The following is a 461373-nucleotide window of genomic DNA, read 5'->3' on the forward strand; positions in this document are numbered from 1 at the left end:
TTGAACGTGAGGTGGTACCAGTTCGGGGCCGGGGCGCGGCGGATCGTGACACCGTTGGCCCGCCGGGCGCGCTCCAGATCGTCGAGCGTCGCCAGTCCCACCGAGTCCAGCGCGTTGTTCTCCAGCGCCGGGATTACCGCGGCGTCGTCGAGCACGGTGTAGGTCATCGAATCCAGCAGCGGTGGGGTGCCCCACCATTTCGGGTTGCGGGTCAACACGATTCGTTGGGCACCACGGTCGACCGCAGTGATCTCGAACGGTCCTGCCGACGGGCCGGGGCCGTTCAGGAACCCCTTGTTGAACGCATCGGGGTCCTGCGTCATCTCCTTCGGGAAGAGCATGCCGTTGCCGGCGAACATGCCCCGCCAGTCGGCGTAGTGACTGGCGAACGTGAGCACGGCCTGGCGGTCGTCGACACCTTTGGTGACCGACGCGACGCGCTCGCTGCCGTTGGGCGCGGCGAACAGGAACCGCTCGTCCTTGCCGCTGGTCGCGTTGATCTGCGCGGCCAGGTCCTCCCACGTGACGGGCCTGCCGTTGTTCCAGACGGCCTTCGGGTTGATCGTGTACGTGACGACCTGGGGTTCGGTGCTGGTCAGCTCGACACTGGTGAAGTAGTCGGTGTTGACGGTCATCTCGCCGTCGGGCTTGATGAAGAACGCGCGCGGAAGCGTCGGCCGGTACATGCGGCCCACCTCGCCGAGATTGCCGTCGATGTGCAGGTTGTTGAAGTTGGTCGGGAAACCGGTCAACGCCAGCCGCAGCGTCCCGCCTTGCTGCAGCGTGGCGGGATCCTGCGGGTTGATGTCGGCCGTCGCGCCGAGTTCGGCGCTACCGCCGGCCGACGGCGGCACCTGCTCCGCGCTGGAGCACCCCGAGAGCACCAGCGCGGCCACCGTTCCTCCCGCGAGCAGACGCGAAATCGCACTCCTGAGGCCCGAACGGTGCGACTTTGTGTCTGCTCGCGAGGAAAAGGTGTCCGTCATGCGCACCGACTCTAACGGCGATCCGGCTGCGGGCGGGGCACCGCGGCCAGCAGTCGGCGGGTGTATTCGTGCTGCGGGTGCTCGAACACCGAGTCGCTGTCGCCCTGTTCGACGATCGCCCCCTTGTGCATCACCGCGACCCGGTGGGCGAGGTGCCGCACCACCGACAGGTCGTGCGAGACGAACAGGTAAGCCAGTCCGAACCGCTGCTGGAGATCGAGCAGCAGGTTGATGATGCCGGCCTGGATCGACACGTCCAGCGCCGACACCGGCTCGTCGAGCGCCAGGATCCTCGGTCTCAGCGCCAGCGCCCTGGCGATGCCGATGCGCTGTTTCTGGCCGCCGGAGAACTCCGCCGGATAGCGGCCGGCGTCCTCGCGGCGCAGCCCGACCACGGTCAGCAGTTCGCCGATCCGGTCTCGGATCGCGGCCTTGTCGAACCCGTTGGCCTGCAACGGTTCGGCCAGCACATCCGACACCGGCAACCGCGGGTCGAGCGAGGCCACCGGGTCCTGGAACACCACCTGCAGATCGCCGCGCAGCGTGCGGCGGCCGGCCCGGTCCAATGACGCCACGTCGCGTCCCAGCACCTCGATCGTGCCCGCCTCGGGTGCGGTCAGCTCCAGGATCTGGTGCAGCGTGGTGGATTTGCCGGACCCCGACTCGCCGACGATGCCGAGCGTGCGGCCGGCGTTCAGCTCGAAGCCGATGCCGTCGACGGCGCGGACCTCGCCGATGCGGCGGCGGAACACCACGCCCTTGGTCAGCGTGTACGTCTTGGACAGCCCGGTGACCCGCAGCACGACCTCGGGATCGTCGGCCGGCGGGTGCGTGGGCGGGGCGGTCGACACGCCGTAGATCTGCGCCGCGGACCGGCCGGAGACGTCGTCGTGGCGGATGCAGGCGACCTGGTGGTCGGCGGCGACGGTGACCAATTCCGGCTCGGCGGCGCTGCATTCGGCGACGGCCAGCGGACAGCGCGGCGTGAACGGACATCCGGGCGGCAGTGCGCTCACCGACGGCGGAGCACCCGGGATCGGCACCAGCCGGGTGCCCTGAGGGGCGTCCAGGCGCGGCACCGAGCCGAGCAGACCGACCGTGTACGGCATCCGGCGGCCGCGGTAGAGGTCGGCGACGGGTGCGGTCTCGACCGCGCGGCCGGCGTACATGACCAGCGCGCGGTCGGCGAACTCGGCGACCACCCCGAGGTCGTGGGTGATGATCAGCACGCCGGCGCCGGTCGCGTCGCGCGCGGTGCGCAGCACGTCGAGGATCTGCGCCTGCACCGTGACGTCGAGCGCGGTGGTGGGCTCATCGCAGATCAGCAGGTCAGGATCATTGGCGATCGCGATCGCGATGACCACCCGCTGGCGTTCCCCGCCGGAGAGCTCGTGGGGAAAGGCGCGGGCGCGCTGCGCGGGCTGTCCGATGCCGACGAGCTCGAGCAGTTCGACCGCGCGGGCGCGGGCCGTCTTGGCGTCGACGCCGCGCTGATGGATGCGGATGGCCTCGGCGATCTGGTCGCCGACGGTGTACACCGGCGTCAGCGCCGACATCGGGTCCTGGAACACCGTGCCGATCCGGGCGCCCCGGATGCGTGACATCTGCCGGTCGTCCAGGCCGAGCAGTTCGTCACCGCCCAGCCGCACCGACCCGGACACCTCGGCGTATTCGGGCAGCAATCCGACCACGGCCATCGCGCCCGCGGACTTGCCCGCGCCGGACTCGCCGACCAGCGCGACGACCTCACCGGCGTCCACGTGATAGGTCAGGCCGCGCACCGCCGGGACCGTCTCGGTGTCCGTCGGGAACGTCACCGCCAGATCCCGCACCTCGAGCAGGCTCATGCGGCGGCCCGCCTGCGCCGGCGCGCCGGCCGCACCCCGGGATCGAGCGCGTCGCGCAGTCCGTCGCCGGCCAGGTTGGCGCAGAACACGATCAGCACCAGCACCCCGGCCGGGAACAGGAACACCCACGGGAACGTCGTCACCGATCGGGTGCCGTCGGCGATCAGGGTGCCCAGCGATACGTCCGGCGGCTGTACCCCGAACCCGAGGAAGCTCAGGCTGGTCTCGGCCAGCACCGCGAGCCCGACGTTGAGCGTGGTGTCGATGATCAGGATCGACGCGACGTTGGGCATCACGTGCCGGACGATGATCCGCCAATTGCTCACGCCCATATAGCGTGCCGCGGTGACGAATTCGCGCTCCCGCAGGCTCAGCGTGAGGCCTCGCACGATACGGGCGCTGATCATCCAGCTGAACGCCGACAACAGCAGGATCAGCCACAGGATGGTGCCGGAATCGCGGGTGCGGGGGGTCACGATCGCGATCAGCAGGAAGCTGGGCACCACCAGAAGCAGGTCGACGATCCACATCAGCACCGAACTGCGCCACGCACCGAAGTAGCCGGCGATCGCGCCCGCCGTCGCGGCGATCACCGTCGACAGGACCGCCACGCACACCCCGATCAGCATCGACTTCTGCATGCCCCGCAGCGTCTGCGCCAGGATGTCCTGGCCCAGCGCGTTGGTGCCGAACCAGTGCGTCGTGGTCGGCGGTTGCTGCAGCGCGTAGTAGTCGAGGTCGGTGTGCGAGAACGGCAACAGCGGCGGCAGCGCGTAGCAGCCGACGAACAGCGCCATCAGGATCACCAGCGACACCACCGCGGGCCGGTTGCGCAGGAAGCGCCGCCACACCAGCGCGCGCCGCGAGGCGAATTCGGGCTCGGTCATGACACCCGCACTCGCGGGTCGAGTGCGGCGTACAGCACGTCCGACAGCAGCCCGGCCAGCAGGACCGTCGCACCGGTGAACACCGTGATCGCGACGACGATGTTGGTGTCCTGAGTGGAGATGCCCTGCACGAACCACTCGCCGATGCCATGCCAGCCGAAGATCTTCTCGACGAACACCGCTCCGGTGAACAGCCCGCCCACCCCGTAGGCGAACAGCGTGGCCATCGGGATCAGCGCGGTGCGCAGGCCGTGCTTGAACAGCGCCTGCCGCCGGGTCAGGCCCTTGGCGCGCGCTGTGCGGATGAAGTCCTGGCTCAGCACGTCGAGCATCGCGTTGCGCTGGTAGCGGCTGTAGCCGGCGATGGAGACCAGGGCGAGCGTGAAGGTCGGCAGCACCAGGTGCTGTAGCCGGTCGACCAACTGGTTCCATGTGCCGCCGACCGCGTCCGTCGACGTTTCCCCGGTGTATTCGAAGACCTGCGCTCCCAGGATCGAGTTGCCCTTCAACGCCCCGAGGATCAGCAGGTTGGCGATCACGAATGTCGGGGTGCTCAGGATCAGCAGCGCCAGCGTCGTGATGACGCGGTCCGAGAGCCGGTACTGCCGCACCGCCCCCCACGCGCCGGCCACCACCCCGAGGAAGGTGCCGACGACCGACCCGATGAGCACCAGCCGCAGGCTCACCCCGATGCGGCGGCCAAGCTCGTCGCTGACCGGCTGCCCGCCGACCGTCGTCCCGAAATCCCCGCGGAACGCCCCGGCCACCCAGTCTGCGTAGCGCAGCGGGATCGGCGCGTTGAGGTTCAGCTCGTCGGCCTTGGCGTCGATGACGGCCTGCGGCGGGCGGGGGTTGCGCTCCAGCAGTGAGTCGAGCGGCTCGAACATCACCGAGGTCAGCGCGAACGTCAGGAACGAGGCCAGTCCCAGCAGGACGACGTAGTTGACCAGCCTGCGGACGAGGAACCGTGTCATGCGGTGGGTCCGACTGCCGGCTGCATGCGCCTCAGGTTAGGAGATCGGCGCGGCTACAGCTCGGCGGCGCGCGATCAGCGGGATCGCGACCTTCACAGCCGGCGCATAGGAACGGCACAGGGGGCGCCTAGCGGCCGGGCCGATAATGGGGCGGTGGCCAGTCCGCGCAGCGCTCCCGAGGACCCGGCGAGGGTGGTGATGCGCCGCGCCGACGGCAGCCCGATCCACGTGCTGGTCGTCGACGACGAACCGGTGCTCGCCGAGCTGGTGTCCATGGCGTTGCGCTACGAGGGCTGGGACATCTCCACCGCCGGGGACGGCGCCACCGCGATCGCCCTGGCCCGGGAGAACCCGCCCGACGTCGTCGTGCTCGACGTGATGCTGCCGGACATGAGCGGACTGGACGTGCTGCGCCGACTGCGCGAGCAGATCCCGGGTCTGCCGCTGCTGCTGCTCACCGCGAAGGACTCGGTGGAGGATCGCATCGCGGGTCTGACCGCGGGCGGCGACGACTACGTGACCAAACCGTTCAGCATCGAGGAGGTCGTCCTGCGGTTGCGCGCGCTGCTGCGCCGCACCGGAGTGGCCACCGACGCCGGCGGCGCCAAGCTCGTCGTCGGTGACCTGGTGCTCGACGAGGACAGCCACGAGGTGACCCGCGGCGGCGACGTGATCACCCTGACCGCGACGGAGTTCGAGCTGTTGCGGTTCATGATGCGCAACGCCAAACGCGTCCTGAGCAAGGCGCAGATCCTCGACCGGGTGTGGAGCTACGACTTCGGTGGCCGGTCGAACATCGTCGAACTGTATGTCTCCTATCTGCGGAAGAAGATCGACAGCGGCCGCGAGCCGATGATCCACACGCTGCGCGGTGCGGGGTATGTCCTCAAACCGCCGCGCTGAGCGCACGGCGCCGACCGCTTTGCGTTCGCCACGCGGTTGGTCGCTGCGCACCCGCCTGATCGTCACCCAGGTGCTGCTGCTCGCCGTGGTGTGCGCGGGCATCGGGATCGCGACGGAGTTTGCGCTGCAGCGATTCCTGATGAACCAACTCGACGAACAGGTGATCGAGTCCGGACGGCGGGCATCGGTGATCTTCGAGATGGGTCCGCCGCCGGGACCGGGGATGGGCTTTCCGGTGCCGCCGGGGATGCGTCCCCCGGCCGGGCCACCGGGACCGCCGCCTCCGGGGCCCGGCCGACGCATGATGATGGCCGACGAGGGGCCGGGTCCGGCGTTCCTCAACGCGCCGGGGCAGGCCATCCGCACCGTCGGCGCGGTCGTGGCCGACGGCGGCCCCGAGGACGCGGGCGTGATCGCCGCGGACGGCTCGCGCGCCGAGATCTCCGATGCCGCAGCCCGTCAACTCGCCGAGGTCACCGTCGACGGGCGCCCGCACACCGTCGAGCTCGACGGGCTCGGCCGCTACCGCGTGGTCGCGTTCCCGACCCGGCTACCCGGTGAGGCCGTGGTCGCCGGGCTGCCGACCTCCGACGTCGACGACACCTTGGTCCGGGTGGCGGTGATCTTCGGTGTCGTCGCCGCGGTCGCGCTGGCGGCGGCCGGGACGGCGGGCATCGTCATCGTCCGGCGCCAACTCGCCCCGCTGGCAAGGGTTTCCGATGCCGCCCAGCAGGTGGCCGACCTCGAGCTGGACCGCGGCGAGGTGCGGTTGCCGACCCCGATCGTCAAGGTCGACCCCGAGGCCGCGCAGACCGAGGTCGGCCAGCTCGGGTCGGCGCTGAACCGGATGCTGGACCGGATCGCCGGCGCGCTGACCGCGCGGCACGCCAGCGAGACCCGGGTGCGGCAGTTCGTCGCCGACGCCAGCCATGAACTGCGCACCCCGCTGGCCGCGATCCGCGGCTACACCGAACTGGCACAACGTAAACAGGCCGAGTTGCCCGACGACGTCGCGCATGCGATGAACCGGGTCCAGTCCGAGACCGAGCGGATGACCCAGCTCGTCGAGGACATGCTCCTGCTGGCCCGCCTGGACACCGGTCGGCCGCTGGAGCGCGAAACCGTGGACCTCACCCGCCTGGTCGTCGACGCGGTCAGCGACGCGCACGTCGCAGGCCCGGACCACGTGTGGGAACTCGACCTACCCGAGGAGCCGGTGACCGTGCCCGGCGACGAGGCCCGGCTGCGCCAGGTGCTGGCGAACCTGCTCGCCAACGCGCGTATCCACACCCCGCCGGGAACGACGGTCACCACCGCGCTGTCGTCCGCCGACGGGGATGCGGTGCTGACGGTCCGCGACGACGGACCGGGGATCCCCGTCGCGCTGCAGCCCGAGGTGTTCGAACGGTTCGCCCGCGGTGACACGTCGCGCTCGCGCCGCGGCGGTAGTACCGGTCTCGGTCTGGCGATCGTCGCGGCGGTGGTGCGCGCCCACGACGGCAGCATCGAGTTGCGCAGCGCCGAGGGCAGAACCGAGTTCACGGTCAGGTTGCCCGGCGATTCACAGTCCGCGCACAGTCAGCGCGCGCCGATCGCCTAGGCAGATCTCCCGCGAGCAGTCGCAAACTCGCACGATTTCCGATCCCGGCGTGCGATTTCACGTCTGCTCGCCGGCGGCACCGCGTGTAGGACCTGACCAAGCCCGCGAGTTCACAGGTGGCGCAAAGCTTCCGCCCACGATGAGCACACGCGGGCGGCCGAGCCTGGAGGACATGACCTACACCGTCCTGGATGGCGAACCCCGTTGCGTGTCTCGGCCGAACGCCGCCACCGCAGCCCGGGGCACGGGTGCGCCCGTCCTCGACATCGTCATCCCCGTCTACAACGAGCGGGCCGCACTCGCGAATTCGGTACGGCGGCTGCACCGCTACCTGAGCGAGTCCATGCCGTTCTCAGCGCAGATCACCATCGCCGACAACGCCAGCGTCGACGACACCCCGCGCATCGCGACCCAACTGGCCGACGAGCTTCCCGGCGTGCGTGTGGTTCGGTTGGAGGAGAAGGGACGTGGCCGCGCGTTGCATCAGGTGTGGACGCAGTCCGATGCCACCGTTCTCGTCTACATGGATGTCGACCTGTCCACCGACCTCGCCGCGCTGGCGCCCCTGGTCGCGCCGCTGATCTCGGGTCACTCCGACCTCGCGATCGGCACCCGGCTGGCTCGCGGCGCCCGCGTCGTACGTGGCCCGAAGCGGGAGATCATCTCGCGCTGCTACAACCTGATCCTGAAATCGACTCTGTCAGCGAAGTTTTCCGACGCACAGTGCGGATTCAAGGCGATTCGCGCCGATGTCGCCGCGCAGCTGCTGCCGTACGTCGAAGACACCGGATGGTTCTTCGACACCGAGCTGCTGGTGCTCGCCGAACGCAGCGGGTTGCGCATCCACGAGGTGCCCGTGGACTGGGTGGACGACCCGGACAGCCGGGTCGACATCGTGGCCACCGCCGCCGCGGACCTCAGAGGCATCGGCCGGCTGCTGCGTGGTTTCGCCGGCGGCGCCATCCCGGTCAACACGATCGCCGCGCAGCTCGGTAACACCCGCGCCGAGCCGCGCAGCTCGTTGCTGCGGCAGGTAGTCAGATTCGCCGCGGTCGGCGTCACCTCGACCGCGGCCTACATCCTGCTGTTCATGGTGATGCAGGGCTGGGCCGGCGCACAGCTGGCGAACCTGATCGCACTGCTGATGACCGCGATCGGCAACACCGCCGCGAACCGCAGGTTCACCTTCGGCATCGGCGGACGCCGACGGCTGGCCCGGCACCACGTCGAGGGCCTGGTCGTCTTCGCCGTCGCGCTGGCCATCACCAGCGGCGCCCTCGGCCTGTTGCACGTCAGCGCCGAATCTCCGCACCACCTCGTCGAACTCGCCGTCCTCGTCGCGGCGAATCTGCTCGCCACCGTGGTGCGTTTCGTCCTGCTGCGTGGCTGGGTGTTCCATCCCCGCCGCACCACCACCGAAGGGCGAATCTGATGTGCGTCATCGCACTGGCGTCCGCGAGTGCGGCCGCGCAGCCCGACCCCGGTGCTGCGCGCAGCCCCCGCTGGGTGCGGCCCGCGCTGCTGGGTCTGCTGGCCGCGACCGCACTGCTCTACCTGTGGGGGCTGGGTTCGTCGGGCTGGGCCAACCAGTACTACGCCGCGGCCGCGCAGGCGGGCACGCAGAATGCGACGGCGTGGCTGTTCGGCTCGTTCGACGCCGGCAACGCCATCACCGTGGACAAGCCGCCCGCTTCGCTGTGGGTGATGGCCCTGTCGGGCCGGCTGTTCGGCTTCAGCCCGTTCACGATGCTGCTGCCGCAGGCGTTGATGGGCGTCGCCTCGGTGGCGGTGCTGTTCGCCGCGGTTCGGCGGGTCAGCGGCCCGGGGGCGGGTTTGATCGCGGGTGCGGCGCTGGCCGTGACACCGGTGGCAGCGTTGATGTTCCGGTACAACAATCCCGACGCGCTGCTGGTCCTGCTGCTCGTGGTCGCCGCCTATCTGATGGTGCGCGCGATTCAGACCGGCGGCACCCGCTGGGTGGTGCTGGTCGGCGTGGTGCTCGGGGTCGCGTTCCTGACCAAGATGCTGCAGGCGTTCCTGGTCGTGCCCGGTCTCGCGCTGGCGTTCCTGGTCGCGGCGCCGGTCGGATTCTGGGCGCGGGTGGGCAAGTTGGCGGCCGGGGGTGTTGCGATGGTGGCGACGGCCGGCTCGTTCCTGGCGTTGGTGAGCCTGTGGCCCGCGGATGAGCGGCCATACATCGGCGGCTCCACCGACAACAGCCTGCTGCAGCTGGCGTTGGGCTACAACGGAATTCAGCGCGTCATGGGCGGCGACGGCATGCACGGAGGCGGGGGGCCGGGCGGACCCGGCGGCCCCAGTGGCGGTCCGGGCAGGGGTGCGAACCTGTTCTTCGGTGGCGAGCCCGGAATCGGGAGGCTCTTCGGCGACTCGATGGGGGCCGAGGCGTCGTGGCTCCTGCCGGCGGCGTTGATCGGTCTGGCGGCAGGTTTGTGGATCACCCGTCGTGCCGCTCGCACCGACGCGGTGCGCGCCTCACTGCTGCTGTGGGGTGGTTGGGTGCTCGTCACCGGCGTGGTGTTCAGCTTCATGGACGGCACCGTCCACCCGTACTACACCGTCGCGCTGGCTCCAGGGATCGCCGCGTCGGTCGGTATCGGGGCGGTCGAGTTGTGGCGTGGCAGGGATCTTTTCACGCGACGCCTGCTCGTGGCGGCGATGTCCGCGGTGACGGGTGTGTGGGCGTTCGTGCTGCTCGACCGCACGCCCGGCTGGCAGCCGTGGTTGCGCTGGGTGGTGCTGGCCGGCTCGATCGCGGTGGCAGCCGTGGTCGGCGTCGGGGCGCAGCGGCTCGGCCGCGCCACCTCCGTCGTCGCCGCCGGGGCACTCCTGTTCGGCGCCGCCGCGCCGCTGGCGTACACGATGGAGACCGCGGCGCATTCCCACAGCGGCGGCCTGGTGATGTCAGGGCCGGCACGGACCGACGGCTTCGCCGGACCTCCCGGCGCCGGCGGGGGTGGCGATCCATTCGGATCCCGGTCGGCGGCGGACAACACCGAGCTGCTGGCGATGCTGAGGGAGGCCGACAATCGCTGGGCCGCAGCTGGTGTCGGCTCGATGCAGACCGCCGATCTCGAACTGCAGACGGGTGCCTCGGTGATGGCCATCGGCGGCTTCACCGGTGGGGACGATTCGCCCACCCTGGAGCAGTTTCAGCAGTACGTCGCCGACGGGCAGGTCCGGTATTTCATCGCAGGCGGGCGCCGCGGTCCGGGCGGAGGTTCGGGCTCGTCCGCGCAGATCACGTCTTGGGTGGAGCAGACCTTCACCCCGCGCGACGTGGGCGGGGTCAACGTCTATGACCTGCAGTCATGACGCGCGAAAGCACCTTCGGTTTCGCCGGTGTAGATCTCGCTGATTTTGATGCGTGACGCCGGCCCGTCGTGCTGCTAGCTTGCGCGACATGACTGTGACGGACGAGTACCTGCAGAACAACAAGAAGTACGCCGAGACGTTCTCGGGGCCGTTGCCGCTGCCTCCGAGCAAGCACGTCGCGGTCGTGGCCTGCATGGACGCCCGGTTGGACGTCTACCGGATCCTCGGCCTCAACGACGGCGAGGCACACGTCATCCGCAACGCCGGCGGCGTGATCACCGACGACGAGATCCGCTCGCTGGCCATCAGCCAGCGCCTACTCGGCACCAAAGAGATCATCCTGATCCACCACACCGACTGCGGAATGCTGACCTTCACCGACGACGCGTTCAAGCGCGACATTCAGGACGAGACGGGTCTGAAGCCCGAATGGGCCGCCGAGTCGTTCCCGGATCTGGAGGAGGACGTCCGCCAGTCACTGCGCCGTATCGAGGCCAGCCCGTTCGTCACCAAGCACGAGTCGTTGCGCGGCTTCATCTTCGACGTCGCGACCGGCCTGCTCAACGAGGTCACCCTCTAGCGCCCCGCGCCTTGCTCCGCGAGCGCGCGTGTTTGCACACGACGCGCCGCGGCTTTTCGGCACCTGACGCGCGTTCGTCACCGGCGAGCGCGCGTGAGCCGGTCTCGGAGGTCGCGATCGCCGTCGCGGCGACGGGGGGCCGGGGGAGGAGCCGGGAGTGGCTCTCGCCGGGATGGTTGCCGGAGCAATGACCGAACGCGCGCAGTCGTGATGGCCTGAGCGTGCCTAACCTGCCGAAATCGCACGGCGCGTCGCGGACAGACACGCGCGCTCGCGAAACAACCGCACCCGACCACGCTGCGGGGCGTTGACACGGGGCGCCGTCCGGGTATCTAATACCGGGTTAAGGCCATAAATATGGTCAATTCTACCAACTTTACGAGGTATCCATGACGGCGACCGACGAGCTCGCGCAGAATGCGGGCCGGTACGAGCTGAGCCACCTCCGCGCGCTGGAGGCCGAGGCGATCCACATCATCAGGGAGGTGGCCGCGGAGTTCGAGCGGCCGGTGCTGCTGTTCTCGGGCGGCAAGGACTCCATCGTGATGCTGCACCTGGCGATCAAGGCGTTCCGGCCGGGCCGGTTGCCGTTCCCGGTGATGCACGTCGACACCGGCCACAACTTCGACGAGGTGCTGCAGGCCCGCGACGAGCTGGTCGCCGAGTCCGGGGTGCGCCTGGTGGTGGCGAGGGTGCAGGACGACATCGACGCCGGCAGGGTGGTCGAGACGATCCCGTCACGTAACCCGATGCAGACGTTCACGCTGCTGCGTGCGATCCGGGAGAACAAGTTCGACGCGGCCTTCGGCGGCGCCCGCCGCGACGAGGAGAAGGCCCGCGCCAAGGAGCGCGTCTTCAGCTTCCGCGACGAGTTCGGTCAGTGGGACCCGAAGAATCAGCGCCCCGAACTGTGGAACCTGTACAACGGCAGGCATCGCAAGGGTGAGCACATCCGCGCCTTCCCGCTGTCGAACTGGACCGAATTCGACATCTGGTCCTACATCGGCGCCGAGAAGATCAAGCTGCCCTCGATCTACTACGCACACCAGCGCAAGGTGTTCGAGCGCGACGGGATGCTGCTCGCCGTACACCGATACCTGCAGCCCCGCAAGGACGAGCCGATCATCGAGAAGACGGTGCGGTTCCGCACCGTCGGTGACGTGACGTGCACGGGATGCGTGGAGTCCACCGCCGCAACGGTTTCCGAGGTCATCGCCGAGACGGCGATCTCCCGGCTGACCGAGCGCGGCGCGACCCGCGCCGACGACCGGATCTCTGAAGCAGGCATGGAAGATCGCAAGCGCGAGGGGTATTTCTGATGGCCGCTCGCGCGAAGAAGGGGTACTTCTTATGAGTTCGTCCACCACGCTGCTGCGTATCGCGACCGCGGGTTCGGTCGACGACGGCAAGTCCACCCTGATCGGCCGGCTGCTCTACGACAGCAAGGCCGTGATGGAGGATCAGCTGGAGGCCGTCGAGCGCACCTCGAAGGAACGCGGCAACGACTACACCGACCTCGCTCTGGTCACCGACGGGCTGCGCGCCGAACGCGAACAGGGCATCACGATCGACGTCGCGTACCGCTATTTCGCGACGGCCAAGCGCAAGTTCATCATCGCCGACACACCCGGGCACATCCAGTACACCCGCAACATGGTCACCGGCACCTCGACCGCGCAGTTGGCGATCGTGTTGGTCGACGCGCGGCACGGTCTGCTGGAGCAGTCCCGCCGCCACGCGTTCCTCGCCTCGCTGCTCGGCATCCGGCACATCGTGCTGGCGGTCAACAAGATGGACCTGATCGACTGGGACCGTGAGCGTTTCGAGAAGATCCGCGACGACTTCCACGATTTCGCGGCGCGGCTGGACGTGCACGACGTAACCACCATCCCGCTGTCGGCGCTCAACGGCGACAACGTCGTCACCAAGTCCGACGTGACCCCGTGGTACGAAGGGCCGTCGCTGCTGGCGCACCTCGAAGAGGTCTACATCGCCGGCGACCGCAACCTCGTCGACGTCCGGTTCCCGGTGCAGTACGTGATCCGGCCCCAGACCCGCGAGCACGCCGACCACCGCAGCTACGCCGGCACCGTTGCCAGTGGGGTGATGCGTCCCGGCGACGAGATCGTCGTGCTCCCCAGCGGCAAGTCGTCACGCATCACCGAGATCGAGGGCCCGAGCGGGCCTGTGCAGGAAGCATTCCCGCCGATGGCGGTATCGGTCAGCCTGGCCGACGACATCGACATCTCGCGCGGCGACATGCTCGCCCGGCCGAACAATCAGCCGCGGGTCGCCCAGGAGTTCGACGCGACGGTGTGCTGGATGGCCGACGACGAGGCGCTCGAACCGGGACGCGACTACCTGATCAAGCACACCACCCGCACCACGCGGGTGCGGGTGACCGATCTGGACTACCGTCTCGACGTCAACACCCTGCACCGCGACAAGTCGGCGACCGCGCTCAAACTCAATGAGCTGGGCCGCATCTCGCTGCGGAGCCAGGTGCCGCTGCTGCTCGACGAGTACAGCCGCAATGCGGCCACCGGGTCGTTCATCCTGATCGACCCGAACACCAACGGCACGGTCGCGGCGGGCATGATCCTGCCGCATGTTGCCGGACGTACGTCCACGCCGAACACCGTCAAACACGAGTCGCTGTGCACGGCCGAGGACCGGCTGTCGCGTGGCCGCACCGTGTGGTTCACCGGGCTGTCCGGCTCGGGCAAGTCGTCGGTCGCGGTGCTGGTCGAGCGCAAACTGCTCGAGAAGGGCGTCCCTGCCTACGTTCTCGACGGGGACAACCTGCGGCACGGACTGAACGCCGATCTCGGCTTCTCGATGGCCGATCGGGCGGAGAACCAGCGTCGGCTTGCGCACGTCGCCGCGATCCTGGCCGACGCCGGCCAGGTGGTGCTGGTGCCTGCGATCAGCCCGCTGGAGGAACACCGCTCGCTGGCCCGCAAGGTGGCCACCGAGCAGGGCCTGGAGTTCTTCGAGGTGTTCTGTGACACCCCGCTGGAGGACTGCGAACGCCGGGATCCGAAGGGGCTCTACGCGAAAGCTCGCGCCGGCGAGATCACCCACTTCACCGGGATCGACAGCCCGTATCAGCGGCCCAAGAACCCGGACCTGCGGCTGACGCCGGACCGCACGCCCGCCGAACACGCCGACGCGGTGATCGAGCTGCTGGAAAGCCGCGAGTCGTGACGGACGACCACGAGCTTGCGGGTCGGCTGGCCACCGAGGCCGGCGCCCTGCTGCTCGGCGTCCGGTCCGAGCTCGCCGACGCGACCGCCGAGGAGCGAAAGGCCGCAGGCGACAAGCGGTCCCACGACTTCCTGATGGCGGCGTTGGCGGCCGAGCGGCCCGACGACGCCGTGCTGTCCGAAGAGGGGGTGGACGACCCGGTCCGGCTGTCCGCGCGCCGGGTGTGGATCGTCGATCCGCTCGACGGAACGCGCGAATTCTCCGAGCTCGGTCGCACCGACTGGGCGGTGCACGTGGCGCTGTGGGAATCCGGTGAGCTGATCGCCGGAGCCGTCGCGCTTCCCGCGCAGGGGATCACGCTGGCCACCCCGACCGTGGTCGCCCCGCCGCCGGCGCCGCAGGCGCCGCGGGTGGTGGTGTCGCGCACCCGCCCGCCGGCGGTCGCGTTGGAGGTCAAGGACGCGTTGAACGGCACCCTGGTCGAAATGGGTTCGGCGGGAGCGAAAGTCGCGTCTGTCGTGCAGGGACTTTCGGATGTGTACGTGCACGCCGGCGGCCAGTACGAGTGGGATTCGGCGGCGCCGGTGGCCGTAGCGCGGGCAGCGGGCCTGCACACCTCGCGTATCGACGGCTCACCGCTGGTGTACAACCAGCGCGATTCCAAGCTGCCAGATCTCATCGTGTGCCGCCCCGAACTGGCCAAAGCGGTTTTGGCGGTCACGGCCCGCTGAGCCCCCGCCGGGTTTATGGTGACCCCAAATAGCCACAACCCGGGGGTATCAGATGGCCCGTCTCGTCCACGCAGTCACCGCCGCCACCGTCGTCGCGCTCGCGCTTGCGGGATGCGGCGGCTCGGACAGCTCAGAATCCGGTGAGAGCACGTCCTCCTCGCCGGCGTCGGAATCCGCACCGCCGTCCACATCGGCGGCCGCGGCTGCCGACGACGAGCAGCAGATCCGCGATCTGGTGCAGGCCCAGGCAGATGCGTTCTCTGAAGGAGACTGGGATTCGCTCGCCGAGCTGACATGCTCCAAGTTCAGCGAGCAGGCCAACAACCCCGGCGAGTATCTGGTGCCGCCGATCACCCAGTTCGGCACCAAAGAGCAAGCCGCGTCGATCGATCCCGCGCAGCTGTCCGACTCGCTGGGCAAGGAGTTCGGTGGCGCGTCGAAGGAGACGGTGGACCGCGTCGCGCAGGCGATCGTGGCGTACGACGTCCCCGCGTACCAGGCGGCGATGCTCGACCTGATGACCGAATCCGTGACCATCACGGTCGACTCGGTCGAGAACATCCAGATCACCGGTGACACGGCCACCGCCGACGTGACCACCACGCAGGTGGCGGGTACCGACGCGCCGAAGACCCAGACCGATCCGACGCCGTTCGTCCGCGAGGACGGTGTCTGGCTGGACTGCAGCGACATGGCCGCCACGTCCTGACGCCTGCGGCGCCGCGTCAGTAGGCTGCGAGGATGTCCGACCGCCAAACGCTGCGGGCCCTCGCCGGTCTGCCCCTCGCTCCCGCCAGCCTCGCTGAATCCGCGCTGGTGCTGATCGACTGTCAGAACACCTACACCCGTGGGGTGATGGAACTCGAGGGCGTAGAGGCCGCACTCGACGAAGCCGCGACCCTGCTCGATCGGGCCAGGACCGCGGGGATCCCGGTCATCCACATCCAGCACGACGACGGGCCCGGATCGTTGTATGACATCGCGGGGGAGAGCGGCGCGATCGTCGACCGGGTCGCGCCGCGCGACGGCGAGCCGGTCGTGGTGAAGAACTACCCGAACTCGTTCGTCAACACCGAACTCGACGGGATCCTGAAGTCCGTCGACGCATCGAACCTGGTGCTGGCCGGGTTCATGACGCACATGTGTGTGAACTCGACGGCGCGCGGTGCGTTCAACCTCGGCTACGCGCCGACGGTGGTCGCCGCCGCGACGGCGACGCGCACGCTGCCCGGTGTCGACGGCGAGGTGCCCGCCGCCGCGCTGCACAGCGCGAGTCTGGCGGCGGTCGCCGATCTCTTCGCCGTGGTGGTGCCCGGCGAGAAGGACATCCCCGGCTAGACCTGATGGCCGGACTCTCCCCCGCAAGCGGGAGGTGCCCCCACAACGCGGCTCCTTCGTCGCCGCTTGATCGTCGTCCGGCTAGACCTGATGGCCGGACTCCTCAACGCGGCTCCTTCGTCGCCGCTTGATCGTCGTCCGGCTAGACCTGATGGCCGGACTCCTCAACGCGGCTCCTTCGTCGCCGCTTGATCGTCGTCCGGCTAGCCTGGTACCCATGCGGATGTCGGCCAAGGCGGAGTACGCCGTCCGGGCCATGGTCGAGCTGGCGACTGTCGAGACCGGTGTCCTGGTGAAAACCGACGACCTGGCCAAGGCGCAGGGCATCCCGCCGCAGTTCCTCGTCGATATCCTGTCCGACCTGCGCACCGACCGTCTCGTCCGCAGTCACCGCGGCCGCGACGGTGGCTACGAACTGGCCAGACCCGCCGACGACATCAGCATCGCCGACGTACTGCGCTGTATCGACGGACCGCTGGCCAGCGTGCGCGACATCGGCCTCGGTGACCTTCCGTACGCCGGGCCCACCGCAGCGCTGACCGACGTGTGGCGGGCGCTGCGCGCCAGCATGCGCTCGGTCCTCGAACAGACCAGCCTCGCGGACGTGGCCTCCGGTGGTTTACCCGAGCACGTGCGCACGATGGCCGACGACTACCGGGACCAGGAAGAGGCGCGCGGCCACTCGATGAACTAGCCGCCCGATCCGTACGGGGACCATGACGGTCGTTCCGGCGAGAACCCCGCGCGAACGTGGTACGAAATCCACGTGGCGTTCGATCTGCGCGACCTCGAAGTACCGGTGCTCGTCGCCCCGATGGCCGGCGGACCCTCGACACCGGAATTGGCGGCGGCGGGATCCGAGGCGGGCGGACTCGGTTTCGTCGCGGCGGGATACCTGAGCGCCGACGCGTTCGCCGAACGGCTGCAGGCGGCGCAATCGCTGACCACCGGACCCATCGGCGCGAATCTCTTTGTGCCCCAGCCCAGTGCTGCCGTCACTGCCGAGATCCGGTCCTATGCGCAGACTCTGGCGCCGGAAGCGCAGCGCTACGGGGTCAGCCTCGGGGATCCGCGATTCGACGACGACGACTGGGCCGCCAAGCTCGACGTGCTGGCCGACCTGTGGCCCGCCGTCGCATCGTTCACCTTCGGACTACCGACCGTCGAGGAACGGCGTCGCCTGACCGCGGCGGGCATCACCACCGTCGGCACGGTCACCACCGTCGCCGAGGCCCGGGCGGCCGCCGAGGTCGGCGTCGATGTGGTTGCCGCACAGGGGCCCTCGGCCGGCGGGCACCGCGGCACCTTCGACCCGGTCGCGCGCCCGGCGACGCAGCCGCTGGAGGAACTTCTCGCCGCGATCCGCGCGGCCGTCGACCTCCCCGTCGTCGCCGCCGGTGGATTGATGACGGCCGACGATCTGCGCCGGGTTCGGGAAGCCGGTGCCACGGCCGCCCAGTTGGGCACCGCGTTCCTGCTCGCCGACGAGGCGGGAAGCAGCCCCGTGCACCGAGCAGCGCTACAAGACCCACGGTTCACCGAGACCGTGGTGACACGCGCGTTCTCCGGTCGCTACGCACGCGGGCTGCGGAACCGGTTCATCGATGACTACGACGCCCTGGCGCCGTTGGGCTATCCCGAGGTGCACTATCTGACCAGCCCGGTGCGTAAGGCGTCGGTGGGCGCCGGGGATCCCGGTGCGACCAATGTCTGGGCGGGCACCGGTTTCCGGCAGGCCCGAACCGGGACGGTGGCCGCGATCATGGGCGCGCTCGTCGGCGACGGCTGATGGGAATGAGCCGGCGGCAGTTCGCGCTGGGACTCGGGGCGATGGCGACCGCGCCGCTGCTCGCGGCCTGTGGTGACGATGCGCCCGGCGCGCACGGTGAACATGTGGTGGTGGTCGGCGCCGGGATGGCCGGGCTGAGCGCCGCGCGGCGTCTCGCCGACCACGGTGCGACCGTCACGGTGCTGGAGGCGCGTGCGCGTATCGGCGGCAGGACGTGGACTGACACCTCGCTCGGCGTACCGATCGACCTCGGCGCGGCGTGGATCCACGGCGCGGACGGAAACCCGCTGACCGAACTGGCCGAAACGGTGGGGGCGCGCACCGTCGAGACGGACTTCGACGACACCGTGGTGATCGACGACGGTGCCGCCGTCGACGCGGCCGCGGTGACCGCCGTGTTGCGCGAATGGGACGGGGTTCTCGCCGACGTCGACGAGATGACCGAGCGCGCGGGGCCGGACGACTCTCTGGCCGGCGCGCTGGCCCGCACCGGTGCGGACCTGACGGATCCGCTGATGCAGTGGTGTGTGGCCGGCGCGATCGGCGCCGAGTACGCCGCCGACCCCGACGAGTTGTCGCTGCGGTGGTTCGGCCACGAAGGAGAATTCGACGGGCCCGACCTGTTGCTGCCGGGTGGCTACCGGCAACTGGTCGAGCACCTGGCACGAGATCTGACGATCCGGCTCGGTGCCGAGGTCACCCGCATCGTCCATCACGACGCCGGCGTCACCGTCGAGACCGCGCACGAGACCCTCACCGCGGACCGGGTGATCGTCACCGTCCCGCTCGGTGTCCTCAAGGCCGGCACCATCACCTTCGACCCGCCGCTGCCCGCCGCCAAACGCGACGCGATCGAGCGACTCGGATTCGGGCTCCTGGACAAGGTGGTGTTGCGGTTCGGCGAACCGTTCTGGACCGGGCGCTTCGACGCGCACTCGGACATGATCGGGCTCGCGGGGCGGGACCGGCCTGTCTCCGATCTGGTCAACGGGCTGCGCTTCACCGATGTGCCGGTGTTGATCGGGTTGCGCGGCGGCGCCAACGCGCTGGCCCGCGAACAGGATTCAGATGCCAAGACAGCCGACGAGGTCGTCGCGGCGCTGGGGGCGCCCGCCCCGACCGGTGTGGTGGTGACCCGCTGGGCGCAGGATCCCTACGCCCGCGGCTCTTACAGCTTCCTGGCCGTCAGGTCCGGTCCCGACGACCAGGAAGCGTTGGCGGCCCCGGTCGGCGACCGGCTGGCTTTCGCCGGCGAGGCGACCCACGCGGAGTTCTTCGCCACCGTGCACGGCGCCTACCTCAGCGGCGTGCGGGAAGCCGACAGGATCCTGCAGCGCGGCTAACCCGCTTGGGTGACGACGACGTCGCCGGTCTCGCTGCGTCCGTTGATCATCGAGGCGGCCGCACCCCGGTCCTGGGTCCGCGGCACCTCCACGACCGTCGCACCGTGGGCACGCCCGGTCGTCGCATCGACGAAATAGGGCCCCGGCGGCGGCAGGGTGATCACCACGTCGCCGTGGTCGGATTCCGCGTCGACGGTGGCCGGCGGCTCGGAGAACTCGACACTGATGTCTCCGGTGGTGGTTGCGGCGCGGAATGATTCGGTGATCGCGATCGAACCGCGGGTGGTCACGTCGCCGTGTTCGTTCTCGACGTCGACGCGCTTGGCCGCGCCGCCGAGCACGATCGATCCGTCGGTCGTGCGCGCCGTGAGCTCGTCGATGTCGGCCTGTGCGAACAGCACTCCGGTCTGCTGGCGGGTGGTCACCGACACCCGGCGGGCCAGTTCGGGAGGCAGCACGACGGTGATCTCGCCGGCGCGGCCCCACCGCAGGAACTCCGAGGGTTCGGCGTCGATGGTGATCCGTGCGCTGGTGCCGTCGGCGGTGACCGCCAGCGGCTCCGAGCCTGCCCGTACGGAATTCACCATCCGCATGTCGACGCGGGGCTCGCGCGCCTCCCGGTCGGCGGTGATCCGCACGACGGCGGGCACCGAACCGGTGTCGACGGTCACCGAGGTCAGCGAATTCGGCAGCGTCATCGAATCCTTGACCACGCGGAAGTTGCTGACACCCCACGCCATCGCGGACAACGACACGACGACACCGATGACGAGCACCGACGCGGCGACGGTGAGCAGGACGCGGATCGCGGATCGGCCTCCCGGTGACAGCGGCGGGGGCGGTGCGCTGGGGATCGAGATGGTGGTGGTCACGACAAATCCTTTCGGGGGCTTCAGGATTCGAGATAGCGGAGGACGGCGAGGACGCGGCGGTTCTCGCTCTCGTCGGGGGCCAGGTTCAACTTCGTGAAGATCGAGGCGATGTGCTTCTCGGCCGAACCGACCGACATGTGCAGCGCGGTGGCGATCGCCGAGTTCGTCTTTCCCTCGGCCATCAGCTGCAGCACCTCGTTCTCCCTGGGGGTCAGCGCGTCGAGGACGTTGCGCCGGTGCGAGCGGACCAGGATCTGGGAGACCACCTCGGGGTCGAGCACGGTTCCGCCGGACCCGACCACCTCGACAGCGTCGAGGAACGCGGGTACGTCGGCCACGCGGTCCTTGAGCAGGTATCCGAATCCCCTTGTGTCCGAGGCGATCAGATCGGCGGCGTAGCGCTCCTCGACGTAGTGCGAGAGCACCAGCACCGGGGACTCGGGGTTCTGGCTGCGCAGCAGTGCCGCGGCCCGGATGCCCTCGTCGGTGAACGTCGGCGGCATCCGCACGTCCAGGATCGCGAGATCGGGGCGGGTGTCGTTGACCAGCCGCAGCAGGTTCGTCGCATCGGACACCCCGGCGACGACCTCGTGCCCGGCGTCGGTCAGGATCCGTTCGATGCCTGCGCGCAGCAGCGCCGAGTCCTCGGCGATCACGATGCGCATGGCAGCACCGCCGTGACGATGGTGGGTCCGGTCACCGGGCTGGACACGGTGAACGTCCCCCGCGCGGCCCGCACCCGTTCGTCGAGCCCGCGCAGGCCGGTGGCGTCCAGGCCGCTGTCCCCGTCGACCACCTGCGCGCCGCCGCGCCCGTCGTCGAACACCGAGACGTGCAGTTCCTGTGTCGCCTCGTCGAGGCGCACCGTGACGGCCGCGTGCGACGCCCCGGAGTGGCGGCTGACGTTGGTCAGCGCCTCGGCGACGACGAAGTACGCGCACGCCTCGACCTCGTCGGGCAGCCGGTAGGGCAAGTGCACGCTCAGCGTCGTCGGGATCCCGGCGTGTGTGGTGCGCTGCACCACCGACGACAGCGCCGCGTCGAGTCCGCGGTCGGCCAGGATCGTCGGCGCGATCCCGCGGACCACGTTGCGCAGCTCGACCAGAGCGTTCTTGGCTTCGTCGTGGGCCTCGGCGATCAGGGCCTTCGCCGCGGGCAGGTCGGTGTCGAGTTTGGTCTGGGCCAGCCCGATGGTCATCGCCAGCGACACCAGCCGCGGCTGCACGCTGTCGTGCAGGTCGCGTTCGATGCGGTGCCGTTCGGTCTGGGCGGAGGTGACGGCGCCCTGGCGGGCGTCGGCGAGCGCGCTGACCTCCTGCTGCAGCGCCGCGGTCGGCGACGGGGACAGCAGCCAGCGGTCGATCGTCGCGTCCAGCACGGGCGCGAACACCACGAGGGCGACCGCGGCCGGCAGCGCGACCAGGGCGAGGATCCAGGCCAGCGGGGTCGGCAGGAACGACAGGCCCGCGTCGGGGTCGCTGTTGCCGATCGCGATCGCCGCGGCGGGTGCCAGGAACGCGAACACCACGAGGCCGACGGCCAGCGCGGTGATCAGCGCGTCGTAGATCATCCGCAGGTAATGGTGCGCCACACCCTTCCAGAACCGGGCACTGCTGATGTCGAGCCACTGCTGGTGGGCCCAGCGCTGAAATCCGGTGTAGTGCGACAGCCGGCGCGGGGGGATGCCGATGCCCATGCCGAACACCGCTTCGCTGCGCACCCGCTCCACGTAGTCGACGCCGCGCATCAGGTAGATGAAGACGACCGCGGCGAGCAGGAATCCGATGACGCTCGGGATCGACGAGATGCCGACGATCATGATGGCCAACGGAATCCAGAACCACACCGTCGCGAACGCCCCGCCGACGAGCAGCGACGCGCTGGCAGCGACGCCGATCGCGGCTCGGCGGGACATGGGTGGGGTGGGCGGTCCGGGGTGCGGCTGCACGCCGACCGGCGCGGTCACGGCGGCTGTCTCGGTAACTGCGGACATGTCTTCAAACCTAGGAAGATGTGTGCCTCCGCGACACGGCGTTTTCCTGAGATTCCCCCGGGGGAAAACCACCCCTCGCACCGCGAGCGCGCATGTCTGCACGGCGACACGCCGCCGACCGCGGCATTTCGGGCGCGCTCGCCATCGCCATACTGAGCGGCGTGACCGCCGACCCCGCCGACCGTCCCAGCATTCTCGGCTACCTCGGACCCAACTGGTTCGCCTCGGTGATGGGCACCGGCATCGTCGCCAATGCCGGTGCGTCTCTTCCGGTGCACGTGCCGGGATTGCGGGGGTTCGCGCTCGTGGTGTGGGTCGCCTCGGCGGTGTGGCTGGTGGTCCTGATCCTGGCGATGATCGCGCACTGGCTGCGCAACCCGACCGTCGCACGCAGCCACGCCCGCAACCCGACGATGGCGCACTTCTACGGGGCGGCACCGATGGCGCTGCTGACCGTCGCGTCGGGAGCGCTCATCGTCGGCGAGGACCTCGTCGGCACCCGGATCGCGGTCGACATGGCGTGGATGCTGTGGATCGCGGGCACCCTCGGCGGCCTGTTCACCGCGATGAGCATTCCGTACCTGATGTTCACGCAGTACCGGGTCGAACCCGACGCCGCGTTCGGCGGCTGGCTGATGCCGGTGGTGCCGCCCATGGTGGCGGCCGCGACGGGCAGTCTGCTCATCCCGCACATGGCACCGGGAACGGGCCGGGCCACCATGCTCTACGGCTGCTACGCGATGTTCGGGCTGTCGCTGGTCGCGTCCCTGATCATCATCACGATGGTCTGGAGCAGGTTGTCGCATTTCGGCACTTCGGGGACCGCCCGGGTGCCGACACTGTGGATCGTCTTGGGTCCGCTGGGCCAATCCATCACTGTCGCCGGACTTCTCGGCACCGACGCCGCGCTGGCCGTCGACGACGAGTTGGCCGCCGGGATGCGGGTGTTCGCGGTGCTCTACGGCGTGCCGGTATGGGGTTTCGCGGTGCTGTGGATCGGGCTGGCGACCGCGCTGACCGTGCGCACGCTGCGCCGCGGCATGCCGTTCGCACTGACCTGGTGGAGCCTGACGTTCCCGGTCGGCACGTTCGTCACCGGTACCACCCAACTCGCGGTGCACACCGCGCTGCCCGCGTTCCGTTACGCCGCGGCGGTCGCCTATGTCGGCCTGTTGTGCACGTGGATCCTGGTGGCCGTGCGGACATTTCGCGTCGGTATCACCCGCGGGCTGTTCACCCCGCCGGGCAGTGACCCGATCCGTGCGTACAAGGACCCCGCCACGTAGCCGGGGCGGCATGCCAGAATCGCCGACGTGCGTATCGGGATGACGATGCCGGTGATGGAGCCCGATCTCGACCGGGCGACGCTGAAGGCGTGGGCGCGACTGGTCGACGACGGGCCGTTCTCGTCGCTGTGCTGGGGTGAGCGGATCGCGTTCGACAATCCCGAGAGCCTCACGCTGCTCGGTGCGCTGGGGGCATGGACCGAGCGGGTGCGGCTGGTCACGACGGTGGTGATCCCGCAGCTGCACGACCCGGTGATGCTCGCCAAACAGCTGGCCACCGGCGACCTGTTGTGCGACGGACGGCTGACCGTCGGGATCGGCGTGGGTGGGCGGCACGAGGATTACCGCGCGGTCGGCGCGGATCCCGCGACGCAGACAATGCGCGAGATGGCCGAGCGGGTGGACCTGATGAAGCGCGTGTGGGCGGGGGAGAAGCTGACCGACTCGACGCTGCCGGTCGGGCCGCCCCCGGTGCAGGCCGGCGGGCCGCCGCTGCAGGTCGGAACGCTCGGACCCAAGACCGTGCGCAGCGCCGCCGGGTGGGCCGAGGGGGTCGCGGGCACGACGCTGGATCTGGACACCGGTAAGCAGAACGAGCTGTTCGACATCGCCCGCGATGCATGGCGGGAGGCCGGCAAGGGTGCGCCGCACCTGGCGACGTCGTTCTGGTTCGCGATCGGGGACGGCGACGCGCCCCGGCAGCAGGTGCACCGTCACCTGCTGCGGTACATGAACTGGATCCCGTCGGAGTTCGTCGACGCGCTGGCGCCGACGACCGGGTTCGCGGGCACCGCCGACGAGCTCTGTGCGGTCCTGGACGGATTCGCCGCCATCGGCACCGACGAGGTGCACCTGATCCCGACGAGCTCGGACATCGAGCAGGTGCGCCGGGCCGCCGAGGTGGTTGCCGAGCTCGGGTGAGGCGGGGCAAGCTCACCGTATGGAGCCCACCCTGCCGCCGATCGTGTCCCGCGCCGAATGGGACAGGGCCCGCGCCGAACTGCTGGTGCGCGAGAAGGAGCTGATCCGGCTCAAGGACACGGTCAGCGCGGCCCGACGCAGGCTGCCGATGGTCGAGGTCGGCACGCCCTACGTGTTCGACACCGAGTCCGGCCCGCTGAGCCTGCTGGATCTGTTCGACGGGCGTCGCCAGCTCATCGTGCAGCACTTCATGTTCGGGTCAGACTGGGACGAAGGGTGCCCGGGCTGCTCGATGATGGCCGACCACATCGGCCCGCTGTCGCACCTGTACGCCAAGGACACCTCGCTGGTGCTGGTGTCACGCGCACCGGTGGGCAAGCTCGTCGCGTTCAAGGACCGGATGGGATGGGACCTGCCGTGGGTGTCCTCGGGGCGCAGCACCTTCAACGAGGACTTCCACACCACCGTCGACGGCGAGGAGCATCACTCGATCAGCGCATTCCTGCGCGACGGTGACCGCGTGTTTCACACCTGGCAGACGTTCGACCGCGGTGAGGAGCCGTTCATGCTGGTCTTCGACCTGCTCGATCTGACCGTCTACGGGCGGCAGGAGACCTGGGAGGACTCACCCCCGGGGTGGCCGCAGCAGCCGCCGTATGAGTGGATCCGGTTGCACGACTCGTACTGACCGCCGCGCCGACCGACTACCTGAGCCACTTCCAAGGCTTGTCCCAGTGTCCGGGCGGCACCCCGACCCACGGACCGAGGTGCCCGGGCGGCACGTGCACCACGTGCCCGATGTGTCCGGGTGGGGGAGGCGGTCCCGGATGCCACCAGTGCGGGTCGGCGGCTGCGGTGCCTGCGCCGACGGACAGGCCGGCGCCCAACCCGGCGGCGATCGCCGCGGCCGCGAACAACTTCTTCACCTGCATCGTGCGCTCCTTACCTGGGGGATGCTCGTTGCGGATCTACCTCCTGTCCAACGCACGACGACGGTCGTCCATACCAACGATGCGCGGGAACTTCGCGACCGTCAGGCTCCCTGCACCCCGCTCTCGGAGTCCGCAGCTACCGCAGCGGCGCAGCGCCGTTCGCGTTCACCACGCGCGCTGTCCAATTGGCGAAAATGCAAGCAAACTGACGAAGACGTCAAGAAAAGTGCGGTAACTTGCGCGAATTCGGGCGTGGTCGGCGCCCGGGCGAACGGGGGATGACGTGATTGATGGTGCTCGCCGAACGAACGGACATGCCAGGTACGTAGGCCGGGTGGGGGCCCTGGCGGTGGCCTTGGGGATAGGTCTGGCCGTCGCATCCACGGGGGGAATCGGCGAGGCGCTGGCCGATACCGGCGGAGCGGATTCGGCGTCGTCGGCATCGGACTCTGCCTCGGCCTCCGCCCGCAAGCCCCACGTGGCGCGGGCCCAGGACGCCCCGTCCGGCGCAACCAAGAGTGCCGCGGGCGGCGAGGACGAACCCGCCGCGGGCGGCGGGAATCAGCGCGCCGCGGGCAGCGAGGTCGATCCCGTCGGGTCCAAGGTGTCGTCCCAGCGCGACGCGGACCTTGATATCGATATCGACCCGGATGCCGACGCCGATGCCGATGTCGATGTCGCCGATGGCGATGCCGACGCCGATGTCGTTGATTCCGAACCGGACTCGCGCGTCGACGAGGCCTTCGGCGCCCGGCCCGACGATACCGACAGCCGCACCACGCGAATCCGTGCCGACAACCCTCCGCCCGCCACGGCACCCGTGGCACTGGACGCGTCGAGTAGGAAAACGTCGGCAGCACAGCAGAAGTCGGCGGCGACCGAGACGGCGCAGGTGATGTTGGCCGGTCAGCTCACGTCGGCCGGTCCGCTGCCGCCGGTCGGTCCACCGGCGCCGCCGAACCTGTTGGTGTTGCTGACCGGATGGTTCGGCAATCTCCAGCGCACCTTCTTCAACCGGGCGCCTGACGCCCGCGACCAGACGGTGACGCTGGTCCTGGACAAGCCGGAGAACGTCAGTGATCCGCTTGCCTTGTCGGCCAGTGACCAGGACGGGGATGCGCTGTCCTTCAGCCTGTTGGTCAACCGGGGGCCCAGGCGCGGCGTTGTCACCTTCGACCAGGCCACGGGAACGTTCACCTACGATCCCGACGATGCGTTCGCACGCAGCGGTGGCACGGATACGTTCACCTACAAGGTCAGCGACGCGTCAGCCGATTGGCATCTGCCGGGTCTGGTCAGCTTGCTGACCAAAACCGACTTCGGACACGCCGACCTCGCCACCGTGACGATCAGGGTGGCGCCGACGCTCAGGTCGGGAATCGACCTGACCAACGTCGACGACAGTGTTCGCATCCAGGACGATCCGTTCGGCTGGCTGAACGGCACATGGTGGAAGAACTACCAGATCCCGGCCCGCCGAAACGGCGCCGGTGTTATCCACGAGGTTTTCGACACAGTGGCGCAACGCATTCGCGAGCTGGTCACCGGTATCGACCGCGAGGCAGCACAGCCCGATTCCGATGCCCAACGCATCGCCGACATGTTCGCGAGCTTCATGGACACCGCCGCCGTCGCCGACGCCGGCGTGCAGCCGCTACTCGCGGAGCTGGCCAGAATCGACAACGCGGCCGACCACTCAGCGCTGGCCGCCGTGCTCGGCTCCCTGGCCGGGGTGAACTTCGGGTTCGAGACATGGGTGGACACGGACGCCAAGGATTCGTCCCGCCTCGTCCTGCAACTCAACCAGGTCGCACTCGGGCTCCCGGACAGGGCCTACTACATCGAGCCGCGGCACGCGACCATCCTGGCCGAGTACCCGGAGCACATCGCCAGGATGTTCGCGTTGGTGTACGGCGGGGTGGCCGGCGATTACACCCAGGCCGCACAACGCATCGTGGCCTTCGAGTCGGCGCTGGCAGCCGCGCAGTGGGACCCGGTCGAGCTTCGCGATCCCGTAGCGATCTACAACCCGCGCAGTCTCGCCGAACTGGCGGCGGAGGCGCCGGGGTTCGACTGGGGTTCGTGGGCGCACGGGTACGGAGCATCATCCGAACACACCGAGACGGTGATCGTCCGTCAACCCGACTATCTGACGGCATACGCCCAAGCCTGGTCGGCGGAATCGCTCCAGGACCTCAAGGTCTGGGCGAGCTGGCTGACCATCCACAGCCGCGCGATCCTGCTCACCGACGACATCCTCGCGGAGAACTTCGCGTTCAACCATCAGCGGCTGTTCGGCCAGGAGCGGACCAGCGACAGGTGGCAGCGGGGACTGTCGGCCGTCAACGATGTGCTCGGCTTCGCAGTGGGAAAGCTCTACGTCGACAAGCACTTTCCGGTTGAAGCCAAGCGTCAGATCGAAGACATGGTCGACAACCTGCTCGCGGCGTACCGGGACAGCATTGCCGAACTCGAGTGGATGTCCCCGGAAACCCGGGCCAAGGCCCTGGAAAAACTGGACAAAATGACCGTCAAGGTCGGTTATCCCGAGACCTGGGTCGACTATTCCGGCCTGGTCATCGCGCCCGACGACCTCTACGGGAACTACGTGCGTGGTCTTGGCGCCGCACGGGCGCGCGACCTGGACCGAGTCGGCCCGCTGGTCGACCGCAGCACATGGATCGACGTCCCGCAGGACGTCAACGCGTACTACTCAGCCGGTACCAATGAGATCATCTTCCCTGCAGGGTTTTTGCTGGCCCCGCTGTTCGACCCCGAGGCCGACATCGCGGCCAGTTACGGAGCGATCGGCTCGGTCATCGGCCACGAGATCGGTCACGCCTTCGACGACGAGGGTTCTCAGTACGACGGCGACGGCAACCTCGTCGACTGGTGGACGGCGGCCGACCGCGCCGCGTTCGAGGCGAAGACACAGCGACTGATCGAACAGTACGACGGCTATGTGCCGCGGCAACTTCCCAACGGGCCCCACGTCAACGGGGCACTGACGGTGGGTGAGAACATCGCCGATCTCGGTGGGCTGGCCATCGCCCTCAAGGCATACGTCAAATCCCTGGGCGGCCAGACCGCTCCCGTCGTCGACGGATACACCGGAGTGCAGCGTGTCCTGCTCGGGTATGTGCAGTTTTACCGAGGCAAGTACAACGACGGCACACTCCTGTCGCTGATGGCCACCGATCCGCATGCGCCGGCCGAGTTCCGGGCCAACGGGGTTCTGCGCAACCTCGACACGTTCTACGAGGCGTTCGGTGTCACCAAGACGGACGCGATGTACCTTCCTCCGGAACAGCGCGTACGTATCTGGTACTGACCCCGAAACACGCGCGAGCAGACGCGAACTCGCACAGATTCCGCCTGAATCATGCGATTTCGCGTCTGCTCGCGACAGGTACTAGAGCGCGACGACCTCGTAGTCGTCGAGCTGGTCGATCAGCACGTGCAGATGGTCCTGCGCGGAACCCAGGGTGCGGTCGATCGCGGTGAGCCGCGCCGCGTAGTGCGAGATCGGGTACTCGGCCGTCACGCCGATACCGCCGTGCAGCTGGATGGACTCCTGGGCGATGTGGCGTCCCGACCGGCCGATCTGCAGCTTGGCCCGCGCGGCGATGGTCGTGTCCAGGTTGTCGTCGGCGACCGACATCGCCGCGTAGAACGTCATGCTGCGGGCGAGTTCCAGCGAGACGTACATGTCGGCGGCCCGCTGGGTCAGCGTCTGGAACTTGCTCAGCGTGACCCCGAACTGCTTGCGCTGCGTGAGGTACTCGCTCGTCAGCCGCAGCGCTTCCTCCATCGCGCCGAGGGCTTCGGCGCACAGCCCCGACGAGATCCGCACCAGCGCCCGCGAGATTGCCTCTGACGCGTCGGCGGCGTCGCCGAGCGGTTCGGCGGCGACCGAGTCGAAGTCGATCTGCGCACCGCGCTGGCCGTCGAACGTGCGGAACGGCGTGCGCGCGGTCGCGGCGGCGTCGACGAGGAACAGTCCGGTCCCGCCGTCGGGCAGCTGTGCGCTGACGACGAGCGTATCGGCGCAGTCACCGGCCAGCACCGGGTTCTTGCTGCCGCTGACGGTCCACGAATCCCCGTCACGCACAGCCTTGGTCGCGACCGCGGCGGTGGGCAGGCGCATCCCGGGTTCGAGGTGGGCGAACGCCAGCAGCCGCTCGCCGGCGGCGACCTCGTCGAGCAGGGCGCACTGTTGTTCGGTTCCGGCCTCGGCGATCAGCGCACCGGGCCCGAGCGCGGCGTGCAACACCGGTTCGGGCGCCAGCCGCCTGCCGATCTCGGTGAGTACGACGAGAACCTCGATCTGCCCGCCGGCGTCCTCGTCGAATCCGAGACCGAGAACACCCACCTCGGCGAGCTGCTTCCAGACGTCGCGGCTCCATCCGAGTTCGGAATCGAGGGTCTTGAGCCGACTTTCGGGGTCGTACTTACGCGACAGCATGTCCCGGGTGGTGTCGCGGAGCAGGACCTGCTCTTCACTGAACTGAAAATCCATGTCTTAGCTCACAATCCGAGAATGGTCGACGCGATGATGGTGCGCTGGACCTCGTTGCTGCCGCCGTAGATCGAGGTCTTGCGGTAGTTCAGGTAGCGCGGCGCGGCTTCCTGCGCCCAGTCGGCCGAGGCGATTCCGTCGGTGCCGAACGGCAGCGCGTCGGCGCCCGCGACCTCCATCAGAAGTTCGGTGGCGGCCTGCTGCAGCTCGCTGGCACGCAGCTTCAGCACCGACGAGGCGGGGTTGGGCTTGCCTTCCTTGGATCCGGTCGCCACCCGCATCTGCGTCAGTTCCAGTGCCAGCACGTCGTTCTCGGTCTCGGCCAGCCGTGCCGCGAACAGCGGGTCGTCGATCAGGCCGCTGGCCTTCGCGCGCTCCTTGGCCTCGGCCAGCTTGAGCTTGGTGCGACCGATCTGGGTGATGCCGGTGCGTTCGTTGCCGAGCAGGAACTTGGCGTACGACCAGCCCTGGTTCTCCTCGCCGACCAGCTGGTCAGCGGGCACCCGGACGTCTTCGAAGAACACCTCGTTGACCTCGTAGCTGCCGTCGATCAACTTGATCGGGCGCAACGTGATGCCGGGGGTGTTCATGTCGATGAGCAGGAACGAGATACCGGCCTGCTTCTTGGGCGCGTTCGGATCGGTGCGGACCAGGCAGAAGATCCAGTCGGCGTACTGGCCGAGCGTGGTCCACGTCTTCTGGCCGTTGACGACGTAGCTGTCGCCGTCGCGCAGCGCGGTGGTCCGCAGCGACGCGAGGTCCGAGCCGGCTTCGGGCTCGGAGAAGCCCTGGCACCACCAGATGTCGACGGCCGCGGTCGGCGGCAGGAACCGCTCCTTGAGCTCCTGGCTACCGAACTCGGCGATCACCGGGCCGACCATCTTGGCGTTGAACGTCAGCGGCTCGGGAACGCTGGCCAGCTGCATCTCGTCGAGCCAGATCTGGTGCTGGATCGGCGTCCAGTCCTTGCCGCCCCATTCGACCGGCCAGTTGGGCACCATCAGCCCGTGGTCGTTGAGGATCTTGTTCGCCGTGACGATGTCGTCGCGGTTGGCCTCGGAGCCGGTGCGGGTCCGCTCGCGGATCTCGGCCGGGATCTTCGTCCGGTAGAAGTTGCGAAGCTCGTCGCGGAATTCGGCTTCCTCGGGCGTGAGCGCCAGCTGCATTGACAGCCTCCTGGTTCATCGGCGTACCACCGCCAGACTAACCGTTTGGTTGGGAGACAAACAGGCGGGTCCGGGGCCTGGTTACGACGCTGTCAGAACTTGAGGTGATGGCTGGTGTCACCCACCTGGTCGACGAACATGACCCGGGTGTCGAACCACCAGTTGCCGTCGACGCGGTGGAAGGTGTCGCGATAACGTCCGGTCACCACGATCTGCAACGGCAGCTCCGGCGTGGACTGGGTGACGCAGTAATAGGCGCTGCCGCGTGCGGTCCCGGCGGCGTCGTCCACGTCGATGATCACGTTGGTGGTGAAGTGCCTGGTCTTCGGGGTGCCGTCGTCGTGCAGACGCACCGCCATCTCGTACATCTGGCGCACCCGGTCGGAGCCCTCGAACACCGTCTCGGGCGGGCCGTCCTCCATACCGCAGATCCGGCCGTGGGCGAACAGCGCCGCGACACCGTCGAAGTCGCCCGCGTCGATGCGCTCGGCGTAGGTGTACACCAAGTTCTCGATCTCACGGGCCGAGTCGCTCATCGCGGTAGACAACCAGCCGGGATCTGTCATGTCAACGAGGCCGGAACCGCTAACCTCGGGGCGTGGCAACCACGTGGTCCCCGGCGCGGCTCGGCGACATGACAGGTCAGCGGATCATCGTCACCGGCGCGACCAACGGGGTGGGGTTGGCGACCGCGACAGCGCTGGCCCGGGCCGGCGCGCAGGTGATCCTCGCTGTGCGCAACCTCGAGCTCGGCGCCCGCCGCGCCGCCGAGATGGGCGGCGACACGGAGGTGGTCAAACTCGACCTGGCCGACCAGTCCTCGGTGCGGGCGTTCCCCGGGCTGTTCGACGGAGACGTCGACGTGCTGATCAACAACGCCGGCCTCGTCGCCCAACATCGCAGCGACACCGTGGACGGCTTCGAGATGACGCTCGGCACGAACTTCCTCGGCCCGTTCGCCCTGACCAACCTGCTGTTCGGCCGGGTGCGGTCGAAGATCGTCAACGTCGGCTCCGACGCGCACAAGTCGGCCTCGCTGGCCTTTGACGACCTACACGCGCGAACCGGCAAATGGTCGTCGTTTCCGGTCTACGCGCGCTCGAAGCTCGCGGTGATGCTGTGGGGACTCGAACTGGATCGCCGGCTGCGGTCGGCGGGCGCGCCGGTCACGACGTACCTGACGCATCCGGGCTGGGTCTCGTCGAATCTTTCGAACGTGGCCGACACCGGCGCCATGGCCGCGGCCCACTCGGTGGTGCAGCGGGTGGCCAATGTGATCGGCAACGACATCGACGCAGGCGCTGCCCCGACGCTGTACTGCCTCACCGAACCCATCCCGCCGGGCAGCTACGTCGGCATCGCGGGACGGTTCGGCTTCAAGGGTCCGCCCACGCTCAGCGGCCGCGCCCCCGTGGCCTGCGATTACGCTGCCGCGCAACGACTCTGGGAGTTCGCCGAACAGGAGACGGGCACCACGCTTCCGCTGTGACGTCTCAGATCAGCGGTCGCAACACCACGACGCCCGGGACGGTCTGCAGGTAGTCGGCCAGCGCGGTGTCGACCACCATGTCCTCACCACTGCGCGACGACGCGTGCCGGAACACCGGGCCGTCGGGGGAGTCGACGAAGATTCCGACGTGCGTTACGTCGAGACCGCCGTCGGAGGCGTATGCGCCGAGGTAGTCGCCGGTGCGCAACCGGCTCACGACGTCGGCGTCGACCGAGGAGCTCGGGATGTAGGACACGGTGCGCGCGACGACCGGGATGCCCGGGAGGTAGACCCCGCCGGAATCCTTGGCGTTGAGGGTCTTCGGCACCCGCACCGCGTCGTCGCTGACGGTCGCGGTGACGTCGGTGGCCACCGCCGGAGCCGTCGCGGCCCAGTCGGTGAAGAAGTGCTTGCGGTTCTCGAACGACACGTCACCGTCGCGGTACCGGACGTCGACCAGGCTGTCGAGGAATTCGTCGCGGTCGTCGGCCCGTTTGAGGGCCTCGACGTAGTCGGCGTAGGTGAAGCAGTCGACAGCCTGCAGATTGACGGTGAGTTGTTCGGGCTCGGTGGCCGAACCGATGAGAGTGTTTGCGCCATAGGGGGTTCCGAGGAACCGACCCGAGATCGACGCGGCATCCGACGTTCCCGCCGTGGTGTCCAGCATCGTCTGCAGGATCTGCTCGCTGGTTCCGGTGAAGTGGGCCGCGGGAGCGGCATGCGCAGAGCCGGCGCCGAGAACGACGGCGGGCAGCATGGCGAGGGTCGCGAGCATGTTCGTCAACCGCGGCATTTGGCCACTGTACGTCGGGCCCGCACACTGGAGGACGCACCTGCAGAACCAGCCCGCAACCGCGAGGAGAAGGCATTGGGCTCCAACCGCGTTGGCATCGCGTTCGTGATCGCGTTCGCCCTGGCCGGATGCTCACCGCAGGTCGCACCTCCGCCCGGTGACACCTCTGCCGCCGCGCCCCCGCCGATACGTCCGCAGGCGGCCCCCGCACCGCCTGCGACCGAACAGCCCGTGCTGGCCGCCGATCCGGTCGAGGTCGTCGCCGACCTGGTCGCCGACGAGCGGACGTTGCGTGCAGCGGGAGCCTCCGAGTCCGCGCTGACCGCCGCTGCCCGGCGCCAGCAGAAGGCCTACCGGGTGCTGGCCCGGCACCCGGAGTGGGACGCGCTGGTGCGGACGCGCGTGCCCGAGCCGCTGCTGGACGTCTACGACCGCAACATCGACGCCCGCAGGCAGCTCGGCGCGATGGGCAGGGGCAAGGCGACGCTTCCCGCATGGCGGATCGGTCCGCCGCCACCCGCCGAAGAACTGCTGCGGTACTACCGCGACGCCGAGGCGGTCACCGGGGTCGGCTGGAACTATCTGGCCGCCATCAACTTCGTGGAGACCGCGTTCGGCCGGATCTCGGGGGTCAGCACCGCGGGTGCCCAGGGGCCGATGCAGTTCCTGCCGTCGACGTTCGCGACCTACGGTGCCGGTACCGACATCTGGTCACCGCACGACAGCATCATGGCCGCGGGCCGTTTCCTGGCCGCCCACGGTTTCGCGCGCGACCGCGATCAGGCGATCTACCGGTACAACAACTCCCGTCGGTACGTGCGTGCGATCAACCAGTACGCACGCCTGATCGGAGCCGATCCCGCCGTATTCGGCGGCTACCACCGGTGGGACGTGTACTACAACTCGACCGCGGGCGACGTCGTGTTGCCCGCGGGTTACCACGCGGCGGCGCCGATCCCGGTGGAGGAGTACCTGGCGACGCATCCGCAGTGACCGCCGAGGCGGCGACTACGCTGACCGGTATGGCTGAGTCGATGTCCGCAAGGCGAAACGCCGACGCTGTCGCGAATTTCCTTGCCGCTCAGCGCTACACGCGAGACGAGGTGTTCGCCGATCCGGATCCGGTGCCTGCCAGGGCCGGTGCCCACGGCTGGTGGTTCCGCGAGATCCCCGGTGACATCGACACCTCGGGCTGCGCGCAACGCGACGGCTGGACGCTGCTGTACGTCGGGGTCAGCCCGGGCCCGCCGCGCGCCGACGGGAAACCGCAGGTGCCTCAGGATCTCCGCAAACGCATCCGGTTCCATTTCGGTGCGGGCAACGCCAGCGCGGATGGCTCCACGCTGCGCAAATCGCTCGGGGTGCTGCTCGGCGACCGGCTGGGCATCGAGTTGCGGCGCGTCGGTTCCGGGAAGCGGCAGACGTTCGCCGGCGGGGAAGCGGTGCTGACCCAGTGGATGGCTGACAACGCCGCGGTGTCGTGGGTGCTGCACCCGGAACCCTGGCATCTCGAAGGCAAACTGCTCAACGCGCTCGATCTGCCGCTGAACATCCACGGCAACGACCGCAACCCATTCGTGCCCGAACTCAAGAAGCTCCGCCGGAACGCGGCGGTGCGGGCGGGCAAGATGCGCATCCTCGCGGAGTGGACCTGACGGCTCGCCCGCGCTGCCCGGAGCCGCCGGTCAGATTGTCGTATTCGTTGCGCTGAGCCACTTTTCGCGATCGGTGTACGCCTGACCGGCGCGCCGGCGCAGGCAATTGTCGGTCCACCGCACATCCGGTTCGGCCGACAGCGAAAGCGACCCTGAAAGTGCCCTAACCTGCGGCGGCGCCGCCCGCGCAGTCCTACGATGGAGGTACGCAACGGGTCGGGATTTGGTCGAGGAGGCCCTGAGATGCGGCGTTCTACATATCGGTGTGCTGTTGCCGGCATGGCGGCGCTGGCGCCACTGGCCGTGTCGGTAATGATTTCCGCGCCGGCGAATGCCGCGGAGTGCGGAGCGGGAACCGTATACGACGCCCCGACGAACACCTGTGTCGTGGCGCCGCTGCCGGCGGCGCCCGCACCACCGCCACCGCCACCCCCGGCACCGCCGCCGTGGAACGGCGACCCGACACCGGGATTCTCCATCGGGATCTGCGCGCCGATCCCGTTCGTGGCCCTGTGCACCGGGATCTGACGGGGGTCGTCAGCGCCGCGGGTTGTCACATCACAATATGTTTTCGGCGTATCACAAATTGGTGTTGGTGAGGCCGCACCGGCCGGATCCGATAGTAGGTTTCTGCCCGTGAAGCTGAGGTGGCTCGGTGCACTCAGCATCGTCTGGGTTCTCCTACCGACGTCCGCTTGTCCGGCGGCTGCCTCGCCCGCCCCCGAGCCCGATCCCACCGTCGGCGAGGCGGCACCTGTCGCCCACGCGGCGGGGGTCATCGCGCCCGGCGCGGACGCCCTCATCCAGTCCGCCCCACCGTCGACGACGACGGCACCCAACGGGTGGACGTTGACCGTCGGCGCCAGAGACGAGGCGATACGGAACGTGAACCCGCTGACCACCGCGCTGTCGTCGCGGAACTACGAGGTCAGCGGTGTGTTCAACGGCATGCTTCGCGGGCCCGAGGGGTCCGAGCCGCCGCGCGGCGTGCTGGAGGTGGGTTACCAGATCGGCTGCGGCATCGACATGGGTGCCAATGGCGTCACGATCACCGGCAGCGCAGGCGTCACGCCGTCGCTGGGCCTGGTGGGACTCGACGGCGAGGGCGAGTTCATCGACGGCATCGCGCCGGTGCTGTCGACGCCCTTTGTCGGCGGCGTCGCGATCGGTCTGCGACCCGGCCTCATCAACACCGTCCCGGTGGGGCGAAAGGAGTTCACCGGGAACGACCCGTGGGTGTCGATCAGTGGCTTCAACGTGAAGATCGACGGCTGTGTGGGGGAGTCCTTCATCAGGTCCTACGCCGTGCTCACGCATGCGACCGACCAGTCCGACTCGATCCTGGGGTATTACGGGACGACCAAGAAAGTGTGATCGGCATCCTGCGATCGGGTGATCGTGACACGCGATCACGCGTAGGTGGTCCACTGGTTAAGGAAGTGCCCCCGGCAGGATTCGAACCTGCGGCCTTCTGCTCCGGAGGCAGACGCTCTATCCCCTGAGCTACGGGGGCGCTGCTGAAAAGCTGCGCCGTACGGGCGTGGATAGCGTAGCGCATGCCGCGGGCGGAAACGGATTCGGTAGGTAACAGCGCAGACCATAGGATGGATCCTCGTGACCCCTGCCGATCTGGCCCAGCTGCTCAAGGCCACCGCCACCGCGGTGCTGGCCGAGCATGGCCTCGACACCACCGCGCTGCCCGACACCGTCACCGTCGAGCGTCCGCGCAATCCCGAGCACGGTGACTACGCCACCAACCTGGCGTTGCAACTCGGCAAGAAGGTGGGCGTCAACCCGCGCGAGCTGGCCGGCTGGTTGGCCGCGGCGCTCGTCGCCGACGACGGGATCGCCGCCGCCGATGTCGCGGGACCGGGCTTCGTCAACCTGCGTATCGAGGCCGCCGCGCAGAACGTGATGGTCGGCAACGTCATCGCCGCCGGCGCCGGCTACGGCGGATCCGCCGCGCTGGCCGGCAAGAAGATCAACCTCGAGTTCGTCTCCGCGAACCCGACCGGACCCATCCACATCGGCGGCACCCGGTGGGCGGCCGTCGGCGACGCGCTGGGCCGGCTCCTGAGCACCCAGGGTGCCGAGGTGGTCCGCGAGTACTACTTCAACGACCACGGCGCGCAGATCGACCGGTTCACCAACTCGCTCATCGCGTCCGCGAAGGGGGAGCCGACGCCCGAGGACGGCTACGCGGGCACCTATATCGCCGAGATCGCCGATGCGGTCGTCGCCAAGGAACCCGGTGTCCTGGACCAGCCCGACGCCCAGATGCGGGAGACGTTCCGGGCCATCGGCGTGAACCTGATGTTCGACCAGATCAAGGCCTCGCTGCACGAGTTCGGCACCGACTTCGACGTCTTCACCCACGAGGACTCGATGCACACCTCCGGCCGGGTGGAACAGGCCATCAGCAAGCTGCGCGAGACCGGCTTCGCCTACGAGAAGGACGGCGCGGTCTGGTTGCGCACCACCGACTTCGGCGACGACAAGGACCGGGTCGTCATCAAGAGCGACGGCAACCCCGCCTACATCGCCGGTGACCTCGCCTACTTCCTGGACAAGCGCAAGCGTGGATTCGACCTGTGCATCTACATGCTCGGCGCCGACCACCACGGCTACATCGCCCGGCTGAAAGCCTCCGCCGCGGCCCTCGGTGACGATCCCGACACCGTCGAGGTGCTGATCGGGCAGATGGTCAACCTGGTGCGCGACGGGCAACCGGTCCGGATGAGCAAGCGCGCGGGCACGGTCATCACCCTCGACGACCTCGTCGAGGCGATCGGCGTGGACGCCGCCCGGTACTCGCTGATCCGCAGCTCGGTCGACACCCCGATCGACATCGACCTGGCGCTGTGGTCCTCGGCGTCCAACGAGAACCCGGTCTACTACGTGCAGTACGCGCACGCGCGGCTCTCGGCGCTGGCTCGCAACGCCGCCGAGCTCGGAATCACCCCCGACACCGCGCACCTGGACCTGCTGACCCACGACAAAGAGGGTGTGCTGATCCGCACCATCGGCGAGTTCCCGCGGGTTCTCCGGCAGGCCGCCGAACTGCGTGAGCCGCACCGGGTTTCGCGCTACCTGGAGGACCTCGCCGGCGACTACCACCGGTTCTACGACGCGTGCCGCGTGCTGCCGCAGGGCGACGAGGAACCCGGCGACCTGCATGCGGCCCGGCTCGCACTGTGCGCGGCAACCCGTCAGGTGATCGCCAACGGGCTGAACATCCTCGGCGTCAGCGCCCCGGAGCGGATGTGATCGCCCACCCCGCCGGACCGCGGCATGCCGAAGAGGTGCCCTCGGCCGCCGCGCCCGAGCGACCCCTGACAACGGCCGAGGTGCTGGAGCTCGCGCCGAACGTGTGGCCGCAGAACACTGTTCGCGGTGATGACGGCGTCGTGTCGATCGCCGGGGTGTCGGTGGCCGATATCGCCGCCGAGTTCGGCACCCCGGTCTTCGTCATCGACGAGGCCGACTTCCGGGCACGCTGCCGCGACATCTCGGGCGCGTTCGGCGGCGGCGAGTACGTCCACTATGCCGCGAAAGCCTTCCTGTGCACCGAGATCGCCCGCTGGGTGGACGAGGAGGGGCTGTGCCTCGACGTCGCCACCGGGGGAGAGCTCGCCGTCGCGCTGCACGCCGGCTTCCCCCCCGAGCGGATCACGGTGCACGGCAACAACAAATCGATCGCCGAGCTGACCGCGGCGGTCAAGCACCGTGTCGGTCACGTCGTGGTCGACTCGATGATCGAGATCGAGCGCCTCGACCGCATCGCTGCCGAGCTCGGTGTGGTCCAGGACGTGCTGGTGCGCGTCACCGTCGGTGTGGAGGCGCACACCCACGAGTTCATCTCGACCGCCCACGAGGACCAGAAGTTCGGGCTGTCGCTGGCCTCCGGTGCGGCCATGGATGCGGTGCGCAAGGTGTTCGCGGCCGACAATCTGCGCCTGGTCGGCCTGCACAGCCACATCGGATCGCAGATCTTCGACGTGGCGGGCTTCGAGATCGCGGCGCACCGCGTGATCGGGCTGCTGCGCGATGTGGTGTCCGAGTTCGGTGTCGAGAAGACCGCGCAGATGGACATCGTCGATCTCGGTGGCGGTCTGGGCATCTCCTATCTGCCCGGCGACAACCCGCCACCGATGAGCGAGCTGGCAGGCAAACTGCAGGCCATCGTCCGCAGCGAGTCGGCGGCCGTCGGGCTGCCCGCGCCGAAGCTCGTCGTCGAGCCGGGACGCGCGATCGCCGGCCCCGGCACCATCACGCTCTACGAGGTCGGCACCGTCAAGGACGTCGCGGTCAGTCCCACCGCACACCGGCGCTACGTCAGCGTCGACGGCGGGATGAGCGACAACATCAGGACCTCGCTGTACGGCGCCGAGTACGACGTGCGGCTGCTGTCCCGGGCCAGCGAGGCGGCCCCCACGCTGTCCCGCGTGGTCGGCAAACACTGTGAGAGCGGGGACATCGTGGTGCGTGATGCATGGCTGCCCGCCGACGTAACCCCGGGGGACCTGCTCGGCGTCGCCGCCACCGGCGCATACTGCTATTCGATGTCGAGCCGTTACAACCTGATCGGCCGACCGGCCGTGGTGGCCGTGCGCGACGGGCGAGCACGCCTGATCCTGCGCCGGGAGACGGTCGACGATCTTTTGAGTCTGGAAGTGAGGTGACGCGGTGAGCGACGCGAAGAACGAGATCGGAGTAGCCGTACTCGGGTTGGGCAACGTGGGCAGCCAGGTGGTGCGCATCATCGAGGAGAGCGCATCCGACCTCGCCGCCCGCATCGGCGCCCCGCTGAAGGTGCGCGGCATCGGCGTGCGCCGGGTGGACACGGACCGCGGAGTTCCCGCGGACCTGCTCACCGACAACATCGAGGAGCTCGTCTCCCGTGACGACGTCGACATCGTCGTCGAGGTGATGGGCCCGGTCGAACCTGCCCGCAAGGCCATCCTGGCCGCGCTCGAGCAGGGCAAGTCCGTCGTGACCGCCAACAAGGCGCTGATGGCGGTCTCGGCCGGCGAGCTCGCCGCGGCCGCCGAGAGCGCGCACGTCGACCTGTACTTCGAGGCCGCGGTCGCCGGCGCGATCCCGGTGATCCGCCCGCTGACCCAGTCGCTGGCCGGCGACACCGTGGTACGGGTGGCCGGAATCGTCAACGGCACCACCAACTACATCCTCTCCGAGATGGACAGCACCGGCGCCGACTACGCCTCCGCGCTGGCCGACGCCGGCGCACTGGGTTACGCCGAGGCCGACCCGACCGCCGACGTCGAAGGCTTCGACGCCGCCGCCAAGGCCGCGATCCTGGCCTCGATCGCGTTCCACACCCGTGTCACCTCCGACGACGTGTACCGCGAGGGCATGACCAAGGTGTCGGCCGCCGACTTCGCGTCCGCGCGCGCCCTCGGCTGCACCATCAAGCTGCTCGCCATCTGTGAGCGCATCACGGACAACGAAGGGCAGGAACGGGTTTCGGCGCGCGTCTACCCCGCACTGGTGCCGCTGGAGCATCCGCTGGCGTCGGTCAACGGGGCCTTCAACGCGGTCGTCGTCGAAGCCGAGGCCGCCGGCCGGCTGATGTTCTACGGCCAGGGCGCCGGCGGCGCGCCCACCGCGTCGGCGGTGCTCGGCGATCTGGTGATGGCCGCGCGCAACCGCGTGCAGGGCGGTCGCGGACCGCGTGAGTCGAAGTACGCGAAGCTGCCCATCGCGCCGATCGGGCTGATCCCGACCCGCTACTACGTGAACATGAACGTCGCCGACCGGCCCGGTGTGCTGTCGGCGGTGGCGGCGGAGTTCTCCAAGCGTGAGGTCAGCATCGCCGAGGTGCGCCAGGAAGGCATGGTCGACGAGGGCGGTCAGCGCTGCGGCGCCCGCATCGTGGTGGTCACCCACCAGGCGACCGACGCGGCATTGTCGGAAACCGTTGCCGCGCTTGCCGATCTCGACGTCGTACAGGACATCAACAGCGTCCTGCGTTTGGAAGGGACGACAGAGTGAGTACCACCCGTGCCGTGCACCAGCCGTGGCCCGGCCTCATCGAGGCCTACCGTGACCGGTTGCCGATCGAGGACAACTGGACCACCATCACGCTGCGCGAAGGCGGTACGCCGCTGCTGCCCGCGCCGCGGCTGTCGGAGTACACCGGGTGCACGGTCCACCTGAAGGTCGAGGGCCTCAACCCGACCGGGTCCTTCAAGGACCGCGGTATGACGATGGCGGTGACCGAGGCCGTGTCCCGCGGCCAGCAGGCCGTGCTGTGCGCGTCCACCGGCAACACGTCGGCATCGGCTGCCGCGTACGCGGCGCGTGCGGGGATCACATGTGCGGTGCTGGTGCCGCAGGGCAAGATCGCGATGGGCAAGCTCGCCCAGGCGGTCATGCACGGCGCGAAGATCATCCAGATCGACGGCAACTTCGACGACTGCCTCGAACTCGCCCGTAAGCTCACCGCCGACTTCCCGACGGTGTCACTGGTCAACTCGGTCAACCCGTTCCGCATCGAGGGGCAGAAGACCGCGGCGTTCGAGATCGTCGACGCCCTCGGTGACGCTCCTGACATCCACGCGCTTCCCGTCGGCAACGCGGGCAACATCACCGCGTACTGGAAGGGTTACACCGAGTACCACCGCGACGGCCTGTCCTCCAAGCTGCCCCGCATGCTCGGTACGCAGGCCGCGGGCGCCGCGCCGTTGGTGCTCGGCGAACCGGTCAGCGACCCCGAGACCATCGCGACCGCGATCCGCATCGGCTCACCGGCGTCGTGGACCTCGGCGGTGGAAGCCCAGCAGCAGTCCGACGGTCGCTTCCTGGCCGCCACCGACGAAGAGATTCTCGCCGCCTACCACCTGGTGGCCCGCGCGGAAGGCGTGTTCGTCGAGCCGGCATCCGCCGCGAGCATCGCCGGCCTGTTGAAGTCGATCGAGGACGGCTGGGTCGCCAAGGGTTCCACGGTCGTGTGCACCGTCACCGGCAACGGCCTCAAGGACCCTGACACCGCGCTCAAGGGAATGCCCGCGGTCATCCCGGTCCCGGTCGACCCGGTCGCGGTCGTCGCGAAGCTCGGCCTGGTCTAGAGCCGACGATCGTGACGCGCACTCTGCCATCGGGGCTGTCTGCGACCGCGGAGGTCGCGGCCTCGAGCGCCAACCTCGGTCCCGGCTTCGACAGCCTGGGACTGGCGCTGAGCCTGTACGACGAGATCACCGTGGAGACCGCGGATTCCGGTCTGGTCATCGAGGTCGACGGCGAAGGTGCCGGGCAGGTGCCGCTGGACGCGTCGCACCTCGTGGTCCGCGCGATCGAGCGCGGCCTGCGGGAAAGCGGAGTCGGCGCATCGGGCCTTATCGTCCGCTGCCGTAACAACATTCCGCACTCGCGAGGGCTCGGCTCGTCGGCCGCCGCAGTGGTCGGCGGCCTCGCGGCCGCCAATGGTCTTGCCGCCCAAGGTGACTCGACGCCGATGTCGGCAGACCGGCTCGTCCAGGTGTCTTCGGAGTTCGAAGGGCATCCCGACAACGCCGCCGCCGCCGTGCTCGGCGGTGCGGTGGTGGCCTGGACCGCGAAGCAGGACGGCGTCCCGCGGTACGCCGCGGCGCCGATCCGGCTGCATCCGGGCATCAGCGTGTTCGCCGCGATCCCGCAGGTGCGCTCGTCGACCGCGGAGACCCGGGTGCTGCTGCCCGAGCACGTCAGCCACGCCGACGCCGGCTTCAACCTGAGCCGCGCCGCGCTGCTCGTGGTGGCGCTGACCGAGCGGCCGGACCTGCTGCTGGACGCCACCGAGGACGTACTGCACCAGCCGCAACGGGCTTCGGCGATGCCCGCATCGGCGGAATACCTCGCGGTGCTGCGGCGTTGTGGGGTGGCGGGAGTGCTGTCGGGCGCCGGGCCTTCGGTGCTGGCTTTGAGTACTGAAGCGGAGTTGCCCGCCGACGCACTGGAGTACGGGGCCCGAGCCGGGTTCTCCGTGGTCAAGATGTCGGTGGGACACGGGGTCAGCTGGACCTCCGGGGTCGCTGCGAGCGCTCGGCGCGAGCAGTAACACCGGCAACATGCGGATCACGGGGTTTCTTGCTTCCAACTCGGATGCGCGTTATCCTCGCTCTCGTCCAGCAATCGCAGCTTCTTCACCTGCGCCGACACTAGGACGACTCTTCTTTCAAGTGTTCAAATTTGTGGACTGGCGGTTCGCCGTATCGGCGAACCCGGCGATCACCGTTGCAGTGGCAATGGCGTGACCTAGGCGTTCAGCGGATTGGTTGAACGCACAGAACCCCCGCGTGACGAGATCAGTGGGGGAAGAAAGGAAATCCGTGACTGATACGGACCTCTTCACGGCTGGTGGCAGCGCCGACAGCGGCGAACTGCAGAACCCCGTGACTTCAGACATCTCGGCATCGGCGCCCGCCGAAAACGCGCCGGCCTCCGCTCCCGCCCGTCGTGGCGGAGCGCTGACCAGCATGGTGCTGCCCGAACTGCGGGCGCTGGCCAAGGAGATCGGCGTCGAGGGCGCCTCCGGCATGCGTAAGGGCGAGCTGATCGCCGCGATCCGAGAGCGCCGTGGCGAATCCAACGGCGCCGGCGCCAAGAAGGACGCCCCGGCGGCCGCCGAGCAGAGCGCTCCGGCCGCCGCCGCCCCTGAGCAGGCCGCCCCTGAGCAGGCTGCACCGGAGCAGCCCGCAGGTGAGCAGTCCGCCGAGGCGCAGCCGCAGCAGCGCCGCCGTGAGCGCCGTGGCGCGTCGCGTGAGCAGGGTGGTCCCGCCGGTGGCGAGCAGCCCAAGAACCAGGACCCCAAGAACCAGGACAGCGCCGAGACGGCGCAGTCCGGAGGCGAGCAGGAAACCCGTCGCCGCCAGGACAACCAGGGCGGCCGTCAGGACAATCAGGACAACCGCGACGGCAACCGGGATGCCGGTCGGGATGCCAAGGGCAACCGCGACAATCAGGACGGCGGCCAGAACGCGAAGTCCGGCGGTGACTCCGACAGCCGCGGCGACAGCGGTGACCAGCAGGGCGGCGGGCAGAACCGTCGCGACAACAATTCCGGCGGCGGTCGTTCGGACAACGACGACGACGGCGAGGGCCGTCAGGGCCGCCGCGGCCGCCGGTTCCGGGATCGCAAGCGCCGCGAGCGCGGCGGCGACGGTGGTGGCGGCGGTGAGCGCGACACCGAGCTTCGTGAAGACGACGTCGTGCAGCCCGTCGCGGGCATTCTCGACGTGCTCGACAACTACGCGTTCGTGCGGACCTCCGGCTACCTCGCCGGCCCCAACGACGTGTACGTGTCGATGAACATGGTGCGTAAGAACGGATTGCGCCGCGGCGACGCCGTGACCGGCGCGGTCCGCGTGCCACGGGACAGCGAGGGCGGGGATAAGAACCCTCGGCAGAAGTTCAACCCGCTGGTCCGTCTGGACACGGTCAACGGCAAGCCGGTCGAAGAGGCCAAGAAGCGGCCGGAGTTCACCAAGCTCACCCCGCTGTACCCGAATCAGCGGCTGCGCCTGGAGACGACCAGCGACAAGCTGACCACCCGCGTTATCGACCTGATCATGCCGATCGGCAAGGGTCAGCGCGCGCTGATCGTGTCCCCGCCGAAGGCCGGTAAGACCACGATCATGCAGGACATCGCCAACGCGATCACCCGCAACAACCCGGAATGCCATCTGATGGTCGTGCTCGTCGACGAGCGTCCTGAAGAGGTCACCGATATGCAGCGCTCGGTCAAGGGCGAGGTCATCGCCTCGACCTTCGACCGGCCGCCGTCAGACCACACCCAGGCCGCCGAGCTCGCGATCGAGCGGGCCAAGCGGCTCGTCGAGCAGGGCAAGGACGTCGTGGTGCTGCTCGACTCGATCACCCGGCTGGGCCGCGCCTACAACAACGCGTCGCCGGCCTCGGGCCGCATCCTGTCCGGTGGTGTCGATTCGACCGCGCTGTACCCGCCCAAGCGGTTCCTCGGCGCGGCGCGCAACATCGAAGAGGGCGGCTCGCTGACCATCATCGCGACCGCGATGGTCGAGACCGGCTCCACCGGCGACACCGTGATCTTCGAGGAGTTCAAGGGGACCGGCAACGCGGAGCTCAAGCTGGACCGCAAGATCGCCGAGCGCCGGGTGTTCCCGGCCGTCGACGTCAACCCGTCGGGCACCCGCAAGGACGAGCTGCTGCTCTCGCCTGACGAGTTCGCGGTCGTGCACAAGCTGCGGCGCGTGCTGTCCGGGCTGGATCCGCACCAGGCCATCGATCTGCTGATGAGCCAGCTGCGCAAGACCAAGAACAACTACGAGTTCCTGGTCCAGGTCTCCAAGAACACCCCTGGCGGCAACGGCGACGACTGAGTCGTGCCCGGCCGGCTGATTCAGCCGGCCGGATCCGTGCGCAGCGCGGCTTCGGCCGGATCCGCGCGCAACGCTGCTTCGGTTGGATCCGCGCGCAGCGCGGCGACGATGTACCGGCGCGCGTGCCGCAGCACCGACTCGTGGTCGTCGATGTTGCACTGCTCGCCGGGCACGGTGGCGAGGCTCATCATGATGCGCGCGATCCACTCGGCCGCTTCGGCGCGATCCGTGCCGGGATGGATCTCGCCGCGGTCGACCGCGGCCTGGATGTAGGGCTCCCAGAACGCCGCGATCTCGGGGATCAGCCCGCGCACGCCAAGACCGACGCATGCCGTGAACGCCTCGGGTTCTTCCTGTCGCAATTTGAGCACGAGTGCTCCGGGAGTCTCGGATTCCTCCCGGGCCAGTGCCACCCCGACGGCGATCTGCTGGTCGAGACCCGTGACCGCGTCGAGGCGCGTTCGGGACTCGGCCCAGAACGCGTCGTTGAGCCGCACGATCGCCGCGCCCAGCAGTTCGGACTTGTCGGGAAAGTGCCGGTAGAGCCAGCCGCGGCTGACGCCTGCCACCTCGGCGACCTCGGAGACCGTGGTGGCGCGGATCCCTTTGGCCGTCAGACACTGTTCGGCGGCGTCGATGAGGCGGTCCCGGACAGATCGCGCGGGAGGATTGGCCGCGGCGCCCTCGACGGAATTCGGCAGTGGATTCGCTGCCAGTGAATTCTGTACGGCGCTCGGGCTCATCGGCATATCTTCGCAAATGAATCGCGTGTTGTGGCCGAGGTAGAGGTAGGCTGCGCGCTTGATCCAGTAGACAACTCACGGGATCTGTTCACACTCGGAAAGGGTGGGCGGCTTGGCCGAGACAGTTCAGGAGCTGCTCCGGGAGCGCGCAGCCGACGACGGCATCGCGATGACCTACAACGGCCGAACCTGGACCTGGCGTGAGCACCTCACCGACGCGGCTGCGCAGGCCGCCGCGTTGATCGGCATCGCCGACCGGTCACGACCGCTGCACGTCGGGGTGCTGCTGGGCAACAACCCCGACATGCTGACGGCCATGGCCGCCGCCGGCCTCGGCGGTTACGTGCTCGTCGGCGTCAACAACACCCGCCGCGGCCAGGCGCTCGGTCGCGACATCCGCCGCGGGGACTGCCAGATCCTCGTCACCGACACCGAACACCGGGCCCTGCTCGACGGCGTCGATCTGCCCGGGGTGCGCGTGCTGGTGATCGGAAGCCCGGAATGGGCGGAACTGCTCGCCCAGGCGGGCGAGTTGATCCCGCACCGCGAAGTCGCGGCGACCGACACGTACATGCTGATCTTCACCTCGGGCACCAGCGGTGACCCGAAGGCGGTCAAGATGATGCACGCGATGGTGCTGCTCGCAGGCGCCGCGCTGGTCGGGAGGTTCTCGCTGACCTCGAAGGATGTCTGCTACCTGGCGATGCCCCTGTTCCACAGCAACGCGGTGCTGGCCGGCTGGTCGGTCGCGCTGAACTCCGGTGCCGCGATGGCGCCCGCGCGCTTCTCCGCCTCCGGATTCCTCGACGACATCCGCCGCTACGGCGTCACCTACATGAACTACGTGGGCAAGCCGCTGGCCTACATCCTGGCGACCGCGGAAAAGCCCGACGACCGCGACAACCCGCTGCGGGTCGCGTTCGGCAACGAAGCCACCGACCGCGACATCGCCGAGTTCGCGCGGCGCTTCGGTTGCGACGTATGGGACGGATTCGGATCGACGGAGAACGCGGTCACCGTCACCCGCGAGGAGGGCTGCCCGCCCGGCTCGATCGGCAAGGGCTTCCCCGGAGTGGCGATCTACGACCCCGACACCGTCACCGAATGCGCGGCCGCCGAGTTCGACGAGCACGGTGCGCTCGTCAACGGCGACGACGCGATCGGCGAACTGGTCAACACCCAGGGTGCGGGCATGTTCGCCGGCTACTACAACGACCAGGACGCCACCGAGGACCGGATGCGGCACGGCATGTTCTGGTCCGGGGACCTGGCCTACCGCGACGCCGACGGCTGGATCTACCTCGCAGGGCGGACCGCCGACTGGATGCGCGTCGACGGGGAGAACATGACCTCCGCACCGATCGAGCGCATCCTGATCCGCGAACCGGCCATCAGCATGGTCGCGGTGTACCCGGTGCCCGATGAGTTCGTCGGCGACCAGGTGATGGCCGCGATCGTGCTGCAGGACGACGCGACGCTGACCCCCGAACAGTTCGGCGCGTTCCTCGCCGAGCAGCCCGATCTGTCCCCGAAAGCCTGGCCCCGACACGTCTGGGTCGCCGACGACCTGCCGAGCACCGCGACCAACAAGGTGCTCAAGCGTGAACTGGTCGCGATGGGCACCGAGGCCCACGGCCGGACGTTGTGGAAGCGTGACGGCCGGAAGTACCTCCTTCAGGCCGAGCCGGTGACCGAGCAGGAATAGCGCCCGTGCAAAGCGCGTTTAGGCTGCTGGCGGTTGACCTGGCATAATCAGGTCCAGCCTTCCGGCCTCCGGCCGGGTGCCGTCACCTCGGTTCCGGTTCACGCCGCAAGCCTCCCGGTACGGGAAGGGCGACCCGGGCCCACGATTGAAGAGGAAACCATGAAATCAGGCATCCATCCTGACTATGTCGAGACCACCGTGCTGTGTGGCTGTGGTGCGAGCTTCACCACCCGCAGCACCAAAAAGAGCGGCAACATCACCGTCGAGGTCTGCTCGCAGTGCCACCCGTTCTACACCGGCAAGCAGAAGATCCTCGACAGCGGCGGTCGTGTGGCCCGCTTCGAGAAGCGCTACGGCAAGCGCAGCAAGTAGCTGTCGCAACGGCGCCCGCTCTGCCGCACTTCATGCGCAGACCGGGCGCCGTTTCGCGCTTTCTGGGTTGAATTCCGGCACGTTGAGGAGGAGTCGAGATGGCCGACGCTGCACCGGCGATCGAGGCGATTCTCGCCGAGTACGGCGAGCTGGAACAGCGGCTGTCCGATCCCGAACTGCACTCTGACGCCTCCGCCGCCCGCAAGGTGGGCCGGCGCTTCGCGCAGATCTCGCCGATCGTGGCCACCTACCGCAAGCTCGAAGCGGCCCGAGGTGACCTCGAGGCGGCCAAGGAACTCGCCGCCGATGACGCGTCGTTCGCCGACGAGGTGACCGAGCTGACCGCCAAGATCGCCGAACTCGATACCCAGCTGACGGATCTGCTCGCCCCCCGCGACCCCCACGACGCCGACGACATCGTGCTCGAGGTGAAGTCCGGCGAGGGCGGCGAAGAGTCGGCGCTGTTCGCCGCCGACCTGGCTCGCATGTACATCCGGTACGCCGAACGGCACGGCTGGACCGTCACGATGCTGGGGGAGACCACCTCCGACCTCGGCGGCTACAAGGATGCGACGTTGTCCATCGCCAGCAAGGGCGACTCCGCCGACGGTGTGTGGTCGCGACTGAAGTTCGAGGGCGGCGTGCACCGGGTTCAGCGGGTTCCCGTCACCGAATCCCAGGGCCGGGTGCACACCTCGGCGGCCGGCGTGCTGGTTTATCCCGAACCCGAAGAGATCGAGCAGGTCCAGATCGACGAGTCCGACCTCCGCATCGACGTCTACCGGTCGTCGGGCAAGGGCGGCCAGGGCGTGAACACCACCGACTCGGCGGTGCGCATCACGCACCTGCCCACCGGCATCGTCGTGACGTGCCAGAACGAGCGCTCCCAGCTGCAGAACAAGGCGCGCGCGATGCAGGTGCTCGCGGCCCGGCTGCAGGCGCTGGCCGAAGAGCAGGCGCAGGCCGACGCATCGGCCGACCGGGCCAGCCAGATCCGCACCGTCGACCGCAGCGAGCGCATCCGCACGTATAACTTCCCCGAGAACCGCATCGCCGACCACCGGATCAACTACAAGGCGCACAACCTCGACCAGGTGCTCGACGGCGATCTCGATCCGCTGTTCGACGCGCTCGCCGCCGCCGACAGACAATCCCGCCTGCAGAACACGTGAACGTCGCCGACCGGCCAGTCACCATGCGTCAGCTGATCGACGACGCCGCTGACGTCTTGGCCGCAGCCGGGGTCGGGTCCCCGCGCGTCGACGCCGAACTGCTTGCCGCTCACCTGCTGGGCGTCGACCGCGGCAGGGCGGTGTTCGCCGACGCCGACGACGCGTTCGTGACCCGCTACCGGCAGCTGGTCGCCAGGCGCGCCGAGCGGGTCCCGCTGCAGCATCTGACCGGCACCGCGGCCTTCGGACCGCTCGACCTGCGGGTCGGGCCGGGCGTCTTCATCCCGCGGCCGGAGACCGAATCCCTGCTCGAATGGGTACTGGCGCAACGGCTTCCGTCCAATCCGGTGATCGTCGATCTGTGCACCGGGTCCGGTGCGCTGGCGGTCGCGCTCGCGCACGGTGTCCCGGGTGCACGGGTGATCGCCGTCGACGACTCCGCCGACGCACTGGGCTACGCGCGGCGCAACGCCGCCGGTGCCGCGGTGGAGCTGCTGCACGCCGACGTGACCGCGGACGGGGTGTTGGGCGAATGGGACGGTGCCGTGGACGTCGTGGTGTCCAACCCGCCCTACATCCCGGACGGGGCGGCACTCGATCCCGAGGTGGCAGACCACGACCCGGCGCACGCGTTGTTCGGCGGGCCCGACGGGATGGCCGTCATCGACCCGATCGTCGCGGTCGCGGCGCGGCTCTTGCGGCCCGGCGGGGTATGCGCGGTGGAACATGACGACACCACCTCGCAGCGCACCGTGGACAGCTTCGTCCGCACCGGGGCCTTCACCGACGTGACCCCACGACACGACCTGGCCGGGCGACCACGCTTCGTGACCGCGGTGCGGGCCGGGTGAGAGGCTGAATATCGTGACCGAGATGTTCGACTGCTCCGATCCGCAGCAGCGGGCGACCGGCATCGCGTCGGCGATCAGCGCGCTCAAGGGTGGCAGGCTCGTGGTGATGCCGACAGACACCGTCTACGGGCTCGGCGCCGACGCCTTCGACGGCGAGGCGGTCGCGTCACTGCTGGAGGCCAAGGGCCGCGGCCGCAATATGCCCGTCCCGGTGCTGGTCGGGTCGTGGCACACCATCCAGGGCCTCGTGTACTCGGTGCCCGACAGTGCCAAAGAGCTCATCCGCGCGTTCTGGCCGGGAGCGCTGAGCCTGGTCGTGCAGCAGGCGCCGTCGCTGCACTGGGATCTCGGCGACGCCAACGGCACCGTGATGCTGCGCATGCCGCTGCATCCGGTCGCGATCGAGCTGCTGCGCGAAGTCGGCCCGATGGCCGTATCCAGTGCGAACATCTCCGGAAATCCGCCGGCGGTCACCGCCGAACAGGCCCGGGCGCAGCTCGGCGACCGGGTGGAGGTCTACCTCGACGGCGGCCCGGCCGAACAACAGGCCGCGTCCACGATCGTCGACCTGACCGGTGCGCACCCGAGGGTGCTGCGGGAGGGGCCGGTGACGCTGGACGCCATCGCCGAAGTGCTCGGTGTCGAGGCGCAGACGCTGACCGCAGACGACGAGTGAATCCGGGCTCTGTGGATCTGGCTGCGGTGACGATGACCGCCACGCGGGCGGGGGAGAGCGTGTTGGCGCTGTCGGACCGCGGCGCGGGCGTCCCGCTGCGGGAACTCGCGCTCGTCGGGCTGACCGCGGCCATCATCACCTACCTGGCCACCGGCTTTGTCCGGGTGCTCGCGACGCGCTGGGGCGCGGTGGCGTATCCGCGTGAGCGGGATGTGCACCTGCAACCGATCCCGCGCATGGGTGGCCTGGCGATGTACGTCGGGGTGGTGGCCGCCGTCCTGCTCGCCTCCCAGCTGCCCGCGCTGACCCGCGGGTTCGTGTACTCGACGGGTCTGCCCGCGGTCGTGGTGGCGGGCGGCCTGATCATGGTCGTCGGTCTGATCGACGACCGGTGGGGACTGGACGCGCTGACCAAGTTCGCCGGCCAGATCACCGCGGCGAGCGTGCTCGTCACGATGGGCGTCGCATGGAGCGTGCTCTACATCCCGATCGGTGGCGTCGGCACCATCGTGCTGGACCAGGTCGCCTCCATCCTGCTGACGCTGGCGTTCACCGTTGCGCTGGTGAACTCGATGAACTTCGTCGACGGACTCGACGGCCTGGCCGCGGGACTGGGCCTGATCACCGCATCGGCGATCTGCATCTTCTCGGTCGGACTGCTGCGCGACCACGGCGGCGACGTGTTGTTCTATCCGCCGGCGGTCATCTCCGTGGTGCTGGCCGGTGCGTGCCTGGGCTTTCTGCCGCACAACTTCCACAAAGCCCGCATCTTCATGGGCGACTCGGGGTCGATGCTGATCGGTCTGATGCTCGCCGCCGCGGCGACCACCGCGGCAGGGCCGATCTCGCAGACCGCGTACGGGGCCCGCGACGTGTTCGCTCTGCTGTCGCCGTTCCTGCTGGTCGTCGCCGTGGTCTTCGTCCCGGCGCTCGACATGCTGCTGGCAATCATCCGGCGTACCCGCAAGGGGCTCAGCCCGTTCAGCCCGGACAAGATGCATCTGCACCACCGACTGCTCGAGATCGGCCATTCCCACCGCCGGGTGGTGCTGCTCATCTATTTGTGGGTCGGCATCGTGGCGCTCGGTGCGGCCAGCACCATCTTCTTCGACCCGCGCTACACCGCCGCGGTGATGGCGGGCGCTCTCGTGGTCGCGATCGTCGTCACGTTGATACCGCTGCTCAGGCGTGGGAACAACGAGTCCGACGAGGTATACGACAAAAAGTAGTAGTAGCTCTTTTGTGGCTCTTACCATGTGTTAAGGTTTTCTCAGAACCCGAAAAGACCTCGCGGGTTGCCGGCCTCCGGGCGGTTCGATGGCATCGATCAGAGCATCGCCCCGGCTGGCATGACGACCGATATTCAGACCACATTTCGACCACAACAGGGAGCAACCCCTTGGGTGATTCCAGCGCGCCCGACGCCCTCCGATACGCTACGGGCGCCACGCACAGGAACCACGGGAAGACCCCATCGATGCTTGACGACCGCCGGATTGAGGTGAAGCAGTGACGACGCCCGCGCAAGACGCGCCGTTGGTGTTCCCGTCCGTTGCTTTCCGGCCTGTCCGTCTGCTCATCGTGTGCCTCGCGCTGACCGCAGTGGCGCTGCTGGCTTCGGGCTTCACCGGCAACATCCTTTTCGGCGCGTTCTTCGGTGTCGGCCTCGGTCTGGGCCTGGTCAACGCACTGCTGGTGCGCCGGGCCGTCGAGTCGATCACCGCCGAGGAACACCCACTGAAGAAGAAGATGGCGGTGAACTCGGCCACCCGGCTGCTGGTCATCACCGCCATCGCGCTGACCATCGCGTTCGTCTTCCGGCAGCACGGCGGCCTCGCCGTACTCTTCGGGCTGGCGATCTTCCAGGCGCTGCTCGTGATGAGCACGAGCATCCCTGTGATGAAGAAGATCCGCCGCGACGGACTCAACGTGCTCGACACGGATTCGAAGGATTGATCTGAGCTACATGAACCGGCTGGACTCAATGGAGAGAAGACAGGGACGATGACCGAATCCATCCTCGCCGCAGAGGAAGGTGGCTCCGCCATCCACGTCGGCCATCACACGATGGTGTTCGAGCTGTTCGGCATGACGTTCAACGGCGACACGATTCTGGCCACCGCGATCACGGCCGTGATCGTCATCGCGCTGGCCTTCTACCTGAAGTCCAAGGTCACTTCGACCGGCGTCCCCGGCGGCGTGCAGCTGTTCTGGGAAGCGCTGACCATCCAGATGCGTCAGCAGATCGAAGGCTCGATCGGCATGAAGGTGGCACCGTTTGTGCTGCCGCTGTCGGTCGCGATCTTCGTGTTCATCCTGATCTCCAACTGGCTGGCGGTGCTGCCGTGGCAGTACGGCGGTTCGGACGGCGCCGCGGGCGAGCTGTACAAGCCGCCGGCCTCCGACATCAACTTCGTGCTCGCGCTGGCCCTCTTCGTGTTCATCTGCTACCACGCCGCAGGCATCTGGCGGCGCGGTGTGATCGGGCACCCGATCAAGGTCGTCAAGGGACACGTCGCGTTCCTCGCGCCGATCAACATCGTCGAGGAACTCGCCAAGCCCATCTCGCTGGCACTGCGACTTTTCGGCAACATCTTCGCCGGCGGCATCCTGGTCGCGCTCATCGCGATGTTCCCCTGGTACATCCAGTGGTTCCCGAACGCGGTGTGGAAGACCTTCGACCTGTTTGTCGGCTTGATCCAGGCCTTCATCTTCTCCCTGCTGACGATCCTGTACTTCAGCCAGTCGATGGAGCTGGATCACGAAGACCACTGAGCGCGACGACACATAGAGCGACGACCCATAGAGCACTGACGCAGTAACCGCTAAGTCCCTACGACCAACGATCACGAACTCTGGCGGCACCGCCCCAGTTATCAAGGAGGATAAGAGAATGGAAATCGACCCCAACGCCATCATCACTGCTGGTGCGTTGATCGGCGGCGGTCTGATCATGGGCGGCGGCGCGATCGGTGCGGGTATCGGTGACGGTATCGCCGGTAACGCCCTGATCTCCGGCATCGCCCGTCAGCCTGAGGCCCAGGGCCGGCTGTTCACGCCGTTCTTCATCACGGTTGGTCTGGTCGAGGCGGCCTACTTCATCAACCTGGCCTTCATGGCGCTGTTCGTCTTCGCCACTCCGGGCCTGCAGTAATCCACCGGCATGGGTGAACTCACCACATCTATCGTCGCCGCCGAAGAAGGCGGAGGGACCAGTAACTTCCTGATCCCCAACGGCACCTTCTTCGCCGTGCTGCTCATCTTCCTGATCGTGCTCGGCGTGATCTGGAAATGGGTTGTGCCACCGATCAGCAAGGTGCTGGCCGAGCGGGAGGCGATGCTGGCCAAGACCGCCGCCGACAACCGTAAGTCGGCCGAACAGGTCGCCGCGGCGAAGGCGGACTACGACAAGACCTTGGCCGAGGCCCGTGGCGAGGCATCCGCCATCCGCGACGAAGCACGCGTCGCCGGCCGTCAGGTCGTCGAGGAGAAGCGCGCGGCGGCCAGCGGTGAGGTCGCCGAGACGCTGAGCGCGGCCGACCAGCAGTTGTCGCAACAAGGTTCGGCCGCTCGGTCGGATCTGGAGTCCTCCGTCGACGGCCTGTCCGCGGCGCTGGCCAGCCGGATCCTGGGCGTCGACGTGAATTCAGGTGGGAGTCGTTAGATGTCGATCTTCATCGGACAGCTGATCGGCTTCGCCGTCATCGTGTTCGTCATCGTCAAGTGGGTCGTGCCGCCTGTGAAGGGGCTGATGCAGCGCCAGCAGGAGGCGATCCGGGTCGCGCTCGCCGAGAGTGCCGAGGCGAGCAAGAAGCTCGCCGACGCCGACGCGATGCACACCAAGGCCGTCGAGGACGCGAAGAACGAAGGTCAGAAGGTCACCGACGAGGCGCGCCAGGATTCCGAGCGGATCGCGGCGCAACTCGCCGAGCAGGCCGATGCTGAGGCCGAGCGGATCAAGGCCCAGGGCGCTCAGCAGGTTCAGCTGATGCGTCAGCAGTTGATCCGTCAGCTGCGATCCGGTCTCGGCAGCGAGTCGGTGCAGAAGGCCGAAGAGATCGTGCGCAACTACGTGTCCGATCCGGCCGCGCAGTCCTCGACCGTCGACCGGTTCCTCGATGAACTCGACGCGATGGCACCGTCTTCTGTGGTGCTTGAGGCCGGGGCGACGCTGAACCTGCGCGCGGCCAGCCGTGAGGCCCTGGCCGAGCTGGTCAAGAAGTTCGAGTCGGTCGCCGACGGCGCCGACTCCGGCACCCTGACCACGCTCGCCGACAACCTGGCGGCCGTGGCCAAGCTCCTGCTGGCAGAACCGACGCTCACCAAGCACCTCGCCCAGGCCACCGACGATTCGGCGCCCAAGGTCCGCTTGGCCGAGCGGCTGTTCGACGGCAAAGTCGACGGCAACGCGCTGGAGATCGTCAAGACCGCCGCCGCACAGCGGTGGTCGGTCGAGAGCAACCTGATCGACGGACTCGAGCACGTCGCCCGACTGGCCCTGCTGACGCGTGCGGAGCGCGACGGACAGAGCGAAGAGGTCGAGGACCAGCTGTTCCGAGTGGGACGGGTCCTCGACGAACAGTCTCGGCTGAGCCGGCTGCTCGCCGACACCACGGTGCCCGCCGACAAACGGGTCGAACTGCTCAACAAGGTGCTCGAAGGCGCCGGCGGCGTCAACCCCACGGTTTCGGCACTGTTGACGCAGACCGTCGAACTGCTGCGCGGTGAGCCCGCCGACTCAGTGGTCAGCGACCTCGCCGAGCTCGCCGTCACCCGGCGCGGCGAGGCGGTCGCCGAGGTCAAGGCCGCGGCCGACCTCTCGGAGCAGCAGCGCACCCGCCTGAAGGAGATCCTGAGCCGGATCTACGGCACCCCGGTGTCGGTCCAGCTCGACATCGATCCCGAGGTCCTCGGCGGACTCCTGATCACCGTCGGCGACGAGGTCATCGACGGCTCCATCTCATCGCGGTTGGATGCGGCCCGCACCGGGCTGCCGGACTGACCGCCCCAGAACTCGAGCAGTAACAACCACTAAGGCAGGAAGACGAAAAGCCATGGCAGAGTTGACAATCTCCGCTTCTGACATCGAAGGGGCGATCGAGGACTACGTCTCCTCCTTCACCGCCGACTCGGACCGGGAAGAAATCGGCACCGTGATCGACGCCGGTGACGGTATCGCCCACGTCGAGGGCCTGCCCTCGGTGATGACCCAGGAGCTCCTCGAGTTCCCGGGCGGTGTTCTCGGTGTCGCGCTGAACCTCGACGAGCACAGCGTCGGCGCGGTCATCCTCGGTGAATTCGAGAAGATCGAAGAAGGCCAGCAGGTCAAGCGGACCGGCGAGGTGCTCTCGGTGCCGGTCGGCGACGCCTTCCTCGGCCGCGTGATCAACCCGCTGGGCCAGCCGATCGACGGCCAGGGTGAGATCAAGGCCGACGGCCGCCGCGCACTCGAGCTGCAGGCGCCGTCGGTGGTTCAGCGCCAGGGCGTCGGCGAGCCGCTGCAGACCGGCATCAAGGCCATCGACAGCCAGACCCCGATCGGCCGTGGCCAGCGTCAGCTGATCATCGGCGACCGCAAGACCGGCAAGACGGCCGTCGCGGTCGACACCATCCTCAACCAGCGTGAGGCCTGGGAGACCGGCGACCCGAAGCAGCAGGTGCGCTGCGTGTACGTCGCGATCGGCCAGAAGGGCACCACGATCGCGTCGGTCAAGCGCGCTCTCGAAGAGGGCGGCGCGATGGAGTACACCACCATCGTCGCGGCCCCGGCCTCCGACGCCGCCGGCTTCAAGTGGCTGGCGCCCTACACCGGGTCGGCCATCGGCCAGCACTGGATGTATGACGGCAAGCACGTGCTGATCGTGTTCGACGATCTGTCCAAGCAGGCCGATGCCTACCGCGCCATCTCGCTGCTGCTGCGCCGCCCGCCGGGCCGCGAGGCGTTCCCCGGCGATGTGTTCTATCTGCACTCCCGCCTGCTGGAGCGTTGCGCGAAGCTGTCCGACGAGCTCGGCGGCGGTTCGATGACGGGTCTGCCGATCATCGAGACCAAGGCCAACGACATCTCGGCGTTCATCCCGACCAACGTCATCTCGATCACCGACGGCCAGTGCTTCCTGGAGTCCGACCTGTTCAACCAGGGTGTGCGTCCGGCCATCAACGTCGGTGTGTCGGTGTCCCGCGTCGGTGGCGCCGCGCAGATCAAGGCGATGAAGGAGGTGGCCGGCTCGCTGCGTCTGGAGCTCTCGCAGTACCGCGAGCTGGAGTCGTTCGCCGCCTTCGCCTCGGATCTGGACGCGGCCTCCAAGGCGCAGCTGGACCGCGGTGCCCGCCTCGTCGAGCTGCTCAAGCAGCCGCAGTACACGCCGTACCCGGTCGAGGATCAGGTCGTCGCGATCTTCCTCGGTACCAAGGGCCACCTGGACTCGGTGCCGGTCGAGGACGTCGCGCGGTTCGAGCAGGAAGTTCTCGAGCACGTGAAGGCTTCGCACGACGATGTCCTCAAGGAGATCCGCGAGACCAAGAAGCTCTCCGAAGAGGCCGAGGAGAAGCTGACGAACATCATCAACGAGTTCAAGAAGGGCTTCTCCGCCTCTGACGGCAGCTCCGTCGTGGTCAACGAGGCCGAGGCCGAGGCCATGGACGAAGCGGACGTCGAGAAGGAATCCGTCAAGGTCCGCAAGCCGGCCCCGAAGAAGTAGGACCGAGAGGGGTCTGGAGAGCTAGATGGCTGCAACACTGCGCGAGCTACGTGGGCGCATCCGTTCCGCCGGGTCGATCAAGAAGATCACCAAGGCGCAGGAACTGATCGCCACGTCGCGAATCGCCAAGGCGCAGGCCCGAGTCGAGGCGGCTCGGCCCTACAGCACCGAGATCACCAACATGCTCACCGAGCTTGCCAGCGCCAGCGCGCTTGATCACCCGCTGCTCGTCGCGCGGGAGAACCCGCGGCGGGCCGCGGTGCTGGTGGTGTCCTCGGACCGGGGGTTGTGCGGTGCGTACAACGCCAACGTGCTCCGCCAGTCCGAAGAGCTGTTCGCGTTGCTGCGGGAAGAGGGCAAGGAACCCGTCGTCTACACGGTCGGGCGAAAGGCGCAGGGCTACTTCAGCTTCCGCCAGCGCGAGATCACCGAGGCGTGGTCGGGCTTCTCCGAGCGGCCCACCTACGAGAACGCGAAGGAGATCGCCGACACCCTGGTGGCGGCCTTTATGTCCGGCGCCGACGACGAGGGCGACGACGCCGGTGCCGACGGCATCCTCGGTGTCGACGAACTGCACATCGTCTTCACCGAGTTCCGGTCGATGCTGTCGCAGTCCTCGGTGGCGCGGCGGATCGCGCCGATGGTCGTCGAGTACGTCGGTGACGAGCAGCCCGAAGATGGTCCGCAGACGCTGTTCTCGTTCGAGCCGGACGCCGAGACGCTGTTCGACGCACTACTGCCGCGCTACGTCGCCACCCGCGTGTACGCCGCACTTCTTGAGGCCGCGGCCTCGGAGTCGGCCTCGCGTCGGCGCGCCATGAAGTCGGCGACCGACAACGCCGACGATCTGATCAAGGCGCTGACCCTGGCGGCGAACCGGGAACGTCAGGCGCAGATCACCCAGGAAATCAGCGAGATCGTCGGTGGCGCCAACGCGCTCGCCGACTCGCGCTAGCCGACCAACTACACAAGCCCCTCCCAGGAAGCGAAGAGAAAATGACTGCTACCGCAGAGAAGACGACGGGTCGCGTTGTTCGCATCACCGGCCCCGTGGTCGACGTGGAGTTCCCGCGTGGCTCCGTCCCTGAACTGTTCAACGCGCTGCATGCCGACATCACCTACAAGGAGCTGTCGAAGACGCTGACGCTGGAGGTCGCGCAGCACCTCGGTGACAACCTGGTGCGCACCATCTCGATGCAGCCCACCGACGGCCTGGTCCGTGGCGTCGAGGTCACCGACACCGGCAACTCGATCTCGGTTCCCGTCGGCGACGGCGTCAAGGGCCACGTGTTCAACGCCCTGGGCGACTGCCTCGACGAGCCCGGCTACGGCAAGGACTTCGAGCACTGGTCGATCCACCGCAAGCCGCCGGCCTTCTCCGAGCTGGAGCCCCGCACGGAGATGCTGGAGACCGGTCTCAAGGTCGTCGACCTGCTGACCCCGTACGTCCGCGGCGGCAAGATCGCCCTGTTCGGCGGCGCCGGCGTGGGCAAGACGGTGCTCATCCAGGAGATGATCAACCGTATCGCCCGTAACTTCGGCGGTACCTCGGTGTTCGCCGGCGTCGGCGAGCGCACCCGTGAGGGCAACGACCTCTGGGTCGAGCTCGCGGACGCCAACGTGCTCAAGGACACCGCCCTGGTGTTCGGCCAGATGGACGAGCCGCCGGGCACGCGTATGCGTGTCGCCCTGTCGGCGCTGACGATGGCGGAGTTCTTCCGTGACGAGCAGCAGCAGGACGTGCTGCTGTTCATCGACAACATCTTCCGCTTCACCCAGGCCGGTTCCGAGGTGTCCACCCTGCTCGGCCGTATGCCGTCCGCGGTGGGTTACCAGCCGACCCTGGCCGACGAGATGGGTGAGCTCCAGGAGCGCATCACCTCGACCCGTGGCCGGTCCATCACGTCGATGCAGGCCGTGTACGTGCCCGCCGACGACTACACCGACCCGGCCCCGGCAACCACGTTCGCCCACCTCGACGCAACCACCGAGCTTTCTCGTACGGTGTTCTCGAAGGGCATCTTCCCGGCGGTGGATCCGCTGGCATCGTCCTCGACGATCCTCGACCCGGCCGTGGTCGGCGACGAGCACTACCGTGTCGCGCAGGAAGTCATCCGTATCCTGCAGCGCTACAAGGATCTTCAGGACATCATCGCGATCCTCGGTATCGACGAGCTCGCCGAAGAGGACAAGCAGCTGGTGCAGCGTGCGCGTCGTCTGGAGCGCTTCCTGAGCCAGAACATGATGGCGGCAGAGCAGTTCACCGGTCAGCCCGGTTCCACGGTGCCGCTGAAGGAGACCATCGAGGCCTTCGACAAGCTCACCAAGGGCGAGTTCGACCACCTGCCCGAGCAGGCGTTCTTCCTCATCGGTGGTCTCGACGACCTGGCGAAGAAGGCCGAGAGCCTCGGCGCCAAGCTGTGATGAGCGCTTGCGCGAAGAACCGTCGGGCACTGATGAGCGCTTGCGCGAAGAACCGTCGGGCACTGATGAGCGCTTGCGCGAAGAACCGTCGGGCACTGATGAGCGCTTGCGCGACGCGAAAGGTGGTGCATGATGGCTGATCTGCACGTCGAGATCGTCGCCGTGGAGCGCGAGCTGTGGTCGGGTGACGCGACTTTCGTCTTCACCCGCACCACCGCAGGCGAGATCGGCATCCTGCCGCGGCACATCCCGCTGGTCGCCCAGCTGGTCGACGATGCCATGGTGCGCGTCGAGCGCGAGGGTGAAGACGACCTGCGCATCGCGGTCGATGGCGGGTTCCTGTCGGTGACCGAGGAAGCCGTCCGCATCCTCGTCGAGAACGCACAGTTCGAGTCCGAGATCGACGCCGATTCCGCCAAGCAGGACTCGGAATCGGACGACGAGCGGACCGCGGCATGGGGTCGGGCGCGTCTGCGCGCTCTGGGCCAACTGGACTGACCGCCGATGAGCGCGTCCATGCTGTTCATGGTCGCGCTCGTCGGTGTGCTCCTTCTGGTCGTCATCGCGCTGTTCTACCGGCTGTGGAAACTACGCCAGGTCGGTGGAACGGCGGCGATCCTGCGTGATGTCCCCGCGGTGGGCGGCCACGGATGGCGCCACGGAGTGATGCGCTACCGCGGGGGAGAGGCCGGTTTCTACCGGCTGTCGAGTTTCCGATGGTGGCCCGACAGGACGCTGACCAGGCGAGGTCTGGAGATCGTCTCGCGGCGTGCGCCCCGGGGCGACGAGTTCGACATCATGACCGATCAGATCGTGATCCTCGAACTTCGGGATACCGGTCCGGAACGCGGCCGCGGCTATGAGATCGCACTGGATCGCGGCGCGCTGACGGCGTTCACCTCGTGGTTGGAGTCCCGGCCGTCACCGCGGGCGCGCCGGCGCGGCTACTGACGCTGACCGCCGGGCTGCCAGAGCACGTCACCGTCCGGGTTGGCGGCCCTGGACAGGATGAACAGCAGGTCCGACAACCGGTTCAGGTATTTGGCGGGCAGCACACTGACGGAATCGCCGTGGGTCTCGACGGCGTGCCAGGCCGACCGCTCCGCCCGGCGGGCGACCGTGCGCGCGACGTGCAGCAATGCCGACAGTGGCGTCCCCCCGGGGAGAATGAAGGAGTTCAGCGCCGGCAGCGGTTCGTTGAACTCGTCGCACCACGTCTCCAGCCGGTCGATGTACTCCTGCTTGATGCGCAGGGGCGGGTATTCGGGGTTCTCCACGACCGGCGTGGACAGGTCGGCGCCGGCGTCGAACAGGTCGTTCTGGATCTGGCGCAGGACTTTCCGGATTCGTTCCTCGGGGGAGCCCAGAGCCACCGCGACACCGATCGCCGCGTTGGCTTCGTCACAGTCGGCATACGCCGCCAGGCGGGCGTCGTTCTTCGAAACCCGGCTGAAATCGCTGAGCCCGGTGGTGCCGTCGTCGCCGGTCCGGGTATAGATCCGCGTCAGGTGAACTGCCATGGTCAAACGGTACCGGGACACCCCCGAGGGCTACGGCTCGGCAGCCTGACATGGCCCAACTGGCTGTCTACACTAACCGCGTGAGCGAGCGATTCGTGGTGACCGGTGGTTGCCGGTTATCAGGCGAAGTAGCCGTCGGGGGCGCCAAGAACAGCGTGCTCAAGTTGATGGCCGCGGCACTGCTCGCCGAGGGAACCAGCACCATCACCAATTGCCCGGACATTCTGGACGTGCCGTTGATGGCCGAGGTGTTGCGCGGGTTGGGCGCCACCGTCGAACTCGAGGGTGACGTCGTGCGCATCACCTCACCCGACGAACCCAAGTACGACGCCGACTTCGCCGCGGTTCGGCAGTTCCGCGCGTCGGTGTGTGTGCTCGGACCGTTGGTGGGCCGCTGCAAGAAGGCCAGGGTGGCGTTGCCCGGCGGCGACGCGATCGGTTCGCGACCGTTGGACATGCACCAGGCCGGGCTTCGGCAACTCGGGGCCCGATGCAACATCGAGCACGGATGTGTGGTCGCCGAGGCCGATCACCTGCGCGGAGCCGAGATCCAGTTGGAGTTCCCGTCCGTCGGCGCGACCGAGAACATCTTGATGGCCGCGGTGTTGGCCGAAGGTGTCACGACGATCCACAACGCCGCGCGCGAACCGGACGTCATCGACCTGTGCACGATGCTCAACCAGATGGGGGCGCAGATCTCCGGCGCCGGCTCGTCGACGATGACGATCACCGGGGTGGACAAGCTTCACCCGACCGAGCACAAGGTGATCGGCGACCGGATCGTCGCCGCGACGTGGGGGATAGCCGCGGCGATGACCCGAGGCGACATCTCGGTGACCGGAGTGGACCCGTCACATCTGCAGTTGGTGTTGCACAAGCTGCACGATGCCGGCGCCACGGTGACGCAATCCGATGACGGCTTCCGCGTGGTGCAGTACGAACGTCCGAAAGCGGTGAATGTCGCCACGCTTCCGTTCCCCGGGTTCCCGACCGACCTGCAACCAATGGCGATCGGCCTGGCGGCCGTCGCCGACGGGACGTCGATGATCACCGAGAACGTTTTCGAGGCGCGCTTCCGATTCGTCGAGGAGATGATCAGGCTCGGCGCCGACGCCCGAACCGACGGTCATCACGCGGTCGTCCGCGGGATCCCGCAGTTGTCGAGTGCTCCTGTGTGGTCCTCGGATATCCGCGCCGGCGCCGGGCTGGTGCTCGCGGGTCTGGTCGCCGACGGCGACACCGAAGTGCACGACGTGTTCCACATCGATCGCGGCTACCCGAAGTTCGTGGAGAATCTCGTCGCTTTGGGTGCGGAGGTCGAGCGGGTCAGCTAGACTTGGCGGGCCGAAAAGGCCTTCTACGCTGGCGATTTGGAACCTGACGCGAACTCTGCGTAGTATTTCCATCATCAGCAGCGAGCCCCCGGGGGTCCGGAAGGAAATCCGGGGCAGCGGCTTGACCGCCCGCCAGGGCTTATGTAGACTGGTGAGGTTGCCTTAAAACAGGCTCTGTTGTTTGAGAACTCAATAGTGTGTTTGGTGGTTTTTGTTTGTTGTTTTTTGACTCACCTCTTTTTCCCGTTTAGGGGTGGGTTGTTTTTTGATGCCAGTTTGTTTGGTGTCTTTTGTTTGTGATCGGATTTTTCTGATTCGAATTCTGCCTGGCCTTTTTGGTTGGGAAGTTTTTGTTTGGAGAGTTTGATCCTGGCTCAGGACGAACGCTGGCGGCGTGCTTAACACATGCAAGTCGAACGGAAAGGCCCTTCGGGGTACTCGAGTGGCGAACGGGTGAGTAACACGTGGGTGATCTGCCCTGCACTTTGGGATAAGCCTGGGAAACTGGGTCTAATACCGAATAGGATCACTGGCTTCATGGTCGGTGGTGGAAAGCTTTTGCGGTGTGGGATGGGCCCGCGGCCTATCAGCTTGTTGGTGGGGTAATGGCCTACCAAGGCGACGACGGGTAGCCGGCCTGAGAGGGTGACCGGCCACACTGGGACTGAGATACGGCCCAGACTCCTACGGGAGGCAGCAGTGGGGAATATTGCACAATGGGCGCAAGCCTGATGCAGCGACGCCGCGTGAGGGATGACGGCCTTCGGGTTGTAAACCTCTTTCGCCAGGGACGAAGCGCAAGTGACGGTACCTGGAGAAGAAGGACCGGCCAACTACGTGCCAGCAGCCGCGGTAATACGTAGGGTCCGAGCGTTGTCCGGAATTACTGGGCGTAAAGAGCTCGTAGGTGGTTTGTCGCGTTGTTCGTGAAAACTCACAGCTTAACTGTGGGCGTGCGGGCGATACGGGCAGACTAGAGTACTGCAGGGGAGACTGGAATTCCTGGTGTAGCGGTGGAATGCGCAGATATCAGGAGGAACACCGGTGGCGAAGGCGGGTCTCTGGGCAGTAACTGACGCTGAGGAGCGAAAGCGTGGGGAGCGAACAGGATTAGATACCCTGGTAGTCCACGCCGTAAACGGTGGGTACTAGGTGTGGGTTTCCTTCCTTGGGATCCGTGCCGTAGCTAACGCATTAAGTACCCCGCCTGGGGAGTACGGCCGCAAGGCTAAAACTCAAAGGAATTGACGGGGGCCCGCACAAGCGGCGGAGCATGTGGATTAATTCGATGCAACGCGAAGAACCTTACCTGGGTTTGACATGCACAGGACGCCGGCAGAGATGTCGGTTCCCTTGTGGCCTGTGTGCAGGTGGTGCATGGCTGTCGTCAGCTCGTGTCGTGAGATGTTGGGTTAAGTCCCGCAACGAGCGCAACCCTTGTCTCATGTTGCCAGCACGTAATGGTGGGGACTCGTGAGAGACTGCCGGGGTCAACTCGGAGGAAGGTGGGGATGACGTCAAGTCATCATGCCCCTATGTCCAGGGCTTCACACATGCTACAATGGCCGGTACAAAGGGCTGCGATGCCGTGAGGTGGAGCGAATCCTTTCAAAGCCGGTCTCAGTTCGGATCGGGTCTGCAACTCGACCCCGTGAAGTCGGAGTCGCTAGTAATCGCAGATCAGCAACGCTGCGGTGAATACGTTCCCGGGCCTTGTACACACCGCCCGTCACGTCATGAAAGTCGGTAACACCCGAAGCCGGTGGCCTAACCCTTGTGGAGGGAGCCGTCGAAGGTGGGATCGGCGATTGGGACGAAGTCGTAACAAGGTAGCCGTACCGGAAGGTGCGGCTGGATCACCTTTCTAAGGAGCACCACGAGAATCAGGCCCGCCCACATCGTGTGGGGTTCGGTGATCTGATCGATTCGTTGGATGGCCTCGCACCTGTAGTGGGTGGGGTCTGGTGCAACAACAAACGTTGAGCCGGCGGGGAAAACCGTCGGTGAAGGAAATTGCCGGACACACTATTGGGCTTTGAGACAACAGGCCCTGCGACCCGTTGGGGTCGGCCATCGCCCGTTGGGGTGGTGGAGCGTGTTGTTGCCCTGCTTTGGTGGTGGGGTGTGGTGTTTGATTCGTGGATAGTGGTTGCGAGCATCGAAGGATGCGCCGGCTTTCGGGTTGGTGTGTCTTTCATGTAATGCAAATTTCTGATTGATCCCAGCCTTTCGGGGTTGGGTGACTCATTTTTTGGTTTTGTGTTGTAAGTGTTTAAGGGCGCATGGTGGATGCCTTGGCACTAGGAGCCGATGAAGGACGTGGGAGGCTGCGATATGCCTCGGGGAGCTGCCAACCGAGCGTTGATCCGAGGATGTCCGAATGGGGAAACCCGGCACGAGTGATGTCGTGTCACCCAGCGCTGAATATATAGGCGTTGGGGGGGAACGCGGGGAAGTGAAACATCTCAGTACCCGTAGGAAGAGAAAACAACAGTGATTCCGTGAGTAGTGGCGAGCGAAAGCGGAGGATGGCTAAACCGTGTGCATGTGATACCCGGCGGGGGTTGTGTGTGCGGTGTTGTGGGGCGTTCCTTCTTCTCTCCGCCGAGAGGAGCGAGAGTGATAAACCGTTGGGTTAGTTGAAGTGGCCTGGGATGGCCTGCCGTAGTGGGTGAGAGCCCCGTAGATGAAAACTCAATGGCTTTCGTGGAATGTTTCCCCGAGTAGCAGCGGGCCCGTGGAATCTGCTGTGAATCTGCCGGGACCACCCGGTAAGCCTGAATACTTCCTAGTGACCGATAGCGGATTAGTACCGTGAGGGAATGGTGAAAAGTACCCCGGGAGGGGAGTGAAATAGTACCTGAAACCGTGCGCTTACAATCCGTCAGAGCCCTCCTTCGTGGTGGGGTGATGGCGTGCCTTTTGAAGAATGAGCCTGCGAGTCAGGGACATGTCGCGAGGTTAACCCGGGTGGGGTAGCCGTAGCGAAAGCGAGTCTGAATAGGGCGTATCCACACAGGAGTGTGTGGTGTAGTGGTGTGTTCTGGACCCGAAGCGGAGTGATCTACCCATGGCCAGGGTGAAGCGCGGGTAAGACCGCGTGGAGGCCCGAACCCACTTAGGTTGAAGACTGAGGGGATGAGTTGTGGGTAGGGGTGAAAGGCCAATCAAACTCCGTGATAGCTGGTTCTCCCCGAAATGCATTTAGGTGCAGCGTCGCAGTGTTCGTGTTGGAGGTAGAGCTACTGGATGGCCGATGGGCCCCACAGGGTTACTGACGTCAGCCAAACTCCGAATGCCGACACGGTGTAATGCGGCAGTGAGACGGCGGGGGATAAGCTCCGTGCGTCGAGAGGGAAACAGCCCAGATCGCCGGCTAAGGCCCCTAAGCGTGTGCTAAGTGGAAAAGGATGTGCAGTCGCGAAGACAACCAGGAGGTTGGCTTAGAAGCAGCCACCCTTGAAAGAGTGCGTAATAGCTCACTGGTCAAGTGATTGTGCGCCGATAATGTAGCGGGGCTCAAGCACACCGCCGAAGCCGCGGCAGCTGACTTTTGTTGGCTGGGTAGGGGAGCGTCCTGCATCCGGTGAAGCAGCCGAGTAATCGAGTTGTGGAGGGTGTGGGAGTGAGAATGCAGGCATGAGTAGCGATAAGGCAAGTGAGAACCTTGCCCGCCGGAAGACCAAGGGTTCCTGGGCCAGGCCAGTCCGCCCAGGGTGAGTCGGGACCTAAGGCGAGGCCGACAGGCGTAGTCGATGGACAACGGGTTGATATTCCCGTACCCGTGTGTGAGCGTCCCTGATGAATCCATCTTGCTAACCGCCCAAAACCAGGGCCACTGATCCCTTCGGGGTGACGGGTTCTGGGGCTGCGCGGGACCCAGGTGGGTAGTAGTCAAGCGATGGGGTGACGCAGGAAGGTAGCCGTACCGGTCAGTGGTAATACCGGGGTAAACCTGTAGGGAGAAACCTAGGCAAATCCGGGTTTCATAGATCCTGAGAGGTGATGCATAGCCGATTGAGGCGAATTCGGTGATCCTATGCTGTCGAGAAAAGCCTCTAGCGAGCGCACACGGCCCGTACCCCAAACCAACACAGGTGGTCAGGTAGAGAATACCGAGGCGTACGAGTGAACTATGGTTAAGGAACTCGGCAAAATGCCCCCGTAACTTCGGGAGAAGGGGGACCCACATACCGTCAACACCTTCGCGGTGGGCAGCGGGAGTGGGTGGCACAAACCAGTGAGAAGCGACTGTTTACTAAAAACACAGGTCCGTGCGAAGTCGCAAGACGATGTATACGGACTGACGCCTGCCCGGTGCTGGAAGGTTAAGAGGACCCGTTAACCCTTGGGTGAAGCGGAGAATTTAAGCCCCAGTAAACGGCGGTGGTAACTATAACCATCCTAAGGTAGCGAAATTCCTTGTCGGGTAAGTTCCGACCTGCACGAATGGCGTAACGACTTCTCAACTGTCTCAACCATAGACTCGGCGAAATTGCATTACGAGTAAAGATGCTCGTTACGCGCGGCAGGACGAAAAGACCCCGGGACCTTCACTACAACTTGGTATTGGTGCTCGATACGGTTTGTGTAGGATAGGTGGGAGACTGTGAAGCTGAAACGCCAGTTTTGGTGGAGTCGTTGTTGAAATACCACTCTGATCGTATTGGGCCTCTAACCTCGGACCGTCTATCCGGTCCAGGGACAGTGCCTGGTGGGTAGTTTAACTGGGGCGGTTGCCTCCTAAAATGTAACGGAGGCGCCCAAAGGTTCCCTCAACCTGGACGGCAATCAGGTGTTGAGTGTAAGTGCACAAGGGAGCTTGACTGCGAGACGGACATGTCAAGCAGGGACGAAAGTCGGGACTAGTGATCCGGCACCTCTGAGTGGAAGGGGTGTCGCTCAACGGATAAAAGGTACCCCGGGGATAACAGGCTGATCTTCCCCAAGAGTCCATATCGACGGGATGGTTTGGCACCTCGATGTCGGCTCGTCGCATCCTGGGGCTGGAGCAGGTCCCAAGGGTTGGGCTGTTCGCCCATTAAAGCGGCACGCGAGCTGGGTTTAGAACGTCGTGAGACAGTTCGGTCTCTATCCGCCGCGCGCGTCAGAAGCTTGAGGAAATCTGTCCCTAGTACGAGAGGACCGGGACGGACGAACCTCTGGTCCACCAGTTGTTCCACCAGGAGCATTGCTGGATAGCCACGTTCGGACAGGATAACCGCTGAAAGCATCTAAGCGGGAAACCCCCTCCAAGACCAGGCTTCTCACCCATTTAAGTGGGATAAGGCCCCCCGCAGACCACGGGATCGATAGACCAGACCTAGAAGACCAGCAATGGTCGCAGGGAACTGGCACTAACCGGCCGAAAACTTACAACAAACACAACAAAACCTCGCAACCACATCCACAGTCACACAGACTGCACCCCACCACCAAAAACAGGGGCTACAAAACTTCCCCCAACGGGGGATCACTGAAAAGTGAATAAAGTTACGGCGGCCATAGCGGCAGGGAAACGCCCGGTCCCATCCCGAACCCGGAAGCTAAGCCTACCAGCGCCGATGATACTGCCCACACGGGTGGAAAAGTAGGACACCGCCGAACACATTTTAAGCCCTGTGCCCCCCAATTCTGTTGGGGGGCACAGGCATTTGTGGGGAACGTACCTTCAATCGAATAGCGTCGGATATGCCGGCGAATTACTCTTCTCCATTCCCAGCAGCATTCTCTTGCGGTCCAATCCGCCGCCGTATCCCGTCAAACTCCCATTTGCGCCGATGACGCGGTGACACGGCACGATGATCCCGATGGGATTGTGGCCGTTGGCCAAGCCGACCGCCCTGAACGCGCCTGGTGTACCGATCAGCGTGGCGATCGCACCGTAGGAGCGCGTCTGTCCGTACGGAATGCTGCGTAATGCGTCCCAGACCTTCCGCTGGAACGGCGTACCGACCAGATCCAGATCGAGGTCGAACTCACGGCGTCGGCCACTGAAATATTCGTCGAGCTGGCATACCGCGTCGTCGAAGGCGGCATCGTCGCGCTGCCAGTGAGCCCGGTCGGGCTCATAGGTCTGGTCGACCATGCGCAGATGTTGCAGTCGGCCCGCCCTGCCGGCCAGGGTGAGCAGCCCTACGGGACTGTCCATCGTCCGGTATCGCACGGTCTCCATCACTTCTCCTTCGGTGGCCACTGATTCACACTGTGGTCGAGCACTGTCCAAAGATGTTGTGTCGCATAGGATCGCCACGGTCGCCACGCGCTGCTATGGGCGGTCAGTGGTCGCGGATCCGACGGTAGACCGACGTGCTTCGCGGCGGCGGCCACGCCGAGATCGGTGCCCGGGAACGCATCAGGGTCGCCCAGCCCGCGCATCGCGATCATTTCGGCCGTCCACGGCCCGATGCCGGGGATCCCCAGAAGGGTCTCGCGTGCGGCGTCCCAGTCACATCCCGGATCCAGCACGAGAGTGCCGTCCGACAGTGCCGTGACGAGCGCCCGCAGCGTGCGTTGCCGCGACTTCGGGAATGCCAAGTACTGCGGATCAATCTCGGAGAGTGCCTCCACCGACGGGAACACGTGGGTGAGCCGCCCCTCGGGATCGTCGACAGGTGTCCCGTACGCACCGGCCAGGCGCCCCACATGGGTACGCGCCGCGGCCAGGGAAACCTGCTGTCCGAGGACTACGCGCACGGCGAGTTCGTGCTCGTCGACGGTGCGGGGAATCCGTTGTCCCGGCGCCTTGGTCACGACAGGTGCGAGATGGGGATCGGCGCTGAGGGTGTCGACCACCGCTTCCGGATCGGCGTCTAGGTCAAGTAGCCGCCTGCACCGCGCGATGGCCGCCGACAGGTCGCGGAAGTCGTCGACGATGAGCCGGCAACCCACATGGTCGGGGTGGGGCGTCAGGCTGACGATGCCGGTTCCGTGCGGCAACCTCAGGGTCCGGCGGAAGGCGCCGTCGCGGACCTCCTCGACGCCGGGAACGGCGCTGGCCGCCAGATGCCCGAACAGTCCCTCGAAGGCGAACGGTGTGCGCACCGGCAGACGTAACGACATCACCCCTGTGCCGGGGGTGTCGTCGCTGCCGAACCGCGTTCGCGCCCGGCTGCGGAGCATCGTCGGGGTCAGATCGCAGACCGTGCGCACGGTGTCGTTGAACTGCCGAATGCTGGAGAACCCCGCTGCGAAAGCCACATCGCTGAACGGCATCTCGGTGGTCTCGATCAGGACCCGCGCCATCTGGGCGCGTTGAGCGCGTGCGAGTGCGAGGGGCGCGGCACCGACTTCTGCGTGCATCAACCGTTCCAGCTGCCGCACCGTGTAACCGACGCGGGACGCGAGCCCGCTGACTCCGTCGCGGTCCACGGTGCCGTCGGCGATCAGGCGCATCGCACGCGCGACGACGTCGCCGCGCACATTCCATTCCGGCGAGCCCGGCGACGCGTCAGGACGGCAGCGTTTGCACGCGCGGAAGCCGGCCCGCTGGGCCGCGGCCGCGGTCGGGTAGAAGCGCATGTTGCGCGCAAACGGTGGCCGTACCGGGCAGCTCGGACGGCAGTAGATCTTCGTGGTGAGCACCGCGGTGACGAACCAGCCGTCGAACCGGGCGTCCTTGGACTGGACGGCGCGGTAGCAGCGGTCGAAATCGGTGTGCACCCTTCGACCCTGGCATGTCGGTTACGGCAGGACTAGCGGAAAAGCGACATCGTCATCGCGGCGGCCGGCTCGGCTACGACGGTGTCTGCACACTGGAGATCACCAGCTGCAGATAAGGGCGGTAGAGGTCTTCGCCGTCGATGTGACTGTCCAGCGTGACACCGTCGTTGGCGGCCAGCACGATGCGTGCCAGCATCTCCGGCTCCATGCTGAGCGTTCCCCCGATGCGGGCCACGTTCTTGCTGATGAATTCCCCGAGGGCGCGTACGGTTTCGCGTCGCTGGGCGGCAACGCTTTCTCGCGCCTCCGGATTGCGCAACAGATACAGCGTGAGTTCGTACCCCAGCGCGGCCCGGTCGGCTCCGCTGCTCAGCTGGCGCCACCGTTGCGCGAGCTCGTCGACATCGACGTCGCTGAGGCGGTGGAAGGACATCATGACCTCGGCGAACCCGTCGAGAAAACGCTGCCGCTGACGGTCCACGACGGCGAGGAACAACTTCTCCTTGGCGCCGAACTGGGAGTAGATGGCCCCCCGCGTGAATCCCGCGGCGTCGGCGATCTCCTCGAGAGCGGCACCGGTCAACCCCTTACGGGCAAAGACCTCCTCGGCGGCGTCCAACAGGACCTGCCGGGTGTGCTCGGAGCGGCGTTCCTTGGTCCAGCGTTCAGCCACGGACATATTCTCCCACCCGGGTCGGTAATCGTGACGCCCCGCCGTCCGCGGCGGTCGACAGCGGCGTGCCGTCGGCCGTCCAGAATTGCTCGTCGAGCGCGGACTGCGGGAGGCCGGCGCGGATCAGCGCCCGCGCCTTGAATGCCCGAGCGGCGGCACTGAGCCGGTACCTGACCGGTTCTATCGCCGCGTCGGAGTCCTCCGGGTGGTCATCAGCCCAGTGGAGCCGGGTGTCCTCGGTCTGCGGGCTGGTCGTGGGGGCGTGGTCGAATCGCGACACCACCGCGCGGAAATCGCCGCGCCTGGGCGCTGCGGACTCCGACGACCCCGGCGACTGGGCGCGCACGCCGAGGATCGCCAACGCTTCGGTGTGAGCGACGTCGTCGGTGGTGACGACGACTTGCCAGCCAGCGCGACAGCAATCGAACATCAGGCCGCCCGCGTACCGGATCGCCTCCCCGACATCGTCGGTGATCACGTCGAGGTGATAGCCCATGTTCCCCTCCTCTGCGAGATGACCGCCAATGTGACGCCCACCACTTTATACATTGTTGTATCTGCGATACATCAGTGCATATAGTGAGTCCTGTCACATCCGCGGCACCTGGTACGCGACATCACTGCGACGTGGGTCGTCGCCGGTGGTCGACGTTGACAGAGGAGGACTTCCCTTGATGCCTTTAACTCGCCCAGGAGATTGGCTGGACCCCGATTCGGGCCTCGGCCTCAGCCTTGACGACGTCCCGCCGGGGACGTTCAACATGACGATTCCGACGGACCGGTACACCTGTCCGGAGTACGCGGCGCGGGAGCGCGAGGCGATCTGGTCGCGTACCTGGCAGATCGTCGGGAGAGTCGAGGACCTGCCGAAGCCCGGCGACTGGAAGAAGTACGACATCCTGGATCAGTCCTTCCTCGTCGTGCGCGGCAAGGACGAAGTGCTGCGTGGCTTCGTCAATGCGTGCCGGCATCGCGGAAATGCGCTGTGCATCACCGAAACCGGGAATGCCAAGCGTGGCTTCCTGTGTCAGTACCATCTGTGGTCCTACGACCTGGAGGGCAAGCTCAAGGGGCTGCTGCGCGAGAATCTTGCCGGCCCGATCGACAAGGCCGACAACTCGTTGCTGCCGGTATCGGTCGACACGTTCGCCGGTTTCATCTTCCTCAATCCCGATCCGGATGCAGTGCCGTTGCGCGACTACCTCGGCGAGGAGGTCGTCAGTCTGCTCGAGCCGTACAACGTCGAGCAGTTCACCACCGTCATGGACGTCACCGAGGCCATCGAGTGCAACTGGAAGGTCGTGATGGATGCCTTCGAAGAGGGCTATCACATCAACGGCATCCACCCGCAGCTGCTGCAGGTGCTGCACATCAACCCGAAGACCGCGCGGTACCGGTTCTTCGAAAGTCACAGTGTGGCAATGGCTCCGTTCGAGGTCGTGGGCGCCGACGTGCAGGATGAAGTGGCCGGTATTCTCGCGCTGCCAGAGACCTTCCCCGGTACCGTCGCGGTGATCCCGCGCTTCCAGGAGTTGATCGCGCGGTACCAGGATGCGGATGGCAAAGTAGACTTCCCAGAGGGGATGACGGCCCGCTTCCTGCTTCAGCAGGCGACGCGGGAAGTGCTGACAGGCATGGGACTCGACGTCAGCGGTCTGACCGACAGCCAGATGGTCGACAACCAGGGCTGGGTGTTGTTCCCCAACTACTTCATGACCGTGCGTGCCGGTGAATGTCACGTCATCATGTCGCGGCCGCATCCGAGTGGAGACCCCAACCGCTGCATCTGGCACGTGGCCAGCTACATGTACGTGCCCGAAGAGTTCCGCGATGCCGTGCGCGCCGAGGCGATCGTGGTCGATACTCCGGGCAGTCACAAATACTTCGAAGCGCTGCAACAGGACTACGAACAGATGCCGCGCCAGCAGAAGGGTCTGCGTAACGATCGCCTCGACCACATGTCGCTGGTCAAGGAGGAAGTCGTGATTGCGCACTACCACTCGGTGGTCGACCGGTACATGGCCGCGACGGGGGTCAAGGCATGACCGCGATCGACGACGTCATCGGTGAGAAGACGGGCCGCGCCCGAGCGGTTCTGGAATACAGCCAGACGATGCACCGGTTGGTCAAAGAGGCCAAGCAGCCCGGCTTCTCGGCCGAGAGTTGGGCCCCGCTGGCCGAGCTGATCGCCGTGGAGGACTTCGTCCGCGTCGGCCCGTTCAAGGAGGTGATGAACTGGGCCGAGTACGTCGAGTTCCTGACCAACTGGGCGAAATCCTCGGACTGGGACTGCTCGTTCAAACGGATCAGTGAGGCAGGCGACACCGTCTTCCTCGAACTCGAAGAGCGAAGCCAGATCGGTGATTTCAGCAGTGTGGTCAACAGCGCGTCGGTCTACGACTTCGACGCGTCCGGCAAGATCACCTACGTCGCGGTGTACCTGCAGATGCAGCTACCGGACTCGGCGCCGATCCCCAGCTTCGACGGCGCGGGGCAGGCGGAGTGACCGAGCAGTTGACGCCGGCTGACCTCGACACCGTTGATTTCTTCACCGACGACGAGTTGCTGCACGACCCGTATGACTACCTCGCGGCGCTGCGCAACGAGTGCCCCGTACGCCGGGAGACACACCACGACGTCGTGATGATCACCGGCTACGAGGAAGCTGTCGCGGTCTACAACGACAACGAGCGGTTCTCGTCGTGCACCGCGGTCACCGGACCGTTTCCGGGCTTCCCCGTTCCCCTTGAGGGCGACGATGTTTCGGAGATCATTGCGCAGCACCGGGACAAGCTCCCGTTCAACGACCAGCTGCCGACCCTGGACCCGCCGCTGCACACCGATCACCGCGCACTGTTGTCGCGAATGATCACGCCCAAGCGCCTCAAGGAGAACGAGGAGTTCATGTGGCGGTTGGCCGACCGCCAGTTCGACGAGGCACTTGCCGAGGGGCGGTGCGAGTTCGTCGGCGACTTCGGTAACCCGTTCGCCATGCTCGTCATCGCCGACCTGCTGGGGGTTCCCGAATCCGACCACGCCGACTTCAAAGACCGGCTCCTGAACTCCACGGGCACCATCGGCAGCAGTGGCGGCGACACCATGCACCACTCGCCACTGGAGTATCTGTACGGGAAGTTCACCGACTACATCACCGATCGTCGGGAGCACCCTCGCGACGACGTGCTGACCGGTCTGGCGACGGCGCTGTTTCCCGACGGCCGGACCCCACCGGTGCTCGATGTCGTCTGCGTGGCCGCCAACCTGTTCGCGGCAGGTCAGGAGACCACCGTCCGGCTGCTCAGCACCGCGGTGATGATGATCGCGGAAGATCCTGCGCTGCAGGCGAAGCTACGCGCCGACCGCAGCCTCATCCCCGGGTTCGTCGAGGAGGCCCTGCGGTTCGAAAGTCCGATCCGCGGCGACTTCCGGTTGTCCAAGGTTCCTGTCAGCGTCGGCGGCGTAGAGCTGCCGGCAGGGACAACGGTGATGCTGAACAATGCGGCGGCCAACCGGGATCCGCGCCGGTTCACCGATCCCGACACCTTCGACCTGCACCGGTCGAATGCCCGCCAGCACATCGCCTTCGGCCGCGGACCGCACAGCTGTCCCGGTGCTCCACTTGCCCGGGCGGAGGCGAAGGTCAGCATCAACCGGCTCCTGGACCGGACCTCCGATATCCGCATCGACGAGGACAAGCACGGGCCCGCCGATGACCGCCGCTACAAGTACCTGCCGACGTTCATCCTGCGCGGGCTGACCCGCCTGCACATCGAATTCTCTTAGGCGTCCGACACGATGCCGTTCGAAGACACCACCGCCATCGTCACCGGAGGCGCCGCCGGGCTGGGCCTGGCCATCACCGAGGCACTCGCCGCACGCGGCGCCAAAGTCGCGATCTTCGACATCGCCGTAGACGAGATCACCGCGCAGGTCGATCGGTTGCGCGCCGACGGCGCAAAGGTCGCGGGCTATGTCGTCGACGTCTCAAGCCGGGAGGCGGTCGAGCAGGCCGTCGCCGACGTCCGTGCCGATCTCGGTCCGGTGCTGATGCTGATCAACAACGCCGGTATCGAGCAGTTCGGCAAGTTCTCCGAGATCACCGACGAGCTGTGGGCCCGCGTGATGGCGGTCAATCTGCGGGGACCGTTCATCTGTACCCAGGCGGTGTTGCCCGACATGCGCGAGGCGCAGTGGGGCCGCATCGTGAACATCTCGTCGTCGAGCGCCCAGGGCGGGCAGTCCAGGATGGCCGCCTACGTCAGCTCCAAGGCCGGCGTGATCGGCCTGACGAAGAGCCTCGCGCTGGAACTCGGCCCCAAAGGCATCACGGTCAACACGATTCCACCCGGCATGGTGGTCACTCCGATGCTCGAAAAGGCCATCGAGGAAGGCCGATTCACCGCAGCGCTGGAGCATTTCGCCAAGATCACACCGGTCCGCCGAGCCGGCCGACCGGAGGACATCGCCAACGCGGCGATCTTCCTGTGTCAGGACGAATCCTCATACATCACCGGGCAGGTCATCCCCGTCAACGGAGGGCGTCGGACATGAGCACACCCGAGAGCACCGAGCCACTGCTCGCGCCGCTGACTGCCGATGAGTGGGGCGATGACGAGTACGCCGCGTTCGGTGCACTGATGGGCCTGCCGGGGGAGAAGGTCCCGCGGGCCGGTTCGGGGCACGCCGCAGACCCGCTCAAGTTCGACATCATCGGTCTGCTGGCCCGCCATCCGAAGATGGCCCGCAAATTCCTGGCGTTCAACGGCTGGCTACTGCAGCGTGGCGAATTGCCATTGCGGCTGAGGGAATTGGCGATCCTGCGGGTCGCTCACACCCGGCGATCCGCGTTCTTCTGGGGCGAGCACACCAAGGTCGCCGCCGAAGGCGGTGTGCCCGAGGCTGACATCGCGCTCATCGCCGGGGGTAACGAGGGTTTCCCCGGTGCTGATCGATTGGTGCTGGAGGCGACCGACGAACTGCTCGCGGACGGGCACGCCGGAGCAACGACGTGGGAGCGGCTGAGCGAGGAGCTCGGCACCCACCAGGCGATGGAGCTCATCTTCGTCGTCGGCACCTACGCGATGTTGGCGATGGCGTTCGACACGTGGCGGCTTGCCCCGCCCGCGGGCAGCGCCGTTCTTCCCGAACGGGTCACGGAAGAAAGCGATATCGAGGTATGACGACGACGGAGACCGAGACCGGGGTGTTGGCTGGTGATGAGCGGATGCTCATCGACGGGGAGTTGCAGTTGACCGGCAGTGGTGCGGCTTTCGAGGGTGCATCCGGCCGGTGACAGGTGGGCGGGGTGGCCACTGATGGCCCGGTGGAGGACATGGCGCCCGCGCGGTGGGGGCGGCACGGCGTGCGTTCGACGAGACGGACTGGTCGCGGGATCCGGATTCCGGTATCACTGCGTGACCCAGCTGCACGAGGCGTCGGAGCGTAACAAGGATCCGCTTCACCGAGGTCGACGCGGCGCTATCGCCGCCCGGCAGTGGCTCGCGCAGCGCTGCGGGGAGCGCTGAGTCATGCGCCCCGACGCACCGGCCCGAGCCGTTCGGCGATCCGCTCCACCATGTCCTCGACCTCCCCGAGTCGGGTCTGCACCCGCTCGGGGGCCCACGCCAGCGCGATCTCGGCCGGCGCCCAGGTGGTCTCGTCGATCGGGATCAGCTTGAACTCAGGCGGGGAGAAGATCTTGCCGATGAACGAGTCCGGCGCATAGCTGACGACGGCGACCAGGTGGCGGTTGAACACCTGGGTCGCCATCTCGACCTCGCCGCCGCGCTGGTTGGTGGTGCGGACGATGCGATGGATGCCGCGGCGGTTGAGCATACGGGTCAGCCCGGCCAGCACCACCGGGTTCGGCCGAGCGAAGTCGATGGCCACGTCGCGGTCGCGCAGCTCCTCGATGCTCACCAGATCGCGGGAGGCCAGTGGGTCGTCGAAGCGCACCGCGATCCCGCCCTGATAGCTGGCGACCACCCGGTGGCGCAGTCGCTTGTCCCCGGACGGCAGATGGATCAAGCCGATCTCGGCCTGTCCGGCGATGAGTTTCGCGGTGACCTCGGCTGCCGAACCCGGCACCGAGAACTCCGTCGGCACCGGCAGGCCGGAGATCGCGGTCTCCAGTTCGGCCAGCAGATCCGACGGCGCGTAGGCGGTCGCGCTGACCCGGATCGGGACCAGCCCACTCACCCCGCGCGCCGCGGCGGCCTTGAAGTCCTCGACCTGACGCAGGATCTCCCGTGCCGGGCCGACCAACTGCTGACCCAGCGGGCTGAGCCGAACCTCGTGGTAGCCGCGTTCGAACAGCGGCCCGCCGAGCTCCTTCTCCAGCAGTTTGATCTGCTTGCTCAGCGGCGGCGGCGTGATCATCAACTTGTCGGCGGCGCGTTTGAAGTGCAGCTCGTCTGCGACAGCGACGAAGTACTTGAGCCTGGTGAAGTCGATGTCCATTCCTGCCGCATCCGCATCGGGTGGCCTCTGCCACCCCGATGCTACGAGATCGGGTCCTGTGCCCCGATCACGTCGGCGCGGGCGCCTGCAGGGACGGGTTCTCCAGCACCCCGCGCTCAAGCAGCTGGGCGACCTCCGCGTCACCGAGCCCGAGCAGCTCGGCGGCGATCTCGGCGGTCTGTTCACCGAGCAGCGGCGCCTGTCCCAGCGGTGGGTCGGGCACGTGATCGCAGTGGATCTGCACGTTCTCCATCATGAACGGCTCGGTGCCGTGCGGATGCAGCTCCTCCCGGAACGCGCGGCGCTGCTCGTAGTAGCCCCACCGCGGGATCTCGTGGGCGTGCAGCACCGCACCGGCGGGCACGCCGGCGGCCTGCAGTTCGGCCATCGCATCCAGATGCGAGCGCTGGGCGGTCCAGGCGTGCACCGCGTCGTCGAGCGAGCCCACTTCGTCGGCGGAGTGACCCACCACCTCGGCGAGGGCGCGCCGATCGGCATCGTCACGTGCGGTGATCGCGACCCAGCAGTCCTCGCCGGCGGCCCGGTAGAGACCCCACGGTGTGTCCGCGACCGCCGCGCCGGCGCCGGCATTGCCGGCGCGCTGCAGTGCGTCGGCGGCGATGTCGGCGGCCAGATGGCTGAGCATGACCTCGGCCTGGGAGATGCTCGCCGCGCCGCCCTCGCCGGTGCGTTCGCGGCGCAACAGCAGCGCCAGCGCCGACAGCGTCCCGATCCGTGCGGCCACATGGTCGGGGTAGACGGTGACGGTGTCGCAGAACGTGTCTGGTTCACCCGGATAGGTCCACAGGTTCGTGAAGCCCACCGCGGCGCGCACCAGAGGGCCGTAGCCGAGCCGCTTCGCCCATGGACCGGTCGGGCCGAACGCGGAGCTGTCGATCACCACGATGTTCGGGTTGATGCGGCGCAGCGTCGCGTAGTCCATCCCGAGCGATTCGGCGACGCCCGGTTTGTAGTTGGTCAGCACCACATCCGACTGCGCCACCAGGCGGTGCGCGAGTTCGCGTCCCTCCTCCAGGCGCAGATCGATGCCGATGGAGCGCTTGTTGCGGTGGCCCGCGGCGAACGGCTGCGTCATCGCGGTCGGACGCCCGATCCGCAGACCGTCCATGTGCGCGGAATGCTCGATCTTGACCACGTCGGCGCCGAGATCACCGAAAAGCCTTGCGGTGTCGGCGCCGACGACGATCACGCCGAGGTCCAGGACGCGGATGCCCTCCAGCGGCAGCCCCTGTCCCTGCCGCGGCCTGCCCGCGAGCAGCGGTGCCCCCGACGGACGGGCCGACACGGTCTGCGGCGTGTTCAGTGAACTGGCGCGGTGGCCGTCGATCTCGCTGACGCCCACCGGGATCGGGGCCACCACACCCGGGGCCAACTCCGCATCGTGGAAGAACCCGCGGGCGGTGAAGTGTTCGGCGTTGAGCGCCTCCGAGAGCGTGAGCACCGCCGCGGCGGGAACGCCGTGGGCCTGGCACCGGGCCTCCAGTTCCGCCCGCGTCTTGTCGGCGCAGAACGCCTCGATCGCTTCGAGCAGATGGGGGGACCGGAACCGCTTCCCGAGCTTGTCGTAGGACGGATCCGCGAACTCCTCCGGGCAGCCCATCAACGTGAACATGCCCTGCCACTGCCGCTTCGACAGGATGCAGATGCGGACGTAGCCGTCCTTGCAGGCGATGATCGGATAGCGCTGCTTCTCGGCATCCCAGTTCCGCGGCTGAGCGCTGACCGCGACACCGGCAGATGCGCTGCCCGCCGAACCGAATGGCGGATCGAGAGCCTGCATCGCACCGTCGAGAACGGCGAAATCGATCAGATCACCCTCGCCGGTACGCAACCGGTCCAGGAAGACGCTCAACGTCATCACCGCGGCCTGGGCGGCCGCCACCTGGTACGGCAGGTCCGCGGGCGGGATCAGCGGCTCGCGCCCGGGGATGCCCGACCGTGACAGTTCGCTCGAAAGGGCATGCAGCACAGGGCTGGTGGCCTGCCAGGTGCGGTACTCGGTATCCCGCCCGAAGTCGCTGAGCGACAGGATCACCAGTTCCGGGCGCTCGGCATGGATGGTGCGAACCGCAAGCGCTGCCTCGGCTTCCGAGCCGGGGCGGCTGCTCTCGATCAGGATGTCCGCACCGTCGAGCAGCCCGGAGAACGCCTCCCTGCCCTCCGGCGTGGACGGATCCACCTCCACGGCGGGCATGCCGTTGCGGTTGATCGCGGTCCCGATCGCGACGCCGCCGACGTACGGGCCGACCGTCGCGTCGTCGGTCACGCCGCGCAAGCGCGCGACCGTGACGTCGGCGCCCAGATCGGCGAACAGGCGGCTGACCGCCGTCATCGGACCGGTGCTCAGATCCAGGATGCGGACACCGGAAAGCGGTGGGTCGTAACTCATCTGGTCAGTTCTTCCTGATCTCGCGGAACGGGATGTCACGGTCTACCTCGGGTTCCTTGGGCAGGCCGAGGACGCGCTCGCCGATGATGTTGCGCTGGATCTGATCGGTGCCACCGCCGATCGAGGTGAAGAACGCGTTGAGCGTCAGGAAGTTCACCTCGTCGGCCTCGGCGTGGTCCGGCCCGGCCAGCAGCGCGTCGGCGCCGATGATGTCGGTCTTCAGCCGGGCCTCGGCGTGCAGGATGCCCGATGTCGCGAGCTTGCCCAGTGACATGACCGGGCTGGCGGTGCCCTGCTTGGCCTCGGCCTTGGCGCGGGCGTTGTTGAGGCTGTTGAGTTCCCGCAGCGCGAGCACCTCGGCCAATGATCTGCGGATCGCGGAATCGTTCAGCTTTCCGTGTGCACGGGCCATCTCGATGAGGCTGTTCCCGCGGGACTGCTTGCGGTGCAGGCTGGTTCCGGTACCCATGATCGAGCGCTCGTAGGCCAGGGCGGTCTGCAGCACCCGCCAGCCGTTGCCGACGCCGCCGACCACGTACGCGTCGGGCACCTTGGCATCGGTGATGAACACCTCGTTGAAGTGTGAGTCGCCGGTGATCTGCACCAGCGGGCGGACTTCGATGCCCGGCTGCTTCATCGGCACGATGAAGAAGGTGATGCCCTTGTGCTTGGGCACATCCCAGTCGGTGCGGGCGATCAGCAGCGCGTACTGCGAGGTGAGTGCGCCGGAGGTCCATACCTTCTGGCCGTTGATGATCCACTGGTCGCCGTCGCGGACCGCGGTGGTGCGCACACCGGCCAGATCCGATCCCGCGCCCGGCTCGCTGTAGAGCAGGCAGGTCCGGGACTTCTCGGTCAGGAACTCGTGCAGCAGATCGGCCTTGAGCTGTTCGGTGCCGAACGCGAGGGCGGTGTTGGCGGGGATGCTGAACCTGTCCTGGCACGCACCCGGTGCGCCGGCCGCGCGGAACTCCTCGGCGATCACCTTGGCCAGCTTGTTCGGGTAGGCCCGGCCGTACCACTGCCTCGGGAAGGTCGGCGCGCCGTAACCGGCCTCGACCACCTTGTCCAGCCACGCGATCCGCTCGGGGGAGCTGACCCAGGGGTCGTCGGACTTGGGCAGGGTGACACCGGACCAGTTCTGGGCCAGCCAGCCACGGACCTCGGCGCGCAGCTCCTCGGCGCTGGGCAAGGGCAGGTCGCTCGTCCTGTTCTCAGTCATGCTCATGCGCCTTTCGAGGTCAGGTAGCGCTCGCGGTGCAGCCCGGAGTCACCGAACAGTTGCAGGCCGGAGCGCGCCCGGCGGACGTACAGGTGGCAGGGGTGTTCCCAGGTGAATCCGATGCCGCCGTGCATCTGCACGGCAGCCAGGGTGGTCTTGACGTAGGCCTCGGCGCAGGCGAAGCCGGCCAGCGCCACGGCACCGTCGCGGACCTCGGCGTCGGTGTCCGCGTCGGCGAAGCGCGCCGCGGCGTTCTGCGCCGCGGAAGTGGCCGATTCGACTTCCAGCAGCAGGTCGGCGGCCATGTGCTTGAGCGCCTGGAAGCTGCCGATCGCCCGGCCGAACTGGAAGCGCGTCTTGAGGTAGTCGACCGTGATGTCGAAGATGCGCCGGGTGCCGCCGGCCTGCTCACCTGCCAGCGCGATCAGCGCGTAGTCCAAGGCCCGCGCAACGGCGTCCCAGCCCGCGGTGCCGAGGCGGCGTGCCGGTGTGTTCGTGAACGTGTACGTCGACAGCCGCACCGTCGGGTCGAAGACGGTGACCGCCGCGCGTTCGAAACCCGCTCCGTCCGTGGCCACTTCGAATACCCCGATGCCGTCACCGGTGCGGGCGACGACGAGCACGACGTCAGCCACCTGACCCCAGGTGACATAGTGCGCGGAGCCGGTGAGCGTGCCGTCCTCAGCGGCCCCCACGTCGACACCGTCGGCCGTCCAGGTGCCGGACTTGCCGGTCAGCGCCACCGTGCCGATCGCGGTGCCGTCGGCCAGCGAAGGCAGCAGCCGCTGCTTGTCCTCTGCCGTGCCCGCGGCGTTGATCAGTGCGACGGTCAGCACGGCGCTGGAGATGAACGGTGCGGGCAGCAGCGCGGCGCCGGTCTCCTCCGCGACCGCCTCGAGTTCCTGGGCGTCGAAGCCCAGTCCGCCGTGTTCGTCGTCGACGAGCATGCCCAGCACGCCCTGCTCGGCCAGCTGCCGCCACAGCTGCCGGTCGAAACCCTCGTCGGACTCCATCACCCGCCGCACGTCGGCTTCGGTGCACTTGTCGGCGAGCAACTCGCCGACCGCGGTGCGCAGTTCCGCCCGCTCGGCCACACTGATCGTCATTGTCGACATGCCTCCTCTGGCTTAACGCACCCATCGTTGGCTGGGGACGGCCGGCTGTAAATCACGAATCGGCACACCCACGGGTTTCCGGTTGCGACATCCCGCCCGTCAGTCCAGCGCGGTCGGCGTTGCCAGGCGGGTCGGCTCGGTGTGCCCGCGCAGCGTCACCATCTCACCGAGCGTCCACCGCTGTCGTTCGTCGTCGGTGGCGCGGTTCACGGTGTCGGAAGAGGCGACCAGGTGCCCGTCGATCTTCTTGGCCAGTTCGCACAGCCGCGCCGCCTCGTTGACCGGTTCGCCGATCACCGTGTACTCGAAGCGTTCCTTGGCCCCGACGTTGCCTGCGACCACCTGTCCGGCGGCGACCCCGATTCCCGCATCGCATTCGGGCACCTCGGCGCGCAGCCGGCGCGCCATCGCGCGGGCGGCGGCCAGCGCCTCGGCTTCGGGGTTGTCGAGCGCCACCGGGGCGCCGAACACGGCGAGTACCGCGTCGCCCTCGAACTTGTTCACCAGCCCGTGGTGGTTGTCGACCTCGTCGACCACGACGTCGAAGAACCGGTTGAGCAGCTCGACGACCTCCACCGCGGGCCTGCTGGTCACCAGCTTCGTGGAGCCGATGATGTCGATGAAGATGACCGCGGCGTGGCGTTCCTCCCCGCCGAGCTCGACCTGCTGCTGCTCGGCGAGCAGCGCGACATCACGCCCGACGTGGCGGCCGAACAGGTCGCGGACCCGCTCACGTTCGCGCAGCCCGTGCACCATCGAGTTGAACCCGCGCTGCAGCTCGCCGAGTTCGGTGCCGTCGAACACCACCAGGTTGCAGTCGAGTTGTCCTTCCTCGACCTGTTTGAGCGCCGACCGGACCACGCGAACCGGGGTCGCGATGAGCCAGGACAGCAGCCACATCAGGGTCAGGCCGAACAGCAGCGCGAACGACGCGATGATCATCACGGCCACCGCGAACTGGGTGGCGCTGAGGTTCTTCAACGACAGCGAGAACACCGCCAGCAGGAGGATCCCGAGAACGGGCACCCCGGAGCTGAGCAGCCAGACGGTCATCGTCCGGCCCATGACGCCGTGCGCCAGCCGGCGGGGCGGTCTGCCGGCCTCGAGTGCCTGGGCGGCGATGGGACGCAGCGCGAACTCGGTGATCATGTAGCACGCGGTGGCGACGACGATGCCGGGGAAACCGACCGCGAAGAGGAACCGGGGGATGAACGCGGAGTCGTGCAGGCCGTAGAGCACGGTCAAGAGCACCGCGCCGACGCCCCACAGCAGCAACAACTTCTGCGCGACGCGGGCCGGAGCGAGGAACACGTTGCGCTGGTCGGTGCTCGTCGGCTGACGTTCTTCGATGGCCCATCGCAGAGAGCGCACGGTCCGCGACGTGATCCAGGCCGTACCGAAGAACAGCGCGACCAGCATGTAGGCGGGCGTGACACCGAAGGTCAGCCAGGCCGGGGCGTCGGAGAACACGCTGGGGACCGGGATCGCGACCGTGTTCAGCAGCAGGGAGACCGCGATGCCGAGCATGTTGGTGAACAGGATGAAGAACGTCAGGATGATCTGGATCCGGATGCGCCGCCGGGCCTGGCTCTCCTCCGGCCTGCCCAGCAGCCAGGAGCCGTAGCCCGGCGTCTCCAACCGCCCGCTCTGGCGAGTCACTCTCTCAAGCACCCGGCCCAGCCGGTGCGGCACGCTCTTGGTGGCGGTCATCGTCACGCCAGCCTAGTGACACGTGCCCGGCCATCTATGGTGGTTCGGTGCGCCTTGTCATCGCCCAGTGCACTGTCGACTACGTCGGAAGACTCACCGCTCACCTGCCCTCGGCTCGACGGCTGTTGCTGTTCAAGGCCGACGGCTCGGTCAGCGTGCACGCCGACGACCGTGCCTACAAACCCCTGAACTGGATGTCCCCGCCGTGCTGGGTGGTCGAGCAGCCCGACGGCGACCACCCGATCTGGGTGGTGGAGAACAAGGCGGGGGAGCAGCTGCGCATCACCGTGGAGTCGATCGAACACGATTCGTCCCACGAGCTGGGGGTGGATCCCGGGCTGGTGAAGGACGGCGTGGAGGCCCATTTGCAGGCGCTGCTGGCCGAACACGTCGAACTGCTCGGCGCCGGCTACACGTTGGTGCGCCGCGAGTACATGACGCCGATCGGTCCGGTGGACCTGCTGTGCCGCGACGAGCAGGGGCGTTCGGTCGCCGTCGAGATCAAGCGGCGCGGCGAGATCGACGGTGTGGAGCAGCTGACCCGCTACCTGGAACTGCTCAACCGTGACTCGCTGCTGGCCCCGGTTGCGGGCGTATTCGCCGCCCAGCAGATCAAGCCGCAGGCCCGCACTCTCGCAACCGATCGCGGAATCCGGTGCGTCACACTCGATTACGACAAGATGCGCGGTATGGACAACGACGAGTTCCGCCTGTTCTGATGAAGAAGCGGCGTGCGGGGAGCAAGCGGACGCCGATCGCGGCTCCGCTGCCTGCGCCGCGGCGTATCGAGATCGGGTCTGACGGCTACGACTACGAGGTGCGGCCCGTCGCGGCGGCCAGGGCTACCAAGACCTACCGGTGTCCGGGATGCGACCACGAGATCAGACCGGCGACCGCGCATGTGGTGGTGTGGCCGGCCGACGGCGTCGGCGACGTCGAGGACCGCAGGCACTGGCACACGCCGTGCTGGACGCACCGGGACACCCGGGGTCCGACGCGTCGCTGGTCGTGAGTTAGTGGTCCGAATCCTGGGCAGGCTCGACGAGCTCGATCAGCACGCCGCCGCCGTCCTTGGGATGGATGAAGTTGATCCGCGAGTTGGCGGTGCCGCGCTTGGGGGCTTCGTAGAGCAGCCGCACACCCTGCTCGCGCAGGCGCTCGCTGAGGGTGTCGAGGTCGCTGGTGCGGTACGCGAGCTGCTGAAGACCGGGGCCACGCTTGTCGATGAACTTCGCGATCGTGGAGGTCTCGTCCAGCGGGGACATCAGCTGGATCTGTGCGCTGCCGACCGGGGCGCCGCGCACCGACAGCATGGCCTCGCGGACACCCTGCTCTTCGTTGATCTCTTCGTGCAGCACGATCATGCCGAGGTGGTCGTGATACCACTTGATCGCCGCGTCCAGATCCGGGACGGCGATGCCGACATGGTCGATGCCGGTCACAAGCGCGGTGGCCAGTACCGGACGGGCGTCAGTCTGCTCGGCGGTCATGAAGAAAACGTAACCTAACGACATCGGTTTCGAATAGCTCGGGGTCCACGTATAGCCTCTGTTCAGCCGTTCGAAACAAGTCTGGAGGTCGCCATGACGACATCAGTGATCGTTGCTGGAGCCCGTACGCCCGTTGGCAAGTTGTCGGGTTCGCTGAAGGGTTTCAAGGGCAGTGACCTCGGTGCCGTGGCGATCAAGGGCGCGCTGGAGAAGGCGAACGTTCCCGCCTCCGCCGTCGAGTACGTGATCATGGGCCAGGTGCTCTCGGCCGGGGCCGGGCAGATGCCCGCACGCCAGGCCGCGGTCGCCGCCGGGATCCCGTGGGACGTGGCGTCGCTGACCATCAACAAGATGTGCCTGTCCGGCATCGACGCGATCGCGCTGGCCGATCAGCTGATCCGGGCCGGGGAATTCGACGTGATCGTCGCCGGCGGCCAGGAGTCGATGACCCAGGCGCCGCACCTGCTGATGAACAGCCGCGCGGGCTACAAGTACGGCGACGTCACCGCGCTCGACCATCTGGCCTACGACGGCCTGCACGACGTGTTCACCGACCAGCCGATGGGCGCGCTCACCGAGCAGCGCAACGACGTCGACCAGTTCACCCGCGAGGAGCAGGACGCGTTGGCCGCCGAGTCGCACCAGAAGGCCGCGCGCGCCTGGAAGGACGGGGTGTTCGCCGACGAGGTCGTGCCGGTGAAGATCCCGCAGCGCAAGGGTGATCCGATCGAGTTCACCGAGGACGAGGGCATCCGCGCCGACACCACCGTCGAGTCGCTGGCCGGCCTGCGGCCCGCGTTCCGCAAGGACGGCACCATCACCGCCGGGTCCGCGTCGCAGATCTCCGACGGCGCGTGCGCCGTCGTCGTGATGAACAAGGCCAAGGCCGAGGAGCTGGGCCTGACCTGGCTGTGTGAGATCGGCGCCCACGGCGTGGTGGCCGGTCCGGACTCGACACTGCAGAGCCAGCCCGCCAACGCGATCAAGAAGGCCATCGCCAAGGAAGGCATCAGCGTCGACCAGCTCGACGTCATCGAGATCAACGAGGCGTTTGCGGCGGTGTCGCTGGCGTCGACGAAGGAGCTGGGCGTGGATCCGGCGAAGGTCAACGTCAACGGCGGGGCCATCGCCATCGGGCACCCGATCGGGATGTCCGGAGCCCGCATCACCCTGCACGCCGCGCTGGAGCTGGCGCGCAAGGGTTCGGGCTACGCGGTCGCCGCGCTGTGCGGCGCCGGCGGCCAGGGCGACGCGCTGGTGCTCCGCAGGCCCTGAGCGCCCGGTTCGTCAACGACGCAATGTAGTAGCTGAGGTCCGCTTCGGGCACAATGGCGGCCATGACTAGCGCTTATGACCTCCGCACCGCGGCGGGATGGTTCCGGTTGATCGCGTTCGCCGAGGCGGTGAGCTGGGTCGGTCTGCTGCTGGGCATGTACTTCAAGTACCTGGGTTCCCCGCAGACCGAGATCGGTGTGAAGATCTTCGGCCCGCTGCACGGCGCCGTCTTCGTCGCGTTCGTCGCCGCCGCACTCGCCGTCGGCTACACCGTCCGATGGGGCGCGCTGACATGGTTGCTGGCGTTGCTGGCGAGCATCGTGCCACTCGGTAGTGTGATGTTCCTCATATGGGCTGATCGGACCGGTCGGATGGGCTCGCGGCCGGCGCCGGAGCGCATCGGCGGGACGGGCACTCCGGTACCGGAAACGACGTGACAGACTTGTCCTTGTGACACGTCCAGGACCACGAATCTCACCCGCTCTGGCCGGTGCGGTCGACCTGTCGGCCCTCAAACAGCGGCCCGCCCCGTCCGGCGAAGGCGCATCCGGCGCGACGCCCGGCGGAGTGGAGGTCACCGAAGCCAACCTCGAAGCCGAGGTGCTGGTCCGGTCCACCGAGGTGCCCGTCGTCGTGCTGCTCTGGTCGCCGCGCAGCGACGCCAGCATCCAGCTCGGTGAAGCACTGGGAGCGCTGGCCGCCGCCGACGGATCCACATGGGCCTTCGCGACGATCAACGTCGACACCACCCCGCGGGTTGCGCAGATGTTCGGTGTGCAGGCCGTGCCGACCGTGGTGGCGCTCGCCGCGGGCCGGCCGATCTCCAGCTTCGAGGGCATGCAGCCGCCGGACCAGCTTCGCCGCTGGATCGACTCGCTGTTGAACGCCGTCGCCGGCAAACTCGGCGGCCCGGGCGGCGACGCGCCGGAGGACGAGGTCGACCCGCGTGTCGAACAGGCCAGGTCGCTGCTCGACTCGGGCGACTTCGACGGCGCCCTCGCGGCCTACCAGGCGATCCTCGACGCCGAGCCGAACCACGACGAAGCCAAGGGGGCGGTGCGCCAGATCGCGTTCCTGCAGCGTGCGACGACCCATCCGCAGAACGCGGTCGCGCTCGCCGACGCCGCACCCGACGACATCGACGCCGCATTCGCCGCCGCCGACGTCGAGGTTTTGCAGCAGCAGATCGCACCCGCGTTCGCACGGCTCACGGCGTTGGTGAAGCGCACCGCCGGAGACGACCGCACCAGGGTGCGTACCCGGCTGATCGAGCTCTTCGAGTTGTTCGATCCTGCCGACCCCGAGGTGATCGCGGGGCGGCGCAACCTCGCCAACGCGCTGTACTGACGTCGGCGCGACCGGTCAGCGCGCCTGGGGCGGCTCGGGGATCTCGGGCTCGAACCACAGCGCCGACAGCGGCGGCAAGACCATCACCGCCGAGGCGGGCCTGCCGTGCCACGGCTCGTCGGTCGCCTCGACCGCGCCGTAGTTGCCGATACCCGACCCGTGATAGGTGTCGGAGTCGGTGTTGAGAACCTCGCGCCAGGTCCCGGCGTGCGGCAATCCCAGCCGGTAGCTGCTGTGTTCGGATCCCGAGAAGTTGAGCACGCACGCCAGCATCGAGCCGTCGTCGCCGAACCGGAGGAAGCTCAGCACGTTGTTGGCCGAGTCGTTGGCGTCGATCCACGAGTAACCCTCGGGTTGGGTGTCCCGCGACCACAGCGCCCGGCGGCTGCGGTAGATGGCGTTCGCGTCGGTCAGCATGCGCAGGATTCCGTCGGAGAAGCCCTGCTCGTCGAGCTGGTACCAGTCGACGCCGCGCTCCTCGGACCATTCGGCGCGTTGTCCGAACTCCTGGCCCATGAACAGCAGCTGCTTACCGGGATGGGCCCACTGATAGGCCAACAGGCTGCGGATGCCCGCGGCCTTCATGTGGTCGTTGCCCGGCATCCGGCCCCACAGCGTGCCCTTGCCGTGCACCACCTCGTCGTGACTGATGGGCAGCACGAAGTTCTCGCTGAACGCGTACAGCAGCGAGAACGTCATCTCGTGGTGGTGGTAGCTGCGGTGGATGGGGTCGCGCTTGATGAACTCCAGCGTGTCGTTCATCCAGCCCATGTTCCACTTCATCGAGAAGCCAAGGCCGCCAAGGTTTGTCGGGCGGGTGACGCCGGGCCAGGAGGTGGACTCCTCGGCGATCGTGACCACGCCGGGGTTGATCTTGTGCACGGTGGCGTTCATCTCCTGAAGGAACTGCACCGCCTCCAGGTTCTCGCGACCGCCGTAGATGTTCGGGGTCCAGCCGCCCTCCGGGCGTGAGTAGTCGAGATAGAGCATGGACGCCACGGCGTCCACCCGCAGGCCGTCGACGTGGTACTCCTGCAGCCAGTACAGCGCGTTGGCGACCAGGAAGTTCCGGACCTCGGCCCGGCCGAAGTCGAAGACATAGGTGCCCCAGTCCAGCTGCTCACCCCGTCGGGGGTCGCCGTGCTCATAGAGCGCGGTGCCGTCGAACCGGCCCAGCGCCCACGAGTCCTTCGGGAAGTGCGCGGGCACCCAGTCGACGATGACGCCGATCCCGGCACGGTGCAGCGCGTCGACCAGGTACCGGAACTCGTCGGGGGAGCCGAACCGCGCCGACGGCGCGTAGTACGACGTGACCTGGTAGCCCCACGAGCCGCCGAACGGATGCTCGGCCACCGGCAGCATCTCGACGTGGGTGAAGCCGTGTTCGACGAGGTATTCGGTGAGTTGCTCGGCGAGCTCGGTGTAGCTGAGCCCGGGCCGCCACGAACCCAGGTGCACCTCGTAGGTGCTCATCGGCTCGAACACGGGGTTGCGCAGTGCGCGCCCGCTCATCCACTCGGCGTCGTCCCAGGTGTAGCTGCTCTCGAACACCCGCGAGGCGGTCTGCGGCGGGATCTCGGTGGCGAAGGCCATCGGATCGGCGCGATCGGTGACCGCGCCGTCGGCGCCGTGCACCCGGAACTTGTAGAGGCCGTGCTCGGGAAAGCCGGGCCAGAACAACTCCCAGACGCCGGTGGACCCGAGCACCCGCATCTGCGCTTCGTTGCCCCAGTGGTTGAAATCGCCGGTGACGCTGACGCCCTTGGCATTCGGCGCCCATACGGCGAACGACACCCCGGTCACCTCACCGTCGGCGGTGGTGAACGTGCGCCGGTGCGCGCCCAGCACCTCCCAGAGCCGCTCGTGCCGGCCCTCGGAGAACAGGTGCAGATCGACCTCACCCAGGGTCGGCAAGAATCGGTAGGCGTCGGCCACGGTGTGCACGAACGCGGACTCGTCGTCGGAGTAGCGGATCTCGAACCGGTAGTCGATCAGGTTGGTGAACGGCACGGCGACCGCGAACAACCCGGCCTCGACGTGGCGCAGCGCGTACCGGTTGGCGCCGATGACCGCGACGACCGATACGGCGTGCGGCCGGTAGGCCCGGATGACGGTGTGGTCGCCGTACTCGTGCGCGCCGAGCACCGAGTGCGGGTCATGGTGTTCGCCGGCCAGCAGCCGGTTCAAGTCGGAGGTGTGCGGCCGCAGATGCGGGCTGTCGATCTGATTCTCCAGGTTGGACGCGTTGGTCATGTCGTCACTCCCTACGCAACAGGTTGGTTCGTTGGTCGGCCGGAACTTGCGGCATGTTCAGCACATGCGCCACCGCTCGGGCGGGGTCCAGGCGCACGTAATTGCTTTGCCCCCACTGGTATTCCTCACCGGTGATCTCGTCGCGCACCCAGAAGCGGTCCTGGGGTTCCATACCCAGCGCGCCCATGTCCAGCCACAGGATGCCCTCTTCGGCGCCGAACGGATTGATCGTCACCACCACCAGGACCTGATCGCCGGACGCCGGGTCGAACTTGCTGTAGGCCAGCAGAGCGTCGTTGTCGATGTGGTGGAACGTGATGGTGCGCATCTGTTGCAGCGCTGGGTGGACCCGACGGATCTCGTTCAGCCTTGTGATGAACGGCTCCAGCGACTCGCCGTCGGCGAGTGCGGCCTCGAAATCGCGGGGTCGCAGCTCGTACTTCTCCGAGTTCAGGTACTCCTCGCTGCCCTCGCGCACCGCGCGGTGCTCGAACAACTCGTACCCCGAGTACATCCCCCACGTGGGGCTCATCGTCGACGCCAGCACCGCCCGGATCGCGAACATTCCCGGCCCGCCGTGCTGCAGGCTCTCGTGCAGGATGTCGGGGGTGTTCACCCACAGGCTCTGCCTGCAGTAATCGGCGTGCTCGGCGATGGATCGACCGAACTCGACGAGTTCCCACTTGGCGGTGCGCCAGGTGAAGTACGTGTACGACTGCGTGTACCCGAGCTTGGCCAGCCCGAACAGCCGGGCGGGCCGGGTGAACGCCTCGGCCAGGAACAGCACGTCGGGATCGATGTTCTTGACCTCGGCGATCAGCCAGGCCCAGAAGTTCGGCGGCTTGGTGTGCGGGTTGTCGACACGAAAGACCTTGACGCCGTGGGACACCCAGAACTTGACGACGCGAAGCACTTCCTCGTACAAGCCCGCTGGGTCGTTGTCGAAGTTCAGCGGGTAGATGTCCTGGTACTTCTTCGGCGGGTTCTCCGCGTACGCGATGGTGCCGTCGGGCAGGACCGTGAACCACTCGGGATGCTCGCGCGCCCACGGATGGTCCGGGGCACACTGCAGCGCGAGGTCGAGGGCGATCTCCAGGCCCTCGTCGCGCGCGGCACTGACGAAGTCGTCGAAGTCCTCGATGGTGCCGAGATCGGGGTGCACCGCATCGTGGCCGCCCTCGTCGCTACCGATCGCCCACGGCGACCCGACGTCACCGGGGGCGGCGGTGACGCTGTTGTTGCGGCCCTTGCGGTGCACCTTGCCGATCGGATGGATCGGCGGCAGGTAGACGATGTCGAAGTTCATCCGCGCGATGCGCGGCAGCGCCTTGGTGGCGGTTTCAAACGTGCCGTGCACCGGGTTGCCCGCATGGTCCCAGCCGCCCGTGGACCGCGGGAAGATCTCGTACCAGGAGCTGAACCGGGCCAGCGGCCGGTCCACCCACACGCCGTACTGCGTCCCGCGGGTGACCAGCTCACGCAGCGGGAACCGGTCCAACAGCGCGGTCAGCTCGGGCGCCAGTGCGGCGCCTGCGCGGTAGAACGGGTCGCCGGGTTCGCGCAGCCGCGCGACGGCCTCGGCGAGCGGGTACCGGTCCTGGCGGGGGACCCCGGTGGCAGCGCGTTCCAGCAGTCGCGCCCCGATCAGCAGGTCGTTGTCGAGTTCGGCTTCGCTCTGCCCGGCGTCCAGCTTGGCGGTGACGTTCTTGCGCCAGGTGGCGATCGGGTCGCTCCAGCCGTCGACGCGGAAGGTCCACAGCCCGACCGCGTCGGGGGTGAACTGGCCGTGGAACACGTCTGGTGTGCGGCCCTGCGCCATCGGCAACGCGGTGGGTCTGCCCCGGTCGCGCGGGGTGACGACCTCCTGGATCGGGACAGCTTCGGGTGAGCGTGCCAGCCCCGGGGGATCGTCGGCCAACGCCGGATAGTCGGTGCCGTGGTAGCGCACCACCAGCGTGGCCGCCACCGCGTCATGGCCCTCGCGCCAGACCGTCGCACTGACCGGCAGAATCTCGCCGACCACGGCCTTGGCGGGGAAACGCCCGAGGGAAACCACGGGCTGGACGTCATCGATCTCGATACGACCGGCGGTCACTTGCGACTCTCCCTACCACTCGAACATGCTGCCCGGCGTCCACCGCGCGCGTCGTTTCTGGTCTCGTCTTCGGCCTCGATGTGCCCTGTCGCGCCTATACCCACCGTAGTGTCCGGCTCAACCTTCTGTCGGTCATCCGAGGCGGCGGACGCGGGCGGCCGGCCACAGTAACGTGAAGACGCGTGAAGGCACTCCGCAGGTTCACCGTCCGCGCCCATCTTCCCGACCGACTGACGGCGCTGGAACCGCTGTCGGTCAATCTGCGCTGGTCATGGGACAAGCCGACCCAGGATCTGTTCGAGGCGATCGACCCACAGGTGTGGGATCAGGTGGACGGGGACCCGGTGGCGCTGCTCGGGCAGGTGGCCCCCGCCCGGCTGGAGGAACTCGCCGGTGACGAATCGTTCGTCCAGAGGCTCGGGCTGCTGGCCGCGGATCTCGATAACTACCTGACCAGGCCGTTGTGGTACCAGGGGCTGGCCGGTGAGCAGGGCGTCGAACCGCCGAAAGGCATCGCGTACTTCTCGATGGAATTCGGCGTGGCCGAGGTGTTGCCGAACTATTCCGGCGGCCTCGGGATCCTCGCCGGCGACCACCTGAAGTCGGCCTCCGATCTCGGGCTGCCGCTGATCGCCGTCGGGCTGTACTACCGCTCCGGGTACTTCCGCCAGTCGCTGTCGGCCGACGGCTGGCAGCACGAGAGCTATCCCGCGCTCGATCCGCAGGGTCTGCCGCTGCGACTGCTTACCGACCAGGCCGGCGCCCCGGTGCTGATCAAGCTCGCCCTGCCCGACGACGCACAGCTCAACGCTCAGGTATGGGTCGCGCAGGTCGGCCGAATCCCGTTGCTGCTGTTGGATTCCGACATCCCGGAGAACGAGCACGACCTGCGCACCGTCACCGACCGGCTCTACGGTGGCGACCAGGAACACCGGATCAAGCAGGAGATCCTGGCCGGGATCGGCGGGGTTCGGGCGATCCGGGCGTTCACCGAGATCGAGGGGCTTCCCGCACCCGAGGTGTTCCATATGAACGAGGGCCACGCCGGCTTCCTCGGCGCCGAGCGGATCCGTGAGCTCATCGAGGCGGGCCTCGACTTCGACACCGCGCTGGCCGTGGTGCGGGCGTCGACGGTGTTCACCACCCACACACCGGTGGCCGCGGGCATCGACCGTTTCCCGGCCGAGATGGTGGAGCGCTACTTCGGGGCCGGATCCGAGGAGGCATCGGTCGGCGGTTCCCGGCTGCTGCCGGGCGTGCCGCTTGAGCGCATCCTCGCCTTCGGCGCCGAAGACGACCCGTCGAAGTTCAACATGGCGCACATGGGCCTGCGGCTCGCGCAGCGCGCCAACGGCGTCTCGCTGCTGCACGGCCGCGTGAGCCGCGAGATGTTCAACGAACTGTGGCCGGGGTTCGACCCGGCCGAGGTGCCGATCGGATCGATCACCAACGGGGTGCACGCGCCGACCTGGGCGGCCCCGCAGTGGATCGAGCTCGGCCGCGAACTGCTCGGCAGCGAGGACCTGACCCAGCTGCGCGAGATGGAGTCCTGGTCGAGGCTGCAGAAGGTCGACCCGGGTCATCTGTGGTGGATCCGAAACCAGCTGAGAGCGGAGCTGATCGAGGACGTGCGGGCCCGGCTGCGCCGTTCCTGCCTGCAGCGCGGTGCCTCCGACGCCGAGTTGGGCTGGATCCCAACGGCTTTCGATCCGAACGTGCTGACCATCGGCTTCGCTCGCCGGGTTCCCACGTACAAGCGGCTGACGCTGATGCTGCGGGATCCGGAGCGGCTGGCCAACCTGCTGCTCGACGACAACAGGCCGATCCAGCTCATCGTCGCCGGTAAATCGCATCCCGCCGACGAGGGCGGAAAGGCGCTCATCCAGCAGATCGTGCGCTTCGCCGACCGCGAAGACCTTCGCCACCGCATCGCGTTCCTGCCCGATTACGACATGTCGATGGCGCGCAAGCTCTATTACGGGTGCGACGTGTGGTTGAACAACCCGCTGCGGCCGCTCGAGGCCTGTGGCACCTCCGGGATGAAGAGCGCGCTCAACGGCGGCCTGAATCTGTCGATCCGCGACGGCTGGTGGGACGAGTGGTACGACGGCGAGAACGGCTGGGAGATCCCGACCGCCGACGGTCTGGCCGATGAGAACCGTCGCGACGACCTGGAGGCGGCGGCGCTCTACGACTTGTTGGAGCGCGCCGTCACGCCCAAGTTCTACGACCGGGACGAACACGGGGTACCTACCCGCTGGGTCGAGATGGTGCGGCACACCCTGCAGTCGCTCGGCCCGAAGGTGTTGGCGTCCAGGATGGTTCGCGACTACACGCAGAAGTACTACCTGCCCGCCGCCTCGGCGCTGCGCGCGGTGATCGAGCCCGGGCTGCCCGACGCCGGCGAGTACTCGATGCCGTTCGGTTCGGCCCGCGAGCTCGCCGACTACCGTCGCCGTGCCGAGCATGCGTGGCCGCGGATCGCGATCGCCGACGTCGACAGCTACGGGCTGCCCGATGTGCCGCTGCTGGGCTCGGAGTTGACCCTGACCGCGCAGGTGGACCTCGCCGGGCTGCGGCCCGACGAGGTGGTGGTGCAGGCGGTGCTCGGCCGGGTGGACGGTGGAGACGTGCTGGTGGATCCGGCGACCGTGCCGATGATCCACACCGGCACCGCCGACAACGGCAACGAGGTCTTCACGGCGACCACGCCGTTGCCGTTCGCCGGTTCTGTCGGCTACACGGTTCGCGTGCTGCCGCGTCACCGGCTGCTGGCCGGAACCAGCGAACTGGGATTGGTCACCCTCGCCTGAGGTTCACGGAAAACGTTTGAAGCAGCGCGGGGTGTCGCCGAGTACGCCGAGGCGGAACGCGTCGATGCGGGAGAAGCCCGACGGCACCGAATCGCCGTTGACGTCACTGGCGGCCAGTCCGTTCATCAGGATGCCCGAGACAGCCTCGTCGACATCGCCTGCCGTCAGCGCGATCGTGTCGCCGTCCGGCGTCTGGATCTCCTTCGTCATCTTGGCGGTGGCCACGCCGGTCAGGCACGCCGTCCGCAGTGCGGCCGCGGCGTTGTCGAGTGCGAGACCACCGCGCTCCTGCTGGATCGCCAGCATGTAGCGCGAGACCAGCACCGAGTAGGCGACGTTGTCGCCGACGGCCAGGGAGCCGACTTGGTCCGGATCGGGTTGCGCGCTCAGATCCTCCAGGCCGTCGAGGTCGACGACGATCGTGTTGGTCGCCGGGCAGTATGACGCCGGCGGGCTGGGGCGGGCGTCGGCGCACGAGTCGGCGTCGCCGGGTTCGAAGCTCAGCGCCGGCGGGTTCTTCGGTTCGAACAGAACCTCCATCGCCTCGATGATGGAGCGGACGGACTCCTCGCTGACGGGCAGTTCGCCGGTCTGATCCTCGGGAAGCAGCACCGGAAGATCGCCGCGCCGCTGTGCGATCTCCTCAAGGTCGATGCCCGCACACGCCGACGGGCCGTCGGTGAAACCGAACTGGAACGCCGACAGGCGTTCGAAAGCCGAACCGTGCTCGTCGAATCCGACGTCCGGGTCGCCTTCGTTCAGCAGTGGGTCGCGCACCGAGATGACGCCGGCGAGCACGTTGTTCAGGCCCTCGCCGGTGCTCAAGGAGAAACGCTGTGAGGAGTCCTCGGCGACCCATCGCATGTATGCGCCGGAGAAGCAGTCGGCCTGTTGCTCGGCGACCAGCGTCGGGGTGTCCTTACCGGTCAATCCGCCCAGCCGGGAGATGGCGTGGCCGTACTCGTGGGCCAGCACCATCAGCACGCCGATGTCGCCGTGCGCGCGTTGCAGGGCGGGCAGCAGTTCGCCCCGGTCCCAGCCGATGGTGCGGTCGGCGTAGCAGAAGCCGGCGTTCACGAGACCGTAGGTGCTGTCTCCGCAGAACTCCCCGTCAAAGCCGTTGGCGTCCCACGAGATCAGCTCGGCGACGGGCTTGAACCGCTCGTCGAAGGTCTCGGGATAGGCCGTTGCCCAGTAGTCCTCGATATCGCTGATAGCGCTGGCGCCGAGCTCGTCGATCGCTCCGCCGTCGGTGCCCTCCACGTCGCGGGCCGGCCCTTCGGCGTTGGGGCGCAGCCCCGACGGGCCGTCTGTCGCTGGCATCCCGGCCACCTTGAACGGATCGTCGAACACCGATACGGCCCGGCCCGGCATCGTCGTCGTACACGCGGTCACGACCAGCGCGGCGCCGACGGCCACGGACAGCCCCAGTAGGGATCTCTGTCTGAAACTCCTGGTGGGGCTCATCGCCGGCGCCTTTCGCTCGTGGCGCAGCGGCCCCGAGGCCGTCGGCCGTACTCCTGTCAGAATAGTGAGTTCGCGCCGTCGGCTCGGAATATCGCCGCCTATCGCCGCCTATCGCGCTGCCGCGGTGTCTTCGGCGCCGCGGAGCCTGCGCAGCGCGGCGAGCACCCTGGTGCTGTCGGTGGTCGCCCAGAACGGTGGCAGTGATGCGCGCAGGTAACCGCTGTAGCGTGCGGTGGCCATCCGGGAGTCGAGCACCGCCACGACGCCGCGGTCCTCGACGCGACGCAACAGCCGGCCGGCGCCCTGGGCCAGCAGCAGGGCGGCGTGGCTGGCCGCCACGGCCATGAACCCGTTGCCGCCGCGCGCCGCGATCCGGCGCTGGCGGGCGGTCAGCAGCGGGTCGTCGGGCCGCGGGAACGGGATACGGTCGATCAGGACGAGGGACAGCGACGGGCCGGGCACATCGACGCCCTGCCACAGCGACAGCGTTCCGAACAGCGAGGTCTGCTCGTCCTCGGCGAACTGCGCGACCAGCGCGGAGGTGGTGTCGTCACCCTGGCACAGCACAGGGGTGTCGAGACGCTCGCGCATGACCTCCGCGGCCGCCTTGGCCGCTCGCATCGACGAGAAAAGGCCCAGCGTGCGGCCATCGGCCGCCTCGATCAAGGCCGTGATCTCGTCGAGCTGCTCGGCGGACCCGGTGCCGTCGCGTCCTGGCGGCGGCAGATGCGCGGCGACGTACAGGATCCCGGACTTCGCATGGTCGAACGGAGACCCGACGTCGAGGCCGCGCCACCGCGGGAATTTGGGCTCCTCCGGGGAGTCAGCCCCGCCGGACAGACCCCACGCGGCGGCCATCGCGTCGAAACTGCCACCGATGGTCAAGGTGGCCGACGTCAGCACCGCGGTGGCATGCCCGAACAACCGGGTCCGCAGCAGGCCCGACACCGACAACGGTGCGACGCGCAGAATGGTGCGCCCGCCGGACCGTCCGTCCTCGTACTGCTCGAGCCACACCACGTCGGTCCGGTCGGGGATCGCGGGAACGAACGAGTCCAGGATCCGCGCCGCCGTGTCGGCGACATCCGAAAGCGCGGTGGCGGCCTCGCTGCGCGCGGTCGCCGTCTTCGGGTCGTTGCGTGAGGTGTCGACCGCGGAACGCGCGGCGTGGGCCGAATCGCGAAGCACTGTCAAGTAATTGGCGAGTTCTTCGTCGAGAACGTCGATGCGGCCGGGGCGCGCGTCGAACAGCGCCGAGGTGAACGTCGCGATCGCCGCCTCCAGCCGCTGGGCCAATTCGGGCGGTACGACGCGGGCGGCGCGGCGGTGCGCGACGCCCAGGGCGGTGGGTGACAGTTCCCCGGTGGCCACACCGGTGACGCGGTCGACGAGTTCGTGTGCTTCGTCGACGACCAGCAGGTCGTGTTCGGGCAGCACGTTGAGGTCGCCGATCGCGTCGATCGCCAGCAGCGCGTGGTTGGTCACGACGACATCGGCCTGCCCGGCGCGTTCGCGGGCCCGCTCCGAGAAGCAGTCGGTGCCGAACGGGCAGCGCGACACCCCGATGCACTCCCTCGACGAAACGCTGACCTGCGCCCAGGACCGGTCGGGCACACCGGGTTTGAGTTCGTCGCGGTCGCCGGTGTCGGTGGTGTCCGACCACTGGGTCAGTCGCTGCACGTCGCGTCCCATCGCGCTGGCCGCGACCGGGGAGAACAACTCCTCCTGCGGCACGTCGTCGGGTTCGGCAGCGGCGGATCCGTTGTGGATCTTGTTCAGGCACAGGTAGTTTCCGCGCCCCTTGAGCAGTGCGAAGGCAGGTCGCCGGGGGAGTGTCCCGGCCAGCGCGTCGGCCAGCCGGGGCAGGTCCCGGTCGACCAGCTGCCGCTGCAGCGCGATCGTCGCCGTCGACACGATCACCGGCCGGTTGTCGCTGAGCGACCGCGCGACGGCGGGCACCAGATAGGCCAGCGACTTGCCGGTGCCCGTCCCTGCCTGGACCGCGAGGTGCTCGCCGGTGGTGAACGCGCGTGCGACGGCCTCGGCCATCTCAATCTGACCGTCGCGGGTCGCGCCGCCCAGCGCCGCGACCGCGGTGGCCAGCAGATCGGTCACCTCCACCGCTCAGCTCCGGCCTGGGGTGGGGGCGATGATCCGGGTCGGGATCGCGGCGTCGCCTCTGGACAGCTTCAGCCCGTCCCACGGCAGGCTGAGCAGCCCGTCGCGGACCCGGGCGCGAGCGCTGTGCAGGTCGAGTTCGGCGACCGGCTCCCCGTGACGCACCAGTGGCACGGTCAGCGGACGTGCGGCCAGATCGACGGGGACGTCCGGAGCCGGACGGTCGGCCGGATGCACGATCTCCTCGATGATGGTGCCCGAGGCCTTCGCCCATCGGACGGCCCGCTTGCGGCCGCCGTGGGATTCCTTGTGGCTGCTGCGCTTCTCCACCGGGATGCCGTCGACCTCGACGAGCTTGTACACCATGCCCGCCGTGGGGGCGCCCGATCCGGTGACCACCGAGGTCCCGACGCCGTAGAGGTCGACCGGTTCGGCGCGCAGCGCGGCGATCGCGAACTCGTCGAGATCGCCGGACACCACGATCTTGGTCCCGGTGGCGCCCAGTGCGTCCAGCTGCTCGCGGACCTGGCGGGCCAGCACGCCGAGATCGCCGGAGTCGATCCGGACCGCCCCGAGCCGGGGGCCGGCCACCTCGACCGCGTTGGCGACACCGGCGGTGATGTCGTAGGTGTCGACGAGCAGTGTGGTGTCCACGCCGAGGGCCTCGACCTGCGCGCGGAACGCCGCCTTCTCCCAATCCGACGGCGTGGTGCCTGCCCCGGTGGTGTGCAGCAGCGTGAACGCGTGCGCGCTGGTGCCCAGCGCCGGTACGCCGTGACGGCGCTCGGCCTCCAGGTTCGACGACCCGGCGAACCCGGCGAGATAGGCGGCCCGCGCGGCGGCGACCGCGGCCTGCTCGTGGGCGCGCCGCGACCCCATCTCGATCAGCGGGCGGCCTGCGGCGACGCTGACCATCCGCGCCGCGGCGGAGGCGACCGCGGCGTCGTAGTTGAAGATCGACAGCGCCATGGTCTCCAGCACCACGCATTCGGCGAACGTCCCGTGCACCGACAGCACCGGTGAACCCGGGAAATACAGTTCGCCTTCGGGATAGCCGTCGATGTCGCCGGCGAACCGGTAGCCGGCCAGGTACTCCAGGGCGGCCGGCTCGAGGAAGCTCTCCAGCACGGAGAGCTCGGTGTCGTCGAATCTGAACGCCTGCAACGCTTCCACGAAGCGGGCCGTACCCGCGGTGACGCCGTAGCGCCTGCCCTCGGGAAGCCGGCGGGCGAACACCTCGAACGAACACCGCCGGTGCGCGGTGCCGTCCCGCAGCGCGGCGGCAAGCATGGTGAGCTCGTACTTGTCGGTCAGCAACGCCGTCGACGCCGCGCGGTCCTGCCGCGTCGGTCTGCCCGGAGGCGAGGTGGTCACGACCCAACCGTATCGGGTTCGGAGCACCTTCAGAGCGGCACTACGCTCCCGGTATCCTGGCCGCATGGTGACGCCGGCGAAGGCCCAACCGGGGACTCGCGAAGACCGTGATGTCAGTGAGGACGCCGCCAGCGACGCACCATGGGTGACCATCGTCTGGGACGACCCGGTCAACCTGATGACCTACGTGACCTACGTGCTGCAGAAGCTCTTCGGTTACTCCGAGCCGCATGCGACGAAGTTGATGTTGCAGGTGCACAACGAGGGCAAGGCGGTGGTCTCGGCGGGCAGCCGGGAATCCATGGAAAGAGATGTATCCAGGCTCCACGCCGCAGGGCTGTGGGCGACGCTGCAACAGGACCGTTGAAGACGCTGTGCGTAAATGGAAGCGGGTCGATGGTCCCGGCGGGCCCCGGTTTCGGTCGGCGCTGGCCCCTCACGAGGCCGAGCTGCTGAGCAGCCTGGTCACCTCGATACTCGGGATGCTCGACGACCGGGAAGCGTCCGCACCGCTCGACGAACTCGCCGAGATCACCGGCATGCGGACCGGCAATTCTGTTCCGCCGCAAGACGATACGATGAAGCGCCTGCTTCCGGACTTCTATCGGCCCGCGACCCAGCACCCGGCCGGTTCGGCTGCCGCCGAAAGCCTGAACAGCGCGCTGCGCAGCCTGCACGAGCCCGAGATCCTGGACGCGAAACGGGAAGCGGCGCAACGTGTGCTGGACACCGTTCCCGCCGGCGGCGGGCGGTTCGAGCTTTCCGAGGACGAGGCCCAGGCCTGGGTCGCCGCCGTCAACGACGTCCGGCTGGCGTTGGGCACGATGCTGCAGATCGGGCCGGACGGCCCCGACCGGCTGCCGAGCGAGCATCCGCTGGCCGGCCACCTGGACGTCTACCAGTGGTTGACGGTGTTGCAGGAGTACCTGGTGGTGTCGCTGATGGGGTCCCGATGAGCAGAGGGTCCCGATGAGCGCTTGCGCGAAGAGCAGAGGGTCCCGATGAGCGGATCGATCAGCGACGTGGGTGGCATCCTCGTCGGCCATCATCACGCGATCGACGCCGACGCGACGCTCGGCTCGGGCTGGGCCACCGGGACCACCGTCGTGCTGACACCCCCGGGAACCGTCGGCGCGGTCGACGGCCGCGGCGGTGCCCCCGGCACCCGCGAGACCGACCTGCTGGATCCGGCGAACTCCGTGCGCCATGTCGACGGCGTCGTCCTCACCGGCGGCAGTGCCTTCGGGCTGGCGGCCGCCGACGGCGTGATGGCGTTCCTCGAAGAACAGGGGCGCGGCGTCGCGATCGAGAATGGCGTGGTGCCGATCGTGCCCGCCGCGGTCATCTTCGATCTGCCGGTCGGTGGCTGGCAGTGTCGCCCGGACGCCGACTACGGCTACCGGGCCGCGCAGTCGGCGAGCACCGATGTGGGCATCGGCACAGTCGGCGCCGGGGCGGGGGCGCGCGCCGGCGTGCTCAAAGGTGGTGTCGGCACGGCGTCGGTGACGCTGGACTCCGGGGTGACCGTCGGGGCGCTCGTGGTCGTCAACTCTGCGGGCGACGTCATCGACCCGGAGACGGGGCTGCCGTGGCTGGCGTCGCACGTCGAGGAGTTCGGGCTGGTGGCCCCGCCCGCGGACGAACGCGGCGCGTACGCCGACCGGCACCGCGAGCTCAGCCCGCTGAACACCACGATCGCGGTGGTCGCCACCGACGCCGCACTCAGCAAGGCCGCCTGCCGGAGGGTGGCCGTCGCCGCCCAGGACGGTCTGGCCCGCACCATCAATCCGTGCCATACGCCGCTGGACGGCGACACGGTGTTCGCGCTGTCGACCGGGGCCGTCGAGGTGAACCCGGACCCCACCACCCCGGCGTCGATGACCCCGGAACTGCCGCTGATGACCGCTGTCGGCGCGGCCGCGGCGGAGGTGTTGGCACGCGCGGTCCTGATCGGAGTGCTGGCCGCCGAGAGCGTCGCCGGAATACCGACATACCGTGAACTGTTGCCCGGAGCGTTTGAGTGAATCACCGGGAGAGGGGAGCCGGACCTTGCTGACGATTCGTGCCGACCTGGTCGAGGCCATGGTCGAGCATGCCCGGGCCGACCACCCGGACGAGGCCTGCGGCATCATCGCCGGGCCCGAAGGGTCTGACCGGCCGGAGCGGTTCATCCCGATGGTGAACGCCGAGCGGTCGCCGACGTTCTACCGCTTCGACTCGGGTGAGCAGCTCAAGGTGTGGCGGGCGATGGACGACGCCGACGAGGTGCCGGTGGTGATCTACCACTCGCACACCGCAACCGAGGCCTACCCGAGCCGGACGGACATCAGTTACGCATCCGAGCCGGACGCCCACTACGTTCTGGTGTCGACGCGTGACCCCGACGAGCACGAGGTGCGTAGCTACCGCATCGTGGACGGCGTCGTCACCGAAGAGCCCGTCACCATCGTCGAGCAGTACTAGAAGCAAGGAGCCCTGACATGGCTGTTTCCGTGTCCATCCCGACCATCCTGCGCACCCACACCGGCGGCGAGAAGCGCGTCACCGCCTCCGGGGACACGCTCGCAGCGGTCATCGCCGACCTCGAGGCCAACTACTCGGGGATCTCGGAGCGCCTCATCGACTCCGACAACGCAGGCAAACTGCACCGATTCGTCAACATCTACGTCAACGACGAGGACGTCCGGTTCTCCGGCGGCCTGGACACCGCGATCGCCGACGGCGACTCGGTGACGATCCTGCCCGCCGTGGCCGGGGGGGCTGAGCGGCTCTCGTGACCCGCTACAACTCCCTGCTCGAAGCCCTGGGCGACACGCCGCTCGTCGGACTGCAGAGGTTGTCCCCGCGCTGGGAGGACACCGACGACGGGCCGCACGTGCGGCTGTGGGCCAAGCTCGAAGATCGCAACCCGACGGGCTCGATCAAGGACCGCCCCGCACTGCGGATGATCGAGGACGCCGAACGCGAGGGTCGCCTCAAGCCCGGCGACACCATCCTGGAGCCGACGAGCGGCAACACCGGGATCTCGCTGGCGATGGCCGCGCTGCTCAAGGGCTACCAGATGATCTGCGTGATGCCGGAGAACACGTCGATCGAACGCAGGCAGCTCCTCGAGCTCTACGGCGCCCGCATCATCTACTCCCCGGCCGAGGGCGGGTCCAACACCGCCGTCGCACAGGCCAAGGAACTCGCGCAGCAGAACCCGTCGTGGGTGATGCTCTACCAGTACGGCAACCCGTCGAACGCAGCCGCCCACTACGACGGCACCGGCCCGGAACTGCTCGCCGACCTCCCCGAGATCACCCATTTCGTCGCCGGCCTCGGCACCACGGGCACGCTGATGGGCACCGGACGGTTCCTGCGTGAGCACGTGCCCGGAGTGCAGATCGTGGCCGCCGAACCGCGCTACGGCGAGGGCGTCTACGCACTGCGCAACATCGACGAGGGGTTCATCCCCGAGCTCTACGACCCCGACGTGCTGACCACCCGGTTCGCGGTCGGCTCCTATGACGCGGTGCGGCGCACCCGGGAACTGGTGCAGGTCGAGGGCATCTTCGCCGGCATCTCGACCGGGGCGATCCTGCACGCGGCGCTCGGGATGGCGGCCAAGGCGCTCAAGGCGGGTGAGCGCGCTGACATCGCATTCACCGTCTGCGACGCCGGCTGGAAGTATCTGTCGACCGGTGCGTACGCCGGTAGCCTGGATGACGCGGAGGACGCGCTGGAAGGGCAACTTTGGGCATGACGGGCACCGGTGGTCACTCGGCGCTTCCCGCGCAGCCGAACAAGCGGCCCGCGTGGTTGGTCGGTGGCCTCACCGTCGTGTCGTTCGTCGCCCTGCTCTACGTCATCGAGGCCTACGACTCGGTGACCGGACACCAGCTGGACCGCAACGGGATTCGCCCGCTGGAGACCGACGGCCTCAGCGGCATCCTGTTCGCCCCACTGCTGCACTCCAATTGGGAACACCTGGTGGCCAACACCGGCCCGGCGTTGGTGCTCGGGTTCCTGATGACGCTGGCCGGGCTGTCCCGCTTCATCTTCGCGACGGCGATCATCTGGATCGTCGGCGGCTTCGGCACCTGGCTGATCGGCAACATCGGTGCGCCGACCTACAACGGGGTCGTCGTCGAGACCAATCACATCGGGGCCTCCGGGCTGATCTTCGGCTGGCTGACCTTCCTGATCGTGTTCGGCTTTTTCACCAGGAAGGTGTGGGAGATCGTCGTCGGCGTCGTGGTGCTCTTCATCTACGGCAGCATCCTGCTGGGCGTCCTGCCGGGAACGTTCGGCGTCTCCTGGCAGGGCCATCTGTGCGGCGCCGCCGCCGGCGTGCTGGCCGCCTATCTGCTGTCCGGGCCGGAGCGCAAGGCACGCGCGCTGCGGCGCCCGGTTCGTCCGCCGCAGCTGAACTCATGACGCCGGACGCGATGCGCCCGGTCGGGATCTTCGACTCCGGGGTCGGCGGGCTCACGGTGGCCCGCGCGGTGATCGACCAGCTGCCCGACGAGGACATCATCTACGTCGGTGACACCGGCAACGGCCCGTACGGCCCGCTGACCATCCCCGAGATCCGCGCGCACGCGCTGGCCATCGGGGACGACCTCGCCGAGCGCGGCGTCAAGGCGCTTGTCATCGCGTGTAACTCGGCGTCGTCGGCGTGCCTGCGGGATGCCCGGGAACGCTATGCGCCGATCCCGGTGGTCGAGGTGATCCTGCCCGCGGTGCGTCGCGCCGTCGCGACGACCCGCAACGGCCGCATCGGGGTGATCGGTACCGCGGCGACCATCGCCTCGGGCGCCTACCAGGACGCGTTCGCCGCCGCGCGTGACATCGAGCTGTTCGGGGTGGCGTGCCCGCGCTTCGTCGACTTCGTCGAACGCGGGGTCACCAGCGGGCGGCAGGTACTCGGGCTGGCCGAGGGTTATCTGGAGCCGCTGCAGCGCGCCGGGGTGGACACCCTGGTGCTGGGCTGCACGCATTACCCGATGCTCTCGGGCCTGATCCAGCTCGCCATGGGCGATCACGTGACGCTGGTGTCCAGCGCCGAGGAGACGGCCAAGGATCTGCTGCGGGTGCTGACCGAGCGTGACCTGCTGGCACCGCACCGCGATGCCGGGGCGCCGGCGCAGCGGGTGTTCGAGGCGACCGGGGACCCGGACGCGTTCACGGCGCTGGCCGCGCGGTTCCTGGGGCCCTCACTGGACGGGGTGCGCCCGGTGCAGCGTCACGCGGGTAGCCGGACATGATGTTCCTCGCCGAAAGCGGCGATGTTTTCGCCAAGCCACTGGAGGGCATGGCAAGCTAATGGGCGTGCGAATCACCGTACTCGGTTGTTCCGGCAGTGTTGTCGGTCCAGATTCGCCTGCGTCCGGATACCTCGTCACCGCGCCCGACACGCCGCCGTTGGTGCTCGACTTCGGCGGAGGTGTGCTCGGCGCGCTGCAACGCCACGCCGATCCGAACTCGGTGCACGTGCTGCTGTCGCATCTGCACGCCGACCACTGCCTCGATCTTCCCGGCCTTTTCGTGTGGCGCCGCTATCACCCGACCCCGGCGCCCGAACGCGGGATCGTGTACGGGCCGGCGAACACCTGGGCTCGGCTGGGTGCCGCGTCGTCGCCGGAGGGCGGCGAGATCGACGACTTCACCGACATCTTCGACATCCGCCACTGGGTCGACGCGCAACCGGTCCAGATCGGCGCGCTGACCGTGCTTCCGCGCGTGGTGTGCCACCCCACCGAGTCCTACGGCATGCGCATCACGGACCCGTCGGGCGCGACGCTGGTCTACAGCGGGGACACCGGGTATTGCGACCAGCTCATCGAGTTGGCCCGCGGCGCCGACGTGTTCCTGTGCGAGGCATCGTGGACGCATTCGCCGGAGCGCCCGCCCCGGCTGCATCTGTCCGGCACCGAGGCAGGCCGCGCGGCCGCCCGGGCCGGGGTCGGCGAACTGCTGCTGACGCACATCCCGCCGTGGACCTCACGCGAGGACGTCATCAGCGAGGCCAAGGCGGAATTCGACGGCCCGGTGCACGCCGTGGTGTGCAACGAGTCGTTCGACGTCTCCCGCGCCTGAGGTTTCCGCCACGGGGTCGCGGTGTCCGAGCGACCGGTTAGGGTTGGCCACGTGTCCAGACGAGAAGACGGCCGGCTCGACGACGAATTGCGCCCTGTCAGCATCACCCGCGGTTTCACCACCCATCCGGCGGGGTCGGTGCTGGTGGAATTCGGCCAGACCCGGGTGATGTGCACCGCCAGCGTGACCGAGGGCGTGCCCCGCTGGCGTAAGGGCTCAGGGCAGGGCTGGCTCACCGCGGAGTACGCGATGCTGCCGGCAGCCACCCATGACCGGTCCGACCGGGAATCGGTCAAGGGCCGTGTCGGTGGCCGGACCCAGGAGATCAGCAGGCTGGTCGGCCGCTCGCTGCGGGCCTGCATCGACCTGGCAGCGCTGGGGGAGAACACCATCGCGATCGACTGCGACGTGCTGCAGGCCGACGGCGGCACCCGGACCGCCGCCATCACGGGCGCGTTCGTCGCGCTGTCGGACGCGGTGACCTACCTCGGTGCGGCGGGCAAGCTGTCGGATCCGCGGCCCCTGTCGTGTGCGATCGCCGCGGTCAGCGTCGGTGTGGTCGACGGACGGGTGCGCGTCGACCTGCCCTACAGCGAGGATTCGCGCGCCGAGGTCGACATGAACGTCGTCGCCACCGATACCGGGACGCTTGTCGAGATCCAGGGCACCGGCGAGGGAGCGACGTTCCCACGCTCGACCCTGGACAAGATGCTCGATGCCGCGATGGCGGCGTGCGACGAGCTCTTCGAGATCCAGCGCAAGGCGCTGGAACTGCCGTATCCCGGGACGCTGCCCGAGTCCGGCGAGCCCCCGAAGAAAGCGTTCGGAAGCTGAGCCGGCTCCTCGTCGCGTCCCGCAATGTGAAGAAGCTCGCCGAGCTGCGTCGCGTGCTCGACGCGGCGGGATTGTCGGGACTGACGCTGCTGTCCCTCGACGACGTGCCCGCATTCGACGAAGCCCCCGAGACCGGTGCGACCTTCGAGGACAACGCGCTGGCCAAGGCGCGGGACGCGTTCACCGCAACCGGGTTGCCCGCGGTTGCCGACGATTCCGGCCTCGAAGTCGACGCCCTCAACGGGATGCCGGGCGTGCTCAGTGCGCGATGGTCCGGCAGGCACGGCGACGACCCGGCGAACACCGCGCTGCTGCTGGGTCAGCTGCGCGACGTACCCGATGACCGGCGCGGCGCGGCGTTCGTGTCGGCGTGTGCGCTGGTGCGCGGTCCCGGCGATGCCGACGCGACCGTCGTGCGGGGTGAGTGGCGAGGTGCCATCGTGCGTGAACCCCGCGGTGACGGTGGGTTCGGTTACGACCCGGTGTTCCTGCCCGCCGGTTCGGAGCGGACAGCCGCCGAGCTCACCCCGGCCGAGAAGGATGCCGCGTCGCATCGCGGGCGGGCGCTCGCGGCGCTGCTGCCGGCTTTGCGCGCACTGGTCTGAGGTGCGCTCACCCGGTTGAGCAGCCATGCCGCCGGGACGGTCAGCGCCAACGTCGCGGCGATCAGCCCGGGCATGGAACCGGTGAACAGCGGCCAGCGCAGCACAACATCCATCGTCACGGCCATCACCACGACGTGCACCAGGAAGATCTCGTAGGAGATCTCACCGAGCCACACCATCGGCCTGCTGCCCAGCACCCGGGTGTAGGAGTCGCGGTTGGCCAGCGCCGCCGGCGCCACGGCCAGTGTTGCGATCACTCCATAGAGCAGCGACTTCGCCACCGGCGCCCACATCAGGTCCGGGCCGGTGAGGGTGCCGCCCACCGCGGTGGACACCACGAGATACAACGCGCACGCGACCGGGATCGCGACGATGGCGGCGCAGCGTTTGCCCATCGCCTCCAGCACCGCGAGCGCCATGCCGCCGGCGAACCACACCAGGTGCGCCGGCAGCCACATCCCGGCGGAGTTCGGCAACACCTCGGTACCAACCACCACGAACAGCCATGCGGGTGACACCGCGGCCAGCAGCGCGATCCCGGTCAGCGCGCGGCGCGGCTGCCACCGACCCAGGCACAGCACGCGCAGGATGGCGAACGCGAGCACGGGCAGCGCGATGTAGAAGGACACCTCCACGGCCAGACTCCACATCTGCGACAAGCCGAGGTGCAGCGTCGTGGCCAGGTGGTCCTCGGCGTAGATCTGGGTGAACGTGAGGTGGCGCAGCAGTCCCGACCACGTCTGACCGGGGTTGGGTCCCGGCGTGAACACCGTGTAGATCTCGAATACCGCAATCACCACCACCAGGTAGGCGGGCAGGATACGGCGGAGTCTGCGCCGGCCGTACCGGCGCACGGACGGCGGCGCGGTACCGCCCGCGGCGGCACGAACCCAGGGGCGGAACAGTAGAAAACCGCTGAGGACGAAGAAGATCGCCACACCGATCTCGAGCCGCGAATACATCGCGCCGAGGTAGCCGTGGTTGAGGTAACCCGTCGCGAACGCGGCGTGGGTGGCGACGACGAAGAGCGCCGCGATCGCGCGGAGCCCGGCGAGCGCCGGATCGCGGGGGGATGCGTCGCTCGGCAGCCCCGCCAGCGCGGCGCGGCAGCGCACGCCGGGGCTGGCTGACATCGGCACCGAGTGTAGTCAGCGTCGGCGGGGTGCAGGCCGTCTCGGCGACGGGCTAGATGCCGAACTGCTCCTTGATGCGCTGAGTCTGGAAATGCTCGACGATGACGCCGACCAGCGGGATGGTGCCGGCGAGCAGCACCCCGACCGTCTTGGCGATCGGCCAGCGCACTTTCACCGCGAGGTTGGCAGTGAAGAGCAGATAGACGAAGTACACCCAGCCGTGCACGACTGCGATCCAGCCCAGCGAATCGTCGTTGAACCCGTACTTCATCACCATCTCGTAGCAGAGCGCGATCAGCCACAGGCCCGTCGCCCAGGCCAGTACGCGATATCCGGTGAGCGCTTTGCGGATCGATTCGACAGGGGTGAGCGGAGCGGGGGATTCGGGTGCGGTCACTTGCCGGTTCCTCTTGTCTGCTGGGTGGTGTCTTCGTCGTCGGCTCGGGCCAACTCGGCCAGGTAGGCGTTGTACTCACGCAGCGCGGGATCGACGTCGTCGTCGGCGCCGGCATCCGGAGAAGGACTTGTCGGTCGCTGGGGGAGCAGTTCGGCGGGGATCTCGGTGACGGCGTCGGGCGGATGCAGTTCGGGCGGGGCTTCCTCGTAGCGCACGAACTTGAAGTACGCGTACACGCAGAAACCGGCGAACAGCGGCCACTGCATCGCATAGCCGAGGTTCTGGAAGCTGCCTGTCGTCGACTCGTAACGACTCCACTGCCACCAGGCGAGCGCGAGGCAGCCCGCAGCGGCGGCGATCACCAACAGGATGAGCGCCGGCCTCCTACGCCGTGTAGTGGACACAGTTCAACGGTACCGCGCGATCCTTCGGTCGATGAATTCGTCCAGACGGGCGGTGGCGCAGTCGTTGCGCCCGGTGGCGAGCTCGTCGTGGCGGCCCCGATCTATCGCCCTGAGGCTACGAAAGGACTCCGACACGGCAGGTTGGTACGATCGCACCCACTGCGGGCGTGGCGAAATTGGTTTACGCGCGGGCTTTAGGTGCCCGTGTTCGAAAGAACATGTGGGTTCGAGTCCCACCGCCCGCACTCAAGAAGTCTTGCGATGCAACCAGATTCAGTGTCTCAGACCGTAAAGCCGGCGCTGGGGAACGCGGTCAGCATCGTCGCCGCGAGATAGCGTGCGGCGCTTCCCGCCACCAGGGGTTCCCGGGCCACCAGCGGGTTGTTGGCCACGAACTTGCGGATGTGATCGATGACGTCGACCACCTGCTGACCGGCCGATGGATTGACCGGTGCGGCGAACCGGCTCAGTGGATGGATGAAACGACGGTCACCGTGCTGTGCGGTGACCTCACCCCAGAGTGCTCGGTGAAAGGTGATCAGGTCGAGTCGGGCCTGTCGTAGGGTGCCTGCCATAGCGATTCCGTCCGCGACCACCGCGACCAGGTCGCCGCGGCCAAAGGATGCGACGTGCTCACCGATGCTGAAGTCGACGGTGCCCGCCCGGACACGGCATAGCAGCACGCCCTGGGGGGCGGCCATCTCGTACCGAATGCCCGAGCTGATCTCTGCGTCGTCGAGGGTCATCGGGCCGACGCGTGTGCGCCAGATCCGGATCCAGGGATTCGCGGTCGCCTGTGTGTCCGCAAAGATGCGCATCGGGCTGTAGGAACAGGCCAGCGCCGCGGCGGCTTCGTCGAGATCTGAGGTGTTGACGAGGTACCGGCCTGCGACATCCATGCGGTCCCGGCTCACGCGAACTCGACCTGTGAGAACCGCACAGCGACGATCCGCCGCTCTGACTGGACCAACACGGTGGGCCCGCTCCTCATATTTGCACTCGCATGTAATTGACGACTGCGTAATACTACGCAGACATGCGGGCATGGAGGGTGTTCTAGGACCGACGGTTTCTTGCCGCTCTACGTTGCCTTCTGCGCCGTCGCGGGCCGATCCCGCAATCTGCGTCGATCTGTCAGCGGGTGTTGCGTCCAGTGGTTACCGCGTGCGGATCAAGAAGCAGCAATGCCCGGGGCCTCGGTAGCGGTAGCCGCGACATCGCTGGCCTGCGTCTTGAAGCACAAGATGCTCGCGGTGAAGCTCACCAAGGCGATAGCCCCGGCAAACGCGGCGATCAACGTCTCGGCCAGCCCCCAGCTCGCCAGGGCGAACGCCAGCGAGATGATCGCTGTGACGATCAGGAACAGCCCCGTCGTCGCCACGGTCTCGTTGAACGGATCGTCGGCGCTAAGTGCGTTGTCGGCCCTCTCGGCCATGGTTCCCTCCTGGGCAAGCTGTGGTCAGGGACGTAGTTACCCCTTGGTAAATCCGCGAAACCTCGATCTCATTGCCTCGGTCTCATTGCGTCGTCCGGGTGACGACCCTCTCGGCGTTTACGGGAGTAGTCGGTGGGGAAGCGGGGGACTCGGTACCCATGACGGATCTGAGGTTTCTCGATCTACACGGTGACCGCGTCGCATATCGCGACGTCGGCGACGGTGACGAGACGTTGTTGCTGCTGCACGGCATGGCAGGCAGCTCCGACACCTGGCGCGCGGTGATGCCGCAGTTGTCCAAGCGGTATCGGGTGATCGCGCCGGACCTGCTCGGGCACGGGCAATCGGCGAAACCGCGGGGCGATTACTCGTTGGGGGCCTTCGCGGCGTGGTTGCGAGACCTGCTCGACGAACTGGGTGTCACGTCGGTGACCCTCGTCGGCCAGTCTCTGGGCGGCGGCGTCGCGATGCAGTTCGTCTACCAGCATCCCGATTACTGCCGGAGACTCGTGCTGATCAGCAGCGGCGGGCTCGGTCAGGACGTCGGATGGACGTTGCGACTGCTCTCCGCGCCCGGCTCGGAGCTGCTACTTCCCGCGATCACGCTTCCGCCGCTGATCAGGGCAGGCGAAAAGCTTCGGTCGTGGTTCTCGGCGGTCAACGTCGGATCGCCGCGCGGGGCGGAGATGTGGAGCGCCTACTCGTCGCTCGCCGATTCGCAGACGCGTCAGGCGTTCCTGCGCACACTGCGCTCGGTCGTGGACTACCGCGGCCAGGCGGTCAGTGCGCTCAACAAACTGCACCTCACGTCGGAACTGCCCCTGATGGTGATCTGGGGTGACCAGGACCGCATCATCCCCGTCGACCACGGTTTCGCTCTCGATCAGCACCGGCCCGGTTGCCGAATCGAAGTGCTCGACGGTGTGGGACATTTCCCGCACGTCGAGAAGCCCGACGTCGTCGTCGATCTTCTCGACGACTTCATCGCGCTCACGGAACAACCGAGCCGGCGGCGGCCCGAGACACCGATCAGTTGACCGGCGTCACCGCCTTCTGACCGAGAACCCGTTGCGTTCGGCCAGCGACCGCAGCTGCTTGAGTGCGAACTGACGGTTGCGGCCCCCCTCGGGCAGCACGATTCCTGCCCACAGGCCCACTGCGCCCGGTGTCACACACGCTTCGCGTGCGCACTGCCAGCGTCGAGGGCAGGCGCGACACAGCGCTTTGGCGCCGTCGTCCGCGGTGGTGGTCCACCGGTCCGGATCCCGGGTGCACGGCGCGGCCCACGGGTCCTCTTCGATCGATAGTGGATACATCGGACCCCCATTCCCTTCCGTTCGGCCACGGTACGTTTGTATCGTAGGGACAATACGGCTGTATTGTCGAACCGGGGACGGAGCGCGTTGGGAAGGGTTTGGGAAGGCAGTTGTCTACGGTGACGGGTGTGATATCTGAGCCAGCCCGGGTGGGGGTCGCGGTTCCGCGAAACTTCGAGCGGATCCGCGCCGCGGCCTTACACAGCTTCGGCGAGCACGGTGCGGCGGCGACCACGATGCGCGGGGTCGCCGCGGCGGCCGGTGTCTCCCTGGGGCTGGTTCAGCATCACTTCGCGACCAAAGCGGGGCTGATCGAAGCCGTTGACGACTACGTGATGAAACTCGTGGTGTCGATGATGTCGCGGCCGCTGTCGGAGCCGCCGGTCGATTCGGTCGCCGAGATCGGGAACCGGATCACCACGATGTTCTCCGAGGAACCCGACGTCGTGGCGTACCTGGGTAGGGCACTGGCTGACGGCAGTCCGATCGGGGCGAGAATCTTCGACACCCTGCTGGCGAGCGGCATCGCGCGCTGGCAGCAGCGCATCGACCGCGGCGAGGTGCGCCCGGATATCGACGTCACCTGGGCCGCGATCAACGGGCTCGTGCTCGCGCTCGGCGCGATCAGCCTGCGGCCGCACCTCGATCGGCACCTCGCCCAACCGTTCATGAGCCCCCAGCAACTCGAGCGTTGGCAGCGTGCGGTGGACACCCTGTTGCGCGACGGACTGTTCCGCCACGACTGACCGACGGCGGGTCAGTCTGCGGCGTCGGCGACCCGCCTGCGATAGCTCGACGGGGTTTCGCCGCAGAACTGGGCGAACGCGCGGGTGAACGAGCTGACGCTGTCGAATCCGACCGCCGTGGCGGTCTCCTGCACCGACTGCGACGGGGCCGCGAGCAGCGCCATCGCGCGCAGCATCCGGGCATTCAGAAGATATGTGCGCCAAGGCAATCCGAGAGAGTTCGCGAACAGCCGGCGCAGCGTGCGCTCCGACACCGACACCGCGCGACTGACCTCCTCGCAGGTCACCGTGCCGAGGTGGTTTTTGGTGTAGTCCATCGCCGCCGCGACGATCGGATTGTCCGAGGTCGGCAGGCTCAGCGGGGCCTCGTGGTCGAGCGCCTCGGTCACCAGGGCCGCCAACGTGCGGAAGAACCCGTCGGATGTCTCGTCGCCGCGCACACGTTCGATGTGCCAGCGCAGGGCGTAGATCATCATCTCCCGGATCAGCGGCGACACCGCCAGGATCCGCGCCCGGTCGCCGGCGTCGGGGATCAGGCTGCGGTCGAACATCACCGCCACGGTCTTGACGTCGGGGTTCATCACGGCCTGGTGTTCGAGGCCGGCCGGTATCCAGGCCGCCTGCTGCGGTGGCAGCAGGTAGTGGGCCGACCGGGTCTCCACTTCGACGACGCCGTGCAGCGCGTACTCGATCTGGTGCACGTCGTGCGAGTGCCAGCCGGTGATCAGCGCGTCGCCCTCGTAGAGATAGCTGCCGCCCAGCGCGTGTCCGCCCCGGCGTAGGTCGATCACCCGGCCCGCGCGAACCTTGGCCGAATCGGACAAGTTCCTGTCCGAAGACGCAGAGACGGTCATGTCCGCAGACGGTACTACTTGGTTATGAGCGAAACCATGCGCCCTGATGACCTGATCTTGGTGAGCATCGACGACCACGTGGTGGAGCCGCCGGACATGTTCCTGCGTCACGTGCCCGAGAAGTACAAGGACGAGGCACCCATCGTCGTCACCGACGACAAGGGCGTCGACCAGTGGATGTACCAGGGCCGGCCGCAGGGTGTCAGCGGGCTCAACGCCGTGGTGTCCTGGCCGGCCGAGGAATGGGGCCGTGACCCGGCCGGTTTCGCCGAGATGCGCCCGGGCGTCTACGACGTGCACGAACGAGTCCGCGACATGAATCGCAACGGCATCCTGGCCTCGATGTGCTTCCCGACGTTCACCGGCTTCTCGGCGCGCCACCTGAACATGACGCGCGAGGACGTGACGCTGGTGATGGTCTCGGCCTACAACGACTGGCACATCGACGAATGGGCCGGCTCCTACCCGGACCGGTTCATCCCGATCGCGATCCTGCCGACATGGAATCCCGAGGGGATGTGCAACGAGATCCGCCGGGTGGCGGCCAAGGGCTGCCGGGCTGTGACCATGCCCGAGCTTCCGCATCTGGAGGGCCTGCCGAGCTATCACGACGACGACTACTGGGGCCCGGTGTTCCGCACGCTCTCGGAGGAGAACGTGGTGATGTGCCTGCACATCGGTACCGGTTTCGGCGCGATCAGCATGGCGCCCAACGCGCCGATCGACAACCTCATCATCCTGGCCACCCAGGTGTCGGCGATGTGCGCTCAGGATCTGCTGTGGGGTCCCGCGATGCGCAATTACCCGGATCTGAAGTTCGCCTTCTCCGAGGGCGGAATCGGTTGGATTCCTTTCTATTTGGATCGTAGCGACCGGCACTACACCAACCAGAAGTGGTTGCGCCGGGACTTCGGTGACAAGCTGCCGTCCGACGTGTTCCGCGAGCACTCACTGGCCTGCTACGTCACCGACAAGACGTCTCTGAAGCTTCGGCACGAGATCGGCATCGACATCATCGCGTGGGAGTGCGACTACCCGCACTCGGACTGCTTCTGGCCAGATGCGCCCGAGCAGGTACTCGCCGAACTCGACGCGGCGGGGGCATCGGTGTCGGACATCAACAAGATCACCTGGGAGAACTCATGCCGGTTCTTCAGCTGGGATCCGTTCAAGCTGACATCCCGGGACCAAGCGACGGCAGGCGCTCTACGGGCCAAGGCGACCGATGTCGACGTATCGATCCGTCCGCGGGCAGAGTGGGCGCGTCTCTACAACGAGAAGCAGTTCGCGAAAGCCTAGTCCGCGCCTGCGCGGCCGAGTAGCCGCCGCAGCGGCCCGCCGGGGCGCTGCGGCGGCGTGCGTCGGGTGTACGGCCACGGCTGATTGCGCTCCGGGATCGATTCGGCACGAACGAGTTTGAGTTGCGCACGCAGGTGCGCGCGTAACTCGTGCAGTGCGGGGTCGGTCCAGCGGTTGTGTGCCTCGGCCGGATCCTCGGTCAGGTCGTAGAGCTCCCACTGGTCGTCGAGTGGATCGCGCCGGTAGGTCGGCCCGCCGAGGCCGTCGGCGGCAAGGTGGCGAACACCCGGTTCGGTCCATGTGCCGGGGTCGTCGAACGAGCGCACCAGCTTCCACAGATGGCCGGCGCCGCCGGCGGTCGCGGTCGCGTCGACGCGGACCACCAGGCCTTCGAAGTTGGCGGCCGTGTGTGCCGGGACCCGAATCCGCAGCGGTGCGGGCACTCTGGAGACCAGGCCGAGCCGGCGTGCCAAGCCCGAAGCGCCGGTGTCTCCTTCGAGCACGTTGTCCCGGGTCATCAGGTACACCGGGCGTTCCTCGTCCGGCTCGGCGCCGTCGACGATCGGCATCAGATCGCGCCCCGGCAACGCATGCACCTCGGTGAACGACCGCGACAGCTCCGCGGCGGTCGCGCCGGCGTCGATGCCCGCCGCCGACAACAGCGTGGGGACGACGTCGACGTGCGAGGTCGGTGCGGTCACGGTGCGCGGCTCCGACGGCTGGCGCCCGACTCTGGCGATCACGAACGGAACCCGGGTGGCCTCGTCGTAGAGGTTGAACCACTTCTGGTGCAGCCCGCCGTGGGCGCCGAGAAGGTCGCCGTGGTCCGCGGTCCGGACGAGGACGGTGTCGCGCGAACCCGCCTCCGCCGCGTCGGTCACCGTGCGGCGCACGCGGTCGATCGGACCGTCGACCTCGGCGTGCAGCCGGTAGTACAGGTCGCGGTAGCGCTGGGCGTTGCGCCGGTAGGTGTTCTCGATCGAGCGGGCGGGACCGTATCCGGAGTAGTACGCCTCGCGGAACGCGATCTGGGCGGCCGGTTTGGTGGACAGGTCCTCGTCCGCGGTGGGCGCCGGCGGCACCGGGGGAGGGTCGAGGGGTGACAGCGGTACCGGGTTGCGACGCGCCCAGGCCGGAAACAGCACGATGTCATGGGGATTGACGAAGCTGGCGACCAGCAGGAACGGCCGGAGCGCGGCGGGATCCCCTGCGGCGCGGGCGTTGTAGCGGGCGGTCAGCCACGCGACGACGCGGTCGGCGATCAGCCGATCACGTCGGACGCCTGCGTTGGCCAGGCTGGCGCCGTGCGGCTCGGGACCGACCCACCCGGAGAACCCGTACGGCGCCAGCGGATCGGCGTCGAGGTAGCGGCGCACCGCCGCCTCGTCCACCACTCCGTCGTCGTCGTTGGTCGCCAGTGCCTTCCCGGTGGCCGGGTCGATGAGGTCGGCGTGGGAGATGTGCCACTTGCCGTCGTAGTGGGTGTCGTATCCGGCGGCGCGGAACCAGTTCCCGAGTGTCGGCACCTCGCCGGGCCGCAGCCACCGCAGCCGCGAGTCGTCATGCGATTTACCGATGCCGTCGGTCTGGGTGACCCCGTGCAGATCGGGGTACTGGCCGGTGAAGATGGTCGGCCGGCTCGGCACGCAGGCCAGCGACCCGGTGTAATGGCGGGCAAAGCTGACTCCGTGCTCGTCGAACCATCTTCTGCCACTCAGTTTTTCCCGGCGCCACGCCAGTACTCGGTCGTCCTCGTAGGGCGGCGTCGCGCGTTCTTCGTCGGTCATCACGATGACGATGTCGGGTCGCAAGGTGGTCATGGCTGTCCTCCGAGTGCGCGGTCGAGGGAATGCAGCAGCGCGTCCGAGCGGCGCGCCAGCAGTGCGGCGAGGGTTCGTTCGGCGACGGACCGCAGCAGGCGGCGGTGCGTCGTCACGGTGCTCGTCAGGGTCACCGTGGTGGTGCCGTCGCGGTCCGGCCGTAGATCCCATCGGTTCGTCACGGCGAACCCGCGGGGCAGGCCCGCGATCTCGTAGGCGAGATGTCGAGGCGCGTCGAACACGGTGATCGTCTCGACGATGGCGTCGCGGTCTGCCTGCACCCGGCGGGCCAGCCCCACCCCGTGCCCGGCCTTCTCCGCGTTGAGCAGACAGGAATGATCGACGCCGTCGGCCCATCGGCTCAGCGCTCCGAAGTCGGCCAGCAGCGCCCAGATCGACTCGGGGTCCGCGGCCATCCGCCGGGAGCGACTGACGTCAGCCATGCGTACATCCAACTCTGTCCGTGCCGTGTTTGTCAGGTCACCGCGCCGAGGCGCCGGCGAGGACCATGCGGGTCAGCGATTCGGCGCGGTGCGGCGGGAACGTCCGTCCTTCCGTCTGGATCGCGTGCACGATTCCGCCGACGATCGCATCGGCCGCGTCCTGGGCGGAGACGTCGCTGAATCCCGCGGCGCGCAGCCGGTTCCGGACGCTGTCGTGCAGCGGGGCGCTGAAGCCGGCACGCAGACGCGCCTCGGTGTCGGGATGCTCCAAGCCGGCGATGGTCAGGATCCGCAGCATCGCGTTGCCACGCGCGGTGGTCAGCGCGCGGGCCAGCGCGAGGGCCCACGCGCACATATCGGCTTCCAGGTCCGCGGTGTTCTCGATCGGCCGCAGGATCTTGTCCGCGTCTTCGAGGATCACGTCGGCGACGAGGGCGTGTCTGCTGGGCCACCAGCGGTAGATGGTCTGTTTACCGACACCGGCTCGGGCGGCGACCGCCTCGATGGTGAGCTTGTCGAAACCGCGCTCCATCAGCAGTTTGCGGGTGGCGCCGACGATGGCGACCCGGGACTTCTCGCTGCGCCGGCGCGGCGTCACTACGCCGGCGGTCATCTGGACCGCCGAAGGGGAGCCTGTCGTCTTTACACGCTGACGCATCGCCCGTAGTGTGCCACAAGACGAGACGTTTCGTCTCGTTTAATCGGGCGGCGGAGGGCAAAACGCAATGGCCGGAACGAAGCTGGTGATCGGTGCCAGCGGCTTCCTCGGCTCCCATGTCACCAAACAGCTCATCGCCCGGGGCGAGCGCGACGTCCGGGTGCTGATCCGGCCGACGAGTTCCACCTGCGGCATCGACGGGCTTCCGGTCGACGTGCGCTACGGCGACATCTTCGACACCGAGGCGTTGCGCGCCGCGATGGACGGCTGCGACGTCGTCTACTACTGCGTGGTCGACGCGCGACCCTGGCTGCGTGACCCGCGCCCACTGTGGCGCACCAACGTCGACGGTTTGCGCAACGTGCTCGAGGTCGCATCCGACGCCGACCTGTACCGCTTCGTGTTCACCAGTTCGATCGGCACCATCGGGTTGCGTGTCGGAGGGCTGGCCGACGAGGGCACCCAGCACAACTGGGCCGCTTCCGGCGGGGACTACATCCGGTCCAGGGTCGCGGCGGAGGAGCTGCTGATGCGCTACTGCGCAGAGAAGGCGCTGCCCGGGGTGGCCATGTGCGTCGCCAACACCTACGGGCCCGGCGATTTCCTGCCCACCCCGCACGGCGGAATGCTGGCTGCCGCGGTGCGCGGCAAGCTGCCGTTCTCCATCGACGGTTACGAGGCCGAGGTGGTCGGTGTCGAGGATGCGGCGCGAGCGCTGATCCTGGCCGGCGAGCGCGGTAGGACAGGGCAGCGCTACATCGTCAGCGAACGGTTCATGAGCACTCGGGAGATCCATGAAATCGGCTGTGCGGCAGTCGGTGTCGCTCCACCCAAGTACCGTGTTCCGATTCGGGTGCTGTCCGCCGCGAGTCGGGTCAGCGCCGCTGTCGCGCGGTTGCGCAAGAAGGACACCATGCTCACCCCGCTCAACATTCGGCTGATGCACATCATGACGCCGCTGGACCACTCCAAGGCGGTCCGTGAACTCGGCTGGGATCCGCAGCCGACACCCGCCGCGATCGTCGCTGCCGCTCGTTTCTTCCGCGAGCGTAGGCCCGAGGTGTCCGGAGCGGCGCGATGACGATCGGACTGATGCCCGAACAACAGCAACTCGCCGACGCGGTCGCCCAGTTCGCCGCGCGCCGCGCGCCGGTCGACAAGACCCGCGAGTCCTTCGACGCGTTGGCCTCCGGTGAGCTCCCGTTGTGGTGGGAGGAATTCGTCGCCAACGGGTTTCACGCGGTACACCTGCCCGAGGAGATCGGCGGACAGGGCGGCACACTGATCGACGTGGCGTGTGTGCTGGAGGCGGCGGCGCTCGCGCTGCTGCCGGGCCCGGTGCTGCAGACCGTGACCGCGAGTGCGATCGCGGCGCTGGCCGGCGACGTTGCACCGGTCCGCGACGTGCTGGGCCGGATCTGCGGCGGTGCGGCCGCTGCGGTGATCCTGCCCTCCGGCAGCGGTTTTCACGCCACATCGGCCGAGGGCGGCTGGACGATCGACGGAGCCTCACCCGTCACCCTCGGCGTCAACGCGGCCGGGGTGCTCGTCGCCGCCGCGACGACGAACGACGGCGGCACCACCTGGTTCGTCCTCGATCCGTCCCGGCCCGAATGTGCCGTCGAACGGCGCGAGGGCACCGACAAGACCGTGGACGCCGGGGTGGTGCGGTTGACCGGGTACCGGTGCGATGCCGATGCCGTGCTGCCGGACATCGACGACGGCGACGCCCGGGACGTGGCGGTGGCGCTCGCCGGTGCGACGGCCGCCGGGACGATGCGCTGGTGTGTGCAGGCGGTCACCGACCATCTGCGCACCCGCGAGCAGTTCGGCAAGCCCATCGGCACCTTCCAGGCGTTGCAGCACCAGGCCGCTCTGCTTCTGGTGCACAGCGAGTTGGCGGTGTCGGCGGCCTGGGACGCCGTGCGGTCCCTGTCCGAGGACCGCGTGCAGCACCGGATCGCGGCCTCGGGGGCGGCGCTGATGGCCATCGCGCCCGCTCCGGAATTCGCGCTCGACGCGCTGATGATGTTCGGCGCGATCGGCTACACCTGGGAACACGACCTGCACCTGTACTGGCGCAAGGCCACCAGCCTGGCTGCGTCGATCGGCCCCACCGGAGCCTTCGCCGAGGCGCTCGGCGAGCTGACCCGCACCCAGACCCGCGACGTGTCGGTCAAGCTCGGCGACCTCGACGCGGACTTCCGCGCGAAGGTCTCCGCCGTGCTCGACGAGGCGTGCACCCTGGTCAACGACACGCCGGGCCGTCAGGGTGACTATCCGAACCTCGCCACCGGTCCGCAACGCACCCTGCTCGCCGAGGCCGGACTGATCGCTCCGCACTGGCCCGAGCCCTGGGGTGTGGCGGCGACCCAGCTGCAGCAGCTGATCATCGACGAGGAGTTCGCCAAGCGGCCGGAGTTGGTGCGGCCGTCGCTGGGCATCTCGGAATGGATCCTGCCCAGCCTGATCAGCTCTGCGCCACCCGAGATCCAGGACCGGTTCATCCCGGCCACCCAGCGTGGCGAACTCGGCTGGTGCCAGCTGTTCAGCGAACCCGGCGCCGGGTCGGATCTGGCCGCACTGAGCACCCGCGCCACCAAGGTCGAGGGCGGCTGGCGGATCAACGGACACAAGATCTGGACGTCCTCGGCGCACACCGCCGACTTCGGCGCGTTGCTGGCGCGCACCGACCCAGACGCCGCCAAGCACCGGGGGATCGGCTACTTCATCGTCGACATGCGCTCCGAAGGTATCGAGCTGCAGCCGATCCGGCAGGCCACCGGCGAGGCGCACTTCAACGAGGTGTTCCTGCGGGACGTATTCGTCCCCGACGAACTGCTCCTCGGCGGCCCGACCGACGGGTGGAACCTTGCCATCGCGACCATGGCCCAGGAGCGCGTCGCGATCAGCGGGTATGTGAATTTCGACCGTGCCGCCATCCTTCGCCGTCTCGCCGATGAGGACCGGCCGGACCGCGGCCGTGTGCTGACCGCGCTCGGTGAGGCCGATGCGTTCGCCAACGCCATCAAAGTGCTTGCGGTACGGGAAGTCCTACGGCTACTCGACGGTCAGGCCGCCGGACCCGCGTCGAGCATCGCCAAGGTCGCGATGAACGTGATGCTGCGCCGTACGTTCAAGGACACCCTGGAACTGGCGGCACCGGCAGGGCTGGTCGAGGATTCGGATCCGGCGATCGTCGAGCCCTATTTCCACCTGCCCGCCGAACTGATCGGTGGCGGCACCAAGGAGATCCAGCTCAACATCATCGCCCAGATGATCCTCGGGCTGCCCCGCAAGTGAAGGAGATGCGCATGGGATTGCGTGGTGAGGCCGCGATCGTCGGCTACGTCGAACTGCCTCCGGAACGGCTGAACAAGGCAGCCCCCGCACCGTTCATCCTTGAGCAGTGGGCGGAGCTGGCCGACGCCGCGATGACCGATGCCGGGCTGCCGGGAGAGTCGGTCGACGGCATCGTCACCACACATCTCGGCGAGTCGGAGATCTTCGTCCCGTCGACCGTGGCCGAATACCTGGGTGTGCGTGCGGGATTCGCGGAACTGGTCGACCTCGGCGGCGCCAGCGCGGTCGGTATGGTGTGGCGCGCCGCCGCGGCGATCGAGCTGGGCATTTGCGATGTGGTGCTGTGCGCCATCCCGGCGCGGTATCTGACCCCGACATCGGAGAAGAAACCCAAACCTCTCATCGACGCGGTCTTCTTCGGCGCGTCGAGCAACCAGTTCGGTTCTCCGCAGGCCGAATTCGAGATTCCCTACGGCAATCTCGGCCAGAACGGTCCGTACGGCCAGGTCGCGCAACGCTATGCCTCGGTGTACGGCTACGACGAGCGGGCGATGGCCAAGATCGTGACCGACACCCGGTTCAACGCCAACCACACCGAGGGTGCGGTGTGGAAGGACAAGCCGCTGACCATCGAGGACGTGCTGGCCAGCCCCGTCATCGCCGACCCGCTGCACATGCTGGAGATCGTGATGCCGTGCCTGGGCGGGGCCGCGGTCGTGGTCGCCAACGCCGAAATGGCGGCCAGGGCGAAGAACCGGCCGGTGTGGATCAAGGGATTCGGCGAACAGGTGCCGTTCAAAACCCCCACCTACGCCGAGGATCTGTTGCAGACGCCGATCAAACGTGCGGCCGACACCGCGTTCTCGATGTCGGGCCTGACCCGCGATCAGATGGACATGGTGTCGATCTACGACTGCTACACCATCACTGTGCTGCTGAGCCTGGAGGACGCCGGCTTCTGCGAGAAGGGCAAGGGCATGGAGTTCGTCGCCGAGCACGACCTGACCTTCCGGGGCGATTTCCCGCTCAACACCGCGGGCGGCCAGCTCGGCTTCGGGCAGGCCGGCAATGCAGGCGGTATGCATCACGTCTGTGACGCCACCCGCCAGATCATGGGACGGGCGGGCGCCGCGCAGGTCGACAGCTGCAATCGTGCGTTCGTCTCGGGCAACGGTGGCATCCTGTCCGAGCAGACCACCCTCGTGCTGGAAGGGGACTGACGATGGACATGCCGACCTTCGAGCGGCCGATGCCGGTGAAGACGCCGACAACGGCGCCGTTCTGGGACGCGCTGGCCGAACACCGCGTGGTGATCCAGTACTCGCCGTCGCTGCGGTCCTACGTGTTCTATCCGCGGGTGCGCGCGCCCAGGACGTTCGCCGACGATCTGGAATGGCGCGAGATCTCCGGTATGGGAACGCTGTACTCGTACACCGTCGCGCGGCGACCCGTCGGCCCGCACTTCGTCGACGCTGTCCCGCATCTGCTGGCGATCGTGGAATGGGATGAGGGGCCGCGGTTCTCGACCGAACTCGTCGACGTCGAACCCGAGGACGTCGAGATCGGCATGCGCGTCAAACCGGTGTTCTGCGACTACCCCGAACACGACGTGACGATGCTGCGGTACACCCCGGCGGACCGCTGAGCGAGGAGCAGGAAGATGACCGAGGCAGACCGGCAGGAGATCGCCGACGTGCAGGTGCGCTACGCCACCGGCATCGACCGCCGCGACTGGCCGCTGTTCCGCACCGTGTTCACCGAGGACTGCGAACTCGACTACGGCGAGATCGGCACCTGGAAGGGCGCGGACGCGGTCGTCGACTTCATGGTCACCACACACGACATGATCGGACACTCACTGCACCGCATCACCAATCAGGCCGCGACGGTGCACGGCGACACCGCGACCGCGCACGCCTATGTCGATGCGCTGGTCATGGCGCCGGGCAACGCGTCCGGTGTGAACGCCGCCGGCTTCTACGACGACGAGCTGGTCCGTACCGAGGCGGGATGGCGGATCGCCAAGCGACGCTTCACGACTGTCGTCGTGCGGACCGTCACCTCGGGGTGATCGCGGCGATCACCCCGGCCGCCGGCCGGTGCGTGGTTCGATGACGCGCGCCGCGGCCTCCACGGCGGCGGCCCGCCGCCTGGCGATCGTGGCGGGATCGTCGGTCTGTAGCTGAGGGTCGGGGGATGTCGCCCAGGACAATCCGATGGCGAACAGCATGACGATCAGTTCGTCGGGCTGCCACGCGGCGTCGGCATGACCCCCAGCTTGCGCTGCGGCGACCACCGCCGCCCCAGAGGTGGGGATCATGTCGGCATCGGGCGCGAAGAGCTCGAGCCCCTCCAGGCGTGCCCAGGTGATCATCCGGAGATGTTCTGGATGTGCCAGGGCGAGGTCGTAGATGTCGCCGACGAACTCCGCCAACGCTTCTGGGCGCGGTACCACAGCGGTGAAGAAGTGGGCGGCGTCGGCGGCGACGACTTCGCGGAACAGGGTCTCCTTGTCGCCGAAGTGGGCGTAGAGGCGTTCCCGGCTCGCTCGGGACTCCTTGACGACGCGGTCGATCCGGGCGCCGGCGAGCCCGTGCCGGGCGAACTCCGCCCGTGCGGCGGAAAGGATCTCGTCGCGCAGCTCTGCTCCTTTTCGCATCAGCGGGTCACCCGTGCGGTGTCGCGGCGAGGTGCCGGGCCAGCGGATTGAGGGCGCGGTACGGATCGTTTCGACGCACGCGCTGCAGATCCTGGAGATCGAATTCCAGTTGCGCCTGGACCTTCTCCTTGAGTTCGGTGACCCAAGTGTCAGGCGGGGTGCCGGCCGGCTCGATGGAGGAGATCGGGGCCCCGAATCGCAGATACATGCGCCGCGGCTGCGGGATCAGGGTGGGGCCGATGCCGCGCACCAGGGGCATTGCCATGTCGGGGCGGCCGCCGAGGCGCTCACCGAGCCAGCCGCTCGCCCGGCCGTAGAGGCTGTCACGTGTGGTGAGGCTCGTATAGACGTCGTCGCCGCCGACCAGGGCGGCGGTGACGATCGGGTAGTGGTGCTCGGCGGCGAGCCGGGCGAAACCATAACGGTTGTCCCAGCGCAGTTTGTACTCCTCGCCCTTGAACTTGCCGATCTCGCGTCCTCCGCCGGGGAACACCAGGATGGTGGCGTCCTGCTGCATGAGGGTCGTCGCGGACTCCGGGGAGCCCACGACGGCGCCGTAGGCCGCGATCAGATCGGCCTGCAGCCCCCGCATCTTCCCGAACTGTCGGTCGGCCAACGGGCGCACCTGTGAACCGATGGCCTGCCGGACGCAGTAGGGGATCAGCACGATCTCGGCGGCCGACATCTGGGTGTGGTTGCCCACGATCAGGAATCGTCCGTCGGCGGGGAGGTGCTCCACCCCTTCCACGTAGGGCTTGTACAGGCTCATCACCGGTTCGAGGTGGTCGGCGACGGTGGTCAGTGCGGTGCGGCAGAGTCGTTCGCCGAGCGATCGGTCTGCGCGGTCCGGGAGGGGCGTCGATGGCATGTACGTGGTTCGTCCTTTTTCGGAGTGGGTGGACGATCCGGTGATCGACGCAGACCCGTCAGCTCCGGTCTTTGTCCAGCATACCGACCAGACGAACTGTTCTGTCTGTGCTGTTCCCCACGGCGCACGCGCGCCGGTACCGCGATGACCCGCGGGAAAGCTAGCCGGGCAGCGATTTCTGCAGGGGCCGTCTCGCGGTCTCCCGCATGGTCAGCACGGTCAGGAAGCTGACGATCGCGGCGGCGATCACGTAGTACGCCGGTGCGAGGTCGTTGCCGGTGCGTGACACCAGCCAGGTCGCGACATACGGTGCGGTGCCGCCGAAGACGGCCACCGAGACGTTGTAGCCGATCGAGTATCCGCTCGAACGGACCCGGGTCGCGAACAGTTCGGCACCGGCGGCCAACGACGTACTCACGAACACCGCCTCGATGGCGGCCAGCGCGGCGTGGGCGGCGATCGCCGCCGACAGCGACCCGATGTTGAGGAGCAGGAACAGCGGGTAGGCGAACACGGCGAACGCGAGAGATCCGGCGATCAGCAACGGTTTGCGTCCCACCCGGTCGGAGAGCGCGCCCAACGGTGGAATGAGAACGATTCCGACCAGGCTGGCGACGGTGATGGACCAGAACGCGTCGGTCTTGGTGAACTCCAGTGTCTCGGTGAAATAGCTTGGCAGGAAGGTGTAGATGACATAGAAGCCCACGTTGTGGATCACGACGAGTCCGATGATCTGCAGGATCGGGCGCCACGAGGTGGTGACCGCCTCCCTCAGCGGGGACTGCGAGACCTCGCCGGATTCGCGCAGGGACTCGAACTCCGGGGTGTCACCGAGTTTGAGGCGGATGTAGAGGCCGACGACGCCGAGCAGGCCGGCGATCATGAACGGGATGCGCCAGCCGTAGGAGTTCATCGCGTCCTCGGACAGCCACGTCTCCAGAGCTGTCACGGTGACAGCGCCCGTCAGGAAGCCGACGACGACGGACCAGACCAGGAACGAGACCACGAATCCCCGGTGCCGGTCGGGTGCATACTCGGCGAGGAAGCATGCGCCGCTGCCGTATTCACCGCCTGCGGAGAACCCCTGCAGACAGCGCAGCACCAGCAACAGGACCGGGGCCAGCACGCCGATCGAGTCGTAGCTGGGGACCAGCCCGATCGCCAGGGTGGACGCCGACATCACCAGGATCACGATCGCCAGCACACGCTGGCGGCCGATCCGGTCGCCCAGCGGGCCGAAGAAGAACCCGCCAAGCGGACGCATGAAGAACGCCGCCGCGAAGACGGCGAAAGTGCTGAGCAGAGCTGCGGTTTCGTCGCCGGAGGGGAAGAACTTGTCCGCGATGTAGGTGGCCAGGAAGCCATAGATCGCGAAGTCGAACCACTCGACGGTGTTGCCGATCGCCGCGCCGCGCACGGCCTGGCGAACGGCTTTGGGATCGGCTGCCGCGGGGGAGCGGCTGTCCTGCTCGACGGTCATGGGTGTCCGTTCGGCGCCTCGGTGATGTGGTCCCGCGCGGCACTGTCGTAGTGCTCGTGCGGCCGGTCGGTGATGAACATGTGGCCCGGCGCATGGAAGATCGCCAGCGGTGGGGCGGCGTTCTGCGCGACGATCTGCGGTGTCACGCCGCACGCCCAGAACACCGGCACCTCGTCGGCGGCGATGCGCACCGGATCCCCGAAATCCGGTGCGCCGAGATCATCGATGCCCAGCCCCGCGGGGTCGCCGATATGCACCGGAGCGCCGTGCATCGCCGGGAAGCGACCGGTGATCTGCACCGCGCGGGGGACTTGATGGGCCGGCAGCGGACGCATCGAGACGACCATCGGTCCGTGGAATGCCCCGGCGCGGACACACTCCCGGTCGGTCACATACATCGGCACGTTCACGCCCTGCTGCTGGTGGGCGATCGGCAGACCTGCCGCCGCGAGCGCCCATTCGAAGGTGAACGAGCAGCCGAGCAGGAACCCGACGAGGTGCTCGTCCCAGTACGGCGAGATGTCGGCGGGTTCGTCGGTGCACACACCGTCGCGCAGCACGCGGTAGCGGGGGAGATCGGTACGCAGATCAGCATCGGACGCTACCGACGCCGGGTGCGGGGACCCGGTGTCGGTCACCTCCAACAGCGGGCAGGGCTGCGGGTTGCGCACACAGAACCGCAGGAAATCCAGGGCATGATCGTGCGGCAGTACGACCAGGTTGGCTTGAGCGAACCCTGTGGCCAGACCGCTGGTGGGGCCCGTGTGCCGGCCCGCGCGGATCGCCGCGCGGGCAGTGGCCGCGCGGTCGACGGACGGTGCCTTCACAGCACGCATACGCGTGCATTCCCCGTCGCCGCCCGGAACTAACGTGTGCGGGCGCTGAAGATGTCGGTGGGCGCGATCCGGCCGCGCAGCGTGGTCTGACCGGCCGCGACCCACTGCTGCTGCTCGTCGGCGCCGGCCCGGTCGCGGGCGGGCCCCGCGCACAGCGCCCTGGCGTCGAACTCCTTGGCATGGTCGGCAAGTCGGGCGGCTTCGTTCACCGCGTCTCCGACCACCGTGTACTCGTAGCGGTTCTCGGCGCCGATGTTGCCCGCGAACACCGGCCCCGCCGAGACACCGATCCCGAAATCGACCGGCAATGCGCGTAGTTCCGTGGCCAGCGCGCGTGCGGTACCCATCGCCGCGGTCGCCGGGTCGTCGATGCGCAGCGGTGCGCCGAACACCGCCAACGCCGCGTCACCCTGGAACTTGTTGATCAGACCATGGTTCCGGTCGACCTCGGCGACCACGATGCGGAAGAAGTCGTTGAGGATCCCGGCCACCTCGTGGGGCTCGCGGTCGACGGCCAGCCGGGTCGAGCCGACGAGATCGATGAACAGGACCGCCACGTCGCGTTCGTCACCGGCGGACAGGTCGTCGTGGTCGTCGGCGAGTTCGACGGCGCGGCGCGCGACCTGTTCGCCGACGTGTCTGCCGAACAGGTCCTGTAGCCGGTCCCGCTCCCGCAGCCCCGCCACCATCCGGTTGAAACCGCTTTGCAGCCGCCCGATCTCGGACCACTCGTAGACCTCGATGGTGCGGTCGATCTTGCCCTTCTCGACGTCGGCCATCGCCGCGACGACCTCGTCGAGAGGGTCGGATATCGAGATGGACACCAGGATCATCGCGCGCAGGCCGAGTACGACGGCGACCAGTGCGAGCACCAGCAGGGCGAGCTCGATCGGGGTGGATTCGTCGAGCAGCCACTGCCGTGAGCGCAGGATCAGCAGCACCGCGATGGCCGAGCCGGGCAGCGCGGTGCAGACCATCCACATGATGAGCAGGCGGGCCCGTACTCCCGGCGCGGGCAGACGCCCCGCGTCGCTGGGCACCCCGGCCAGCATCGGGCGCAGGGTGCGCAGCGTGAACAGAAATCCGGTGCACACGGTCGCGATCGCGCCGAACAGCAGTGCGGTGGTGAGCACGACGAACACCGACGCGGCCGCGTCACGGTTCAACGGCACCAGCACCGCCGCGGTCAGGACCCACGGAGCCAGCGTGATCGCGGCCTGCCTGCGCATCGTCTTGGCGGCGGTCCGTATCTCCGCCGGTGACGGGCGCCGCCCGTCCTTGAGCCACCGCAGCGACGGCCGCAGGATCAGCACCGCACCCACCGCCACCGTCGTCGCGCCGATCAGCGTGACGGCCACCGAGGTGACGACATTGCCGACGGTGATGACGCTGCGGCCGGTCAGCGCGACGACGATCGCGACGACCTCACCGACGGTGAGCAGATAGGCCGACGTCAGGCCTGCGGCGTACCTGGTCAGCAGGCGGCGTGGCCTCACACGGCCGAAGGTATCAGCAGCCCGCGACGCGCGGCTCCGCCCGGGCCGCCACGCGGGACTCAGTCGCTGGCGGGCAGCGGCTTGGCCTCCTTGAGCGACAACGGGGTGGTGCCGACGCTGATCGTGCCCTTCCCCGCCTTCGTGACAAGAACCTCGGCGCCGCCGTCGTCGACGTAGCGCTTACCCATCAGGTTGCCGTCGGCCAGCGAATCATCCAGTGACAGGCTCGAATCCGCGGCGTCGCCGACGGGGATCGCGGGCGCTCCACCGATCCGCAGGTCGTCGAGCGACTCGGAGCTGCGAACCACGATCACCTGTGTGTCGCAGACCTGGCTCTGCAGTCGGGTGCCGTTCTTGATCATGGGTGGGCTCCTTGTGTCACACCGGCTGGGCCGGCAATTGTTAAACGGCCGGCTGCGCCGGCGATGGATCCTGGTTCAGTTCGCTGATGAGTTCGCGACGTAGCACTTTGCCGGTCGCGTTGGTGGGCAGTTCCTCCCGGAAGATCACCCGGTCGGGGGTGCGGGACCCTCGTAGCTGGGATCGTACGTGGGCGCGTAGCTCTTCGGGGTCGGGCTGGGCGCCGTGGTGGGCGACGACGACGGCGACGATGATCTGGCCCCATTGCGGGTCGTCGGCGCCGACGACGGCGCAGTCGCGGACGTGGGGGTGTTCGACGAGGACGTCCTCGATTTCGGCGGGGGCGATGTTCTCTCCGCCGCGGATGATGGTGTCGTCGGAGCGGCCGCCGATGAACAGGTAGCCCGCCTCGTCGAGGTAGGCGACGTCCTTGGTGGGGAACCAGCCGTTTGCGTCGAGCACGGAGCCGATGCCGGTGTATTTGCCCGATACCTGCTCGCCGCGCACGTACAGCTCGCCGGGTTCGTTGGGGCCGAGTACGGTGCCGTCGTCGGCGCGGATCTGGACTTCGATGCCGGGGACGGGTTGGCCGACCGAACCGAGGCGGCGCATCGCGGCGTCGTCGGTGGCGGTCAGGGCGGCGCGGTGGTCGTCGGGGGTCAGCACCGCGATCGTCGAGCTGGTTTCGGTCAGCCCGTAGGCGTTGACGAAGCCGACGTCGGGCAGTAGCGAGAGCGCTTTGCGGACCAGCGGCAGCGGGACTTTCGAGCCACCGTAGGCCAGGGTGCGCAAGGTGGGCAGCGTGGTGTGGGTGGTCTCCAGCACGGTGACGATGCGGTCGAGCATGGTGGGCACCACGGTGGCGGAGGTGACGCGTTCAGCGGCGACGAGGTCGACCCAGCGCTGGGCGTCGAAATGGCGCAGGTACACCATCTTGCGGCCGGCGTAGAGGTTCGACAGTGCGGCGCTGACTCCGGCGATGTGATACGGCGGGACGCAGATCAGTGCGGCGTCGTCGGGTTCGGCGGAGGCGAACTCGACGGTGCCCATGATGTAGCTGGTCAGGTTGGTGTGGCTGAGCTCGACGGCCTTGGGTGTGGAGGTGGTGCCGGAGGTGAACAGCACGACGCCGACCGAGTCTGGGTCGGCGAACTGGGCGGCGGGTTCGGCGGTGCGTGCCGCGGTGAGGAATTCGGCTGAACCGATGGTGCGGTAGCTGTCACCGACCGCGTCGCGGTATTCGTCGTCGACGACGACCAGCGGGTCGGGCAATCGGTCCAGCAGCGCGCGCAGGCCTTCGGCGGAGAGTCGGTAGTTCAGCGGGGTCACCGGGATCGCCGCGCGTGCGGAGGCGAACAACAGCAGCGGCAGCATGGCCCCGCCGGTGCCGACGTAGGCGAGGTGGCGGGCCCCGGAGGCGGTGATCACGCCGGCGCCGCCGTCGGCCAGCGTGCTCAATTCGGCGGTGCTCAGCCGTAACTCGTCGCAGACCAGCGCGGTCCGGTCGGGATCGGTTTCGGCGGCCATCTCCAACAACAGCGAAATACTCATGAGGTGCGCTCGTCGACGAAGATGTCCAGGATCGGTTCGTCGCCGCCGCCGTAGCCCGACAGGTCGGTGACCCCGGACTCGGCGAGAATCCCCGAGTCGATGAAGCATCGCCCGTTCACCTCACCCGGTGGGCGGCTCAGGATCTGGACCGCGGCATCGGCCATGATCTCGGGGCTGCGGGACGCCTTCACCAGGTCGTCCCCGTCGGCGAGGTTGGTCACCGCCGACGTCGCGATGTAGGTCTCGGGCCACAGGCAGCTGAATCCGATTCCGGCGGCGCCGTTTTCCCGGCCGTACTCCTGCGCCCAGCCCAGCGACAGCAGGGTCATCCCGTACTTGGACAGCGTGTAGGACGGGTGCGCGCCCAGCCAGTGCGGGTTCATGTTCAGAGGGGGTGCCAACGTCAGCACGTGCGCCCCGGGAGACTCGCGCAGGTAGGGCAGCGCGGCCTTCGTCAGCAGGAATGTGCCGCGGACATTGATGTCCATCATCAGATCGAACTTCTTCGCCGACAGATGCTCGGTCGGCTCTGTCGCGATCGCGCTGGCGTTGTTGACCACGACGTCGACGCCGCCGAAGTGCTCGACGGCGGTGTCGATCGCGCGTGCGACGTCTTCTTCCTTACGGACGTCTCCGACGACCGCGACCCCCTTGCCGCCGGCCGCCTCCACCTCGGCCACCGCGGTGTGCACGGTGCCGGGGAGTTTCGGATGCGGTTCGGCGGTCTTGGCCAGCAGCACGACATTGGCGCCGTGCCGGGCCGCACCGAGCGCGATGGCGAGGCCGATTCCGCGGCTGCCGCCCGAGACCACGACGGTGCGGTCGGCGAACGATGTCTGGCTGGACGTACGCGACTCCGACGCCACGGTGGCCCCCTTCTGGGTAGATAGTGCCGTTCTCATTTTAGGCGAATCCCATAATCGCTGTGTACCGGGGCTTCGACCCTTCGGACCCGGGTGTCGCACCTACTGCTGCGTGCAGCTTTCCCTCAGACGGTATTGGCATTCTCATTTTTTGCAAGTACGTTATCCAACGATGAGCGAGCAAGTCGTCCCTCGGGTGGAGACCCCGTCCGGCATCCCGCTGGAACCGGTGTACGGGCCGGATGATCGCGCGGTCGATCCGCCCGCGCCCGGCGAGTATCCGTTCACGCGGGGCAACTTCGCGTCCGGCTACCGCGGCAAGACCTGGACCTTCCGGCAGTATTCCGGTTTCGGCACCGCCGAGGAGTCCAATAGCCGGTACCGCTATCTGCTCGACCAGGGCGGCACCGGCCTGTCGGTGGCGCTCGACCTTCCCACCCAATGCGGATACGACTCCGACGACGAGGAGTACGGCGAGGAGGTCGGGCGCGTCGGCGTCGCGGTGGACACGCTGGCCGACGCCGAGATCCTGTTCGACGGCATCCCGCTGGACAAGATCAGCACCAGCTTCACCATCAACGGCACCGCGGCGATCCTGCTGGCGTTCTATGTCGCGGCCGCGGAGAAGAAGGGCGTGCCGCGGGAAAAGCTGACCGGCACCATCCAGAACGACATCCTCAAGGAGTACGCGTCGCGCGGCACGTGGATCTGGCCGCCGGAACCGTCGCTGCGACTGATCGCCGACACCATCGAGTTCTGCGCGGCCGAGGTGCCGAAGTTCAACGCGATCTCGGTGGCGGGGGCGCACTTCCGCGATGCCGGAGCGAACGCGGTGCAGGAGATGGCGTTCACGCTGGCCGACGGCGTCACCTACTGCGACACCGTCGTCGAGCGGGGCCGGATGACGATCGACAAGTTCGCCCCGCAGATCTCGTTCTTCTTCTACACCCACGGCGACTTCTTCGAGGAGATCGCGAAGTACCGGGCCGGCCGCCGGCGCTGGGCGACCATCGTGCGGGAGCGCTACGGCGCCACCACCGACAAGGCGTCGATGTTCCGCTTCGGCTGCGTGGCAGGCGGTGCGTCGCTGTATGCGCCGCAGGCGCAGAACAACCTGGTTCGCGTCGCCTACGAGGCGCTGGCCGCGGTGCTCGGCGGCGTGCAGTCGATGTTCACCGCGGCGTGGGACGAGCCGTTCGCGCTGCCGAGTGAGGAGTCGGCGACGCTGGCGCTGCGCACCCAACAGATTCTGGCCTACGAGACCGGCGTGACGAAGGTGGCCGATCCGTTGGGCGGCTCCTACTTCGTCGAGGCCCTCACCGATGCCACCGAGGAGAAGATCATCGAGATCATGCACGATCTCGAGAACCACGGTGGCATGGTGCGCTGCATCGAGGACGGCTATCTGCAGGGCCTGATCGCAGACGAGGCGTTCAAGATCCATCAGGAGGTCGAATCGGGAGCGCGGCCGGTGGTCGGCGTGAACAAGTTCGTCGTCGACGAACCGCCGCCGGATCTGGCCACCTACGAGCTCGACGCCGAGGGCCGCGACAAGCAACTCAAGCGGCTGGCCAAGGTCAAGGCCGACCGGGACGACGCCGCGGTCAAGGACAGCCTGGCCGCGCTGGCGCGGGCGGCCGAGGGTGATGACAACCTGATGCACAAGCTGATCGACTGCGCGAATGCGTATTGCACAGTGGGAGAGATGGTGTCGACGCTGAAGTCCGTCTGGGGCGAGTTCCAGCAGCCTGTCGTCTTTTAATAGGAGAGTGTTCTGATGTCAACGCGTGTGCTGGTGGCCAAGCCGGGTCTGGACGGCCACGACCGGGGAGCCAAGATCGTCGCCCGCACCCTGCGCGACGCGGGGTTCGAGGTGATCTACACCGGGATCCGCCAGCGTATCGAGGACATCGTGTCGATCGCGTTGCAGGAGGACGTCGCGCTGGTCGGCCTGTCGATCCTGTCCGGCGCGCACGTCGCTCTGACCCAGCGCACGGTGGATGCGCTGCGGGCCGCCGACGCGGGGGACATCGCCGTCGTCGTCGGCGGGACCATTCCGCAGGGCGACGTGCAGAAGCTGCTCGATGCCGGTGCCGCCGCGGTGTTCCCGACGGGCACCTCGCTGGAGGATCTCGTGCGTGACGTGCGTGCGCTGACGGAGAAGGTGGAGCAGTCGTGAGGCCACCGAGAGTGCGCACAGCGCGCGATTCCGGCCGGCTGCGCGATCTGAGCGCACTCTCGCTGAAGGAAGGTGCGGAATGAGGTCGGGCGGGCGAAGCGGGGGTGGGATATGAAACTGGGCGTGATGATCGGAGCCGAGCGCGGCGACATGGCGCGCAAGGTCAACAAGCTGGTCTCCGACATCGAATGGGCCGAATCAGCCGGGCTGGACACCGCCTGGATGCCGCAGGTGCCCAATGACTTCGACTGCCTGACCATGGTCGCGCTGATGGCCGCGCACACCTCACGGATCGAACTGGGCACCGCCGTCGTGCCGCTGCAGGCCCAGCATCCGATAGCCCTTGCCCGGCAGGCTCTTTCAGTCCACGCGATGGCGCAGGGCCGGTTGGCACTCGGGGTCGGGCCGTCGCACCACTGGATCGTGCGCGACATGCTCGGCATCCCGTACGAGAAGCCGGCCGCGTACACGCGCGACTACCTCGAGGTGCTCTACGCCGCACTGTCCGGGCCCGGCGACGTCGACGTCGAGAACGATTCGTTCACCGTGCACAATCCGACGGTTCTCGCCGCGGAGCAACCGCTACCGGTGCTGGTGGCCGCGCTCGGCCCGGTGATGCTGCAGATCGCGGGTGAGCGGGCCGACGGCACCGTGCTGTGGATGGCCGACGAGAAGGCCATCGGCGAGCACATCGCCCCGAAGATCAACAAGGCCGCCGCCGATGCGGGACGGCCCGCGCCGCGCATCGTCGCCGGGATCCCGGTGTGCCTGTGCGCGAACTCCGAGATCGACGCCGCCAAGGACCGGGCGAACCGGATCCTGGCCGAGGCCGAGACCTCCCCGAACTACCAGCGCCTGCTCGACCGCGGCGACGCGCGCAACGTCGGTGACCTGTGCGCGGCAGGCGACGAGGAATCAATCCTGAAGCGGTTCAAGCAGTTCGCCGATGCCGGCGTCACCGACCTGTCGGTGCGGTTGCTGCCGATCGGGGAGACGCGCGACGAACTCGTCGCGTCGAAGTACCGGACGCGAGAGGTGATCGGAGAGCTCGCGAAGGCCTTGCGATGAGCGCTCGCGCGAAGAGCCGAGGGCAGCGATGAGCGCAGGTCCGCTGGCCGGGATCCGCATCCTCGAGGTCGGGGTGATGCTGGCCGGGCCGTACGCGACGATGATGCTGGCCGACCTGGGCGCCGAGGTCATCAAGATCGAGCCGCCGGGCGGAGAGATCTCCCGGCAGGTCAGTGACAGCTATTTCGCGAGCCTGAACCGCAACAAGCAGAGCGTCGTGATCGATCTGCGGTCCGAGGCAGGACGGCAGAAGCTGGGCGAGTTGGTCGCGACATCGCATGCGCTGCTGGTGAACATGAAGCCGTCGGCGATCAAGCGGCTCGGGTTGACCTACGACGCGTTGAAGCAATTCAACGAGCGCATCGTGTGCGTGGCGTTGACGGGGTTCGGCCTCGACGGCGGCGACGATCCGGCGTTCGACTACGTGATCCAGGCGGCCACCGGGGTCGCGGCGATGACCGGCGATCCGGACGGCCCGCCGACGCTTCCGGGCTATTCGTCGGCGGACAACTCGACGGGACTGACCGCCGCGTTGGGGTTGCTGGCCCAGATCGTGTCGGGCCGCGGCGGACAGGTCGACGTGTCGCTGCAGGACGTGATGCTCTCGCAACTGAACTACCGGGCCGCGGCGTACCTCAACGATGGCATCGAGCCGAAGCGGTATCCGTACGGCGCCCACTCGTATTACGTTCCGGCGCAGCTGTTCTCGACGGCAGACGGTTTCCTGGCGTTGTTCATCACCCATGATGCGTTCTGGGCGGCGTTCGCCGCCGAGGCCGGTATCGACGGGTTCGCGACGATGGCCGAGCGCGCGTCCCATCGCGACGAGGTGCTGGCCCGCGTCGGTGCGGCCCTGGCCGCGGACACCGCGGTGAACTGGCAGCGCCGGCTGCAGCCGTTGGGGATTCCCGCCGCGGCGGTGCGGACGCTGCCCGAAGCGCTGGATGCGATGCCCGAGGTGGTGGTCGACGCCGGGGACTTCCATCTGGTGCGCAGCTCCATCCGGATCGCCGGATACGAGCCCGAGTACCGCCCGGCGCCGAAGCTCGACGAGCACGCCGACGCCGCGGCTCACTCGTCGTAGTTGACCGTCACGTCCGGGGTGTCGGGAACGGCCTGGCAGGTGAGCACGTATCCCTCGGCGACCTCGTCCTCGGTCAGCGCGTCGTTGACCCGCATGGTCGCGGTGCCGGAGGTGAGCAGGGCCATGCAGGTGCCGCAGTTGCCGGCCTCGCATGAGAACGGCGGGCCCATCCCGGCCCGGCGTGCGCTCTCCAGCAGGGTCTCCTCGGGCCTGTTCCCCACGGTGGAGATGTTGCCGTCCAACTGGATGGTGATCGTGCCCTGCACGGCCGTCTCGGTCACTGCGGACCCCGTTCCCGGTGTCTGCGGGTCGGTCATATGACCCTCTCTCGACATTGTCATTCTGATAATAGGAGAATACTATTCTCCCCGACAAACGCTACTCCTCTCACCCATCATCCACGACCTGCGGAAGGGGCGCGCGCGACGTGAGTGATCCGATGGCGCTCGCCTTCGAGGATCGGCAATACTCGCTCGCCGACCTCGACGCGCTGGCCGGCGGGATGGCCGCGGTGCTGCGGCGCAACGGTGTCGTCGCGGGGACGCGGGTGGCGGTCATGTCGTCGAACCGCCCTGAGTTCGTCGTCGCGCTGCGTGCGATCTGGCGGCTCGGCGCGGCCGCGGTGCTGCTGAGTCCGGCCTGGAAGCAGACCGAGGTCGCCCACGCCCTGACGTTGACCGGGGCGACGCACGCCGTCGGGGATCACCCGGTGCTGGCCGACGCGCTGCCGATGCTGCCGCTCGACGCCGACATCGCGCCCGCCGATCATCCCTGTGAACCCGTCGCCCCCGACGCGGACGCGGTGTTCGTCTTCAGCTCCGGCACCACGGGGATGCCGAAGGCGGTCCGGCACACCCACAGCTCGCTGGCGGTCGCGATCCGGCATTGGCGGGACGCGCTCGGTCTGACGCCTGCGGACCGGATGCAGGTGATGACCCCGCCGTCGCACATCCTCGGATTGCTCAACATCGTCATGGCTCTCGACACGGGCGCCTGGATCAGGTTGCACCGCCGCTTCGACATCGACGCGATGCTGCGCCACATCGAATCCGACCGCATCACGATCGAGATGGCCGTCGCGCCGATCGCACTGGCGCTGTCGGCACACCCGAATCTGGAAGACCACGACCTGTCGTCGTTGCGCTACATCATGTGGTGCGCCACCCCCGTCACCCAGAGCGTGGCCGAGGCCGTCACCGCGCGCACCGGCGTCAGCTGGGTCACCGCCTACGGGGCCAGCGAGCTACCGGTCATCTCGTGTAACGACCTGCGGCACGCACGGCTCGACACCGTCGGCCGGGCCGTCGCCGGCGTGGAGATCCGCGTCGTGTCCCTGGAGACCGGCGAGGTCCTGGGGTCAGACGAGGAGGGCGAGATCCAGGTCCGCTCCGACTCGGCGATGGCCGGCTATCTGCCCGATCAGTGGACCGCAGAGGCTTTTTCGGGTGACTGGTATCGCACCGGCGACGTCGGCACCCTCGATCCCGACGGCTGGTTGCGCATCACCGACCGGGCCAAGGAGATGATCAAGGTGCGCGGGTTCCAGGTCGCGCCGGCCGAGGTCGAAGCCGTGCTGCACGGACATCCCGTCGTCGAGGACTGCGCGGTGTTCGGAGTGCCCGCCGATGACGGTGAGGCGATCATCGCGGCGGTGACCGTGAACGGCCCCGTCGACACCGGGGCACTCGCCGACCTGGTCGGTGACCGGCTCGCCTCCTACAAACGGCCGAGCCGGGTCGTGGTGGTCGACGAAATCCCGCGCCTGCCTTCGGGCAAGGCGCTCCGGCGAGTGTTACGGGAGCGTGCGATGAGTGCGCACACTGAGAGCGGAGACAGCTGATGGACGTCCGTTTGACCAGCGAGCAGCGGCAACTGCGTGATGCGGCCGCGGAGGTGGCCGCGGACTTCGGTCCCGGGTCGGTCGCCGATCTCGACGACGCCAACCGCCGGGCACGACTCGAAAAGGCCGTCGACGCCACCGGATTCCGGACGCTGCGCTCCGACGGGGCGTCGGCGGTCGAGGTCGCGATCGTCGCCGAGGAGTTCGGCCGGGGGGTCGTCGACGTGCCGTTCCTGGGTCCGGTGCTCGCCGACGACCTGCACCGCCGCCTGGGCCGCGCGCCGTCGGACGGGGGGCCGGGCCCGGCGACGGTCGATCTGACCGCAAGCCTCGCGGGCGCGGTGGAATCCCCGGCGGAACTGGCCGACCTGTCCGACGAGGATTCCGGCCGGTGGTACGCGCTCGCGTTGGCCGCCACCACCGCGGACATCCTCGGCGCCGCCCGCGGAACCCAGGCGCTGGCCACCGAGTACGCGAAGGTCCGCGAACAGTACGGGGCCGCCATCGGGTCCTACCAGGCCGTCGCGCACATGCTCGCCGAGAGCGAGGCGCTGATCGAGGGGTCGATCAGCGTGTCGCGACACGGCGCCTGGGCTGTCGACGAGCTTCCGGTGGACGAGGCGATCGAGGCCGCCCGCATCGCCAAGATCTACTGTGCGCGAGCCGCGTTGACGGTGTGTGAGACCTCGATCCAGGTGCACGGCGGTATCGGCAACACCTGGGAGTGCCTGGCCCATGTCTATCTGCGTCGTGTGCTGGCCGCCACCGAGGCATGGCCCGCCAAGCTGGAGGAGTTGACCATTGGACTTTCGTGATTCGCCCGACGAGGCCGCGTTCCGGGAACGGCTGCGCGCCTGGCTGAAAGAACAGAAGGGTAAGTTCCCGACCTCCGGTGACGCCTACTGGGCGAAGGCGGGCGAGTGGCACCAGGCGTTGTTCGAGGCCGGGTTCTTCGGTACGTCGTGGCCGAAGGCCTATGGCGGCCAGGATCTTCCGCCGGTCTATGACGTCATCGTCGACGAGGAGATCGCCAAGGCCGGTGCCCCGGCACGGCCCAGCCTGGGCTATCTGGTCGTGGGGCTGAGTCATCACGGCAGCGAGGAACTGCGGCAGCGATTCCTGCCTGGCATGATCAACGGCACCGAGCGTTGGTGCCAGGGCTTCTCCGAGCCCGGCGCCGGATCGGATCTGGCGTCCCTGACGACCACCGCGGTCAAGGACGGCGACGACCCCGATACCTACGTCATCCACGGTCACAAGATCTGGACGAGCTACTCCGACGTCGCGGACTGGTGCTTGGTGCTGGCGCGCACCGACAAAGAGGTGCCCAAGCATAAGGGCATCTCGGCGTTCATCGTCTCGATGCACCAGCCCGGTATCGAGCAGCGGCCGCTGAAGATGATCAGCGGGGTGACCAAGGAGTTCGGTCAGGTCAGCTTCGACGGGGCGCGGGTACCGGCCGAGAACATGGTCGGCGCGCCCGGTGAGGGCTGGAAGCTGGCGATGACCGTCGTCAGCCACGAACGCGAACCGTCCACGCTGGGATTTTCGGCGCGATACGGAAAGACGGTGCGCCAGATGGCCGCCGGAGTCGATGGCCCGCCGCCGGACGAGTTGCGGTGGGCCTGGGTGCAGACCGAGATGCTGAGGCTGCACGTGCGAAGGCGGCTGTCGGAGCAGCTCGACGGGCTCACGCACGGTCCACAGGGCTCGCTGGACAAGCTGCTGATGACCTGGGTCGAGCAGTCGGTGGGCCACGCCGCCCTCGCGGCCGTCGGCACCGGCGACGAGGAACTGTTCGGGGCCTACATGTACAGCCGGGCGCAGAGCGTCATGGGCGGCACGTCGCAGATTCAGAAGAACATCATCGCGCAGCGGATCCTGGGATTGGGGTAGGAAACCACATGTACGGAATGCCAGACGAGATCGACGTCACCGCCGACGGCGACCTTCGCCTCATCACCCTGAACCGGCCCGACGATCTGAACGCCGTCAACGACAACCTGCACGTCGGGCTGGCCAAGATCTGGGAGGAGCTCAACGAGGATCCGGGGGCCCGGGCGGCCGTCATCACCGGTGCGGGGCGGGCGTTCTCGGCCGGCGGTGATTTCAACTATCTCGACGAGTTGCGCCGCGACGAAGCGTTGCGGCAGAAGACGATCAAGCACGGCCGTGATCTCGTGATCGGCATGGTGCGCTGCCGGATCCCGGTGATCGCGGCGGTAAACGGGCCAGCTGTCGGGCTGGGCTGCAGCCTGGCGGCGTTGTCGGACGTCGTCTACATCGCCGAGAATGCGTTCTTCGCCGATCCGCATGTGTCGATCGGGTTGGTCGCCGCCGACGGTGGGCCGCTGGTGTGGGGTTCGCAGATCAGCCTGCTGCAGGCCAAGGAGTTCGCGCTGACCGGGGTGCGGATCAAGGCGCAGCGCGCGGTCGAACTCGGGTTGGCCAACCACGTCGTCGCCGATCCGCTCGCCGAGGCGATCGCGTGCGCGAAGAAGATGCTCGACCTGCCGCAGCAGGCCGTCGAGGCCACCAAGCGGTTGATGAACATCCAGCTGGAGAAGTCGGTGATGGCGTCACTGGACTACGCCAACCTCGCCGAGTACGTGTCCTTCGGGACAACGGATTTCAACCGGATCGTCGACGGCCTGATCGCGAAGAAGTAATCGCGTAGCGCGCGAGCGCCCTGGCTTCGGCACCGCGAGCGCGCGTGTCTGCACGGCGACACTCCGTGCCGGCCCGTGCAAGACCGCACGCTTGCGTCATGACGAGCGCGCGAAACCGAGGTCGTCGCCGATCACCGTGCCGGGACCGATCGGCAGCACCTCGGCGTCCGGCCCCGCGACCTTCACGAACTCGAGTCTGTCCCGCCAGGTCTTGCGCAGGAGATCCTCAAACGCCATGAGCGTCAGTTGTTCACCGGGACAGCGTCGGTAGCCGAAACCGAAGGGGGCAAAGCCGGCGTAGTCGCAGACCGGCAGGGACTCGCCGTCGACGACGCCGAAGACCGTGCCGAAAGCGCTATTGTTCAAGGTGGCCCTACGTCCGTCCTTGACCTCGAACGAGGTGAGGTCGAACGGGCACTGCGCGAGGCCCATCTGCCGGATCTTCGCTTCGTCGATGTCTTGACTGGTCGGAACGCGTTGGTAGCGTGCCGGATCGAAGTCGTCGGGATTCGTCCACTGGACCGGATCGTGGCTCGTCGACGTGTGCGGACTGACGATGTAGCCGTGCCGTGGGAACGTGGGTGGTCTGGTTTCTGTTATCGCCGAGATGCTTCCGCCGTTGGGGGAGATGGTCCGGAACAGTTCCATCACCATGCGTTCCAACGGAGGGAAAGCCGACCCGTCGGGTGTGTCGTACGCACCGGACATCGTCTTCGTGAACCAATCCTTGGCCTGAGGGTCGCCGCCGTCGCGGCCCAGCGTGGCCATCACGTTGTACAAGCTGTTGCCCCACTGGCTGAACGCCACGAAGTTGTGGAAGCACTCGAAGACCACGTCCTTGTGGTTGAAATACTCGCTCTCCTCGCCGTTCTTGAGCCAGTACCAGGCGAATGTCTTCTCCGGTTCCGGAGTCTTTCCCGACTTGAGGTCGGCGAGCCGGTCGTCGATCCACGACTTCAGGAAGCTCAGGTGCTTGCGTACGGTCATGTAGTTGTCATAGACAACCTTCTCGGTGGGGTCGCGGAAGGCGAGCACGGCGTTGAAACTTGCGCCGATCTGGCGAACCTCGTCGGGGAGATCGGCGCCCTTGACGCCCAGGTGCAGATCCCAGTAGAGGTCCCAGAAGGTGTCGAGATAGATGCGCATCAACGGTTTTCCCGCGTTGGCCGGGGCGAAGAGTTGGTCGAAGAAGCCGACGACCTTCGCCTGATACATCTCCTCGTACAGGTCAGGGGTGACTGCCGACATGTAGATGCGTTTGCGCCTGTTGTCGGGACCGCGTTTCTCCAGTCCCTGCAGGAAGACGGTCACTCCCTCGTCGGGATCGGGTTGCCATGTCTCACTGAGCAGGCCCCACAGGTCGTAGGGGAGCGCGTTCTCTTTGGTGAGCGCGAGGTCGATCATCGGCAGCACGGGCCGCTGACCGTCGAATACGCTGTTCATCACGTTGGGAACGATGACGTGGTCGACGTACTCGGCGTCGAACTCCGCGACGTACTGTGCGCGCAGTTTCGCCACTGCCTCCGGCAGTCCGGTGTCGGCGCCCGACGGGCTGTCGGTCGGCGACGAACACGCCACCAGTGACTGGGTGGACAGAGCCGCGACGGCTCCGGCTCCTCCGGCGATGAAGCTGCGACGTCTCATTGGCCATCCGATCCGCTTGGTCGGTGCCGCGACGCCCCGTGCCGGTTCATGGCGAAGAGTGCTGCGCTCACCGTGCTCGGTGTTCACTTCAAGATCAACTATGAGATTGACGCTACCGTAAGTATTTGCGAGCGGGGCACGTGCGCCCCGCTGATGTGTGGACGAGCGTGCGTGAAGTATGGAATTTCCGCGGCGTGTCGCCCGCGGACACGCACGCTCGCGGTCAGGGGCGCAGTTCCTCGGAACGCTGGATCGTGCCGGTGATGCCCGACGCATCCTGTTGGGCGAGAAAGACCGCGGCGTCGGCCATCGCCTCCGGGGGCTCGACCATCTCCGGCGGGATCTGCATGCCCGCACCGCCGGCCTGCCAGCCCTCGGTGAGCACCACGCGTGACGGGCTCAGGCAGTTGACCGCGATGTTGTCGGCGCGCAGATCGGCGGCGAGGCCTAGATATAACCGCTCGGCGGCAGCCTTGGACACCCAATAGGCATTGGCGCCATGGTCGGTCATCGTGACGCCGGTGGTGGTGACCGCGATCAGCGAACCGCCGCCGCGGGCACGTACGTGCGGAATCACGGCCTTGGTAACGAGGAAGACGCCGGTGGTGTTGACGTCCAGGCACAGCTGCCAACGTTTCAGCGGGGTGGATTCGATCGGGCCCAGCCACAACACGCCCGCGTTCGCGACGAGGATGTCGATTCCGCCGAACTCCGCGGCCGTCGCGGCCACGGCCGTCTCGACCGATTCCTCGTTGGTGACGTCGCAGACCACCGGCAGCGCGCGCCCACCCCCGTCGTTGATGCGTTGGGCGACAGCGCCGATGGTGCCCGGCAGCTTGCCCTCGTGTTCGGAGCGCGCTGCCACCGCCACCGCGGCGCCCGCGCGCGCCAGCGCAACGGCCACCGTGGCACCGATGCCGCGGCTGGCGCCGGCGACGAACGCGACCTTGCCGTGCAGCGACGCGGGCGGGTTCACTTCGGCGACAACCGCAGCGCCTTGTCGACGCGGATGATCTCCCAGTTGGGGTAGCCGGCCTGCAATCGGGGACCTCCTGGTATGAAGACTCTCTACTATGGAGAATAACATTCTCAGTTGGGGAACGGTCGGCGGCGTGAAAAGGAAAACCCGTGCGTACTCTGTCTGACGTGACGATCGACGAGCTCATCGCCGCTGCTCGGGGCGGGTCGCAGCGCGCCACCGGCCGGCTGCTCAGCTTCGTGGAGAGCCCGAGACGTGGTGAGGTGCTCGACGCGCTCGGCCCGGTCGCCTCGGCGCGCGTCCTCGGGATCACCGGCCCACCGGGGGCGGGGAAGTCGACGACCGTCGGCGCGCTGGTCGGGGCGTACCGGGCGGGCGGCAAACGCGTCGCGGTGCTCGCCGTCGATCCGTCGTCGCCGTACAGCGGCGGCGCGTTGCTCGGTGACCGGATCCGGATGGCGGCCCACATCAACGATCCCGACGTACTGATCCGCTCGGTGGCCACCCGCGGGCACCTGGGTGGGCTCGCCGCGGCGGTGCCCGCGGCGATCACGTTGCTCTCGGCGCTCGGGTACGACCTGGTGATCCTGGAGACCGTCGGCGTCGGGCAGTCCGAGATCGAGATCGCCGCGGTGGCGGACCCGACCGTCGTGGTGCTCAATCCCGGTGCGGGAGACGCGATTCAGGCGGCCAAGGCGGGACTGCTCGAAGTCGCCGACATCGTGGTGGTGAACAAGGCCGATCGGGACGGCGCCGACCAGACGGTGCGCGACCTGCGCGGCGAGACCGACGTGCCGATCCTCAAGCTCATCGCCGCCCAGAACGTCGGTATCGCGGAGTTCGTCGACGCGATCGATGCCCACCACCGCGCCGACACCCCACAGCGCCGCTCGGCGCGGGCACGGTCGCAGATCCTGTCGCTGGCGCAGACACTGCTGCGCAATCACCCGGACTTGGATCGTCTGGCCGAGTCGGTGGCCACCGGCGCCGTGGACGCCTACACCGCCGCGGAGCGACTGTTCGCCGCCGACCTCTCCGAGGGCAGGTCCAGCATTCGCCGTGACATCTGAATGAGCTGCGCACGAAGCGTTTCCGCATCCAGATCGGCGAGCAGCGGATGCATGACGGCCACACTGATCGCGCTCGAGAGCATCGCGGCGTGCACGCGCGCCTCCACCCCGGACTCGGTGCCCAGCAGTGCCGCGTAGAGGCGTTCGATGAACCGTTGGAACGGTTCGTGCTCGGCCTGCAACCGGATGATCACCGGGTCGAACTGCAGCGCGCTAACCACGGCGCGCCGTTCGACGGCCTGGTCGATCATCTGGTGCAACAGGATCTCGCGCGAGCGCACCCCGTGCCCCTCGGCTTCGGCGGCGTCGAGCGCGGCTTCAAGACTGCTCAGCTCGCGCTCGGTGATCGCGATGACGATCTCTTCCTTGGTCTTGAACTGGCGGTAGACCGCGGCTTTGGTGACCCCCATCGCGTCGGCGATCATCTGCAGCGATGTTCCGCTGACGCCGTGCTCGGCGATGAGTTTCAGCGCGGCGTCCAGCACCCGGGTCTGGGCCGCGGTGCGCTTGATGGCGCTGAAGCTTCCCTCGGTCCCGGTCATCCCGTCGAGGATAGTCGACCAGCCCGGGCGCGGTTGCCGATCGGCTACCGGGTCAGGGCAGCGACTGCCCGGTGGCTGCGGCGTAGCCGGCACGGTAGCCGAACACCATCGCGGGGCCGATGGTGCCGCCCGCGCCGCCGTACGCCTTCCCGGTGGCGCCGGCCATCGCGTTTCCCGCGGCGAACAGCCCGATGATCGCGGTGCCGCTGACGTGCAGCACGCGGCCGTCGCGGTCGGTGCGCGGCCCGCCCTTGGTGCCCATCGCGCCGATCGACACCGGGACGGCGTAGTACGGCGCGGTGTCGATCGGTCCGAGTGTCTGGCCGGCGGTGGTCGCGGCCGACGTGTCACCCCAGTAGCCGTCGTACGCGCTTGCGCCACGGCCGAATTCGGGATCGTGTTCGGCGGCTGTGTTGGCGTTCCACGCGGTCAGGGTCGCGGCGAGACCGGCAGGGTCGATGCCGGTCTTCTCGCCGAGCTCCTCGAGGTCGGCCGATTTGCAGAACCAGTCCGGTACCGGGCCGTCGGGGTCGACCCCGAGGAATCCGTAGTTCTTCAGGTGCAGCGAATCGAAGACGATCCACGCCGGATCGTTGGCGTACCCGAGCTTGGGATCGAGGAAGTGGAAAGGTCCGGCCATCGAGTTGTATTCACCGGCCTCATTGAGGAATCGCTTGCCGGCCCGGTTGACGATGATGCTGCGCGGTCGGGTGCGCTCGAGTCGGACGCTGCGGCTGCGGGGACGCCCGCCGAAGGTGTCGCCGGGGATCTGCACGATCGGCACCCACCAGGCCTCGCCCATGTTGGCCAGGTCGGCGCCGTGGGCCATCGCCATCCGCAGCCCGTCGCCGGTGTTGTTGGGCGGGGACACCGCCCCTCGCATCGGGCCGCGCAGGTACGCATCGACCATGCGCTGGTCCCATTCAAACCCGCCGGTGCCGAGGATGACCGCTTTGCGGGCGCGTACCCGGAAATCGTTGCCGCCCTGCTCGATCCGCACTCCGGTGATGCCAAGTGCGTCGGCGATCAGCTCGACGGCGCGCGCCTCGGTCCGTGGGGTGATGCCGCGGTCGAGTAAGCCCTTGAGAAGGCCCGCGATCAAGGCGGTGCCCGCTACGCAGAAGTCGCCGTCCTCGCTGTCCACCGAGGCGTGGATCCGTGCCCGGGTCTCGGCGTCGATGCCGACGTTGCTGAAATCGGCAGGGAAGGACGAGATCCGCGTTGCCCATTCACCGAGCCGGGACAGGTCAAACGGTTTGGCGTTGAGCGACCGTCCGCCAGCGGGTTTGCCGCCGGGCAGTTCCGGCTTGTAATCCGGGAACCCCGCGGCGACCTCGAAGACGAGATCGCTGTGCTGCTCCACGAAGTCGAGCATCGGGGCACCCGTTCTGACGAATGTCTCCACCAGCTCGTCGTCCATGTACCCGAGGGACTGCGCCCGCAGGTAAGCCATCGCGTCCTCGACGCTCAGCGCACCGTCGGAGGCGCGGTCGTGTGCCGGGATCCACACGATGCCGCCCGACACCGCGGTGGTCCCGCCGACGGTCCCGGCCTTCTCGTACACCTCTACCGTCGCTCCGCTGACGGCGGCGGTCAGCGCGGCGGTCAGGCCTGCCCCGCCGCTGCCCAGAACGACGACGTCGACCTCGTGATCCCACTCGGTCACCGCGGTCTCCTTCCTGTTGCTTCGTGACGGGCCGGATCAGCGCAGAATCGCCGATAACTCGTTGGCGGCCTTGATGACTGCGTCGCGCCCCTCGATCACCACGTCCTCGCGGTGCGAGATCAGGTTGATGCAGGTCGGCGGTGACGGCGGTGTGCGTCGGACGGGTACGGCGAGTCCGTAGGTGTTCGGTTCGATCTCACCGTGGGTGATCACCCAACCCTGTTGGCGCGCTTGGTGCACCAGGTCGCGCTCGCCCGGGCGGGGCGGCATGCTGGCCAGCAGTGCGATGCCGGCGGCGCCCCGGTCCAGCGGGTAGCGGCTGCCCTCGTGGAACGACAACTGGTAGAAGACGTTGGTCGGCACGATCACCGCGACGGCGACCTGTTGGTCGCCCTCGGCGACCAGTAATGACACCGTGGTCCCGAGTTCGTCGGCGAGCGCGCGCAGCGTTGGTACGCACAGTTGGCGGACGTTGTTGTCGAAGGATGCACCGAGCACCGCCAGTGCCGCGGCCGACCGGTACCGGCCGTCCTCACCTTTGGTCACGAAGCGGAACTGCGCCAGCGTGGTCAGCAGACGGTAGGCAATGGTGCGGTGGACGCCGATGTCCTGGGCGACCTGCGCGACCGTGAGCCCGGTCGGCGACGCGGCGACCAACTGCAGCGCGTTGAGCCCGCGCGCCAGGGTCTGGGATCCGGGGGCGCCCGAACCCGTGGTCGCGCTTCCGGGATCAGTCATACGACCTTCCTTGACAGACGCTCTCAGGAGAGTGATGCTCTGACTATAGTGCACATGTATGTGCGATAAATGAGCAGACTGCTTACAAATTACGAGAATACGGTTCTCGCCGTCAAGGTCTCGGACGGGACTCCAAGGAGGGAGTGCGCAGGTGACGGAGTTCGAGAGCGTGTGGAGCGACCTGCAAGGGGTCGCGTTCTCCCAGGGCTACCTCGACGCCGGAGGTGTGCGCACCCGATACCTACACGCGGGCGACCGGGACAAGCCGGCACTGGTCTTCCTGCACGGCTCTGGCGGGCACGCCGAGGCCTATGTGCGCAACCTCGAGGCGCATGCGGAGCACTTCTCCACGTGGTCGATCGACATGCTCGGCCACGGCTACACGGACAAGCCCGGCCATCCGCTCGAAATTCCGCACTACATAGGCCATCTGGTGGATGTCCTGGATGCCATCGGTGCCGACCGCGCGCACATCAGCGGCGAGTCGCTGGGCGGGTGGGTCGCGTCCCGGTTGGCCGTGGACCATCCCGGCCGCGTCGATCGCCTGGTCCTCAACACCGCCGGGGGCTCGCAGGCCGACCCCGAGGTGATGAAGCGGATCATCACGTTGTCGATGGCGGCCGCCGAGAACCCGACATGGGACACGGTGCAGGCACGGATCAAATGGCTGATGGCCGACAAGTCCAAGGACTACGACGACATTGTCGCCAGCAGGCAGCGCGTCTATCGTCAGCCCGGCTTCGTCAACGCGATGCGCGACATCATGGCCTTGCAGGATCCCGAGATCCGCCGGCGAAACCTGCTCGGGCCCAACGAGTACAGCGCCATCACGGCTCCCACGCTGGTGGTGTGGACCAGTGACGACCCGACCGCCGACGTCGAGGAGGGGCGCCGCATCGCTTCGATGATCCCCGGTGCCCGCTTCGAGGTGATGCCGGGCTGTGGCCACTGGCCCCAATACGAGGACCCCAAGACGTTCAACCGGTTACACCTCGACTTCCTGCTGGGGCGCCCATGACCGTCGATGCGGACGTGGTGATCGTCGGCGCGGGACCGTCGGGGCTGACGTTGGCCAATATTCTTGGCCTGCAAGGTGTTCGCGTGCTCGTCGTCGACGAGCGTGACAAGCTCATCGACTACCCCCGCGGCGTGGGGCTCGACGACGAGTCGCTGCGGACCTTCCAGTCGATCGGGCTGATCGATCAGGTGCTGCCGCACACCGTTCCCAACCAGATCCTGCGGTTCTTCGACGCCGACCGGAGGCTGCTCGCCGAGATGGCCCCTCCGGACGCACGTTTCGGCTGGCCCAAACGCAACGGCTTCGTCCAGCCGATGGTCGATGCCGAACTCTACGCCGGGCTGGGCCGGTTCGAGCACGTCGAGGTCCGGTTCGGGCATCGGATGCACACGTGCACCGAGACGTCCGACGGGGTCACTGTCGAGTTCGACAGCGGACAGCCCGCGGTGTCGGCCCGGTACGTCGTGGGTTGCGACGGCGGCCGCAGCGCCACCCGACGCCTGATGGGGGTGTCGTTCGACGGGACCACCTCGTCGACGCGATGGCTGGTCGTCGACATCGCCAACGACCCTCTCGGGCACCCCAACAGCGAGGTCGGCGCGGACCCGCGGCGGCCCTACGTGTCGATCGCGATCGCCCACGGCATCCGGCGTTTCGAGTTCATGATCCATCCGCACGAATCCGACGAAGAGGCCGACGACCCGGCGTTCGTCCGGCGGATGCTGGGCCGGCTGATCCCGTACCCGGAACGTGTCGACATGATCCGGCACCGCGTCTACACCCACCACTCCCGGATCGCCGGCTCGTTCCGCAAGGGCAGGCTGATGCTGGCCGGCGACGCGGCACACCTGATGCCGGTGTGGCAGGGACAGGGCTACAACAGCGGTATCAGGGATGCGGCGAACCTCGGGTGGAAACTCGCCGCGGTCGTCACCGGCAAGGCCGACGACGCGCTGCTGGACACCTACGACGCGGAGCGGCGCAAGCACGCCCGCGCGATGATCGATCTGTCCACGATGGTGGGCCGGGTCATCTCGCCGACCAACAGGAAGGTCGCCGCACTGCGCGACCGGGTTATCCACGCGGCCTCGGCGGTGCCGTCGCTGAAGCGCTACGTGCTGGAGATGCGCTTCAAACCGATGCCGCGCTACCAGCAGGGCGCGGTCTACCACCACCAGCACGCCGCCCCGAACTCACCGACCGGCACGCTGTTCATCCAGCCGCGGGTCGACACCCGCGACGCACAGAACGTGCTGCTCGACGAGGTACTCGGAACGGGATTCGCGGTGCTGTGCTGGAGCAACAATCTGCGGGCGGTACTCGGAAACGACACATTCGAGCAGTGGAAGGCGTTGGGCGCCAGGTTCGTCGAGGTACGGCCGATATCGCAGCTGCGGTGGCCGGGACACGACGACGCCGACGTCATCGTGGTCGGCGACCGCACCGGGGCGCTGAAATCCTGGTTCGACGTCTACACCGATTCCGTGCTGTTCCTGCGGCCCGACCGCTGCATCGCCGCGGCCTGCATCGCGCAGCGCGCGCCGGAGACCTCGACGGCACTGTTCGAGGTGCTGCACCTGATCCAGGGAGGAGGGGCCGGTTCACATGGCGAAAAGTCAGATGGCACTGTGCTGCATGTCGCACAGTCCGCTGCTGAATCTTCCGGGGCCGTCACAGGAACTCCTTGACGACATCGAGGGCGCAATGGTCGCGGCCAGGGACTTCGTCACCGACTTCGATCCCGAGCTCGTCGTCACCTTCGCGCCCGACCACTACAACGGTTTCTTCTATCGCGCGATGCCGCCGTTCTGCATCGGCACCGCGGCTACCGGCGTCGGCGACTACGGCACCTACAAGGGCCCGCTGAACGTCCCCGCCGACCTCGCCACCGACTGTGCCCGCGCGGTGCTCGACGCCGACGTCGACGTCGCGCTGTCGGCGGCGATGGACGTCGACCACGGCACCGTGCAGCCGCTGGAGAAACTGTTCGGGAACGCGGCCGCGCGGCCGGTGATCCCGGTGTTCGTCAACTCGGTGGCCACCCCGCTGGGCCCGATCCGGCGGGTGCGCGCACTCGGCGCCGCGGTGGGCGCGCATCTGGGCACCCTCGGCAAGAGGATTCTGCTGATCGGCTCCGGCGGGCTGTCGCACGACCCGCCGGTGCCGACGCTGGCCACCGCTCCCGCGGCCGCGCTGGAGCGCATCGTCCACGGCGCTCCGATGAGTGACGACCAGCGCCAGGCCCGCCAGAGTGCCGTGATGGCGGCCGCCCGCGAATTCGCTGCGGGGCAGGGGAAACTGGCGCCGCTGAACCCCGACTGGGACAACGCGTTCCTCGACCTCGTCGACACCGGGCGCCTCGCCGAGGTGGACCGCTGGGACAACACCTGGGTGGCCCGACAGGCCGGCAACTCCGCGCATGAGGTCAGAACGTGGGTGGCCGCGTTCGCGGCGCTCGCGGCGCAGGGTGACTACCGTACCGGCAACCGGTTCTACCGTGCGGCACCGGAACTGATCGCCGGGTTCGCAATCCGAACGGCGGTGATTGCGTGACCTCCTCGATCGATCCGGCTGACTTCGACCACGTCACCGATGTGCTGATCATCGGCTCCGGCGGGGGCGGGATGACGGCGGCGCTGACCGCGGGCGCGGCCGGTCTGGACACGCTCGTCGTCGAAAAGTCGGCCCGGTTCGGCGGCTCCACCGCGCTGTCCGGCGGCGGCATCTGGGTACCGGGTGCACCGTCGCAACGCAGACAAGGACACGTCCCGGACCCCGAACAGGTGTTCCGCTACCTGAAGGAGATCACCGGCGGGCTGGTCAGCGACGCGCGGCTGCGCACGTACGTCGAGGCCGCGCCGGAGATGATGGAGTTCCTCGAAAACCTCAGCCCGTGGCTGGAATTCGTGTGGAAGCCGGGTTACGCCGACTACTACCCGGAATTGCCCGGCGGCTCGCCGCTCGGCAGCACGATCAACGTGCCCGAGATCGACCTGCGCACCCTCGGCGACGAGGAGGAGAACCTGCTCACACCGCTGGCGCTGGCCCCGCGCGGTATCTGGTTCGCGCCCAAGGATCTGCGGCTGTTCTATCAGGTGCGCCAGTCGTGGCGAGGCAAAGCCGTCCTGGTGAAACTGATCTGGCGGATGTTCCGGGCGCGGGTGTTCGGTGACAGGATGGCTGCCATCGGGCAGTCGCTGGTGGCGCGCCTGCGGCTGGCGATGAAGCAGCAGAACATCCCGCTGTGGCTGAACTCTCCGATGACAGAGCTCATCACCGACCACGACGGCCGGGTGGTCGGCGCGGTCGTCGAGAAGGACGGCCGGTCCGTGCGCGTCCGGGCGGACCGCGGGGTGGTGCTGGCCAGCGGCGGCTTCGACCACGACATGGCCTGGCGGTTGCAGTATCTGCCCGAACTGGCCAGGGTCCGGGAGATGCGCGGTGACGACAAGGACTGGAGCTTCGGTAATCCGGCCGCGACGGGCGACGGTATCCGGGCGGGGGAGAAGGTCGGCGCGGCAACCGAACTGCTCGACGAGGCCTGGTGGTTCCCGGCCATGTGCTGGCCCGACGGACGGCTGCAGTTCATGCTCAACGAACGGATGATGCCGGCGCAGTTCATCGTCAACGGCGCCGGCAAGCGGTTCATCAACGAAGCGGCCCCGTACATGGACTTCGCGCACGCGATGATCGACGGGGAGCGCTCCGGCGTCACCCACATCCCGTGCTGGCTGATCACCGACATCCGGTCGTTCCACCGCTACGTCGTCGGCGGTCACCTGCCGATCCCGAAGGTGCCGTTCGCCCCCGTCCCGACCGGATGGAAGGTGCCCGCGGCCTGGCTGGAATCCGGGGTGGTCAAGACCGGTAGCACCTGGGAGGAGCTCGCTGCTCAGATCGGCGTCCCCGGCGCCGAACTGCGCAATACCGCAGAACGATTCAACGAGCTGGCGCGCAAAGGGCACGACGACGACTTCCACCGCGGCGACAGCGCGTACGACAACTACTACGGCGACCCGACGCTGCCGAACCCGAACCTGTACCCGATCGGCAAGCCGCCCTACTACGCGTTCCAGATCATCCTCGGTGATCTCGGCACGTCCGGTGGGTTGCGCACCGACGAGTTCGCCCGGGTGCTGCGTGCCGACGATTCGGTGATCGACGGCCTCTACGCCGTCGGAAACGTGTCCGCGGCGGTGATGGGGCGCAGCTACGCCGGCGCGGGCGCGACCATCGGCCCGGCGATGGCCTTCGGCTACGTCGCCGCCCGCCACATCGCGGCGTCGGAGAACAAAGAGCCCGTCAGCCACCAGCCCGCGAAAGACCCGGACCTTCAAGGAGGCAACCAGTAATGAAGATTTCTCTGTTCTACGAGTTCGCGCTGCCGCGGCCATGGTCCGATGACGACGAACGCGAACTGTTCCAGGACGGGCTCGACGAGGTGGAGGCCGCCGACAAGGCGGGGTTCTCGACCGTTTGGCTCACCGAGCACCACTTCCTCGAGGAGTACTGCCACGCCACCGCGCCGGAGATGTTCCTGGCCGCGGCGAGCCAACGCACCAAGAACATCCGGCTCGGCTTCGGCGTGATGCACCTCCCCCCGCCGATCAACCACCCCGCGCGCATCGCCGAGCGGGTCGCGACGCTGGACCTGATCTCCAACGGCCGAGTCGAGTTCGGCACCGGTGAGGGATCCTCGGTGGCCGAACTGGGCGGCTTCAACATCGACCCGGCCGACAAGCGCAGCATGTGGGAAGAGGCGCTGGAGGTCTCGATCCGCTGTATGACCGAGGCGCCGTTCACCGGTTTCAAGGGCCAGCACGTCGAGATGGCCGCCCGCAACGTGATCCCGAAGCCGCTGCAGGATCCGCACCCGCCGGTGTGGGTGGCCTGCACCCGGCCGTCCTCGGTGCAGATGGCGGCCCAGAAGGCCATCGGCGCACTGAGTTTCGCCTACACCGGACCCGAAGCGCTCAAGGACCGGGTGGACGGCTACTACAAGGAATTCGAGGAGCAGGGCGCGCCGATCACCCCGGCGATCAACCCGAACATCCTGGCCATCGGCGGCGACCTGTCGATGATGGTCGCCAAGAACGACGACGAGGCGATCAAGCGGCTCGGTATCGGCGGCGGCTTCTTCTCGTTCGGCATCATGCACTACTACCTGACCGGAATGCACACCCCCGGCCGCACCGGGGTGTGGGAACTGTACGAGAAGGCGGTCAAGGAGGACCCGACGCTGGCCTACGGGCCGGGGCGCGGGGCGATCGGTGGGCCCGAGACCGTGCGCGAGTTCCTGCGCGGATACGAGGCCAGCGGTGTCGACGAGATCATCCTGCTGCTCAATCCGCGCAGCCACGAGGGCACCATGGAATCCATCGAGATCATGGGCAACGAGATCCTGCCCGAGTTCATCGAGCGTGACGCGTTGGCCGTCAAGGACAAGGCCAAGCGCCTCGAACCGGTCATCGAGAAGGTCGAGGCACGCCGCCAGAACTGGGACGCACCGACGTTCGACGAAACCTACGCGTTCGGCGGCCTGCCCACCGGCCGCGGCGGCAAGTTCACCGCCGGCGAGATCCCCGAGGCGATGGCCGAGATCAACGAGGGCAGGGTCAAGGCAGCGCAAGCCGAGAAAGAGGCCAGGGCCGCCAAGGAAGCGGCGGGCTGAGGAACACCGCCGACCGTGGTGCAGATCGACGAACTGTTCCGCTATGACGATCGACGCGTGGTCGTGACCGGCTGCGCGTCCGGTATCGGGGCAGCGCTGAGCCGTCAGCTGGCAAAACTCGGTGCCGAGGTCGTCGGCCTCGACCTGAGTTCTCCGGCACAGGATTCCGGCGTCGCCGAATTCCACACCCTCGACCTCGCCGACGAGGGGTCGGTGGCCGACGCGGTCGGCGCCGTCGCGGGCCCGGTCCATGCGCTGTTCAACGTCGCCGGGGTGTCCTCCGGCATCAAGAATCCGCTGCGGGTGGTCACCATCAACTTCCTCGGCACCCGGCGGTTCACCGAGGCGATCACACCGCTGATGCCACCGGGATCGGCGATCGCCAACGTGTCGTCGCTCGCGGCGTCGCAATACCTCGCCAACGCGCCGGTGACGCTCGGTCTGCTGGAGACCGAGTCCTTCGCCGACGGCATCCGGTGGTGCGAAGCCAATCCCGACGCCCTGGCCGACGGGGGGTACCGGTTGTCGAAGGAGGCGATCATCCTCTACGGCATGCGGTACGTCGCGGCGTTGGGCCGCAAAGGGATCCGCATCAACTGCAGTGCCCCCGGTGTCACCGATACCCCGATTCTCGACCAGCTCAGGAGCGCCTACGGGCAGGGCTTCCTGGATGCGTTCAGCAATCCGCTGGGCCGGCACGCCGACGCCGACGAACAGGCCAGTGTGCTCGCGTTCCTGAACAGTGCGGCGGCCCGACACATCACCGGGCATGTGGTGTGGGTCGACGGCGGTTCGGTCGCGGAACGGGTTTTCGAGGATCTGACCGATCGCGTGCACCAGCAACAAGCGAAGGATGCGACATGACCGGCACCATGAGCGACTTCCGCAAAGCCGCCGACGAGGTCCGCAACTGGGGACGCTGGGGTGACGAGGACGAGCTCGGCACCCTGAACTTCATCACCCCCGACAAGGTGCGCGAGGCCGCCGGCCTGGTGAAGAAGGGCAGTGTCATCTCGCTCGGCGGCGACTTCAGCGCAGGCGGTCCGCAGGGGGCGTTCAAGTTCCGGCAGAACCCCGTGCACGTGATGACCGTCGACGGCGGAGATGCCTCCACCCTGGTCGAGTACGGACCCCAGTGGCTGCGCAACGCGGTGGCCGCCGATATGAGCGCGTTCTTCGCCGACAATCCGTTCCGGTTCAACGACGACCTCATCGTGATGCCGCTGCAGGCCGCCACGCAGTGGGACGCGATGTCGCACGTGTACTACGAGGACAAGCTGTACAACGGTTTCCCGGCCGATTCGGTGACCAGCTTCGGGGCATTCCACCTCGGCATCGAGAAGGTGGACAGCAAGGGGATCACGTCCCGCGGCGTGCTCCTGGACGTGGTCGCTCACCGCGGCGAGGACACCTTCTGCCGGCCGGGAACCCCGATCACCGCCGACGAACTCGACGAGATCGCCGCCAAACAGCACGTCGAGATCCGTTCCGGCGACATCGTCGTAGTGCACACCGGGTGGTGGACGCGCTTCCTGGAGACCGGTGACGGCGGTGAGGCCGGGTCCGGTCTGCACTGGACGTGCGCGTCCTGGCTGCACGAACGCGAGGTGGCCGCGGTCGCGTCCGACAACCTGATGGTCGAAGACCCCGACCCCGGCAACGGTGTCGAGGGCACGTTTCTGCCGATGCACATGCTGTGCCTGCGCGACATGGGCCTGATGCTCGGCGAGTACTGGGACCTCGGCCCGCTGGCCGCCGACTGTGCCGCCGACGGCGTGTACGAATTCCAGCTCGTCGCACCCCCGTTGAAGGTCGTCGGTGCAGTCGGTGCCCCGGTCAGCCCCATCGCGATCAAGTGAGTGCGGACATGACGACTTCCCGGCAGCCGTTCGTCGTCGGACTCGGCGGAACCTTGCGGGCGAATTCCTCGACCGAACGCGCGCTCCGTTACTGCCTGGCGGCGGTGGAAAAGCAGGGCGGCCGGACCCGGCTGTTCGCCGCCGAGGACCTCGATCTGCCGATGTACGCACCGCACGAACTCGAACGCACTCCGCGGGCACTGGAACTCGTCAAAACGCTGCGCGACGCCGACGCGGTCGTCGTCGGCTCACCGGGCTACCACGGCGCGATCTCGGGCCTGGTGAAGAACGCGCTCGACTACATCGAGGACCTGCGCGAGGACCCGCGCGTCTACCTCGACAACACCCCCTGGGGATGCATCAGTTGCGCGTACGGCTGGCAGGCGGCGGTCGGCACACTGACCCAACTGCGCGGCATCGGACACGCGTTGCGCGCGTGGCCGACACCGCTCGGCGTCGCGATCAACTCCGCCGAGCCGATCTGGGCGCCCTCAGGCGAGCTCGCGGATACCGAGCAGGCCAGGACGGTTGCGAACCAACTCGAGCTGTTGGCGAGCCAGGTACTGGCCTTCGCCCAGACCGCCAGGGAGACATCGTGACCGAGGGACACGCGGGGCGAAGGTAGTGGCCATGGGATTCGACACCGAGACGGTGACGGTGGACGGTCTTGTCACGAGCTATCTGGTGGCGGGACAGGGAGACCCGGTCGTGCTTCTGCACGGCGGCGAGTTCGGTGCCAGTGCGCGTATCGGGTGGGAACACAACATCGCCGCACTCGCACAGCGACACCGCGTGCTCGCGCCCGACATGCTGGGGTTCGGCGGGTCGGCGAAGGTCGTCGATTTCACCGACGGCCGCGGGATGAGGATCAGGCACATCGCGAGGTTCTGCGAGGTGCTCGGGATCGATGCGGCGCATTTCGTCGGCAACTCGATGGGAGCGATCAACCTGCTGGTCGACGCCACGTCCGATGCGCCGGTGCTGCCCGCCAGAAGCCTGGTCGCCATCTGCGGGGGCGGGGAGATCCAGCGCAACGAACACGTCAGCGCGCTGTACGACTACGACGCCACCTTCGACGGGATGCGCCGAATTGTGGCCGCGCTGTTCGCCGATGAGAGCTATCCCGACGACGGTTACTACGTGCGGCGCCGCTACGAATCCAGTATCGCGCCGGGTGCGTGGGAGTCGTTGGCGGCGGCACGCTTCCGCAGGCCGGGCCTGGAGCCGCCCGCCGCCCCGAGCAGTGCGCGCGCCTACGACCGCATCACGGTGCCGACCCTGGTGGTCGAGGGCGGCGCCGACAAGCTCTTGCCCGCCGGCTGGGCGGCCGAGATCGCCGGACAGATCGCAGGGGGGCGTTCGGTGGTGATCGACGGCGCCGGCCACTGCCCGCAGATCGAATGCCCCGAAGCCGTGAACGATCTGTTGCTGAACTTCTTCGAAGGGACCGTGAAATGACCGAACTCACCGGCAAGGTCGCCGTCGTGACCGGCGGCGCATCGGGGATCGGACGCGGGATCGCGGCCCGGTTCGCCGCCGAGGGCGCCGAGGTGATGATCGCCGATGTGCGCGACGACCTCGGCGAAGAGGTTGCCGCCGAACTCAATTCGGCAGGCGGCAAGACCGTCTACCGGCACGTCGACGTCGGGGACCAGGCGCAGGTGGCCGAACTGGTGGACACCACCGTCGCGACGTTCGGTGCCCTGCATGTGATGGTGAACAACGCCGGCATCTCCAGCCCGCTGCGCAAAGGTCTGTTCTTCGAAGACTTCGAGGAGTTCGACCGGGTCATGCGGGTGAACCTGCTCGGCGTGATGGCGGGCACCCGCGACGCGGCACGTCACATGGCCGAGCACGGCGGCGGCTCGGTGATCAACCTCGGATCGATCGGCGGGATCCAGGCCGGCGGCGGCGTGTCCACCTACCGGGCCTCCAAGGCGGCGATCATCCACTTCACCAAGTGCGCGGCGATCGAGCTCGCGCACTACGAGGTCCGGGTCAACTGCCTTGCGCCCGGCAACATCCCGACGCCGATCCTGGCGTCGTCGGCCACCGACGAGGACCGGGAACGGCTGGAAAGGTTCGAGACCCGGATCCGTCAGCAGATGCGTGACGACAGGCCACTCAAGCGCGAGGGCACCGCCGACGACGTCGCCGAGGCGGCGCTGTACCTCGCCACCGACCGGTCGCGGTATGTGACCGGCACGGTCCTTCCGGTGGACGGCGGGACTGTCGCCGGGAAGGTGATCGTACGCAAGCCGTGATCACTTTAAAGCAGTCGCTTGACTTAGGGTGTGTGACGCGGTTCACTGAAGCGGTGACGACTGCCAGGACGGTCCGTGCCGACCGCGCCACGACAACCCAAGAGGCGATCCTGAAGGCGGCCGAGCGGCTCTACGCCGAACACGGGGTGTATGCGGTCTCCAACCGTCAGGTGAGTGAGGCGGCCGGACAGGGCAACAACGCCGCGGTCGGCTACCACTTCGGCACCAAGACGGATCTGGTGCGCGCGATCGAACAGAAGCACCGCTCCTCGATCGAGCTGCTGTTGGAGCGGATGGTGGCCGACATCGGCGATTCGACCGAGCTGCGGGACTGGATCCGTTGTCTGGTCTGCTCGTTGACCGAACATCTCGCGCAGCTCGGCAACCCGACCTGGTATGCGCGCTTCGCCGCGCAGGCGCTGGCCGACCCGGCGTACCAGAAGATCGTCGTCAAGGATGCGCTGGCGTCCCCGGCGCTGGTCCGCGTCGTCGACGGGATCACCCGCTGTCTGCCCGAGCTTCCGATGGCCGTCGTCGTCGAACGCAACATCATGGCCCGCAACCTGTTGGTACACACCTGCGCCGATTTCGAGCGCGCGTTCGCCGACGGCGCCGCGCTGCCCCGGACCAATTGGGCCGCCGTCGGTTCCGGGCTGATCGACGCCATCGTAGGACTGTGGCAGGCACCCGTGACGGAGGTGCCCTGATATGGCTTCCCTGACATGAAGGTCACCGTCGACCAGGACAAGTGCGTCTCCTCCGGGCAATGCGTGCTCAACGCCATGGAGGTGTTCGACCAGCGCGACGAAGACGGCGTCGTGGAGCTGCTGAACCCCGAGCCCGGGCCCGACCAGGCCCAGCAGGCCCGTAATGCCGCGGCCGCGTGCCCGGCCCTGGCGATCCAGATCGAGGAGTGATTCCATGACCGACACGCTCGTCTCGGCGATACCGGAGTACCCGATGGAGCGGGCCGCTGGCTGCCCGTTCGCGCCTCCGCGTCAGATGCTGGAGATGAACGAGACCAAACCCCTTTCGCGGGTGCGGATCTGGAACGGCACCACTCCGTGGCTGATCACCGGCCACGAGGCCGCCCGCGCGCTGTTCGCCGACCCCCGGGTGTCCGTCGACGATCGGCGCGACGGATTCCCGCACTGGAACGCACACATGCTGGCCACCGTGGACAAGCGGCCGCGCTCGGTGTTCACCTCGGATGCCGAGGAGCACACCAGGTTCCGGCGGATGCTGTCCAAGCCGTTCACGTTCCGGCGTGTCGAGGCGCTGCGCCCGGTGATCCAGGACGTGACCAACGAGTGCATCGACGAGATCCTGGCCGGGCCCCAGCCCGCCGACATGGTCGCCAAGCTCGCGCTGCCGGTGCCGACCCGCGTGATCAGCGACATGCTCGGCGTGCCGTATGAGGACCACGAGTTCTTCCAGGAGCACGCGAACGCCGGACTCGCCCGCTACGCGGCCGCCGACGCGATGCAGAAGGGCGCGATGAGCCTGCATCAGTACTTGATCAACCTGGTCGAGGAGAAGCAGGCCAACCCGTCCGAGGACGCGGTGTCCGACCTCGCCGAGCGGGTGACCGCCGGTGAGATCAGTGTCAAGGAGGCCGCGCAGCTCGGCACCGGGCTGCTGATCGCCGGCCACGAGACCACGGCGAACATGATCGGCATCGGCATCTGCGCGTTGCTGGAGAACCCCGAACAGGCGGCGCTGCTGCGGGATTCGGACGATCCGAAGTTCATCGCCAACGCAGTCGAAGAACTGATGCGCTATCTGTCGATCATCCAGACCGGTCAGCGCCGCGTCGCGATCGAGGACATCGAGATCGCCGGCGAGACGATCAAGGCGGGGGAGGGCATCATCCTCGACCTGGCGCCGGCCAACTGGGATCCGGCGGCCTACCCGGAGCCCGACAAGCTCGACCTGACCCGGGATGCCGGCCAGCAGCTCGGTTTCGGCTATGGCAGGCACCAATGCGTCGGCCAGCAGCTGGCCCGCGCCGAACTGCAGATCGTGTTCCACACGCTGCTGCGCCGCATCCCGACCATGAAGCTTGCCATCCCGCTCGACGAGGTGCCGTTCAAGCACGACCGCCTCGCCTACGGCGTCTACGAACTCCCGGTTACCTGGTAAGCCCCAGACTTCAAGCATTTCAGCCCGATTGGAGACCCGAATGTCTACCGGTACATCTTCTGTAACCGCCACCCTGTATCCGCCCGAGGGCTTCGGCGCACCCAAGAACCGGCAGGGCCATTCCACCGGCGGTGTCGTCGGCCTCCCCGAGGACACCGTGATCTTCTCGGCCGACAACCACATCTCGGTGGCCGACGACATCTTCTACGAGCGTTTCCCTGAGGAGCTCAAGGGTGCCGCGCCGCGCATCTGGTATGAGGACGGCGCCTACATGGTCGGAATGAAGGGCAAGGCCTGGACCGGTGGCGATTTCGGCCGCGTGCTGATGCAGTACGACGACCTCGCCGGAGCCGCGTCGAACAACATCGAGGCCCGTATCCGCGAACTCAAGGAAGACGGCATCGACAAGGAACTCGCGTTCCCGAATGCTGTACTGGCGCTGTTCCATTACCCGGACAAAGGGCTGCGGGAACGGGTCTTCCGGATCTACAACGAACACATCGCCGATCTTCAGGAGCGCTCCAACGGTCATTTCTACGGTGTCGGGCTGATCAACTGGTGGGATCCGAAGGGCACCCGCAGCACCCTCGAAGAGCTGAAGTCACTGGGGCTGCGGACCTTCCTGCTCCCGCTCAACCCAGGCAAAGACGACGACGGAAACATCTACGACTACGGCAGCACCAGCATGGACGCGGTGTGGGACGAGATCGAGGCCTCCGGGGTCCCGGTCAGCCACCACATCGGCGAGACTCCGCCGAAGACGCCGTGTGAGAACAACAGCGTCGTCGTCGGCATGATGGTCAACGTCGACTCGTTCCGGGAGCAGTTCGCCAAGTACGTGTTCTCGGGCATCCTGGACCGGCACCCGTCGCTGAAGATCGGCTGGTTCGAAGGCGGTATCGCGTGGGTGCCGACGGCGCTGCAGGACGCCGAGCACATGCTGGCGTCCTACCGGCACATGTTCAACCACGAACTTCAGCACGACGTCAACCACTACTGGTCCCACCACATGAGCGCGTCCTTCATGGTCGACCCGCTGGGCCTGCAGCTGATCGACCGCATCGGGGTCGAAAACGTGATGTGGTCGTCGGACTATCCGCACAACGAGAGCACATTCGGCTACTCGGAGAAGTCGCTGGCGTCGGTGGTGGAAACGGTCGGCCCGGAGGCGGCGGTGAAGATCGTGTCGACGAACGTACAGAGATTCCTGGGGATCTCGTGACAGCGACCCTGACTGCCGGCTCGGCCCTGCTTGACATCCCGGACGTTCCTGACCGCGCCAGGATGTACCGAGAATGTGGTGCGCGGCTGCGGACGTCGATGCGGGAGAAGGGCGTCGACGCCCTCGTCCTGCTCGGCAACGGCAACGTGGTCTACGCGACCGGTGCCAGCTGGCCGCTGTTGGACGCGGGGCTGTCCCACGTGGAGCGTCCGGTCGCCGTCGTGCTGGCCGATGACGAGCATCCACACCTGTACATGCCGTTCCGCGAGGGCAGTGCGTTCGACACCGAGGTCCCCGGCGACCACGTCCACGGCCCGTTGTACCTCGAATTCGACGAGGGGGTACACCATTTCGCCGCGGTGTTGGCCGACCTCGTCCCGGCGGGCGCGACAGTGGCCGTCGACGAGTTGACCGGGGCGATGCGCCGTGCCGCGGGCCGGTTGTTCCCGGCCGGACCGCCGTCTGACGCCGCCCAGGTGATCGGGCCGGCCAAGCTCGTCAAGACCATCGACCAGATCGCCGGCGTCCGACAGGCCTGCCGCATCACCGAACAGGCGCTGCTCGACGTTCAGCCCGCGGTGGCTCCCGGCGTGAGCCAGATGGATCTCTCGGCGCGGTTCGTCCGGCGGGCGTTCGAACTCGGTGCGACGACGAACATGATCGAGGCGATCTGGCAGGTGATGCCGACGACCCGGAGCAGTGGTTCGGTGTGGACCACGACCGGTGACCTGGCGCTGCCGTTGCTGCCGACGGAGAAGCCGCTGGCCTCCGGCGATGTGTTGTGGACCGACATCAGCATCACCTACGAGGGCTACTGCTCTGATTGGGGCCGCACCTGGGTGGTGGGCGAGGATCCGACCCCCGAACAGAATGCGAACTTCGCGAAGTGGCGCGAAATCCTCGACGCCGTATTGGCCGTGACCAAGGCCGGCGCCACTTCCGGGGATCTGGCGCGCGCGGCGATCGCCGCCAACGGAGGCAAGAAGCCGTGGTTGCCGCACTTCTACCTCGGTCACGGGATCGGCACCAACGCGGCCGAGATGCCGATGATCGGCACCGATCTCGGCGAGGAGTTCGACGACAACTTCGTGTTCCCGGCGAACATGCTGCTGGTCTTGGAGCCCGTCGTCTGGGAGGACGGCACCGGGGGTTATCGAAGCGAGGAGATCGTGGTCATCACCGAAGACGGTTACCAGTCGATCACCGACTACCCGTACGCCCCCTACGGACTGAGCTGAGAAGTACGACATGGCAATCGAAATCGTCTGTGACGACCTCGCCCTCCGCGCGGGCCGGCGTGAACGCGCGCTGGCCCAGATGGCGGCCCACGACCTCGACGTGCTCGTGTTGGGCCGGCAGGCCAACGTGCGCTACGTGACCGGTGCCCCGCAACTCTGGGTCGCGGGCACCCGTCCGTTCGCGCCGATCTGTGTGCTCGTGCGGGCCACCGGAGAGATCCACCTCAACAGCAGCTGGGACGAGGGCATCCCGGAGGAAATCGGACACGACCACCTGTACGGGCTGGCCTGGAACCCGATGACCCTGATCGAGGTACTCAAGGGCATCGACGGCGCGGCCGACGCGACGCGCGTCGGGACCGACGCGATCTCGCCGACCTTCGCGAAGCTGCTGCCGTTGGCGTTCCCGAACGCCGAACTCGTCGACGCGGAGATCGCGATGAAGGCCGCGCGCCGCACGAAGACTGCTGACGAGCTTCGTGTGCTGCGCGGCGCGCTGAACGTCGCCGAGCGCGGCCTGGCCGCGGCCGTGTCCGAACTCGCGGTGGGAGTCACCGAACAGGCGCTCAACGGCGTGTTGATGGAGGCGATGACCGCGGGCGGGTACAGCACCTCGGCCACCCAGGACGGCGCGTGGATCACCTCGCGTGACCACGCTTGGCGGGTCGGTCGGCGCGATCGCCGGATCGCCGAAGGCGACCTGGTTGCGTTCGCGGCGGGTGCGCTGGCCGACGGTTACGTCGGTGAGGTCGGCCGCACCTGGCCGGTCGGGGAGGTCCCCGGCGCGGATGCCCTCTTCGGCCGCGCACATGACCTGTGGGAGCGCCTGATCGACGCCTGCCGCCCCGGCGCGTCGGCGACCGGCCTGCTCACCGCCTACGACGCCGCGGGCGAGGCGCTGCCGCCCGTCCCCGTGGCGCACGGCCTCGGACTCGGCTTCGATCCGCCGGTGATCTCCCCGGACCTGCCGCAGACCTGCGCCGACGAGCGCCTCGACCCCGGCACGGTGCTGGCGGTCACCGCGTACGTGTGGGAGCCCGGCGTCGGTTCGGTCTTCCACCGCGACGCCGTGCTGATCGGCGAGGACGGTCCCGAAGTACTGACGTCGAGCCCGGGTCGGGCCCAGACCACCGCCGGAATCGGCTGAGAGGACATACGTGTCGGAGAACAGGCGGCCGTCTCCCGAGGAGATCATCCTCTACGAGAAGGACCCCAGGACCAAGATCGCGACCATCACGTTCAACCGGCCGGAGTTCCTCAACGCGCCGACATCGCTGGCCCGGCTACGGTATGCGGACGTGCTGCGCGCGGCCAACGCCGACAACGACGTGAAGGTCGTGATCATCCGCGGTGTCGGGGACAACCTCGGCAGCGGAGCCGATCTCCCGGAGTTCATGGAGGGCAACGACAATCCCGCCGCCCGGCTCGCGGAGCTGCGCCTCGAAGATGACGGCGTCGGCGAGGTGACCTATCCGCCGAAGGGGACGTTCCGTAACGGCGCCACCATCAGCGCGTGGTACGCCAACTCCCAGGCCGGTAACCGAGCGCTGCAGGATTTCAAGAAGATCAGCATCGTCGAGGCCAAGGGGTACTGCTACGGCTGGCACTTCTACCAGTGCGCCGACGCCGATCTGGTGATCTCGTCCGACGACGCGCTGTTCGGACATCCGTCCTTCCGCTATCACGGCTGGGGTCCGCGGATGTGGACCTGGGTGCAGATGATGGGGCTGCGCAAGTTCCAGGAGATGGTGTTCACCGGCCGTCCGTTCACCGCCGCCGAGATGTACGACTGCAACTTCCTGAACAAGGTGGTCGCTCGCGACCAACTGGAGGCCGAGACACAGAAGTACGCGCTGGCGTGTGCCCGGAACCGCCCGGTGGACACCGTGTTTCAGCAGAAGATGTTCTTCGAGATCTTCAAGCAGCAGCAGGGCGAGTACATGGGTAGCCTGCTGAGCGCGTTCTTCGAGTCGATGGGCAACGGGGTCGCCAACGACAGCGACGACGACCTGGACATGTTCGAGTCGATCGACAGCGGACTGTCGGCAGCGGTCAACGACAACGACAGCAAGTTCCCGCCCGAGTTCCGGTTGAGCAAGCGCAACCGGGCCCAACCGGACTGAGCCCAGGGCCGAAGTGTCCGAACCCGCACTGTCCGGCTACGTCGTCGTCGATCTCTCCAGCGGGATCGCCGGCGCCTACTGCACCAAACTGCTCGCCGACGGCGGCGCCGAGGTGATCAAGGTCGAACCGCCGCAGGGGGATCCGCTGCGTCGGTGGTCGGCATCCGGCGCCGACATCGTCGACGGCACAGACGGGGCGTTGTTCTCCTACCTCGCGTGTTCGAAGCGTTCCGTCGTGGCCGACCCGGGTGCCGACACCGAGTTCGTGGACGCGCTACTCGCCGATGCCGACGCAGTGATCTGGTCCACCGGGCCGGGGGTGGCCGGCCTGGCCGCGTTCGCGCCGGCGGCGATCAACCGGCGTCATCCCCACCTGATCGTCACCGCGATCAGCCCGTTCGGCCTGGACGGCCCGTGGAAGGACCGTCCCGCAACGGAGTTCACGCTGCAGGCATGGTCCGGCGGCATCGTCGGGCTGGGCCGCGGCGCACCCGACCGGGCGCCCGTCTACGTCGGCGGACAGGTCGGTGAGTATCTCGCCGGCGCCTACGCGAGTGCGGTGACACTCGCGTCGCGGATGCGCGGCGGCGGCGAGCTGATCGATCTGTCGATGCTCGAAACCGACATCCTTGGCCTGACCTATTACCCGGTCAGCTATTTCGCCATGCTGGGCAGGCCGTGGCGCGATGCCCGCAGGCTGACCGTACCCGGCATCGCGCGGGCGAAAGACGGTCTCGTTGACATCGGTTGCGGTACCGCGCAACAGTGGTTCGACCTGTGCGCGATGACCGGCCATGTGGAATGGATTGACGAGGAATCGCCGCTGTCGATCACCCAGCAGGCCAACGAGAAGGCCGAGGAGCTCTACGCCTGGGTGGCCGAGCAGACCGTCGACGAGATCCGGGACCTGGCCACCGCATTCCGGATTCCGAACGCCCCGGTGGCCAACGGCGCCAACGTCGAACGGCTCGACCACTACGTCGCGCGCCGGTCGTTCGTCGTCAACCCGCGCGACGGTTTCACCCAACCTGCCGCGCCGTACCGGATGTCGGTGGACGCGTTGCGTGACCCCGAACCCGCGCCGCGTCTGGGCGAGCACACCGACCTCTACCGTTCGCGAGCGCGAAATATCATTCCGAGTCGTGATTCCGCAGAAATGACAACCCGGAATGATATTTCGCGGCCTGGTGCCCTGCCGTTCGCCGGGCTGCGGGTGGTCGACATGACGACGTTCTGGGCGGGGCCGAGTTGCACGCATCTGCTGGCGATGCTCGGCGCCGACGTGATCCACGTGGAGTCCACCCGCCACCCCGACGGCACCCGGCTGATCGCCGGCATCCCGGTCACCGAGGACAACTGGTGGGAGCAGTCACCGATCTTCTCCGGCCTGAACACCAACAAGCGCGGCATCACGCTCAACCTGTCCACCGAGACCGGGCGGGACCTGCTCAAGCGGTTGATCGCGACAGCGGATGTGCTGGTGGAGAACTTCACCCCGAGGGTGATCGAGAGCATGGGGCTGACCTACGATGCCGTCAAGCAGATCAAGCCCGACATCGTGATGGCACGCATGCCCGGATTCGGGCTCGACGGACCTTGGCGCGACAACCCGGCATTCGCCTACGTCATCGAGGCCGCGGCCGGAATCAGCTGGCTCACCGGCTATCCCGACCTCAACCCGTTCGAACCGTACTCGGTGGGCGATCCCAACGCGGGTATCCACGCGTTCAACGCGATCCTGATCGCGCTGGAGCACCGCCGCCGCACCGGGGAAGGCTCGATGGTGGAGGCCGCGATGGTCGACGCCGCGTTGAGTGTGGCCGCCGAGCAGGTGATCGAATACTCCGCCTACGGCGCGGTGCTGCAGCGCGACGGTAACCGGGGACCCACCGCGGCACCGCAGAATCTGTACCTGTCCAACGAGATCGACGAGTTCGGTCGTGCCGACAGTTGGGTGGCGGTCGCGGTGGCGACCGACGAGCAGTGGTCAGGTCTGCGTCGGGCGATCGGTGCGCCGGAGTGGGCGATGGCCGCCGAGCTGACGACCGCAGCGGGGCGGCGTGCCCACCACGATGTGATCGACCGGCACCTGTCGGCCTGGTGTGCACAGCGCACCCGCGACCAGATCGTCGACGCGTTGTGGGACAACGATGTCCCGGTCGCCAAGGTGTTGCAGCCGCACCGCCAGACCGAGATCCCGCAACTCGCCGCGCGTTGCTTCTTCGAGACGGTCGAGCATCCCGTCAACCCGCCCACCCCGTACAGCACGGTGCCGTACCGCAGCAGCCACGGTCCGCACCGTGTGCACACCGCGCCCGCCCCACTGCTCGGCCAGCACAACGCTGAGGTGTTGCGCGAGCTCGGCATCGGTGACGACGAGATCGCCGCGCTGGAAGCCGACGGGGTCATCGGGACCGCGCCCGCGCGCTAACCTGCGACATGGCCATCTCACCGTCGGACATCCTGCTCACCGGCCGCGTCGCCGTGGTCACCGGCGGGGGCGCGGGGATCGGCAGAGGAATCGCGCAGGGGTTGGCGGCATTCGGGGCCTCGGTGGCGATCTGGGAGCGCGATCCCGACACGTGCGCGGCCGCCGCAGCGGAGATCGGTGCACTCGGTCTGGTCGTCGACGTACGCGAGGCCGCAGCCGTCGACGCCGCACTCGCGCGCACCGAAAGTGAGCTCGGCACGGTGTCGGTCTTGGTCAACAACGCGGGCGGCACGTTCCGCTCGGCATTGCTGGACACCTCGGAGAACGGCTGGGACGCGTTGTACCGCAGCAATCTGCGCCACGTCCTGTTGTGCACGCAGCGGGTCGCCCGCAGGCTGGTCGATGCCGCAGCGCCGGGCAGCATCATCAACGTGACGTCGATCGAGGGCAGCCGTGCCGCGCCCGGATACGCGGCCTACGCCGCGGCCAAAGCCGGCGTGGTCAACTACACCCAGACGGCGTCCTTCGAGCTCGCCCCGCATCGCATTCGCGTCAACGCGCTGGCGCCGGACCTCACCATGACCGAGGGGCTGCAGAACCTCGCCGTCGGCGATCTATCCGAGTCAATGGCCCAGATGGTGCCGATGCGTCGCGCCGGTCATGTCGACGAGATGGCTGCCGCGGCAGTGTTTCTCGCGTCGGACATGGCGAGCTACATCACCGGGCAGACGATCCACGTCGACGGCGGTACCGAGGCCGGTGGCGGCTGGTATTTCCACCCGGCCACCGGGGTGCCGACGCTCGGGCCGGGTTAGGCGTCCGCCGAGTCTGAGGTTCTTGGCGAGTTTCGGGCCGGATCTCGGCATCTTCTTCAGGTTCGGCGGCAGGGCCTGGATTTGTCGGTGGTCGAATGTATGTTCGAGTTATGTCGAGGACGGATGTGCAGGACGCGGTCAGCGCGCTGCGCGCCGCGTTCGACACCGTGGCGGCCTGCGATCTGGAGCTGCTGACCCGATCCGAACTGATCGAGGCGATGGACGAGTTGGAGAGTCTGGGCTGCCGGCTGCCCGGGCTGGGGCATCGGCTGTTGGCGCGGTTGCAGACCGAGGCCACCGCCCGGGAGATGGGCGCGAAGTCGTGGAAGGACGTGTTGCGGATCCGGTGGCGCATCTCGGTCACCGAAGCGAATCGGCGCCTGACCGAGGCTTGCCTGTTGGCGCCGCGCCCGTCGGTGACCGGGCCGGCGCTGCCGCCGCTGCTGCCGGCGACGGCGATCGCCCAAGAACGCGGGTTGATCAACCCCGAACACGTCGAGGTGATCCGCAAATCGGTGGCCAAGCTGCCGTCCTGGGTGGATAGCACGACGCGGGAGCAGTTCGAGGTCGACCTGGTGCGCACCGCCGTCGGGGTCGGCCCCAAAGAAGTGAAGGACGCCGCCGAGCTGACGTTGTTTCTGTTGGATCAGGACGGCCCAGAACCTGACGACACCGAACGCGCCCGCAAGCGCGGGGTGACCAAGCACAAGCAGCGCCCCGACGGGATGGTCGACCTGACCGCGACGTTGACGCCCGAAGCCTGGGCGGTGCTCGAGGTGATCTTCGCCAAGTACGCCGCCCCGGGCATGTGTAATCCTGCCGACCCCGAACCCTGCACGTCGGGCACGCCGTCACAAGCCCAGATCGACAACGACTCTCGCAGCCTGGCCCAGCGCCAGCATGATGCGCTGATCGCGGTCGGGCGGATCGCTTTGATGAGCGGCGAGTTAGGCAAACTCAACGGACTACCGGTGTCGATCATCATCCGCACCACCCTCCAAGACCTGGAATCCCGCGCCGGGATCGGCGTCACCGGTGGCGGCACCAGGATGCCCATCAAAGACGTGATCCGGATGGGCGGGCATGCCAATCACTATCTGGCGGTGTTCGACAAAGCCACCGGTTCAGCGCTGGATTTGTTCCGCACCAAACGCATCGCCACCCCAGAACAGCGAATCATGGTGATCGCGCGCGACGGGGGCTGCACCAAACCGGGCTGCACCGTCGGCGCCTACGGCAGCCAAGTCCACCACGTCACCCGCGACTGGGGCCGCGGCGGGAACACCAACATCGACGATCTCGGTCTAGCGTGCGGGCCGGACAACCGCAGTGTCAATCCCGACGACCCGACTGCCTGGACCACCCGGATGAACACCCGCGGCGAGGTCGAGTGGATTCCACCGGAGCTTCTCGACACCGGACAGGCTCGCGTGAACACCTACCATCGCCCCGAACGGTTACTGCGCCCGCCTGAGGAACCCGAAAACGACTGCGCGGCGGCGGAACCCGACACCCCCGGCGGACCCGGCGGACCCGCACCACCCGAAGACCATGCGGCCTGATGGCCGCCCAGCCAACACCCGTGGCACCAGCGCCGGGTGAGACACGACCGCGCCCAGAATCGTCAGGAGGCACCGGAGATGGCGGCGACGCAACCGCAGGCTCAGATCACCCACACCGTCCTACCCCGCGCGAAGCGATTCCCGTCAGGCGTCCGGTGCGGGGTCGCCGAGCCGTCGCTTGATCGCGCCCCACGGATCGGCGTACCGGCCGGGTTGTTTCCAGTAGGCGCCGCGGCGCTTGAGTGCGGCCCGGATCAGCGGAGACAGCAGCGGCAGCACGGACTTCGACGGCCCCGCATTGCGTGAGGCCTCGTCGAGCATGGCCTGCCACGAATAGTGCTGGAACTGCAAGGCTTCCTGCGCGCGGGTGGTGTCCATCCAGTCGGTGACGAACCATGCGTCGTCGTCATCAGGGTCGCCCTTGCGTCCCGGTACGAGCCCGCCCTTGATCCCGCGGGTCGCGGCCAGCGCGGGGGTGATGTCGGCGTAGGACAGCTTGTGTGAGTCGTCGCCGGCGATGAGCAGGATCTCGCCTGCCACGTCGGCCGTCGTCGCGGCTGCGAAAGCCCATGCGACGTCGCGGACGTCGACGCTGTGCACCCGGTTGTCGACGGGGAGCAGGCTCTCGAAGTAGAGAGCGTCGGCGTTGAACGGGATCGCCTTGGGGTCGACGCTCAACACGCCACCGAGCCGGAGCACCACCCATTCCAGGGACGATGCCCGCACGATCTCCTCGGCCTGGGCCTTGTGACTGCTGTAGAGATCGGAGTGCTTCATCGGCATGCCCGCGGTGACCGGTCCGGTCGCCTTGTGTGGATTGCGTGCGCCGTAGACCGCGTTGCTCGACGCCTGGACGAACCGTGGGGGAGTGGGCTGCGCTTCGGCGATCTTGACCAGGGTCGCGGTGGCGTCGACGTTGACACGGCGGGCCAGCGCCCGGTTCTTGTAGATCGTGGGCGGGATGATCGCCGCGAGATGGATGATCACCGCGGGCGCCACGTCGGCGACCAGCTGTGCGGTCTGCTCGGCGTTGGTTAGATCTGCCCACCGAACGGTTACCCCGGACGGGAGGTTCTCGGCTGCCGACCGATTCGCCGGTGTGTCGAGATCGGCGACGACGACGCCGCGGCCGAGTTCGGCCAATCGGCGGACCGTGGCCGAACCGACGAGGCCGAAGCCTCCGGTGACGAGCACCGTCCCAGACGCACTCGTCATCCAAAGCCTCCTACCTGCGGATATGACATTCTCCTTTTGGGAGAGTAGCATATCCGCCACCATGTCCGACGAGCGTGCCGAGACGGCCAAGTGGGACCCCGCCTTCACCCGTCAGATCACCGACTGGGTGGGTCCACTGATCCGACGATACTTCCGCGCGGATGTGCGCGGCATGGATTCGCTTCCGGACAGTGACGGGGCGCTGGTGGTGTCGAATCACTCGGGCGGCATGCTCACCCCCGACGTGATGGTGTTCGCCCCAGCCTTCTACGAGCGCTTCGGGTTCGACCGTCCGCTCTACACACTTGCGCACTACGGCGTGTTCATCGGTCCGCTGGGCGACCTGCTGCGCCGCGCGGGGGTTATCGAGGCGACGCGTGACAACGCCGCCGATGCCCTGCGGTCCGGCGCGGTGGTACTGGTGTTCCCCGGTGGGGACTACGACTCCTACCGGCCGACGCTGACGGCGAACAAAGTGGACTTCGCCGGCCGCACCGGATACGTGCGCACCGCACTGGAGGCAGACGTCCCGATCGTCCCTGTGGTGTCGATCGGCGCGCAGGAGACCCAGATGTTCCTTGCCCGTGGCGATTCGATCGCCCGGCGCATCGGGCTGACGCGCGCGCGGATGGAGATCCTGCCCGTCAGCATCGGGTTCCCGTTCGGTCTGTCGGTCATCTTCCCGCCGAACCTGCCGCTGCCGTCCAAGATCGTCACCCAGGTGCTCGAGCCGATCGACATCGTGGCGCGGTTCGGCGACGACCCCGACATCGACGAGGTCGACCAGTACGTGCGGGCCACCATGCAGACCGCGCTCGACGAGTTGGCACGCAAGCGGCGATTTCCGGTGCTGGGGTGAGCGCGATGGCAGACCAGGTCGGGTTGGTTTCGACACTGTGGCGGGCCCGGCTGATCGCGCCGTTGCGTCCGGACCGCTACCTGCGGATGGGGCTGGCCGTGCGCAGGGCGGGTCTGAACGCCACCATCGGCTTCGCGACCGCCGCGCAGCGCTGTCCCGACAAACCCGGTGTGATCGACGAACTCGGCACGCTGACATGGCGGGAACTCGACGACCGCTGTGACGCCCTCGGGGTCGCGTTGCAGCAGAACGCAGCGAGCCCGTCCACCATCGCGGTGATGTGCCGAAACCACCGCGGGTTCATCGAGGCGCTGGTCGCCGCCAACCGCATCGGCGCCGACGTGCTGCTGTTGAACAGCTCGTTCGCCGGCCCGGCGATGAAAGAGGTGATCGAGCGCGAGGGTGCCGATGTCGTGATCTACGACCAGGAGTTCACGACGACCGTCGACCGCGCGCTGGCCGACCGCCCGCAGGCGCAGCGGATCCTGGCCTGGGTGGACGAGCCCGCGGGTGCCGTCACCGTCGAGTCGTTGATCACCGCCCACCTCGGACAGCGGCCGCAGCCCGCCACCCGCAAGAGTGACGTCATCCTGCTGACCTCGGGGACCACCGGAAGTCCCAAAGGCGCCAAACGATCCGCCGGTAGCGGCGGCGCGGGCGACCTCAAGGCCGTGCTGGACCGGACACCGTGGCGCGCCGAGGAACCGATCGTCATCGCGGCGCCGATGTTCCACGCGTGGGGTTTCTCGCAGCTGCTGTTCGCCGCGCTGCTGGCCTGTCCGATCGTGACCCGACGCAAGTTCGACCCCGCCGCCACGCTTGCACTCGTGGACAAGTACCAGGCCACCGGTCTTGCGGTCGTGCCGGTGATGTTCGACCGCATCATGGACCTGCCCGACGAGATCCGAAACCGCTACAGCGGAAGGTCGCTGCGGTTCGCGACCGCGTCGGGGTCGCGGATGCGTCCCGACGTCGTCACCGCGTTCATGGACCAGTTCGGCGACGTGATCTACAACAACTACAACGCGACCGAGGCCGGCATGATCGCCACGGCCACACCAGAAGACCTCCGTGCCGCGCCGGACACCGCGGGCCGGCCCGCCGATGGCACCGAATTGCGCATCCTCGATGCCGAGCACCGTGAACTGCCGCCGGGGGAGGTCGGGCAGATCTTCGTGCGCAGCGGAACGTTGTTCGACGGGTACACCGAAGGCTCGGCCGGGACGGACAGAGCTTTCCACGACGGGTTCATGGCCTCTGGCGATCTCGGCTACCTCGATGACGCCGGCCGGTTGTTCGTCGTCGGCCGCGACGACGAGATGATCGTCTCCGGCGGAGAGAACGTGTACCCGATCGAAGTCGAGAAGGCGTTGACGGCGCACCCCGAGGTCGCCGAAGCCACCGTGCTCGGTGTCGACGACGCCGAGTATGGTCAGCGGCTGGCCGCATTCGTCGTGCTGTCCGACGGCAGTTCCGCGACCCCGGACGACCTCAAACAGCATGTGCGCGACAACCTCGCGAATTACAAAGTGCCGCGGGAGATCACGATTCTGCCGGAACTCCCGCGCGGCAGTACGGGCAAGATCCTGCGCAATGAATTGCGGGGAAGCTGAATCGATCCGGCGGCTACGCCGGCGGTAGCGCGGTGTCAACGGTGGCCGCGGCGGGTAGCCCGCACGCCTGCCGGAGCTCGCCGAAGGCATGAACCATCGCGTCGGTTGACTCGTGGGGGTCGGCGAACGTGCGATCGTCGGAGAGCACCGCAATGTCGAGTTGGTCGACGTAGCTCCACACCGTCATGTTGAACGCGCTGCCCGCCGAAAGAACACCGACGGAATAGATCTCGCTGACCGGCGCGCCCCCGATATGGCCCCGCTGCCTCGGTCCGGGGACGTTTGATATCGCGACGTTCATCAGTCGGTTGTGGTCGGCGCGTTTGGCCTGCGCCTTGAACAGTGCGGGCGCCAACGGCGGCGGCAGGTACTCCAGCAGCCGCCCCTGAAGGGTCGGGCCCAGCAGGTCGTTGGTCTCCTTGGCGCGGGTGGACGCCACCGATGTCAGCTTCACCCGCTCGATCGGGTCGGCCATATGCACCGGAAGGGACACCATCATTCCGCCGATCTCGTTGCCGGTGATCCGTTCGGTCGACCGGTCCGTGCTCACCGGCACCGTCGCCAGGATCGGTCGGTCGGAGTGACCGTCGTACCGCAGCATCAGCTCACGCAGTCCGCCCGCGGCCACCGTGAGGACGACGTCGTTGAACGTCACCCCGAGGTGTTTGGCGGTCTCTTTGACCTCGGCCAGCGACAGCGTCGCCGTCGCGAAGGTTCGCACCGGGGACACCACGTGGTTCAGGAACGTCGGCGGTGCGTTGAAGGGCTTGGCCAGATCGGCCACCTTGCGGCGCTCCTTCGAACGCCTGCGCAGCCGGACCGCCCCGCGCGCGATGTCGGAGATCAGCCCGGGCAGCTCGGCGATGTTCTGGAAATGATCACGCTGGGCCTCCCACAGCAGGTCCCAGGTGGGCGGATCTTCGCACGTCTGCAGAGGTTCGTCACGCTCGTCCTGGGGTGCGTCGACCAGATCCATCAGTCGGGCAAGCAGATTCGCCGATGCGACGCCGTCGGCGAGGGTGTGGTGCACCTTGCCGATCAACGCGAACCGGTCGTCCGCCAGACCCTCGGCGAAGTGGAACTCCCACAGCGGTCTGCTGCGGTCCAGCGGTGTGCTGGCGATCTGGCCGATCACCTCGTCGAGTTCGCGACGCCCGCCGGGGGCAGGAACGCTGACCCGCCGCAGGTGGTAGTCCAGATCGACCGGGCAGTCCTGCATCCACATCGGATGGTGCAGCCGCCATGGGATGTCGACCAGCCGGTACCGCAATGGTTCGAGCAGGTGCAGCCGCCGGGCGATGGTCTGGCGGAACACGTCGAACCCGAAGTCGCCGTCGAACTCGGAGGTGTCGATGACGGCGACCTTGAGGGTGTGGGTGTGCAGGTTCGGCGTCTCGCTGTACAACAGCATGGCGTCCATGCCGTTGAGTCGCTTCATGGCGACCATGCAACCACCCGGTCGACATGATCACCGTCGATTCGCCGAACGTGTCAGCCGCAGAGCGTCTCGAGTGCCCCGCGGGTGTCCAGATCGATGAACGCCGCGGCGTAGCGCTGCGCGAAAGCGAGGCAGATGTCTGCGCGCTGCCACGCGTCACCGCCGGACAGCGTCGCCATCCAGATCGCCAGCCCGTGGGCAACCGACGCCCGGTAGCCCAGCCAGATCTCCTGCTGCGTCGGCAGTTCGGCGGCGGGCAGCCGCAGCGCAGCGCGGTACTCGACGATCAGGTCACGTTCGGCGGCGCGCCTGTCCTCGATCGTGAGCGCACCCTGGAGGAAATACCCGAGGTCCAGCGAGAAGCTGCCCCGCCGGACCATCTGCCAATCCAGGAAGCCGACCGTGCCGTCCGGGAGCACGTAGGTGTTCCCGATGTGCGGATCACCGTGCAGCAGCGTCGGAGCCGAGGCGGTCAGCGAACCGATGTAGCGCGCCCACACGTCGACGAACAGCTCTTTGCCGCTCATCGCCAGGATCTCGCCGGACACCGAGTCGCCGAGTCGCTCGTGCGCGATGTCCAGTTGCGCGTACTCCAGGCCTTCGAACGCGACGAACGGCTCAACCCAGCCGAGGCCGGGGTTGCCGGTGAGCCGTTCACCCCAGTGCTCGCTGTGCAAGCGTGCCAGGCCTCGGACCCCCTCGGCGACCTGCTCAACAGTCATCGGGCGGGTGGAGTCCCTCGGGTCGGCCCCGCGGGCGACGACGTCCTCCATGATCATCAGGAAGTCACGCCGACTCTCGTCGATGATCGCGGTGTACACCGTGGGATGGTCCAGCGGCAGGTTCGCCCCCGACAGGAAAAGCCGCGGCTCGTGGTACAAACCGCTGGTCAGCGCGACGAGGTCGGCGTGTTCGGGATCGACCGCCTTGGCGAACACCGTCGCCGGGCCGGAGCCCGCGGCGTAGCTCAACGCCAGCCGGGCCCGGCGATTGGTGCCGTCGTCACGCAGGGCGACGGTGACACCGCCGACTTCGGCTCCCGGAAAATGTTGCGCGAGAGCCGAAGTCATCCACTCGGGGGAGATCTCGTCCCAGCCCTGCGGGATCGACAACTCGGGTGCGGCCACGACGTCTACTTGAGGCAGCTGCCGCCGTCGACCGGCAGAGTGACGCCGGTGATGAAGCGGGCCTCATCGGAGGCGAGGAACAGCACCGCGTTGGCGATGTCCTCGGGCTCCACCCATCCGATGGGCAGCGTGTGCATCAGCTGACCGATGACCTTCATGTCCTCAGGGCCCGGGTTCTCCAGGTCCGGCCGGAACAGTTTCATCGTCGGCTCGTTCATGAACAGCGGGGTGTTGACGTTGGTTGGGTGGACCGAGTTCACACGGATGTTCTGGGCGCCGAGCTCGACGGCGAAGGTCCGCATCAGGCCGACGACGCCGTGCTTGGCGGCGACGTAGTGACCGGTATGCGGATAGGCCTTCAGTCCGCCGACAGAGCTGGTCAAGATGATGGAGCCGCCGTTGCCGCCCGCGAGGATATGTGGCACACCGGCTTTGACCGTCTTCCAGACGCCGGACAGGTTGACGCCGATCATATCGTCCCAGTCGGGCTCGCCGGTCTTGTCCAGCGTCTCACCGCCGTTGCCGATACCGGCGTTGGCGACAATGATGTCGAGCTTGCCGAACTCCTCGACGCCAGCGTCGACGGCAGCCTTCAGTGCGTCGTAGTCGCGGACGTCCACCTCGGCGGTGTAGATCCGGCGGCCCGCGTTCTTGACCAGGTCGGCGGTCTCAGCGAGGTCCTCCGGCGTCGACAACGGAATCCGCACGCTGTCGATCTGCTTGCAGATGTCGACCGCGATGATGTCGGCACCTTCCTGCGCCATCCTTACCGCGTGCGCGCGGCCCTGCCCGCGTGCCGCACCGGTGATGAAAGCGACCTTGCCTTCTACACGTCCTGCCATGGGTACCAGTCCTTAAGTGGTGGTGGGTTTTTCGCTGATGGATACAGGTCAGATGAACGTGGGCATGGATTCCCAGCCGCGGACGGCGGTGGTCTGAGACGGTTTGGCATTCGCCCAGTCGACGTCCCAGGTCGGGAATCGCTTCAGGATTTCTTCCAGAGCGACCTTGCCTTCCAGGCGGGCCAGTGCGTTCCCCATGCAGAAGTGGGTGCCCGCGCCGAAGGTCATGTGTGACCGCAGTTCCCGGTGGATGTCGAAGACGTCGCCGTTGGGCGGGAACCGACGATGGTCGCGGTTCGCGGCCCCGACCAGCATGAGCATTGCCGACCCCGCCGGCACGGTCTGGCCGTGGTACTCGACGTCGCGCGTCACGTAGCGGGCGATCTGCAGCGCCGGCGGCTCCCAGCGCAGGATCTCCTCGATCGCCGCGGGAATCAGCGTGGGGTTCTCCGCGAGTTCGCGGCGCTGGTCCGGGTAATCGGCGAGAGTCTTGCCCGCCCAACCGATCAGGCGGGTGGTGGTCTCACTGCCCGCGGTCGCGATGACCGTCAGATACATCAGCAGTTCTTCACGGCTCAACCGCCGCACGGTGCCGGTCTCATCCTCGAACTCGGCGTTGAGCAGGTCGGTCATGATGTCGTCGGACGGATGTTCGGTGCGGTAGTCGATGAACTCCGCGAACACCTCGCCGGTGGCCATCAGATCGACCGTATCGCCTTGCAGGGTGGCCTCGCCGTGATCGGTGACGCGCCGCTGGTCCTCTTCGGGGATGCCCAGCAGCATGCCGATCACCCGCATCGGCATCTGGTTGCCGAGATCCTTGACGAAGTCGAAGTTGCCGGTGCCCATGACCGGATCTAGGCATCGGGAGGTGAACTCGCGGATCTGAGGTTCGAGCGCTTGCACCTTGCGCGGCGTGAAAACTCGTGACAGCAGATTTCGGTGGATGTTGTGGATCGGCGGGTCTTCGAAGATCAGTGTCCCGGGCGGAATCTCCATGCCGGACTTGATGATCTCCAGCAGAGCGCCCCGACCGGAGATGAACGTCTCGTGGTCGATGACCCCCTTGTTGACGTCCTCATAGCGGCTGAGCGCATAGAAGTCGTGCTTGTCGTTGTAGTACAGCGGAGCTTCCTCGCGGAGGCGGGCGAACACCGCGTACGGGTTCATGTTGAGGTCGACGCTGTAGGGGTCGTAGTACAACTCGTCGGTGGCGGAGTCCTGCACGTCGGAGTCGTCAGCGCTGATCGTCACGGTTCCCTCTCGCTGGATCAGTCTTTTGCGTAAGACATGGGGCTGCAATTTGTCTCACAACTGTGGCATCGGCAGCGCATGAGTGTCAATGGCGAACTCGCTGGAGGCAATCCCGACTCTCTCTAGAGAAGAATCGCACTCTCACATAAATAGCTCATAGCCCGGCCCCGCAGGCGGGAGAGCAAGGACGTTCGAGTACGAAAATATCGTTCTCGACGAGTTAAAGGATGGTTCTCGCGCTATTCGGCGGCGAAACCGTGGGAGCAGAAGTCCCAGACCTCGTCCGCGGTGATCGGATGAGCGGCGTTCTCGTCGGTGTCCCCGCTGGACTGGGCGACGAACATCACCGTCTGCATGGTCATCGCGGCCATCCGCTTCGGGTTGATCCCGGCGCGGAGCTGGCCCGCCTCGCCGGCCTCTTCCATCAGCTCGGTGAGCAGGGCGAGCAGCGGTGCGTGGGCCACCTTGACCTCGGACGGATGGGAGACCAACAGGCGTGGTGCGAAGTCGGTGAACAGGGGCCGTTTGGCTGCCGGATCGGGGCGCGAGGACTCGAACAGCAGCTGGATCGCGACTTTCAGGCGTTCGATGGGCTCTTCTTCGCCCGACGTGGCAGCCCGGATCTGTTCGGCCGACCGGCTCAGGGCGTCCTCGAACAGGGCGAGAAGCAGCTCGTGCTTACCGTCGAACTGCAGGTAGAAGCTGCGCAGCGACTGCCGCGACCGATCGACGACTTCTTGGACGGTGAAGTCGGTACTACCCTTTTCGATGATGATCGCCTGCGCGGCGTCGAGGAAGCGCTGTACGCGCTGGGCGGCCCGCAGTTTGGCCGTCTTGATCGAACGTTCGACCGCACGCTGCTTCCACGCCGGTTCTTCGCTTGGCGTCGTCACCGGGGGCTCGGATGCAGGCCGGCTGGGGAGAACATGAACTGACTGTACCGGAGAACGTCTTGCCATAGCGGCCGTCGACCCCCTCCCGGCGAGCGTGTCAGAGATTGTAACTTCCTCACCACGAGAATAGTATTCTCATTTCGGTGATAACAGAAGGCCCAAGTCTGGCCTCGCGGGCGTCGGGCCGACATAACCGCTGGCCAACCATCGTCCCTCCGGAACCCGAGGACTGCCGTGTACATCGACTATGACGTCTCCGACAGGATCGCGACCATCACGCTGAACCGGCCCGAGGCCGCCAACGCGCAGAATCCCGAGCTTCTCGACGAACTCGACGCGGCGTGGACCCGTGCGGCCGAGGACGACGAGGTGTCGGTGATCGTGCTGCGCGCGAACGGCAAACACTTCTCTGCGGGACACGATCTTCGCGGCGGCGGGCCGGTCCCGGACAAGATCACGCTGGAGTTCATCATCCAGCATGAGGCGAAGCGCTATCTGGAATACACGTTGCGCTGGCGCAACGTGCCGAAGCCGTCCATCGCCGCGGTACAGGGCCGGTGCATCTCCGGCGGCCTGCTGCTGTGTTGGCCGTGCGACCTGATCATCGCCTCCGATGACGCCCAGTTCTCCGACCCGGTGGTGTTGATGGGCATCGGCGGTGTCGAGTACCACGGACACACATGGGAACTCGGGCCGCGCAAGGCCAAGGAGATCCTGTTCACCGGACGCGCGATGACGGCCGACGAGGTCGCGGCAACCGGGATGGTCAACCGCGTGGTGCCCCGTGACCAGCTGGACGCCGAGACCAGGGCGCTCGCCGAGCAGATCGTCAAGATGCCGCCGTTCGCGTTGCGCCAAGCGAAGCGGGCGGTCAACCAGACGCTGGACGTCCAGGGCTTCTACGCGGCGATCCAGTCGGTGTTCGACGTACACCAGACCGGGCACGGCAACGCGCTGAGCGTGGGCGGCTGGCCGGTCCTGGTGAACCTCGAAGAGATGAAGGCCAACATCAAGTAGGCCACCTCGGGTCGCGTAGGCACCGCGAGCGCGCGCGTCTGCACCCCAACACGCCGTGGCAGTTGGCATTTCAGGCGCGCTCGGAGGTGACGAGCGTGCGCTCAGTGCCCGCGGCGGCCGGTGTGTCGGCGGACAGACGCGCGCGCTCGCGGTGCGGACGTAAGAGCTACAGCTGGGCGAGGCGGGGGACCGACCCGCGCGCCCGCAGACCGGCTCCCGCCCTGCGGGTCAATTCCCGGGAGCTGCCGAGCAACCCGTCGAGCACCAGTGCGCGCTTCACGTGGTGCTGTAGATCGTGTTCCTCGGTGAAACCGATACCGCCGAGCACCTGCTGGCAGTGCTTGGCCGCGGTGAGCGCGGCCTTGCCCGCGGCGGCCTTGGCGAGCAGCGAGCTCAGATCGGGATTGTCGGCGCTGGGCAGATTCAGCGTGGCCTCGGCGCCCTCGATCGCGACCAGCGTCTCGGCCAATCGGTGCCGCACCGCCTGGAACGACGCGATCGGCTTGCCGAACTGCACCCGGTCCAGCGCATGCCGGCGCGCCAGGTTCAGCATCGCGCGCGACGAGCCGACCAGCCACCAGCCGACTGCCATGCGCGCCTCGGCCACCCGGATCGGGTAGCCCTCCTCCTCGCGGCGCAACGGCAGTCCGCTCAGCGTGGGGTCGGTGGCCTCCGCGCTGATCCGGTCCCACACCACCCACGAGTTGCCGGCGTAGGGGAGCGGCAGTTCCACGGTGTCGCCGATCGTGTTGCCGGTCGCGTGCAGCACCACGTCGACGAGAGCCGATGCGTGCGAGCCGGTTTCGCCGAGCAGCCGGAACACCAGCGGAACGGCCACCTCGGGCATCTCGGAAAGCATATCCGCCCAGCCCATCTCGGTCAGCGCGGCATCGAGTGCCGGACCCGACGAGGAGAGCATGCTCTTACGTAGCGAGGTCTCGAGCATCTCGAGCGACGACTCGTCCATCTGGGCGACCATCCTCACTCCTTTCCGAGATCGAGCAGTCGGCGCGCGATGATGTTTCGCTGCACCTCGGCGGTACCGCCGTAGATCGTGGCCGCGCGCGAGTACAGGTATTCGGTGCGCCATTCGCTGTCGTCGAGTTCGATGGCGCCGGGCAGCAGGTCGCGAACGGTGTCGTAGAGCCGCTGTTCGGCGCCGGCCAGCAGCACCTTGTCGATCGAGGTGTCCGGACCGAGCTTGTGGCCTTCGGCCAGCCGGTGCTGGGTCGCGCGGGACCGGCACCGCAGCGTGTGCAGCGCGAGATAGATCTCGCCCATGTCCGAATCGATGCTCTGCCCTTGCCGCTTCACCTCGTCGACCAGCGCGTCGAAGCGGGAGTACAAGTAGGCGATCCGCTGCCAGAAGCAGGTCGAACGTTCATAGGGCAGCAGGTCCATCGCGAGTTGCCAGCCGTCGCCGACGTTTCCGAGCATCCGATCGGCGTCGACCTCGACATCGTCGAAATACACCTCGCAGAACTCGTCGACATCGTGCATGGTGCGCAGCGGGCGCACCGTGATCCCCGGGGTGTCCACGTCGACGAAGAACGCGGTGATCGCCTGGTGGTTGGGGGTATCCGCGTCACCGGTGCGGGTCAGCAGCACGCATCGGTGCGAGAACTGGGCGAAACTGGTCCACACCTTCTGGCCGTTGATCACCCACTTGCCGCCCTTGCGCACCGCGCGCGTGGTCAGCGACGCCAGGTCGCTGCCCGATCCCGGTTCGGAAAAGCCCTGGCACCACTGCTCTTCGCCGCTGAGCAGTCTGGGCACCATCTGCGCGGCCAGTTCGGGCCGCGCGTAGTCGATCATCGTCGGCGCCAGCACTTCGAGCATCGAGTACGGACCCGGTTCCGCCAGCCGGCGGCCGACCACCTCCTCGCCGACGATGGCCCGCAGGATCGCCGGACCGCCCAGTCCGCCCGCGTGTTCCGGCCAGCCGTAACGGCTCCAGCCCGCGTCGTACAGCGCCCGCTGCACCCTGGCGAACTGCTTGATGTGCCCCTGTAGGGAGTGGTCGTCGCCGGGGGTCAGGTCGTTCTCGTCGAGCCATTTCCGCAGTTCCGTGCGGAACGTCGCGGGTTCGAAGAGATCGGTGCTCATCGGGCCTCCGGAGCCGCCCCGGCGGCGACATCGCCGTCAGGCCTGCCGATCGCGTGCGGACGTCCGGAGTCGTGTTCGCCCGAGCGTCGAATGAACGTCATGGCGCGGGTTCTCAGCCGCCAGCCGTCCCCGGTGCGCACATAGGTGTCGTTGTAGTACCCGATGCGCATGTCGTGCTTGGAGTGCTCGATGAAACACAGCGGCTGGGTGCCACTGGCCTTGTCCGGATCGTCGGCGTCGAGCGTGACCAGCGACGTCCCGGTCATGAACAGCCCCTTCGGGGCGGCGTCGACGAGCTCCGGGAAGCGTGCGAGCGTGTACGTCGAGCCGAACGCGCTGTACGTGCCGTCCGGGGTGAACACCGAGATCAGCCCGTCGAGGTCGCCCTGGGTGATCGTGACCGCGTACTTGGCCAGAAGCTGCTGGATCTCGACGAGATCCTCAGTGCGTGACGTCATTCTTGAAGACCTTACCGTCCTTCATTACAAAGTTGACATCGCGTGTAACGCTGATATCGGCGAGCGGGTCGCCCGGGACCGCGATGATGTCGGCGAGATAGCCCTCGGCGAGACGCCCGAGCGTATCCGGACGATTGATCAGATCGGCGGCCACGACGGTGGCGGCCCGCAGCACGGCGGCCGCGGGCATACCCCAATCGACAAGGGTGACGAGTTCGTCGGCGTTGCGGCCGTGCGGGATCGCAGGCGCATCGGTGCCCACGGCGATCTTGACTCCGGCCTCATAGGCCGCCTTGATCGACGTGCGCGCCTTCGGGAACATCTCGGCGGCCTTGGCCTGCAACTCTTTCGGAGCCTTGGAGACGTCCATGTACTCGGCAAGCCGGCGCGTCGACACCAGGAACCTGTCGTTGTCGACGAGCATCTGGATCGCCTCGTCGTCCATCAGGAAGCCGTGCTCGATGCAGTCGATACCACATTCGACGGCGTGCTTGACGGCCTCGGCGCCATGGGTGTGGGCCGCGACGCGCAGTCCTCGGCGATGCGCCTCGTCGACGATGACGCGAAGCTCCTCATCCGAATAGTGCTGTGCGCCGGCCTCTCCGGTCAGCGACATCACCCCGCCCGAACAGCACACCTTGATCAACTCTGCGCCGTGCTTGATCTGGTAGCGCACCGCCTTGCGGATCTCGTCGACGCCGTTGGCGATGCCCTCCTCGACGGTCAGCTCGAGCACGCCCGGCATGAACGCCGCGAACATCGTCGGGTCGAGGTGGCCACCGGTCGGGGTGATCGCGTGCCCGGCCGGGATCACCCGGGGGCCTTCTATCCAGCCGGCAGCGATGGCCTTGCCGAGTGCGACGTCGAGCAGGTATCCGCCTGTCTTGACGAACAATCCGAGGTTGCGGACCGTCGTGAAGCCGGCCCGCAGTGTGCGACGGGCGTTGCCCACCGCACGCAGTACGCGCGTCGCCGGATCGTCCTGCACCTGGGACAGGCCCGGCGTCTCGCCGCGCCCGCCCATCAACAGGTTGACCTCCATGTCCATCAGCCCCGGCAACAGGATCGAGTCACCGAGGTCGATGACCTCCGCATCGGGCGGGGGAGAGCCACCGAGGCCCACTATCCGGTCGCCGTCGACGTGGACGATGCCGGGGCGAATGATCTCCCCGGCATCCACGTCAAGCAGACCCGCAGCCTTGAGGGTCATTGCCACCGTCAGACCACCGGCTCCTTGATGAGCTTGATGTAGGCCGCGCCGCTGTCGAGCACCCGCGGCTGCTTCCACACCTCGACCGGGAAGCTCACCATCACGATCGACTGGCCGAGATGCACCAGCGCCTTGGCGTCATCGGGCATGCTCTTGAGCGGAAAACGGGCATCGACGTAGACCATGATGTCCTCGAGTCGCGCCATGCCGGCGTCGTATAACTCCTGCATCTCCTCCATGGAGGAGTTCAACCGCTTCTGGTAGCGCTCCTCCTCGGTGGGCAGGCACCAATCGGCGAACCGCTCCAGGTCGGCGAATTCCTCTGGCAACTTAGACATTTGCGGATTCCTTCTGCGGCGTGACGGACGAGCCGTTGTTTCCGTTCTTGGCGGCCTGCTCTTCTTTGTACCGGTCGACGTACTTGTGCGCCGTGTGATGCAGATGGCGCAGCAGAATTTCTTGGTCGCACAACGGGAAGTCGAGAACGGCGCGGGTACCGATCTGCGTCTGTGTGGCCTCCAGCGTGTTCGCATCCTGGAACGCATACTCCTTGAACGTCACCGCAGCCAGTTCCTGGGAGAGTCGTTCGCGCAGGTTCTTCGGCGGCACGAAGTACAGGTCGGCCTCGAAGATGTGGGTGTCCACACCCGTGGGCCAGTAGTTGTAGGTCAGGTACCAGCCCGGCACCCAGAAAAGCAGGGTGAAGTTCGGGAAGAACTCGAACGAGTCCTGGCCCCAGGTCTTGTGGCGGCCGGGATTGATGGCCGGCGGCAACTCGTCGGGCAGGATGCCCTTGATCGCGGGCCGGTCCCACGGACCGAACAGGCCGCTGTGCAGGATGCGCTCGATGGGTTTGACCATGTTCAGGTCCTTCGGCGGGCTCATGCCGCCCCAGGACGAGATCATCGAGTGGTCACCCTTGATGTCGTAGTGCAGCGCCTCGAAGCCGAACTTGGCCAGCTTCTCGGCCTCCTCCTTCTCCGCCTGCTTCATATGCAGGATCGGTGCGTGGTAGAACTCGACGAACGCGTCGATGAACAGCTTCCAGTTCGATTTGATCTCGGCGCGGTAGCTGTAGTGCTCGGTCATCTCGTGGAACGGGTAACCCTTGAGCCCCTGTCCGAACTCTCCCAGGTACTCCTCGAGGGGCACCGCGTTGTCGTCGAAGTTGACGAAGATGAAGCCTTCCCAGACCTCGCAGCGCACCGGCTTGAGCGGGTAGTCGGCCTTGTCGAGGTCGAAGAACTCCTGCTCCTGCTGGACGAACTTCAGATCGCCCTTGAGGTCGTAACGCCAGGCGTGGTACTTGCAGACGAACTGGCGGCACGTGCCGGAGGTTTCCTCGCCGGGGTAGTCGTTCCACACCAGCTTGTTGCCGCGGTGGCGGCACAGGTTGTAGAACGCGCGGATCTGCTCCCCGTCGTTGACGATGATGATCGAGGTGCCCGGACCGACCGACGGCAGCTCACGGGTGATGTAACTGCCCTTCTTGGGGATCAGCTCGGTGCGGCCCATCTGGAGCCAGGTCTTGCGGAAGATGGCTTGCTGCTCCAGCTTCCAATGCTCCGGGTCGATCGAGTCTTCGTAGTTGACCGGGGCTGTACCGAGTTCGGGCCAGTTCTCGGTCCAGCTGCCGACGTCGGGCTTCTTGAAGAATGCCACGGTCTTTACCTCTCTGTTTCCATGTTGGCGTCGGGTTGTACGCCAAAGGTGTTGATGGCCATGGCCAGTGCGCCATAGCAACCGATCGTGAAGACGAGGTCCATCAGCTGGCGCTCATCCAGGTGCGCGGACAGGGCCGTCCATGTCGCGTCGGAGACGACCGCGTCCTTCTGTAGTTCGTCGACCGCGGTGAGCACCGCACGGTCGAGGTCGTCGACGGCCTCACCGCGCGTGATGCCGTCGATGACGTCGTCGGTCAGGCCCGCTGCGCGGCCCATGCCGATGTGGTGGCGCCACTCGTACTCGCAGTTGCTCACATGTGCGATACGAAGCACGGCGAGTTCACGCAACCGCTCGGGCAGCGTGGAACCGTAGAGCAGGTGAAAGTTGAACCGTAGGAACGACCGGGTGAGCTTCGGGTGCCGCACCAGCGTCGCGACCAGGTTTCCCGCCACGTCCGGATTGCGCATCTCGGCCGGCATCAGCCCGGACAGGGCCTTGTCGACGGCCTCGTCCCACTCGTCAGCCGGCAGGGGTGCCACTCGCACCGACGGGCTCCTCTCGTTCATGAGAATCAGGTTCTCATATTTCGACAGTAGATTTCCACTTTTGCCCGTCGACGTCAACGGCCGGCTGCCAAATCGCCGGTCAGGCGGCTATCCGTCAAGCCGGCATCGGTGCCGCAGCCAGCGCGGATGTCAGTGCCAAACGTTGATTCTCACTCTTGGAGAAGATAGTTTCCTTGGTAGGAGAACAAAAGGCCCGGATCGCATGTCCCGCAGCGCAGCGGGACGGAAGGAGTGCCGCATGAACAAAGAGGACATGATCCTGATCAGCGTTGATGATCACATCGTCGAACCGCCTGACATGTTCAAGAATCATCTGCCGAAGAAGTACCTCGACGAGGCGCCTCGGCTGGTGCACAACCCGGACGGATCGGACACGTGGCAGTTCCGCGACGTGGTCATCCCCAACGTCGCACTCAACGCCGTCGCCGGGCGCCCGAAAGAGGAGTACGGGTTAGAGCCGCAGGGGTTGGATGAGATCCGGCCGGGGTGTTGGCAGGTTGATGAGCGCGTGAAGGACATGAACGCCGGCGGCATTTTGGGGTCGATGTGTTTTCCGTCGTTTCCGGGCTTTGCGGGCCGGTTGTTCGCGACCGAGGATCAGGAGTTCTCGCTGGCGTTGGTGCAGGCCTATAACGACTGGCATGTCGAGGAGTGGTGCGGGGCGTATCCGGCGCGGTTCATTCCGATGACGTTGCCGGTGATCTGGGATCCGGTGGCGTGTGCGGCCGAGATCCGCCGCAACGCCGCACGCGGGGTGCATTCGTTGACGTTCACCGAGAATCCGGCGGCGATGGGGTATCCGAGTTTCCATGATTTCGAGCATTGGAAGCCGATGTGGGAGGCGCTCGTCGATACCGAGACGGTGCTCAATGTGCATATCGGGTCGTCGGGGCGGTTGGCGATCACCGCCCCGGATGCGCCGATGGATGTGATGATCACGTTGCAGCCGATGAACATCGTGCAGGCGGCGGCGGATTTGTTGTGGTCGCGCCCGATCAAGGAGTATCCGTCGCTCAAGATCGCGCTCTCTGAGGGGGGTACGGGCTGGATTCCGTATTTCTTGGAGCGGGTGGATCGCACCTATGAGATGCATTCGACGTGGACGGGTCAGGATTTCGGGGGCAAGTTGCCCAGTGAGGTGTTCCGGGAGCATTTCCTGACGTGTTTCATCGCTGATCCGGTGGGGGTCACGACGCGGCATCAGATCGGGGTGGACAACATCTGCTGGGAGGCCGACTACCCGCACAGTGATTCGATGTGGCCCGGCGCCCCCGAGCAGCTCGACGAGGTCCTCACGGCCAACAACGTGCCCGATGACGAGATCGACAAGATGACCTACCAGAACGCGATGCGCTGGTATCACTGGGACCCGTTCAGCCACATCCCTAAAGACCAGGCCACCGTCGGCGCCCTACGCAAAGCCGCCGAAGGCCACGACGTATCCATCAAAGCCCTGTCGAACAAGGAGAAGACGGGCGCGACGTTCGCCGACTTCGCGGCCAGCGCCAAGAAGGTCTCCGGCAACAGCGACTAAAGCCTTTTCCGCCGAAATTGCGTTCCGGCAGTCGAATCCCGAGTGGGGCTCTGCCGGAACGCAGCTTCGGCGGACTTTCGATCAAGGAGTGACGGCTATGCCGGGCATGAGTTTCGAGCTGACCGAGGATCAGGAGCTGATCCGTAAGTCGGTCGCGGAGTTGTGCAGCAGGTTCGATGACCACTACTGGATGGAGAAGGACCAGAACCACGAGTTCCCGCAGGAGTTCTACGACGCGATCTCCAAGGGCGGCTGGCTGGGTATGACCATCCCCGAGGAGTACGGCGGCCACGGACTCGGGATCACCGAGGCGACGCTGCTGCTGGAGGAGGTGTCCCGCTCGGGCGCGGCGATGAACGGTGCCAGCGCGATCCATCTGTCCATCTTCGGCATGCAACCGGTGGTCAAGCACGGCTCCGACGAGCTCAAGGCCGCGACTCTGCCCCGGATCGTCAACGGCGATCTGCATGTCTGCTTCGGTGTCACCGAACCCGGTGCGGGCCTGGACACTTCGCGCATCACGACCTTCGCCAAGCGAGAGGGCGACCACTACCGCGTGAACGGTCGCAAGGTGTGGATCTCCAAGGCGCTGGAATCCGAGAAGGTCCTGCTGCTGACCCGCACCGAGTCGCTCGAGTCCATCGAGGCGCGCGGCGGCAAGAAGACCGACGGCATGACGCTGTTCCTGACCGACCTGGACCGCGACCACGTCGACATCCGGCCGATCCGGAAGATGGGGCGCAACGCGGTCAGCTCCAACGAGCTGTTCATCGACGACCTCATGGTGCCCGCCGAGCACCGCGTCGGAGACGAGGGCAAGGGGTTCAAGTACATCCTCGACGGGCTCAACCCCGAGCGGATGCTGATTGCCGCCGAGGCTCTCGGTATCGGTCGCGTCGCGCTGGAGAAGGCCGTCAAGTACGGCAACGAACGGCATGTGTTCAACCGCCCTATCGGCATGAACCAGGGGCTGCAGTTCCCGCTCGCCGATTCGCTGGCCCGCCTCGACGCCGCCGAACTGGTGCTGCGCAAGGCCACCTGGCTCTACGACAACGGCAAACCGTGCGGGCGTGAGGCGAACACCGCGAAGTACCTCTGCGCCGATGCCGGTTTCGGCGCCGCCGACCGCGCGCTGCAGCTGCACGGCGGAATGGGCTACTCCGAGGAGTACCACGTGTCGCGGTACTTCCGGGAGTCCCGCCTGATGAAAATCGCGCCGGTCAGCCAGGAGATGATCCTGAACTTCCTCGGCGAGCACGTCCTCGGTCTGCCCAGGAGCTACTGATGACGCGGCGGCATGGTTATCTGATCAGGTGACAGGACCAACACCCGGCGCCGCGCCACTGGCCGGCGTCACCGTCGTCGCGATGGAGCAGGCGGTGGCAGCCCCGATGTGCACCAGGGTGCTCGCCGACTTCGGTGCCCGCATCATCAAGGTGGAGAACCCGAACGGCGGTGATTTCGCCCGAGACTACGACGACGTCGTCAACGGGCCGGGCGGCCTGGCGGCCCACTTCGTGTGGTGTAACCGAGGAAAGGAATCGGTCACTCTGAACACGAAATCTCCTGCCGGACTGGAGATCCTGCATCGTCTGCTGGACCGGGCGGATGCGTTCGTGTCCAACCTGGCCCCCGGTGCCACCGCGCGGCTCGGGATCTCTTCTGCCGACCTCGCCGTGCGGCACCCGCAGGTGATCCCGGTCGAGATCGACGGCTACGGCCCCGGTGGGCCGATCTCGCACAAGCGGGCGTACGACCTTCTGGTGCAGGCGGAATCCGGTTCCTGCGCGGTCACCGGCTACCCGGGGATGCCCGCCAAACCCGGACCGGCGATGGCCGACTTCAGCACCGGGCTGTACGCGGCGATCTCGATCCTGGCGCTGCTGTACGGCCGGGCTCGCCAACCCGCACCCGGTCCCGCTCCGCACGTCGAACTGAGCCTGTTCGACGTGATGACCGACGTGATGGGATATGCGCTGACCTACACCCAGCATTCCGGGATCGACCAGGAACCGCTCGGCGTCGGCTCGCCGGCCGTCGCGCCCTACGGGGCGTTCCCGACCCGCGACGGTCAGACCGTCGTCCTCGGCACCACCAACGACCGGGAATGGCAGCGGGTCGCGCGTGAGATCATCGACCGCCCCGACCTCGCCGACGACCCGCGCTTCGCGACCAACTCCGACCGCTGCCAGCACCGCGAAATCCTCGATGAGGCCATCGGGAACTGGTGTGCCCAGCGTGATCTCGTCGAGATCCAGGAGATCGCCGACACCGCCGGCATCGGCAACTCGCGCTACAACAAACCCAGTGAGGTCGTCGTGCACCCGCATCTGGCGGCCCGCGACCGGTGGCGCACCGTGGCCACCCCGAAGGGTGACATCACGGCACTGCGGCCCCCGCCGGTGATCAGCGACTTCGAACAACCCATGTCAGCGATCCCGGGGCTCGGTGAGCACACCGACACCGTGCTCACCGAACTCGGGATCACCACCGAGGAACTGGCGCGGTTGCGTGCCGACGGTGCGATCGGACCGGCCTACCGTGGCTGAGCCGCTGCTGTCGTCCGACCGCGACGGGATCCGCACACTGACGCTGAACCGGCCGGAGCGGCGTAATGCCCTCGACGCGCAACTGTGGGTCGAGCTTGCCGACGCACTGCGCGATCTCAAACGCGACAGGGATGTCCGGGCGCTGGTATTGACTGGAGCCGGTGGGGCGTTCTGCTCGGGCGCCGACATCGGCACCGGCGAGCAGATCCACCCCCGCTACAAACTCGACCGTCTCACCGACGTCGCGCTGGCACTGCACGAGCTCGCGGTGCCGACGGTCGCGAAGGTCACCGGCATCGCGGTCGGCGCCGGATGGAACCTTGCGCTGGGTTGCGATCTGGTGGTCGCGACGCCGGAATCGCGGTTCTGCCAGATCTTCTCGAAGCGGGGGCTGTCCGTCGACCTCGGCGGATCCTGGCTGCTGCCCAAGATCGTGGGTCTGCAGCAGGCCAAGCGACTGGTGTTGCTCGCGGATATGATCGGCGCCGACGAGGCGCACGCGCTCGGCCTGGTGACCTGGGTGAAACCCGCCGATGAGATCGACACGTTCGTCGACGGACTGGCCGACCGACTGGCGGCGGGTCCACCGTTCGCGCTGGCGCAGAGCAAGGCGCTGCTCAACGACGGCGCCAGTTCGACGCTGCGGGAAGCGCTGGCCAACGAAGCGCGCGCGCAGCCCGGCAACTTCGCCACGGCGGATTCCGGCGAGGCCTATGCCGCGTTCGCCGCTAAGCGCGATCCTGAGTTCAACGGGGCGTGGGCCCTGTACGACCGAGGCGAGGAGCAGAGGTAATGCGGGAGACGGTGATCGTCGGCGCGGTGCGCACACCGGTCGGCAAGCGCAACGGCGGGCTGTCCGAGCAGCACGCGGCCGACCTGTCGGCGGTGGTGCTCAACGAACTCGTCGAGCGCGCCGCGGTCGACCCGGACATCATCGACGACGTGGTGTGGGGCTGCGTCTCCCAGGTCGGCGACCAGTCCAGCAACATCGGGCGCTACGCCGTGCTCGCCGCGGGCTGGCCCGAACACATCCCGGGCACCACGGTGAACCGGGCGTGTGGTTCCAGCCAGCAGGCTCTCGACTTCGCGGTGCACGCCGTGATGTCAGGGCAGCAGGACATGGTCGTCGCCGGGGGAGTGGAGGTGATGAGCCGGGTGCCGCTGGGCTCCGCACGCGCCACCGGAATGCCGTACGGTCCGAAAGTGCTTGCCCGCTATGACGATTTCTCGTTCAACCAGGGCATCTCCGCGGAGATGATCTCGCAGAAGTGGGGCTTCTCCCGGACCCGCCTCGACGAGTACTCCGCGCAGTCGCATGAGCGTGCCGCCGCCGCGCAGGACGCCGGCGCGTTCAAGGACCAGATCGTGCCGGTGTTCACCGAGAGCGGAAGCGTTGTCACCGACGACGAGGGCATCCGGCGGGGAACGACGGTGGAGAAGCTGGCGGGACTGAAGCCGGCGTTCACCGAGGACGGTGTGATCCACGCGGGCAATTCGTCGCAGATCTCCGACGGTGCCGCCGCACTGCTGGTGACCACCGCCGAGAACGCGGTGAATCTCGGGCTGACCCCGCTGGTGCGCTACCGAGCAGGCGCGGTGACCGGCGCGGATCCGAAACTCATGCTGACCGGCCCGATCCCGGCCACCGAGAAGGTGTTGCACAACGCCGGCGTGACGCTCGACGAGGTCGGCGTCTACGAGGTCAACGAGGCGTTCGCGCCGGTGCCGCTGGCCTGGCTGGCCGACACCGGCGCCGACGAGGCCAAACTCAACCCGCTCGGCGGGGCGATCGCGCTCGGCCATCCGTTGGGCGCGTCCGGCGCCGTGCTGATGACCCGGATGATCCATCACATGCGCGACAACGGGATCCGCTACGGACTGCAGACCATGTGCGAGGGCGGCGGCACCGCCAACGCGACACTCGTCGAACTCGTCAAGTAGCTGGAGGGCGCTGCGTGCGTAGAGATCTGTTCACCGAGGACCACGAGGCGTTCCGCGAGCTCGCCCGCGACTTCGTCGACAAGGAGGTCGTGCCGCACTATCCGGAGTGGGAGAAGGGCGGCCGGATGCCCCGTGAGGTCTTCGAGCGGATGGGTGACCTCGGGATCCTCGGTATCGCTATCCCGGAGGAGTACGGCGGCGGAGGCCAACCGGACTATCGCTACAACGTGGTGCTGCAGGAGGAGGCCGCCCGCGCGCTGGTCACGTTGTCGACCGTGCGCACTCAGCTCGAAGTGATCCTGCCGTACTTCCTGCACTACGCGAACCCCGAGCAGCGGCAACGCTGGTTCCCGGGGTTGGCGTCCGGCAAGCTGCTCACCGCGATCGCGATGACCGAGCCAGGTACCGGCTCCGACCTCGCGGGGATGCGGACCACCGCGGTGCGTGACGGTGACGACTTCATCGTCAACGGCGCCAAGACCTTCATCACCGGCGGCATGCAGGCCGACCTGGTCATCGTGGTCGCGCGGACGTCCACCGATCCGGACAACCGGCGCAAAGGCCTGACCCTGCTCGTTGTCGAGGACGGCATGGCGGGGTTCACCCGCGGCCGTGAACTGGAGAAGATGGGCTGCAAGGTGCAGGACACCGCGGAGCTGTCGTTCGTCGACGTCCGCGTGCCCGCGGCCAACGTGCTCGGCGAGGTGGATGAGGCGTTCGGCTATCTGGGCCACAACCTCGCCCAGGAGCGGCTCACCGTCGCGGTGGGATCGGTGGCGCAGGCGCGCTCGGCGATCGGTGCCGCGATCGAATACACGCAGAGCCGCAAGGCATTCGGCACCCCGGTGGCGTCGTTTCAAAACACGAAGTTCGAGCTGGCGGCGTGCTCGACGGAGGTCGAGGCGGCCCAGGCGATGCTGGACCGGGCCATCTCACTGCACGTCGAGGGCGAGCTCTCGGGCGCCGACGCGGCCAGGACCAAACTGTTCTGCACCGAGATGCAGCAGCGCGTGGTGGACCGTTGTCTGCAGTTGTTCGGCGGCTACGGCTACATGATGGAGTATCCGATCGCCCGGCTGTACACGGATGCGCGGGTGGCCCGGATCTATGCCGGCACCAGTGAGGTGATGAAGGTGATGATCGCCAAGTCGCTTGGCCTGTAACGGAGATTTGGCCTGACAAATGCGCTGACCTGCTCCTGGCCCGCACTGTGACTGCTGTCTAAACCCGATTTCGGTGAGACCCTTGTCACACGCGCCAAACCTACCTACTGTGTGTTCACTAGGTTGGTTAAGCCCCGAGGAGACGAGTGTCAGCCCCCGATCCCGCCGGGCCTGATCTGGAGACCCCCAGAAGGCCGTATGCGGCGCTGTTCGCCAAAGGTGAGGACCGCAGACAGCGGATTCTCGCGGTGGCCGAACGGCTGCTGGCGCGCAACGGGTGGCGCAACACCTCTCTGGCGCAGATCGCCAGGGAGGCCGGCGTCACCCCGGCCGGGCTGTTGCACCACTTCGAGTCCAAGGAGCAACTCCTCAACGCCGTGCTCGATGCGCGCGACCTCGACGACGACGAGCACGCCGACCGATCCGGGGATCTGATCACCGAGTTGAGCAGGGTGCCCAAGCGATTCGAGCGCGCCCCCGAACTGGTCGGCACCTTCATGGTGCTGCTCGCCGAAAACCTGTCACCCGACGCGCCGTTGCACGACCGGCTGCACAAGCGCTACCGCGCGGCCGCCGAGATCATCAGGGACCTGATCGCGCGCGGCCAGGAACAAGGGCAGTACCGCACGGACTTCGACGCGGCCACCAAGGCCACGGAGATTCTCGCCTTCATCAACGGAATGGAGATCCAATGGTTGCTCGATCCTTCAATCCCGCTGACCGAGGTTTACCAGGGGTACGCGGAGTCGCTGGCCCGCGATCTGGCTCCGCGGAGCAGCCGGACATGAGGTACCGGCTCGACGTCGTCTCGCCGACCGTGCTCGATGCGGTCCAGTACGCGGGCGGCTGGATCTACGACCGCGTGATGGCCGGGTGGGATGTCTGCGTTCTGGTCGACCGGCACGAGGATGTGCGCCCGCTGGAGATCCTCGGTGCGCAAACCCTGGAGCTCGAGTCGGTGCTGGAGTCCTGGGAGCAGCGGCCGCATCCGCAGACCGTGGCCGTGGCGGCCGATCTGTTCGGCCGTGACGACCGTGTCCGCCGCGGCGTGCTCGGCGCGCTGGAGCAGGGTGCCACCGAGGTCACGTTGTGGGGTGGCTCGGTGCCGTCGGAGCTGAACAGCAGCGTCGAATCGGTCGAGCACCGGCTCAGCGCCGCGGCCCGCGCGTTCAAGGCGCAGGCGCTCAAGGCGGCCGTGGACGCCTCGGCGGATACGATCGAACGCACCGAGACGTTCTGTAGCGGGACCATGGTCTCGGTCGCCGCGGACCTGGTGCCCGCCAGCTGACCGTCAGCTCAGGTCGATGACGACCTTGCCGACCGCGCGGCCGTCACCGACGTGACGCAGCGCCGCTGCGGTGTCGTCGAGGGGGTACATCGCGCCGATGTGCGGGGCGGCGCGACCGGCAACCAGCAGCTCCCGTAGTTCGGCCTCGTTGCGGGTGAACTCATCGGCCGGGATGTCCTGGAACTGGAACCCCAGCACGTGAATCCCCTTGATCAGCACCAGGTTCAGCGGGATCTTTGGGATGGTCCCAGATGCGAAACCGACCGTGACGAACCGCCCGCCCCGGCGCAGCGAGCGCAATGCCGGCTCGCTGAGATCGCCCCCGACGGGATCGAGCACGACGTCGGCGCCGCCAGGGACACAACCCCGCAGCGCCCCGCGCAGGTCACCGACACGGTGATCGACGAGGTTCTGCGCGCCGTGCTCTGCTGCCGCAGCCAGCTTTTCGGCAGACGATGCCACCGCGGTGACGCGCGCGCCCAGCGCGGTGCCGAGTTGCACCGCGGCAAGCCCGACACCTCCACCCGCACCGAGGACCACGAGTTCGTCACCTTCTGAAAGCCTCGCCACCGAACGCAGCGAGTGGTAGGCCGTGCGGTGGGCGACCCCGAATGCCGCCGCCGTGCGTACGTCGATCCCGTCCGGGAGGTGGGCCAGCATCGTCGCGTCGACGGCGACGCGCTGCGCGAACGCGCCGACCATCCCCGTTCCGGTGACCCGGTCACCGACCGCGAAATCGGTTACGCCGGAACCGGTGTCGGTGACGACGCCGGCGAACTCGCTGCCCGGCACGAACGGCACCGGCACGCTGACCTGATAGGAGTCCGCCACCAGCAGCACATCCGGATAGTTGACCGCCGCCGCGGCCACCGCCACGACGACCTGCCCTGATCCGGCCACCGGGTCCGGCACCTCCTCGACCCGCACGACCTCGGGCGGGCCGTACTGCGGGCACACCGCGGCACGCACCGGCGACTCAGCCCCGGTAATCCGTGGACTCGGCCAGATCAGCCGCCGAGGCCATCAGGCTGGTGATCACCGGGCCGTACGCCAACAGCTTCTCGTCGTCGCCCGCGCGCTGAAAACCCTGCTCCAGCACGATGGCCAACTTCCATTTCGCCAGCACCAGGTAGTAGTCGAGGTCGTCGACCTGCCGCCCGGACACCTGCGCGTAGTGCGCCACAACGTCGTCGCGCGACGGCATCCCGCGCATGTCGACGTATCCCATCTCCGACGGCGCAGGGTTGGCGGTGTCCTCCGGCCAGGACTGCACCATCCAGCCCAGGTCCAGCTTCGGATCGCCGACCGTGCCCATCTCCCAATCCACGATCGCGGCCATCCGGGCGGGCGCCCCGTGGTGATACATCACATTGGCGAACTGGTAGTCGCCGTGCATCAACCCCGGGAAGAAGTCGAGCGGTTTGTGGGCCCGCAACCACGCCGTCGCGGTGTCGAGGCCGGGCAGGTCACGCTTCTTGATGCGCTCGAGGAAGCCGATCCAGCGGTCCACCTGGCGCTCGTGGAAGCCGTCCGGACGGCCCAGGTCGTGCAACCCCCTGGCGCGCCAGTCCACCTTTGACAGCAGCGCGATGCCTTCGGCCAGTTGGTAACTCAGCTCCGGACGGGTGGACGCATCGCTGTGGAACGGTTCCGGCCAGACCCCGTGGGTGTCCATCGGGGACCAGCCGTCGACGAAGCCCATCAGGTAGAACGGGCGGCCCAGCACCGACGGGTCGTCGCACACCCCGACCGCCGCGGTGTGGGGCACATCGGTGCCGTCGAGCGCCTCGATGATGCGCCACTCCCGCAGGATGCCCTTGTCGCGGTCCGGCGGCGCGCCGGGCGGCGGCATCCGCAGGACGCACCGGTGTTCTCCGCGCACCACCTCGAAGATGATGTTCTGGGTACCACCGGACAGGAAGCGGGTGGTCAGCGGCTCGCCTTTGCCGGGAAGGCCGGTGCCGTCCATCCAGTCGGCGAGCCGGGTGGTGTCGATCTCGCTCACAGGTTGCCCACCTCGTGTTCGAGGAAGTCGGCGTATTTGGTCAGTGCCGCTTCGCGTTTGGCCGGGATCCACTCCGACGGCCAGGTGCCTTCGGCCGGTCGGTAGTCACGCAGTACCTGCTTGGCGACGGTGGTCTTGTGCACCTCGGTGGGCCCGTCGGCCAGGCCCATCACCGCCGCCCCGGTCACCATCCCGAGGAACGGCACCTCGTTGGTCACCCCGAGCGCGCCGTGCACCTGCATTGCCCGCCAGGCGATGTCGTGCAGCACGGTCGGCATCACGACTTTGACCGCGGCGATGTCTTTGCGGACCAACTTGTAGTCGTTGTACTTGTCGATCTCCCACGCGGTGTAGAGCACCATCAGCCTGAACTGCAACAGTTGGGCGTAGGAGTCGGCGATGTAACCCTGCACGAACTGCTTGTCCGAGAGCCTGCTGCCCTGCGTCTCGCGGCTCAGCGCGCGCTCACACATCATGTCGAGGGCCTTGCGGGACAGGCCGATCGTGCGCATCGCGTGGTGGATGCGGCCGCCGCCGAGGCGGGTCTGCGCGATCACGAATGCCTGCCCCTCGCCCCCGAGCAGCGCTTCGGCGGGCACCCGCACGTTGTCGTAGTGGATCAGTGCGTGCGAGCCCTGATCGGAGTGCTCGCCGTACAGGCCGATGTTGCGCTCGATCTTCACCCCGGGGGTGTCGGTCGGTACCAGGAACATCGACATGCCCTGGTAGGCGCTGACGTCCGGGTTGGTCACCACCATCACGATCAGGAACGACGCGGTCGCGGCGTTGGAGGAGAAGAACTTCCAGCCGTTTATCACCCAGTCGTCGCCGTCGCGCACCGCGCGGGTGGTGAACATCGTCGGATCCGCGCCGGCGTGCGGTTCGGTCATCGAGTAGCAAGAGAACAGCTCTCCATCGAGCAGAGGGCGCAGGTATTTCTGCTTCTGCTCCTCGGTGCCGTAGTGCGCGATGATCTCGGCGTTTCCGGTATCGGGTGCCTGGCAGCCGAAGATGATGGGCGCCCACTGCGAGCGGCCGAGGATCTCGTTGAGCAGGGCCAGCTTCAACTGGCCATACCCCTGCCCGCCGAGGTCGGCGCCGAGATGGGTCGCCCACAGCCCGCGGCGGCGCACCTCCTCCTTGAGCGGATCGATGGCCTGGCGCCGCTTGCCCTCCAGAGGGACGAACTGTTGATGAGGAAAAGCCAGATCGAGCGGTTCGATCTCCTCTCGGACGAACTCGTCGGCCCAGTCGAGCACCTTCTGGTACTCGGGGTCGGTTTCGAAATCCCACATAGCGGCCTCCTTGCCGGCGATCAGGGTGTGTGGAGGTATCCGTTGACGAGCGCGCGGATGTCGGAGGTGACGACCTCCGCGAACGACCGTGTGCCGAATGCGCCCGCGGCCCAGTGCCGGGCGCCCTCGCTGACCATCGTCTGGGCGAGGTACGCGGCGTGCGTGACGTCGACGTGCGCGGGCAGTTTGCCGTCGGCCTTGGCGCGGGTGAACAACTCGGTGAACATATCGGCCTCGGTGTCCGGGGGGCTGCCGTCGGCGAGGATCCGGTGTTCGTGTCGGTATCCCTCGAGGATGGTCTCGATGATGAGCTCACGGGGGTTGCGCGCCATCGACTGCTCGAAGGCCGTCAACGCCGCAGCGACCACGGAGTCGATCTCGTACGGCTTCTTCAGCAGCGCATGGATGCGTCGTTGCGCCGCCTGGGTGGACAGCACGCCGACTTCGAACAGCACATCCTCTTTGCGGGGAAAGTAGAAATAGAACAGGGCTTTCGACACGCCGGCGGCAGTGCAGATATCGGCAACGGTGGTGGTCGCGTAGCCCTTGGTCCGCCACAGCGCCATCGCGGCCTGGACGAGCAGGCGTTTGGTCTCGCGGGACCGGGCGCGCTGGAAGGATGCCCGCCGCTGACCCCGGTCTGGAGTCGTCGCGTCGGCGGTGCTGGGCATATCGGCACGCTAACAGAGAGATTCGCCGAAGAGAATAGTTGACCGATGTCTAACTACCGAACCGCGGACCGTTCGGCACAATGGGAGGATGGGTGCGCTGAGAATCGCCGCGCTGGCATTCGCCGTCCTGGCGCTCGTCGCGGGTGGGTTGCAGCTGGCCGCGTACTTTTCGGGCGCGTTCGCCCGGCACCTGATTCTCGGGGTGTTCGCCTGTGCCGTCGGCGTGTCGGTGGGGGCTGCCACCGTCGCGTCGATGTGGCGGTCGCGCCGCTGAACGGATCCCGCGTCAGAACCCGCGTTAGAACTCGGAGGCGACGGAGGCGAGGAAGTCTGCGGTGCGCAGCCGGGACCGGCGCCGCTGTTCATCATCCTCGCCCAGCGGGATGACGCGCGCGGCCAGGTCGGTGACACCGGCGTCGCGGTAGGACCGCAGACGCGCGAGCACGGCGGATTCGTCGCCGGCAGCCATCGTGTCGCCGACGTCCTCGGCGTCGCCGTGTTCGAGCAACGCGACATAGCTCGGGGAGAAGTGGGCATGGCCGAGTACCTCACTGGCGTAGCCGCGCGCCGCGTCGACGTCGCGCGGGTGACACAGCGCCACCGGCACGCCCGCCACGATGCGCGGCTGCGGACGGCCTGCGCTGTGTGCGGCGCTCGCCAGTCGCGGTGCGATGTGCTCTGCGATCGCGCGTTCGTCGGCCATCCACAACACGGTGCCGTCGGCGCGCTCGCCGGCGAGGCGCAGCATCGCCGGTCCCAGTGCGGCGAGCAGGACCGCGGGTGCGTCGTCGGCGACATCCACCGGGCTGTGCACCTGGAAGCGGTCGTTGTCGACGTCGACCTGGCCGGGTCCGGCGAAGGCCGCGTCGAGCACGTCGAGGTAGTCGCGGAGCAGTTGGATCGGGCGCTGGTAGTCGAGACCCAACTGGCCGTTGATGATCCACTCGTGAGAAAGCCCGAGGCCGAGCGTGAAACGGCCGCTGCACGCGGTGTTGGTGGTCAGCGCCTGCTGCGCGAGGATCAGAGGATGGCGTGTCTGGACAGGGACCACCGCCGTGCCGATCTCGATGGTGGAGGTGGACGCTCCGAGCAGCGCCATCGCCGTCATCGCGTCCAGGTAGCCCGGTACCTGCGGGAACCAGAACGAGGAGAATCCCGACGTCTCGGCCGCTCCTCCGTCGGCGACGACTCCGGAGAGCCGCTCGGCGCGCGATCGTTCCTTGTCCGAGCCGACCATCAGGCCGATACGCATGGTGCTCCTTCGTCAGGCCCCGGCCCGCGCGATATCAACTACTTGCGATCGATGCGAGCATATGCCGGTGGCGTTCTCGGAGCGGCCAATTCACGCAACGCGCCCAGGAACAGTTCGTCCATCCGGATGCTCAGGTCGCAGAGGGAGGCACCGGCGGCATAGCTGGCCGAACCGAAGACCCGCTCGAGTGCGTCCGCGTCGGTGGCGGCGCCGATCGACAGGCACAGGCACCCCACCCCGTCGGCGCGCAGTTCCTCCAGCGCTTTCCGTGCATCGGCCTCGGCGTAGCGGCCTTCGTAACCGTCGTCGTAGGGATGTCCGTCGGAGAGCACGAGCAGCAACCGGTTCGGGGTGCCCGCCTGAGCCTTCAAGATCTCGCCTGCACCACGCACCGCCGCACCGAGGCGGGTGTAGTTCGCCGGCCGGAGTTGGGTCAGCCGGGCCCGGCTGATCGCGCCGAAACGTTGCTCGAAGGCCTTGATCGCCGGCAGATGCACGGCGCCGCGGCCCTTGGATCGGAACGCGTACACCGCGACCCGGTCCCCGAGATCCTCCAGCGTGGCCGCGATGGTCGCCGCGGCGCGCCGCTGATGTTCGTGTACCGCCAGGCCCTGCGGGTCGGCGTCGGTGGCCGACCCGGACGCGTCGAGCAGAATCAGGACACCCAGGTTGCGGGCGACCTTGCGGTGTTCGGTGTACACCTGCTCCGGCGGCGAGAATCCCGACCTCAGGTCGATGGTCAGGTCGACCAGCGCCTCGATGTCGAGATCGTCACCGTCGGCCCTGCGCCGCAACACCTTCGGGCCGAGACCCACCCGGGAGAGCCGGTGCCGGAGCACGTTGTCGGGCGCGACCGCCGCGGCCGACACATCGGCCGCGGCGGTGAACGGATAGTCGATAACCCGGCACCACTCGGGGCGGTACCGCTGCGAGAACACGTCCCACTCCGGGTACAGCGCCCCGCCGACGCCGACGGCGGCACCGGGGTTGGCGTCGTCGGTGAACTGGATCCGGGTGGGCAACGGGCGTGCGCCGGGCCCGGCCGCTCGGCCGTGCCGGGCGGCCTCGACGTGAAGTTCGGCGCCGCCCGGGCTGTTCGCCGACGCTCCCGGGGAGCTCCCGAGCAGTTTGCGGAGGAAGTCGCCCACGGCCTGCGAGTTGAACAGCGGGTTGTCGAAGAGCTTGAGGATCTTGCTCTCCTCCGGCGGGCCGTCCCCGTCGTCTGGGTCGTCGTCTTCTGCTGCAGCGGAGTCGATCTCGAAGCTCAGATCGTGCTCCGATGCCTTTGAGCCTGCGGAGGCGGGAGGCGGCGCGACGCGAGCGGGTTTGAGTACCCCGAACCACGACGGGGCCTCCGCCACCCGGGTGCGGCTGCGAGCCAGCTCGAGGGACTCGGCAGCCGACGTGGTTTCCGGTGCGCCCCACGTGGATAACGCGGCGGCGAGCGGAAGCCGGGTCGCTACGTCGGCGAGCACCCGGCGACCCTCGATCGCCAGGTAGCGCCGCGACCACGAGGCCCGGGCCCGCAGCGGGCGGATCGTCAAGGGATCGAGACTGCCCGCGCCCAGCAGTGCGCTCTGCACCAGGACCTCGCGGCGCCGCTCGTCGTGCGCGGCGCCGTGTGAGACATAGACGACGCGGCCGTCGGTGTAGGCGGGCTCCCCTGCGGGGGCCTCGGCGATGTCGACCGCGTATCCGGCGAGATGACCGGCAAGCAGCAGGAGATGTTGTGGCGCAGCGGGTTCTGAGGTGGTCACGGCCGGGGGAGGAGCGCGTCGACCAGTTCGCCGAGGGCGCGGATGATGTCGTGGTCGTCGGTGAGGGCCTCGACGACGGCGGACTGCACCGCTCGGCGCAGGCTCAACCCCTCGGCGACGAGCCCGCCGGCCAGGATGAGCATCCGGGTGGACGACGCCTCCCGCAGCGGTGACCCGTCGATGTTGCGGATCGCATCTCCGATCGTGACGAGGGTGCGGGCGGTGTCGACGTCCACCCCGGCTTCGTGGGCGACGATTTCGGTCTCCACCGCCGGCGGCGGGAAGCCGAGCTCGATGGCGATGAATCGCTGACGGGTGGATTCCTTGATGCTCTTGAGCACACTCTGATAACCGGGGTTGTACGAGATGACCAGCTGAAAACCGTGCGCGGCCTTCAGGGTGGCGCCGAGCCGGTCGATCGGCAGTTCGCGGCGGTGATCGGCGAGCGGGTGGATCACCACGGTGGTGTCCTGGCGCGCCTCGACGATTTCGTCGAGGTAACAGATGCCGCCGGTGCGCACGGCCCGCGTCAACGGACCGTCCACCCACACCGTCTCGCCGCCCTTGAGTAGGAACCTGCCGACCAGGTCGGCCGACGTCATATCCTCGTGACCGGCGACGGTGATCAGCTCTCGGCCCAGTTCGTGGGCCATCGCCTCGACGAATCTGGTCTTACCGCAACCGGTCGGACCCTTCAGCAGCACCGGCGACCCCCGCCGCGCCGCCGCGCGGAACACCTCTGCCTCGTCGCCCACCGGGCGGTAGAACGGGACCGGCGCCGAGCTCTCGATCATGGTGACGCCGTTTGTCATTCACTCGCTCCGCTCGTGCGGGATGACCGCGGGCATCTCGACGCCCTCAGGCAGCACGAAGTTGCCGTGGACATCGACGTACCCGGAGTGTCTGGTCGGGATCGGCAGATCGGGATGGGGACACGGCCGGTCGGTGCCGTCACCGCAGAGACCGGAGGTGAAGTAGGACCGCTTTTGCACGTCCTCGGGCCACGGATCGGCATGCGTCGACATGAACTGCGCCGGGACGATGTAGAAGGTGAAGAACGACGCGCTGATCGCGGCGAAGATCGCCAGGAACCGAACGAACTGCTGTTTGGCGAACCCGCCGCGGACGTTGTCGAGTCCCTTCTCTACGACGGTGCGGCCGCGGTCGTCGGTGAAGAACCTCAGGCAGCACAGCGCGGCCTGCACACCGCCCCACATCAGGCCCTCATAGATCGGCCACTGGTAGTAGGTGCCCGCGTTGATCGACAGCGCCTGGATGGCACCGGGGAAGGTGTACATCCCCAGCGGCATCAGGATCAGGCCCTCCATCACGAAGTCGAAGACGAACCCCCACGCGAAGGCGACACCGATGAGACCCTTGGTGCCGAGGTTCGGGAACCGCTGCTGGGCCTTGCGCATGATCCAGCAGCCCAGGATCGTACACAGCAGCACGCCGTAGGCGTAGCCGGAGACGTTGATACCCAACGGTTCTGCCACCTGGGCGCCGGGCTTCTCGGGTGACATCCAGCCCGGGACGTGCGGTGCCCACGAACCCATGTTGAACGCCCAGGCGTTATACGTGCACCACGTGTTGATGTAGTTGAGCAGCGGGTCCTGGAAGAAGAACAGCCCGGTCGAGACCATGATCATGCCGTCGAGGGTGATCCGGCGCTCGCGCCGCCAAGGCCGGATGATGAACCACCAGATCGCGACCGGGAACAGCGCCGGCGAGCCGATCTGCCACATCATCAGCGCGACCTTCATGAACGTCGGCGGGTCCGTCGGCCCCGGATCGACGCGCGTGAAGTACGGGCCGGTGATCCACCGGATCCACACGTAGATCTGGAAGACCAGGATGATCCCGCCCGCGGTGGCCCAGATCTTGACCCGTCGCGAAGACGGGGGCGACGGGGCATCGAGGCGTCCGACGGAACTCAGCGGCTCCGTCGCCGACTTCCTGTTCGACAGTTCGCTCACTGCGCCTCCTCGGTCGCCGTCGGGCACGAACGCCGCAAAATATACCGACTGGTATCTGAATGACTCAACGGTTTCTGAGAATCTTTTGTGGCAGACTCCTGGAATGGCGGAGCGGTGGACGCGGGAGCGGCGGCTGGAACACACCCGGGGCCTGCTGCTCGACGCCGCGGAGTCGGTGTTCGGCGAAAAGGGTTTCACCGCCGCGACTCTCGACGACATCGCGTATGCGGCCGGCTACACCAAGGGGGCGATCTACAAGCATTTCGCCACCAAGGAGGACCTGTTCCTGGCTGTCAGCGACCGGTATTGGCGGCGCTATTTCGATAGTTTCGCCGAGGTGATGGCCTCGGCAAGCCGGGTGGGTGCGCATGAACTCGATGCGATCGCCGAGCGCTGGCGCCAGCTCAGCGCAGACCGCGGCGCCGACCACGCCGCGCTCGGGCTGGAGTTCACGCTGTATCTGCTGCGCAACCCAGAGGCCAGGGACCGCGTTGCGCAGAAGCGGTCTGAGGTCGTGGAAAAACTCGCCGGTTTCATCGTCGACAGCATGGACAAGCTCGGCGCCACATTGACGATCCCGCCGTTGACGTTCGCCCAGGCGCTGGTGGCGACCAGTGACTCGGTGATCCTCGGCAGTCAGCTCGACGGTGTGGATCTGTACCGGCCGGTGGTCGAGATGTACACGTCGGTGATCAAGCTGCCGGAGTGAGTTCCGGCCGGTGCCGAGCAGGCGCGAACTCGCACTGCCGGGGCCTTTTCTGTGCGATTTCGCGTCTGCTCCCGGACGGGAACCCCGCCCGGACCGGATCGGCAATTCACGTGTGTATTGCAGATACGGCTATGTATATTCAGTTCCGAAGGCGCCCGGTGGCCGTCTCGCTGCGGGCCTCGCAGGCGAAAGGAACTGCACGGTAATGGATCTCGTTGAGCGCATCGCCAAGCATCGGAGAATGGCCGAGAGCTACCGCGACAAGTACGTGCTGCAGAAGGTGCAGGACGGGGAGAGTTACGACGAGTGGGAGTTCGCCGACGATGCGGTGTACACCTCCCCGTATTTCGTCGCGGAACAGGAACTTGTGCTCAAGGACGTCGCGACCCATTGGGACACCGCGGCGACGATCGAAGCCAAGGCCTACGGCATCACCTTTCCGGACTGGAAGCCTGTCGACTTCAAGGTCTGGCCTGCCGAGAACGGATTCGTGCAGCGCTACCGCTGGGAGGGCACGAACGTCAACACCGGCGAGGTGATGGGCTTCTACTCGATCAGCTTCGTCGAAACCGACGAGGACTGCCGCATCGTGCACTGGTCCACCTACGTCAACGACGAGGAGTACGGACCGTTTCTCGAAGCGGCGATCGGTGCGCGCGGACCGTTCCACGGCGACGCCTACATGCAGGCCCTGGCCCGGCATTTCGAGAAGCACAACCTGACGTTCTGAGTCTCGTCGCTCCGGCGAGTAGACGCGAAATCGCACGTACTCGTCCCGATTCGTGCGATTTTGTGTCTGCTCGCGCGGAGCCGGACCACGGAATATCAACTACTTGTTATTGCGGGGCCGAGCGTATACCGTCGGCGTTGTCGTCTGGGCCCGAAAACCGAAAAGGCAGCTGCGCCTGATTGTTTGCCGCGACTGTCTGGACGGTGCGCACAGGCGGCACAGCAGTGTTGGCAGCCCCCAGGAGACGACATGCCCCGATTTCCGAAGCCGGCAGAAGGCAGCTGGACCGAGCATTACCCGCAATTGGGGACCGGCCCGGTGTCCTACCGCGACTCGGTGGACCCGCAGTTCTACGAGATCGAGCGCAAGGCCATCTTCAAACGCGCGTGGCTGAACGTCGGCCGGGTCGAGCAGCTGCCGCGCAAGGGCAGCTACTTCACCAAAGAACTGAAGGTGGCCAACACCTCGATCATCTTGGTGCGCACGACCTCCGGCGAGGTCAAGGCCTACCACAACATCTGCAGGCACCGCGGCAACAAACTCGTGTGGAACGACATGCCGCTGGAGGAGACCAGCGGGGTGTGCCGCCAGTTCACGTGCAAGTACCACGCCTGGCGCTACGACCTCGACGGCAACCTGACCTTCGTGCAGCAGGAGGGCGAGTTCTTCGACCTCGACAAGAGCCGTTACGGACTGGTCGGTGTGCACTGCGACGTGTGGGAAGGCTTCATCTTCGTCAACTTCGCCAAAGAGCCCGAACAGTCGCTGCGGGAGTTCCTCGGCCCGATGATCACCGACCTCGAGGGCTATCCGTTCGACAAGATGACGTCGCGGTTCCACTACCGCTCCGAGGTCAAGGCCAACTGGAAGCTCTATATGGACGCGTTCCAGGAGTTCTACCACGCACCTGTGCTGCACGCGAACCAGTCGCCGACGGCGTACTCGAAGGCCGCGGCCGAAGCCGGATTCGAGGCGCCGCACTACCGCATCGAGGGGCCGCACCGGCTGGTCAGCACGTCCGGGGTGCGCGCCTGGGAGATGGCCGACGAGATGCGCAAGCCGATCGAGGACATCTGCCAGAGCGGGCTTTTCGGCCCATGGGACAAACCGGATCTGGGTGAGATGCCGGCCGGGCTGAATCCGGCCAAATGCGATCCGTGGGGCCTGGATTCGTTCCAGCTGTTCCCGAACTTTGTGATGCTGTTCTGGGGGCAGGGATGGTACCTGACCTACCACTACTGGCCGACGTCCTACAACACCCACATCTTCGAGGGCACGCTGTACTTCCCGCAGCCGCGCACCCCACGCGAGCGCATCGCGCAGGAACTCGCGGCGGTGTCGTTCAAGGAATACGGCCTGCAGGATGCGAACACGCTGGAGGCCACGCAGACGATGATCGAGTCCGAGGTGCTCGACGACTTCGTGCTCTGCGATCAGGAAGTGCTGATCCGGCACCTGCACACCGAGACCGCGGCGTGGGTGGCCGATTACCGGAGCAAGACCGCGCCGGCCGGGCAGGGGGTATGAGCGTGGACGTCTCGACAGCCAAGCTGCCCACCGAGTTCGCCGATCTGGAGCGGTTCGCCGACTGGTGTCTGCCCAGCGAACCGCAGCGCTATGCCAAGCGGCTGGCCAGTTCGATGCCCGAGATGCAGGCCTTCTACGACGCGATCACCCCGAGGGCCGAGGAGGCGATTGCCTACTGCGACAAGTTCGCGATCGACGACCTGCCCGAGGATGTGCTCAACCTGATGCATCTGTTGTACTCGATGATCCAGGTGTCGTTCCCGGTCGAATGCTGGAAGCAGCCGAAGGTGCCCGATTCCGGTGCCACCGCGCTGGACTGCGACGGCGAACCCGTGCCGTGACGACGACCGTCATCCGTGCGGCGCGCTGGGTCGACGTCGCCGCGGGCGAGGTGCGCTCGCCGGCGACCGTGGTCGTCGTGGGCAACCGCATTGAATCTGTCGATCCTGCTGTGCCGCCGCAGGACCCGGACGAGGTCATCGACCTCGGCGACGTGACGTTGCTACCCGGGCTGATGGACATGGAGCTCAACCTGCTCATCGGCGGGCCGGGCGGACCGGAGGGGCTGCCGAGTCCGATGCACGGCGTGCAGGACGACCCTGTCTATCGCACATTGCGTGCGGCGGTGAACGCCCGCACCACGGTCGAGGCGGGCTTCACCACGGTGCGCAACCTCGGTCTGATGGTCAAGACCGGGGGATACCTGCTCGACGTCGCGCTGCAACGGGCCATCGACCAGGGCTGGCACGTGGGACCGCGCATCTATCCGGCCGGTCATGCGGTCACCCCGTACGGTGGGCACCTGGACCCGACGGTGTTCCAGCGGCTCGCGCCCGGGATCATGCCGCTGTCGGTGGCCGAGGGCATCGCCAACGGCGTCGACGACGTCCGGGCGTGCGTGCGCTACCAGATCCGGCACGGCGCGAAGCTGATCAAGGTGTCTGCCTCGGGCGGCGTGATGTCGCACAGCACCGCCCCAGGCGCGCAACAGTATTCGGACGACGAGTTCGCCGCGATCGCCGACGAGGCGCACCGCGCCGGAGTCCGGGTGGCCGCGCACGCGGTGGGTGACACGGCCATCCGCGCCTGCATCCGCGCCGGCATCGACTGCATCGAGCATGGATTCCTGGCCAGCGACGACACCATCCAGATGATGGTCGACCACGGCACCTTCCTGGTGTCGACCACCTATCTGACCGAGGCGATGGCGATCGACCGGATCGCCCCGGAGCTGCGCAAGAAGGCCGAGGTCGTGTTCCCGCAGGCCCAGGCGATGTTGCCGAAGGCGATCGCCGCCGGGGTCCGGATCGCGTGCGGCACAGACGCTCCCGCGGTGCCGCACGGGCAGAACGCCAAGGAGCTGTGCGCGCTGGTGGCGCGCGGGATGACGCCGATGCAGGCGCTACGGGCGGCTACGCTCACCAGCGCCGAACTGATCGAGGCCGACGACGAACTCGGCCGGCTGGCGCCCGGCTACCTCGCCGACATCGTCGCCGTCGGCGGCGACCCGGCGCGGGACATCGCCGCGACGCTCGACGTCCGATTTGTGATGAAGGACGGCGCGGTGGTCAAACGCGACAGCGGCGACCAGGACTAGCGTCGAGGCATGGACGGGCACGACGCGGTCGGCATCGAACTGACCGACAACATCCTGTGGCTGCTCAAGCAGGCGTTCTACTTCTCGCTGACCAGCGTGAACGAGGCGGTCGGAGAGCACGGTGTGAGCACCGCGCAGATCGGCGTACTCCGCCAGTTGTCCAACGAACCCGGCTTGTCGGGGGCTGAACTCGCCCGTCGCCTGCTGATCAGCCCGCAGGGTGTGCAGCTGGCGCTGACTGCGCTGGAGAAGCGGGGGCTGGTGGAGCGCAAGCAGAATCCCGCCCACGGGCGCATCCTGCAGGCGTTCCTGACCGATCAGGGGCGCACGGTCGCCGCGGCCGTCGTCCACGACGCGATCGCCGCGCACGACAAGGTGTTCGGCGTGCTGACCAAGGCCGAACAGCAGACTCTGCGCGAACTGCTCGGGAAGGTCGTCGAGCAGGGCACAGGGCATCGGCTCTACGCCGACCACGTCGACAACTGAACCGCCGAAACTGCCTCCAGCAGGGGCTTTGGCGAAGTTTCGCTGCCGGCAACGCCCCCGGAACGCAAATTCGCCGACCTGGAACGTCAAGTACTTGATATAGTCGGCCCCGATGGCTGAGGACTGTGTCGCCGAAGATTTCGCCCCGCTACGGATCAAACGGGTGGTGCGCGAGACCGCCGATGCCGTGTCCCTGGTGTTGGATGTGCCCGACCACTATTCGCGCCGGTTCCGGTACCAGGCGGGCCAGTTCCTGACGCTGCGGGTCAGCGTCGACGGGCGCGACCTGCGTCGCTGCTATTCGATGTCGTCGGCCCCGGCCGACGACGAGTTGCGGATCACGATCAAACGCGACCCGGGTGGGGTCGTCTCCAACTGGATCAACGACACCGCGGCGGCGGGGCACGAGCTGCACGCGGCCCCTCCCGACGGGAAGTTCGTTCTTGCCGAGGGGGTTTCGGCATCCGCACCGTTGATCGCGTTCGCCGGAGGCAGCGGGATAACGCCGATCATGTCCCTGGTGCGTACGGTGCTGGCCGAGTCGGACCGACCGGTGAAGCTGTTCTACGCCAACCGCGGGCAGGCCTCGGTGATCTTCGCCGATGTGCTCGCCGAACTCGCGGCCACTCATGGTGACCGCCTGGTGATCGAGCACCACTACGACGAGGATGCGGGTGTCGTCACCGGTGCGGCGATCGAGTCCTTCGCCGGGGACGTCACCGCCGGCGACTACTACGTCTGCGGTCCGGCCCCGTTCATGGACACGGTTGAGAAGACACTGCTGAGCGCCGGGGTGACCCCGCGGCGGCTACACCTGGAACGGTTCACCGTCGCCGAGATCGCAGCCGAGGACACCGCCGCGTCGCAGGGCACCGAACAGGTTGTGATCGAGCTGAACCGCACCACCAAGACCGCGTCTTACCGCAAAGGCGACACGCTGCTGCAGACCGCCCGGTCGGCGGGGCTGCGGGCGCCGTTCTCGTGTGAAACCGGCTCGTGCGGAACCTGTATGGCACGCATCGTCGAAGGTCGCGCCCGGATGGTCAACAACGACGCGCTCGACGACGACGAGGTGGCCGACGGGTGGGTGGTGACCTGCCAGGCGCTGCCGACGAGTCCGAAAGTGCATGTGGTCTATGAGTGACCGGAGAGAAGGTGTCGAGCGCATGTCGCGGGTGGCGGTGGTGACCGGCGGTGCGTCGGGAATGGGGGAGTCGACCTGTCACGAACTGGGTCGGCGCGGGCACAAGGTCGCGGTACTCGACATCAACGGCGAAGCGGCGCAACGGGTCGCCGAGGACTTGCGGAGCAACGGAGTCGCCGCGCTCGGTCTGGCCGCCGACGTGACCGACCGTGCCGCGGTCGACGACGCCTTCGCAAAGGTGCGGACCGAACTCGGACCCGTTCACATCCTGGTGACCAGCGCCGGACTGGTCGACTTCGCGCCGTTCCTGGAGATCTCACCTCAGCTGTGGCAGCGCCTGATCGACGTGAACCTCAACGGCACCTTCCACTGTGCCCAGGCCGCGATACCCGACATGCTCGAGGCACAGTGGGGGCGCATCGTGATGATCTCGTCGTCGAGTGCGCAGCGCGGCTCCCCGGGCATGGCCCACTACGCCGCGTCCAAAGGGGCGCTGATCTCCTTCACCCGGTCGCTCGCGCGGGAGTACGGACCCGCCGGGATCACCGTCAACAACATCCCCCCGTCCGGTATCGAAACCCCGATGCAGCTGCAGTCCCAGCAGGACGGCTTCCTGCCGCCCAACGAGCAGATGGCCGCGAGCATCCCGGTCGGCCATCTCGGCACCGGCGACGACATCGCCGCGGCCGTCGGCTTCCTGTGTTCGGAGGAGGCGGGGTTCATCACCGGCCAGACGCTCGGTGTCAACGGCGGGTCGGTGATGGCGTGACCGGCCGAGTCTGAACTCGTTGGCGAGTTCAGGCCGGAAATCAGCGAACGAGTTCAGATTCGACGGCAAGGAGGTTCCGATGGGTAAGTGGCCGAAGCCCGCCGAGGGCAGCTGGACCGAGCACTATCCGCAGCTTGGGACGGGGCCGGTATCGTTCCGGGACTCGATCTCGCCGGAGTTCTACGAGCTCGAGCGCGAAGCGGTCTTCAAGCGGGCGTGGCTCAACGTCGGTCGCGTCGAGGAGCTGCCCCGCGTCGGCAGTTACCTGACCAAGGACATCGCTGTCGCCAAGACGTCGGTGCTCGTCGTGAAGGGACGCGACGGGCAGATCCGGGCCTTCCACAACCTGTGCCGGCACCGCGGAAACAAACTGGTGTGGAACGACTTTCCGAACCAGGAGGTCAAGGGAACCTGCAGGCAGTTCACCTGCAAGTACCACGGGTGGCGGTACGGCCTCGACGGTGCGTTGACGTTCGTCCAGCAGCCAGGGGAGTTCTTCGGCCTCGACAACGCCGAGTACGGGTTGAAGGCCGTGCAATGTGACGTGTGGAACGGCTTCATCTTCATCAACTTCGACCCCGAGCCCCGTCAGACGCTGCGGGAGTTCCTCGGCCCGATGATCACCGCGCTGGACGACTACCCGTTCGAATTGATGACGGAGCGTTACGAATTCGAGGCGCACAACAACAGCAACTGGAAGATCTTCGCCGACGCATTCCAGGAGTACTACCACGTACCGTCGCTGCACAGCCAGCAGGTTCCGAGCGAGGTGCGTCAGCCCAACGCGACGTTCGAATGCGGCCACTTCCAGATCGACGGGCCGCACCGGCTGGTCTCGACCGCAGGCACCCGACGGTGGCTACTGGCGCCCGAATACATGTACCCGGTCGAAAGGGCCACGCGCAGTGGGCTCGTCGGGCCGTGGCGGACCCCGCAGACCCACCAGTCGGCAGGGCTGAACCCCGGCGGTATCGAACCGTGGGGCATCACGAACTTCCAGATCTTCCCGAATCTGGAGATCCTGATCTATCACGGCTGGTACCTGCTCTACCGCTACTGGCCGACGTCGTACAACACCCACAAATTCGAGGCATACAACGCCTTCCACCCGGCCCGCACCGTGCGCGAGCGTGTCGAGCACGAGGTCGCCTCGGTCGTCCTCAAGGAGTTCGCCCTGCAGGATGCCGGCATGCTCGGCGGCACCCAGGCCGCACTGGAGTACGGCCTCGACGAGCCGATCGTCGACGACTACCCGCTCAACGACCAGGAGATCCTGGTCCGGCACCTGCACCATGCCGCCGTCGAATGGGTGGAGAGGTACCGGGCAGAACGTGATGCCGGGCGCAATCCGGTGGGGGTCTGAGATGGGCCAGAAGAAGCTGCCCGATGCGTTCGCCGAGTTCGAACCTTTCGCCGACAAATGGTGTCTGGCAACCGAACCCGAGCGGTGGGAGATGCGGTTGACCACCCCGATGCCGGAGATCCACGCATTTTACGACGCGTTCGCCCCGCGGTTCGAAGAGGCCATCGACTACTGCGACAAGTTCCCGCTCGACGATCTGCCCGACGATGCGCTGAACCTGCTGCACCTTGTCTACTCGATGATCATGGTCTCGATGGCTGTCGAGGTCTTCGGTACCCAGAAACCCGCCGACTCCGCTGACGCCGTCATCGACCGCGTCAGCGCACCGGTGCCCTGACCCAAGGAATCCCATGTCGCTGTTGACGATCAACAAACTCACCCCGTCGGTCGGGGCCGAAGTGCTCGGGGTCGACCCTGAGCGCCTCGTCTCCGACGACACACTCGGCGCCGCCGTGCTCGACGCGCTCGAAGACAACGGCGTCCTGGTGTTCCCGGGCCTGCATCTCGATCCACAGGCCCAGGTCGAGTTCAGTTCCCGACTGGGCGCGGTGGACCACTCCTCGGACGGCCATCACCCGATTGCCGGGATCTATCCCATCACCCTCGACAAGACCAAGAACGCGTCGGCGGCTTACCTGCGGGCCACCTTCGACTGGCACATCGACGGCTGCACGCCGACCGGCGACGAGTGCCCGCAGAAGGCCACGGTGCTGTCGGCGGTGCAGGTGGCCGACCGCGGCGGGGAGACGGAGTTCGCCAATTCCTATGCCGCGTACGAGGCCTTCAGCGACGACGAGAAGGAGCGGTTCTCGAAGCTCCGGGTGGTGCACTCGCTGGAGGCGTCGCAGAGCCGGATCACCCCGGATCCGTCACCGGAGGAACTGGCGCGCTGGCGGTCACGTCCCACCCACGAGCATCCGCTGGTGTGGACCCACCGCAGTGGCCGCAAGTCGCTGGTGCTCGGCGCGTCAGCGCACTACGTCGTCGGGATGGACCGTGAGGAGGGTCAGGCGCTGCTCGCCGATCTGCTCGACCGGGCCACCCGGCCCGAACTCGTCTACAGCCACCGCTGGTCGGTCGGCGACACGGTGATCTGGGATAACAACGGGGTACTGCACCGGGCGGCGCCATACGACCCGGATTCCCAACGGGAGATGTTGCGCACCACGGTGCTCGGCGACGAGCCGATCCAGTAGCCGTGACCGGTACGCCGCGCCTGGAACCGCTTCCCGCCGACCGCTGGGACGACACCGTCACCGATGCGTTGCGGCCATTGTTGTCGCCGACGCGGATGAACCCGCGCGACGCGGGCAACGTGCTGTCGACGTTGGTTCACCACCCCGACCTGACTCGCGCGTACCTGACATTCAATGCGCACCTGCTCGTCACGTCGACCCTGCCCGCCCGGGTGCGGGAGGTGGCGCTGCTGCGGGCGGTGCACGTCCGGCGCTGTGACTACCTGTGGGACCACCACGTCCCGATCGCCGAGCGGGCCGGTATGACCGCGGCCGAGATCGACGCGGTGCGGGCCGACGGTCCCGACGAGGCGGCCGAGCGTGCGGTGATCCGGGCCGTCGACGAGCTGAGTGAGGCGAACACGCTGACCGATGCGACGTGGGCGGCGCTGCGCGGGCATTTCGACGAGCGGCAGATCCTGGACCTGATCTTCACGGTCGGCTGCTATCAGCTTCTCGGGAGCGCGGTCAACGCGCTCGGCATCCAGCCCGAGACGGACTGACGCCGTTCGTTGACGGGGCGGTGCCGGTATGAAAATCTGATACGCAATAATGAGAATCACGTTCTCACGTCGAGAGACCGTCGAAACGGAGTGAGCATGACAGAAGACCTCACCGCGGTCGACTTCTTCCGGGACAGCCGGCTGACCGATGACCCGTACCCGTTTTACGAGGCGCTGCGCAATAAGTGCCCCGTCGCACGCGAGGACCATTACGGCGTCACCATGGTCACCGGCTGGCAGGAAGCCGTCGACGTGTACAACGACGCGGAGACCTTCTCGTCGTGCATCTCGGTGACCGGCCCGTTTCCGGGGTTCCCGGTTTCCCTGGAGGGTTTGGAAGACGGAGACATCACCGATCTGATCGTCAAGCACCGCGACGACATCCCGTTCAGCGACCAGCTTCCGACGCTGGACCCGCCGACGCACACCGACCACCGCGCGCTGCTGATGCGGCTCATCACGCCCAAGCGTCTCAAGGAGAACGAGGACGCGATGTGGCAGCTGGCGGACGACAACCTGGACCGGTTCCTGGCGCCTGGTGAGGGAGAGTTCATCAAGGGCTTCGCCGGTCCGTTCACTTTGCAGGTCATCGCGGATCTACTCGGCGTCCCGGAAAGCGACCGCGAAGAACTGCTGGAGCGACTGGCTCGGGGCACCCACGGCAGCGGGCTCGGCAACGCGGACAAGACGCTCACCAAGACCCCGTTGGAATATCTCTACGAAGTGTTCGCAACTTATGTCGAGGACCGACGGGCCGAGCCGCGCGACGACGTATTGACCGGTCTCGCGACCGCGACGTTCCCGGACGGCACACTGCCCGAGGTCGGCGACGTCGTGCGCGTCGCCACCAACGTGTTCTCGGCAGGCCAGGAGACCACGGTCCGGTTGCTCAGCACGGCGCTGAAGGTGCTCGGTGATCAGCCCGAGATCCAGGCCCAAGTGCGCGAGAACCGCGATCTGCTGGGCAATTTCATCGAGGAATGCCTGCGCATCGAGAGCCCCGTCAAGGGTGACTTCCGGTTGTCCCGCGTTCCGACGACCATCGGCGACCAGCCGCTGGGTGCCGGATGCACGGTGATGGTGATCAACGGCGCCGCGAACCGCGACCCTCGGCGGTTCGAGAATCCCGACACCTTTGATCCCGAGCGCAAGAACGCGCGCCAGCACCTCGCCTTCGGCCGCGGGATCCACAGCTGCCCGGGTGCACCGCTCGCGCGTGCCGAGACCCGGGTCGGATTGGAGCGACTTCTGGATCGCACCAGTGACATTCGGATCTCGGAACGCAAGCACGGACCGGCGGGCAACCGGAACTACGATTACATCCCGACCTACATCCTGCGCGGCCTGACCGAACTGCACCTGGAGTTCGACGTCCGATGAAAGTGACGGTCGACGAGGACCGCTGCGCCGGCCACGGTATGTGCCTGACGCTGTGCCCGGAGGTGTTTCAGATGACCGACGACGGCTGGGCCGTCGCCGATCCCGAGACGGTGCCGCCGGGATCGGAAGACGCCGCGCGTGAGGCCATCGACAACTGCCCCGAGCGGGCAATCCGCGAAATCGACTGAGAACAGGAGACATACAGTGGCCAAGGGCTATGTGATCATCACCGAGGACATCAAGGACCCCAACGGCATGGCGGAGTACGCCAAGCTCGCGAGCAAGACGATGGGCAACGCCAAGATCCTCGCGTTCGGCCCGGCGGCCGAGGCGCTGGAGGGGGAGTGGCACGGCACGCAGACCGTACTGTTGGAGTTCGAGACAGTCGAGGCCGCCAAGGAGTGGTACTACTCCGACGAATACCAGGCCGCGGCGAAGCTGCGCCAGGCGGCGGCGGACTGCAACGGGATCGTCATCTCGGGCCTCTGACGCTCACTCACCGCCGGCGCGCACACACCAGCCGGATGGTTCAGTGCGCGCGTAGCGGGGCGACCGGGGTCGTCGTGGTCGCGTACACCAGCAGCTCGGCCAGCTCGCGGGGCCGCGACAGGAATGGCGAGTGGGACGCGTCGATGGACAACTGCTCGACGCCGAGGCGGCTCGCGACGGTATCGGCGAGCCAGCGGGGCATCGACCGGTCCTGTTCGCAGACAATGAAACTGCGTGGAAGATCCGCTGCCCAGAAGCTCGGCACCGACACCGGCGTCACGGTGGTGTCGCCGAAACGTTCGGGACCCAACCGGTCGAACGCCCAGCGGGCCGTCGCCTCGTCGCAGTCGTGGTAGAAGTATTTCCACGCACCCTCGAAGTCGGCGAACGTCATCGCTCCGGATTCGTCGAAGCGCAGGTAGCCCAGCATCTCTCCGACGTCTCCGTCGAATTCGCCGTCGAGCTCGACGGGGCCGCTGTCGTCGTCGCGCATCGCCATCGCCTCGGGATAGGTGCGGCCTTCACGCGGCAGCGCGGCGGCCAGGTAGCAGATGTGGGCCACCAGATCGGGTCTCGCGTCGGCGGCCAGCGTGGCGTCGAATCCGCCGCCGGAATGACCGACCAGCACCGATTTCTCGTCGCCAGCCTGTAGCGCCGCGACAATGGTGTCGCGACGGTTGTCGAGCGTCGACTCCTCGTCGATTCGCGCGCCGTGGCCGGGCAGGTCGACGGCGACGGCGTCGTGGCCCAGGGACGTCAGTTCCGCGATCGTGCGCTCCCAGCACCAGGCGGCGTGAAACCCGCCGTGCACCAACACGAACCGCATCTCAGCGCAAGACTCGCACCGGAACGTGGGACCAGCCCGCGACGTTCTGCATGGCCACTCGCCGGCATTCGTCCCACAGCACCTCGTACTGCGGCATGAAGTCGAGCAGCCGTTCGAGCGCGATCGCGCTCTCCATCCGGGCCAGCGCCGCTCCCAGACAGCTGTGCACCCCGTACCCGAAGCCGAGATTCTGCGCCTCGGTGCGGTCCCGATCGATGTCGAACTTGTCGGCGTCGGTGAACGCGTCGGGATCGCGGTTGGCCGAACCGCCCAGCAGGAACACCGGTTTACCTGCCGGGATGGTGACACCGTGCAGGGTGGTCTCTTTCATCGAGCGACGCACGTTGTACTGCGCGGGGGCCTCGTAGCGCAGCAGCTCCTCGACCGCGGCCGGGATCTTGCTGCGATCATCGAGCAGCTTTTGCCACTGATCGGGGTTCTGGGCGAAGGTCACCGCCGCGTTGCCGATCAGCTTGGTCACCGTTTCAGCGCCTGCGCCGCCGAGAAGTGTTGCAAACCCGGCGATCTCGAAGTCGTCGAGGCGCTCCATCTGGCCGTCTTCGCGCTCGATCTCGGCCTGCACCAGGCGGGTGAACATGTCGTCCTGCGGGTCGGCCCGGCGCTGCTGGATCAGCTCGTAGTACAAGCCCATCGCCTCGGCGATGGCCTGTTGGCCCTCCGGTGACATCTCGACCTGTCCCGGCTCGCGGTGCAGTGACGTGTCGACCCATTGGCGGACCTGCTGGCGGCGATCGGCGGGCACGCCCAGCATCTGGGTGATCACCTCGACCGGGAAGAACGCCGCGAACTCCTGCACCACGTCGAAGCGGTCGGGATCGGCGGCGGCGAAGCAGCGGTCGATGGTCTCCTCGACCATCGGCTTGAGATTCGCGATCTGCCGGGGCGTGAAAACCTTGTTGACCAGGCTGCGCATCTGACGGTGCTCGGGCGGGTCCATCAGGATGATCATCTTCATCGGCAACGGTTCGCCCGACTTCACCATCGCCAGGTCGAGTCCGTATGCCGAGGAGAACGTCTCGTAGTCCTTGAACGCCGCGGCGACATCGGCGTGCCGGGACAATGCGTAGAAGTCATGCTCGGGGTTGTAATAGACCGGTGCCTCTTCCCGCAGGCGCCGATACAACTCCCAGGGTCCGTTGAAGAACTCCTCGGAGAACGGGTCGAAGACGAGTTCGGCGGCGGTCACTCGTCGACGATCGAGATCGCCTGGCGGGGGCATTGCCGCACCGACTCCCTGACCCCTTGCTCGTTCTCGGGCGTCACCTCGTCCTGCAACACGTGCAAATAGTCCTCCTCGTCGAGGTCGAAGACCTCCGGGATGATGCCCATGCACACCCCGTTGCTCTCGCACAGTCCGAAGTCGACGACGATTTTTTGGCTCACTTCAGCACCCTCACCGGTACGTGGTGGTATCCGGCCACATTCTGCATCGAAACACGCTGCAGGCCGGTGAAATCGACCTCGTAGCGGGGCATGAAGTCCAGCAGGTGCTCCAGAGCGATCGCGGTCTCCATCCGGGCCAGCGCCGCGCCGAGGCAGCTGTGGATGCCGTAGCCCAGACCGAGATTCTGCGACTGCGTGCGGTCGCGGGTGATGTCGAAGGTCTCCGCGTCGTCGAAGGCGCGGGGGTCTCGGTTGGCGGCGGCCTTCATCAGGAACACCGGCTTGTTCGCAGGGATGGTGCCGCTGGGTACGTGTGCCTCTTTGATGGTGTAGCGCACGTTGTACTGCACCGGCCCGACGTAGCGCAGCAGCTCTTCGACGGCGTCCGGGATCAGGCTGCGGTCGTCGAGCAGCATCTGCCACTGTTCCGGGTGACGCGCGAACTCGACGACCGCGCTGCCGACCAGCTTGGTGACCGTCTCGGCGCCCGCCCCGCCCAGCAGTGAGGTGAAGCCGGTGATCTCGAGGTCGTCGAGTCGGCGCATCTGGCCGTTTTCGTCCGGGATCTCGGCGGCGATCAGCCGGCTGATCATGTCGTCCTGCGGGTTGCGGCGGCGCTCCTGCACCAGCCCGTAGTAGTACATGCCGGAGTCGATGTTGGCCTGCATGTTCTCGTCCGACCAGCCGAGTTGGCCCGGCTTGCGCTCCAGGCTGGTGTCGATCCAGTGCCGGACCTGCTGACGGAACTCCTCGGGCACGCCGGCCATCCGGGTGATCACCTCGACCGGGAACGGCCCCGAGAAGTCCTGCACAACGTCGAAATTGTCCGGGTCGGCCTTGCTGAGGTAGTGCTGCACGAGTTCGATGACCGTCTCGCGCTGGGACTGGATCGCCCGCGGGGTGAAGGCCTTGTTCAACAGGCTGCGCATGTGCCGGTGCTCGGGTGGGTCCATGAAGATGATGGACTTCACCGGGCCCTCTTCCGAGCGCACCATGGCCAGGTCGCATCCGCGTGCCGATGAGAACGCGTCGTGGTCCTTCAGTGCGGCGGCCACGTCGGCGTGTCGAGTCAGCGCGTAGAAGTCCTCTTCGGCGTCGTAGTAGATCGGCGCCTCGTCACGCATCCTGCGGTAGATCTCGTACGGGTTGTCGAAGAACTCCTGCGACACGGGGTCGAAGCGAAGTTCAGGAGCGGTCATATCGTGTCCTCCTTCACGGCGGGCTGCTGCCGGAAGCGTTACGAGAATTGATTTGACTGTAACGCTATCAGTTTCGGTGTGCCAGCACCGCGACATTCGGGTCCGGTTCGCGGGGCAAACATCAGGTCGCCGGAGTGGGCAGTGCCCGGTCGATCAAGGTATCGAGGACTCCCAGATCGTTCCCGGTCTCTTCAGCGACGGCCCGGATCACCGCGACGTCCTTACCGAGAAACTCGCCGATCGACTCGACGAACTGCTGTACCGATCCCGGTCCCCGGGTACCGATCAGATCGGCGGCCCGGCTGGCGCCGCTGCCGCGGCGGACGGCGGCGATCAGGCCTGCCTCGTCGACGCCGACCCGCGCGCCGAACGCCGCCGCTTCGCGCAACAAGCCCAGTTGCGCAGTCAGCAGAGTGTTGTTCAGCAGCTTCACCCACTGCCCCGAGCCGAGCCCCCCGGTGTGCAGGATCGGATCCCCGTAACAGGCCAGCACCGGCCGGATGCGTTCGAACACGGACTCGGGCCCGCCCACGAACAAGGTGATCTGGCCGGCGGCGATGTCGTGCGGTCCGCCGCTGACCGGCGCGTCGACCACCGCGATCCCCGGTGCCCGTTGGGCCAGCAGCTCGACGGTGCGGGGGCTGCCGGTGGTGTGCACCACCAGGGTCGAACCCGGCGACATAGCGTCGAGCAGGCCATCGTCCAGACACACCTGCCGGACCTGATCGTCGGTGAACACGCAGACCACGACGACATCGGCACCGTCGGCCACCGCGGACACCTCGGCGACCGGGCGCGCGCCCAATTGCTCTGCGGCGGAGCGTTTATCGCTGCTGCGGCCGAGCACCGCCACGTCATGGCCCGCCTCGACCAGGCGGGTGACCATGGGCGCACCCATGCGTCCCGCGCCGACGAAGCCGACGGTGGTCACCGGCTGTACTCTCTGCTCTTCGCGCACGCGCTCATCTCGTGCCTGATGCTCTTCGCGCAAGCGCTCATCGGCGGTGGTCCATTGCTTCCAGCGCCGCATCCGCCGCCGTGAACACCGCACCCTCGGCCGCATGCGCGGCCGCGGCCAGGCTCGCGGCGTGCCGGACGTCCTTCTGCAGCAGTGCGCCGGCGATCGGCGCGAGGCCGTCGAGCGTGCCGCCGAACACCGAGATGCTGCCGACGGCCTTACTGGTCGCCGAACCGCGGTTGAGCACCTCGATGAGCTTGTCGCGCGGGATGCCGAGTGACTCGCCGAGGTCCAGCGTGCTCACGGCGCTGCCGAGATTCGCGCTGAACAACAGGTTGTTCAGGATCTTGGTGTTTTGTCCGCTGCCCAGTGGGCCGAGGTAGACGATCGGGTCGGCATATGTCGCGAATACCGGGCGGCACCGTTCGGCGACCTCCTCGTCGCCGCCCACCATGACCAGTAGCGTGCCCTGCTCGACGGCGGGCCCGCCGCCGCTGACCGGGGCATCGATCACCGAAACGCCCTGCGAAGCCGCCTTTTCGGCGATCTCACGGCAGGTTTCCGGGTGCACGGTGCTGTGGATCGCGATGATTCCGCCCTCGGCCAGCCCGGCCAGTACGCCGACCTCGCCGTAGAGCACCTCGCGGACGTCATTGTCGCCGACGACGCACAGGCACACCAGATCGCTTGCGGCGCCCAGTTCCGCGGGGGTGGCGGCGGTCTTGGCCGGGGTGTCCGCGTACGGCTCCAGGCTCGCCTGTCGGCGTGCCCACAACGTGGTCTCGAATCCGCCCTCGGCGATCCGCCGAGCCATGGGACCGCCCTGGCTACCCAGCCCGATGAAACCGACCCGCATCAGCTCGCCTCCACTTGCTCTTGATCGCGGCCGTGCGAGCCCGCGATGCACTCATCGATGAACGACAGAATCTTTCGGTGATAGTCGCCGGCGCTGAGCCCGACGCTGAGGTTGTGGCCGCTGCCGGCCATCTCGTTGACGGCGACCCGTCCCGATGCCGTGAACAGCCCGGCGATCGCAGCCAGCGCGTCCGGACCGCATTCCCAGACCTTCTCGTGCTCGGCGACGCTGAACTGGACGGGCGCGGACAGTCGCGCGGCCAGCGCGGGGAAGTCGCGGCGCGCCCAGTGCGCGGTGACCTCGCCCTCGTAGCGCACCCCGGGCGCCGACAGCGCGCCGGTGAGCACCTCGGCGGGATAGAGATCCGCGGGTTCCCACAGCAGATCGCGCAGTCCGCCGGGCCGTGACGTGACGGTGGCGTCGCGGATGATGGCCTTTGCCGTCGGGGTGTAACGCAGCCCGGTGCCTGCCAGCTCGACGCCGATCACGTCGTCGCGCGCGGTCGCCATCCGCAGCGTGAGTTCGCAGCCGGCCGAGTGCCCGACGATGAACAGCCCCGCTCCGCGATCGCCGTCACCGAGGATCTTGTCCACCGCACCGGCAGCGGACGCGACCCGGCGGGCCGGGTCGGCGAACTCATCGGCGTACACCGCGGACGAGCCGTACCCCGGCCTGTCCAATGCGATCGTCGTGAAACCCGCTGCGGCCGCGATCCTCAGCAGCGACAGATCAGGACGGCCCGGGCAGTCGAAGTACGCCGCTGACGTCGCGCCGCCGTGCACGGCGAGAATGATCGCCCGTGGCCGCGGCACCGCGGCGACCAGCGCCGACATCGGCACGCCGTCGACGAGAACGACCCGCGGGCGTGGCGCCGCCGGCGCGGTCATCGCGTCACGACTCCGTCCGCAGAATCAGCACACCGCTCGGGGTGAGGCCACCGCTGCTGACGACCGCGGTGCGGGCGTCTTTGACCTGCCGCTCGCCGGCTTCGCCGCGCAGCTGCACGACGGCTTCGTGCATCAGCCCCATGCCGTGGGTCCGGCCGTGAGACAGCTGACCGCCGTGCGTGTTCAGCGGGATGACGCCGTCGCGCGCGATCGCCGTGCCGCCGTCGAGGAAGTCCTTCGATTCGCCGATTCCGCAGAATCCGAGTGCCTCCAGCCACGACAGGCAGTTGAAGGTGAACCCGTCGTAGAGCTCGGCGACGTCGATGTCGCCCGGACGCAACGATGTTCGCGTCCACAGGTGCGCGGATTGGCCCAGCACCTGCGGCTCGTGGGTCAAGGTGGTCTGGTCCCAGTCGGTGCGCTCGATGATCTGGGTGCCGACCGCCTCGAAGTACACCGGCTTCTTCGGTGCGTCGGCGGCGGCGTCGACGGCCGACACCACCACCGCGACCGCTCCGTCGCACGGCACGTCGCAGTCGTAGAGCCCGAACGGGCTGGTGATCGGCCGCGCGTTGAGGTAGTCCTCCATCGTCATCGGATCGCGATAGATCGCAGTCGGATTCAACTGGGCGTTCGCCCGCTGGTTCAGCGCGATCCAACCGAGGGTTTCCTTCGTGGTGCCGTATCGGTGGAAGTGCCGCTGCGCGTTCAGGGCCAAGGTGTGCGCCGCCGACGTCGCCCCGAACGGGGCCTGCCAGTTGTTGACCCGCGCCCCGCCTGGCGGAAACGCCTTGCCTTCTTTCATCAGCTGGTTGAAGGTCGCCTCCCACAGCGTCCGGAAGCACAGCACGTGGCGGGCCATTCCCGTCGCGACCGCCATCACCGCGGCGATCACAGAGCCGCCAGGGCCGAAAGTGTCCATGCCGCCGTTGATCCAGGTCGGTCGGATGCCCAGGGCGCCCTCCAGTGCGGTGCAGCCGCCCTCACCCATCCCCATCGCGTCCATCGCCGGATAGGTTGACAGCCCGTCGATGTCGGCCAGCGTCAGGCCCGCGTCGGCGATCGCCGCCTCACAGGCCTCGATCGTCAGGGACAGCGGGGGCACCATCAACCGGCGCCCCATCTTCGAGGCCCCGATGCCGGTGATGGCCGCCGCGTCCTCGAACTTGTCGGTGGTCAGCATTGGGCGGACGAACTTGCCGAAGTCCTGCGGCGCGATCTCGTCCTCGGGCAGCGGTGCGGTCTCGTGCTCGGCTGTCGGTGTGAACAGCGGCAGCCACACGTCGTCGTTCTGCTCGAAGACCACCTCGACGACGCGCCCGAGCTCGAGCTCGCCGGGATCGCAGTCGATGATGTTGGTGGTCAACCGGACTCGCGGATCTTCTTCGACGGCGACCTGGGCGACGACATACGGCGCGGGCAGACCCGGGATCGAGAACCGCTCGTTGACGGTGAACGCCGACAGCACCGCCCGACCGGACACCTCGCGCGGACCCAGGTTGTGGCCATGGCAGTAGCGGCACACCGGCTGCGGCGGATGGATCAGCGACTTGCAATCACCGCACTCCTGGATGCGCAGCACACCGTCGGCGCCCGACGTCCAGAAGAACTCGTTGTCGAACGTCAACTGCGGCAGGGGAAGACGGCTCATCGGTTCCCCTTGCTCTTCGCGCAAGCGCTCATCGGTTCCCCTTGCTCTTCGCGCAAGCGCTCATCGGGTGAAACCCCATTCTGCTTCGTTGTCTTCGGTTTTCAGCTTGTCCAGATCCGGCTCACGCAGCGGCCGCATCGGCGTCTCGTCCGGTCGACGTTCCCCGATGCTGAGGATCGCGTGCACCGGACAGTCCAGCAGCGCGCGCTGCACCGCGTCCCGGTCCTCCTCGGGGATATTGCCGTCGCCGACAAGGACCGCGTAGCCCCAGTCGTCAAGCGAGAAGTACTCCGGTGCGTGTTTGGCGCAGATACCGAAACCGTCACACAGGGTCCGGTCGAGTTTGATCCGCATTCCGTCGCTCACAGTGCCTCCACCTCGAACGGACGCCGGGCGGTGTAGGTGCCCGCGCCTCCGCAGGCCGGGCAGTCAACGGCGAGATGCCGGGCCACGTCGTCGGCGAACATCGTCAGCATGCTGGCCGCGATGTTGCAGGCGGCGTCCAACGTCGCGCAGGCGCCGCGCCCGCGAAGGACCTCCGACCACCGCTTCAGCCGGCCGAGGTCGTCGGCGTCGGCGGTGCCGTCACGCAACGCACCCGCCGCGGCCGCCATTGCCGCCGTCCCGTTGAAGCATCCACCGCACTGGCCGGCGTTCTCCCGGCCGTAGTATTCCAGCACCGCCGCGGCGACGGCGACCGGGCATTCGTCGGTGAGCACCGAGACCGCCCCGCAGCCGAGCCCGCTGCCGAGCGCGCGCAGTGACTCGTGGTCCAGGGAACCCTCGACGATCCGCCGGTCCAGCAGACCGGCGAAGTAGCCGCCCATCAGTGCACCGCGCACCCCGTCGACGGGGATCCCGTGCAGCGCAAGTACGTCGGCCGCGGACACCCCGAACGGAAGCTCGTAGAGACCGGGCCCACGGCCGCCGCCGGTCAGCGTGGCGAGGAAGGTGCCGGGCGACCCGGGGGTGCCGAGGCTGCGGTACTCGGCCGCGCCGTGGCGCTGCACGAACGGCAGATTGGCCAGGGTCTCGACGTTGCACACCGCCGTCGGAAGGCCACCGACACCCTCCTCGAACGGCCGGGGCGGCTTGTCGGTCGGCTTCGCCGGTCCGCCGTTGATCGACCGCACCGCCGCGGTCTCCTCGCCGGCGACATAGCTGGGCTCGACGACGTGCACGCTGACGGTGACACCATCGAGCACCCCGGGGGTGACCTCGTCCAGCGCGTCGCGCACCGCCGCCGCGGATCGCGGGTCCGAGACGTACACATGCGCGTGGCGTGCGCCGACGATGCGCGCCGCCAGTCGCAGGCCGTCGAGCACGAGATGCGGACGATGGCGCAGCAGCCAGCGGTCCTTGACCGAGGCCGGCTCGCCCTCCTCTCCGTTGGCCACCAGCACGGTGTCCAGTCCACGCGCCGACGCGCGGCGCACCGTCGTCAGCTTCACCGCCGTCGGGAACGCCGCACCGCCGCGACCCTGCACCCCGGCGCGGCCGATCTCGTCGAGGAGGGCCTCCGCGTCGTCGAGGGCGAGATAGCCGCCCGCAGCCCGATACTCGCCGACCGACTCGATGCCCGCAGTGGTGCGGAGCAGCCGGGCGGTCAGGCCCGGCCACACCGCCACGGTCAGTTCGGTGTTCATCGCCGTGTTCATCGGCGGTTACCCTTCCGTGCATGCGGACAGCGGTGGTGCGTATCGGCGTCGACCTGAGCGGCGAACTGAGCGCCGAACAGCTCGCGGCGGGCATGGCCCAGTTGGCGCGGCTGGCCAGCGAGGCGGGCGCCGAACTGATCGACAACAACCTCGCGGTCCTGCCGCCGAAGCGCCGCGAAGTCGAGATCCTGATGCGGGGAACCGATGCCGCGGCGTTGCAGGCGCAAGCAGCAGGCATGTGCGCCAAGGCGTTTCCGGCCGAACCCGTGATCGGGGTGCTGACCTTCGTCAGCCATGGCACCGACGACGACGCGCACGGTGTGCTCGCCGGATTCGGCCTGTCCGGCGCGATCGACCGGCGCGCCGGTGACGACGGCTGGGACATCATCACCGTGACGCTGCACAAGGCGGACCTCGCGCGCATCCCCGAGAGCCGGATCCACACCGCGCTGGAAGCCTCGACCAACTGCGAGGTGCACATCGTCCTGAAGGACTGACCCGACGGAACCGGACGAGGCCATCACTTGCCCAGGAAATCCAGGATGGCCGGGGCAGCCTGCACCCACGTGTCGAACAGGCAGAACGTCTTGCCGCCGCTCTGGGCGAACCTCTCACCCGCGCGTTCCCAGGCGTCCTCGGGCCATGGCGGTTCGATCAGCGCGGAACCCTTGATCAGGCAGTGCACCTCCAGCGACGTCCGCTTCGGGTGATCCCAGTCGTTCTCGCCGCCGCGGATGATCAAGGTGGGCACGGTGATGTTGTCGAACATCTCGTCGGGCACACCGGGAATGGTTTGGCCCGGCTTGGGCACGAACGCGTTGAGCCAGCGCAGCATCACCTTGAGGAACTCGTCGACGTCGAGATCCAGCAGACGCCGGCGGTTGGCCGGGTTCTGCTCGATGCGCTCACGCCATTCAGGCACGCTCAGCAGGCCCTCGATGCCGAGGCCGCGGACCGCCAGGATGCTCGGGGTCACATAGTGGCCACCGAGCACGAACGATCCGTAGACACCGCCGACGATGTTCCACACCACCAGTTTTCGCACGATCTCGGGGTAGAGCATCGTGGTGAGCATCGAGTCACGGGCACCGCCGGACCCGCCGAGGATGATGCACGGGCCCTCACCGAGGGCGGTCACCAGCTTGTAGAGCGTCTCGGCGCGCATGTGCGATTCGCTCTGCCCGTAGAACTGGACATCGGATTTGCCGCAGTTGGGCCGATCCCACAGCAGCACCCGGTAGCCGCCCTCGACCAGTGCCTCGGCGAGCGGGCGCAGCCCGGGGATGTCCTTGCTGAACCGGCCACCTGGCGTCAGCGCGATCAATTGACCTGTGTCACCCAGGATTTCGTAGACGACGTTGCCGCCGTTGATCGTCATGCTCTGTTCGCCGGCCGTCAGGGACAGTCCGGTCTCGCTCACAAGTTCACTCCCGGCCGATGATTCGCTCACAAGTTCACTCCCGGCCAATGATTCGCTCACAAGTTCGCTCCCGGCCGATGATTCGCTCACAAGTTCGCTCATGCCTGCACCAGGACTTCCTTGCCGACCACCCGCACCGGGTAGGTGCGGATGCTCCACTCCGGTTTCACCGCGGTGGTGCCCGTCGCCAGCTCGAATCCCCACTGGTGCCATGGGCAGAAGATGTATTCCTGGTCGCGGACCATCACCGCGTCACCGGGGACGGTCTCGTCGACGATATTGCGGCCACGGGCCCGGCCGGAGCACAGCGGACCGCCCTCGTGCGGGCAGTAGTTCGCGATCGCGTAGAACGTGCCGTTGACGTTGTACACCCCGACGCCGTGTCGGCCGATGGGAACGAGTTTGTGTGTGCCAGGCGGGATCTCGTCGACAGTGGCGACGACGTGTTCCCGCCCCTGGGCCAACCGGGGCGTCTTCTCTTTGTCCATGTGTCAGAAGACCCGTACCTGACCTTCGAGCGCGGGCACGGTGTCCGGCAGCTTGTAGGTCTCGATACCGTTGCGGAACATCACCGCTTCACGGGCGTGTTCGGGCAGGTGCTTGACCAGCCAGCGCGGGTCGTCGAACGTCCAGTGCGGGTAGTCGCTGGAGAACAGCAGGATCTTCTCGCACTCCATCCATTCGAACGCCCGCGACAGCTCGGTCTTGTCCTCGGGATAGTCCAGCGGCTGGGTCGTGAACTTGATGTGGTCCTTGACGTACTCGCTGGGCTTGCGTTTGATGTCCAGCCACGACTTGCGGGCCTCGTAGAGCGCGTCCATCCGCCACATCAGCGGGAGGATCCAGGTGAACGCGTGCTCGACGAAAACGATGCGTAGGTTCGGGTGCCGGTCGAAGGTGCCGTCGAAGATCAGGCTCATCACCTGGTTCGCCGCGAGCAGCGAGTAGGTCACCATGAAATCGTGGTTGTAGCTGGGCAACCCGACCGGTGGCATCGGCAGCTCGTCGTAGTGGCTGCGCGACAGATGGCAGCTGACGGGGATGTCGTGTTTGGCCGCCGTCGCCCAGATCGGGTCGTACTTCGGGTTCCCCCACGACGGGCGCGGTTCGGCCTTGATCAGGATCTGTGCCATGTACGGGTGGCCGACCCAGCGCTCGATCTCGGCGACGCTGGCCTCGGGTTCCTCGATGGCCAGGCAGATCGACCCTCGCCAGCGCTCATGCCAGTTGTTGTGGCTGTCGAGCCAGTGGTTGGCCTGCCAGTCGTTGAGCGCGTACGACATCGCGTGCTGCGCTTCGGGGATACGGGCCGGGTACGCGGCCGGTTCCAGGATCGCGATGTCGGCGCCGGCCTCCATGATCAGCTGCTTGAACGCCAGATCCGGGTCACTACAGGGGAATTGGCCGTCGGCCGGAAAGGAGTCGGCGCGCATGGCATAGGTGTGGGCGTAGTCCGGCGCGTCATAGTAGATCTGGTCGCCGACCTTGTGCGTGCCGAAGTACTTGCTGCGCCAGGGCTCGGGAATGTACTGGCCGAGTTCTCCGGCCCGGGGTGCGGGGTGGACGTCGGAGTCCACGCACCGCACGGCGATGCGTTCGGTGGCGGGTACCCGTGGATTGGCGGTAACGGTCATGGTCGTGCCTCCTCGCTCCCTCTACTGTGCCGTAGCCGCGGATGACACGGACGGACTTGCGCCAACTTCGAGGCCGTACAGCTGCGCGGCGTTGCGCCAGCACAACTTGTCGCGCTGCTCGGTGCTGTATGAGCTCGGCACCGACAGTTCGTTGAGTTGCCAGTGCGGATAGCTCGACCCGTACATCACCATGTCGTCCTTGCCGGTGAACCCGGCCCATTCGCCGGCGAAGTCGACGTCACCGGGGCCGTCCAGGCTGCCCTGGATGAAGTAGACGTGGCCGGGCAGGTAGTCGCTGGGCATCCTCGGCGCCCACGGCGTCTGCTCAAGATGCGGCCTGCCGAAGCAGTCCATCCGCCAGATGAACGGGGTCAGCATGTCCGCGGCACCGTCGGCCCAGACGAACTTCAGGTCGGGCGTCCTCTCGAATACCCCCTCGGCGATCATGTTCATCAGGTGGTAGAGGAAGTTCAGTGCCGTGAACCCGACGAACTGTTCGTAGGTACGCGTCAGCCCGTTCGGGGTCGGGGGCAGCATGACCCCCGAGCCGACCTCGAAATGCACCGCGACGGGCCAGCCGGCGTCGACGGCGGCCTCCCACAACGGCCAGAACTGCGGCTTGCCGTACAACTCGCGTGACTGCAGCGGAATGCCGAGCTGCACGATGCGCGGATGGCCGCGGTACTTGTCTATCTCGCGCAGTGCCCCGGCGATGTCGTCGGGATTGACCCGCAGCGTGCCGCGGAAGCGCTCGCCGAACTCGGGGTGGTCCAGCCAGCGCGTCACCATCATCTCGTTGTGCGCCGAGGCGATCGCGGTGCCGAGGTGCCGGTCGGGCATGATGCCCCGCGTCATCGGGTGCAGGATCGCGATGTCGACACCGCGGTCGGTGAACAGGTGCTTGGCCACCAGCGCCGGGTCGGATCCGGGGTATTGCCCCTCCGGGCCTTCGGTGCGGTCGGCGTACTCGCCGCCGGGCGCGCCGTACCAGTCCATTTCGTAGTCCGGAAACCCACGGCTGCGGAACGGTTCGCGCAAGAAATTCTTCCGGAGGTCCTGGTTGGACTGGCAGAAGATGTGCACGCTGGCATCGACAACAGGGATGCTGACCGGATCTGTTGGGTCGACACCCGTCCCGTCGGTGAATTCCTTCACGCAGCTTTGTCCTTTGCTCTCGCGCGGCCGGACACACGACCGTCGACTGTCTCAGTGTAGATCGTTGTTCTTCTTTATCAAGAATTCTGTTCTCCAGCAGGGCGCTTAACATCGGCGCAGGTAGAGCGACCTGCTGGACGGCTGCACGGCAGATTGTCGGCGAAAATGCCTACGCGTTTGGCGAGAACGCCGACACCAGAAGCGAGAATGTTATTCTCGCTTGCACGGCGGTCACCAGGAGGCGTACGACGTGTTACTCGAGTTCGATGCTGATCAGCGGTTGTGGCAGGAGACCGTGCGCGACGCGGTGTCCAAGCAGTGCCCGGCGTCGCTGATCCGGGATATCGCCGAGAACGGCGTCGACCCGACCCCGCTGTGGAACGCCTATCTCGACGCCGGATGGACCGAGCTGACCGATCCGGAGAATGCCGTCGAGCTCGCGATCGTGCTCGAAGAGTTGGGCCGCGCGACCGACCCGACGCCGTTCCTGGCGACACTGAGTCAGTTCGCTCCGCTGGTCGGTGACCGGTTCGATTCGAACGGCTCCGGCGCCGCGGTGTACTCGGGGGTGTCGGCGATCCGCGACGCCGACGGCTGGGTGCTCACCGGCACCGACCGCTTCGTCCTCGACGGCGACCGCGCCGAGCGTTTCGCGGTGGTGACCCCGGCAGGCGTCTTCGTGGTAGGGCGCTCCGACGCCGTCACCCGCCGTGTCGACATTTTCGACCCGGTGTTGCACGTCGCGGAGGTGTCGTTCCCCGCCGTCCACGTCGCCGAATCCGACCGACTGTCCGCCGACACCGAGCGTGCCTACCATGTCGCGCTGATGGGTATGGCGATCACGATGGTCGGTGCCTGCCAGCGCATCCTGGATCTGGTGCTCGAACACGCCAAGAGTCGCCAGCAGTTCGGCGTCGCGATCGGCACGTTCCAGGCCGTGCAGCACAAGGCCACCGACATGTTCGTCGCGATCGAGCGGGCCAGGGCGCTGTCCTACTTCGCGGCGCTGACCATCGCCGCCGACGATCCGCGCCGGCGGTTGGCCGCCGCGATGGCGAAGGCCTCGGCGGGGGAGTGCCAGTCGTTGGTGTTCAAGCACGGCATCCAGCTTTTCGGGGCGATGGGCTTCACCTGGGAGAACGATGTGCAATTCGCGTTGAAGCGAGCCAAAGCCGGCGAGCTGCTGCTCGGCGGAGCCGCGGAGCATCGGGCGATGATCGCGGAGGAATACGGGAGGGACATCTGATGCAGCTCGCTTTCGATTCCGACGTCGAGGAGTTCCGCGCCGAGTTCTCCGCGTTCCTCGACGAGCACACCCCTTCTGCGGCGCAGACTCTGGAGCGCCCTCGCTCGGTGTCGCACATGCCGCAGTGGGCGCGTGACTGGCAGCGGCTGCTGTTCGACAACGGCTGGTTGTTGCCGGCCCAGCCGCCGGAGTTCGGTGGCCGCAACGCCAACGTGCTGCAGACGTTCGTGCACGCCGAGGAACTGTGCCGGCGCCGGATCTACCACAGCTTCAACCCGCAGGGCGTCAACATCATCGCCGCGTCACTGCTGACGTTCGGGACCGATGAACAGAAGCATCAGTGGGCTGTCCCCGTTCTGCGCGGCGAGCGCACGGCGTCGCTGGGCATGAGCGAACCGAGCGCGGGATCCGATCTGGCGTCATTGCGCACCAAAGCGGTCCGAGATGGTGACCACTTCGTCGTCAACGGTCAGAAGGTGTGGACGTCCGGCGCCCACGACGCGGACTTCCTGTTGACGTTCGTGCGCACCGACCCGGATGCGCCGAAGCACAAGGGAATCAGCGTGCTGCTGATCCCGACGGCCCTCGACGGCGTGGTGTGCCGACCGTTCGCCGACATGACCGGCATCGACAACCTGGACTTCAACGAGGTGTTCTTCACCGACGTGCGGGTGCCCGCCGAGAACTTGGTCGGCCCGCTCAACGGCGGATGGGGCGTGGCGAACGGCTCCCTGGGCCACGAGCGGACGATGATGTGGTTGGGCTTCGCCGACCGAATCGCCAACTGCATAGCCGATTTCCGGCCCAAGGATGCCCTGCAGCGCGACGCGCTGGCGAGCAGCATCATGGACTACGAGGCGCTGCGGTTGCTCGGATCGGTCGGTATCGCGAAGGCGGCGCGCGGCGAGGTCGACGTGGCGTCGGTGTCGATCCCGAAACTGCTCGGCGCCGAAGCCGAACAGCGCATCGAAGGCCTTGCGCTGGAGGCGGCCGGACCCGATGGGTTGGTGCACCCCGCGACATCCGGTCCGTACGAGCACATGAACCTCGACCACTACTTCGCGAGCTGGTTCGAGCGCTACTGCCGCAGCTTTGGCGGCACCATCGCCGGCGGAACCTCGGAGATCCAGCGCAACATCATCGCCCAGCAGGTGCTCGGCCTGCCCCGGCGGTGACGGACGGTTGCGGCCGGTGATGGCATGGCGATGAAGGTTCAGCCCGCGGCGTTCCTGCGCACGACGTTGCCGATCGACCTGGGGCAGCTCGCCGAGCTCGACGCCGGGCGCTACCATTCGATCTGGCTGCCCGATCACATGGTGAGCTTCTGGCCGGACTCGATCTGGTCGCCGGAGTTCACCGACCTGGCCGTCGCGTCGCCGTCGCCGCACCGTCATCTCGATGCGATGGCAGTGGCCGCGGCCGCCGCGGTGCTGACCGCGAACGTGCCGCTGGCAACCAGCGTCGTCGACACCGTGCGGCGCCATCCGGCGTCGCTGGCGCAGAGCGCGCTGACCATCGACCACCTGTCCAAGGGGCGGTTCATCCTCGGGCTGGGCAGCGGTGAGAGCGAGAACATCGAGCCCTACGGCTTCGACTTCAGCTATCCGGTCGGCAGATTCGAGGAGGCTCTGCACGTCATCCGGCTGCTGTGGGACAGCGACGGGCCCGTCGATTTCGACGGCCGCTTTTACCGGCTGCAGCACGCCCGACTCGACACCGAGCCCTACGCCGGTCGGTTCCCGCCGATCTGGATCGGTGCCAGCGGGCCCCGCGCACTCGACATCACCGGGCGCTACGCCGATGGTTGGTGGCCCGCCGGGGCATGGTCACCGGAGGACTACGCCGAGAAGCTGGCGCGGGTGCACGCGTCGGCGGAGCGGGCCGGTCGTGACCCGTCGGCGATCACGCCGTGTTTCATCCAGGTCTGCCTGATGGGTCGCGACGACGCCGCCCTTGCCGAGATCCTGCGCGCTCCGCTGGTGAAGTCGTTCCTACTGCAGGTATCGGCAGAGCTGTTGTCCACGTTCGGCTTCGAGCATCCGATGGGGCCCGACTGGGGCGGTTTCCACGACATCGATCCAAGTGTGCTGACCCGCGAACGCATCGTCGACTTCCTCGACCGCGTCGAGCCGGAGATGATCCTGGCGGTGGTGCCGCACGGCACCCCGAAGCAGGTGGCGCGCGTCATCAAGGAGTATGTCGATGCGGGACTGCGGGTTCCGAAGATCCTGGACTACGGGGGTATGGCGGGGCTCGACTTCGCGAAGGCGTCGGCGCAGCATGTGCGGGAGGCGGAGGACGAGCTGATGAGCCTGTGCGGAGCACGCGAATGACAGCCTGTGCGGAGCACGCGAATGACAGCCTGTGCGGAGCACGCGAATGACACGGCCGTATGAGTGAGAAGCTCGACGCCGCGGCATTGCTCGCACGGGCCGAGGCAGATACGGGATTGCGCGATTACGGCGATCCGACGCTGCCGGACCGGTTCGCGATCGCCGTCGACCTGATCAACGGGCAGGAAATGACCCCGGACGGTCACCGGCAGGCCGCCGAGGTGTGCCACTGGTTGCTGACCAGTCGGCTGGAGTTCTTCGCCGACCGGGACCGTCATCCGGTCGCTGACGAGGTAATCGAAGCCCCGATGTTCGTCACCGGTGAACCGCGGTCGGGGACGACGCTGATGCACGCGTTGATGAGCGTCGACCCGGACGCGAGGGCGCTGCGGTTCTGGGAGGTGATGTACCCGTCCCCTCCGCCCGGCCTCGCCGGTGGCGAGGATCCGCGCCGGGCGCGCGCTGATCGCGATTGGCGCGAGATCAATGCCAAGGCGCCGAAATGGCTGCACTCCCATCCCTACAACGACATGCTCGGGGACGGCCTTCCCGAGGACGAGCGCACCTGGGCGTTCGACTTCCGGGTGATGACGCCGACGGCGTGGTGGCGGGTGCCGATGCAGACCGTGGTCGGCGGACTGCCGACCGACGCGGCGGCCCAGTACCGGATTCACCGGGCGATGCTGCAACAGCTCCAGTACGCGCGGCCGCGTAAGCACTGGGTCTTGAAGGGCTTCCACGGTTTTCGTCTCGCCGAGCTGTTCGACGCGTACCCCGACGCGACGCTGCTCTGGTTGCATCGCGAACCCGTCCAGGTGGCGGCCTCGCGGACCATGATGATGGCCGACATCCTCGACGGTCTGGTCGGTCCGGTGGATCTGCATGCGGCCACCCGGACGCACCTGGATCTGACCCGTGCCAGTATCGCGAATACGATGACCAACCCGATGGTGGACGATCCGCGCATCCGGCACGTCCGCTATACGGACTTCGTCGCCGACCCGGTAGGCACCGTGGGCGACTACTACGCGTTCGCCGGACGGACACTGACCGCGGCCGCGCAAGCCCGGATGCGCGATTACCTCGCCGCCAACAAGGGCGACCGGCATGGCAAATTCCGCTACTCCACGACCCTGCTGACCGACATCGGGGAGGATCTCGCGGCGCTGCATGAGGAGTTCCGCCCGTTCCGGGAGAGGTTCGGCGTCGAGATCGAGAATCGCGGCTGAGGTGACCGGCATCGATCAGCGACTGTCTGTGCACTCCGTGACCTTCCACGGAGCGACGCTGCGCGAGTACAGCTCGCGATGGGATTCGCTCGGTGTCCGGCGGCTCAGCCTGATCGACGCGCAGCTGGCAGACCCCGCGCTCGCGGATGTCGTTGCCGCCGGCGGCTACTCGGTGGAGTCCGTGTTCCACCTGTTCTCGTCCACCGACGGGCTGCGGCGGGTGATCGCGTCGGCGGCAACCGTCGGCGCCCGGGTGGTCTACATGCTGACCGGCGGGCGGGGCGAGCGCAGCTGGGAGGACGCCGCCGGAGTGTTCTGTGACGCGGTGTATCCGTGCCTCGACGAGGCGCGCCAGGCCGGGGTGGCTCTGGCCATCGAGAACGCCTCCGGCCTCTACGCCGACATCCACATCGCCCACACGCTGGCCGACACCATCGAGCTCGCCGAATCGGCGGGCCTGGGCATCTGCATCGACCTGTTCCACTGTTGGACGGAGGCGCACCTGAACACGTTGTTGGACCGCGCACTGCCGCGCACGGAATTGATCCAGCTCAGCGACTACGTACTCGGCGACAGGGCACTGCCCGCGCGCGCCGTGCCCGGCGACGGTGCCATACCGCTGGAGTCGTTGCTCGCCCATGCACTCGGCGGCGGCTATCGGTACGGATTCGACCTGGAGCTGATCGGTCCCCGTATCGCCGAGGAGGGGGCGCTACCGGCGGCGCAGCGGGCCTGCGCACGGGTCACCGAAGTTCTGTCCCGCATGGAGGAGCGGTAGCGATGGCATACGGCGACGGCCAGGACGACGCGGCGCTGCGGCGGGCCTGGGAGACGTTCTGCTACCGGGTGAAATCGGCCGGGCTGCAGATCTTCAAGGAACACAATCCCGGATCGGAGATCCATCGTGTCGACGCGCTGCGCTTTCTGACCCAGAATCTGGGGCAGGCCTTCGATCTCGCGCTGGAGACCCGCGACAGCCGGTATCCGAGCCTGCACCCGTTCTGCGGGCCGACCCGAAAGCTCGGCGGGGACTGCGCCGACTTCACGTATCAGCAGGCATGGATCGACGGGCAGTCGACCTACCGAATCGTGGGGGAGCGCGGCAGCGCGCGCTTCTTCAACATCACCGTGCAGGGTGCCCGACCCGAGGGCCCGGACGTCCTACATGAGCCGTTCGGCGATGTGCCGCAGGCCAATCTGTCCGGTGCGCAGCTACGCACCGGCGGGGACGGCAGCTTCGAAGTCTACGTCGGAGGCCCGCCGCGCGACGAGAACTGGCTGTCGACTACCGTGGAATCGCGAAAACTGTTCGTGCGACAGGGGTTCGACTCGTGGGACGAAGTCCCGGCCCGATTGCGGATCGAGCGTGTCGATATGGCGTCGCCGAAACCGATGACCACCGCGGCGGAGATGGTCGCCGCGATCGAGTGGGCCGGTGGATTTCTCACCGGCGTGATGGCCGACTGGCCGGAGTTCCCGTTCACCCACGGAGGGGTCGACGCGGGACGGCCGAACGAGTTCCCCGACGTCGTCGACGGCGACGGCGATGCGAAGCGGGGACGGTCGGCGGTGAATATGCACTGGGCCCTCGGTCCCGACGAAGCCCTGGTCATCGAGTTCGACTCCCACGAGGGGCTGTGGTCGTTGACGAACATGGGTGTGTTCTTCAACAGCATGGACTACCTCTATCGCCCGGTCAGCTACACGCCGAGCCGGACGTGCGTCGACGCCGACGGAAAGATCCGGCTGGTGCTGGCGCACCGGGACCCGGGCGTCCACAACTGGATCGACAGCCAGGGTTTCGAGCGCGGCAACATCACCTACCGCCACATGCTCGAGGGTTCGCCGGCGAAGTTGCGTACCGCAGTCGTCAAGCACGCGGATCTGGGTGCGGCGCTGCCCTCCGACACCGCGACCGTCACTGCCGAGGAACGCACGGCGCAGATGTGGCTGAGGTTCAACGCGATCCGGCGACGCTACTCGCTGCTCTGAACGGCGACGAGGGTTCGCCGGATGTACGCCGACGACGGCGAGTCGCCGGGCAGACACGCGCGCTCGCGGGGCCAGGCGACCCCTAGAGTTGCTGGAGCTTGAACGTCCAGAACTGGCTTCCGGGTGGGCCGTTGAAGCAGCCGACGTCGTACTTCGAGTCGATGGTGCCCAGCAGCGTCACGGCGTCCCAGGAGTAGGTCTCGCGGGTCGGCATCACATGCCCGGGGCACTGCAGGCCGTCGCGCACGTCCACGGTGAACGTGTAGCGCCCGTCGACCAGCCAGGCCTTGCTCTCGTAGTAGTCATAGAACTTCAGCCGGGGCCGGGCAGCGACGTTGACGCAGTCCGGGCTCTTCTCCGGGATGCACAAGGTGACAAACCAGAACCACGACGCGCGGTTGTACCGGTTGGTCAGCAGGTCGTAATTGGCCAGCTGCATCCCCGCCTGCGACGGCGGCGCCAGGAACGTCGCGACCGCCATCAGCGTGGCCGCCACGGCACCGATCCTGCTGAGCCTCATCGCTTCGCCTCCCATACTCTCGCCGCTACATGCAACCACCTCGCCGTGATCCGCGGGGTGAGATCGGCGCACACTAGTCGATGACGGCGCGTTCCTTGCGTTCGGTGATGGGCCGTGCCAGCTCCTGCTCATCGCAGATCCGCTGCAGCTTCACCAGCGTCTCGTCCAGTCCGGGGCCCAGCGGCTTTCTCGGCGTGAACGTGGCGGGAAGATTACGCATCCCCTGGATCACGCCGATCGTGTCGTAGTGCACGGTGCCCTCGGGATCGCATACGTAGTCGGGCATCCGGTCGAGCACCGCGGTCAGCATCGACTTGAAGACCGTGCGGGCCACGTTGGATCCGACGCACCGATGCACGCCGATTCCGAAGCTGAAGTGACGATTGCCCTTTCGGTCCAGCACGACCTCGTTGGGCCGCTCGAAGACGGCAGGGTCGCGGTTGGCCATCGCCCAGGACAACCACAGCCGCTCGAACTTCTTGAACTGGTGGCCCGCGACCTCCACGTCCTCGGCGAAGGTGCGCCCGTCGCCGGGTGCCGGCGTGAAGAAGCGCAGGAACTCCTCGGTGGCCGGAGCCAGCAGGGCGTCGCGTTCGCGGGACAGACGTTCGCGCTCGGCGGGATGCTCGCCGAGCCACTCCAGCGCGTGCGCGGTCAACGCGGTGGTGGTGTCGAAACCACCGCCGATGATCAGACCCAGGTTGCCGAGGATCTCCATGTCGGGGGCGGGCTCCCCGTCGATGCGCAACTGCAACAACGCGTTAACCAGACCCGGGCGCGGATTCTCGCGGATCTCCATCATGTTGTTGATGAGATCGATGCCCATCTCACGATGCTGCTCGTTGATCTTCTCGCGTTCCGGGGCGTGCTCGGGGGTGTACACCGAGGCGTGCGTGGGCTCGCTGTAGACGTTCCATTTGTCGAGCTTGATGCCCATCATCGCCAGTGTGAACACGGCGGGCACCACGTTGGCGAGGTGATCGACGAAGTCGATCTTTCCCGACTCGATGTGTTCGTCGAGTGCCGCACGGGTGATCTCGTCGATGAAAGGTTCCCACCGCTTGATCGCCGCGGGGGACAGGTACGGGTTCAGTGCTCCGCGGTAGGCACTGTGCTCCGGTTCGTCCATCTCCAGGATGCCGCCGCGGACCACGGTCGCTCGGCTGGCCTTGGGAATGGTGATGCCCTGAAACGGAGTCTCGCCGGAGATGTCGTGGTGGTTCGACACCGCGGGGCAGCGCGCCAACTCGAAGACGTGCTTGCTGTCGGCAGCCACCCAGTGCCCGTTGTAGACATCCGTCCATGCCATCGGGCACTTGGCCTGCATTTCTTCGGTGATCTTTTCGAACTGCAGCCGGTACTCGGGGGTATGCCGGTCGAAGTGGTAGGTGTTTCGCTTCCGGTTGTCGTCGGCGGTGCCGGTCACGACGTCGTCGACACTCAAGGGTTCACTACTCCTCTATCGAGATGGCCTGTTCGGGGCACGACTGCACCGCCTCACGCACCGCGTCCTCCTGCTCCGGCGCAACGACTTCGTTCACCGGGGATGCAGTCCCGTCGATATCGCTGAGCTCAAAGGCATCCGGGGCGATCATCGAGCACAGCGTGTGGCCCTGGCACCGACCGGAATCGACAAAAACCTTCATGATCTCGCCTCCTGAACCCTGGTCGTCAGACGTGGTAGTCGTACCACTTGAGGTAGCCGCCGGCGTCGACGCGCAGCTGCATTCCGGTGACGTAACGCGCTTCGTCGGAGGCCAGCCACAGCACCGCGTTGCTGATGTCTTCGGGCTCGATGTAGTTGACCTTCATCGCCTGCTGCACACCGAAAACCGGCTCGGCGTCGGCGCGTGTCGGCTTTTCCAGATCAGGGCGGAACGACCTGTACATCGGTTCGCTCTGCAGCATGTCGGTGTTGCAGTTGGTCGGGTGGATGACGTTGGCGCGGATACCGCGCACAGCGAGTTCTGTTGCCAACGCGTGAACGTACTCGGAGATCAGGCGCTTGGAGATCATGTAGCCCATGCCGCCGGGATCGCCGCCGGGGTTGGGCTTGTTGTGCGCGTCCATCAGCGCGGCGGCCGAGGCCGTCGCGATGATCGACGCACCCTCCTTCAGGTGCGGCAGCGCGACCTGAATGGCGTTGATGGTGCCGACGAAGTTGGTGTTGATGCCGTCGGTCCAGGCCTGCATCGCGGGTTGACCTTTCATCGCGGCGATACCAGCCTGCGCCACGACGATGTCGACCTTGCCGAACTCTGCGAGCCCCGCCTCCAGCGCTGCGCGCAGTTCTGCCTCGTTGCGCACGTCGGCTTGGGCGGTCACGATGCGCTGACCGGTCTTCTCGACGAAGTTCTTGGTCTCCTCGAGATCCTCCGGTGTGGCCATCGGGTAGCCCACCGTCTCGTAGTTTCTGCAGATGTCGACGGCGATGATGTCGGCACCTTCTTCGGCGAGCCGGACCGCGTGGCTGCGGCCCTGGCCGCGTGCCGCGCCGGTGATGAAGGCGACCTTGCCTTGAACCCGTCCCATTGACACTCGTCCTTTCGCTGAAATCTGTTGGCTTGTCAGGTGTTCCGGCCGCCGTTGACGCCGAGGATCTGACCGGTGATGTAGCCGGCCTCTTCGGAGATGAAGAATGCGCACGCGGCGGCGATGTCCTCGGGGAGGCCCATCCGGCGCACGGGGGTCTGCTGGATCTGCTTTTCGGTGTCGCCGAGAAAGCCGCGCTGTTCGGCTTTGCGCAACATCGGGGTGTCGATGAAGCCGGGCGGCACCGCATTGACGGTGATGCCTTGCGGGCCGTACTCCAGGGCCAGCGACTTGGTGAGCCCGTTGACCGCCGACTTCGCGGCGACATATGGCGACATGAACGGCTGCCCGGAGTGAGTGCTCGACGAGGAGATGTTGACGATGCGGCCCCAGCCGGCCTCGATCATGTCGGGCAGCACGGCCTGCGTGCAGTGGAAGACTCCGTTGAGGTTGACGTCGACGACCTTCTGCCATTCGTCGAAGGACAGGTCGAGGAACTTCTTGAAACGGTCCAGCCCGGCGGCGTTCACCAGCACGGTGACCGGTCCCAGCTCGGCGCGAATCTCGGCCAGCGCCCCGTCGACGGCCGCGCGATCGGTGACATCGGCGGCGTAGGAGAACTTCGCCTCACCGGGATTGAGGTCGATGATCGCCACCTGCAGACCGTCCGCACGCAGACGGTCGGCGACCGCGGCGCCGATACCCGAAGCGCCTCCGGTCACTACTGCGTTCTTCACGCGGCCCTCAGTAGTCAAGAATCATCCTTCCGAATATGAGAACCGTACTCTCGCATTATGTGAGACCGCAAGACAAGAGCGGTGGCGTGTTCGCACTGGTGAGACGTCTAGTGCGGGATTGTCGCACCGTTTCCTGCAGGCAGCGGGGGTTCTCGTCATTTTCTTGAGTTCTCATCGTACGAATGTATGATTCGCCGGTGATGAGAATGGAATTTCCGTCACATCCAGACACTTTCCACCGGTGACGTCACAGCTCGAGGAGGACGATGCAGGAAACAGCCACGATCTCGGGTGACAGCGGCGGCGCTCAGGCAGACGACCACGCTGCCCGACGCCGCCTCCTCATCGGAGGGCGACTCGTCGAGAGCGAGCGGACGTTTCCTTCGCTGAATCCGGCCACCGGTGAGGTGCTCGGGTACGCACCCGATGCCCGCGTCGCCGACGCGGAGGCCGCGGTCGCGGCGGCACGTGCGGCGTTCGACGCGGGGCACTGGGCCACCGACACCGCGTTGCGGATCCGTTGCCTGGAGCAGTTCCATGCCGCTCTGATCGAGCACCGTGACGAGCTCGCCGAACTGACCATCGCCGAAGTCGGCGCCACCCCGGCGCTGTGCCAGGGCGCGCAGTTGGACCAGCCGATCGCGATCGTGCGGTACTACGCCGAGCTGTTGAAGACCTATCCGCTGACCGAGGACCTCGGCAATATCGAGAGCCGCGGCATGCAGCACCACCGCTGGGTCGAGAAGGAGGCCGCGGGCGTCGTCGCTGCGATCATCGCCTACAACTACCCGAATCAGTTGGCCTTGGCCAAGCTGGCGCCGGCACTGGCTGCGGGCTGCACCGTGGTACTCAAGTCGGCTCCTGACACCCCGCTCATCACGCTGGCGCTCGGCGAGCTGATCGCCAATCACACCGACATCCCGCCCGGCGTGGTCAACGTGCTCTCCGGCGCCGATCCGGCCGTCGGCGCGGCGCTGACCACCAGCCCCGACGTCGACATGGTCACCTTCACCGGATCGACCCCGACCGGGCGCGCGATCATGGCCGCCGCCAGCGCAACGCTGAAGAAGGTCTTCCTCGAACTCGGCGGCAAGTCGGCGGCCATCGTCCTCGACGACGCCGACTTCAACACCGCGGCACTGTTTTCCGCGTTCAGCATGGTCACCCACGCCGGGCAGGGCTGTGCGCTGACCTCGCGGCTACTGGTGCCGCGCAAGCACAAGGACGAGATCGTCGAGCTGATCAAGAACAACTTCGGGCTGGTCCGGCTTGGAAACCCGGCGGATCCGTCGACTTACATGGGTCCGCTGATCAGCGAGAAGCAGCGCGACAAGGTCGACGGCATGGTGCAGCGCGCGGTGGCTGCCGGCGCCACATTGGTCACCGGCGGCGAGAAGGTCGACCCGGGCTACTTCTATACGCCGACCCTGTTGGCCGACGTCGACCCCGACAGCGAAATCGCCCAGGAGGAGGTGTTCGGCCCGGTGCTGGCCGTCATCGCCTACGAGGACGACGACGACGCGGTGCGCATCGCGAACAACTCCATCTACGGGCTGTCCGGTGCGGTGTTCGGCAGCCAGGAGCGTGCGCTGGCGGTGGCCCGGCGCATCCGCACCGGCACGTTCTCGATCAACGGCGGCAACTACTTCAGCCCCGACAGCCCGTTCGGCGGCTTCAAACAGTCTGGCATCGGCAGGGAAATGGGCAGGGCCGGCCTGGAGGAGTTCTTGGAATCGAAGACGTTCGCAACGGTGGTGGGACAAGCATGAAGCCATTGGACGGTATCCGGGTGCTTGAGGTCGCGATGTACGGCTTCGTCCCGTCGGCGGGCGCGGTGCTCGCCGAATGGGGCGCCGACGTCGTCAAGGTCGAGCACGCCGTCACCGGCGACCCGCAGCGCGGCCTGCGCCAGACCGGCCTGTTGCGGGTGGAGGGCGACCCGAATCCGAACATCGAGCACGCCAACCGCCTCAAGCGCAGCATCGGCCTGGACATGACGGTCCCGGAGGGCAAAGAGGTGCTGCTGGAACTGGCGCGTCGCTCCGACGTGTTCCTGACCAGCTTCCTGCCCGGGCACCGGCAGAAGTTCGGGATCGACGTCGACGACATCCGAGCCGTCAACCCGAAGATCATCTATGCCCGTGGTAGCGCGCTCGGACCGCGCGGCACGGAGGCGGTCAAAGGGGGCTACGACATGACCGCGTTCTGGTGCCGGGCCGGCACCGCCGCCACGATCACGCCGCCGGGCACCCCGGGCATGGTCGGCCCGCCGGGACCGGCCTACGGCGACACCATCTCCGGCACCAACCTCGCCGGCGGCATCGCCGCGGCGCTGCTCAAACGGGAACGCACCGGGGAACCGTCGGTCGTCGACGTGTCTCTGCTCGGCAGCGGACTGTGGGCGATGGGCCACACCGTGGCGCTGACCAAGCATCTCGGCGAGCGCATGGAGGCGTTCCCGCCGGGTGTGCACGGATCGCCGATCAATCCGCTCGTCGGGCTGTACGCGACGGCCGACGACCGCTACATCTCGTTCGTGATGATGCAGCCGACCAAGTTCTGGGCCGACGTCTGCAAGCACATGGACCTCGACGAGCTCGCCGACGACCCGCGGTTCGCGACCGCCGAATCCATCGCCGAGAACACCGCCACCGGAGTCGAGATCCTGTCCGAGGCGATGGGCAAGCGCACGCTCAGCGAGTGGAGTGAGCGGTTCGCGACGCTGGCCGGGCCGTGGGCCCCGGTGCAGGACACGCTGCAGGCCGCCGAGGACGCCCAGGTGCGCGCCAACGAATACCTGGTCCAGGCAGGCGAACTCGAGCTGGTGTCCAACCCGGTGCAGTTCGACGTCGCCGCGCCCGTGTCGGGCCCGGCGCCCGGATTCGCCGAGCAGACCGACGACATCCTCGTCGAACTCGGCCTGGACTGGGACCGCATCATCGAGCTCAAGACCGCCGGCGCGGTCACCTGACCGTCCACGGTCGAGATCTGGAGAACTGTCAATGCCCTACGTCGCGTCCGTCGGCACGTACCTCCCGTGCTGGGGTTCGGCCGTTCACCGGGTCGCCGGCGACGACGAGGACGCCGTCACGATGGCGATCGAGGCGGGCAGGGCAGCGCTGACCGAAGGCGGCGCGGTCGAGCGGGTGGTGCTGGTCAGTCGCGACCTGCCGCTGCTGGAAAGCAGCAATGCCGCAGTGCTCCTTGCCGGGCTCGGACTCGACCCGGAGCTGGAGGTCGACGAACGTCTGGGGGGCGCGCCGGCCACCGTCGACGCCCTCAGCTCGGCGCGTCCGCGCACGCTGATCATCGGTGCCGACCTGGCGCCCGCCGGGGCGGCCGCGATCCTGACCGCCGAGCGGGGTCTGCAGGTGCGGACCGCCGCCCGTGTCGCGCGCAGTCTTCCGGTGCGCACCCGCAACGCCACCGGCGATGTGCACGACTACGGCGACCCGCGGCTGCTGCACGAGCGCGGGTTGATCGCCTCGCTGGCCGCGGCGTGGCTGGACACCCCGGTGGCGATCGCCGGCGTCGACCACGCGCGAGCGGTCGAACTGTGCCTGCCCGGACCGCCGGTGCTGCCGACCACCGGCGCCAGTGCGAGCCTGTTCGCGCTGGCCGGCCTCGCCGAGCAGGGTCAAGCAGGCCCACTGGTGGCCGTCGAGCAGGCCATTCTGTCCGGTATCAGCGTCGGCGGCGGCACCGCCCGAATCCACCGGCGGGAGCCGTTGCCACAGTCCCAACTCGAAGGCGGCCAGGTGTCGGGCGCGGAGATCCCGATCTCGCTGGCCGCCTACGAGCGGGCGTTCGAGGCGAAAGTGCGTTGGGAGGCGGGGCGATTCGCAGGGTCCGGTGAGCTGGACTTTCCCCCGCGCTACCGGGTGGGCGACAACGGGGCGCTGGCCACCGATTACGAGCTCGTGCCGCTGCCGCGCACCGGCACCGTCTACACCGAGACCACGGTGAACATCCCGGTGCCCGGGCTGCGCACGCCGTATTCGCTGGTCATCGTCGAGCTCGACGGTGTCGGGGTGCGTGCGCTGGTGAAGGTCACCGGCGCCACGCCGGGGGCCGTCGACATCGGTGACCGCGGCCGGCTGGCGTTGCGCCGGGTGGCAGTGCGCTCCGGGGTACCCGACTACGGCTATGCGTTCGAGCCGGATCGGGGTGCGGCGTGAGACGCGTCGCGATCGTCGGGGCGGGAATGACGCCGTTCGCCGAGCATTTCGCGCTGGGCATCAAAGACCTGCTGCCGATGGCTTTCTCGGAATGCGCGGCCACGGTCGACAAGGGCCTGGCCAAAAGTGACCTGCAGGCCGCGTGGTTCGGTGCGATGGGCACCGCCGACGGATTCCCGTCCGGAATCCTCGCCGACACCCTCGGTCTGCCCGACCTGCCGGTCACCCGGGTCGAGAACTCCTGTGCGACCGGGCATGACGCGATCCGCAACGCGTTGTTCGGGGTCGCGTCCGGCGCGTTCGACGTCGCTCTGGTCGTCGGTGCGGATAAGCTGCGCGACACCACATCCGCGGACATGCTCTGGGAGTGGGAGGCCATGGCACGCGATATGGCCTGGGATTACCCCCTTGGTTTGGTGGCTCCCGCCGGATTCGCCTTACATGTTCGTCGATATCTCCACGAATCTCCGGCAACTGAAGAACACTTAGCCATGGTGGCGGTCAAGAACCACCGCCACGGAGTGAACAACCCCAAAGCGCGGCTGCGCTTCGAGATCACGATGGAGCAGGCCCTGAACGCACCAACGGTGGTGACCCCGTTCCGGATGTATGACTGCGCGCCGCAGAGTGACGGTGCCGCAGCGCTTGTGATCGCCGCGGAAGAGGTCGTCGACCGGTTCACCGACCGGCCGGTCTGGATCCGCGGGGTCGGGCTGGGACTGGATTCGGTGATGCACCAGCACAAGCCGGACATGACCACGTTCCCGGCCACCACGAGGGCGGCGAAGCAGGCGTTTTCGATGGCGGGCCTGACCCCGTCGGACGTCGACGTCGCCGAGGTGCACGACTTCCTGACCGGTATCGAGCTGATGAGCTACGAGGACCTCGGCTTCGCCGAGAGGCTCGGTGGCTACAAACTTCTGGAGGCCGAGGTGACCAGCGTCGGAGGAGCCCTGCCGGTGAACCCCAGCGGCGGGCTCAAAGCCAAGGGTCATCCGCCGGGCGCCACCGGGGTCGCCCAGTGCGTCGAGTTGTTCGCACAGCTGCGCGGCGAGGCGGTCAACCAGGTCGACGGCGCACGAATCGGTCTCGCGCACAATATCGGCGGCCCGACGGCCGTCTCGGCGGTGACGCTGCTGGAGGGTCCCGATGGCCGTTAAAGGACCGGAACGATGGACGACCGGGATCTCGCTTCCCAACGGTCTGTCCGGTGCGATGCAGGCCGTCGGCGGGTTTTTCTCGATGGCGTTGGACGCGGTGCGCTATGTGTTCGTTCGGCCGTTCCAGTGGCGGGAGTTCCTGGAGCAGTGCTGGTTTGTGGCGAAGGTGTCGATGGCCCCGACGCTGCTGGTGGCGATCCCGTTCACCGTGCTGGTGTCGTTCACGCTGAACATCCTGCTGCGTGAGCTCGGTGCGGCGGATCTGTCCGGGGCGGGCGCGGCGTTCGGCGCGGTGACCCAGGTGGGCCCGCTGGTGACGGTGCTGATCGTCGCCGGCGCGGGCGCCACGGCCATGTGCGCCGATCTTGGATCGCGCACCATCCGGGAGGAGATCGACGCGATGGAGGTGCTGGGCATCAACCCGGTCCAGCGCCTCGTGACACCCAGGATGCTCGCCGCGGGATTGGTCGCGCTGCTGCTCAACAGCCTGGTGGTGATCATCGGCATCCTGGGCGGCTACTTCTTCTCGGTCTTCGTCCAGGACGTCAACCCGGGCGCGTTCGCCGCGGGCATCACGCTGCTGACCGGGGTGCCCGAGGTGATCATCTCGTGCATCAAGGCCGCGCTGTTCGGTCTGATCGCCGGACTGGTGGCGTGCTATCGCGGCCTGACCATCACCGGCGGCGGCGCCAAGGCGGTCGGGAACGCGGTCAACGAGACGGTCGTGTACGCCTTCATGGCGCTGTTCGTGATCAACGTGGTCGTCACGGCCATCGGTATCCGGATGACGACGGGCTAAGGGATCGATATGGGTACTTCAGCAGTCATCCGGTCGCGGTTCCCGCGGCTGGTCGACCATCTGGGCCGGCCGATCTCGCTGCTCGGCCGCCTCGGCGATCACGTGCTGTTCTACGGCCGCGCGATCGCGGGGGTGCCCCATGCCGCGGTGCACTTCCGCAAGGAGATCATCCGGTTGATCGCCGAGATCTCCATGGGCGCGGGCACGTTGGCGATGATCGGCGGCACCGTGGTGATCGTCGGCTTTCTGACCCTGGCCGCCGGCGGCACGCTGGCGATCCAGGGCTACAGCTCGCTGGGCAACATCGGCATCGAAGCGCTGACCGGGTTCTTGGCCGCGTTCATCAACGTGCGCATCGCCGCACCGGTGGTCGCCGGGATCGGGCTGGCGGCGACGTTCGGCGCCGGGGTGACCGCGCAGTTGGGCGCGATGCGGATCAACGAGGAGATCGACGCGCTGGAGTCGATGGGGATCCGCCCGGTCGAATACCTGGTGTCGACACGCATCGTGGCCGGCATGGTCGCGATCACGCCGCTGTACTCGATCGCGGTGATCCTGTCGTTCTTGGCCTCGCAGTTCACCACCGTGGTGTTGTTCGGGCAGTCCGGTGGGCTCTACGACCACTACTTCGACACGTTCTTGAACCCGATCGACCTGTTGTGGTCGTTCCTGCAGGCCGTGCTGATGGCGATCGCGATCCTGCTGGTGCACACCTACTTCGGCTACTTCGCGTCGGGCGGGCCCTCGGGCGTGGGGGCGGCGGTCGGTAACGCGGTGCGCACCTCCCTGGTGGTGGTGGTGTCGGTGACCCTGCTGGTGTCACTGTCGATCTACGGTTCCAACGGCAACTTCAACCTGTCGGGCTAGGGGAGACGAGTTGAGTAAGAACCTGGGACCGGGCCCGCTCCACCGGTCAGAAACGCAAAGCGCCGCAGCACCTCTGGCGGCATCCTCGGGACGGCACTTCGGGGTGTCGAACGCGGTGCGGCCGCTGGCCGGGCTCGGCCTGGTGGTGGCTCTGGTGCTCATCCTTGTGCTGGCGATCGGGTTGTTCGCCGGCAGATTCACCGAAACCGTTCCGGTGACCGTGATCTCCGAACGGGCCGGGCTGGTGATGAACCCCGACGCCAAGGTCAAGATGCGCGGCGTCCAGGTCGGTTCGGTCAAATCGATCGACTACCGGGCGGACGGCACCGCGGCCCTGCAGCTGGACATGGATCCGTCGCAGCTGCACCTGATCCCGGAGAACGTCAATGTCGACATCGCGTCGTCGACCGTGTTCGGCGCGAAGTTCGTCCAGCTCGAAGCGCCCGAGAACCCGACCGGTCAGCTGCGTGCGGGTCAGGTGCTGCGCGGCGAGCACATCACCGTCGAGATCAACACGGTGTTCCAGCAACTCGTGCGGGTGCTCGACGCGGTGGAACCGCAGAAGCTCAACGAGACGCTCGGTGCGTTGTCCCAGGCGTTCAGCGGCCGCGGCGAGAAGTTCGGTCAGACGCTGTCGAATTTCAACGCGCTGTTGGGCAAGCTCGAACCGAGCCTGCCCAACCTGGCCCACGACATCGAGGCCGCCGTCCCCACGCTGGAGGCGTACGGGGACGCGGCGCCCGATCTCGTCTCGACGATCGACAACTTCACGACGCTGGGCAATTCCATCGTCGACGAGCAGGACAACCTGGACCGGTTCCTGGTCAGCTCGATCGGACTGGGCGAGATCGGCAACGAGGTGCTCGGTGAGAACCGGGCAGGTCTGGCCAACGTCGCCGAGGTGCTCGTGCCGACCACCGAGTTGCTGCACGACTACCGAAAGTCCCTGTGGTGCGGGATCGGTGGGCTGGTGCCGTTCGCGACGTCGCCGCCGCAGTTCTCCGGCGTGTTCGTCTCGGCCGGTCTGACGCTCGGTGTGGAGCGCTACCGCTACCCGCGCGACCTTCCGAAGGTCGCCGCATCCAGCGGCGGGCGTGACTACTGCACCGAACTCGGGTTGCCCGAGATGCCCCCCGAGTTCGTGCCGCCGCTGATCGTCGGTGACGTCGGCTCGAATCCGGCGCAGTACGGCAACCAGGGCATCCTGCTGAACTCCGAAGGTCTGAAGAACTGGTTGTTCGGTCCGCTGGACGGCCCGCCGCGCAACTCCGCACAGATCGGACAGCCAGGATGACCCGCTCGACGACGACGCTGATCAAGTTCACCGTCTTCGGCCTGGTGATGGCCGTGCTCACGGCCTTTCTGTTCCTGGTGTTCAGCGACACCAGAACCGGTGCGGCCAACGAGTATTCGGCCGTGTTCAAAGATGCCTCACGGCTGAAGTCCGGAGACACCGTGCGCATCGCGGGCATCCGCGTCGGCACCGTCAAGGGCGTCGAGCTACAGGCCGATCGCAGTGTGCTCGTCACATTCGATGCGGACCGCAACACCAGGCTGACCACCGGCACCAACGCCGCGATTCGCTACCTGAACCTGGTCGGGGACCGTTACCTGGAGCTCGTCGACACCCCCGACTCCAACCAGATCCTGCCGGCGGGAGCCCAGATCCCGAACGAGCGCACCGCGCCCGCACTGGATCTCGACGTGCTGCTGGGCGGATTGCGGCCCGTCATCCAGGGGCTCAACCCCAAGGACGTCAATGCGCTGACGTCTTCGTTGGTGCAGATCCTGCAGGGGCAGGGCGGGACGCTGGATTCGCTGTTCGCCAAGTCGTCGACGTTCACCAACGCGCTGGCCGACAACAACCAGACCATCGAGTCCCTGATCGACGAATTGCGGACCGTGTTGGACACCATCGCCAAGGACGGCGACGAATTCTCCGGCGCGATCGACAAACTGGACCAACTCGTCACCGGTCTGGCTGCCGACCGCGACCCGATCGGTACGGCGATCACCGCGCTGGACAACGGCACCGCGTCGATCGCGGATCTGCTCAGCCGGGGCCGGGCGCCGCTGAACAACACCATCGACGAGCTCAGTCGGCTGGCGCCGCTGGTGGACAACGACCTGGACCGGACCGACGCCACGCTCACACGCCTGCCGGAGGTCTACCGAAAGCTCGCCCGCGTCGGCTCGTACGGCGCGTGGTTCCCGTACTACATCTGCGGGATCTCGTTCCGCGCCAGCGATCTCGAGGGTCGCACCGTGGTCTTCCCCTGGATCAAGCAAGAAGAGGGAAGGTGTGTGGACGAGTAGATGCTGAAATACCGCGGATCCCAACTCGTCAGGGCCGGCTTCATCGGCGTCGTCCTGATCATCCTCGTCATCGCCGTCGGCCTGCAGCCCGAGCGGCTGCTGTCCTGGGCGACGTCGGTGCGCTACCAGGCCATGTTCACCGAGGCCGGCGGGCTGACCGTCGGCAACGACGTCACCGTGTCCGGCATCAAGGTCGGCACCGTGTCTTCGATCGAACTCGACAACGGCGATGCCCTGGTCGGGTTCACCATCGACGGAAAGTACGCCTTGGGGTCGGACACCACCGCCCACATCCGCACCGGAACCCTGCTCGGTGAACGGGTTCTCGCCCTCGACTCCGACGGCAGCGGCACGCTGGACCCGCAGCAGGTCATCCCGACGACCAGGACGTCGTCGCCGTACTCGCTGACCGACGCGGTCGGGGAACTCACGGAGAACACCCGTGACACCGACACCGACCAGCTGAACCAGTCACTCGACGTGCTGTCGCAGACCCTCGACCAGATCGCGCCGCAGCTCGGGCCGACGTTCGACGGGCTGTCGCGGTTGTCGCAGTCGCTGAACAGCCGCAACGAGAGCCTGTCGGAGCTGCTGCGCACCGCCGGCGACGTGACCGGGATCTTCGCCGACCGCAGCGAGCAGGTCAACACGCTGATCCTGAACGCCAACGACCTGGTCGCGGTGCTCAACGAGCGCAGGCGCCAGATCACCAGCCTGCTGGCCAACATCTCGACGGTGTCCCAACAGCTTTCGGCGGTGGTCGCCGACAACGAGGCCGAACTCTCACCGGCGCTGGAGCGGGTCAACAACGTCACGCGGATGCTGGAGCGCCACCGCGACGACCTGGCCAAGATGCTGCCGGGCGCGGCGAAGTACTACCTGACCCAGGGTGAGATTGTTTCCAACGGCGCGTACTACAACGCGCTGGTGCCGAACATCCAGCCCGCCCAGTTGCTGCAGCCGTTCCTCGACTACGCATTCGGATTCCGCAACGGTGTCGACATCGGTCAGCCGCCGGACAACGCGGGCCCGCGCGCGCAGCTCCCGTTCCCTGTCAACAGCCTTCCGCAGCCTGGAGACCTCCCTGATGATGGCAACCCGTAAGCGGGTGGTGGCCGGCACCGCGGTGCTGTTGGCCATCCTCCTCGTCGCCGGCGCGGTGTTCCTCGTCCGGCAGGTGTTCTTCGGGCCGACGACGATCACCGCCTACTTCCCGACCGCGACCGCGATCTACCCGGGCGACGAGGTGCGGGTGTCGGGTGTCGCGGTGGGGACGATCGACAAGATCGAACCCGAGGGCACGCAGACCAAGATGACGTTGAAGGTCGACCGGGGTGTACCGGTGCCGGCCGATGCGAAGGCCGTCATCGTCGCGCAGAACCTCGTCGCGGCCCGGTACGTGCAGCTCACCCCGGCCTATCGAGACGGCGGCGGACCCACCATGGCCGACGGCGACGTGATCCCCGAGGAACGCACGGCCGTTCCGGTCGAATGGGACGAGGTCAAGACCCAGCTGATGCGGCTGTCCGAGGAACTCGGCCCACAAGCCGGGGTGTCGGGCACGGCGATCTCACGGTTCGTCGACAGCGCCGCGAACGCGATGGACGGCAACGGTGAGAAACTCCGCGAGACGCTGCGACAGCTCTCCGGTGCCGCCCGCATCTTCGCCGAGGGCAGCGGCAACATCGTCGACATCATCGAAAACCTGCAGATCTTCGTCAGCGCGCTGCGCGACAGCAAGGACCAGATCGTGCTGTTCCAGAACCGGTTGGCGACGTTGACCAGCGTCATCAACGACAGCCGGTCGGACCTGGATTCCGCGCTGTCCGAGCTGTCGGTGGCGATCGGCGAGGTCCAGCGTTTCGTCGCGGGCAGCAGGGAACAGACCACCGAGCAGATCCGCAGCCTCGGCCAGGTCACCCAGATTCTGGCGGACAACCGCCTGGCGCTGGAGAACGTCCTGCACATCACCCCGAACGCGATCGCGAACTTCGAGAACATCTTCTACCCGAACGGCGGCTCGGTGACCGGCGCGTTCGCGTTGTCGAACTTCTCGAACCCGGTGTGGTTCGTCTGCGGTCTGATCGGTGGCGTCGCGAACACGACCGCTCCCGAGACGGCGAAGCTGTGCGCGCAATACCTGGGCCCGGCACTACGATTGCTGAACTTCGGCGGGCTGCCCTTCCCGATCAACCCGTACCTGCGTCCCGCGGTAAGCCCGGACCGGCTCATCTATACCGATCCGAAGCTCGCACCCGGCGGGGCAGGGCCCGGCGATCCGCCGGAGCCCCCGCCGACCGTCTCCGCCTACATCGGGTCAGGCGACGTCGCACCGCCCCCCGGTTGGGCCGCACCTCCCGGTCCGCCCGGGATCTACCAGCCCGATCCGGACGCCCCGGCCACACCGTCGCCGGCGCTGTTCCCGGGTGCACCGCTGCCGGGTCCGCCGCGAATCCTGTCCAACATCCCGCCCGCGAATTCGGCGCCGGCCACCGTCGACGGACTGTTGTTGCCGCCTACGCCTGCACCCGTCGGCCCGGCGCCGAACGGGCCTCTGCTGCCGGCAGAAGGGACGCCGCCGTCATGATCCGCAGTGTCAAATCGCTTGCCGCGCTCGGCTGCGCCGCGGCCGTCACGTTGTCCGGGTGCTCGTTCCAGGGGGTGAACTCGCTGCCGCTGCCGGGTGCGGTCGGCCGCGGCGGGGACGCGGTGACCTATCACATCCAGGTGCCCAATGTGGCCACGCTGGAATCGAATTCACCGGTGATGATCGACGACGTGGTGGTCGGCAGCGTCGGGAAGATGACCGTGCAGAACTGGCACGCCGACGTCGAGGTGTCGGTCAAGCCGGATGTCGTAATCCCCGCGAACGCGGTGGCCACCGTAGGGCAGACCAGCCTGCTCGGCTCGATGCACCTGGCGCTGAACCCGCCGCTGGGCGAAGCCCCGAGCGGACGGCTGCAGCCCGGTTCGACGCTGCCGCTGAACTCGGCGTCGACATACCCGACGACCGAGCAGACGCTGTCGTCGCTGTCGACCGTCGCCAACGGCGGAGGGCTCGGGCAGATCGGCGACATCATCCACAACATGAGCACCGGGCTGGCCGGACGCGAGGACGAGGCCCGGGAACTGTTGCAGCGCCTCGACAATTTCATCGGTGTGCTCGATGAACAGCGGGACAACATCATCGCGACCATGACCCAGATGCGGCGCGTCGCCGGGACTTTCGCCGGTCAGCAGCAGGTGATCGACCGTGCACTGAAGGAGTTGCCGCCCGCCATCGACGTGCTCATCAGGGAACGGCCGCAGTTCACCACCGCGTTGCGGAAACTCGGCGAGTTCAGCGACACCGCCGCCGGTGTGGTCAACGACGCCGGTGACGACCTGATCAAGGACCTGGAGAAGCTCGGCCCGGTACTCGGTGCACTCGCCGACGTCGGCCCCGACCTGAACCTGGCGCTGCTGTGGGCGACGGCGTTCCCGTACGGGCCGACCTTTGCCGACCGCATCACCCGCGGCGACTACATCAACCTGTACGCGACCTTCGACCTCACCTACCCTCGGTTGAAGAAGACGCTGCTGCTCGGCACCCGCTGGGGTGACGAGAACGCGAAACTGATTCCGGCGCCGGGGGATCCGTACTACCTGAACTACTCGTACGATCCGCTCAAGCTCGGTGTCGCCCCGCCGCCGGCGGAGGCGCTGCCGCCTCCGTCCGAGGCCGCGGCCGATGCTCCGGCGCTCCCGCCGATCACCGAGCCGCTGCTGCCGGTGACACCGCCGCCTCCCGCGGCGCCGTGGCTGCCGCAGTCGCAACCGATCACCCCGGGCAACATCTTCGCCGGTCCCTATGCCAACGACGCCGTGCCGGCGTCAGTCGCACCGACACCAGGAGGTGGTGGCTGATGCTGACCCGATTTGTACGCAACCAGCTGATCATCTTCACCATCGCGTCGATCGTCGGCGTCGCGGTGATGCTGTTCGCCTACATGCAGGTGCCCACGCTGCTCGGCATCGGACGTCTCGCGGTGACGCTGGAACTGCCCGAATCCGGTGGGCTGTACCGCTTCAGCAACGTGACCTACCGCGGCGTCCAGGTCGGCAAGGTGACCGAGGTCCGGCTCACCGAGCACGGTGCCGAGGCGACGCTGTCGCTGGACACCTCGCCGGACATCCCGGCGGATCTGCGGGCCGAGGTGCGCAGTGTGTCGGCCGTCGGTGAGCAGTATGTGGATCTGCTGCCGCAGACCGATGGGGGACCGTTCCTGGAGGACGGCTCGCGGATCCCGGCGTCGCGCACAGTGGTGCCGCAGCAGGTGGGGCCGATGCTCGACCAGCTCAGCGCGATGGTCGACAGTCTGCCCAAGGACCGGATCCCGGATCTTCTCGACGAGACCTTCAAGGCGTTCAACGGTGCGGGGCCGGATTTCGGGTCACTGCTCGATTCCGCGACCACGCTGGCGAACGACGCCAATGGGGTGTCCGACCAGATGCGCACCCTGATCGACGACAGTCGACCACTGCTGGATTCGCAGGCCGAGACCACCGACGCGATCCGCACCTGGGCGCGCAGTCTCAACGGCATCTCCGCACAGGTGGTGCAGAACGATCCGCAGATCCGTGCGCTGCTCGAACGCGGTCCCGGATTCGCGCAGGAGGTGAGTTCGCTCCTGCAGGAGGTGAAGCCGACGCTGCCGATCCTGCTGGCCAACCTCACCACAGTGGGCCAGACGCTGCTGACCTACAACCCGGCACTGGAGCAGCTGTTGGTGTTGTTCCCCGGAATCATCGCCGCGCAGCAGTCGTTCGGTCTGCCGCAGAACAACCCGACCGGTCTGCCGGCGGGCGACTTCGCGTTGACGATCGGCGATCCCAACCCGTGTTCGGTCGGATTCCTTCCGCCATCGCAGTGGCGAAACCCGGAGGACGAAACCGTGATCGACACCCCTGACGGCCTGTATTGCAAACTGCCTCAGGACAGTCCGCTCAACGTCCGCGGCGCACGCAACTATCCGTGCATCGAGCATCCCGGGAAGCGCGCTCCCACAGTCGAACTCTGCAATGACCCCCGAGGGTTCGTGCCGCTGGCGATGCGCAACCATCTCACCGGTCCGTATCCGTTCGACCCGAGCCTGGTCGCACAGGGTATTCCGATCGATGACAGGGTCGAGGGTGAGGACCGTATCCACGCGCCGCTGCAGGGCACTCCGCTGCCGCCGGGAGCGGTGCGCGGCGGGACGCCGCCGGTGTCCGAGCCCGGAACGCCGGCGTTCCCGGTCGGTCCGCCCGGCCCGCCGGTGCCCGGTGTGGCGCCGGCGCCGCCGCAGCCGCTGTTCGCTCCGCCGGCCCCGCCGCCGGCCCCGCTGCCGCCCGGTCAGGGCCCGCTGCTGCCCAACCAGGCCGTCCCGGCGCCCCAGGGCGCGACGCCCGTCGCCCCGAGTGCATTCGGCGGCAGCGCGTCGGCAGGGCAGAGCATCGCGTCGGCAACCTATGACCCGCAGACCGGTCAGTACCTGACCGCCGACGGCGGACTGCACCAGATCAGTACTGTCACAGCGGGTTCAGAGCCGAAGACGTGGAAGGACCTGCTGCCCATGTAGGCAGCATCGGTGACGGCAGGCCTACTCGCCGAAATGGCATTCCGGCAGCGCGGGATTCCCGCAACCGCTGCGGGAATGCGGTTTCGGCGCAGAGGGGACCGCTAGGCGATCTTGTCCATCCGCACCGGCAGTTCGATCACCTTCGACTGGTTCACGCCGCATGCGCCGCTGTCGCTCTTGGTGATGTTTCGGCCATTGAACGTGGTGATGTCACGAGTCTTCGATCGCGCGGTCACCGGGTCCCAGCCGACCAGGATGAACTTCTGGTAGCCGGTTGCGAAAGTTCCATTCGGACAAGGCATCCAGTTAGGGACGACGTGCTCGATGAACCAATAGGCGTCCAACCTGGCGGTCCCCGTCCAGCCGAGGCTGCTCTTGACCTCGCCGTAACACTCGATCGGGCTCAAACACTTGGTGTTCACGGTCCAGGTCTCCAGCACTGACTGTTCCTTGATCTTCACCCCGTTGGTCCGGGCCCACGCGCCGTCGGAGTACACGCTCCAGGTACCGGAGATGTCGACGCCCCAATCTTCGGCGTGCGCCGACGGTGCGACACCGACGCTCCCGAACGCGGCCATCGCCGTCATCGCGACACCACTGATCAACCGTGTTACGCGCATGGTGCCAGCCTATCGCCGCTGCCAGTTGTGCTCTCCAAAAGCGAGAATTTCGTTCCGCCGCATGGGAAAATGTGCGGATGCGATCACTTGTCGCAGCGCTTGCTGCTCTGGCCGCCCCGGCAGTCCTGATGGCAGCACCGGCCGCTGCGGCACCGCCGCCGCCACCCCCGGGCGGGGAGTGCAATTATCCCAACTGCACGCCCGGAATTCAGCCGAACGTGGTACTGGGCTCCTACTGCTCGAACACCACGTATTACGTGTTCGGCGTGACCGATTGGGGCCGGCTGGTGTTCTGTGGCTCGCCGCGGCGGTACGAGCCACGGTGGTTCCGCTCTCCGGAGATGCACGGCATCAAGAACGTCGGAGATCTGTGTCCCGCGCTCGACGGCGAAGTCGCTCAGGCGCCGGACGGGCTGTTCCTGACCTGCATCGCCAAGGACAATCGGTCCTACTGGGAGCGCGGCGACGCCTCCGTCGGCGGCGGGAACCCACCGCCGCAGTAGCCGACGGCTACCAGGGCCGCTGCGAGCAGAGCGCCCCGCGGAGACCGGAATCGGTCGCGACGACGACATCGTCGACCCGCAGTTCACACACGAACCCGGGCGCGGCCAGGTCCGCTGTCTGAGCCGTGGGCAGACCCACCACGACCATCGACCACTGCGCGGGATCGGCCAGCCAGGTCTCGAACACCCACGGCTTGTCGGGGCCGAGATTGGCCTCCTGGTTCGGCGTGTACAGGTACGGATTGTGGCTGTACTCGGCCCAATTCGGCGGATCCTTCTCGCGATAGTAGATCTCCGCGTTCGCGATGTCCTGGCTGGCGCCGACCGTGTACTTGATGTGGTGCAACGGCGGAGGCGGCGGTGGTGCGGGCTGGGCGGCAGCGCTGCCGGCGCCCAGAGCGGCGCTCATCGAGAGCAGAGCCGCACCCGGGGCAGCCAGAAGCGTAAGCGTCTTGCGGAACACCATTTTTCGAGTTTAGAACGACACTACGGCCGCCGGGCGCGAATCGCTTGCGCCGCCTAACGAATCGGGGTGAAGGTGATGTTGACGTCGGTGAGGCCGCGCAGGATGAAGGTCGGCTCGTAGTTGTACGTCCGGTTTCCGGGCGGGCCGTGCAGCTCCTCGTCGATGGCGATGTCGCCCATGCGGTCCAGGATGCGTTCGATCGACACCCGGCCTTCCACACGGGCCAGCGGGCCACCCGGGCACGAGTGCACGCCGCGGCCGAACGCGATGTGCTCGCGGACGTTCTTGCGGTCCAGGTCGAACTCGTGCGGATTGTCGAAGCGGTTGGGATCGCGGTTGACCGCGCCGGGGCAGATCATCAGCGTGGTGCCGGCGGGGACGTCGATGTCGCCGATCTTGGTGTTCTTCTTGGCCAGCCGGAACTGGCTCTTGACCGGTGCGTCCATCCGCAGCGCCTCCTCGACGAACACCGGGATGCGGGTGCGGTCGCGACGCAGCCGCTCCTGGATCTCCGGATGGTCGCCGAGCACCCGCATCGACGCCGACAGCAGCTTGGTCGTGGTCTCCTGGCCCGCCGCGAACAGGAACGTCGCCGAGCGCACCACCTCGATGACCGGCGGGGTGGAGCCGTCCGGGTACTTCGCCGTCGCCAGCGCGGTGAGCACGTCGTCGCGAGGGTCCTTGCGCCGGTCCTCCAGGTACTTGATGAACTTCTCGTCCAGCCACTCCAGCGGGTTGGCGCCGACCAGGTCGCTGTGGTCGAGCGAACCGACGTTGGCGCCCGGGCGGGGCGCACCCAGCACGGTGCGGAACTCCTCGTGATCCTCTTCGGGCACTCCGAGCATGTCGGCGATCACCAAGAGCGAGAACGGCTTTGCGTAGGCGGTGAGGAATTCGCAGCGGCCGGCGTCGATGAAGTCGTCGAGCACCTCGTCGGCGAGGCGCCACATGAAGTCCTCGTTCTCCTTGAGCCGACTCGGCGTCAGCAGTCGGTTGAGCAGCGAACGGGCGTAGGTGTGGTCGGGCGGATCCATCGTGACCATGTGTTCGAACATCGGCATCTGGGACCGATGCTCGGTGATCTGGTCGGTGATGTCGTCCCCTTCGGGGGTGAACGGCAGCGGCGGGAACGGCCCGGCGACCGCGATGCACGACGAGTACGTATCCGAGTCCTTCAGCACGACGGCCGCCTCGTCGTAGCCGGTGACGGCCAGCACGCCATAGTTCGGCTCCCGGGTCACCGGGCACTTGCTGCGCAGGTGGTCGAAGTAGGGGTGCGGGTCCGGTACCAGGGACGGATCGGTGAAGTAATCGATCGTGTCGAAGTCGGTCATGTCCGTGGCCTCCCGGGGCTGGCGGGTCGTTCGTGCGGGGTGTTGGGCAGTGCGGGGTGTTGGGCAAAAGGTGTCCAAATGCTGAGCACCTGCTTAGCATGCGGTAAGAGTTAGGGTCAAGGTTCTCGGGTATCCCGCGAGTCACGCGGGACAGCGCAGAACGGGAATGGGAGTCAGCATGGCAGCGCCGCGGCGGATCGGAGCCCCGGATGCGAAGAATCGCGTCGTGCTGCTCGACGCCGCCGAGCAACTGCTCATCGAGGAGGGCTACGCCGCGGTGACCTCGCGCCGCGTGGCGGACCGGGCCGGCCTCAAACCGCAACTGGTCCATTACTACTTCCGGACGATGGAGGACCTGTTCCTCGCCGTGTTTCACCGCCGGGCAGAGGAAGGGCTGGCGGTGCTGTCGACCGCACTGCAGTCCCCGCAACCGCTGTGGGCGCTGTGGCGGTTCAGCACGGCACCGGAGGCGACCAGGCTGACGATGGAGTTCATGGGGCTGGCCAACCACCGCAAGGCACTGCGGGCCGAGATCGTCTATTACGCCGAGCGGTTCCGCCAGGAACAGAACCGCGCCATCGCCGAGGCGTTGCAGCGCTACGGCATGGCTACGGACGAGGTTCCGCCGGTGGTCTGGACGGTGTTCGCCACGAGCGTGTCGCAGGCGCTGGTGATGGAACGGGCGCTCGGGATGGACACCGGGCACGCTGAGACCTTCGCGTTCTGCGAGAGCTGGATCCGGCGCCTGGAGGGCGACCCGCTGCCCGAACTGGGCGGCGGCGACGGGTCCGGGGCGACCCCGTAACGACGGTCACCAGAGATAGATCGCCAGCACCGCGAGCCACAGAGTGACGAGCCACGCATCGGTGCTGCGCCGCAACCACACCGGGGCGCTGCGCACCTCCATGAAACAGCGGATGATCACGCGGCACTTGACGAAGCCGAGCATGATCACCGCGACGGTGATCGGCACGCTCGGATCGGCCTGACCGCCGGAGTGTCCCGGCGCCAACCACCACCCGAGCACGGTGATCGCCGAAAGGGCAAGCCAGGCAATGGTGATCGACCGGGCCTCGGATCTCCCCGGCAGCGTTTCGGGTGTGCTCACCTGATCACCTCATCACGTACAGCAGGCCGAAGATGACCACCCACAGCAGGTCCACCATGTGCCAATACACGGCGCTGGACTCCACCATCGACATGCGGCGCTTGCGGGGATTGCGCAACTCCCGCACCGTGATCCCGAGGATCAGCAGCCCCAGCGACACGTGGAACAGGTGCACGCCGGTGAGCATGTAATAGAACATGAAGAACTCGCCGCTGCCCATCGTGTGGCCCTGCGCGACCTTCGACCACCACTCGACGGCCTTGATCACGATGAACACCGCGCCGCACGCGCCGCCGAAGTACGTCAGCCGCAGCGCCGCTGCGATGTCTCCGGCATGCGCGGCGAGCACGCTGCGCGCCACGAACCATGAACTGGTCAGCAGCACAAGGGTGTTGAGCGCCCCGATGTCGAGGTTCAGGTGTTGCTGGGCGGCGAGGAACTCCGCGGGCGCCATGGCGCGATGCACCATGAAGATCAGGAAGTACGAACCGAAGATGATCAGGTCGCCGAGCACCATGACCCACATCGCGCCGTCGCCGGGCAGGTGGATGCGAGTGTCCTTGGCGCCGGGCGTCGGCGGCGTCTGCACGGTTCCGGTCACGGCAGCGGCGCCTGATCGGCCGGTTGCTCCTGGTTGGCCTTCCGCAGGAGCGCGATCACGCAGCACAGCCAGAAGCCGAAGATCGCCGTCCCGGTCCAGAACGACATCGAGCCGTTCCACGCGAACGGGCCCGCGGGGGCCACGAAGACCGGGATCGCCAGGACTTCGGTGACGATCTGCCAGACCGTGACATAGGCCAGCCACTTCGGAAAAATCTGGTTGCGGTCGTAGAGGATCGCGATCGCGAACCCGAAATAGGCAGCGGTGAAACAGCCCAGCGACCCGACATAGGACAGGCAACCCAGGTCGTACAGCAGTGCCAGCACCTCGGGATCACGGTCCGGTCGGAACGTCGCGGTCAGGAAGCAGAACGCCACCAGCAGACAGCCGGGCAGCGCGCCGACGGCCATCCCGCCCATGTACACGTAGGCCATCACCGAACCCGATGTCATGCGCTTCATGTGGTAGACGACGATCCCGTTGGCGACTCCCGCGCCACCCACGATCAGGATCAGGATGCCGAACCCGATCTGGATCGTCAGGTTGTGCGCGGCGAAGAACTCCACCTTCTGGGCCGTCGTGACATCGGGCCGGGGTGGGGGCATGGTCCTGGCGAGCGCGAAGAAGATCACACCGAACGCGGTGTAGAAGGCCGGCACGATCGAGAACACGATCCAGATGTCGCGCTTGCTCGCCGCCGGTCCCGCGGTGGCGGGCGTCGCACCGGACTGCGGTGAGACGACCGCGCTCATCGAGCCACCTGTTCCTGCACCGCCTGCCGGTGGAGTGTGTTGCGCAGCACGAAGAACATCACCGCGACGAACACCGCGAACGCGACGAAGCGCAGCCAGAACGAGATCTCACCGTCCCAGGCGAGTGGGCCCGTGCGGAAAACCGCCGCCGCTGCCGCAGGTGCCATCGCGACCCCGGTGAGAACCGCGAAATGCCCGACCCAGCGCGGAAATACAGCGTTGGGTCCGGTGTCGAGATACACCGCCAGGCCCAGCAACAGATTCTGTGCGACGAGCATGCCCACCGGTGCGACCAGCGTGATCCACGCCAGATCGTTGAGCAGCAGCAGTAGTTCGGGGTTACGGTCGGGGCGGAAGGCCGCGACGAGATAGAAGATGTCGGCGAGCGCGAACAAGGTGGCGCCGCTGACCGCCGCGGTCAGGTAGCAGTACGCGAGCGCGTGGCTCTGCGTCGTCATCCGCTTCATCTGGACGACGATCACCATGAAGAACGGCAACAGCATAATCGCGCAGAGGTTGTAAGTGATCATGCTGAACCGGATCAACGCGGTGTTGTCGGCGTAGAAGCCGGCGACTTCGTCGGCGGACATCTGTGGCGACATCGGCGGCAGAAAGCCGGGAAACGCCACGAACGCGATCAGCAACACCACGCCGAAGACCGGCGCCGTCCACAGCGCGATCAATTGCGTCCGGATGTTGGCCGTCTGCGGCAGATCTTCGGCTTCGGCGAGAATCTGCATCCACTGCCCCCTCACATGGAAGTAGCCGACCGGCTACTTCGCTCGAGAGTAGCCGATCGGCAACCGAACGTGTAGGGGTGAGCGCCGATCCGTCAGAGCGACAGGATCGTCGCCGATGCGGTGCCCGGTGCGCCGTAGACCTGCGCCAACCCGACGCGGGGGGTGCCGGGTACCTGGCGCTCGCCGGCTTCGCCGCGCAGCTGCCGCACCAGCTCGTGGACCTGGCGCAGCCCGGACGCGCCGATCGGCTCACCGTTGGCGATCAACCCGCCGTCGGTGTTGACCGGGATGCTCCCGCCGATCTCGGTAGCCCCGTCGGCCAGCAGCTTCTCCTGTTCGCCGTCGGCACACAGGCCGGTCTCGGCCATGTGAATGACCTCGGCGCCTGCGTCGGTGTCCTGCAGCTGGGCGATGTCGACATCCTCGGGGCCGATGCCCGCTGCCTCGTATGCCGCCTTGGCGGCGTAGACCGTCGGTGACGGGTCCTCGTCCAGCGGCGCCGACGTCGCGTGCACCTCGTAGGCGCCGAAGGTGCGGGTGCGGATCTCGCTCGCCCGTACGAAGACCGGCTTGTCGGTGTACCTGTGCGCGATGTCGGCGCGGCACATGATGACCGCCGCGGCACCCTCGTCGGGTGCGCAGAACATGTACTGCCGCAGCGGGTAGTTCAGCACCGGTGACGCCATGATCTCCTCGACGGAAATCTCCTTGCGCCGGAACGCATTCGGATTCTTCTCGCCGTTGCGGAAGTTCTTGTTGGCCACCCGCGCCAACGTCTCCTCGGAGATGTTGTGCTTGTGGATGTAGTGGTTGGCCTTCATGCCGAAGAACTTGGTGGTGACGAACTGCCCGTTCTCCGCATACCACTGTGGCAGCGCGAGTTTGGCCGGATCGTCGGTGAACGCGCCACGGGGGTGCTTGTCCAGTCCGATCGCGATCCCGATGTCGTACTTGCCCAGCCGGATCGTGTCGGCGGTCTGCTGGATCGCCGAGGCGGCGGTCGCGCACGCGTTGAACACATTGGTGAACGTGATGCCTGTCAGGCCGACCAGCCGGGTCACCGCGTCAGGGTTGGACACCTCGTAGCTGCCGCCGAAACCGAACTGGATGTCCTTCCAGTCCAGACCGGCGTCGGTCAGCGCGGACTGGATGGCCTCCGCGCCCATCTCCATCGCCGTCTTGTCGAACCGGCCGAACGGATGCAGGCCGACGCCGATGATCGCGACGTCGTTGGCTGAACTCGTCATGGTCGCTTCCTCAGTTCTCGACGGGCCGGAAGGCGAAGGTGACGACCTCGGTCCCGTCCTCGTCCTTGGTGAACGGGATCATGGTCAGCTCGACCGGCTGGCCGAATTTCAGCTTCTCCGGGTCGTTCTCGGTGAGGCGGCCCTCGACGCGGATCGTGTCGTCAAGTTGGACGAGACCGACCCCGAACGGTACGAAATCCTTTCCGGCCGGGCCCTTGTACGGCGCTCCGGGCGGGAAGCCCTGCGTCGTCCAGGCGACCAGCGTGCCGCGCCGGGGGAGCAGCACATCGGACATCTCACCGCCACTGCACTTCGGGCAGCGCTGCTGCACCGGGAAGGTGGTGGCACCGCAGCCGGCGCAGGTGCTGCCGACGAGCTGCGGATCTGAGTTCGGCCAGGTGGAGATTTCGGGCGCCAACGCCCGCTGCGTGCTCGACACGTGATTGACCATAATCGGAAATGACGTTCTCGTCTACAGAGAACAATGCCGGGGAACCCCGGTATTCGGCACCGATCGCCTGTTACCGTGCCGGCGTGAAGCCTCCCGGTGCCATTCGTCAGATCGGCTACGTCGTCACTGATCTGGATCGCGCGCTGGACGGTTGGGTCTGTCTGGGTGTCGGGCCGTGGTTCGTGATCCGCAACCTCGAACAGCGTGTGACCTATCGCGGCGTGCCGTGCGAGATCACGCTGTCGCTGGCGCTGGCCAACAGCGGGGACATGCAGGTCGAGGTGATCTGTCAGCACGACGACACCCCGAGCGTGTTCACCGAGTTCCTCGCCGCCCGCGGCCCCGGCTTTCACCAGTTGGCTTATTGGACAGAGGATTTCGAATCCACCATGGCCGGACTGGCCGAGACCGGATGGCCGGTGGTGTGGTCCGGTGGTGAGGATGTCGGCACACGGTTCGCCTATCTGGAACCGCCCGGTGGCCCCGCGGCCGCCATCGAGATCATGGAGCTGACCGATGCCACCTCGGGGATGGCGACGTTCCTGCGCGACGCGGCGGCGTCGTGGGACGGCACGGACCCGATCCGGGAGTTGTCCGGCTGACGGGCGTCACTTGCCCTTGTTCATCACCTTGTCCGCGGCGGCCCAGTGCTCGTCGGACACCCATAGGTGCGCGAACGCGGCGACCGCTTCCGTCGTGGACGCTCCGCGCATCACCCGCTTGACCTGACCCGCCGGGCGCTTGGCCAGCAGCCGGGCGGTCAGGCGCCACTGCTCGTCGAAACTGGCCCGCGGAATCACCTGGTCGATCAGACCGATGCGTTCCGCGTCGGTGGCCGCCAGGATCCGCCCGGTGCCTGCCAGCAGCAGTGCCCGGCTGTAGCCGACGAGTTCCACCAGGCGCTCGGCCCCGCCCCACGCGGGCATGATCTCCAGGGCCACCTGATTGAAGCCGATCTTGATGTCGTCAGCGGCAAGCCGGATGTCGGCGGACACCGCGAACTCGGCCCCGCCACCCAGGGCATGACCGTTGAGCGCGGCCACCGTCGGACCCGGGAACCCCGCGATGCGGTCGCAGATCGAGCGCATCCGTAAGGACATCGCGCCGGCCTGTTCGACGGTGCGCAACGCGCTCAGTTCCTTGAGGTCGCCGCCGGAGACGAACGCCTTGTCGCCCGCGCCGGTCAGGGCCAGCGCCGCCGCCCCGCCGGCACCGTCGAGAGCCTCGTCGAGCTGGTCCATCGTCTCGAGCGAGATCGCGTTGCGCGCGTGCGGCCGATCGATCGTGATGATCGCCAGACCGTCATCGATCTCCAGCTCGACCATCCGGTCATTCTCCTTCTACGGTATTGGCATTCTCGCAGGCGGAGAATAGCATCGCCTCGCATCTCCTTGCCGACGGGAAGGTGGCTCCACGCCATGCGAAGGATCCCTGCAGAGCTCGTCGAACGATACGAGCGCGAGGGCTATTGGACCCGCGAGACCCTCGGCGACATGTTGGCCGACGGGCTCAAGAAGAGTCCGGACGCCGGCTTCTACGTGCACTCTGCCATGCGGCCGTATTCGGGCACCTTCGGCGACGTCGAGCACGATGCGCGGCGGTTGGCCGCCGGACTGCGGGAGCGCGGCGTCGGGGCCGGCGACGTGGTCGCCCTGCAACTGCCGAACTGGCGGGAGGCAGCGGTCACGTTCTGGGCTTCGGCGTTCCTCGGTGCCGTCGTGGTGCCGATCGTGCACTTCTACGGGCGCAAGGAACTGGCGCACATCCTGGCGACCGCCGCACCGCGGGTGTTCGTGACCACCGGAGAGTTCGGCCGTCTGCGTTATCAGCCCGACCTGTGTGCCGGCGTGCCGATCGTCGCCTTGGTCGGCGACGAACACGAGTCCTCGGGTCACGTTTATGCATTCGAGGATCTGCTCGCGGCCGAACCGATGCAAGGCACGGTCGCCGCCGACCCGGCCGCGCCGGCGCTGATCGCGTTCACCTCGGGCACCACCCGGGATCCCAAGGGTGTGATCCACAGCCACCAGACGCTGAGCTTCGAGACCCGCCAGCTACTGGAGAACTACCCGCCTGACCGCGGTCGGCAACTGACCGCGACCCCGGTGGGGCACTTCATCGGAATGCTCGGGGCGTTCCTGATCCCGGTGCTCGAGGGAGCGCCGATCGATCTGTGCGACGTGTGGGATCCGGGGCGCGTGCTGGCGCTCATCGAGCGCGACGGGTTGTCGGTCGGCGGCGGGCCGCCGTACTTCGTGACCAGCCTGCTGGACCATCCCGACTGCAGGCCCGAGCACCTGAGCCACTTCAAGACCGTCGGGCTGGGCGGATCCACGGTGCCGGCAGCGGTCACCCGCAGGCTGACCGACCTCGGCATGTTCGTGTTCCGGTCCTACGGCAGCACCGAGCACCCGTCGATCACCGGGTCGCGGCCCGACGCGCCCGAGGACAAGCGGCTGTTCACCGACGGCGACGCGCGCCCCGGTGTCGAGATCAAACTCGGGCCTGACGGCGAGATCTACAGCCGTGGACCGGATCTGTGCCTGGGCTACATCGACGAGGAGCTCACCGCGCGGGCGTTCGACGACGACGGCTGGTACCGCACCGGCGACATCGGCGTGCTCGACGAGGACGGGTATCTGACGATCACCGACCGCAAGGCGGACGTGATCATCCGCGGCGGGGAGAACATCAGCGCGCTGGAGGTCGAGGAGGTGCTCCTGGCGATGCCGCCGGTCGCCGAGGCCGTCGTCGTCGCCGCGCCCGACGAACGGCTGGGGGAGCACACCGCGGCGGTGCTGCGGATTCGCGACGGGCACGAGATGCCGACGCTCGAGGACGTGCGCGCCCACTTCAGAAGCGTCGGCGTCGCCACCCAGAAGTGGCCCGAGGAGTTGCACCGCGTGCCGGCCGGAGAGGACTTCCCGCGGACCGCCAGCGGCAAGGTGCAGAAGTACATGATCCGGCAACAAGTCGCCGAAAGCGCGCAACGGGTCGTTGCGGCCCAACAAAAATGAGAATACGATTCTCACGATAGGAAAAGGAGTCTTTCATGGGACAACTGTCGCACCGGGTTGAGATCCCGTTCCCGCTGTTCGATGCGGACAACCACCTCTATGAGCCGCCAGAGGCGATGACCAAGTACCTGCCCAAGGAGTACAAGGACATCGTCCAGTACGTCGAGATCAACGGGCGCACCAAGATCGCGCTGAACGGCCAGATCAGCAACTACATTCCGAACCCGACGTTCTCGGTGGTCGCCAAGCCGGGTGCGTGGGAGGAGTACTTCAAGTACGGCAACCCGGACGGCAAGAGCAAGCGCGAGCTGTTCGGTGAGCCGATGAAGGCCATTCCGGCGTTCTTCGAGCCCGAGCCGCGCATCAAGGTGATGGACGAGCTCGGCGTCGACCGCAGCCTGATGTTCCCGACGCTGGCCAGCCTGATCGAGGAGCGGCTCTCCGACGATCCGGTCGCCATCCACGTGATCATCCACTCGCTGAACCAGTGGCTGGACGAGGTGTGGGGCTTCAACTACCAGAACCGCATCTTCACCACGCCGGTCATCACGCTGCCGATCGTCGAGAAGGCGATCGAGGAACTCGAGTGGTGCGTCAAGCGCGGTGCCCGCGCGATCCTGATCCGGCCGGCTCCGGTGCCCGGTTTCCGCGGCCCGCGCTCGTTCGCGCTGCCCGAGTTCGATCCGTTCTGGGAGCGCGTCGTCCACCACGACATCTTCGTCGGTATGCACTCCTCCGACAGTGGCTACTCGCGCTACACCTCGGAGTGGGACGGCAAGGCCCAGGAGATGCTGCCCTTCCAGACCAACGCGATGTCGATCCTCAACGAGTGGCGTCCGATCCAGGACGCGGTGGCGTCGTGGGTGATCCACGGTGCGCTGTTCCGGCACCCGAAGCTCAAGGTCGGCATCGTCGAGGCCGGCTCGAAATGGATGTTCCCGCTGCTGGACTCGATGGCCGAGGTGTACAAGAAGGCGCCCGAGGCCTTTCTCGGCAACCCGATCGAGGAGATCAAGAACCGCATCTACGTCAGCCCGTTCTACGAGGAGGGCATCGACGACCTGATCAACCTGATCGGTGTGGACCAGGTGCTCTACGGTTCGGACTGGCCGCATCCGGAGGGCCTCGCGGAACCGACGCACTACGTCACCGCCCTCGAGCACCTCTCGGTCGAGGACCAGGCCAAGATCATGGGTGGCAACCTGGGGCGCCTCGTCACGACGTGACGTACCAAGGCCAATGGCGGACCCTCCCTGAGTTGGTCGCCAGCGCAGCGGACCGATTCGGCGACGCGGAAGCGGTCGTCGACGGTCCGCTGCGCTTGTCCTTCGCAGAAGTCGGCGAGCGGATCAGCTGTGCTGCAGGAGCTTTCGCCGACCTCGGCATCGAGAAGGGGGACCGGGCGGCGATCTGGGCCCCCAACAGCGCCGAATGGATCATCGCCGCGTTCGGGCTGCTGACCGCCGGCGGGGTGCTCGTGCCCGTCAACACCCGGTTCAAGTCCGACGAAGCGTCCGACATCATCAGCCGCAGCGGCGCGAAGGCTGTTCTGGTGCAGCAGGGATTTCTCGGGGTCGAGTACACGCTGCCTTCGTCGTGGGCTGGACGGCGACCGCCCGTCATCGATCTGAAATCCGACTTCCTCTCCAGCGGAAGGCCTTTCAGCAGACCTGTCGACGGCGACGACATCTCCGACATCATCTTCACCTCCGGCACCACCGGGCGGCCCAAGGGTGTGATGATGAACCACCGCCAGAATCTGCGGCTCTACCAGGAGTGGTGCGACCTCGCCGACCTGCGCGAGGGTGACCGCTATCTGATGGTCAACCCGTATTTCCACACCTTCGGCTACAAGGCCGGGCTGATCGCGTCATTCATCCGGGGCGCCACGATGCTGCCGGTGCCGGTATTCGACGTCGACCGCGTGGTGGAACTCATTGCCGCCGAGCGCATCACGATGCTGCCCGGGCCGCCCACGCTCTATCACTCGCTGTTGTCGGTGCCGGACAAGTCCAAATTGTCCACGTTGCGCGCCGGGGTCACCGGGGCCGCGGACATCCCCGTCGAGCTGATCCGGCGGGTACACGAGGAGCTGCCGTTCCAGACGCTCGCGACGGGTTACGGGCTGACCGAGGCCGGGACGGTGACACTGTCGCGCCCGGGGGATTCGTTCGAGGACATCGCGACCACCGCGGGCGTCGCGTGCGACGGTGTCGAGATGCGCATCGCCGAGGACGGCGAGGTGCTGGTGCGCGGCTACACCGTGATGCAGGGCTACCTCGACGACCCGGCGGCCACCGCCGAGGCCATCGACGGCGAGGGCTGGTTGCACACCGGCGACCTCGGCACCGTCGACGACGCCGGGCGACTCCGCATCGTCGGGCGCAAGAAGGACATGTTCATCGTCGGCGGCTTCAACGCCTACCCGGCCGAGATCGAGGGGTTCCTGCTGGAGCATCCCGCCGTGGCGCAGGCCGCGGTGATCGGGGTGCCCGACGAGCGGCTGGGCCAGGTGGGCAAGGCGTTCGTGGTGCCGAAGGCGGGCTCGGGCGATCCCGCCGCAGAGCTGAACAAGGACGATCTGGTGGCCTGGTGCCGAGACCGAATGGCAGGTTTCAAGGTGCCGCGGTATGTAGAGTTCCTCGACGAGTTGCCGTTGAACGCCACCGGCAAGGTGATGAAGGACCGCCTGGAGGCCAGCCCGCGCTGAGCGCCCGCCCAGCGTACGGGCGGTGTTTTCGCAGGCCGGCCTTTTTGTCCGGACCTGCGGACCGGAGGTATCGTTAATGCGATACTCAAAAATCAAGAATGGCATTCTCATAGTGGTTTTCCGCGATGACCAGCAGACAAGGAGGTCGGTGTGCCGTCATTCAGGCGACGTGACACGGTGATCGACGCCGATCGCGTCGAAGAGTCGACCGTGGATCCTGAGCGGGCGGCAGACGCCGACCAGATCCGGGCATTGGCCGAGGAAGCCGAAGCCGAAGCCGCGGAAGCCGAGGCGATCGCCGCGGCGGCCCGGGCGCGCGCCCGGGCGGCACGTTTGCGCCGCCAGGCACTCGACGCCGACGGGAAACCGATCGACGCGCAAAAGACTGCCGACGTCGAGGACGCCGGGGACGCCGACGAATCGGCCGACGGCGAGGCCGTCGACATCGACGAGGCAGAGGCGATTACCGACACCCCCGAAGCCGCACCCGGCAACCGCAAGCGGCGCCTGGCGCGTCCGCGGTGGCAGTCGGTCGCGGTGGCGGTGATCCTCACGATCGCCGTGCTGGGCACCGCCGCACTGCTGGCCGTCAGCGGCTACATGCGGTTGGAGCACCGCGACGCGCAGGCACTCCATCAGCAGAACGCCGAGTACGCCGCGGCGGCCCGGCAGAGCGTCGTGACGCTGATGTCACTGGACTTCAACAACGCCGAAGCGGACGTCCAGCGCATCATCGACAACTCGACCGGCCAGTTCAAGGACGACTTCGAGGCCCAGGCCGCCGACTTCGTGAAGGTCGCCCAGGACTCCAAGGTCGTCACCGAGGTCACGGTGAACTCGACCGCCGTGGAGTCGATGACCGACGACACCGCCGAGGTGCTCGTCGCGGCGTCATCGCGGGTCACCAACACCGCCGGGGCCAACCAGGAACCGCGAACCTGGCGGCTGCGAGTGAGCCTGGTGCGTGAGGGCGACCAGATCAAGATGTCGAAAGTGGAGTTCGTGCCGTGAGCGACAAAGAGTCCACCACCGCCGAGGACACCACCGCCGATGGTGACGAGGCCACGGATGCGGCATCCGAGTCCGCCGAAGTCACCGAATCCGAAGCGGTCGAGGTGACAGGCGAGGCGCCGGACGCGTTGCCCGCGCGGCGCAATGTGCGCGTGCTCGTCGCGTCGGTCGTGGTCGCGCTGCTGATGCTCGGTGGCTCCGCCGGGCTGGCCGCCTGGCTGTACTACAACGAGTACCGGCCGGACAAGGAAACCGATCCGGCCGCCGCGCAGGTCGCGCTCGAAGCGGCCAAGACCGGCACGATCGCACTGCTGTCGTACTCGCCGGAGTCGCTCGACCAGGACTTCGCCAATGCGAAGTCGAAACTGACCGGGGACTTCCTGTCGTACTACACCCAGTTCACCGAACAGATCGTCGCGCCTGCGGCGAAGGAGAAGTCGGTCAAGACCGCGGCGTCGGTGGTCGGGTCCGGGGTCTCGCAGATCAGCGCCGACAGCGCCGAGGTGCTGGTGTTCATCAACCAGACCACGACGAGCAAGGAGAACCCCGACGGCGCGTTCGCCGCGAGCAGCGTCAAGGTGGGGTTGACAAAGATCGACGGCACCTGGCTGATCGCGTCGTTCGACCCGGTATAGCGCGGATATCCTCGGACGCCGTGACGTTAACGGCGTTGGTCCCTGTCCCGATGGAGCTGCAACAGCGGCCCGATGCGGTGTTCGCGCCGATCGCCGGACAGTCGGTCCTCGCGCGGATCGTGCGCACCCTCGCGTCGGTGGCGGACGTCGCGCTGGGCGGTGTCGTGGTGGCGGTGGCCGAGCCGCTGGCACCGAGCGCGGCAGCGGCATTGGCGGGCATACCGGCGGTGCGCGTGGTGACCGCCGCGGCACCGGGTCGGCGCCGGCAGTGCATCGCCGCCGGATTGCAGGACATCGGCGGCGGATCGGTGCTGCTGCACGACCTCGCCTGGCCGCTGATCGCCGAGGACACCCTGGGGCGCGTCACCGCCGCTCTGCGGGACGGCGCCGACGCCGTACTGCCGGCGTGTGCGGTCACCGACAGCATCAAGGACGTGGACACCTCGGGGGCGGTCGCCGCGACCCTGGACCGGTCCGCGCTGCGGACGGTCCAATACCCGCGCGGCTTCGATGTCGCGGTGCTGGCGCGACTGCTCGACACCGCCGGCGCAGACGATTTCGACGAGCTCGCCGCGGTGCTGACCTCGGGGGCGGCGGTGACGGTGGTCGACGGTGACACCACCACGTCGAGATTCGAATTGCCCGACGACGCAGGCTATCTCGCGGCTGTCATCGCGAGTCGGTGAGCGGCTCCCGGTCGCGGAGCAGCCGTTCGGCGACGGCGACGTCACGCGCGTAGGTGACCTTGAAGTTGGTCGCGTGCCCGGCGAACGTACGCACCTGCACCGCGGTGTACCGCTCGACGCATGACGAGGTGTCGGTGCCCTCGAAGCCGTCGGATTCGGCGCCGCGGTAGGCGGCCAACAGGTCGCGGGCGCGGAACGCCTGCGGAGTCTGCACCCGCACCAGTGCGGCGCGGTCGGGGACCGGCGACAAGCCGTCGTCGCCCGCACCGGCGAGGTTCGCGGCGGGCAGCGCGGGCAGCGCGCCGCCGTAGCGCCGGGCCAGCGTGATGGCTTCGGTGAACATCGCGGGCGGCGCCAGCGGGCGGGCGGCGTCATGGATGGCCACCACGTCGACCGCGCCGGACTCGATGTCGTCGGCCAGGTAGCGCATCAGATTGGTCTCCGAGGCATGCCGGGTGTCGCCGCCCTCGACGAATTCGACCGGGACATCGCCGAGTTCGCGGCGCACGGTGTCGCGGGCGAGGTCGTGCTCGCCACGGCGGAACACCAGGATCGTGCGCGTCACATCAGGTATCCGGGTCAGCGTGTCCAGCGACCAGGTCACCATGGAGCGTCCGGCCAGCAGCAGATAGGCCTTGTTGCCGTCGGCGCCCACCCGGGTGCCCAGACCTGCGGCCAACACCACCCCGACCGCATGCATGCGCACGACCCTATCGCGGTCCCGCGGCGTCAGGTCTTGATGTCCTCCAGCAGGAACCTGTCGTCCTTCTCCAGCTGCCTGCGGGCTTTCCGCCGGGTGACCAGGATGCCGAGTACGGCCAGGGCCCACACCGCGTACTGCAGTGTCCACGCCTGCCGGAACGAGTCGAACGAGATGCCGCCCTTGGCCTCCATGACCATGCCCATGGCCTGCATCAGGATCAGCGACACAAGGAAGCCGCCCATGTTGACCATGCCCTGCGCGGTGCCCAGCGTGGCGCGGGTGTTGAACGTCCTGGCGAAATCGAAGCCGACCATCGACCCGGGCCCGCCGACCGAGATGACCGCGACGAGCACCACGAGCAGCCACAGCGGCGCCGGGCCCGGCAGGCTCAGCACCACCGTCCACACCACCGCATTGCTGCCGATGATGCCGAGCACGATCCAGGAGCGACGGTGGGGATAACGCCCGGTGAAGACGCCGATCAGGATCCCGGACGCGATCGCGGTGGCAACCGACAGGCTCAGCAACGCTCCGGCCGCGCCTGCCGACAGGCCCTGCGCCACGGTGAGATAGGGCAGGCCCCACATCAGCGCGAAGATCGTGATGGAGAACTGGGTGCCCATATGCGTGAAGAAGCCCAGCCGTGTTCCCGGTCGCAACCACACCGTCTTGACGCTGGTCAGGGTTTCGCGAACCGACATCGCCTCGGCGGTCGCCGCGGATCCGTCCGGGGTGTTCTTCACGATCAGCAGGATCAGTACGAGCGACAGGGCGCCGAAGGCCGCGGCCGACGCGTAGGCCACCGACCAGCCCGCGGCGGACAGGATCGCCAGGAACGGCACGGCTGACAGCACCTGCCCGAGCTGCCCGACGATGCCGGTCAGCTGGGTGACGACGGGGATCTGACGCGGCGCGAACCAGTGGGGGACCAGCCGCAGCACCGAGATGAAGGTGACGGCGTCGCCCAGGCCGACCACCGCGCGCGCCGCAACCGCGGCGGGCAGGGATTCGGTGAAGGCCAACGCCAGCTGACCCGAGGCCATCAGCGTCGCTCCCGACACGATCAGCACCCGTGATCCGTACCGGTCGAGTAGCAAGCCCGCGGGCACCTGCGCGCAGGCGTAGACCACCACCTGCAACACGACGAACATCGACAGCACGGTCGGTCCGGCGGAGAAACGTTCCGCGGCGGCCAGCCCGGAGACGCCGAGGGTGGTCCGGTCGAAGACGGCGACGATGTAGGCGAGTAGCCCGGTGGCCCAAACAATCCAGGGACGCACGTGTGGGCACCTTCTGTCGCTTCACTTTGTCTTAATGTCCAGCCGACGGCCGGTAGGTTCTTACATCGTCGCCGAGGAGGTGTACCCGGCGCCAATCGATTTGCTCACACGCCGCGATGTCCGTCCGCCGTGCGTGCGCCGATGGTGTTGGCTGAAACCGCACCAGTACGCGCAGAAATCGACTCGAGATCAAGCATTACTGCTGATGAGGGCGTCAATTTAGCCGTAGTGCCGCTGGTGGTGCGGGTGACCTGTGTCTTCGCTCGGTGTCGCTACAGTGGCGGCATGCAGCACCCCGGCGTGGCCCGACCGTCCCCGCACGAATGCGGGGTCGCGTGATGGCGGAATACCGGCTCGACGATCTCGCCCACGTCTCCGGAGTCAGCGCCAGGAACATCCGTGCGTACCGGGAGCGGGGCCTGCTCGATCCGCCGCGGCGGGCCGGGCGCACCGCGCTGTACGACGATCACCATCTGTCGCAGCTTGATGCGATCAGCCGACTCCTTGGCAAGGGCTACAGCTCGGCCCACATCGCGGAGTTCTTCGCGGCGGTGCGGCGGGGGTCTGACCTGGCCGACGAGCTCGGCCTGCCGCGCGAGGTGCTCACTCGGGCGGGGCGGACGTACCGCCGCGGCCTGCCACTCGACCTGGACGCCGGCAGGGCTGAAGTCCACACCCTGGTCGAGTACGGCGTCGCCGAGGTGGTGGACGCCCGCCCGGTGATTCTCGACCACGCCGTCGCCGAGGTCCTGCAGCGGTCTCCAGACCCGCTGGGGTATGCGCGAACGCTGGCCCGCTTCCTGCGGTCGGCCGCGGGTCCGGTCGACTCCCTGGCGGAGACGCTGGCCGTGTGTCTCGACCAGCTGTACCGGGACCGCGTCGGGGACCGGGTGCCGCGGCCGCAGGAACTGACCGAGCTTCGCGGGATCGCTGCGGATTACCGGGCGCTCGCCGAGGCAGCCGCGGCCGTCCGGCTACGGCTCGCGATGCGGCGCCATCTGGGCGCTTCCGGGGTGGGGCGCGCCGTGGCGGCTCTGCTCGACGAGCCGTGGCGGTCCTGTCGCGGGGCCTGAACGACACAGTCGCCGCAACGCCCGCGGTGAAGGCCGCGCGCGCCGGCTCCGGCTCCGGTTGCGGTCAGGAAGGATGCCGGACACCCATCGCGCGACGGGCCCGGGTCGCCGGGGCGGGGCGTCTGGATGGCTGCCTTGGTGCGGAACGGGGTTCCTTGCCGCACAACCACGCTCGCGGAGCCGGTCTTCATCACACGGCGGGCGCCGCGTGCGGGCCGGTGCGTTCGGCCCTGCGGCGCCGTGCTCGAATCTGGCGTCATTTGAGGCGGCGCGTCCCGGACGGTGGGATGGATCCCGCAAGGACTTACTCTCCAGTAGGAATTCCCAGCAAACTTGTATCCGCGAAGCGAAGCGCTGACAGGACAAGTTTTGCGATCGTGTCACGTCTGTCGACACGCCGACGCAACAAACAGAGAACTGAGTTTCTCAGATAACGATTGTGTAACAATGCTGCCTTGAACTGCGCTTCTATCCTACTCAACCGTAACCACCCGCATGCAGGACGTTTGTCCCGGATAGTTCACCGCCGTCCGGAAACGCGCGTTACGCAACCTTGTGTTACCCACGCGTAGAACTCGCCAGTAACCATTTCAGGCGCAAAACTAGGGCAGTCTCTTATGACACTCTTAGTACGGCTGAATGACCGCCTGCGGCTCACGGACCGCGATGGACGCGCCTGGAGAGGGCCGCGGGCGAGACCAGCCGGATTCGACGCCGAATCGCAAGGGCCCCAGCGGGTGCACAGGCAAGCACCCGACGAGCCGAAACAAGCCCCGCGACGAGCGACGTAGCGCGCAACACCGAGGAGAACACACGACGTGACGATCAACGACCAGCACCGTGCGACCACCAATTCCAACGGCCGGGCCGAGCAGGGCTACGAACCGCTGACGGGAACGCACGCACTCGTCGATCGGCTGCATTCCGGTGAGCCCTACGCCGTCGCATTCGGCGGCCAGGGCGGCCCATGGCTGGAGAACCTCGAAGAGTTGGTGAACTCCGCCGGTATCGAATCGGAGATCAGCCAGCTGGTCGCCGAGGCCGAGCTCCTGCTGGAGCCGCTGGCCCGCGAGCTCGTCGTGGTGCGGCCGATCGGCTTCGAGCCGATGCGCTGGATCCGTGCGCTCGCCGCCGACGAGCCGCTGCCGTCCGCCAAGGACCTCACCACCGCCGCGATCTCCGGTCCCGGCATCCTGCTGACCCAGATGGCCGCCCAGCGGGCCATCAAGCGCCAGGGTCTCGACCTCGACGCGCACCCGCCGGTCGCGATCGCGGGCCACTCCCAAGGTGTGACCGCCGTCGAGTCGCTGAAGGCCGGCGGCGCCCGTGACGTCGAACTGCTGGCCATCGGTCAGCTGATCGGTGCGGCCGGGTCGCTGGTGTCGCGCCGCTGCGGCATGGTCGGACGCGGCGACAAATCGCCGATGGTGTCGGTGCTCAACGTCGACCCCGCACGCATCGCCGAACTGCTCGAGGAGTTCGCCCAGGACGTCCGGACGGTGCTGCCCCCGGCGCTGTCGATCCGCAACGGCCGGCGGTCCGTCGTGATCACCGGTACCCCCGAACAGCTGGCCCGCTTCGAGCTCTACTGCGAGAAGATCACGGAGAAGGAAGAGGCCGAGCGCAAGAACAAGACGCGCGGCGGCGCGATCTTCCGGCCGATCTTCAACCAGCTCAACGTCGAGGTGGGCTTCCACACCCCGCGTCTGGCTGCCGGCGTCGACCTCGTCAACGAATGGGCCGCGCGCACCGGACTTGACCGCGAACTCACCCAGCGGCTGACCGAGACGATCTTCGTCAACCCGGTCGACTGGGTCGCGGAGGTGGAGGAACTCGCCGCGACCGGCGCGAAGTGGATCATCGACCTCGGGCCCAGCGACACCGTCACCCGGTTGACCGCCCCGGTCATCCGCGGTCTCGGTATCGGCATCGTGCCCGCCGCCACGCGTTCCGGCCAGCGCAGCCTGTTCACCGTCGGCGCCGAGCCCGCCGTCGCACCGGCCTGGTCGAGCTACGCACCGAAGGCCGTCGCGCTGCCCGACGGTTCGGTCAAGGCCTCGACCAAGTTCACCCGGCTCACCGGCCGCTCGCCGATCCTGCTGGCCGGCATGACCCCGACCACGGTGGACGCGAAGATCGTCGCGGCCGCGGCCAACGCCGGCCACTGGGCCGAGCTCGCAGGCGGCGGCCAGGTCACCGAAGAGATCTTCGACGCCCGGGTCGCCGAACTCACCCAGCTGCTCGAGCCCGGCCGGGCCATCCAGTTCAACTCGTTGTTCCTGGACCCGTACCTGTGGAAGCTTCAGGTCGGCGGCAAACGCCTGGTGCAAAAGGCCCGCCAGTCCGGCGCCCCCATCGACGGTGTCGTCGTCACCGCGGGCATCCCCGATCTCGAAGAGGCCGTCGAGCTGATCAAGGAGCTCAACGACGTCGGCATCAGCAACGTGGTGTTCAAGCCCGGCACCGTCGACCAGATCAAGTCGGTCATCAAGATCGCCGTCGAGGTGCCCGACCGCGACGTCATCGTCCACATCGAGGGCGGCCGCGCCGGCGGGCACCACTCGTGGGAGGACCTCGACGACCTGCTCATCAGCACCTACGGCGAGCTGCGCAAGTACCCGAACGTGACCATCTGCGTCGGCGGCGGCATCGGCACCCCGGAGCGGGCGGCCGAGTACCTGTCCGGTGAATGGGCCAAGGACTACGGCTTCCCGGCGATGCCGGTCGACGGCATCCTCGTCGGCACCGCCGCGATGGCGACCAAGGAGGCCACCACCTCGCCCGCGGTCAAGCAGATGCTCGTCGAGACCACCGGCACCGACACCTGGGTCGGTGCGGGCAAGGCCATCAACGGCATGGCCAGCGGCCGCAGCCAGCTCGGGGCCGACATCCACGAGATCGACAACACCGCGTCGCGGTGCGGTCGCCTGCTCGACGAGGTCGCCGGTGACGCCGACGCCGTGGCCGAGCGCCGCGACGAGATCATCGCGGCGATGGCCGATACCGCCAAGCCGTACTTCGGCGACGTCGGTGACATGTCCTACCTGCAGTGGCTGCAGCGCTACGTCGAACTCGCCATCGGCGACGGCGACAGCACCGCCGACACCGCAGCCCCCGGCAGCCCGTGGCTGGCCGACACCTGGCGTGAGCGCTTCGAGGAGATGCTCAAGCGCGCCGAGGCCCGCCTCAACGAGAAGGACTCCGGCCCGATCGAGTCGTTGTTCGTCGGCGACGGCGAGGTGCTGCTCGATCAGCCGACCGAGGCGATCGCCGCGCTGCTGGCCCGCTACCCCGACGCCGGCGCCGTCAAGCTGCACCCGGCCGACGTGCCGTTCTTCGTGACGCTGTGCAAGAAGCCCGGCAAACCGGTCAACTTCGTGCCGGTCATCGACAAGGACGTGCGCCGCTGGTGGCGCAGCGACTCGCTGTGGCAGGCCCACGATGCCCGCTACACCGCCGATCAGGTCTGCATCATTCCCGGCACCCAGGCCGTCGCCGGCATCACCCGGGTGGACGAACCGGTCGGCGAACTGCTCGACCGGTTCGAGCAGGAGATCGTCGACCGCGTGCTGGCCGCAGGCGCCGAGCCGACGCCGGTGGTGTCGCGCCGCCAGGCCCGCGCCGACGTCAGCGGACCGCTGGCCGTGGTGCTCGATTCACCCGACGTGCTGTGGGCCGGGCGCACCGCGATCAACCCGGTGCACCGCATCGGCGCGCCCGGTGAGTGGCAGGTCAACGACGTGCCCGGCAAGCCGAGTGCGACGCACCCGAACACCGGGGCGCGGCTGGAGTTGTCCGGGGACGGAAGCGTGACGCTGAGCGTGCCGCTGTCCGACATCTGGATCGACATCCGTTTCACGCTGCCGTCGTCCACCGTCGACGGCGGCGCCCCGATCGTCACCGTCGAGGACGCCGCCAAGGCGATGCGTTCGGTGCTGGCGATCGCCGCCGGTGTCGACGGGCCCGACGCGCTGCCCCCGGTGCGCGACAACAGCGCGACCGTGACCGTCGAATGGGACCCGCAGAAGGTCGCCGACCACACCGGCGTCACCGCCACGTTCGGCGCCCCGCTGGCGCCGGGCCTGACCCTGGTGCCCGACGCGCTGGTCGGCCTGTGCTGGCCGGCGGTGTTCTCGGCGATCGGGTCGGCCGTCACCGACGACGGTTTCCCCGTCGTCGAGGGCCTGCTGAGCCTGGTTCACCTGGACCACGCCGCCCATCTGCTGGCCAAGCTGCCCGCGGAGAAGTCCCAATTGACCGTCACCGCGACGGCTCTGCCCGCCACCGACACCGAGGTCGGCCGGGTCGTCCCGGTCGAGGTGTCCATCGCCGACACCGACGGGACCGTGCTGGCGACCCTCGGGGAGCGGTTCGCGATCCGCGGCCGTACCGGTGCCGCCGAGCTGGCCGACCCGCCGCGGGCCGGCGGAGCCATCACCGACAACGCCACGGACACGCCGCGGCGCCGTCGCCGCGACGTCGTCGTCACCGCCCCGGTGGACATGAGCGCGTTCGCCGTGGTCTCCGGTGACCACAACCCGATCCACACCGACCGCACCGCGGCGCTGCTGGCCGGGCTGAAAACGCCCATCGTGCACGGCATGTGGCTGTCGGCGGCGGCGCAGCACGCCGTCACCGCCACCGACGGCCGGGCCACCCCGCCCGCACGGCTGGTCGGCTGGACCTCCCGGTTCCTGGGGATGGTGCTGCCCGGTGACGAGATCGAGTTCCGGGTCGACCGCGTCGGCATCGACCGCGGCGCGGAGATCGTCGAGGTCACCGCCAAGGTCGGCGGCGAGCTGGTGATGGCCGCGACCGCGCAGCTGGCCGCGCCGAAGACCGTGTACGCGTTCCCGGGCCAGGGCATCCAGTCCAAGGGCATGGGCATGGAGGTGCGTGCCCGCTCGAAGGCCGCCCGCAAGGTGTGGGACACCGCGGACAAGTTCACCCGCGAGACGCTGGGCTTCTCGGTGCTGCACGTCGTGCGGGACAACCCGACCAGCCTGATCGCCTCGGGTGTGCACTACCACCACCCCGAAGGGGTGCTGTACCTGACGCAGTTCACCCAGGTCGCGATGGCGACGGTGGCCGCGGCGCAGGTCGCCGAGATGCGCGAGCAGGGTGCGTTCGTCGAGGGCGCGATCGCCTGTGGTCACTCCGTCGGCGAATACACCGCGCTGGCATGCGTGTCCAACGTGTACCCGCTCGAAGCGCTGCTTGAGGTGGTGTTCCACCGCGGTTCGAAGATGCACGACATCGTGCCGCGCGACGCGCAGGGCCGGTCGAACTACCGCCTGGCCGCGATCCGCCCGTCGCAGATCGATCTCGACGACGACGACGTCAAGGCCTTCGTCGCCGAGATCTCCGAGCGCACAGGCGAATTCCTGGAGATCGTGAACTTCAACCTGCGCGGCTCGCAGTACGCGATCGCCGGTACGGTCGCCGGGCTGGAAGCCTTGGAGGAAGAGGTCGAGCGGCGCCGCGAGATCTCCGGCGGCAAGCGTTCGTTCATCCTGGTGCCCGGCATCGACGTGCCGTTCCACTCCAGCGTGCTGCGGGTCGGTGTCGCCGACTTCCGGCGTGCGCTCGAGCGGGTGATGCCCCAGGACGCCGATCCGGAGCTGCTGATCGGCCGCTACATCCCGAACCTGGTGCCGCGGCCGTTCACCCTGGACCGCGACTTCATCGAAGAGATCCGGGAACTCGTTCCGGCCGAGCCGCTCGACGAGGTGCTCGCCGACTACGACACCTGGCGCAACGAGAAGCCGCGCGAGCTGATGCGCAAGATCGTCATCGAGCTGTTGGCGTGGCAGTTCGCCAGCCCGGTGCGGTGGATCGAGACGCAGGACCTGCTGTTCATCGAGGAGGCCGCGGGCGGTCTCGGTGTCGAGCGGTTCGTGGAGATCGGCGTCAAGAACGCGCCGACCGTCGCGGGCCTGGCCGCCAACACGCTGAAGTTGCCGGAGTACTCGCACAACACCACCGAGGTGCTCAACGCCGAGCGTGACGCCGCGGTGCTGTTCGCCACCGACACCGATCCGGAACCGGACGACGAGCCGGCGCCGGTCGCCGAGGCGGCCCCGGTGGAGGCGGCTCCCGCCCCGGCGGCGGCGCCCAGCGGCGGACTTCCGTCGAATGTCGCGCCCGCGGGCGCTCCACGCCCCGACGACATCACGTTCGACGCGGCCGACGCGACGATGGCGCTCATCGCGCTGTCGGCGAAGATCCGCGTGGACCAGATCGAGGCGCTCGACTCCATCGAGTCGATCACCGACGGCGCGTCGTCGCGGCGCAACCAGATGCTGGTCGATCTCGGGTCGGAGCTGAATCTCGGTGCCATCGACGGTGCCGCCGAAGCCGACCTGGCGGGTCTGAAGGGACAGGTCACCAAGCTGGCCCGGACCTACAAGCCGTTCGGTCCGGTGCTGTCGGACGCGATCAACGACCAGCTGCGCACGGTCCTCGGGCCGTCCGGCAAGCGGCCCGCCTACATCGCCGAGCGGGTCAAGAAGACCTGGGAACTCGGGGACGGCTGGGTCAAGCACGTCACCGCCGAGGTCGCGCTGGGCACCCGCGAGGGATCCAGCGTCCGCGGCGGAGCGCTCGGCGGTCTGCACGACGGAGCCCTGGCCGATGCGGCCGCGGTGGACAAGGTGATCGACGCGGCCGTGACCGCGGTCGGGGCCCGGCTCGGGATTCCGGTGTCGCTGCCGTCCGCCGCGGGTGGTGGCGGTGGGGTCGTCGACTCGGCGGCACTCGGTGAGTTCGCCGAGCAGGTCACCGGACGCAACGGCGTGCTGGCCAACGCGGCGCGCACGATCCTGGACCAGCTGGGATACGGCGCGGTGGCGTCCGTGCCCGAGCCCTCCGCCGATGCGGAGCTGATCGATCTGGTCACCGCCGAGCTCGGCTCGGACTGGCCGCGTCTGGTGGCTCCGGCGTTCGACGGCCGCAAGGCGGTGCTGTTCGACGACCGGTGGGCCAGTGCGCGTGAGGATCTCGCGAAGATCTGGCTGACCGACGAGGACGAGATCGAGGCCGATTGGGTCCGGTTGTCGGAGCGGTTCGAGGGGACCGGCCACGTCGTCGGAACCCAGGCCACCTACTGGCAGGGCAAGGCGCTGGCCGCGGGCCTGAACATCCACGCGTCGCTGTACGCCCGCATCGCCGCGGGAGCGGAGAACCCCGGCAAGGGCCGCTACAGCGAAGAGGTCGCGGTCGTGACCGGCGCCTCGAAGGGATCGATCGCCGCATCGGTCGTCGCGCAGCTGCTCGACGGTGGCGCCACGGTGGTGGCCACCACGTCCCGGCTCGACGACGACCGGCTGGCCTTCTACCGCAAGCTCTACCGCGACAACGCCCGCTTCGGCGCCAAGCTGTGGGTGCTGCCCGCGAACATGGCGGCCTACAGCGACATCGACGCACTCGTCGAGTGGGTCGGCACGGAGCAGACCGAGAGCCTCGGGCCCAAGTCCATCCACCTCAAGGATGCGCTGACCCCGACGTTGCTGTTCCCGTTCGCCGCACCGCGCGTCGGCGGGGACCTGTCCGAGGCCGGATCGCGCGCCGAGATGGAGATGAAGGTCCTGCTGTGGGCCGTGCAGCGGCTGATCGCCGGGCTGTCCCACATCGGCGCCGACCGCGACATCGCGGCTCGCCTGCACGTCGTGCTGCCCGGTTCACCGAACCGCGGCATGTTCGGCGGCGACGGTGCCTACGGCGAGTCCAAGGCCGCCCTGGATGCGGTCGTGTCGCGCTGGAAGGCCGAGACGTCATGGGCTCAGCGCGTCAGCCTGGCGCACGCGCTGATCGGCTGGACCCGCGGCACCGGGCTGATGGGCCACAACGACGTCATCGTCGACGGGGTCGAGGCTGCCGGTGTGCAGACCTACTCCACCGAGGAGATGGCGAGCATGCTGCTGGCGCTGTGCGACGTCGACACCAAGGTCGCCGCCGCCCAGGAGCCGGTGCAGGCCGACCTGACCGGCGGACTGGCCGATGTGGAGCTGGATCTGGCCGAACTGGCCGCCAAGGCCAGGGAAGCCGCGACCGCGGCGCCCGCCGAGGCCGAGGACGAGGAGGCCGGCGATCACCTCATCGCGGCGCTGCCGTCCCCGCCGCGGCCCACCGTCCCGGCCCCCGCGCCGGAGTGGGCTGACCTCGACGTCGACCCGGCCGACCTGGTGGTCATCGTCGGTGGCGCCGAACTCGGCCCGTACGGCTCGTCGCGCACCCGGTTCGAGATGGAGGTCGACAACGAGCTGTCGGCGGCCGGTGTCCTCGAGCTGGCCTGGACCACCGGTCTGATCAAGTGGGAGGACGATCCCCAACCGGGTTGGTACGACACCGAATCCGGCGATCTCGTCGACGAGGCGGACCTGGTCGAGCGCTACCACGACGCGGTCGTGGAACGGGTCGGCATCCGTGAGTTCGTCGGGGACGGCGCGATCGACCCGGACCACTCGGCGCCTCTGCTGGTGTCGGTGTTCCTGGACAAGGACTTCTCGTTCGTGGTGTCGTCGGAGGCCGACGCGCGTGCGTTCGTGCAGTTCGACCCGGAGCACACGGTGATCAGCCCGGTGCCCGACAGCTCCGACTGGACCGTCACCCGCAAGGCGGGCACCGAGATTCGGGTGCCCCGCAAGGCGAAGCTGTCCCGTACCGTCGGCGCGCAGATTCCGACCGGGTTCGACCCGCAGGTCTGGGGTGTCACCCCGGACATGGCGAATTCCATTGACCGCGTTGCGTTGTGGAATCTGGTCGCGACGGTGGACGCGTTCCTGTCCGCAGGCTTCTCGCCGACCGAACTGATGCGTTGGGTGCACCCGAGCCTGGTCGCCAGCACGCAGGGCACCGGCATGGGTGGTCTGACCTCGATGCAGACGATGTTCCACGGCAACCTGCTGGACAAGAACAAGCCGAACGACATCCTGCAGGAGACGCTGCCGAACGTCGTTGCCGCACACGTGATCCAGAGCTACGTGGGCAGCTACGGATCGATGATCCACCCGGTCGGCGCGTGCGCCACCGCGGCGGTTTCGCTGGAGGAGGGTGTCGACAAGATCCGGCTGGGCAAGGCCGAGCTCGTCGTCACCGGCGGCTATGACGACCTGACGCTGGAGGCCGTGATCGGCTTCGGTGACATGGCGGCCACCGCCGACACCGAGGTGATGCGTGCCAAGGGCATCAGCGATTCCCGGTTCTCCCGCGCCAACGACCGGCGCAGGCTGGGCTTCGTCGAGGCCCAGGGCGGCGGCACCATCCTGCTGGCGCGCGGTGATCTCGCGTTGCGGATGGGTCTGCCGGTGCTGGCCGTGGTCGCGTACGCGCAGTCCTACGCCGACGGTGTGCACACCTCGATCCCGGCTCCGGGGCTCGGCGCGCTCGGCGCCGGTCGCGGCGGCAGGGAGTCGGTGCTGGCCAAGTCGCTCAACAAGCTGGGCGTCGGGGCCGACGACATCGCGGTGATCTCCAAGCACGACACCTCGACGCTGGCCAACGATCCCAACGAGCAGGAGCTTCACGAGCGGCTGGCCGACTCATTGAGTCGTTCCGAGGGTGCGCCGCTGTTCATCGTCAGCCAGAAGAGCCTGACCGGGCACGCCAAGGGCGGCGCGGCGGTCTTCCAGACGATGGGTATGTGCCAGATCCTGCGCGACGGCGTGATCCCGCCGAACCGTAGCCTGGACTGCGTCGACGAGGAGCTGGCGACGTCCGCGCACTTCGTGTGGCCGCGCGAGACCCTGCGGATGGGCGAGAAGTACCCGCTGAAGGCGGGTCTGATCACCAGCCTCGGCTTCGGTCACGTGTCCGGTCTGATCGCCCTGGTGCATCCGCAGGCGTTCCTGGCCACCCTGACCCCGGAGCAGCAGGCGGACTACGCCGCGCGTGCCCAGGAGCGGGAGCTGGCCGGAAAGCGCAGGCTCGCATCGGCGATCGCCGGTGGACGTCCGATGTACGAGCGGCCCGACGGGCGGCGCTTCGACCAGGAGGCGCCCGAGAAGGTCCAGGAAGCCGGCATGCTGCTCGACGCGGCTTCGCGGCTCACCGAGGACGGCGTGTATCGGCGATGAACCGTGAGATAGCGTGCTGTTCGTGGGCATCGTCGGGATAGGTATCGACCTCGTCTCCATTCCGGAGTTCGCCGAGCAGGTGGATCGCCCGGGCACGGTGTTCGCCGAGACGTTCACGCCGGGGGAGCGGCGCGACGCCGCCGACAAGAGTTCGTCGGCGGCGCGCCACCTCGCGGCGCGGTGGGCGGCCAAGGAGGCGGTGATCAAGGCCTGGTCGGGATCGCGGTTCTCCAAGCGGCCGGTGCTGCCTGAGGCGATCCACCGCGACATCGAGGTGATCACCGACATGTGGGGGCGCCCCCGGGTCCGGTTGTCCGGCGCGGTGGCCGAGCACCTCAAAGAGGTGACGATCCACCTGTCGCTGACCCACGAGGCCGACACCGCCGCCGCGGTCGCCGTCCTCGAAGAGCGCTAGCCCCTTTTTGGCGAGCGTGCGTGTCCGCGGCGGACACGCCGGGCAAATCCCGGACTTTGCGCACGCTCGCGGGGCCCAGGCAGGCGACTAACGTGGTCGCCATGAGCGATCTCGTGCAACGCGTCCGCGACGTCCTGCCGTCGGTGCGCGCCGACCTCGAAGACCTGGTGCGCATCCAGTCCGTGTGGGCGGATCCCGACCGCCGTCCCGAAGTGCAGCGGTCGGCCGAAACGGTGTCGAAGTTGTTGTCCGAGGCCGGGTTCGACGATGTCGCGATCGTCGCCGAGGGCGGCGCCCCCGCCGTCATCGCCCGTCATCCCGCGCCGGACGGTGCGCCGACGGTGCTGCTGTACGCCCACCACGATGTGCAGCCCGAAGGCGACCCCGCCCAGTGGCACAGCGCCCCATTCGAGCCGGCCGAACGGGACGGCCGGCTGTACGGTCGCGGCACCGCCGACGACAAGGCCGGTATCGCAACGCATCTCGCCGCGTTCCGAGCGCACGGCGGCAATCCGCCGGTCGGGGTGACCGTCTTCGTCGAGGGTGAGGAGGAGTCGGGCTCGCCGTCGCTGAGCGCGCTGCTGGCCAAGCACCGCGACGCGCTGGCCGCCGATGTCATCGTGATCGCCGACTCCGACAACTGGAGCACCGAGATCCCGTCGCTGACGGTGTCGTTGCGCGGTCTGGCCGACTGTGTGGTCGAGGTCGCCACCCTCGACCACGGCCTGCACTCGGGGATGTGGGGCGGGGTGGTGCCCGACGCGCTGTCGGTTCTGGTGCGCCTGCTCGCCTCGCTGCACGACGACGACGGCAACGTGGCCGTCGAGGGCCTGCACGTCGCCGACGCTCCCGAGGTCGACTACCCGCCCGAGCGGGTCCGGGCCGACACCGGCGTCCTCGACGGGGTGCGCGAGATCGGCTCCGGCTCAGCGACACAACGGCTTTGGGCCAAGCCGGCGATCACGGTCATCGGTATCGACACCACACCCATCGCGAAGGCGTCCAACACGCTGATCCCGCGCGCTCGCGCCAAGATCAGCATGCGGGTGGCCCCCGGCGGTGACGCCGCCGCGCACCTCGCGGCGCTGACCCGGCACCTGGAGAGCCATGCGCCGTGGGGCGCGCAGGTGACCGTCACCCCCGGAGATCTCGGCGAACCGTACGCCATCGACGCCGACGGCCCCGTCTACGACGCCGCGCGCAGCGCGTTTCGGCAGGCGTGGGGACACGACGCCGTCGACACCGGAGTCGGCGGATCGATCCCGTTCATCGCGGAGTTCGCGGCGGCATTCCCCGACGCCAAGATTCTGGTCACCGGCGTCGAGGACCCCGACACCCAGGCGCACAGCATCAACGAGAGCCTGCACCTGGGCGTGCTGGAACGAGCGGCGACGGCCGAGGCGCTGCTGCTGGCCCGGCTCGGTGAACTAGACGGACAGATCGCGCCGTAGTTTGGCGACGTGGCCGGTGGCGCGGACGTTGTACTGCGCCACCTTGATCTTGCCGTTCTCGTCGACGAGGAACGTGGAACGGATGACGCCCTGCACCGTCTTGCCGTACATCGTCTTCTCGCCGAAGGCGCCCCACGCTTCGAGGACCTTCTTGTCCGGGTCGGACAGCAGGGGGAACGTCAGCCCCTCGGCGTCGCGGAACTTCGCGAGCTTCGCCGGCTTGTCCGGTGAGATCCCGACGACGTCGAGACCGGCCTCGTTGAGCTCGGCGAGACTGTCCCGGAAGTCGCAGGCCTGCTTGGTGCAGCCCGGCGTCGACGCCGCCGGGTAGAAGTACACGATGACCTTGCGTCCCTTGTAGTCGGACAGCGAGACGGTGTTGCCGTCGGCGTCGGGAAGGCTGAACGCCGGAGCTTCGTCGCCGACCTCGAGACGTGGGGTTTGCGGCATCGGTGTGTCATCCCTCCAAGCAGGTCCCGGAACGGGTGCGGTGGTTCGGTCGACCGGGGCGCCGCGTGGCGGCCCGGCTCAACTAGGGTAGTTCGACAGAGCTGTAGGCAGGGGCGCGGCCGGCGCGCATGGTGGGCGAAGGCATTGGAGGAACACGTGGCGGACCGGGATCCCGACACCATCAAGGCTGAGATCGATCTGGCGCGCGAGCAGCTGGCGATCACGGTCGACTCCCTCGCCGAGCGGGCCAATCCGCGCCGGGTGGCCGACGACGTCAAGGCGGGGGTGATCCGCTTCGTGTCGAAGCCGCCGGTGGCGATCTCCCTGGCCGGGGCCGGCGTGCTGTTGCTGGTGCTGACGATCCGCCGTATCCGGCAGTGAACGGTTGATCAGCGCCTGAAGCTCGACCAGAACCAGTCGGTGATCGAGAATCCGGGCGGGTTCGCGACGCGGCCGATCCTGCTGCAGTTCAATACCGCCACGGGCGTTTGCGTGACGCTGCGATGAACGACGTCCCCTCCGTTGGCACCTGTCGCCACCGGATCGATCGGGCTCGACATCAGCAAATTCCTCGATTCCTGCTCTCAAGCGTCTCGCGGCGATCGCTCGCGGCGTTCAGCTAACGGAACCATAACACCATTCCCGGGCTTTCAGCAGCACAATCCCCGTTGGTCGGCGTGAATCGCGATGCGCCGTTACTCCGTGTACCCGACGTACCTGCTGGCGATTGTTACCGCCATGTGAAATCCAGCACAGGGTCAGGTCGCGGCGGCGTAGCCGCCGAAATTCGATGCGGAGAGGACGAGGCATGCCGGGTAGGCGTTGCCGGTTGCGAGTCGCGCGGGACCGGGCAGGGTATCGCCGGATCGCACGGCCGAGTCCTCTACGCTGACGCTGATACAAGACGAGCTACAGAGAAGGAGACGCCACATGGCGTGGTTTCTCGCCCTGCAGGGCCCCGCGCAGCCGAGCCACCAGGCTTCGGTCTACGAACTGCAGGACACGACCGACGTTGACACGCTGGCGCAAGAACTCGTCAGCGCGGTGACCCTGGACAGGGTCGTGCCGATTCCGGCGATGCTGCCGCAGAACACCAAGAAGCGGCAGAAGGTCACGCTCTACATCCGGCCGGCCGCATGGGGCCTGTGGACGTTCTACGAGTTGTCCGAGGACGACAAGCGTCAGCTGATGATGGAGAACCCGTTGGTGCAGGCGCTGCAGCAGCATCAACAGCAGCAGCACGGCGCCGCAGGTCAGATCAACCCGCTGCTGGGCCAGCCCGGCGCGGGTCCCCGCCGCTAGGCCATCGCAGGCCGTCCCGTGCCGCCCGGCGGGCACGGGACGGATGCGTCGCTACTGCGTGTCTGAGTTGAACAGGTACCAGAGACCGTCTTCGCCCTCGCGGCAGAGGAAGTACGGGTACTGAGCGTCCTCTTCGGGATTGGACAGCGCGATATGGGGGCCGTCGGCCAAGCAGGCGTCCTGGGTCTGGAACGTCACCGGTGTGCCGTTCGCGTCGACGACCCTGACTTCCTCCGCGTTCGCGACGCCGGCACCGGCGATCGCGCCGGCGACACATGCGGCGGCGAAAAGCAGCTTCTTCATCATTGTTACCCCTGGATATGTAGGTGTCAGCGCCCTCTCTGATGAGTCGATATGCCTGGTGCGCTGGGCACAATGTAGGCCCCGGATCGACCACCACTGCTGTTTTCCGCAAATATTGACGACTGGTCTCTAGAAATATCCGCTGGTCATTGCGTTTTGAACTGTTCACCGATGATTGCCGCCGCTGCCGGAATTCAGCGCCGTCGACAGGGTCGGGCGTTGGGGATTCGCAGGTGCATCCGCTTCGGATTTCGCATGAAACACGTTGATCATCAATGGTTTCCGTGATTCTGGTGCCGTGGCGTGTGCGGTGCGGGGTCGCGCAGAGCGATCTCGCGATTTGCCCATCTCCGGCGCCTGGCCGGGGATATAGTTTGCTGCGTTGTCGACCGTCTGAGCAGGGGTAACGATGAACGCAGCCAGGTATATCGGCCGAGTCGGGGGCCTCGCGGTCGCTTTCGGGGTCGGCACGGCCGTCCTCGGTGGCTACGGTGCGGCCGTTGCCAAGCCTGCGGCGGACGGTGCGGATTCCACGGTGTCGGCCCCGCGCTCCGGCCCCGCCGAGACGGCATCCGCCGACTCCGGTGACAAGGCGTCCACGGGTGCGAAGCCCACGTCCGGCTCCCGCGAGGACACCGACGCCGACGCTGTCGATGACGATGCAGCCGACGACGTAGACGGCGATGCAGCCGACGAGGAATCTGCCGTCACCGAAGAATCGGCTGACGCCGACGAAGCCGACACGTCCCGCAAGCCCGCCAGGGCGCGCGGCGCCGCGCCGGGGCGTGAGTCCGCTTCTACCGACACCGACACCGACACCAACGAGGCGACGACCCCGTCGGCCGGGAACACCGCCGCCGAGCCTGCCGGCTCGACCGACGAGGTCGCCGAAGTCGCGCCGGCGGGCCGCACGGCCCAGGCCCTGACGTGGCTGTCCAGTCCCGCAGCCGTGGCGGGACGCACGTCTGCGACCGCGACGCAGACCGCCACCACCGCGGTGCCGAACCCCTGGGCGGCGCTCATCGACGCCATCTTCACGCCGTTCGCCGGGGGAGGCCCGGCCGGGCTGCCCGCGGATTCGCCGCTGTCCTGGGCCGCCGCCGCGGCGGCGCGGCGGGAAGCGCTTTTCGCCGGCCCGATCGTCGTCGACCCGGCCACCATGGCGTTCGAGGACGGCGTGATCTACGGGTCGATCAATGCGACCGCCACGAACGGACGTCAGCTGTTCTACACGGTCATCGGCTCGTCGCCGGAGGGCGGCAAGACCACCCTCCTCAGCACCGCCGGCGGGTTCACGTTCCTGCCGGATCTGGCCGTGGTCAATGCCCGCGGTAGCGACACCTTCACGGTGATGGTCAGCCAGGAGAGCGCGCTGGTGGTCCTGCTCAAGCAGATCCCGGTACTCGGCGACCTCGTGGACCCGATCGTGCTCACGCTGCAGCAGACCCCGATCCTCGGAGCGGTCCTGCAGCCGATCATCGGTTACCGCGTGATCACCTCGGTCACGGTCGACACCGGCGAGATGATCCCGGAGAACGTGCCTTTCGCGTTCACGACGAAGGTGGAGTCGTTTGACGGCACGAAGATCAGTGTCAACTTCTTCCCGGCCGCCGGGCTGCAGAACGGGCAGGACGCGGAGACGATCTTCAACGGCCCGGGGCTGGGCAGCGCCGGTTACACCGACCCGACCGCGGTGATCTCGCTGGCGAACCTGATACCCGGGATCAAGACACTGCGCGACGGCGGCTACAACGTGGTGACCTGGGATCCCCGCGGGGAGTTCGCCTCCGGCGGGATCCTGCAGCTCGACAGTCCGTTCTTCGAGGGCCGCGACGTTCAGGCGCTGATCTCCTGGGCCGCCACCCTGCCGGGGGTCAAGACGAACGCGCCGGGGGATCCGGTGATGGGCATGGTCGGCGGCTCCTACGGCGGCGGAATCCAGCTGGTGACCGCGGGAATCGACAAGAGGGTCGAAGCCATCGTTCCGGTGATCGCCTGGAACTCGCTGACCATGGCGCTCTATCCCGAGAAGGCGTTCAAGTCGGGCTGGGCGACCCTGCTAGGCCTGGACCTGCTGACCGCCGGCGCCCGGATCAACGCGCAGATCTACCCCGCGATCATCCTCGGCGATCTGCTCGGGTTCATCACCGAGGTCCAGCAGGCCATCATCGAGAGCAGTGGCCCGACAGTGCTGGTCAACAGCATCACCGCGCCGACGCTGTTGATCCAGGGCACCGTCGACGGATTGTTCACGCTCCGACAGGCGTTCACCAACGCCGCGATGCTCGGCGCGAATGGTGTTCCGGTGGACATGATCTGGGCCTGCGGTGGGCACGGCATCTGTCTGAACCCGCCGAACGACAACCAGGCGACGCATTTGGTGAACGCGACGATGGACTGGCTCGACCGGTACGTGCGCGGCAACGAACTGGTGCCTACGGGACCCCGCTTCGAGTGGTACGACCAAAACGGTGACTATCACGCTTCCGAGGTGATGCCGACGGAGTCAGGGTTCTACGGCGAGCCTTTCGTCACGCAGGACGACGGCGGATTCCTGCCGATCATCCCGATCGGCGGGTCCGGTCCCCAGACCCAATCGCCCACGCCGTGGTTGCTGTCCCCGGCAACCGCGTCCAAGGCGTCGCTGGCGCTGAACATGACGATCGCCCCGCCCGAGGGCGCTCAGTTCGTGGGTGCTCCACAGGTCACGCTGACCTACGAGGGTCTGGGCACCGCCACGCACATCTACGGTCAGATCGTCGACGATGCCACCGGCCTGGTGCTGGGCAACCTGGTCACCGCGATCCCGGTGACGCTCGACGGCAGGAGTCGCACCGTGACGTTCGATCTGGAGCAGATCGCCTACACGGCGGGCGCCGGGGACACGCTCACGTTGCAGTTGACCGGGTTCGCCACGCCGTATCTCGATCTGACCCAGATCGGCTTCATCGACGTCCAGGGCGTGACGCTGTCGCTGCCGACGGTATCGACCGCCGAACCGGTGACCGGCGAATTGGCCGCCGCGGTGGTCGCGGCCTAGGAGCATTCCCGAAAACCAGCAGCCCGAAAACCAACAAAGGCCCTGTGGATACAGGGCCTTTGTTGTGGTGGTGCGCCGTCAGGGTTTCGAACCCCGGACCCGCTGATTAAGAGTCAGCTGCTCTACCAACTGAGCTAACGGCGCGCGTGTGAGACAATAACAGGCCCGCGGCGAAAGACGGAAATCCGCACGTCCGCGCGTTTTCGGAGCCGACATCGCAGTCGTGCCCCAACCTCGGAACGGACCGTAGAATTGGCGGCATTGGGTCGCGGGCGAAACAGCCCTGATGTGAGGTGGAGCGGAAGTATGTGGCAGGTCAACACGGCGAGCCGTGCGCGGGCGAGACGGTCCTGGTGGGTGGCCGTTGCGCTGGTTCCCGCGCTTGTGCTGGGCCTCAGCGCCTGCGCGGGGAGCACCGAAACCCCCAAGCCGCAGGTGATCACGGACAAGGGCACCCCGTTCGGTGACCTCTTGGTGCCGAAGCTGTCGTCGTCGGTCAAGGACGGCGCCGTCGGCGTCAGCGCGGGCGCGCCCGTCACGGTCAGCGCCGAAGACGGTGTCCTGGGCTCGGTGACGATGGTCAACGAGAACGGCAAGTCGGTGGAGGGCAAGCTCTCCGAGGACGGCCTGACGTGGGAGACCTCCGAACCCCTCGGGTACAACAAGCGCTACACGCTCACCGCGCAGGCGCTGGGGCTCGGCGGGGTCGCGAGCCGGCAGATGACGTTCGAGACGCACAGCCCGGAAAATCTCACGATGCCTTACGTTTTGCCCAACGAGGGTGAGGTCGTCGGGGTGGGGCAGCCGGTCGCCATCCGGTTCGACGAGAACATCCCGAACCGGTTGGCCGCACAACGCGCCATCACCGTCAAGACCGAACCGCCCGTCGAGGGCGCGTTCTACTGGTTGAACAACCGTGAAGTCCGTTGGCGCCCAGCCAAGTACTGGAAGCCCGGCACCAAGGTCGAGGTCGAGGTCAACACCTACGGCGTCGACCTGGGCGACGGTCTGTTCGGTCAGGACAACGTGTCGACGAGCTTCACCATCGGCGACGAGGTGATCAGCACCGTCGACGACAACACCAAGACGTTGACGGTGCGCCGCAATGGCGAGGTCGTCAAGACCATGCCGGTGTCGATGGGCAAGAACAGCACGCCGACCAACAACGGCGTCTACATCGTCGGTGACCGCAGGTCGCACATGATCATGGATTCGTCGACCTACGGCGTTCCGACCAACTCGCCCAACGGCTATCGCACCGAGGTCGACTGGGCCACCCAGATCTCCTACAGCGGCATCTACGTGCACGCGGCGCCGTGGTCGGTGGGCAGCCAGGGCGAAGCCAACGTCAGCCACGGCTGCATCAACGTCAGCACGAGCAACGGCCAGTGGTTCTACGACAACTCCAAGCGCGGCGACATCGTCGAGATCGTCAACACCGTCGGATCGCCGCTGCCGGGCACCGACGGGCTGGGGGACTGGAACATCCCGTGGGAGCAGTGGAAGGCTGGCAACGCCAACGTGTGACGCCCGGACAGCAGAAACGCCGCCTACCGAAGTAGGCGGCGTTTCCCTTTCGGGGTGGCTGACGGGACTCGAACCCGCGACAGCCAGGATCACAACCTGGTGCTCTACCAACTGAACTACAGCCACCATCGCCGCTTCTCGAAAGCGGCTTGGTCATATTAGCCGGTGGACCCCTCTGGAGCCGAATCGTCCTGCTTCTCGTCCTGCCTAGGGGGTCCCAACTCGGCCGCGACGGCCGCGATGTCGCTGGTCGAGGGCCCGGGCGGCGCGACGAACGCGGTCTGGCGGTAGTAGCGCAGCTCGCGGATCGACTCGTGGATGTCGGCCAGCGCGCGGTGCGCGAGCCCCTTCTCGGGCTGCCCGAAGTAGATCCGCGGGTACCAGCGCCTGCACAGCTCCTTGATCGAGCTGACGTCGATCATCCGGTAGTGCAGGAAGTCGTCGAGCTTGGGCATGTCGCGGGCGATGAACCCGCGGTCGGTCGCGATCGAGTTCCCGGCCAGCGGCGCGGTCTTGGCCTGTTTGACGTGCTCCCGGATGTAGGTCAGCACCATGTCCTCGGCGGTTGCGACGTCGACGGTGGACGCGCGCACCTCGTCGACGAGGCCCGACTTGGCGTGCATCTTGGCGACGACGTCGACCATCGAGGACAGCGCGGCGTCGTCGGCGTGGATGACCACGTCGAGGCCGTCGCCGAGGATGTTCAGCTCCGAATCGGTCACCAGTACCGCGATCTCGATGAGCAGGTCGGATTTCAGGTCCAGGCCCGTCATCTCGCAGTCGATCCACACCAGTTCGTCTCGCACAGCGCTCAACAGTAAGCCCACCGGCGCACAACGGCTTGCGGCACCCATCTCAGGCAGGTCCCGCCGCAGTAGGGTTCGACCCATGAGCACGCACCCTTCCGCCACCCCCGCGCAGCAGATCGCCGCAGGTTATGCGGCGGAAGGAGCAGCGGTCGAGCTCGGCACCGTCGTCGTCGACGGCGTCTGCGACCCGGCCGCGCGGGTCCGGATCCCGTTGGCCACGCTGAACCGCCACGGGCTGGTGGCCGGTGCGACCGGCACCGGCAAGACGAAGTCGCTGCAGGTGCTGGCCGAACAGCTCTCGGCGGCCGGGGTGCCGGTGGTGATGGCCGACGTCAAAGGCGACCTGTCGGGCTTGTCCAGGCCCGGTGAACCCGGGGCCAAGGTGGCCGAGCGCGCCGCCGACACCGGCGACGACTGGGCCCCGGCGGCCTACCCCGTGGAGTTCCTGTCGCTGGGCACCTCGGGCATCGGGGTGCCGGTGCGCGCGACCATCACCAGCTTCGGGCCGATCCTGCTGTCAAAGGTGCTCGGGCTGAACCAGACTCAGGAATCGACGCTCGGGCTGATCTTCCACTGGGCCGATCAGCAGGGGCTGCCGTTGCTGGACCTCAAAGACCTGCGCTCGGTCATCCAGTACCTGACCAGCGACGAGGGCAAACCGCAGCTCAAGGCGCTCGGTGCGGTGTCGACGACGACGGCCGGGGTGATCCTGCGGGCACTGGTGAACCTGGAGGCCGAAGGCGCGGACACGTTCTTCGGCGAGCCGGAGCTCGAACCCGACGATCTGATGCGCGTCGACGCGTCCGGGCGTGGCGTCATCACGCTGCTGGAACTGGGCAGCCAGGCGGCCCGGCCGGTGCTGTTCTCGACGTTTCTGATGTGGGTGCTCGCCGATCTGTTCACCACGCTGCCCGAGGTCGGTGACGTCGACAAACCCAAGCTGGTTTTCGTCTTCGACGAGGCGCACCTGCTGTTCTCCGACGCGTCGAAGGCGTTCCTCGACCAGGTCGAGCAGACCGTCAAACTCATCCGGTCCAAGGGTGTCGGTGTGCTGTTCTGCACCCAGCTGCCCGGAGACATCCCCAAAGAGGTCCTCAGCCAGCTCGGCGCGCGGATCCAGCACGCGCTGCGTGCGTTCACCCCTGACGATCAGAAGGCGCTGACCAAGACCGTCCGCACCTATCCGAAAACCGACGTGTACGACCTCGAATCGGCTCTGACGTCGCTGGGCACCGGCGAGGCCGTCGTGACCGTGCTCTCGGAGAGGGGCGCACCGACGCCGGTGGCCTGGACCCGGATGCGCGCGCCGCGGTCGCTGATGGACACCATCGGGTCCGACGCGATCGCCGCGGCGGCCCAAGCCAGCCCGCTGCAGGCCGAGTACGGCCAGACGGTCGACCGGGACTCTGCCTATGAACGGCTCGCGGCGCGTCTGGCGCCACCACCGCCGGTGCCCCAGCCGCCCGTCGCCCCTTCGCCGACCGAGCAGCCTCCGGTGTACGTCCCACCGCCGATGGACATCCCGCCGATGCCCGCACCCGCGTCGCCCCCCGAGCCCGGCTTCCTCGATCAGGTGATGGCCAACCCGGCGTTCAAGAGCGCGATGCGCTCGGCGGGGACGGTGATCGGGCGCGAGATCACCCGCAGCATCTTCGGCACGGGCCGGCGTAAGCGCCGCCGCTGACCCGCGATCGCTGACCGCCGAGATTGCTTCTGGTCAGCCTGCTACTCGAACTTCCGCTGCCGGAATGCGATTTCGGCGAGAAACCGAGGTTAGTCGCCGCCGAGCTTCTTGTAGACGGCGCCGACGATCGGCGCGACGATCGAGCGCGGCGCATAGCCGCTGGCGGTTGACATCGCCTTCGACGTCAGGCCGGGGACGACGCGCATCTTGTTGCGCTCCAACCCATCCAGCGACACCTTGGCGGTGTACTCGGTGTCGATCCACAGGAAGTCCGGGATCAACCTCTCGACGAGGGACTGCTCGTCGGGGTCGGGCAGCTCGGTGCGTACCGGTCCCGGCGCGAGCACCGTGACGTGCACCCCGGACGATTTCACCTCGCCGCGCAGCGATTCGCTGAACGTGTTCGCGAACGCTTTCGTCGCGGCGTAGGTCGCGTTGTTCGGGATCGGGGAGTTGCCCGCCGCCGAACCGGAGACCAAAATGCCGCCGGCCCGCCGCTCGACCATGCCCGGCAACACGGCAAGCACCAGGTCGTGTACGCCGAGCACGTTGAGCTGCACCTGTTTCCGTTCCTCGGCCGGATCCAGGGAGGCGACGGCGCCGAACGTCGCGGTGCCGGCGTTCGCGCACAGGATCGAGATGTTGCGGGTGGCCAGCTCCTCGCAGAACACGTCGCGCGCGGCCGGGTCGGCCAGGTCGACGGCGCGTACCTCCACGGTGACGCCGAAGTCGGCGCGCAGCCGCTCGGCGAGGGTGTTGAGCACCTCTTCGCGGCGGGCGGTGATGATCAGGTGATGGCCACGGCGGGCGAGCTCGACGGCCAGCGCCTCACCGATGTTCTGCGAAGCGCCGGTGACGACGGCGCGAGCGTCCGCGCTGGGAGCGGGTACTGGCATGGGCCGGACTATATCGTGAGCGACCATGAGCCAGCTGCCGCCCACGACCGGCCCGCCCATCGATGCGGCGCCGCGCTCACGCGTGCTGGCCTGGGCGATGTGGGATTTCGGGGCGACAGCGATCAATGCGATCGTCATCACGTTCGTCTTCACCGTCTACCTCACCACCACCGTCGGCGACGACCTGCCGGGGGACACCAGCCCGGCGAGCTGGCTGGGCCGCGCGCTGGCGCTGGCCGGTCTGGTGGTCGCGCTGCTGGCCCCGGTCACCGGGGTGCTCGTCGACGCGCCTTCGCGCCGCCGCCGCGCCCTGGCCGTACTGACCGGACTGGTGGTGTTGTTCACGGCCTCGCTGAGCCTGATCCGAGACGACCACCGCTACCTGTGGCCGGGGCTGGTGTTGCTGGCGTGCACCGCGGCGTGCAGCGAGTTGGCCACGGTGCCCTACAACGCGATGTTGCGCGAACTGTCCACGCCGCAGACTTCGGGCCGCATCTCCGGCATCGGATTGGCCTTGGGCTACTTCGGCAGCGTGCTCGCACTGCTGGTGGTGTATCTGGGCTTCATCTCCGGTGACGGCGACACCCGCGGACTGCTCGGGATTCCGGTCGGCGACGGGCAGAACGTGCGCGCGGCGATGCTGCTGGTTGCGGCATGGTTCGCGCTGTTCGCGTTGCCGCTGCTGATCTTCGCGCCGAAGAACGACGCGGCGCCCCCGCCTCGCGTCGGCTTCTTCGGCGCGTACCGGCGGCTGTGGTCCGACGTGCGCGCCGAGTGGCGCCGAGACCGCAACCTCGTCTACTACCTGGGCGCCAGTGCCGTGTTCCGGGACGGGCTGACCGGGATCTTCACCTTCGGCGCCGTGCTCGGCGTCAACGTCTACGGGGTCTCGGATGCCGACGTGCTGCTGTTCGGCGTCGCGGCCTGCGTCGTCGCGGCACTCGGGGCGGTCGTGGGTGGGCGGTTCGACGACCGCGTGGGCTCCAAGACGGTGATCGTCGCATCGCTGTCGGCGTTGATCGCGGTGGGGCTGACCCTGATGGCGGTGTCGGGACCGTTGGCGTTCTGGGTGTGCGGGCTGCTGCTGTGCCTGTTCATCGGCCCGACGTTGTCCTCGGCGCGCACCTTGATGATGCGGATGGCCGAACACGGCAAGGAGGGCGTCACGTTCGGGCTGTACACCACGGCCGGTCGCGCCGCGACATTCCTGGCACCGTGGCTGTTTTCGTTGTTCATCGACATCTTCGACAGCTACCGCGCCGGGATGGCCGGCCTGCTGCTCGTCGTCGTGGCCGGGCTGCTGCTCTTCCTGCCGGTGCGTGCCCCGCACCGCATCTAGGGAACTACCCGGTCGACGTGCAGATGGTCAGACCGACACCGGTGCTCAGGTCCATCTGCACACCGTTGACCGAGATCGAGCACGTCACCTCGCGACCGACGTTGATGATGCTGATGCTCGCCGACGTCTCGCCCGGCTGCGGCAGCGCCACCTCCTTGCTCCACGGCAGCATCACGTTGAACTCGGTCTGGAGCAGCCCGCCGGTGTCGACGTAGGTCAGGTTGATGGCCCGGCCCTCGCCGTCGACGGTGTAGACGACGGAGTCGGTGGCACCCCGCGTCGTCGGCGGTTTGAGCGGTGTCGTCGGGCCGGTCGGCAGGGTGGGCAGCGGTGCCACCGGGGTGGACGGCCTCGTGGTGGTGCGCGGCGCGCGGGTGGTGGGCGTCGGAGACGGGGTGCTCAACGATGGCTCCGGTACCGACGGCAGCGGGGCCACCACCGTCTGCTGCCGCGAGCTGTTGACGATCACGAGCGCGATCACCAGACCGATGACCAGGACCACGGCGACGCCTGCGACGACCCACAGCCAGCGAGGCGACTTCGGCTCCTGAGGCGGCTCGGCGCCGTAGCCCTGCGGGCTGGGAGGCGGGTACTGACCCGTCGCGTACGGGTCATAGCCGTACTGCGGGTACGCGGGAAGGCGCTCGGTGGGTTGCGGAGCCTGCGCCGGCTGTTGATACGGCGGTCCGTACGGCGTCTGGCTGGCGTAGGCAGGATCGGAGTATCCGGAGTACCCGGAGTTGCGCTCACCCCATTGATCGCCGCCGCGGTCGGGTGAATCTTTCATGCCCACCTCATGGCTGCGAGGGTACCTGTGCGGCCGCTCAGAGCCCTCGAGCACCGGCCGACCCGGCGGCGCCGGGGCCGACCGTGCACAATCGGGAACCGTGGCAGAACAGGTCCGCCGGATTTACGGCGCGTCGATGTCACCTGACGCCACCGCGTTCGCCCACCTCGTCGACGACGGCGGGTATCCCCGGGCGGTCCAGCGGTTCCTGCGCGGGTGGCGCGCGAGCTCGTCGCGTGACGTCGAGCTGCCCGTCGACGGTCCCGTCACCCGGGTACTGCACTCCGCCGACGGGCACTGGCTGGCCTGCCAAGTCGCGCCCGAAGGCAGCACCCGCAGCCAGATCTGGGTTGTCACAACAGATCCCGATGACCGCGCGGCCCGCCGGATCGACTATTGGCCGTCCGGGGTGGAGGGCACCGCTGAGCTGATCGGGTGGGACGGCACGCTCGTCGCGGCGATTCTGACCGGTGAGGACGGTGTCGGCAGCTCCTGCCTGATCGATCCCTCGGGCGGGCCGACCACCGTGCTGGACCGCCGCTCGGGTGGGCGCCTGGTCGACGCGTGGGCCGGTGCCTCGCTGGTGCGCGTCGGCCCGCGCGGCTACCGCGACCTGATCATGCTGCGCGGCCTGGTCGAGACCGGCCTGCTGCCCTATGACCCAGGTTCCACCACCGACACCGGTGTGATCCTCGACGACCACCACCCCAGACGGCTGCGCACCGGCCCCGACGGGGAGCACTTCGCGCTGTACCAGCCCGCCAAGACCTACGACGTCAACAGCACCGAGGGCTATGTGCGGGCGCTGATCCGCAGCGAGAACGGCGCCGAACACGCGCGGCTGCTCGAGGTGACGGTGACCGCGGAGGGTGTCACCTACCAGGTGGTGGCCGAACGCCCGGGCTGCGAACTCGACGAGTTCACCGTCAGCGACGACCTGTCGACGGTGGCTCTGCTGTGGAACCTGCACGGCGCCAGCGAATTACAGATCCTCGAATACGCCGACGGGACGCTCTATGATCCGATCCCGCTGCCGGGCATGGTGGCCAGTGAGCTCAGCATCAGTGCCGGCGGATCGATGCTGGCGCTGACGGTCGAGGGTCCGTCGAACCCACCGGCGGTGGAACTGGTCGATCCCCGCACCCGGGAGTGGCAACTCGTCGACCGCGAGCCCTCCCGCGGCCCGGTGTCGGCCGATCCGACCCTGGAGACCATCACCGCGCGGGACGGCATGACCTTCAGCGGATGGCTGTTCACCCCGCCCGAGGGCGTCGAGACGATCGGCGCGATGCTGTTCCTGCACGGCGGACCCGAAGGGCAGGGCAGACCCGGATACAACGAGTTCTTCCCGGCGCTGCTGCAGGAGGGGATCTGTGTCTTCCTGCCGAACGTGCGCGGTTCGGGCGGATTCGGCCGGTCCTTCATGCACGCCGACGACCGCGAGCGCCGGTTCGCCGCGATCGACGACGTCGCCGATGCGGTGCGGTTCCTGGTCGACGGCGGTCACGCGCCCGCAGGCAAGGTGGCGTGCTGCGGATGGTCCTACGGGGGATACCTGACCCAGGCCGCGTTGGCGTTCCACCCCGACCACTTCGCCGCGGGCATCAGCATCTGTGGCATGAGCGACCTGAACACCTGGTACCGCAACACCGAACAGTGGATCGCCGCGGCGGCCTACCCCAAATACGGGCATCCGGTCAGCGACCAGGATCTGCTGGAGCGGCTGTCCCCGCTGCCGCGCGCCGAGGCGATCACCGCGCCACTGCTGCTCGTCCACGGCCTCAACGACACCAATGTGCCGCCGAGCGAGTCGCAGCAGATGTGTGAAGCGCTGAGCGCGCTCGGACGCAAGGTCGAACTGCTGACCTTCGACGACGACGGCCACGAGATCGACAAACGGGAGAACCGCGCGGTGTTGCGGCGCGCGATGTGCGATTGGCTCACCGCGGCATTCGCTGGATGACCTGTCCGAGCCGAGGTTTATCTGAATTTTCCGCGGGGTAAAACCTTGCTGCGCGCCACTTCCGGGCGCGCAGACCAAGGAGGCACACAATGCGAGGAATTCTCGGGGTCATTGTGCTCGTCTGGTTGTTGATCGGCGTGTTCGCCGCGTATCAACGCGATTACTTCAGCGGTAGCGAAACGAATTGCGCCACAGCCGGAAGCATCGCATTGACCGTCGTGGCCGGGCCGCTGAACTATGCGGGCGTCAACCCGAAGGTCACCGAATGCAACGTCCCGCAACCCAGTCAGTAGAACGCTGATTGGCCGTCTGGAGAGAAATGGACTGACATGATCGTCTTCGGAGCGCTTCTGCTGCTTCTGGGGTACCTGTTCAGCATGCCGATCCTGTTCTACATCGGCATCGTGCTGCTCGTCATCGGTGCGGTGTTCTGGATCCTGGGATCCGTCGGCCGACCGGTCGCGGGCCGCCGAGCCTGGTATTAGCAGCGGGACCCACGCGACGTCTAGCTGTTTGCGGCCGAGGTCAGCGCCGCGACCGTCATCTCCCGGAGGACGGTGCGCGAGCTGGCCTCGGCCGTTTTCGTCGCTCCCGGCTTCATGCTGTGGGCCGTCGAGTTGAGCAGGCCGAATGTTCCGTGCGCCATCACCCGTGCGGCGGCCTCGGTCAGCAGGGGATCGCGCCGCTGCAACACATCCACCCAGATCTCGACGTACTGCCGCTGTTTACGCCGCACCTGACGCTTGGCCGCGGGCGGCAGGTTGCCCAGGTCGCGGTCCTGGATGCGGATCAGGTCGGACTCGTCGAGGGCGAAGTCCAGATGGAAGTCGATCAGGTTCTGCAGCGCCGAGTCCGCATCGGCGGCGGCGTCGGCCACGTCGCTCGCACCGGCCAGCAGCCGGGTGCTGATCCCCACCAGCAGCTCCGACAGCAGGGCCTCCTTGTTCGGGAAATGCCGGTAGATCGCCGGGCCGCTGACCCCGGCCGCGGCGCCGATGTCCTCCAGCCGCACCGCCAGATAGCCGTGTTCGGCGAACAGCCGCTCGGCAGCGGCGACCAGTTGACCACGGCGATCGGACTTCGCCCTGCTGCGTGGCGAGGCCGCGTCCGTGGAAGCCATGTGACGAACCTCCCGCCGATGGTGGACACCAACAGTTAATGATGATTAACATACCACTCGGTTAGTCGCCATTAACTATAAGGTGGGTTCAGCGATGGCAGCGCGGGCATCTCATCGCGACGATCACGTCGCGCTGGTCGACCAGTTGCGGGCCAAGCTCGCCGCGGCCGCGCTCGGGGGTCCCGAACGGGCCCGGGAGCGCCATATCGGCCGGGGCAAGCTGCTTCCGCGCGACCGCGTCAACGGCCTGCTCGATTCCGGCAGCCCGTTCCTGGAACTGGCCGCGCTGGCCGCCGACGGCATGTACGACGACGAGTGCCCCGGGGCGGGCATGATCGCCGGCATCGGCCGGGTGTCCGGGCGGGAATGCATGATCGTCGCCAACGACGCGACGGTGAAGGGCGGCACCTACTACCCGGTCACGGTCAAGAAGCACCTGCGCGCCCAGGAGATCGCGCTGCAGAACCTGCTGCCGTGCATCTACCTGGTCGACTCGGGCGGGGCGTTCCTGCCGCGCCAGGACGAGGTGTTCCCCGACCGCGAGCACTTCGGCCGGATCTTCTACAACCAGGCGACCATGAGCGCCAAGGGAATCGCGCAGATCGCCGCGGTCCTGGGCTCCTGCACCGCCGGCGGTGCATACGTCCCGGCGATGAGCGACGAGGCCGTGATCGTGCGGAACCAGGGCACCATCTTCCTCGGCGGGCCGCCGCTGGTGAAGGCGGCGACCGGAGAGGTCGTCACCGCCGAGGAACTCGGTGGCGGTGATCTGCACTCGAAGGTCTCCGGGGTCACCGACCACCTGGCCCACGACGACCGCGACGCGCTGCGGATCGTTCGCCGCATCGTCGCGACGCTGGCGCCGAAAGCCGCGCCGCCGTGGGAGGTGGCGCCGGCCGTCGCCGCGGTCGCCGACCAGAGCGAGCTCTACGACGTCGTGCCCGTCGACTCCCGGGTGCCCTACGACGTGCACGAGGTGATCACCCGCATCGTCGACGGCGGCGAGTTCGCGGAGTTCAAGGCCGAATACGGCACCACGCTGGTGACCGGCTTCGCCCGCATCCACGGCCACCCGGTCGGGATCGTCGCCAACAACGGGGTGTTGTTCGGCGAATCCGCAGTCAAGGGTGCGCATTTCATCGAGCTGTGCGACAAACGCAACACGCCCCTGCTGTTCCTGCAGAACATCTCCGGATTCATGGTCGGGCGCGACTATGAGGCCGGCGGTATCGCCAAGCACGGCGCGAAGATGGTCACCGCGGTGGCGTGCGCGCGGGTGCCGAAGTTGACCGTGGTGATCGGTGGGTCCTACGGGGCGGGCAACTACTCGATGTGCGGACGGGCGTATTCGCCGCGCTTCCTGTGGATGTGGCCGAACGCGCGGATCTCGGTGATGGGCGGCGAGCAGGCCGCGTCGGTGCTGGCCACCGTGCGTGGCGACATGACCCCCGAGGAAGAAGAGGCGTTCAAGGCGCCGATCCGCGAGCAGTATGAGAGCCAGGGCAATCCCTACTACTCCACCGCACGGCTGTGGGACGACGGTGTCATCGACCCCGCCGACACCAGAGACATTGTGGGATTGGCACTTTCGGTGGCAGGCCAGGCTCCGCTGGAGCCGGTGTCCTACGGCGTCTTCAGGATGTGAACATGTTCGATACGGTTCTGGTGGCCAACCGCGGCGAGATCGCGGTCCGGGTCATCCGCACGCTGCGGGCGATGGGTATCCGCTCGGTCGCGGTGTTCAGCGACGCCGACGCCGGTGCCCGGCACGTCCGGGAGGCCGACGTCGCAGTCAACATCGGCCCCGCCCCGGCGCGACAGAGCTACCTGTCCGTCGACGCGCTGCTTTCCGCGATCGAACGCACCGGCGCGCAGGCCGTCCACCCCGGCTACGGATTCCTGTCGGAGAACTCGCAATTCGCCGATGCGCTGAAGTCCGCCGGTGTGGTGTTCATCGGTCCGCCGGTCTCGGCGATCGAGACCATGGGGGACAAGATCTCGGCCAAGGCGGCCGTCTCGGCGTTCGGTGTCCCCGTGGTTCCTGGTATCTCGCGGCCCGGCTTGACCGACGACGATCTGATCGCCGGCGCGCCGGAGATCGGTTTCCCGGTTCTGGTGAAACCGTCCGCCGGCGGCGGCGGCAAGGGTATGCGGGTCGTGCACGACGCCGCCGATCTGCCCGCCGCGCTCGCCAGCGCGCGCCGCGAAGCGGCGTCGGCGTTCAATGACGACACCCTGTTCCTCGAGCGGTTCGTGCTCAACCCGCGCCACATCGAGGTGCAGGTGCTCGCCGACACCCACGGCAACATCGTGCAGCTCGGTGAGCGGGAGTGCAGCCTGCAGCGCCGCCACCAGAAGGTCATCGAAGAGGCGCCGTCGCCGCTCCTCGATCCCGAGACCCGCGCGCGGATCGGCACCGCCGCATGCGACACCGCCCGCAGCGTCGACTACACCGGCGCGGGCACCGTGGAGTTCATCGTGTCTGCCGACCGGCCCGACGAGTTCTTCTTCATGGAGATGAACACCCGCCTGCAGGTCGAACATCCGGTCACCGAGATGGTGACCGGACTGGACCTGGTCGAGCTGCAGGTCCGGGTCGCCTCGGGAGAGAAGCTGCCGATCGCGCAGCACGACATCCGGCTCGACGGCCACGCGATCGAGGCCCGGGTGTACGCCGAGGACCCCGCGCGCGGCTTCCTGCCCACCGGCGGCGATGTCGCCGGTCTGCGGGAACCGGCCGGACCCGGGATCCGCGTCGACTCCGGGTTGCGGGTCGGCACCGTGGTCGGCAGCGACTACGACCCGATGCTGGCCAAGGTGATCGCGCACGCCGCCGACCGGCCGGCCGCACTGCGCGCGCTCGATGCCGCGCTCGCCGACACCGCGGTCCTCGGGCTGACCACCAACGTGGAGTTCCTTCGCTTCCTGCTCGCCGACCCCGACGTCGCCGCCGGTGACCTGGACACCGGGCTGCTCGACCGGCGGCTGCCCGACTTCGTGCCCGCGCCTCCCTCCGACGAGGATCTGATCGCCGGCGCCGCCTACCGCTGGCTGCGGTCCTGGCCTGCGACGCCCGCCGACCCGTGGGAGGCGCCGTCGGGCTGGCGCATCGCCGGCCGCGCACCCACCACCGTCCGGTTGCACGCCGGTGAGCGCACCGACCACGTCTGGCTCACCGGCACCCCCGACAGTGCGACCGCGACCGTCGAAGGCGGGGAAACCCGAACGCTGCGCGCCGAATTGGACGGGGACCGGCTCGCGGTCACGATCGACGGACTGCGCACCGACTACGCCGTCGCCGAGGCCGGACACCAGGTGTGGCTGGCCGGCGCCGGACGCGTCGCGATGGTCGAGGAGGTCCGTGAGGCGCCGGTGCGCCCCGACGACGAACACAGCGGAGACGCCGAACTGACCAGCCCCATGCCGGGCGCCGTGGTCGCCGTCGGCGTCGAGGACGGGGCGACCGTCGCGGCGGGGACCGTGGTGGTCACCGTCGAGGCGATGAAGATGGAGCACGCGTTGTCCGCACCCGTCGACGGGATGGTGGAGTTGTTGGTCGACGCGGGCGAACAAGTCAAGGTGGGTCAGGTCCTGGCCCGCGTCACGGCAAGCAAGGAGCCGCAAGCATGACCGATTTTCTCGCGACCGGGACCCTTCCCGACCACTACGCGGAGCTGGCCAAGACGGTGCGGGACTTCGCCCAGAGCGTCGTCGCACCCGTCGCGGCCAAACACGACGAGGAGCACTCGTTCCCGTACGAAGTCGTTTCCGGCATGGCCGACATGGGGCTGTTCGGCCTGCCGTTCCCCGAGGAGTACGGCGGCATGGGCGGCGACTACTTCGCGCTGTGCCTGGCGCTGGAGGAGCTCGGCAAGGTCGACCAGAGTGTGGCGATCACGCTGGAGGCCGGCGTCTCCCTCGGGGCGATGCCGGTGTACCGGTTCGGCTCCGAGGACCAGAAGCAGGAATGGCTGCCGCTGCTGGCCAGTGGCAAGGCCCTCGGCGCGTTCGGCCTGACCGAGGCGGGCGGCGGCAGCGATGCCGGCGCGACGAAGACCACCGCCAAACTCGACGACGGCCACTGGATCATCAACGGCAGCAAGCAGTTCATCACCAACTCCGGCACCGACATCACCAAACTGGTCACCGTCACCGCGGTCACCGGTGAGAACAACGGCAAGAAGGAGATCTCGTCGATCCTGGTGCCGGTCCCGACCCCTGGTTTCACCGCCGAGCCGGCCTACAACAAGGTGGGCTGGAACGCGTCGGACACCCACCCGCTGAGCTTCGACGACGTCCGGGTTCCCGAGCAGAATCTGCTCGGTGAGCGTGGCCGCGGCTACGCGAACTTCCTGCGGATCCTCGACGAGGGCCGGATCGCGATCGCGGCGCTGTCGGTCGGTGCTGCGCAGGGCTGCGTGGACGAAAGCGTCAAGTACGCCAAGGAACGTGAGGCCTTCGGCCGCCCGATCGGCAGCAACCAGGCGATCGCGTTCAAGATCGCCCGGATGGAGGCCCGGGCCCACGTCGCGCGCGCCGCGTACTACGACGCCGCGGCACTGCTGTTGTCGGGCAAGCCGTTCAAGAAACAGGCCGCGATCGCCAAGATGGTCGCCAGCGAGGCCGCGATGGACAACGCCCGCGACGCCACCCAGATCTTCGGCGGCTACGGTTTCATGAACGAGTACTCGGTGGCCCGGCACTACCGCGATTCGAAGATCCTCGAAATCGGCGAGGGCACAACAGAAGTGCAGTTGCTGCTGATCGGGCGGGAGCTCGGGCTGTGACGGGGAAACGTATCGTCGTCCAGCGCGGGTTGTGGTTCGAGGAATTCGAGACCGGCGTGATCTATCAGCACCGGCCCGGCCGCACCATCACCGAGGCCGACAACGTGTTGTTCACGACGCTGACGATGAACACCCAGGCGCTGCACCTCGATGCCGCGTTCTCGGATGCGTTGCCGCCGTTCAACCAGCGGCTGGTCAACTCGATGTTCACGCTGTCGACGCTGGTCGGACTTTCGGTCGCGCAGCTGACCCAGGGCACGATCGTCGGCAACCTCGGGTTCGGTGAGGTGGCTTTTCCGAAACCGCTCTTCCACGGCGACACGCTGTACGCCGAGACCGAGGTCACCGACAAGCGGGAATCCAAGAGCCGCCCGGGGGAGGGGATCGTCACCTTCAGCCACGTCGGGCGCAACCAGCACGGCGATGTCGTGGCGACGGCATCGCGCAAGACCATGGTGCGCAAGCGACCCGAAGGAGATGCGCAGTGACCCTGGCGCCTGGCACGGCGTGGCTGTTCTGCCCCGCGGACCGACCGGAACGATTCGAGAAGGCCGCCGCGGCAGCCGATATCGTGATCCTCGACCTGGAGGACGGGGTGGCGGCCAAGGACCGGCCTGCGGCCCGCGAGGCGTTGGTGAACACCCCACTGGACCCGCAGCGGACCGTGGTGCGGGTCAACCCCACCGGCACCGCCGATCACGAAGCAGACCTGCAAGCCGTCTCGCGCACCGCGTACACCACGGTGATGCTGGCCAAAACCGAAGCACCAGAACAGGTCAGCGCGTTGGCGCCGTGGGACGTGATCGTGCTGATCGAGACGCCGCTGGGCGCGCTGAACGTCGTCGAGCTGGCCCGGGTGGACAACGCGTACGCGTTGATGTGGGGCGCCGAGGACCTGTTCGCCGCGCTCGGCGGGACGGCCAACCGCTACCCGGACGGCTCCTACCGCGAGGTCGCCCGCCATGTCCGGTCCCAGACGCTGCTGGCCGCCAAGGCCTACGGGAGGGTGGCGCTGGATTCGGTGTTCCTCGACATCAAGAATCTCGGCGGGCTGCGCGATGAGGTCGACGACGCGGTCGCGGTCGGCTTCGACGGCAAGGTCGCGATCCACCCGACGCAGATCGCGGTGATCCGGGACGGCTACACGCCGACCGAGAAGGAAGCCGACTGGGCGCGACGGGTGCTGGCCGCGGCGCAGACCGAGCGCGGCGTGTTCCAGTTCGAGGGCCAGATGGTCGACATGCCGGTGCTGCGGCGTGCCGAGCGGATCGTCGCGCTGGCGCCCTAGGTTACTTTCGCTTGGCTGCGGCCAGCCGGGCCGCGAACTCGGGCGATTCGATCGAGGTGGCCTGCGGGACGATCTCGATGTCGACCGCGAGGCGGTGCTGCTCCAGATCGTCGGTGCCCGGATGGGCGGTGGCGCGCATCGAGGCCTTCGTGGCCACCACGACGTCGCGAGGCGCACCGGCGGGCCCTGCCGCCAGTTCGCGCGCCCGGGCGACCGGGTCGTCGGCCACTTCGAGGGCGAGCCCGTGGCGGACGGCGGCCTCGGCGTCGAACCGCATCCCGAACAGCAACGCGGCGCGGGCGGCCTGGGGGCCGGTGATCCGCTGCAGCATCCAGGTCGCGCCGCCGCCGGGATGGATGCCCAGCTTCTGGAAGCGGGGGTCGAACATCGCATGGGGCCCGGCGATCCGCACGTCGGCCGCCAGCGCCAGATTGAGTCCTGCACCGACGGCGGCGCCGTTGACCGCCGCGATCGTCGGAAGGCTGCACTGTGCGACGGCCAGGAAGCCGTCGTAGATCACCCGCAGACCGTCCTCGGTCGCCGCGCCCAGTGCAGTCAGGTCGGCACCGGCGCAGAACGCCTTGCCCGCCCCGGTGACGATCACCGCGTGCACGCCCGGGTCGGCCTCGGCGGCGCTGACGGCGGCCCGCAGCGCGGCCGAGATCTCCGCGGTCACGGCGTTGCGGCGGTCGGGATCGTTGATTGTGATGACGGCGACGCGGTCGGTGACCTGCATCAGTACCAGTTCGGACACGGGGCTCAGCCTAACGACAGCGTGCACAGCACCGCCGCGGCCCGCACCTCGCCGTCGACGGTCAGCGCGATGTCGACGCGCGGAGTGTCGTCGCGGCGACGCCAGGCGATGACGACGTCCTCGCCGTACTTGATCGGCTTGCGGTATTCGACGACGGTCCGGTACGGCGCGCTGCAGAGGTCGGGGACGCGGGCGGTCACCTCGTGGATCGCGTGCCAGTACGCGGTGTTGGTGACGTGTTCGAACAGGTCGATGTCGGTGCGCCGCAGCGCAAACGGTGTCGTCTCGTCGGCGTCGGTCAGGTTGTCCAGCCACGGCCGCCATTTGAGCCGGTACTGATCGGTGGTGCTGGAGAACCGTTCGATCAGAGTGTCGGTGGCCCGCTGCGGCGTCAGGGTTTTCGCGTTGATCGCGATCCAGAACCCCTCGGTCTCGATGCGCCCGCCGTCGCTGCCGACTAGGTCGACGCGCATCGTGCACCACCGCGTCGACAGCGCCGAGCACCAGCGGCTGAACGCGATCTCATTGGGGAACCCGATCGGTTCGATCACGTCGATGACGGTGCGTTGCACGAGCCAGTGCGGGTGTGCCTCGGCCTCGCCGGCGTCGACGAGGTTCTCCGCGCCGACCTCCTGGATGTAGCGCGCGACGCCGTCGAGCCGAAGCGTCAGGTCGCAGCCGATGTCGCCGGTCGCCACCGGCCACGCGGTGCGGTACACGTAGCCGGAGTCCGGCTGCACGACCAGTCGCTGATCGAGTGGGCCGTCCGGGCTGGTGGGCATCGAGGCCAGCCTACGGGCGGAGCCCGTCCGCGAGTCTGAACTTGTCGGCGACTTTCCGGCCGGAACTCGCCGACAAGTTCAGACTCGGCGGGTCAGAACTCGCCCCAACCGCCTTGCACCATCGTCTGGAACTTCCACTCGCCACCCAATTTCACCAACAGATCGCCGTAGCGCACCTGCTGGCTGAAGTCGCCCGCGGTGATGGTGGCGTCGGTGATGACGAACACCAGGTTCTCGTTGATGAAGTGCGGGGTGCGCACCGACTCCATCGACACGTCGCCGGCGTCACCGAGCTGTTCGGTCATCTGCGCGACGAATTTGGCTCGGTCACAGGATGCGGCGTAGCCGTCGGTGACCTCGTTGAGCGGGAACATCGCCTGATCGGCCATCGCCTCGATGTCCTTGGCGACTGCCAGCGCGTCGTAGTTGGCGAACCAGGACATCACCTCCTGGACGTCGACGGCGGACGGCGTGAAGGCGGTCTGGGTGGGCAGCGACATCTTCGATCCTCTCGATCTGATCTTCGTACTATGTACGGTGTACAACGTACGGGAAACTTTGCGGCTCGGCCAGGTCCATTACGATCGGCCGGATGAGTCCGCCTTCTGTGCCGGAACGCAGCAGCGCCGGGGATCCGGTGCGCACGCTGGAGCTGCTCTGGCGCGCCTCCGGTGAGCCGCGCGTGGGCCGCGGGCCGAAACAGCGGACCAGCGTCGACTCGGTCGTGGCCGCCGGGATCGAGATCGCAGACGCCGACGGTCTGTCGGCGGTGACCATCCGTGCTGTCGCGGCGAGGCTCGGGATCGCGCCGATGGCCACCTACACCTACGTTCCGGGCAAGGCCGAACTCTTAGACCTGATGCTCGACACGGTGTACGCCCAGATGTCGCGTGCGGACCTGTCGGGGATGGGCTGGAGAGACAGGATTTCCACCATCGCCGCAGAGAATCGGGCGACGTTCGACGCGCATCCGTGGGTCGCGCAACTGGCGAGCACTCGGCCCCCGCTCGGTCCGGGGATGATCGCGAAGTACGAGCACGAACTACGTGCCTTCGACGGGCTCGGGCTCAGCGATCTCGACATGGACTCCGCGCTGACGTTCGTGCTCGGTTTCGTCACCTCGGTGGCCCGCATCACCATCGACACCCGAAATGCGCAGGCGGACAGCGGCATCAGCGACCAGACGTGGTGGGAGCGCGCGGAACCCCTGCTGGCCGAGGTGTTCGACGCCGAGAAGTTCCCGCTCGCGGCACGGGTAGGGGCGGCCGCGGGACACGCACACGACAGCGCCTACAGCGCCGATCACGCGTTCACGTTCGGTCTGGCCCGGGTGCTCGACGGCCTGCAAACCGTGATCGACCGCGCAGCGCGATGAGGTAAGCGGGCGCTGAGCGGGTACAGGGCAGAGCAGTCGAGGGAAGGACATTCATGACTGCGATCACCGCCTACCGCGGCCCGCTGCGCACCACCGATCTCTACGTCGACGACACCGGGGGACAAGGACGACCCGTCGTGCTGATCCACGGCTGGCCCCTGCACAGCGGATCCTGGGCGGCTCAGGTGGACGTGCTGCACGGTGCGGGATACCGCGTCGTCACCTATGACCGGCGCGGCTTCGGGCGCAGTGACAAACCGATGGTCGGATACACCTACGAGAGCCTGTCCGATGACCTGTCGGCGCTGCTGGAGGAACTCGACCTGCGGGACGTGACGCTGGTCGGGTACTCGATGGGCGGCGGCGAGGTCGCGGCGTACTGCGCGCGCAAAGGGGTCGAGCGCATCCGCAGTGCGGTGTTCGCGGCGTCGGTCACGCCGTTCATGTCGTCGCGCAAGGACAATCCGGACGGCCCGCTGGGCGCGACGGACGCGGCCAAGATGGCGGCGGCGCTGACGGCGAACCAGGACGCGTTCTACGAGCAATTGATGACCGACGTCTACTCCGTCGACGGGGAACTCAAGGTCGACGAGGAGCAGCGACAGCAGGCGCTGCGGATGTGCGGCGACGCGAGCAAGGTGGCGGCGCTGGCGTGTATGGCCGCGTTCGGTGGCACCGACTTCCGTGAAGACCTGCCCAAGGTCACGGTGCCGAGCCTGGTCGTACACGGCGACCGCGACACGACGGTGCCGTTCGAGGGCTCCGGAAAACGCACGCACGAGGCGCTTCCGGACAGCCGGCTGCACGTGATCGCCGGCGGACCGCACGGCATCCCCGTCACCCATGCCGACGAGTTCAACGAGGTGCTGCTGAACTTTCTCGCCGAGGACTTCACCCAGCAACAGCGGGCCTGACCGGAATTCCGGAATTTCCGGAATCGTCAGAAGTGTTGCTGGCTTTGCGCTAGATTGACCCCGACGTGGGACGTCCGCACTGCCGCGGAACGAGTCGGGGGGTTCATGGTGAATATCGCGCTGCCGCAATCAGGCACTGCTCCACGACAATTCAGTTCAGGCGCGGCATCGTCGTCGATGCGCAGGAGGCATACCTCCACCTGGCTGGCCGCGTGGGCGCTGACCATCGGTCTCGCTATGGCGTTGCTGGGCGGTGCCGCCGTGGCGGCGGCCGACACCGAATCCGGCGGCTCGACTGGCGATTCCGTCAGCGTCGGCTCCAGCGCCGCCGACGGGGCGGATCGGGCGGGTACCGACTCCGGCAGTGAGTCCGTCACCACCCACCGGCAGTCCCGCAAAGCCGCAGAGGGCACGTTGCTGCGGCAGTCGACGGCGGGCCGTGACACGGAACCGGCGGACGACGACACCGACAGCTCGGACACCGAGGTCACCGATGACACCGACGGCGCCTCCGTCGGCGCCGACGGGGACGACTCCGGCGCCCCCGACTCCGGCGAATCCGCGGAGGTGACCCCGGTCGACGAGGTCGTGGTTCCCGATCCCGAGGTGAGCGACAACGTCGTGGAGAACGACGAATCCGCGGCGCCGGTCGCCTCCGGGGGTGCGACACCGCGCGCCGGTCCGGCCACCGCGGCCCCCGACTCTCGTCAGGACAGCGGTCTCGCCGGCGCGCAGGCGCCGAACTCGTGGTGGGACACGCTGATCCGCGACCTCACCTACACCTTCTTCAACAAGGCGCCGACCCTGTCGCCGACCGACAACGTCGAGATCGCCCCGGGCGTTTTCACCGGGAAACTCAACGGCCAGAGCAACAACGGGTTGACGCTGACCTACAGCGTCAAGGAGGGGCCGAAGCTCGGCACCCTGACCATCGACCAGGAAACCGGCACCTACACCTACACCTTCGACCCCGCAGACTTCGACGAGGACACCACGGATTCGTTCGTCATCGGTGCGGACAACGGCGAGGAGGCCCGCCGGACCGGTCTGTTCGGGATCGTGCAGTTGGTCATGCACAACATCGCGATCGGCCTCGGACTTTCGCAGCGTGACACCACCGAATCCACCTTCCGCGTGACCGCGAGGAAGGTGGAAGAGGAGATCGAGGTCTCCGTCCGCGGAACGGGCTTCTACGGAAACGTGTCCAACAATAAGTACTGGGCGGAACAGAATTACGCCGACAACTGCATGCTGATGTCGATTCTGATGATTGAAAGTCAGTTCACCGGGGTGCTGCCGACCCGGGCCCTCGAAGAGGCGATCGTCGCGCAGGCGAAGGTCACGCCCAGCGTCGTCGATCCGTCCAAAATGATGTACCTCGGCGACGGCAATGAAGACGGGGTCAAGTCCGAGGACGCGGTCGCGCTGCTGCGCATCCGTGGCAATGACGCGGCGCTGAAGTACTTCCCCAACAAGGACGACGATTCCACCTTCAACGACGGCCTCGATGCACTCGATTTCGTGAGCAAATGGCTCCTGGGTGGCAACGGCGTGCTCGCCGGGGTGAACAACCAGACGATCTGGGATGCCACCGAGGACGAGGGAACCCCGGGGGCGGACCGCGTCAACGCCAACCACGGTGTGGTCGTGATCGCCGTGGACACCCACAACGGCAAGGTCTATCTCAACGATCCCGGGGTCTCCGGCGGCAAGGGCCTGGTGGTTCCTCTGGGGGCCTTCATGTGGGCGTGGCAGAGCGAGTCGTTCGAGACGATCGCGGTCGAGCGCCCGCTGACGCAGACCGGGTACGCGGCGCACAGCGATCAGCTGACCCTGGTCGCCTGACCACAAAGCGCCCCCGGCAGGAATCGAACCTGCGACCTAGGGATTAGAAGGCCCTTGCTCTATCCAACTGAGCTACGGAGGCAACGCCGGGGAAGTCTATCGCGTGGCGGGGACCGGTCTGCTCGGCAACGGCGCTTAAAGCCACTCCTGTCACAAACGCTCCGACTAGTTTGGTGCACATGAGCAACGCGCCGGACTTCGATGCGGCCGGACTGCCGGAGGAACTCAGCCCGCTCGACCAGATCCTGCATCGCGGCGAGGCCAATCCGCGCACCCGCTCGGGCATCATGACCGTCGAACTGCTCGACACCGCGCCGGACTGGGACATATTCCGGACCCGCTTCGAGCACGCCTCGCGCAAGGTGCTGCGGTTGCGGCAGAAGGTCGTCACCCCGACGCTGCCCACCGCCGCGCCCCGCTGGGTCGTCGACCCGGACTTCAACCTCGACTACCACCTGCGCCGGGTCCGCGTCCCCGAGCCCGGAACCGTGCGGCAGGTCATGGACCTCGCCGAGATCGCGGCACAGTCCCCGCTCGACATCTCCCGGCCGCTGTGGACCGCCACCCTGATCGAGGGCGTCGAGAACGGGCGGGCCGCGCTGATGGTCCACCTGAGCCACGCGGTCACCGACGGCGTCGGCGGGGTGGAGATGTTCGCCAACCTCTACGACCTCGAACGGGACCCGCCCCCGCAGCCCGTACCGCCGCTGCCGGTGCCGACCGACCTGTCGCCGAACGACCTGATGCGCAACGGGCTCAACCGGCTGCCCGGCACCATCCTCGGCGGCGTCCGCGACGCGCTCGTCGGTTCGGTCAAGGTGGCCGGCCACGTGGTCCGCGACCCGGTGACCCGGCTGGGCAGCGCCTTCGACTACGCGAGGTCGGGGGTCCGGGTGGTCGGCCCGTTCGCGACCCCGTCGCCGATCCTGCGCCGGCGCAGCCTGTCCTCGCGCAGCGAGGCCATCGACATCGAGTTCAGCGACCTGCACCGCGCCTCGAAAGCCGCGGGCGGGTCGATCAACGACGCTTATCTGGCAGGCCTGTGCGGCGCGCTGCGGCTCTACCACGAAGCCATGGGGGTGCCGGTCGACACACTGCCGATGGCCGTCCCGGTGAACCTGCGCTCGGAGGCCGACCCGGCCGGCGGGAACCGCTTCGCCGGGGTCAACCTCGCTGCGCCGATCGGCCTGTCCGACCCCGAGGTCAGGATCAAGGAGATCCGCGCGCAGATGACCAGCAAGCGCGAAGAACGTGCGATCGATCTGGTCGGCGCGATCGCGCCCGTGGTCAGCCTGCTGCCCGACCCCGTACTGGAAACCATGGCCGGGTCCATCGTCAACGCCGACGTGCAGGCCAGCAACGTCCCCGTCTACGCCGGGGACACCTTCATCGCCGGTGCGAAAGTGTTGCGGCAGTACGGCATCGGGCCGCTGCCCGGCGTCGCGATGATGGTGGTGCTGGTGTCGCGGTCGGGCTACTGCACCATCACCGCCCGCTACGACCGTGCCTCCATCACCGACCAGGACCTGTTCGCGCGCTGCCTGCTCGCAGGATTCGACGAGGTCCTGGCCCTCGGCGGCGACGGGCGGGTCGTCCCCGCGACATTCAGCGTCCCCGAGACACCTTCTACCACCGCCGAACCGAACAGGAGTGGCCCGCAGTGACACCCGATTTGTCGGCGAACCAACAGATGCGCCTTCCCGGCTCGGTCGCCGAGATCCAGGCCAGCCCCGAGGGGCCGGAGATCGGCGCGTTCTTCGATCTCGACGGCACCCTGGTGGCCGGCTTCACCGGCGTCGTGATGACCCAGGACCGGTTGCGGCGCAGGCAGATGTCGGTCGGTGAGTTCATCGGCATGGTGCAGGCCGGCCTCAACCATCAGCTCGGGCGATCCGAGTTCGAGGACCTGATCGGCAAGGGGGCGCGGATGCTGCGCGGCAATTCGGTCGCCGACATCGACGAACTCGCCGAGCGGTTGTTCGTCCAGAAGATCGTCGGCCGGATCTACCCGGAGATGCGCGAGATCGTGCGGGCGCACATGGCACGCGGCCACACCGTCGTGCTCAGCTCGTCGGCGCTGACCGTCCAGGTCGAGCCCGTCGCCCGCTTCCTGGGCATCGGCAACGTGCTGAGCAACAAATTCGAGACCGACGAGGACGGGCTGATCACCGGAGAGGTGACGCGACCGATCATCTGGGGACCCGGAAAGGCCCGCGCGGTACAGGAATTCGCCGCTGCCAACGGTGTCGACCTGTCGAGGAGCTACTTCTACGCCGACGGTGACGAGGACGTCGCGCTGATGTACCTCGTCGGCAATCCGCGGCCCACCAACCCCGAGGGCAAGATGGCCGCTGTCGCGGCCAAGCGCGGTTGGCCGATCCTGAGGTTCAGCAGCCGCAGCGGTTCCAGCCCGGCCTCGCAGGTGCGCACCGCCCTCGGCATCGCATCGATGGTGCCGATCGCGGCAGGCGCACTCGGCGTCGGCATTCTGACCCGCAACAAGCGCACCGGCGTGAACTTCTTCACGTCGATGTTCGGGCGCACGCTCCTGGACACCGTGGGGATCAACCTGAACGTGCTCGGGGAGGAGAACCTCACCGCGCAGCGCCCGGCGGTGTTCCTGTTCAACCACCGCAACCAGGCCGACCCGCTGATCGCCGGGCGGCTGGTGAAGGACAACTTCACCTCGGTGGGCAAGAAGGAACTGGAGAACGACCCGATCGTCGGCACCATCGGCAAGATCCTGGATGCGGCCTTCATCGACCGAGAAGACACGACGAAGGCCGTCGAGGGGCTGAAGAAGGTCGAAGAGCTTGCCCGTAAAGGGCTTTCGATCCTGATCGCGCCGGAGGGCACCCGGCTCGACACCACCGAGGTCGGCGAGTTCAAGAAGGGGCCGTTCCGGATCGCGATGTCGGTCGGCATCCCGATCGTGCCGATCGTCATCCGCAACGCCGAGGTGATCGCCGCCCGCGACTCCAGCACCTTCAACCCCGGCACCGTCGACGTCGTCGTCTACCCGCCGATTCCGGTCGACGACTGGACCCAGGAGAACCTGCCGGAACGCATCGAGGAGGTCCGGCAGCTCTACCTCGACACGCTCAAGGACTGGCCGCACGACGAGCTGACATTGCCGCACCTGTACAGACGGTCGGTGTCGGCGAAGAAGACAAGCGCGAGAAAGGCTCCCGCGAAGAAGAAGGCACCGGCCAAGGCCACGCCCGCCAAGGCGACCAAGGCCACGCCCGCCAAAGCCGCCGGGCCTGCCAAGGCGACCAAGGCCGCCAAGCCCGCCGGGGACGACAAGGACGGGTCGTGAAGTTCCGCGCCGACGAGATCGCGGCGTATTCGGCGGTGGGCGACACCCTGGTGCTGGCGTCGGTGTCGTCGCCCGCCGAGGAAGCGCTGCTCGCCGACTGGCTCGCGGCGCAGCGCACCGCCCATCCCGAGTCGAAGATCGAAGTCCTCAAACTGCCCGCCGACGACGATCCGCCCCCGGCGGTGCTGGCACAACTCGTCGAACTGCTCCAAGCCGACGACGACCGTTCGGTCGTCCCGGTCCGGGTGTTCTGGGTGCCGGGCGGTCTGCCCACCCGGTCCAAGGTGGTCGCGCTGCTCTCCGGCCGCGACACCTACTGCCCGCCCAAGGCCATTCAGCACAGCATCCTCAAACGAGACCCGTCGCGGGCGCGTGTCGTCGCGGGCGAACCCGCGAAGGTGTCCGAGCTGCATGAACGGTGGAAGGACACCACCGTCGCCGAAAACCCCAGGGAATTCGCCCGATTCGTGCTCCGCCGGGCGATCCTGGCCATCGAGCGCGTCGAACTGCGTCTACTGGGTCCTGAGTACAAATCCCCTCAGCTGATCAAGCCGGAGGTGCTGTCCTCGTCGCGGTTCCGCGAAGGCCTGGAGAAGATCCCGAACGCCACTGTCGAGCAGGCCGGCGAGATGCTCGACGAACTCTCCACCGGGTGGAGCAGGTTCTCGGTCGACCTGATCCCGTCGTTGGGGCGGGCCATCTTCAGCCGAGGTTTCGACCCCAACATCGACTACGACCGCGCCGAGATCGAATCGATGCGCCAGGCTTTGGAGACGCATCCGGCGGTGCTGCTGTTCTCGCACCGGTCCTACCTCGACGGGGTCATCGTGCCCGTCGCGATGCAGGAGAACCGGCTGCCGCCGGTGCACACCTTCGCCGGGATCAACCTGTCGTTCGGTTTCATGGGCCCGCTGATGCGCCGCTCCGGCGTGATCTTCCTGCGCCGCACACTCGACGACCCGCTGTACAAGTTCGTACTGCGCCAGTTCGTCGGCTACATCGTCGAGAAGCGGTTCAACCTGTCCTGGGCGATCGAGGGCACCCGGTCGCGGACCGGAAAGATGTTGCCGCCCAAGCTCGGTCTGCTCGCCTACGTCGCCGACGCCTACCTGGACGGACGCAGCGACGACATCCTGCTGCAGCCGGTGTCGATCAGCTTCGACCAGCTGCACGAGACGGCCGAGTACGCGCGGTATGCCCGCGGCGGGGAGAAGACGCCCGAGGGCCTCTCCTGGCTGGTGAACTACATCAAGGCGCAGGGCGAACGCAACTACGGCAAGATCTACGTCCGTTTCCCCGAGGCCGTGTCGATGCGCGAATACCTCGGCGAACCGCACGGTCCGATGAGCACCGACGACGCCGCCAAACGCCTCGCGATGCAGAAGATGGCGTTCGCGGTGGCCTGGCGGATTCTGCAGGTCACCCCGGTCAACGCGACCGCCCTGGTGTCGGCGCTGCTGCTGAGCACCCGTGGCATCGCGCTGACCCTCGACCAGTTGCACCACACCCTGCAGGACTCGCTGGACTACCTTGAGCGCAAACAGGTTCCGATGACCAACAGCGCGCTACGGCTACGCACCCCGGACGGCGTGCAGGCCGCGCTCGACGCGTTGTCGGGCGGGCATCCGGTCACCCGCACCGACAGCGGCCGCGTCCCGGTGTGGAACATCGCGCCAGAAGACGAGCTGCAGGCCGCGTTCTACCGCAACTCGCTGATCGACGCGTTCCTGGAGACCTCACTGGTCGAGTTGGCCCTGGCTTATGCCGCGCGCACCGAGACCGACCGGCTCGACGCGTTCTGGGCCCAGGTGATGCGCCTGCGGGATCTGCTCAAGTTCGAGTTCTACTTCGCCGACTCGGCCGCCTACCGCGAGCACGTGGCCGAGGAGATGTCGTGGCATCCCGACTGGGAGGGCGCCGTCGAGGAGGGCGGTGAGCGCATCGACGCGCTGCTGGCCGAGAAACGCCCCGCGATCGCCGGGCCGCTGCTGCGGCCGTTCTTCGAGGCCTACCAGATCGTCGCCGACGCGCTGATCGACGCACCCGCCGAGATCTCGGAGAAGGATCTGACCGCCAAGGCGCTCGGGCTCGGCAGACAGTACCTGGCGCAGGGCCGGGTGCAGAGCACGGAATCGGTGTCGGCGCTGCTGTTCACGACGGCCCGTCAGGTGGCCGCGGACCAGCATCTGCTCGAACCCGCCGCCGACCTGGCCGATCGGCGGCGAGCTTTCCGCACCGAGCTGCGCGGCATCCTCAAGGACATGAACACCGTCGACCGCTGCGCCCGTAGGCAGTTCTTCGCGCGCGAGCGCAGCCGGCGGCAACTGCGCAACGACCCTGTGTCGTAGATCGCCTTCGCCGAGGTCATACGCTGGGGTGTATGGCTGCCGAGACCTCTGCCGCACCCGTCGGCGCCGCGCGCCGCGCACCGGTGTGGGCCGTGCTGTACGGCGTCGCGGTCCTCGCCGGTGTGACCGCCGCCGCGCTCGCGGCGCTCTCACTCGCCGACGCGCTGACGGCGACAGGTCTCCCCGATCCCGGACCGGTGACCACCTACGGGTTGCCGTTCGTCCGCGCGGCGGGGGAGATCGCCGCGGTGACCGCGACCGGCGGGTTCCTGCTCGCGGCGTTCCTGGTCCCGCCGCAGCAGAACCAGGTCCTCGACGCCGGCGGCTACCGGTCACTGCGGATGGCCACCGCGGCGTCCGGGATCTGGGCGGTGTGCGCGCTGCTGATGGTGCCGCTGACGGTCTCGGACGTCAGCGGTCAACCGTTGTCGTCGCGGCTGAGCTTCGCCGACATCTGGGCGGTGGCCGATCTGATCGAGATCGCCGGCGCGTGGCGGTGGACCGCGCTGCTCGCGGTGCTGGTGACGGTGCTGAGCATCCCCGTGCTGCGCTGGTCCTGGACCCCCGTGCTGTTCGCCGGGTCGCTGGTGACGTTGCTGCCGCTGGTGCTGACCGGGCATTCGTCCTCCGGCGGCGCGCACGACATCGCCACCAACAGCCTGTTGTTCCACCTGATCGCCGGCGCGATCTGGGCGGGCGGCCTGCTCGCCTTACTGGCGCACGCGCTGCGCGGCGGTGAGCACGCCGCACTGGCCGCGCGCCGATTCTCGGCGGTCGCGCTGTGGTGCTTCGGCGCGATGGCGATCAGCGGCCTGATCAACGCGCTGGTCCGAGTCCGGCTGTCGGATCTGCTGACCACCACCTACGGGGCGCTGGTGTTGGCCAAGGCCGCCGCGCTCATCGCGCTGGGTGTCCTCGGGTGGCAACAGCGGCGTCGGGGAGTGGCAGCACTGCAGGCCGATCCCGAGGCCCGCGGCGCGCTGATCCGCCTCGCGCTCGTCGAGGCGGTGATCTTCGGTCTGACGTTCGGAATCGCGGTCGCCCTCGGCCGCACGCCTCCGCCGGCGCCGGTGAATCCGAACCTGTCCATCCTCGAAGTCGAGATCGGCTACGACCTGGCCGGCCCGCCGACGCTGGCACGCCTGCTCTTCGACTGGCGTTTCGACCTGGTGTTCGGGACCGCGGCGATAGTGTTCGCCATCGTCTACCTGGCCGGCGTACGCCGGTTGCGGCGCCGCGGCGACGCCTGGCCGACCGGGCGGGTGGTGGCCTGGCTGCTGGGCTGCCTGGTGCTGCTGCTGGCGACGTCGTCGGGGTTCGGGCGCTACATGCCCGCGATGTTCAGCATCCACATGATCGCGCACATGATGCTGTCGATGCTGGCGCCGATCCTGCTGGTGCTCGGCGCCCCGGTGACCCTGGCGCTGCGGGCACTGCCGACGGCGGGGCGCAACGCCCCGCCGGGGCCACGGGAGTGGCTGCTGGCGGCGCTGCACTCGCGGTACTCACGGTTCGTCACCAACCCGTTCGTCGCGACCGCGCTGTTCGTCGTCGGGTTCTACGGCCTGTACTTCAGCGGACTGTTCGACGCGGCGGCGGGCAGCCACGCCGCCCACGTCGCGATGAATTTGCACTTCCTGCTCAGCGGCTACCTGTTCTATTGGGTCGTCATCGGCATCGACCCGACGCCGCGGCCGATACCGCACCTGGCCAAACTCGGGATGGTGTTCGCGTCGCTGCCGCTGCACGCGTTCTTCGGTGTGGTGCTGATGGGAACCCAGTCGGTGCTGGCCGAGAGCTTCTACCGGTCGCTGCAGCTGCCGTGGAACACCGACCTGCTGGCCGATCAGCGCGTCGGTGGCGGGATCGCCTGGGCGGCCGGCGAGGTACCGCTGGTGGTGGTGCTGATCGCGTTGTTCGTGCAGTGGCGCCGCACCGACGAACGGACCGCCAAGCGCCTCGATCGCGCCGCCGAGCGCGACGACGACGCCGACCTGGCCGCCTACAACAACATGCTGGCCGAACTGGCACGCCGGGAGCGCGAACGCGGCTGAGCCCGTCATATTTTCAGCTGTTCAGATATTCAGGTGTTGTGCTACGGTGGCACTACGGGCCGGCCTCGCAACCCCGATGCAGCACATCGACGCGATGGCCGGCCCGCGCCGTCGGGTGACGTTGCTCCCCAGATCCGATTTCATCCCCAGCCCGGGGTTCCTCCGTGTGTGATCGGCCGTTTCGTGTCGGCGCCGAAGCGCTCAATGGCGGTGTCATCACGGGCCCGGTGCAGTGCCGGGCCCGTCGCCGAAAATCGAGGAAGGCACCGCCATGTTCGAGACACCCATCACCATCGTCGGCAACATCGTCACCGCACCGGACCGCCGCTGGGTAGGGGACCAGGAGCTGATCAAGTTCCGGGTCGCCAGCAACTCCCGCCGGCGCACCGCCGACGGCACCTGGGAGCCCGGGAACTCGCTGTACGCGACCGTGAACTGCTGGGGAAACCTGATCACCGGCGTCGGCGCCGGGCTCGGTAAGGGGGATCCGGTGATCGTCGTCGGATACGTCTACACCAGCGAGTACGAGGATCGTGACGGCAACCGGCGCTCGTCTCTGGAGATCCGCGCCACCTCGGTCGGGCCGGACCTGGCCCGCTGCATCGTGCGGATCGAGAGTCGCAGGCACCCGCGTCCGGCGGTGGCCGATGCCCCGTCCGATGCGCAGTCCGACTCCGGGGCCCAGGAAGCCGCGGCCGAGGGGTCCGGCGCCGGGACGGGTGACCCCGGCGAGGCGTCGCTGCCGCTGAGTGCGTAGCGGCCACCGCCTTCGATGCGGCCGCGCCTAGGATGGGCCCCGACTATCGCGGAGGTCCGACGTGATCCCGGAGAACGTCCCCGGGATCGAGAAAGGCGACATCGAAGGCAATGGCCGAATTCATCTACACGATGCGGAAGGTCCGCAAGGCGCACGGCGACAAGGTCATCCTTGACGACGTCACGCTGAACTTCCTTCCGGGCGCGAAGATCGGCGTCGTCGGTCCGAACGGGGCTGGTAAGTCGAGCGTCTTGCGGATCATGGCCGGGTTGGATCAGCCCAACAACGGCGACGCGTTCCTGGCCCCCGGAGCCACGGTCGGAATCCTGATGCAGGAGCCCGAGCTCGACGAGACCAAGACGGTCCGCGAGAACGTCGAAGAGGGTGTGGCCATCAAGGCCAAGCTCAATCGGTACAACGAGGTCGCCGAACTGATGGCGACCGACTACACCGACGAGCTGATGGACGAGATGGGCAAGCTCCAGGAGGAGCTCGACGCCGCAGACGCCTGGGACATCGACAGCCAGCTCGAGCAGGCGATGGACGCGTTGCGCTGCCCGCCGCCCGACGAACCCGTCACCCATCTGTCCGGTGGTGAAAAGCGCCGCGTCGCGCTGTGCAAGCTGCTGCTGTCGAAGCCGGACCTGCTGCTGCTCGACGAGCCCACCAACCACCTCGACGCCGAGAGCGTGCTCTGGCTCGAGCAGCACCTCGCCGAGTACAAGGGCGCGATCCTGGCGGTCACCCACGATCGCTACTTCCTCGACAACGTCGCGGAGTGGATCCTCGAGCTCGACCGCGGGCGCGCCTACCCGTACGAGGGCAACTACTCGACGTACCTGGAGAAGAAGGCGGAACGCATCGCCGTCCAGGGACGTAAGGACGCCAAGCTGCAGAAGCGGCTCAAGGACGAACTGGACTGGGTCCGTTCGGGTGCCAAGGCCCGCCAGGCCAAGAGCAAGGCCCGTCTGCAGCGCTACGAGGAGATGGCCGCCGAAGCCGAGAAGACCCGCAAGCTCGACTTCGAGGAGATCCAGATCCCGACCGGGCCCCGGCTGGGCAACGTCGTGGTCGAGGTCGAGCATCTCGACAAGGGCTTCGACGGCAGGCTGCTGATCAAGGATCTGTCGTTCACCCTGCCGCGCAACGGCATCGTCGGGGTGATCGGCCCCAACGGCGTCGGCAAGACGACCCTGTTCAAGACCATCGTCGGGCTCGAGCCGCCGGACAGCGGCACGGTCAAGATCGGCGAGACGGTCAAGCTGAGCTACGTCGACCAGTCCCGCGCGGGTATCGACCCGACCAAGACGGTGTGGGAGGTCGTCTCCGACGGACTTGACTACATCGAGGTCGGTCAAAACGAGATGCCGTCGCGGGCCTACGTGTCGGCGTTCGGTTTCAAGGGCCCCGATCAGCAGAAGCCGGCCGGGGTGCTCTCCGGCGGTGAACGCAACCGCCTCAACCTGGCGCTGACCCTCAAAGAGGGCGGCAACCTGATCCTGCTCGACGAGCCGACCAACGACCTCGACGTGGAGACGCTGAGCTCGCTGGAGAACGCGTTGCAGAACTTCCCCGGCTGCGCGGTGGTGATCAGTCACGACCGGTGGTTCCTGGACCGCACCTGCACGCACATCCTGGCATGGGAGGGCGACGACAGTAATCCGGCGAAATGGTTCTGGTTCGAGGGCAACTTCGGCGGCTATGAGGAGAACAAGGTCGAGCGACTCGGCGCCGATGCCGCGCGTCCGCACAGGGTCACCCACCGGAAGCTGACTCGGGACTAGTCTCGTCGTGCGGACCAGGTAACCGGGCGCGACGGACGGGGCAAGCACCCAGCCCGACGCCGGTTGCAGCCAACGACGGCCGGTGCGCACGTGGGAGTCAGGAGCGGCGAATGTCGTTGAAGTCAGGCGCGATCAACAACACCGACGGCGCGGTGGACGCCGAGGTTGTCGACCGGCTGATACCGGCTTATCTCGCGACCTACCGGGGTCCGCACGGTGACGCCCCCGGTGCCGAGGCCGCGGTCACCGGGCCGTTGCGCGGCCTCGGAGACGGGCTCGACACCAAGGCTCTGGTCGAGGCCCAGTACCGGCTGGGCAGCCAACGGCTGGCCGGTGCGACCAACGTCGCGGTCTACCAGGCCGACGACGCCGCCGGCTTCGGTCCCGCACTGCAGGTCGTCACCGACAACGCGTCGCTGCTGATGGATTCGGTGACGGTGCTGTTGCACCGGCTCGGGGTCGCGTACACCGCGATCATGAACCCGGCGTTCCGCGTCCGGCGGGGTGGATCCGGCGACCTGCTCGACATCGCGCCCGCGTCCGATGCGACGTTCAGCGACGGGGTCGCCGAGACCTGGGTGCATGTCCAGCTGGCCGGTTCGGTGGACCGGCGCGCGCTCGCCGAGGCCGAGGAACTGTTGCCGCGAGTCCTGGCCGATGCCCGCCAGGTCGCGCTGGATTCCACCGACATGGCCGCCGCGGTACGCATCCTCGCCGCCGAACTCGACGGCGACACCGGGCAGCGGTTCCCCAGCCCGGACCGTAAGGACGTCGCCGCGCTGCTGCGCTGGCTGGCCGATGGGCATTTCGTGCTGCTCGGATACCAGCGCTGCCAGGTGCGCGACGGTGAGGCCACCGTCGACACCTCCAGCAGGCTCGGTGTGCTGCGGCTGCGCCAGGATGTGCTGCCGCAGCTGGCCGGCAAGGACGAGCTGTTGGCGCTCGCGCAGGCCACGATCCCGAGCTTCCTGCGCTACGGCGCCTACCCGCAGATCGTCGTCGTCCGCGAGGAATCCCCCGACGGAGACGGCGCCGCGATCGAGCACCGGTTCGTCGGGTTGTTCACCGTCGCCGCGATGAACGCCAACGTGCTGGAGATCCCGCTGGTGTCGCGCCGCGTCAACGACGCGCTGGCGATGGCGCACCGCGACCCGAGTCATCCCGGGCAGCTGCTGCTCGACATCATCCAGACCATTCCGCGCTCGGAACTGTTCGCGCTCAGCGCCCGCGGGCTGCTGGACATGGCGATGGCGGTGGTGGACCTCGGCTCCCGCCGTCGCACGCTGCTGTTCATGCGGGCCGATCGGCTCGCGCATTTCGTGTCGTGCCTGGTGTACCTGCCGCGCGACCGCTACACCACCGCGGTGCGGCTGGAGATGCAGGACATCCTGGTGCGCGAGCTCGGTGGTGTGAGCATCGACTATGCCGCGCGCGTCAGCGAATCACCCTGGGCGGTAGTTCATTTCACCGTGCGCCTGCCCGAAGGGCTGCGGCAGCAGGACATCGACGTCTCGGACGCCAACGAATCGCGGATTCAGGACCTGCTCACCGAGGCGTCCCGCACCTGGGGCGACCGCCTGCTCGGCGCGCTGTCCGCGGCCGGCCCGATCGCCCACGGCACCGCCGAGCACTACGCCGCCGCGTTCCCGGAGGAGTACAAGCAGGCGGTCAGCCCGGTCCAGGCGCTCACCGACATCGCGATCATCGAAGAGCTCGAAGATGATTCGGTCAAGCTGGTGCTCGCCGACAACGAGGAGACCGACGAGACCGGCGTCTCGGACCTGACCTGGTACCTGGGCGGACAGTCCGCGTCACTGAGCAGACTGCTGCCGATGTTGCAGTCGATGGGCGTGGTGGTGCTCGAAGAGCGCCCGTACACCGTGTCCCGGGCCGACGGACTGCCGGTGTGGATCTACCAGTTCAAGGTCTCACCGCACCGCGAAATCCCGCGCGCTCCACAGGGTCCCGAGCGCGAGGCCACCGCGCAGCGGTTCGCCGACACCGTCACCGCGATCTGGCACGGCCACGCCGAGGTCGACCGCTTCAACGAGTTGGTGCTGCGCGCCGGGCTGACCTGGCAGCAGGTCGCGGTGCTGCGCGCGTACGCCAGATACCTCAAGCAGGGCGGCTTCGCCTACAGCCAGTCCCATATCGAGACGGTGCTCAATGACCACGCCGGCACCGCGCGGTCGCTGGTCGCGCTGTTCGAGGCGCTGTTCGGCGCGGGCGGGAATTCCGGCCGGGCCAACACCGACGCCCAGACCGCGGCGGCCGCCGTCGCCGCCGATATCGACGCGCTGGTCAGCCTCGACACCGACCGGGTGCTGCGCGCGTTCGCGTCGATGATCCAGGCCACCTTGCGCACCAACTACTTCGTCACCCGGCCCGAATCGGCTCGAGCCCGAAACGTGTTGTCGTTCAAGCTCAATCCCGAGCTGATCGACGAACTTCCGCTGCCGCGGCCGAAATTCGAGATCTTCGTGTACTCGCCGCGCGTCGAGGGCGTGCATCTGCGGTTCGGCTTCGTGGCCCGCGGCGGGCTGCGGTGGTCGGACCGGCGGGAGGACTTCCGCACCGAGATCCTCGGCCTGGTCAAGGCGCAGGCGGTCAAGAACGCCGTGATCGTCCCGGTCGGCGCCAAGGGCGGCTTCGTCGTCAAGCGGCCCCCGGCCGCCACCGGCGATCCGGCCGCCGACCGCGACGCGACCCGGGAAGAGGGCGTGGCGTGCTACCGGCTGTTCATCGCGGGGCTGCTCGACATCACCGACAACGTCGACAAGATCACCGGTGAGGTGCTCACCCCGGCCGACGTGGTGCGCCGCGACGGCGACGACGCGTACCTGGTGGTGGCCGCCGACAAGGGCACCGCGACGTTCTCCGACATCGCCAACGACGTCGCGAAGTCCTACGGTTTCTGGCTCGGCGACGCGTTCGCCTCCGGCGGGTCGGTCGGCTACGACCACAAGGCGATGGGGATCACCGCCAGGGGTGCGTGGGAGTCGGTCAAGCGGCATTTCCGCGAGATGGGCATCGACACCCAGTCCGAGGACTTCACCGTCGTCGGCGTCGGCGACATGAGCGGCGACGTGTTCGGCAACGGAATGCTGCTCTCCGAACACATCCGGTTGCTCGCCGCGTTCGACCACCGGCACATCTTCATCGACCCGGACCCCGACGCCGCGGCCTCGTTCGCCGAGCGCAGGCGGCTGTTCGAACTGCCGCGGTCCAGCTGGGACGACTACGACAAGTCCCTGATCAGCGCCGGCGGCGGGGTGTACAGCCGTGAGCAGAAGTCGATCCCGGTCAGCGAGCAGGCGCGCGCCGCGCTCGGGCTCGACGACGACGTCACCGAGGTGACGCCGCCCGCGCTGATGAAGGCGATCCTGAAGGCACCCGCCGACCTGCTGTGGAACGGCGGCATCGGGACCTACATCAAGTCCGAGTCCGAGGCCGACGCCGACGTCGGCGACCGTGCCAACGATCCGGTCCGGGTGAACGGAAACCAGGTGCGGGCCAAGGTGATCGGCGAGGGCGGCAACCTCGGGGTGACGTCCCTGGGGCGTACCGAGTTCGATCTGTGCGGCGGCCGGATCAACACCGACGCGATGGACAATTCCGCGGGTGTGGACTGCTCGGATCACGAGGTCAACATCAAGATCCTGATCGACTCGCTGGTCACATCCGGCAAGGTCGACGCCGCCGACCGCACCGAGCTGCTGCTGTCGATGACCGACGAGGTCGGTCGACTGGTGTTGGCGGACAACGAGAGTCAGAACGACCTGATGGGCACCAGCCGGGCCAATGCGGCCAGCCTGCTCAACGTGCACGCCCGGATGATCAAGGATTTCGTCGAGAACCGCGGGCTCAACCGGGAACTGGAGGCGCTGCCGTCGGAGAAGGAGATCGTCCGGCGCACCGACGCCGGGATCGGTCTGACGTCACCGGAGTTGGCGACGCTGATGGCGCACGTGAAGCTGGCGCTCAAGGACGACCTGCTCGCCGGTGAGCTGCCGGACCAGGAGGTCTTCGCGTCGCGGCTGCCCGTCTACTTCCCGACCACGCTGCGGGACACGTTCGGGCCCGAGATCCGGGCGCATCAACTGCGCCGCGAGATCGTCACCACGATGCTCGTCAACGACGTCGTCGACACCGCGGGGATCTCGTTCGCCTACCGCGTCACCGAGGACGTCGGTGTGGCCCCGATCGACGCGGTGCGCAGCTTCGCCGCCGGCGATGCGATCTTCGGGTTCGGCCGGGTGTGGCGCCAGATCCGCGAGGCGGGCGCCAACGGTGTCTCCGTCGCGGTGACCGACAGGATGACGCTGGACCTGCGCCGCCTGATCGACCGGGCCAGCCGCTGGCTGCTCAACTACCGGCCGCAGCCGCTGGCCGTCGGCGCCGAGATCAACCGTTTCGCCGCGAAGGTGGCCGCGCTGACCCCGCGGATGCCGGAGTGGCTGCGCGGCGACGACAAGGCGATCGTCGAGAAGGAGGCCGGTGAGTTCAGCGCCCAAGGGGTGCCCGACGACCTGGCCTACATGGTCGCCACGGGCCTGTACCAGTTCAGCCTGCTCGACGTGATCGACATCGCCGACATCGTCGACCGCGATCCCGCCGAGGTCGCCGATGCGTACTTCGCGCTGATGGACCACCTGGGCACCGACGGGCTGCTCACCGCGGTGTCCCGGCTGTCCCGCAACGACCGCTGGCATTCGTTGGCGCGCTTGGCGATTCGTGACGATATCTACGGTTCGCTGCGGGCGTTGTGCTTCGATGTGCTCGCGGTCGGGGAGCCCGACGAGAACGGCGTCGAGAAGATCGCGGAATGGGAGATGACCAACAGCTCCCGGATCCACCGCGCGCGGCGCACGCTGACCGAGCTGTACGAGAGCGGTGAGCACGACCTCGCGACGCTGTCGGTGGCGGCGCGCCAGATTCGCAGCATGACCAGGACGAGCGGAACGGGATCCAGCGGGTGAGCACTCACGGCTTCACGGCACCGGTGCATGTGCGGTGGTCGGACATCGACATGTACCAGCACATCAATCACGCCACGATGGTGACCATCCTGGAGGAGGCCCGGATCCCGTTTCTGCTGGAGCCGTTCGGCGACACGATCACCACGATCGGGCTGTTGATCGCCGAGGTGAACATCTCCTACAAGGCGCAGTTGCGGCTCGTCGACTCCCCGCTGCAGGTCACGATGTTCTCCAAGCGGGTCCGGGCGGTCGACTTCACGATCGGCTACGAGGTGCGCTCCGTCGGCGCCCCGGCCGACTCCAAGCCGGCCGTCCTCGCCGAAACCCAGCTGGCCGCGGTGCACATCGAGGAGCAGCGGCTGCAACGGCTGACCGAGGCGCAGCGCGAGTACCTGCAGCGCTGGCTGCGGTGACCGAACGCGGACTGTGGCTCGGCCCCGACAACCGGGCCGCCCACCGCGACGACCTCGCGACCTTCGTCGAACGGGCGCTGCGCCTCGACGACGCGGCGGTGATCCGGCTGCGTGCGCGTCCGAACGGGATGGTCGTGGCCTGGGTTGCCACCGGGTTCGACGTGCTCGCCGGCCGCGTGGTCGCGGGCAGGCTCGCCCCGGCCGACCTGTCCGCCGGCGCCGACGCGCTGCTGCCCAACCTGCGGGCGATGGCACCCGACGGCCACGTCGACCCCGGCTTCGCGATGGATTCGGCCTGGCGCGGCGTGCTGCCGCCCGACGCCGGGTTCGTCCACCTCGACGACGTGCCGGCCCGCGCGGTGCTCGGTCTCGCGCAGCGTGGCGCAAGTCTGGCCAAGGAGCATTCCGGCGCCCACGGACCGCCCGCGTCGCTGCTGGATCAGGAAGTGCTCAGCGTCGCGTCGGCCGACGACGGTGTCGGCATCCCGATGCGGTGCGTGCTGGCGCTGACCGCGATGGACTTCTTGCCGCAGGCGCCGTCGCGGGACCGGTTCGACCCCGAGGGGGTGAGCCCCGACGAGGTGGTGCGGGTGCGCGTGACACCGACCTGGCTGCGCGTCGACGCACGGTTCGGCAGCGTGTACCGCCGCCGCGGCGACCCGGCGATCGTGCTGCGCTGAGGCGCCGCGAGGGTGCCTCAGCCCTCAGAACGGTGAGTTGACCATCGACTGCGCCGCCATCTCCAGGTAGTTGATCAGCTCCTGGCGGTGCGCGTCGTCGAGCGTCTGCGAGTCGATCTCGGCGACCGCGGTGTGCATGCACCGCAGCCAGGCGTCACGCTCGAGGTACCCGACCCGGAACGGGGCGTGCCGCATCCGCAGCCGGGGATGCCCGCGCTGCTCGGAGTAGGTGCGCGGGCCGCCCCAGTACTGCTCCAGGAACATGCGGAGACGCTCCTCGGCGCCGTCGAGGTCGTCCTCGGGATACAGCGGCCGCAGGATCTCGTCCTCGCGGACGAGCTCGTAGAACCGGGACACGATGGTGTTGAACGTGGCGTGCCCACCGACCGCGTCGTAGAACGACTGCTGCTTGCTCTGCGCGTCCATCGAATCCATTGTGGTCCATCCCGGCCGGTGGGCCCCACGCGCGGCTCCGGTCACCGGATGTTCACCGACTGACCAGCGAACACGACGGGAATTGCCGTGCGATCCGGGGTAATCCGTGGTGGACTGTCGGACGGAGGACGTATGGCGCAGCGCAAGAACGGACGCGGCCACCGGAATCACCGGGCCGCGGTGGCCTCACCCGGGTCGCCGTCTGCGACTGCCTCGCGCACATTGCACAGCGTGACCCCCGCGGGGGAGGTCCACACCGTCGTCGTACCGGAGTCCTCGATCTGGGGTCGCCGCAGGGTGCTGCTGCTGAACTCGACCTATGAACCGCTGACCGCGCTGCCGCTGCGGCGGGCCGTGATCATGTTGATGTGCGGTAAGGCCGATGTCGTCCACGACGATCCGGTCGGCCCGGTGATCCACTCGGCCAGCCGGTCGATCACCGCGCCGACGGTGATCCGGCTGCGCACGTTCGTGCGGGTGCCCTACCGGGCGCGGATCCCGATGACCCGGGCGGCGCTGATGCACCGCGACCGGTTCCGCTGCGCGTACTGCGGTGCCAAGGCCGACACCGTGGACCACGTCGTCCCGCGCAGTCGCGGCGGCGCCCATTCCTGGGAGAACTGCGTCGCGGCGTGTTCGGCGTGCAACCACCGTAAAGCGGACAAACTGCTCAGCGAGCTGGGCTGGTCGCTGCACACCACGCCGCTGCCGCCCAAGGGACAGCACTGGCGACTGCTGTCCAGCGTCAAGGAACTCGACCCCGCGTGGGTCAGATACCTGGGTGAGGGCGCGGCCTGAACCGGTCGTGGGATACGGTTTGCGCGTGACATCAACAGCTCTTGTGCATGCAAGCTTCTTGTTGGTTCCGCTCGCGCTGGCGGGTCTCCTGTCGCTGTTCATCTTCACCAAGAAGGGGCCGCATCCCGCGACCTTCAACATGTCGGAGAAGTGGACGCACGAGCCCATCCTGTGGGCGGCTGACGAACCCGCAGATCACGGCCACGGCGGCCATGACTCGCACCTGACCATCGGAGGTGGCGCAAGTGGCAAGTGGTGAAGTGACGAAGGCGGGCGCACTCGACCTCGCCGAGCTTCCCTACGGCGCGGCCATCACCTCCAGCGGACGCATCTCGGCGGTCACCGAGCCCGGCGTGCTGTCGGTGCAGTACCCGTTCCCGATCAAGGACCTGGTGATCCTCGACAACGCGCTCAAGTACGGCTCGCGCCGGGCGAAGGCGCGGTTCGCGGTCTACGTCGGTGACCTCGGCGCCGACACCGCGGCGACCGCCCGCGAGATCCTGGGCAAGGTCCCGACGCCCAACAACGCCGTGCTGCTGGCCGTGTCCCCGGATCAGCACGCCATCGAGGTCGTCTACGGTGCCGACCTCAAGGGTCGCGGCATCGAGGCCGCGGCTCCGCTGGGCGTGTCCGCCGCGGCGGCGTCGTTCAAGGAAGGCAATTTGATCGACGGCCTGATCAGCGGCATCCGCGTGCTGTCGGCCGGCGTCTCACCTCGCTGACATCTCACGAAACCGCCCTCACGGTAGCTACCGGGCCTCGGTAGCGACGGTGGGGGCGGTTTCGCGATCTGCGGCCAGAAGTTCGGCGCGGATCGCGACGTAGCGTTCGAGGAACGTCCGCTCGTCGAGGCGTTTGCGCCGCAGCCAGCCGGTCACCTCGTCGTTGCACTTGCTGGCGTTGCACGCCGCGCACGCCGGCACCACGTTGTCCAGGGTGTAGCGGCCGCCCCGCGAGATGGCCATGACGCAGTCGCGCTGCATGGTCCCGGTCGTCTTACCGCAGTACGCGCAGCCGTTCCAGGCCGCCTGGATCGCGGCCCATTGCACCTCGGTGAGGTCGTTGACGACGGCGGCGACGCGGCGCTTGCGCCGCCGAGCAGCGCGGGCCCTGCGACTGTTGTTGACCGCCACGGCGTGAGCATAGGTGCGCTCGGGGGCGACGAGCGTGCGCTGCGGTACGCCGCGAGCGGCGTGTCGCGGAGCAGACACGCGCGCTCGCGGGGCGGCGCGACGTCTAGGACATGTCGAAGATGCGGGCCTTCAGCGACCGCTCGACTCCGGCGCGGCCCTCAAGGACCAGCCGGCGCAGCGCGGGCGGCACCTCGGGGTCGGCGAGGAACCGGTCGGCGGCCTCGATGGCGTCCTGGCTGATCTCCCAGGACGGGTACAGCCCGATGACCACGGTCTGGGCGACCTCGCTGGACCGCCGCTGCCACACCCCGGAGATCGCCTCGAAGTAGCGGTCCCGGAACGGCGCCAGCACCTCGCCCTGGCCGGGCTGGGCGAACCCGCCGATGATCGCGCGGGCGGTGATGTTGGCCAGCGTGTCGTCCTCGACGACCTGCTGCCACGCCGCGGCCTTGACCTCGGCCTGTGGGCGTGCGGCGGCCGCGGCCGCGGCGGCTCGCCGGCCCGCGGCGGTGCGGTCCTTGTCGGCCTCGGCGTCGATGAACGGCGTATCGGTGCCGTCGGCGTCGATCACCCCGGCACGGGCCAGCGCGGTGACGATCCGCCAGCGCAGATCGGTGTCGATCACCAGCCCCGCCAGGTTCACCGCGGCGGGCTCGTTGTCCAGCAGCGTCGACAGCACCGCCACATGGTTCGGTGACAGCACCGACGTGCACAACGCGTTGACGAACGCCAGCTGGTGGTCCGAGCCGGGCGCGGACCGCCCGGCCAGGTCCAGCAGTGCGTCACCGAACGCCGGCCAGCCGTTCTCCGCGGCCCAGGCCGGATCGGCGTAGGAGCCCAGTGCGGTCTGCGCCTGCATCAGCAGCCGCTGCGCGACCCCGACCTCGGTCTCGGCGTGCAGCCCGCTGATCACCAGCGCGACGAAGTCGCGGGCCCGCAGCTCGGCGTCGCGGGTCATCTCCCAGGCCGCCGACCAGGCCAGCGTGCGGGGGAGCGGTTCGGCGATGTCGGCGATGCGCGAGAGCACCGTCTCCAGGGAGTCCGGGTCCAGCCGCAGCGAGCAGTAGGTCAGGTCGTCGTCGTTGACCAGGATGAGCTTGCCGCGGGACACGCCGCGCAGCGCCGGCACGTCGGTGACGGAACCTTCGACGTCGAGCTCCTCGCGGTGTACCCGCACCAGCTTGCCGGACGCGTCGTCGTCGTAGATGCCGACGGCCAGCCGGTGCACCCGGGTCTCGCCCTCGCCCGGCTTGGCGCCGCCCTGGTCGATCGCGAACCGGGTGAACGCGCCGCCGGCGTCGGTATCGAAGTCCGGCCGCAGCGCGTTCAGGCCGGTGGTCTTGAGCCACTGCCGGCCCCAGCCGGACAGGTCGCGGCCCGACGACTTCTCCAACGCGCCGAGCAGATCGCCGAACGTCGCGTTGCCGAAGGCGTGGTCGCGGAAGTAGTCGCGCAGGCCGGCGAGAAACGCCTCCAGGCCGACATAGGCGACCAGCTGCTTGAGCACACTGGCGCCCTTGGCGTAGGTGATCCCGTCGAAGTTCACCTCGACGGCGTGCAGATCCGGGATGTCGGCGGCCACCGGGTGCGTCGACGGCAGCTGGTCCTGCCGGTAGGCCCACGACTTCTCGACGTTGGCGAATGTCGTCCACGCCTCGGTGTACTCGGTCGCCTCGGCCTGGCACAGCACCGACGCGAACGTCGCGAAAGATTCGTTGAGCCACAGGTCATCCCACCACTGCATGGTGACCAGGTCGCCGAACCACATGTGCGCCATCTCGTGCAGCACGGTCTCGGCGCGGCGTTCGTAGGAGGCTCGGGTCACCTTGGACCGGAAGACATAGTCCTCCAGGAAGGTGACGGCGCCGGCATTCTCCATCGCGCCGGCGTTGAACTCCGGCACGAACAGCTGGTCGTACTTGCCGAACGCGTACGGCACCCCGAAGTTGTTGTGGTAGAAGCCGAATCCCTGCTTGGTCTCGGTGAACAGCCGCTCGGCGTCCATGTACTCCGCCAGCGACTTGCGGCAGAAGATACCGAGCGGGATGTCGCCGTGGTCGTCGGAGTAGACGTCGTCCCAGCGGGCGTACGGGCCGGCGATCAACGCGACCAGGTAGGTGCTCATCCGCGGCGTGGCCTTGAAGATGTGCCGCTTGGCGGTCCCGTCCTCGGTGGCCTCGACGGTGGCGCCGTTGGAGATCACCTCCCAGTGCGCGGGGGCGACGACGGTGACGTCGAAGGCGGCTTTGAGATCAGGCTGATCGAAACACGCGAACATGCGTTTGGCGTCCGCGGTCTCGAATTGCGAATACAGGTACACCTCGTCGTCGACGGGGTCGACGAAACGGTGCAATCCCTCCCCGGTGTTCGAGTAGCGGCAGTCCGCGTCGACGACGAGGGTGTTGTGGGCACGCAGCCCCCGCAAGGCGATCCCGGTGGACTCGTCGTAACCGGATACGTCGACGTCGACGCCGTTGAGCGTCACGCTGCGCACCGTGTCGGCGGCGAGGTCGATGTAGGTGTCGGCCCCTTCGAGAGCGTCGAATTCGACGGTCGTCACGGAGCGGAAAGTCCGCTCGCCCGGCCTGCCGGATCCGTCGGTCAGATCGAGGGCGATGTGATAGCTGTCGACGGTGACCAGGGCGGCGCGCTCGGCGGCCTGGTCGCGGGTCAGGTTAGGAAGTGCCACGCTCGTCAACACTAGCCTCATCCGGGAAGACACAACGGGCGTCGGCGGTTGTTCGAAAGCGGCGTCTGTCGCCGCTCGGTGAGCACGTTGAAGAGAGGACCACCAATGTCTGAGAAGTCTCGCGCCGATTTCTGGTTCGACCCGCTGTGCCCCTGGGCCTGGATCACCTCACGCTGGGTGCTCGAGGCCGAGAAAGTGCGCGATATCGAGGTCAATTTCCACGTGATGAGCCTTGCGGTGCTCAACGAGGGACGCGATCTGCCCGAGGAGTACAAGGAGATGATGAAGAAGGCCTGGGGGCCGGTGCGTGTCGCGATCGCCGCCGAGCAGGCCAAGGGGTCCGAGATCCTCGGTCCGCTGTACACCGCGCTCGGCACCCGCATCCACAACCTGGGCTACCGCGAATCCGACCCCGACTTCACCCGCGTCATCTCCGAGTCGCTGGAAGAGCTCGGCCTGCCCGCCGAGCTGGCGTCGGCCGCCACCTCGACCGACTACGACGACGCGCTGCGCAAGAGCCACCACGAGGGGATGGACGCTGTCGGCCCCGACGTCGGCACCCCGACCATCCACGTCAACGGTGTCGCGTTCTTCGGACCGGTGCTGTCGCGGATCCCGCGCGGCGAGGAAGCCGGCAAGCTGTGGGACGCCTCGGTGACCTTCGCGTCCTACCCGCACTTCTGGGAGCTCAAGCGCACCCGCACCGAGCGGCCCGAGTTCGACTGAGCGCGGGGTCCGGCCCGCCGCCGCTGTGTGATTGATCTCCGGCCCGCTGCCTCCGGTTGCGGGCCGGGGCACGCACCACCATGGTGGGACGGTGCCTGAGCCGAAGTCCCCTGCATACTCGGTGGCGTGCCCACCGAAGATCACCCCAGCATGACCCCCGCCGAGATGCTCGACGTCGCCGTCGAGGAAGCCCGAAAAGGTTTGTCGGAGGGCGGAATCCCGATCGGCGCCGCCCTGTTCGGGGCCGACGGGACGGTGCTGGGCCGCGGCCACAACCGCCGGGTCCAGCTCGACGACCCGTCCATCCACGCCGAGACCGACGCGTTCCGCAACGCCGGCCGCCAGCGCGGCTACCGATCCACGACCATGGTCACCACGCTGTCGCCCTGCTGGTACTGCAGCGGGCTGGTGCGGCAGTTCAACATCGGCTCCGTGATCATCGGCGAGAGCCAGACCTTCACCGGCGGGCACGACTGGCTCGCCGAACACGGCGTCAAGGTCACCGTCCTCGACGACGAACGCTGCGTGACATTGATGCGCGACTTCATCGAGGCGAAGCCGGAACTGTGGGCCGAGGACATCGGCGAATGCGGACGCGAGGAGCAAGACGGCGAATGCGGACCCGAGGAGCAAGACGGCGAATGCGGACGCGAGGAGCAAGACGGCAGATGAGTGTGATTGCCACCATTGATCTTTCGGCGTGGCGGGCCGGCGGGCCCGCAGCCGACGACGTCGCCGCCGAGGTGGATGCCGGCCTGCAGCGGGCCGGCTTCATCCTGGTGCGCGGCCACGGCGTCGACCCGGCGCTGGCCCGTGACGTGCGCGCGGCCGCGCGAGGGTTCTTCGCACTGACCCACGACGTGAAGTCCCGGTACTCGGTACCCGTCGGCGGCCGCGGCTGGATCGGGCCCGGGGCGGAGGCCAATGCGTACGCCGAGGGCACCGAGACGCCACCGGATCTGAAGGAGAGTTTCAGCCTCGGCGCCGAGACCACGACCGGCGATCCCGACGTCGACCGGTTCTGGTTCGCACCCAACGTCTGGCCGCAGGAGGTGCCCGCGCTGCAGTCGTTGGTGGGGGAGTACACGACGCAGATGCGCCGCGTCGCCGACGATCTGCTCGCGCTGTTCGCCCACGCCCTGCAGATGCCGCAGAACCCGTTCGCCGCCCTGGCGAGCAGGCCGACCTGGACGATGAACATCAACCACTACCCGCCGGTCAGCGTCGTCGGCGACCCCGAACCCGGCCAGTTCCGCATCGGCCCGCACACCGATTTCGGCACGGTGACCATCCTGGACCGCGAGCCGGGCGCCGGCGGCCTGCAGGTGTACTCGGAGGCCGCTGGGTGGGAGGACGCGCCGTACGAACCCGACGCGCTGACGGTCAACATCGGTGACCTGCTGGAGTACTGGAGCGGTCGGCGTTGGCCGTCGGGCCGGCACCGGGTGCTGCCGCCGCAACCGCACGCGCCGGAGGAGGACCTGGTTTCGCTGATCTACTTCTACGAGGCGAACCACGATGCGCTCGTGACCCCGCTGCCGCCGCCGGTCGGCAGGGCCGAAGGGCTCACGCCGGTCGTCTCGGCGGACTTCATCAAGGAGAGGCTCGACGCGATCACCGTCGCCTGACGGGGTGACGAGCGCAACGTGAGTGCACGCCCGCGTGGGTGTGTCACTGCACAAACACGCGCGCTCGCGGTGCGGAGGCGGCGGGCTATAGGGTGACCGCCATGCGCGTCTACGTCGGAGCTGACCACGCCGGATACGAACTCAAGCAGGCCCTCGTCGAGCACCTCACCAAGACCGGGCACGAGCCCGTCGACTGCGGTGCATTCAGCTACGACGCGGAGGACGACTACCCGGCCTTCTGTATCGCGGCCGCCGAGAAGACGGTCGCCGATCCGGGCAGCCTCGGTGTCGTGCTCGGCGGCTCCGGCAACGGCGAGCAGATCGCGGCGAACAAGGTGCCGGGTGCGCGCTGCGCGCTGGCGTGGAGCACCGAGACCGCGGTGCTGGCACGCGAACACAACAACGCGCAACTGATCGGCATCGGTGGCCGCATGCACAGCACCGAGGAGGCGCTGGCGATCGTCGACGCATTCCTGGCCGCGAAGTGGTCGGAGGCGCCGCGACACCAGCGCCGCATCGACATCCTCGCCGAGTACGAGAAGACACACGTCGCCCCGCCGGTCCCCGGCGCCTGACACCGGTCCACGGGCTCCCAGGGCGGTCGAGCAGACTTAGCCGCTATGCCCGAAGGACACACACTGCACCGGCTGGCGCGCCAGCACCATCGCCGCTTCGGCCGTGCCCCGGTGATCGTGTCGAGCCCGCAGGGCCGGTTCGTCGACGGCGCCGCCGCGGTCAGCGGGCGGGTGTTCACGAAGGCCAGCGCGTGGGGCAAGCACCTGTTCCACCACTACGAGGGCGGCCGCGTGGTGCACGTGCACCTGGGTCTGTACGGGACGTTCACCGAGTGGCCGCTGTTGGCCGGGGGAACGCCGCCGCTGCCGGTCGGCCAGGTGCGGATGCGGATCGTGGGCGCCGAATACGGCACCGACCTGCGTGGCCCGACGGTGTGCGAGGTCATCGAGGAACCCGAGATCGCCGACATCGTCGCCAAGCTCGGACCCGACCCGCTGCGCGCCGATGCCGACCCCGCACCGGCGTACCGGCGGATCAGCAAGTCGCGCAGGCCGATCGGCGCGCTGCTGATGGATCAGGCGGTGATCGCCGGGGTCGGCAACGTGTACCGCAGCGAGCTGCTGTTCCGGCACCGGGTCGACCCGTTCCGGCTCGGGACCTCGATCACCGCCGACGAGTTCGCCGAGATGTGGACCGATCTGGTCGCGTTGATGAAGGTCGGGGTGCGGCGCGGCAAGATCGTCGTGGTGCTGCCCGAACACGACCACGGCGCCCCGTCGTACCGCCAGGGCCGGCCCCGCACGTACGTCTACCGCCGGGCGGGGGAGCCGTGCCGGGTGTGCGGCACCTCGATCCGTACCGTCGAGATGGAGGGTCGCAACCTGTTCTGGTGTCCGAACTGCCAGAGCTGACACCGACGTTGAGCCCGCCCTCCGACGGGACAGCCTGTGACGCAGCCGGGAGAATCTTCGCGTGGAACTGATCTTGGTAGTGGTGGGCGCCATCGTCGTCACCGCGATGGCACACCGGCGCGGGCTGGAGCCCGCGCTGATCATCGTCGTCGTCGGGATCGCCGTGTCGTTCGTGCCGGGATTCGAGGCACCCGAACTGGACTCGCACATCCTGTTGTCGGTGGTGCTACCGCCGCTGCTGTACTCGGCCGCGCTGAACTTCTCGTTCCCGACGTTCCTGCGCAACATCAAACCGATCCTCGGCCTCGGGGTCGGGCTGGTGGTGGTCACCGCGTTCGTCGTCGCGGCGGTGTCGTCATGGCTGGTCGTGGTGCCACTGACCTTCGCCACCGCGCTGGTGCTCGGCGCGATCGTGGCCCCGCCGGATGCGGTGACGGCGGTGGCGGTCGGGCGCAAACTGGGGCTGCCCAAACGGGTGATGTCGATCCTGACCGGCGAGAGCCTGATCAACGACGCGGCAGCGCTGGCCTTGTTCTCGATCGCGGTGGCGCAGGTCGCGGGCAGCCACACGTTCATCGAGAACCCGCTGCTGCTGTTCGGCTACAGCGCTGTCGTCGGCCCGGCGGTCGGGGCGGTGCTGGGTTACGTGACGTTGTGGATCCGCCGCCGGCTGGCCCAGCCCGCGCTGGAGACGGTGCAGGGGCTGATGGTGCCGTTCGCGGCGTTCATCCTCGCCGAGGAGATGCACGCTTCCGGCGTGCTCGCCGTGGTGGTCGCGGGCTTCGTGGTCGGCAGTGGAACGGTCGACGCCGGTTACCAGACCCGGCTGCAGGAGCGCTACGTCTGGAACTCGGTGGACGTCCTGCTCGAAGCGTTCGTGTTCGCCTACATCGGGCTGCATCTGCGGTTCGTGCTGGAGGACCTGCGGAGTGCACACGAGTCGCTGGCCCAGGTCGCGATCGCCTCCGTCGTGGTGTTGCTGATCGTGCTGGTGATCCGGCCGCTGTCGGTGTTCGTGATGTTCGGTCGCCGCAAGCTCGCCCGCCAGGTCGAAAAGCGACTCAGCGTCCCGATCCCCGAAGGGGGCCGCGGCGCACTGGGCGCCCGGCGTAAGGACCGCGCGCCGGGCAAGTGGCGATCGGTGATCGACAACCGTGCGCTGAGCTGGCAGGAGAACGTGGTGGTGTCGTGGACCGGGATGCGCGGGGTGGTCACCCTGGCCGCGGCCGCGGCGATCCCCGTGACCACTGCCGCCGGAGAGCCGTTCCCGGAGCGCGCGACGATCCAGGCGATCGCGTTCGTCGTCAGCGTCGGCACCCTGCTGCTGCAGGGCTGGACACTTCCGCTGCTGATCCGGCGGCTCGACGTGTCCGGGGAGGCAGACCGCGAATACACCTCGGCCGAGACGGCGAAAGCCGAGGAGGTGGTGCACCGGGCCGCCGACGACGTGATCGCCGAGTTCCGGGCCAACCCGCCGCGCGGGCTGGATCCCCGGGCGCTCGCCGAGATCCGCGCGATCGTGGCCCGCCATTCACAGGATGCCGACGAGATGCCCGACCCGGAGGCGCACACCCTGCGTGCCGAGGTGTTCGGGAAGCTCTACCGCGACGTACTCGCCGCGCAGCGCGCCGCGCTGATCGCCGAGCGCGACGCCGGACAGATCGACGACGAAGCGGTGCGTGCGATGCTGGAGCGTCTGGACCTGCAGGAGGCCGGGGTTTCCGCGCGGCTGGAAAGCCGGTTCTGACGAGTCAGAAGTCGAACCCGCCGAAGTCGCCGCCGACGAAATCGCCGCCACCCCAGTCGCCACCGGAGTCCCAGCCGCCGCCGGCATCCCCGCCCCAGTCACCACCACCGGCGTCGCCGCCGTCGCCGAGCTGACCCTGGTCGAAGCCGTCCTGGAATCCGTCGCCGTAGCCGCTCTCGAAGGCCTGGGCGTCGTAACCGACACCGGCCATCCCGGAGAACAGCGAGCTGAACAGCAGCGCCGAGCCCAGGCCCCAGGCCCCGGCGACCAGCGCGGGCTTCCACCACGGCTCGGAGTACCAGCCGGCCGGGACCGGCCGGCCCGCGACCCGTCCGCCCGGGTAGTAGTTCGGGGTGCGCGGCGACGGGGACGGAGACGCCTCGATCTCGCGGCCCTCGAAGTTCACCCGACGGTCCTCGGTGACGACGCCCGCCGACTGCTGGCCGCTGAGCGATTCGAGCTCCGGTCCGGGATCCATCCCCATGGCCGTGCGCGCGGCGCGCACGTAGTAGAGACCCTCCATCGCGCTCTCCTTCGCCAGCGCGGCCTGGCGCACCGTGGTGGCCTGGTCGATCTGCGACGACGCGGCGGTGTACCGCTCGGACGCATCGGCGAGCGCCTGCTTGGCAGCGTCGTCGGTTCCGGTCAGCGCGAACACCTGGCCGCCCAGCCGTTCGATGACGCGGCGCGCATCGGCCTTGGCGTCGGCCAGCGACGCCGCGGTGCGCTTGGCCGACGATTTCGACGACGCGTAGACCGCGATGCCGATCGCCGCGACGACCAGGACGATGAGAACGAGCAGTACGCCATTCATGTTTCACAGCGTACCGACAGAAACCGCAGGTTCCGGGAGTCGTGCAGCTACTGTTCGGGGCCGCGGAATCGTGTTGGCGCGCAGCCTCGGTGGGCCCGGCAACCATCTGATCGGCGGCGGTGCGACCTATCCGGTGCTCGGGCGTCGAGCACTAGACCGAAACTGTCTGACCGCGTTCGATTGTCACGATCCGGTCGGCCAGGCCGCGCGCCGACATCTCCCGGTGGAAGTCCGCCAGCGGGGACGCGAACACCCGGTAGTCGTCGAAATGCACCGGGATCACCCGCGGCAGCTCGAGTCGTGCGGCGGCTTCGGCGCCGTGCTTGCCGTCCATCGTAACGGTCAGGCCGACCGGCAGCCGGTCGCCGAACGGCAGGCGGGTGCCGCCGAGGTGCAGCACGCCGACGTCGATCGAGGTGAATCGCACCGGGATCTCGGCGAGCTCGTCGATGAGCAGGGTGTCACCCGAGATGTAGAGCCGCTGCGGCGTGGGTTCCCCGGCCGAGGTGAACTCGAGCATGCTCCCCATCACCGGGGGGAGCAGGTGATTCACCGGGATCGGGGCGTGCCGGCCCGGTAGAGCGGAAACCGTCACCCTGTCGCGACCCTTGTGCAGGGTGTGCGAATCCCACGTGTTCAGGCCGACCGCGGCCTCGAACCCACGGCGGCGCAATCGTTTTGCCGCATGCTGGGTGGTGATGACCGGGATGGTGCGGTCGAGGCTGCGCTCGGCGACCCGGTCCCAGTGGTCGCCGTGCAGGTGTGACAGCACGACCGCGTCGATAGGTGGAAGCTGCTCAGGGGTCAGCGCCGGCGGATGGCGACGCTTGGACCACAGGCCGTAGCCGAGGTAGGCGCGCTGGCCCTGGTGCAGGAAATTGGGGTCGGTCACGACGGTGATGCCGCCCCGGCGGATGAGGGTCGTCGCGGTACCGACGAACGTGACCTCGATGGGCATGCGGCTCCGGCTACCCGGGGGCCGCGGACTTATGCCCGCAGCCCGGCCGGGAAGCCCGTCTGGAACTCCTTGTGCAAACAAAAACCGCCCCGTTCGGGGCGGTCCTTGGAGCGGGCGACGGGAATCGAACCCGCGTAATCAGTTTGGAAGACTGAGGCTCTACCATTGAGCTACGCCCGCGTGTGCTGCACAACGTGACAGTACCGGCAGATGGTACCGGGACCGCCTAACTCAAATCCAATTGAGGCATCGGCGTGGCCAGGCCGTAGGATCGCCGGTGGTCTGATGCTGCGCGCACGGGTAGCAGCGCCGACCGGGGTGTAGCGCAGCTTGGTAGCGCATCCGCTTTGGGAGCGGAAGGCCGCAGGTTCAAATCCTGTCACCCCGACCAGCACGACCCCACCATTTCAGAAGCTATAAGAGGAGTACGAAGTGAAGAGCACCGTCGAGAAGTTGAGCCCGACGCGGGTTCGCATCAACGTGGAGGTGCCCTTCGCGGAACTCGAGCCCGACATCGACAAGGCGTTCAAGCAGCTGGCCAAGCAGATCCGGCTGCCCGGCTTCCGCCCCGGCAAGGCGCCCCGCAAGCTGCTGGAGGCCCGGGTCGGTCGCGGCGCTGTGCTGGAGCAGGTCGTCAACGACGCGCTGCCGGTGCGCTACAGCCAGGCCATCACCTCTGAGTCGCTGCAGCCGATCGGCCAGCCCGAGATCGAGGTGACCAAGCTCGAGGACAACGAGGAGCTGGTCTTCACCGCCGAGGTCGACGTCCGCCCGGAGATCGACCTGCCCGACCTGTCGACCGTGAAGATCGTCGTCGACCCGATCTCGGTCACCGACGAGGACATCGACGCCGAGGTCGAGGCGCTGCAGAAGCGCTTCGGCACCCTGACCGGGGTGGACCGGGCCGCCGAGGACGGCGACTTCGTCTCCATCGACCTGTCGGCCACCGTCGACGGCAAGGACGTCCCCGAGGCGCAGACCGAGGGCCTGTCCCACGAGATCGGCTCCGGCCAACTCATCGACGGCCTCGACGAGGCCATCATCGGGCTGAAGGAAGGCGAGTCCAAGACCTTCACCACCAAGCTGGTTGCGGGCGAGCACGCCGGCCAGGACGCCGAGGTGACCGTCACCGTCAAGTCCGTCAAGGTGCGCGAGCTGCCCGAGCTTGACGACGAGTTCGCGCAGCTGGCAAGCGAATTCGACACCATCGACGAGCTGCGTGCCGACCTGCGCGAGAAGGTCACCCGCGTCAAGACCGTGCAGCAGGCCGAGGCCATCCGCGACAAGGCGATCGAGGTGCTGCTGGAGCAGACCGAGGTTCCGCTGCCCGAAGCGGTGGTGCAGGCCCAGGTCGACGACGCGCTGCACAACGCGATCCACGGCCTCGACCACGACGAGGAGCGCTTCGCCGAGCAGCTCAAGGAGCAGGGCTCCAGCCGCGAGGAGTTCGACGCGGACAACCGCGCCAACGCCGAAAAGGCGATCAAGACCCAGCTGCTGATGGACGCCATCGCCGACAAGCTGGAGATCCAGGTCGGCCAGAACGACCTCACCGAGCGCCTGGTGCTGATGTCGCGTCAGTACGGCCTGGAGCCCCAGCAGCTGCTGCAGCTGCTGCAGCAGAACAACCAGCTGCCCGCGATGTTCGCCGACGTGCGGCGCGGCCTGACCGTCGCCGCGGTCGTGCACGGCGCATCCGTCACCGACACCGACGGCAACGAGATCGACACCACCGAGTTCTTCGGCCCGTCGGGTGAGCAGGCTGCCGCCGAGGCCGCCGAGGAGGACGCCGACGAGTCCGAGACCGCCGAGGACGCAGAGACCGACACCGCCGAGGCGGACGACAGCAAGTGATGCTCTGAGCGAACTCGCGCCGTCTGGGGACTCCCCGGCGGCGCGGGTTCGTTAGTGTCATCCGTAAGACCGGTCACCGCGTCGGAAGTACACAAAGAAAGCAGGTATCCAGTCGTGACGGACATGCGTGGCGCCTCTTCGGGCCTCAACCTTGTCGACTCGGTGTATGAGCGGTTGCTGGCCGAGCGCATCATCTTCCTGGGCTCCCAGGTCGACGATGACATCGCTAATCGCCTCTGCGCGCAGATCCTTCTGCTGTCGGCCGAAGACCCGACCAAGGACATCCACCTCTACATCAACTCGCCCGGCGGCTCGATCAGCGCGGGCATGGCGATCTACGACACGATGGTGCTGGCCCCGTGCGACGTGGCCACCTACGCGATGGGTATGGCCGCCTCGATGGGTGAGTTCCTGCTCGCCGCGGGCACCAAGGGCAAGCGCTACGCGCTGCCGCACGCCCGCATCCTGATGCACCAGCCGCTCGGCGGCATCACCGGCGGCGCCGCGGACATCGCGATCCAGGCCGAGCAGTTCGCCAGCATCAAGAAGGAGATGTTCCGCCTCAACGCGGAGTTCACCGGGCAGACCATCGAGCGCATCGAGGCCGACTCCGACCGTGACCGCTGGTTCACGGCGCAGGAGGCCCTCGAATACGGCTTCGTCGATCACATCATCACCAGCGCCAGCATCAACGGCGACGGACCAGGAGCAGGACTCGACAAATGACCGATAACATCCACCCGTCGCTGGATCCTCGCGTGCAGCCGCAGGCCCGCTACATCCTGCCGTCGTTCATCGAGCATTCGAGCTTCGGCGTCAAAGAGTCCAACCCGTACAACAAGCTGTTCGAGGAACGCATCATCTTCCTCGGCGTCCAGGTCGACGACGCGTCGGCCAACGACATCATGGCGCAGCTGCTGGTGCTGGAGTCGCTGGATCCCGACCGCGACATCACCATGTACATCAACTCGCCCGGCGGTTCGTTCACGTCGCTGATGGCGATCTACGACACCATGCAGTACGTGCGCGCCGACATCCAGACGGTGTGCTTGGGCCAGGCCGCATCGGCCGCGGCGGTGCTGCTGGCCGCCGGTACGCCCGGTAAGCGGATGGCGCTGCCGAACGCCCGCGTGCTGATCCACCAGCCCGCCCTCGGTGGCGTGATCCAGGGCCAGTTCTCCGACCTGGAGATCCAGGCCGCCGAGATCGAGCGCATGCGCACGCTGATGGAAGAGACGCTGTCGCGGCACACCGGCAAGCCCGCCGACGTGATCCGCAAGGACACCGACCGCGACAAGATCCTGACCGCCGAGGCGGCCAAGGATTACGGCATCATCGACACGGTGCTGGAGTACCGCAAGCTGTCCGCCCAGAAGGGCTGACGCGGCTCAGCCATTGCCGTAGATCCGCGTCGGCGTGATGAGGACGGCGACGCGACGCTGTTCGCGCATCGTCGCGTCGTATTCGTCCCAGTTCTCGTGGGTTCCGCCGGCTGCTTTGAAGATGTCGCGCAGAAGCAGCGCGAGTTCGTAGTCGCTCCCGAGCCAGGGTTGCGGATCGTCGGGGCCGGCGAGTTCGGCCCGCCCCTCGACCGTTGCCCACTGCCATCCCTGCTGGAACGTCACCGCAACCTGCGGTCGGGCCCGCAGGTTGGCGAGCTTGACCTTTCCGTAGGTCACGAACCCGAGTACCGGCTTCCCGTCACCCGGGTGCGGTAGTGGTCCCGCGTTGATCAGTGACGACTGGATGGTGAGGTCGGCGCGCAGCGTCGAGACCACGGCCAAGCCGTTGTCGGTTCGGGCCAGCGCATAGGCATCCTGCAGCGAGGTCATGTCTGGCAGGGTACGACCGCTGATGGTGACGAATCGTGCTCTCGTAACGTTCTGACGTGTCAACCTGAATATCTACACAGTCGTCAGGAACAGCCCGGCGATCGTGTCGAGATATAGGGGATCTCATGAGCGTGCGAGTCGGAGCCCTCGCCGCGGTGGCGGCGGCGGTGGTTGCGGGGGCCGTGGGGACGCCGATGGCGTCCGCGCAGGAGCCGGTGTGCCCGGCGGGAATGTACTGGAATGCGGCGTTGCTGGAGTGCCTGCCCGACTACGTCCACCCGGTGATCGGCCCTGCCGGACCCGTCGGTGTCGGCGGCGTCGTCGGCCCGGTGGGACCGGGCCCGGTCGGCCCCGGGCCGGTCGGACCCGGCCCGGTGGGTCCGGGCCCGCTCGGTCCCGGACCGCGCTGATCTCTACCGCACGTCGGCGGCGATGCGGGTGATGTCCGACGGACCCACCCGGCAGCAGCCGCCGACGATGCGCGCCCCGGCGGCGACCCACCGGGGTACCAGGCCCGGCGCCCACGACGACGTACCCGTCCACGCCCGGCGCGGGCCGTCCCACACCTCGCCGCTGTTCGGATAGACGACGACGGGTTTCCCGGTCACCTCCCGCGCGATCGTGATCGCGGGCAGGACATCGTCCGGTGCGCAGCAGTTCACGCCGACGGCGACGATCTCGTCCACGCCCGCGGCGACCGCGAAGGCCTCCGACAGCGGCTGCCCGGCGCGCGTCACGGTGCCGTCGACGGTGAACGACAGCCACGCGGGCACACCCAGGTCGGCGACCACGGCCGCGATCGCCTCGGCCTCGTCGAGATCCGGCACGGTTTCGATCGCGAGCAGATCGGGTCCGGCGTCCGCGATGACCTCCATGCGCGGCCGGTGCCATGCGGTCAGCTCGGCGACCGTCAGGCCGTAGCGGCCCCGGTACTCCTCGCCGTCGGCCAGCGCCGCCCCGTACGGACCGATCGACGCCGCGACCCATCCGCTGCCGTGCGCATCGCGGGCGTCCCGCGCCAGCATGACCCCCAGACGCATCAGCGCCGCGGCCCGGGCGCGGTCGATTCCGCGTTGGGCGAACCCGTCGAACGACGCCTGATACGTCGCCGTCGTCGCAACCTCGGCGCCCGCGTCGAAGTACGCCGTGTGCACCGCGGCGATCTGCTGTGGCGCATCCACCAGCAACCGTGCCGACCACAGGTCGTCGGAGAGGTCGTGGCCGCGCGCTTCGAGCTCGGTCGCCAGTCCACCGTCGCTGACCAGCACGGCTCCGGCGGGAACGGAGAACGTCACGCCGTCACAGTACGGTCACGATCTGACGGGTACTCTCGGTCAGGTAACAGCGGCGACACGCCAGAGGCACGGCGGTGCGTTGCATGGCCCTCCGCGGGGGCTCAGGCGATATGTTGACGCAACTACAACGTGAATACACCGGCGCTATTCGGCTTTATCGGTCGCACGGCGGCGGAGACTGCGGGTAGCGTCGGGGGCAACCTTCACGGTCCCGGAGCAACCCGGTGTACGACCGAGTGATACGGCAACAGGAAGTGGGACCCCAGCACCATGGCACGCATCGGAGATGGCGGCGACCTGCTGAAGTGCTCGTTCTGCGGCAAGAGCCAGAAGCAGGTGAAAAAGCTCATCGCGGGTCCCGGGGTGTACATCTGCGACGAGTGCATCGACCTGTGCAACGAGATCATCGAGGAGGAGCTCGCCGACGCCGACGACGTCAAGCTCGACGAGCTGCCCAAACCCGCGGAGATCCGCGAGTTCCTCGAGGGATACGTCATCGGTCAGGACTCCGCGAAGCGCACCCTGGCCGTCGCGGTCTACAACCACTACAAGCGCATCCAGGCCGGCGAGAAGAGCCGCGACTCGCGTTCGGAACCCGTCGAACTGGCCAAGTCGAACATCCTGATGCTGGGGCCGACCGGGTGCGGCAAGACCTATCTCGCCCAGACGCTGGCCAAGATGCTCAACGTGCCGTTCGCGATCGCCGACGCGACCGCGCTGACCGAAGCCGGCTATGTCGGTGAGGACGTCGAGAACATTCTGCTCAAGTTGATCCAGGCTGCCGACTACGACGTCAAGCGCGCCGAGACCGGCATCATCTACATCGACGAGGTCGACAAGATCGCCCGCAAGAGCGAGAACCCGTCGATCACCCGCGACGTCTCCGGCGAGGGTGTGCAGCAGGCGCTGCTGAAGATCCTGGAGGGCACCCAGGCCTCGGTTCCTCCGCAGGGCGGCCGCAAGCACCCGCACCAGGAGTTCATCCAGATCGACACCACCAACGTGCTGTTCATCGTCGCGGGCGCGTTCGCCGGGCTGGAGAAGATCGTCTCCGACCGGGTGGGCAAGCGCGGACTGGGCTTCGGCGCCGAGGTGCACTCCAAGGCCGAGATCGACACCCAGGACCACTTCGCCGAGGTCATGCCGGAGGACCTGATCAAGTTCGGGCTGATCCCCGAGTTCATCGGCCGCCTGCCGGTCGTCGCGTCGGTGACGAACCTGGACAAGGAATCGCTGGTCAAGATCCTGTCCGAGCCGAAGAACGCCCTGGTCAAGCAGTACACGCGACTGTTCGACATGGACGGGGTCGAGCTCGAGTTCACTCCCGATGCGCTGGAGGCCATCGCCGATCAGGCGATCCACCGCGGCACCGGTGCCCGTGGTCTGCGCGCCATCATGGAAGAGGTGTTGCTGCCGGTGATGTACGACATCCCGAGCCGCGACGACGTCGCCAAGGTGGTCGTCACCAAGGAGACCGTCGAGGACAACGTGCTGCCGACGATCGTGCCGCGCAAGCCGTCGCGGAGCGAGCGCCGGGATAAGAGCGCCTAGCGTCGAGCACTTCGAGATCGCGCTGAGGGCCGTTCAGTCCAGTGGGCTGACGGCCCTCAGCGCATTCTCGGCAGCGTCACGCGCCACGCCTCAACGCACCGCCCGGGGCCGTTCTGCGACCACCTCATCGACGAGCGCCGCGATCTCGGCGGACCCGTCCTTGCGGGCGAACGCGGCCTCCAGTTGCCGCGCCCGGTGCAGGTAGCGTCCGTCCTCCCGGATCCGCCGCACGGCTTCCCGGACGTCGTCCGCCGACGGCGTGCCGGTCTTGAGGTTGATCCCGGCGCCCGACCACGCCACCCTTGCCGCGACCTCCGGTTTGTCTTCGGTGTTGCCCGCGACGATCAGCGGGACACCGGCGGCGAGGGCGCGTTGCACTGCGCCGTAGCCGCCGTTGGTGACCATGATGTCGACGCTGGGCAACAGCTTGTCGTGCGGGATGTATTCGGCCACAAACGTATTGGCGGGGATCGGAACGCATATCGCGGCGACGTCGCGGCCTCCGGTGGTGACGACGAGCGTGACGTCCTCGTCGGCCAGGGCCTCGATGGTGGGTTCCAGGAGCCGGCTCAGGTCGGCGTTGTCGATGGTGCCCTGGGTGACGTGGACGACGGGGCGACCGGCCGCGACCGCCGCGTGCAGTTCGCCCCACCAGGCAGGGGCGAGGAAGTCGTCGCTGGGCATCGGGTGTACCGCGCCGACGAACCGGACATGGTCGGGCAGGTCGGTGCGGGGATACTCGAACTCCGGGACGGTCGGCACGATGACCCGGTCGGCGAGCACCGCCGAGTCGAGTACGAAGACCGGAGGTGGCTGCACGCCCATCGCGGTGAGCATTCTGACGGCGGCGCGGTGCGCGGGCCGCAGCAGCACAGTCCTCGTCAGCAGGGTCAGCGCGCGATTGCGGATCCGACCGACCGTGCCCGGCATCGGCGGGACGCCGGGGCCCGCCGGTGCGGTGTCGGCACTGCTGAGGAACAGCGGTGTGCTGGAGTACGCCAGGATCGGCGGCCGGTCGGCGGTGCGATCCAGCAGCAGAGGCAGGATGCCGAGGAAGAACGCATCGGCGATCACGGCGTCGAACTGGTTGGCGGCCAACAGTTCCTGCAGCGCACTGAACTGGTGCGGCATCGGCCGGACGAAGATGTGCTCGATGTCGAAATTGAGCCGGGCGATTCCGGAGGTCTCGGCGCGGCCGGGCAGGTCGGCGTCGAGCGAGGTGTCGTCGAAGTCGGCGCCATAGGGCAGGGGCTGCGGTTCGGCGCCGACCGCACGGATCCGGTCAGCGTGGCGTGCGCTGGTCAGTACGGTGACGCGGTCCCCGCGGGCGACGAGGCCGCGGGCGACGTTGAGCAGCGGACCGAGATGTCCGATCGGCGGGCAGGACGCGATGAGGATTTCTGGCATGCGCACGATGCTGGCCGCCGGCCGGGCATCGGTGCTTGGAGGTTGTGTGGAGAACGGATGGAGATTGTGTGCGTTTGCCGGCTATCGGGTGACGCGGTCGGGCCGGGAGTAGACGTTCATCGACTCGCCCCGGAGGAACGCGACCAGCGTCAGCCCGGACTGCGCCGCGAGGTCCACGGCCAGCGACGACGGCGCCGAGACGGCGGCGAGCACCGGGATGCCCGCCATCACCGCCTTCTGGGTCAGTTCGAAGGATGCGCGCCCACTGACCAGCAGCACCGTGCCAGGCAGCGGTATCCGGTCCTGTTCGAGCGCCCAGCCGATGACCTTGTCGACAGCGTTGTGCCTGCCGATGTCCTCGCGCACGACCAGGGCGTCGCCGTCGCTGGTGAACAGCGCCGCGCCGTGCAACCCGCCGGTCGCGGCGAACACCTTTTGCGCGTCGCGCAATTTGTCGGGCAGCTCCGACAGGGTCTCGGCGCTGACGACGGACGGATCGTCGCCGGGGGAGTGCTTGCTGCTGAGCCGGACCGCGTCCAGGGAGGCCTTACCGCACACCCCGCACGACGAGGTCGTGTAGAAGTTGCGGGTCGGATCCACCTCGGGCGCCGGGACGCCGGGCGCCAGGGTGACGTCGAGGACGTTGTAGGTGTTCTGCGAATAGCCGGAGCTGTCCTCGGTGGCGCCGCGGCAGTACCGCACCGACACGATGTCCTCACGGCTGCCGACCATGCCCTCGGTGAGCAGAAACCCCTGGGCCAGTTCGACATCGTTGCCCGGGGTGCGCATCGTGACGGTGATCGGGGCGCCGTTGACCCGGATCTCCAGCGGCTCCTCGACGGCCAGGGTCTCCGGGCGGGCCACCGTGTCCTCGGCCGTGACATGCCGGGCCCGTCGGCGCGCCGTCACCCGTCCCACTAGGCACGCTCCAACCGGATCACGACCGCCTTCGACACCGGGGTGTTCGACTTCTCGGCGGTGTGGTCCAGCGGGACAAGCGGATTGGTCTCCGGGTAGTACGCCGCCGCGTTGCCCTGCGGGGTCGCGTAGGCGACCACGGCGAAGTCCTTGGCCCGCCGTTCCTGCACCTGCCCGTCGGCGCCGGTGAACTCCGAGACCAGGTCCACCCGGTCCCCGTCGGCCAGGCCGAACCGCCGCAGATCGGCGGGGTTGACGAAGACCACCCGTCGCCCGCCCTTGACGCCGCGGTAGCGGTCGTCGAGTCCGTAGATGGTGGTGTTGTACTGATCGTGGCTGCGCAACGTCTGCAGCACGAGCCGTCCCTGCGGGACGTCCACCCATTCGACGGGGTAGGCGCCGAAGTTGGCTTTGCCTGTCGCGGTGTGGAATTCGCGGGCATCCCGGGGCGGATGCGGCAGCTGGAAGCCGTCGGGGCCGCGCACTCTGCGGTTGTAGTCCTCGCAGCCGGGCACCACATCGGCTATCGCGTCGCGGATGGTGTCGTAGTCGGCGTTGAACGTCTCCCACGGCACCGGATGGTCCGGGCCGAAGAGGGCACGGGCGAGTTGGCAGACGATGCTGACCTCACTGCGCACCTGCTCGCCGGGCGGCCGCAGGCTGCCGCGCGACAGATGCACCATCGACATCGAATCCTCCACGGACACCAACTGTTTGCCGGTGGCCTGGATATCACGGTCGGTGCGGCCCAACGACGGCAGGATCAGCGCGGTGCGGCCGTGCACCAGGTGGCTGCGGTTCAGTTTCGTCGACACCTGAACCGTCAGCGAGCAGTTCCGCAGCGCGGCCTCGGTGATCGGGGTGTCGGGGGTCGCGGAGGCGAAGTTGCCGCCCATCGCGATGAACACCGTGGCGTGCCCGTCGCGCATCGCCCGGATCGCGTCGACGGTGTCCATCCCGTGTTCGCGGGGGCTGGAGATCCCGAACCTGGTGTCGAGCGCCGCGAGGAAGCGTTCAGGCATCTTCTCCCAGATGCCCATGGTGCGGTCGCCCTGCACGTTGGAGTGCCCGCGCACCGGGCACAGGCCCGCGCCGGGCTTGCCGATCATGCCGCGCATGAGCAGCAGGTTGGAGATCTCGGTGATCGTGGGCACCGCGTGTTTCTGCTGGGTGAGTCCCATCGCCCAGCACACGACGGTGCGTCGCGACGCGGTGAGCATCGCGGCGACCCGCTCGAGTTGATCGCGGGCGATGCCGGTGGCCTCCACCACGGTGTCGAGATCCAGTGCCCGGGTTCGAGTCTCGTACTCGGCGAAGCCGGCCGTGTGCCGGTCGACGAAGTCGCGGTCGACCACGGTGCCCGGCGCCTTGTCATCGGCCTCGAACAGCAGCTTGCCCAGCCCGGCGAACAGCGCCATATCGCCGCCGATGCGGATCTGGACGAACTCGTCGGCGATGGGCACCCCGTGCCCGACGACACCGTGCACCTTCTGCGGGTCCTTGAAGCGCATCAGCCCGGCCTCTGGCAGCGGGTTGATCGCAACGATCTTGGCGCCGTTGGCCTTCGCCTTCTCCAGGATCGACAGCATCCGCGGGTGGTTGGTGCCGGGGTTCTGTCCGGCGATCAGGATCAGGTCGGAGGCGATCAGATCGTCGACGGTGACCGAACCCTTACCGATCCCGATCGCGTCGATCAGCGCGGTGCCCGACGATTCATGGCACATGTTGGAGCAGTCCGGCAGATTGTTGGTGCCGAAGCTGCGGACCAGCAGTTGGTACAGGAACGCGGCCTCGTTGCTGGTGCGTCCGGACGTGTAGAACACCGCCCGGTTCGGGTCGTCGAGGGCGCGGAGCTCGTCGGCGATCAGCCGGTACGCGTCCTCCCAGGCGATGGGCCGGTAGTGGTCGTCGCCGGGGCGCAGCACCATCGGGTGGGTCAGCCGGCCCTGCTGGGACAACCAGTACTCGGGCTGCGCGTCGAGTTCGGCGATGCTGTGCCGCGCGAAGAACTCCGGAGTGACCACCCGTTTGGTGGCTTCCTCGGCGACGGCCTTGGCACCGTTCTCGCAGAACTCCGCGAGCTTTCGTCCGCCGTGTTCCTCGGGCCACGCGCAGCCGGGGCAGTCGAAGCCGTGCCGTTGGTTGAGTTTCGACAGCGCGGCGACGGTGCGGACCGGGCCCATTTGTTCGACCGCCCGCTGCAGGCTGACCATCACGGCCTTCACGCCGGCGGCTTCGTGCTCTGCGCCGCTGACCACCACGTCGCGCTCGTCGTAGGTTGCGTCGACGTCTCGCGTGGTGGCCATTTCCCCAATCTAGCCTCGCGCGCAGGCCGTTGTGCCGACCTCGGTATTCGGTATTTCACATGCGGTGATAGTTGTTGTCTATCGACACGCGCGCCGGGAGGGCCGATGGCAAACGAAGTGCAGCTGCAGCATCTGGACTACCTTCTTGCGCTGGCCGCCGAGCGCCATTTCGGACGGGCGGCGGCCCGGTGCCACATCAGCCAGCCGACCCTGTCGGTGGCGATACGGCGGCTCGAACGCGAACTCGGCATCGTCATCGTGCAACGCGGCCAACGCTTCGAGGGTTTCACCGAGGAAGGCCGGCGGGTGGTGTCGTGGGCGCAGCGGATCATCGCCGAACGCGACGAGATGCTCGCCGATCTGGAACGCATGCAGGGGCGGCTGACCGCCACCGCGCGGATCGGGGCGATCCCGACGGCCGTGCCCGCCAGTCCGTTCATCACCGCGGAGTTCCTGGCCCGCAACCCGGCGGCGTCGGTGCGTATCGAGGCGCTGTCGTCGCGTGAGATCGCCCGGCGGCTCGCTGATTTCGAGCTCGACGCCGGCTTGACCTATCTGGACGACGAGGCGACGCCGGGCACCCGGTCGGTGGAGTTGTACCGGGAGCGATACGTGCTGCTGGCGCCGGCGGACCATCCGGTGATGGGTTCGGGGGAGGTCAGCTGGGCCGACGCGGCGCAGCTGCAGCTGTGCATGCTGACCACGACGATGCGCAACCGGCGCATCCTCGACGCGAACATGGCCGCCGAGGGGGCTCGGTATCGGCCTGCCGTGGAAGCGGACTCGGTGGATGCGCTCTATGCGCACCTGACGGGTTCGGGGCGAGCGACAATCGCGTCCACCGCGTGGCTGCCGCAACTCGGGGTGCCGCCCGGTTTCGCGGCGCGGCCCATGGTCCAGCACGGCCCGCGGCCCCCGATCGGCCTGGTCGTCCACGATCGGGCCCCGGCTTCCATCGTCGCCGCCGCACTGGAGGCCGTCGCCGCCGATCTCGAGCTCGGCACCCGGATCGACACGCTGTGGAACGAGACCTCTCGCTGACGCCCCGGCGGGCAGCCCGGTCGCCCCGGCAGCGCGAGCGCGCGTGTTTGCACCGGGGCGCGCCGGAGTTGCTGGTTCTGCACGCACGGTCGCGCTCGCCGAGCGGTGGCTTCGTGTGCTCGCACGTAACCAGCGACTTCAGCCGTTGACGCTCGCGTAACAGATTCGGCATCGAACGTTCCTAGTGTTGGCCGGTCACGTCCGTCGAGCCGAGGCGGATTCCGTAGTGCAAAGGAACTCCATTGAGCGGTAATACGGTACGCCTGCAGGCGATCAACAATGTCGAGGCGTATGTGCCGCCGGCGATCAGCTTCGACCCGACCGAGGCGCCCGGAGAGATCTTCGGCGCCAACGTGTTCACCAAGGCCGAGATGCAGCTGCGCCTGCCGAAATCGGTGTTCAAGTCCGTGGTCGCGACCATCGAGAAGGGCGCCAAGCTCGACCCCGCGATCGCCGACTCCGTCGCCTCGGCGATGAAGGACTGGGCGCTGTCGAAGGGTGCCACCCACTACGCGCACGTCTTTTACCCGATGACCGGTCTGACCGCCGAGAAGCACGACAGCTTCCTCGAGCCCGTCTCCGACGGTGAGACGCTGGCCGAATTCGCCGGCAAGACCCTGATCCAGGGGGAACCGGATGCGTCCAGCTTCCCGTCGGGCGGGCTGCGCAGCACGTTCGAGGCGCGTGGCTACACCGGCTGGGACGTCACCAGCCCGGCCTACATCCTGGAGAACCCGAACGGCAACACGCTGTGCATCCCGACGGTGTTCGTGTCGATGACCGGTGAGGCGCTGGACTTCAAGACCCCGCTGCTGCGCAGCCAGCAGGCGATGGGCACGCATGCCGAGCGGATCCTGACGCTGTTCGGGCACAAGGATCTGCACAAGGTGGTCTCGTTCTGCGGTCCGGAGCAGGAGTACTTCCTCGTCGACCGGCACTTCTTCCTGGCCCGCCCCGACCTCGTCAACGCGGGCCGCACGCTGTTCGGCGCCAAACCGCCCAAGGGCCAGGAGTTCGACGACCACTACTTCGGCGCGGTCCCCGAGCGCGTCCTCGGGTTCATGATGGACACCGAGCGTGAGCTGTTCAAGCTCGGCATCCCGGCCAAGACCCGGCACAACGAGGTCGCGCCCGCGCAGTTCGAGGTGGCGCCGATGTTCGAGCGAGCCAACATCGCCTCCGATCATCAGCAGCTGCTGATGACGGTGTTCAAGACGATCGCCAAGAAGCACGGTATGGAGTGCCTGTTCCACGAGAAGCCGTTCGCCGGGGTGAACGGTTCCGGTAAGCATGTGAACTTCTCGGTCGGCAACGCCGACCTGGGGTCACTTCTCGTTCCGGGCGACACCCCGCACGAGAACGCGCAGTTCCTGGTGTTCTGCGCCGCGGTGATCCGGGCGGTGCACAAATTCTCAGGGCTGCTTCGGGTTTCGGTGGCTTCGGCGACCAACGACCACCGCCTCGGCGCCAACGAGGCGCCGCCGGCGATCATCTCGATCTTCCTCGGCGAGCAGCTGGCCGATGTCTTCGAGCAGATCGCCAAGGGGGCGGCGACGTCGTCGAAGGGCAAGGGCGTCATGCACATCGGTGTCGACACGCTGCCCGCGCTGCCGACCGATCCCGGCGACCGCAACCGCACCAGCCCGTTCGCGTTTACCGGCAACCGTTTCGAATTCCGCGCGCCGGGCTCCAGCCAGACGGTCGCGGTGCCGATGATCGTGCTGAACACGATCATGGCCGATTCGTTGGACTACATGGCCACGGTGCTGGAGAAGGCCCTCGCCGACGGCGAGGACTTCGACGTGGCGGTGCAGCGTCTGCTCACCGAGATCATCACCGAGCACGGCGCGGTGGTGTTCAACGGGGACGGTTACTCGGAGAACTGGCAGATCGAGGCCGCCGAACGCGGGCTGCCCAACCTCAAGACCACGCTGGACGCGATCCCCGAGCTGATCAAGCCCGGCGCCATCGAGGTCTTCGAGAAATACGGCGTGTTCAGCGAGCGGGAGTTGCACAGCCGCTACGAGGTGCGCCTCGAGCAGTACGCGCTGACGATCGCGGTCGAGGCGAAGCTTGCGCTCGAACTCGGTACGACGGTGATCCTGCCCGCGGCGGTCCGGTACCAGACCGAGCTGGCGCAGAACGTCGCGGCGCTCAAGGCGGCCGGCATGACCGCCGATACCACTCTGCTGCAGGCGGTTTCGGCGCCGATCGCTGACCTGACCGGCGCGCTCGGTGTGCTCAGGGGCGCACTGGACCACTCGGCGGAGTCGGCGCTGGACGAGGCGACGCACGCCCAGAAGGCGCTGCTGCCCGCGATGGATGCGGTCCGTGCGGCTGCCGACGCGCTGGAAGCGGTTGTCGCCGACGACCTCTGGCCGTTGCCGACCTACCAGGAGATGCTCTACATCCTCTGACCGGGGGGATCAGAGGGTGCGCCGGCGCCGCGAGCGCGCGTGTCTGCCCGGGGACACTCCGTGTCCACCGTGCAGGACCGCGCGCTCGCGGTAGCGGCTGCGCGGCATGATGGACCTCATGCCGCGCAGCAAGGGTAGGAAGAAGACCGCCAAGGGCAAGGCCTGGCGGGCCGGCCGCGACGGCGCATCCGACAGCGACGCGGGCGCCGGTGATCCTCGGCTCGACGGGATCGACGTCGAGGCCCTCGAAGAGTCACTGAGCGCGGTCGACGCCACCGAGCATGCGCGCTACCGCGACGAGGAACTCGGTGCTCGCCTGGTCAGCCGCGGGTGGGTCGCGGTGCACGCCCATGTCCAGCAGCTGTCCGACATGTGGGTGTGGCCACCGTCCACACCCGGCGACGACGGCTGGGTGCCCACCATGATCACCGTCCAGCCCGACGGCTACATCATGCAGTCGGCGGACTACGCCGAGCACCAGGTCGACCACGCGCTGCATTACGACACCCGGGTCGAGGTGCTCGCCGACCTGGAGTCGATCGAGGCCTACCGGCACCCGCGCGACCCCCGCACGAGCTGACGCGCGCCGCGCGCTGAGGACGGGACGAGCGCGCGGTCCTGCACGGGTGACACGGAGTGTCCCCGTGCAGACACGCGCGCTCGCGGTGCCGGCGGGACGACTGGGATGCTCAGGGGCGTTCGGCGAGCTGCACGTCGACGGGGCTACCGGTCTCCAGCGATTCGACGCCGGCGGCGCAGACCGCCGCGGCGGCGTAGCCGTCCCACGCGGTCGGGCCATCGGTGTAATTCCCCGTGGTGGCACCGCCCTTGACCGCGTCGACCCAACGCTGGATCTCGCTGTCGTAGGCGCGACCGAAGCGCTCGCGGAACCCGGGGGTGATCGTGCCGCCCCACACGCCGGGGGAGCTCTTGCGGATCAGCCCGACGTCCAGACCGATCATCGCGCTACCGTGCTCACCGACCACCTCGGTGCGCACCTCGTAGGCGACGCCGGTGGTGACGAAGAGTTCGACGTCGACGTGCTTGCCCGAGACCGTCCTCAAGATCGCGATCTGCGGGTCGATCACACCCTCGGGCGCACCGGGATTCGAGGCGGGCTTGATGATCTGCACGGTGGCGATCTCCTCGCCGAACAGGAAGCGGGTCACGTCCACCTCGTGCACGAGCGAGTCCTTGACGATCAGTGAGCTGTCGAAGTATGACGGCACATGCGGATTGCGGTGCACACAGTGCATCACCAGTGGCCGGCCGAGCTCTCCACCGTCGAGCAGCATCTTCAGCCGCATGTACTCGTCGTCGAAGCGGCGCATGAACCCGACCTGGATCAGCGATCGGCCGAGCTCCGCCTCCCGCCGCACGATGTCCAGCGACGTGGAAACATCTGTCGTCAAAGGCTTTTCGCACATGACCGGTTTGCGGTACTCCAGGCAGGCGAGTAGTTGCTTCTCGTGTGCGGACCCCGGGCTGGCGACAAGTACCGCATCGACATCGTCACCGGCGATCGCATCCAGTGGGTCGGCGACGGCCCGGCAGCCGGGGACGGAGCCGGCGAGCTGTTCGGCCTTCTCCGTGACGTAGTCGTTGACCACGCTCACCCGGGCGCCGGAGATGCGCGAGGTGATGCGGGCGACGTGGTCGGCGCCCATCACACCGACACCGAGCACGGCGATACGCAGATCTGACATGGCGTTCCTCGTCAGCGATCGGACGGATTGATCAGCGGCCGTTGCACTTTCTTCCACTCCGCGTAGCGCTGGTAGGCCTGCTGCGTGGAATCCAGGGTGGAGACCTCGCTGACCGGGACGTCCCACCACGAATGGCTGTCGGGTGCGTACACCAGCGGATCGGTCTCGACATAGATTACCGTGGTGCGGTCACTGGCCTTGGCCACCTTGACCGCATCGGTGAACTCGGCCGCGGTGTCCGCCCGGATGACGTCCGCGCCGAGGCTGGCGGCGTTGGCGGCCAGGTCCACCGGCAGTCTGCCACCGTCGAGCCGTCCGCTCTCGCCGCGGTACTGATATGACGTGCCGAACCGTTGCGAGCCAAGCGATTCCGACAGCCCGCCGATCGACGCGAAACCGTGGTTCTGCACCAGCACCGGGATGATCTTGACGCCCTCCTGCACCGCCGTGGCCAGTTCGGTGGCCATCATCAGGTACGAGCCGTCGCCGACCATCACGAACACGTCGCGCTCGGGGGCGGCCATCCGCACACCGATACCGCCGGCGATCTCGTAACCCATGCACGAGAAGCCGTATTCGACGTGATACCCCTTCCGGTCGCGCATCCGCCACAGCTTGTGCAGATCACCGGGCATGGACCCGGCCGCACACACCACCACGTCGCGGGGATCCGACAGCGTGTTCACCAGCCCGATCACCTGGTTCTGGTTCAGTGCCTCGCCGTCGCGGGTGCGGTAGGCATCGTCGACGGTGGCGTTCCACTCCGCCATCAGCTCACGGATCCGGGTGGTGTACTCGGCGTCGACGGTGTGGTCGGCCAGCAGTTCGGTCAGCGCGTCGAGCGCCTCGCGCGCATCCGATACCACGCTGATGCCGCCCTGCTTGACCGAATCCAGCGACGCCACATTGATGTTCACGAACCGCACGTCGGGGTTGTTGAACGCCGTGCGCGACGCGGAGGTGAAGTCGCTGTACCGGGTGCCGATCCCGATGACGACGTCGGCCTCACTGGCGAGCGCGTTCGCGGCGGTGGTGCCCGTCGATCCGACCGCGCCGACCGAGCGCGGATCGTCGTGCAGCAGCGAACCCTTACCCGCCTGGCTCTCGCACACCGGGATGCCGGTGGTGGCGACGAAACGTGCCAGCGCCTCGTCGGCCCCCGAGTAGATCACGCCGCCGCCGGCGACGATCAGCGGTGTGCGTGCCGACCGGATCACCGCCGCAGCCTTGGCGATGACGGACCGTTCCGGCAGCGGGCGGGCGATGTGCCAGGTGCGCTCGGCGAACAGCGACACCGGCCAGTCGAACGATTCGGCCTGGACATCCTGGGGGAGCGCCACGGTCGCCGCGCCGGTCTCGACGGGATCGGTCAGCACCCGCATCGCGCCGAGGAGCGCGGCGGGCAACTGTTCGGGCCGCCACACCCGGTCGAAATACCGCGACAGCGGTTTGAACGCGTCGTTGACCGTCACGTCGCCGCTGGACGGCAACTCCAGTTCCTGCAACACCGGCGCGCTGACGCGGGTCGCGAAAGTATCGGAGGGCAGCAGCAATACCGGCAACCGGTTGATCGTGGCCAGCGCCGCGCCGGTCAGCATGTTCGTCGAGCCGGGGCCGACACTGGCGGTGACCGCCCACGCCTGGGTGCGGTCCTGCTGGCGCGCGTACGCGACCGCGGTGTGCACCATGGCCTGCTCGTTGCGTCCGAGCACGTATCTCAGCCCGGGTTCGACGCCGGCCTCGCGTGCTTCGATCTCGTCCTGCAGCAACGCCTGCCCGATGCCCGCCACGTTGCCATGGCCGAAGATCCCGAGGCAGCCGGCGAAGAACTTGTGCCGCTCGCCGTCCCGCTCGACATACTGGTTGGCCAGGAACCGCACGGTCGCCTGGGCCACGGTGAGCCGCACGGTCGGTTCATCGTCGACGAGCTTCTCGGTCGACTTCGGCGCGGTGGAAACCACGGGTCATTCTCCTTGAATAGCGGGGTCGGCTGCGGGCGATCCGGTGAACGGTAGGCGCGGGTCGACGTCCTGGTGCTCCCAACTGCCGCGCAGCCAGGTGTGATTCGGGTCGTCACAGATCAGCCAGGCCCGGGTGGGACCGGATCCGGCCATCACGTTCAGGTAGTACATGTGGTGTCCGGGCGCGGCGATGGACGGGCCGTGGTAGCCGTGCGGGACCAGCACCACGTCACCGGAGCGCACCTCTTCGAGCACCTCGATCGGGCGTTGCGGGGTGCCGTACACCCGGTGGTATCCGAACCCCGGGGTGCCGGCGGGGGAGTCGCCGATCTCGAAGTAGTAGATCTCCTCGAGCTGGGTCTCGACGTCGCTGTTCTCGTCGTGCTTGTGGGCCGGGTAGCTCGACCAGTTGCCGCCCGGGGTGATCACCTCACACGCGATCAGGGAATCCGCCTCGAACGCCGTCGCGGTGCCGAAGTTGTGTACCTGCCTGCTGCAGTTGCCCGCACCGCGCAACTCGACCGCGACCTCGGCCGCGGCCACCCGCCGGTTCGGAAACGACGTCGCGGCCCTCGCACCGCAGATCGCGATGCGGCCGTGGCCCGCCAGGGTGTAGTCCTGCCCGATGCCGAGGTAGACCATGTCGGCGGGCCCGTCGAACACCGACGCCCGCGGTGACAGCGTGAAGGTCTCACCGCCGCACTCGACACGTCCGCCACCGGACAGCGGAAGGATCATCACCTCGGTGCCGTCGGTGGACAGCGACACCGAGCCGTCGGCACCCAGATCGACGACATGCAACGAGGATTCGGCCCAGCCGGCGTCCTCGGGGGTGATCGCGACGGTGAACGGTGCGACGGCGCTGCCCGCCGGGATGTACAGTTCCGACCTCATCGGACCATCGCCACCGCGGTCGCGACGGCCGCACTGACGTCGTCGTCGGGCGGATACAACAGGCTGCGTCCGACGATCAGACCCCGCACCGAGGGCAGGGCCAGCGCCTTCTGCCAGCTGGCGAACGCCTCGTCGGGATCGGTCGGGTCGCCGCCGAGAAGCAGGGTCGGCAGCGTGGTCGCATCCATCACCCGTTCCATCTCGGCCACGACGGGCAGTTTCATCCAGGTGAACGCCGACGTGCCGCCGAGCCCCTGGCTGATGTGCACCGACTTGATCACCGCGTCGGGGGACAGGTCGTTGCGCACCTTGCTGTTCACTCGTGACGACATGAATGGTTCCAGCATCGCGATCAGCCCGTGGGCGGCCAGTTCGTCGACGGCGCGGGCGCAGGACGCCAGCGTGGCGACCGTGCCGGGATCGTCGAGGTCGATGCGGCACAACATCTTTCCGCCGTTCATCTTCGCCGCGGCGGTGGACGCCGCGGTGGCGCCCGTCATGCGGTCGTCGAGTTCGAACGACGAACCCGCCAGCCCGCCGCGGTTGAACGAGGAGAACACCACCTTGTCCTCCAGCGCGCCGAGCAGCACCAGGTCGTCGAGGATGTCCGCGGTGGCGAGCACGCCGTCCACGCCTGGATCGGCGAGCGCGGTGCGCAGCCGATCGAGCAGTTCGGTGCGGCTGTTCATCGCGGTGGGACGCGAGCCGACCGACAGGGCGCCCCTGGCCGGGTGGTCCGCGGCGACGATCATCAGTCTTCCGTTGCCGCGCAGCGTGGGCCGGGTGGCGCGCTGCGCCCAGGCGCGGGCCACGGCCCCCGGTTCGGTGGCCCGGACCTCGGTCAGCGACACGTAATCGGTGCACACGGCGGTATCAGACATTGACAGCCCCCATCGCGGTCTGCTCGGCCAGATCGGCGACCTCGGCGGCGGTCGGCATCGCGGTCGAACATTCGAGCCGGCCCGCGACGATGGCGCCCGCGGCGTTGGCGTAGCGCAGCGTCTTCTCCAGCGACCAGTTGTTCAGCAAGCCATGGCACAGGCTGCCGCCGAACGCATCGCCTGCGCCCAGGCCGTTGACCACGTCGACTTCGTTGGGCGCCACCGTCACCGACGAGTGCTTCGTCTTGCCGAGGACACCGCGCGGACCCTGTTTGACGATGGCCAGCTCGACACCGAGGTCGAGCAGCGCGTCGGCGGCCTTGTGCGGGTTGGTCTCGCCGACGGCGATCTCACACTCCTCACGGTTGCCGACCGCGACCGTGACATGGGCCAGCGCCTTGCGCACCTGCTCGGTGGCCGCGGCGGGGGAGGCCCAGAACATCGGCCGGTAGTCGAGGTCGAGCACCGTCAGCGGACGCCGTTCGCGAGCGCCCCAGGCTGCGAAATGTGCACTGCGGCTCGGCTCTTCGGACAGTCCGGTGACCGTCGACCAGTACAGCCGCGCCGATCGCACCGCCTCGGAGTCGATCTCGTCGGCGCGGATCTGCAGATCCGGTGCACTGGGCTTGCGGTAGAAGTACAGCGGGAAGTCGTCGGGCGGGAAGATCTCGCAGAACGTCACCGGGGTCGGGAACTCGCCGTGGGTGGCCACGAAGCGGCTGTCGACGTCGAGGCGCTCGAGTTCGGCGCGCACATAACGGCCGAACGGGTCGTCACCGACGCCCGAGATCAGCGCCGCGCGGTTCCCCAGGCGTGCCGCGGCGACCGCGACGTTGGCGGCGCTGCCACCGAGGAACTTCCCGAACGTCTGCACCTCTTCGAGGCCGACTCCGACCTGGAGTGGATATACGTCGACGCCGCACCGCCCGATGGCGAGCACGTCATATGGCTGATTGGTCATCACAAGTCACTCCGACGGATAGGTGTGGGTGGCTGACTACGACTGTGCCCCGCGTCACGGCAAGCTGTCAACACTTTGTCCTGACATTCTATCTTTATCTCAATCGGTGTTAGGATTCAGCTACCTTCTGACTACCTTTGACACGTTCCTCGCGAGATCGGAGCCGATGTGCCGCTGACTGTGGAGCTAGACAGGTCAAGCCCGGTCCCTCTCTACTACCAGCTCGCCCAGGCGATCGAGGCCGCCATCAGAGATGGCGAACTCGCCCCCGGTGACCGATTCGAGAACGAGCTCGCGTTGGCGAAGCGACTCACGCTGTCGCGCCCGACCACGCGGCGGGCGATTCAGGAGCTCGTCGACAAGGGCCTACTGGTCCGCAAGCGGGGTGTCGGCACCCAGGTCGTCCAGAATCCGGTGCACCGCCGAGTCGAGTTGACCAGTCTGTTCGACGACCTCGCACGCGCGGGCCAGGAGCCGACCACCCGGCTGCTGAAGTACCACGTCGGTCCGCCCGACGAAGAGATCGCCCGCGAACTGAACCTGACCGACGGGCGGGACGTCGCGACGATCCACCGGCTCCGGTGCGCGAACGGCGAACCGCTGGCGTTGATGACGAACCACCTGCCCGCCGACATCGCGCCGCAGGCCGATGAACTCGAGAAGCACGGGCTGTACCAGTCGCTGCGGGCCCGTGGTGTGCACATCCGCCTCGCCAGGCAGCGGATCGGCGCGCGCAGCGCGACGCGCGCAGAGGCCCAGCTGCTCGAGGAAAAGCACAATGCCCCGCTACTGACCATGGCGCGCACTGCATTCGACGACTCCGGCGCCGCCGTCGAGTTCGGCCACCACTGCTATCGCGCATCGCGCTACTACTTCGAAACCACCCTTGTGGACCGCTGATTTTATAAAGGTCCTCTAATAGGTCCGCCGATTGCGCCACCGGCGGATGGCATTTGTGACACTCTCTCCTTCGGAACCTTCGGCAGGACCGCGGGGAGGGCATCGTGTCGCAGCACCGCCGCCCGTTCCGCGCGCTGTGGGCGATGATGATCGGCTTCTTCCTGATCGTCGCGGACTCGACCGTCGTCGCGGTGGCCAACCCCGCGCTCAAACACGACTTCGGGGTCGAGTACCACTCCGTCATCTGGGTGACCAGCGCCTACCTTCTCGCGTTCGCGGCGTTCCTGCTGATCGGTGGACGACTCGGAGACCGGTTCGGCCCCAAGCACATCTATCTGTTCGGGCTGGCGACGTTCACGGCGGCGTCGGTGTGGTGCGGCCTGTCGACCTCGGTCGGCACGCTGATCTGCGCGCGGGTGGTCCAGGGCATGGGTGCGGCGCTGCTGACCCCGCAGATCCTGACGTCGATCACCAGGACCTTCCCGCCGCAGCGCCATGGTGCCGCGATGAGTGTCTGGGGCGCCACTGCCGGGGTCGGGATGCTTGCGGGTCCGGTGCTCGGTGGCGTGCTCCTGGGCACCGCAGGCTGGCGGTGGATCTTTCTGATCAACCTGCCGATCGGTGTCGTCGGTCTGGCGTTGGCCGCGTGGCTGATTCCCGCGCTGCCGGGGCGGCGACTGCGCTTCGACATCGTCGGGGTGGTGTTGTCGGGCGCCGGCATCTGCCTGATCGTGCTCGGCGTGCAGGAGGGCCAGCACCACGACTGGTCCGTGCCGATCTGGGCCACGATCATCACTGGAATCACCTGTATCGCAGTGTTTTTCGGATGGCAGACGAAACACTCCAGAGAGCCGTTGATTCCGTCGCGGCTGGGGTCGTACCGGAACTTCGTGCTGTCCAACGCCGGGATCGCACTGGTCAGTTTCGTCTTCGCCGCGTTCGCGATCCCGTTGATGATCTTCCTGCAGGAGGTCGCGGGGCTGACGGCGCTGCGCGCGGCGCTGCTCATGGCACCGACAGCGATCGCCACCGTCGTGCTCGCGCCGGTGGTCGGGCGCCTCGTCGACCGTGCGCACCCCCGGCCCCTCGTCGTGTTCGGGTTCACCCTGCTGGTGGTCGCGTTGCTGTGGCTCGCCGTGGAGATGGAACCGGACCATCCGGTGTGGCGGTTGGCGCTGCCGATGACACTGGTCGGGGTGGCCGGCGCGTTCACCTGGGAGCCGTTGTCGGCCACCGCTACCCGTGCGCTGCCGGAGGACCTCGCCGGTGCCGGATCCGCGGTGTGCAACACCGCCCGCCATGTCGGCGGCGTGCTCAGCAGCGCCGGTATCGCCGCGCTGATCACGATCCTGCTCGGCGACGAACACGCCGAGCACATCCACCTCGATGACGAAGCCGGGGCGGCGCTGCCCGAACCGCTCGAGGACCTGTTCGCCGATGCGATGGCGCAGTCGATGCTGCTGCCCGCATGCGCGGCGGCACTGGGGATCGTGGCGGCGATGTTCCTGTCGGGCGGCGAGCAGAAACCGGCGCCGGCAGCCGCCGTGGCACTGTCCCGGCTCGGAGGGGGGACGCCGTGACCGCAGTGGCACCGCAGCCGAGCGTGATCGACGCCGAGGCGCTGGCCGACGACGAGTTGCGCGACCTGCTGGCCTATCCCGGGGGCCTGCGGCGGCCGCTGTTGCGGGCCAACTTCATCGCGAGCATCGACGGTGCGGTGACCCTCGACGGCTCGGGTCGCAGACTCGGCACGGCGACCGACCGCCGGGTGTTCACCAGGCTGCGCGAGGTCGCCGACGTGATCCTCGTCGGCGCCGTCACCGCCACCGCCACCCCGTACGTCGACATCCGGCTCAGCGCCGAGGCGCAAGCGTGGCGGACCGCGAACGGGCTGACCGCCGAGCTACCCGTGGCGGTGGTGTCGGGTACAGGAGCGGTGCCGGGGCATCTGCTCGACGACGTCGACGTGCCCGCCGTGGCGCTGATCAGTGCGACCGCCGACGAGTCCGCGCGTCGCGTGCTGGCGCGATCCTCGGCGCGGGTGGCCGAACTGCCCGGCGCCACGATCGGGTCCGCCGCGATCCGCGATGCGCTCGGCCGGCTCGGGTTGCACCGCGTGCTCGTCGAGGGTGGACCCACCTTGTTCTCACAACTGGTGTCCGACAACGAGATCGACGAACTGTGCCTGACGACGAGCCCGAAGGTAGTCGCCGGGCCGGCGCGCCGCATCGCCGCGACCGAAACCCACGTCGAGATCCGGATGGAGCGGCGCGCCATCCTCGTCGGCGCCGACGGCACCGTCATCGTGCGCTGGGCGCGAACGCGGCCCTGAACGCCGAGAGCGCGGCCTCACTTCCCGCCGTGCCTGCCCCGGACGCCCACGCCTCCATACCGACCGTGCCGGTGTAGCCGATCCCGCGCAGCGCGTCGGCCACCGCTGGATAGTTGATCTCGCCCGTGCCCGGCTCGCAGCGGCCCGGCACATCGGCCACCTGGATCTCTCCGATCGCGTCACCGCAGCGGCGGACCAGGTCGATCAGATTCCCCTCGCCGAGCTGGGCGTGGTAGAGGTCCAGCATCATCTTCACGTTCGGATGGCCCACCCCCTCGATCAGCGCCAGGGTGTCCTTCGCCCGCGCCAGCGGAACCCCGGGGTGGTCCACGATCGTGTTGAGGTTCTCCACACAGAACTGCACGCCGGCCGCAGCGCCCAGCTCGCCGATGCGTTCCAGTGTGCGTGCCGCGGTCAGCCACATCTGCCCGGTGCTGCGCTGCCGGGGGCGTGCGGCGCGGCCGTCCACCAGCTCTGCGGTGTGCAGGTTCAGCCGGGTGACGCCGAGGGTCTCGGCGGCCTCGATGCTCAACCTCGCGGTGCGCACCACCTCGTCGCAGGTTTCGGGGTCGACGAGGTCGCCGTGCAGATAGCCCGTCATCGACGTGATCGTGACCCCGGTGGCTGCCAGCGCGTTGAGGTCCTTGTCGTGCCAGCTCCAGATCTCGGCGGCGAACCCGAGTTCGCCGATGCGCTCGATCCGCTCGACGATCGGCAGGTCGCGAAACACCATCTCGGCGCACACCGCCAACCGGAAGCTCATCGCGACACCCCGCTGAGCATGCCCGTGCCCTGCGGCACGGTGAATTCCGTTGCGCTCTGGGCGATCTGCGCATCGGGGGGTACGCCGAGGCGGGTGACGGACATCGACGGGGTCATGGGCACTCCGTAATCTGAGAAGGTGGACCGGAACGTATTCGGACGGTAGGCGGGTCGTGAGGCCCGCCGCGCGGGCGGGGGATCACGGGCGGCTGATCTGCGGCAATTCAAACACGGCATGACTTGCAGTCCTAATGTCAGGACAAAGTCTTGACTTTCTCGTGTGAGCCGTATTACATCAGCTGTGAGGCGTGTCGCCCGACATGGGTTCATCGAGCCGACAAGGGCGTCGCGGCAGTGTCGACGACAAGGAGAAACTGTGATGGGCGATGGCGCGAAGAGTGGAAAACACCAGACCTTCAAACGCCTCGCGGCATTTGCCGGCGCGGGCGTTCTGGCATTCGGGATCGTCTCGTGCTCGTCGACCGGCGGCGCCCCGCAGGGGTCCGGTGAGAGCGGTGGCGGCGGCACCGTCGACACCCCGCGGATGACCATCGCGATGATCACCCACGAGGTGCCGGGCGACTCGTTCTGGGACCTGGTGCGCAAGGGCGCCGAGGCGGCGGCCAAGAAGGACAACGTCGAGCTGCGCTACTCCAACGACCCCGAGGCGCCGAACCAGGCCAACCTCGTGCAGTCCGCGATCGACAGCAATGTCGACGGTATCGCCGTCACGCTGGCCAAGCCGGACGCGATGCAGGCCGCGGTGAAAGCCGCTGAGGCCAAGGGCATCCCGGTGGTCGCATTCAACGCCGGCATGGATGCGTGGAAACCGATGGGCGTCAAGGAGTACTTCGGCCAGGACGGCGGAATCGCCGGGCAGGGTGTCGGCGAGCGGCTGACCAGCGAGGGCGCCACCAAGGCGATCTGTGTGATCCAGGAACAGGGCCACGTCGACCTGGAAGCCCGCTGCGCCGGTGTCAAGCAGACGTTCCCGGCCACCGAGGTCCTCAACGTCAACGGCAAGGACATGCCGTCGGTGGAGTCGACCATCACGGCCAAGCTGCAGCAGGATCCGAGCATCGACTATATCGTCACGCTCGGCGCCCCGTTCGCGCTGACCGCTGTGCAGTCGGCCAAGAACGCGGGCAGTACCGCCAAGATCGGCACGTTCGACACCAACGCGGCGCTCGTCGATGCGATCCAGAACGGCGACGTGCAGTGGGCCGTCGACCAGCAGCCGTATCTGCAAGGCTATCTCGCCGTCGACTCGCTGTGGCTCTACCTGAGCAACGGCAACGTCATCGGCGGCGGGCAGCCGACATTGACCGGTCCGGCGTTCATCGACCAGTCGAACATCGACGCCGTGGCGGAGTACGCCAAGGGCGGCACGCGCTGAGTCGCGCGCAGAAGGGATTTCTCACATGACAACCCAGGAGGCTCTCGACGTCTCCGGCCACAAGGTGGTCCGGGACGAACGGGTCAAGGAACGAAATCGGCTGCAGCGAGTACTGATCCGGCCGGAGATGGGCGCGGGCATCGGCGCCATCGGGATCTTCGTCTTCTTCCTGATCGTGGCGGCCCCGTTCCGCGAGGCGTCCTCGCTGGCGACGGTGCTCTACGCCAGCTCGACGATCGGCATCATGGCCTGCGGTGTCGCGGTGCTCATGATCGGCGGCGAGTTCGACCTATCCGCCGGTGTGGCCGTGACGTTCAGCTCGCTGGCGGCGTCGATGTTGGCCTACAACCTGCACCTGAACCTGTGGGTGGGCGCACTGCTGGCGTTGGTGCTGTCGCTGACGGTCGGATTCTTCAACGGTTTCCTGGTGATGAGAACCAAGATCCCGAGCTTCTTGATCACGCTGAGCACGTTCTTCATGCTCGCCGGCATCAACCTGGCGGTCACCAAGCTGGTGGCCGGCCAGGTCGCCACCCAGAGCGTGTCCGACATGGCCGGCTGGGATTCGGCGCAGAAGGTGTTCGCGTCCTCGTTCACGCTGTTCGGCGTCAGCATCCGGATCACCGTGGTGTGGTGGCTGGTGTTCACCGCGATCGCCACCTGGGTGCTGTTCAAGACCAAGATCGGCAACTGGATCTTCGCCGTCGGCGGTGACGCCGACAGCGCACGCGCGGTGGGCGTCCCGGTGACCAAGGTCAAGATCGGGCTGTTCATGTTCGTCGGCTTCTGCGCATGGTTCGTCGGTATGCACCTGCTGTTCGCGTTCAACACCGTGCAGTCCGGTCAGGGCATCGGCAACGAGTTCTTCTACATCATCGCCGCGGTCATCGGCGGCTGCCTGCTCACCGGCGGCTACGGCACCGCGATCGGCGCGGCGATCGGCGCGTTCATCTTCGGCATGACCAATCAGGGCATCGTGTACGCGGGCTGGGACCCGGACTGGTTCAAGTTCTTCCTCGGCGCGATGCTGCTGTTCGCCGTGATCGCCAACAACGCCTTCCGCAACTACGCAGCAAAGAAGTGATCCGATGACCATCTCCGTCGAAAAGGCCAACAGCGACTCGAAACCCGGCGGCAAGGTGCCGTTGGTCGAGCTGAAGAACATCGGAAAGTCCTACGGCCACATCACCGCACTGCAGGGCATCAGCCTGCGGGTGCATGCCGGCGAGGTCACCGGCATCCTCGGCGACAACGGTGCCGGCAAGTCGACGCTGATCAAGATCATCGCCGGGTTGCATCAGCAGACCGAGGGCGAGCTGCTCGTCGACGGCGAGCCGACGAAGTTCTCCTCACCCGCCGAGGCGCTGGGCAAGGGCATCGCCACGGTCTACCAGAACCTCGCCGTCGTCCCGCTGATGCCGGTCTGGCGCAACTTCTTCCTCGGCCAGGAGCTGCGCAAGAAGTCGTTCCCGTTCTCGTTGGACGCCAATGCGATGCGGGCGACCACGCTGACCGAGCTGTCCAAGATGGGTATCGACCTGCCCGACGTCGACGTGCCGATCGGCTCGCTGTCGGGCGGGCAGCGACAGTGTGTGGCGATCGCGCGGGCGGTGTTCTTCGGCGCCCGGGTGCTGATCCTCGACGAGCCGACCGCGGCGCTGGGCGTCAAGCAGTCCGGGGTGGTGCTCAAGTACATCACCGCGGCCAAAGAGGCCGGGTTCGGCGTCGTGTTCATCACCCACAACCCGCACCATGCCCACCTGGTCGGCGATCACTTCGTGCTGCTCAACCGCGGGCGCCAGAAGCTCGACTGCAGCTACGACGACATCACCCTCGCGCATCTGACCCAGCAGATGGCCGGTGGCGACGAGCTCGAGGCGCTGTCCCACGAGCTGCGGGCGGCCAAGCAGTAAGTTTCGCCGAACTGAGGTTCCCGGCTGCGAATTCAGGTCCGAGAGCAGCCGGGAATCTCAGTTCGGCGAAAAAGGCGGGGCGCCTACCGGGTGACCAGCTCGATGAACTGGACCTGGATCTCGCCGACGACCCCGCCGAGGATCGCGCCGACCGCGATCATCAGCGGCTCGTCGTCCTTGAACACCGGTCGCAGGATCGACTCGTACTCCTCGTTGCTGAGCTGACTCATCTTGTCGACGATGGTGTTCTCCAGGTCGATCACCCGCACCGCATAGTTCTGGGCCTCCGACAGCGTCTCGGGCAGCCGCTCCAGCGTCAGCGCGACCACCCGATCCTTCAGCGCGCGATAGCGTTTGGTGCCGATGGCCAGCGCGACGATCGGCTTGGCGATGCCCGTCTGGTTGTCGATCGCCGACTCGATCTCACGGCCCACCAACGCGAACAGCTTGTCCGCCCCCGGGCCCTTGATCAGGCCGTCGAACAACACCTCGGGGGAGAACAGGTCGTCGGCCAGGATCTTGGCGTAGTTGCGGGTGATCTGGTCGCGCTGGGCGTGCAGCAGACCCTGGAACGGGAACAGCCCCAGGAACTTCCGCGGCTGGGTCGGCCGGAACAACATGTTCAGCGCGATGTAGTCACTGAGAAAGCCGACCGCGAACCCGAACGCGGGCATGATCCACGGGTTCTTGAACAGTGCCCAGGCCACCACCTGGACCAACCCGATCGCGAACCCGAAGTAGATGCCGCTGCGCCGCACGAACGCCATCGCATCGGCGGTGACCCCGCGCATCAGCTTGACGAGTTTGTCCTTGTTGCGCACCAGTGTGGTGACCGCGAGGAACTGCACGTCGAGGTAGCGGCTGAGGTCGGATCTGACCTCGGTGAGCATGTTCTCGATGATCTGCGGCACCTGGGCGGCGATCCGCGCCTGCACGGCGTGGCGTCCGCTCTCGGGCAGCGCGTCCCACAGCCCCGGGCGAATCTGTTCGGCGATGTCGCGGGAGATCTCGTCGACGGCCTGCGTCAGCGGCTCCCGCAACGTCTCCAACGCGTCGTCGACGTCGATGCGGTCCAGCAGTTCCTCGGGTCTGAGCAGGTTGGTGGTGAGCAGCTCTATGGTCTTCGACCCGACCTTGCCGGCCCGCCGCGGCACGATGCCCTGCCAGCCGAACGGGCCGACCCCTCGGAACTCGGTTGGCCGGTAGAGCATCTCCAGCGCGACGATCTTGGTGCTCCACCCGACGAACGCCGCGACGAACGGCATGGACAGATACACCCACCAGTACTCGCGGACGTCGGTGGTGATCTCGGTCCAACTCGACAACGCGACCGAGGTGACGGTCATCCGTGCTCGGCGCCCTCGGCGGCTGCCTGCCACAGCGACGTGCCCAGCGGCGACAGCGACAGCGTGTACCTCTCGATCCGCGCGGGCACCGGGCCCCTGGTCGCGGTCTTGATCGCGGCGAGCACCGCCGATTCGGCCAGCAGTACCTCGTATTCGGTGTCCAGGGCGGGGTCCTCGGGTCCGACCTCGACGAGGCCCAGTGAGAGCAGATGGCTGACGTACTGCGGCACCATGTGCGGCAGCGCGACGTTGGCGGTGCGGCCCACCAGCGACGCGTTCTCCAGCACAGCGCGCCGCGGGGTCCTGGACTGCTTCCAGCCGTAGACGTTCACCAGCGGTGACGAGGAGCCGTCCGACAGCGCGCCGAGGATGCGCGCCTCGTCGGCGACCAGCTGGTCGAGCAGATGGTGGTAGAGCTCGACCTGGCTGCCCCGAGTGTTCTGATCCAGGGCGCGGCCCAGCAGCGTGCTCATCTTCTCGGTGAGCGACGCGGTGTCGGGTTCAGGTGTCGCAGGCGCCTCCGCCCGGTCGGCCGGCTCCTCGGGGGCGGGGGTCCCCTTCGGGTCGAGGGCGTCGAGCCCGGTCCGCAACGCGCCGACGACCTGTTTCTCGGTCCAGGTGTAGAGGTCGAGGCCGGTGCGCACGGCATCGATAGCGTGGTTCATCAGCCCGCGCGGGACATACGGGTTCGGCATAGACAGAGAAGTTAACGGGTGTCACCCGGGGGCTCGCGGCAAGGCGGTCGATTGGGTGGCGGGGGTGCCGGGTACGACACCGTCATGACTATCTCGACCCTGAAGACAGAAGACGCCGGGCCCCGCGCGGTGAGCCGCAGTGTGCAGGTGTCCGCGCCGGTGGCGGCCCTATTCGAGCTGATCGCCGACCCGCACCGGCATCCAGAGATCGACGGTTCGGGCACGGTGCGCGACGTCGACGTCAAGGGGCCGCACCGGCTGAACACCGGCGACAAGTTCACCGTCGGGATGACGCAGTACGGCGTGCCGTACAAGATCACCTCGAAGGTCACCGCGGTGGAAGAGAACCGCGTCGTGGAGTGGGAACATCCGCTCGGGCACCGGTGGCGCTGGGAGTTGGCCGAGGTCGGCCCCGGCGCGACGAAGGTGACCGAGACCTTCGACTACTCGACGGCCAAACTGCCGGTCATGATCGAGCTGCTCGGGATGCAGAAGAAGAACGCCGACGGCATCGAGTCCACACTGCTGGCCCTGGCCAACCGCTTCGATACGCACTGACGTGCGCCGATACCGACTGTTCACGATGTCGTCATGAGGTCGGTATCCCGGCGACGAGCCGTGCCCGCCCAGCGGCGGCACAATGGGCCTCATGGACAGTGAGAACGGAACTCGGGCGCACTCGCCCGTTTGGCGTGACCCGCTGTCAGCGGGATGGCGCGCTCACCGCGGCCTGTTGCTGCTGCGCCTTCGCTGGCACGAGCGGCGGGCCGGCGCCGACGGGCGGGACTGACTCCTCAGCGCGGCGTCATGCCGGCGGCGCGGTACGCGTCGTCGATGAGCGCCATGTTGGCCACGGCGTCGGCGGTGTCCAGAGGCAGCGGTGTGCCGTGGCGGACATGTTCGGCGAACGCCTCCAGCTGATAGGTGTAGGAGGCGCGCGGACCGAAGTGTTCGACGGTGGTGCCGTCCTCGGTGTGCACGGTGAGCCGGTCGTCGTCCGGGGGCTTGATGAAGTTGTGGACGAACGCCTCCCCTCGGGTACCGATCAACCGCAGCGTGAACGAGTACTCGTCCTCGACCATCGAGTTCGACGTGAACCCGGTCAGTCCCGACGGGAACACCAGCTCGGCGTCGAACCGCTCGTCGACACCCGGGGTGCGCTGCACCGCCGTCGCCGACACCACCGCCGGCGCACCGAACCGGCGCAGCACATGAAGCCCGTAGCAGCCCAGGTCCATCAGCGCCCCGCCGGCGAGCTCCAGAGACCAGCGCGGGTCGTCGGGCTGTGGTTCGGGCATCCCCATCCGGATCTCGACGCGGGTCAGTTCACCGAGGGTGCCGTCGCCGGCGAGCGCGAGAGCCCGCTGATTGGCGGGGTGGAACAGGTAATGGAATCCCTCCATCACGGTGACGCCGGCGACGTCGGCCGCCGCCGCGACCCTGGCCGCCTCGGCGCGGTCACGCGCGAACGGCTTCTCGGTCAGCACGGGTTTGCCCGCCGCGACGGCGGCGAGATTCCACGGTGCGTGCAACGCGTTCGCCAGCGGGTTGTAGATGACGTCGACCTCGGGGTCGCTGACCACGTCCTGATACGTCGGCAGCACCCGCTCCACGCCGTACTTGCCGGCGAACACCTCCGCGCGCAACGGATCACGCGCCGCGACGGCCACCAGCCGGTGCCCGAGTTCCCGGGCGGGCTCGACGATCGCCGACTCGGCGATGCGGGACGCACCCAGGATGCCGATGCGCAGCGTCACGACGCGACGCCGGAGGCTGCGCCCTGCAGGAACCGGACGCTGGCGAGCACGTCGTCCAACGGGCCTTCCCCGGCACCGGGGGCCCCGGCGAGGATCTTGTCCTGCTCCATCACGTACCAGCCGTCGAACCCGTTGTCCTCCAACGCCGTGACGATGCCGGCGATGTCGACGTCGCCCGCGCCCAGCGGCACGTACATACCCGCCGCCACCGCTTCGGTGTAGGTCATCTCACCCGACTGCACCTTGGCGGCGAGGCCGGCGTCGACGTCCTTGAGGTGCGCATGTTTGATGCGGTCCGGTACCTCCCGGGCCAGCGTCAGCGGATCGGTGCCGCCGATGAGCAGGTGGCCGGTGTCCAGGCACAGCGGGATACGCGATCCGGTCAGCACCCGGTCCACCTCGGCGCGGGTCTCCACCAGCGTGCCGACGTGAGGGTGCAGCACCGCGGTCAGGCCTCGTGCCGCGATGATGCCGGCCAGCCGGTCCAGGTTTGAAAGCATTGTCCGCCACTGTGTGTCGGCGAGCACCGGACGCTCGTCGTAGCCGTCCTGACCGGTTGCCGCGGCGAGCACCACGACACCGGCTCCGGCGGCGACCAACGACTCCAGCGGGCCTGCGAGGTCGTCGGCCGGGTCGTGGTCGTCGCGGTAGAGCACCACCGGGACGAAGCCGCCCACACACGCGAGCCCGTGTCCGTCGAGCAGCCGCACCAGTTCGACGGTGTCGGATGGAAGGAAGCCGTCGGGGCCGAGTTCGGTTGCGGTCAGCCCGGCCTCGCGCATCTCGGTCAGTACCTGGTCGGGGCCCAGCTGATATCCCCAGCCCGGGACCTCACACACTCCCCACGAGATGGGTGCGCCCGCGATCTTCACTGCTTGGCCTCCTTGCGAACCGCTTCGATGCTGACCGGGACACCCCGGCGCAGGGACTCCGTTGCGGCTTCGGCGATCCACGCGACCTCGACCGCGTCGGCGACGGTGGCACCCTGAATCGGGCCGCCCCGAACGAGTTCGACGAATGCGCCCAGCTCGGTGCGGAACGCCTCGGTGAACCGGTCCATGAAGAAGTGGTGCGGCTGGCCCGACGGGAACTCGACCGCGGGGTCGGCGTTGAGCACCGGGGCACCCTGATCCCAGCCGGCCACCACGGTGTCGTCGAACCCGTGCACCTCGAGGCGGCAGTCGTAGCCGCGGCCGTTGTACCGGGCCGCGGACACCACCCCGAGTGCGCCGCCGTCGAAGCGGACCACCACGGCGGCGGTGTCGACGTCACCGTACTCGGTGAACAGCGGGTCCCCCTGCACGCTGCCGGTGGCGTACACCTCGACCACCTCTTGTCCTGTGACCCAACGGATCACGTCGAAGTCGTGCACCGCGCAGTCGCGGAAGATGCCGCCCGAACCCTTGATGTAGTCCATCGGCGGGGGAGCGGGATCCATCGTGGTGCTGCGTACGGTGGTCAGCGCCCCCAGCGATCCGCTGTCGACCGCGGCCTTCACCGCGGCGAACGCGGTGTCGAACCGGCGCTGGTAACCCACCTGGACCGGCACCCCGGAGCGGGCGATGAGATCGGCGACCCGCTGGCTCTCCGCGGCCGTCGATGCGATCGGCTTCTCGCAGAACGTCGGCAGCCCCCGCTCGACGGCGGCGAGGGTCAGTTCCGCGTGTGCCGGGGTCGCGGCGGCCACGACCACGCCGTCGACACCGGAAGACAGCAGCTTCTCCACCGAATCCATCGGTGTGGCACCGTATTTGGCGGCGACCTCACCGACGACGTCGGCGCGTTCGTCGGTGATCACCAGCCCGGAGACGTCGGGCAGGTTGGTCAGGGTCTCGGCGTGGAATGCGCCGATCCGGCCCAGCCCGATCAGTCCGAGTGTGGTCATGGGGTTCTCCGTTCGTTCTGCTCGCCGAGTGCGAGGTCGAGGTCTTGTGGGGTGAGGTCGTCGGCCAGTGCCTGCAGCACGGTGTCCACTTGGCTGGGCGGGGCGAGGCTGCCAATCGGCTGGTCGCTGTCCAGGTTGGTCGGGAACGCGTAGCCCTCCGCGGTCGCGATCACGACGTTCTCGATCTCGCGGACCGGCCGGCCCGCCGCCCGCATCGCGCGCAGCACCGGGTAGACGGCCCGCACCATGGCGGTGCGGTCCATCGCCTCCATCGCCCGCCCGAACGGCGAGCTGATCTGCATCAGGTTGGCGATGCGCCGGATGTCTGCCGAAAAGTTGGTTCCCGCACCGTGATACAGCGCCGGATTGAAGAACACCGCGTCGCCTTTGCCTAACGGCACCTGCACGTGGTGTGCGGCGAAGTAGTCGATGAACTCCGGCCGGTTGAACGCGATGTAGCCGCCGGTGAAGCGCTGCGAGTGGGGCAGCAGCATGGTCGGCCCGCTCTCAACCGGCATGTCGCAGTGCGCGACGGCGCCCTGCAGTGTCAGCGCCGGCGAGGTGCGGTGGATGTGCGCGGGGTAGGCGGCGAGGTGGTCCTCGGGAACGAACCCGAGGTGGTAGTCGCGGTGGGGGACTTGGGCCTTGCCGCCGGGATTGACGACGTTGACCTGTGAGGTCACCTGATACCGCGGGCCCAGCCATGCCTGGCAGACGAGCGCGAGCGCGTCGTTGGCGTAGTACTCGGCGAAGACCTGGGGGTCATGCAACGCGAGCTTCTGCGCGGCGTTCCAGATGCGGTCGTTGGCGCCGGGCGTGCCGAAGTGGTCGCCCGCGGCGAGCCCGGCCGAGCGCTGCGCCTCGATGATCGCGAAGAACGCGTCGCTGGCCCGATCCACGATGCCGGGGTCGAACGCGCCGGTGAACACCACGACCCCGGGCCCGTCGGACAGCGCGCGGATGAGTTCGGCCTGCAGCGCCCGCCTGCTGACCGCGCCGGCCATCGCCTGCGCCGAGTAGACGAGCACGTTGCCGCGCACCTCCTCGGCGTGCGGGTAGTCGGCCAGGGCGGTGTCGCGCTCCACCTGCGCGCGGAAGTCGTCCAGGCTCAGATCGGATTCGCCGAGCCAGGGTGCCTGCTCGGCGTCGAGGGGCTCGGCGTGGAGGGGCGTCATGGCAGTAGTCTTGCTGTGATCGAGGACGCAATCAACGGCATAAACCCATCAAAAACACCTCACCAATTGCCCGCGAGCAGACGCGAACTTGCACCTTTCGGGGCGAATGCGTGCGCGTTCGCGTCTGCTCGCGGGGGAACCAGGGGGCCGACGGTGCCGCACCGCTACAAAGTGCGCGAGATCGCGCAGCAGGCCGGTCTCAGCGAGGCGACGGTCGACCGCGTGCTGCACCAGCGGCCCGGGGTCCGGGAGAGCACCGTCGCCGAGGTCAACCAGGCGATCGCCGACCTGGACAAACAGCGTGCGCAGTTGCGACTGAACGGCCGTCGCTACCTGATCGACGTCGTGATGCAGACCCCACGGCGATTCTCGGACGCGTTCCGCGCGGCCGTCGAGGCCGAACTGCCCGCGTTCGCGCCGGCGATGGTGCGTGCGCGGTTCCATCTGTGGGAGTCGGGCACCACCGCCCAGATGGTGGACACGCTGGCACGGCTGCGCGGCAGTCACGGCGTCGTACTCAAAGCGCAGGACGAACCCGAGGTGGCCGAGGCGATCGACCGCCTCGTCGATTCCGGCGTCCCGGTGGTCACCTACACCACCGACGTGCCGGCCAGCGCCCGCTGCGGCTATGTCGGAATCGACAACCACGGAGCCGGCGTGACCGCGGCCTACCTGGTTGCGCAGTGGCTCGGCGAGAATCCATCCGGTGTCCTGATCACGTTGAGCCGCACGGTGTTCCGGGGGGAAGGTGAGCGCGAGGTCGGGTTCCGGTCGGCGCTGCGCGGTTCCGGGCGTCCGGTGGTCGAGGTCAGCGACGCCGACGGGATCGACGCGACGCAGGAGCGGTTGGTCCTCGACGCGCTGAAGGCCAATCCCGGGGTGGAGGCGGTGTACTCCGTCGGCGGCGGCAACGTCGCGACCGTCGCGGCGTTCGACAAGCTCGGGCGCGAGTGTCGGGTGTTCGTGGCCCACGACCTCGACGCGGACAACCGTCGGCTGTTGCGGGAGGGGCGCATCTCGGCCGTTCTGCACAACGATCTCCGGGCCGACGCGCGGCTGGCACTGCGGCTGATCCTGCAGGAGCGGGGCGCGCTGCCGGTGGAGCCGGCCAGGCCGGTGCCCATCCAGATCGTCACGCCCTACAACCTGCCGGTGCACTACTGAGTGGTGCTCCGGAACAGCCGAATCGCCGAATCGCGGCACCCCTCGTTACCATTTGGTGTCCCACGGTGTCTTGAGCGCCGACAAATGCCAGGAGATCAATCGGTGCCGCGAGACCTTGTCAACGGTGTGACCATCCTGGGGAACCTGGCCATCGACATCATCAACGGCGGCCCGGCGAGCCCGGGTGGCTGCGCTTCGTTCGCCGGCACCGCGCTGGAGGCCTCCGGAGGTGCGGGCCGCATCGTCGCGATGGGCGCCGAGTCCGACCACGCACTGTTCGATGCGCTGTGCCAGCGATTCGGCGACATGATCCAGGTCCTTCCTGCCGATCGCACCAGCGCGTTCCACCTCGACTACGACGACATCGACCACCGCCACATGGCCGTCGACGAGATCGGGCCGGTCTGGGGCGCCGCCGAGATCGAGGCCGCCGATCCGGACACCACCTGGGTGCACCTCGCGCCGCTGTTGCGCACGGATTTCCCGGCCGAGACGCTGGCGCTGCTGTCCGCGCGCGGGCACCGCGTCGCCTACGACGGTCAGGGCCTCGTGCGCGCCGACCGGCGCGGTCCGCTCGTGGAGGACCGGCATTTCTCCGCCGATCTGCTGACCCATCTCGACGTCCTGAAGCTGGCCGAGGACGAGGCCGTCGTGGTGGCCGACGGCCCGTTCGACGCCGAGGCCGCCGAACGGCTCGGGGTTCCGGAGATCGTGGTGACCTACGGCTCCGAGGGCTGCCACATCTATACCGACGGCGGCGTCATCCACGTCCCCGCGGCGTGGCGGGTGCTCGACGTGCAGACCACGGGCGCCGGTGACATGTTCACCGCGAGCTATGTGGCCAATCGGGCAGCAGGTGCCGATCCCCGGCGCGCCGCCGAACAGGCGAGCAAGCTCGTCGCTTCCGAACTCGACAAGCGCCGGGTCGGGTCCGTACCGCTCTGAGCCGCCCCCGGTGCTCGCTGTGCTTGCTGCGGGCTACCGACCGGTAACCCCAGTCTTAGAGAATGCCATTCTCCTGAACGTGACGAACGCCACAAAACCCCGCGCTGTTTCCTGGCGGGGACGTGTTGAGCTGGGTATACGTGTCAGCTTTACTTGGCGGTAACCCGTGAGTCCTTTTCTGGTCAGCCTAAGAGAAGTGCAATAATCGGTACTCCCAGTGACAGAAACATTTGGGTAGCCATTTCGTATCGGAGCGACGTGCACTTCGCGGCCGCCGGCTGAGCCGGCAATGCAGCCGGAGTTGCGACGCGGAGATGTGCGGCCTGACGAGACGTTGAGAGGCAGGGTCGTGAGTTCAAACGGCAGTGACTCCGCTAACGGCACCGCCCCCCGGCAAAAGCTGGAGAAGGTCGTCATCCGGTTCGCCGGTGACTCCGGTGACGGTATGCAGCTGACCGGCGACCGCTTCACCTCAGAAGCCGCGCTGTTCGGCAACGACCTTGCCACCCAACCGAATTACCCGGCGGAGATCCGGGCGCCCCAGGGCACGCTGCCGGGCGTCTCGTCGTTCCAGATCCAGATCGCCGACTACGACATCCTGACCGCAGGCGACCGCCCCGACGTGCTCGTCGCGATGAACCCGGCCGCGCTGAAGGCCAACGTCTCCGACCTGCCCCGCGGCGGCCTGATCATCGCGAACTCCGACGAGTTCACCAAGCGCAACCTCGCCAAGGTCGGTTACGACTCCAACCCCCTGGAGAGCGACGAACTGTCCGACTACGTCGTGCAGGCGGTGCCGATGACGACGCTGACGCTCGGCGCCGTCGAGGAGATCGGCGCGACCAAGAAAGACGGTCAGCGCGCCAAGAACATGTTCGCGCTCGGACTGCTGTCGTGGATGTACGGCCGCGAGCTCGCGCACAGCGAGGCGTTCATCCGCGAGAAGTTCGCCCGCAAGCCCGACGTCGCCGAGGCCAACGTCCTCGCGTTGAAGGCCGGGTGGAACTTCGGTGAGACCACCGAGGCGTTCGCGACCACCTACGAGGTCGCGCCGGCGAAGCTCAAGACCGGCGAATACCGGCAGATCTCCGGCAACACCGCGCTCGCGTACGGCCTCGTCGCCGCCGGTCACCTGTCCAACCTGCAGGTCGTGCTCGGCACCTACCCGATCACGCCCGCGTCGGACATCCTCCACGAGCTGTCCAAGCACAAGAACTTCAACGTGATGACGTTCCAGGCCGAGGACGAGATCGCCGGTATCGGTGCCGCGATCGGCGCCTCCTACGGCGGCGCGCTCGGGGTGACCAGCACCTCTGGTCCCGGTATCTCGCTGAAGTCGGAGGCCATCGGCCTGGCCGTGATGACCGAGCTGCCGCTGATCGTCATCGACGTCCAGCGCGGCGGCCCGTCGACAGGTCTGCCGACCAAGACCGAGCAGGCCGACCTGCTGCAGGCGATGTTCGGCCGCAACGGTGAGTCCCCGGTGGCGCTGCTGGCGCCGCGCTCGCCGTCGGACTGCTTCGACATCGCGGTCGAGGCCGCGCGGATCGCGATCGACTACCACACGCCGGTGATGATCCTGTCCGACGGCGCGATCGCGAACGGCTCGGAGCCGTGGGCCATCCCGGACATCTCGACGTACGAGCCGATCGAGCACACCTTCGCCAAGGAGGGTGAGCCGTTCCAGCCCTACGCGCGCGATCCCGAGACGCTGGCCCGTCAGTTCGCCGTCCCCGGCACTCCGGGTCTCGCGCACCGCATCGGCGGCCTGGAGTCGGCCAACGGCTCCGGCAACATCTCCTATGAGCCGAAGAACCACGACCTGATGGTCCGGCTGCGCCAGGAGAAGATCGGCGGAATCAAGGTCCCCGACCTCGAGGTCGACGATCCGACCGGCGATGCGGACCTGCTGATGCTCGGCTGGGGCTCCAGCTACGGCCCGATCGGCGAGGCCTGCCGACGCGCCCGGCGCAAGGGCATCAAGGTGGCCCACGCCCAGCTGCGGCACCTGAACCCGTTCCCGGCCAACCTCGGCGACGTGCTCAACAAGTACGCCAAGGTGGTCGTCCCGGAGATGAACCTCGGCCAGCTCGCGCTGCTGCTGCGCGGCAGGTACCTGGTCGACGTCCAGTCGGTGACCAAGGTGGAGGGGATGGCGTTCCTGGCCGACGAGGTCGAGGGCATCATCGACTCGGCGCTGGACGGAACGCTCGGCGACAAGGAAATCGAGAAGGCCAAGTTCGCCCGGTTGGCCGCGGCCACAGTGGAGAGTGTGGGAGTGAGCGCATGACTGACCTCGTAGGCACCGACCTCGGACTGACGCCGGGCGCGCTGACGAAGACCAGCCTGGTGCCCAAGACCGACGTTCCGCAGAAGGGCAAGGATTTCACCAGCGACCAGGAGGTCCGCTGGTGCCCCGGTTGCGGTGACTACGTCATTCTCAACACCATCCGCAACTTCCTGCCCGAGCTGGGTCTGCGGCGCGAGAACATCGCGTTCGTCAGCGGCATCGGCTGCTCCAGCCGGTTCCCGTACTACCTGGAGACCTACGGGTTCCACTCGATCCACGGCCGCGCGCCGACCATCGCCACCGGCTTGGCGCTGGCCCGCGAGGATCTGTCGGTCTGGGTCGTCACCGGTGACGGCGATGCGCTCTCGATCGGCGGCAACCACCTGATCCACGCGCTGCGCCGCAACATCAACATCACGATCCTGCTGTTCAACAACCGGATCTACGGTCTGACTAAGGGTCAGTACTCGCCGACCTCGGAGACCGGCAAGGTCACCAAGTCGACCCCGATGGGCTCGCTGGACTACCCGTTCAACCCGGTGTCGCTGGCCCTGGGCGCGGAGGCGACGTTCGTCGGCCGTGCGCTGGATTCGGACCGCAAGGGTCTGACCGAGGTGTTGCGCGGCGCCGCCGAGCACCGCGGGGCGGCGCTGGTCGAGATCATGCAGGACTGCCCGATCTTCAACGACGGCTCCTTCGACGCGCTGCGCAAAGAGGGCGCCGAGGAGCGGTTGATCAACCTCGCCCACGGTGAGCCGATCACGTTCGGCACCGACGGTGAGTACTGCGTGATCAAGTCCGGCTACGGGCTGGAGGTCGCCAAGACCGCCGACGTGTCCGCCGCCGACATCGTCGTGCACGACGCGACGCTGGAGGATCCCGCGTACGCGTTCGCGCTGTCGCGGCTGTCGGAGCAGAACCTCGACCACATGGTCATGGGCATCTTCCGCAAGGTCAGCAAGCCGACCTACGACGACGCGGCGCGTCAGCAGATCGCGTCGGCCCGCGACGCCAAGGCGCATGACACCGCGGCGCTGCAGGCTCTGCTGCGTGGCAAGGACACCTGGACCGTCGACTGATCGGACCGCCTGACGGTCGACGACCACTGCGCTAACGTCGCGGTGTGACGTCGTCGCTGTCGTTGGCTGGTGTTGTTCTCGCTGGTGGTGCATCGCGGCGGATGGGCCGCGACAAGGCCACCCTGGTGGTGGACGAACCCTCCGGTTCCCCGACCACCATGGTCGAGCGGGTGGTGTCGGTGCTGCGCGCCCGCTGCGATCCGGTGTTCGTGATCGCGGCCCCCGGTCAGGCGCTTCCCGATCTCGACGCCGTCGTCCTGCGTGACGAGGTTCGCGGAGTGGGCCCACTACTGGCCACCGGGAGGGGACTGCGTGCCGCCGCCGAGGCCGGCCGCCGGCACGCGTTCGTCAGCGCCGTGGACATGCCCGCGCTGACCCCCGACCTGATCGACACCCTCGCCGCTCCGGCCGAGCGGCTCGACGCGGACGTCGTGCTGCCATGGGACGGGCGCGATCACTACCTGGCGGGTATCTACCGGACCGCACTGCACGGCGTCGTGTCGGATCTACTCAGGACCGGCGCCCGCAGTATGCGCGCGCTGGTCGACTCCGTGGACACCCAGCGGATCGTGCTCCCGGAGCAGCCGGCACTCGCGAACGTCAACACCGCGGAGGACCTGGAGGCCATCCGCCCGCCCCGATTGGCCTAGCAAATTCGCCATTTCCGTCCGCGAGAATTGCCGTTATCTTCAGCAGCATTCTCCGCCAATTGGCTTCCGTATTTCTGCCGTAATAAAAGGCGCGATCATCGGCTCGCGCGGCACAGGGTAGCCGGTAGCCATGTCATCGGCCGGCGAGTCCCCGTGTGTACGAAGAGATTTCGCGGACAGATTCTCCGAAACAGCGTCTCCTCGCCACCTTTGGTCGCCTTACATTAGGCATCGAAATAGTGGATTCCGTCCAATTTGACACTATCGCGGTCGCGGCCGGTGGGTCGGCGAGAAATGGGCATCGGCGGCGCGGGGCAGTAGTGGCAGGGTCGGCCATATGCGTTGCCCTGCAGCATCTTTGCTGCTATTGGTGCCGGGGTCGGCCTCGGCGCACGGGGGCCGGGTCAAACGGCCCGGGAGAGGGAGGCATCCCCCGGGGATCACAGCTCGGAATCCGCGTCAATGCCGAAAGGGCAAGCTTTTTCGTGCAAACGGCGCGGTGAACAAGTGTTTTGCGGTGGCCCAGCTCACAAAATGCCGGTGATTTGGCTCACTTCTGGTTTGCTCTCGCCCGACCCGACGTGGTCGGCGAAACCGATCGTTGACCTGCGTGGACGTCGGCACCCCTGCGTCGTGATCAATCCGTTATCTGTCCGCGACCTGTTCCTGACCGAGATGACTTTGGGTGGATCGGTTTGTACGGTCCATTGGAGCTTCTCAGGGAGCAAATAACTCAAAACCACTAACCAGCGTGTGAGTGGAGCCCGGAAGCCGGACCGGCTTGCTGTGGCTGCCGGGTTCACCCAACCCGGTGAGGTCCGATGCGACCTCCCCTGTTGTGCCTGACCGAGACGGCACGATCCGACCACCCCCGGCCTGCCCTGCAGGCATCACGCCCGTGTGACACCGCCGTGTCTCGCGGGTGTCGATGGCGCGCGCTCGGCGAAAGGACAGAAGTTGAAGAACATCCGCAAGACTTTCGGGCTGGCCACCATCGCCGGCGCGCTCGCCGTCGCGCCCCTGGCGCTGGCAGGCACCGCGAACGCGAACGTCGACTGGGACGCCGTGGCGGCCTGTGAATCGGGCGGTAACTGGTCCATCAACACCGGTAACGGCTACTACGGTGGCCTGCAGTTCACGATGAGCACCTGGCAGGCCAACGGCGGCACCGGCTCGCCGCACAACGCCAGCCGTGAAGAGCAGATCCGCGTGGCCAACAACGTGCTGCAGTCCCAGGGCATCGGCGCGTGGCCGACCTGCGGCGGCCGCGGCTGACCGCGCCCCCACTTCGTCGAAAGGCGGTGCCGACCACGGTCGGCACCGCCTTTTCGTCGTCGACCCAATCTCCTCAGAGACCTCTTACGTCAGATAAGCAACTACTAAAACTTTCATCTCTTCGGTAACAGGTGACTTACCTCACTCGACAGTTCGGGTAGCCGCAAGGTCATGGTCGGGGAAGGACCGCAAAGATGAACGTTCGCAAGATTGTCAGCCAGGGCCTGATGGCCGCCGCGATCTCCGGAGCGCTCGCCGTCGTGCCGATGGCGATGGACAGCACCACGGCCACCGCGCACGCCGATTCCGTCAACTGGGACGCGATCGCGCAGTGCGAGTCGGGCGGGAACTGGGCGATCAACACCGGCAACGGCCACTACGGCGGTCTTCAGTTCAAGCAGGCGACCTGGTCGGCCAACGGCGGCGCCGGGAACCCGGCCACCGCCCCGCGCCACGAGCAGATCCGTGTCGCCGAGAACGTGCTGCGCACCCAGGGGCTCAAGGCGTGGCCGAAGTGCGGCGCCAAGGGCATGGCCGCTCAGGTGTGGGGCAACCCGGCGCCGACGCAGATGCCCGCGGTCGTCCCGGCCACCGCGCCCGGCAAGGCCAACGGCTGCGCCACGATGCCGACCTCGGTGTTCGGCGGCATCGTCGACCTGCGCAAGATGTGCACCGCGCTGTTCGTCCCGCGCTCCGCGCGCTGACCGGGCGGTCAGCCGACCAGGTCGGCCGGCGTCGGCAGCACGAAGGCCGAGCGGGCTGCGATCCCGGCCAGATGGGACGTGACCACTCGTTCCGGGATCAACGCCGTCGCCCGGCTTGCCAGTCCGCCGAGCGCGGCCGGGCGAAGGTTCACCACCCGCCCGATCAACTCCGCCTCCCGCACCAGCCGCCGGACCCTGCGCTTGCGGTACGCGCCGAACCGGGAGAACGCCGTCTCGAGATCGGGCGCCAGGTCCACGAACCGGGCCAGGATCGCCGCGTCCTCGAGGGCCTGGCAGCCGCCCTGGCCGAGATGCGGCCGCATCGGGTGGGCCGCATCGCCGATCAGCACCGCCCGGCCTCGCGACCAGTGGGTCGCCTGGGCGCGGTCGTACAGATCGTTCCGCAATAGATCGGCCGGATCCGTGGCCGCGACCAACTGGGGAATCGGATCGGCCCAGCCGGCGAGTTTGGCCGTCAGATAAGCGTGCTCGCCGCCCGGAGCGGCCGACCCCTCCGGTGTGCGCTCCGTCGCGAACCAGTAGGTGTGGCTCGTGCCCAACGGCACATGGCCCACCTGGGTGCCCGGTGCCAGCGTTTCGCCGCCCAGGTCGGGGTCCAGCGGGCACGCCGCGACGCCGCGCCACGCGGTGTAGCCGACATAGCGGGTGCGCAGCGGCCCGTTCAGCGTGCGGGCGACAACGGAGTTGACGCCGTCCGCGCCGACCACCGCATCGGCCTCGCGGACCTGGCCGTCGGACAGCGTGATCCGTGCCGACGACATGGCCGCGGTCACCGCGGCCACCGCCACGCCCGCGTGCACCGAGCCGGCCGGGAGTGCGTCCCGCAGGATGTCGGTCAGTGTCGACCGGCGGACCACCACGAGCGGCTCGCCGAGGGCGTCGACGATGCGCTGCGCCGAGGGGCGGCGCACCCAGGTGCCGTCGCGCCAGCGGATCGCGCCTGCGGTGACCCGTCCGCCGGCCTCGCGCACGGCGTCGCCGAGCCCGATCGCATCGAGCGCGGCCAGCGCGTTGGGCCACAGGCTGATACCCGACCCCGAACCGACCTCGGCACGTTGTTCGATCACCGAGACCTGATGGCCCGCGCGCCGCAACGCGATGGCGGCGGACAATCCGGCGATGCCGGCGCCGATCACCGAGATGTGCGCTGACATGCCGCGACCCTATCGGGGCAGGCGTCAACTGGACGAGACAGCACAGTCACATTGCCGAAACGCGAGGCTGGTTTCCTGAAGGGCAACCCTGTCAACCTGTGGTGTACCGAAAGGTGTCATTGACTTATGAGACCTGCTCTCGAGCTCACAAGCGTGCCGCCGTGGGCCGTGACCGCGACCCGACCCCGCGCCGACACGTCCGGACGGTACTGGACCGTCATCGCCTTCGGCGCCGGCGGCGACGAGGTGGTCCGTGACTGGAGCGACGAGATCTACGCCGCCGGGCGCGAATCCGGGTTGAGGATCCACCGGGTCGACGAGCACGACGCGGACGCGGCGTGCGCTGCGCTGGTCGCCGACGTGGCCGGCGCCCGTGTCGGTTGGCGGCTGATGCTCGCCGGGCCGGCGAACGCCTGTCTACGGGTGCGCGCCACGGCACTCGACCTCGGCATCGCCGACGACGAGATCGTCGTCGCGTCCACCGAGGTCGGACTGCGCACCGTGCAGTGCGTGCACTGCCGCGCCGTCACATCGTTGCGGGCCGAACTGGAGGACGTCGTGCCGTGCGTGGGCTGCGGTCGCAATCTCGTTGTGTACTACCACGTCTCACGGCGGCAGGGTGCGCACCTCGGCTTCATGATCGATGCCGAAGAGGTGGCGTCGTGACCGCGCTGAAGCTCACCGTGGCCGCGGTCGACGATTCGATCGACGGCATCCGCACCCTGACGCTGACCCACGTCGACGGCGCCCCGCTGCCGTCGTTCACCCCGGGCAGCCACATCGTCGTCGAGTGCGAGACGACCGGCCGGCCGGCCAACGCCTATTCGCTGACCGGGGACGGGGTCGCCCCGGAGCACTACGTGATCTCGGTGCTACGCCGGGCGGACCAGCCCGTGGGTGCGGTCAGCGGATCGCAATGGATCCACGACGAACTCGCGGTCGGGGACACCCTGATCGCGCGTCCGCCGCGCAGTGCGTTCGCACCGGTCCTGCGCGCGCGCCGACATCTGTTGGTGGCGGCCGGGATCGGCATCACCCCGATGGTGTCGCACCTGCGCAGCGCGAAGCTGTGGGGCCGCGACGTCCGGCTGTACTACATCCACCGGCCGGGGCGTGACGCCTACGTCGACACGATCCGCGAACTGACCGAGTATGCGTCGATCCACACCCGGCGCGCACCGTTCGCCACCGAGATCTCGGCCGCCCTCGCCGCCCAACCTCTCGGCGCCCATCTCTACATCTGCGGACCACCCGCGTTCATCGAGTTCGTCGGCGTCACCGCCACGGCGCTGGGCTGGCCGGCGAGTCGAATCCACGTCGAGCACTTCGGTTCCGACGCCCTCGATCCCGGCGAGCCGTTCTCCGTCCAGGTGCGCTCGACCGGGGAGAGGTTCACCGTCGAACCCGGTGTCTCACTGCTGGAGGCGTTGGAGCGGCGCGGATTCGACATCCCGAACCTGTGCCGCCGAGGCGTGTGCGGTGAATGCCGGATCCCGGTGGCCGGCGGCGCCGCGATCACGCACCGCGACCTGTATCTGACCGACGACGACAAGAGGGCGGGGGACTCGCTGATGGCGTGTGTGTCGCGTGGCTGCACCGACCAGACCCTGGAGGTGGCGCTGTGATCTCGGCACCGGACCTGATCGAGACGTTCCCGTTCCCGTTCGCGGCGGACACCTACCGCTATACCACCAATGTCGAGCCCGCCGGCTCGACGGTGACCACCCCGGCGGGACGCTGGGGCGAGCGGGTTGTGGACATCGACAGCGAATACGAGGCCGAACTCGCCGAGCGCGCAGAGATTCTCGCCGCCGACCCGACCCGGTATGCGGTGCTGCCGCATATGAGGACGGCGTGCTGGGACGCGATGATGACCCTGATGCGGGAGATGGCCACCGCCTACCCGGACACGATGTCGCTGCAGCGCAACGGGGCCGGCTGGCGATGGCGCAACGACCGTCTCGGCATCACCCAGGATTTCGTGTTGGGTGACGAGTCGACCCTGCCCGCCGAACCGCTGGCCTACATCGGCGGCCAAGTCCAGGAGGACATCGTGCTGCTCGACCAGCGCGACGGCGATCTGTTCGGCGACGCCGGGGTGGTGACCTTCGCGGCCGACTGGTCGTTCGGGTTCGACGTGGGGATGACCTTTCTGGAGATCCACGGTCCGGTCCCGCGGCTGCGGCAGACCGGCGTGATCACCCGTGCCCGCGAGTTCCTGATGCGGCTGCAGCCCGGCGAGACCTACCGGCGTACCAACTGGACGCTGACCATCGACCGGCGCCTCGACGTGTCGACCGAGCGCTATCACGAGTGGGGTCCCGACCGCACCCTGATTCAGTCCGTCTCCGACGAGGAGTTCGGGCGCCGGGTGCACCTTCGGGTCGAGGTGCAGCACCTGATCCGGCTGCCCGAGTCGGGATCGATCTGCTTCCTGATCCGCACCTACCTGCTGCCGCTCGCCGATCTGGCGGCCTATGAGCCGTGGCGCGTGCGCGCCGCGGCGGTGCTCGCCGACCTGCCCGACGACATGGCCGATTACAAGGGCATCATCGCCTACCGCGACCGCGCGGTCGCCTGGCTTCAGAACGCGGACTGAATCCCGCACCGAATGTACGGTTTCTGATCGGATTCGAACACGAACCCGACAGAAACCGTGCATTCGGCGTGCGATCCGACCCTGACCGTTTGACACGAAATCGCCCGGATCCATTCGGATCCGGGCGATTTCGTCGTTTGGCGTGATCAGTAGGTGGTTGGTTCGCCTTCGGCCGCAGGTCCCGGCTCCACCGGCTGGTGCTCGATGATCGCCTTGTATGCGTGGTTCTCGTGCTGGACCATCCGGACGAAGAAGCCGATGAACACCACGAGCGCAAGGATGAAGACGAGCCATACTCCGAGTGAGAATCCCCCGAAGGTGAACACCACACCCGCGTCGTCGTAACTGTCGATGGGACTGAACATTTACCTGACCTCCTCGCCGACTGCCAGAACCGCGGTGCCACTGCTCGACCGCATGGTCGTGACCGGGATGCCCTCCGGGTACGGCGTCGCGGGCACCTCGCTCAGGTCGAGACCCTGCTCTTCGACCGCCTTCGGAATGCGCAACAGACCAACCTTCTTCAGCCCAAGCGACACGAAGAAGGCCGGAATGAAGCCGAGTGCGGCGAACACGATCGCCCCGACCGCCTGGCCCCACAGCGACACCGAGGGATTGCCGTCGGTGTTGGGGTAGCCGGACAGGAAGATGCCCGCCATCAGCACCGAGTACAGACCGATTCCGCCGTGCACCGAGACCGCGCCCACCACGTCGTCGATCTTGAACTTCTCCAACAGCTTTCCGATGTAGGGAGCGATGCAGCCGGCGCCGAACGCGATCAGGAAGCCCAGGGCAGGGTGGTAGAGATCCATTCCGGACGCCACGCCGATCACACCGCACAGGCCACCGGAAATGGTCCAGAACGGTTCACCACGAGAGGTCAGATATGCGCCGATGATGCCACCGGCCAGACCCATCAGCGTGTTGAAGGCGAACGCACTCAGCGTCGTCGGGCTGGCGTAGATCGTGGCGTAGCCGTCGCCGGCGTAGATGACGCAGCCCATCAGGAAGCCGAAGAAGCCGGTGAAGATCAGCATCAGGCCCAGCATCGTCAGCGGCAGGTTGTGCGGCCGGATCGTCACGGGCTTGCCGTCAGGCAGGAACCGCCCGATGCGCGGACCGAGGTTGATCAGGATGCCCAGCGTTGCGAAGCCGGCGATCATGTGCACGCAGCCGGCGGCGCCGACGTCGTGGAAGCCGAGCTTGGTGAGCATCCAGCCGGCGCCATGCCAGCCCCACGCCGCACCGATGATCCACGTGACGGAGCCGACCATCACGGTCAAGACGAGGAAGCCGCTGGTCCGGATACGTTCCAGCACAGCGCCCGACATGATCGAGCCGGTGGTCGCCGCGAACAGCGCGAAGGCGCCCCAGAAGATGCCGCTGGCCGGGTCCTGGACGTTCGGGCCCATGTTGTCGCTCCACGGCAGCGCCGCCTTGGCCGCATCGTTGAACTCGATGAAGCCACTGGGCATCGCGTTGTAGAGGAACCAGCCGACGAAGTAGAACGACGCCACGATGGTGGCGAATGCCAACAGGTTCTTCATCGCCGTCGCCAGAACGTTCTTCGATCGCGAGGCGCCCACTTCGTAGGCGAGGAATCCCGCGTGGATGAGCATCATCAAAGCGATGGACATCCAGTAGAAGAATTCATTGTTGACGGACGCCATCGTTGCGAGTGCGTCCTCCACTTCAGGTGTCAAAGGAACCTCCGCCGTGTGGGTTGACTGACATGCCCCGAGCCGCCGCGTTTATTCGTAGTGTCCTCGAGGTACTGATGGTGTACGAGGGTTGACGCTAACCGTGGGAATGTGTCCCACCTGTCAAGGCGAGTTAATTCCGTGTGAAGTCGTGCCGTGGGCTGTGTTACGAAGAAGGCATGGCCGCTCATCCGGACGCGAATCCGGTCTCCAGCACACCGTTTCACGACCTCGACGAGTTCTTGTCCCTGCCCCGGGTCTCGGGACTGGCGGTGTCGCCCGACGGCGACCGGGTCGTGACGACGGTCGCGACGCTCGACGACAAGCGCGTCGAGTTCGTCAGCGCGCTGTGGGAACTCGACCCGACGGGACGTCGACCGGCCCGGCGGATCACCCACGGCAGGACGGGGGAGTCGGCTCCGGTGTTCACCGCCGACGGCGATCTGTTCTTCCTGGCCTCCCGGCCGGGCGCCGGTGAGGACAAGCCGCCCAAGGCTTTGTGGTGCCTGCCCGCCTCGGGCGGGGAAGCCTATCAGGTGTGCGCGATGCCCGGCGGCGTCGACGGCGTGGTGTCGGCGGGCGGCGCGACCGTGCTGGCCTCGTCGATGCTGCCGTCGGCCACCGACCTCGACGCCGACGAGAAGCTGCGTGCCGCGCGCAAGGACAACAAGGTGTCGGCGATCCTGCACGCCGGATACCCGGTGCGGTCCTGGGATCACGACATCGGGCCCGCGCAGACCCACCTGTTCCACGCCGACGGCGGCACCCGCCGCGATCTCACCGCCGGTCCCGCGGATGCACTGCGCGACAGCCACTTCGACGTCAGCCGTGACGGCGCCTTCGTGGTCACGTCCTGGAACGCCGCGGCACCGGGGGCGGCCCTGCGCAGCGTCCTGGTCCGGATCGACGTGGCCACCGGTGAGCGTGTCGTGATCGCCGACGATCCCGGCGCCGACCTCGGGTTCCCGGCGATCGCGCCGGACGGACGGTCGGTGGCCTACCTGCGGGAGACCCTGTCCACGCCGCATCAGGCACCCCGGATCACGTTGGGGCTGCTGCGTTTCGGCGGAGAACCGCGCGAGCTGACCGGCGACTGGGACCGCTGGCCCACCTCGGTGGCCTGGTCCCGCGACGGCTCGATGCTGATCGTCACCGCCGACGACAACGGGCGCGGGCCGATATTCGGGGTGGACCCGCAGACCGCTGCGGTGAGCGCCGTCGTCGCCGACGATCACACCTACTCCGACGTGCGCACCGCGCCCGGGGGAGTGCTGTTCGCACTGCGCAGCTCCTACGCGACGCCACCGCATCCGGTCCGGATCGACCCGGACGGAGCGGTGACCGTCCTGGATTGCGTTGCGCACCCGGAACTTCCGGGAACCCTCACCGAGATCACCACCACGGCAGAGGACGGGACGCCGGTCCGGTCGTGGCTGGTGCTACCCGCCGGTGAGGAACCCGCGCCGCTGGTGCTGTGGATCCACGGCGGCCCCCTGGGCAGCTGGAACGCCTGGCACTGGCGCTGGAATCCGTGGCTGATGGCCGCGCAGGGGTATGCGGTGCTGCTGCCCGACCCGGCGCTGTCCACCGGGTACGGACAGGACTTCATCCAACGCGGCTGGGGGGCATGGGGTTTCGCACCGTATACCGATCTGATGGCGGCCACCGACGCCGCATGCGCGCATCCGAGGGTGGACGGCACCCGCGCCGCGGCGATGGGTGGTTCGTTCGGTGGGTACATGGCCAACTGGATCGCCGGTCACACCGACCGCTTCGCCGCGATCGTGACCCACGCCGGCCTGTGGGCGCTCGACCAGTTCGGCGGCACCACCGACGGCAGCTACTGGTGGGCCAGGGAGATGACCCCGGAGATGACGAGTGCGAACTCACCGCACCTGTTCGTCGCCGACATCACCGCCCCGATGCTGGTCATCCACGGCGACAAGGACTACCGCGTGCCGATCGGTGAGGCGCTGCGGCTGTGGTACGACCTGCTCAGCCGTTCGGCGCTGCCCGCCGCCGATGACGGCTCGACCGAGCACCGGTTCCTGTACTTCCCGTCGGAGAACCACTGGGTGCTCAGCCCGCAGCACGCCAAGCTCTGGTACCAGGTGGTGCTCGCGTTCCTCGGCAGGCACGTGCTCGGCGAGGACAGCGAGGTGCCCGAACTGCTCGGGTAGCGTCGGCGGACATGAGTGGAAACCAGCGCGACCACGACATCGTCCTGTACGGAGCCACCGGATTCGTCGGGAAACTCACCGCGCAGTACCTGGCCACGGCGGGCAGCGGTGCCCGGATCGCGCTGGCCGGCCGCTCCACCGACAAGTTGCTCGCCGTGCGCGACTCGCTCGGCGAGGCGGCGCAGGACTGGCCTCTGATCGCCGCCGACGCGTCGCAGCCGTCGACCCTCAACGAGATGGCGGCCGGCACCCGTGTCGTGATCACCACGGTCGGCCCCTACCTGCGCTACGGACTGCCGCTGGTGGCCGCCTGCGCGGCCGCGGGCACCGACTACGCCGACCTGACCGGTGAGAGTCTGTTCGTCCGCAAGGCCATCGACCAGTACCACGAGCAGGCCGTCGAGACCGGGGCGCGCATCGTGAACGCGTGCGGGTTCGATTCCATCCCGTCCGATCTGACGGTGTTCGCGCTGTACCGGCAGGCGCAGCAGGACGGCACCGGCGAGCTCACCGACACCAACTTCGTCGCGAGGACCTTCGCCGGCGGCGTCTCGGGCGGCACCATGGCGTCGATGCTCGAGTTCGTCCGGGAAGCCGCGCAGGATCCCGACGGACGGCGACTGGTCGAGGATCCGTACACGCTGAGCCCGGACCGGGCCGCCGAACCCGAACTCGGCGCCCAACCCGACGCCCGGTGGCGGCGTGGCCGTGAGATCGCCCCCGAGCTCGACGGCTACTGGGTCGGTGCGTTCCCGATGGCGCTGCCCAACTCACGGATCGTGCGACGAAGCAACGCGCTGCTCGGCTACGGCTACGGCCGGCGCTTCGAGTACGGCGAGCAGATGAGCCTGGGCCGCTCGGTGGCCGCACCGGTGCTCGCGGCGATGGCGACGGCGGGCAACGCCGCCACCATCGGACTCGGAACCCGGTTCATCGACCGGGTGCCGCGCGGTGTGCTCGAGCGTGTCCTGCCCAAGCCGGGCACCGGACCCGACGAACGCACCCGCGAAAAGGGCCACTACACCGTCGAGACGTACACCACGACCAGCACGGGCGCGCGCTACGTTGCCCGGATGTCGCAGCAGGGCGACCCCGGGTACAAGGCCACCGCGGTGCTGCTCGGCGAGAGCGGCCTGGCGCTCGCGCTGGACCGCGACAAGCTGTCCGACCTGCGCGGGATCCTGACCCCGGCGGCCGCGATGGGCGATGCGCTGCTGGCCCGATTCCCCGCCGCCCAGGTCCGGCTCGACGTCACGCGATTGACCTAGCCGAAGTCTTCCGGGCGCCTGTCGGCGGGTCTACCGTCGGATCATGGCCGACCTCGATGAGCTCTACGCGCAGATTCCGACACAGCAGATCGCGCAGCGGCTGGGCGCGGACGAGAACGAGGTCAGCAGCGCGGTCAAAACACTGCTGCCGGTGCTCGTCGGCGGGCTGCAATACAACGCCGCGGACCCCGGCGCCGCGGCAGGCATCGCCGCCGCGGCCGACAATCACGCCGCCAGCGGCCTGCTCGACGGCGGCGTCGACGTCGACCAGGTCGACGAGACCGACGGGTCCAAGGCGATCACCAAGATCTTCGGCGGCAACGACACCGGTCAGGTGGCTTCGGCGCTGTCCGGTGGCGGCGCCGGGAACAGCGAGCTGATCGACAAGCTGCTCCCGATCCTCGCGCCGATCGTGCTCGCCTACATCGGCAGGAAGCTGTCCGGCGGGCAGAGCGCGCCGTCGGGTCAGTCCGGTGGCGGACTCGGTGACATCCTCGGCGGAATCCTGGGTGGCGGGAACAGCGGCGGGCAGGGCGCGGGTGGCGGAGGCGACAACCCGCTGGGCAGCATTCTGGGCAGCGTGCTCGGCGGGGACAAGGGCGGACCGCTCGGCGACATCCTGGGCGGTCTGCTGGGCGGGCGAAAGTAGGCGGTCCGTCGGGCGCGACCGAACCACCCGCAGGGACTTCCTAGAATGGCGCGGTGACTTCCCAGCCCAACTCCGACGGTGACGCGCGCAGCGTCCCCGAGCTCGACTCCCTGCCCAAGTCCTGGGATCCGGGGGCGGTAGAGAGCGATCTGTACGACGGCTGGGTCAAGGCCGGCTACTTCACCGCCGACCCCGCAAGCGACAAGCCGGCGTACTCGATCGTGCTGCCGCCGCCCAATGTGACCGGCAGCCTGCACATGGGCCACGCGCTGGACCACACCCTGATGGACGCGCTGACCCGGCGCAAGCGCATGCAGGGCTTCGAGGTGCTGTGGCTGCCCGGGATGGACCACGCCGGTATCGCCACCCAGACGCTGGTCGAGAAGCAGCTGGCCGCCGACGGCAAGACCAAGGAAGACCTCGGCCGCGAGCAGTTCATCGAGAAGGTGTGGGACTGGAAGCGCGAGTCCGGCGGCACCATCGGGGCGCAGATGCGCCGCATCGGCGACGGGGTCGACTGGAGCCGCGACCGGTTCACGATGGACGAGACGCTGTCGCGCGCCGTCCGCACGATCTTCAAGCGGCTCTTCGACGCCGGGCTGATCTACCAGGCCGAGCGGCTGGTCAACTGGTCCCCGGTGCTGGAGACCGCGATCTCCGACCTCGAGGTCAAGTACGAGGACGTCGAGGGTGAGCTGGTGTCGTTCCGGTACGGCTCGATGGACGACGCCGAACCGCACATCGTCGTCGCCACCACCCGGCTGGAGACGATGCTCGCCGACACCGCGATCGCGGTGCACCCCGACGACGACCGCTACCGCCACCTCGTCGGCACGACGCTGCCGCACCCGTTCCTCGACACCGAGCTCATCGTCGTCGCCGACTCGCACGTCGACCCCGAATTCGGTACGGGCGCAGTCAAGGTCACCCCGGCACACGACCCCAACGACTTCGAGATCGGCCTGCGACACCAGCTGCCGATGCCGACGATGCTCGACACCAAGGGCCGCGTCGCGGGCACCGGCACGCAGTTCGACGGCATGGACCGCTTCGCGGCGCGGGTCGCGGTGCGGGAGGCGCTCGCCGCCCAGGGCCGCATCGTCGCCGAGAAGCGGCCGTACCTGCACAGCGTCGGGCACTCCGAGCGCAGCGGTGAGCCGATCGAACCCCGGCTCAGCCTGCAGTGGTGGGTCAAGGTGGAGTCGCTGGCCAAGGCTGCCGGCGATGCGGTTCGCAACGGCGACACCGTGATTCACCCGGCAAGCCTGGAACCGCGGTGGTTCGCCTGGGTGGACAACATGCACGACTGGTGCATCTCGCGCCAGCTGTGGTGGGGCCACCGCATCCCGATCTGGCACGGCCCCAACGGCGAGACCGTGTGCGTCGGCCCCGACGAGACCCCGCCGGAGGGCTGGGAACAGGACCCGGACGTGCTGGACACCTGGTTCAGCTCCGCGCTGTGGCCGTTCTCGACGATGGGTTGGCCGGACCGTACCCCCGAGTTGGAGAAGTTCTATCCGACGACGGTGCTGGTGACCGGGTACGACATCCTGTTCTTCTGGGTGGCCCGGATGATGATGTTCGGCACCTTCGTCGGCGACGACGCGGCGATCACCGGCGACGGCGCCCGGGGTGCGCAGGTGCCGTTCGAGAACGTGTTCCTGCACGGCCTGATCCGCGACGAGTTCGGCCGCAAGATGAGCAAGTCGCGCGGCAACGGCATCGACCCGCTGGACTGGGTGGAGACCTTCGGCGCCGACGCGCTGCGGTTCACCCTGGCCCGCGGCGCCAGCCCGGGCGGCGATCTCGCGATCGGTGAGGACCACGCCCGCGCGTCCCGCAACTTCGCGACGAAGCTGTTCAACGCCACCCGGTTCGCACTGCTCAACGGGGCCAGCCCGGCCCCGTTGCCGCCGGCCGCCGAACTGACCGACGCCGACCGGTGGATCCTGGGCAGGCTCGAAGAAGTCCGCGCCGACGTCGACGCCGCCCTGGACGCCTACGAGTTCAACCGGGCCTGCGAGGCGCTCTACCACTTCGCGTGGGACGAGTTCTGCGACTGGTACCTGGAGTTGGCGAAAGTGCAACTCGGCCAGGAAGAGGCACGCACCGCTCGCACTACAGCGGTGCTCGCCGCGGTGCTGGACACACTGCTCAAGCTGCTGCACCCGGTGATGCCGTTCGTCACCGAGGTGCTGTGGAAGACGCTGACCGGCGGTGAGTCGCTGGTGATCGCGGATTGGCCGAAGCCAAGCGGTTTCGCGCCCGATCATGCTGCGGCGCAACGGATCACCGACATGCAGAAGCTGATCACCGAGGTGCGCCGGTTCCGCAGCGACCAAGGGCTGGCCGACCGGCAGAAGGTGCCTGCCCGGCTGTCGGAGGTGACGGCCGCGGGTCTGGACGCCCACGTGCCCGCCGTCACCGCGCTGGCCTGGCTGACCCCACCCGCCGACGGATTCACCCCATCGGCCTCGGTCGAGGTGCGGCTGTCCTCGGCCACGGTCGTGGTCGAGGTGGACACCTCCGGCACCGTCGACGTCGACGCCGAACGCCGCAGGCTGGAAAAGGACCTCGCCGCCGCCGAGAAAGAGCTGGCCGGCACGTCGGCGAAACTCGGCAACGACGCGTTCCTGGCCAAGGCGCCCGAGGCGGTCGTCGACAAGATCAGGGCGCGTCGGCAGATCGCCGGTGAGGAAGTGGAACGGATCAAGGCGCGGCTGGCCGCACTCTCATGACCGAACCCACGCCCGACGAGGTCGCCGCCCTGCTGCAGGTCGAGCATCTGCTCGACCAACGCTGGCCGGAAACCAAGATCGAGCCGAGCACCAGCCGGATCTCGGCGCTGCTGGAGATGCTCGGATCGCCGCAGCAGGGTTATCCGTCGATCCACATCGGCGGGACCAACGGCAAGACCTCGGTCGCGCGGATGGTCGACGCGCTGCTGACCGCGTTCTCCCGGCGCACCGGGCGCACCATCAGCCCGCACCTGCAATCGGCCGTCGAGCGCATCTCCATCGACGGTGTGCCGATCAGCCCGGCGACCTACGTGGACACCTACCGCGAGATCGAACCGTTCGTCGAGCTCGTCGACCAGCAGTCCGAGGGCGCAGGCGGACCCAAGATGAGCAAGTTCGAGGTCGTCACCGCGATGGCGTTCGCCGCGTTCGCCGACGCACCGGTCGACGTGGCCGTGGTCGAGGTCGGGCTCGGCGGACGGTGGGACGCCACCAACGTCGTCAACGCGCCCGTCGCCGTCATCACCCCGATCGGGCTGGACCACGTCGACTATCTCGGCGGCACCGTCGCCGAGATCGCGGCGGAGAAGGCGGGCATCATCACCCGCCAGGCCGACGATCTGGTCCCGACCGACACCGTCGCCGTCATCGCCCGCCAGGTGCCCGAGGCGATGGAGGTTCTGCTCGCCCAGGCGGTGCGCGCCGATGCCGCGGTCGCCCGCGAGGACTCGGAGTTCGCCGTCGTCGGCCGCCAGGTCGCCATCGGTGGTCAGCTTCTCGAGCTGCAGGGCCTCGGGGGTTTGTATCCGGAGATCTTCCTGCCGCTGCACGGCGAGCACCAGGCCCGCAACGCGGTGCTCGCCCTGGCGGCTGTCGAGGCGTTCTTCGGGGCGGGCGCGCAGCGTCAGCTCGACCTCGACACCGTGCGAGCCGGATTCGCCTCGGTCACCTCGCCCGGGCGACTGGAGCGGATGCGCAGCGCACCAACGGTTTTCATCGATGCCGCGCACAACCCGGCCGGGGCGGCGGCGCTGTCGGAGACGTTGCGCGACGAGTTCGACTTCCGCTTCCTGGTCGGTGTCGTCTCGGTGATGGGGGACAAGGACGTCGACGGCATCCTGGCCGCGCTCGAACCGGTGCTGGACCAGATCGTGGTGACCCACAACGGATCCCCGCGAGCGCTTGAGGCGGCTGCGATGGCCGTCAAGGCCGAGGAGCTCTTCGGGCCCGAGCGGGTCGTCACCGCGGAGACCCTCCCGGACGCGATCGAGACCGCGACTGCGCTGGTCGAGGAGTCCGGCAGTGACGGTGACGCCGCAGGGATGAGCGGCGCCGGGATCGTCATCACCGGATCGGTGGTCACCGCCGGTGCGGCGCGCACGCTGTTCGGAAAGGACCCCGCATGAGCGAGCAACCGCCGCAACCCGCCGCAGGCCCACCGCCGGATCCGTGGAAGAGCTTCCGTGGCGTGATGGCGGGGACGCTGATCCTGGAGGCCATCGTCGTGCTGCTGGCGCTGCCGGTGGTCGGCGCCGTCGGTCCGGGCCTGACCGTCTGGACGACCACCTATGTGCTGGGCGTCGCGGTGCTGCTGGTGCTCCTGGCCGGGGTGCAGGGCCGCCCGTGGGCGCTGTGGGCCAACCTCGGGATTCAGCTGCCGCTCGTGGCGGGCTGGTTCCTCTATCCCGGCATCGGTTTCATCGGGTTGCTGTTCGTCGTGGTGTGGCTGCTCATCGCCTACCTGCGCGCGGAGGTGCTGCGCCGGCAGAAGCGGGGCCTGCTTCCGGGGCAGCGTCCCGATCCCCGATAGGCTGTCCTGCGTGACTGAGCGAACTCTCGTACTGATCAAGCCCGACGGTGTGCAGCGCCGCCTCATCGGAGAGATCATCAGCCGAATCGAAGCCAAAGGCCTGGCGATCGCCGCCCTGGAGCTGAAGAACGTCAGCGACGAAACCGCCCGCGCGCATTACGCCGAACACGAGGGCAAGCCGTTCTTCCCGTCGCTGCTGGAGTTCATCACCTCCGGCCCGGTGGTCGCGGCCGTACTCGAAGGTCCGCGGGCGATCGCGGCGTTCCGGCAACTCGCCGGCGGCACCGATCCCGTCGAGAAGGCCACCCCCGGCACCATCCGGGGTGACCTGGGCCTGGAGACGCAGATCAACCTGGTCCACGGCTCTGATTCGCCGGATTCCGCGGCCCGCGAAATCGCCCTCTGGTTCCCCGAGCTCTGAGCCCGGATCGCCCGGCCGACCCCGGCCTTCTCGGATCACTCTCCGAGGTGTGGGATAATGGTCGAGGGTGACCGGCCTTACAACCCGGGCCGAGCACCCGAATGAAGACTTCGACGAGCGCGACCACCGTCTACCCACGGTGCGGCGCAGACCGTCCAGCCATCATTCAGACAGGCACCGAGATCGTTCTTTCGGGATCACTCGGAGCGAGACCATTACAAGTCCGGGAGTTGGTAGCCCGGATACACAACAGAAGCCCTCGCGTGGCCGCGTCAGCTAATCGACGCGCCCGGGGGCTTGAGGAGAATACGTGGCTGACAATGAGCAGAATCAAGATCCGAACCACGACCCCGCGGAAGCGCCTCAGCAGATAGCCGAGCCGCCCGTCGAAGCCCCCGCGGCTCCGACGCCGGAGAAGCTCAGGGTGCACTCACTGGCCCGGGTGCTGGGCACCACGAGCCGCCGGATCATCGACGCGCTCGTCGAACTCGACGGCCGCGCCCGCAGCGCGCACTCGACGGTGGGCCGCGAAGAGGCCGACCGGGTGCGCGAGGTGCTGGCGGCCCCCGACCCGGAGCCGGCCCCCACCGAGATCGCCACGGATGCGGTGGAAAGTCAGACGGCTCCGGCCGAAGAGCCGGTGACCGAGGCTCCTGTTGCCGAAGCGCCCGCCGCCGAGGCTCCTGCCGAGGAAGAGCCCGCAGCTCAGGCTCCCGCCGAGGAGGCTCCCGCCGAGGAGGAGCCCGAATCCCGGCTCATCCTGGAGACCCCCGAGACCCGCGCGGTCGCCGAACCCGCCGACTACCTGCCGCTGTTCGTCGCGCCGCAGCCGGTCCGCTTCGACGACCACGACCACGACGACGACAGCGATGACGACGACGCCACCGACGGCGCCGACGATGACGCCGACGACTCCGATTCGGACTCCGACGACCAGTCCGGCCGGCCCGCCGCCAAACGCCGCCGGCGCGGACGGCGCGGACGCGGCCGTGGCCGCGGTGAGCAGAACGGTGACGAGGCCGCCACCGATGCGGACACCGACGGCGACACCGAGGCCGAGCAGTCGCCGTCCGGTGAGGCCGCCGATGATCAGGACGACGACAACGGTGACGACGAGGCCCCGTCCGGCGACGGCGCCACCCGCCGGCGTCGGCGCAGGCGCCGCCGTAAGTCCGGGTCCGATGACGACGGCGACGCCAGCGGTTCCCCCGACGATCCGCCCAACACCGTCGTCCACGAGCGTGAACCCCGTAAATCGGGACGGTCGGACAAGGGCGACAAGAACGACGAGATCCAGGGCATCAGCGGGTCCACCCGACTTGAGGCCAAGCGCCAGCGCCGCCGCGACGGACGCGACGCGGGCCGGCGGCGGCCGCCGATCCTGTCCGAGGCCGAGTTCCTGGCCCGCCGCGAGGCCGTCGAACGCACGATGGTCATCCGCGACAAGGTGCGTACCGAACCGCCGCACGAAGGCTCCCGCTACACCCAGATCGCGGTCCTCGAAGACGGTGTGGTCGTCGAGCACTTCGTGACCTCGGCGGCGTCGGCATCCCTGGTCGGCAACATCTACCTGGGCATCGTGCAGAACGTGCTGCCGTCGATGGAGGCGGCGTTCGTCGACATCGGCCGCGGCCGCAACGGTGTGCTCTACGCAGGCGAGGTCAATTGGGAGGCCGCCGGCCTCGGCGGTGCCCAGCGCAAGATCGAACAGGCCCTCAAGCCCGGTGACTACGTCGTGGTCCAGGTCAGCAAGGACCCCGTCGGACACAAAGGCGCCCGGCTGACCACCCAGGTGTCGCTGGCCGGCCGCTACCTGGTGTACGTGCCGGGGGCGTCGTCGACCGGGATCAGCCGCAAGCTGCCCGACACCGAACGGCAACGCCTCAAGGAGATCCTCAAAGAGGTCGTCCCGTCCGATGCCGGCGTGATCATCCGGACCGCCTCCGAAGGCGTGAAGGAAGAGGACATCCGCACCGACGTCGAGCGGCTGCAGAAGCGCTGGAGTGAGATCGAGGCCAAGGCCGCCGAGGTCACCCAGAAGAAGGCCGGCGCCGCGGTCGCGCTCTACGAAGAGCCCGATGTGCTGGTCAAGGTCATCCGCGACCTGTTCAACGAGGACTTCTCCGGGCTGATCGTGTCGGGTGACGACGCGTGGAAGACCATCAGCGACTACGTCACCGCCGTCGCCCCCGAGCTGCTGCCCCGGATGACGAAGTACGAGCCCGCGAGCCCGGACGGACCCGACGTGTTCGCGGTGCACCGCATCGACGAGCAGCTGGCCAAGGCGATGGACCGCAAGGTGTGGCTGCCGTCGGGCGGCACGCTGGTCATCGACCGCACCGAGGCCATGACGGTGATCGACGTCAACACCGGCAAGTTCACCGGTTCCGGGGGCAACCTGGAACAGACCGTCACGCGCAACAACCTCGAAGCCGCCGAGGAGACCGTCCGGCAGCTGCGGCTGCGCGATATCGGCGGCATCATCGTCATCGACTTCATCGACATGGTGCTCGAATCCAACCGGGACCTGGTGTTGCGTCGCCTCACCGAGGCGCTGGCCCGCGACCGCACCCGGCATCAGGTTTCGGAGGTGACGTCGCTCGGGTTGGTTCAGCTGACCAGGAAGCGGCTCGGCACCGGACTGATCGAGGCGTTCTCGACGACGTGCACGCACTGCGCAGGCCGCGGCATCGTGCTGCACGGCGATCCGATCGACTCCGCACCGAGTTCGGGTGGGCGCAAGGCCGACTCCGGCAACGGGGGCGGCGGTGGCGGTGGCGGTGGACGCCGCGGTAAGCGCGGTAAGCGCGGAGCCAAGGCCGACCCCGAGGTCCAGGTCACGAAGGTGCCGGCCCACCTGCCCGGGGACCATCCGATGTTCAAGGCGATGGCGGCGGCCAACGGCAAGCACGAGGACGACGAGGACGGCGACGACACCACGCCGACCGACGAGATCAACGAGCTCGACGACGACACGACTCCGGTGCCGACCGACGACACCGACGACGAGTTCGGTGACGACACCGACTCGGAGGACGAGGACGCCGACACCGAGGACGATGACACCGAGGACGACGACACCGAGGACGACGACACCGACGAGATCGACCTCGATGACGACGACGATGACGACGAAGACGACGACCTGGAAGATCTCGACGACTCCGATGAGGACGACGACGCGGATGAGGAAGACGACTCCGAGGACGACGACTCCGACGATGATGATGAGGACGACGAGTACTCCGACGACGAGGACGACGACGAGGATGAACCCATAGTCGCTGCTCCGGTGGGCAGGCAACGCAGGCGCGCGGCTGCGCGTCCGGCGGGCCCACCCAGCCGCGACTGAGCGGTTTGACCCTCTACCCGCTGGTCACGTACCCTTGACCAGTTGTCTCCAGGGCCTGCCCACAGCCGGCCGGAGACGGGACGAGATCCCGCACCAAGACCCGCACGCACACCCCGGTGATGCGCGCCCGCACGCAGAGCAGAGGAAGACCTAGCGATGGCAGCCAAATCAGCCACGTACGCGATCGTCAAGACCGGTGGCAAGCAGTACAAGGTCGCGGCCGGCGACATCGTCAAGGTGGAGAAGCTTGACGCAGAGCCCGGCGCATCGGTCTCGCTGCCCGTCGCGCTGGTCGTCGACGGTGCGAACGTGACCACCGACGCCAAGGCGCTGGAGAAGGTCGCCGTCACCGGCGAGGTCCTCGAGCACACCAAGGGCCCGAAGATCCGAATCCACAAGTTCAAGAACAAGACCGGCTATCACAAGCGCCAGGGCCACCGTCAGCAGTTGACGGTGCTCAAGGTCACCGGCATCAAGTAACGACGGGAGCGAGCAGACATGGCACACAAAAAGGGCGCTTCCAGCTCACGTAACGGTCGCGATTCCAACGCCCAGCGCCTCGGCGTCAAGCGGTTCGGCGGCCAGATCGTGAAGGCCGGCGAGATCCTGGTCCGCCAGCGCGGCACTCACTTCCACCCCGGCGTCAACGTCGGCCGCGGCGGCGACGACACGCTGTTCGCCACCGCTCCCGGCGCCGTCGAGTTCGGCACCAAGCGCGGCCGCAAGTACGTCAACATCGTCCGCGTCGCCCGTACCGACGCCTGAGGTCCTTGACGTCGAGATCGGCGTTTTGACCGGCCTTCACGCTTCGGGCGGCAAAACGTAGATTTCGTCATGGAAAGGATCAGCGATGCCCCGGTTCGTCGACCGCGTCGTCATCCACGCGCGGGCGGGTAACGGCGGCAACGGCTGCGCGTCGGTACACCGCGAGAAGTTCAAGCCTCTCGGTGGTCCCGACGGCGGCAACGGCGGTCGCGGCGGAAGTGTCATCTTCGTCGTCGATCCCCAGGTCCACACGCTGCTGGACTTCCATTTCCACCCGCACGTGGTCGCACCGTCGGGTAAGCAGGGCGCAGGCAGCAACCGCGACGGGGCCGCAGGGGCAGACCTCGAGGTCAAGGTGCCCGACGGCACCGTCGTCCTCGACGAACACGGCCAGATCCTGGCCGACATGGTCGGCGCAGGTACCCGTTTCGAGGCCGCCGCAGGTGGCCGCGGTGGTCTCGGCAACGCCGCGTTGGCCTCCCGCGCGCGGAAGGCGCCCGGCTTCGCTCTGCTCGGGGAACAGGGCGAGGTCCGCGATCTCACCCTCGAACTCAAGACGGTCGCCGACGTCGGCCTCGTCGGGTTCCCGTCGGCGGGCAAGTCGTCGCTGGTGTCGACGATCTCCGCCGCCAAGCCGAAGATCGCCGACTACCCGTTCACCACGCTGGCGCCCAACCTCGGTGTCGTGTCGGCGGGGGAGAACACCTTCACCGTCGCCGACGTGCCCGGGCTGATTCCCGGTGCGTCGCAAGGACGTGGTCTGGGCCTCGACTTCCTCCGCCACATCGAGCGGTGCGCCGTGCTGGTGCACGTCGTCGACTGCGCGACACTGGAGCCCGGTCGCGACCCGATCTCGGACATCGAGGCGCTGGAGGCCGAACTGGCGGCCTACACCCCGACGCTGCAAGGCGATTCGACGCTGGGCGATCTCGCCGAACGTCCACGCGCGGTGGTGCTCAACAAGATCGACGTGCCGGAGGCTCGCGAACTGGCCGACTTCGTCCGTGACGAGATCAAGGAGAAGTTCGGCTGGCCGGTCTTCGAGATCTCGACCGTGGCGCGAGAAGGTCTGCGCGCGTTGACGTTCGCGCTGTGGGATATGGTCGCCGCCTACCGCGCCGCCCAGCCTGCGGTGGTGCCGCGCCGCCCGGTGATCCGGCCGGTGCCGGTGGACGACAGCGGTTTCAGCGTCCAGCCGGATGGAACGGGCGGATTCCTGGTCAAGGGCACCCGGCCGCAGCGCTGGGTAGCCCAGACGAACTTCGACAACGACGAGGCCGTGGGCTATCTCGCCGACCGGCTGGCCCGCCTCGGCGTCGAGGACGAACTGCTCAAGCAGGGCGCACGGCCCGGATGCGCGGTGACGATCGGCGACATGACGTTCGACTGGGAGCCGCAGACGCCGGCCGGGGTCGACGGTCATCTGTCCGGTCGTGGCACGGACATCCGCCTGGAGCAGACCGACCGGATCGGGGCTGACGAGCGCAAGGCGGCACGGAAGGCGCGTCGGGAGTCGAGCGAGTGAACTCGGTCCACCGCGAGGCCATTCGCGATGCTCGTTCCGTGGTGGTCAAGATCGGCACCACCGCGCTCACCACCCCGGCCGGGGTGTTCGACACCGGCAGGCTGCAGCATCTCGCCGACGCCATCGAGGCCCGGATGAAATCGGGCTCCGATGTGGTGATCGTGTCCTCGGGTGCGATCGCCGCGGGCATCGAGCCGCTCGGGCTGACCAAGCGACCCACCGATCTGGCCACCAAACAGGCGGCGGCCAGCGTCGGGCAGGTCGCCCTGGTGAACTCGTGGAGCGCTGCGTTCGGCCGATACGACCGCACCGTGGGCCAGGTGCTGCTCACCGCTCACGACATCTCGATGCGGGTGCAGCACACCAACGCCCAGCGCACCCTGGACCGGTTGCGTGCGCTGCACGCCGTGGCGATCGTCAACGAGAACGACACCGTCGCCACCAACGAGATCAGATTCGGTGACAACGACCGACTTTCGGCGCTGGTGGCCCATCTGGTCGGTGCGGATGCGCTGATTTTGCTCAGCGACATCGACGGTCTCTACGACGGAGACCCGCGCAAGGCGTCGGAGGACAATCCGGCGCGGTTCATCCCCGAGGTCGCGGGCCCCGACGACCTGGAAGGTGTCACCGCGGGCCGGGGAAGCAATCTGGGCACCGGCGGGATGGTCTCCAAACTGTCCTCGGCGCTGCTGGCGGCCGACGCCGGCGTCCCGGTGCTGCTGGCGGCCGCCTCCGACGCGGCAGCCGCACTGGAAACCGCCTCTGTCGGAACGGTGTTCGCACCCCGCAAGGAGCGGATGTCGGCACGACGGTTCTGGGTGCGTTACGCCGCAGAGTCCTCCGGGGCCCTCACCCTCGACGCCGGTGCGGTGAAAGCGGTGGTGCAGCAACGGCGTTCGCTGCTTCCGGCAGGCATCACAGCGTTGTCGGGTCGTTTCTACGGCGGCGATGTGGTCGAGTTGCGCGACCAGGACGCCACCATGGTGGCCCGCGGCGTGGTCGCCTACGACGCCGCCGAGCTGGCCACCATGCTCGGCCGGTCCACCGCCGATCTGCCCGCCGAGATGCGCCGCCCCGCCGTGCACGCCGACGACCTCGTCGCGGTCTGACGGTCAGCGGTCAGAGGCCGGCCTTCAGATACAGCGCACCCCATACCAATTCGGTCAGGACCCCGGCCAACTCGGCGTCGAACGATGTGGGCTTTGACGGCAGGTTCTGCTGGCAGGTGCGTTCGACCATCAACACCAGCGCCTGGGCGGTCGTGTCCGGGGGTAGCTGCGGGCGGATCGCCCCGGCCTTCTGCCCGGCGACGATCACCGCCCTGAATCCATCGCTGACCTCGGCGAGCAGTGACCGGTAGGTGTCGCCGACCGCGGTGTCATACGGCGCCATCTCGTTGAGCGCCACCAGCACGGGCTGATGGGTCCGGTAGGCGGCGATGATCGCCGTCATCGCGGAGTGCACATCGGCGGGGTCGAGCCGGTCGGCGACCGACCACCAACGCTGGGCGGCCGCGGTGAGATCGACGAAGACCTGGGTGGCCAGCCGGCGCAGCAGATGACCCTTGTCCTCGAAGTAGATGTAGAAGCTCGCCCGCGAGATCCCCGCCTCGGTGGCCAGCCGGTCGACGCTGAGCTCGGTGATGCTCGCGCCGTCGGCCATCAGCCGGTCGGTGGCCTCGAGCAGGCTGCGTTCGATCTGCTCGCGCCGCTCCTGCCGACTGGCCTGCGGTTTTCTGGTGACCGAGGGCATCGCCCGAGCCTAACCGAAGCCTGGCGCCATTGACTAGACATACTGTCTAGTCGTATTGTCACCGCCCATGACTGTGACCACGCCCACACCCACGATCGATCCGTCGGGTCGGTCATACGACCCCGTCGATCTGTCCTCGCGGGCGTTCTGGGCCACCACCGCCGCCGACCGGGAGCGCTCGTTCGCCCAACTGCGCGCCGAGCGGCCGGTGAGCTGGCATCCGCCCGTCGAAGACGCGCTGATGCCCGACCCGGCCGACCCCGGCTTCTGGGCGGTCACCCGGCACGCCGACATCGTCGAGGTGAGCCGCAACAGCGAGGTGTTCCTGTCCGGCAAGGGGGTGCTGTTCGAGAACGTCCCCGAGGAACTGCTCGAAGCCAGCCAGTCGTTCCTGGCCATGGATCCGCCGCGGCACACGCTGATCCGCAAGGTCGTCCACGCCGCGTTCACCCCGCGTCAGGTGCGTCGCATCGAGGACTCGATCAAGGCGAACGCCCGCGACATCGTGTCCGAGTTGCGGGCGGCGGGAAGTGGCGTCGACTTCGTCAGCCACTGCGCCAAGGAGCTGCCGGTGCGCACGCTGTCGGACATGGTCGGCATCCCCGCATCCGAGCGGCACGCGGTCGCCGACGCCGCCGACGCGCTGGTCAGCTGGGGGGACGAGGAGTACCTCGCCGGCCGGAATCCGTTGGAGGTGCTGGTCTCCAGCCAGATGTATCTGCACCAGGTGGCGCTGAGTCTGGCCGCCGAACGCCGCGAGAACCCCGGTGACGACCTGTTCAGCGCGCTGGTGCACGCCGAGGTCGAAGGAGCCCGGCTGACCGACGCGGAGATCGCGGCATTCTTCGTGCTCCTCGCGGTCGCGGGCAACGACACCACCCGCCAGACCACCAGCCACGGGATGAAGGCGCTCACCGATCACCCCGAGCAGCGCGCCTGGTTGACGGCGTCGTTCGAGGACCGGATCGGCGTCGCGGTCGAGGAGCTGATCCGGTGGGCGAGTCCGGTGATGACCTTCCGTCGCACGGCGGCAACCGATTACGTGCTGGGTGGCGCGCAGATCGCCGCGGGGGAGAAGGTGGTGATGTTCTACTCGTCGGGCAATCAGGACACCGCCGTGTTCGACCACCCCGAACGGTTCGACCTGAGCCGGGACCCGAACCCGCACATCGGTTTCGGTGGCGGCGGCAGGCACTTCTGCCTCGGTGCGCACGTCGCCCGCGCGCAGCTGCGCGCGATCTTCGACGAATTGCTCACCCAGATCCCCGATCTGCAGGCCGGTGAACCGTCCTATGTGGCAGGCAATTTCATCCACGCCGTGCGTCGGATGCCCGTCACCTGGTGAGGCTGGCCCCGGCCGTGGGCAGCTCGTCGGCGAGCAGCGCCAACATCGGCGAGCAACCGTTGTCGATCTTCACCGTCGCGAGTTCGTCGCCGCGGGTCCGGCCACGGTTGATGATCGCGACCGGGAGCCCGGCCGCGACCGCGTGCCGCACGAACCGGTATCCCGAGTACACGGTCAACGACGATCCGGCGACCAGCAGCGCGTCGGCGGCGTCGACGAGGGCGTAGGCGTCCTCGACGCGCTGCTTGGGCACGCTCTCGCCGAAGTAGACGATGTCGGGTTTGAGCATGCCGCCGCAGCGCGGGCAGTCCACGATCCGGAACGACGACGTATCGGCGACGACCGCGTCGGCGTCCGGGGCCACCGCGATGCCGCCCAGCGCCGCGGCGCGGTCGGCGAAACCGGGGTTGGCCGCCTCCAGCATCTCGGCCAGCAGGGTGCGCGGCATGGTGTGCCCGCAGTCGAGGCAGATCACCTGGGCATAGGTGCCGTGCAGATTGACCACGACCTCGCTGCCGGCTTTGGTGTGCAACAGATCGACGTTCTGGGTGATCACCCCGGTCACCACACCGGCGCGCTCGAGAGCGGCAAGTGCGCGGTGCCCCGCGTTGGGCAGCGTCTGGTCCATGTGCCGCCAGCCGAGATGGTTGCGCGCCCAGTAGCGTTGCCGGAACGCCGGATCCGAGGTGAACTGCCGGATGGTCATCGGGTTGCTCGGCGGGGAGTCCGGCCCACGGTAGTCGGGAATCCCGGAGTCGGTGGACATGCCCGCACCGGTGAGCACCGCGATGCGCCGCCCCTGCAACAGCGAGACGAGTTCGGGTGCTTCCACGTAGTCGAATGTAGGCCACGGCCGCGGCGCGGCGGAGACGCGCTGGTCAGCGGTACCGGAGGGGGCATGCATACCCGCGGCGGGTTCGGGCAACAATGAGGCATGGATTTCTATTCGGCCTACCGGCACGGATTCGTGCGGGTCGCCGCGTGCACCCATCACACCGCCCTCGCCGATCCCGCCGCGAACGCCGCGACGGTGCTGGCGATGGCCCGCGAATGCGACGACGACAACGTCGCGCTCGCGGTCTTCCCTGAGCTCACGCTGTCCGGCTATTCGATCGAGGACATCGTGATGCAGGACGCCCTGCTCGAAGCCGTGCACGAGGCGATACTCGAGGTGGCCGCCGGATCCGCCGACCTGCTGCCGGTGCTGGTGGTCGGCGCGCCGCTGCGCTATCGCAACCGGATCTACAACACCGCCGTCGTGATCCACCGCGGCCGGGTGCTCGGGGTGGTGCCGAAGTCCTACCTGCCGACCTACCGCGAGTTCTACGAGAAGCGTCAGATCGCCGCGGGTGACGAGGAGCGCGGCGAGATCCGGCTCGGTGACGGCACCGTGCCGTTCGGGCCCGACCTGCTGTTCACCGCCGTCGACGTGCCGGCGTTCGTGCTGCACGTGGAGATCTGCGAGGACATGTTCGTCCCGGTGCCGCCCAGCGCCGAGGCCGCGTTGGCCGGTGCCACGGTGCTGGCGAATCTGTCCGGAAGTCCGATCACCATCGGTCGCGCCGAGGACCGCGCTCTGCTGGCGCGCTCGGCGTCGTCACGCTGCCTGGCCGCCTACGTCTACGCCGCCGCCGGCGAGGGGGAGTCGACGACCGATCTGGCCTGGGACGGGCAGACCATGATCTGGGAGAACGGGGTGTGTCTGGCGCAGTCCGAGCGCTTCCCGAAGGGGCCGCGGCGCTCGACCGCGGACGTCGACGTCGAGCTGCTGCGCAACGAACGGGTGCGGATGGGCACCTTCGACGACAACCGCCGTCACCACCTGATCGACGAGGACTCGTTCCGCCGCATCGAGTTCCGGCTCGACCCGCCCGACGGCGACATCGGGCTGCTTCGCGAGGTCGAGCGCTTCCCGTTCGTGCCCGCCGACGAAGCCCGGCTGGAACAGGATTGCTTCGAGGCCTACAACATCCAGGTCTCGGGGCTCGAACAGCGGCTGCGCGCGCTGCACTACCCGAAGATCGTCCTCGGCCTGTCCGGCGGCCTGGATTCCACGCACGCGCTGATCGTCGCGGCGAAGGCGATGGACCGCGAAGAGCGGCCCCGCAGCGACATTCTCGCGTTCACCATGCCCGGTTTCGCCACCGGCGACCGCACCAGGAACAACGCGACCCGGCTGGCCGAAGCGCTCGGTGTGACGTTCGAGACCATCGACATCACGGCCACTGCCGAGCTGATGCTCACCGAGATGGACCACCCGTTCTCCCGCGGTGAGAAGGTCTACGACGTCACCTTCGAGAACGTGCAGGCCGGTCTGCGCACCGACTATCTGTTCCGGCTGGCCAACCAGCGCGGTGGGATCGTGCTCGGCACCGGCGATCTGTCGGAGCTGGCGCTGGGCTGGTCCACCTACGGGGTGGGCGACCAGATGTCGCACTACAACGTCAACGGCGGGGTGCCGAAGACGTTGATCCAGCACCTGATCCGCTGGGTGATCTCCTCGAACCAGTTCGACGACACGGTCAACGACGTGTTGCAGTCGGTGCTGGACACCGAGATCAGCCCCGAGCTCGTTCCGGCCGGGGAGGACGAGGAGATCCAGAGCAGCGAGGGCAAGGTCGGGCCCTATGTGCTGCAAGACTTCTCACTGTTCCAGGTGCTGCGCTACGGATTCCGGCCGTCGAAGGTGGCGTTTCTGGCCTGGCATGCGTGGAGCGACGCCGACCGCGGTGACTGGCCCGTCGGCGTCCCGCAGGAGAAGCGGCCGAGCTACTCGCTCAACGAGATCCGGCACTGGCTGCAGGTGTTCGCGCAGCGGTTCTACTCGTTCAGCCAGTTCAAACGATCGGCACTGCCCAACGGCCCCAAGGTGTCCGCCGGCGGTTCGCTGTCGCCGCGCGGGGACTGGCGGGCACCGTCGGACATGTCGGCGCGCATCTGGCTCGAGGAGATCGAACGCACCGTGCCTATCGAATAGTGGTGCCGATCCGCGGCACGAATCGGCCTACGGTGGCGAGATATTCGCGGTAGGCCGCACCGTGGACATTGCGCAGGTATGGTTCCTCGACGGCGCGTACCTGCAGCTCGATCGCGGCGAGCAACAGCGTGAACCCGAGGATTGCGACGATATTCGGCGTCACCAGCATGATGCCGAACGCGAAGACCAGCATTGCGGTGAAGATCGGGTTGCGTACCACCGCGAACACGCCGCGGTGCACCAGCGTCGTGGACTCGCTGTGGTCGACGCCGATGCGCCACGAGTCGCCCATGTCGATCTGGGCGTAGACGGTCGCCGCGATCCCGGCGAACGCGATCGCGATTCCGGCCGTCGGCACCCAGTTCGGAACCGGCAGTGGTTCGACCAGTGCGGCCCACTGCAGCGAGGGTGCCGCCACGCCGACGACGATCGCGGCGACGAACCCGACGCCGGCGAACCATTCGATCGACAAGGGCCGTCCGCTGATGCCCTTGAATCCGGTGGACCCGGTCCTGCGGTGGTGTAGCCAACTGCGCCAACCGAATCCGATCGCTCCGAACACGACGAACAACGCGATCGCGACGACGGCGGAGGTGGAGGGGGTCATCAGCAGCACGCCTTGTCGTCGGCGGCAGGGCAGCACGCCGGGTCCACGTCGAGCACCAGGCCGACGAGGTCGGCGAGCGCATGGGCGATGCGGGGATCGGCGAGTTCGTAGCGGCTGCGCCTGCCCTCCGGGCTGACGGCGACCAGCCCGCACCCCCGCAGGCAGGCCAGGTGGTTGGACAGGATCTGGCGCGAGACCCCGATTCGGTCGGCCAGCTCGGACGGATAGCCCGGCCCGTCCCGAAGGATCAGCAGGATCTCCGCACGGGTCGGGTCGGACAGGGCGGATCCGAATCGGGCAAGCGCGTCACGGCCGATGACTGTCTTCATGAGCAGAACGATACATCGAGTTCTGTATTCAGAAAATGCTGAACTATTCAGGTTGGGTCGTCGACGCGTGGATCCGGGTGCACCCAGGACGGCGAACGCCGCTCCTTGACGGATCAGGACGCGTCCAGCACGTCCTCGACAGCCTCACTGGAAGGGGCACAGTCGCCGGCACCGTGCACCAGCGTCGCGAGCGATCCGGCCGCGCACGCGCGCGCAAGCGCGTAGTCGAAGCCGCGGGTCCAGTGTGCGGCCAGCACTCCGGCGAACACGTCGCCGGCGCCGGTGGTGTCCACCGCCTCGACGGCCGGCGCCGGATAGTCGGTCTGCTTCTCGCCCAGGTGGCGGGCGCCTCGGGCACCGCGCGTGATCACCAGATGGTCGACCAGCGCACGCTCACCGTCGACCCACGCCTCGGACTCGGTCTCGTTGACCACGACCACGTCGACGACGGTCGCCAGCGCGCTGATGTCCGGCGGGGTCGGGGACGCGTTGAGGATGACCGTCGCTCCCGCGGCCCGGCCGACCCGGGCCGCCACCAGGGCCGTATCGAGTGGGATCTCCAGCGACAGCAGCACCACGTCGCTGTCGGCGACGACGTCCCGTACCTCGGCAGAGTTCAGACTCAGGTGCGCGTTCGCGCCCGGGGCGACCACGATGCAGTTCTCCGCGCCGGCGTCGACCAGGATGGCCGCCGATCCGCTGGGTCCGGGCACGGTCTCGATACCGTCCAGGCCGACCGCGTTGGCCGCGAGATGCGCCCGAAGCCCGTCGGCGGCCGGATCGGTGCCCAGCGCCGCGACCAGCTGCACGGCCGCCCCGGCGCGTGCGGCGGCGACCGCCTGGTTGCCGCCCTTGCCACCCGGCGCGGTGTCCAGCGCCGAGGCCAGGACGGTCTGCCCCGGCCGGGGCAACCGGTCCACCGTGAACGTCAGGTCGGCGTTGACACTGCCCACTACGCACACGCGCGCGCTCATGGGTGTCAACCTAGCGCCGACGCAGGTCGACACGTGTCGAACGACCCAGGCAGGTTCGATACTCTGGCCGGATGAGTGTGCATGCGCCCACCGCCCCCGACCTGCGCCAGCAGGTGCACGACGCCGCGCGGCGGGCCCGCAGCGCGGCCCGCGGATTGGCCACACTGTCCACCGACACCAAGAACCGCGCGCTGCGCGTGGCCGCCGATCATCTGCTGATGAACACCCGCACGATCCTGGAGGCCAACGAAGCCGACCTGGACAGGGCGAGGTCCTCGGGCACCCCCGACGCGATGCTCGATCGGCTCGCGCTGAGCCCGGAGCGCGTCGAGGGGATCGCCGACGGCCTGCGTCAGGTCGCCGGACTGCCCGACCCGGTCGGCGAGGTGCTGCGCGGGCGCACGCTGCCCAACGGCCTGCAGCTGCGCCAGCAACGCGTTCCGCTCGGCGTGGTCGGCATCGTCTACGAGGGGCGGCCCAACGTCACCGTCGACGCGTTCGGCCTGACGCTGAAATCCGGCAATGCCGTTCTGCTGCGCGGAAGTTCGTCGGCGGCGCAGTCGAACGCCGCACTCGTCGACGCGCTGCGCGCCGCGCTGGCCACCGAGTTGCTCGACGTCGACGCGGTGCAGCTGCTGCCCAGCGAGGACCGTGCCAGCGTCACGCATCTGATCCAGGCCCGCGGGCTCGTCGACGTGGTGATCCCGCGCGGCGGCGCCGGGCTGATCGACGCGGTGGTGCGCGACGCCCAGGTGCCCACCATCGAGACCGGCGTCGGCAATTGCCATGTCTACGTTCATTCGTCGGCCGATCTCGACATGGCCGAGACGATCCTGCTCAACGCCAAGACCCGCAGGCCCAGCGTGTGCAACGCCGCCGAATCGGTGCTGATCGACGCCGCGATCGCCGATATCGCGGTGCCCCGGCTCACCGGTGCGTTGCAGGATGCCGGCGTCACCGTGCACGTGGACCCGAGCGAGGAGGAGCTGCGCGCCGAGTTCCTGTCGATGGACATCGCGCTCGCCATCGTGGACGGGCTCGACGGCGCCATCAGCCATATCAACGAGTACGGCACCGGCCACACCGAAGCCATCGTGACGACGGATCTGGCTGCCGCGCAACGGTTCACCGAACGGGTGGACGCGGCGGCGGTGATGGTCAACGCGTCCACCGCGTTCACCGACGGAGAGCAGTTCGGTTTCGGCGCCGAGATCGGCATCTCCACCCAGAAACTGCATGCCCGCGGCCCGATGGGGCTTCCCGAACTGACATCCACCAAATGGATCGTGTGGGGCGACGGCCACACCCGTCCGGCCTGAAACCGCGGGCGTTGACCCCCCGATGAGCGCTTGCGCGAAGAGGAGAAAATTGTGAGCGTCCCCGCGAGCATCGTGCCGCTGTTCGCCGACATCGACGATGTCGTGCGCCGGCTGGCCGAGACGGGCTATCTGGCCGACACCGCCACCGCGACCGCGGTGTTCCTCGCCGACCGGCTCGGTAAACCGCTGCTGGTGGAGGGTCCCGCCGGTGTCGGCAAGACCGAACTGGCCCGCGCCATCGCGCACGCGACGGGTTCGGGGCTGGTGCGGCTGCAGTGCTACGAGGGTGTCGACGAGTCCCGCGCGCTCTACGAGTGGAACCACGCCAAGCAGATTCTGCGGATCCAGGCCGGCAGTGCCGGCGGCGACTGGGATCAGACCCGCGACGACGTCTTCTCCGAAGAGTTCCTGCTGACCCGGCCGCTGCTCACCGCGATCCGGCGCACCGAACCCACGGTGCTGCTGATCGACGAGACCGACAAGGCCGACATCGAGATCGAGGGTCTGCTGCTGGAAGTGCTCAGCGACTTCGCAGTCACGGTGCCCGAACTCGGCACCATCACCGCCGAGCGCCGGCCCCTGGTGGTGCTCACCTCCAACGCGACGCGTGAGCTGTCCGAGGCGCTCAAGCGTCGCTGCCTGTTCCTGCACATCGACTTTCCGGACGCCGACCTCGAGCGCCGGATCCTGCTGTCCCGGGTGCCGGAGCTGCCCGAGAAGATCGCCGAGGAACTCGTGCGGATCATCGGTGTGCTGCGCGGTATGCAGCTCAAGAAACTGCCGTCGGTGGCCGAGACCATCGACTGGGGTCGCACCGTGCTGGCGCTGGGCATGGACACCATCGACGACGAGGTGATCGCCGCGACGCTGGGTGTCGTGCTCAAGCATCAGTCCGACCAGATCAAGGCCTCCGGGGAGCTGAGGCTCAACTGATGCCGCCGATCCGCACCCGCCCGCCGCAACCGCTGGCCCCGCACGGAATCCCCGGCCATCTGGTCGAGTTCGTCGAGGCGCTGCGCAAGCAGGGCATCGCGGTGGGCCCGTCGGAGACGGTGGATGCCGGCCAGGTGATGGCGGCGCTCGGACTGTCCGACCGTGCGGTGCTGCGGGAGGGGCTGGCGTGTGCGGTGCTGCGCCGCTCCGATCACCGCGAGACCTTCGACGCGCTGTTCGACCTGTACTTCCCGCCGGCGCTCGGCGCCAAGACGGTGCTCGATGACGACGACCAGGACGCCCAGGGATTGCCCCCCGAGGACGTCGAGGCATTGCGCAGCGCGCTGGTCGACCTGCTGTCGGAGAACCAGGAGCTCGCCAACGTCGACGAGCGGCTGGCCGCGATGATCGCCCAGATCGTGGAGGCTTACGGGCGGTACAACTCCAGCCGGGGGCCGTCGTACTCGTCGTACCAGGCGCTCAAAGCGATGAGCCTCGACGACCTCGAGGGACGGCTGCTGGCCGGGCTGCTGGCCCCGTACGGTGACGAGCCGACCCCGACGCAGGAGCAGATCGCCAAAGCCCTCGCGGCCCAACGTATCGCCCAGATCCGCAAGATGATCGAGGGGGAGACCAAGCGCCGCACGGCCGAACAGCTCGGGCGTGACCACGTCCAGATGTACGGAGTGCCCCAGCTCGCCGAGAACGTCGAGTTCCTGCGGGCCTCCGGTGAGCAGCTGCGCCAGATGCGGCGTGTGGTCGGACCTTTGGCGCGCACGCTGGCCACCCGGCTGGCCGCGCGCCGGCGCCGGTCCAGGGCCGGGGAGATCGACCTGCGTAAGACGCTGCGCAAGTCGATGTCCACCGGAGGTGTGCCGATCGACGTCGTGTTGAAGAAACCGCATCCGGCGCGTCCGGAGCTGGTCGTGCTGTGCGACGTGTCGGGCTCGGTCGCCGGGTTCAGCCACTTCACCCTTCTTCTGGTGCATGCGCTGCGGCAGCAGTTCTCCCGGGTGCGCGTCTTCGCGTTCATCGACACCACCGACGAGGTCACCGAATTGTTCGGGCCGGACGCCGACCTCGCGGTCGCGGTGCAGCGCATCACCCGCGAGGCCGCGGTGTTCACCCGCGACGGCCATTCCGATTACGGGCACGCGTTCGTGTCGTTCCTCGACAAGTTCCCGAACGTGCTGTCGCCGCGCAGTTCACTGCTCGTGCTCGGCGACGGCCGCAACAACTACCGCAACCCGGAGACCGATCTGCTGGCGCACATGGTCAACGCGGCACGGCACGCGCACTGGCTCAATCCCGAGCCGAGGCACCTGTGGGGCAGCGGTGACTCCGCGATACCGCGCTATGAGGATGTCATCACGATGCACGAGTGCCGCTCGGCCAAGCAGTTGGCGTCGGTGATCGACGCACTGCTGCCCGTCTGATTCGCGTCAGATTCGCCGGGGTCGGCCACATTCGCGGCGATCTCCCAGGAATCGGTGATCGAACTGCCAGCGAGGCACTCGGTTTCTGGGGGCGAAACATGTTGCTGCACAAATGTTTTAGATCGCCTGCGGGCTTTTCGTTACGGGCACGTGAACAACGTCGCGGCTGACGGTTTTCCAGCTTCGTCACAGTTGCGCTCAATAGCCTGAGCACGTTCTCCGGTATCGAAGAACATTTCCGCCTTTCTGACCAAAGGGGTAGGCAATGGTTGAGCGCACGGCGACACTCCCGCGTCGGACGACAAGGCTGGCCGTCATGTGCCTGGGTTCGGCGTGTGCGTCCGCGGCCCTGTTCGGGCTGAGCGCGGGCACGGCCAGTGCCGACGTCAAAGAGGTTTCCCCCGGGCCGGTCGTCAGCAGTCGGCAGGCCACCGATTACGCGGTGGTGCGCATCAACGACTTCGGTGTCGCCCGTGGCACCTCCGAGGCCCGACTGGCCGACGCCGGGGTGGTCTCGGCCACCGGCACGAACTCGACCGAGGTGCGTGACGAGATCAAAGCCATCCCCGGCACGAAAGCCTCGGGGTTCCTGGGTGCCTACCCGGTCGGTCCGCCGATCGGCGACTTCTGATCCGGTGCGGGAAGGCCGCACCGTCCGGAGAATGTTGCATACCGAAGTCGACTTAGGCCGCTACCCTGCAAGGATGCCTTCAGGCACCCCGCTCTACCTGCGGATCGCGGCCGACGTGCGTGATCTGATCGCCACCGAACAGCTGGCGCCGCACACGCTGTTGGCGTCCGAACGCGAGCTTGCCGAACACCACGGCGTCAGCCGCATGACGGCCCGGCAGGCGCTGTCGTTGCTGGAAAGCGAGGGGCTGGTCTACCGCAATCCGCCGCGCGGCACCTTCGTCGCCGAACCGCGGGTGCGCTTTCACGTCGGCAGCTTCTCCGAAGAGGTGGCTCGGATGGGGCGGCGCCCGGCAGCCGTGCCGCTGTGGGCCGAACACCAGGTGGCCACCCCCGCGGTGCGGCGCGCGCTGGACCTCGATGAGGGCGCCGGCGTGCACGTTGTGCACCGGCTGCGCAGCGTCGACGAGGTCCCGTTCGCGTTGGAGACGACGTTCCTGCCCGCCGACCTCACCCCGGGGATCCTGGACCTGCCGCAGGACGGATCGCTGTGGGCGGTACTGCGGACGCAGTACGGCCTCCAGTTGGCGCGCTCGACGGCGGTGCTGGAGTCGATCGTGCTCGACGATGCGACCAGCGTGCAGCTCGGGGTGCGGGCCGGATCGCCCGGAACATTGCTGACCCGCACCACCGAGGACGCCGAGGGCCGCTGCGTGGAGTACGCCCGCGACGTCTACCGCGCCGACCGGACCGCGTTCGAGGTCACCGAGGTTCTCACCTCGCCCCGGCTGACTTCGGTTTGAGTCGGCCTGAGGCACCTGCACCACTCCCGTAAGCTCGCTATTCGTGCAGTCAGGCGGGCGCCGTCGCAGGAGGCTAGGGGTGATGGGTGGGACGTTCGATCCCATCCACCACGGACACCTCGTCGCGGCCAGTGAGGTCGCCGACCTGTTCGACCTCGACGAGGTGGTGTTCGTCCCGACCGGGCAGCCCTGGCAGAAGCGCAGCCGGGCCGTCACGCCGGCCGAAGACCGCTACCTGATGACGGTGATCGCCACGGCGTCCAACCCGCAGTTCTCCGTCAGCCGGGTCGACATCGACCGCGGCGGGCCGACGTACACCAAGGACACGCTGCGTGACCTGCACGCCCAGAACCCCGACGCGGATCTGTACTTCATCACCGGCGCCGACGCCCTGGCGTCGATCCTGTCGTGGCAGAACTGGGAGGAGATGTTCTCGATCGCCCGGTTCGTCGGGGTCAGCAGGCCCGGCTACGAACTGGACGGTAAGCACATCACCGCAGCGATGGCCGAGCTTCCCTCCGATGCGCTGCATCTGGTGGAGGTGCCCGCCCTCGCGATCTCGTCCACCGACTGCCGGCTGCGCGCCGAACAGTCCCGCCCCATCTGGTACCTGGTTCCCGACGGCGTCGTGCAGTACGTCGCCAAACGCGACCTCTATCGCGGCCAGGACCTCGCAGTTGAAGGAGACCGTCCCTGACCGCCACACCTGAAGCCATCGAAATGGCCACCATCGCCGCCAAGGCGGCCGCGGCCAAGCTCGCCGAGGACGTCGTGGTGATCGACGTCTCCGGCCAACTCGTCATCACGGACTGCTTCGTGATCGCCTCCGGCAGCAACGACCGGCAGGTCAACGCGATCGTCGACGAGGTCGAGGAGAAGATGCGCCGCGCCGGGTACAAACCCGCGCGCCGCGAAGGCACCCGCGAGGGACGCTGGACGCTGCTCGACTACGTCGACATCGTCGTGCACGTCCAGCACCAGGACGAACGCAACTTCTACGCACTCGACCGGCTCTGGCGTGACTGCCCGACCGTGCCGGTCGACCTCGACGCGCCGACCACCGGCGAGGACGAGGCCGAGGACGGGCGATGAGAATCCGCAGGCTCGTCATGCTGCGGCACGGCCAGACCGAGTACAACGCCGGCAGCCGCATGCAGGGCCAGCTCGACACCGACCTGTCCGAACTCGGCCGCGAGCAGGCCGCCGCGGCCGCCGAGTCGCTGGCCAAACGTCAGCCCCTGCTGATCGTGTCGTCGGATCTGCGGCGCGCGCTCGACACCGCCGTCGTCCTCGGCGACCGCTGCGGTCAGCCGGTCAATATCGACGCCCGGCTGCGGGAGACCCATCTCGGGGACTGGCAGGGTCTGACCCATCTGGAGGTCGACGCGCAGGCACCCGGTGCGAGGCTGGCGTGGCGTGACGACGCCCGGTGGGCCCCGCACGGCGGGGAGAGCAGGATCGACGTCGCCGCACGCAGCGTGCCGCTGGTGCGCGAACTGGTCGCGCAGCAGTCCGACTGGGGTGCCGTTGACGCCGACCGGCCGGTGGTGCTGGTGGCGCACGGCGGGCTGATCGCCGCGCTGACCGCCGCACTGCTGGACCTGCCGCCGGAGAACTGGCCGGTGCTCGGCGGCATGGGCAACGCGAGCTGGGTGCAGCTGGCCGGGCACACCCGCGCCGACGGGGATCCCAGCTCCTTCGACGACATCCGGTGGCGCCTGGACGTCTGGAACGCCTCGGCACAGGTCGCCGGCGATGTCCTCTGAGGCGACTCCGGCACCGCAGCCGGGCCGCACCACACTGCTGGTGTTCTGCGATTCGCTGTCCTACTACGGCCCGAGCGGGGGACTGCCCGCCGACGATCCGCGTATCTGGCCCAACCTCGTTGCCGGACAACTGGACTGGGATGTCGAGCTGATCGGCCGGATCGGCTGGACCAGCCGCGACGTGTGGTGGGCCGCCACCCAGGATCCGCGCTCCTGGGCCGCGTTGCCGAGGGCCGGTGCGGTGGTCTTCGCGACCTCGGGAATGGACTCGCTGCCCTCACCGCTGCCGACCGCGCTGCGGGAACTGATCCGTTACGTGCGGCCGCCGCGGCTTCGGCGATGGGCACGCGACGGATACGGCTGGCTGCAGCCCAGACTGTCGCCGATCGCGCGGCCCGCGTTGCCTCCGCACCTGACCGCCGAGTACCTCGAGATGACGAGAGCGGCAATCGATTTCAACCGTCCGGGGATACCCGTGGTGGCCTCGTTGCCGTCGGTGCACATCGCGCCGACCTACGGACACTCGCACCGCGGACGGCCGGGCACGGTCGCGGCGATCACCCGGTGGGCCGCCGAGCATGCCGTTCCTCTGGTCGACCTCAAAGAGGCGGTGGGGGACGAGGTGACGAGTGGGCGGGGCAACCCGGACGGCATCCACTGGAACTTCGAGGCGCACCGCGCGGTGGCCGACCTCATGCTCAAAGGACTGGCCGAGGCGGGCGTGCACGTGCCCGACTCGCGCGGTTAGCGAGCCGGTATGCCCGTCGTCGTCGTCAGCGATTCGTCGTCGCGCCTGCGTCCCGAGGTGCGCCACCGGTGGGATGTGCGCGAGGTGCCGTTGCATGTGTTGCTCGACGGCACCGACCTGCGCGACGGGGTCGACGACATCCCGTACGACATCCACGACCGGCCGAAGGTGACCACCGCGGGGGCCGCACCGGAGGAACTCGCCGAGACCTACCGGCAGGCGTTGGCCGACAGCGGCGGCGACGGTGTCGTCGCGGTGCACCTGTCCGGTGCGCTGTCGAGCACCTACAGCGCCGCGGCGCTGGCCGCCCGCGAGTTCGGACCCGCAGTGCGCGTGGTCAACTCGCGCTCGGCAGCGATGGGGGTCGGCTTCGTCGCGCTCGCCGCGGCCGCATGCGCCGACGCCGGCGGCGACCTCGACGCGGTCGAGGCCGCCGCCCGGTCCGCGATCGGCCGCACCCAGGTGTTCCTCGTCGTGCACCGGCTTGACAATCTGCGCCGTAGTGGCCGCATCCGCACCACGGCATCGTGGCTGGGCACCGCGCTCGCGCTCAAACCGCTGCTGTGCCTGGACGTCGACGGCCGGCTGGTGCTCGATCAGCGCATCCGCACGGTCGGCAAGGCGCACGCGGCGATGGTCGACCGGGTCGCCGGGGTTGTCGGTGAGCGCCCCGCCGAGGTGGTCGTGCACCACGTCGACAACCACGACGCCGCCGACGAGCTGGGCGCCGCGCTGACCCAGCGGCTCCCGCAACTGTCCTCGCTGACCGTCGCCGACATGGGGCCGCTGCTGTCGATCCACGTCGGCGCAGGCGCGGTCGGCGTCGCGGTTCAGGTCACCTGACGCCGCGGCATCACCCGGCCGCGCGGCCGGTGATCGGCGGCAGGTCGGCCAGCGTGACGATGCCGGGCGCAGCGGCGACCACCGCCGGTACGGCATTGGTCACCGGCATCGCCGTGTAGATCATGCCCAGCCCCATGAACCCCGGCTCGGTCCAGTCCTTCGGCGGCAGGCAGTGCACCACCGTGCGCATGTTGGGCAGCCCGAACACCTGCACCACGTGCCCGTGCTCCAGCGGCTTGGGTGGGACGACGTGTTCGCCCATGATCCAGTTGAACCCGACGCTGACCACGTTGCGGTCGCCGGCCCAGCCGCGGTGATACCCGTGCACACCGGCCACGGTGCCCTTCGGGATCTTCATGAACCCGAGGTCGCTGTCACCGGTGGCCGGGGTGAAGGTGACGTCGAACGTGATCCGGTCCAGCGTGGCGCCGATCGCGTCGGCCATCATCGCCGCGGACTCGGCGAACACCTCGCTTTCGCGGCGGACGCTCTCGGCCAGGCCCGGGGTGTCGGGGTCCTGCGAGAACCCCATCGCGGTCTGCGTGCCCGCGGATTCATAGGTGGAGCAGTCCACCGACTCGGTGATCCTGATCTCGTCGACCCGCTCACACGCACCCGAGAGCACCATCCCCACCAGGTTGCTCATCCCGGGATGCGCACCGCTGCCGAAAATCGTGGAATTGCCTGTCTCGCAGGCTTTTCTGATCCGGTCGAGGTCCTGCGGGGTCTGCTTGCCTCCGGTGATCCAGGCCGCGCTCGAACACACGTTGATCCCGGACTCCAACAGCCGGGCCAGTTCGTCGATGTTCGGCCACAGCGGGTTGTAGCAGCACGCATCCGGCCGCAGTGCGATCAGTTCCTCGATGTCGGAGGTGGCCTTCACCCCGGTCGGTTCCGGCCAGCCGGACAACTCGGCGGCGTCCACACCGACCTTGTCGGCACCGTGCGCGTACACCCCGACGAGCTCCATGTCGTCGCGGCCGATGATCGCGTGCAATGAGCGGCGCCCGATGTTGCCGGTGGTCCACTGAATCACGCGCAGCGGTCGGTCGGTGGTGGTCATGGCCCTCCTCGTCGAGTGTTGTTCACACAGCAAGCTACTGCCTCTAAGGTGACCGCATGAGCGACATGGCGACCCCGGTGGCGGTGGTGACCGGAGCCAGCCGCGGAGCCGGCCTGGGTATCGCGACGGCGCTGGCCGCGCGCGGCTGGCGGGTCTACGGCACCGCGCGTGGCTTCGCCAAGGCGCCGGCCTGGGGTGTCGGGGTCGCGGTGGATCACCGTGACGACGACGCGGTGGCCCGGTTCTTCGACCGTGTCGGCGCCGAAACCGGCCGGCTCGATCTGCTGGTCAACAACGCCGCGGCCATCTCCGATCACCTGGTGAGCCCGAAACCGTTCTGGGAGAAGCCACGTGATCTGGCCGACGTGTTGAGCGTCGGGCTGCGATCGTCCTACATCGCGGCCTGGCACGCCGCGCCGCTGCTGATCCAGCAGGATCGCGGCCTCATCGCGTTCACATCCTCACCCGGATCGGTGTGCTACATGCACGGCGCCGCCTACGGGGCGCAGAAGGCCGGGGTCGACAAGATGGCCGCGGACATGGCGGTCGACTTCCGCGGCACCGGCGTCGCGACGGTCTCGGTGTGGATGGGCATCCTGCTGACCGAGAAGCTGCGCTCGGCCTTCGACGGGAATCCAGAAGCACTGCAGGCCTTCGCGCAGCAGGCCGAGACCCCGGAGTTCACCGGGTACGTGATCGACGCGCTCTACCGGGACCCGGATCTCGGGGCGCTCAGCGGCCACACCGTGATCGCGGCGGAGGCCGCGGCCCGATACGGACTCACCGACGAGGACGGACGCACACCACCGTCGCACCGGGAGCTGTTGGGTGAACCGCGGATCCCGAGCCCGGTCGTCGTGCGCTGACCCCGGCTACGGACAGATCAGGCCCCACAGGCGTCCAGGGCTCGCCTGCAGCGCCATGTCGGTCAGCCGGGCGTCCCAGTACCGCACCGAGCCGAACTCCGAACGCCACGCCAGTGCGGCCCGGGTGAACTCGTGCAGCCGGTGCTCGCGGGTGGTGCCGATGGCTCCGTGCACCTGGTGGGCGCCGCGCACGACCACGGTGGTCGCGTGACCGGCGCACGAACGGGCCGCGGCGACAAGGAATTCCAGGTCGTCTCCGGTCCAGTCGGTCGCGGCCGCGCGCGACAGCGCGGCTTCGGTGGCCGACCGGGCCAGTGCGGCCTCGGCGGCGATGTCGGCGATCTGATGTTGCACCGCCTGGAATTTCGCAAGCGGTCGGCCGAACTGCTGTCGTGACGACGCGTGCTCGACGGACAGTGCGAGGGCACGGTCCAGCGCGGCGCAGATCTGGACGGCACGCACCAGCGCCGAGCGGTGCCACAATTGCGTGAGCGCCGCGGTGGGCACAGCGGCCCCGGTCAACGCGCCGGTGTCGGCGTGTACCGAGTCCCTCGGCTCACCGATCATGTTGGCGCCGGGGGTGATGGTGAGCATGTCGGCCGCCACGTCGGCGACGGCGTGACCGTCGCCGTGCGGCCACACGACGACGATCCGGTCCGCACGCGACGCCCACGGCACCCCGACGGCCCGCCCGTCTCCGTCCAGGACACACACCGTCCGCACCGCGGAATCGCACGGCAGCCCCACTCTCTCGAGCAGCCAGCACGCCAGCAGGTCGTGTTCGGCCAGCGGAATCCGGACGCCGTGGCGCACGGCGGCGGACAACAGTTCGGCGGCCTCGTTCCAGCCCGCGCCGCTCCCGCCGGATTCCTCGGCGCCTGTCAACCGGACCAGTCCGAGGTCGTCGAGGCGGCGCCACAGGCCGGCGTCGGTGCCGTGTTCGGTCAACACCGCGTCCATCATCTCGGCCAGGGCGGGGTCCACACCGGGTGTCGTCATCGGATTCCCAATCCGCGGGCGATGACGCCGCGCAGCACCTCGTTGGTTCCGCCGCGCAGCGTGAAGCCGGGACGCTGATCCACCGCGGCGGTGGCCATCGTCGAGAACATCGTCGAGAACTCCCCATCCACCGCGCTGTCGAGGGCGAGGTGGGCGAACTCCGCGATATCGCCTTCGGTGGTGGTGCCCAGCACCTTCACCACGGCCGCGGGCACGTCGGCGGGTTCGTGCCGTTGGAGTGCGCCGGCGACCGCGGAGGACATCTGGTGGAGTCCGGCGATCCTGGCGACCAGCCTGCCGAGGTCCTCGTTACGCGGAAAACGTTGTGCGGCCGTGTGTTCCGCGCACACGTCAAGCAGCACGAACGTCGACAGGAACCGTTCGGGGCCGCTGCGCTCGAAGCTGAGCTCTGAGGTGACCTGCTGCCACCCCTGCCCGATCGTGCCGAACACCATCTCGTCGGGTACGAACGCGCCGTCGAGGATCACCTCGTTGAAGTGGTGGGCGCCGTTCATCGACACGATCGGGCGGATGTCCACACCCGGGCCGCGCAGGTCGACGATGAACTGGCTCAGCCCGGCGTGGCGGTGTGCGGGATCCATCGGCTCGGTGCGGGCCAGCGCGATGAACGCATGCGCGAGGTGGGCGCCGGACGTCCAGACCTTGGTGCCGGTCAGCACCCAGCCGCCGTCGGCGCGTTCGGCCTTGGTGCGCACGCTGGCGAGGTCCGAGCCGGAATCCGGTTCGCTCATCCCGATGCCGAAGAAGCACTCGCCGCGCACGATCCTGGGCAGGAAATGTGACTTCTGGAAGTCGGTGCCGGACTTCAGAAGTGACGGCACGATCTGCCGGTCGGCGATCCAGTGCGCCGCGACGGGTGCTCCCGCCGCCAGCAGTTCCTCGGTGACGGCGAACCGTTCGCCGAAGGTGCGGCCGTGCCCGCCGTAGGCCTGCGGCACCGTCATCCCCAGCCAGCCGCGTTGGGCCAGCGCGGCGGTGAACCCCTCGTCCCATCCGCTCAGCCACGCATCCGGGGACGGGGTGAACGCACCGGCGGCGCGTTGTTCGGCGAGGAACTCGCGGACCTGGTGACGCAGCTCCTCGTGGGTGGGCGCGTCGTCGGCCGATGCGGGGACGAGCCGGGGTAGTGCCATCAGTCTCCCGGGTGTTCGGTCGCGGACATCTCCGCGGTGGGGCTGTCGTCGGCGGGTGTGTCCGGATCGGGGCGGGGTGCATCCGGCAAGGTCAGGGCGACGCCGAGGGCCAGGAAGAATCCCGCCGTCAGCAGACCGCCGAGGTAGTGGTTCATCGGCCCGCCGGGGGAGATGAAGCTGCCGGGCGGCCCGATGATGGTGATCGTCTCGATCAGCTGCTCCACGGTGAACACCGCCGCACCGGTGCCCAGCCAGCGCGGTAGATGACCGTCGTTGGCGGACAACAGGATCGGGACAGCAACCATGATGTGGGCGAGGGTCGTCACCGGCAGCCACATCGCCGCGATGTCGTCGAGGGCCAGCTCGGTCCCTACGGTGACCTGACCCGGCCGCAGCGCCGGCCCGGCGACGAACCACACCGACACGCACAGCTGCGCGACGGTGACCGACGCGCCGATGGTGAACAGGTGCGCGGGCGGTCCGGTCAGCCGGTCGCGGGCGAACGCGAGCACCACCACCACCGCGAGCGCGGAGAACGCCAGCAGCAGAGCCTGGATGCGGACGACGCCGGGGTCGGGGCCGGGCAGGGCCGGAAGTACCAGCACGGCTGTCGCGTAGAGCACCGCGAACGCCACACCTGCGATCAACGGGGCGCGGTGGTTCATATGGAGAGCCATGTTAACCACGGCTGTCCCCAACACCGACTTCATCCCCAGGCCGCGCCGTCGATGAGGCGATCACCGCCGTGCCGTCGGGACGCGGCAATACCGTCACGGCATGTCCACCGAACTGCCCGCCGACCGGCTGCGCCGCCGCCTGGGTGCCGGTCCCGATACCGCGGAGGACGAGGAGGACGAACCGCCGGACACCACGTTGTCGCGATGGCTTCCGGCCGACAGCGGGGGCGGTCCGCCGGCCTGGCTGGTGAAGATCCGGGCCGACCCCGGACGCGCGGGGGTGATCGCGCTCGGTGTCGTCGGCGCGGTCGCGGTGCTGGTGACCGTGCTGACGCTGATCGGCGACAGGACGCCCGCGGTGGTCTCGGCCAAGCTGCCGCCGGTGGAGACGGTCTCCTCGACCGCACCGCCCGCCGGTGGCGCCGGCGGCACCGAACCAGTGGTGGTCAGCGTGGTCGGGCTGGTGCGCACGCCGGGCCTGGTCACGTTGTCGCCCGGGGCCCGGATCGCCGACGCGCTCGACGCCGCGGGCGGGCCGCTCGACGGCGCGGACGTGCTCGGTCTGAACATGGCCAGGCGCGTCGCCGACGGCGAGCAGATCGTGGTCGGAATCGGTGCGCCGCCGGGGCAGCCGACCCAGATGGGCAGTGCGGTGGTCGGGCAAGCGGGCGGCTCCGCATCCGCTGCCCCTCCTGAAAATGGTGCGGCCCCAGGCGGATTGATCGACCTGAACAGCGCGACCGCCGAACAGCTCGACACGCTTCCCGGAGTCGGGCCGGTGACCGCCGCTGCGATCGTCGCCTGGCGAGACGCCAACGGCCGGTTCAGCAGCGTCGACCAACTCGGCGACGTCGACGGCATCGGCCCGGCGCGGTTGGACAAGCTGCGCGACCTGGTCCGGGTGTGAGCGGTGGACCTGAGGCTGGTGCCCGCCGCGCTGGCCGGCTGGGCGGTGACCGCGGCGGGCATCCTGTGGCTGCGTGCCGGCGCGGTCACCGCGCTGGCTGTCGCGGTCACGGTGACCGCGGCGCTGGGCGGGTGGGCCGGGCGCCGTACCCCGGGCGGACCACACCGGATGCCGGTGGCCGCGGTGCTGGCGGTCGCGCTGATCGGTGCGGGGTTCGCGGTCGCGGTCGTGGTGCGGGTCGCCGCGGTGGACGGTCACCCCGTCGCGGGTTACGTCGGCACCGTCACCACCGTGACGGTCACGCCGACGGAGACCCCACGCGTGCTGGAGGGTGGCCGCACCATGTTCCGCGGGTCGCTGGCGGCGTTGGACGGGGCACGCTCGTCGGGCGATGTGCTGGTGTTCGCCCCGGGCGGTGACTATGCGCGTCTGGCCGCCGGCCAGCCCGCCGCGTTCCGGGCCCGGATCGGCAGGCCCACACGACGTGATCTCACGGTGGCGGTGCTCACCGCCACCGGCGACCCCACGGTCGGGGAGGCCGCTGCGGTCCACCGGGCCGCGCACCATCTGCGCACCCGGTTCGCCGATGCCGCGCGCCTGGCGCTGCCGCCGGATCAGGCCGCGATGCTGCCGGCGTTGGTGCTGGGGGACACCAGCTCCGTTCCGGCCACCGCGACGGCCGAGTTCCGCCGGTCCGGTCTGACCCACCTGACCGCGGTCTCGGGTGCCAACGTCACGATCGTGTGCGGCGCGGTGCTGTTGTCGGCGGTGGTGATCGGGCCGAGAGCGGCGGTCGCGCTGGCCGCGGTGGCGTTGGTGGCGTTCGTCGTCGTGGTGCAGCCGTCGGCGAGCGTGCTGCGTGCCGCGTTGATGGGGGCGATCACGTTGCTGGCCGTGGTGTCGCACCGGCGCAGGCAGGCGTTGCCCGCGCTGGCGGCCACCGTCGTCGCGGTGATGGTCGCCGCGCCGAGGCTCGCGGTCGACGTCGGGTTCGCGCTGTCGGTGTCGGCGACCGCGGCGTTGATCGTGATCGCCCCGGGGTGGTCTCGCCGCCTGGTCGACCGCGGGTGGCCGCGCCCGCTCGCCGACGCGGTCAGTGTCGCGGTGGCCGCCCAACTGGTCACCGCACCGCTGGTGGCCGGGATCTCGGGGTCGATGAGCCTGGTCGCGGTCGCCGCGAACCTGGCGGTGGCTCCTGTGATCCCGCCGATCACGGTGCTCGGGACGGCCGCGGCGGCCCTGTGCGCGGTGTGGCCCGCCGGGGCGGAGGTGCTGATCCGGTTCACCGGCCCCGAGGTGTGGTGGCTGCTCGGCGTCGCGCGGTGGGCGGCACGGATGCCCGCCGCCGCGGTACCGATGCCGTCCGGGGCGACCGGTGTGCTGATCGCGGCCATGCTGATGCTCGCCGCGGCGGCGGGATGGCATTGGGTGGTGTCGGGGCGACGTGACACGATCGTGCGGTGACACAGACCTCCGGCCTGCACCTGATCCTGGGAGACGAGGAACTTCTGGTCGAGCGCGCCGTCGCGGACGTGCTCAAGGCCGCCCGCGCGTCCGCGGGCACCGCCGACGTGCCGGTCGACCGGCTGCGTGCCGGCGAGGTCAGCGTCAGCGAGATCGCCGAACTGCTCAGTCCGTCACTGTTCGCCGACGAGCGCGTCGTGGTGCTCGAGGCGGCCGGCGAAGCCGGCAAGGATGCGGTGGCGCTGATCCAGTCCGCGGCGGCGGACCTGCCCGACGGCACCCTGATGGTGGTTGTGCATTCCGGTGGCGGCCGCGCGAAGTCGCTTGCCGATCACCTCAAGAAGCTCGGCGCCGAGGTGCACCCGTGCGCCAGGATCACCAAGGCGTCCGAACGCGCGGACTTCGTCCGCAAGGAGTTCCGCGCCCACCGGGTGAAGGTCGACGACGAGACGGTGACCGCGGTGATCGACGCGGTGGGATCCGACCTCCGTGAGCTCGCCTCGGCGTGCTCGCAGCTGGTCGCCGACACCGGTGGCGCCGTCGATGCGGTGGCGGTGCGGCGCTACCACTCGGGCCGCGCGGAGGTGAAGGGGTTCGACATCGCCGACAAGGCGGTGGTCGGCGACGTGGCCGGGGCGGCGGAGGCGCTGCGCTGGGCGATGATGGCGGGCGAACCGCACGTGGTGCTTGCCGATGCGCTGGCCGAGGCGGTGCACACGATCGCCCGGGTCGGGCCGCTGTCCGGGGATCCGTACCGGCTTGCCGGGGAGCTGGGCATGCCGCCGTGGCGGGTGCAGAAGGCGCAGAAGCAGGCGCGGCGGTGGTCCCGCGAGAAGGTCGCCGAGGCGGTGCACGTGGTGGCCGCGCTCAATGCCGATGTCAAGGGTGCTGCGGCAGATGCCGACTACGCACTGGAGAAAGCAGTCCGCTCAGTCGCCGAGCTGGTCAGCGAGTAAACAGCTGGAGAGCTGGTCAGCGAGTAGACAGCTGAGAGCTGGTCAGCGACTGAGCGGGGAGTGCTCGCGCCCGTCCCCGGCGAACCGGGGCCGGCCGAACGATCAGAGCTTGTTGAGGGCCTTGGCCAGCGCCGACTTGCGGTTGGCGGCCTGGTTCTTGTGGATGACGCCCTTGCTGGCAGCCTTGTCCAGCTTGCGGCTGGTCGAGACCAGCAGCTCGCCGGCCTTGTCCTTGTCACCGGATTCCACAGCCTCACGGAATCCGCGGACCGCCGTGTGAAGTGACGACTTCACCGACTTGTTGCGGAGTCTGCGGCGCTCGTTGGTGCGGTTCCGCTTCTCCTGCGACTTGATATTGGCCACGCGTGTATTCCTTCTAAATGTCGACTGGGTGATGAAGTCTTTAGGCGCCCGCACGGGGGCAGCGACTGTTCAGGGTAGCAGCGAGTGGGTAAATCCCCCAAAGCGAGCTCCGCTGGCCTGCCGAAATGGCCCGCATGCTGCAGCATGACATTCGGATACTCGCGCTTCGTGCGTAAGGGAAAGAGTAGGGGACATTTTGGCGACCGACACGGTACGGACCGTTCGTAGCAATGCGAAGACCGCCAAGCGGCATGACGGCGTCTTCGGGGGCTACAACAAGCTGGGCTCGTATGCGAAGGCCTTCGACGAGATGTTCGACGCCCAGGGCAACGTCCGCGGCCCGTACAAGGGCATCCACAAAGAGCTCGCACCCGCCGACGTGTCCGACCTGGAGGCCAGGTCGGAGGCACTGAGCCGAGCGTTCACCGACCAGGGCATCACGTTCTCGCTGTCGGGTCAGGAGCGCCCGTTCCCGCTGGACCTGGTGCCTCGGGTCATCTCGGCAGCCGAGTGGACCCGGCTCGAGCGCGGGATCCGGCAGCGGGTGCAGGCGCTGGAGATGTACCTCGACGACATCTACGGCGAACAGGAGATCCTGCGCGACGGTGTCATCCCGCGCCGGCTGGTCACCTCCTGCGAGCACTTCCACCGGGAAGCCGTGGGCATCGCCCCGCCCAACGGGGTGCGCATCCATGTCGCGGGTATCGACCTGATCCGCGACGACCAGGGCAACTTCCGGGTGCTGGAGGACAATCTGCGCTCGCCGTCGGGGGTCTCCTATGTGATGGAGAACCGCCGCACCATGGCGCGGGTGTTCCCGAACCTGTTCGCGACGCACCGCGTGCGCGCGGTCGGCGACTACTCGTCGCACCTGCTGCGGGCGCTGCGTAACGCAGCGGCCAACAACGTCGCCGATCCCACGGTCGTCGTGCTCACTCCCGGCGTCTACAACTCCGCGTACTTCGAGCACTCGCTGCTGGCCCGCCAGATGGGCGTCGAGCTGGTCGAGGGCCGCGACCTGTTCTGCCGCGACAACACCGTCTACATGCGCACCACCGACGGTGAGCGACAGGTCGACGTGATCTACCGCCGTATCGACGACGACTACCTGGATCCGATGCAGTTCAAGCCGGACTCGGTGCTCGGCGTCGCGGGCATCCTCAACGCCGCCCGCGCGGGCAATGTGGTGATCTCCAGCGCCGTGGGCAACGGTGTCGGCGACGACAAGCTCGTCTACACCTACGTGCCGACGATCATCGAGTACTACCTCGGGGAGAAACCGCTGCTGGCCAACGTCGACACCCTCCGCTGCTGGCTCGACGAGGAGCGGGAGGAGGTGCTCGACCGCATCGACGAGCTGGTCATCAAACCGGTGGAGGGTTCCGGCGGCTACGGCATCGTGTTCGGGCCGGATGCGTCCGAGAAGGAACTGGCCACGATCACCAAGAAGATCAACGCCGACCCGCGCGGCTGGATCGCCCAGCCGGTGATGCAGCTGTCCACGGTGCCGACCCAGATCGGTGACACGCTCGCGCCGCGCCATGTCGACCTGCGCCCGTTCGCGGTCAACGACGGCGACGAGGTGTGGGTGCTGCCGGGCGGCCTGACCCGGGTCGCGCTGCCGGAGGGGTCCCTGGTCGTCAATTCCAGCCAGGGTGGCGGGTCGAAGGACACCTGGGTGTTGGCGTCGCGCACGTCGGTCGCCGACCGCGAGCTCGGCGCGGCCGAGGTGGTGCGGTCGCTGCCGCAGGCGCCGACGAGCAAGTCGGGCAAGAACGGCAAGGTCGAATCCACGCTGGATCAACAGCAGCAACAGCAGTAGGGCGGTGGGGAACTGATGCTGGCGAGAAACGCAGAATCGCTGTACTGGATCGGCCGCTATGTCGAGCGCGCCGACGACACCGCCCGGATCCTCGACGTCACGGTGCACCAGCTGCTGGAGGACTCCAGCGTGGATCCGGACCAGGCGTCGCGGACGCTGCTGAAGGTCCTCGGCATCGATCCGCCCGCCGGGGCGCTCGACGTATGGTCGCTGACCGATATCGTCGCGTTCAGCCGGGAGACCTACGGGGGTTGCTCGATCGTCGAGGCGATCTCGGCGGCACGCGAGAACGCCCGCGGCGCAAGGGAGGTCACCTCGACCGAGATCTGGGAGTGCCTCAACACCACCTACAACGCGCTGCCCGAGCGGGAACGCGCGGCCAAGCGGCTGGGCCCGCACGAGTTCCTGTCCTTCGTCGAGGGCAGGGCCGCGATGTTCGCCGGCCTGGCCGATTCGACGTTGTCGCGCGACGACGGTTACCGCTTCATGGTGCTGGGCCGCGCGCTGGAGCGGGTCGACATGACGGTGCGGTTGCTGTTGTCGCGGGTCGGTGACAGCGCGTCGTCCCCGGCATGGGTCACGTTGTTGCGTTCGGCGGGTGCGCACGACACCTACCTGCGCACCTACCGCGGCGCTCTCGACGCGGGCCGGGTGGTCGAATTCATGTTGCTGGACCGGCTTTTCCCGCGGTCCATCTTCTATTCGTTGCGGCTGGCCGAGCACAGCCTGGATGAACTGATGAAGCGCCCCCACGATCGGCTCGGCGCCACCGCCGAGGCCCAGCGACTGCTGGGGCGCGCCCGCAGCGAGCTGGAATTCCTGCAGCCCGGCGTGCTGCTGGACTCGTTGGAAGAGCGGCTCGCCGGTCTGCAGAAGACGTGCTTCGACGTCGGAGAAGCATTGGCGGTGCAGTACTTCCACGCGGCGCCGTGGGTGGCGTGGACGGATGCGGGACGCAATGCGCTGGTGATCGAAGAAGGGGAGATCTGAGTATGTGGCGGATGCGTGTGGTGCATTCGACGGGCTACGCCTACAAGTCGCCGGTCACCGCGTCGTTCAACGAGGTGCGGCTGACGCCGCGGTCGGACTCCCGGCAGAACGTGATCCTCAACCGGGTCGAAACCGTGCCCGCGACAAGGTCTTACCGCTACGTCGACTACTGGGGCACCGCGGTGACGGCGTTCGATCTGCACGCCCCGCACACCGAGCTCGAGGTGACGGCGTCGTCGGTGGTCGAGACCGACAAGCCCGAAGAGCCCGAGGTGAAGGTCACCTGGGACGACCTCGCCAGTGAAGCGGTGCGTGACCGCTACGACGAGGTGCTGGCGCCGACGCATTACGTCCCGGCCAGCAAGCGCATCGAACGGGTCGGGCGGCGGATCGCGAAGTATCACGAGCCGCGCGAGGCTGTGGTCGAGGCGGCCCGCTGGGTGCAGGGCGAACTGAATTACGTGCCGGGCACCACCGGCGTGCACACCTCCGGGGTGGACGCACTGCGCGAAGGCAAGGGGGTGTGCCAGGACTTCGCGCACCTGACCCTGATGATGTTGCGCGGCATGGGGATTCCGTCGCGCTACGTGTCGGGATATCTGCACCCGAAGAAGAACGCGAAGATCGGCGACACCGTCGAGGGGCAGAGCCATGCCTGGGTCCAGGCCTGGACCGGCGAGTGGCAGTACTACGACCCGACCAACGACGCCGAGATCAACGAGCAGTACATCAGCGTCGGGGTGGGCCGGGACTATTCGGACGTCGCACCGCTCAAGGGCATCTACTCCGGGGAGGGGGCCACCGATCTCGACGTGATCGTCGAGATCACCAGGCTGGCTTAGCGCACACCCCGGGGTGCACCTCGACGCGGTGCAGGTCGTCACCGAGTTCGATCTGCCGGTCGAAGTGGGATGCGGCCAGGGCGCGCCACTGGTCCTCCTGTCCGGGCTGCAGGGCAGGCACATAGTGGGTCAGGATCAGGATTCCGACCCCGGCCCGGGTCGCGGTCTCGGCGGCCTGCTCCACGGTGGAGTGGTAGTCGCAGATGTCACGGATGCGCTGCACCGGTAGTGCGTCCACCAGGTCGTGCCGGATCACGGTGTGCACCAACGCCCCGGCGCCCGCGGCCAACTGGTCGAGGCCCTGGCACGGCACGGTGTCGCCGGCCAGCACCACCGATGCGCCGTGGTGCTCGATGCGGAACGCGATGGTGGGTTCCACCGGCCGGTGGTCGGTCGGGCCCACCCGGATCGACACCTCGTCGCGTCCCCACACCACGCCGCCGGTCACCTCTTCGACCTCGACGAGCGGCGGTGCGGTCAGATCGGCATGGTGGGCGATCCGGTAGCCGATGTCGAACCGGAACGCCTTGAGCGTGTTCTCGACGACCTCGGCTGTCCCGGGCGGACCGATGATCGGCAGCGGGGGCATGTCGGGCGAAAAGTTCGACACCCAGCGGGTGATCAGGACGTCGCCGAGGTCGGCGATGTGGTCGCTGTGCAGGTGGGTCAGCAACAGCGCCGAGAGCTGGTTGGCGCCGACCCCGATCGCGGCGGCACGTTGCAGCACCCCGCGGCCGCAGTCGATCAGGAACGTCTGATCGCCGGCGCGAACCAGCGTCGACGGCCCCGCGCGGCGCGCGTCGGGGATCGGGCTTCCGGTGCCGAGCAGCGTCACTTCGATCATGTCGGAAGGTATACCGGTCCCGGCGGCTGCTGTCCTGCGGATCGGGGGCGATTCGGTTATGCGGCACGGGCCCGCCGGGAACCGCCGAGTAGTAGCCTGGTGTGAGCTACATCACCCAGGGAGTGGTCGATGCGGATATCTGACGTGCTGCGCAGCAAGGGGTCGGCGGTCGCCACCATCACCCCCGAGACGTCGGTCGCCGGGTTGCTGACCGAGCTGGCGGTGCGCAACATCGGCGCGATGGTCGTGGTGTCGCCGGACGGGCTGCTGGGCATCGTGTCCGAGCGCGACGTTGTCCGTAAGCTGCACGACATGGGTGCTGACCTTCTGCACAGGCCGGTTTCGGAGATCATGACGACGCTGGTGGCGACGTGCACACCGCAGGATTCCGTGGACAGCCTGAGCGCGCTGATGACCAACAACCGGGTGCGGCACGTCCCGGTGGTGGTCGACGGGCGGCTTGCCGGCATCGTCAGCATCGGCGACGTGGTCAAGACCCGGATGGAGCAGCTGGAGCGCGAACACCAGCAGCTGCAGGCCTACATCACCCAGGGCTGACCGCGGTGGGAGACATCGCTGTCCGCTTCGTCGAGAAGCGGGACGTCACACAGCTGTCGCAGGTACTGGCGCGGGCGTTCTTCGACGACCCGGTGATGGTGTGGATGATCCCCGACGAGACCCGCCGGGTCCGCGCCCTGGAGCGGATGTTCGGCGCGATGACCCGGCACCACTTCCTGGCCGGTGGTGGCGCCGAGGTGGCAGTGGATGCCGGGGGAGCGGGCACCGTCGGCGCCGCGTCGCTGTGGGATCCGCCCGGGCGCTGGAAACAGACCCCACGCGAGGAGCTGCGGATGATGCCGAGCCTCATCCGCGCGTTGGGGCGGCACGCGCGCCGCGGCATGACGATGTCGGAGGTCATGAAGAAGAACCATCCCGAGGAGCCGCACTGGTATCTCGGGGTGATCGGCAGCGACCCGGACGCGCGCGGCAAGGGGTTCGGCAACGCGCTGATGCGGTCACGCCTGGACCGGTGCGACGCCGAGGGCGCGCCGGCGTATCTGGAGTCCAGCAAGGAATCGAATGTGCCGTACTACATGCGGTTCGGCTTCGAGGTCACCGGCGAGCTCACCGTGCCCGACGGCGGCCCGACCATGTGGCAGATGTGGCGACATCCCCGATAAAGCCAGCCGAGCTGATCAGCTCCAGCTGTACTCGGCGCGCAGCCGCGCCGCGACCACGTCGAACACCTCGCGGGCGAGGATCGCACCCTCACGCCTGATGCCCTCTTCGGGGACGTCGAGCACCCGGTCCAGCCGCACCCAGCTGGCGCGTCCTTCATAGTCCCAGCTGCCGTGGCCGATCGAGATCCAGTTCGGGTCGTCACGGTGGTGGTCCTGGCTGGACAGCATCAGGCCGAGCAGGATGTCGCGGTCGCGGCCGACCACCAGCACCGGTCTGTCCTTACCGCGGGTCGGGTCGTCCTCGAAGGTGACCCACGTCCACACGATCTCGCCGGGGTCGGCGCGGCCGTCGAGGTCGGGGGCATAGGAGACCCGGCGTGCCCGGTGCGCGGTCGGGACGAAGTTCTTCGACACGGGACGCCCGGCCGGCAGGGCAGGCGCGTGCGACGGCGGCGGTCCGGTCAGCACGTCGAGCCCGATCCGGATGCCCTGCTGGATGCCGCGCTGCAGCGTGTCCGACCTCTGCAGCTGACGCACCAGTTTCGGCGCTTCGTTGAAGACGATGTTTTCGGTGCCCTTCACCAGGAAGCGCTGAAAGGCCCTCAAATTCCATGACGATGACGCCATACCCGCCAAGCATAGGGCGTCCGCGGAGGCCTCGATTGGGCTGAGGGGTGTTGCGCTCGATACTCTGGAGGCGCCTGATCAGGCTCACAGACCCCGCTCACCAGGAGATTCCCATCGCTAGCTTCGCCGACAAGACGTTCACTGCGCCGGCGCAGATTCGGAACTTCTGCATCATCGCCCACATCGACCACGGCAAGTCCACGCTGGCCGACCGGATGCTGCAGCTCACCGGTGTGGTCGCGGACAGGGATATGCGCGCCCAGTACCTGGACCGGATGGACATCGAGCGTGAGCGCGGCATCACGATCAAGGCGCAGAACGTGCGTCTGCCCTGGGAGGTGGATGGCGAGCAGTTCGTCCTGCACCTGATCGACACCCCCGGCCACGTCGATTTCACCTACGAGGTGTCCCGGGCGCTGGAGGCGTGCGAGGGTGCGGTGCTGCTGGTCGACGCCGCCCAGGGCATCGAGGCGCAGACGCTGGCCAACCTGTACCTGGCGCTGGACCGCGATCTGACGATCATCCCGGTGCTCAACAAGATCGACCTGCCCGCCGCCGACCCGGATCGCTACGCCGGTGAGATCGCGCACATCATCGGGTGCGAACCCGAGGACGTGCTGCGGGTGTCGGGCAAGACCGGCGCCGGGGTCGGGGAGCTGCTCGACCACGTGGTGCGCCAGATCCCGCCGCCGCAGGGCGACCCGGACGGCCCCGCCCGCGCGATGATCTTCGACTCGGTCTACGACATCTACCGCGGCGTGGTGACCTACGTCCGCGTGGTGGACGGCAAGATCACCCCGCGCGAGCGGATCAAGATGATGTCCACCGGCGCCACCCACGAGCTGCTCGAGGTGGGCATCGTCTCGCCCGAACCCAAGCCCTCCGACGGACTCGGCGTCGGCGAGGTCGGGTACCTGATCACCGGCGTGAAGGACGTCCGCCAGTCCAAGGTCGGCGACACCGTGACGACCGCGCGCCACGGCGCGGTGGAGCCGCTGACCGGCTACCGCGAGCCCAAGCCGATGGTGTACTCGGGCCTGTATCCGGTGGACGGCTCCGACTACCCGGTGTTGCGCGAGGCACTGGACAAGCTGCAGCTCAACGACGCCGCACTGACCTACGAGCCCGAGACGTCGGTGGCGCTGGGCTTCGGGTTCCGGTGCGGGTTCCTGGGGCTGCTGCACATGGAGATCACCCGGGAGCGGCTGGAACGCGAATTCAATCTCGACCTGATCTCCACGGCGCCCAACGTCGTCTACCGGGTGGTCAAGGACGACGGCACCGAGATGGTCGTCACCAACCCGTCGGACTGGCCTGAGGGCAAGGTCCGGTCGGTGTTCGAGCCGGTGGTCAAGACCACCGTCATCGCGCCGAGTGAGTTCATCGGCACCATCATGGAGCTGTGCCAGTCGCGGCGCGGCGAGCTCGGCGGCATGGACTACCTGTCGCCGGAGCGGGTCGAGTTGCGCTACACGATGCCGCTGGGCGAGATCATCTTCGACTTCTTCGACTCGCTGAAGTCCAGGACGCGCGGCTACGCCAGCCTGGACTACGAGGAGGCAGGCGAGCAGGAAGCCGATCTGGTCAAGGTCGACATCCTGCTGCAGGGCGAGGCCGTCGACGCGTTCAGTGCGATCGTGCACAAGGACGGCGCCGCGGCGTACGGCAACAAGATGACGACCAAGCTCAAGGAGCTGATCCCGCGCCAGCAGTTCGAGGTGCCGGTGCAGGCCGCGATCGGCTCGAGGATCATCGCACGCGAGAACATCCGTGCCATCCGCAAGGACGTCCTGTCCAAGTGCTACGGCGGTGACATCACCCGTAAGCGCAAGCTGCTGGAGAAGCAGAAGGAAGGCAAGAAGCGGATGAAGACCATCGGCCGGGTCGAGGTCCCGCAGGAGGCTTTCGTCGCGGCACTGTCCACCGAATCCACGGCCGACAAACCGAAGAAGTAGTTCGGTGCGGGCTGATTCAAAAGCCCGATGTGCTGATCCGGTTGTCCGGCAGGGTATTTGAGCCGAGGGTCGGCATCTCGGCGCTTCGGTCACCGCCGGTCTCAGCCCGCCGCGCCTAGCGTGGACGCATGGAGGAGACGCCGACACCGTGGCTGATCACCGAGGCGTTCGACTCCTCGGCGCTCGCCACGCGCTGGGTGTGGATCGTCGTGCTGGCCGGGGTTGCCGCGGTGGTGCTCGGCGGCATCCTGTTCAGCGTGTGACAGCGCGCTGACACCGCGCGCTCGACGCCCGCGAGGGCGCCTGAAATGCCACTGTGCGCGGCGTGTCACCGTGCAGACACGCGCGCTCGGCCGGTGGGGGTGGGTGTAAAGCTCACGGGGAGTTGATATCTGGGCGGGAGCCCGGATCTGGGTGAGCATGCACGCATGACCGCGGTATGGCAGCCACGACTCGACGCCGACGAATACTGGAGTTGGCAGCTGTCCGGCAAGTGCCTCGACCACCCCGCCGACCTGTTCTTCCCGGAGAACGCGCCGCGTGCTGACCGACGGGGACTCGAAGAGCAGGCCAAGCGCATCTGCGCCGACTGCCCGGTGCTGCTGCGCTGCCGCGAACATGCCGTCAGCGTCCCGGAACGCTACGGGATCTGGGGCGCGATGACCCCGCGCGAACGCGGAGTCCCGCCGTCGCACCGGCCCGCGAACCGCGCCGGCGAAAAGAATTCACGCTGACCCGAACGATTGAGCAACGTGAGATACGTCTCTACGTTGCGTTCAGCACGGCCCGAAACACCAGGAGGGTGTCCCCATGTCTGAAGCAACGCTGCCCGATCCAGGGGTGACAGCAAAGCTACCGGCAGCCTCAGAAGGCTCCGAAACGCCGGATCCACGGCGGCTGCGGGGCAACCTCGGCGTCGCATCGATCGTGTTCATGGTCGTCGCCGCCGCGGCGCCGCTCGGGGTCATCGGCGGCGTGGTGCCGCTGGGGCTGGCGGCCGGTAACGGGGCGGGCTTCCCGGCGACGTTCATCGTCGCGACCGTGATCCTGCTGCTGTTCTCGGCGGGCTTCACCGCGATGACCCCGCACGTCGAGGAGGCGGGCGCGTTCTTCTCCTACGTCCGGCAGTCCCTCGGCCTCCCGGTCGGCATCGGCATCGCGTTCGTCGCCGTGGTCAGCTACGTGGCTCTCGAAGCAGGGGTCTACGGCCTGCTCGGTCCGGCCGGGGCGAGCGTCGTCGAGTTGTTCGGCGGGCCCGCGCTACCGTGGTGGCTGTTCGCCGCCGCCGCGTTCGCCGTGACGACCTACCTCGGCTACCGCAACATCGAACTGTCCAGCCGGGTGCTCGCGGTGCTGCTGACCGCCGAGATCGCGATCGTCGCGATCCTCGACCTGGTCATCGTCGTCCGCGGCGGCGACCACGGCCTGTCGTCGGGCATCGTGAACCCGGACGCGATCTTCTCGGGATCCCTTGGCATCGGACTGCTCTTCGCGATCATCAGCTACGTCGGGTTCGAGGCGACCGCGATCTTCCGCGACGAGGCCCGCACGCCCGAGCGCACCATCCCGCGCGCCACCTACTTCTCGCTGCTGCTGATCGGCATCTTCTACGCGATCACCAGCTGGGCGCTGATCTCCGGATGGGGTGACGAGCAGGCGGTCGCCCAGGCCACCGACAACGGCGGGACGTTCCTCGGCGACACCGCGTCGCGCTACATCGGTGTCTTCGGCGCCGACGTGATCACGGTGCTGTACTTCACCAGCCTGTTCGCGTGCATCCTGGCGTTCCACAACGTCGCGTCGCGCTACCTCTTCGCGCTGGCTCAGAAGGACGTGCTGCCCGCCGCGCTGAGCCGCCCGCACGCCGAACACGGTTCGCCGCACCAGGCTTCGCTGTGGATCTCCGGCGTCGTCGCGCTCAGCGTGCTGCTGGCCGTGGTGTTCGGGCTCGACCCGGCCGCGCAGTTCTACACGTGGTTCGCCGGGACGACGACCGTCGGCATCGTGGTGCTGCTGATCGCGACCAGCGTGGCCGTCCTGGTCTTCTTCGCCAAGGACCGCCGCGGCAACTCGCAGTGGCGGGTGCGCATCGCACCGGCACTCGGCCTCGTGGGCCTGCTCGGCTCGTTGGTGCTGATCCTGACCAACCTCAGCGATCTGGTCGGCGGCTCCGCCGTGCTGGCCGCGGTGGTGATCGGGGTTCTGTTGGGCGCGTTCGTGATCGGCGTCGCCGCAGGCAAAGCACTCGTCGGGCGGAAGACCTCGTCATGACGCAGCTGTCCGGACCACAGATCGGCGTCGCGGCCGACGAACTGCGCGACGGCATCGCCGACGGCACGCTGCACGAGATCGAGGTGGCCTGGACCGACCCGTTCGGCCACGCCGCCGGTAAGCGGATCCCGGCCGCGCAGTTCCTGGACCGGGCGGCCGGCACCGGGTTCGCGTTCTGCGAGGCTGCGCTCGGCTGGAACACCGACGGCACGGTCATCGACGGGCTGCGGCTGACCAACTGGGACGGCGGCTACCCGGATGTGTATGCGGTGCCGGACTTCTCAACGTTCACCCGGGTGCCGTGGCGCCCCGGCGTCGGACACGTGATCTCCGATATCGTCACCCATCACCGCACCCCGTCGCTGCTGGACCCGCGCGCCGTGCTGAAGCGGGTGCTGGCCCGGCTGGACGGGCTGGGCTACAGCGCCAACATCGGTGTCGAGTTCGAGTTCTACCTGCTCGAGCTCGACGGTGCGCCGATCATCGACAAGATCCAGGCCTACTCGCTGGAGAACGCGAACGCGCTGGATCCGTTGATCGCCGACCTGTACCAAACCCTCGGCGCGTTCACGCGTCTGGAGGGCATCCAGACCGAGTACGGCCCGGGCCAGGTCGAGACCAACCTCGTCTACACCGATGCGCTGGCCGCCGCCGACGACAGCGCCCGGCTCAAATACGCCGCCAAGGAGGTGGCGCGCAGGCACGGCAAGCTCGCCAGCTTCATGCCCAAGCCGTTCTCGGAGCACTCGGGAAGCTCGGCGCACCTGCACATCTCGTTGTGGCGCGGCGACGAGCCGGCCTTCGCGGCGGTCGACGGCGCCGAGAGCCAGGACGCGCGTTACGCGATCGCCGGGCTTTTCGAGCACCTGCCCTCGATCACGCTGTTCGGTGCGCATTCGGTCAACGCGTACCGCCGGTTCGCGCCGGACACGTTCGCTCCCGACACGGTCAACTGGAGCCGGGATAATCGCAGCGCGGCGATCCGCTCGCTGATCGAGGACAAGCCCGAGGCCTCCCGTATCGAATTGCGTTCCGGAGCATCGGATTCCAATCCTTACTGGCTGATCGCCTCGGCGCTGGCGGGCGTCGTCGCGGGCCTGGAGGCGCGGCGCGAGCCCCCGGAGCAGGCGACCGGCAACCTCTACGGCAAGGGCACCCCGCTACCCGACTCGCTGGGCACCGCGGTGGCGCTCGCCGTGCAGGACGACACCATCCTGGAGATCCTGGGCGCCGAGTCGGTGCTCGACTTCGCCGCGATCGCGCGCAGCGAATGGGAGCAGTACGTGGGCCATGTCAGCGATTGGGAGCGCGATCGCTACCTGAGCACGTCATGAGCGGAGCGAATGGTTCAGCCGGAGTGACCGCCCGCCCCAGGTTCGGGGTGTGGGCGCCGGTCTACGGCAACCACGGCGCCCGTCATCATCCCCAGGATCCGCCCGACGCGAGCTACCGGCGCAACCGCGACCTGATCGTGCACGCCGAGCGGGTCGGGTTCGACGCGACGCTGGTCGCCCAGCATGTGATCCACCCCAGCGACGTCGAAGACGACGTGCTGGAGACGTGGTCGACGCTGGCCGGCATCGCCGAGGCCACCGAGCGCATCGAGCTGATCGGCGCGATCAAGCCGCTGCTGCTGAACCCGTTGGTATTCGCCAAGATCGCCGCCAACATCGCCGACATCTCCGGAGGACGGCTGTCGATCAACGTGGTCAGCGGCTGGTTCCTGCCGGAACTGGAAGCGCTCGGCGTCGACCTGCTCGACCACGACGACCGCTATGCCCACACTCGGGAGTGGCTCGAGATCGTCACCGCGCTCTGGGCAGGCAAGCAGGTCGACACCGGCGGCCGCCAGCCCGCGCTGGTGCGGCCGGTGCCGCGTTTCGTCCCGCCGGTCTACGTCGGCGGCGAATCCGAGCCGGGCCGCGCGCTGGCCGCCGCGACCGCCGACGTGTTCTTCATCAACGGCAGGCCGCTGCCCGACACCGCAGACGTCATCGCCGATCTGCGGTCCCGCCGTGCCGGCGGGCCGCCGTTGCGGTTCGGGCTGTCGGCGTTCGTGATCGCGCGCGACACCGACGCCGAGGCACGTGCGGAGGCCGTGCACCTGCAGGCGCTGGTGGATGCCGAGAAACGGCCCGAGATTTCCGGCGGCACCGATCCGAAGACCCAGATGTACAAGGTGCTCGCCGACACCAGCCGGGTCGGGTCCAACGGCGGCACACTAGCCGGCCTGGTGGGTAGCTATGACACCGTCGCGGAACGGATCTCGGCATTTCACACTGCGGGCATCGAGCTGTTCATGCTGCAGTTCCAGCCGCTGGAAACCGAACTCGACCGGTTCGCCGAGCACATCATCCCGCGATTCGCCCCATGAGGAGAACGATGACCCTGACCGTGGACACCCGTGCCGCCGGTGACGTGGCCGACCGGCTCGCCCGGCTCGCGCCGATCGTCGAGACGCTGCGTGCCGAGGATCCGTCCGCCGAGCGGGAACGGGTACTGCAGCACGATGCGGTCGCGGAGTTGCGCCGCATCGGCATCCTGACCCTGCGGGTGCCGCGGCGCTACGGCGGCCCCGGCGGCAGCATCCGCGACGTACTGTCGGCGGTCATCCAGATCGCGTCGGGGAGTTCCAATGTCGCGCAGGCACTTCGGGCGCACTTCGGGTTCTCCGAGCGGCTGCTGAGCAACCGCGCCGGCGACGGCGAGCGTGCCGAGTGGTTCCCGAAGATCAACGCAGGGCTGGTGGTCGGCAACGCGATCACCGACGCGAGGGGACGTGCCCCAAGCAGCTCGGAGACCACGGTGCTGGCCGATGCGAACGGGGTGTTGCGGCTCAACGGGCACAAGTTCTACTCGACGGGCACGCTGTACGCCGATGCGATCGCGGTGTCGGCGATCGATGCCGCGGGCAACGACGTGCAGGTGATCGTGCCGACGGACCGTGACGGCGTCGAACTGTTCGACGACTGGGACGGCTTCGGGCAGCGCACCACCGCCAGTGGCGCCACCCGTTTCACCGACGTCGAGATCGCCCCTGTGGAGGTGACGACCGTCTCCGACGGTGCCCATCTCGGGCACAGCACGACCTTCCTTCAGCTGTATCTCGCCGCGGTCGCGGCGGGGATCGCGGCCGCGGTGCGCCGCGACGCCGTGGAGTACGTGCAGACCAAGGCCCGTCCGGCGGCGCACTCGGTCGCCGACCGTGCCGGTGCCGACCCGTTCGTGCTGCACGCGGTCGGTGAGATCGCGGCCGCGGCGGCCGCCGCCGAGACGTTGGTGCTGTCGGCGGCCGACACCCTGGACACGTTGGTGGACAGCGGTTCCGTCGACGACGCCGAGGCGCTGGCAGACGCCGCCGTGGAGGTGGCGCAGGCCCAGCTGGTCGCCGAGCGACTGGCCCTGCAGGCCGCGCAACGGCTCTTCGACACCGGCGGGGCATCGGCGACGTCGCGCAAGCTGAACCTGGACCGGCACTGGCGCAACGCGCGCACGGTCGCCAGCCACAACCCGCTGGACTACAAGGCGCACGCGGTGGGCGACTTTCTGGTCAACGGAACGACCCCACCAGCCAACGGGTACTTCTGAGGGTTCTCTGAAGCGGGTCGCGCGCCGGCCTGCGGCGTGCTACTCAAGGGGTATGTCGAGGCGGGTCACACGCGGTATCGCCGGCGGTGCGGTGGGCGCGGTCTGCGCCGGCGCCGTGCTGTCGGGCTGTGCCGGCGCACCGGTCGACCAGCGTCCGGTGGTCCGGATCGTCGAGGCCGCCCAGCCGTCGCCGGCGATCCCGCTCGGCGGGCTCCTTCCCACCGCACCCGAGCTGGCAGGCGCGCTGGGCACCGGGCCGAACGCGCTGATGGGCACCGCGGTCGAGGGCGACGCCGAGGTCCTGCTGAGCAGCGTCACCGACGCGAACATCGCCCCGGTGGAGTGCGTCGGCGCCGCCTACCGGTTGCAGGACGTCGTCTACCGGAACAGCCCGGTGCGGTCGGTGGCCAGCAACACCTGGGCCGGAGGCGGCTTCGACGGACCTCCGGTGGCGGGATTCTTCGGGGTCGTGCAGATGACGGACCAAAGCGCGGCTCAGGCGTTCTTCGGCGCCGCGACCGAGCTCTGGCGGCGCTGCAACGGGCAGTCGGTGGCCGTGCAGCAGCCCGGGGCGGGCGCCGACGAACTGAGCCGGATCACCGACGTCGTGTTCGACGACCGGATGGTGTCCGCGAGCGTGCTGCACACCTCCGGCGGTGCGGCCGCCCCGACGGCGCTGCGGGCGCTCGGGGTCGCCGGCGATTGCGTCGTCGAGGTGGAGATCACCGATCCGCGCCCGGCCGGCGATCCGCGGGGTGCCGTCGCGGTGGCCGACGTGATCCTCGACAAGATCACCGCGTCGCGCTGACGCCTGCGTTCCGTCGCGGCTGTAGTGGACAATGACGCGGTGAGGACGATCGCCGCGCTGCGCCCAAGGTGTGTCGCGGCCGCGATGGTCCTGGCGTCGATGCAGCTGTCGGGCTGCGTGAGCACCGTCGACGGGACCGCGGTGCGCGGCCACGGTTCCGTGCTGTTCGACGTGCCCCCGCTCGACGAGGGCCACCTCGACAGGATTCTGCTGCCCATCGAGCAGATCAACACGATCGTCGGGTCCACCCGCATGGAGGTCACCAGCGAGGTCGACGAGATGACCGACCATTCCGCGGAAGTGTCCGCCCCGGACTGCCTCGGTGCGGTGTACGGCGCCGAGGCGCCGGTGTATGAGGGCACCGACTGGATCGCCGTGCGCGACCAGGTGGCCCGCGAACCGGGTGCCGACAACGACCACTGGGTCGAGCAGGTCGCGGTGCTCTACCCGGACGCGCAGAACGCGCAGGACTTCTTCGACGACTCGAAGGCCACCTGGCAGGACTGCGCGAACAACGCGATCGTGGTCGGCGACGGGGAATACCTGTGGGAACTCGACGACGTCGTGGTCAGTGACGATCTGATCACGCAGGTGACCACGCAGGAAGGGGCCGACGGCTGGGCGTGCCAGCACGCGTTGTCGCTGGTGTCGAACCTGACCGTGGAGGCGTGGGCGTGCGGCTACAGCATCACCGACGAGGCGGTCCGAATCGTCGACGCGATGGTCGCCAACGCCGCGCGGTAGCGGTCAGCCGGCCCGCGGCCGCAGTCCGTCGACGAACACGTCCAGCAACCTGTGGCACCGGGCCCTGTCCCGGTCGGGCTGTTCACCCACCCACGTGATCGCCGCCGCCATGTCGAGAAGATCGTCGGGGCCGATGTCGGTGCGTATCGCGCCGGTGTCCGCGGCCCGGGCGATCAACGCGGCGCCTGCCGTGCGCGCCAGTTCGCACGTGCTCCGCGTCCCGTCCGGCGGCGGCGGCGGACTGGCCAATGTCGCGGCCAGGCCTTTGAACATCGCGCCCTGTTCGATGTAGGCCCGCAGCCATTCGCGCAGCGCCCCGAACGGATCGGAGGCGGTCAGTAGTTCCGTGCCGAGGTGGTGGATGTCGGTCAGCCCGTCGTTGATGACCGCGAGCACCAACGCATCCCGGGTGGGGAAGTGCCGGTACAGGGTGCCGGGGCCGACGCCCGCGGCACGCGCGACGTCGTCCAGCGATGCGGTCACCCCGCGTGCGGTGAACGCATCGTGGGCAGCCCGCAGCAGGAGTTCGCGGTTGCGCGCGGCATCGGCGCGGCGCGATCGAGCGGCGGTCGGACTCATGGCCCCTTCCCGGTTGGCGTAGACAAACGGAGGCGGTCTCCATATATTGACCGGAGACAGTCTCCGAATCGTACCGAAGGGTGCAGGCCATGGACATCACACTCACCGTCGTGCCGCGCCCGGACGCGGGTTTCGCCACGCTACTCGGCGATGTCGCGGCGGCCGCCGAGTCCGGCTTCGCCCGGGTGTGGCTGCCGCAGTTACCGCCCATCGTCGGCGCGAACGGCTGGGATGCGTTGACCGCGTTGGCTGTCGCCGGCGCCCGCACGCCGGGGATCGGACTCGGATCCTCCGTCGCGGTCGCCTACGGCCAGCACCCGCTCGTGCTCGCACGACAGGCGTTGACCGTCGCGGCGGCGACCGAAGGCCGGTTCGTCCTCGGTCTCGGCGTCAGTCACCGGTTCGTGGTGGCCGACGTGCTGGGGTACTCGTACGATGCGCCCGCGGCGTATCTGCGGGAATACCTCGAGGTGCTCGGTCCCGCGCTGGCCGGACAGTCCGTCGACCACCACGGCCCGCGCATCACCGCCGTCGGAAAACTCGAGTCCTCCGTGGCCGCACCACAGATCGTGATCGCCGCGCTCGGGCCGAGGATGCTCGAGCTGGCCGGTGCGCTGACCGCAGGCACACTGACCACCTGGACCGGACCGAAAGCCCTTGAGAATCATGTGATCCCCCGGATCACCCGAGCGGCCGAGGATGCGCGACGTCCCGCGCCGCAGGTGATCGTCGGTCTGCCGGTCAGCGTCACCGATGACGTCGAGGGCACCCGCGCCGAGATCAACGCGGCGTTCGCGGTGGCCAACGAGGTGCCCGCCTACCGGGGGATGCTGGAGCGCGAGGGTGTCGGCAGCGTCGCCGACCTGTGCCTGGTCGGCGACGAGGACGAGGTGGTGCGCGGGCTCAGGCGATTCGCCGACCTCGGAGTGACCGAGTTCAGCGCCGTTCCCACCGGGGACGACGCGGCCCGCGCACGTACGGAGACCGTGCTGCGGGAGGTTGCACTCGCCGCGGTTTGAAACCTCGTGGAAATACCTCTCGCACACTAACTTCCGTGAAGTGACACGCGAAGTCCACCTCTTGACCTTCGGAAACACCCGGTCGGCAGGCCCGTGGCGGCACCCCGACATCGACAGCAGCACCCCCGCGGTACGCCGCCGGTTGATCGACCATGCCCGCGCAGCCGAGGCGGCCGCGCTCGACGCGGTGTTCTTCGCCGACGGACTGAACTTCGGCCCATCGGCCACCTGGCCCTACAAGACCACCGAGGATTTCGAACCGTTCACCACCGCCGGGGCCCTGTCCTCGGTCACCGAGAACATCGGTCTGGTCCTGACCGGTTCCGCGACGCTGCAACACCCGTATCATCTGGCGCGCCAGTTCCTGTCCCTGGACCACCTCAGCGGTGGGCGGGTCGGCTGGAATCTGGTCACCAGCTTCGCGCAGGCCGCTGCCGACAACTTCAGCGCCGGCGGTGTGGTCGAACACGACGAGCGGTACCGGATCGCCGAAGAAGCGATCGACGTGGTGAAGAAGCTGTGGGACTCCTGGGAATCCGGGGCGATCGTCGCCGACCGCGACTCTGGGATCTTCCACGACGTCAGCAAGATTCACGTGCCGGACCACCACGGCACCTACTTCGACGTGAAGGGGCCGATCGGGGCCGCCCGCTCACCGCAGGGGCAACCGGTCATCTTCCAGGCCGGATCATCGGACACCGGAAGTGTTTTCGCCGCGCGTCATGCCGAGGTGATCTTCACCGGGCAGGGAAACAAAGACAGCGCGCAGCGGTTCTACCGCCGCATCCACGACGAGGCGGCGCGGCAGGGACGGGCCGACGCTCCGCTGATCACGCCGTCGCTGTGGTACCTGGTCGGCTCTACAGAGGAGGAGGCGCGCCGGGTCGAGGAGGCCGCCTACGAGTACTTCAGCCCCGAATACCAGGCGGGCTGGCTGCTGGAGGTCGACGTCGACGTCACCGGTGCGGATCTCGACGGACCGGTTCCGGCCTCGGCGTTCCCCGACCGCACCGAGACACACCAGACCGCACTCGCGGGCTACCGGGCGCTTGCTACCGAAGGAAATCCCACCGTGCGTGAATTCCTGTTCCGCACCGTCGCAGGCTGGGGCGCGCAGGTGGTCGGCACCCCGGAGCGGATCGCCGACCAGATCGAGGACTGGTTCACCTCCAGGGCCGCGGATGGGTTCGTCCTGAAGGACCCCGGCCTGCCCGGCCAGTTCGAGAACTTCACCGAGCAGGTGGTCCCGGTGCTGCGTAAACGCGGCCTGTTCCGGCACGAGTACCGGGGCACCACCCTGCGCGACCACCTCGGCCTCGACGCACCCGCGAACCGCTACGAGAGCGCGTCGTGAGCCGGGAACCCTTCGTCCTGTCGGCGTTCACGATGTCGACTGTGTCGCACGGCAATTACGGGCTGTGGCGACATCCGGCGGACACCACGTCCCGCTACACCGATCTGACGTACTGGGTCGAGCTGGCGAAACTGCTCGAGGACGGCGGGTTCGACGCGTTGTTCATCGCCGACGCGGTCGGTCAGCTCGACGTGTACGGCGGTGACGCGTCGGCCGCGCTGGCCCGCGGCGTGCAGACCCCGGTCACCGACCCGCTGCTGGCGGTGTCGGCGATGGCAGCGGCCACAGAACATCTCGGCTTCGGTGTGACGGTGTCCACCACCTACGAACATCCGTACCTGTTGGCCCGCAAGTTCAGCACGCTCGACCATCTGACCGACGGCAGGATCGGGTGGAACATCGTCACTTCGCTGCTCGACAGTGCCGCGCGCAACATCATCGCCCGGGACAGGCAGATCCCGCACGACGAGCGCTACGCGATGGCGCAGGAGTTCGTCGAGGTCGCGTTCAAGCTCTGGGAGGGATCCTGGGAGCCCGATGCGGTGGTGCGTGACCGCGTCGGCGGTGTGTACACCGATCCCACCAAGGTGCATCCGATCGCGCACGAGGGCACCTACTTCAGCGTGCCCGGCGCCCACCTCGTCGAGCCGTCTCCGCAGCGCACCCCGGTGCTATTCCAGGCGGGCACCTCGGCGGCGGGGCGGGAGTTCGCGGCGCGCAACGCCGAACTGGTGTTCGCCAGTGACCCCCGCCCGGACGTGCTCAGGCGCAACATCGAGGACGTCAAACGCCGCGCCGCGGCGTACGGTCGAAGACCGGGCTCGATCAAGTTCATCACCTCGGTCGAGATCGTCACCGACAGCACGGATTCGGCGGCCCGTGCCAAGGCCGACGAGCTCGCGCACTATCACGATCTGGAAGGCGGGCTGGTGCTGCTGTCCGCCCTCAGCGGCGTCGACTGGTCGCGCTACGGCGTCGACCGTCCCATCGACCAGTTCGACACCGACGCCAGCCGATCCATCCTGGCCGCGGTCGACGATCCCGACAGCCGGAACCGAATCACGCTGCGCGACTATGTCGGCGGCCTCGGCGGATTCGGGGGAGCGCTGTTCGTCGGATCCGCGAAGACGGTGGCCGACGACCTGGAGGCCTACGCGGAGCGAGCCGGCGTGGACGGGTTCAACATCGCCTATCACGTCACTCCGGGCAGTTTCGCCGACGTCGCCGAGTTCCTGATTCCCGAGTTGCGCAGTCGCGGCCGCGCGCGGGTGGCCGATGAGCCGGTTTCGCTGCGCCAGCGGATCTTCGGTGGCTCGGAACCGTTGCTGCCCGACGACCATCCGGCGGTTGCTTTCCGTCAGAAAAGAATCCTGCCGATTTGATCGCTCACGTTTGCGCGCATGTTGCGGCACCGTGAACGGCATATCACCCTGTTGTCAATTCGGCTGCGGGGCTGGAGTTTATCGCTTCCTTGCGATCTCTTGCCCGCCGGATCCTTCGAAGAAAGCGGGCACATCATGTCCACACCCACTCGCCGCGAAGTGGCACTGTCCGGCCGGGGTCTCACCTCGGCGGAGGGAATCGGGCTCAAGCGTGACGCCGTCGGCGCCTGGGGGGTGTTCGCCCAGGGGCTGGCGGCCGCAGCTCCCAGCGTCGCCGTCGCTGTCGTGCCCTTCTCCCTGTTCGTCGCCGCCGGGAAGGGCGCCGCGTGGGCGGTGTTGGTCGGACTCGGGATCGTGGTGCTGATCGCCACCACGATCAGCTTCCAGGCCAAGCGCACGGTGTCATCCGGCTCGCTGGGCACCTACACCGGCAACGGCCTCGGCCCCGGCTTCGCGTTCGCGGCCGGCTTCAGCCTGCTGATCGGCTACATCGGTTTCGCGACCACCGGAACCCTGGGTGGTGTGCTGTACCTGGACGCGTTCCTGGAGTCCATCGGCCTTGGCTCACAGGAACATTGGTTCAGGCTGCTGCTCGTCGTCGTCGTGGTCGCCGCCGCCATCTATCTGCCCTACCGCGGCGTGTCGGTCTCCGCCAAATACGAACTCGTCTTCGAGCTCATCGCGATCGCGTCGATCCTGGTGATCATCGTCGGCTCCTATGTCACCTACGGCTTCCGGATCGACTGGGAGCAGTGGAACCCCCAACACCTCGCGTCGAGTGCGACGTTCATCGCCGCGGTGTCTGCCGTCGGCTCGTACGCGGGATTCGAGAGCGTGGCCTCGCTGGGCGCCGAAGCCAAAGACGCGCACCGCAACATCGCGCGCTCGCTGCTGCGGGTGGTGCTGATCCTCGGCGTGCTCTACGTGGTCGCGACATATCCGCAGATTCTGTTCTTCGATGAGATCGACGGTGACAAGGCCGTGCTGCCGCAGTTGGCGGACAGCGCAGGCGTGGCGTGGGTCAACCAGGTCGTCAGTGGCGCTGTGGCGATCGCGTTCATCGTGTTCGTCACCGCCGTGACCACCGCGGGGGCGCGCTCACTGTTCACCTTCGCCCACGAAGGCGCACTGCCGAAGGCACTCTCGCGGGTGCATCCCCGCTACCAGACACCCTGGGTCGGTGTGGTGTTCATCGGCGCGCTGGCGCTGATCTTCTCGGTCGTCGCGACCTTCAGTTCGGCGGGTCGGCTGGTCTTCGACGTGTACGGCGGCTACGTCGCGACGTGGGGCTTCTTGATCAGCTACCTGCTGGTCGTCATCGCGACACCGATCTGGCTGTACAAGATCAAGGCACTCACACCGCTGCGGCTGGTGGTGTCGGCGGCAGCGGTGCTGGGTCTCGGCTACGTCATCTTCAGCAACTTCTACCCGGTGCCTGAATTCCCGTTCAACATCCTGCCGTTCATCTTCGGTGCCATCCTGGCGGCCGGTCTCGCGTGGTACTGGTACCTGACCAAGGCCAAGCCGGAGGTGGCGCGGCGCATCGGCACGATCCAGACCCTGTCGGAGGAGGAACAGCAGCGGCTGGCCGACGAGGGCATCCTCGACGTGCTCGGCCAGAACGCGCCGGCCTCCGATGAACCGGTCGCGCGATGACCCACCAAGAGGTCCTCGATGCCGCGACGGCGCTTCGTGACAAGCTGAAAACCACTGCCGCGCAGCGGGACCATGCCGGACGAGATCCGGTCGACGAGATCGGATGGCTCAAGGAGACCGACCTGCTGGGGCTGTTCATCCCCGAGGAGTACGGCGGTGGAGGAGCGACCTGGTCACAGGTGGCCGAGATCGTCGCGATCATCGCCGAGGCGGATTCGTCGATCGCGCACGTTCTGCTCTACCACTATTTCGGCAGCCTCGCCGGAACCCGTGGGGAGAACGGGTTCGCCGGCCCCGCACGGGCCGAGCGGATCGCCGAGCAGCGGCTGTTCCATGGCACCGTCGCGCAGGCCGCCTACCCGCCGCTGATCCTGGCCACCCAGACCGCAGCGGGTTTCCGGCTCACCGGGTCCAAGCCGTTCACCAGCGGTGCCGCCCTGGCGGATGTGCTGTTGGTGTGGACCGTGTTCGACGAGAACACGACGCTGGGCGCCCGGGATGTGTCGGGTCAGCTCGCGACCTTTCACGTCGAACGGTCGGCCCCGGGGCTGTCCTTCGGCGGCGACTGGGACAACATCGGTCAGCGTCTGACCGTCAGCGGCACCACCACGCTGTCCGGCGTCGAGGTCAGCGCGGACGACCTCATCGGCTACGGCTACGGGGTCGCCGAGACCACCGCCGCCGATCAACTGGACGTGTTGCACATGTACGCCGGATTCGCGTCGATCTTCACAGGTATCGCGGTCGGTGCACTCGACGAGGCGGCCGCCTACACCCGCACCCGCTCGCGTCCGTGGGTCGAGACGGGGTACGCGCGTTCCGGTGACGATCCGCTCGTGCTGGAGCGCTTCGGGCAACTCTGGACCCAGGTGCAGTCCGCCGTCGCGCTGACCGCACGGGCGAACACCGCGCTCGACGCCGCGCGGGCACAGGGAGCCGATCTGTCATGGGCACAGCGCGCCGAGACGGTCACATTGATCAATGCGGCCCGGCTGCATGCCAGTGACGTCGCGCTGGCCGTGTCGAGCAGGCTGTTCGAGGTGACCGGAGCTCGGTCGACCGCCGCCGCCGACGGCCTGGACAGGTTCTGGCGCAACGTCCGGACGCTGAGCCTGCATGATCCGCTGCAGCGCAAGCAGGTCCAGATCGGCGACTACGTCCTCAACGGCACCGAGCCGACGCCCGGCTTCTACTCGTGACCGTTCTTTCACACACCGGAGAGAGTTCATGACCCTGACCGACCATCGCGGTGCCGGAACCTGGCAGCTGAGCCCCGCCACCGCCCACGACCATCCGCTGATCGCGGACTTCCTGGCCACCACCGAGGGTCTCGGCGGCCGCAAGTTCGCCGCGGACTCGCGCGACGTGGCCGAACAGCTCGAGGGGGTGTTCCCCGGCGCGGTGACCGTGGTGCGCGACGACGACGGGCGCATCCGCGGTTACGCGGCACTGCATCAGCCCCACGGACTGCAGCCCGAGATCGCTGCCGACATCGTGCTCGACCCGACCGTACCCGCCGATCTCGCCGACGAGGTGGTCGACGGCGTCGTGGCCAGGTTCTTCGCCGAGAGCGCCGCGATCCCCGGATCGTTCCTGCGCGCGTTCATCGGTGACGGCCACACGAACGTGATCGATGCGCTGGCACGCCGCGGTGCGACGAGGGAGGGCCAGTTCATCCGCACCCGTAAACCGCTCGACGGCGAGGACCCCGCGGCGCTCGCGGCGGCCTCTCGCGACGGCATCACGGTGGTGCGCTGGCCCGAGGTGATCGGCCGCGGGCTGGGTGAACAGGTCCGCCGGCTGCAGTACGACACCTTCCTCGAGCACTTCGGGAACATGTCCAAGACGCTGGAACTGTGGCAGCACCACATCCACAGCCGGTTGTTCGCACCCGATTTCAGTATCGCGGCGCTCGACACCGCCGACGAGGTGGTCGGCTACGTCCTCGGTTCGGTGTACACGGCGGGCACCGGTGAAGCCGCGGAGCGCAGTGCGCACACCGACTACATCGGGGTGCGCAAAGACCAGCGTCGCAATGGTATCGCCGAGCTGCTGTTGCGCAAGATCTGGCTCGCCGCGTTGTCGCGCGGCCTCACCCTTGCCTCACTCGGCACCGACATCCACAACCGCAGCAACGCCCACCTGCTCTACCGGCGGCTGGGATACGTCGCCGTCGAGTTCCAGTCCGCCTACCGAATGGAAGGTTTCGCCCAGTGACGACCAACACGACCTACCTGACGGCGCCGACCGCTGATCTCGCCGATCTGCAAGACCGGTTCCAGCCCGTGTTCGACAAGGTCGCCGAAGGCAATGTCGAACGCGAGCGCCGCCGGGTGCTCCCGCACGAGCAGGTCAGGCTGCTCAACGACGCCGGGTTCGGGAAGCTGCGAATCCCGCTGGACCACGGCGGTTTCGGTGCGTCCCTGGAACAGACCTTCCTGCTGCTGGCCGACCTCGGCGCCGCCGACTCCAACGTGGCCCACATCTGGCGCAACCATCTCGCCTTCGTCGAGGATCGGCTCAACGCCCCGGTCTCGGACACCAACGACACCTGGATCACCCGCCTCCTGGACGGCGAGTTCGTCGGCGGCGGCTGGACCGAGGCGAACAACGTCACCCTGGCCAACATGACGACCACGGTGACCGCCCGCGACGATCACTGGGTGGTGACGGGCTCGAAATACTATGCCACCGGCAGTCTCTACGCCGACTGGCTCGACGTGATCGGCCGCGACGGCGACGGCGAACTGCTGACCGCGCTGGTGCGCCGCACCGATCCCGGTGTCACGCTGGTCGACGATTGGCAGGGATTCGGCCAGCGCACCACCGCGAGCGGTTCGGCCCGCTACGACGGCGTCCGCGCCGAGCGCGGCAACGTGTTCCCCGCCGCGGAACGTTTCTCGTACCAGCCGCACTTCTATCAGATCGCGATGCTGTCGGTGCTGACCGGTATCACCCGCGCCGCGCTGAGGGACGGCTCGACGGCACTGGCGGACCGTAAGCGCAATTATCCGCAAGGTCTGGCCGCGAAGCCCACAGACGACGTGCAACTCCTGCAGGTGATCGGCGATGTGTCCGCCGACGCGTTCGCAGCCAGGGCCGCACTCGGGCTCAGCGCGCGCAGCCTGGACGACATCGTCGCCGGACGGATCGGCGGGGACGAGACCCGGGCACGGCAGCGGCTGATCGGCGCCGAGGTCGCGGTGACCCAGGCTCAGCTGGTGATCATCGGCGCCGCGCTGCGGGCCACGACGAACATCTTCGACGCCCTCGGTGCGTCCGGTGTATCGGAAGACATTGCACTCGACCGTCATTGGCGCAATGCACGCACCCTCGCATCCCATAATCCGCGGGTGTACAAGGCCCGCATCCTGGGTGACTGGCTGATCAACGCCAAGGATCCCGTACCCGATCTGGCGGCGCGCGGACGTGGCGGCCAGGGCAACTGAGAGCTGACCGAAGCGCGTGGTGCCGGCCGGGGGGCCGGCACCACGCGCTTCTTCGTCATCCCGTGACGGCGATGTTGGTGATGTCGCCGCCGTTACCCAGCGACTGCCACGTCCAGTTCGTCACCCGGTCCGACGTGGGCACCGACTTCACCCGTTCGATCAACGGGAACCACGCCAGATCCTCGGTGGCGATCCTGTTGGCCTGCTTCCAGTCCTCGGTCGAATCCTCGGCGGCGAACGCACGACGCACCGCCGCATTGAGTTCGGGGTTGTCGTAGGTGACGCCGTTCCAGGTGCCTCCCGGGGCGAATTCCGAATCCAGCCAGCCGCCCAGAGTCATCCTCGCGCTGTTGCCCTGCCAGTCCGGGGTCCAGTTGGTGATCGCCAGGTCCCACTGGTCGAGCTTGGACTTGTCGGCGAGGAATGCGCTGAACGCACCCCAGCTCTCACCCGGAATCGGGGTCAACCGCACCGTGATTCCGCCGCGTTCGGCTGCCGCCTGCACCGAGGTGGCGATCTTCTCGAACTCGGGGGTGTTGCGGTATGCGACGTTGACGGTCAGGTTCTCCTGACCGGCTTCGGCCAGCAGCGCCTTCGCCTTCTCCGGATCGCCTTTGTCTTCCGGTGTCGGGTAAGGGTTCTCGTCGTTGTATCCGGTGATCGTCGAGGTCAGGATCTCGTTGCTGACGATCGCGGAATCCGGTCCGCCGAGTCCGCGCACGACATCGGCTCTGTTCAACGAGTAGTTGAAGGCCTGCCGGACCCGCAGATCCTTGAGTGCGCCCTGAGCAGGTGTCGCCGGTTCGGCCGGATTGTTCCAGCTGATGAAGATCGCCGAGCCGCTGGCCGACTTGTGCAGGTGGTCCGGGTCGGTCTTCTTGTACTGGGCGATCACGTTGGCCGGATAGGACCGGATGTAGAGCCCGATGTCGGCGGTCCCGGTCTGCAGCTGCTGGGAGGCCGCGTCGGCGGAGGCGACCGTCGTATCGAAGACGATCTTGTCCGCGTGGGCTTTTCGCGGGTCTCCGTCGCTGTTGTACTCGGGCACCTTGGCCAGGGTCAGCTGGCGGTCGGGCTCGTAGGACTCGATGAAGTACGGGCCGCTGGAGACGTAGTTCTTCCGGAACTCCAGGCTGTCGGCGAAGTACTTGGAGACGACCTCCTCGGGCAGCGGCGACACGAAGTTCAGCGTCAGGATGTCGAGGATATCGCTCGCCGGCTGGGTCAGGGTCAGCTGTAAGGTCTTGTCGTCCAGCGCCTTGAGCCCGCTGATCTCGTGAGTGTCGATGAACTCCTTCACCGCGGTCAGATCTCCCGTGGGCACCTTGGCGAATTCGGCGGCGTACTCTTCGAACCCGGCGAACAGCGCGTTGTAATAGGTGATCGCACTGACCTGGGCGTTGGGATCGGGGAATCGCTTGACGGCGTAGACGAAGTCCTGCGCGGTGATCGGGCGCGTCGAGGCGCCCGAGAAGTTGATGTCGTCGCGCAGATGGAAGGTGTAGGTCAGCTTGTCCGGGCTGACCTCCCAGCTCTCGGCAAGGTCAGGGACGACTTCGGTGTCGGCTCCGATGCTCTCCTTGTTCCCGGCGTAGGTGACGAGTTGGCGCGTCGTCGCCCTGATCACCTGCCACGATTCCGCGGAGTAGGCGATCAGCGGGTCCAACGCGTCGATGTCGCCGACCGAGGCGACCTTGAGTGTGCCGCCGTAGAGCTGCGACGGGTCAGTGGGAGCGGCCTGCTCGTCGCTGGTGCCACACGCGGACACCAGCATCACCGCTCCCGCCAGCGCAGCGACAGCGCGTACTACCGATCTCATCGTTTCTTCTCCTTGTGTGTTGGGGTGCGAGGTCTATTTGCCACTGCGGGCGTGGGTGATCACGTCGATGACGAACGTCGCGACGACGAAGATGACGGCGCCCAGAAGCGTGCAGCCGATCACCACCGGGGCGTCGCCGCTGTTGGCGGCGCTCACGGCGAGCCGGCCGATGCCGTCGAGGCCGAAGATCTGCTCGGTGATGATGGCGCCGCCGAGTATCGCGGCGAATTCGATGGCGCCCAGGGTCAGGATCGGGTTCAGCGCCGCCGACAGCGCGTGATCGAAGTACACGCTGCGGGGTGGCAGGCCCTTGGCCCGCGCGGTGCGGATGAAGTCCTTGTTCGCGACTTCGAGCACCGAGGCACGCACCACGCGTTGGAACAACCCGACCTGGGCGATGACCAGGGTGGCCCAGGGCAGCAACAGGTGCAGGGCCCATTGCGCGGGTGAGGTCGTCAACGGCACGTACCCGCCGCTCGGGAAAAACTTGAATCCGGCGAGCGAGAGCTGGTAGTAAAGCACGAACAGCAGCAGCACCCCGGTGACGAACGTCGGTACCGACAGGAAAACGTAGGAGATCCCTGACGTCACGGTGTCGAAGACGCCGCCCGGTTTGCGTGCCGCGTACACCCCGAGCAGCACCGACAACGCGATCCACAGCACCAGCGCACCGACGGCGAGGCTGACCGTCACCGGGAACTTCTCCAGGATCAATCCGGTGACCGGCCGTTGCTCTCGGTACGAATAGCCAAGGCTGGGTGGCCAATTGAGCAGACCGGTCGGCGTGCCCTTGATCTCCGGTCCGCGCACGACGTAGTGCCACAGCTGGACATACCACGGGTCATCGAGCCGAAGACTCCTGGTGATGGCGTCGACCGTCTGCTGGGATGCGTTCTCCGGGGCCAACATCCGGCCCGGGTTTTGGTAGGCGAGCTTGGTGAGGCCGAACGTGATCAGTACGACGGCAAAGACGGTGACCACCATCCGGGCGGCGCGGGCGAGCAGGAACGGGGCCATCGCTCAACCGGCCGAACTGGGATCGAAGCGGCTGCGCAGCCGGGTGCTCAACACGTTGAATCCCAGCACCGTGACGAAAAGTCCGACGGCGGGGGCGATCAGCATCAGCGGCTGCACCTGGTAGAGCGCGGAGTCCTGCGCGTTGGCGATCATCGTGCCCCAGCTGGGGGTCGGCGCCTTGATCCCGACGCCCAGATACGACAGTGATGCCTCGGCGACGATGTTGGTGGGCAGCTGCACCGCCCAGTAGATGATCACGGTCGGGGCGACGTTCGGCAGGATCTCCGTGACGATGACGCGGGCATGCGAACTTCCGGCGCCGATCGCAGCGAGCACGAACGGTTTCGCCTTGATCTCGATGACCGAGTTCCGGACCAGGCGCGCGAAATAGGTCCACGAGAACAGCGCGATGATGCCGATCACCACGACGACCGGATCGACGAGGGTGGTGCCAGCGGTGCCGCGGTTCAGCGTCACCACACTCAGCGCGGTGACCAGGAACGGGAACGCCAGCGCGATGTTCGTCAGCTCGGAGAGCACCGCGTCGACCCGGCCACCGAAGTAGCCGCCGGCCAGTCCCACGACGACGCCGAGCAGCATCGCGATGGTGGTGGCGGGGATGCCGATGCCCAGCGAGATCCGGGCTCCGTACAAGGTGCGGATGAACACGTCGCGCCCGCTGCCGTCGGCCCCGAAGAGGAAGCCGTTGCCGCCGGTGATGGGCAGGCCCGCGTCGTCGAGCGTGTCGTCGGGGAACTGGTCGGTGGGACCATGGCCGACCAGCGCCGCGACCAGTGGAGCGCTGAGCGCGGCAAGAAGGACCAGGCCGACGAGCACTGCGCCGAACACCAGGCCGGGGTCGGCGTACCACGATCGCCACCGGGTGCGTGCGGGACCGGCGGAGAGCTCGCCGCCGCCGGGCGACGGAACCAGCAGCCGGCTCACGACACGCGCGCGTCGAGTCGGGGCACCGCGTCGATGAGTGCCCGGGTGTAGGACGACTGCGGGGCGGCGAACACCTCTGCGGTGTCGCCGATCTCCTCGACGCCGTCGGGGCCGAGCACGATCACGCGGTGGGCCACGGATGACACGACGCCCAGGTCGTGGGTGATGAACAGGAACGCGGTGTCCTCTTCGTCGGCGAGCCGGCGGATCAGGGCCAGGATCTCGCTCTGCGTGGTCACGTCGAGCGACGACAACGCCTCGTCGGCCACGATCAGCCGCGGTGCGAGGACCAGCGCGCGTGCGATCGCCACCCGCTGGCGCTGCCCGCCCGACAGCTCGGCCGGGTGTCGTTCCATCAACGCCCGGGGCAGCCGGGCGGCGTCAGCGGCACGCTCGACCTGCCCGGTGATGTACTCGCGGGGTTCACGTTGGGCGAGCAGGGGAGCCGCCAGTGACTCCGCGACGGTGCGACGCGGATTGAGGCTGGAATACGGATCTTGGAAGACGAGCTGCACCGTCCGTCGGGTCGCGGCGGGCAGCCGTGGAATCCCGTCGGACGCCGACGTCGGAAACGTCGTCCCGGCCAGGGTGATCTCGCCCGCGTCGGCGTACTGAAGCCCGGCGATGATGCGTCCGACGGTGGACTTTCCTGACCCAGATTCGCCTACCAGGCCTACGATTTCGCCGCGATGCAACGTGAAGTCGAGGTTCTCCACCACGGTCCGGCGCCGACGGTGCCGACCGCGCTCCCGGTAGGACTTCCGCAGGCCGCGCACCGTCAGCAACGGGTTGTCCTGCCTGTCCGGGGGCGTGCCGATCGACGGGGCCGCATCGATGCTGTGCACCAGCGACGCGTCCAGCAGTTCCCGGGTGTAGGGCTGCTGCGGGTCACCGTAGATCTGTTCGCGGGCAGCGGATTCGACGACACGGCCGTCCTTGACCACCACGACCGTGTCGGCGATCTCGTGGACGACGCCGAGGTCGTGGCTGACGAAGACGACCGCGGTGCGGTGCTCGGCTTGCAGCCGCGCCAGCAACCTCAGGATCCCGGCTTGCACGCTGACGTCGAGAGCGGTGGTCGGTTCGTCGGCGATGATCAGTGCGGGGTTGTGCGCGATGGCGATGGCGATCATGGCTCGCTGCCGCATACCACCGGAGAACTCGGCAGGGTAGCTGGCATAGGCTTTTTCGGGCCTGGCGATGCCCACCTCGTCGAGCAGGGCGACGGCCCGCGCGCGCCGGGCGCGACGGGTCCGGCTGCCGTGGATGCGGAGGACCTCGTCGATCTGGCTGCCGATGGTTTTGAACGGATGCAGGTTGCTCTGGGGATCCTGGAAGACGAACCCGATGTCCTTGCCCAGAATCTGGCGCAGCTCCCTGTCCGGCAGCGTCAGCAGGTCGCGGCCCGCGAAACGTACCGCGCCGGTGACGTCGGCGTTCGTCCCGAGCAGGCGGGTCGCGGCGAGCAGGGAAACGCTTTTCCCCGAACCTGATTCACCGACGATCGCCAGGGTCTGGCCCTCGTCGACCGCGAAGCTGAATGATTCGACGGCGCGCACCACCCGCCGGCCGGTGGCGCGATTTCCTGTGTGGAGGGTGACGGCCAGGTCGGAGACGTCAAACAGCGCCATCGTTCACCCATGTCATGATCGACACTGTCCGCGAACGACGCTGGTATGACACGAATTCCGATCAGCCGGAAGTTATGGCCGCGTCGACGATACGCTAGAAGTAGATCCCGGTGTGCGGTGCCTGGTCGGTGCGAAACAACCCGTCCGCCAGCGCAATCGCAGCAGGTCCGGTGGCCTTGGCCAGGCCTGCGAGTGCCAGCGTGCGCCATGACGTCGCGCCGAGCAAGGCGGCCGCGAGTCCGACCGGTCCGGTTTCGAGCGCCGCGGTGGCTGTACTCGGCCGAACTCCGTCGGCCGAGATCTCGAAGGTACCCGAGTTGTCCTGCAGCAGTGGGTCGCTGATGTGCAGCGTGATCGTCCCCGGGCCGGAATAGGTGCGTGCGTCCAGTGCCGCGGCGGCGTCGACCACGCGTAGCCACGTCTCGTCGCGGGTGCCGGTGACCCGTGCGGCGCGCCGATCGGTGAGCAGCCAGGGCAGCGGGTCGTCAAGGGGCAGCATCGTGAACACCAGCCGGTCGACCAGGTCGAGGTCAAGCAGGAACCGCAGCAACCCGGCGTAGGCCTCGGTGGTCGGGGCGAAGAGATCGTCGACCACGATGGTGCGTTGCTCGCTGACGAACCATCTGTCGGTGTCGACCGGGTGATACCGGACGAACCCCGTCTCGGCACCGGGGTCGCCATGCACCGCGACGTAGCGTGCCCCGGCGGTTCCCGCTGCGCGCAGCCGTTGGAGCTGCCACCACACCGCGGGCCGGGCGATGCTGCCGGGCCGGCTCGGGTGGTTCTCGGAGTAGATGCGCGGCAACACATCCCACGCCTGGCTGGGATCGACGAGCCGCACCCGGCTGCCGCCCTCGACGCCGGCGCGTAACACTGCGCGCCGCCTGTCGACCTCCACGGTGCTCGACGTGCTGGCCACTCCGTATCCGAAACGCTCGTAGATGGTCGCTTCCGAGGCCCGCAGCGTGGCGACCACCTCGCCACGGGCCCTGATGTCGTGCAGCTGGCCCGCGAGCAGTGCGGTGGCGATACCGCGCCGTGTGTGCGACGGCAGCACGCCGACGTGGGTGACCGCCGCGTGGGGAACACGTCGGCCACCGGGCAGGGTAAGGCTGCTGCCGACCGCTTCGGTGGTGCCCACCAGCTCATCGCCGTCGAAGGCGCCCAGTACGCGTCCCGGCTCGGAGAGCTTGGCGATCTGCCCCGGTTCCAATCCGGTCAACGGCGCGAACCCGACCATCGCCGCGCGGAAGACGTTCGACGCCGTGAGGAGTTCGTCGTCGGTCCCGAGGGCACGGATCCGGTGCGTCACCACAGCCCGCGTGCCCGCAGCACCGCCCCGGCGCCCTCGGCGAACCAGAAGGCCTCCTCGATGTGAGGCTGCCCGGACAGGATGAAGTGGTC

At 67.9% G+C, this 461373-nt stretch carries 429 protein-coding genes, 7 tRNA genes, 3 rRNA genes and 4 pseudogenes (2 of these 443 cut by a window edge); 278 read left to right on the plus strand and 165 right to left on the minus strand.

Features of this window, described 5'->3' with window-relative positions; all coding sequences use genetic code 11:
- The 4 genes in view from NTM_RS14595 to NTM_RS14610 are tightly spaced (at most 11 nt apart) and all read right to left on the minus strand, a layout consistent with a single transcriptional unit that may run on beyond the window.
- A protein-coding gene (locus NTM_RS14595; RefSeq protein WP_163766708.1) for an oligopeptide ABC transporter substrate-binding protein OppA crosses the window boundary here: on the minus strand, nucleotides 1-986 show its 5' portion. Its footprint begins 733 nt before the window's first position; 986 of the gene's 1719 nt are visible here — the first part of the coding sequence; it begins with the start codon at nucleotides 984-986; the stop codon falls past the left edge of the window.
- Nucleotides 987-997: 11 nt separating this feature from the next.
- Nucleotides 998-2833 carry an oligopeptide ABC transporter ATP-binding protein OppD gene (locus NTM_RS14600; RefSeq protein WP_104865018.1) on the minus strand — a complete coding sequence of 612 codons (1836 nt, stop codon included), beginning with the start codon at nucleotides 2831-2833 and terminating at the stop codon, nucleotides 998-1000.
- Nucleotides 2830-3720: an oligopeptide ABC transporter permease OppC gene (locus NTM_RS14605; RefSeq protein WP_104865017.1), complete on the minus strand. Its 891-nt coding sequence runs from the start codon at nucleotides 3718-3720 to the stop codon at nucleotides 2830-2832. Before NTM_RS14605 ends, NTM_RS14600 begins: the two co-directional genes overlap by 4 nt.
- Nucleotides 3717-4694, minus strand: a complete 978-nt coding sequence (locus tag NTM_RS14610; protein ID WP_104865016.1) for an oligopeptide ABC transporter permease OppB — start codon at nucleotides 4692-4694, stop codon at nucleotides 3717-3719. Before NTM_RS14610 ends, NTM_RS14605 begins: the two co-directional genes overlap by 4 nt.
- Before the next feature lie 198 nt (nucleotides 4695-4892).
- Here NTM_RS14610 and NTM_RS14615 point away from each other — a divergent pair, with 198 nt between their 5' ends.
- From NTM_RS14615 to NTM_RS14675, 13 genes and pseudogenes are all read left to right on the plus strand, one after another.
- Nucleotides 4893-5597 (plus strand): response regulator transcription factor, encoded by a 705-nt coding sequence (locus NTM_RS14615; protein ID WP_104865115.1) that lies wholly within the window; start codon nucleotides 4893-4895, stop codon nucleotides 5595-5597.
- Nucleotides 5575-7197: a sensor histidine kinase gene (locus NTM_RS14620; protein WP_163766709.1), complete on the plus strand. Its 1623-nt coding sequence runs from the start codon at nucleotides 5575-5577 to the stop codon at nucleotides 7195-7197. Before NTM_RS14615 ends, NTM_RS14620 begins: the two co-directional genes overlap by 23 nt.
- A gap of 172 nt (nucleotides 7198-7369) precedes the next feature.
- A complete protein-coding gene (locus NTM_RS14625) occupies nucleotides 7370-8629 on the plus strand; it encodes a bifunctional glycosyltransferase family 2/GtrA family protein (RefSeq protein WP_163769492.1) in 1260 nt (419 codons plus the stop codon).
- Nucleotides 8629-10530, plus strand: coding sequence for a glycosyltransferase family 39 protein (locus tag NTM_RS14630; RefSeq protein WP_163766710.1), 1902 nt, complete (start codon nucleotides 8629-8631; stop codon nucleotides 10528-10530). The genes NTM_RS14625 and NTM_RS14630 overlap by 1 nt, the downstream gene beginning before the upstream one ends.
- A gap of 88 nt (nucleotides 10531-10618) precedes the next feature.
- A complete protein-coding gene (locus NTM_RS14635; protein ID WP_104865114.1) occupies nucleotides 10619-11110 on the plus strand; it encodes a beta-class carbonic anhydrase in 492 nt (163 codons plus the stop codon).
- 357 nt (nucleotides 11111-11467) lie between these two features.
- A pseudogene (gene cysD, locus NTM_RS14640) lies at nucleotides 11468-12429 on the plus strand (sulfate adenylyltransferase subunit CysD).
- Entirely contained in the window at nucleotides 12422-14317 is a 1896-nt protein-coding gene (cysN, locus tag NTM_RS14645; RefSeq protein WP_272955247.1) for a sulfate adenylyltransferase subunit CysN, read from the plus strand. Before cysD ends, cysN begins: the two are co-directional and overlap by 8 nt.
- The gene (locus NTM_RS14650) at nucleotides 14314-15048 is read left to right on the plus strand and encodes a 3'(2'),5'-bisphosphate nucleotidase CysQ (RefSeq protein WP_104865010.1); all 735 of its coding nucleotides are present in this window, start codon (nucleotides 14314-14316) and stop codon (nucleotides 15046-15048) included. Before cysN ends, NTM_RS14650 begins: the two co-directional genes overlap by 4 nt.
- Before the next feature lie 52 nt (nucleotides 15049-15100).
- Nucleotides 15101-15757, plus strand: a complete 657-nt coding sequence (locus tag NTM_RS14655) for a hypothetical protein (protein WP_104865009.1) — start codon at nucleotides 15101-15103, stop codon at nucleotides 15755-15757.
- 32 nt (nucleotides 15758-15789) lie between these two features.
- Complete coding sequence (locus tag NTM_RS14660; RefSeq protein WP_163766712.1) at nucleotides 15790-16386, plus strand: cysteine hydrolase family protein; 597 nt, start codon at nucleotides 15790-15792, stop codon at nucleotides 16384-16386.
- A 217-nt stretch (nucleotides 16387-16603) separates the two neighbouring features.
- Nucleotides 16604-17080, plus strand: a complete 477-nt coding sequence (locus NTM_RS14665; RefSeq protein WP_104865007.1) for an Rrf2 family transcriptional regulator — start codon at nucleotides 16604-16606, stop codon at nucleotides 17078-17080.
- Nucleotides 17081-17152: 72 nt separating this feature from the next.
- Nucleotides 17153-18175 carry a nitronate monooxygenase gene (locus NTM_RS14670; RefSeq protein ID WP_163766713.1) on the plus strand — a complete coding sequence of 341 codons (1023 nt, stop codon included), beginning with the start codon at nucleotides 17153-17155 and terminating at the stop codon, nucleotides 18173-18175.
- 5 nt (nucleotides 18176-18180) lie between these two features.
- Nucleotides 18181-19518 carry a flavin monoamine oxidase family protein gene (locus NTM_RS14675; protein WP_337781390.1) on the plus strand — a complete coding sequence of 446 codons (1338 nt, stop codon included), beginning with the start codon at nucleotides 18181-18183 and terminating at the stop codon, nucleotides 19516-19518.
- Here the strand turns inward: NTM_RS14675 and NTM_RS14680 are convergent.
- Genes NTM_RS14680 through NTM_RS14690 form a run of 3 tightly spaced genes read right to left on the minus strand, consistent with a single transcriptional unit; the run spans nucleotide 19515 to nucleotide 22383 of the window.
- Nucleotides 19515-20390, minus strand: a complete 876-nt coding sequence (locus NTM_RS14680) for a DUF4097 family beta strand repeat-containing protein (RefSeq protein WP_163766714.1) — start codon at nucleotides 20388-20390, stop codon at nucleotides 19515-19517. The two genes, NTM_RS14675 and NTM_RS14680, sit on opposite strands and share 4 nt — an antisense overlap.
- A 20-nt stretch (nucleotides 20391-20410) precedes the next feature.
- Nucleotides 20411-21055, minus strand: coding sequence for a response regulator transcription factor (locus NTM_RS14685; RefSeq protein WP_104865003.1), 645 nt, complete (start codon nucleotides 21053-21055; stop codon nucleotides 20411-20413).
- Entirely contained in the window at nucleotides 21043-22383 is a 1341-nt protein-coding gene (locus NTM_RS14690) for a sensor histidine kinase (RefSeq protein WP_163766715.1), read from the minus strand. The genes NTM_RS14685 and NTM_RS14690 overlap by 13 nt, the downstream gene beginning before the upstream one ends.
- Nucleotides 22384-22613: 230 nt before the next feature.
- Between NTM_RS14690 and NTM_RS14695 the strand changes: the two genes are divergently transcribed.
- Genes NTM_RS14695 through NTM_RS14705 form a run of 3 tightly spaced genes read left to right on the plus strand, consistent with a single transcriptional unit; the run spans nucleotide 22614 to nucleotide 25278 of the window.
- Nucleotides 22614-23669: a TDT family transporter gene (locus NTM_RS14695; protein ID WP_232079933.1), complete on the plus strand. Its 1056-nt coding sequence runs from the start codon at nucleotides 22614-22616 to the stop codon at nucleotides 23667-23669.
- A 39-nt stretch (nucleotides 23670-23708) separates the two neighbouring features.
- Nucleotides 23709-24590: an LLM class flavin-dependent oxidoreductase gene (locus NTM_RS14700; RefSeq protein ID WP_163769494.1), complete on the plus strand. Its 882-nt coding sequence runs from the start codon at nucleotides 23709-23711 to the stop codon at nucleotides 24588-24590.
- Between the two features lie 19 nt (nucleotides 24591-24609).
- Nucleotides 24610-25278: a DUF899 domain-containing protein gene (locus NTM_RS14705; RefSeq protein WP_163766717.1), complete on the plus strand. Its 669-nt coding sequence runs from the start codon at nucleotides 24610-24612 to the stop codon at nucleotides 25276-25278.
- 16 nt (nucleotides 25279-25294) lie between these two features.
- Here the strand turns inward: NTM_RS14705 and NTM_RS14710 are convergent, their stop codons facing one another.
- Nucleotides 25295-25522, minus strand: a complete 228-nt coding sequence (locus NTM_RS14710; protein WP_104864999.1) for a hypothetical protein — start codon at nucleotides 25520-25522, stop codon at nucleotides 25295-25297.
- A gap of 334 nt (nucleotides 25523-25856) precedes the next feature.
- On the opposite strand from NTM_RS14710, the gene NTM_RS14715 reads away from it, so the two are divergent.
- Nucleotides 25857-28853, plus strand: a complete 2997-nt coding sequence (locus tag NTM_RS14715; protein ID WP_163766718.1) for a M13-type metalloendopeptidase — start codon at nucleotides 25857-25859, stop codon at nucleotides 28851-28853.
- 81 nt (nucleotides 28854-28934) lie between these two features.
- Here the strand turns inward: NTM_RS14715 and NTM_RS14720 are convergent, their stop codons facing one another.
- From NTM_RS14720 to NTM_RS14730, 3 genes are all read right to left on the minus strand, one after another.
- A complete protein-coding gene (locus NTM_RS14720; RefSeq protein ID WP_163766719.1) occupies nucleotides 28935-30041 on the minus strand; it encodes an acyl-CoA dehydrogenase family protein in 1107 nt (368 codons plus the stop codon).
- Between the two features lie 8 nt (nucleotides 30042-30049).
- Nucleotides 30050-31207, minus strand: coding sequence for an acyl-CoA dehydrogenase family protein (locus NTM_RS14725; RefSeq protein ID WP_104864997.1), 1158 nt, complete (start codon nucleotides 31205-31207; stop codon nucleotides 30050-30052).
- A 92-nt stretch (nucleotides 31208-31299) separates the two neighbouring features.
- Nucleotides 31300-31743: a nuclear transport factor 2 family protein gene (locus tag NTM_RS14730; RefSeq protein WP_104864996.1), complete on the minus strand. Its 444-nt coding sequence runs from the start codon at nucleotides 31741-31743 to the stop codon at nucleotides 31300-31302.
- 98 nt (nucleotides 31744-31841) lie between these two features.
- On the opposite strand from NTM_RS14730, the gene NTM_RS14735 reads away from it, so the two are divergent.
- Complete coding sequence (locus NTM_RS14735) at nucleotides 31842-32696, plus strand: SDR family NAD(P)-dependent oxidoreductase (protein WP_435405126.1); 855 nt, start codon at nucleotides 31842-31844, stop codon at nucleotides 32694-32696.
- A gap of 4 nt (nucleotides 32697-32700) precedes the next feature.
- Here NTM_RS14735 and NTM_RS14740 read toward each other — a convergent pair whose 3' ends face one another.
- Nucleotides 32701-33489, minus strand: coding sequence for a DUF1460 domain-containing protein (locus NTM_RS14740; protein WP_232079712.1), 789 nt, complete (start codon nucleotides 33487-33489; stop codon nucleotides 32701-32703).
- 75 nt (nucleotides 33490-33564) lie between these two features.
- Here NTM_RS14740 and NTM_RS14745 point away from each other — a divergent pair, with 75 nt between their 5' ends.
- From NTM_RS14745 to NTM_RS14760, 4 genes are all read left to right on the plus strand, one after another.
- A complete protein-coding gene (locus NTM_RS14745) occupies nucleotides 33565-34482 on the plus strand; it encodes a lytic transglycosylase domain-containing protein (RefSeq protein ID WP_232079935.1) in 918 nt (305 codons plus the stop codon).
- Nucleotides 34483-34511: 29 nt separating this feature from the next.
- The gene (locus tag NTM_RS14750; RefSeq protein ID WP_104865110.1) at nucleotides 34512-35144 is read left to right on the plus strand and encodes a GIY-YIG nuclease family protein; all 633 of its coding nucleotides are present in this window, start codon (nucleotides 34512-34514) and stop codon (nucleotides 35142-35144) included.
- A 279-nt stretch (nucleotides 35145-35423) separates the two neighbouring features.
- On the plus strand, nucleotides 35424-35672 hold the full coding sequence (locus tag NTM_RS14755; RefSeq protein WP_232079713.1) for a hypothetical protein: 249 nt from the start codon (nucleotides 35424-35426) through the stop codon (nucleotides 35670-35672).
- 108 nt (nucleotides 35673-35780) lie between these two features.
- On the plus strand, nucleotides 35781-36518 hold the full coding sequence (locus tag NTM_RS14760; RefSeq protein ID WP_104864992.1) for an MspA family porin: 738 nt from the start codon (nucleotides 35781-35783) through the stop codon (nucleotides 36516-36518).
- A gap of 66 nt (nucleotides 36519-36584) precedes the next feature.
- Here the strand turns inward: NTM_RS14760 and NTM_RS14765 are convergent.
- Nucleotides 36585-36657: transfer RNA gene (locus NTM_RS14765), tRNA-Arg, on the minus strand.
- Between the two features lie 101 nt (nucleotides 36658-36758).
- Between NTM_RS14765 and argS the strand changes: the two genes are divergently transcribed.
- The 6 genes from argS to rho all read left to right on the plus strand — a co-directional run bounded on the left by argS (nucleotide 36759) and on the right by rho (nucleotide 45499).
- Nucleotides 36759-38411 (plus strand): arginine--tRNA ligase, encoded by a 1653-nt coding sequence (gene argS / locus NTM_RS14770; protein ID WP_104864991.1) that lies wholly within the window; start codon nucleotides 36759-36761, stop codon nucleotides 38409-38411.
- On the plus strand, nucleotides 38408-39826 hold the full coding sequence (gene lysA / locus NTM_RS14775; RefSeq protein ID WP_163766722.1) for a diaminopimelate decarboxylase: 1419 nt from the start codon (nucleotides 38408-38410) through the stop codon (nucleotides 39824-39826). The genes argS and lysA overlap by 4 nt, the downstream gene beginning before the upstream one ends.
- A gap of 4 nt (nucleotides 39827-39830) precedes the next feature.
- Entirely contained in the window at nucleotides 39831-41156 is a 1326-nt protein-coding gene (locus NTM_RS14780) for a homoserine dehydrogenase (RefSeq protein WP_104864989.1), read from the plus strand.
- Complete coding sequence (thrC, locus tag NTM_RS14785; RefSeq protein ID WP_163766723.1) at nucleotides 41153-42232, plus strand: threonine synthase; 1080 nt, start codon at nucleotides 41153-41155, stop codon at nucleotides 42230-42232. The genes NTM_RS14780 and thrC overlap by 4 nt, the downstream gene beginning before the upstream one ends.
- Before the next feature lie 11 nt (nucleotides 42233-42243).
- A complete protein-coding gene (gene thrB / locus NTM_RS14790) occupies nucleotides 42244-43200 on the plus strand; it encodes a homoserine kinase (RefSeq protein ID WP_163766724.1) in 957 nt (318 codons plus the stop codon).
- Between the two features lie 271 nt (nucleotides 43201-43471).
- Nucleotides 43472-45499 carry a transcription termination factor Rho gene (gene rho, locus NTM_RS14795; protein ID WP_163766725.1) on the plus strand — a complete coding sequence of 676 codons (2028 nt, stop codon included), beginning with the start codon at nucleotides 43472-43474 and terminating at the stop codon, nucleotides 45497-45499.
- A 20-nt stretch (nucleotides 45500-45519) separates the two neighbouring features.
- On the opposite strand, the gene NTM_RS14800 is transcribed toward rho, so the two are convergent.
- Nucleotides 45520-46248 (minus strand): TetR/AcrR family transcriptional regulator, encoded by a 729-nt coding sequence (locus tag NTM_RS14800; protein WP_435405097.1) that lies wholly within the window; start codon nucleotides 46246-46248, stop codon nucleotides 45520-45522.
- 106 nt (nucleotides 46249-46354) lie between these two features.
- On the opposite strand from NTM_RS14800, the gene fadD1 reads away from it, so the two are divergent.
- The 16 genes from fadD1 to NTM_RS14880 all read left to right on the plus strand — a co-directional run bounded on the left by fadD1 (nucleotide 46355) and on the right by NTM_RS14880 (nucleotide 61094).
- A complete protein-coding gene (fadD1, locus tag NTM_RS14805; protein WP_163766726.1) occupies nucleotides 46355-47947 on the plus strand; it encodes a fatty-acid--CoA ligase FadD1 in 1593 nt (530 codons plus the stop codon).
- Nucleotides 47948-48106: 159 nt separating this feature from the next.
- Nucleotides 48107-48319, plus strand: a complete 213-nt coding sequence (gene rpmE / locus NTM_RS14810) for a 50S ribosomal protein L31 (RefSeq protein WP_011893189.1) — start codon at nucleotides 48107-48109, stop codon at nucleotides 48317-48319.
- Nucleotides 48320-48417: 98 nt separating this feature from the next.
- The gene (gene prfA, locus NTM_RS14815) at nucleotides 48418-49491 is read left to right on the plus strand and encodes a peptide chain release factor 1 (RefSeq protein ID WP_104864985.1); all 1074 of its coding nucleotides are present in this window, start codon (nucleotides 48418-48420) and stop codon (nucleotides 49489-49491) included.
- 23 nt (nucleotides 49492-49514) lie between these two features.
- Nucleotides 49515-50342 (plus strand): peptide chain release factor N(5)-glutamine methyltransferase, encoded by an 828-nt coding sequence (prmC, locus tag NTM_RS14820; RefSeq protein WP_163769497.1) that lies wholly within the window; start codon nucleotides 49515-49517, stop codon nucleotides 50340-50342.
- Between the two features lie 13 nt (nucleotides 50343-50355).
- Nucleotides 50356-51018, plus strand: a complete 663-nt coding sequence (locus tag NTM_RS14825) for an L-threonylcarbamoyladenylate synthase (protein ID WP_179963938.1) — start codon at nucleotides 50356-50358, stop codon at nucleotides 51016-51018.
- Nucleotides 51019-51050: 32 nt separating this feature from the next.
- Nucleotides 51051-52247 (plus strand): glycosyltransferase family 4 protein, encoded by a 1197-nt coding sequence (locus tag NTM_RS14830; RefSeq protein ID WP_104865106.1) that lies wholly within the window; start codon nucleotides 51051-51053, stop codon nucleotides 52245-52247.
- A gap of 280 nt (nucleotides 52248-52527) precedes the next feature.
- On the plus strand, nucleotides 52528-52974 hold the full coding sequence (locus tag NTM_RS14835) for an ATP synthase subunit I (protein WP_163766727.1): 447 nt from the start codon (nucleotides 52528-52530) through the stop codon (nucleotides 52972-52974).
- A 48-nt stretch (nucleotides 52975-53022) separates the two neighbouring features.
- Complete coding sequence (gene atpB / locus NTM_RS14840; RefSeq protein ID WP_163766728.1) at nucleotides 53023-53793, plus strand: F0F1 ATP synthase subunit A; 771 nt, start codon at nucleotides 53023-53025, stop codon at nucleotides 53791-53793.
- 118 nt (nucleotides 53794-53911) lie between these two features.
- The gene (locus NTM_RS14845) at nucleotides 53912-54172 is read left to right on the plus strand and encodes a F0F1 ATP synthase subunit C (protein ID WP_003931026.1); all 261 of its coding nucleotides are present in this window, start codon (nucleotides 53912-53914) and stop codon (nucleotides 54170-54172) included.
- A 9-nt stretch (nucleotides 54173-54181) separates the two neighbouring features.
- Nucleotides 54182-54682, plus strand: a complete 501-nt coding sequence (locus tag NTM_RS14850) for a F0F1 ATP synthase subunit B (protein ID WP_104864982.1) — start codon at nucleotides 54182-54184, stop codon at nucleotides 54680-54682.
- The gene (locus NTM_RS14855) at nucleotides 54683-56020 is read left to right on the plus strand and encodes a F0F1 ATP synthase subunit B/delta (RefSeq protein WP_104864981.1); all 1338 of its coding nucleotides are present in this window, start codon (nucleotides 54683-54685) and stop codon (nucleotides 56018-56020) included.
- Between the two features lie 52 nt (nucleotides 56021-56072).
- A complete protein-coding gene (atpA, locus tag NTM_RS14860) occupies nucleotides 56073-57719 on the plus strand; it encodes a F0F1 ATP synthase subunit alpha (protein ID WP_104864980.1) in 1647 nt (548 codons plus the stop codon).
- Nucleotides 57720-57744: 25 nt separating this feature from the next.
- On the plus strand, nucleotides 57745-58674 hold the full coding sequence (locus NTM_RS14865) for a F0F1 ATP synthase subunit gamma (RefSeq protein WP_104864979.1): 930 nt from the start codon (nucleotides 57745-57747) through the stop codon (nucleotides 58672-58674).
- A 41-nt stretch (nucleotides 58675-58715) separates the two neighbouring features.
- Nucleotides 58716-60143 (plus strand): F0F1 ATP synthase subunit beta, encoded by a 1428-nt coding sequence (gene atpD / locus NTM_RS14870; protein ID WP_163766729.1) that lies wholly within the window; start codon nucleotides 58716-58718, stop codon nucleotides 60141-60143.
- A gap of 132 nt (nucleotides 60144-60275) precedes the next feature.
- Nucleotides 60276-60641 carry a F0F1 ATP synthase subunit epsilon gene (locus NTM_RS14875; RefSeq protein ID WP_083144283.1) on the plus strand — a complete coding sequence of 122 codons (366 nt, stop codon included), beginning with the start codon at nucleotides 60276-60278 and terminating at the stop codon, nucleotides 60639-60641.
- Between the two features lie 6 nt (nucleotides 60642-60647).
- Complete coding sequence (locus NTM_RS14880; protein ID WP_163766730.1) at nucleotides 60648-61094, plus strand: DUF2550 domain-containing protein; 447 nt, start codon at nucleotides 60648-60650, stop codon at nucleotides 61092-61094.
- Here the strand turns inward: NTM_RS14880 and NTM_RS14885 are convergent.
- A complete protein-coding gene (locus tag NTM_RS14885) occupies nucleotides 61088-61663 on the minus strand; it encodes a cob(I)yrinic acid a,c-diamide adenosyltransferase (protein ID WP_163766731.1) in 576 nt (191 codons plus the stop codon). The genes NTM_RS14880 and NTM_RS14885 overlap by 7 nt on opposite strands.
- A gap of 80 nt (nucleotides 61664-61743) precedes the next feature.
- Between NTM_RS14885 and murA the strand changes: the two genes are divergently transcribed.
- The 4 genes from murA (at nucleotide 61744) to rrf (ending at nucleotide 68604) form a co-directional block, all read left to right on the plus strand.
- Complete coding sequence (gene murA / locus NTM_RS14890) at nucleotides 61744-62997, plus strand: UDP-N-acetylglucosamine 1-carboxyvinyltransferase (protein WP_104864977.1); 1254 nt, start codon at nucleotides 61744-61746, stop codon at nucleotides 62995-62997.
- A 351-nt stretch (nucleotides 62998-63348) separates the two neighbouring features.
- Nucleotides 63349-64864, plus strand: a 16S ribosomal RNA gene (locus NTM_RS14895).
- A gap of 395 nt (nucleotides 64865-65259) precedes the next feature.
- Nucleotides 65260-68378 (plus strand): 23S ribosomal RNA (locus NTM_RS14900).
- 113 nt (nucleotides 68379-68491) lie between these two features.
- Nucleotides 68492-68604 (plus strand): 5S ribosomal RNA (gene rrf / locus NTM_RS14905).
- Together the 16S, 23S and 5S rRNA genes form the textbook arrangement of a ribosomal RNA operon.
- Before the next feature lie 64 nt (nucleotides 68605-68668).
- Here rrf and NTM_RS14910 read toward each other — a convergent pair.
- The 4 genes from NTM_RS14910 to NTM_RS14925 all read right to left on the minus strand — a co-directional run bounded on the left by NTM_RS14910 (nucleotide 68669) and on the right by NTM_RS14925 (nucleotide 71828).
- Complete coding sequence (locus tag NTM_RS14910) at nucleotides 68669-69172, minus strand: methylated-DNA--[protein]-cysteine S-methyltransferase (RefSeq protein ID WP_163766732.1); 504 nt, start codon at nucleotides 69170-69172, stop codon at nucleotides 68669-68671.
- A complete protein-coding gene (locus NTM_RS14915) occupies nucleotides 69172-70659 on the minus strand; it encodes a DNA-3-methyladenine glycosylase 2 family protein (protein WP_163766733.1) in 1488 nt (495 codons plus the stop codon). Before NTM_RS14915 ends, NTM_RS14910 begins: the two co-directional genes overlap by 1 nt.
- A gap of 73 nt (nucleotides 70660-70732) precedes the next feature.
- Nucleotides 70733-71332, minus strand: coding sequence for a TetR/AcrR family transcriptional regulator (locus tag NTM_RS14920; protein WP_163766734.1), 600 nt, complete (start codon nucleotides 71330-71332; stop codon nucleotides 70733-70735).
- A complete protein-coding gene (locus NTM_RS14925) occupies nucleotides 71325-71828 on the minus strand; it encodes a hypothetical protein (RefSeq protein WP_163766735.1) in 504 nt (167 codons plus the stop codon). The genes NTM_RS14920 and NTM_RS14925 overlap by 8 nt, the downstream gene beginning before the upstream one ends.
- Nucleotides 71829-72006: 178 nt before the next feature.
- On the opposite strand from NTM_RS14925, the gene NTM_RS14930 reads away from it, so the two are divergent.
- The 6 genes and pseudogenes from NTM_RS14930 to NTM_RS29130 all read left to right on the plus strand — a co-directional run.
- Nucleotides 72007-73377: an aromatic ring-hydroxylating oxygenase subunit alpha gene (locus NTM_RS14930; protein ID WP_163769498.1), complete on the plus strand. Its 1371-nt coding sequence runs from the start codon at nucleotides 72007-72009 to the stop codon at nucleotides 73375-73377.
- Complete coding sequence (locus NTM_RS14935; RefSeq protein ID WP_104865944.1) at nucleotides 73374-73838, plus strand: hypothetical protein; 465 nt, start codon at nucleotides 73374-73376, stop codon at nucleotides 73836-73838. Before NTM_RS14930 ends, NTM_RS14935 begins: the two co-directional genes overlap by 4 nt.
- Nucleotides 73835-75115 (plus strand): cytochrome P450, encoded by a 1281-nt coding sequence (locus NTM_RS14940; RefSeq protein WP_163766736.1) that lies wholly within the window; start codon nucleotides 73835-73837, stop codon nucleotides 75113-75115. Before NTM_RS14935 ends, NTM_RS14940 begins: the two co-directional genes overlap by 4 nt.
- A gap of 12 nt (nucleotides 75116-75127) precedes the next feature.
- Nucleotides 75128-75883, plus strand: a complete 756-nt coding sequence (locus tag NTM_RS14945) for an SDR family NAD(P)-dependent oxidoreductase (protein WP_163766737.1) — start codon at nucleotides 75128-75130, stop codon at nucleotides 75881-75883.
- Entirely contained in the window at nucleotides 75880-76512 is a 633-nt protein-coding gene (locus NTM_RS14950) for a carboxymuconolactone decarboxylase family protein (protein ID WP_163766738.1), read from the plus strand. Before NTM_RS14945 ends, NTM_RS14950 begins: the two co-directional genes overlap by 4 nt.
- Nucleotides 76509-76797, plus strand: a pseudogene (locus NTM_RS29130) (aldehyde dehydrogenase); the annotation flags it as partial. The gene NTM_RS14950 and the pseudogene NTM_RS29130, both read left to right, overlap by 4 nt.
- A gap of 61 nt (nucleotides 76798-76858) precedes the next feature.
- On the opposite strand, the gene NTM_RS14960 reads toward NTM_RS29130, so the two are convergent.
- From NTM_RS14960 to NTM_RS14980, 5 genes are all read right to left on the minus strand, one after another.
- Nucleotides 76859-77791: a LysR family transcriptional regulator gene (locus NTM_RS14960; protein ID WP_163766739.1), complete on the minus strand. Its 933-nt coding sequence runs from the start codon at nucleotides 77789-77791 to the stop codon at nucleotides 76859-76861.
- Nucleotides 77792-77858: 67 nt separating this feature from the next.
- On the minus strand, nucleotides 77859-80201 hold the full coding sequence (locus NTM_RS14965) for a CaiB/BaiF CoA-transferase family protein (RefSeq protein ID WP_163766740.1): 2343 nt from the start codon (nucleotides 80199-80201) through the stop codon (nucleotides 77859-77861).
- Between the two features lie 4 nt (nucleotides 80202-80205).
- Entirely contained in the window at nucleotides 80206-81429 is a 1224-nt protein-coding gene (locus NTM_RS14970) for an acyl-CoA dehydrogenase family protein (protein WP_179963939.1), read from the minus strand.
- Nucleotides 81426-82529 carry an acyl-CoA dehydrogenase family protein gene (locus tag NTM_RS14975; protein ID WP_163766741.1) on the minus strand — a complete coding sequence of 368 codons (1104 nt, stop codon included), beginning with the start codon at nucleotides 82527-82529 and terminating at the stop codon, nucleotides 81426-81428. Before NTM_RS14975 ends, NTM_RS14970 begins: the two co-directional genes overlap by 4 nt.
- Before the next feature lie 108 nt (nucleotides 82530-82637).
- The gene (locus NTM_RS14980) at nucleotides 82638-84248 is read right to left on the minus strand and encodes an adenylate/guanylate cyclase domain-containing protein (RefSeq protein ID WP_163766742.1); all 1611 of its coding nucleotides are present in this window, start codon (nucleotides 84246-84248) and stop codon (nucleotides 82638-82640) included.
- Between the two features lie 47 nt (nucleotides 84249-84295).
- Here NTM_RS14980 and nucS point away from each other — a divergent pair, with 47 nt between their 5' ends.
- On the plus strand, nucleotides 84296-84967 hold the full coding sequence (gene nucS, locus NTM_RS14985) for an endonuclease NucS (protein ID WP_104865936.1): 672 nt from the start codon (nucleotides 84296-84298) through the stop codon (nucleotides 84965-84967).
- Nucleotides 84967-85260 carry an Rv1322 family protein gene (locus NTM_RS14990; protein ID WP_104865935.1) on the plus strand — a complete coding sequence of 98 codons (294 nt, stop codon included), beginning with the start codon at nucleotides 84967-84969 and terminating at the stop codon, nucleotides 85258-85260. The genes nucS and NTM_RS14990 overlap by 1 nt, the downstream gene beginning before the upstream one ends.
- A gap of 1 nt (nucleotide 85261) precedes the next feature.
- On the opposite strand, the gene mce is transcribed toward NTM_RS14990, so the two are convergent.
- Entirely contained in the window at nucleotides 85262-85738 is a 477-nt protein-coding gene (mce, locus tag NTM_RS14995) for a methylmalonyl-CoA epimerase (RefSeq protein ID WP_104865934.1), read from the minus strand.
- Nucleotides 85739-85831: 93 nt separating this feature from the next.
- Here mce and NTM_RS15000 point away from each other — a divergent pair, with 93 nt between their 5' ends.
- From NTM_RS15000 to NTM_RS15010, 3 genes are read left to right on the plus strand one after another with little or no spacing between them, the layout of a single operon-like run.
- Nucleotides 85832-87013 (plus strand): acetyl-CoA C-acetyltransferase, encoded by a 1182-nt coding sequence (locus tag NTM_RS15000; RefSeq protein ID WP_163766743.1) that lies wholly within the window; start codon nucleotides 85832-85834, stop codon nucleotides 87011-87013.
- 53 nt (nucleotides 87014-87066) lie between these two features.
- Complete coding sequence (locus tag NTM_RS15005; protein ID WP_179963940.1) at nucleotides 87067-87450, plus strand: DUF3817 domain-containing protein; 384 nt, start codon at nucleotides 87067-87069, stop codon at nucleotides 87448-87450.
- 13 nt (nucleotides 87451-87463) lie between these two features.
- Complete coding sequence (locus tag NTM_RS15010) at nucleotides 87464-88360, plus strand: tetratricopeptide repeat protein (RefSeq protein ID WP_163766745.1); 897 nt, start codon at nucleotides 87464-87466, stop codon at nucleotides 88358-88360.
- A 15-nt stretch (nucleotides 88361-88375) separates the two neighbouring features.
- Here the strand turns inward: NTM_RS15010 and glgB are convergent, their stop codons facing one another.
- Nucleotides 88376-90613 (minus strand): 1,4-alpha-glucan branching protein GlgB, encoded by a 2238-nt coding sequence (glgB, locus tag NTM_RS15015; RefSeq protein WP_104865931.1) that lies wholly within the window; start codon nucleotides 90611-90613, stop codon nucleotides 88376-88378.
- Nucleotides 90614-90617: 4 nt separating this feature from the next.
- The gene (locus NTM_RS15020; protein WP_163766746.1) at nucleotides 90618-92708 is read right to left on the minus strand and encodes an alpha-1,4-glucan--maltose-1-phosphate maltosyltransferase; all 2091 of its coding nucleotides are present in this window, start codon (nucleotides 92706-92708) and stop codon (nucleotides 90618-90620) included.
- Between the two features lie 182 nt (nucleotides 92709-92890).
- Between NTM_RS15020 and glgP the strand changes: the two genes are divergently transcribed.
- Nucleotides 92891-95521 carry an alpha-glucan family phosphorylase gene (gene glgP / locus NTM_RS15025; protein WP_104865929.1) on the plus strand — a complete coding sequence of 877 codons (2631 nt, stop codon included), beginning with the start codon at nucleotides 92891-92893 and terminating at the stop codon, nucleotides 95519-95521.
- Nucleotides 95522-95524: 3 nt separating this feature from the next.
- On the opposite strand, the gene NTM_RS15030 is transcribed toward glgP, so the two are convergent.
- The 3 genes from NTM_RS15030 to NTM_RS15040 form a co-directional block, all read right to left on the minus strand.
- Complete coding sequence (locus tag NTM_RS15030; protein WP_104865928.1) at nucleotides 95525-96988, minus strand: neutral zinc metallopeptidase; 1464 nt, start codon at nucleotides 96986-96988, stop codon at nucleotides 95525-95527.
- A gap of 108 nt (nucleotides 96989-97096) precedes the next feature.
- Nucleotides 97097-99109, minus strand: coding sequence for an ATP-dependent DNA helicase (locus NTM_RS15035; RefSeq protein ID WP_104865927.1), 2013 nt, complete (start codon nucleotides 99107-99109; stop codon nucleotides 97097-97099).
- Between the two features lie 3 nt (nucleotides 99110-99112).
- Nucleotides 99113-100480, minus strand: coding sequence for a nicotinate phosphoribosyltransferase (locus NTM_RS15040; RefSeq protein WP_272955230.1), 1368 nt, complete (start codon nucleotides 100478-100480; stop codon nucleotides 99113-99115).
- Nucleotides 100481-100544: 64 nt separating this feature from the next.
- On the opposite strand from NTM_RS15040, the gene clpS reads away from it, so the two are divergent.
- The 11 genes from clpS to rdgB are packed head-to-tail and all read left to right on the plus strand — an operon-like array spanning nucleotide 100545 to nucleotide 108000.
- Nucleotides 100545-100847: an ATP-dependent Clp protease adapter ClpS gene (gene clpS / locus NTM_RS15045; protein WP_163766748.1), complete on the plus strand. Its 303-nt coding sequence runs from the start codon at nucleotides 100545-100547 to the stop codon at nucleotides 100845-100847.
- A gap of 7 nt (nucleotides 100848-100854) precedes the next feature.
- Nucleotides 100855-101436 carry an oxidative stress transcriptional regulator AosR gene (gene aosR / locus NTM_RS15050; protein WP_104865924.1) on the plus strand — a complete coding sequence of 194 codons (582 nt, stop codon included), beginning with the start codon at nucleotides 100855-100857 and terminating at the stop codon, nucleotides 101434-101436.
- A 45-nt stretch (nucleotides 101437-101481) separates the two neighbouring features.
- Nucleotides 101482-102504 carry a P1 family peptidase gene (locus tag NTM_RS15055; protein WP_104865923.1) on the plus strand — a complete coding sequence of 341 codons (1023 nt, stop codon included), beginning with the start codon at nucleotides 101482-101484 and terminating at the stop codon, nucleotides 102502-102504.
- Nucleotides 102505-102529: 25 nt separating this feature from the next.
- Nucleotides 102530-102943, plus strand: coding sequence for a M67 family metallopeptidase (locus tag NTM_RS15060; RefSeq protein WP_083145375.1), 414 nt, complete (start codon nucleotides 102530-102532; stop codon nucleotides 102941-102943).
- A gap of 17 nt (nucleotides 102944-102960) precedes the next feature.
- Nucleotides 102961-103257: a MoaD/ThiS family protein gene (locus tag NTM_RS15065; protein ID WP_104865922.1), complete on the plus strand. Its 297-nt coding sequence runs from the start codon at nucleotides 102961-102963 to the stop codon at nucleotides 103255-103257.
- Nucleotides 103254-104225 (plus strand): cysteine synthase, encoded by a 972-nt coding sequence (locus tag NTM_RS15070; protein ID WP_104865921.1) that lies wholly within the window; start codon nucleotides 103254-103256, stop codon nucleotides 104223-104225. The genes NTM_RS15065 and NTM_RS15070 overlap by 4 nt, the downstream gene beginning before the upstream one ends.
- Nucleotides 104222-104899 carry a rhomboid family intramembrane serine protease gene (locus NTM_RS15075; RefSeq protein WP_104865920.1) on the plus strand — a complete coding sequence of 226 codons (678 nt, stop codon included), beginning with the start codon at nucleotides 104222-104224 and terminating at the stop codon, nucleotides 104897-104899. The genes NTM_RS15070 and NTM_RS15075 overlap by 4 nt, the downstream gene beginning before the upstream one ends.
- Nucleotides 104896-105729, plus strand: a complete 834-nt coding sequence (gene murI / locus NTM_RS15080) for a glutamate racemase (protein WP_083145379.1) — start codon at nucleotides 104896-104898, stop codon at nucleotides 105727-105729. The genes NTM_RS15075 and murI overlap by 4 nt, the downstream gene beginning before the upstream one ends.
- Before the next feature lie 58 nt (nucleotides 105730-105787).
- Nucleotides 105788-106561, plus strand: a complete 774-nt coding sequence (locus NTM_RS15085) for a cyclic nucleotide-degrading phosphodiesterase (RefSeq protein WP_104865919.1) — start codon at nucleotides 105788-105790, stop codon at nucleotides 106559-106561.
- A gap of 51 nt (nucleotides 106562-106612) precedes the next feature.
- Nucleotides 106613-107395 (plus strand): ribonuclease PH, encoded by a 783-nt coding sequence (gene rph / locus NTM_RS15090; RefSeq protein WP_104865918.1) that lies wholly within the window; start codon nucleotides 106613-106615, stop codon nucleotides 107393-107395.
- Nucleotides 107392-108000 carry an RdgB/HAM1 family non-canonical purine NTP pyrophosphatase gene (gene rdgB / locus NTM_RS15095; protein ID WP_104865954.1) on the plus strand — a complete coding sequence of 203 codons (609 nt, stop codon included), beginning with the start codon at nucleotides 107392-107394 and terminating at the stop codon, nucleotides 107998-108000. Before rph ends, rdgB begins: the two co-directional genes overlap by 4 nt.
- On the opposite strand, the pseudogene NTM_RS15100 reads toward rdgB, so the two are convergent.
- The 3 genes and pseudogenes from NTM_RS15100 to NTM_RS15110 form a co-directional block, all read right to left on the minus strand.
- Nucleotides 108000-109133: pseudogene (locus NTM_RS15100) on the minus strand (acyltransferase family protein); the annotation flags it as partial. The gene rdgB and the pseudogene NTM_RS15100 overlap by 1 nt on opposite strands.
- A gap of 52 nt (nucleotides 109134-109185) precedes the next feature.
- Nucleotides 109186-109530: a DUF3817 domain-containing protein gene (locus NTM_RS15105; RefSeq protein WP_104865917.1), complete on the minus strand. Its 345-nt coding sequence runs from the start codon at nucleotides 109528-109530 to the stop codon at nucleotides 109186-109188.
- A complete protein-coding gene (locus NTM_RS15110) occupies nucleotides 109527-109934 on the minus strand; it encodes a hypothetical protein (RefSeq protein WP_163766749.1) in 408 nt (135 codons plus the stop codon). Before NTM_RS15110 ends, NTM_RS15105 begins: the two co-directional genes overlap by 4 nt.
- A gap of 161 nt (nucleotides 109935-110095) precedes the next feature.
- Between NTM_RS15110 and NTM_RS15115 the strand changes: the two genes are divergently transcribed.
- Nucleotides 110096-110179: transfer RNA gene (locus NTM_RS15115), tRNA-Leu, on the plus strand.
- Between the two features lie 36 nt (nucleotides 110180-110215).
- Here NTM_RS15115 and NTM_RS15120 read toward each other — a convergent pair.
- The gene (locus NTM_RS15120) at nucleotides 110216-110848 is read right to left on the minus strand and encodes a hypothetical protein (protein ID WP_232079715.1); all 633 of its coding nucleotides are present in this window, start codon (nucleotides 110846-110848) and stop codon (nucleotides 110216-110218) included.
- 257 nt (nucleotides 110849-111105) lie between these two features.
- Nucleotides 111106-111369, minus strand: a complete 264-nt coding sequence (locus tag NTM_RS15125) for a hypothetical protein (protein ID WP_104865915.1) — start codon at nucleotides 111367-111369, stop codon at nucleotides 111106-111108.
- A gap of 158 nt (nucleotides 111370-111527) precedes the next feature.
- On the opposite strand from NTM_RS15125, the gene NTM_RS15130 reads away from it, so the two are divergent.
- Complete coding sequence (locus NTM_RS15130) at nucleotides 111528-112406, plus strand: alpha/beta fold hydrolase (protein ID WP_163766750.1); 879 nt, start codon at nucleotides 111528-111530, stop codon at nucleotides 112404-112406.
- A 6-nt stretch (nucleotides 112407-112412) separates the two neighbouring features.
- Here the strand turns inward: NTM_RS15130 and NTM_RS15135 are convergent, their stop codons facing one another.
- Nucleotides 112413-112685, minus strand: coding sequence for a WhiB family transcriptional regulator (locus NTM_RS15135; protein ID WP_083145387.1), 273 nt, complete (start codon nucleotides 112683-112685; stop codon nucleotides 112413-112415).
- A gap of 128 nt (nucleotides 112686-112813) precedes the next feature.
- On the opposite strand from NTM_RS15135, the gene NTM_RS15140 reads away from it, so the two are divergent.
- Nucleotides 112814-113431 (plus strand): TetR/AcrR family transcriptional regulator, encoded by a 618-nt coding sequence (locus tag NTM_RS15140; RefSeq protein WP_163766751.1) that lies wholly within the window; start codon nucleotides 112814-112816, stop codon nucleotides 113429-113431.
- Between the two features lie 11 nt (nucleotides 113432-113442).
- Here NTM_RS15140 and NTM_RS15145 read toward each other — a convergent pair whose 3' ends face one another.
- Nucleotides 113443-114285 (minus strand): AraC family transcriptional regulator, encoded by an 843-nt coding sequence (locus tag NTM_RS15145; RefSeq protein WP_163766752.1) that lies wholly within the window; start codon nucleotides 114283-114285, stop codon nucleotides 113443-113445.
- A 36-nt stretch (nucleotides 114286-114321) separates the two neighbouring features.
- Here NTM_RS15145 and NTM_RS15150 point away from each other — a divergent pair, with 36 nt between their 5' ends.
- Nucleotides 114322-115584, plus strand: a complete 1263-nt coding sequence (locus tag NTM_RS15150; protein WP_104865951.1) for an amidohydrolase family protein — start codon at nucleotides 114322-114324, stop codon at nucleotides 115582-115584.
- Here the strand turns inward: NTM_RS15150 and NTM_RS15155 are convergent.
- Genes NTM_RS15155 through NTM_RS15165 form a run of 3 tightly spaced genes read right to left on the minus strand, consistent with a single transcriptional unit; the run spans nucleotide 115581 to nucleotide 118460 of the window.
- A complete protein-coding gene (locus NTM_RS15155) occupies nucleotides 115581-117404 on the minus strand; it encodes a sulfatase-like hydrolase/transferase (protein ID WP_163766753.1) in 1824 nt (607 codons plus the stop codon). The two genes, NTM_RS15150 and NTM_RS15155, sit on opposite strands and share 4 nt — an antisense overlap.
- Nucleotides 117401-117847, minus strand: coding sequence for an SRPBCC family protein (locus NTM_RS15160; protein WP_104865911.1), 447 nt, complete (start codon nucleotides 117845-117847; stop codon nucleotides 117401-117403). Before NTM_RS15160 ends, NTM_RS15155 begins: the two co-directional genes overlap by 4 nt.
- Nucleotides 117848-117884: 37 nt before the next feature.
- Nucleotides 117885-118460: a TetR/AcrR family transcriptional regulator gene (locus NTM_RS15165; protein ID WP_163766754.1), complete on the minus strand. Its 576-nt coding sequence runs from the start codon at nucleotides 118458-118460 to the stop codon at nucleotides 117885-117887.
- Between the two features lie 112 nt (nucleotides 118461-118572).
- Between NTM_RS15165 and NTM_RS15170 the strand changes: the two genes are divergently transcribed.
- From NTM_RS15170 to NTM_RS15190, 5 genes are read left to right on the plus strand one after another with little or no spacing between them, the layout of a single operon-like run.
- Entirely contained in the window at nucleotides 118573-119586 is a 1014-nt protein-coding gene (locus NTM_RS15170; protein ID WP_163766755.1) for an NAD-dependent epimerase/dehydratase family protein, read from the plus strand.
- Entirely contained in the window at nucleotides 119583-121808 is a 2226-nt protein-coding gene (locus tag NTM_RS15175) for an acyl-CoA dehydrogenase family protein (protein ID WP_163766756.1), read from the plus strand. The genes NTM_RS15170 and NTM_RS15175 overlap by 4 nt, the downstream gene beginning before the upstream one ends.
- Nucleotides 121809-121819: 11 nt before the next feature.
- The gene (locus tag NTM_RS15180; RefSeq protein WP_104865950.1) at nucleotides 121820-123028 is read left to right on the plus strand and encodes a thiolase family protein; all 1209 of its coding nucleotides are present in this window, start codon (nucleotides 121820-121822) and stop codon (nucleotides 123026-123028) included.
- Nucleotides 123029-123036: 8 nt separating this feature from the next.
- The gene (locus NTM_RS15185; protein ID WP_163769500.1) at nucleotides 123037-123453 is read left to right on the plus strand and encodes a Zn-ribbon domain-containing OB-fold protein; all 417 of its coding nucleotides are present in this window, start codon (nucleotides 123037-123039) and stop codon (nucleotides 123451-123453) included.
- 15 nt (nucleotides 123454-123468) lie between these two features.
- The gene (locus NTM_RS15190) at nucleotides 123469-123879 is read left to right on the plus strand and encodes a nuclear transport factor 2 family protein (protein WP_163766757.1); all 411 of its coding nucleotides are present in this window, start codon (nucleotides 123469-123471) and stop codon (nucleotides 123877-123879) included.
- A gap of 9 nt (nucleotides 123880-123888) precedes the next feature.
- Here the strand turns inward: NTM_RS15190 and NTM_RS15195 are convergent, their stop codons facing one another.
- The 8 genes from NTM_RS15195 to NTM_RS15230 all read right to left on the minus strand — a co-directional run bounded on the left by NTM_RS15195 (nucleotide 123889) and on the right by NTM_RS15230 (nucleotide 131960).
- Entirely contained in the window at nucleotides 123889-124467 is a 579-nt protein-coding gene (locus tag NTM_RS15195) for a TetR/AcrR family transcriptional regulator (RefSeq protein WP_104865906.1), read from the minus strand.
- 7 nt (nucleotides 124468-124474) lie between these two features.
- Nucleotides 124475-125335, minus strand: coding sequence for a lysophospholipid acyltransferase family protein (locus tag NTM_RS15200; RefSeq protein WP_104865905.1), 861 nt, complete (start codon nucleotides 125333-125335; stop codon nucleotides 124475-124477).
- Between the two features lie 160 nt (nucleotides 125336-125495).
- Nucleotides 125496-126815 (minus strand): MFS transporter, encoded by a 1320-nt coding sequence (locus NTM_RS15205; RefSeq protein WP_104865904.1) that lies wholly within the window; start codon nucleotides 126813-126815, stop codon nucleotides 125496-125498.
- On the minus strand, nucleotides 126812-127651 hold the full coding sequence (locus NTM_RS15210) for a putative hydro-lyase (protein WP_104865903.1): 840 nt from the start codon (nucleotides 127649-127651) through the stop codon (nucleotides 126812-126814). The genes NTM_RS15205 and NTM_RS15210 overlap by 4 nt, the downstream gene beginning before the upstream one ends.
- A 29-nt stretch (nucleotides 127652-127680) precedes the next feature.
- Nucleotides 127681-129147 carry an adenylate/guanylate cyclase domain-containing protein gene (locus NTM_RS15215; RefSeq protein WP_104865902.1) on the minus strand — a complete coding sequence of 489 codons (1467 nt, stop codon included), beginning with the start codon at nucleotides 129145-129147 and terminating at the stop codon, nucleotides 127681-127683.
- Nucleotides 129148-129206: 59 nt separating this feature from the next.
- Nucleotides 129207-129509, minus strand: coding sequence for a hypothetical protein (locus NTM_RS15220; protein WP_104865901.1), 303 nt, complete (start codon nucleotides 129507-129509; stop codon nucleotides 129207-129209).
- Nucleotides 129510-129549: 40 nt separating this feature from the next.
- Nucleotides 129550-131058, minus strand: coding sequence for a class I adenylate-forming enzyme family protein (locus tag NTM_RS15225; protein ID WP_163766758.1), 1509 nt, complete (start codon nucleotides 131056-131058; stop codon nucleotides 129550-129552).
- The gene (locus tag NTM_RS15230) at nucleotides 131055-131960 is read right to left on the minus strand and encodes an SDR family oxidoreductase (RefSeq protein ID WP_104865958.1); all 906 of its coding nucleotides are present in this window, start codon (nucleotides 131958-131960) and stop codon (nucleotides 131055-131057) included. Before NTM_RS15230 ends, NTM_RS15225 begins: the two co-directional genes overlap by 4 nt.
- A gap of 133 nt (nucleotides 131961-132093) precedes the next feature.
- Here NTM_RS15230 and NTM_RS15235 point away from each other — a divergent pair, with 133 nt between their 5' ends.
- The 4 genes from NTM_RS15235 to NTM_RS15250 all read left to right on the plus strand — a co-directional run bounded on the left by NTM_RS15235 (nucleotide 132094) and on the right by NTM_RS15250 (nucleotide 136252).
- Nucleotides 132094-133683, plus strand: coding sequence for a methylmalonyl-CoA mutase family protein (locus tag NTM_RS15235; protein WP_104865959.1), 1590 nt, complete (start codon nucleotides 132094-132096; stop codon nucleotides 133681-133683).
- Between the two features lie 15 nt (nucleotides 133684-133698).
- A complete protein-coding gene (locus tag NTM_RS15240) occupies nucleotides 133699-134100 on the plus strand; it encodes a cobalamin B12-binding domain-containing protein (protein WP_104865960.1) in 402 nt (133 codons plus the stop codon).
- A 111-nt stretch (nucleotides 134101-134211) separates the two neighbouring features.
- The gene (locus tag NTM_RS15245) at nucleotides 134212-135168 is read left to right on the plus strand and encodes an LLM class F420-dependent oxidoreductase (protein ID WP_163766759.1); all 957 of its coding nucleotides are present in this window, start codon (nucleotides 134212-134214) and stop codon (nucleotides 135166-135168) included.
- A gap of 28 nt (nucleotides 135169-135196) precedes the next feature.
- Nucleotides 135197-136252, plus strand: coding sequence for a CaiB/BaiF CoA transferase family protein (locus NTM_RS15250; protein ID WP_104865962.1), 1056 nt, complete (start codon nucleotides 135197-135199; stop codon nucleotides 136250-136252).
- Here NTM_RS15250 and NTM_RS15255 read toward each other — a convergent pair.
- Nucleotides 136240-136569 (minus strand): 2Fe-2S iron-sulfur cluster-binding protein, encoded by a 330-nt coding sequence (locus NTM_RS15255; RefSeq protein WP_104865963.1) that lies wholly within the window; start codon nucleotides 136567-136569, stop codon nucleotides 136240-136242. The genes NTM_RS15250 and NTM_RS15255 overlap by 13 nt on opposite strands.
- Nucleotides 136570-136679: 110 nt before the next feature.
- Between NTM_RS15255 and NTM_RS15260 the strand changes: the two genes are divergently transcribed.
- Genes NTM_RS15260 through NTM_RS15275 form a run of 4 tightly spaced genes read left to right on the plus strand, consistent with a single transcriptional unit; the run spans nucleotide 136680 to nucleotide 140761 of the window.
- Nucleotides 136680-138092: a class I adenylate-forming enzyme family protein gene (locus NTM_RS15260; RefSeq protein ID WP_104865964.1), complete on the plus strand. Its 1413-nt coding sequence runs from the start codon at nucleotides 136680-136682 to the stop codon at nucleotides 138090-138092.
- Nucleotides 138092-138907 (plus strand): acyl-CoA dehydrogenase family protein, encoded by an 816-nt coding sequence (locus tag NTM_RS15265; RefSeq protein WP_163766760.1) that lies wholly within the window; start codon nucleotides 138092-138094, stop codon nucleotides 138905-138907. The genes NTM_RS15260 and NTM_RS15265 overlap by 1 nt, the downstream gene beginning before the upstream one ends.
- The gene (locus tag NTM_RS15270; RefSeq protein ID WP_104865966.1) at nucleotides 138894-139988 is read left to right on the plus strand and encodes an acyl-CoA dehydrogenase family protein; all 1095 of its coding nucleotides are present in this window, start codon (nucleotides 138894-138896) and stop codon (nucleotides 139986-139988) included. The genes NTM_RS15265 and NTM_RS15270 overlap by 14 nt, the downstream gene beginning before the upstream one ends.
- 8 nt (nucleotides 139989-139996) lie before the next feature.
- Nucleotides 139997-140761 (plus strand): enoyl-CoA hydratase/isomerase family protein, encoded by a 765-nt coding sequence (locus NTM_RS15275; RefSeq protein ID WP_104865967.1) that lies wholly within the window; start codon nucleotides 139997-139999, stop codon nucleotides 140759-140761.
- Nucleotides 140762-140857: 96 nt separating this feature from the next.
- On the opposite strand, the gene NTM_RS15280 is transcribed toward NTM_RS15275, so the two are convergent.
- On the minus strand, nucleotides 140858-142405 hold the full coding sequence (locus NTM_RS15280) for a cytochrome P450 family protein (protein ID WP_104865968.1): 1548 nt from the start codon (nucleotides 142403-142405) through the stop codon (nucleotides 140858-140860).
- 223 nt (nucleotides 142406-142628) lie between these two features.
- Entirely contained in the window at nucleotides 142629-143381 is a 753-nt protein-coding gene (locus tag NTM_RS15285) for an SDR family oxidoreductase (RefSeq protein ID WP_163766761.1), read from the minus strand.
- A gap of 161 nt (nucleotides 143382-143542) precedes the next feature.
- On the opposite strand from NTM_RS15285, the gene meaB reads away from it, so the two are divergent.
- The gene (gene meaB / locus NTM_RS15290; RefSeq protein WP_232079938.1) at nucleotides 143543-144454 is read left to right on the plus strand and encodes a methylmalonyl Co-A mutase-associated GTPase MeaB; all 912 of its coding nucleotides are present in this window, start codon (nucleotides 143543-143545) and stop codon (nucleotides 144452-144454) included.
- On the opposite strand, the gene NTM_RS15295 is transcribed toward meaB, so the two are convergent.
- From NTM_RS15295 to NTM_RS15305, 3 genes are read right to left on the minus strand one after another with little or no spacing between them, the layout of a single operon-like run.
- Nucleotides 144382-144996 carry a TetR/AcrR family transcriptional regulator gene (locus NTM_RS15295; RefSeq protein ID WP_104865970.1) on the minus strand — a complete coding sequence of 205 codons (615 nt, stop codon included), beginning with the start codon at nucleotides 144994-144996 and terminating at the stop codon, nucleotides 144382-144384. The genes meaB and NTM_RS15295 overlap by 73 nt on opposite strands.
- Before the next feature lie 52 nt (nucleotides 144997-145048).
- Nucleotides 145049-146662 carry an FAD-dependent oxidoreductase gene (locus NTM_RS15300; protein ID WP_104865971.1) on the minus strand — a complete coding sequence of 538 codons (1614 nt, stop codon included), beginning with the start codon at nucleotides 146660-146662 and terminating at the stop codon, nucleotides 145049-145051.
- 36 nt (nucleotides 146663-146698) lie between these two features.
- Nucleotides 146699-147400, minus strand: a complete 702-nt coding sequence (locus NTM_RS15305; RefSeq protein WP_104865972.1) for an IclR family transcriptional regulator — start codon at nucleotides 147398-147400, stop codon at nucleotides 146699-146701.
- A gap of 151 nt (nucleotides 147401-147551) precedes the next feature.
- Between NTM_RS15305 and NTM_RS15310 the strand changes: the two genes are divergently transcribed.
- From NTM_RS15310 to NTM_RS15405, 20 genes are all read left to right on the plus strand, one after another.
- Nucleotides 147552-148418: an alpha/beta fold hydrolase gene (locus tag NTM_RS15310; RefSeq protein ID WP_104865973.1), complete on the plus strand. Its 867-nt coding sequence runs from the start codon at nucleotides 147552-147554 to the stop codon at nucleotides 148416-148418.
- Complete coding sequence (locus NTM_RS15315; RefSeq protein ID WP_104865974.1) at nucleotides 148415-150106, plus strand: bifunctional 3-(3-hydroxy-phenyl)propionate/3-hydroxycinnamic acid hydroxylase; 1692 nt, start codon at nucleotides 148415-148417, stop codon at nucleotides 150104-150106. Before NTM_RS15310 ends, NTM_RS15315 begins: the two co-directional genes overlap by 4 nt.
- Nucleotides 150054-150971: a 3-carboxyethylcatechol 2,3-dioxygenase gene (locus NTM_RS15320; protein WP_232079716.1), complete on the plus strand. Its 918-nt coding sequence runs from the start codon at nucleotides 150054-150056 to the stop codon at nucleotides 150969-150971. The genes NTM_RS15315 and NTM_RS15320 overlap by 53 nt, the downstream gene beginning before the upstream one ends.
- A gap of 71 nt (nucleotides 150972-151042) precedes the next feature.
- Nucleotides 151043-152770 (plus strand): FAD-binding protein, encoded by a 1728-nt coding sequence (locus tag NTM_RS15325; RefSeq protein WP_232079939.1) that lies wholly within the window; start codon nucleotides 151043-151045, stop codon nucleotides 152768-152770.
- Complete coding sequence (locus tag NTM_RS15330) at nucleotides 152770-154089, plus strand: LLM class flavin-dependent oxidoreductase (RefSeq protein ID WP_104865976.1); 1320 nt, start codon at nucleotides 152770-152772, stop codon at nucleotides 154087-154089. The genes NTM_RS15325 and NTM_RS15330 overlap by 1 nt, the downstream gene beginning before the upstream one ends.
- A 15-nt stretch (nucleotides 154090-154104) precedes the next feature.
- Nucleotides 154105-154953, plus strand: coding sequence for a coniferyl-alcohol dehydrogenase (locus NTM_RS15335; RefSeq protein ID WP_163766762.1), 849 nt, complete (start codon nucleotides 154105-154107; stop codon nucleotides 154951-154953).
- Nucleotides 154950-155948, plus strand: a complete 999-nt coding sequence (locus tag NTM_RS15340) for a cyclase family protein (protein WP_163766763.1) — start codon at nucleotides 154950-154952, stop codon at nucleotides 155946-155948. The genes NTM_RS15335 and NTM_RS15340 overlap by 4 nt, the downstream gene beginning before the upstream one ends.
- 8 nt (nucleotides 155949-155956) lie before the next feature.
- Nucleotides 155957-156547, plus strand: coding sequence for an NADPH-dependent FMN reductase (locus NTM_RS15345; protein ID WP_104866005.1), 591 nt, complete (start codon nucleotides 155957-155959; stop codon nucleotides 156545-156547).
- Nucleotides 156548-156578: 31 nt separating this feature from the next.
- On the plus strand, nucleotides 156579-157406 hold the full coding sequence (locus tag NTM_RS15350) for an alpha/beta fold hydrolase (protein ID WP_179963941.1): 828 nt from the start codon (nucleotides 156579-156581) through the stop codon (nucleotides 157404-157406).
- The gene (locus tag NTM_RS15355) at nucleotides 157403-158212 is read left to right on the plus strand and encodes an SDR family NAD(P)-dependent oxidoreductase (RefSeq protein WP_163766765.1); all 810 of its coding nucleotides are present in this window, start codon (nucleotides 157403-157405) and stop codon (nucleotides 158210-158212) included. Before NTM_RS15350 ends, NTM_RS15355 begins: the two co-directional genes overlap by 4 nt.
- Before the next feature lie 32 nt (nucleotides 158213-158244).
- Nucleotides 158245-158919: a TetR/AcrR family transcriptional regulator gene (locus NTM_RS15360; protein ID WP_104865981.1), complete on the plus strand. Its 675-nt coding sequence runs from the start codon at nucleotides 158245-158247 to the stop codon at nucleotides 158917-158919.
- A gap of 15 nt (nucleotides 158920-158934) precedes the next feature.
- Entirely contained in the window at nucleotides 158935-159129 is a 195-nt protein-coding gene (locus NTM_RS15365; RefSeq protein WP_104865982.1) for a ferredoxin, read from the plus strand.
- Between the two features lie 4 nt (nucleotides 159130-159133).
- Nucleotides 159134-160354 (plus strand): cytochrome P450, encoded by a 1221-nt coding sequence (locus NTM_RS15370; RefSeq protein WP_104865983.1) that lies wholly within the window; start codon nucleotides 159134-159136, stop codon nucleotides 160352-160354.
- Between the two features lie 40 nt (nucleotides 160355-160394).
- Nucleotides 160395-161576, plus strand: coding sequence for an amidohydrolase family protein (locus tag NTM_RS15375; protein WP_163766766.1), 1182 nt, complete (start codon nucleotides 160395-160397; stop codon nucleotides 161574-161576).
- A 62-nt stretch (nucleotides 161577-161638) separates the two neighbouring features.
- Nucleotides 161639-162814 (plus strand): M24 family metallopeptidase, encoded by a 1176-nt coding sequence (locus NTM_RS15380; RefSeq protein ID WP_435405127.1) that lies wholly within the window; start codon nucleotides 161639-161641, stop codon nucleotides 162812-162814.
- A gap of 10 nt (nucleotides 162815-162824) precedes the next feature.
- Nucleotides 162825-163961: a M24 family metallopeptidase gene (locus NTM_RS15385; protein ID WP_163766767.1), complete on the plus strand. Its 1137-nt coding sequence runs from the start codon at nucleotides 162825-162827 to the stop codon at nucleotides 163959-163961.
- 10 nt (nucleotides 163962-163971) lie between these two features.
- Nucleotides 163972-164937: an enoyl-CoA hydratase/isomerase family protein gene (locus NTM_RS15390; RefSeq protein WP_104865987.1), complete on the plus strand. Its 966-nt coding sequence runs from the start codon at nucleotides 163972-163974 to the stop codon at nucleotides 164935-164937.
- Between the two features lie 13 nt (nucleotides 164938-164950).
- Nucleotides 164951-167368, plus strand: coding sequence for a CaiB/BaiF CoA transferase family protein (locus tag NTM_RS15395; RefSeq protein ID WP_104865988.1), 2418 nt, complete (start codon nucleotides 164951-164953; stop codon nucleotides 167366-167368).
- A gap of 8 nt (nucleotides 167369-167376) precedes the next feature.
- Nucleotides 167377-168183, plus strand: a complete 807-nt coding sequence (locus tag NTM_RS15400; protein WP_104865989.1) for an SDR family NAD(P)-dependent oxidoreductase — start codon at nucleotides 167377-167379, stop codon at nucleotides 168181-168183.
- Nucleotides 168184-168278: 95 nt separating this feature from the next.
- Nucleotides 168279-169745 carry an HNH endonuclease signature motif containing protein gene (locus NTM_RS15405; RefSeq protein ID WP_104865990.1) on the plus strand — a complete coding sequence of 489 codons (1467 nt, stop codon included), beginning with the start codon at nucleotides 168279-168281 and terminating at the stop codon, nucleotides 169743-169745.
- A 144-nt stretch (nucleotides 169746-169889) separates the two neighbouring features.
- On the opposite strand, the gene NTM_RS15410 is transcribed toward NTM_RS15405, so the two are convergent.
- On the minus strand, nucleotides 169890-170960 hold the full coding sequence (locus NTM_RS15410) for an NAD-dependent epimerase/dehydratase family protein (RefSeq protein WP_163766768.1): 1071 nt from the start codon (nucleotides 170958-170960) through the stop codon (nucleotides 169890-169892).
- 22 nt (nucleotides 170961-170982) lie between these two features.
- Here NTM_RS15410 and NTM_RS15415 point away from each other — a divergent pair, with 22 nt between their 5' ends.
- Entirely contained in the window at nucleotides 170983-171819 is an 837-nt protein-coding gene (locus NTM_RS15415) for a lysophospholipid acyltransferase family protein (protein WP_163766769.1), read from the plus strand.
- Between the two features lie 5 nt (nucleotides 171820-171824).
- Nucleotides 171825-173432, plus strand: a complete 1608-nt coding sequence (fadD12, locus tag NTM_RS15420; protein ID WP_163766770.1) for an acyl-CoA ligase FadD12 — start codon at nucleotides 171825-171827, stop codon at nucleotides 173430-173432.
- 13 nt (nucleotides 173433-173445) lie between these two features.
- Here fadD12 and NTM_RS15425 read toward each other — a convergent pair whose 3' ends face one another.
- From NTM_RS15425 to NTM_RS15445, 5 genes are all read right to left on the minus strand, one after another.
- Nucleotides 173446-174870 (minus strand): WS/DGAT/MGAT family O-acyltransferase, encoded by a 1425-nt coding sequence (locus NTM_RS15425; RefSeq protein ID WP_104866007.1) that lies wholly within the window; start codon nucleotides 174868-174870, stop codon nucleotides 173446-173448.
- A gap of 53 nt (nucleotides 174871-174923) precedes the next feature.
- Nucleotides 174924-175997 (minus strand): phosphotransferase, encoded by a 1074-nt coding sequence (locus NTM_RS15430; protein WP_104865993.1) that lies wholly within the window; start codon nucleotides 175995-175997, stop codon nucleotides 174924-174926.
- Between the two features lie 5 nt (nucleotides 175998-176002).
- Nucleotides 176003-176839, minus strand: a complete 837-nt coding sequence (locus tag NTM_RS15435; RefSeq protein WP_104865994.1) for a mycofactocin-coupled SDR family oxidoreductase — start codon at nucleotides 176837-176839, stop codon at nucleotides 176003-176005.
- A 48-nt stretch (nucleotides 176840-176887) separates the two neighbouring features.
- The gene (locus NTM_RS15440; protein ID WP_104865995.1) at nucleotides 176888-178093 is read right to left on the minus strand and encodes a cytochrome P450; all 1206 of its coding nucleotides are present in this window, start codon (nucleotides 178091-178093) and stop codon (nucleotides 176888-176890) included.
- Nucleotides 178094-178332: 239 nt separating this feature from the next.
- The gene (locus NTM_RS15445) at nucleotides 178333-179052 is read right to left on the minus strand and encodes a TetR/AcrR family transcriptional regulator (RefSeq protein WP_163766771.1); all 720 of its coding nucleotides are present in this window, start codon (nucleotides 179050-179052) and stop codon (nucleotides 178333-178335) included.
- Nucleotides 179053-179220: 168 nt separating this feature from the next.
- On the opposite strand from NTM_RS15445, the gene NTM_RS15450 reads away from it, so the two are divergent.
- Nucleotides 179221-180003, plus strand: coding sequence for an enoyl-CoA hydratase (locus NTM_RS15450; RefSeq protein ID WP_163766772.1), 783 nt, complete (start codon nucleotides 179221-179223; stop codon nucleotides 180001-180003).
- A gap of 166 nt (nucleotides 180004-180169) precedes the next feature.
- Here the strand turns inward: NTM_RS15450 and NTM_RS15455 are convergent, their stop codons facing one another.
- The 7 genes from NTM_RS15455 to NTM_RS15485 are packed head-to-tail and all read right to left on the minus strand — an operon-like array spanning nucleotide 180170 to nucleotide 185987.
- A complete protein-coding gene (locus tag NTM_RS15455) occupies nucleotides 180170-180970 on the minus strand; it encodes an acyl-CoA dehydrogenase family protein (RefSeq protein WP_163769501.1) in 801 nt (266 codons plus the stop codon).
- 14 nt (nucleotides 180971-180984) lie between these two features.
- Complete coding sequence (locus NTM_RS15460) at nucleotides 180985-182109, minus strand: acyl-CoA dehydrogenase family protein (RefSeq protein ID WP_163766773.1); 1125 nt, start codon at nucleotides 182107-182109, stop codon at nucleotides 180985-180987.
- Nucleotides 182106-182567 carry a nuclear transport factor 2 family protein gene (locus NTM_RS15465; RefSeq protein WP_104865999.1) on the minus strand — a complete coding sequence of 154 codons (462 nt, stop codon included), beginning with the start codon at nucleotides 182565-182567 and terminating at the stop codon, nucleotides 182106-182108. Before NTM_RS15465 ends, NTM_RS15460 begins: the two co-directional genes overlap by 4 nt.
- Complete coding sequence (locus tag NTM_RS15470; RefSeq protein WP_104866000.1) at nucleotides 182551-183777, minus strand: metal-dependent hydrolase family protein; 1227 nt, start codon at nucleotides 183775-183777, stop codon at nucleotides 182551-182553. The genes NTM_RS15465 and NTM_RS15470 overlap by 17 nt, the downstream gene beginning before the upstream one ends.
- 8 nt (nucleotides 183778-183785) lie before the next feature.
- Complete coding sequence (locus NTM_RS15475) at nucleotides 183786-184115, minus strand: hypothetical protein (protein WP_163766774.1); 330 nt, start codon at nucleotides 184113-184115, stop codon at nucleotides 183786-183788.
- Nucleotides 184108-185439 (minus strand): aromatic ring-hydroxylating oxygenase subunit alpha, encoded by a 1332-nt coding sequence (locus tag NTM_RS15480; RefSeq protein WP_163766775.1) that lies wholly within the window; start codon nucleotides 185437-185439, stop codon nucleotides 184108-184110. The genes NTM_RS15475 and NTM_RS15480 overlap by 8 nt, the downstream gene beginning before the upstream one ends.
- A gap of 5 nt (nucleotides 185440-185444) precedes the next feature.
- Nucleotides 185445-185987 (minus strand): carboxymuconolactone decarboxylase family protein, encoded by a 543-nt coding sequence (locus tag NTM_RS15485; protein ID WP_104866009.1) that lies wholly within the window; start codon nucleotides 185985-185987, stop codon nucleotides 185445-185447.
- A gap of 259 nt (nucleotides 185988-186246) precedes the next feature.
- On the opposite strand from NTM_RS15485, the gene NTM_RS15490 reads away from it, so the two are divergent.
- The 8 genes from NTM_RS15490 to NTM_RS15525 all read left to right on the plus strand — a co-directional run bounded on the left by NTM_RS15490 (nucleotide 186247) and on the right by NTM_RS15525 (nucleotide 194483).
- On the plus strand, nucleotides 186247-187542 hold the full coding sequence (locus tag NTM_RS15490; protein ID WP_163769502.1) for an amidohydrolase family protein: 1296 nt from the start codon (nucleotides 186247-186249) through the stop codon (nucleotides 187540-187542).
- A gap of 106 nt (nucleotides 187543-187648) precedes the next feature.
- A complete protein-coding gene (locus NTM_RS15495; protein WP_163769503.1) occupies nucleotides 187649-188827 on the plus strand; it encodes an acyl-CoA dehydrogenase family protein in 1179 nt (392 codons plus the stop codon).
- A gap of 28 nt (nucleotides 188828-188855) precedes the next feature.
- The gene (locus NTM_RS15500) at nucleotides 188856-190091 is read left to right on the plus strand and encodes a CaiB/BaiF CoA transferase family protein (RefSeq protein WP_163766776.1); all 1236 of its coding nucleotides are present in this window, start codon (nucleotides 188856-188858) and stop codon (nucleotides 190089-190091) included.
- A complete protein-coding gene (locus NTM_RS15505) occupies nucleotides 190084-190884 on the plus strand; it encodes an enoyl-CoA hydratase/isomerase family protein (RefSeq protein WP_104863553.1) in 801 nt (266 codons plus the stop codon). Before NTM_RS15500 ends, NTM_RS15505 begins: the two co-directional genes overlap by 8 nt.
- Nucleotides 190884-192032 carry a thiolase family protein gene (locus tag NTM_RS15510; RefSeq protein WP_163766777.1) on the plus strand — a complete coding sequence of 383 codons (1149 nt, stop codon included), beginning with the start codon at nucleotides 190884-190886 and terminating at the stop codon, nucleotides 192030-192032. Before NTM_RS15505 ends, NTM_RS15510 begins: the two co-directional genes overlap by 1 nt.
- 14 nt (nucleotides 192033-192046) lie before the next feature.
- Nucleotides 192047-193195 carry an acyl-CoA dehydrogenase family protein gene (locus tag NTM_RS15515; protein WP_163766778.1) on the plus strand — a complete coding sequence of 383 codons (1149 nt, stop codon included), beginning with the start codon at nucleotides 192047-192049 and terminating at the stop codon, nucleotides 193193-193195.
- 146 nt (nucleotides 193196-193341) lie between these two features.
- Nucleotides 193342-193983: a TetR/AcrR family transcriptional regulator gene (locus NTM_RS15520; RefSeq protein WP_163766779.1), complete on the plus strand. Its 642-nt coding sequence runs from the start codon at nucleotides 193342-193344 to the stop codon at nucleotides 193981-193983.
- On the plus strand, nucleotides 193980-194483 hold the full coding sequence (locus NTM_RS15525) for a hypothetical protein (RefSeq protein ID WP_104863549.1): 504 nt from the start codon (nucleotides 193980-193982) through the stop codon (nucleotides 194481-194483). The genes NTM_RS15520 and NTM_RS15525 overlap by 4 nt, the downstream gene beginning before the upstream one ends.
- A gap of 3 nt (nucleotides 194484-194486) precedes the next feature.
- Here NTM_RS15525 and NTM_RS15530 read toward each other — a convergent pair whose 3' ends face one another.
- From NTM_RS15530 to NTM_RS15545, 4 genes are read right to left on the minus strand one after another with little or no spacing between them, the layout of a single operon-like run.
- Nucleotides 194487-195452 carry an NADPH:quinone oxidoreductase family protein gene (locus tag NTM_RS15530; protein WP_163766780.1) on the minus strand — a complete coding sequence of 322 codons (966 nt, stop codon included), beginning with the start codon at nucleotides 195450-195452 and terminating at the stop codon, nucleotides 194487-194489.
- Nucleotides 195453-195459: 7 nt separating this feature from the next.
- Entirely contained in the window at nucleotides 195460-196452 is a 993-nt protein-coding gene (locus NTM_RS15535; RefSeq protein WP_104863592.1) for a phosphotransferase family protein, read from the minus strand.
- Nucleotides 196453-196484: 32 nt separating this feature from the next.
- Nucleotides 196485-197783 (minus strand): acyl-CoA dehydrogenase family protein, encoded by a 1299-nt coding sequence (locus tag NTM_RS15540; protein WP_163766781.1) that lies wholly within the window; start codon nucleotides 197781-197783, stop codon nucleotides 196485-196487.
- Nucleotides 197784-197803: 20 nt separating this feature from the next.
- On the minus strand, nucleotides 197804-198454 hold the full coding sequence (locus NTM_RS15545; protein WP_104863546.1) for a TetR/AcrR family transcriptional regulator: 651 nt from the start codon (nucleotides 198452-198454) through the stop codon (nucleotides 197804-197806).
- Nucleotides 198455-198542: 88 nt separating this feature from the next.
- Here NTM_RS15545 and NTM_RS15550 point away from each other — a divergent pair, with 88 nt between their 5' ends.
- Nucleotides 198543-198728, plus strand: coding sequence for a hypothetical protein (locus NTM_RS15550; RefSeq protein ID WP_163766782.1), 186 nt, complete (start codon nucleotides 198543-198545; stop codon nucleotides 198726-198728).
- 24 nt (nucleotides 198729-198752) lie between these two features.
- On the opposite strand, the gene NTM_RS15555 is transcribed toward NTM_RS15550, so the two are convergent.
- The 4 genes from NTM_RS15555 to NTM_RS15570 are packed head-to-tail and all read right to left on the minus strand — an operon-like array spanning nucleotide 198753 to nucleotide 203439.
- A complete protein-coding gene (locus NTM_RS15555; RefSeq protein WP_163766783.1) occupies nucleotides 198753-199706 on the minus strand; it encodes a TIGR03564 family F420-dependent LLM class oxidoreductase in 954 nt (317 codons plus the stop codon).
- A 38-nt stretch (nucleotides 199707-199744) separates the two neighbouring features.
- The gene (locus tag NTM_RS15560) at nucleotides 199745-201463 is read right to left on the minus strand and encodes a nitric oxide reductase activation protein NorD (protein ID WP_163766784.1); all 1719 of its coding nucleotides are present in this window, start codon (nucleotides 201461-201463) and stop codon (nucleotides 199745-199747) included.
- A complete protein-coding gene (locus tag NTM_RS15565) occupies nucleotides 201460-202275 on the minus strand; it encodes a CbbQ/NirQ/NorQ/GpvN family protein (RefSeq protein WP_104863542.1) in 816 nt (271 codons plus the stop codon). Before NTM_RS15565 ends, NTM_RS15560 begins: the two co-directional genes overlap by 4 nt.
- A complete protein-coding gene (locus tag NTM_RS15570; RefSeq protein WP_083143905.1) occupies nucleotides 202276-203439 on the minus strand; it encodes a spirocyclase AveC family protein in 1164 nt (387 codons plus the stop codon).
- A gap of 103 nt (nucleotides 203440-203542) precedes the next feature.
- Here NTM_RS15570 and NTM_RS15575 point away from each other — a divergent pair, with 103 nt between their 5' ends.
- The 15 genes from NTM_RS15575 to NTM_RS15645 all read left to right on the plus strand — a co-directional run bounded on the left by NTM_RS15575 (nucleotide 203543) and on the right by NTM_RS15645 (nucleotide 215371).
- Nucleotides 203543-204148 carry a TetR/AcrR family transcriptional regulator gene (locus tag NTM_RS15575; RefSeq protein ID WP_104863540.1) on the plus strand — a complete coding sequence of 202 codons (606 nt, stop codon included), beginning with the start codon at nucleotides 203543-203545 and terminating at the stop codon, nucleotides 204146-204148.
- Nucleotides 204149-204353: 205 nt separating this feature from the next.
- Nucleotides 204354-204878, plus strand: coding sequence for a nuclear transport factor 2-like protein (locus tag NTM_RS15580; RefSeq protein WP_104863539.1), 525 nt, complete (start codon nucleotides 204354-204356; stop codon nucleotides 204876-204878).
- Between the two features lie 249 nt (nucleotides 204879-205127).
- Complete coding sequence (locus tag NTM_RS15585) at nucleotides 205128-206405, plus strand: aromatic ring-hydroxylating oxygenase subunit alpha (RefSeq protein ID WP_163766785.1); 1278 nt, start codon at nucleotides 205128-205130, stop codon at nucleotides 206403-206405.
- Nucleotides 206402-206746, plus strand: a complete 345-nt coding sequence (locus NTM_RS15590; RefSeq protein ID WP_104863537.1) for a hypothetical protein — start codon at nucleotides 206402-206404, stop codon at nucleotides 206744-206746. Before NTM_RS15585 ends, NTM_RS15590 begins: the two co-directional genes overlap by 4 nt.
- Nucleotides 206743-208002, plus strand: coding sequence for a metal-dependent hydrolase family protein (locus NTM_RS15595; RefSeq protein ID WP_104863536.1), 1260 nt, complete (start codon nucleotides 206743-206745; stop codon nucleotides 208000-208002). Before NTM_RS15590 ends, NTM_RS15595 begins: the two co-directional genes overlap by 4 nt.
- A 33-nt stretch (nucleotides 208003-208035) precedes the next feature.
- On the plus strand, nucleotides 208036-208488 hold the full coding sequence (locus tag NTM_RS15600; RefSeq protein ID WP_104863591.1) for a MarR family winged helix-turn-helix transcriptional regulator: 453 nt from the start codon (nucleotides 208036-208038) through the stop codon (nucleotides 208486-208488).
- Nucleotides 208489-208600: 112 nt separating this feature from the next.
- A complete protein-coding gene (locus NTM_RS15605) occupies nucleotides 208601-209632 on the plus strand; it encodes a ferredoxin--NADP reductase (RefSeq protein ID WP_163766787.1) in 1032 nt (343 codons plus the stop codon).
- Between the two features lie 22 nt (nucleotides 209633-209654).
- A complete protein-coding gene (locus NTM_RS15610; protein ID WP_163769504.1) occupies nucleotides 209655-210401 on the plus strand; it encodes an SDR family NAD(P)-dependent oxidoreductase in 747 nt (248 codons plus the stop codon).
- Between the two features lie 79 nt (nucleotides 210402-210480).
- A complete protein-coding gene (locus NTM_RS15615) occupies nucleotides 210481-211764 on the plus strand; it encodes an aromatic ring-hydroxylating oxygenase subunit alpha (protein ID WP_163766788.1) in 1284 nt (427 codons plus the stop codon).
- Between the two features lies 1 nt (nucleotide 211765).
- The gene (locus NTM_RS15620) at nucleotides 211766-212101 is read left to right on the plus strand and encodes a hypothetical protein (protein WP_163766789.1); all 336 of its coding nucleotides are present in this window, start codon (nucleotides 211766-211768) and stop codon (nucleotides 212099-212101) included.
- A gap of 13 nt (nucleotides 212102-212114) precedes the next feature.
- Nucleotides 212115-212960, plus strand: coding sequence for a TauD/TfdA dioxygenase family protein (locus NTM_RS15625; protein WP_163766790.1), 846 nt, complete (start codon nucleotides 212115-212117; stop codon nucleotides 212958-212960).
- A gap of 2 nt (nucleotides 212961-212962) precedes the next feature.
- Nucleotides 212963-213502 carry a carboxymuconolactone decarboxylase family protein gene (locus tag NTM_RS15630; RefSeq protein WP_232079718.1) on the plus strand — a complete coding sequence of 180 codons (540 nt, stop codon included), beginning with the start codon at nucleotides 212963-212965 and terminating at the stop codon, nucleotides 213500-213502.
- A gap of 96 nt (nucleotides 213503-213598) precedes the next feature.
- Nucleotides 213599-214882, plus strand: coding sequence for a cytochrome P450 (locus tag NTM_RS15635; RefSeq protein ID WP_163766791.1), 1284 nt, complete (start codon nucleotides 213599-213601; stop codon nucleotides 214880-214882).
- Complete coding sequence (locus NTM_RS15640) at nucleotides 214879-215070, plus strand: ferredoxin (protein ID WP_104863529.1); 192 nt, start codon at nucleotides 214879-214881, stop codon at nucleotides 215068-215070. Before NTM_RS15635 ends, NTM_RS15640 begins: the two co-directional genes overlap by 4 nt.
- A gap of 16 nt (nucleotides 215071-215086) precedes the next feature.
- Nucleotides 215087-215371, plus strand: a complete 285-nt coding sequence (locus NTM_RS15645) for a DUF1330 domain-containing protein (protein WP_104863528.1) — start codon at nucleotides 215087-215089, stop codon at nucleotides 215369-215371.
- A 40-nt stretch (nucleotides 215372-215411) separates the two neighbouring features.
- Here NTM_RS15645 and NTM_RS15650 read toward each other — a convergent pair whose 3' ends face one another.
- The 10 genes from NTM_RS15650 to NTM_RS15695 all read right to left on the minus strand — a co-directional run bounded on the left by NTM_RS15650 (nucleotide 215412) and on the right by NTM_RS15695 (nucleotide 224810).
- Nucleotides 215412-216197, minus strand: a complete 786-nt coding sequence (locus tag NTM_RS15650) for an alpha/beta fold hydrolase (protein WP_104863527.1) — start codon at nucleotides 216195-216197, stop codon at nucleotides 215412-215414.
- 1 nt (nucleotide 216198) lies between these two features.
- Entirely contained in the window at nucleotides 216199-217404 is a 1206-nt protein-coding gene (locus tag NTM_RS15655; RefSeq protein ID WP_179963943.1) for a cytochrome P450, read from the minus strand.
- Entirely contained in the window at nucleotides 217401-217601 is a 201-nt protein-coding gene (locus tag NTM_RS15660) for a ferredoxin (RefSeq protein WP_104863525.1), read from the minus strand. The genes NTM_RS15655 and NTM_RS15660 overlap by 4 nt, the downstream gene beginning before the upstream one ends.
- Complete coding sequence (locus NTM_RS15665) at nucleotides 217598-218800, minus strand: cytochrome P450 (RefSeq protein WP_104863524.1); 1203 nt, start codon at nucleotides 218798-218800, stop codon at nucleotides 217598-217600. The genes NTM_RS15660 and NTM_RS15665 overlap by 4 nt, the downstream gene beginning before the upstream one ends.
- A 121-nt stretch (nucleotides 218801-218921) precedes the next feature.
- Entirely contained in the window at nucleotides 218922-219758 is an 837-nt protein-coding gene (locus tag NTM_RS15670) for an NAD(P)-dependent oxidoreductase (protein ID WP_232079719.1), read from the minus strand.
- A gap of 37 nt (nucleotides 219759-219795) precedes the next feature.
- The gene (locus NTM_RS15675; RefSeq protein ID WP_163766793.1) at nucleotides 219796-220614 is read right to left on the minus strand and encodes an NAD(P)-dependent oxidoreductase; all 819 of its coding nucleotides are present in this window, start codon (nucleotides 220612-220614) and stop codon (nucleotides 219796-219798) included.
- The gene (locus NTM_RS15680; RefSeq protein ID WP_163766794.1) at nucleotides 220614-221501 is read right to left on the minus strand and encodes an alpha/beta hydrolase; all 888 of its coding nucleotides are present in this window, start codon (nucleotides 221499-221501) and stop codon (nucleotides 220614-220616) included. Before NTM_RS15680 ends, NTM_RS15675 begins: the two co-directional genes overlap by 1 nt.
- Nucleotides 221502-221505: 4 nt before the next feature.
- Complete coding sequence (locus NTM_RS15685) at nucleotides 221506-223152, minus strand: thiolase C-terminal domain-containing protein (protein ID WP_163766795.1); 1647 nt, start codon at nucleotides 223150-223152, stop codon at nucleotides 221506-221508.
- Nucleotides 223153-223212: 60 nt separating this feature from the next.
- Entirely contained in the window at nucleotides 223213-223506 is a 294-nt protein-coding gene (locus tag NTM_RS15690) for a ferredoxin (protein WP_170312016.1), read from the minus strand.
- Between the two features lie 8 nt (nucleotides 223507-223514).
- Complete coding sequence (locus tag NTM_RS15695) at nucleotides 223515-224810, minus strand: NADH-ubiquinone oxidoreductase-F iron-sulfur binding region domain-containing protein (protein WP_163766796.1); 1296 nt, start codon at nucleotides 224808-224810, stop codon at nucleotides 223515-223517.
- 20 nt (nucleotides 224811-224830) lie between these two features.
- On the opposite strand from NTM_RS15695, the gene NTM_RS15700 reads away from it, so the two are divergent.
- Complete coding sequence (locus NTM_RS15700) at nucleotides 224831-225307, plus strand: hypothetical protein (protein WP_104863517.1); 477 nt, start codon at nucleotides 224831-224833, stop codon at nucleotides 225305-225307.
- Nucleotides 225308-225330: 23 nt separating this feature from the next.
- Here NTM_RS15700 and NTM_RS15705 read toward each other — a convergent pair whose 3' ends face one another.
- The 4 genes from NTM_RS15705 to NTM_RS15720 form a co-directional block, all read right to left on the minus strand.
- Nucleotides 225331-226188: an alpha/beta fold hydrolase gene (locus tag NTM_RS15705; RefSeq protein WP_163769506.1), complete on the minus strand. Its 858-nt coding sequence runs from the start codon at nucleotides 226186-226188 to the stop codon at nucleotides 225331-225333.
- Between the two features lie 140 nt (nucleotides 226189-226328).
- Nucleotides 226329-226718, minus strand: a complete 390-nt coding sequence (locus NTM_RS15710; protein ID WP_104863516.1) for a Rieske (2Fe-2S) protein — start codon at nucleotides 226716-226718, stop codon at nucleotides 226329-226331.
- A gap of 3 nt (nucleotides 226719-226721) precedes the next feature.
- Nucleotides 226722-227864: an amidohydrolase family protein gene (locus NTM_RS15715; RefSeq protein WP_104863515.1), complete on the minus strand. Its 1143-nt coding sequence runs from the start codon at nucleotides 227862-227864 to the stop codon at nucleotides 226722-226724.
- A gap of 21 nt (nucleotides 227865-227885) precedes the next feature.
- The gene (locus tag NTM_RS15720; protein ID WP_179963944.1) at nucleotides 227886-229019 is read right to left on the minus strand and encodes an amidohydrolase family protein; all 1134 of its coding nucleotides are present in this window, start codon (nucleotides 229017-229019) and stop codon (nucleotides 227886-227888) included.
- 250 nt (nucleotides 229020-229269) lie between these two features.
- On the opposite strand from NTM_RS15720, the gene NTM_RS15725 reads away from it, so the two are divergent.
- The 6 genes from NTM_RS15725 to NTM_RS15750 are packed head-to-tail and all read left to right on the plus strand — an operon-like array spanning nucleotide 229270 to nucleotide 235819.
- Entirely contained in the window at nucleotides 229270-230265 is a 996-nt protein-coding gene (locus tag NTM_RS15725) for an acyl-CoA dehydrogenase family protein (protein WP_163766797.1), read from the plus strand.
- On the plus strand, nucleotides 230265-231440 hold the full coding sequence (locus NTM_RS15730) for an acyl-CoA dehydrogenase family protein (protein ID WP_104863514.1): 1176 nt from the start codon (nucleotides 230265-230267) through the stop codon (nucleotides 231438-231440). Before NTM_RS15725 ends, NTM_RS15730 begins: the two co-directional genes overlap by 1 nt.
- A 30-nt stretch (nucleotides 231441-231470) precedes the next feature.
- A complete protein-coding gene (locus NTM_RS15735; RefSeq protein ID WP_163769507.1) occupies nucleotides 231471-232598 on the plus strand; it encodes an LLM class flavin-dependent oxidoreductase in 1128 nt (375 codons plus the stop codon).
- A gap of 59 nt (nucleotides 232599-232657) precedes the next feature.
- Entirely contained in the window at nucleotides 232658-233827 is a 1170-nt protein-coding gene (locus tag NTM_RS15740; protein ID WP_163766798.1) for a sulfotransferase family protein, read from the plus strand.
- A 1-nt stretch (nucleotide 233828) separates the two neighbouring features.
- Nucleotides 233829-234605, plus strand: coding sequence for a sugar phosphate isomerase/epimerase family protein (locus NTM_RS15745; protein WP_232079720.1), 777 nt, complete (start codon nucleotides 233829-233831; stop codon nucleotides 234603-234605).
- Between the two features lie 2 nt (nucleotides 234606-234607).
- On the plus strand, nucleotides 234608-235819 hold the full coding sequence (locus NTM_RS15750) for a DUF1214 domain-containing protein (RefSeq protein ID WP_104863510.1): 1212 nt from the start codon (nucleotides 234608-234610) through the stop codon (nucleotides 235817-235819).
- 82 nt (nucleotides 235820-235901) lie between these two features.
- Here NTM_RS15750 and NTM_RS15755 read toward each other — a convergent pair whose 3' ends face one another.
- The 5 genes from NTM_RS15755 to NTM_RS15775 form a co-directional block, all read right to left on the minus strand.
- Complete coding sequence (locus tag NTM_RS15755) at nucleotides 235902-236339, minus strand: hypothetical protein (RefSeq protein ID WP_104863509.1); 438 nt, start codon at nucleotides 236337-236339, stop codon at nucleotides 235902-235904.
- Nucleotides 236340-236412: 73 nt separating this feature from the next.
- Nucleotides 236413-237783, minus strand: coding sequence for a cytochrome P450 (locus tag NTM_RS15760; protein ID WP_163766799.1), 1371 nt, complete (start codon nucleotides 237781-237783; stop codon nucleotides 236413-236415).
- A gap of 7 nt (nucleotides 237784-237790) precedes the next feature.
- Nucleotides 237791-237985, minus strand: a complete 195-nt coding sequence (locus NTM_RS15765; protein ID WP_163766800.1) for a ferredoxin — start codon at nucleotides 237983-237985, stop codon at nucleotides 237791-237793.
- A gap of 25 nt (nucleotides 237986-238010) precedes the next feature.
- Nucleotides 238011-238871, minus strand: coding sequence for a mycofactocin-coupled SDR family oxidoreductase (locus NTM_RS15770; protein ID WP_104863506.1), 861 nt, complete (start codon nucleotides 238869-238871; stop codon nucleotides 238011-238013).
- 35 nt (nucleotides 238872-238906) lie between these two features.
- Nucleotides 238907-239608, minus strand: coding sequence for an SDR family NAD(P)-dependent oxidoreductase (locus tag NTM_RS15775; RefSeq protein ID WP_104863505.1), 702 nt, complete (start codon nucleotides 239606-239608; stop codon nucleotides 238907-238909).
- A gap of 266 nt (nucleotides 239609-239874) precedes the next feature.
- Here NTM_RS15775 and NTM_RS15780 point away from each other — a divergent pair, with 266 nt between their 5' ends.
- The 12 genes from NTM_RS15780 (at nucleotide 239875) to NTM_RS15835 (ending at nucleotide 254528) form a co-directional block, all read left to right on the plus strand.
- On the plus strand, nucleotides 239875-241377 hold the full coding sequence (locus NTM_RS15780) for an aldehyde dehydrogenase family protein (protein ID WP_163766801.1): 1503 nt from the start codon (nucleotides 239875-239877) through the stop codon (nucleotides 241375-241377).
- Nucleotides 241374-242579 (plus strand): CaiB/BaiF CoA transferase family protein, encoded by a 1206-nt coding sequence (locus tag NTM_RS15785; protein WP_163766802.1) that lies wholly within the window; start codon nucleotides 241374-241376, stop codon nucleotides 242577-242579. The genes NTM_RS15780 and NTM_RS15785 overlap by 4 nt, the downstream gene beginning before the upstream one ends.
- Nucleotides 242580-242610: 31 nt before the next feature.
- Entirely contained in the window at nucleotides 242611-243786 is a 1176-nt protein-coding gene (locus tag NTM_RS15790) for a Zn-ribbon domain-containing OB-fold protein (RefSeq protein WP_104863502.1), read from the plus strand.
- Entirely contained in the window at nucleotides 243783-244946 is a 1164-nt protein-coding gene (locus NTM_RS15795; protein ID WP_104863501.1) for a thiolase C-terminal domain-containing protein, read from the plus strand. The genes NTM_RS15790 and NTM_RS15795 overlap by 4 nt, the downstream gene beginning before the upstream one ends.
- Nucleotides 244936-245745, plus strand: a complete 810-nt coding sequence (locus NTM_RS15800; RefSeq protein ID WP_083143944.1) for an MlaE family ABC transporter permease — start codon at nucleotides 244936-244938, stop codon at nucleotides 245743-245745. The genes NTM_RS15795 and NTM_RS15800 overlap by 11 nt, the downstream gene beginning before the upstream one ends.
- A 9-nt stretch (nucleotides 245746-245754) precedes the next feature.
- A complete protein-coding gene (locus NTM_RS15805) occupies nucleotides 245755-246612 on the plus strand; it encodes an MlaE family ABC transporter permease (RefSeq protein ID WP_104863500.1) in 858 nt (285 codons plus the stop codon).
- Nucleotides 246613-246715: 103 nt separating this feature from the next.
- Nucleotides 246716-247906: an MCE family protein gene (locus tag NTM_RS15810; RefSeq protein ID WP_232079721.1), complete on the plus strand. Its 1191-nt coding sequence runs from the start codon at nucleotides 246716-246718 to the stop codon at nucleotides 247904-247906.
- Nucleotides 247903-248928, plus strand: a complete 1026-nt coding sequence (locus tag NTM_RS15815) for an MCE family protein (RefSeq protein WP_163766803.1) — start codon at nucleotides 247903-247905, stop codon at nucleotides 248926-248928. Before NTM_RS15810 ends, NTM_RS15815 begins: the two co-directional genes overlap by 4 nt.
- Nucleotides 248929-250032, plus strand: coding sequence for an MCE family protein (locus NTM_RS15820; protein ID WP_163766804.1), 1104 nt, complete (start codon nucleotides 248929-248931; stop codon nucleotides 250030-250032). It begins immediately after the preceding gene.
- A complete protein-coding gene (locus NTM_RS15825; RefSeq protein ID WP_163766805.1) occupies nucleotides 250016-251515 on the plus strand; it encodes an MCE family protein in 1500 nt (499 codons plus the stop codon). The genes NTM_RS15820 and NTM_RS15825 overlap by 17 nt, the downstream gene beginning before the upstream one ends.
- Complete coding sequence (locus tag NTM_RS15830) at nucleotides 251512-252834, plus strand: MCE family protein (protein WP_163766806.1); 1323 nt, start codon at nucleotides 251512-251514, stop codon at nucleotides 252832-252834. Before NTM_RS15825 ends, NTM_RS15830 begins: the two co-directional genes overlap by 4 nt.
- Nucleotides 252834-254528 carry an MCE family protein gene (locus NTM_RS15835; RefSeq protein ID WP_163766807.1) on the plus strand — a complete coding sequence of 565 codons (1695 nt, stop codon included), beginning with the start codon at nucleotides 252834-252836 and terminating at the stop codon, nucleotides 254526-254528. The genes NTM_RS15830 and NTM_RS15835 overlap by 1 nt, the downstream gene beginning before the upstream one ends.
- A 101-nt stretch (nucleotides 254529-254629) precedes the next feature.
- Here the strand turns inward: NTM_RS15835 and NTM_RS15840 are convergent, their stop codons facing one another.
- Nucleotides 254630-255148 (minus strand): Rv2253/PknI dimerization domain-containing protein, encoded by a 519-nt coding sequence (locus tag NTM_RS15840; protein ID WP_179963945.1) that lies wholly within the window; start codon nucleotides 255146-255148, stop codon nucleotides 254630-254632.
- A 77-nt stretch (nucleotides 255149-255225) separates the two neighbouring features.
- Between NTM_RS15840 and NTM_RS15845 the strand changes: the two genes are divergently transcribed.
- Nucleotides 255226-255651, plus strand: coding sequence for a hypothetical protein (locus NTM_RS15845; protein WP_104863492.1), 426 nt, complete (start codon nucleotides 255226-255228; stop codon nucleotides 255649-255651).
- A 7-nt stretch (nucleotides 255652-255658) separates the two neighbouring features.
- Here the strand turns inward: NTM_RS15845 and NTM_RS15850 are convergent, their stop codons facing one another.
- Both NTM_RS15850 and NTM_RS15855 read right to left on the minus strand, forming a co-directional pair.
- Nucleotides 255659-256117, minus strand: a complete 459-nt coding sequence (locus NTM_RS15850) for an Rv2576c family protein (protein WP_104863491.1) — start codon at nucleotides 256115-256117, stop codon at nucleotides 255659-255661.
- A gap of 53 nt (nucleotides 256118-256170) precedes the next feature.
- Nucleotides 256171-257451 (minus strand): cytochrome P450, encoded by a 1281-nt coding sequence (locus NTM_RS15855; protein ID WP_104863490.1) that lies wholly within the window; start codon nucleotides 257449-257451, stop codon nucleotides 256171-256173.
- Between the two features lie 178 nt (nucleotides 257452-257629).
- Here NTM_RS15855 and NTM_RS15860 point away from each other — a divergent pair, with 178 nt between their 5' ends.
- The gene (locus NTM_RS15860; protein WP_104863489.1) at nucleotides 257630-258256 is read left to right on the plus strand and encodes a TetR/AcrR family transcriptional regulator; all 627 of its coding nucleotides are present in this window, start codon (nucleotides 257630-257632) and stop codon (nucleotides 258254-258256) included.
- Nucleotides 258257-258262: 6 nt separating this feature from the next.
- Here the strand turns inward: NTM_RS15860 and NTM_RS15865 are convergent, their stop codons facing one another.
- The 6 genes from NTM_RS15865 to NTM_RS15890 all read right to left on the minus strand — a co-directional run bounded on the left by NTM_RS15865 (nucleotide 258263) and on the right by NTM_RS15890 (nucleotide 262350).
- On the minus strand, nucleotides 258263-258559 hold the full coding sequence (locus NTM_RS15865; RefSeq protein WP_232079722.1) for a cytochrome C oxidase subunit IV family protein: 297 nt from the start codon (nucleotides 258557-258559) through the stop codon (nucleotides 258263-258265).
- Nucleotides 258560-258563: 4 nt separating this feature from the next.
- Nucleotides 258564-259085, minus strand: coding sequence for a cytochrome c oxidase subunit 3 (locus NTM_RS15870; RefSeq protein WP_104863585.1), 522 nt, complete (start codon nucleotides 259083-259085; stop codon nucleotides 258564-258566).
- A 71-nt stretch (nucleotides 259086-259156) separates the two neighbouring features.
- The gene (locus NTM_RS15875) at nucleotides 259157-259912 is read right to left on the minus strand and encodes a hypothetical protein (RefSeq protein ID WP_232079723.1); all 756 of its coding nucleotides are present in this window, start codon (nucleotides 259910-259912) and stop codon (nucleotides 259157-259159) included.
- Nucleotides 259909-260652 (minus strand): hypothetical protein, encoded by a 744-nt coding sequence (locus tag NTM_RS15880; RefSeq protein ID WP_104863488.1) that lies wholly within the window; start codon nucleotides 260650-260652, stop codon nucleotides 259909-259911. The genes NTM_RS15875 and NTM_RS15880 overlap by 4 nt, the downstream gene beginning before the upstream one ends.
- A 92-nt stretch (nucleotides 260653-260744) precedes the next feature.
- On the minus strand, nucleotides 260745-261899 hold the full coding sequence (locus NTM_RS15885; protein WP_104863487.1) for a thiolase family protein: 1155 nt from the start codon (nucleotides 261897-261899) through the stop codon (nucleotides 260745-260747).
- A gap of 10 nt (nucleotides 261900-261909) precedes the next feature.
- Nucleotides 261910-262350 (minus strand): Zn-ribbon domain-containing OB-fold protein, encoded by a 441-nt coding sequence (locus NTM_RS15890; protein WP_104863486.1) that lies wholly within the window; start codon nucleotides 262348-262350, stop codon nucleotides 261910-261912.
- Nucleotides 262351-262433: 83 nt separating this feature from the next.
- On the opposite strand from NTM_RS15890, the gene NTM_RS15895 reads away from it, so the two are divergent.
- Nucleotides 262434-262952 carry a VOC family protein gene (locus tag NTM_RS15895; RefSeq protein ID WP_197746360.1) on the plus strand — a complete coding sequence of 173 codons (519 nt, stop codon included), beginning with the start codon at nucleotides 262434-262436 and terminating at the stop codon, nucleotides 262950-262952.
- 6 nt (nucleotides 262953-262958) lie between these two features.
- Here NTM_RS15895 and NTM_RS15900 read toward each other — a convergent pair whose 3' ends face one another.
- Nucleotides 262959-263675 (minus strand): enoyl-CoA hydratase/isomerase family protein, encoded by a 717-nt coding sequence (locus NTM_RS15900; protein ID WP_163766809.1) that lies wholly within the window; start codon nucleotides 263673-263675, stop codon nucleotides 262959-262961.
- Between the two features lie 93 nt (nucleotides 263676-263768).
- On the opposite strand from NTM_RS15900, the gene NTM_RS15905 reads away from it, so the two are divergent.
- From NTM_RS15905 to NTM_RS15930, 6 genes are all read left to right on the plus strand, one after another.
- Complete coding sequence (locus NTM_RS15905; protein WP_163766810.1) at nucleotides 263769-265367, plus strand: AMP-binding protein; 1599 nt, start codon at nucleotides 263769-263771, stop codon at nucleotides 265365-265367.
- Nucleotides 265368-265402: 35 nt separating this feature from the next.
- On the plus strand, nucleotides 265403-266593 hold the full coding sequence (locus NTM_RS15910) for an amidohydrolase family protein (protein WP_083143962.1): 1191 nt from the start codon (nucleotides 265403-265405) through the stop codon (nucleotides 266591-266593).
- Complete coding sequence (locus NTM_RS15915) at nucleotides 266590-268077, plus strand: FadD3 family acyl-CoA ligase (RefSeq protein ID WP_163766811.1); 1488 nt, start codon at nucleotides 266590-266592, stop codon at nucleotides 268075-268077. The genes NTM_RS15910 and NTM_RS15915 overlap by 4 nt, the downstream gene beginning before the upstream one ends.
- Nucleotides 268078-268227: 150 nt before the next feature.
- Entirely contained in the window at nucleotides 268228-269088 is an 861-nt protein-coding gene (locus tag NTM_RS15920) for an Rv1363c family protein (protein WP_163766812.1), read from the plus strand.
- The gene (locus NTM_RS15925; RefSeq protein ID WP_104863481.1) at nucleotides 269085-269723 is read left to right on the plus strand and encodes a hypothetical protein; all 639 of its coding nucleotides are present in this window, start codon (nucleotides 269085-269087) and stop codon (nucleotides 269721-269723) included. The genes NTM_RS15920 and NTM_RS15925 overlap by 4 nt, the downstream gene beginning before the upstream one ends.
- Nucleotides 269724-269773: 50 nt before the next feature.
- Nucleotides 269774-270409: an IspD/TarI family cytidylyltransferase gene (locus tag NTM_RS15930; protein WP_232079724.1), complete on the plus strand. Its 636-nt coding sequence runs from the start codon at nucleotides 269774-269776 to the stop codon at nucleotides 270407-270409.
- On the opposite strand, the gene NTM_RS15935 is transcribed toward NTM_RS15930, so the two are convergent.
- Both NTM_RS15935 and NTM_RS15940 read right to left on the minus strand, forming a co-directional pair.
- Nucleotides 270393-271109, minus strand: a complete 717-nt coding sequence (locus tag NTM_RS15935; protein WP_163766814.1) for an IspD/TarI family cytidylyltransferase — start codon at nucleotides 271107-271109, stop codon at nucleotides 270393-270395. The two genes, NTM_RS15930 and NTM_RS15935, sit on opposite strands and share 17 nt — an antisense overlap.
- Nucleotides 271110-271138: 29 nt before the next feature.
- The gene (locus tag NTM_RS15940; RefSeq protein ID WP_104863478.1) at nucleotides 271139-272392 is read right to left on the minus strand and encodes an MFS transporter; all 1254 of its coding nucleotides are present in this window, start codon (nucleotides 272390-272392) and stop codon (nucleotides 271139-271141) included.
- Between the two features lie 338 nt (nucleotides 272393-272730).
- On the opposite strand from NTM_RS15940, the gene NTM_RS15945 reads away from it, so the two are divergent.
- The 4 genes from NTM_RS15945 (at nucleotide 272731) to NTM_RS15960 (ending at nucleotide 285404) form a co-directional block, all read left to right on the plus strand.
- On the plus strand, nucleotides 272731-273465 hold the full coding sequence (locus tag NTM_RS15945; protein WP_163766815.1) for a MerR family transcriptional regulator: 735 nt from the start codon (nucleotides 272731-272733) through the stop codon (nucleotides 273463-273465).
- Nucleotides 273466-274283: 818 nt separating this feature from the next.
- Complete coding sequence (locus NTM_RS15950) at nucleotides 274284-283538, plus strand: type I polyketide synthase (protein ID WP_163766816.1); 9255 nt, start codon at nucleotides 274284-274286, stop codon at nucleotides 283536-283538.
- Between the two features lie 22 nt (nucleotides 283539-283560).
- The gene (acpS, locus tag NTM_RS15955; RefSeq protein ID WP_179964069.1) at nucleotides 283561-283953 is read left to right on the plus strand and encodes a holo-ACP synthase AcpS; all 393 of its coding nucleotides are present in this window, start codon (nucleotides 283561-283563) and stop codon (nucleotides 283951-283953) included.
- Nucleotides 283954-284054: 101 nt separating this feature from the next.
- Complete coding sequence (locus NTM_RS15960) at nucleotides 284055-285404, plus strand: dipeptidase (protein WP_163766817.1); 1350 nt, start codon at nucleotides 284055-284057, stop codon at nucleotides 285402-285404.
- Here the strand turns inward: NTM_RS15960 and bcp are convergent.
- Entirely contained in the window at nucleotides 285381-285854 is a 474-nt protein-coding gene (bcp, locus tag NTM_RS15965) for a thioredoxin-dependent thiol peroxidase (RefSeq protein ID WP_163766818.1), read from the minus strand. The genes NTM_RS15960 and bcp overlap by 24 nt on opposite strands.
- 156 nt (nucleotides 285855-286010) lie before the next feature.
- Between bcp and NTM_RS15970 the strand changes: the two genes are divergently transcribed.
- Entirely contained in the window at nucleotides 286011-286235 is a 225-nt protein-coding gene (locus NTM_RS15970) for a DUF3618 domain-containing protein (RefSeq protein ID WP_163766819.1), read from the plus strand.
- A gap of 8 nt (nucleotides 286236-286243) precedes the next feature.
- Here the strand turns inward: NTM_RS15970 and NTM_RS28560 are convergent, their stop codons facing one another.
- Entirely contained in the window at nucleotides 286244-286414 is a 171-nt protein-coding gene (locus tag NTM_RS28560; protein WP_170311980.1) for a hypothetical protein, read from the minus strand.
- A gap of 370 nt (nucleotides 286415-286784) precedes the next feature.
- Here NTM_RS28560 and NTM_RS15975 point away from each other — a divergent pair, with 370 nt between their 5' ends.
- The gene (locus tag NTM_RS15975) at nucleotides 286785-287156 is read left to right on the plus strand and encodes a hypothetical protein (protein WP_083143974.1); all 372 of its coding nucleotides are present in this window, start codon (nucleotides 286785-286787) and stop codon (nucleotides 287154-287156) included.
- Nucleotides 287157-287207: 51 nt separating this feature from the next.
- On the opposite strand, the gene NTM_RS15980 is transcribed toward NTM_RS15975, so the two are convergent.
- Nucleotides 287208-287459 (minus strand): hypothetical protein, encoded by a 252-nt coding sequence (locus NTM_RS15980; RefSeq protein ID WP_163766820.1) that lies wholly within the window; start codon nucleotides 287457-287459, stop codon nucleotides 287208-287210.
- Nucleotides 287460-287868: 409 nt separating this feature from the next.
- Here NTM_RS15980 and NTM_RS15985 point away from each other — a divergent pair, with 409 nt between their 5' ends.
- Nucleotides 287869-290499 carry a S15 peptidase family protein gene (locus tag NTM_RS15985; RefSeq protein ID WP_163766821.1) on the plus strand — a complete coding sequence of 877 codons (2631 nt, stop codon included), beginning with the start codon at nucleotides 287869-287871 and terminating at the stop codon, nucleotides 290497-290499.
- Between the two features lie 68 nt (nucleotides 290500-290567).
- Here NTM_RS15985 and NTM_RS15990 read toward each other — a convergent pair.
- A tRNA-Lys gene (locus NTM_RS15990) sits at nucleotides 290568-290643 on the minus strand.
- A gap of 162 nt (nucleotides 290644-290805) precedes the next feature.
- On the opposite strand from NTM_RS15990, the gene NTM_RS15995 reads away from it, so the two are divergent.
- Nucleotides 290806-292026 (plus strand): L,D-transpeptidase, encoded by a 1221-nt coding sequence (locus NTM_RS15995; protein ID WP_163766822.1) that lies wholly within the window; start codon nucleotides 290806-290808, stop codon nucleotides 292024-292026.
- 53 nt (nucleotides 292027-292079) lie between these two features.
- Here NTM_RS15995 and NTM_RS16000 read toward each other — a convergent pair.
- Nucleotides 292080-292152 (minus strand) — tRNA-His (locus NTM_RS16000).
- A gap of 32 nt (nucleotides 292153-292184) precedes the next feature.
- Entirely contained in the window at nucleotides 292185-292832 is a 648-nt protein-coding gene (orn, locus tag NTM_RS16005) for an oligoribonuclease (RefSeq protein WP_104863470.1), read from the minus strand.
- 82 nt (nucleotides 292833-292914) lie between these two features.
- Here orn and NTM_RS16010 point away from each other — a divergent pair, with 82 nt between their 5' ends.
- Entirely contained in the window at nucleotides 292915-294519 is a 1605-nt protein-coding gene (locus NTM_RS16010) for a helicase HerA-like domain-containing protein (RefSeq protein WP_163766823.1), read from the plus strand.
- A gap of 89 nt (nucleotides 294520-294608) precedes the next feature.
- Here NTM_RS16010 and cmrA read toward each other — a convergent pair whose 3' ends face one another.
- Nucleotides 294609-295415: a mycolate reductase gene (gene cmrA / locus NTM_RS16015; RefSeq protein ID WP_104863581.1), complete on the minus strand. Its 807-nt coding sequence runs from the start codon at nucleotides 295413-295415 to the stop codon at nucleotides 294609-294611.
- Between the two features lie 25 nt (nucleotides 295416-295440).
- Here cmrA and NTM_RS16020 point away from each other — a divergent pair, with 25 nt between their 5' ends.
- Nucleotides 295441-296754, plus strand: coding sequence for an MFS transporter (locus NTM_RS16020; RefSeq protein WP_163766824.1), 1314 nt, complete (start codon nucleotides 295441-295443; stop codon nucleotides 296752-296754).
- Between the two features lie 4 nt (nucleotides 296755-296758).
- On the opposite strand, the gene NTM_RS16025 is transcribed toward NTM_RS16020, so the two are convergent.
- Nucleotides 296759-297541 carry a hypothetical protein gene (locus NTM_RS16025; protein ID WP_163766825.1) on the minus strand — a complete coding sequence of 261 codons (783 nt, stop codon included), beginning with the start codon at nucleotides 297539-297541 and terminating at the stop codon, nucleotides 296759-296761.
- A gap of 136 nt (nucleotides 297542-297677) precedes the next feature.
- Between NTM_RS16025 and NTM_RS16030 the strand changes: the two genes are divergently transcribed.
- From NTM_RS16030 to NTM_RS28565, 3 genes are all read left to right on the plus strand, one after another.
- Nucleotides 297678-299504 carry an alpha/beta hydrolase family protein gene (locus tag NTM_RS16030; RefSeq protein ID WP_163769510.1) on the plus strand — a complete coding sequence of 609 codons (1827 nt, stop codon included), beginning with the start codon at nucleotides 297678-297680 and terminating at the stop codon, nucleotides 299502-299504.
- Between the two features lie 89 nt (nucleotides 299505-299593).
- Nucleotides 299594-299797: a hypothetical protein gene (locus NTM_RS16035; protein ID WP_083143982.1), complete on the plus strand. Its 204-nt coding sequence runs from the start codon at nucleotides 299594-299596 to the stop codon at nucleotides 299795-299797.
- A gap of 36 nt (nucleotides 299798-299833) precedes the next feature.
- A complete protein-coding gene (locus NTM_RS28565; protein WP_170311981.1) occupies nucleotides 299834-299989 on the plus strand; it encodes a hypothetical protein in 156 nt (51 codons plus the stop codon).
- A gap of 20 nt (nucleotides 299990-300009) precedes the next feature.
- Here NTM_RS28565 and NTM_RS16040 read toward each other — a convergent pair whose 3' ends face one another.
- The gene (locus NTM_RS16040; protein ID WP_163766826.1) at nucleotides 300010-300624 is read right to left on the minus strand and encodes an SACE_7040 family transcriptional regulator; all 615 of its coding nucleotides are present in this window, start codon (nucleotides 300622-300624) and stop codon (nucleotides 300010-300012) included.
- 94 nt (nucleotides 300625-300718) lie between these two features.
- Between NTM_RS16040 and NTM_RS16045 the strand changes: the two genes are divergently transcribed.
- Genes NTM_RS16045 through NTM_RS16065 form a run of 5 tightly spaced genes read left to right on the plus strand, consistent with a single transcriptional unit; the run spans nucleotide 300719 to nucleotide 306699 of the window.
- The gene (locus NTM_RS16045) at nucleotides 300719-302269 is read left to right on the plus strand and encodes a carboxyl transferase domain-containing protein (RefSeq protein ID WP_163766827.1); all 1551 of its coding nucleotides are present in this window, start codon (nucleotides 300719-300721) and stop codon (nucleotides 302267-302269) included.
- Between the two features lie 2 nt (nucleotides 302270-302271).
- Nucleotides 302272-304254, plus strand: a complete 1983-nt coding sequence (locus NTM_RS16050; protein WP_163766828.1) for an ATP-binding protein — start codon at nucleotides 302272-302274, stop codon at nucleotides 304252-304254.
- Nucleotides 304251-305411: an acyl-CoA dehydrogenase family protein gene (locus tag NTM_RS16055; protein ID WP_163766829.1), complete on the plus strand. Its 1161-nt coding sequence runs from the start codon at nucleotides 304251-304253 to the stop codon at nucleotides 305409-305411. Before NTM_RS16050 ends, NTM_RS16055 begins: the two co-directional genes overlap by 4 nt.
- Nucleotides 305408-305899, plus strand: coding sequence for a MaoC family dehydratase (locus NTM_RS16060; protein WP_163766830.1), 492 nt, complete (start codon nucleotides 305408-305410; stop codon nucleotides 305897-305899). The genes NTM_RS16055 and NTM_RS16060 overlap by 4 nt, the downstream gene beginning before the upstream one ends.
- Complete coding sequence (locus tag NTM_RS16065; RefSeq protein WP_163766831.1) at nucleotides 305896-306699, plus strand: HpcH/HpaI aldolase/citrate lyase family protein; 804 nt, start codon at nucleotides 305896-305898, stop codon at nucleotides 306697-306699. The genes NTM_RS16060 and NTM_RS16065 overlap by 4 nt, the downstream gene beginning before the upstream one ends.
- Before the next feature lies 1 nt (nucleotide 306700).
- Here NTM_RS16065 and NTM_RS16070 read toward each other — a convergent pair whose 3' ends face one another.
- The 3 genes from NTM_RS16070 to NTM_RS16080 all read right to left on the minus strand — a co-directional run bounded on the left by NTM_RS16070 (nucleotide 306701) and on the right by NTM_RS16080 (nucleotide 308735).
- On the minus strand, nucleotides 306701-307453 hold the full coding sequence (locus tag NTM_RS16070) for an enoyl-CoA hydratase (RefSeq protein WP_083143988.1): 753 nt from the start codon (nucleotides 307451-307453) through the stop codon (nucleotides 306701-306703).
- 5 nt (nucleotides 307454-307458) lie between these two features.
- Complete coding sequence (locus NTM_RS16075) at nucleotides 307459-308235, minus strand: acyl-[acyl-carrier-protein] thioesterase (RefSeq protein WP_104863460.1); 777 nt, start codon at nucleotides 308233-308235, stop codon at nucleotides 307459-307461.
- A 92-nt stretch (nucleotides 308236-308327) separates the two neighbouring features.
- Complete coding sequence (locus NTM_RS16080; RefSeq protein ID WP_163766832.1) at nucleotides 308328-308735, minus strand: nuclear transport factor 2 family protein; 408 nt, start codon at nucleotides 308733-308735, stop codon at nucleotides 308328-308330.
- Nucleotides 308736-308827: 92 nt separating this feature from the next.
- Here NTM_RS16080 and NTM_RS16085 point away from each other — a divergent pair, with 92 nt between their 5' ends.
- The 3 genes from NTM_RS16085 to NTM_RS16095 all read left to right on the plus strand — a co-directional run bounded on the left by NTM_RS16085 (nucleotide 308828) and on the right by NTM_RS16095 (nucleotide 312369).
- Nucleotides 308828-309610 (plus strand): TetR/AcrR family transcriptional regulator C-terminal domain-containing protein, encoded by a 783-nt coding sequence (locus tag NTM_RS16085; RefSeq protein WP_163766833.1) that lies wholly within the window; start codon nucleotides 308828-308830, stop codon nucleotides 309608-309610.
- Nucleotides 309611-309663: 53 nt separating this feature from the next.
- Complete coding sequence (locus tag NTM_RS16090; RefSeq protein ID WP_104863457.1) at nucleotides 309664-310524, plus strand: alpha/beta fold hydrolase; 861 nt, start codon at nucleotides 309664-309666, stop codon at nucleotides 310522-310524.
- A 177-nt stretch (nucleotides 310525-310701) separates the two neighbouring features.
- Complete coding sequence (locus NTM_RS16095; RefSeq protein ID WP_163766834.1) at nucleotides 310702-312369, plus strand: hypothetical protein; 1668 nt, start codon at nucleotides 310702-310704, stop codon at nucleotides 312367-312369.
- An 8-nt stretch (nucleotides 312370-312377) separates the two neighbouring features.
- Here the strand turns inward: NTM_RS16095 and NTM_RS16100 are convergent.
- Nucleotides 312378-312451 (minus strand) — tRNA-Arg (locus NTM_RS16100).
- Between the two features lie 97 nt (nucleotides 312452-312548).
- Between NTM_RS16100 and NTM_RS16105 the strand changes: the two genes are divergently transcribed.
- From NTM_RS16105 to NTM_RS16145, 9 genes are all read left to right on the plus strand, one after another.
- The gene (locus NTM_RS16105) at nucleotides 312549-314033 is read left to right on the plus strand and encodes a wax ester/triacylglycerol synthase family O-acyltransferase (RefSeq protein ID WP_163766835.1); all 1485 of its coding nucleotides are present in this window, start codon (nucleotides 312549-312551) and stop codon (nucleotides 314031-314033) included.
- 26 nt (nucleotides 314034-314059) lie between these two features.
- Nucleotides 314060-315688, plus strand: coding sequence for an HAD-IB family hydrolase/lysophospholipid acyltransferase family protein (locus NTM_RS16110; protein ID WP_163769511.1), 1629 nt, complete (start codon nucleotides 314060-314062; stop codon nucleotides 315686-315688).
- A complete protein-coding gene (locus NTM_RS16115; RefSeq protein ID WP_163766836.1) occupies nucleotides 315685-318036 on the plus strand; it encodes a glycerol-3-phosphate 1-O-acyltransferase in 2352 nt (783 codons plus the stop codon). The genes NTM_RS16110 and NTM_RS16115 overlap by 4 nt, the downstream gene beginning before the upstream one ends.
- 32 nt (nucleotides 318037-318068) lie before the next feature.
- Nucleotides 318069-320090 (plus strand): bifunctional copper resistance protein CopD/cytochrome c oxidase assembly protein, encoded by a 2022-nt coding sequence (locus NTM_RS16120; RefSeq protein ID WP_163766837.1) that lies wholly within the window; start codon nucleotides 318069-318071, stop codon nucleotides 320088-320090.
- Nucleotides 320091-320361: 271 nt separating this feature from the next.
- Entirely contained in the window at nucleotides 320362-320847 is a 486-nt protein-coding gene (locus NTM_RS16125; RefSeq protein WP_104863452.1) for a single-stranded DNA-binding protein, read from the plus strand.
- A gap of 110 nt (nucleotides 320848-320957) precedes the next feature.
- Nucleotides 320958-322631 (plus strand): energy-dependent translational throttle protein EttA, encoded by a 1674-nt coding sequence (ettA, locus tag NTM_RS16130; protein WP_104863451.1) that lies wholly within the window; start codon nucleotides 320958-320960, stop codon nucleotides 322629-322631.
- A 110-nt stretch (nucleotides 322632-322741) separates the two neighbouring features.
- Nucleotides 322742-327610, plus strand: a complete 4869-nt coding sequence (locus NTM_RS16135) for an NAD-glutamate dehydrogenase (protein WP_163766838.1) — start codon at nucleotides 322742-322744, stop codon at nucleotides 327608-327610.
- 50 nt (nucleotides 327611-327660) lie between these two features.
- On the plus strand, nucleotides 327661-328023 hold the full coding sequence (locus NTM_RS16140) for an acyl-CoA thioesterase (RefSeq protein ID WP_337781408.1): 363 nt from the start codon (nucleotides 327661-327663) through the stop codon (nucleotides 328021-328023).
- Nucleotides 328011-328703, plus strand: a complete 693-nt coding sequence (locus NTM_RS16145; protein ID WP_104863577.1) for a DUF8010 domain-containing protein — start codon at nucleotides 328011-328013, stop codon at nucleotides 328701-328703. The genes NTM_RS16140 and NTM_RS16145 overlap by 13 nt, the downstream gene beginning before the upstream one ends.
- Nucleotides 328704-328727: 24 nt before the next feature.
- Here NTM_RS16145 and NTM_RS16150 read toward each other — a convergent pair whose 3' ends face one another.
- The gene (locus tag NTM_RS16150) at nucleotides 328728-329138 is read right to left on the minus strand and encodes a globin (RefSeq protein ID WP_104863448.1); all 411 of its coding nucleotides are present in this window, start codon (nucleotides 329136-329138) and stop codon (nucleotides 328728-328730) included.
- A 132-nt stretch (nucleotides 329139-329270) separates the two neighbouring features.
- Here NTM_RS16150 and NTM_RS16155 point away from each other — a divergent pair, with 132 nt between their 5' ends.
- Genes NTM_RS16155 through NTM_RS16165 form a run of 3 tightly spaced genes read left to right on the plus strand, consistent with a single transcriptional unit; the run spans nucleotide 329271 to nucleotide 330658 of the window.
- Nucleotides 329271-329936: an HNH endonuclease gene (locus NTM_RS16155; RefSeq protein ID WP_104863447.1), complete on the plus strand. Its 666-nt coding sequence runs from the start codon at nucleotides 329271-329273 to the stop codon at nucleotides 329934-329936.
- Nucleotides 329937-329961: 25 nt separating this feature from the next.
- On the plus strand, nucleotides 329962-330195 hold the full coding sequence (gene ctaJ, locus NTM_RS16160) for an aa3-type cytochrome oxidase subunit CtaJ (RefSeq protein WP_232079726.1): 234 nt from the start codon (nucleotides 329962-329964) through the stop codon (nucleotides 330193-330195).
- Entirely contained in the window at nucleotides 330182-330658 is a 477-nt protein-coding gene (locus NTM_RS16165) for a DUF5130 domain-containing protein (RefSeq protein ID WP_104863446.1), read from the plus strand. The genes ctaJ and NTM_RS16165 overlap by 14 nt, the downstream gene beginning before the upstream one ends.
- 27 nt (nucleotides 330659-330685) lie before the next feature.
- On the opposite strand, the gene NTM_RS16170 is transcribed toward NTM_RS16165, so the two are convergent.
- On the minus strand, nucleotides 330686-331069 hold the full coding sequence (locus NTM_RS16170; protein ID WP_104863576.1) for an HNH endonuclease: 384 nt from the start codon (nucleotides 331067-331069) through the stop codon (nucleotides 330686-330688).
- 103 nt (nucleotides 331070-331172) lie between these two features.
- Nucleotides 331173-333758, minus strand: a complete 2586-nt coding sequence (pepN, locus tag NTM_RS16175; protein WP_163766840.1) for an aminopeptidase N — start codon at nucleotides 333756-333758, stop codon at nucleotides 331173-331175.
- Between the two features lie 105 nt (nucleotides 333759-333863).
- On the opposite strand from pepN, the gene NTM_RS16180 reads away from it, so the two are divergent.
- The 6 genes and pseudogenes from NTM_RS16180 to NTM_RS16205 all read left to right on the plus strand — a co-directional run bounded on the left by NTM_RS16180 (nucleotide 333864) and on the right by NTM_RS16205 (nucleotide 339286).
- Nucleotides 333864-334484 (plus strand): mycothiol-dependent nitroreductase Rv2466c family protein, encoded by a 621-nt coding sequence (locus NTM_RS16180; RefSeq protein WP_104863444.1) that lies wholly within the window; start codon nucleotides 333864-333866, stop codon nucleotides 334482-334484.
- 150 nt (nucleotides 334485-334634) lie between these two features.
- A pseudogene (locus NTM_RS16185) lies at nucleotides 334635-335072 on the plus strand (nucleoside deaminase); the annotation flags it as partial.
- Between the two features lie 80 nt (nucleotides 335073-335152).
- Nucleotides 335153-336112: an isopenicillin N synthase family dioxygenase gene (locus NTM_RS16190; protein WP_163766841.1), complete on the plus strand. Its 960-nt coding sequence runs from the start codon at nucleotides 335153-335155 to the stop codon at nucleotides 336110-336112.
- Between the two features lie 101 nt (nucleotides 336113-336213).
- Nucleotides 336214-336687, plus strand: a complete 474-nt coding sequence (locus NTM_RS16195) for a ribose-5-phosphate isomerase (RefSeq protein WP_083144010.1) — start codon at nucleotides 336214-336216, stop codon at nucleotides 336685-336687.
- A 45-nt stretch (nucleotides 336688-336732) separates the two neighbouring features.
- Nucleotides 336733-337539, plus strand: a complete 807-nt coding sequence (locus tag NTM_RS16200) for an Fpg/Nei family DNA glycosylase (RefSeq protein WP_104863442.1) — start codon at nucleotides 336733-336735, stop codon at nucleotides 337537-337539.
- A gap of 61 nt (nucleotides 337540-337600) precedes the next feature.
- The gene (locus NTM_RS16205) at nucleotides 337601-339286 is read left to right on the plus strand and encodes a cation:proton antiporter (protein WP_163766842.1); all 1686 of its coding nucleotides are present in this window, start codon (nucleotides 337601-337603) and stop codon (nucleotides 339284-339286) included.
- Between the two features lie 4 nt (nucleotides 339287-339290).
- On the opposite strand, the gene NTM_RS16210 is transcribed toward NTM_RS16205, so the two are convergent.
- From NTM_RS16210 to NTM_RS16220, 3 genes are all read right to left on the minus strand, one after another.
- Nucleotides 339291-340100 carry a DUF1542 domain-containing protein gene (locus tag NTM_RS16210; protein WP_163766843.1) on the minus strand — a complete coding sequence of 270 codons (810 nt, stop codon included), beginning with the start codon at nucleotides 340098-340100 and terminating at the stop codon, nucleotides 339291-339293.
- 151 nt (nucleotides 340101-340251) lie between these two features.
- Complete coding sequence (locus NTM_RS16215) at nucleotides 340252-341058, minus strand: MBL fold metallo-hydrolase (protein WP_163766844.1); 807 nt, start codon at nucleotides 341056-341058, stop codon at nucleotides 340252-340254.
- Between the two features lie 106 nt (nucleotides 341059-341164).
- Nucleotides 341165-341238: transfer RNA gene (locus tag NTM_RS16220), tRNA-Gly, on the minus strand.
- Nucleotides 341239-341372: 134 nt separating this feature from the next.
- On the opposite strand from NTM_RS16220, the gene NTM_RS16225 reads away from it, so the two are divergent.
- The 4 genes from NTM_RS16225 (at nucleotide 341373) to NTM_RS16240 (ending at nucleotide 344294) form a co-directional block, all read left to right on the plus strand.
- Nucleotides 341373-341449: transfer RNA gene (locus NTM_RS16225), tRNA-Pro, on the plus strand.
- Between the two features lie 41 nt (nucleotides 341450-341490).
- A complete protein-coding gene (gene tig / locus NTM_RS16230) occupies nucleotides 341491-342912 on the plus strand; it encodes a trigger factor (protein ID WP_104863432.1) in 1422 nt (473 codons plus the stop codon).
- A gap of 54 nt (nucleotides 342913-342966) precedes the next feature.
- Nucleotides 342967-343638 (plus strand): ATP-dependent Clp protease proteolytic subunit, encoded by a 672-nt coding sequence (locus NTM_RS16235; protein WP_083144020.1) that lies wholly within the window; start codon nucleotides 342967-342969, stop codon nucleotides 343636-343638.
- Nucleotides 343635-344294 (plus strand): ATP-dependent Clp protease proteolytic subunit, encoded by a 660-nt coding sequence (locus NTM_RS16240; RefSeq protein ID WP_104863431.1) that lies wholly within the window; start codon nucleotides 343635-343637, stop codon nucleotides 344292-344294. Before NTM_RS16235 ends, NTM_RS16240 begins: the two co-directional genes overlap by 4 nt.
- Nucleotides 344295-344300: 6 nt before the next feature.
- On the opposite strand, the gene NTM_RS16245 is transcribed toward NTM_RS16240, so the two are convergent.
- Nucleotides 344301-344744 (minus strand): TIGR03618 family F420-dependent PPOX class oxidoreductase, encoded by a 444-nt coding sequence (locus NTM_RS16245; RefSeq protein WP_163766845.1) that lies wholly within the window; start codon nucleotides 344742-344744, stop codon nucleotides 344301-344303.
- A gap of 125 nt (nucleotides 344745-344869) precedes the next feature.
- Between NTM_RS16245 and NTM_RS16250 the strand changes: the two genes are divergently transcribed.
- Complete coding sequence (locus NTM_RS16250) at nucleotides 344870-345154, plus strand: hypothetical protein (protein WP_163766846.1); 285 nt, start codon at nucleotides 344870-344872, stop codon at nucleotides 345152-345154.
- A 3-nt stretch (nucleotides 345155-345157) separates the two neighbouring features.
- Here the strand turns inward: NTM_RS16250 and mmuM are convergent, their stop codons facing one another.
- Nucleotides 345158-346039 carry a homocysteine S-methyltransferase gene (mmuM, locus tag NTM_RS16255; RefSeq protein WP_163766847.1) on the minus strand — a complete coding sequence of 294 codons (882 nt, stop codon included), beginning with the start codon at nucleotides 346037-346039 and terminating at the stop codon, nucleotides 345158-345160.
- A gap of 270 nt (nucleotides 346040-346309) precedes the next feature.
- On the opposite strand from mmuM, the gene clpX reads away from it, so the two are divergent.
- Nucleotides 346310-347590 (plus strand): ATP-dependent Clp protease ATP-binding subunit ClpX, encoded by a 1281-nt coding sequence (gene clpX / locus NTM_RS16260; protein ID WP_104863427.1) that lies wholly within the window; start codon nucleotides 346310-346312, stop codon nucleotides 347588-347590.
- A 90-nt stretch (nucleotides 347591-347680) separates the two neighbouring features.
- Here clpX and NTM_RS16265 read toward each other — a convergent pair whose 3' ends face one another.
- From NTM_RS16265 to NTM_RS16275, 3 genes are all read right to left on the minus strand, one after another.
- Nucleotides 347681-348997, minus strand: coding sequence for a glycosyltransferase (locus tag NTM_RS16265; protein ID WP_104863426.1), 1317 nt, complete (start codon nucleotides 348995-348997; stop codon nucleotides 347681-347683).
- 81 nt (nucleotides 348998-349078) lie between these two features.
- Entirely contained in the window at nucleotides 349079-349915 is an 837-nt protein-coding gene (gene fdhD / locus NTM_RS16270; RefSeq protein ID WP_163766848.1) for a formate dehydrogenase accessory sulfurtransferase FdhD, read from the minus strand.
- Nucleotides 349915-352221 carry an FdhF/YdeP family oxidoreductase gene (locus NTM_RS16275; protein ID WP_163766849.1) on the minus strand — a complete coding sequence of 769 codons (2307 nt, stop codon included), beginning with the start codon at nucleotides 352219-352221 and terminating at the stop codon, nucleotides 349915-349917. Before NTM_RS16275 ends, fdhD begins: the two co-directional genes overlap by 1 nt.
- A gap of 105 nt (nucleotides 352222-352326) precedes the next feature.
- Here NTM_RS16275 and NTM_RS16280 point away from each other — a divergent pair, with 105 nt between their 5' ends.
- The 3 genes from NTM_RS16280 to NTM_RS16290 all read left to right on the plus strand — a co-directional run bounded on the left by NTM_RS16280 (nucleotide 352327) and on the right by NTM_RS16290 (nucleotide 356259).
- Nucleotides 352327-353262: a LysR family transcriptional regulator gene (locus tag NTM_RS16280; protein ID WP_104863423.1), complete on the plus strand. Its 936-nt coding sequence runs from the start codon at nucleotides 352327-352329 to the stop codon at nucleotides 353260-353262.
- A gap of 242 nt (nucleotides 353263-353504) precedes the next feature.
- On the plus strand, nucleotides 353505-355679 hold the full coding sequence (locus NTM_RS16285; protein WP_163766850.1) for a glutamine synthetase III family protein: 2175 nt from the start codon (nucleotides 353505-353507) through the stop codon (nucleotides 355677-355679).
- Nucleotides 355680-355797: 118 nt separating this feature from the next.
- The gene (locus NTM_RS16290; RefSeq protein ID WP_232079727.1) at nucleotides 355798-356259 is read left to right on the plus strand and encodes a hypothetical protein; all 462 of its coding nucleotides are present in this window, start codon (nucleotides 355798-355800) and stop codon (nucleotides 356257-356259) included.
- Between the two features lie 109 nt (nucleotides 356260-356368).
- On the opposite strand, the gene NTM_RS16295 is transcribed toward NTM_RS16290, so the two are convergent.
- From NTM_RS16295 to iolC, 5 genes are read right to left on the minus strand one after another with little or no spacing between them, the layout of a single operon-like run.
- Nucleotides 356369-357385, minus strand: a complete 1017-nt coding sequence (locus NTM_RS16295) for a Gfo/Idh/MocA family protein (RefSeq protein ID WP_163766852.1) — start codon at nucleotides 357383-357385, stop codon at nucleotides 356369-356371.
- An 11-nt stretch (nucleotides 357386-357396) separates the two neighbouring features.
- On the minus strand, nucleotides 357397-359346 hold the full coding sequence (gene iolD, locus NTM_RS16300) for a 3D-(3,5/4)-trihydroxycyclohexane-1,2-dione acylhydrolase (decyclizing) (protein WP_163766853.1): 1950 nt from the start codon (nucleotides 359344-359346) through the stop codon (nucleotides 357397-357399).
- Between the two features lie 3 nt (nucleotides 359347-359349).
- Nucleotides 359350-360240, minus strand: coding sequence for a 5-deoxy-glucuronate isomerase (gene iolB / locus NTM_RS16305; protein WP_163766854.1), 891 nt, complete (start codon nucleotides 360238-360240; stop codon nucleotides 359350-359352).
- A complete protein-coding gene (locus NTM_RS16310; protein ID WP_163766855.1) occupies nucleotides 360237-361121 on the minus strand; it encodes a Cgl0159 family (beta/alpha)8-fold protein in 885 nt (294 codons plus the stop codon). Before NTM_RS16310 ends, iolB begins: the two co-directional genes overlap by 4 nt.
- Entirely contained in the window at nucleotides 361114-362082 is a 969-nt protein-coding gene (gene iolC, locus NTM_RS16315) for a 5-dehydro-2-deoxygluconokinase (RefSeq protein WP_163766856.1), read from the minus strand. The genes NTM_RS16310 and iolC overlap by 8 nt, the downstream gene beginning before the upstream one ends.
- A gap of 168 nt (nucleotides 362083-362250) precedes the next feature.
- On the opposite strand from iolC, the gene NTM_RS16320 reads away from it, so the two are divergent.
- From NTM_RS16320 to NTM_RS16330, 3 genes are all read left to right on the plus strand, one after another.
- Nucleotides 362251-362982 carry a GntR family transcriptional regulator gene (locus NTM_RS16320; RefSeq protein WP_104863415.1) on the plus strand — a complete coding sequence of 244 codons (732 nt, stop codon included), beginning with the start codon at nucleotides 362251-362253 and terminating at the stop codon, nucleotides 362980-362982.
- A 104-nt stretch (nucleotides 362983-363086) separates the two neighbouring features.
- The gene (locus NTM_RS16325; protein ID WP_232079728.1) at nucleotides 363087-364562 is read left to right on the plus strand and encodes a DHA2 family efflux MFS transporter permease subunit; all 1476 of its coding nucleotides are present in this window, start codon (nucleotides 363087-363089) and stop codon (nucleotides 364560-364562) included.
- Complete coding sequence (locus NTM_RS16330; protein WP_163766857.1) at nucleotides 364559-365314, plus strand: dihydrofolate reductase family protein; 756 nt, start codon at nucleotides 364559-364561, stop codon at nucleotides 365312-365314. Before NTM_RS16325 ends, NTM_RS16330 begins: the two co-directional genes overlap by 4 nt.
- Here NTM_RS16330 and NTM_RS16335 read toward each other — a convergent pair.
- The gene (locus NTM_RS16335) at nucleotides 365283-366077 is read right to left on the minus strand and encodes a TIM barrel protein (RefSeq protein WP_163766858.1); all 795 of its coding nucleotides are present in this window, start codon (nucleotides 366075-366077) and stop codon (nucleotides 365283-365285) included. The two genes, NTM_RS16330 and NTM_RS16335, sit on opposite strands and share 32 nt — an antisense overlap.
- A complete protein-coding gene (locus NTM_RS28840) occupies nucleotides 366074-366193 on the minus strand; it encodes a type VI secretion system baseplate subunit TssF (protein ID WP_232079729.1) in 120 nt (39 codons plus the stop codon). Before NTM_RS28840 ends, NTM_RS16335 begins: the two co-directional genes overlap by 4 nt.
- 262 nt (nucleotides 366194-366455) lie before the next feature.
- Here NTM_RS28840 and NTM_RS16340 point away from each other — a divergent pair, with 262 nt between their 5' ends.
- Genes NTM_RS16340 through NTM_RS16350 form a run of 3 tightly spaced genes read left to right on the plus strand, consistent with a single transcriptional unit; the run spans nucleotide 366456 to nucleotide 369385 of the window.
- Nucleotides 366456-367472 carry a substrate-binding domain-containing protein gene (locus NTM_RS16340; RefSeq protein ID WP_104863412.1) on the plus strand — a complete coding sequence of 339 codons (1017 nt, stop codon included), beginning with the start codon at nucleotides 366456-366458 and terminating at the stop codon, nucleotides 367470-367472.
- Nucleotides 367473-367497: 25 nt separating this feature from the next.
- Complete coding sequence (locus NTM_RS16345; protein WP_083146467.1) at nucleotides 367498-368556, plus strand: ABC transporter permease; 1059 nt, start codon at nucleotides 367498-367500, stop codon at nucleotides 368554-368556.
- Between the two features lie 4 nt (nucleotides 368557-368560).
- Nucleotides 368561-369385 (plus strand): ATP-binding cassette domain-containing protein, encoded by an 825-nt coding sequence (locus tag NTM_RS16350; RefSeq protein ID WP_163766859.1) that lies wholly within the window; start codon nucleotides 368561-368563, stop codon nucleotides 369383-369385.
- Nucleotides 369386-369468: 83 nt separating this feature from the next.
- Here NTM_RS16350 and NTM_RS16355 read toward each other — a convergent pair whose 3' ends face one another.
- Together NTM_RS16355 and NTM_RS16360 are read right to left on the minus strand one after the other, a co-directional pair.
- Nucleotides 369469-370731: a DUF445 domain-containing protein gene (locus tag NTM_RS16355; protein WP_163766860.1), complete on the minus strand. Its 1263-nt coding sequence runs from the start codon at nucleotides 370729-370731 to the stop codon at nucleotides 369469-369471.
- Complete coding sequence (locus NTM_RS16360; RefSeq protein WP_104863409.1) at nucleotides 370728-371426, minus strand: Abi-alpha family protein; 699 nt, start codon at nucleotides 371424-371426, stop codon at nucleotides 370728-370730. The genes NTM_RS16355 and NTM_RS16360 overlap by 4 nt, the downstream gene beginning before the upstream one ends.
- Nucleotides 371427-371510: 84 nt before the next feature.
- Here NTM_RS16360 and NTM_RS16365 point away from each other — a divergent pair, with 84 nt between their 5' ends.
- On the plus strand, nucleotides 371511-371984 hold the full coding sequence (locus NTM_RS16365) for an SRPBCC family protein (RefSeq protein ID WP_104863408.1): 474 nt from the start codon (nucleotides 371511-371513) through the stop codon (nucleotides 371982-371984).
- A gap of 236 nt (nucleotides 371985-372220) precedes the next feature.
- On the opposite strand, the gene NTM_RS16370 is transcribed toward NTM_RS16365, so the two are convergent.
- The 4 genes from NTM_RS16370 to NTM_RS16385 are packed head-to-tail and all read right to left on the minus strand — an operon-like array spanning nucleotide 372221 to nucleotide 376243.
- Nucleotides 372221-373183: a Gfo/Idh/MocA family protein gene (locus NTM_RS16370; protein WP_163766861.1), complete on the minus strand. Its 963-nt coding sequence runs from the start codon at nucleotides 373181-373183 to the stop codon at nucleotides 372221-372223.
- Nucleotides 373180-374055 carry a sugar phosphate isomerase/epimerase family protein gene (locus NTM_RS16375; protein WP_104863406.1) on the minus strand — a complete coding sequence of 292 codons (876 nt, stop codon included), beginning with the start codon at nucleotides 374053-374055 and terminating at the stop codon, nucleotides 373180-373182. Before NTM_RS16375 ends, NTM_RS16370 begins: the two co-directional genes overlap by 4 nt.
- The gene (locus tag NTM_RS16380) at nucleotides 374052-375068 is read right to left on the minus strand and encodes a Gfo/Idh/MocA family protein (RefSeq protein ID WP_163766862.1); all 1017 of its coding nucleotides are present in this window, start codon (nucleotides 375066-375068) and stop codon (nucleotides 374052-374054) included. The genes NTM_RS16375 and NTM_RS16380 overlap by 4 nt, the downstream gene beginning before the upstream one ends.
- Complete coding sequence (locus NTM_RS16385) at nucleotides 375065-376243, minus strand: phytanoyl-CoA dioxygenase family protein (protein ID WP_163766863.1); 1179 nt, start codon at nucleotides 376241-376243, stop codon at nucleotides 375065-375067. The genes NTM_RS16380 and NTM_RS16385 overlap by 4 nt, the downstream gene beginning before the upstream one ends.
- 153 nt (nucleotides 376244-376396) lie before the next feature.
- On the opposite strand from NTM_RS16385, the gene NTM_RS16390 reads away from it, so the two are divergent.
- From NTM_RS16390 to NTM_RS16420, 7 genes are all read left to right on the plus strand, one after another.
- On the plus strand, nucleotides 376397-377407 hold the full coding sequence (locus NTM_RS16390; RefSeq protein ID WP_163766864.1) for a LacI family DNA-binding transcriptional regulator: 1011 nt from the start codon (nucleotides 376397-376399) through the stop codon (nucleotides 377405-377407).
- Between the two features lie 126 nt (nucleotides 377408-377533).
- A complete protein-coding gene (locus tag NTM_RS16395) occupies nucleotides 377534-378352 on the plus strand; it encodes a PfkB family carbohydrate kinase (RefSeq protein WP_163769514.1) in 819 nt (272 codons plus the stop codon).
- Nucleotides 378353-378653: 301 nt separating this feature from the next.
- Nucleotides 378654-380642, plus strand: a complete 1989-nt coding sequence (locus tag NTM_RS16400) for a 2-oxoacid:acceptor oxidoreductase subunit alpha (RefSeq protein WP_435405098.1) — start codon at nucleotides 378654-378656, stop codon at nucleotides 380640-380642.
- Complete coding sequence (locus NTM_RS16405; protein WP_104863400.1) at nucleotides 380639-381721, plus strand: 2-oxoacid:ferredoxin oxidoreductase subunit beta; 1083 nt, start codon at nucleotides 380639-380641, stop codon at nucleotides 381719-381721. Before NTM_RS16400 ends, NTM_RS16405 begins: the two co-directional genes overlap by 4 nt.
- 44 nt (nucleotides 381722-381765) lie before the next feature.
- Nucleotides 381766-382371 (plus strand): molybdenum cofactor guanylyltransferase, encoded by a 606-nt coding sequence (gene mobA / locus NTM_RS16410; protein WP_104863399.1) that lies wholly within the window; start codon nucleotides 381766-381768, stop codon nucleotides 382369-382371.
- A gap of 957 nt (nucleotides 382372-383328) precedes the next feature.
- Entirely contained in the window at nucleotides 383329-383646 is a 318-nt protein-coding gene (locus NTM_RS16415; protein WP_179963947.1) for a transglycosylase family protein, read from the plus strand.
- A gap of 194 nt (nucleotides 383647-383840) precedes the next feature.
- On the plus strand, nucleotides 383841-384350 hold the full coding sequence (locus tag NTM_RS16420) for a transglycosylase family protein (protein WP_163766865.1): 510 nt from the start codon (nucleotides 383841-383843) through the stop codon (nucleotides 384348-384350).
- Nucleotides 384351-384358: 8 nt separating this feature from the next.
- Here NTM_RS16420 and NTM_RS16425 read toward each other — a convergent pair whose 3' ends face one another.
- Complete coding sequence (locus tag NTM_RS16425; RefSeq protein ID WP_163766866.1) at nucleotides 384359-385525, minus strand: FAD-dependent oxidoreductase; 1167 nt, start codon at nucleotides 385523-385525, stop codon at nucleotides 384359-384361.
- A 126-nt stretch (nucleotides 385526-385651) separates the two neighbouring features.
- Here NTM_RS16425 and NTM_RS16430 point away from each other — a divergent pair, with 126 nt between their 5' ends.
- Genes NTM_RS16430 through NTM_RS16440 form a run of 3 tightly spaced genes read left to right on the plus strand, consistent with a single transcriptional unit; the run spans nucleotide 385652 to nucleotide 388124 of the window.
- Nucleotides 385652-386191 carry a dimethylamine monooxygenase subunit DmmA family protein gene (locus tag NTM_RS16430; RefSeq protein ID WP_163766867.1) on the plus strand — a complete coding sequence of 180 codons (540 nt, stop codon included), beginning with the start codon at nucleotides 385652-385654 and terminating at the stop codon, nucleotides 386189-386191.
- Nucleotides 386188-387150 carry a PDR/VanB family oxidoreductase gene (locus NTM_RS16435; RefSeq protein WP_163766868.1) on the plus strand — a complete coding sequence of 321 codons (963 nt, stop codon included), beginning with the start codon at nucleotides 386188-386190 and terminating at the stop codon, nucleotides 387148-387150. The genes NTM_RS16430 and NTM_RS16435 overlap by 4 nt, the downstream gene beginning before the upstream one ends.
- The gene (locus NTM_RS16440; protein ID WP_163766869.1) at nucleotides 387147-388124 is read left to right on the plus strand and encodes a heme-dependent oxidative N-demethylase family protein; all 978 of its coding nucleotides are present in this window, start codon (nucleotides 387147-387149) and stop codon (nucleotides 388122-388124) included. The genes NTM_RS16435 and NTM_RS16440 overlap by 4 nt, the downstream gene beginning before the upstream one ends.
- Nucleotides 388125-388270: 146 nt before the next feature.
- Here NTM_RS16440 and NTM_RS16445 read toward each other — a convergent pair whose 3' ends face one another.
- A complete protein-coding gene (locus tag NTM_RS16445; RefSeq protein ID WP_163766870.1) occupies nucleotides 388271-388489 on the minus strand; it encodes a hypothetical protein in 219 nt (72 codons plus the stop codon).
- The gene (locus NTM_RS16450; protein ID WP_163766871.1) at nucleotides 388490-389827 is read right to left on the minus strand and encodes an ammonium transporter; all 1338 of its coding nucleotides are present in this window, start codon (nucleotides 389825-389827) and stop codon (nucleotides 388490-388492) included.
- Between the two features lie 176 nt (nucleotides 389828-390003).
- Here NTM_RS16450 and NTM_RS16455 point away from each other — a divergent pair, with 176 nt between their 5' ends.
- From NTM_RS16455 to proB, 12 genes are all read left to right on the plus strand, one after another.
- Nucleotides 390004-392004, plus strand: a complete 2001-nt coding sequence (locus tag NTM_RS16455; protein ID WP_163766872.1) for a S9 family peptidase — start codon at nucleotides 390004-390006, stop codon at nucleotides 392002-392004.
- Nucleotides 392005-392015: 11 nt separating this feature from the next.
- Nucleotides 392016-393272 (plus strand): saccharopine dehydrogenase family protein, encoded by a 1257-nt coding sequence (locus tag NTM_RS16460; protein WP_163766873.1) that lies wholly within the window; start codon nucleotides 392016-392018, stop codon nucleotides 393270-393272.
- Between the two features lie 43 nt (nucleotides 393273-393315).
- Nucleotides 393316-393921 (plus strand): DUF937 domain-containing protein, encoded by a 606-nt coding sequence (locus tag NTM_RS16465; protein ID WP_163766874.1) that lies wholly within the window; start codon nucleotides 393316-393318, stop codon nucleotides 393919-393921.
- Nucleotides 393922-393974: 53 nt separating this feature from the next.
- Entirely contained in the window at nucleotides 393975-396659 is a 2685-nt protein-coding gene (locus tag NTM_RS16470) for a valine--tRNA ligase (protein WP_163766875.1), read from the plus strand.
- Nucleotides 396656-398065 (plus strand): bifunctional tetrahydrofolate synthase/dihydrofolate synthase, encoded by a 1410-nt coding sequence (gene folC, locus NTM_RS16475; protein WP_163766876.1) that lies wholly within the window; start codon nucleotides 396656-396658, stop codon nucleotides 398063-398065. Before NTM_RS16470 ends, folC begins: the two co-directional genes overlap by 4 nt.
- Nucleotides 398062-398469 (plus strand): DUF4233 domain-containing protein, encoded by a 408-nt coding sequence (locus tag NTM_RS16480; protein ID WP_163766877.1) that lies wholly within the window; start codon nucleotides 398062-398064, stop codon nucleotides 398467-398469. Before folC ends, NTM_RS16480 begins: the two co-directional genes overlap by 4 nt.
- Before the next feature lie 10 nt (nucleotides 398470-398479).
- Nucleotides 398480-398890, plus strand: coding sequence for a nucleoside-diphosphate kinase (gene ndk / locus NTM_RS16485; RefSeq protein WP_163766878.1), 411 nt, complete (start codon nucleotides 398480-398482; stop codon nucleotides 398888-398890).
- Nucleotides 398891-399200: 310 nt separating this feature from the next.
- A complete protein-coding gene (gene rne / locus NTM_RS16490) occupies nucleotides 399201-402242 on the plus strand; it encodes a ribonuclease E (RefSeq protein ID WP_163766879.1) in 3042 nt (1013 codons plus the stop codon).
- A 156-nt stretch (nucleotides 402243-402398) separates the two neighbouring features.
- Nucleotides 402399-402722: a 50S ribosomal protein L21 gene (gene rplU / locus NTM_RS16495; RefSeq protein ID WP_083146422.1), complete on the plus strand. Its 324-nt coding sequence runs from the start codon at nucleotides 402399-402401 to the stop codon at nucleotides 402720-402722.
- Between the two features lie 18 nt (nucleotides 402723-402740).
- On the plus strand, nucleotides 402741-403007 hold the full coding sequence (rpmA, locus tag NTM_RS16500) for a 50S ribosomal protein L27 (RefSeq protein ID WP_083146421.1): 267 nt from the start codon (nucleotides 402741-402743) through the stop codon (nucleotides 403005-403007).
- A gap of 85 nt (nucleotides 403008-403092) precedes the next feature.
- Entirely contained in the window at nucleotides 403093-404532 is a 1440-nt protein-coding gene (gene obgE, locus NTM_RS16505) for a GTPase ObgE (protein ID WP_104863383.1), read from the plus strand.
- Nucleotides 404529-405644, plus strand: a complete 1116-nt coding sequence (proB, locus tag NTM_RS16510) for a glutamate 5-kinase (RefSeq protein ID WP_104863382.1) — start codon at nucleotides 404529-404531, stop codon at nucleotides 405642-405644. Before obgE ends, proB begins: the two co-directional genes overlap by 4 nt.
- Before the next feature lie 10 nt (nucleotides 405645-405654).
- Here the strand turns inward: proB and NTM_RS16515 are convergent, their stop codons facing one another.
- Nucleotides 405655-406287: a TetR/AcrR family transcriptional regulator gene (locus NTM_RS16515; RefSeq protein ID WP_163766880.1), complete on the minus strand. Its 633-nt coding sequence runs from the start codon at nucleotides 406285-406287 to the stop codon at nucleotides 405655-405657.
- A gap of 67 nt (nucleotides 406288-406354) precedes the next feature.
- Between NTM_RS16515 and NTM_RS16520 the strand changes: the two genes are divergently transcribed.
- Nucleotides 406355-407632, plus strand: a complete 1278-nt coding sequence (locus NTM_RS16520) for a cytochrome P450 (RefSeq protein WP_163766881.1) — start codon at nucleotides 406355-406357, stop codon at nucleotides 407630-407632.
- On the opposite strand, the gene NTM_RS16525 is transcribed toward NTM_RS16520, so the two are convergent.
- Complete coding sequence (locus NTM_RS16525; protein ID WP_104863379.1) at nucleotides 407622-408464, minus strand: NAD-dependent protein deacetylase; 843 nt, start codon at nucleotides 408462-408464, stop codon at nucleotides 407622-407624. The genes NTM_RS16520 and NTM_RS16525 overlap by 11 nt on opposite strands.
- A gap of 102 nt (nucleotides 408465-408566) precedes the next feature.
- Between NTM_RS16525 and NTM_RS16530 the strand changes: the two genes are divergently transcribed.
- Complete coding sequence (locus NTM_RS16530; protein WP_163766882.1) at nucleotides 408567-410609, plus strand: NAD(+) synthase; 2043 nt, start codon at nucleotides 408567-408569, stop codon at nucleotides 410607-410609.
- On the opposite strand, the gene NTM_RS16535 is transcribed toward NTM_RS16530, so the two are convergent.
- From NTM_RS16535 to NTM_RS16545, 3 genes are all read right to left on the minus strand, one after another.
- Nucleotides 410599-411216, minus strand: a complete 618-nt coding sequence (locus NTM_RS16535; RefSeq protein ID WP_163766883.1) for a methyltransferase family protein — start codon at nucleotides 411214-411216, stop codon at nucleotides 410599-410601. The two genes, NTM_RS16530 and NTM_RS16535, sit on opposite strands and share 11 nt — an antisense overlap.
- On the minus strand, nucleotides 411216-411545 hold the full coding sequence (locus NTM_RS16540; RefSeq protein ID WP_163766884.1) for an ArsR/SmtB family transcription factor: 330 nt from the start codon (nucleotides 411543-411545) through the stop codon (nucleotides 411216-411218). Before NTM_RS16540 ends, NTM_RS16535 begins: the two co-directional genes overlap by 1 nt.
- A 113-nt stretch (nucleotides 411546-411658) precedes the next feature.
- Nucleotides 411659-412519, minus strand: a complete 861-nt coding sequence (locus tag NTM_RS16545) for a ribokinase (protein WP_163766885.1) — start codon at nucleotides 412517-412519, stop codon at nucleotides 411659-411661.
- A 71-nt stretch (nucleotides 412520-412590) separates the two neighbouring features.
- Here NTM_RS16545 and NTM_RS16550 point away from each other — a divergent pair, with 71 nt between their 5' ends.
- The 10 genes from NTM_RS16550 (at nucleotide 412591) to NTM_RS16595 (ending at nucleotide 420997) form a co-directional block, all read left to right on the plus strand.
- A complete protein-coding gene (locus NTM_RS16550) occupies nucleotides 412591-413838 on the plus strand; it encodes a glutamate-5-semialdehyde dehydrogenase (RefSeq protein ID WP_104863375.1) in 1248 nt (415 codons plus the stop codon).
- A 51-nt stretch (nucleotides 413839-413889) separates the two neighbouring features.
- Nucleotides 413890-414771, plus strand: coding sequence for an AAA family ATPase (locus NTM_RS16555; protein ID WP_163766886.1), 882 nt, complete (start codon nucleotides 413890-413892; stop codon nucleotides 414769-414771).
- Entirely contained in the window at nucleotides 414771-416207 is a 1437-nt protein-coding gene (locus tag NTM_RS16560) for a vWA domain-containing protein (protein WP_104863373.1), read from the plus strand. Before NTM_RS16555 ends, NTM_RS16560 begins: the two co-directional genes overlap by 1 nt.
- A 316-nt stretch (nucleotides 416208-416523) precedes the next feature.
- Complete coding sequence (locus NTM_RS16565) at nucleotides 416524-416838, plus strand: hypothetical protein (RefSeq protein ID WP_232079730.1); 315 nt, start codon at nucleotides 416524-416526, stop codon at nucleotides 416836-416838.
- A 73-nt stretch (nucleotides 416839-416911) separates the two neighbouring features.
- Complete coding sequence (locus NTM_RS16570; protein ID WP_179963948.1) at nucleotides 416912-417640, plus strand: GntR family transcriptional regulator; 729 nt, start codon at nucleotides 416912-416914, stop codon at nucleotides 417638-417640.
- A 43-nt stretch (nucleotides 417641-417683) separates the two neighbouring features.
- The gene (nadD, locus tag NTM_RS16575; RefSeq protein WP_104863370.1) at nucleotides 417684-418337 is read left to right on the plus strand and encodes a nicotinate-nucleotide adenylyltransferase; all 654 of its coding nucleotides are present in this window, start codon (nucleotides 417684-417686) and stop codon (nucleotides 418335-418337) included.
- A complete protein-coding gene (gene rsfS, locus NTM_RS16580; protein WP_163769515.1) occupies nucleotides 418334-418732 on the plus strand; it encodes a ribosome silencing factor in 399 nt (132 codons plus the stop codon). Before nadD ends, rsfS begins: the two co-directional genes overlap by 4 nt.
- Complete coding sequence (gene gpgP / locus NTM_RS16585; protein WP_104863368.1) at nucleotides 418729-419406, plus strand: glucosyl-3-phosphoglycerate phosphatase; 678 nt, start codon at nucleotides 418729-418731, stop codon at nucleotides 419404-419406. The genes rsfS and gpgP overlap by 4 nt, the downstream gene beginning before the upstream one ends.
- Nucleotides 419396-420154, plus strand: coding sequence for a diglucosylglycerate octanoyltransferase (gene octT / locus NTM_RS16590; RefSeq protein WP_104863367.1), 759 nt, complete (start codon nucleotides 419396-419398; stop codon nucleotides 420152-420154). Before gpgP ends, octT begins: the two co-directional genes overlap by 11 nt.
- 9 nt (nucleotides 420155-420163) lie before the next feature.
- Complete coding sequence (locus NTM_RS16595; RefSeq protein WP_104863366.1) at nucleotides 420164-420997, plus strand: DegV family protein; 834 nt, start codon at nucleotides 420164-420166, stop codon at nucleotides 420995-420997.
- A gap of 10 nt (nucleotides 420998-421007) precedes the next feature.
- Here the strand turns inward: NTM_RS16595 and NTM_RS16600 are convergent, their stop codons facing one another.
- Nucleotides 421008-422060 carry an NAD(P)H-dependent amine dehydrogenase family protein gene (locus NTM_RS16600; RefSeq protein WP_104863365.1) on the minus strand — a complete coding sequence of 351 codons (1053 nt, stop codon included), beginning with the start codon at nucleotides 422058-422060 and terminating at the stop codon, nucleotides 421008-421010.
- Nucleotides 422061-422116: 56 nt separating this feature from the next.
- Between NTM_RS16600 and NTM_RS16605 the strand changes: the two genes are divergently transcribed.
- Entirely contained in the window at nucleotides 422117-422926 is an 810-nt protein-coding gene (locus NTM_RS16605; protein ID WP_163766887.1) for an SDR family NAD(P)-dependent oxidoreductase, read from the plus strand.
- A gap of 6 nt (nucleotides 422927-422932) precedes the next feature.
- On the opposite strand, the gene NTM_RS16610 is transcribed toward NTM_RS16605, so the two are convergent.
- The 3 genes from NTM_RS16610 to NTM_RS16620 are packed head-to-tail and all read right to left on the minus strand — an operon-like array spanning nucleotide 422933 to nucleotide 425744.
- Nucleotides 422933-423925, minus strand: coding sequence for an acyl-CoA dehydrogenase family protein (locus NTM_RS16610; protein WP_163766888.1), 993 nt, complete (start codon nucleotides 423923-423925; stop codon nucleotides 422933-422935).
- Nucleotides 423922-425079 carry an acyl-CoA dehydrogenase family protein gene (locus NTM_RS16615; protein WP_163766889.1) on the minus strand — a complete coding sequence of 386 codons (1158 nt, stop codon included), beginning with the start codon at nucleotides 425077-425079 and terminating at the stop codon, nucleotides 423922-423924. The genes NTM_RS16610 and NTM_RS16615 overlap by 4 nt, the downstream gene beginning before the upstream one ends.
- Nucleotides 425079-425744, minus strand: a complete 666-nt coding sequence (locus tag NTM_RS16620) for a hypothetical protein (RefSeq protein ID WP_232079732.1) — start codon at nucleotides 425742-425744, stop codon at nucleotides 425079-425081. Before NTM_RS16620 ends, NTM_RS16615 begins: the two co-directional genes overlap by 1 nt.
- A gap of 112 nt (nucleotides 425745-425856) precedes the next feature.
- On the opposite strand from NTM_RS16620, the gene NTM_RS16625 reads away from it, so the two are divergent.
- From NTM_RS16625 to holA, 3 genes are read left to right on the plus strand one after another with little or no spacing between them, the layout of a single operon-like run.
- Nucleotides 425857-426663 carry a ComEA family DNA-binding protein gene (locus tag NTM_RS16625; RefSeq protein WP_163766890.1) on the plus strand — a complete coding sequence of 269 codons (807 nt, stop codon included), beginning with the start codon at nucleotides 425857-425859 and terminating at the stop codon, nucleotides 426661-426663.
- Between the two features lie 3 nt (nucleotides 426664-426666).
- Nucleotides 426667-428127 carry a ComEC/Rec2 family competence protein gene (locus NTM_RS16630; RefSeq protein ID WP_163766891.1) on the plus strand — a complete coding sequence of 487 codons (1461 nt, stop codon included), beginning with the start codon at nucleotides 426667-426669 and terminating at the stop codon, nucleotides 428125-428127.
- Nucleotides 428124-429083: a DNA polymerase III subunit delta gene (holA, locus tag NTM_RS16635; protein ID WP_163766892.1), complete on the plus strand. Its 960-nt coding sequence runs from the start codon at nucleotides 428124-428126 to the stop codon at nucleotides 429081-429083. Before NTM_RS16630 ends, holA begins: the two co-directional genes overlap by 4 nt.
- Before the next feature lie 102 nt (nucleotides 429084-429185).
- Here the strand turns inward: holA and rpsT are convergent, their stop codons facing one another.
- Nucleotides 429186-429446, minus strand: coding sequence for a 30S ribosomal protein S20 (gene rpsT, locus NTM_RS16640; RefSeq protein WP_104863358.1), 261 nt, complete (start codon nucleotides 429444-429446; stop codon nucleotides 429186-429188).
- 196 nt (nucleotides 429447-429642) lie between these two features.
- On the opposite strand from rpsT, the gene NTM_RS16645 reads away from it, so the two are divergent.
- Genes NTM_RS16645 through NTM_RS16655 form a run of 3 tightly spaced genes read left to right on the plus strand, consistent with a single transcriptional unit; the run spans nucleotide 429643 to nucleotide 433100 of the window.
- Nucleotides 429643-431268, plus strand: a complete 1626-nt coding sequence (locus tag NTM_RS16645) for a circularly permuted type 2 ATP-grasp protein (RefSeq protein WP_163766893.1) — start codon at nucleotides 429643-429645, stop codon at nucleotides 431266-431268.
- Between the two features lie 15 nt (nucleotides 431269-431283).
- Nucleotides 431284-432258 carry an alpha-E domain-containing protein gene (locus NTM_RS16650; protein WP_104863356.1) on the plus strand — a complete coding sequence of 325 codons (975 nt, stop codon included), beginning with the start codon at nucleotides 431284-431286 and terminating at the stop codon, nucleotides 432256-432258.
- Nucleotides 432259-432260: 2 nt separating this feature from the next.
- The gene (locus tag NTM_RS16655) at nucleotides 432261-433100 is read left to right on the plus strand and encodes a transglutaminase family protein (RefSeq protein WP_163766894.1); all 840 of its coding nucleotides are present in this window, start codon (nucleotides 432261-432263) and stop codon (nucleotides 433098-433100) included.
- On the opposite strand, the gene NTM_RS16660 is transcribed toward NTM_RS16655, so the two are convergent.
- On the minus strand, nucleotides 433084-433944 hold the full coding sequence (locus NTM_RS16660) for a ribonuclease Z (protein ID WP_104863354.1): 861 nt from the start codon (nucleotides 433942-433944) through the stop codon (nucleotides 433084-433086). The genes NTM_RS16655 and NTM_RS16660 overlap by 17 nt on opposite strands.
- 129 nt (nucleotides 433945-434073) lie before the next feature.
- On the opposite strand from NTM_RS16660, the gene NTM_RS16665 reads away from it, so the two are divergent.
- Together NTM_RS16665 and NTM_RS16670 are read left to right on the plus strand one after the other, a co-directional pair.
- Nucleotides 434074-434502, plus strand: a complete 429-nt coding sequence (locus NTM_RS16665; protein WP_104863353.1) for a CBS domain-containing protein — start codon at nucleotides 434074-434076, stop codon at nucleotides 434500-434502.
- 5 nt (nucleotides 434503-434507) lie between these two features.
- Complete coding sequence (locus NTM_RS16670; protein WP_104863352.1) at nucleotides 434508-435125, plus strand: GNAT family N-acetyltransferase; 618 nt, start codon at nucleotides 434508-434510, stop codon at nucleotides 435123-435125.
- A gap of 15 nt (nucleotides 435126-435140) precedes the next feature.
- Here NTM_RS16670 and NTM_RS16675 read toward each other — a convergent pair whose 3' ends face one another.
- Nucleotides 435141-435752, minus strand: coding sequence for a type II toxin-antitoxin system PemK/MazF family toxin (locus NTM_RS16675; protein WP_104863351.1), 612 nt, complete (start codon nucleotides 435750-435752; stop codon nucleotides 435141-435143).
- Nucleotides 435753-435802: 50 nt separating this feature from the next.
- Here NTM_RS16675 and lepA point away from each other — a divergent pair, with 50 nt between their 5' ends.
- The 9 genes from lepA to NTM_RS16715 all read left to right on the plus strand — a co-directional run bounded on the left by lepA (nucleotide 435803) and on the right by NTM_RS16715 (nucleotide 445118).
- The gene (gene lepA / locus NTM_RS16680) at nucleotides 435803-437707 is read left to right on the plus strand and encodes a translation elongation factor 4 (RefSeq protein WP_163766895.1); all 1905 of its coding nucleotides are present in this window, start codon (nucleotides 435803-435805) and stop codon (nucleotides 437705-437707) included.
- Between the two features lie 128 nt (nucleotides 437708-437835).
- Nucleotides 437836-437970, plus strand: coding sequence for a hypothetical protein (locus NTM_RS29015; protein WP_272955231.1), 135 nt, complete (start codon nucleotides 437836-437838; stop codon nucleotides 437968-437970).
- Between the two features lie 165 nt (nucleotides 437971-438135).
- A complete protein-coding gene (locus NTM_RS16685; protein ID WP_163766896.1) occupies nucleotides 438136-438441 on the plus strand; it encodes a WhiB family transcriptional regulator in 306 nt (101 codons plus the stop codon).
- A gap of 76 nt (nucleotides 438442-438517) precedes the next feature.
- On the plus strand, nucleotides 438518-439978 hold the full coding sequence (locus tag NTM_RS16690; protein ID WP_163766897.1) for an APC family permease: 1461 nt from the start codon (nucleotides 438518-438520) through the stop codon (nucleotides 439976-439978).
- Nucleotides 439975-441312, plus strand: coding sequence for a glutamine synthetase family protein (locus NTM_RS16695; protein ID WP_163766898.1), 1338 nt, complete (start codon nucleotides 439975-439977; stop codon nucleotides 441310-441312). The genes NTM_RS16690 and NTM_RS16695 overlap by 4 nt, the downstream gene beginning before the upstream one ends.
- 23 nt (nucleotides 441313-441335) lie before the next feature.
- Nucleotides 441336-442352, plus strand: coding sequence for an LLM class flavin-dependent oxidoreductase (locus tag NTM_RS16700; RefSeq protein WP_232079733.1), 1017 nt, complete (start codon nucleotides 441336-441338; stop codon nucleotides 442350-442352).
- 8 nt (nucleotides 442353-442360) lie between these two features.
- On the plus strand, nucleotides 442361-443566 hold the full coding sequence (locus NTM_RS16705; RefSeq protein WP_232079734.1) for an acyl-CoA dehydrogenase family protein: 1206 nt from the start codon (nucleotides 442361-442363) through the stop codon (nucleotides 443564-443566).
- 52 nt (nucleotides 443567-443618) lie between these two features.
- Nucleotides 443619-444374 (plus strand): sensor domain-containing protein, encoded by a 756-nt coding sequence (locus NTM_RS16710; RefSeq protein ID WP_163766900.1) that lies wholly within the window; start codon nucleotides 443619-443621, stop codon nucleotides 444372-444374.
- A gap of 84 nt (nucleotides 444375-444458) precedes the next feature.
- Nucleotides 444459-445118 (plus strand): sensor domain-containing protein, encoded by a 660-nt coding sequence (locus tag NTM_RS16715; RefSeq protein WP_104863572.1) that lies wholly within the window; start codon nucleotides 444459-444461, stop codon nucleotides 445116-445118.
- Nucleotides 445119-445121: 3 nt separating this feature from the next.
- Here NTM_RS16715 and NTM_RS16720 read toward each other — a convergent pair whose 3' ends face one another.
- Entirely contained in the window at nucleotides 445122-445697 is a 576-nt protein-coding gene (locus NTM_RS16720; protein ID WP_163766901.1) for a TetR/AcrR family transcriptional regulator, read from the minus strand.
- A gap of 89 nt (nucleotides 445698-445786) precedes the next feature.
- Between NTM_RS16720 and NTM_RS16725 the strand changes: the two genes are divergently transcribed.
- The 7 genes from NTM_RS16725 (at nucleotide 445787) to NTM_RS16755 (ending at nucleotide 454557) form a co-directional block, all read left to right on the plus strand.
- The gene (locus NTM_RS16725; protein WP_163766902.1) at nucleotides 445787-446716 is read left to right on the plus strand and encodes a TIGR03564 family F420-dependent LLM class oxidoreductase; all 930 of its coding nucleotides are present in this window, start codon (nucleotides 445787-445789) and stop codon (nucleotides 446714-446716) included.
- Nucleotides 446717-446756: 40 nt separating this feature from the next.
- Nucleotides 446757-448070: an NtaA/DmoA family FMN-dependent monooxygenase gene (locus tag NTM_RS16730; RefSeq protein ID WP_163766903.1), complete on the plus strand. Its 1314-nt coding sequence runs from the start codon at nucleotides 446757-446759 to the stop codon at nucleotides 448068-448070.
- Nucleotides 448067-449452 (plus strand): LLM class flavin-dependent oxidoreductase, encoded by a 1386-nt coding sequence (locus NTM_RS16735; RefSeq protein ID WP_272955232.1) that lies wholly within the window; start codon nucleotides 448067-448069, stop codon nucleotides 449450-449452. Before NTM_RS16730 ends, NTM_RS16735 begins: the two co-directional genes overlap by 4 nt.
- A gap of 135 nt (nucleotides 449453-449587) precedes the next feature.
- The gene (locus NTM_RS16740) at nucleotides 449588-451108 is read left to right on the plus strand and encodes an APC family permease (RefSeq protein ID WP_163766904.1); all 1521 of its coding nucleotides are present in this window, start codon (nucleotides 449588-449590) and stop codon (nucleotides 451106-451108) included.
- Nucleotides 451105-452307, plus strand: coding sequence for an acyl-CoA dehydrogenase family protein (locus NTM_RS16745; RefSeq protein ID WP_163766905.1), 1203 nt, complete (start codon nucleotides 451105-451107; stop codon nucleotides 452305-452307). Before NTM_RS16740 ends, NTM_RS16745 begins: the two co-directional genes overlap by 4 nt.
- A 28-nt stretch (nucleotides 452308-452335) precedes the next feature.
- A complete protein-coding gene (locus tag NTM_RS16750) occupies nucleotides 452336-453325 on the plus strand; it encodes a GNAT family N-acetyltransferase (RefSeq protein ID WP_179963949.1) in 990 nt (329 codons plus the stop codon).
- On the plus strand, nucleotides 453322-454557 hold the full coding sequence (locus NTM_RS16755; RefSeq protein WP_163766906.1) for an acyl-CoA dehydrogenase family protein: 1236 nt from the start codon (nucleotides 453322-453324) through the stop codon (nucleotides 454555-454557). Before NTM_RS16750 ends, NTM_RS16755 begins: the two co-directional genes overlap by 4 nt.
- 55 nt (nucleotides 454558-454612) lie before the next feature.
- Here NTM_RS16755 and NTM_RS16760 read toward each other — a convergent pair whose 3' ends face one another.
- The 6 genes from NTM_RS16760 to NTM_RS16785 all read right to left on the minus strand — a co-directional run.
- The gene (locus NTM_RS16760) at nucleotides 454613-456376 is read right to left on the minus strand and encodes an ABC transporter substrate-binding protein (protein WP_163766907.1); all 1764 of its coding nucleotides are present in this window, start codon (nucleotides 456374-456376) and stop codon (nucleotides 454613-454615) included.
- 33 nt (nucleotides 456377-456409) lie between these two features.
- Complete coding sequence (locus NTM_RS16765; protein ID WP_163766908.1) at nucleotides 456410-457393, minus strand: ABC transporter permease; 984 nt, start codon at nucleotides 457391-457393, stop codon at nucleotides 456410-456412.
- 3 nt (nucleotides 457394-457396) lie between these two features.
- The gene (locus tag NTM_RS16770; RefSeq protein WP_232079735.1) at nucleotides 457397-458338 is read right to left on the minus strand and encodes an ABC transporter permease; all 942 of its coding nucleotides are present in this window, start codon (nucleotides 458336-458338) and stop codon (nucleotides 457397-457399) included.
- Nucleotides 458335-459969 (minus strand): dipeptide ABC transporter ATP-binding protein, encoded by a 1635-nt coding sequence (locus tag NTM_RS16775; RefSeq protein WP_163766909.1) that lies wholly within the window; start codon nucleotides 459967-459969, stop codon nucleotides 458335-458337. Before NTM_RS16775 ends, NTM_RS16770 begins: the two co-directional genes overlap by 4 nt.
- Nucleotides 459970-460063: 94 nt before the next feature.
- Nucleotides 460064-461281, minus strand: a complete 1218-nt coding sequence (locus NTM_RS16780; RefSeq protein ID WP_163766910.1) for a GNAT family N-acetyltransferase — start codon at nucleotides 461279-461281, stop codon at nucleotides 460064-460066.
- Nucleotides 461278-461373, minus strand: partial view of an LLM class flavin-dependent oxidoreductase gene (locus NTM_RS16785; protein ID WP_163766911.1) — the 3' end only. 1005 nt of this gene lie beyond the right edge of the window; only the last 96 of its 1101 coding nucleotides appear in the window; its start codon lies beyond the right edge, outside the window — the gene reads right to left on this strand; the stop codon is at nucleotides 461278-461280. Before NTM_RS16785 ends, NTM_RS16780 begins: the two co-directional genes overlap by 4 nt.

Source organism: Mycolicibacterium parafortuitum (assembly GCF_010725485.1).
In the GTDB taxonomy this organism is placed as follows: Bacteria; Actinomycetota; Actinomycetes; order Mycobacteriales; family Mycobacteriaceae; genus Mycobacterium.

Coding starts and splice junctions, on each gene's coding strand:
- NTM_RS15250 (WP_104865962.1), top strand. CDS start 135,197: ATGAGCGCAGGTCCGCTGGCCGGGATCCGCATCCTCGAGGTCGGGGTG.
- NTM_RS14750 (WP_104865110.1), top strand. CDS start 34,512: ATGGCTGAGTCGATGTCCGCAAGGCGAAACGCCGACGCTGTCGCGAAT.
- NTM_RS14725 (WP_104864997.1), bottom strand. CDS start 31,207: ATGCAGCTGGCGCTCACGCCCGAGGAAGCCGAATTCCGCGACGAGCTT.
- NTM_RS15345 (WP_104866005.1), top strand. CDS start 155,957: ATGACGACTTCCCGGCAGCCGTTCGTCGTCGGACTCGGCGGAACCTTG.
- NTM_RS15365 (WP_104865982.1), top strand. CDS start 158,935: ATGAAGGTCACCGTCGACCAGGACAAGTGCGTCTCCTCCGGGCAATGC.
- NTM_RS15555 (WP_163766783.1), bottom strand. CDS start 199,706: ATGCGTATCGGCCTGATGGTCGGCTCGGACAAGGAACGATCGCGCGCC.
- NTM_RS16665 (WP_104863353.1), top strand. CDS start 434,074: ATGCGGATATCTGACGTGCTGCGCAGCAAGGGGTCGGCGGTCGCCACC.
- NTM_RS15400 (WP_104865989.1), top strand. CDS start 167,377: ATGGCCATCTCACCGTCGGACATCCTGCTCACCGGCCGCGTCGCCGTG.
- NTM_RS16460 (WP_163766873.1), top strand. CDS start 392,016: ATGAGTGGAAACCAGCGCGACCACGACATCGTCCTGTACGGAGCCACC.
- NTM_RS15705 (WP_163769506.1), bottom strand. CDS start 226,188: ATGACGATCAACGGCGGCAACGTCGTCTACGAAATCCTGGGTGACACA.
- NTM_RS15265 (WP_163766760.1), top strand. CDS start 138,092: ATGGACGTCCGTTTGACCAGCGAGCAGCGGCAACTGCGTGATGCGGCC.
- NTM_RS16210 (WP_163766843.1), bottom strand. CDS start 340,100: ATGAATGGCGTACTGCTCGTTCTCATCGTCCTGGTCGTCGCGGCGATC.
- NTM_RS15205 (WP_104865904.1), bottom strand. CDS start 126,815: ATGACCGTCGAGCAGGACAGCCGCTCCCCCGCGGCAGCCGATCCCAAA.
- NTM_RS15820 (WP_163766804.1), top strand. CDS start 248,929: ATGCTGAAATACCGCGGATCCCAACTCGTCAGGGCCGGCTTCATCGGC.
- NTM_RS15575 (WP_104863540.1), top strand. CDS start 203,543: ATGGCGGAGCGGTGGACGCGGGAGCGGCGGCTGGAACACACCCGGGGC.
- NTM_RS15145 (WP_163766752.1), bottom strand. CDS start 114,285: ATGACCGTCTCTGCGTCTTCGGACAGGAACTTGTCCGATTCGGCCAAG.
- NTM_RS15620 (WP_163766789.1), top strand. CDS start 211,766: ATGGGCCAGAAGAAGCTGCCCGATGCGTTCGCCGAGTTCGAACCTTTC.
- NTM_RS16120 (WP_163766837.1), top strand. CDS start 318,069: ATGGCTGCCGAGACCTCTGCCGCACCCGTCGGCGCCGCGCGCCGCGCA.
- NTM_RS14685 (WP_104865003.1), bottom strand. CDS start 21,055: ATGCGCATCGTGATCGCCGAGGACTCGGCGCTGCTGCGCGCAGGCATC.
- NTM_RS14610 (WP_104865016.1), bottom strand. CDS start 4,694: ATGACACGGTTCCTCGTCCGCAGGCTGGTCAACTACGTCGTCCTGCTG.
- clpX (WP_104863427.1), top strand. CDS start 346,310: ATGGCACGCATCGGAGATGGCGGCGACCTGCTGAAGTGCTCGTTCTGC.
- NTM_RS14730 (WP_104864996.1), bottom strand. CDS start 31,743: ATGAGCGACTCGGCCCGTGAGATCGAGAACTTGGTGTACACCTACGCC.
- NTM_RS16110 (WP_163769511.1), top strand. CDS start 314,060: ATGCGCCTTCCCGGCTCGGTCGCCGAGATCCAGGCCAGCCCCGAGGGG.
- mce (WP_104865934.1), bottom strand. CDS start 85,738: ATGACCGCCGAGCAGACTGACGCCCGTCCGGTACTGGCCACCGCGCTT.
- NTM_RS15995 (WP_163766822.1), top strand. CDS start 290,806: ATGTGGCAGGTCAACACGGCGAGCCGTGCGCGGGCGAGACGGTCCTGG.
- NTM_RS28840 (WP_232079729.1), bottom strand. CDS start 366,193: ATGACCCCGTCGATGTCCGTCACCCGCCTCGGCGTACCCCCCGATGCG.
- NTM_RS14755 (WP_232079713.1), top strand. CDS start 35,424: ATGGCGGCGCTGGCGCCACTGGCCGTGTCGGTAATGATTTCCGCGCCG.
- NTM_RS15585 (WP_163766785.1), top strand. CDS start 205,128: ATGCCCCGATTTCCGAAGCCGGCAGAAGGCAGCTGGACCGAGCATTAC.
- NTM_RS15445 (WP_163766771.1), bottom strand. CDS start 179,052: ATGGCAAGACGTTCTCCGGTACAGTCAGTTCATGTTCTCCCCAGCCGG.
- NTM_RS16335 (WP_163766858.1), bottom strand. CDS start 366,077: ATGAGCTTCCGGTTGGCGGTGTGCGCCGAGATGGTGTTTCGCGACCTG.
- NTM_RS14605 (WP_104865017.1), bottom strand. CDS start 3,720: ATGACCGAGCCCGAATTCGCCTCGCGGCGCGCGCTGGTGTGGCGGCGC.
- NTM_RS16180 (WP_104863444.1), top strand. CDS start 333,864: ATGTCTGAGAAGTCTCGCGCCGATTTCTGGTTCGACCCGCTGTGCCCC.
- NTM_RS14970 (WP_179963939.1), bottom strand. CDS start 81,429: ATGAGCATGACTGAGAACAGGACGAGCGACCTGCCCTTGCCCAGCGCC.
- NTM_RS16090 (WP_104863457.1), top strand. CDS start 309,664: ATGACTGCGATCACCGCCTACCGCGGCCCGCTGCGCACCACCGATCTC.
- NTM_RS15975 (WP_083143974.1), top strand. CDS start 286,785: ATGGCGTGGTTTCTCGCCCTGCAGGGCCCCGCGCAGCCGAGCCACCAG.
- NTM_RS16040 (WP_163766826.1), bottom strand. CDS start 300,624: ATGGCTTCCACGGACGCGGCCTCGCCACGCAGCAGGGCGAAGTCCGAT.
- NTM_RS16365 (WP_104863408.1), top strand. CDS start 371,511: ATGACTATCTCGACCCTGAAGACAGAAGACGCCGGGCCCCGCGCGGTG.
- NTM_RS16650 (WP_104863356.1), top strand. CDS start 431,284: ATGCTGGCGAGAAACGCAGAATCGCTGTACTGGATCGGCCGCTATGTC.
- NTM_RS15905 (WP_163766810.1), top strand. CDS start 263,769: ATGCGAAGGATCCCTGCAGAGCTCGTCGAACGATACGAGCGCGAGGGC.
- NTM_RS15350 (WP_179963941.1), top strand. CDS start 156,579: ATGGGATTCGACACCGAGACGGTGACGGTGGACGGTCTTGTCACGAGC.
- NTM_RS15200 (WP_104865905.1), bottom strand. CDS start 125,335: ATGCCATCGACGCCCCTCCCGGACCGCGCAGACCGATCGCTCGGCGAA.
- NTM_RS15465 (WP_104865999.1), bottom strand. CDS start 182,567: ATGACGTCACGCACTGAGGATCTCGTCGAGATCCAGCAGCTTCTGGCC.
- NTM_RS15150 (WP_104865951.1), top strand. CDS start 114,322: ATGCGCCCTGATGACCTGATCTTGGTGAGCATCGACGACCACGTGGTG.
- NTM_RS15190 (WP_163766757.1), top strand. CDS start 123,469: ATGACCGAGGCAGACCGGCAGGAGATCGCCGACGTGCAGGTGCGCTAC.
- NTM_RS15695 (WP_163766796.1), bottom strand. CDS start 224,810: ATGAACACGGCGATGAACACCGAACTGACCGTGGCGGTGTGGCCGGGC.
- NTM_RS15845 (WP_104863492.1), top strand. CDS start 255,226: ATGCGATCACTTGTCGCAGCGCTTGCTGCTCTGGCCGCCCCGGCAGTC.
- NTM_RS15930 (WP_232079724.1), top strand. CDS start 269,774: ATGGAGCTGCAACAGCGGCCCGATGCGGTGTTCGCGCCGATCGCCGGA.
- NTM_RS16620 (WP_232079732.1), bottom strand. CDS start 425,744: ATGAACCACCGCGCCCCGTTGATCGCAGGTGTGGCGTTCGCGGTGCTC.
- NTM_RS15220 (WP_104865901.1), bottom strand. CDS start 129,509: ATGATCAAGAACGGCACCCGACTGCAGAGCCAGGTCTGCGACACACAG.
- NTM_RS15435 (WP_104865994.1), bottom strand. CDS start 176,839: ATGGCAGGACGTGTAGAAGGCAAGGTCGCTTTCATCACCGGTGCGGCA.
- atpD (WP_163766729.1), top strand. CDS start 58,716: ATGACTGCTACCGCAGAGAAGACGACGGGTCGCGTTGTTCGCATCACC.
- NTM_RS16140 (WP_337781408.1), top strand. CDS start 327,661: ATGTACCAGCACATCAATCACGCCACGATGGTGACCATCCTGGAGGAG.
- NTM_RS16445 (WP_163766870.1), bottom strand. CDS start 388,489: ATGTTCAGTCCCATCGACAGTTACGACGACGCGGGTGTGGTGTTCACC.
- NTM_RS15605 (WP_163766787.1), top strand. CDS start 208,601: ATGGCTGAGGACTGTGTCGCCGAAGATTTCGCCCCGCTACGGATCAAA.
- NTM_RS16690 (WP_163766897.1), top strand. CDS start 438,518: ATGTCTGAAGCAACGCTGCCCGATCCAGGGGTGACAGCAAAGCTACCG.
- NTM_RS15885 (WP_104863487.1), bottom strand. CDS start 261,899: ATGACGAGTTCAGCCAACGACGTCGCGATCATCGGCGTCGGCCTGCAT.
- NTM_RS14620 (WP_163766709.1), top strand. CDS start 5,575: ATGTCCTCAAACCGCCGCGCTGAGCGCACGGCGCCGACCGCTTTGCGT.
- NTM_RS15160 (WP_104865911.1), bottom strand. CDS start 117,847: ATGGCTGACGTCAGTCGCTCCCGGCGGATGGCCGCGGACCCCGAGTCG.
- prfA (WP_104864985.1), top strand. CDS start 48,418: ATGGCCGACGCTGCACCGGCGATCGAGGCGATTCTCGCCGAGTACGGC.
- NTM_RS14675 (WP_337781390.1), top strand. CDS start 18,181: ATGAGCCGGCGGCAGTTCGCGCTGGGACTCGGGGCGATGGCGACCGCG.
- NTM_RS16380 (WP_163766862.1), bottom strand. CDS start 375,068: ATGACCACACTCGGACTGATCGGGCTGGGCCGGATCGGCGCATTCCAC.
- NTM_RS14910 (WP_163766732.1), bottom strand. CDS start 69,172: ATGGAGACCGTGCGATACCGGACGATGGACAGTCCCGTAGGGCTGCTC.
- NTM_RS16455 (WP_163766872.1), top strand. CDS start 390,004: ATGGCCGCTCATCCGGACGCGAATCCGGTCTCCAGCACACCGTTTCAC.
- NTM_RS16045 (WP_163766827.1), top strand. CDS start 300,719: ATGGCAGCGCGGGCATCTCATCGCGACGATCACGTCGCGCTGGTCGAC.
- NTM_RS15685 (WP_163766795.1), bottom strand. CDS start 223,152: ATGAGCCGTCTTCCCCTGCCGCAGTTGACGTTCGACAACGAGTTCTTC.
- NTM_RS16625 (WP_163766890.1), top strand. CDS start 425,857: ATGTCCACCGAACTGCCCGCCGACCGGCTGCGCCGCCGCCTGGGTGCC.
- NTM_RS15375 (WP_163766766.1), top strand. CDS start 160,395: ATGTCTACCGGTACATCTTCTGTAACCGCCACCCTGTATCCGCCCGAG.
- NTM_RS16010 (WP_163766823.1), top strand. CDS start 292,915: ATGAGCACGCACCCTTCCGCCACCCCCGCGCAGCAGATCGCCGCAGGT.
- NTM_RS15240 (WP_104865960.1), top strand. CDS start 133,699: ATGTCAACGCGTGTGCTGGTGGCCAAGCCGGGTCTGGACGGCCACGAC.
- NTM_RS16135 (WP_163766838.1), top strand. CDS start 322,742: ATGTCGTTGAAGTCAGGCGCGATCAACAACACCGACGGCGCGGTGGAC.
- NTM_RS16615 (WP_163766889.1), bottom strand. CDS start 425,079: ATGGCACTACCCCGGCTCGTCCCCGCATCGGCCGACGACGCGCCCACC.
- NTM_RS15305 (WP_104865972.1), bottom strand. CDS start 147,400: ATGACTGATCCCGGAAGCGCGACCACGGGTTCGGGCGCCCCCGGATCC.
- NTM_RS15275 (WP_104865967.1), top strand. CDS start 139,997: ATGTACGGAATGCCAGACGAGATCGACGTCACCGCCGACGGCGACCTT.
- NTM_RS16405 (WP_104863400.1), top strand. CDS start 380,639: ATGACTGACCTCGTAGGCACCGACCTCGGACTGACGCCGGGCGCGCTG.
- NTM_RS16310 (WP_163766855.1), bottom strand. CDS start 361,121: ATGTCTGATACCGCCGTGTGCACCGATTACGTGTCGCTGACCGAGGTC.
- NTM_RS15525 (WP_104863549.1), top strand. CDS start 193,980: ATGAGGTACCGGCTCGACGTCGTCTCGCCGACCGTGCTCGATGCGGTC.
- NTM_RS16725 (WP_163766902.1), top strand. CDS start 445,787: ATGGACATCACACTCACCGTCGTGCCGCGCCCGGACGCGGGTTTCGCC.
- NTM_RS15985 (WP_163766821.1), top strand. CDS start 287,869: ATGAACGCAGCCAGGTATATCGGCCGAGTCGGGGGCCTCGCGGTCGCT.
- NTM_RS16465 (WP_163766874.1), top strand. CDS start 393,316: ATGGCCGACCTCGATGAGCTCTACGCGCAGATTCCGACACAGCAGATC.
- NTM_RS16745 (WP_163766905.1), top strand. CDS start 451,105: ATGACCCACCAAGAGGTCCTCGATGCCGCGACGGCGCTTCGTGACAAG.
- NTM_RS16350 (WP_163766859.1), top strand. CDS start 368,561: ATGACCATCTCCGTCGAAAAGGCCAACAGCGACTCGAAACCCGGCGGC.
- NTM_RS16025 (WP_163766825.1), bottom strand. CDS start 297,541: ATGAAAGATTCACCCGACCGCGGCGGCGATCAATGGGGTGAGCGCAAC.
- NTM_RS16340 (WP_104863412.1), top strand. CDS start 366,456: ATGGGCGATGGCGCGAAGAGTGGAAAACACCAGACCTTCAAACGCCTC.
- NTM_RS16190 (WP_163766841.1), top strand. CDS start 335,153: ATGAGTGTGATTGCCACCATTGATCTTTCGGCGTGGCGGGCCGGCGGG.
- NTM_RS14660 (WP_163766712.1), top strand. CDS start 15,790: ATGTCCGACCGCCAAACGCTGCGGGCCCTCGCCGGTCTGCCCCTCGCT.
- NTM_RS28565 (WP_170311981.1), top strand. CDS start 299,834: ATGATCGTCTTCGGAGCGCTTCTGCTGCTTCTGGGGTACCTGTTCAGC.
- NTM_RS16660 (WP_104863354.1), bottom strand. CDS start 433,944: ATGATCGAAGTGACGCTGCTCGGCACCGGAAGCCCGATCCCCGACGCG.
- bcp (WP_163766818.1), bottom strand. CDS start 285,854: ATGCCGCAAACCCCACGTCTCGAGGTCGGCGACGAAGCTCCGGCGTTC.
- NTM_RS16570 (WP_179963948.1), top strand. CDS start 416,912: ATGCCTTCAGGCACCCCGCTCTACCTGCGGATCGCGGCCGACGTGCGT.
- NTM_RS15855 (WP_104863490.1), bottom strand. CDS start 257,451: ATGACCGACTTCGACACGATCGATTACTTCACCGATCCGTCCCTGGTA.
- NTM_RS15490 (WP_163769502.1), top strand. CDS start 186,247: ATGAACAAAGAGGACATGATCCTGATCAGCGTTGATGATCACATCGTC.
- NTM_RS16750 (WP_179963949.1), top strand. CDS start 452,336: ATGACCCTGACCGACCATCGCGGTGCCGGAACCTGGCAGCTGAGCCCC.
- NTM_RS15225 (WP_163766758.1), bottom strand. CDS start 131,058: ATGAGTATTTCGCTGTTGTTGGAGATGGCCGCCGAAACCGATCCCGAC.
- NTM_RS16675 (WP_104863351.1), bottom strand. CDS start 435,752: ATGGCGTCATCGTCATGGAATTTGAGGGCCTTTCAGCGCTTCCTGGTG.
- NTM_RS15980 (WP_163766820.1), bottom strand. CDS start 287,459: ATGAAGAAGCTGCTTTTCGCCGCCGCATGTGTCGCCGGCGCGATCGCC.
- NTM_RS14655 (WP_104865009.1), top strand. CDS start 15,101: ATGGCCCGTCTCGTCCACGCAGTCACCGCCGCCACCGTCGTCGCGCTC.
- fadD12 (WP_163766770.1), top strand. CDS start 171,825: ATGGCAGACCAGGTCGGGTTGGTTTCGACACTGTGGCGGGCCCGGCTG.
- NTM_RS14960 (WP_163766739.1), bottom strand. CDS start 77,791: ATGGACATCGACTTCACCAGGCTCAAGTACTTCGTCGCTGTCGCAGAC.
- NTM_RS16250 (WP_163766846.1), top strand. CDS start 344,870: ATGAGCGTGCGAGTCGGAGCCCTCGCCGCGGTGGCGGCGGCGGTGGTT.
- NTM_RS28560 (WP_170311980.1), bottom strand. CDS start 286,414: ATGTCGAGCCCGATCGATCCGGTGGCGACAGGTGCCAACGGAGGGGAC.
- NTM_RS16030 (WP_163769510.1), top strand. CDS start 297,678: ATGTCACCTGACGCCACCGCGTTCGCCCACCTCGTCGACGACGGCGGG.
- NTM_RS16535 (WP_163766883.1), bottom strand. CDS start 411,216: ATGACCCCCTCCACCTCCGCCGTCGTCGCGATCGCGTTGTTCGTCGTG.
- NTM_RS16550 (WP_104863375.1), top strand. CDS start 412,591: ATGAGTGTGCATGCGCCCACCGCCCCCGACCTGCGCCAGCAGGTGCAC.
- glgB (WP_104865931.1), bottom strand. CDS start 90,613: ATGACCAACGCGTCCAACCTGGAGAATCAGATCGACAGCCCGCATCTG.
- NTM_RS15625 (WP_163766790.1), top strand. CDS start 212,115: ATGTCGCTGTTGACGATCAACAAACTCACCCCGTCGGTCGGGGCCGAA.
- NTM_RS16520 (WP_163766881.1), top strand. CDS start 406,355: ATGACTGTGACCACGCCCACACCCACGATCGATCCGTCGGGTCGGTCA.
- NTM_RS14925 (WP_163766735.1), bottom strand. CDS start 71,828: ATGGGCTATCACCTCGACGTGATCACCGACGATGTCGGGGAGGCGATC.
- NTM_RS15870 (WP_104863585.1), bottom strand. CDS start 259,085: ATGTGGGTCATGGTGCTCGGCGACCTGATCATCTTCGGTTCGTACTTC.
- NTM_RS15900 (WP_163766809.1), bottom strand. CDS start 263,675: ATGGTCGAGCTGGAGATCGATGACGGTCTGGCGATCATCACGATCGAT.
- NTM_RS15935 (WP_163766814.1), bottom strand. CDS start 271,109: ATGCATGCGGTCGGGGTGGTGTTGGCCGCAGGTCTGGGCACCCGGGTG.
- NTM_RS15665 (WP_104863524.1), bottom strand. CDS start 218,800: ATGACCGCTCCTGAACTTCGCTTCGACCCCGTGTCGCAGGAGTTCTTC.
- NTM_RS15550 (WP_163766782.1), top strand. CDS start 198,543: ATGGGTGCGCTGAGAATCGCCGCGCTGGCATTCGCCGTCCTGGCGCTC.
- NTM_RS15005 (WP_179963940.1), top strand. CDS start 87,067: ATGGCGGCCATGACTAGCGCTTATGACCTCCGCACCGCGGCGGGATGG.
- NTM_RS14935 (WP_104865944.1), top strand. CDS start 73,374: ATGACCGCGATCGACGACGTCATCGGTGAGAAGACGGGCCGCGCCCGA.
- NTM_RS16385 (WP_163766863.1), bottom strand. CDS start 376,243: ATGACGCCCCTCCACGCCGAGCCCCTCGACGCCGAGCAGGCACCCTGG.
- NTM_RS14855 (WP_104864981.1), top strand. CDS start 54,683: ATGTCGATCTTCATCGGACAGCTGATCGGCTTCGCCGTCATCGTGTTC.
- NTM_RS15385 (WP_163766767.1), top strand. CDS start 162,825: ATGGCAATCGAAATCGTCTGTGACGACCTCGCCCTCCGCGCGGGCCGG.
- NTM_RS15000 (WP_163766743.1), top strand. CDS start 85,832: ATGACGACATCAGTGATCGTTGCTGGAGCCCGTACGCCCGTTGGCAAG.
- NTM_RS15475 (WP_163766774.1), bottom strand. CDS start 184,115: ATGTCTAAGTTGCCAGAGGAATTCGCCGACCTGGAGCGGTTCGCCGAT.
- murI (WP_083145379.1), top strand. CDS start 104,896: ATGACGCCGGACGCGATGCGCCCGGTCGGGATCTTCGACTCCGGGGTC.
- NTM_RS15425 (WP_104866007.1), bottom strand. CDS start 174,870: ATGAAGCGACTCAACGGCATGGACGCCATGCTGTTGTACAGCGAGACG.
- NTM_RS16760 (WP_163766907.1), bottom strand. CDS start 456,376: ATGAGATCGGTAGTACGCGCTGTCGCTGCGCTGGCGGGAGCGGTGATG.
- NTM_RS15135 (WP_083145387.1), bottom strand. CDS start 112,685: ATGTATCCACTATCGATCGAAGAGGACCCGTGGGCCGCGCCGTGCACC.
- NTM_RS16545 (WP_163766885.1), bottom strand. CDS start 412,519: ATGAGCGCGCGCGTGTGCGTAGTGGGCAGTGTCAACGCCGACCTGACG.
- NTM_RS15030 (WP_104865928.1), bottom strand. CDS start 96,988: ATGAGCCCCACCAGGAGTTTCAGACAGAGATCCCTACTGGGGCTGTCC.
- NTM_RS16080 (WP_163766832.1), bottom strand. CDS start 308,735: ATGTCGCTGCCCACCCAGACCGCCTTCACGCCGTCCGCCGTCGACGTC.
- NTM_RS14875 (WP_083144283.1), top strand. CDS start 60,276: ATGGCTGATCTGCACGTCGAGATCGTCGCCGTGGAGCGCGAGCTGTGG.
- NTM_RS16125 (WP_104863452.1), top strand. CDS start 320,362: ATGTTCGAGACACCCATCACCATCGTCGGCAACATCGTCACCGCACCG.
- NTM_RS16215 (WP_163766844.1), bottom strand. CDS start 341,058: ATGCCCATCGAGGTCACGTTCGTCGGTACCGCGACGACCCTCATCCGC.
- NTM_RS14945 (WP_163766737.1), top strand. CDS start 75,128: ATGCCGTTCGAAGACACCACCGCCATCGTCACCGGAGGCGCCGCCGGG.
- rplU (WP_083146422.1), top strand. CDS start 402,399: ATGGCAGCCAAATCAGCCACGTACGCGATCGTCAAGACCGGTGGCAAG.
- NTM_RS16265 (WP_104863426.1), bottom strand. CDS start 348,997: ATGCCAGAAATCCTCATCGCGTCCTGCCCGCCGATCGGACATCTCGGT.
- NTM_RS15800 (WP_083143944.1), top strand. CDS start 244,936: ATGGCCGTTAAAGGACCGGAACGATGGACGACCGGGATCTCGCTTCCC.
- NTM_RS15765 (WP_163766800.1), bottom strand. CDS start 237,985: ATGAAGGTTTTTGTCGATTCCGGTCGGTGCCAGGGCCACACGCTGTGC.
- NTM_RS16595 (WP_104863366.1), top strand. CDS start 420,164: ATGCCCGTCGTCGTCGTCAGCGATTCGTCGTCGCGCCTGCGTCCCGAG.
- NTM_RS16075 (WP_104863460.1), bottom strand. CDS start 308,235: ATGCCCACCAGCCCGGACGGCCCACTCGATCAGCGACTGGTCGTGCAG.
- NTM_RS15875 (WP_232079723.1), bottom strand. CDS start 259,912: ATGAGCGCGGTCGTCTCACCGCAGTCCGGTGCGACGCCCGCCACCGCG.
- NTM_RS16565 (WP_232079730.1), top strand. CDS start 416,524: ATGTGCCTGGGTTCGGCGTGTGCGTCCGCGGCCCTGTTCGGGCTGAGC.
- NTM_RS15565 (WP_104863542.1), bottom strand. CDS start 202,275: ATGACAAACGGCGTCACCATGATCGAGAGCTCGGCGCCGGTCCCGTTC.
- prmC (WP_163769497.1), top strand. CDS start 49,515: ATGCGTCAGCTGATCGACGACGCCGCTGACGTCTTGGCCGCAGCCGGG.
- NTM_RS15755 (WP_104863509.1), bottom strand. CDS start 236,339: ATGAGGCTCAGCAGGATCGGTGCCGTGGCGGCCACGCTGATGGCGGTC.
- NTM_RS14630 (WP_163766710.1), top strand. CDS start 8,629: ATGTGCGTCATCGCACTGGCGTCCGCGAGTGCGGCCGCGCAGCCCGAC.
- NTM_RS16600 (WP_104863365.1), bottom strand. CDS start 422,060: ATGACCACCACCGACCGACCGCTGCGCGTGATTCAGTGGACCACCGGC.
- NTM_RS14705 (WP_163766717.1), top strand. CDS start 24,610: ATGGAGCCCACCCTGCCGCCGATCGTGTCCCGCGCCGAATGGGACAGG.
- NTM_RS16695 (WP_163766898.1), top strand. CDS start 439,975: ATGACGCAGCTGTCCGGACCACAGATCGGCGTCGCGGCCGACGAACTG.
- NTM_RS15945 (WP_163766815.1), top strand. CDS start 272,731: ATGGCGGAATACCGGCTCGACGATCTCGCCCACGTCTCCGGAGTCAGC.
- iolC (WP_163766856.1), bottom strand. CDS start 362,082: ATGACCAATCAGCCATATGACGTGCTCGCCATCGGGCGGTGCGGCGTC.
- NTM_RS16560 (WP_104863373.1), top strand. CDS start 414,771: ATGCCGCCGATCCGCACCCGCCCGCCGCAACCGCTGGCCCCGCACGGA.
- NTM_RS15370 (WP_104865983.1), top strand. CDS start 159,134: ATGACCGACACGCTCGTCTCGGCGATACCGGAGTACCCGATGGAGCGG.
- NTM_RS16055 (WP_163766829.1), top strand. CDS start 304,251: ATGACCGATTTTCTCGCGACCGGGACCCTTCCCGACCACTACGCGGAG.
- NTM_RS15130 (WP_163766750.1), top strand. CDS start 111,528: ATGACGGATCTGAGGTTTCTCGATCTACACGGTGACCGCGTCGCATAT.
- NTM_RS15840 (WP_179963945.1), bottom strand. CDS start 255,148: ATGCGCGTAACACGGTTGATCAGTGGTGTCGCGATGACGGCGATGGCC.
- NTM_RS14950 (WP_163766738.1), top strand. CDS start 75,880: ATGAGCACACCCGAGAGCACCGAGCCACTGCTCGCGCCGCTGACTGCC.
- NTM_RS14980 (WP_163766742.1), bottom strand. CDS start 84,248: ATGACCGCCACCAAGAGCGTGCCGCACCGGCTGGGCCGGGTGCTTGAG.
- NTM_RS14710 (WP_104864999.1), bottom strand. CDS start 25,522: ATGCAGGTGAAGAAGTTGTTCGCGGCCGCGGCGATCGCCGCCGGGTTG.
- NTM_RS16710 (WP_163766900.1), top strand. CDS start 443,619: ATGTCGAGGCGGGTCACACGCGGTATCGCCGGCGGTGCGGTGGGCGCG.
- NTM_RS14885 (WP_163766731.1), bottom strand. CDS start 61,663: ATGGCAGTTCACCTGACGCGGATCTATACCCGGACCGGCGACGACGGC.
- NTM_RS14930 (WP_163769498.1), top strand. CDS start 72,007: ATGCCTTTAACTCGCCCAGGAGATTGGCTGGACCCCGATTCGGGCCTC.
- atpB (WP_163766728.1), top strand. CDS start 53,023: ATGACCGAATCCATCCTCGCCGCAGAGGAAGGTGGCTCCGCCATCCAC.
- NTM_RS15790 (WP_104863502.1), top strand. CDS start 242,611: ATGCCCTACGTCGCGTCCGTCGGCACGTACCTCCCGTGCTGGGGTTCG.
- NTM_RS16420 (WP_163766865.1), top strand. CDS start 383,841: ATGAACGTTCGCAAGATTGTCAGCCAGGGCCTGATGGCCGCCGCGATC.
- NTM_RS15535 (WP_104863592.1), bottom strand. CDS start 196,452: ATGGACGGCACCGGCCTTCCCGGCAAAGGCGAGCCGCTGACCACCCGC.
- NTM_RS15740 (WP_163766798.1), top strand. CDS start 232,658: ATGAGTGAGAAGCTCGACGCCGCGGCATTGCTCGCACGGGCCGAGGCA.
- NTM_RS15495 (WP_163769503.1), top strand. CDS start 187,649: ATGAGTTTCGAGCTGACCGAGGATCAGGAGCTGATCCGTAAGTCGGTC.
- NTM_RS15085 (WP_104865919.1), top strand. CDS start 105,788: ATGGGCGTGCGAATCACCGTACTCGGTTGTTCCGGCAGTGTTGTCGGT.
- NTM_RS15880 (WP_104863488.1), bottom strand. CDS start 260,652: ATGCAGATTCTCGCCGAAGCCGAAGATCTGCCGCAGACGGCCAACATC.
- NTM_RS16530 (WP_163766882.1), top strand. CDS start 408,567: ATGGATTTCTATTCGGCCTACCGGCACGGATTCGTGCGGGTCGCCGCG.
- NTM_RS15545 (WP_104863546.1), bottom strand. CDS start 198,454: ATGCCCAGCACCGCCGACGCGACGACTCCAGACCGGGGTCAGCGGCGG.
- NTM_RS15405 (WP_104865990.1), top strand. CDS start 168,279: ATGTATGTTCGAGTTATGTCGAGGACGGATGTGCAGGACGCGGTCAGC.
- rpmA (WP_083146421.1), top strand. CDS start 402,741: ATGGCACACAAAAAGGGCGCTTCCAGCTCACGTAACGGTCGCGATTCC.
- NTM_RS16240 (WP_104863431.1), top strand. CDS start 343,635: ATGACCGATAACATCCACCCGTCGCTGGATCCTCGCGTGCAGCCGCAG.
- NTM_RS16360 (WP_104863409.1), bottom strand. CDS start 371,426: ATGCCGAACCCGTATGTCCCGCGCGGGCTGATGAACCACGCTATCGAT.
- NTM_RS14695 (WP_232079933.1), top strand. CDS start 22,614: ATGGGCACCGGCATCGTCGCCAATGCCGGTGCGTCTCTTCCGGTGCAC.
- NTM_RS14965 (WP_163766740.1), bottom strand. CDS start 80,201: ATGAGTTACGACCCACCGCTTTCCGGTGTCCGCATCCTGGATCTGAGC.
- NTM_RS16765 (WP_163766908.1), bottom strand. CDS start 457,393: ATGGCCCCGTTCCTGCTCGCCCGCGCCGCCCGGATGGTGGTCACCGTC.
- NTM_RS16425 (WP_163766866.1), bottom strand. CDS start 385,525: ATGTCAGCGCACATCTCGGTGATCGGCGCCGGCATCGCCGGATTGTCC.
- NTM_RS16295 (WP_163766852.1), bottom strand. CDS start 357,385: ATGTCAGATCTGCGTATCGCCGTGCTCGGTGTCGGTGTGATGGGCGCC.
- NTM_RS15835 (WP_163766807.1), top strand. CDS start 252,834: ATGCTGACCCGATTTGTACGCAACCAGCTGATCATCTTCACCATCGCG.
- NTM_RS15690 (WP_170312016.1), bottom strand. CDS start 223,506: ATGCGGATCAAACTCGACCGGACCCTGTGTGACGGTTTCGGTATCTGC.
- NTM_RS15890 (WP_104863486.1), bottom strand. CDS start 262,350: ATGGTCAATCACGTGTCGAGCACGCAGCGGGCGTTGGCGCCCGAAATC.
- NTM_RS14735 (WP_435405126.1), top strand. CDS start 31,842: ATGACAGGTCAGCGGATCATCGTCACCGGCGCGACCAACGGGGTGGGG.
- NTM_RS14635 (WP_104865114.1), top strand. CDS start 10,619: ATGACTGTGACGGACGAGTACCTGCAGAACAACAAGAAGTACGCCGAG.
- NTM_RS15805 (WP_104863500.1), top strand. CDS start 245,755: ATGGGTACTTCAGCAGTCATCCGGTCGCGGTTCCCGCGGCTGGTCGAC.
- NTM_RS16150 (WP_104863448.1), bottom strand. CDS start 329,138: ATGGATTCGATGGACGCGCAGAGCAAGCAGCAGTCGTTCTACGACGCG.
- NTM_RS15960 (WP_163766817.1), top strand. CDS start 284,055: ATGAGCGATCTCGTGCAACGCGTCCGCGACGTCCTGCCGTCGGTGCGC.
- NTM_RS15230 (WP_104865958.1), bottom strand. CDS start 131,960: ATGAGAACGGCACTATCTACCCAGAAGGGGGCCACCGTGGCGTCGGAG.
- NTM_RS14720 (WP_163766719.1), bottom strand. CDS start 30,041: ATGGATTTTCAGTTCAGTGAAGAGCAGGTCCTGCTCCGCGACACCACC.
- NTM_RS15640 (WP_104863529.1), top strand. CDS start 214,879: ATGAAAGTGACGGTCGACGAGGACCGCTGCGCCGGCCACGGTATGTGC.
- ettA (WP_104863451.1), top strand. CDS start 320,958: ATGGCCGAATTCATCTACACGATGCGGAAGGTCCGCAAGGCGCACGGC.
- NTM_RS15910 (WP_083143962.1), top strand. CDS start 265,403: ATGGGACAACTGTCGCACCGGGTTGAGATCCCGTTCCCGCTGTTCGAT.
- NTM_RS15825 (WP_163766805.1), top strand. CDS start 250,016: ATGATGGCAACCCGTAAGCGGGTGGTGGCCGGCACCGCGGTGCTGTTG.
- NTM_RS15735 (WP_163769507.1), top strand. CDS start 231,471: ATGAAGGTTCAGCCCGCGGCGTTCCTGCGCACGACGTTGCCGATCGAC.
- NTM_RS15460 (WP_163766773.1), bottom strand. CDS start 182,109: ATGAGCACCGATCTCTTCGAACCCGCGACGTTCCGCACGGAACTGCGG.
- NTM_RS16050 (WP_163766828.1), top strand. CDS start 302,272: ATGTTCGATACGGTTCTGGTGGCCAACCGCGGCGAGATCGCGGTCCGG.
- NTM_RS15680 (WP_163766794.1), bottom strand. CDS start 221,501: ATGACCGCGCCGGCGGCGCCACGCCCGCGGGTCGTTCTCGTCGACGGC.
- NTM_RS16195 (WP_083144010.1), top strand. CDS start 336,214: ATGCGCGTCTACGTCGGAGCTGACCACGCCGGATACGAACTCAAGCAG.
- NTM_RS15195 (WP_104865906.1), bottom strand. CDS start 124,467: ATGCGAAAAGGAGCAGAGCTGCGCGACGAGATCCTTTCCGCCGCACGG.
- NTM_RS15860 (WP_104863489.1), top strand. CDS start 257,630: ATGGCAGCGCCGCGGCGGATCGGAGCCCCGGATGCGAAGAATCGCGTC.
- rpmE (WP_011893189.1), top strand. CDS start 48,107: ATGAAATCAGGCATCCATCCTGACTATGTCGAGACCACCGTGCTGTGT.
- NTM_RS15185 (WP_163769500.1), top strand. CDS start 123,037: ATGCCGACCTTCGAGCGGCCGATGCCGGTGAAGACGCCGACAACGGCG.
- NTM_RS14690 (WP_163766715.1), bottom strand. CDS start 22,383: ATGTCCGCAGTTACCGAGACAGCCGCCGTGACCGCGCCGGTCGGCGTG.
- NTM_RS15340 (WP_163766763.1), top strand. CDS start 154,950: ATGACCGGCACCATGAGCGACTTCCGCAAAGCCGCCGACGAGGTCCGC.
- NTM_RS15295 (WP_104865970.1), bottom strand. CDS start 144,996: ATGACCGGGACCGAGGGAAGCTTCAGCGCCATCAAGCGCACCGCGGCC.
- NTM_RS14800 (WP_435405097.1), bottom strand. CDS start 46,248: ATGCCGATGAGCCCGAGCGCCGTACAGAATTCACTGGCAGCGAATCCA.
- NTM_RS14880 (WP_163766730.1), top strand. CDS start 60,648: ATGAGCGCGTCCATGCTGTTCATGGTCGCGCTCGTCGGTGTGCTCCTT.
- NTM_RS16290 (WP_232079727.1), top strand. CDS start 355,798: ATGCCGCGCAGCAAGGGTAGGAAGAAGACCGCCAAGGGCAAGGCCTGG.
- NTM_RS16280 (WP_104863423.1), top strand. CDS start 352,327: ATGGCAAACGAAGTGCAGCTGCAGCATCTGGACTACCTTCTTGCGCTG.
- NTM_RS15315 (WP_104865974.1), top strand. CDS start 148,415: ATGACCGTCGATGCGGACGTGGTGATCGTCGGCGCGGGACCGTCGGGG.
- NTM_RS16095 (WP_163766834.1), top strand. CDS start 310,702: ATGCGCAGGAGGCATACCTCCACCTGGCTGGCCGCGTGGGCGCTGACC.
- atpA (WP_104864980.1), top strand. CDS start 56,073: ATGGCAGAGTTGACAATCTCCGCTTCTGACATCGAAGGGGCGATCGAG.
- NTM_RS14865 (WP_104864979.1), top strand. CDS start 57,745: ATGGCTGCAACACTGCGCGAGCTACGTGGGCGCATCCGTTCCGCCGGG.
- NTM_RS16020 (WP_163766824.1), top strand. CDS start 295,441: ATGAGCCAGCTGCCGCCCACGACCGGCCCGCCCATCGATGCGGCGCCG.
- NTM_RS15175 (WP_163766756.1), top strand. CDS start 119,583: ATGACGATCGGACTGATGCCCGAACAACAGCAACTCGCCGACGCGGTC.
- NTM_RS15710 (WP_104863516.1), bottom strand. CDS start 226,718: ATGGACAAAGAGAAGACGCCCCGGTTGGCCCAGGGGCGGGAACACGTC.
- NTM_RS16705 (WP_232079734.1), top strand. CDS start 442,361: ATGACCCTGACCGTGGACACCCGTGCCGCCGGTGACGTGGCCGACCGG.
- NTM_RS14740 (WP_232079712.1), bottom strand. CDS start 33,489: ATGCCGCGGTTGACGAACATGCTCGCGACCCTCGCCATGCTGCCCGCC.
- NTM_RS16610 (WP_163766888.1), bottom strand. CDS start 423,925: ATGACGACACCCGGTGTGGACCCCGCCCTGGCCGAGATGATGGACGCG.
- obgE (WP_104863383.1), top strand. CDS start 403,093: ATGCCCCGGTTCGTCGACCGCGTCGTCATCCACGCGCGGGCGGGTAAC.
- NTM_RS15055 (WP_104865923.1), top strand. CDS start 101,482: ATGAGCGGATCGATCAGCGACGTGGGTGGCATCCTCGTCGGCCATCAT.
- NTM_RS15770 (WP_104863506.1), bottom strand. CDS start 238,871: ATGGGACGGGTTCAAGGCAAGGTCGCCTTCATCACCGGCGCGGCACGC.
- NTM_RS14975 (WP_163766741.1), bottom strand. CDS start 82,529: ATGACGATCAGTGTGGCCGAGCGGGCGGAACTGCGCACCGCGGTCGGC.
- cmrA (WP_104863581.1), bottom strand. CDS start 295,415: ATGCCAGTACCCGCTCCCAGCGCGGACGCTCGCGCCGTCGTCACCGGC.
- NTM_RS15590 (WP_104863537.1), top strand. CDS start 206,402: ATGAGCGTGGACGTCTCGACAGCCAAGCTGCCCACCGAGTTCGCCGAT.
- NTM_RS15170 (WP_163766755.1), top strand. CDS start 118,573: ATGGCCGGAACGAAGCTGGTGATCGGTGCCAGCGGCTTCCTCGGCTCC.
- NTM_RS14830 (WP_104865106.1), top strand. CDS start 51,051: ATGACCGCCACGCGGGCGGGGGAGAGCGTGTTGGCGCTGTCGGACCGC.
- NTM_RS15155 (WP_163766753.1), bottom strand. CDS start 117,404: ATGACCACCTTGCGACCCGACATCGTCATCGTGATGACCGACGAAGAA.
- clpS (WP_163766748.1), top strand. CDS start 100,545: ATGGTGACGCCGGCGAAGGCCCAACCGGGGACTCGCGAAGACCGTGAT.
- NTM_RS15255 (WP_104865963.1), bottom strand. CDS start 136,569: ATGACCGACCCGCAGACACCGGGAACGGGGTCCGCAGTGACCGAGACG.
- NTM_RS15330 (WP_104865976.1), top strand. CDS start 152,770: ATGAAGATTTCTCTGTTCTACGAGTTCGCGCTGCCGCGGCCATGGTCC.
- NTM_RS14625 (WP_163769492.1), top strand. CDS start 7,370: ATGACCTACACCGTCCTGGATGGCGAACCCCGTTGCGTGTCTCGGCCG.
- NTM_RS15785 (WP_163766802.1), top strand. CDS start 241,374: ATGAAGCCATTGGACGGTATCCGGGTGCTTGAGGTCGCGATGTACGGC.
- NTM_RS14845 (WP_003931026.1), top strand. CDS start 53,912: ATGGAAATCGACCCCAACGCCATCATCACTGCTGGTGCGTTGATCGGC.
- NTM_RS14615 (WP_104865115.1), top strand. CDS start 4,893: ATGCGCCGCGCCGACGGCAGCCCGATCCACGTGCTGGTCGTCGACGAC.
- NTM_RS15210 (WP_104865903.1), bottom strand. CDS start 127,651: ATGCGTGCTGTGAAGGCACCGTCCGTCGACCGCGCGGCCACTGCCCGC.
- NTM_RS15075 (WP_104865920.1), top strand. CDS start 104,222: ATGACGGGCACCGGTGGTCACTCGGCGCTTCCCGCGCAGCCGAACAAG.
- NTM_RS16430 (WP_163766867.1), top strand. CDS start 385,652: ATGAGACCTGCTCTCGAGCTCACAAGCGTGCCGCCGTGGGCCGTGACC.
- iolB (WP_163766854.1), bottom strand. CDS start 360,240: ATGAGGTCGGAACTGTACATCCCGGCGGGCAGCGCCGTCGCACCGTTC.
- NTM_RS16085 (WP_163766833.1), top strand. CDS start 308,828: ATGAGTCCGCCTTCTGTGCCGGAACGCAGCAGCGCCGGGGATCCGGTG.
- NTM_RS15815 (WP_163766803.1), top strand. CDS start 247,903: ATGACCCGCTCGACGACGACGCTGATCAAGTTCACCGTCTTCGGCCTG.
- NTM_RS14700 (WP_163769494.1), top strand. CDS start 23,709: ATGACGATGCCGGTGATGGAGCCCGATCTCGACCGGGCGACGCTGAAG.
- NTM_RS15635 (WP_163766791.1), top strand. CDS start 213,599: ATGACAGAAGACCTCACCGCGGTCGACTTCTTCCGGGACAGCCGGCTG.
- NTM_RS15700 (WP_104863517.1), top strand. CDS start 224,831: ATGCGGACAGCGGTGGTGCGTATCGGCGTCGACCTGAGCGGCGAACTG.
- NTM_RS15610 (WP_163769504.1), top strand. CDS start 209,655: ATGTCGCGGGTGGCGGTGGTGACCGGCGGTGCGTCGGGAATGGGGGAG.
- folC (WP_163766876.1), top strand. CDS start 396,656: ATGACCGAACCCACGCCCGACGAGGTCGCCGCCCTGCTGCAGGTCGAG.
- NTM_RS15165 (WP_163766754.1), bottom strand. CDS start 118,460: ATGACCGCCGGCGTAGTGACGCCGCGCCGGCGCAGCGAGAAGTCCCGG.
- NTM_RS14990 (WP_104865935.1), top strand. CDS start 84,967: ATGAAGAAGCGGCGTGCGGGGAGCAAGCGGACGCCGATCGCGGCTCCG.
- NTM_RS16105 (WP_163766835.1), top strand. CDS start 312,549: ATGAGCAACGCGCCGGACTTCGATGCGGCCGGACTGCCGGAGGAACTC.
- NTM_RS15650 (WP_104863527.1), bottom strand. CDS start 216,197: ATGCGGTTCGTGTTGGTGCACGGCGGGTTTCACGCCGCCTGGTGCTGG.
- NTM_RS16540 (WP_163766884.1), bottom strand. CDS start 411,545: ATGAAGACAGTCATCGGCCGTGACGCGCTTGCCCGATTCGGATCCGCC.
- NTM_RS15245 (WP_163766759.1), top strand. CDS start 134,212: ATGAAACTGGGCGTGATGATCGGAGCCGAGCGCGGCGACATGGCGCGC.
- NTM_RS16245 (WP_163766845.1), bottom strand. CDS start 344,744: ATGACCTCGCTGCAGGATGCCTATGCGCTGGCCCGAACCGACAACGGC.
- NTM_RS15180 (WP_104865950.1), top strand. CDS start 121,820: ATGGGATTGCGTGGTGAGGCCGCGATCGTCGGCTACGTCGAACTGCCT.
- NTM_RS15380 (WP_435405127.1), top strand. CDS start 161,639: ATGTACCGAGAATGTGGTGCGCGGCTGCGGACGTCGATGCGGGAGAAG.
- NTM_RS29015 (WP_272955231.1), top strand. CDS start 437,836: ATGGAGGAGACGCCGACACCGTGGCTGATCACCGAGGCGTTCGACTCC.
- NTM_RS16715 (WP_104863572.1), top strand. CDS start 444,459: ATGGTCCTGGCGTCGATGCAGCTGTCGGGCTGCGTGAGCACCGTCGAC.
- NTM_RS16035 (WP_083143982.1), top strand. CDS start 299,594: ATGCGAGGAATTCTCGGGGTCATTGTGCTCGTCTGGTTGTTGATCGGC.
- NTM_RS16685 (WP_163766896.1), top strand. CDS start 438,136: ATGACCGCGGTATGGCAGCCACGACTCGACGCCGACGAATACTGGAGT.
- NTM_RS15615 (WP_163766788.1), top strand. CDS start 210,481: ATGGGTAAGTGGCCGAAGCCCGCCGAGGGCAGCTGGACCGAGCACTAT.
- NTM_RS15780 (WP_163766801.1), top strand. CDS start 239,875: ATGCAGGAAACAGCCACGATCTCGGGTGACAGCGGCGGCGCTCAGGCA.
- NTM_RS16480 (WP_163766877.1), top strand. CDS start 398,062: ATGAGCGAGCAACCGCCGCAACCCGCCGCAGGCCCACCGCCGGATCCG.
- NTM_RS16200 (WP_104863442.1), top strand. CDS start 336,733: ATGCCCGAAGGACACACACTGCACCGGCTGGCGCGCCAGCACCATCGC.
- NTM_RS16345 (WP_083146467.1), top strand. CDS start 367,498: ATGACAACCCAGGAGGCTCTCGACGTCTCCGGCCACAAGGTGGTCCGG.
- NTM_RS15510 (WP_163766777.1), top strand. CDS start 190,884: ATGCGGGAGACGGTGATCGTCGGCGCGGTGCGCACACCGGTCGGCAAG.
- NTM_RS16655 (WP_163766894.1), top strand. CDS start 432,261: ATGTGGCGGATGCGTGTGGTGCATTCGACGGGCTACGCCTACAAGTCG.
- NTM_RS15410 (WP_163766768.1), bottom strand. CDS start 170,960: ATGACGAGTGCGTCTGGGACGGTGCTCGTCACCGGAGGCTTCGGCCTC.
- NTM_RS16275 (WP_163766849.1), bottom strand. CDS start 352,221: ATGGCCACCACGCGAGACGTCGACGCAACCTACGACGAGCGCGACGTG.
- NTM_RS15470 (WP_104866000.1), bottom strand. CDS start 183,777: ATGACCCTCAAGGCTGCGGGTCTGCTTGACGTGGATGCCGGGGAGATC.
- NTM_RS16515 (WP_163766880.1), bottom strand. CDS start 406,287: ATGCCCTCGGTCACCAGAAAACCGCAGGCCAGTCGGCAGGAGCGGCGC.
- NTM_RS15540 (WP_163766781.1), bottom strand. CDS start 197,783: ATGTGGGATTTCGAAACCGACCCCGAGTACCAGAAGGTGCTCGACTGG.
- NTM_RS15125 (WP_104865915.1), bottom strand. CDS start 111,369: ATGGCCGAGAGGGCCGACAACGCACTTAGCGCCGACGATCCGTTCAAC.
- NTM_RS15830 (WP_163766806.1), top strand. CDS start 251,512: ATGATCCGCAGTGTCAAATCGCTTGCCGCGCTCGGCTGCGCCGCGGCC.
- NTM_RS15280 (WP_104865968.1), bottom strand. CDS start 142,405: ATGAGACGTCGCAGCTTCATCGCCGGAGGAGCCGGAGCCGTCGCGGCT.
- NTM_RS15325 (WP_232079939.1), top strand. CDS start 151,043: ATGACGGCGGCGCTGACCGCGGGCGCGGCCGGTCTGGACACGCTCGTC.
- NTM_RS15235 (WP_104865959.1), top strand. CDS start 132,094: ATGAGCGAGCAAGTCGTCCCTCGGGTGGAGACCCCGTCCGGCATCCCG.
- NTM_RS15850 (WP_104863491.1), bottom strand. CDS start 256,117: ATGGTGTTCCGCAAGACGCTTACGCTTCTGGCTGCCCCGGGTGCGGCT.
- NTM_RS15320 (WP_232079716.1), top strand. CDS start 150,054: ATGTCGCACAGTCCGCTGCTGAATCTTCCGGGGCCGTCACAGGAACTC.
- NTM_RS16605 (WP_163766887.1), top strand. CDS start 422,117: ATGAGCGACATGGCGACCCCGGTGGCGGTGGTGACCGGAGCCAGCCGC.
- NTM_RS16740 (WP_163766904.1), top strand. CDS start 449,588: ATGTCCACACCCACTCGCCGCGAAGTGGCACTGTCCGGCCGGGGTCTC.
- NTM_RS15355 (WP_163766765.1), top strand. CDS start 157,403: ATGACCGAACTCACCGGCAAGGTCGCCGTCGTGACCGGCGGCGCATCG.
- NTM_RS16355 (WP_163766860.1), bottom strand. CDS start 370,731: ATGACCGTCACCTCGGTCGCGTTGTCGAGTTGGACCGAGATCACCACC.
- NTM_RS16775 (WP_163766909.1), bottom strand. CDS start 459,969: ATGGCGCTGTTTGACGTCTCCGACCTGGCCGTCACCCTCCACACAGGA.
- NTM_RS14665 (WP_104865007.1), top strand. CDS start 16,604: ATGCGGATGTCGGCCAAGGCGGAGTACGCCGTCCGGGCCATGGTCGAG.
- NTM_RS15750 (WP_104863510.1), top strand. CDS start 234,608: ATGGCATACGGCGACGGCCAGGACGACGCGGCGCTGCGGCGGGCCTGG.
- NTM_RS14850 (WP_104864982.1), top strand. CDS start 54,182: ATGGGTGAACTCACCACATCTATCGTCGCCGCCGAAGAAGGCGGAGGG.
- NTM_RS16720 (WP_163766901.1), bottom strand. CDS start 445,697: ATGAGTCCGACCGCCGCTCGATCGCGCCGCGCCGATGCCGCGCGCAAC.
- octT (WP_104863367.1), top strand. CDS start 419,396: ATGTCCTCTGAGGCGACTCCGGCACCGCAGCCGGGCCGCACCACACTG.
- NTM_RS16155 (WP_104863447.1), top strand. CDS start 329,271: ATGGCGCAGCGCAAGAACGGACGCGGCCACCGGAATCACCGGGCCGCG.
- NTM_RS15415 (WP_163766769.1), top strand. CDS start 170,983: ATGACATTCTCCTTTTGGGAGAGTAGCATATCCGCCACCATGTCCGAC.
- NTM_RS15580 (WP_104863539.1), top strand. CDS start 204,354: ATGGATCTCGTTGAGCGCATCGCCAAGCATCGGAGAATGGCCGAGAGC.
- NTM_RS15715 (WP_104863515.1), bottom strand. CDS start 227,864: ATGACCGTTACCGCCAATCCACGGGTACCCGCCACCGAACGCATCGCC.
- NTM_RS15065 (WP_104865922.1), top strand. CDS start 102,961: ATGGCTGTTTCCGTGTCCATCCCGACCATCCTGCGCACCCACACCGGC.
- NTM_RS15455 (WP_163769501.1), bottom strand. CDS start 180,970: ATGGACGAGTCGTCGCTCGAGATGCTCGAGACCTCGCTACGTAAGAGC.
- NTM_RS15675 (WP_163766793.1), bottom strand. CDS start 220,614: ATGCGGGTCGGTTTCATCGGGCTGGGTAGCCAGGGCGGTCCCATGGCT.
- NTM_RS14600 (WP_104865018.1), bottom strand. CDS start 2,833: ATGAGCCTGCTCGAGGTGCGGGATCTGGCGGTGACGTTCCCGACGGAC.
- gpgP (WP_104863368.1), top strand. CDS start 418,729: ATGAGAATCCGCAGGCTCGTCATGCTGCGGCACGGCCAGACCGAGTAC.
- NTM_RS15730 (WP_104863514.1), top strand. CDS start 230,265: ATGCAGCTCGCTTTCGATTCCGACGTCGAGGAGTTCCGCGCCGAGTTC.